This is a genomic window from Campylobacter suis (assembly GCF_905120475.1).
Taxonomy (GTDB): Bacteria; Campylobacterota; Campylobacteria; order Campylobacterales; family Campylobacteraceae; genus Campylobacter_A; species Campylobacter_A suis.
Genome location: NZ_CAJHOE010000001.1, coordinates 288,358 through 749,730, shown reverse-complemented (window position 1 = coordinate 749,730; position 461,373 = coordinate 288,358). Strand labels below are relative to the sequence as shown.

Here is a 461,373-nt window from a genome sequence, read left to right as displayed (position 1 = left end):
TAAAGCTGCTTAGGCTAGGATTTATATGAAGCATTATTTTATTATCATCTGAAATTTCAGGTAGTAAATTTAACAAGATACCGATAAATACGGAGTATTGTTTATATGTGGTTGTTGTGCGGGAGTTTATTGTGCCTGATTCGTTTTCCTCTTGAACTCGGTAGTTTATGTTATCTCCGACTGATATGAGTGCTTGCTGGTTATTTAGAGTGGTTACTTTTGGACTTGATATAACCTTTGCTTTACCGTTAGTTTCTAAAAAATTTAGAACGCCATCAAGACTAAAATTTAAATTCGCTGCTATACTTAGCGTGCGCGAGAAGCCATCACTAAAGCTATTTGTTTTATTCTCCCAGACTATACCAGATGTCCTAGAAGAGTCATTTCCTATGTAGCTATTAAAGCCAAGTTCAAATTTGCTCCAGTCAACACCTCTTTTGTACTCATTTTTTAGCTCAACTGATATAATGGATACATCTATTAGCACTTGGCGTTTTAGGCGTTTTTGCATATTTTCAATGTAACTTGAGGCTCGTGCAAGTTGAGATGGTGTGGCTGTTATAGTTATAAGACCTGCGTTTTGATTTATGACAGGGTCTGGTGTAATTATGCTTTCTGCGCCATTATTTAAAATGGCTTTTAGCTCCTCATTTAGCTTCTCCCAAAAGTCAAAGCGCTCGGTTGATGTGATGATATTGTCCTGAGTTGAGTCTTGTTTATTGTTTGCTTGATTTTCGCCTATTTCAATCGGAGCTGAATCCACTGAAGCCTTTGTCGTAGCCACTCCGGTTCTTACAGATGTTATGTAGTCAAGCTTGAAGGTTTGCGTTTTTAGAGCGGAAATTTTTAGGATATTTTTAGAAAACTCATAGTTTAAATTTCGCTCCGCGATAAGAACATTAAAAACATCGTTTAGCGAAAGGTTGTTTATATTTATTGAAGTTGCGTTTTGTTCAAGTATCTTTTGTGCACCCATATCTTTTGCAACAACACTAAATCCGCATATATCAGCTATTTCATTTATGGCTTCACTAAGTGTCGTTCCGTCATTTGTTAGCTTCATGCTTAAGTTTTTGTTTATGCAGCTTGTTGCATTTAAATTTGTTAGAAAAATCATTAAAAATATCAGAATTTTACTTGATTTTAACACGGTTTTCCTTTGAAATTTTTAGTTTTCTAGTTTCGTTGGTAGATTTTAGTATGACTGAGTTTTTATTTATTTGTATAAGTTTAAATCCGCCTATCATTTCGCCTAAATTTAGCCATTTATTGTTGATTTTTGCCTTTGTTGCGAGTATGGCATTTAGCCTTAAATTTGGTTGTTTTTTACTATTTTGTTGTATTATTTGTGTATCATTTTTGATAATTTTAAAGGGATTTTTAAGCATGTCTATCTGCTCTTTGCTTGGCATTTGCTTAAATGTAGTATTTTGCGCTGATAAAAGTAGGCAAAATAGCGATATAAGCATCAAATTTCTCATCTTGCCATACCCCAAATTCCTACAACAAGCTCAAAATCTAAAGTGTTTGAGTTGCTTGTAATGAGCAGGTTTTCTATTTTTAATAGTGGAATTCGCATCTCTGCCTGACTTAAAAATTTTAATATATCTTTAAAATCGCCACTAGCTTTTATGTGTATCGATAAAATTTGGCTTATATGCCCTAAAATAGGCGATGTTTGGCTGTTTGTTATCTCTTTTATGTTGATTTGATTTTGTCTTGCTAAAATGGCTATATCATCTAGGAATTTTGCCCAGTTTTTAGTGCTTGGAAGTAGATGAGATATTTCGTTTAAACGCTTATATAAAAGCTCATTTTCAAGTTTTGTAGCCTTTAACTCTTGTATCGTTGCATTTAGTTTGTCTTCATAGGTTTTTAAAATTTTATCTTTATTTGAAATATCAAAATCTTTTAAAGAAATTTGCTTTATGTCGTTTAGTTTTTGTAGTGCTTGAGCGTTTTTACTATTTTTATCACTCAAAAGACTGTTTGATGTTTCAAAAAATAGCAAATATGGCAAAAATGCACCAATTAAGAAAGCAAGTATGGCTAAAATTCGCCTATCGCTCGCATTTTTAGTATCTAAGTGCTCATTTATAAGTCTTAGCATTATCGTAGCCTTATGGTGATGTTACTATCAAAAATACCATTTTTTAATGAAATTTGCTCAGCATTTATGGTGTAGTTTTGACTTATCTTATGGATAAAATTTGTAAGACTAACATCATCATCGCTTAATAAATTTAGCGTTATATTTTCATCTTTTTGACTATAAGATGATAGTAAAATGTCTACTTTGTTTAGCTCTTTTGTTATCTCAAAAAGCGTTGTACTCGCACTTTGGTCGCTTACTTTTTTACTGGTAATGTCGTTTAGCAAATTTTGATTTAGCTCTTTTTTTGTTTTTTCTGTTTCTAATTGTTTTTGTGTAGCATTTTGTTCAGATTCTAAAGCTTGAACCTTGCTTTTAAAGTTTAAAAAGCTATATTCAAGCTCAGCAAACTCGCTTTGTAGCTTTTGTGTTTTTAAATTTATAAAAAATGCCTGAGTGTAGTTAATGGCAGGATAGATAAAGGCAAGGATAAATCCAAGACTTGCATATATGATTAGCTTGCCAGACTGTGTTTTAAAAAGAGGTTCTGGGCGTTTAAATATGCTAAAATTTATCTCGTCGTTTGTAAGGTTGGCGGCATAAAGTCCTAGCATTGCATGAGTACTGCTAAGATTTTTTGAAGATATAAGTGCGCTTAGGCTGGCACACTTTATGCCCGTTGTTTTTGCGATAAGCTCTACAAGTCCTTGTGTTTGCCCGTAAAAAGCGTCAAGAAATATAGAGTCAATCTCTATATTGTGTATTCGCATTAGGCTTGTTAAAACATCATTTATATACAAAAAACACTCGTTTAGGATAGAATTTAAGCTTTCTGTATGTTCACTATCTTGTGAAAAATCACTATATTTTTCAAGCTTATTTAAAAAATTTTGCTCACTAACTCGCTCACCAATAAGCTCACAAAACTTATCTTTTATAAAGTTTAAATTATATCTCAAAGCCCTTGTAGTAAGTAACTCTCCATCTTTATAAATTGCCAGAAAGGCATCATCATTTTCAAATCTTATAAAGCAGGCGGTGTCCTTTTTGGATATTTTATCGCAGGCATAAAGAGAGGCATAGAGTAGGGGTGCTGGAAGTATATGATCTATGTAGGTCGTGTTGTTTGCCACTCCGATAAATGCTGAGTTTATCATATTATGCGAAGATATAAAGACATTAAATATACTGTTTTGTGAACTTTGCGTTGGTGCTTGGATGTAGGCTATTTTGTATTGGACTTGTGGGTCGAGATTAAAATTTGTATAAATTTTTTGCGTTATCTCGTTTGCAAAATCGCTCGTTTTTATAGTTTTTGAAAGCTCTACTTGCCCCGTTTGCAGATGGATTTGCTTTATGTAAGAGATGTAAAAATTGCCCTTTTTTAGCCCTTTTTGTATATTAAAAGGCTCACTATTGCTACCAGTTACTTTAAAGCTCGTTTGTGTATAAGGATCAATGGTTATTATCGCTAGATTTTTACTCATTGGATATTATTGATAATTATTCATCTTTTTAACCATATTTTCATCCTTACTCCACCCCTTTTTCACTATGACAACAAGCTTTGTAAATACCTTTTTACCACTTAAATTTGCTATAAGTTTTCTGGCGTGTATGCCTATGCGTTTTATCGTCTCTCCGCCTTTGCCTATGATCATTGATTTGTGGATTTCTCTTTCGGTTATGATGGTCGCATAAATTTCAGTTATATCTGTTTTTTCAACCACCTTATCAACCAAAACATCTGTGGAGTAGGGGATCTCATCACTTAAATTTTCATAAATGGCTTCAAGTATAAACTCCCTAAAAATTTCCTTTTCATTTGTATTTGTTATAAACTCTGGGTCAAAAAAATACTCATGTTCTGGCAAAATTTTGCAAATTTGCTCTAAAAGCGGCTTTTGATAAGTCTTTTGTTTTATGCTAAAAGGCATTAGTGCAACAAAACGGTCTTGAAATTTTTGATACTGTAAAAACTTAGCCAAAACTGCCTCATTTTTTACTTCATCTACTTTTGTTAGCACTAAAATGTGTGGTTTTTGTGGATTTAGGCTTAAAAATGTCTCATAATCGCTTGTATCATCATGAATACTTGCTAAAAATATTATAGCATCGCAATCACCGATAGATTTAATAGCTTCATTTATCATCAGCTTATTTAACACTTTTTCGCTTTTATGAAGCCCCGGTGTGTCTATAAAAATTATCTGGTTGCCATCATGCATGACTATGCCATTTATCTTACGCCGAGTGGCATTTTGCTTGTGAGACACGATGGCTATTTTCTCGTTTAAAAGCGTGTTTAAAAGTGAGCTTTTACCAGCATTTGTTCGACCCACGATGCTTACAAAACCAGATCTCATTTTATGCCTTTTAGATAAAATTTCAAACTAAATCCTATAAAATATATCTTGCAAGATCTTGATCTTTAACCACTTCGCTTAGTTTTTCACGCACAAGCTCTGCTGTTACTGATACTTTTTCACCTGCTTTTTCACTCGCCTCAAAGCTAATGTCTTCAATCACTCGCTCTATCACGGTATGAAGGCGTCTAGCACCGATGTCTTCCATACTTTCATTAGCATTTTGTGCTATCTTGGCTATCTCACGAATAGCATCATCTTCAAATTTTAGCTCAACATTTTCAGTTGCAAGTAGAGCGATGTATTGTTTTAAGAGTGAGTTTTTAGGCTGGGTTAATATAGCATAAAGTGCCTCTTCATCAAGGCTATTTAGCTCCACACGAAGCGGGAAACGACCTTGAAGCTCTGGGATTAGATCGCTTGGCTTTGAGATGTGAAATGCACCAGCTGCTATAAAAAGTATATGATCGGTTTTTATGCTACCAAATTTTGTCGAGACATTTGAGCCCTCCACGATAGGTAGCAAGTCACGCTGAACGCCCTCTTTGCTTGGATCTTGGCGACCTGAGTTGGCTGAGCTAACGGCTACTTTATCTATCTCGTCGATAAAGATTATGCCTTCATTTTCAGCACGCCTTAGTGCCTCAGTTTTTATGTCTTCTATATTTAAAATTTTCTCGTTTGCTTCGCTTTCAAGAGCCTTTTTGGCATCTTTTACCTTCATCTCTTTTTTGACGGCTTTGTTTGTCATGCCAATTATCTTGATAAAGCTTTCTTGCATTTGAGCCATATCTGGCGGAATGTTTGAGTTTTCGGCTAGGGTAGGTTGCTGGATCTCTATCTCGATATTTAGATCATCTAAATCCCCATTTTGAAATTTAGCTACCATCTTCTCAAAGCTACGCTCATAATCAGCCATTTTCTCGTCGCTTGCACCTTTTGGAAGCGGCGGAAGTAGCTTTTTGATGATTTTATCTTGTATGTATGCGTTTATCTTATCTTGATTTTTTTCGCTTTGCTCCATTTTTACGAGATTAAACGAAGCCATAGCAAGGTCTCTAACCATACTTTCTACATCGCGCCCCACAAAGCCAACCTCTGTGTATTTGCTTGCTTCTACTTTTACAAAAGGCAGTCCCATCATCTTTGAAAGCCGTCTTGCTATCTCGGTTTTACCAACACCAGTTGAGCCTATCATGAGAATATTTTTTGGCATTATATCATCTTGGATAGCTTTTTCTAGTTTCATTCTTCGGTAGCGGTTTCTTAGGGCTATGGCAATGATTTTCTTTGCATCTTTTTGACCGATGACATAATCATCTAAAAATGCAACTATCTGCTTTGGTGTCATATCCATTACTTTTCGTCCTTAATCACATAAGTTTTTATATTTGTATTTGTGTAAATGCAAATTTCGCCCGCTATTTTTAGGCTCTCTGTTACTAAAATTTCAGCGTCAATATCTGCTAGTCTATCAAGTGCGCGAGCCGCTGAAAGTGCGTAGTTCCCGCCACTTCCGATCGCTGCTATCTTGCCATCTTCTGGCTCTATAACATCGCCCGTGCCACTTAGCAAGAAAATTTTATCGCGGTTTAGCACTAGCATCATGGCCTCAAGCTTTCGTAGGTATTTGTCTTTACGCCACTCTTTGCTAAACTCTATCACAGCCTTTACCAAATCCCCTTTAGCTTGATCTAGTTTGTTTTCAAACATATCAAAGAGATTAAAGGCATCGGCAGTGCTTCCAGCAAAACCAGCCAAGACCTTACCATCTCTGATACTGCGAATTTTTACAGCATTGCCTTTTAACACGGTGTTACCAAAGCTCACTTGCCCATCGCCTCCGATGACTGATTTGTCTTTGCCTTTGTAGGCTAAAATGGTTGTTGCGTGAAACACTACTCGCCCTCGACTTCAACTTTTAAATTTGCGTTTATAGCGTGTCCTAGTTTTACATTTAGGTTATAAATTCCAACCGCTTTTAGGTGATGGTGATCGATTTCTATCGATTTTTTATCGACAACTAAGTGGTGTGTTTTTTCTAGTTCTTGTGCGATATCATCTTTTGAGACCGAGCCAAAAAGTGCTCCATTTGCACCAAGTGGCTTTTTGATAACGACTTTTACTTTTTCAAGCTCTGATTTAAGTTTTTCTAAATTTGCAAGCTCGTATTTTAGCTCTTCGGCCTTTCTTTTTTGCTCTGCTTCATACTGGCGTAAAACATCTGGTGTTGCAGCTTTTGCAAAGCCTTTGCCTATTAAGAAGTTGTTGCCGTATCCGTCTTTTACCTCTTTTATCTCGCCCGCTTTTCCTAGACTTTTTACATCTTTTATAAGTAATACTTTCAAATTTTATCCTTTCTTATTTACTAAAATCTCGTCCCGCTTTTTTGCCGATGATAAATCTAAGCGCATTTAGTTTGATAAAGCCGTCCGCATCTTTTTGATCATAAACGCTATCTTCTTCAAATGTGCTAAATGCCTCGTTGAAAAGATTATCCGTCTTGCTATCGCGACCTAAAATTATGACATTGCCCTTGTAAAGCTCAACGCGAACGCTACCATTTACGCTCTCTTGGCTCTTGTCGATAAGTGCCTGAAGCATAAGGCGCTCAGGCGACCACCAGTAGCCGTTATAAACTAGCTCGGCGTATTTTGGCATGATCTCATCTTTAAGGTGAGCAGCACCCCTATCAAGCGTGATACTTTCGATGGCTCTGTGAGCTTTTAGCATTATCGTGCCACCCGGTGTTTCGTAGCAGCCTCTACTTTTCATGCCAACTGAGCGGTTTTCTGCGATGTCAAGGCGACCGATACCGTGCTTTGCGCCTAGGCGGTTTAGCTCGGTTAAAATTTCAGCTGCACTCATTTTTTTGCCATTTATGCTTACAGGATCGCCTTTTTCGTACCCTATCTCGATGATCTCGCTCTCATTTGGCGCATCTTTTGGATCAACCGTCCAGCGCCACATATCCTTTTCTGGTGCGTTTGCTGGGTTTTCAAGCACAAGACCCTCGTAGCTTATGTGAAGTAAATTTGCGTCCATAGAGTAGGGACTTTTACCTGGTTTTTTCTCGATCGAAATGCCATTTTTCTCAGCATACGCGAGCAGCTTTTCACGGCTATTTAGATCCCATTCGCGCCATGGAGCGATGATGGTTAGATTATCACCTAGTGCGTAGTATCCTAGCTCAAAGCGAACTTGATCGTTACCCTTGCCAGTCGCACCGTGACTTACGCCATCAGCGCCAACTAGCTTAGCTATTTCGGCTTGTCTCTTTGCGATAAGCGGTCTAGCTATCGATGTGCCTAGTAGATACTCGCCCTCATAAACAGCATTTGCTCTAAACATAGGAAATACAAAATCACGAACAAATTCTTCACGCAAATCATCAATAAAGATATTTTCAGGTTTTATGCCAAGACTTAGTGCTTTCTTGCGTGCTGGCTCTAGCTCTTCGCCCTGTCCGATGTCAGCCGTAAATGTCACAACTTCGCACTTATACTCATCTTGAAGCCACTTTAAGATAATGCTCGTATCTAGCCCACCAGAATAAGCCAAAACTACTTTTTTAACCTCTTTTTTCATTTGTATTCTCCTTTTTTATTAAATCAGTTATTTTATCAAAATTTAATTAAACTTTTATAAATGAATATTTATATTTTGTCTGGCTATAAAAATAGTGATAATTAATACTAAATTAATTGTATTATAATATAATTTTTGTTATTTTTTATGGAGAATTTTATGCAAAAAATAAAAAAATATTTTTTACTAGTGTATAGAGGATGGTAGAAGATTTTGGTTTAAAGTAAGTGCAAAATGGTAAAAATATTTATATTTTTGATAATAGCATGTGTTGAAATTTTTGCTAAACCTAGTCAGGTTATCGAGCCTATAAATGATAGCGCGTATAAATATTTTGACATAAATTCGACTATCATGCAAAGTAAAAGCGGTAGAGTATATAAAATTTTTACCGCTCTTGCAAAGGATAAAAACAATGTTAAAAATGTCTTATTTATGACTGATGGAAACGCTCAGTTTTCAATGCTTTTAAACGCTTTTAAGCCAAGCGAGCATCAAAATCCACCACTTATCATAGCTATCGGATATGATACAAATTTGGCTTATGATAAAAGTCTTAGAACATATGATCTCACACCATTTGCTAGCGGTGATGAGTATAAAGATGGTGGTGGAGCGGATGAATTTTATGGATTTATTCGTGAGACATTATTACCTTTTGTAAAGAAAAATTTTGAAGTAAAAAACGCTAAGTATAGCCTATATGGTCACTCTTTTGGCGGTCTTTTTACGCTTTTTTCGATGCTAAAAGGCAATGAGATGTTTGATAACTACTTCATAGCATCGCCATCGCTTTGGTGGGGAGAGTCAAGTATCATAAAAGATGTCTTAAGAGATGGAAAAATATCAAACAAATTAAATGTAAAATTTGTAAGAGTAAGTGTCGGAGAGCTTGAAAAAAGAAAGGGCAAAACTGATAAGCCAGGCACTATAAATGCAAAACAATTAACTCAAATTTTAAGAGATAGCGGAGTGGAGTGTGAGTTTATTTTTTACAAAGGTCAAACTCATGGTGGAGTAATACCACTGGGGTTAAGAGATACATTAAAATATCTATCAAAATAACTTTAAGCCATTTTTAGCTAAAATCTAATTCATGAGAGTAGATAAATTTTTAAATGTAGTAAATATCACTAAGCGAAGAAGTGTAAGTGAAGACATGTGCAAAAACGGTGTTGTGAGTATAAATGATGTAGTGGCAAAACCTAGCAAAGATGTAAAGATAGGAGATAAGATAACGATAAAATTTTTAGTTAAAGAGGTGAGTTATCAGGTTTTAGCTATCCCAGAAACAAAATCCATACCAAAATCAGCCCAAAGCGAGTATGTAAAAGAGCTATGAAGATAACGGCAAAGCTAGATGAAATTTATAAGATAGCAGAGCTTTTGCCAAGGCAGGGGATTGTGATCTTGCAAGGAAATTTGGCTAGTGGCAAGACTACATTGGTTAAGGAAATTGCTAGGTTGCATGGACTAACCCAGGAGATTACTTCGCCTACTTTTAGCGTTATGCAAAGCTATGAGGATAGAATTTTTCATTATGATATTTATCAAAATGGCATAGATGCACTTTTAACAAATGGTTTGTTTGAAAATTTACTTCAAGATGGGCTTCATTTGGTAGAGTGGGGCGATGAGAGGCTGGAAAATTTATTAAAAAAATATGAGTTAAAATACATAAAAGTTATTATAAAAACGATAGAAAATACGAGAGAATACGAGGTAGTTTGTGCATAAGTTACAGATAAAAGAGCTAAAAAAAATGATTAAAAAAACAGATATTATAAAAGGAATTTCACTTGAAATTCAAAGCGGGGAGGTTGTTGGGCTTCTTGGTCCAAATGGAGCGGGAAAGACGACTACTTTTTATATGATTTGTGGACTTATAAGTCCAAGTAGCGGAGGCGTGTTTTTAGATGGTGTCGATGTTACAACCACTCCGCTTCACAAAAGGGCTCAGATGGGGATAGGGTATTTGCCTCAGGAGAGCAGTATCTTTAAGGATTTGAGCGTAGAGGAAAATTTGCTTTTGGGTGCAGAGCTTATATATAAAGATAAAGCAGAATGCGCACAAAAGGTTGAAGAGGTGCTAAATCAATTAAACATAGAGCCCATCCGTGAGCGTAAGGGCGTTAGTCTTAGCGGTGGAGAGAGAAGGCGCTGTGAGATAGCACGAAGCCTTATGATAACGCCTAAATTTTTACTTCTTGATGAGCCATTTGCTGGAGTCGATCCTATAGCTGTTAGCGATATACAAAACATAGTTAGAGAACTTAAAGAGTATGGTATCGGAGTGTTGATAACTGATCACAATGTCCGCGAAACACTTGCGATATGTGATAGAGCTTATGTTATGCGAAGTGGCGAGCTACTTGCTAGCGGTACAGCAAAGGATGTAGCAAATGATAAAAATGTACGCACTCACTATCTTGGTGAAGACTTCAAGCTTTTAGAGTAGGGTATGCTACGGCAACATCAAGCACTTTCTGCAAAAACTAAGCTTAATCAAACTCTTCGTAGCTGGCTTCCGATATTGCAAAGTTCGCTTGATGAATTAAAGGAGACACTTGAGTCATTTGTAAAAAACAACCCTTTTGTTAGTGTTGAGCAAAATAGCTCACACCAAAAGTTAAAGAAAAATTTCTTTAAAGAGCTCAGTAAAAACTCAGTATCAAGCACTCTTGAGGCAACAAGCGTGCAAAAAACAAGTCTTTATGAAAAACTTCTTGAGCAGATAAACCCACCACTTTTTCCTACAACAAAGTCTCAAAATATCGCCTATAAGATCATAGAGTGTATAAATGATGAGGGTTATTTTGAGTATGATGAGCAAATTTTGGGCGAATTTTGTATGGATGATGTGGAACGTATAAGGGCTAGATTTACCCATCTTGAACCAGTTGGTGTGGGGGCAAAAGATTTAAAAGAGAGTTTTTTGTTTCAGCTTGAAAGTTTTGAGTATGAGTCAAAAATTTATGAAACTGCAAAAAAAATTATAGAAAATTTCGAAAATATTGAAAATATGCGAAAGCTAAAAAATTACGATGATGCTCTAAAAATTATAAAAAAATTTAAAAATCCACCAGCCATTGAGTATCTTGATGACGAGATGCAAATAGTCCCAGATATCGTCATAATCACGAAAAACGGCGGTATAAGTGTAAGTGTAAATGAGCATTTGTATCCTGAAATTTTGTTAGATATTGATGGTGTAGATGAGAGTGTGGAGTTTGTTGCTAGCCGTGTGCGTGAGGCTAGGGTGCTTATAGATGCTCTTGAGATGCGAAAAGCAACGCTTTATAAGATAGGTTTGATGATAGTTGAGTATCAATACGACTTCTTTTTTGGTGGCGACATTAAGCCTATGAGGCTTAAAAATTTAGCCGAGGATCTAGGCAGAAACCCATCTACTATCAGTCGTGCTATCGCAAATAAATACCTAGAGTGCGCACGCGGTACCATACCGCTTAAGAAATTTTTTGCTACTGGGCTTGACGATGAAATCTCAAATGAGATGGTAAAAGATTTGATATTAGAGCTTGTAAAAAATGAAAATCCAAAAAAACCGCTAAGTGATCTAAAAATAGTTGAGATAATAAAACAAAAATTTCAAATCCCTATCGTTAGAAGAACGATTACTAAATACCGCCAAGCACTAAATATAGGCAGTTCTGGCGAAAGACGCAGGATTTATGAGATAAATGGGTAGAGCGTATTTTAGATAATTCTATCTTGTTTAAATGCTCATTAAGCTCAGCGGTAAAAAATTTCTTAAGTGGTATGGTGGCCGTATGCGCACTCTTTAGCGTTTGGTATAGTTTTTAATCAAACACTAAAGAGCAGGGGGACTTGGGAGTGTTTTTGCTGGATAAATGAAGCACTAGGCGCTTAGGGCACGCTCTTGCTCTTTAAAAAGCGGCTTTAGGGCTTCGTATGCAAGTTGAATTTTTTCAAATTGCTTTCGGTAGGCATTTTTTACAATATCTGATTTGCTTGAGTGGCGATCTGGATGGTAAATTTTAACTAAGCAAAGATAGCTTTCACGAACAGCCTCAAAGCTACTTCCAACAGCGCATCCAAGGGCTTCAAACTGCTCAGAAAACAGTGATGCCACTGAGTTAAATCTACTTTTTATCTTTTGAGAAACACCATTTTTGTAGTTAGTTTTAAACAAATTTAGTTTTTGCACATCATAAGTAAAGCTTACTATGAAACGCAAATGTTTAGTGCTTGAAATAAACTCACAAAGCGCCTCTATATCATCATCAGTTCTCATTTTTAGTGTGAGTGTTGAAGTCTTTTCGTTTAGTATATAGTTGCATTTTTCAAAGCTTTTAATAATATAGGTAAAAAACAACTTATCTTTTTTATCAATAGAAAAAATAGCATTATCCTTTGCAAAATCAACACCTACACAAATCACCTTTGATAGAGTATTTTGTTGTATATAGTTTAGTTTTATGGTTTTGTATTCAGCAAATTTTATATCGATGACTTCGTTATTTTCACGCTCATAAAGGCATTTTATGAATTTTAGAAAATATTTACGCTGAGGCATCTCGTTTTCGTCATAAAACGAGATAGTTTTACCTTTGCTTTTTAATGTTTTACTAAAATTTTTCTCTATCATTACACGCAAATCAGTATAAATTTTATCATCATCAGTTAAAATACTTAACGACTCAAGCGTATTTTTGATTTTCATAAAAACTCCAAAAATGTTATTTAAAATGTTTAAAGCAAAAAATGTTCCAAAAACTTTGAAAATAAAATCAGAGCATAAATTTTTTTACTATAAATTTGTATAATAATATGACAAAAGGTTAAATTACTACTGTTTTGCATATTTTGTATTGAAAACTATAATTTTCAAATAAATATATATTTTACTACTCTGCTTGCTTTTTTTATTTTAAAATGCCTAAAATTAGCCTTTTTGTGGACTTTACTTTTTGGATGATAAAAATTTATCCATAAAATTTAACATATAAAAATACAAAACATTTGACACAAAATTTTTCGTATAGACTTTTTGGTGTTTTCATTATGTTTTTACATTTTTTTGGCTATTATCTATATTTTAAAATTTTAAGGAGAAAAGATGTTTTCATCATTTTTCGCAAGTAAAAAATGGCTACTTTGGGCATATCTTGGACTTGCATTTTTGCTCTGCTCTACTTATGCGCAGGTACAACTGATGGTTGAGATAAATGGCTGGTATAAGGACTTTTATGACATGCTTCAAAATGTCAAAAACTACAAGATAGATGACTTTTGGGGTGCGATCGCAAAATTTGCAATGATAGCTTTTCCATATGTTTTAATAGCAACGATAACTAATTATTTTACTCGTGTATGGACATTTAAATGGCGCGAAGCTATGACTTTTGACTATCTTTGCTACTGGCAAAAAGTTCAAAAAGATATAGAAGGTAGCTCGCAGCGTATCCAAGAAGATATATATCGTTTTGCCAAAATTCTAGAAAGTCTTGGCTCTCAGATCGTTGATGCTATCATGACGCTAATAGCTTTTATCCCAATACTTCTTGCTTTAAGCTCTCAGGTGCAAGTAACTTTTATGGAAAATGTATCTGGTGCTTTGGTGTGGATAGCGGTGGCTACGAGTGTTGGAGGGCTTGCTATATCGTGGTTTGTGGGCATTATGTTGCCTGGACTTGAGTATAATAACCAAAAGGTAGAAGCATCTTTTAGAAAAGAGCTTGTTTATGCTGAAGATGATAAGCTCAATCATGGCGGAACTGAGAAATTTACATCACTTTTTAATGACTTAAAATATAATTATGGTAGGCTATTTTTGCACTATGGATATTTTGATGTGTGGCGATACTCTTTTAGTCAAGGCATGGTCTTGATACCACTCATAGCTATGGCGCCAAGCGTTTTGGCTGGAGCGATAAGCCTTGGTGTTATGATGCAGGCAACAAACGCATTTAGACAGGTGCATGGCAGCTTATCTGTTTTTATGAATAACTGGACAGTTATAACCGAATTTCGTTCAATACATAAGCGTTTAAAGGAATTTGAAGAAAATATAAACTATAAAAAGTAAACCATCACGGCTTACTTTGCTTGGCTTGGGCTATTTATCGTAGTTATGATATTTATATTATTTAGATACTTTCTAGCTGCTGTTTTTATGTCATCACTTGTTATGTTTTTAAGTGTATTTTCATACCATTTTCTATCAAAAAGCTCATTTTCAAAAATAAAATGTCTCATTAAATTTGCTAGCCAAAACTCAGCATTTTCTAGGTTTTTTGGTATTTGAGTTAGGCTTGCTTTTTTGAAATTTTGCAGATATTCTTTGCTTGCGCCCTGCTCTTTTAAACTCAAGATACTCTCATGGATAGAATTTATAACATCATTTAAATTTTTAGGATCAGTACTAAAGGATATGTTGGCAAGGGAGTTTTTGTATGGAAATTTATCCAGCCTAATGTTTGTCGCAAAGCCGTATGTTTGCCCTTTTTCCTCTCTTATATTTTCACGTAAGAGAGCACTTAAAACAGAATTTAAAGCCCTAGCCCTTAAGCTTTCTAGTCTTGAGTAAGTTATATTTTCATCTTTAAACATTATGCTTACATCGCTTCTATCCGTGGTTTGAAGCTCTTTTTTAAACTCCAAAACCCCTCCCCTACTTCGCACACCATCATCTATAAAATTTTCTTTTTCCCCGTTACTTGGTAAATTTGCTATATATTTTTGCAAAAGTGGTTCTAGTTTTTTTATCTCAAAATCGCCAACTACAAAAAAGATAAAAGAGTTTGCATTTGTAAATTTATCATCTATGATTTGTTTAAGCTCATGCAAATTTAAAGAATTTATCTCATTTTCGTTTGGCTCTTTTTTGCGAGGATCGTCGTTGTATAAAAAATTAATAAACTCTGTATGAAATTTATACTCTGGAAGCTCTTTACTCTTTTTTAGGCTATCGATAGCTTTTGTTTTTATCTGATTTAAAATATTTTTATCAAGCCTTGGAGCATCAAACTCAAGCCATATCGCTTGTAAAAGTGACTCAAAGTCGCTAGTTGAGCTAGAACCATAGTATCCTTGTGTTAGATTGCTAATGCGCTTTTCATAGCTTATGTTTTTACCGCTTAAAATTTTTGCCAGCTCATAGTTGTTAAACTCGCCAGCACCACTTTCATTAGACACTTGCACAGCATACATTCCTTTGTGTGGCTGAGCTAAATTTGATGTCCCGCCACGGCTTATACCCCAAAGTTCTATTTTATTTTTGTGTGTTTTTAACTCTTTTAGGACAACTTTTGTGCCATTTTTAAACTCTAAAGTCCAAAAATCACCATTTTTATTATGCTCTTTTTTGGCTATTTTTTGTATTTTTAGCTTTTTTGTAGCTAAGCTTTTTGGTAAAATTTTACTGAGCGTGTTTAGATTATGTGGCTTTGCTGTTAAAACTAAACTTTTGTATTCATCGTTTAAAAGGCTAAAGTCTTGGGTGGCTAGTATGTTTAGCTCGCTTGAGTTTAGGCTAGTTATCTCGTTAAAACGACTCATAGCTTCATCAAGGCTTATCTCTTTTAAAAGTTTCATATTTAGTTCAAAACTATCTTTTTCACTAAGTATAGTGGAGCCGTTTGATAGTGATGAGATGATGGCGTTAAGTATGTTTTGTGACTTTTGGTTTTTGGCATTTTTATACCTTGTTTTGGCTAAAGATATAAAATTTTGCCTAGCTATCTCAAAGTCATCTTTGCTAAATCCATGCTCTTTTATGCCTTTTATTAGGCTGTTGATTTCAGTAATTGATGCGTTAAAATCGTTATTTAAAACATTTGCGCTAAATGTATAATAAACCTTTTGGTTGGCTATGACTGGTCGTGTTAGACTTACTTGAAGTGGATTTGTGCTCTCGTTTTGATGTTTTTCATAAAAACTTAAAATAAGACTTGAGATGTAGGTATCGGTTAAAATTTTTCTAGCTACAGCATCGTTTGTGCGCGCTTCATAGCGGTCTATGAACACAAGACTTGCGGAGTTTTGTCCTATCTCTTTGTCATCATAAATATTTATATTAAACCCATTTTGAAATGGTATAGTTTTATCTGGAATTTGATAGTTATTTGTATTTTTTGCAGCACTAAAGTGTGTTTTTATGAGTTGTTCTATCTTTTTTACATCAAAGTCGCCAACGGCTATAAATTTCATATTTCTTGGCTGATAAACTCTCTCATAAAATGCTTTTATCGTTGCTACATCTACGCTTTTAACAACATTCATATCGCCTATTGGAAATTTATCAGAGTAGATACTATCTTTGTATAGATTTTTGGCTTGTTGTAAAAATAGCCTATATCTTGGCGTATTGCGCTGGCGTTCTTCTTCGATGATGACTCCCCGCTCCTTTTCAAGCTCAGTTGGGTCAAATTTTACCCCATCTATCCAGTTACTAAAAACTTGAAATGCACTTTGTAAATTTTCATCATTTACTGAAATTTCAAGAGTATAAGCCGTTTCATCATAGCCAGTATGAGCATTCAGGTCAGCGCCAAATCGCACGCCAAGACTTTCAAGCTTTTTTATAAGTTCGTTTTTATCAAAATCACGACTACCATTAAATGCCATATGCTCTACAAAATGTGCCAACCCTCGCTCATTAGGCGCTTCATCTATCGACCCAGCATTTATCACTAGATAAAAGTGAGCTGTTTTTGCAGGTTTTGCGTTTTGTTTTATGTAGTAACTTAGCCCATTTTCAAGCTTTGCAGAAAGCAAATCAGGATCTTGCTTAAAGGCAAAAAGATTAATAAAAAAGAGTAGTAAAAGTAAAATTTTTCTCATTTTTTCTCCGTAAAATAGACTAAAAAAGGAAAAATATGTAAAATTTTATGTATTTTGCATATTTTGTTTGTGATAAATTTTCATAAGCTCATTGACGGCTGTTTCAAGATCGTCTGAGCAGATGGTGTGGTCTATGCGTTGTTGTTTTTTATAGACTTTATCATAGTATTTTTCAAGTAAAATCTCACATACTTTTGCCGTATCGCCATCTTCGTATGCGTTTATGGCGTCTGATTTTACCTGTGATGAGATAAATGGAGTAATCTTTCGCATGCACTCATAAAAAAATGAGTTGTCTATCTTTGCGTAATCTTTCATTGTGCATTCTACGCGTTTTGACATGCTGGCTATTATTTGGACATTTATGCCATTTCTCATCGCCTCATAAATACTTGCTGGAAGAGTAAGTGCGCCTATGCGACGACTCTCGCCTTCTATAAAACAAGTTTTTATGCCCTGCTCTTTTAATGATAAAATTTTTTCAAAAAGCTCATCTTCAAATGCCTTTTGACTTGGTTGTGCGCCACCTATTGCGCCAAATACTGAGCCTAGGTGATTTGCCATTTTTTCTAAATTTATTGATGGTTCTAGACGCTCAATAAGCTTTGTTTTATAGCTTCCAGTGTTGCCAAAAAGTGTTATAAAATTTATATCACAAGGCATGTTAAGCTCGCGTAAAACATGCTCTCTATAAGCTTTATAGCCGCCAACTAGACGCACCACTCTATATCCTATCATATCTAAAACATGAGCGATAGAGGCTGAACGCATACCTCCACGAGCACAGTAAATCCCAACCATTGCCCCAACCCGTGAAATTTGGGCTATTTGCGGTAGATGAGTGGCGATATTTTGTGAGATATATGTAGCACCAAGAACCTTTGCACTGGCTCGATTTTCTTTATAGAGTGTGCCAGTTTCTTTGTGCTGAGCATCATTTAAGGCATAAAAATTTTTAGCCGAAGCTATATTTGAATACAAAAATTCATTTGGCGAGCGAGCGTCAATAAGCAGGTCAAATTCATTTCTAGCCTTAAGCCAGTCTGAAATTTCAAGCTCTATTAGCACTCAAATGCCCTTTTTAGCTTTTCAAAAAGTGGAGCAAAAGGAACGCCGTTTACCCTTACATCAGCAATGGTAGTGATAAAATTTGTATCTCTTTCCCAGCGCGGCACAAGGTGGTAATGCACATGTTCGGCGATACCGGCGCCAGCTGACGCACCAAGATTCATGCCTATATTTACACCAGTAGCATGTAGCTCTTGTTTTAAAATTCCCACACCCTTTCTTACAAACTCACTCATTTCTAGCCAAGTGGCTTCGTCTAGTTCTTCTATTTTATCAGTGTGAGTGTAAGGTATGACCATGAAGTGACCTGGTGAGTAAGGGTAGCGGTTCATCACACTAAAACAGTGTTTTGCACGAAATATAACACCAAGCTCGTCATCTTTTGTATCCTCTTTTATAATCTCACAAAACACGCATCCATCACGCTTTTGTGAAAAATATTCAGCCCGCCACGGAGCGCACAAGTGATCCATTATACCTCTCCTTTTATTTTTCTAAGCGCATCTAAAATGCTATTTTGTCGCATAAAATGTTCGCCTATCAAAAAGGCATCAACTCCAAGTTTATTTAGCCAAACAAGTTGTGAGTGTTCATATATCCCGCTCTCTGCGACGATTATTTTATCATTTCCAATAAGCGGTACTAGTCTTTCGCAAAGGCTCATATCCATATCAAATGTTTTTAAATTTCTGTGATTTATACCGATAATCTTAGCATTTGCATAAAGCGCTTTTTGTATATCATCTTCATCGTGAGTTTCAACAAGAGTGCAAAGCCCAAGTGATGTGGCGTAGTCGTTTAGTTGTTTTAGATCTGACTTTTCTAGTGCTTTTGCGATAAGCAGAACAAAGTCTGCCCCGTAAATGAGTGCTTCTAGGATTTGATACTTATCTATGATAAAATCTTTCCTAAGCAAAGGCGTTGCACTGTAGCGTCGAATTTGTGTAAGATATTCCAAATTTCCTTGAAAAAAGTAAGGCTCAGTAAGTATACTCATGGCATTTGCGCATGCACTTTCATACTCTTTTGCTATGGCAAGCGGATCAAAATTTTCCCTTATAACTCCCTTGCTAGGACTTGCTTTTTTAATCTCTGCTATTATGCGAAATGGCTCGTCCGTGGTGCTTTTTAATACAGATACTACATCTCTTGGTTTGTAAGGGTTGGCGCTAAATGCCTTTTCTAGCCACGCTTGCGGATAGGAAAGCTTTCTTTTTTGTAAGTCAAGTTTGGTTTGGTTTAAAATTTTATCAAGTATCACTATTTTTCCTTGCATTCATCTATGGCTTTTTTGTGCTTTATGGCCTCATCGTCTTTAGCAAATTCCTCATCTTTTAAAGCCTTAGCCATCTCATCTTTGGCTGCTTTGCATTTTCCAAGCTTATAATATCCCCACGCCAAAGAGTCTATATAATACACCGAGTCTGGCTCAAGCTCAAGTGCTTTTTTAACTAGCTCAATGCCCTTTTTTATATCAATGTCATGATCTATTAGCAAGTAGCCATAGTAGTTAAAGTAAAGCGCATCGTTTAGTGAGCTCACGCTAGCTTCAAAGTTTTCTATGATATTTTTTAATGTTTTTTTATCTGGCTTTTCTCTAGAGTTTTCATACTCATAAATAGCCATCAAAGCTTGCATTTGCGGATCTTTTGTGCGTTCAAATGAGCTTTTTGCAAGGTCATAAGCTTTTTTAAATTCTTTTAGCTCAGCATATCCTTTTGAAGCTAGCTCGTCATCTATGGGATTTGATTTTATAAGCTCTTCAAAACCCTTCGTATCTCCTGCTATTATGTAGGCCCCAAGGGCTCTTTTGAAGTGATTTTCATCTTCGCTTAAATTAAAAAGCTCCTTGCTTGTGCTTGCAACTAGGTCAAATTTTTTGTTATTTGCATAAATTTCAGTTAGCGTTTCGCAAACATTTATCGTGCATCCATTGCGAGTTTTAAAATTTTCAAGATATTTTTGTGCTGTTTTGTCATCTTTTGTTTTTGAAAGTAAAACGCTCGCTAGTCTCATTACGCTCTCTTCGCTACCATCAAGCTCATAGGCTTTTTCAAAACTTTTTATAGCCTCTTTTTCATTATCTGTAAAGATGTAAATTCCGCCAAGTATGATAAAATTTCTAGCGTCAGTTTTTTCCTTTTTTATAAGCTCAAGTGCTATTTTTTTTGCTGGTTCAAACTCGCCTTTTGAGGTGTGTTGCATGATGAGCATTCGGTTAAATTCAGTGTCATTTTTAAGCTGATTTTTGCCCTTTTTTAAAAGCTCGTCTAGTTTTTTGGTATCTTGAGAGCTAATAGCAAGCCTGATAGCCTCTTTTATATATGCGCCATCTTTTGTTGTGTTAAAAAGTTTTTCATAAATTTTCATCGCCTCACTATTTTTACCCTCATCAGCTAGCATAAGCGCCTTGAGAATCTCTAAATTTTGCTCATTTGAGAGCGATTGAAGTGGTAAAAAAAGTCCAAAAATAAGTGTTATAAAAATTTTACGCCAATACATTCTTGCTTTAACTCCTCTAAATTTGTCTTAAAATGCTCCCAAAAAGGAAAGCTTCTACACTGCTTTGGTCTGTACTCATAAATTCCACAATTTTGCTCTTTTTCGTCAAAAAATATACAAGCATGACCGCCTTTATAGGGTTTTTCTTTTATACTAAATTTTCCTTTGTATATAAATAAAAACTGATCTTTAAACTGTTCTGTCTCAAATTTTAAATATTTTGCAAGAGCTGCTATCTCGCTATCATCAATCCATATTAGTCCGCTATCTCCAGTGCAGCACTTTCCACCACAGCTTTGACAAAAACTCGGATCAAATTCCCAAGCAAAGCCCTCAGCCCTTAACATCATAGTCCTCACTTAATGTGTTGGCTCGCTTAAAAATTTCCTCTGCTTTTTTTGAATGCTTGCCATTTTCTTGCATAAAAAGTGGTGGCAAAACCGTGCATTTTGAGTGCGAGTTTTTTTGTGCTTTAACTAAAACCAGTTTTGATGGCTCGTTATTTGTAGAATGGACAAATTTTAGCGCAGTTGGCTTTAGTTTTAATGTGTGAAATTTGATAAAAATCTCATCTATCGCCCTACTTTCATAGCAAAAATAAAGTGTACCATTGGGCGTTAAATGGCTATTTGCTACGCTTAAAAACTCATCAAGTTTTAGATGTTTTGCATATCGGCTTAAGTTTAGATGTTCGCTTGTGCTTTCTAAGGCCCCCTCACTATAAAATGGTGGATTTAGCACGATATTTTCAAAACGCTCATCACTTTTAAATTTTCTAAAGTCAATCGTTTGAAAATTTGCTTCAAGAGTATTTAATCTTGCATTGTGTATTGAAATTTTAGTGTTTATATCTTGCAAATCAATGCCAAAAAGATAAATTTTAGGAAAATCTCTCTTTAACAAAAGCCCTAGTATCCCACATCCGCAGCCAACATCAAGCACTTTATGTTTAAGGCCTTGAAAAGATGAGATAAAGTCATACAAAACAAGCGTATCTGAGTTGTAGCGATAGCCATTTTTAAGCTGTGCTAGTCTCATCTATAAGCCTTTATGATAAAGCCACGAGAGCTTGAGCGAAGTACTATTTCGCTACTTATGCTTATGCGCGCAAAGTCGCCAAATTCATCCCTTATAAGACCAGCCGCAACCATAGCACGCTCTTTGCCAACACCGTAGTTTACATATTTATTAAGCGTGTTAAGCTCATCTTTTTTTAGCATTTTTTTAGCGTCATAAGGCATTGCAAAAGACTTTTCATCGACAATGGGGATAATCTCATAGATGTAGTTTGAGTTATAGCGTTGTAAGAACTCGCTTAAGCGGTTTTTACACATTTGGCTTGGAGTATTTTGCATGTCCATATCTAAGCATTCAAATTTTTCTACAAAAACAAGCTTTTTAGGTACTTCTGGCTTTGTTTGTGTTTGTAATATCGCTCGTAAATTTGCATTTTCATCTTCAAGACGATCTTGGTTATTTAGGCTTGCTTCGATGTCTTGAGTTAGCTCTTCTATGCGTTTATAATACTCGGCACTGCTCATCGTATCTTTGCTAGTTTTTGAAATTTGTGATGTGAGTGACTCGATGGTTTTGTTGTTTTCCTTTAACAAGGCTTGGTTTTTTCGTAGTTGTTCTTCAAGCTCTTTAATGCTTTCGTTTGTTTTTATGTTCTCATCTTTTTTAAAATTTGATAACTCTTTTTTGAGTGCAGTTATTTGTAAATTTAAAATTTCATAGTTTCTAGCATCAACTTTTATTGACTTTTCAAGTTTTTCAAGCTCACTTTTTGTGCCTATAAGCTCATCTTTTGCAATGGTGGCATTGCCTTCTAAATTTCTAATATTTGTATTTTTTATATCAACTATATTTTTTAAGTCATTTACGCTTTTCATAAGCTCTGCAATAGTATCATTTTTTATCTCGATCGTGCTATTTAGCTCTTTGTTTTCACTGCTTAGCTCAGATACAATCTTATCTAAAGATCTTGTTTTGTTTTGTTCGCTCATTAAGTTTTGGCTTGTTAGTTCTAGCTCTTTTTTTGTCTTATTAAAGTCTAAATTTTCACTTAAAAGCCCAACTAGCGTTGAGTCTAGCTCCTTGCTTTTTTTTTCGGCATTTTCAAACATTGTTTTTGTTATATTTGCTAAATTTATGCTTGCATTTAGCTCTTTTTTTAGCACACCTATCTCGTTTTCAAGGTCTATTATCTTATTTGATTTTCTTGAAAGTTCATCTTCTAGTGTTGTTTTTTGCATTGCAAAACCATCTTGTATGTCTTTTATATTTTTGTTTGCATTGATTTGCATAGTCTCAAGCTCTGTTTGTTGGTTTTGTAGCTGCGTTTTTAGAGTGTTTAGCTCAGTATTTATCGTGCTAAGTTCTAATTTTTTGGCTTGTATATCGTTGTTTAGTTCAAAATTTTGCCTTTTTAAAGTAGTTTGATTTTCATCACTTTGTCTTATAAACTCAGTAAAAGCTTCGCGTTCATTGCTTTGATTTCTATCAACATCAAGACGAAATTTTACCATCTCATTTTCTAGGATAGCTATGCGTTTTTCATAGTTTGAGATACTATTAATGCCCTCTTTTTGAACTTCATTTAGCTCTTTTGTGAGTCGCTGAATATTTTCATAATGCTGACTTTCTTGCCTGTTTAAAAGCTCTTCATTTTTAGCATTTAGCATACTTTTTTGATTTTCAAGCTCTGATTTTATAGCCTCTAGTTTTTCTATGAGTGCTAAATTTTTTTCACCAAGATCTATGTTGTCAGCTACTAGAGCTTTGTTTTGACTTAAAAGCTCTAAAATGCTAGTGCCATTATCTTCGCTTACGGCAAAATTTTCACTATAACTTTTCGGAGTTATGTAGCCACCATACTCGTAAAGATCGTCTTTGTTTATATATCTTTCTTTTTCAGCTTGAGGCAGATCTGAGAATTTTAGCGGGTAAATTTTGTACTCTTTTTGTGTAATCTGCTCATTTTGCTGAGACTGACCAAGGTTTTTATTTAAAAATGGTAGCGTAAAAAATACAACAAGACATAAAATAAGGACAAAGACGATCTTATAGATATTCAAATTAGCCTCGTTTTGATAATATATCTTTTATGACACTATGTGCATGATTTAGTGCAACGACGATAGAGCCACCATTTTTAAGCACCAAGTCACCACCTATATAAAGTCCTTTTATGTTACTTTCAAAATTTTGATCTACCTCTGGGTTGCCTTTTTCATCGGTTTTGATGCCACATTTTTGTAAAAAATCAACCGGACTTGAGCCACCTATGGCATAAACCACCCTATCATATACGCGAATTTTACCATTATCAAAATGCACTCTAACCTTGCCGGACTCATTTTCTATCTGGGTTATGTCGTGATTTAGTCGAACTTTTATCTTGTCCTTTTTTTCAAGTGCCCACAGTGCTTCTTTGTTGGTTTCATTTGCGCGGGAAAAGTTATCTTTTCGGTATGCGATGGTTGTTTTGTTGTATGCACATAGCTCAATCGCGTACTCTACTGCTGAGTTTCCGCCACCAACGACTAAAATTTTCTCTTTGCTAGAGCAGTTGTTTAGGTTAAAATTTACCACTTCGTTTAGAGATGGCGGGATTTTATAGTCTGGCTTATTTGGTCTTCCCATTTTACCTATAGCAATGACTACATTTTTAGATAGCAAGTCACCTTTGGCTGTTGTAACTACAAAAATTTCATCTGAATTTTTCTTTATCATCTCAACTTCTGAGTTAAAAAATACATCTATCTTTCCGTCATCAAGAAGTTTATCGAAAAAATCAAGCGTACTTTCTTTCGTGCCATCTTCAAAGGCTACGATACCATGTATAGTGCTTTCTTGACCTTTATACTCTTTATCTACACGCTTATTATCTTTATAAAATTTTCTAATGGTTTGCATGTGGTTGTCACCCTTTTCAAGTAGCACAACACGCTCAAATCCAGCGCCTTTTGCTTCAACGACGCAGGCTATACCGCAAGGTCCACCGCCTACGACGACTAAGTCATAAACATTTGACATCTTCTACCCCTTTTGTTTGAGTTTTTTAAGAAATTCTGCTATCAAAAACGCAAGCTCAATAGCCTGATCGGCATTTAGTCGTGGATCGCACTGCGTTTCATATCTATTTTTAAGTGTTTCGTCGGTAACATTAAACGATCCGCCTGTGCATTCGGTAACATCTTGTCCCGTCATCTCAAGATGTACGCCGCCAGCATGTACGCCTTCAGAGGCACAAATTTCAAAAAAGCTACGAACTTCACTTGTTATCTTGTCAAATTCGCGAGTTTTGTAATTTGTCGAGCTTTTTGTAGTATTTCCGTGCATAGGATCTATGCTAAATAGTATCTTTAGTCCTTCAGCCTTGCACTCTCTTAAAATTTTAGGCAACTTTTCGCCTATCTTGTCTGCACCCATTCTTATAATGACATTAAGTCTTCCAGCTTCGTTTTGTGGATTTAGCTTTTGGCTTAGTTTTTTTATGTCATCGCTAGTTCCGTTTGGTCCTATCTTTACGCCAAGTGGATTTTTCACGCCACTTAAAAAGTGTACATGAGCGTCATCTATGCCACGAGTTCTCTCTCCTATCCACAACATATGAGCTGAGCAGTCATACCACTCACCGCTTAGGCTATCTTGCCTTGTAAGCGCCTCTTCATAAGGTAGCAATAATGCTTCGTGTGATGTATAAAATGTTGTTTGGCTAAGGGTTGGTGTGTTTTTTGAGTTTAGTCCACATGCTTGCATGAAGTCTAGTGTTTGTGTTAAATTTTCAGCCAAAGTGGCAAATTTTTCGTTGATTTCCGCACGCCTTACAAAGCCTAAATTCCACTTATGGACTTGATGTAAGTCAGCCAAACCACCCTGAGAGAACGCTCTAAGTAGGTTCATGGTGGCTGCTGCTTGATGATAGGCTAGTTCCATTCGCTTTGGATCTGGTACACGCGCAAGCTCGTCAAATTCAAAGCCGTTTATAATATCGCCACGATAACTTGGCAGACTAACTCCATTTAAGACCTCTTCATCTGAGCTTCTTGGTTTTGCAAACTGTCCAGCCATACGACCGACTTTAACTATCGGACAACTACCTGCGTATGTAAGAACTATAGCCATTTGAAGGATAACTTTAAACATATCTCGGATGTTATTTGCATTAAAATTCATAAAACTTTCAGCACAATCGCCACCTTGAAGCAAAAATGCCTTTCCCTCACATACACTAGCAAGCTCAGACTTTAAATTTCTAGCTTCGCCAGCAAAGACTAGTGGTGGGAAGCTTTGAAGTCTTTTTTCGACTTCTTGTAATTCATTTTGATCTAAGTATTTTGGCTGCTGAAGTATATTTAACTTTCGCCAACTCTGCCTACTCCACTCCATAAAATTCCTTATATATAAATTTAAAGCAAAGATTATAACATTAAAAAGCTAAATTTAAACAACTTCAACTATAATTGCCACTTTAAAAAGTATGGTTTTGGGTAAAATTTGGTAAAAGGAGCTGGCGTGAATTTTAATGATGAGCGCACACAAGGGTATTTGCTAACAGCGCTCTCGTTTTTTATGTGGGGTATGTTTCCGCTGTTTTTTAAGCTTTACGATAAAGATGTTGGCTCCTATGAAATTCTCATTCATCGCATTATATGGTCGGTTGTTTTCTTGGGATTTTTTATTACCTTTCGTAAAGAGTTGGGTCAAATTTTAGAAATTTTAAAAGATAAAAGATCTCGCAATACTCTTTTTTTAAGTGGCTTGATGATAAGTGCCAACTGGTGGATATATGTTGTAGCCGTAAGCCATGATCAAATTTTACAGGCAAGTCTTGGGCAGTTTTTGATGCCACTTATTAGCATGGGGCTTGGTGCTTTGGTACTTAAAGAGCCGCTTAGTAGAGCGTTAAAGGTTGCTATATCTATTGTCTTTATAGCGGTTTTTATACAAGTTTACGCACTTGGCGAGTTTCCTTATATTGCGCTGATACTAGGCTTTACATTTGGGTTTTATGGACTTATTAGAAAAAGGGCAAAGATAGCTGCGGTGGCTGGAATTTTCATAGAAGCCCTACTTCTTTTACCGCTATCTCTTGCTTATCTTTTTTATTTACAAGCAAATGGGCAAAATCATTTTGGGATAAATGCAACCGGGGTTTTGATGATATTTTCTGGTGTTATAACGGTTGTTCCTTTGGTGCTTTTTAATATAGGAACCGCACGCATAAATTTAACATCCGTGGGCTTTATGCAATACATCATCCCTACAATGTCTATTGGCTTTGGAGTGTATTTTGGCGAAGAGCTTGGAGTGGCTAAAATTTTATCCTTTATTCTCATTTGGATAGCCATTATGATAGTTACGGTAGACGGATTAAGGCAAAAAAGAGTAAAAAATGCCAAAAGATGAACAAACAAAAGGTTTTTTATATGCATTTTTAGCCTTTCTTGGCTGGGGCGTTTTGTTTCCGATATATTTTAGTCTTTATGACGGTGTAGGCTCTTATGAGGTGCTTATACATCGTATAATATGGTCTGTATTTTTTATGGCTATATATCTTGGATTTAGTGGAGGTTTTGCTCAAGTTTTATGCCTTTTAAAGCAAAAACGCACACGCAACGCTCTTTTTTTAAGTGGAATTTTAGTTAGTTTTAACTGGTGGATATATGTTTATGCTGTTGGTAGTGGACAAATTTTAGAGGCTAGTCTGGGCTATTTTATAAACCCTTTAATGAATATGCTACTTGGTGCGATCGTGCTTAAAGAGCGACTAAATACGGCTTGTAAATTTGGCATAAGTATAGTTTTTTGTGCTGTAGCTTTTCAGATTTATCTGCTTGGCTCTTTGCCTGTTATTGCGATATTTTTACCGCTTTCATTTGCACTTTATGCTCTTGTTAGAAAGCAAATAAGAGTGCAAGCTATGCACGGACTTTTTATAGAAACATTGCTTGTTTTACCCTTTTCTTTGATCTATTTTGTATATATTTTTATGAGCAAAGAGAGCCATTTTGGAGTAAATTTCAATGGCTTTTTAATGGTATTTTCAGGAATTTTGACTATATTTCCGTTAGTTGCTTTTAACGCCGCAGCAACAAGGATAAGTCTAACTTCGCTTGGCTTTATGCAGTATCTTAGCCCTGCTCTTGCCGCCTTGGTGGCAGTCTTTGTTTTTAATGAGGATATGAGTACTGGCAGGGCTGTTTCATTTGCACTTATATGGGTGGCAATAGGCGTTGTTAGCTTTGATGTGATACTAAAAACTAGGAGAAAAAATGGATAGTACTACTTTGATGTTGCTTGTTGTTTTGGCTGTTGGCTTTGCTCTTTATATGCAGATACAAAAAACAACACAAAATATAGATGCTAATGAGGCTTTAAATGGGCAAAGTTATGGAAATTTCATCGAGCAAGATGATAGCGAAAAATACAAAGCTTTTTGCGACAAGATAGATCAAAAGATAAGAGAGCTTAGAGGGCTTTTAGATGATGAGTTGATAGATGGCAAAAAAGATGGATTTTTAGAAAAACTTAGCCAGATAAGTAAAAAGCTAATCTTTGTACAAACTATGAATAACAATGCAAGCAAAGAAAAGTGGGAAAATGAGCTTTTTTCACTACTTGTACAAATCGAAGAAGCGATAAATTTTGGAGTAAAAGATGCACAAAATGCTATAGAAAATATGCGAAATGATTTAAAACAAAGCTTTGAAAATTTATAAAAGAGAGAAAAAATGATTAAAAATGTCATAAATCTTTATGTTGACGGTTTTAAAAATATGAAAGTTGGAAAACGACTTTGGCTTATAATAGCTATAAAGTTACTTATAATGTTTGGTGTTTTAAAGGTATTTTTCTTTAATGAAACTTTAAACACAAAATTTGAAACAAATGAACAAAAGAGTGAGTTTGTGATAGAAAATATGACAAAAAAGTAACTTTTATGATATAAATATAAAAAGTTAAGTGTAAAAAGTTATAAAATTTTAATTTTTTATCTAAATACAATTTAAAGTATACTATAATACAGCATTCAACAATATTTTTTAAAGGAAAGTTATGGCTGAATTAGGTTCAGTAGATTGGTCTAGAGCGCAGTTTGCATTAACCGCACTCTATCACTTTTTGTTTGTTCCGCTTACGCTGGGACTAAGTTTTATCATAGCTATAATGGAAAGTATATATGTCAAAACTGGCAACCAACAGTGGCGAGATATTACAAAATTTTGGTTAAAGCTATTTGGTATCAACTTTGCTATCGGTGTTGCAACTGGTATCATCATGGAGTTTGAGTTTGGAACAAACTGGGCAAATTATAGCTGGTTTGTGGGTGATATATTTGGTGCGCCGCTAGCCATAGAGGGTCTTCTTGCTTTCTTTTTGGAGAGTACATTTTTTGCTATTATGTTTTTTGGCTGGGATAAAGTTAGCAAGAAATTTCACCTTATCTCAACTTGGCTTGTTGCCATAGGCTCAAATCTTTCAGCGCTTTGGATACTTATAGCAAACGGCTGGATGCAATATCCAATAGGCATGAAATTTAACCCAGATACTGCTCGTATGGAGATGCAAAACTTTTTTGAGGTTGCTCTAAGTCCAGTAGGTATAATCAAATTTCTTCATACTGTTACAAGTGGTTATGTTATCTCTGCACTATTTGTTATAGGAATTTCAGCCTGGTTTATACTAAAAGGCAGACACTTTATAATGGCTAAAAAGTCAATCATAGTCGCAGCTAGTTTTGGTCTTATAACTTCTGTATTTTTACTATTTAGTGGTGATGAGAGTGCATATCAAGTAACTAGGACTCAACCTATGAAGCTTGCTGCGATGGAGGGACTTTATGAGGGCGACACAAGACAGGGTCTTGTAGCAATGGGTATCCTTGATCCAACAAAGGTTCCAGGCGATGGAAAAGATCCTTTTTTGGTTGATATAGAGCTTCCTTACTTGCTTTCGCTTCTTGGAAAGAGAGATATAAATGGCTTTATAGCGGGCATAGATGATCTTGTTTATGGAAATGAAAAGCATGGCATTGAGAGTGTAGCAAGCAAGATGGAAAAAGGAAAGCTTGCTGTTGACGCACTCAAGCAGTATAAAGAGGCTAAAAAGGCTGGCGATAGTGAAAAAGTTGCACAATATGGAGAGATACTAGAGCAAAATATGAAATTTTTAGGGTATGGCTATCTTGAAAAACCAGAAGATGCTATACCTCCAGTGGCGCTCACTTTTTATAGCTTTCATGTTATGGTAGCACTTGGTAGCTATTTTATAGCTCTATTTTTTATTGTTATTTATCTATGTATGGCAAACAATATCGAGAATTTTAGAAAGCTACTTTGGCTTTGTGTTTTCACTATACCTTTAGGTTATATAGCTGCAGAAGCTGGATGGATAGTTGCTGAAGTTGGGCGCCAGCCATGGGCGATACAAGACTTAATGACGGTTGGAGTAGGAGCAACAAATCTAGCAGATACAAATGTCAAAATTTCATTTACGCTGTTTGCTGTACTGTTTACGACACTTTTGATTGCTGAGGTTAAGATTATGCTAAAACAGATAAAGATAGGATTTGAAGAACATGCTTAGTTTGGAAATTTTACAAGTTTATTGGTGGTTTATAGTTAGTTTGCTTGGAGGGCTTTTGGTTTTCATGATGTTTGTTCAAGGCGGACAAACACTTATGTTTTCGCTTGGAAAGAGTGAAATTCAAAGAGATATGATCATAAACTCAATAGGCAGAAAGTGGGAGCTTACATTTACAACTCTTGTTATGTTTGGTGGGGCTTGTTTTGCGGCTTTCCCACTCTTTTATGCAACAAGCTTTGGTGGTGCATACTGGGTTTGGATGGCGATACTTTTTTGTTTTATATTGCAAGCTGTAAGCTATGAATACAGAAAGAAGCCAGATAATTTTTTAGGACAAAAAACATATGAAATTTTTCTATTTATAAACGGCTCTGTTGGAGTTGTTCTTATAGGAATGGCTGTAAGTACATTTTTTTCTGGAAGCAACTTTGTGTTAAATGAGCAAAATTTTGTCGAATGGAAGAGTGCTTTGCGTGGTCTTGAAGCTTTATTTAACCCAGTTCTTTATCTGCTAGGCATAGCTATGTTTTTTCTTGCTCGCATTGGTGGAGCACTATATCTTATAAACAATATCGAAGATACAGAGCTTAGAGCAAATGCAAGAAAAGCTGTTTTGAAAAATACCATTGCATTTTTGCCATTTTTCTTAGGTTTTTTAGTTTGGATACTTACAAAAGATGGTTTTTCGTATGATCAAGATAGTGGTGTTGTAAGTATGGTAGCTTACAAATATGCTTTAAATTTTATCCAAATGCCAGTTATCATCATAGCTGTTTTGGTTGGTGTTTTTCTTGTGCTTTTTGGAGTTTTTAAAGGTGCATTTAGTAGTAGCATTTATGGTATTATACCTTTTGGTGTAGGTGTTGTCCTTGTTGTAACTTCACTGTTTTTAATCACAGGCTTAAACTGTACGGCATTTTATCCATCTTATGCTGACTTGCAAAGCTCCTTAACTATAAAAACAGCAAGCTCTAGCCACTATACATTAAATGTTATGATGTATGTTAGCTTTCTTGTTCCTGTTGTTTTAGGATATATATTTGTTGTTTGGCGCGCCATAGATAGTAAGAAAATCACACAAGATGAGATCAAAAACGATCATCACGCATATTAAGGAGTAAGAGATGGTTTCGGCATTAGTGTTTTTATTTTTATGGGTTCTTGCTCTTTACTTGGGTTATAAATTTGTATTTTTAAACATAAATCAAACTGAAAAATATCCTGAGAGATATTTTGACTTAGAAGAGAAAAAAGAGTAGAGTCTCGTGGCTAGTTTTTGCTAGCCACTTTTTTGTATTTTTGTAAAATTTATTTATTCTTGCTTTAAATTTTCAAGCCTTGCATTTTCTATATCAAGTTCTAGCTCTAAAACTTCTGGCATATTTTGTGTTGCCTTTTGCGAAAGCTGTTTAAATCGCCCTACTTTGCCATAAAGCCCTTGCTTTCCAGCTAAAGATATTACTGTTTGATTGTATTGTTTTGTTGCAGTATTTAGTGTAGTGCCAAGTTTGTTTAAATTTTCTGCTACAGCGCAAATTTTATTATAAATTTCGCCAGCACTTTGAGCTATCGCAAGGGCTTCGGTATTTCCTTGTTCTATTCGCCAAAGATTTGCTACGGTTCTAAGGATTGGCATTAGTGTTGTGTGTGAAACTAGCACAACTTTTCTTTCATATCCATAGCCAAAAAGCGATCTATCGTACTTTAAAGCCTCGATATAGGCAGGTTCTATCGGTATAAACATCATGACAAAATCTGGACTTTTAATCGCATTTATAGAGCTATAATCTTTCTTGCTAAGCTCATCAATGTGTGTTTTTAGTGATTTTGCATGCTCAGCTAAGCTTGCCATTAAAACACTATCATCGTTTGCGCTTACGGCTGTTTCGTAAGCAAGAAGCGAGACTTTGCTATCTATGATGATATGTTTATTATCTGGCATTTTAACAACAATATCTGGTATCAAGCGCTCCCCGCTCTCGCCCTTAAAGCTTTGCTGTGAAAAATAGTGTTCGTCTTTTACTAAGCCCGCCGCCTGCAAGCTTGCTTCAAGTTGAGCCTCACCCCAGTTTCCGGTAACTTTATTGTTTCCTTTTAGGGCATTTGTAAGGTTTGTCGCCTCTTTTGACATGCTCAAACCAACTTCAAGAACCCTTTTTAGTTCGTTTTGTAAATTTAGATTGCTCTCTTGGCTTTTATCATGTATCTCATTGCTTCGTTTTTGAAAATTTAAAATTTGATCTTTTAGCGGATTTAACATCATTTCAATAGACTGCTTGTTCTCTTTACTAAAACTTTCGCTGCGCTCTTTAAAAATTTTATTTGCCAAGTTTTCAAACTCTGCTCCAAGGCTTTTTTTCGTTAGCTCAAATGCCCTTTCTTGCTCTTCTTGACTTTTTGTTCGCTCATTTATTGTCGTTTTTAATTCAGAAATTTTAGTTTTTAACTCAGAAATTTCTGTTTCAAGAGCTGCATTTTCGATATTTTGTCGCTCGATTTTCTGGTTTAAAATTTCATTTTGCGCCCTATTTTCATTAAGTTTTTCGATGTTATTTTCAAGTTTTACTTTTTGTTCGATACTTAAGTTTTCAAATTCATTTAAACTTTTTATAAGGCTTGATATATGCTTTGATTTATTGAGTATGATAACTATAAAAACTATGCAAAGCAGACATAAAACTATCGTTATAATGTAAAAAATATAAAGTTCGTTCATAGTATTTCTTTGTGTTAAAATGATAGAAATTTTAGCGAATTTGAGTTGTTAAAGTCAAGAAGTGGTTGGCAGCACATGGCTGCCAAAGTTTATTTTGAGTCTGCTTCAGCTTCGATTTGTATGCTAACCTTGTCAGATATAGTTAAGTTTGAGCTATCTTTGCCAACGCCAAAGTCTTTTCTATTTATATCTGTCTCTAGGCTAAAGCCTATCTTTTCGCCCTTATCTGTTTTGTGAAAACCGCCCAGCTCAAAGTCAAAAACAACTGGTTTTGTAATGCCTCTTATCATAAGATCGCCGTGAATTTTGCCTTCATTATCGCTTTCTTTGACATATTTTGTCATTTTAAAGCTAAGTTTTTCAAATTTATCAGCCTCAAAAAAGTCAGCACTTCTTAGATGATCATCACGTTTTGCGTTTTGGGTATTTATAGACTTTGCATCTATTGTGGCATCAAATGCCTTTACTTCGTTGCTTGCTTTATCAAAGTCGATAGTAGCATCAAATGAGCCAAAATTTCCGCGAACTTTTGATATGCTAAGATGAGTAACCTTAAATGAAACATCAGTATGAACTTTGTCGATAGTATAAGGGGCGGCATTTGCCAAAGTGGCTGCCAGTATTAAAGAAAGTGAAATTTGCGTAAGTTTTTTCATTTTTTTCCTTTTTTAAGATTTTAAAAATTATATCTGTAAAATAAAAATGAAACGCAAATGTATTATAAATTTCAAGCACCAAAATAGGTGCTTGAAATTTATTTACTTTGAAGCTCTTTAATAAGTTTGTTTAGGTCGCTAATAGACTTGATCTTAGCTGAGTCTATGGCGTATTTACCACCCACTACAAATGTCGGTACACCTTGTAATTTTGCTACTTCATAGCTTTCTTGCCAAAGCTCAAAACGCTCTTTTACGAGTGGATTTTTAAGCGCATTTTCATACTCTTCAAGGCTCATGCCAGCCGCATCAAGCGCAAATTTTAAAAATGCTGCTTTGTCGCTTTTGCCATCACTTGTTTGAAATCTCTCGCCCTTGTCGTGAGTAGCTTTATAAATAGCCATTTTTGCCTTTTTAAATTTTGACTTATCGCTAAAAATATCCACTCCAGCCTCTTCGTCTTTTAAGAGTGTGACGATGAAAACATAGCTTGCAGTTTCGCCAAATGAGCCTTTGCTACTTAGATGAAATGGAAAAAATTTACCCTCTTCAAGCTGAGCTGCAACCTTTGGCGTGACGCTTTTATCAAATTTATAGCAATACTGGCAAGCGTAACTAAAAATTTTAACTACCGAATCTTGCGCAACATTTAGTGGTTTTTCAAGTTTTATATAATCAACTCCCTCGGTATAAGCTCCTAGATTTAGAGCTGCAAAAAGAGTTGTAGCGGTTAGAATTTTTGTCGTTTTTTTGATGATATTTTTCATGTTTTTCCTTTAAATTTTTTTACTTTAGTCCTATAAAATTTTATGATTTTTTGGCTAGTCTTATAAGTTTTGCCTGAGTTTTAAAATGCTCACCAAGCTCTACTGCTGGGTGACCTGCGTATTTTTTCCCACCCTCAAGGCTCTTACTAACGCCTCCACGAGCAGCAACTTGAGCAAAATCGCCAATGCTTAGATGTCCTCCTGTGCCACTTTGACCGCCCATTACGACATTTCGTCCGAGCTTTGTTGAACCTGCCAGTCCTGTCTGCGATACTATAAGGCATCCTTGACCCATTTCGCAGTTGTGCCCTACTTGAACTAGGTTGTCTATCTTTGTAAATTTTGATATTACCGTGCTTTCAAAAACACCACGATCTATCGTTGTGCATGCGCCAATTTCGACAAAATCCTCTAAAACAACATTTCCGTTATGATAAATTTTTATATGCTCGCCAGTAGCCGTGTGGGCGTAACCAAAGCCGTCTGATCCGATGACGCAGTTTGCTAGTAGATGACACTCATCGCCTATAACACAGTCGTTGTAGATGACTACATTTGGATGAATGATACAGTTTTTGCCGATAACGACATTATCTCCGATAAAGGCTCCCGCCATTACGATGGTGTTTTCGCCTATGCTTGCGTTTGAACCGACATATACATTTGGCATTATCTTTGCGCTTTGTGCTATGCTTGCTGGTTTTGGCTCGGTAAATAGTGGTTTTGCGTAGTCTTTGCTAAGTATGGCAAAAGCAAGATGTGGATTTTGACATACTACCGCGGTAACCCCATCTGGCACGAGCGACACCATATCTTTTGTAACTAGGATCGCGCCTGCGTTTGAGGTTGGTATAAATTTAGCATTTTTTTCACTATCACAGTAGCTAAGCTGTGCTTTGTTTGCATTTTGAAGTGAATTTAATGCGAAAATTTCGATATCCTCACCTATAAAATTTGCCCCTGTTTTTTGTGCTATTTCACTTATTTTCATATTACAGATCCATTAAAACTGAGCCACCACGGACTATATCAACTGGATTAAATTTTTTAATCGCCTTTAAGAAATTTTCAACCCTATTTGTATCATCGCAGACCATTACGATGATGTAGTTTTCGTTTGTGTTTGCAACATTACCGTTATAGGCTTTTAGTATCGCATCAAGCCCTGAAAAATTTTCACTGAGTGGAATTTTTACAAGTGCCATCTCTTTTTCGACAAACTCCCCACTTTCGATGACCTTATAAGTCGGTATGAGTTTGTGTAGCTGCTTTACTATCTGCTCTAAAACCCTCTCATCACCGCTCGTTACGATAGAAAGGCGTGAGAATTTACTCTCAGGTATAGGTGCGACTGTGAGGGTGTCGATATTATACCCTCGTCCTGCAAAAAGCCCTGAAATGCGAGCCAAAACCCCGTCTTCGTTTAAAACTATTACAGATATTACTCTTCTCATCTTTGACCCTTATCATCAAGTATCATGTTATATATCGCAGCGCCCGCTGGAACCATCGGAAGGACATTTTCAAAGCGGTCTATCGCTACATCTAGCAGGGCTGGCTTGCCACTTGCTACTGCGTCTTTTAAAGCCTTTTCAAACTCCTCTTTTGTTTTTACTCTATAGCCAACCCCGCCAAGGCTTTGAGCTAGCTGGATAAAATCAGGCTGAAAGCTTAGGTCTGTGTTTGAGTAGCGACTCTCGTAAAAAAATGTCTGCCACTGGCGCACCATGCCAAGGAAGTTGTTGTTTAAGATGATATTTATGACAGGTTTTTGACTGATGACGCTTACTATGAGCTCTTGGATATTCATAAGTATCGAGCCATCACCTGTGAAATTTACCACGACCTTATCGCTCTTTGCCCACTTTGCGCCTATGGCTGCAGGCAGTCCGTACCCCATAGTGCCCTGCCCGCCACTACTTACTAGGGTGCGTGGCTCGTTAAATGGATAAAACTGCGCCACCCACATTTGATGCTGTCCGACATCTGTTGAGATGATGGCATTATCCCCTAAAATTTCAGCCGTTTTTTTAATGACCCATTGCGGTTTTAAAATCTCGTCGCTGTCGGTAAATTTAAGCGGATAGAGCGAGTTGTATCTGGCTAAAATTTCACGCCAAGGGCGAAATCTCTCAGGCTCATAGCCTAGCCTCTCACTAAGCTCGCTCACTACATTTTTTACATCCCCCACGATAGGAAAGTGCGCATTTACTATCTTTGAAATAGAGCTTGGATCTATGTCTATATGTATTATCTTAGCATTTTTAGCAAACTCACTAAGCTTACCGGTAATCCTATCATCAAACCTAGCGCCAAGTGCTATTAAAAGGTCAGTCTCGCTTAATGCCATGTTTGCAGCATAGCTTCCGTGCATGCCCGCCATGCCTAAATTTAGCTCATCATCGCTTGCTAAAACACCAAGTCCCATGAGTGTAGAGATAGCTGGTATGCCACTTTTTTTAGCAAACTCGCGTAAAATTTCACTCGCACCACTTGCTATCGCGCCACCACCGATATATAAAAGTGGTCTTTGTGAAATTTCTATCATCTCGGCCGCTTTTTTTATCTGTCTTGCATTGCCTTTGTAGGTTGGCTTGTAAGTTTCTATGCTTATATCTTTTGGATACTCAAAGTTGCCTGTTGCAGCTGTGATGTCCTTTGGTATGTCGATATGAACGGGTCCTGGGCGACCTGTGCGAGCGATATAAAATGCCTCTTTTAGTATCCTTGGAAGCTCTTCTATGTTTTTAACCAAGTAGTTGTGCTTCACACAGGATCGTGAAATGCCCACTGCATCTATCTCTTGAAATGCGTCAGTGCCGATAAGTGATGTAGCTACCTGACCGCTTATAAGCACAAGTGGTATGCTATCAGAGTATGCTGTGGCAAGTCCTGTGACAGCGTTTGTAAAGCCAGGTCCTGATGTAACAAACGCCACTCCGACCTCGCCACTTGCTCTAGCATAGCCATCGGCTGCATGCACTGCGGCTTGCTCGTGACGAGTAAGAACATGAGTGAAGTAGTTTTGCTTATAAGTTTCATCGTAGATATTTAGTGCAGCACCGCCAGGGTAGCCAAATACGACCTTTACACCCTCTTCTTTTAGCGCTTCGCTTATCATTTGTGAGCCATTTAACTCTTTCATAAAAGTGCCTTTTTTAAAAATTTATGCTATATACTATACCCATAAAAGGTTAAAGATATGCTAAAATATGGGCTTTAGTTAGGATAAAAGGGGTTTGATTGTTACTATACGCACATGTGCCATTTTGCGAGAGCAAGTGTCCTTACTGTGCCTTTGGCTCAGTTGTAGGGCAAGATATCAAGGCACAAAAATACTTTGAAGCTATGATTTTGGACTTTAGGCAACAAGCGCAAAAGCTTAGCATAAAAAAAGCAGAAATTTCTACGCTTTTTATAGGTGGAGGCACACCAAGTGCTGTAAATGCAGAGCTTTACGAGAAGCTTTTTGATGAAATTTCGCCTTTTTTAGCAAAAGACGCCGAGATCACGTCTGAGGCAAATCCAAACTCAGCCACACTTAAATGGCTAAGTAATATGAGAAAATTTGGCGTAAATCGCATGAGTTTTGGCGCGCAAAGCTTTTTTGAAGACAAGCTTAAACTGCTAGGCAGAACACACGATGCAAGAGCTGTGTATGAAGCTGTGAAAAATGCTAAAATTTCAGGCTTTGATAATATAAATGTTGATCTAATTTACGGCACTAAATTTGATACAAAAAAGCGTTTAAGCGCCGAAGTAGAACACATCAAAAACCTTGATATAACGCACCTTAGCGCCTACTCATTAACGCTTGAGCTAAAAACGCCCTTTTATAAAAAAAATGAGTATAAAAAAGATAGCCCTGCTCTTGCAAGACACATGATAAAAGAGATAGAAAAAATCGGCTTAAAGCAGTATGAGATCTCAAATTTTGGCCGAATTTGTAAGCATAATTTAGGATACTGGCAAGGGGAAAACTACCTTGCGATAGGGGCTTATGCGATAGGATTTTTTAAAAATCATCGCTTTTTTTCACCCTCAAATTTAGATGAGTATATAAAAGATCCATCAAATAAAAACTACGAAGATTTAACACAAGATGATATGAAATTTGAGCGAATTTTCCTAGGTTTTAGGAGTGTGCTTGGAGTGAGTGAGGATGACTTAAATCAAGCGCAGAAAGATAGGGCTGAAATTTTAGTAAAAGCCAAAAAACTAAGCTATAAAGATAGCAGATACTTTGCAAAAAATCTCTTACTTGCCGATGAGCTTGCGCTTTTTATAACAAATTAAACCAAATCACGATAAAATGGCTGGCTTAATTTAAATTTAGGAACAAAAATGTTTGGTATGAGCCTTCCTGAAATACTCATCATCGCTGTAATCGCCGTTTTGGTGCTTGGTCCAGATAAACTTCCTGACGCGATGGTACAGATAGCGAAATTTTTTAAAATGTTTAAAAAAGGTGTAAATGACGCAAAGGCGACATTTGATCAAGAGGTAAAGATAGCAGAGCTTAAAGAGGATGCTAAAAAATACAAAGATAGCATAACACAAGCCACTGAAGGCGTTCGCAAAAAGCTAACATTTGAAGAGCTAGACGAGATAAAAAAAGGTGTTAGTAACGCGACAAGCGGTATAAATGATGCTGTAAATAGTGTTAAAAAAAGTGTTGATGTAGTGAAAAATCCAACCGCAGCAGTTAAAGATGCTGTACTTAGTCAAAAGAGTGAAAATATAGAGCCAAAGTCAGCACAAAATAGAGAAAATTTAGAGAAAAAAGAGGCATAATGTTTGAAGAGTTAAAACCTCATTTAGTTGAACTTCGTAAAAGGCTAGGCATAAGCGTTGCAAGCGTTATCATTGCATTTGTTGTTTGTTTTAGCTTTTGGAACCCGATATTAGCGTGGATAACTGAGCCATTAAAGGCTGTTTTGCCAGAAAACTCAAGCATTATATTTACATCTGTGCAAGAGCCGTTTTTTACTGCGATGAAGGTGGCATTTTTTGCTGGGCTCATAGTGGCTTTGCCTATCATATTTTGGCAGTTTTGGCTTTTTGTGGCTCCTGGACTTTATGAAAATGAAAAAAAATATGTTATCCCTTTTGTTATATCTGCTACACTGATGTTTCTTTGCGGTGCGAGTTTTTGTTACTTTGTAGTGATACCGCTTGGTTTTAACTTTTTGGTAAATTTTGGCGGTCAGCTTTTTACAGCGCTTCCTAGTATCGGCGAATATGTAGGCTTTTTTACAAAGCTTCTTATAGCTTTTGGCATAGCGTTTGAGATGCCAGTTATTACATTTTTCCTTGCAAAACTTGGTATGGTAAATGCCACTCAACTAAAAGGATTTTTTAGATATGGTGTGGTTATTATATTTTTATTTTCAGCTATTGTAACGCCACCAGATGTTTTAAGCCAGTTTTTAATGGCAGTTCCTATGATGTTACTTTACGGACTTTCTATATATATAGCAAGTGTTGCAAATCCTGAAAATACGCAAGAAGATAAAGACGAAGAAGCAGATGCTTGATCCAAATTTGCTTAGTAGCTATAACTATGAATTGCCACCAGAGCTTATAGCAGCTACGCCAGTTATACCAAAGGAGAGTGCGAAGTTGCTTGTTTATGAGCGAGCTAAGGATAAAATTTCACACCTTACTTTTGCACAACTGATAGATGCAATACCAAAAAATACAGCGATAATTTTTAATGATACAAAGGTTATTAAGGCACGATTATTTGGTAAAAAGCAAAGTGGCGGAACGATAGAGCTTTTGCTAAACCAACCGCTTGGAGATGGGAAATTTAGCTGTTATATCCGTGGTAAGGTTAGTTTGGATGTTAGGCTAAGCTTTCAAAATGGCATTGAGGCAAAAATTTTAGAGCTTTTTGATGATGGATTGAGAGTTGTAAAGTTTTATAAGAAAGGTTTTTTGCTTAATGCTAGTGAGCTTTTTGGTGAACTTGAAAGTATCGGACATGTTCCACTACCACCTTATATAAAACGACCAGATAATAAACAAGATGAGCAGTGGTATCAAAGTGTGTTTGCTAGAGAATTTGGGGCTGTTGCAGCGCCTACCGCAAGTCTTCACTTTAGCGATGAGATGATGAGTGATATAAGGCAGAAATTTAAAACAGCATTTATTACACTTCATGTTGGTGCTGGCACTTTTAAGGGTGTTGAGTGTGATGACATAAGAAAGCATACAATGCACGGTGAGTTTTACAGCATAAGTGATGAAGCTAAAAGTTTAATAAACTCAGATATGTCTTTGCTTGGCGTGGGTACTACAGTGACTAGATGTGTGGAAAATTTTGCAAGAGGTGCGCAAAAAAGTGGCGTTTGTGAGCTTTTTTTAAATCCTAATAATCGCCCTATCCGACAAAATTTCTTGCTTACAAATTTTCATCTTCCACGCTCAACGCTTATAATGTTAGTGGCAAGCTTTATCGGACTTGAAAAGACTATGCAAATTTACGAAACTGCCGTAAAAGAGCGATATCGCTTTTACTCTTATGGTGATGGGATGCTTATAATATGAAGCAAATAGACTTTGTTGAGCGGCTAAATTTTTTACTTGAGACACTCTACTATGATGCCTTAGATGGCAAAAATAGAATCATCTTTGAATATGATCCTAGTTATCCACGAGTTTTTGCTATTGATTCAAATAATATCTTAAAGACTATGGAGTGGATAGCTAAGGCTTACTTGCTGGGCACTAGTGAGGCAAATATTAATATAAATTTTAAACTAACAAACTACAACGCAGACACCATCTTTTTTTCTGTTTTTTTTAGTGCGGATAAAGATGTAAAATTAGACGAATTATCAATGCAAAAAGCAAACAAATTTGCAGCTAACGCAAAGGCAAAAATTTTAATCACAGACAATAATCAAATAGTCCTTTACACCAGCGCTACACTTGATCGTGAGATAAAATCTAAAAATATAAGCTTAAAAAGCAATGCTATAAAGTCTTATTATGCTATTGCGGCGTACGAGGATAAGGTTGGCTTTGAAATTTTGCGTAATGTACTTAAAGTGATAGGCGTTAAAATCGGCTCAAAAAGTGATTTTGCAACATTTAAAAAACATACAAAAGATAGTATCTATATGCCTTCAGTTGTTTTTGTAAGTATGGATTATTTTAAAACCGAACAAGATTTAAACGAACTTTTAGAAATTCAAAAACTAAAAGGCTACGGTATAGTTGTTGTCTGTCATAAGCAAAGCGAATTTGAAGAAAAATTTAAAGAGCATGCCATCATACTTAGAGAGCCATATACATATGACGCCATAGTGGCTGCTTTAAATTATTGCTACACAAAGAGCTTAAAAAGATAAATTTACTTATCGCTTTTTTCTATCTTGACTAGCTCTATATTTATAAGTCTCGCGTCGCCTTTATAAATTTTAAGATGTGCGATAGCTTCAAACTCACTATCTCTTAGTTGCTCTTCAAGTTCAAGTGCTTTATCTTTTGGCTGAAAGTATTTTTCCACTCCAAAACTTGATAAGTAGTCGTATTTGCCACTTATATATATACCATCTTTGGGTTTTTCTAAGCTTATTTTGCTTGTTTTATAAAGCTCTCCATCTTTTTCTAAGATAGCATAAATTTCATATATTTTATTGCTATAATTTTCACTGACATTTACATCCATTTGATTAAAATCATAGCTTAAATGAACATAATTTCCGCGAAAAAAATCACGCGGGTCATATCCTTGCGCTTTTATAAAAACATCATCGCCAAGCCATATGGGCATATATGCATAAAAAAACATCGCAACAAGCAGGATTGGTTGAGCTAAAAAGGTTAAAAAACTAAATTTTTTCATGTTTTCTTCTTGTCTTTGTTATGATTAGTATGCTAATGGCAAAGGCTAAAAATAGCAAGCTTGTGCCTATGTAATCGCCTATTAATCGCATATACTGGACGATAGCTACATAAAAAATCAGCCCAACACCTTTAAATACAAAGTCATTTTTAATAAGTAAAATTCCAGCGCCTACGATAAAAACTGAAAGTAGTATCGTGGCATTTATATATGCGAGCAAAAATGGCAACAAAACGACAAAAATGCTTACAGCTATTAAAATTTTATCCCTAAAATAAAATCCCACACCAAGTGAAGCTAGAGAAAATATAACAAACATATCGCCAAAGTTGTTATTTAACTGGCTAAAAATTTCATTGAAATTTAAATAAAACTCAATATTTTCAGCAAAGCTAGCAAATGTAAAATAAAAAAGCATTAAGGTAAAGAAGCTATATCCAGCGATAGTGCTAAGATAGCTTGCATTTTCGTGCTGTGCAAATTTGCTTAAAAAATGACTTAAACTAAACATTAAAAGAGTATAGGAAAGGGTTGAAAAAATCGATGCATACATAAAAATTTCAAAAGCTTCATAATTGCCAAAGATATAGCAACTAAGGCTTATAAATATACCAAAAACCAGCAGTCTTGAGCTATCTTTTAAAGCAAGCCAAATTCCACCAAGCAAAAAGATAAGATAAAAATTTATACTAACTCCAGTTTGCATTAAACTACTTAAAATCCAAATCGCACTAGCAATCAGCCCAACACCCATGACTAGCGACTTTTGTGAGCCTAGTGCAACGATAAAAGTGCCAACTGCCCAAAGTAAAACGCCATTTGAAAGGTTTTTATCAAGATTATAAATTTGCGCAATGAGTGCTATACTAACGCCAAATGTAAGGCTAGCAAGGACCAAAAGTGCGCTACCATAGCCATCTTTGCCGTTTTTTAGATTATAAAATCCAGCGAAATTTAACACAGTTGTAAGAGCAATTAGTATAAATGTCCGAATATCTGGCGCTATATCTTCCCAGTTTGCTCCAACAAGTGTTAAAAGTGAGCAACCAAAAAAGAAGTAAGCGATGATACGAAGTATGGAGTTGCTCTCATTCGCATTTGTAGCAATGTCTATATCGTACTTTGTAGCTATCGCTGTAGCTGTTTTTGTATCTATAAACCCATCATTTTGCCACTTTATAAGCTCTTTGGCTAAGAAATTTTTATGAAAAAAATGCAAATTTCACCCTTTTTAAAGTAAAAATCGCATAAGTTTAGCCAAGCTTAGCTTAAATTTTTATTTTAAGCTGTAGTAACTGCTGCTTTTACAAGCTCTGAAAATTTCACCCCTTTTGTTCCTGAAATTTTATCGCAAAATAGCTTTATGTCCTTTGATTTTCCACGCAGCACAAATGTATCAAGGCAGTTTTGTGGATCAATATTCACATGAGTGATACACATGATTTTTACCTTTGTTTGATGCTCTAAATTTAGGACTTTATTTACTATCTCATTTTGTTCGTGCAGGTAAATTATGCTCATAACGCCGATAAGTTCGCTAGTTGATGTCTCCCAGCTGTCTTTAATGATCTTCTCTCGTATAAGATCACGAGTAAGTTCGCTGCGCGACGCATAGCCTTGTTGTTCGATCTTTGCATCAAGTTCTTGCAAGAGCGATTTTGGCAGTGATACGCTAAATCTTATAATATCATCCATAAAAGACTCCTTTCGTCATTTGTCATTTAAAAATTTACTATATCTTAACTAAAAAAAAGATTAATAAAGTAAATAAAAAACTAAAACAAAATTTTATTTTTAAATTCAATGCATTTAGGCTACACTATGTAGCCTAAAAACTATTTAGCAACGATGGTTACCTCGCTCTCGTTTGCGTCAACTAAAATTTCATCTTTACCTTCAAGTTCGTCACGAAGTATCATTTCAGCCAGCTTATCTTCTACTAGCTCATAAAGCGCCCTTCTTAAAGGTCTAGCGCCATATACGGCATCAAATCCAGCACCCGCTATGAATTTGGCAGCATTTTGGCTTAGGCTTGCTTTTATGTTGCGCTCCATGAGGCGATTTTCTAGCTCCTTAAACATTATCTGTACGATTTGTATTAGCCCGTTTTCGTTAAGTGGATTAAAGACAATCGTATCATCAAGGCGGTTTAAAAACTCCGGCTTAAAGTAGTTTTTAAGTTCGTTTTTAACAGCATTTTCACGCTCTACGCCCTCTAAATCCATGATAAAATTTGAAGCTATATTTGATGTTAAGATGATTATTGTATTTTTAAAATCAACTGTAACTCCTTTGTTATCAGTAGCCCTACCATCATCTAAAATTCCAAGCAAGATATTAAAAACATCTTTATGAGCCTTTTCTATCTCATCAAACAAGATCACGCTATAAGGTCGGCGACGCACAGCCTCAGTTAGCTGCCCTCCTTCATCATACCCAACATATCCTGGAGGCGCACCAAGTAAGCGTGAGACGCTGTGCTTTTCCATATACTCGCTCATGTCAAAGCGTATAAGAGCGCGCTCATCGTCAAATAAAAATTTTGCCAAAGCTTTTGCTGATTGCGTTTTGCCAACACCAGTTGGTCCTAAAAATAAAAATGAACCTATTGGTCTTGCGCCATCATTTAGCCCCGCTTTGTTGCGTTTTATCGCTCTTGCTAGAGCATGCAAAGCAGCGTCCTGACCGACTACGCTTTTTTGTAGGTGTTGTTCGATATTTAGGTACTTCTCCTTTTCGCTAGCTAGCATTTTACTTACTGAAATGCCAGTCCATTTACTTAAAATTTCAGCCACAAGCTCTTCATCGACCTGGTTTTTAAGCAAGACGCCATTTTTCTTCATCTCTTCCCACTTTTGGCTAAGTTCGTTTTGAGAATTTATAACTTCTAAAATTTTACCATACTCAATCTCAGCAGCTCTTTGAAAGTCCCCATTTCTGCGAGCTATCTCAGCTTCATTTTTTAGTGAATCAACCTGTTTTGTGGCATTTGAGATACCATCAAAGACAGCTTTTTCGTTTTCAAATTTTACATCAAGCTTTTGTTTTTCCTCATTTAAATTTGCTATTTCTTGCTCGATTTGCTCTAGCCTTTGATCGTTTTTATCACTCTCTTCCATCTTTAAAGCCGCTTTTTCAACCTCAAGAGTTGAAATTTCGCGCTTTATTTTTGCAAGCTCAAATGGCTCACTTTCTATCTGCATTTTAAGTTCAGCCGCAGCCTCATCTATAAGGTCTATAGCTTTATCTGGCAAAAAGCGATTAGATATATAGCGGTCTGATAGTTTTGCCGCAGCCACTAATGCACTATCTGTTATTGTTACACTATGATGTACTTCAAGTCTCTGTTTTATCCCGCGTAAAATTTGCAAAGCTTCATTTACGCTTGGCTCTCGCACATCAATTGGCTGAAAACGGCGCTGTAAAGCAGCATCTTTTTCAAAATATTTTCGATACTCTTTAAGTGTAGTAGCGCCTACTGCATGTAGTTCACCTCTTGCTAAGGCAGGCTTTAGGATATTTGCCGCATCCATGCTTCCTTCGCTAGCTCCAGCTCCAACGATAGTGTGAATTTCGTCTATAAAAAGTATGATATTCTCAGCTTTTTTAACTTCATCTATGACTGCTTTTAATCGGTCTTCAAACTCACCCCGATACTTTGCTCCAGCGATGAGCGCGCTCATATCAAGGGCTATAACGCGTTTATTTGCAAGGCTTGTGGGCACATCTTTTGCTATTATCTTTTGTGCTAAGCCTTCAACTATCGCTGTTTTGCCCACTCCTGGTTCGCCAAGTAAGATGGGGTTGTTTTTGCTTTTTCTTATTAGAATTTGCATCATTCTAGTTATCTCTTCATCTCTGCCAATAACTGGATCAAGCTCACCAGACATAGCTTTGTCTGTTAAGTCGATACCAAATTTTGCAAGGCTATCAAGTATCTCATCGCTTGTAGCACTATCTATCTTTCGTCCTGCACGCATTGCTTCAAGTGTTTTTTTGATCTCTAAGATGTCTGTGAATTTTGAAAGAATTGTTTTTATGGGCTCGGTATTTAAATTTGCGATTAGCCAAGTATCAACAGCTATGAAGCTGTCTCCAAGACTAGTCATCAAAGCTTGTGCATTTTCAAGTGAAAACATAGTATCTTTAGAAATTTTTAAGCTCTCTTTTGTGACATTTGAGCTAGTTGGCAGATTTTTAATATTTGATTGAATTTCTAGCACTAAGGCTTCCTTAGTGATATTATTTTTATTAAAAACTTGATTAAGTATAGAGCTGCTGTCTGTTACCAAACCCCATAAAATATGAAGAGGAGCTATCTCTTGATTTTTAGCATGAAGCGCTAAACTAGCCGCATTTTCAAGACTTTGTGTCATCTGAGCTGTAAGCTTTTGAAGTATATTTGACATTTTTTATCCTTTATGTTTTTATAATGATGATATTATACAACTTTAGTCTATTAATGTCAAGTTTATTAAAAAAATTAATTTATATCTATTGATGAATTTAAATTTATAGTGATAAAATTTGAAAATTTATCCTATTTTTAGGCAAAAACTACTAAAATATACAACTTTATAATTGATTTTAGGAGTGGTTTTTGAAAAAAATGAATTTTATTGTGAGTGGGTTTTTAGCGCTTTCATTTTCTACTACACTTTTTGCTGCAAGTAATGATACTAGCGCAAGGATTGAGGCACTGGCAAAGTTAAATAAAACGATAAACACAGTTGAAAGATATTATGTTGATGATATAAAATTTAAAGAGATTATAGATAAGGCTATCGCTGGGTTAATGCAAAATTTAGACGCTCATAGTGCATTTTTAAATGAAAAGTCATTTAAGGATATGCAGGTGCAAACAAGCGGAGAATTTGGCGGACTTGGCATTACTGTTGGCATGAAAGATGGTGCGCTAACTGTCATCTCTCCAATAGAAGGGACTCCTGCCGATAAAGCTGGCGTAAAGGCTGGCGACATTATACTTCGCATAGATGGTAATGCTACTATGGGAGTCACCATGGATGAGGCTGTTAGCAAGATGAGAGGCAAGCCAAAGACTCCTATTACGATAACTATCGTTAGAAAGGGTGAACAAAAGCCATTTGATTTAAATATCATAAGAGATATAATAAAAGTCGAGTCAGTCTATGCAAAGATTATAGAAAATGAGGAAATTTTATATCTTCGTGTCACAAATTTTGATAAAAATGTAGTTAGTAAGGCTAGCGAATTTATAAAAAAACATCCAAAGGTAAAAGGCATAGTTCTTGATCTTAGAAATAACCCAGGAGGTCTTTTAAATCAAGCTGTAGGTTTGGTTGATCTCTTTGTTGATGATGGCATTATAGTTTCGCAAAAAGGTAGAGATAATGCTGAAAATTCAGAATTTAAAGCAAGTAAATCAAATACCATAACAAAGCTTCCACTTGTTGTTTTAGTGAATGGCGGAAGTGCAAGTGCTAGCGAGATAGTCAGCGGTGCACTTCAAGATGTCAAGCGCGGTGTGGTAGTTGGGGAGAATACATTTGGCAAGGGTAGTGTTCAGGTGATATTGCCAGTTGATGAAAAAGAGGCTATAAAGCTTACTATTGCACGCTACTATTTACCTAGTGGCAAAAGCATACAAGCTGTTGGCGTTACTCCAGATGTTATAGTTTATCCTGGTAAAGTTCCTCAAAATGATAAGGATGCGTTTAGCATAAAAGAGAGTGAGCTTAAAGCACATCTGCAAGGTGAGCTTGAAAAACTAGCTCCAACTACAGCAGAAGCAAACAAAACTGAAGAGAAAAAAGATGAAAAAGAGCTTATAACGACCAAAAAACTAAATGATGATATTCAGCTAAAAAGTGCTGTTGATGTGATAAAAGTTTTGCAGATTAGGAAATAAATTTAAAGGCTAAAAATGAAAGCAGTTATAAATATCTCACTAAAAAATGGCGTTCTTGACCCAGCTGGTAAAGCTACTGAGCATGCGCTTGGCTCACTTGGCTTTAGTAATGTATCAGAAGTTAGGATAGGCAAGCAAATCGTTTTAAATATCGAGGCTTTAACAAAAGATGATGCTAAAAAGCAGCTTGAGACGATGTGTGAAGAGCTTCTTGCAAATACTGTTATTGAAGATTATGAGATAGTACTATGAAAGTAGCTATACTTCTTTTTCCTGGCACAAACTGCGAAACAGATACCTCTTATGCTTTTAAGATGCTTGGTTGCCAAACGCAAATTATCTGGCATAAAGATGAGCATATAAATGCCGATCTTGTAGTGCTACCTGGTGGTTTTAGCTATGGAGATTATCTACGAACGGCTGCGATAGCAAAATTTTCACCAGCCATGAAAGCAGTCATGCAGCATGCAAAACGCGGTGGATATATACTTGGTATTTGCAACGGCTTTCAAATGTTGCTTGAGCTTGGGCTTTTGCCAGGTGCGATGAGGAGAAATGAGACCATGAGTTTTATTTCAAAGTACCAGCCACTAAAGGTCATTTCAAACTCAAATAAATTTCTGTCAAACTTAAGTGTTGGCGACATAGTTAATATACCAGTTGCACACGGCGAAGGTAACTACTTTACTGACGCTAATACACTTAAAAAACTATATGATAATGAGCAGGTTTTGTTAAAGTATTGCGATGAAAACGGCACGGAGATAAACCTAAATGGCTCAGTTGATAATATAGCCGGCATTTGCGATGAGAGCAAGAAAATTTTTGGTCTTATGCCACATCCTGAGCGTGCTTGTGAGAAAATTTTATACTCAGATGATGGACTTAAAATGCTTAAGGGGTTAGTTTGTTAAAACTATTAAGTGCCCTGCTTCTCGCACTTAGTTTGCATGCTGAACCAAGTATTTTTGACGAGCCCAGAGAAGATAAATTTGTTAATAAAAACTCCCAAGATGAGAACAAAAAAAGACAAAATGATGCCATGCTTGAGCGCAATATGCAAAGAAAAATGGGTATCGGTGTCTCTGCTGAACAACTAAAAAATATCGCCCCCACGGACGAGCAGTATCTAAATTTGCCTGATTCTCAAGTTTATGAAACTGTTAAAAAGCGCGAAGTGACACTAAAAACCGTAAGCATTCCAAAAAGTGTCTTTGTTGGAGAAATTTTTGAGTTAAAACTTAGTGTTAATCCTCAAAGTGAGCTTGAATACATCTTTGAAACTAAAGTTGATGAGAGTAATGTTAAATGGCTAAATCCTAAAAATACCGAGTGGGTAAAACAAAGTGATGGTAGCTATGTCGCTCTGTTTTTTTTACAAGGCAAAAATGAAGATGCAAAATCTACAAAGATAGAGCTAAATTTAAAGCGAAATGGTGAGATATATCATAGTGGCACGATGAATCTATTTTTGCCAAAATTTAAAGACTTGCGAGCTAGGAGCGATTTTTCTGGTGTTGTGGCTGATAGCTTGGTTGTTAAAAAATTTAAAACAACCAAATTTGATGAAACTAGCCTTATAATGATAGTCGAGATGGATGCTAAAAATGTTGATCTTGCATCGTTTAATTTACCTGATAAAACGCTGCTAAAACAAGGTATAGATAATGTTGCGGGTGATTTTGCAAACCAGAGTGGTTACTTTTTTGCTGTTTTTAAGCCTAATAAAAACTCGCTTGATTTTAGTTATTATAACCTTAAAAGCTCAAAATTTGAGAGTTTTTCTCTGCCAGTAAGTGTTGAAGATGATGATGTTAGTACGCAAATTGGACTAAACCCAAAACAAAGTGAATTTATTACCTATAAAAATATCGTTCTTTACGGTTTTTCGGCACTATTTTTAGTGCTTTCAGTCGTGCGAAGAAAGGTCAGTTACTTTATAGCTACAGCACTTTTTGTTGCAGCCAGTATATACTCATATAACCCATTTAGCAAAGGTACGCTAAAGCCAAATGCAAGTGTGAAAATCTTACCAACTACAAAATCCACGATCTTTTATACATCTACGACTAGCGAAAGTATTGAGATACTAAATGAGCGAACAGATTATTATAAAATTTTATTTACAGATGGTAAAATAGGCTGGGTAAAAAAAGATGATATTATCAAGAATTAAGGCATTTTATTACGCTATTGAGTTTGTTATTAGCGTGGTTATGGTTGTATTTTTGATGTGGCTTTTTAGTTCTAAAATTCACGCAGTTCGCCGTTTTTGGGCAAAAACTCAACGCTGGCTCGGCTTTTATAGTATCGAAGTTGTAGGCGAGCCAAAACCTGATACGCAAATGATAATGATAAACCATAAAAGCATGCTTGATATCGTAGTTTTAGAAGAAATTTACCCCAAAAACCTCTGTTGGGTAGCCAAAAAAGAGATCGGCGATATTCCCATCATAGGCAAAATTTTAAGTATACCAAAAATGCTTCCTGTAGATCGCTCAAATCCAAGAGCAATAGTAAATTTGCTAAAAGAGGCAAAAGATCGCATAGAAAATGACCGCGTTATAGCTATATTTCCCGAAGGAACGCGTGCTAAAGGCAACAAACTTCTTAAATTTCAAAGTGGTGCAAAGGTTATAGCTGATAAACTTGACTTAAAAGTTCAGTCTGTTGTTGTAGTTGGAAGCGATATTATGGATGCTAAAAAATTTAGCTTTAAAAATGGAAAAATCAAAGTTATATATCTAAATCAGATAGATCGCAGTGATGAGTCTTGGTTGGAAAATACTCGTAGCAAAATGCAAGCCGTACTTGATATCGAGCGTCAAAAAACTGATATAAACTAATGCTTGAGCTTGTTTTAGTAGGTTTTGGTGGATTTATCGGTGCTATTTGTAGAAGTTTGCTTGGCGTTGCGCTTTCAAAGTTTTCAACACTTTTTCCATTTTCAACACTGCTTGTAAATATACTTGGCAGTTTTGCCATAGGTGCAATTTTGGCTTTAAATTTATCACAAAATGCAAAAACATTTTTGGTTGTTGGCATTCTTGGTGGCTTTACTACATTTTCAGCTTTTTCATATCAAAGCATTGCCCTGTTTTCAACATCGCCTTTTCTTGCCATCTTAAATATTCTCACCAATGTTATTTTATCACTACTTGCTTGCTATGTTGGTATTGTCGTTTTTAGTTAAATTTTTCAAACATTGATATACTTACTATCAACTTTAAAATTTATTTTAGCACAATACGCTATAATGTGCTAAAATTTTTTAAAAGGATAGAAAAATGGCAGATAAATTTGAGTTTCAAACCGAAGTGAATGATCTGTTAAATTTGATGATTCACTCGCTTTATTCAAACAAAGAGATATTTTTACGCGAGCTTATCTCAAACGCAAGCGACGCACTGGATAAGCTAAACTATCTTTGTTTAACAGATGAAGCTTACAAAAGCCTTGCCTACACACCGCGCATCAACATAAGCTTTGATAAAGAAAAAAAGAGCTTAATCATCAGCGATAACGGTATCGGTATGAGCAAAGATGATCTTATAAGCAACCTTGGCACGATAGCAAGAAGCGGAACAAAGGGCTTTTTGCAAAGCTTAAGCGGTGATGCTAAAAAAGACAGCTCGCTCATCGGACAGTTTGGTGTGGGCTTTTATTCGGCTTTTATGGTGGCTTCAAGTATCGAAGTAACGAGCAGCAAAGCACTAAGCGATGAAGCTTTTGTGTGGAGCTCAGACGCTAAAAGCTACACTATCGCTCCCGCCAGCAAAGAGACTCACGGCACTACCATTGTTTTACACTTAAACGACGATGAGTTTGCTGATGAGTGGCGCGTGGAGGGTATCATCAAAAAGTACTCAAATCATATCCCATACCCAATTTTTATGGATAAAAGCGAGTATGTCGCGCCAAAAGACGGCGAAAAAGAGGGAAGCTATGAGAGTAAAAATACACAGATAAACAAAGCAAGTGCGCTTTGGCGTATGAATAAATCTGGTCTAAAAGAGCAAGAGTACAACGACTTTTACAAGCAAATTTCACACGATAGCACCGACCCACTCCTTCACATTCACACAAAGGCTGAGGGTAAGATAGAGTATAGCACCCTATTTTATGTGCCTAGCACAGAGCCGTTTGATATGTTTAGAGTGGATTATCAAAGCGGTGTGAAGCTCTATGTAAAGCGCGTGTTTATTACAGATGACGCGAAAGAGCTGTTGCCTCCGTTCTTGCGATTTGTGCGCGGGGTTATCGATGTAGAGGACTTACCGCTTAACGTAAGCCGTGAAATTTTACAAGAAAATGCGATAATGCGAAGTGTAAAAGAGCAAAGCGTTAAGAAAATTCTGGGCGAACTTGCCAAACTAAAAGAGAAAGATCGTGAAAAATACATAAAATTTTACATACTTTTTGGCAAAGTCATCAAAGAGGGGCTTTACGGCTTTGGCGCTGAAAAAGAGCAGATCCTTGATCTTGTGATGTTTAAATCAAGCAAACGCGACGGACTTGTGAGTCTAAAAGAGTATAAAGAGGCGATGAAAGAGGATCAAAAAAGCATATACTACATAAGTGGAAATAACGAAAATATGCTTCGCAACTCACCGCTGCTTGAAAATTTCAAGAAAAATGACATCGAAGTTTTGATAATGAGCGAGGAAATAGACACTATCGTAATGCCTATGGTAAATGAGTTTGACAAAACTCCGATAAAGTCAATCTCACACGCTGATATAAATGATGAGATAAAAGCCGATGAAGAGCAAGCAAAGGCCGATGAGAGTAAGGTGGCTAGCACGCTTGTTAAAATGCGTGAAATTTTAAAAGATGATGTTAAAGATGTGCGCGTTAGCTCTCGTCTTAGTGACTCGCCAGCGGTGCTGATTTATGACAAAAACGATCCAGACTATGCTATGCAGGCTATGCTTAAGCAAATGGGTCAAAGCGACCTGCCAAAGATCAAGCCTATCCTTGAAATAAACGCAGGGCATGAAATTTTTGCCAAACTTGAAGCAAATGAGCTTATGACAAACGATGTGTCGCGCTTGCTTTTGGATATGGCTAAGATAAATGAGGGCATGCAGATTGACGATGTGGCTGAGTTTAGTAAGCTACTTACAAAAGTGATGATAAAGGCTATATAGCAAATTTTGCACCCTATTTTGGGGTGCAAAATTATACATAAAACCCAAATCCTTATTTTAAAGCGCTACATTAACAACTTGCACTATTTTCGCAATATTTATGAGATTTGTATGATTTATTGTAAATTTTTTGTAATTTAAATTCAATTTTTCAGCTAAATTTTATTATTCTTACTCTAATATTAAAAAATATATTTACTTTTTTTAATAGGAAATAAGATGAAGAAAATTCTAGTTGCCATTTTGGTCTTGTTTGGTTTTAGCATGTTAAACGCTAATGAAATTTCAGCAAAAGATGTGAACGAATCACGTTTAGAGCTTGCGTTTATGATAGATATAGAGGTTGAAAAGCCACTTGTCGTGGGTCAAGATAGCGAACATGGGCTTCGCAGGCTTATTTACATAAAAAGTGGAAAAGTAAGCGGAAAGTTAAATGGAGAAGTGCTTCCGTATGGCGTAGATAGTCAAGTCGTTAGACCTGATGGACTGACTGAGCTTACGGCAAGATATGCGATAAAACTTGATGATGGCGCGCAAATTTACATCGATAACTCAGGCATGCGCCATATCACAGACCCAGAAGTGGCAAAAGAGGCAGCTAAAGGCAAGATAGTAGATCCAAAACATGTCTATTTTGCGACTGTGACTAAGTTTGAGACTTATGATGCGAAATATAAGTGGATGGAGCGTGCGATATTTGTCTGCTACGCTGTGCGTTTGCCAGATAAAGTTTTACTAAAATTTTATGAAGTTAAATAATTAAGAAGTCTAGCCAAGGCTAGACTTTAACCTAAAAACCACGAAGTAAATCGCCCAATCTTTGCTCTTCATTTATAATAATGTCTTGTTCTTTTGGCTCAAATCTAAATGTCATTTTTTGTATATCTTTTTCAGTTTTTAAAATTTGCAACTGCTCAAGCATCATAGCAAGGCTGGCGATATCTGGAAACTGCGACAAAAAGCTGGCTATATTTGGCTCAATACTCAAAACTCCATCAAATTTTATGGTATCCATTAGGCTATTTATATCCTTAGGACTCTCTTTTAAAGCAAAATTTGTGGTTATATTAAGTTTATTTGACGCTGCATTTTTTACGCTAAACTCATTTAAGTTTAGCTCTGGTTTTGCTTTTGAAAGCTCAAGAAATACAGGCGTAAGTTTTTCATAATTTACTTCATACTCATCTTCGCTTAAATTTGAATAAACATCGATGATTTTTTTAACGCTCTGTATGTGTAAATTTTTAATATCCATCTTTATCGCAAATTCTTTAAACTCCACACCACCAACATTTATCTTGCTTATACTTAAAATATCTTTGCTGTTAAAAAGAGTTTTACTGGTATCCCCATAGCTTGAGTTACCATTTGCTTTCATGTCATAAAGAAGCACTTCATTTTCATTTACCGTGATTTTTGTGTTTTTAATACTTGCGTCATAGATATAAGGAGCCAGATTATACTCTATCTCTTTAAACTCGATAGGCTCTTTATAGGCAAGGTCATAGTTTAGCTTTTCAAGCTCTATTTTTATGCTATTTTCTATAAAATTATCTGATTCTTGGCTAAATAAAATTTTATCAAAGCTAAGCGCACCTGAGCTAAGCTTTGTTTTATCCGCCACTATATCTAGCTTCACGCCTTGTGTTTTTAGCTCTGATAGATCTTGCTTAAACGAAATATCTTTTAAATTTATGCTCATATCTTGCTTGCTATCAAATATACTACTTTTTGCATGAGCTGTTGCGATGATGTTTGAGCCAAACACCTCTTTTAGTGCTTCTTGTGCTTGACCATTTAAAATAGCAATACTTGAGCTAGATTTAAAGCCGTTTATGAGTGAAAATAAATTATTGCTAATGTCGCTTTTGATATTTATCTTTAAGGCTTTATTTGTATCACTTTCACCAAAACTCTCATCTAAAATAGGTAAAATTTTCTGATCTAGCTCCATATCAAAACTAGCTTTTGAGTTTAAAAAACCTCGCTCATAGCTATCATTTGATATACTTACGCCCTCCATAGCTTGTAAATTTTTAAGTGTATTTTTATAGCTTTGCTCAACACTTTGGCTAACAAAATAGTTACCTCCAGCAAGCAAGGCAGCCGCAACTCCTATGGATATAAAAATTTTTTTCATATTTTTCCTTTTGTTTTTTTTCTAGTTGCAATATGTAAAAAGTAGTAAATTCCACCTATTAAGCTCATCATAAAAACTGGCATAATCCAGCTATTTTCACCCAAAAATTCGCTAATTTGCTCAAAAGTTGAGCCTATATAATAAGCTGAAATTCCAACCACTAAAGCCCAGACGATGGAGGCAAGAATGTTTATTACAACAAATTTTTGCACAGAGTAGCTTGGCGTAAAGCCTATGGCTATTGGTATAAGTGTTTTTAATCCATAAATGTACTTTTTGATAAAAAGCAACTTATCGCCTTGTTTTTTCATAAGCATGCATGAATACGCAAATTTGCGCTTATGGTTTTTAATGTAAGGTCGTATCATATCTTTGTTGTATCGACCAAGATAAAAAAGAAGCATATCGCCAAGAGCGTTTGAAAAGGCGGCTATAGCGATACTGACGCCTAGATCCATTTTTCCAAGGTGTGAGAGTATCCCAGCGGCTATTAGAGCAACCATACCTCCACCCAGAGTGTAAACAAAAAGTATTATGTATCCATATGTGGATAGCGAAGTTAGCATATCTTGCATTATGTGCCTTAGTTGTTTGTTAGTGAGTTTTGTAGTTGTTCAAAAGCATATCCGCTTTGAAGTAAATTTTCGTCATTATGGCTAATTACCGCTCCGCCAAAGCTTGCTCCAGCAAAAAAGCCAGCGTTTGTAGCATAGGCGTATATGCTACTTGTAAATTTAAAGTCGCTTGTTTTGTTGTAGGCTCTGCCACCATCGCCAAAACTAAATGATGCGTCAGCCTGTATCGTAAATTTGCCATTTTTAATGTCATTTACTAAATTTTCATCAAGCACAAAAAGTACAAGCGAGCTATCTTCGTAACCCACTTGAAGCCCAAAGCTTCCACCGCTTATGCCTACTGAGTACATCTCTTTTTCGTTTGAATTTACAGGGGTTATCATAACACCATTGCCACCCATACCACCAACCAAAAAGCCTATCTTCTTTACGCTTGGAAAGATGATGACTGCTTTTGATTGTTTTATTAATGCATTTGTAGGTGCATTTGGGTTTGCTCTAAGTACCATTTGATATGAATTTGCGGAGCTTAAAACTAAGTCTTCTCCGCCAAATAATCCAACCACAAATGCTAAGATAAATAAAATTTTTTTCATTAAAGCTTTTCTTTATTTCGCAAAGTCTATGGCGCGAGTTTCTCTGATGACATTAACCTTTATCTCGCCAGGATACTGTACTTTCGCTTCTATCTCTTGAGCGATCTCTTTTGCAACAAGTACAGCTTCATCATCGTTTATGAGCTTGGCATTTGCGATAACGCGAATTTCACGACCCGCATTTATAGCATAAGCTTGTTTGATACCATTTTTGGTTTTTGCAATATTTTCTATCTCTTCAACTCGCTTTAAAAAACTTTCAAGTACTTCACGCCTTGCGCCAGGACGAGCAGCACTTAAGGCGTCTGCCGCGCATACAGCAGCACTCTCAACACTTGTCGCCTCTTCGTGTCCATGGTGCGCATAAATAGCATTTATAACGACCGCATGCTCTTTATAGCGCTTGCAAACCTCTGCTCCAAGATCAACATGCGAGCCCTCAAATTCATGCGTTAATGCCTTGCCTATATCATGCAATATCCCTGCTCTTTTTGCAAGCTTTTCATCTCCGCCAGTTTCAGCTGCGATGATACCTGCAAGATGTGCGACCTCAAGGCTGTGAGCCAAGGCATTTTGACCATAGCTTGCACGAAATTTTAGTTTTCCAATTAGCTTTACTATCTCTGGATGAATTTTATTTAATCCTAAGTCAATAACTATATTTTCACCCTCTTCTTGCACGCTTTGTTCAAACTCTTCTGTGACTTTTTTGTGAAGTTCTTCTATCCTTGCTGGCTGGATACGACCATCTTCGACTAAAAGCTCTATAACTCTTGTTGCGATTGCACGGCGATAAAGGTTAAAACTACTTAAAATTATCGCATTTGGTGTATCGTCTATGATAATATCAACACCCAAAACCATCTCAAGAGTCTTTATATTTCGCCCCTCTTTGCCTATGATACGACCCTTTAGCTCATCGTTTTTGATATTAACAACATTTATAAGTCGCTCAGTTGCAAATTCTCCAGCAAATCTCGAAGTAGCCTGTGCTAGGATATAATTTACTCTCTTTTTTATATCTCTTTTTGCCTCTTCTTCGTGCTTTCTAACTATATGAGCTATGTCTGCACGACTAGCTTCTTCAACCTTTTTTAAGACTATCTCCCTGGCCTCTTCTTGAGTTAAGCCAGCTGCGTGTTCAAGTACTTTTAAGGCTTCGTTCATTTTATTTTGATAAGTTGTTTTTAGATTTAATCCTTCTTCGTATGTTGATTTAGCATTATTTCGCTCGCTTTCAAGCGCTAGTTTGCTTTCGTGTAAAATTTCTTGTTCAGTTTGTAAAGTACTCTCTTTTTTGCTTAGCTCGTCAAATTTTTGAGTATAGTCACGCTGCAGTTTTGTAGTTTTTTCATCATACTTTTTTTTAGCTTCAAATTCTGCTTCTTGGACTGAAATTTTTGAGTTTTTCAAAATAAGCTCAGCCTCGTGCTCGATAGCCTTTGCCTTTGCCTTTGCTTGTTCTAAAAATATATTATAGTTTGCATCGTTTATCTTTTTTGCATACAGATAACCTGCGCCAACTCCCGCCACACCGGCTCCTAAGCCGACTAAAACTTCTATCATAGTTTCCTCTTTTTATATAGTTTTTATTTGGGGTTAGGTAAATATCGCCACAGATGTCATGCTCTTTGGAGAGAATTTTATCCGTATAAAAGTCCGCTGCCTGAACAAATACTATCAATCTTGGACGATAAGGCAGGTCGCTAAAAAATCTATCATAAAAACCTTTGCCGTGACCTATCCTGCGCATAGCCCCATCAACCCCGTTACATGGAACTACAGCCATATCAATGCGATCGTTTGCAAATTTTGATGCAAGTGGCTCGCGTAAGTTAAATTTTTTTAACTCAAATGGCAACCTTAATTTTACCATTTTTAAGCTAATATCTACCATAAATGGCACAAAAATATCACGATTTGACAAAAATCTACGCATTTTATAAACATCTACTTCATAAAAAAGTGGCATGTAGAGTAAAATTTTTTTAGAATTTGTAAATTTTATGAGATTGCTAAGCCTTTTTATGACATTTTGACTTCGACATTTTGCTGAAATTTTTGCCCGTTTTCTTGTATTTTTTATAGTGTAAGCTCTAAATTCATCTTTTGTTGATTTAACACTCATTTTATTATCTTTTAGTATAATTTTACTCAAAAACAATCACAAGGACTATTTTTATGAAACTTAAACACAAGATTATAGCATTTTTAGCTGTTTTTTTACTTTTGGGTTGCGAAAGTAAAGAAGAGAGTAAAGAGATTAAAACACAGTCAAGCAATACAGAGCAAAATTTAACTAAAAATATAGAAAAAAACGAGACAACTGAAGTAAAAACCACTGAAAAAAAACCAGAAAAAAAAGCTGTTTATGATAAACAAATAGCACTTAGTTTGATAGACGGTGGTGAGTTTAAATTTAAAATCAGAGATGACTATGGGCTTGATATTGATCGTGAGCAAAAGAAAGCAACGCTTTTTGTATTTTGGGCAACATGGTGTCCACCTTGTAGGGCTGAAATCCCACATCTAAATAACTTGGCTGAGAAATTTAGAAAAGATTTAAATATCGTTGCTATCTTGCTTGAAGATAAGAGTGTTGAGCAGATAAAAGAATTTGCTAAGAAAAATAACATAAAGTATGATGTTGCGGTTGGAAAGGAAAATTTTATCCTAGAAAAGGCTGTCGGGGGCATTACTGGACTTCCTGCCTCAGTGCTTTTTAAAACAAATGGAGACTTTCACGATGGCTATGTTGGACTAGTTCCTGAAGAGATGCTAGAAAGTGAAATTTCAAAGGCGATTAACTGATGTTTGACTTTATAAAAAAAGGTTTTGCAAAAACTTTTAGCGCTATAAATAGCGTAAAAACAAGTAAGATTGTAACAAAAAGCGAGCTTGAAGAGATGCTTTTAGAAGCCGATGTGGCTTATGAAATTATAGAAGAGATTATTTATTATTTACCGCCACAAGATGAAGTAAAACGCGATGATTTGCGCCGTGTGATGAGTAGCTACTTTATCTATGAAAAAGATCGCTCAGTGGCTGATGATAAGCCCTTTGTTGATCTGATCCTTGGCGTAAATGGCACTGGCAAGACGACCACTATAGCAAAGCTTGCAAATTTGTATAAAAAAAGCTCAAAAAGCGTTATTTTAGGGGCTTGCGATACATTTCGAGCAGGTGCGATAGAGCAGCTTAGACTTTGGAGTGAAAAAGTTGGCGTGCCTATCGTGCTAACACAACAAGGCCACGACCCCTCAGCAGTAGCGTTTGATACGATAAGCTCAGCCCTTGCAAAGGGCATAGATAGGGTTATCCTAGATACAGCTGGTAGACTGCAAAATCAGACAAATTTGGCAAATGAACTAAGCAAGATAGTAAGAATATCTCAAAAAGCATACGCTAAAGCTCCTCATAGAAAGATCTTGGTTCTTGATGGCACTCAAGGCAATGCCGCTGTCGCGCAAGCAAAGGCATTTAATGAGATGGTGGAGTTAAATGGTGTCATCATAACCAAGCTTGATGGCACTGTCAAAGGCGGAGCACTCTTTGGCGTGGCACGAGAGCTAGAGCTTCCTATACTTTACATAGGTGTGGGCGAGAGTATGGACGATCTTGTTAAATTTGACCCAGATGAGTTTTTAGATCAGCTTATGGATGCGATATTTGCGTGAGAGTAAAATTTGCTAGATTTTTGTTTTTTATCTGTCTTTTTGCGATTGAATTTTTGGCAACCACATCAAGAAGTATCCCTGTAATAGAAAATTATTGGGATAAAGCAAATCACTTTTTAGCATTTTCTACACTTTATGTTTTGCTTTCACTTGGTTGGCGAAGTGGATTGTTTGCAAAATTTTATGTAAAATTTTGTGTATTACTTGCCTTTGGAGTGCAGATAGAGTTAGTTCAGTCTATGCTTCCTAACCGCTATTTTAGCCTGCTTGACATATTTGCCGATATTATAGGAATCTTTTTTGGGGTACTTGCTTTTTGGGTTTTAAGACAAATTTTTGCAAATTTTTTATCATCTCATAAAAGTTGGCAGCCTTGAGACAACTTAATACAAACGAGGCTAGTTTCGCACTAGTTATAGGCTGTGTTCTTTTTGGGCTTGGCAGTATTATAGTTGCAAGTATTAGTGTTGGTGCGTTTGCTATTGCTTTTTGGCGGCTATTTATAGCTGGAGGTATATTTTTTGTGCTCACAAAAGCCTTAAAACTACCTTTGTTAAAAAGCAAAAAAGCCAAACTTTATGCCGTATTATCAGGAGCTTTTTTAGGCATTGATCTTTCTCTTTGGCATGAGAGTATTTACGCTGTAGGTCCTGGAATTTCGACACTTTTAAATAGCTTGCAAATTTTTTGGCTTACATTTATTGGCTTGTTTTTCTTTGGCGAAAGGCTTAGTAAATTTGGCATATTTGCACTAGTGTTGGCTAGTTTTGGTGTATTTTTGATAGCTTTGCCTGAGTTTAATTCAAATTTGCATGCTGGATGGGGATTTATTAGCGGGATACTTTCTGGACTACTTTTAGCTCTTTCTATGATTAGCGTAAAGAAGGCTAGTGAAAGCGAAAATGCGCATATTATTACTCTCATGTTTTATATTGGAGTTGGCGGTGCTAGCGCACTTTTGGTGCCAAGTATACTTTTAAATGGTGCAAATTTTTTCCCAAAGGATGTGAACGAAATTTTGCTTACTTTTACATATGCGTCTGTTATGCAGTGCGTGGCGTGGGGTATGATAGCTTACTGCGTTCCACTACTCTCGCTAAGTCTTACGGGGCTACTTTTGCTCTCAGAGCCAATAGCAGCGCTTTTCATAGATGCGTTCTTGCTAGATAAAGATATAAATGCGTGGCAGTGGGCTGGGGCGTTTATCACGATGTTAGCGATATATCTGGGCTCGCTAAAAAGTAAAAAGGATAAAAATGGCAAAAATTAAGAGTGTTTTTGAATGTCAAGCTTGCGGTAATCAGCAAAGCAAATGGGTAGGCAAATGCCCAAACTGCGGTGCTTGGGATAGTTTTATCGAGCTAAATTCCACTCAGATAAAGGCAAGCGAAGAGCTAGCAAAAATTTCACACACACCAAGCAAGGCTACGAGCATTGACAAGGTACAAATCGAACAGATAAATCGCTTTAGCACAAAAGATAAAGAGCTTGACTTGGTACTTGGCGGTGGCGTCGTAGAGGGTTCGCTCGTGTTAATCGGGGGCAGTCCTGGCATAGGCAAATCAACGCTTTTGCTAAAAATCGGCTCAAATTTAGCAAGGGATGGCAAAAAAACGCTTTATGTGAGCGGCGAGGAGAGTGCAAGCCAGATAAAAATGCGCGCCGATAGGCTTGATGCCGTGGATGAAAACCTCTTTTTGCTAACTGAAATTTGCCTTGAAAGCATAGTCGCGGAGGTTAAAAAAAGCGAATACAAGGTGCTTATCATCGACTCGATCCAAACGCTTTACAGCGAAAAAATAACCTCTGCGCCGGGCTCGATAACGCAAGTAAGAGAGATAACATTTGAGCTCATGAGACTAGCAAAGGATAATGACATCTGCGTTTTTATCATCGGTCACATCACAAAAGAAGGCGCGATCGCAGGTCCTAGAGTGCTTGAGCATATGGTCGATGTGGTGCTTTACTTTGAGGGAGACGCTAGCCGTGAGCTTCGCCTGCTTCGTGGGTTTAAAAACCGCTTTGGCTCAACCAGCGAGGTTGGCATTTTTGAGATGACGAAGAAAGGACTTGCGAGCGCCACTGAAATCTCAAGCAAATTTTTTACGCGAGGAAACGCAGTAAGCGGCTCAGCCATAACCATCATAATGGAAGGCTCGCGCGCCATAAGCGTGGAAATACAAGCCCTAGTTTGTGAAAGTGCCTATCCAAAACGAAGCAGTACCGGCTTTGAAAAAAATCGTCTTGATATGCTTTTGGCCTTGCTTGAGCGCAAACTTGAGCTTCCGCTGGGGCATTATGATGTATTTATAAATGTCTCGGGCGGGGTAAAGATCAGCGAAACAGCCGCTGATCTAGCAGTAATCGCCGCCATCATCTCAAGCTTTCGCAACCGCCCTATCAGTAAGGAGAGTGTTTTCATCGGTGAGCTTAGTTTAAATGGTGAAATTCGCGATGTCTTTAACCTTGATCAGCGTCTAAAAGAGGCAAAAACGCAGAAATTTAAAAACGCCATCGTGCCATCAAAACCGCTTGATGCACAAGGTGTGAAGTGTTTTTTTGCGAAAGAGATAAGCCAGGTTTTGGAGTGGATGTAAGCAATGCTTTGGAATTTACCTATCCAAGCCTTGCAAGCTGTCTCATCTCATCTAGAATGTTGTTTATATTGATAAAGTGGTAAAGCTGTGCTATAAATTTTATGCTTGATTTTGTATTTTTACACTAAAATTGTATTTAGATTTTTTCTTTTAAGCTTGAAGCTAGAAATTATTTAAACGCTATAAAGCTCATAAAATTTCCCCACTTAAACAAGCTTTGCACCTCTCTAAAACCAGCCTCAAGCACTAAAGTTTTATTTTCATCTTCGGTGTAAGGTATTAAAACATTTTCAAGAGCCTCGCGTTTTTGAGCTATCTCATAGCGCGAATAGCCCTGCTCAGCCTTATAGTCTTCATAAATTTCTATCATATTTTTTGCAAGTGTTTTGTTTTCATAAATGATCTTTTCGCTAAATACAAAAACTCCATCGTCATTTAGCCCATTATAAATTTTTCTTACAAACTTAGCCCTGCAAATCGGTCTAATAAATTGCAAAGTATAGTTTAACAAAATTGTATCAAACCCGCTAAGCTCATACTCAAGCACATCTGCAAGCTCTAAATTTAGCTTTGCACCAAACGCAGCACCCTTTGCTTTCGCATTTGCCAGCATAGCCTCTGAGTTATCCACACCAAAAAGTTCAAGGTCATTTCTGAGTGCAAAAAGTGCTAGCAAGCTAGTTGCGGTCGAACAGCCAAGGTCTATCACACGGGCATTTTTAGTCAAACTTTTTGCTAAAATTTGACTTACTAGTTTTACATTAACATCATAAAACGGCACACTGCGACCTATCATATCATCAAAGACACTAGCCACAGATGCATCAAACTCAAACTGCTTTTTTATCGGCTCTTTAAAAATTTCATCTCTCATTTTTTTCCTAAAAATAGCTCGCAAACACCGCAATACTGGCTTGCTTGGTCTATATCTTTTTGTATTTGTTCTTTTAATTCAAAAAGGCTGTTAAATTTTTGATTTTTACGCAAAGCTTTTACAAAGCAAACCGCGATACGCTCGGCAGTTGGTGGTATTTGTTCGCCGATGATGTGCGTTTCTACGCTAAATGCGCCATCTGTACTAACCCTGTTTCCAATAAATGTCACTGAGCCATAGGTTTTGTTGCCTATGCGTGTGCGAGTGGCGTATACCCCAGAGTGTGGCAAAAGATAGGTTTTTATCTCTAAATTTAGGGTAGGAAAAAGCTCTTTTGCGCCTATGCCCTGCCCTTTTACAACCTCGCCCTCAATTGAGTATTCACGCCCTAAAAGAGCGTTTGCGGCGGCTATCTCACCGTTTTTAATATACTCTCTGATGGTTGAGCTATGTACGCCCATGCCATTAAAACAATACTCATCTACAACAATCACTTCAGCATCAAATATACGCACCAAGTCGTGCTTATCCCAAGCTCTATTTCGTCCAAAACGAAAGTCAAAACCAACAACTATACGCTTTAAATTTACAAAGTCACGCTTTAAAAGTGCTATAAATTCCTCTCCGCTTAAATCTTTTATGCTCTCAAATTCATACAAAAAGCATGGGTAACTAGAGTATTCTGCTCGTTTTAGTTTTGGAGTGATATTTGCTTTGTTTTTGTCTATAACAACAAGCCCGCCATACTCACCTAGCCTTGATAAAAGTTGCTTATGCCCCCTGTGCACACCATCAAAATGCCCTATCGCAACAGCTGTAATATTATGCTTTGTTAAAAGCGTAGAAAAATTCGGCATTTCCTTCCTTTCCTTTTATCTCGCACTCTTGTGTTTGATTTAAGATCCATCCAAGCTTGGCTGCTGCTAACTCAAATTTTTTTTGAGCCTGAATAATAGCATTTTTATCACTGACAATACCTTTTTTATTGCGTTTTACATCTTTTCCGACTTCAAATTGTGGCTTAAAAAGTATGATGATAAGTGCGTTTTGGTTAGCCTTTTCATTTATGGCTGGTAAAATTTCAATAACCGATATAAAGCTTACATCGCAGGTTATTAGATCAAATTTTTTCTCATTTTTATAGTTTCTAATGTCGCAATTTTCAAAGATCTCTACCCTAGCGTCAGTTCTTAAGCCAGTATCTAGCTGGTCGCTTCCTACATCGACTCCAACCACGCTTTTTACGCCATTTGCTAGTAAAATTTGCATAAATCCGCCAGTTGAGCTACCTATGTCAAGGGCGTTTGTCCCTGAAATTTCAAAGCTATTTTTATTTAAAAAGCTCTTTAGTTTTAATGCTCCACGACCAACATAAATTTCATCAAGAAGGCTAATTTCGCCGCCATCCACTTCAAGGCTAACTCGTTCACAAATTTCGCCATCAAGTGCGATTTTACCGCCTTTTATAAGCTCACTAGCCTTGTTTCGGCTGATATTTAGCTTGCTTGCAGCATATAGATCAAACCTCATTTTTTAGCCTCTCATACTCGGCCTCATCTATCACTCTCACACCAAGCTCTTTTGCTTTTTCAAGCTTACTTCCAGCCTCACTTCCAGCTAGAACAAAGTCAGTTTTTTTAGATACAGAACCTGATACTTTTGCGCCGTAACTTTCAAGCTCAGCCTTAAACTCATCGCGTGATCTGCTTAGTGTTCCAGTTATTACAATGGTTTTTGTGCTAAAAATGTTTTTGGTTATCTGTTTTTGATTAAAAGTAGGCTTAACTATATCCATAAGCTCAGCAATGGCATGAGAATTTACATCGGCAAATTCAACAAAACTAAGCGCCATCTCCTTGCCAAAGCCATCAAGGGCTAGTATCTCTTCAAAGCTGGCTTTTGCCCAGTTTAGACCATATGCTTGTGCGATTTTCTTGGCTGCTACTTCGCCGATATGCTCGCACCCAAGCCCCGCTATAAATCTTGCAAGGTCTGTGCCCTTACTTGCATTAATCGCGTCTAGTAAATTTTGTACCTTTTTTTCTTTAAATCCCTCGAGAGTTATCAAATCTTCAAATTTTAATGAATAAATATCTGAAATTTTACTAATCAAGCCTTTTTCATATAATAGCGTTACTATCGCCTCTCCTAGTCCATCGATATTTAGGCATTTTTTTGAAGCATAGTGTATTAATGAGCCTAAAATTCTGGCCCTGCATTCTAAATTTTGACACTTTACAAAAACCCCTTCATCAAGCAAATGTGACCCACACTCAGGGCAAAACTGCGGTCGCTCTATCGCTATCTCGCTACCATCTCTACGCTCTTTAAAAACGCCAGTTATCTTTGGTATGACATCGCCTGAACGAATAATACTGATAAAGTCATTTTTCATAACTCCAAGTCGCTCTATCTCGTCAAAGTTATGTAAGGTTGCTGATTTTATCATAGCTCCATCGATATTTACTGGCTCTAGCACCCCAACAGGCGTTACAACGCCACTTCTTCCAACTTGCAAAGTAACATCAAGCAGGCGTGTTGTTTTTTCAAGGGCTGGAAATTTATAAGCTACCATAAATTTTGGAAATTTCTCAGTATATCCAAGCTCTTGTGAAAACTCTAAATCATCCACACGCACCACAAGCCCATCCATCATAAAAGGCTTTTTATCGCGGATAGATAATAGTTTGTTGTATTCATTTTGCAAGCTTTCAAAGCCTAAAATTTCTTTGAAAAACTCCTCTTTAAAAAACCCTAGCGAGTAGATAAACTCCATCACCTTTTTATAGCTCTTTAATCCCAAATTTTGAGCTCCAAAGCCCCAAGGACGAAACTGAAGTCTTCTGCTAGCAGTAACTTTACTATCAAGCTGCCTAAGGCTTCCAGAGGCTGCATTTCTAGGGTTTGAAAGCAGTTTTTCGCCGTTTTTTAAGTTTATCTCATTTATCGCTTCAAAATCATCCTTTGCTATAACGACCTCTCCGCGAATTTCTATCCTACCCTCATAAGCTATCTTAAAAGGAATGCCCGCTATAACCCTTGCGTTATTTGTTACATCTTCGCCAGTTATGCCGTCCCCTCTTGTTATGGCTCGCACTAAACTGCCATTTTCATAAAGTAAATTTAAACTAGCCCCATCAAATTTTGGTTGTAGGATAAATTTTTGTTGAGTTTTATCGCCCCGTTTTAACCAAGCCAAAAGCTCATCAGCGTCAAAAATATCTTCCATCGACCACATGCGCTCTATATGCTGTGCCTTTTTAAAACCTTCACTAACTGCACCACCAACGCGCCTTGTAGGTGTAAAGACAGAAGTTTCATTTGGATTAATACTTTCAAATTCTAATACTTTATGATAAAGTTCATCATACTCCTCATCACTAGCTATGGGAGCGTCAAGCTCGTAATACGCCCTCGCCCATTCATTTAACAGCTCAACCGCGCTTTCATACTCTTTTTTTGTCATCATATCTCCGTTTTTAGCTGGCTTTTATCATAAAATTTACCAGATATTTGCGCCATTCATAGCTGCGTGCATATCAAAAAGCTGTTTATGCTCACGCACATCATGGGTTCTGATGATGGTTGCACCGTTTTCGTAAGCCTTTAAATGCAGATAAAGTGAGCCAGCAAGCCTGTCTTTAACCTCGCTTGGATGATAAAAATTTATGACCGACTTGCGACTTGCACCAACCAAAAGCGGATAGCCAAAGTGCAAAAAATGTTCCAAATGCTTAATGAGAAGCAAATTTTGCTCCGCAGTCTTGCCAAAGCCGATACCTACATCAAGGGTGATCCGATTTGTGCCTATGGCTAAAATTTCATCTATTTTTTGCGCGAAAAACTCATCTATCTCGCCGATTAGATCATCATAATGCGGTGCGTTTTGCATAGTTTTTGGATCATTTTGCATATGCATTAGGCAGTATTCGCACTCATATTTTAGTGCAAGCTTTGCAAGGCTGGTGTTTGCAGTTATGTCATTTATCATTTTAAAGCCATGATTTAGCGCATATTCAAGGCAATACTCATCAAAGCTATCAAGGCTAAATTTTGCCTTTTCATGCAAATTTTGCTTATAAATTTCAGCCACGATATCTTTTATGCGCACAAACTCCTCATCGCGCCCACAGTACTCACTCCCAGGGCGCGAGCTAACCCCGCCAATGTCAATGTAGCTAGCACCTTGCTCTATCATATCTTCTATGCGCTTGATACCACTTTTTGTATCCGCGCGGCTGTTTTCGTTAAAGCTATCTTGGTTAAAATTTAACACACCCATGATTTGAGGCTTTTTGGGCTTTAAAAATTTAACACTTAAAAAATTTGCCAAGCCTTTAAGTCCAAAATCTTGAAGCTTTTCCTTTTTAGCCAGAGCTTCAAAATGCGCATTTGTGCCTATTAAAAGCGCTTGCGAGTTTAGCTCTCTTCCAAAAATCGTATCTTTATGACACACTAGCTCAGCACCCACGCTAAGTGCATCTTGTTTTAAGATATTTGCTGCTGGTGAGCGGATATCTGAGATATATATGAAATTTAGGTTTGCTTTTTTTGACATCAAGCCAACGCCAGCCAAACTTGGCATTATCTGCTCACAAATGGCGTTAAAATCACTATTTACATTGATTTTATAAAATTTCAAGGTCGTCCTTTTTGAAGTATCACTAAAAGTAAAGGTGTAAGAAGCTGTGGCGACTTTGCGTTAAGTTCGGCTAATCGCACTAACGAGTAAAAATACTCAAGCTCATCTTGGCTAAATTTAAATCCAAGTTCAAGAGCCTTGACGATAATGTTTGAGATCAGCTCTTTTAGCTCATTTTTACCAATTTTATCCGATCTTTCATCATTTTCAATGCGAGCTAAAAAGTTATAAATTTCAGCTATATCAAGCTGAGCCAAATTTATATCAAGAGGCGGTCTAGGCTTTGTTTTTAGTAAATTTTGACAAATCATACGCGAGCGTATAGTTTGCAAGAGTAAATTTTTACTTGTAGCTGCGATTAAAAATGATACATTTCTTGGCGGTTCTTCGATAATTTTAAGCAGTGAGTTTTGGGCTTCTATGCGGTAGTTTTTAGCCATTACAACCAAGAGCTTTTCGCTACTTTCGGCGATATATGCCTCTTTTACTATCTCATGAGCATTTTCAAGCAAGAAGTCCTCACTTATGAAAAAACGCAGGTTATTTATGCCAAATTCGGTCTCAAGGCTGTTTTTAAGTGCGTCAAAATCATTTGTGATGACTATTTTGCTTTGCATGCTAGACTAGGCTTGCCTGATTTAAAAGAACTGCATCGATGCTTTTATCAAAAAGCTTTAAGAGCTGCATGAGTTTTATGTCTAAATTTTCATCATTTGAATTTAGGCATATGGAGTTATGGGTTTGCTCGTCAAATAGCCACATGTAGCTATCTTCGCTATTTTTGGCGATATTTGCTCGTTTATCAATGTTTTTGCCGATATAAAAATAGACATATCCATTCGGAAATGTAAGGCTTAGCATGTCCTCAAGTAGTGAAATTTGCTCACTTGAGTTTATCTCATCAAGTCCAGGATAAAGTGCTTTTAGGCTTACAAATGGCAAAAGTGGGCGCGCGCCTGAGCGGTTTATCTTTTTAAGCAAATAACCTTCAAACCATGCGCGTTCATCATCGGTAATAACTATAAAAACTCGTCCCTCAAGCAAGTATTTTAGCCTAGAGCCAAGTAGCGCTATCCACTCAATACGGAAATTTTGCATAAAAGCACTCATGCCCTCTTTAACGATGGCGTCATTGCTCCATTTTACGAAGTCTTGCATTATTTATCTAGCTTATATGCTTCGTGTAGGACGCGAACGGCAAGCTCGCCGTATTTTTGATCAACTACGACTGAAATTTTTATCTCACTTGTTGATATCATTTGGATATTTATACCCTCTTTCGCAAGTGTTTCAAATGCGGTACAAGCAACACCGCTATGACTTTTCATACCCACACCAACAACTGAAACTTTAACTATTGCGTCATCATACTCAACATGTTTTGCTGCTGATAGTTTTTGCATAGTTTCTTTGGCGATCTCAAGCTCGTTTTGTGGCACAGTAAAGCCTAAATTTGTAGTTCCGTCATGCCCTACATTTTGGATAATCATATCAACATTGATATTTTTACTAGCAAGCGCACTAAAAATTTCCGCCGCAATACCTGGCTTATCAACCACGCCTCGCAGTGTAACTCTTGCTTGATTTTTATCCAAAGCTATACCGCTTACCAAAACTGCTTCCATATAATCCTCCTCATTTGCTATAAGTGTTCCTTCGTTATGATTAAAGCTACTTCTTGTAACTAGTTTTACATTTAGTTTTTTTGCCATTTCTACCGAGCGATTTTGCAATACTTTTGCGCCAGAGCTTGCAAGCTCAAGCATCTCGTCATAACTTATGACATCAAGTTTTTTAGCCTTTGGCTCGATACGCGGATCTGTGGTATAAACTCCATCAACATCTGTAAAAATTTCGCATAAGTCAGCATCAAGAGCTCCAGCTAAAGCAACTGCGCTTAGGTCGCTTCCACCGCGTCCAAGTGTTGTTATATCACCTTTTTCATCTATACCCTGAAAACCTGCTACCACTACTATCTTGCCAGCTTTTAGTTCGCTTTTAATACGGCTTGTATTTATCTTTTCAATTCGTGCTTTTGTGTGTATGTCATCGGTTATAATGCCAGCCATAGCTCCTGTTAAGCCTACACACTCATAACCTTTCGCGTTTAATGCTATCGTTAGTATCGCTGTCGTTACTTGCTCTCCAGAGCTAAGCAACATGTCCATAGCAACACCATTTGGCTGCTTGCTAAAGTGCTCGCCGTATTCGACAAGTTGATTTGTTACGCCACTCATTGCCGAAACAACTACTACAACATCTGCTCCTGTGTTTTTAGTCTCAATGACACGCTGGGCTACTGCTTCTATGCGTTCAAGCGTTCCGACGCTTGTTCCGCCAAATTTCTGAACTATTAGCATTAAAAATACCCTTTCTCTTTAAAATAACTCAAAACTTTCGTATATATCGGTCTTTTGAAGTGATTTATCTCTTCAAAAATCCCCTTATAACTTAGAAATTTATACTCGCTAAATTCAGGATGTTTGCACTCTAAATTTATCTTTGCGTCTGGTTTTAATCTAACCAAAAAATACTTCTGCGTCTGCCCATCAAATGGATACATTTTTACACTAGCTGTATTTGGAAAATCATAACTAAGCCACTCTGGATACTCGGCTAAAAACTCAATCTTATCCGTCCCTATCTCCTCTTTTAACTCACGAAGCAAAGCCTCTTTAGGGCTTTCTCCATCATCTATCCCACCTTGTGGAAACTGCCAAACTCCATCCAAGTCACATCTATTTGCAACAAAAATTTCGCATTTAAATGGATATTTAGATGATAAAATTATAGCAGCTACATTGGGTCTGTACTTTTTATCCATTCTAAAACCTATAAATTTTTGCTAGATTTTAACTAAAACTACATTATATAGCGTTTAAATCGTCACTAAAATTTTTAAACAACAAAGTCTTGATAGATAATTTTACATTTTTACCCATCACTCAATCTCTCTCATAACATCAAGCCTTTTAAGATACATAGCAAGCCTATCAAGCTCCTTTCTTTGGTTTACCTTTTGCTTTGAGTAAAAGTACTCTACTTTGCTACTCTTATCAGCTAAGCTCACCGCCCCGCTCTCGCTTTTAAGGCGTTTTATCGTGCCATCAATCCCATCAAGTATCTTTGTTTGCGGTGCTAAAATTTCTCGCAAAGTATCTTTAAAGTAGTTAAAATGCGTGCAGCCTAGCACAAGCGAGCCATACTCGCTAAGATCAAATTTAGCTAACTCGCTCTTTAAATACTCCCGCACTCGCCGGCTCTCAAACTCGTAACTTTCAGCAAACTCAACAAGCCTAGGCAGTGCGAGCAAGTCCGCCACCTCGCTTGCATTTGTACGAACTAATAGCTCGTGAAGCTTTTGCCCTGCTATCGTGATGGGCGTGGCAATAACTAAAGTTTTTTTACCATCTTTTAAGCTTACAGCGCGCTTTACGGCTGGCTCCATGCCGATTATCGGCACGCTAAATTTTGCTCTAAGCTCTACGATTGCAGCACTTGTTGCTGTGTTGCACGCCACAACCACCGCCTTTGCACCAAGATCTATCAAAAACGAAACCGCCTCGATACTAAAATTTATAACTTCATCTTTCGTTTTTGTGCCATAAGGGACATTTTTCTTATCCGCAAAAAATAAAAACTCATTCCCGCTAAGCTGCCTTATAGCCTCATTCATCACGCTTAGACCACCAATGCCCGAGTCAAAAAATCCAATCTTCATAATCCATCCATTTTAAAACCATTTAAAAGCAAAATTATACAAAATTTCTCGCCTTTCACTCACTATTTTTAAGCAATTTTATAAATTCCTTTATAAGTTTTGAAGATTTTTTATACACGACTGAAAAGCTTAGATTGAAATTTTCATCATCTATCACATCAAAAAAGCTGATAAAATCCCTCTGCTCTTCACTCACGCACTCACTAAATCCAAACGCCACGCAAATACTAGAACCAGCCATCGACATGGCTAAATTTATATCAGTCGTTGCACAAGCTAGTTTTGGCTTAAACCCAGCCTTTGCAAATATCTGCTCAAAGCCAGTTTTAAGCCTGACATTATCAGAGCCTATGGCAAATTTATCATCTCTAAACTCGCCCAAATCACACTTTGGATATTTTTCATTTGAGTTTGCGGCGATTTTTGAAACCGCGATATGAGTTGAAGGGACGGCTAGTAAAGGGGCGTGTTTAGCCACTAACTCATACTCTAGCTCACTATCTTTTATGCTTTCAAAATGCACCGCATACGCAGCGTCTATAACGCCATCTTTAAGCATTTGCAAAAGCTCGATGTCGGTTTGTGCGTGTATGATTTTAATGTCTGCATTTGCAAATCTTGCGTAAAATGATGGTAGCTGTTTTTCGATAAATTTAAAGCTAAGCGTTGTGACACCTATGCTTATCTTGCCCTTTTTAAGCGATGATAAATTTTTTATCTCGCTGTTTAGTTCGCTATTTAGCCTTAGTAAATTTTTAGCCTTTGAGATATAAATCTCACCCGCGTAAGTAAGGCTTAGCCCATTTTTTCTATCAAAAAGCTCAGTTTCTAGCTCACTTTCTAAAAGCGATACACTTTTTGAAAGAGATGGCTGTGAAACACCAAGTTTTTCAGCCGCCTTTGTAAAGCTTTTAAACTCTGCGATACTTACGGCTATTTGCATATGTCTTAGGCTCATTTTTGCTCCTTTTTATAACTTTTAGTTATGCTATTATACACTTTATAATATTTGACTTATATTAAAAAATATTTTATTATTCGCACAATTATTTTTAAAAGGAAAAAATTACTTTTTTTGTTTAAAGATAAAATGCTTAAAAAAGGAGAAAGTGATGTTTGATGCATCAAGGAGAAAATCCCTAAAAACCCTTGCCTGTTGCTCTGCTGTGCTAAGTGTGCCGACCTTATCATCTGCAAAAACAAACGCAATTGAAGTTAAAAAATGGGACAAAGAGTTTGACGCTATCATTGTCGGTAGCGGTTTTGCTGGAAGTGCGGCTATGCTATCTATGCTTGAAGAGGGTGTAAATAATGTCATAATGATAGAAAAAATGCCATATCTTGGTGGAAACTCAGCTTATAGTGCCGGTTCTATGGCGGTTGCAGGCACAAAAATGCAAGAGCGTGATGGCATAAAAGATGACCCTGAGCTTCATATAGAAGATACTCTAAAAAGCGGACACAATCTAAACGATCCCGATATCGTAAAAACGATGGTCTATAAGGGTCCTGAATTGCTTGATTGGTTAGTGCAAAACGGCGTTAAAATAAAATGGGTAATAAGAGATGGCGGACACACTCACCCTCGCTCACACTCTGTTGGCGTTGGTAGCTACATAACTATACCGCTTCAGCAAAGGATAAGAGAGCGTGGCGGAAAGATCGAAACTCGCGTGATAATGGATGATATTATTTACGGCGATCAAGGCGAAGTTGTAGGTATAAAAGTGCGTGAAAAATATGAGTTTAACTTTGATACAAACGCCAAAGAAGAAGATAACAAAAGCGGTCAAGTAAGATACTACAAATGCCACGGCGGACTTGTCTTAGCCACAGGTGGCTGGGCAGCTGATGTGGAGTTTAGACAAAAATTTGACCCAGCCTTAACGGCTGATGTATTTAGCACAAATCACGCCGGCGCAAACGCATATACAGTTAAAAAACTACTAGCTGATGAGATAAAATTTATCGATATGGACTACATTCAGCGTTTTCACGTAACATCTGCTGATGAGTCGTTTTTTGGCTTTGCGTATCGCTGGATGATGCGTGGATATACTTATGGAATGATGGTAAATCCAAAAACTGGACTTCGCTTTGTAAATGAGATAGCTGATCGTAAAATTTCATCAGATGCCATCTGGGCTATGAATGAAGGCGGTAAAAATCACCCCGTGCTTATCATGGATATAGAAGGCACAAAGACTGTTGATATACACGACTTTCAACGCGGTCTAAGCGTGGGAGCGATAAAGCAGTTTGATACGATGGATGAGCTAATAACGCACTATAATATCAACAAAGAGCCGTTTTTAGAGCAGTTAAAACGCTATAACTCATATGTAGAAGCGGCATCTAAAGATGAGAACTACCGCGACCCTGAGTTTGGTAAAAATTTCTCTCACTACAAAGGCAAATACATAAAACTAGAAAAACCGCCGTTTTTTGCCGTTCGCCCTGGGCCAAAGGTGCATCACTGCATGGGTGGGGTCAAGACTACGGTTGATTGCGAAGTGTATAACAACGACATGCAACTCATACCAAAACTATACGCGTGTGGTGAGCTAACGGGTGGCAGACACGGCTATAATCGCCTTGGCTCAAACTCAGTGCTTGAGTGCATAGTCTTTGGTCGCCAAGCTGGTTTAAAACTAGCCAAAGTCTTTAACGAAAAAAGAAGGAGTGTGTGATGAGAAAATTTCTAGCTTTAATATCATTTTTAACGCTATCTCTTTTTGCTTATGATACGAGTCTGATGGATGTGTTAAGAAACTCAAAGGGCGAAGTGACTAAAAATTTTAGCAAAGAGAGCTTCCCGCTACAAGGCATACACCAAAAACTAGGTCTTGATTGTAAAGACTGTCACAAAGAAAACGATCAAAAAGACTACTCATCAGCAATGAATGCATCATGTATGCAGTGTCACGTAAGCTATGAAAAACTAGCCGAAAGAACGGGCGTTTTAGGTCATACGGATAATATCCACGCAAACCCGCACTACGAGTCGCTTGACTGCGATACCTGCCACAGCACTCACAAACCAACTGTTAATATGTGCGTGCGTTGTCATACGCAAGATAGCCTAAAATCGCTAATCGTAAAGTAAGGAGGGTAAAATGAAAAATTTAATCAAAATCGTATCCATAACCTGCGTTGTTACTTTATTTTGCGTATTTGCAGGGCATAAGATAGTCGTAGCAACAGGCGAGTATCCATTTTGTGGCTCGTGCCACGCATGGGACGGAGCGATAGCTCAGACAAATCTAGCTGACCCAATACATGGAGCCTCAAACACAAAGGGAATAAGTGTAAAATGCACTGACTGTCACTTACCGCATGATAATCTTGCAAACTATCTCATAACAAAGGCTAAAAACGGCGTGGCTGAGGGCTTCACAACGCTAACAGGCGATCCTAGTAAAAAAGACTGGATAGCAAACAGAGCAAACGCAAGGGCAAATTATACCTTTGATAGTTCGTGTCTAAGGTGTCATGAAGGCATAGTAAAAACTAGCGAGGCAAACGCAACTCGTGAAATTTCAAAAATGCACGAGCTGTCACCAAAATGTCGGACACTACGAACTTGGCAAAATGCTAGTCGAGCAACAACATAAGACTGCAAATAGCTGGGATGAGTGGGAGCAAATGTATCAAGATAAAAAACAAAAATAATACAAATTTTGGGTTTTTGCAAATTAGCATAAACCCAAAATTTCACTCATTTTTTTATAAATTTTTATAACTTTTAGTTATGCTATTATATACTTTATGTTATTTGACTTATATAAAAAATTACCTTATCGTTGAAAAAAATTAATTTAAAGGAGCAAAATGCTAGATTTTCAAACTACAGTAAGATCTCGTCAGTCTATAAGGGACTTTTTAGATAAGCCACTTAGCAAAGATGAGATAAATGAAATTTTACTTGATGCGCAGTGGGCGCCGTCCGCTACAAATACACAGCCTTGGATAACGCATGTGGTTTCAGGACAGAAAGCAAAAGAGTTAAAAGAAATTTTAAAAGATAAATGGGCAAAAGGTGAGATAAAAAGCGACTTTCCTTACGATCAGTCACTATTTCCACCCGCTCTTGAAACTCGCATGAGAGCCCTATATAAGTTAATTTATGACGGCTTTGGCGTGGCTAGAGAGGATAAGGCAGGTAGAGCTAGAATGGTACCGTTAAATTTAGAGTTTTACGGAGCACCACACGCTGCGTTTTTGTTTATGCCTAGCATCGCCGATAATGTCAATGTCGCAGCCGATATGGGTATGTATGCTCAAAATTTTATGCTCTCATGCACGGCTCGTGGATATGGTAGCATACCGCAACTTATCTTTGCGATGTTTGCCGATACCATCAGAAAAGAGCTTGGAGTAAGTGATGAGCTAAAGTTGCTCTTTGGCATATCTTTTGGCTATCCAAACTGGGACGCAAATGTCAATAAAAACCGCACACAAAGGGTGTCGCTAAGCGAAAGTGTAACCTTTCACGAGTAAGTTTTAATTTAAAGAGCCAAAATATGCTATAATCGAGTAAAAATTTAAAGGCAAAAAAGTGAAATTTAAGCTCGATTGCAAGCAGGACTTTAAGGCGTCCTTGCTATTTTGGCTCGCTCGTTATGTTAAGTTTAAACTAAGCTCACTCTCAAACAAAGAACTTCGCAACCCTCAAACCCTTGCAAGTGTAAATTTCGCGCTAAACAAAGAGATAAAAAACATAGATGAGCTTGACGGGCTTGTCAAAAAGGCACGAAACGCTGGGCTAACTGGGATAAACACCTACTTTAATCCGCTTAAAAAAATTTATGAGACCATCTGCTTTTACGAGCTTCTTAGCTTAAAGCAAATTGATGAGGAGTTTATCAGCGAAGTGCTTGCTAGCACGACTGGCGGGCTAAGTGATGCGAGTAAAAAAAACTACCGAATCGCCGCCATAAATTTCTTCTCATTTTTAGACAAGCAAAACGAAGAGGATGGCAAGGCGCATGTCTTTGACATAGAGCTTAAAAACTGGGGTGGAGTAAGCGGGACAAGAGGGCAAAAACTGCCTGAGTTTATGAGCGAAGAAGAGGTAAAGAAATTTCTAAACGGCATTGATGAGGCCGAGTTTAAAAGCAACGAAAATCGCAACAAGCTAATCATAAAAATCATCATTTTCACAGGCATTCGCGTAAGTGAAGCGCTAAATTTAAAGCGAAAAGACATAAATAAAGAGGGTGAGCTTTACATCATCCGCATAAGAGGCAAAGGTAACAAATACAGAATCGTTATGATAAAACGCCATCTAATCGAGCACCACCTTGACGCCATCGCTATAAATTTCATCAACAAAGAGGGATATTTGTTCGTAAATCGCAAGGGCGAGAGGCTAACTCAAGCTTATGTAAGCCGAATAGTCGAGCAAATTTTGTTTCGCGCAGGCATAAGAAAGGAAAAAAACGGCGCTCACATGCTACGCCACACCTTTGCGACTATGCTTTATAAAAAGCAAAAAGACCTTGTTTTAGTTCAAGAAGCCCTAGGTCACGCTAGCCTTAACACAAGCCGAATTTACACGCACTTTGATAACGAAAAGCTAAAGCTAGCAGCGCAGGTGGCTGAGGATTTGAGCGAGAGTTAAAAGCTTTATAAGGCTTTTTTGACTAAAATTATTCCTTTAAATTTGGAGCAAGTTTGTATACAGATAGAAAACTTTTTTACCTTTGCGTTTGTTTGCTTGGCATAAGTGCGATATTTTCGCTATCTTTGTCGGTTTATACTGTGCGCTTTTTTCACTATGAAGAGTATCATTTTTTTATAAGACAGTCCATTGTTGTAGCTATTGGTGTTTGCCTTATGTGGGGACTTTCTCAGCTTAATCCAGATAAGGCACTGAAATTTATCGGCTTTGGTCTGTTTTTTTCTTGTCTTATTTTAATGGGTGCTATGCACTTTTTACCAGCTTCATTTGTGACAGAGTCGGGTGGTGCGCGTCGCTGGATACGACTGCCTGGTTTTTCGCTTGCGCCAGTTGAGTTTTTTAAAATAGGCTTTGTCTACTTTTTAGCATGGAGCTTTACAAGAAAAATAGATGAAAAAAAACGGACAATGCAAGAGGATTTGGCTATACTTTTCCCATATATTTTACTGTTTTTGCTAATCGTCTATCTTATCGCTGTTATGCAAAATGACCTTGGTCAAGTTGTTGTTTTGGCAGCTACTTTTATCATGATGGCACTTTTTGCAGGAACTAGCCTTAAAATTTTTATGGTTGGTGTAAGCTTTGTGCTTTGTGTGGGAACGATCATTATCATAAATAGTGAACACAGGATAAATCGTATCAAGTCCTGGTGGGTGGGCGTTCAGGATATAGTCTTAAGCGTTTTGCCTGAGAGTTTTGCGACGCTAAGAGTTGAAAATGCTGATGAGCCGTGGCAAATTTCAAACTCACTAAATGCTATAAATCATGGCGGGCTTTTTGGTCAAGGGCTTGGTGCTGGAACCTTTAAACTTGGCTTTTTAAGTGAAGTTCATACAGACTTTGTTATAGCTGGTATTACCGAAGAGATAGGTCTTTTGGGTATATTTGGTGTAGTTGGAATTTTTATTGCGGTACTGTTTAGAATTTTTAGAATTTCAGGAAGAAGTGAAAATAAAGTCTATCATCTTTTTACCCTTGGAGTAGGACTTGTATTTTCATTTTCATTTATCATAAATAGTTACGGTATTACCTCTATTACGCCGATAAAGGGTATAGCGGTGCCATTTTTAAGCTATGGCGGTAGCTCTGTTTTGGCGACATGCATTGCCGTTGGTATGGTTTTGATGATAAGCAAAAAGGCAAAGATATGGTAGTGATAACTGGCGGGGGAACTGGTGGACATTTGGCGATAGCTCGCTCATTTTGTAAGCAACTTAATGAACTAAATAGATCTTGTATCTTTATAGGTTCAACTAGCGGACAGGATAAAATGTGGTTTGAAAATGATGAAAATTTTGCCGCACGCTACTTTTTACAAAGCTCTGGAGTTGTAAATAAGCAAGGTCTGGCTAAAATTTTTAGCCTTTTTAATATCATAAAGTCAGCCTTAAAATGCCGTGAAATTTTTAGACAAAACGGCGTAAAAGCGGTCATTAGCGTTGGTGGATATTCGGCTGCACCGGCAGCACTAGCTGCTTTATTTTGTAAAATTCCTCTTTTTATACACGAACAAAATGCAAAGATAGGCAGGCTAAATGAGCTCTTGCGACCATTTGCTAAGGGCTTTTATAGCTCTTATGAAAAACCATTTTGGGCATATCCTGTTGGTAATAAATTTTTTGATAGACAAAAAGAGAGAGTGGAGCTTAAAACCATACTTTTTTTAGGTGGCTCACAGGGGGCAAAAGCTATAAATGAACTAGCCATTAAGCTAGCCACAACTTTAAAAGAAAAACAGATAAAGATCATACATCAATGTGGTAAAAACTCACTTGAAAATTTAAGGCTAGAGTATAAAAATATAGGCTTTAAGGAGAGTGAGCTTGAGCTTTTTGACTTTAGTTCAGAGATAGAAAAAAAGATGTATGACGCAGATCTTTGTATAAGCCGTGCTGGTGCTAGCTCGCTTTGGGAGCTTAGCGCAAATGCTCTGCCTTGTATCTTTGTGCCATATCCTCACGCAGCTGGCAACCATCAGTTTCATAATGCTAAATTTTTACTTGATAGAAATTTATGCCAAATTTCATTACAAAAAGATGGTGAGGCTGATGTGGATGAAATTTTAAAGCTTATACAAAACTATGAGATAAATCGTGTTAGCAAAGGGCTTATGCAAGTTCTTAGCAAAGATAAAACGAGTGATATCATAAGAGAAATTTTATCTACCTTGTAAGTTATATATAAAGCATTGAGCCTATGCGAAGCATATTTGAGCCAGACTTTAGCGCAAGCTCGTAATCTGAGCTCATACCCATAGAGCATATCTTTGCGCCGTCTTTTTCTAGACTTTTATAAATTTTGTATGTTGTCTCAAAGCTTTTGGTAACTTCGCGCCAGTCATCGCTATGTGAGCCGATACTCATGACTCCAACTAAATTTATATTACTGCACTGCTCATTGATTTTAAGATAAATTTCTTTTGCAACACCCTCCAAAACACCCTGCTTACTATCTTCGTTTGCTGAGTTTATCTGAAGCAATGTATCAAGCTTAAAATTTAGCCTCTTATCAACCTCTAGTGCCTTTTCAAAACTATCGCAGCTTTGCCAAAGAGTTGGCTTTAGGGCTATGAGCTGGTTTATTTTGTTGCTTTGAAGTCTGCCTATCATGTGCCATTTTAGCCCTAAATCTTTAAGCTCACTCTGCTTTTTGGCAAGCTCTTGAACCCTGTTTTCGCCGTATTCTATCTGCCCTTGACTAAAAAGCTCTAAAACCTCTTTGCTAGTTACATTTTTACTAACAGCAATGAGCCTAGCTTGTGGATTTATACTATAAATTTCATCTAAAAGTTTGGATAAAACTATCATTTTTTAACCTTGCATTAGTCTATTTATATCATTAAAGGTTGCTAGTATCATAAGAGATAATAATATCGCCCAGCCCGCGTAAGTAAGCCATACAAAAACTTTTTCGCTTACCTCTCGTCTAAATACTAGCTCATAGAGATTAAACAAAATATGGCCTCCATCAAGAGCTGGTATCGGGAGTAAATTTAGTACTCCAAGATTTACCGAAAGCAAAGCTGTGATGATTAAAAGAACCGCAAAATCGCTCTTTGCAGCTTTTGTCGTTATATCAGTTATCTGAACGATACCACCCACCTCTTTTATAGGCACTACGCCTTCTATGAGCTTGCCGATACCTAAAAATATAAGCTTTGATGCTTTTATAGTCTCATCAAATGCGTACGAAACAGCATCAAGCCCATCATAACTAAGCTTTATGGCATCGCCACTAGGGACAATGCCTATGAGTGCACGCCGTTCACTCTCACCAAAAACACTCTTCGTCTCACTAATCCTTGGCGTGAGTAAAATTTGCATGAGTGTTCCATTTCTGTCTATACTTATACTCATTTGCTCGGTAGTAACATTTTTTTTAATGTCTTCCCATTCGGTTATTTCTACATCATTTATGGCTAAAATTTTATCCATTTTTTGCATCTTGGCATCCATGGCAGCCGAGCCATCAACCACATTTCCAACAGTTGGTGCAAGCTTTTCAACTCCCATATACCCAAGCATGATAAATATAAAAAATGCCAAAATAAAGTTAAACGCTGGTCCTGCAAATAGTATGGCTATACGCCCAAGCGGACTTAGTGAGTTGTAGCTATCTGGATCTAGGTTTTTGTTTTTTGGATCTGTATCATCTTGTCCTTTTAATTGAACATAACCACCAAGAGGTATAGCCGATATGGCGTACTCTGTTGCCCCGATACGCTTTTTAAGTAGTTTTTCTCCAAAGCCGATACTAAAAGTATGCACGCAAACCCCAAGTGCTCTTGCCACCAAAAAATGTCCTAGTTCATGGAAAAATACCAAAAATGAAAGCACAAAAATAGTAACAAAAAAATACCACGAGTAAAAATAAAGCCCACCAAGCACCAGTAATACTAAAAAAAACAAGCTTTTCATCTAAAATTTTCTAACATCGCTATGTTTTATATAGCTTAAAAACTCCTGTGCTAGCTGTTGCTCTTTTTTTGCAACAACCTCCTCTTTGCTTATGCTATCTTTTTGTGTCGGTTTTGTTGGCTTTTTTTCATCGCCCTGCTCTTTTACAAGCTCTTTTTTTATCTCTTTTAAACTATCAAAAAAATCATTCATTTTTTATATCCCTTAAAATTTTTAGATAAATTTATCAAATTTTCACCAAATTTTTCATAAATTTAGTCATATATGCTTTTTTTAAGGAAACTTTGAGTATAATCACATTTCTTTTTTATAGTGCGCTCGTAGCTCAGCTGGATAGAGCATTTGATTGCGGTTCAAAAGGTCAGAGATTCGAATTCTCTCGGGCGCACCACTCTTTTATACTTTATAAAGTTAAAAACAAAACTGCAACTTTTATAAGATTTTTAAATTTTAAATAGTAAAATCAGCTAAAAATTTGATAGAAAGTGAAAAATGGATTTTAAAAATATAAAAATTCAGATTGAAAAAGTTAACGAGATGCTTGTGGCTTTTGAAAGAGATGAAGAGCTTTTAGCAAAAGAACTTGAACCTTGCATGGATGTTTTTGAGTTTAACTCAGCAATCGATAAAACAAGAGAAAAGCTACGAAACAGCGTTGATGAGGGAACTTTTTTCAAAAATGTTTTTAATACCAGCGACTATTATGAAAACATCAGCTCATATCTGGAGCAAATTCAGTTTGCTATTGATCACAAAATCAAAAAAAGTGGCATTAGCCCAGAATCAAACATAAAACTACAAAAAAGCTTAAAGACTATCGAAGATACGATAGGAATTTTAGTCACAGAGTATGGCAACTCTTTAAAAGAAGATAAGCGTCATTTTATAAAACGCAACGGTGCTATGCGCTCAAAGATCAATACAGCCCTTAGTGAACTCGTAGGGCTTAAAAAGCGACTTGAAAAAGTGATAAAGATAGAGTCTAAAATCATTTCAAATGTCATACTAAAAGACTTTAAGACTATTTTTACTTTTTTTGCAAATTGTGTTAAGGTCGCAAAAAGCCGTAAAGATGAGCTTTTGCTTGTTGAGATAGCTGGAATTTCAGATAAATTTTTAAATATGATAAAACCAGTTTTTGGGGATAAAAGCCTTGAAACTGATAATATGATATATTACTATCTTTTTTATGAGATACGAGAGTTAAAAGCTAGCGCAATAGGACAAAAACTGGCTTGATTTTTAAATTCCTAGTCTTTTAAATAGGAATTTAAAATGTTATGTTTTGTAAAATTTCAATCATAAATCTTACTATGCCAAAAACACAACAAATTCTATCATTGCCAAAATAAGCAACTATGATAAAATTTCTTCTTGTATCTTTACAGAACAAATCAATGCTTATTGTCTTGCTCTGTAAAAAAACTTATGCTCTAAAATGCATTTTACAAAGAGCGCTCTTATCCACTAGCTTTTTAAAACGCTAATAAAATTTAGTGCTTAAATTAAGTACAAAAACTAATCCGTCCTTTGCCAAATTTATAATTAGAAAGGCCAGATAGCCTCCATTATACGAGTACCCCATGGCTTTTTAGTAGACTTATCAAGATCTCCTTCAGTTTTATACAAAATTTTTGCATCAGCGATATATTTTGAGTCGATCTCATTGCGTTGTGAGATGTCATAAGGGCGGATAACACCGCTAATTTGAATAATCTGCTTTTCTCCATTTACCAAAATTTCTCGAGAGCCCTCTATAAAATAATTGCCATTATTTAAAATCTTGACGATACGAGCCGAGATCGTGGTTGTAAAGCGCTCACTTCTGCTTACTGAGCCACCGCCCTCAAACTCATTTCCTCCACCAGCTTGAAAGCCGATATTGCCAAATTTATTTAACTGGCCAGCGATCGTTGAAAGTCCAGGTCCACTAGCCGTAAAAACACCGCCACCAAGAGAGGTCGTACTATCTCTGTTAGTTTTTTTGTTTCCACTTGAAGTTTGTGAGGCTGTTTCTGTGATGATGATAGTCACAATGTCATTAACATTCATCGCCTTTCTATCTGAAAATAGCGGGTCTTTACCGCGCCCATAAAGACTGCCTTGATTTGAACTTTTTGAAATATCTTTTGCTGGAAGCTGATCAACATACACTGGAGCTTTCATATCTATATGGGGATCGACGCTGGGTGTACAAGCTGTAAAAATGACTAAAGTGCCGCCTAATATTAGGTAATTAATTTTCATAAATTGCCTTAGTATAAAGATTTTATGCTAAAATCAAGCAAAAAAAGTTCCAAAAAGGTAGTAGATGAACTCTTTTTATCTGATATCGCCACTAAATTTAGCACATTTAAAAGAAAAAGTTGCTTTAAAATTTAAAAATTTTACCACTTTCGAGATAAAAATAGACGAAGCCGCTTATCTAACATCAAAAAAACAAGAAATTTTAAAGCTTATAGATAAATTTGAAATGCTTAAAAAAGAGTATGATTTTATAATAGTAATTGGTAGTAAGTTTAAATTTCTTGGTACAAATGAGACAAATTTAATGCTTGCAAAAGAGCTAAACTGTCCCATCTTTGCTGATGAAAATTTAAACGAACTAAGAGCGATAAACTCGGGCTCCAGGCTACTTATTACAGATGATATTGATGAAATTTTAAAAGCTGAGCAAAACATCACAACAAAGATAAAATTTGAATACAACTTAACAAAACTTGCAAAAAGCCTACAAAAACATATCATACTTCCAGAGAGTGAAGATGAGAGAATCTTGCGTGCTGTAGCTGAAATTTCTGCTAAAAATTTAGCCAAACTCACTCTTCTTGGCAACACAAGTGAGACAAAAAAAAGAGCTTATGAGCTTGGGCTAAATTTAGAAAATATAGAAATTTTAGATCCTCAAACAAGTGAACTTACATCAAAGTTTGCTGAGCAAATTTTTGAAGCAAGAAAAGCAAAGAATCTAAGCTACGATCAAGCACAAATTTTAGCTAAAGATCGAAACTATTTTGCTACAATGTGTGTTAAAAACGCCCTTGTGGACGGTATGGTAAGCGGTGCTGTAGGAACTACTGCAGATACGATACGCCCTGCTCTTCAACTTATAAAAACAAAGCCTGGTATAAGCACAGTTTCTGGACTGTTTTTCATAGCTTTGGATGAAGAAATTTTACTTTATGCTGACTGCGCTGTGACTCCAAAACCTGATGCTAATACACTGGCACAAACTGCCGTTTTATCTGCAAAAAGCGCACAAAATTTTGGTATCACGCCTAGTGTGGCTCTTCTTAGCTATTCGACTAAAGAGAGCGGGGCTGGCGAAAGTGTGGAGACAGTAAAGCTAGCAACAAAGATAATAAATGAAAACCAGAGTTGGCTGAACGCAGATGGTCCTTTGCAATATGACGCAGCAACAAATTTAGATACTGCCGCCAAAAAAGCTCCTGGCTCAAGGGTATCAGGCAGGGCAAATGTCTTTGTATTTCCTGATTTAAATAGTGCAAATATCTGTTACAAAGCAGTTCAAAAAAGCGCAAATGCTCTAGCTGTTGGTCCAGTGCTTCAGGGTTTAAACGCACCAGTTAATGACCTTAGTCGCGGAGCAACTGTACAAGATATAATAAATACAATACTAATAACAGCGATACAAGCAGGAGAAAACTAATGAAAATTTTGGTTCTAAATTCAGGTTCAAGCTCTATAAAATTTCAACTTTTTTTAATGGATAGCGAGCAAAGTATCGCAAGCGGTCTTATCGAGCAAATAGGACTTGGCGACTCTCATGCGATATTAAAAGCAGATGGTAAGATTTATGAGAAATTTTTACCTATACCAAACCATCATGCTGGGCTTGATACAATGAATGAACTTTTGTGTAAGTCAAACACCTTGCACGATCTAGCAGAGCTTGATGGCATAGGACATCGTATAGTTCATGGAGGAGAGAGCTTTTCTTGTTCTGTTTTGATAGATGGTGCTGTTATAAGTGAGCTTGAGCGTATCAGCCCCCTAGCCCCGCTACATAATCCAGGTCATATCGCAGGCATAAAAAATGCTATGCAAAATAGCAAAAATGTACCACATGTTGCTGTTTTTGATACTGTATTTCATCAAAGTATGCCAGAGTATGCATACAGATATGCTTTGCCTTATGACATCTGCAAGAAACATCACATACGAAAATACGGCTTTCACGGCACCTCTCATAAGTATGTTTGCAAAAGAGCAAGTGAGCTTATGGGTATAAATTTTGAGAATTTTAACGCCATCTCTTTACATCTTGGCAATGGCGCAAGCGTATGTGCTGTTGAGAATGGAAAAAGCGTGGATACTTCGATGGGCCTAAGTCCACTTGAAGGGCTTATAATGGGCACACGAAGCGGAGATATAGACCCAGCAGCACTTGTATTTTTACTAAATGCTGGTGTGCTAAAGTGGGATGAGATAGATACATTTTTAAACAAACAAAGTGGGCTTTTGGGGATTTGTGGCTCATCTGACATGAGAGATGTTGTGGCAAAAATGAAAGATAATGAGCAAGCAAGACTTGCCTATGAGATGTTTTGCTACCGAGTGAAAAAATATATCGGAGCATACTATGCTGTTCTTGGACGAGTTGATGCCGTTATCTTTACTGGTGGTATAGGCGAAAACGCACCAAATACGCGTCAAAAGATAACAAATGAGCTAGCACATATAGGGCTAAGTGTAGATAGGGATAAAAATTTTGACACAAGCCTTAAAGGAGAGCGCTGCTTAGACTCGCTGGATGCAAAGATAAAGACATTTGTTATACCGACAAATGAAGAGTTGGAGATAGCTAGGGAAACTAAGCGCTTGGTTTTAGGCAAGTAAAATAGGCTATTTTGCCTGATTTTGCCCACCGATAGTAGCGTTTAAATCCTCTACAAACTCAACCGCAAGCTCATCGTATTTGTCTTTTGTTGCTTTTAGAACTTCATCTGGAATTTGCACCTCTTTTGCAAGGTCTAAAATGCTACTACATCCATTTAAATAGCCTAGTGAACAGCTTTTAACAAGGTATCTTATGCCTAGCTGAATTGAAGGAATTTCAACTAGGCGTGTATCAGTTTTCTCACTAACTTCGTTATTTATATACATATATCCAAGCTCTTCGCAAGCAAGTGTATCACCAGCCTCACATCCAGCAAAAAATATCTCAAAACCCTGCTCAAAATTTCCATTTTTAACAGCATGGATACCTTTATCAAGATCGTCTATATCAAAACTAAATGCAAAAATAGTTGCTATAAAAAATATAATTTTTTTCATTACATAAAGCTCGGTGCGTCGTTAGAAAATAGTATCAAGTCGCCACTTCTGGTATTTTGAGCTAAAATTTGTGTCATCTGAGTTTTATCCTTTATGATGATGATCTCTGGTTTATTTAAATGTTTTAACAACGCTCTAGCATTTAGTGGGCTTGATATCATGACGATGTCAAATATCTCATTTATAATGCGAGAAAGATTTTCATTTTCTTCTTGGGTTGACTCTACTATCCCTGGAGTTATAAGTACTTTTCTACCAGCATAGCTTCTTACAAGCTCATAGCTTGCACTCATACCAGCAAAATTTCCGTTAAAACTATCATCTATTATTATCTTTCCACCAGCATCTATACGCTGAAGTCTATGCTCAACATTTTTAAGCCCCAAAAGTACCTTGCTTATACTCTCATCTTTAGCACCAAGATGTCTTGCCACACCGATACATGCGGCTAAATTTATGGCGTTAAACTCTCCAAGAAGTGGAGTAAAGTAATGTTTTTCATTAAGTGTAAAATTTATACCATCAAGAGTTGCGTTGATATCTTTTAAATTTTTATCATAAATTAAAATATTTTCGCCCTGCTCTTTTAGTGTCGAGCTATGCAAAAAAGCCATCTCAAGTCGTTTGCTGCAAAGTGCTTCAAGCTTTGTAGCACGGATATTTTCTATGGTTTTAAAATACTCTATATGCTGCTCGCCTATCTGTCCTACGACTACAATATGTGGATTTAAAAAAGCTGAAATTTCGGCTATATCGCCACTTAGTCTTGCACCAGCTTCTGCGATGTAGATCTGAGTTTTTTCATTTAAGTTTTCATTTACATCTTTTATAAGTCCAACTAGCGTATTTACACTTCTTGGTGTTTTATGTGTTACAAAATCATCTTTTAAAAGCTCATAAAGAAAGTTTTTTATGCTTGTTTTGCCATAACTTGCGGTTATCAAAACTATTTTTAAATTCGGCAAATTTGCAAGTTTTTTATCAGCTTTTTTCCTAAAATTTAAAGCATTAAATTTTTCAAAAAAGTGACTTATCAAAAGACTCACCACGATAGGTAAAACAGGTTCTATTTTTGTATTTTCACTTAAAAAGGCAAATAAAATTTGCACACAGATAGCGACTACCAAAAATACAAAAAAACGCTTTATCCTTGCCGTAAAAACCAGTTTTTTATCAAGCTTTTTATGCCAAAAGTAGATACATGTTAAATATGCAAAATAAAAATAGATAAAAAACCATCTGCCAGTTGTGTAAAAAAGCACAAGCGGGATAATAAAAAAAACAACATGCCAAAGCGGTCTTGTGAAATGAAAAATAACGCGCTCTAGTTTATAAGAAAACCATTGAAAACAAGTTATGATGTAAAAACTTAGTGCAAGTGTAAAAAATGCCGTTGAAAATGTGTAGAAGATAGTTAAAAAAGTCTCACTCATCTTGTGCTCCAACCATCTCGATGCCAGAAATTTCATCTAGATCGTCACTATTTGGTGCTAAATTTTGGCTTTTAGTTTCATTTAATTCAGACAAAACACTATCGCTTATAAATTTTGCATGCAACAAGAAGAAAAAATGATCGCCATTTAATGGGTAAAATTTACTATCTTTTACAAGCTCGTGCATCTTTTCTCCACTTTTAAGCGGAGTAGCCTTGTCGTTTTGCCCCCAAAATATAAATGCCTTCGAACGAAGGTGGCTAAATTTTGAACTAAAGTCTTCATTTACGACATTTTTTAGCGTTTCATACATCGTTCTACTCATTCCACTAACATCTTTTGTGGCAAATACTTTATAAAATTTGCCAAAACCAAAAAGCTTAAAAAATTTAAAAATAGCGATCTTAAGACGCACCAAAAGACGCTTTTTGACCAAAATTCCAGCCGAGCTAAGAAGTACTATATTTTTTGGCCCCAAAAGAGTAGCAACCTTGCCACCAAAACTATGCCCGACTATGATCTCTGGCTCTTTTGGCAGTGTTTGAATGAAGCGTTTAAGTATCTTTGCATAATCACTCGTATTAAGAGGGGTAAAAATATCACTAGCGCCAAAGCCCGGCATATCTACATAGATGTGTTTATAGCTGTTAAAATGCTCGCCAAATGCCTTTTTCATTATCTCCTTATTTGCTCCCCAGCCGTGCAAAAAAAGTATAGTATTTTCGTGGCTTTGGTTAAGTATTTCGTAGCTGATTTTATATGTTTTTAAGCCGTATTTTATCTCTTTACTCGCCATTGCCATCTCTTTTGTTTGATGTGTAAAAATTCTTTAAAATTTCAACTGCCTCTTGCAATCGCTCATACTCGCTCATACTCAAAAGGACGGCTTCAAATTTATTATTTTTGACGATGACTGCGCGTTTTAACTCGGCTTTGCTTATCTTTCCAAGTACTGCACTGAAATTTCGCACAACCTCAGTCGCCGTAAAAACTTCATCTTTGCTAAATGTTGTCATTTGCTCTCTTTGTGTAAAATTTTATGTAAAATTTAGCGTATTTTTGGTTATAAACTGCTTATGGGTTATATTTTACCGCCCTTTGAGTGCGTGATAGAGTTGATAAATTTATAATCAACCTTAATATCTCGCTCTCTTACAAGCGAATCCGCAAGTGCTTCAATGACAGCGGTAAAGTCGTCAAATAGATAATTTGCAAGACTTCCTGGATTTGGATTTATCTCATTTAGATATACCTCTTCGTTAAAGGCAAAAAAGTCACATCTTATAAGTGCCCCATCAAAACCTTGTGAGTATATCTTTTTAAATGCCTCTTTTAGGTTTTTTTCAAGTCTATCTGAAATTTCAGCCTCTGTTATCTTTGTCTCGTTTGAAAAGCTCATATATTTTTGTTCGTAGTCAAGATACTCTTTCTTTTTTGGCTCCTCTATCATAGAAAATATAAACTCGCCACCCACCTTACAACCAGCAATGTTAAATTCTCTTATCGCGCTTACAAATGGCTCAACTAAAATTTCATCATCAAATTCAAAGCCCACATCAAGCGCATACTCGAGCTGGGCATCATCTTTTACTATGCTAATGCCGATACTACTACCAAGATGGCTTGGCTTTAAGATAACTGGATAGGCTGACTTTATACTATCGCCGCGTCTTATGACTTCATACTCTAGCGTTCTTACGCCTGCTTTTTGGGCTAAAAGTTTTGTCAGGCTCTTACTGTAGCTCATAACACTTGCTTCAAGTCTTGGCCCAATGTAGCTAACACCGAAAAAATCAAGCAAAGCAGCCATCTTTCCATCTTCACCGTCCATGCCGTGAACTAAATTTATATATACATCTACATCTAAAAATTTTGCGCCAAAAAGTGACTGTATGCTAAATCCTCCATTGTTAAGGATTAAATTTTTACATTTTTTATATTCACCAGAGCTGAAAAAATTTGCACGCATATCTTTGGGATCTATAAGATAGAAATTTCTATCAGCGCTACAAAATATAAACTCAAGCGGCGCTTTTAATACATTTTTAAGCACGATAGCACTTACTATGCTTATCTCATGCTCGTAGCTTTTTGCACCAAAAATAACACCAAATTTTTTCATAAATATCCTTTTTATCCTAGTTTTTTTAGAGCTTCTTTTACAAGCTCACCAGTAGTTTGGCTTTTGCATTCAGGCAAAATTTTAACTATCTTTTCTCGCTTAAAGCCAAGTGCTTCAAGCGCTAGAAGTGCTTCATTTTGATAGCTTGGCACACTTTCATCGCTTACAAGCTTAGCGTCACTTAACTCAGCGATAATGCGCCTAGCAGTCTTTGGTCCGATACCTGGGACTTGTTTTATAGTGTCAGCATCACCGTTTAAAACCGCATTTGTAAAAGCATTTGCAGAAAGACTAGAGCAAACTGCCATCGCCGTACTAGCGCCGATACCGCTTAATTTTATAAGCATTTCAAACATCTTTTGCTCAGAAATATCTAAAAAACCATAAAGTAAATTCGCATCTTCTCTAATAATTTGCGTTATATTTAGTTCAGTTTTTACCCCGGTTTCAAGCTTTGCAGAGCAAAAAAGTGAGATAAAAACACCATAGCTAACGCCACTCACTGTCTTTAGCACCACAAATGCGGGCTCTTTTTTAGTTATAATACCTTCAATAGCCTTTATCATATCTTTTCCTTATTGTAACAAGCCTATGTTGTTATCTTTTTTGACGCTAAATTTATCGCCATCTCTTGTTAGTGTCATTATGCGAATCATCTCGTTTTGCCTTGTGATATATGAAACCTCTGTTGGGGGGTCGATGACTATAAATTTTATCTCATTTAACTCAAGCCAGTTGCTTCTATTTATAACTTTTGCTGCAAATATACCATTTTGCATAACATCAAGCTCATCTTTTAACCCTTTGTACTCAGCTTTTTTTGTCTTAAATTCATGCAAAAGTGCGTTGTAGTCATTAACTAACTGCTGATACTCTTTTAGTTTTTTCATAAAAGTTACAGGCGGAACTATCTTTGCATTTTGAAGCTCTTCCACCTTTGCTTTGATGACATTTATAGAGCCTTTGTTTTCGTCTATTATCATCTTTTTTGTTTCAAGCTTTTTAGGAATTTTATCTATCTGCTCTTCAAGCTCTTTTATAAGCTCGAGCTGGCGAGGAATTTCATCTGCTTGGTCTCGCATCTTGCTGGCGTCTATTATAAATCTATTATTCATACCTCGTAGATATTTTACATCTATAAGTCTTGCGGCAGTCATCGTGCAGTTTGAGCCAAGTGTTTCTATAACGATCTCCTCTGCTGTTATCGAACCCCCCACTACTGAGTTTATCCTTGCTTTTTTAGCTATAACAGTTCCACCTTCAAGCCTATCTATGCTCACATCATCGGCTTCTACCGTGCCTATGTGAACTGCGATATTTGCCGTGCGTGCTTTTATCTTTGCCTTGCCATGGGTCTGCCCGCCAATAACCACATCATCGGCTATGACTTGGGCATTTGCAGCGATATTTCCACGGACATTTACCTCTTTTGCCTCGACTATAACACCTGTTCCAATAGCGTCTTTAAAAACATCATCCTCTTTTATAAAAAGCGAAACATTTGCATCGATTGAAGTTTGAACTGAGCCTGTGTCGCGAAAATTTATCTCATTTACCTCAAGATGCTCTCCGATATCGTAAACTCCGCCCTTATCGCTTACAAAACCTGGCTTTTTAGCGATAAATTTTATACTTGTGTCATCTTCTATTTTATCGATATTTTCGGCATTTACATTTATATCTTTAAATTCGTTATCTTTTGGTTCAGGCATCTTTATAAACTCGCCACGAACATTTCTGCCATTTCTGCCATTTTTTGGCTTTATGCACTCCATTATCACATCGCCAGCTACAACACCTTGTAAAAAGCCACGGCTAGCGTGATTTATCTTATCATTTTGGATATTGTTTGTATTGTTTTTATAATGAAATATCATCTGCGCATCGGTTGGCTTGTGCGCTTGGGCACCAGTTGTTACTGTAAGGGTGATATCATGATCTATCATCTCTTTTATGCGCAAAATAGAAGCTATCTTTGTTAAATTTTTTCTTAGTTCATCTTCTCTTATGCCAACTAGAATTTTTGCCTTTATTAGCTGTTTTGCGATATAGTCATAGAGTAAATTTTCATAACCACTGACATGTTTAATGTCTTTTGATGCGTGAATTTTGGCGATAACTTTTGTTAGGCTTGAGTTTGCCCCTATGCTTATTTTAGGTAGTTGGTTTTGTGGCGCTTGGCGTATATCAAAGTATTCAACATGATAGCTTTGCTCGATATTTAAACTCTCATCTATAAAAAACGCCGTATCATCAAAAATATCAAGCTCTTTTGACATAAGAGTCACAGGCTCGTTATGCTCACTGTCTGTGTAGCTTGTTACCACATCAAGTAGCCTATAATCAACAAACTGTGGGTCGATCTCTTGCGACTGAGCGATACTAGCTATATCAGCAAGTGGTGTTTTTGTATCGGCTTGAATAGGTGAAAAATAGACTATCTCTTGTGTTTCTTCGCTCAAATTTCCATCCAAAGATAAATTTTTAGTGTGATATTATCTCTAAAATTTTATTAAACTTTGGTTATGCGTGATTTAAAGCTTTTTTTGTTACTATTGTGCTTTTAAAATTTTAGGCAGGTTTATGTTTGTAAAAGGCTTTTTTTCAAATTCAGCTGGCATTATGGTTTCTCGTATTTTAGGGCTTGCAAGAGATATTTTGACAGCCTTGGTTCTTGGAGCTGGCATTTATAGCGATCTATTTTTCATAGCTTTTAAAATTCCAAACCTCTTTCGCCGCATATTTGGAGAAGGAGCATTTACGCAGGCTTTTTTACCAAATTTTGCAAAAGCAAGACACAAAAGTGTTTTTAGCGCAGAAATTTTTATAAAATTTCTTTTTTTTATAGGCATTTTGACACTTTTTGTAAATATTTTTACTGGATTTTTTATAAAAATTATCGCAAGTGGGCTAAGCGATGAGGCGATAAGTGCCGCCATACCTCTTGTAAATATCAACTTTTACTATCTTGGGCTAGTTTATATAGTTACATTTATGGCATCCTTGCTTCAGTATAAAGGACACTTTGCTACGACGGCATTTTCTACGGCTCTTTTAAATTTAGCGATGATTATTGCGCTATTGCTAGCTTATGGTAAAGATGAAAAAAGTGTAGCATTTTGTCTTAGTTACGGGGTTATTGCTGGTGGGGTACTGCAGGTTTTAGTCCATATCATCGCCATGCAAAAAACTGGTGCTGGTAAAATTTTCTTTGGAGGGCTTAAAGGTTATGCTGCCAAAAAAAGAGAGAGCATAAAGGGCTTTTTTTCTAACTTTTATCACGGACTTATAGGCTCTTCTGCTATGCAAATAAGCGCTTTTATGGATACTTGGCTAGCTAGCTTTTTAGTAACTGGAAGTATCAGTTATCTTTTTTATGCAAACCGAATTTTCCAACTCCCGCTTGCTGTTTTTGCCATAGCTCTCTCGCAAGCACTTTTTCCAAAAATAACAAAGCTATTAAAAGCAAACGATGAGCAAAATGCTATGTTTTGGACAAAAAAGAGCTTTTATCTGCTACTTTTTGTCCTAAGTTTAGCCACTATTGGCGGAGTTGTTTTAGCGGAGCCAGTTATTTGGCTACTCTTTGAGCGTGGAAATTTCACTCATCAAAATACCATAGAGTGTGCCGCCGTCTTATCTGCATACATGGTTGGACTAGCCCCTTTTGGGCTAGCAAAAATTTTCTCACTTTGGCTTTATGCTAAAATGCAACAAAAAAAAGCAGCTAAAATTTCCATCATCTGCCTTGTTATAAATTTAGTTCTAGCTGTGGTGTTAATGCAGCCTTTTGGGGCTGTTGGCTTGGCACTTGCAAGCTCACTTGGTGGCTTTTTGCAACTTGGACTTTTTGTCAATGCTTTTGGTTGGAGAAAATTTTTAGATATAATCGAACTTAAAAAACTAATGCTAATCACATTATCATGCGTGGTTTTTGCTGTTGTTTTAATGATATTAAAGGAAGTTATTTATGCAAATTTATGATAGCGTTAAAAAAGAAAAACTAAATTTTAATCCCATACGAGATGGCGAGGCAAATATCTATCTTTGTGGTCCTACGGTATATGATGATGCACATTTGGGGCATGCAAAAAGCGCAGTAAGCTTTGATATGCTTCGCCGAACACTCATAGCGCTTGGCTATAAGGTAAAATTTGTTCGCAACTATACAGACATTGATGATAAAATTTTAAAAAAGATGAGCGAAAGTGGCGAAAGTTTAGAGAGCATAACAGATTTTTACATAAAACGATATAAATCAGACATGAAAGCCCTTAATGTTCTTGAGCCAGACATTTCGCCAAAAGCTACTGAATGCGTTGATGAGATGATAAAATATATACAAAATTTGCTTGATAAAGATATAGCCTACAAGCTTGATGATGGTATCTACTTTGATACAAGCAAAGATGAGCAGTATCTTTGTATTAGTGGTAAAAGTGCCGATCTTGAAACCATCGCAAGGATAGATATAAACGATAAAAAGAGAGACAAAAAGGACTTCGTGCTTTGGAAGTTTGATGATAAATTTTATGATAGTGCATTTGGCAAAGGTCGTCCAGGCTGGCACTCTGAATGCGTTGCTATGATTAAAAAATACTTTGATGGAGATGAAAATTTTAATATCGACATCCATGCTGGCGGAGTTGATCTGCTCTTTCCACATCATGAAAATGAAGCTGCGCAGTGCAGATGTGCCGAGCATAAAGCCTTAGCAAAATACTGGATACATAATGGCTTCATCCAAATAAACGGCGAAAAAATGAGTAAAAGCTTGCAAAATAGCTTTTTTGTAAAAGATGCCCTTTTGCTTTATCCTGGTGAAGCACTTAGATTTTACCTACTAACAAGCCACTACAGGGCAAATTTTAACTACTCTGAGTTTGATTTGGAGGCTAGCAAAAAGCGACTTGATAAGCTTTATCGCCTTAAAAAAAGAGTACTAGGGGTTAGCAAAACTAGCTTAAATTTAGAGTTTAAAAAGGAAGTTTTGGACGCTTTAAGCGATGATCTAAACACTTCAAAAGCATTGGCTACTCTTGATGAGTTTATAAGGCTTTCAAATGAAAAACTTGATGTAAACCCAAAAGATAAAGCCGCAAAAGGCGAAATAGTAGCAAACATTGCCTTTATAAATGATGTTTTTGGTATTGGCTTGCAAGATAGTTTTGAGTATTTTCAGTTTGGTATAAGTGATGAGCAGAGAGAGCAGATAACAGCTATGATAGCGGAGCGAAAAGAAGCTAAAAAGGAGCGAAATTTTGTAAAATGTGACGCTATTAGAGACGAGCTAAATCAAATGGGTATAAACATCATGGATACACCAGATGGTACAATGTGGGAGCGTGCATAGATGAAACAGCTTGGTTTAAAAGGGGTTTTAAAGCGCTTTACCCCATATTTTAAAGACTATATCCCCTATTTTGCCTTAGCTATCATAGGCATGCTTTTTGCAAGCCTTGGTACAGCTGCCACAGCATATCTTGTCGAGCCTGTGTTAAATAAAATTTTTGTTGAAAAAAATGAGCAGCTTTTATACCTTTTACCATACGCTATCATTGTCATCTATGCAATAAAAAATATCGGAACATACATGCAGGCTTATTTTACCGCATATATTGGGCAAGATACTGTTAGGCGTTTTCGTGAACAAATGATACAAAACCTACTTTCGCTTGATATGAAATTTTTTAATGCCTACCGAACTGGTGAGCTTATAAGCAGATGCATAAATGACATAGAGCGCATAAGAACGATCGTTTCAAACATGATACCAGAGCTTGTCAGAGAGATTATAACTGTATTAGGGCTTCTTGGAGTTGTCATTTATCAAAGTCCAAGACTAGCATTTTTTGCACTTATAGTATTGCCAGTAGCGGTGTATCCTATATCGCGGCTTGCAAAAAGGATGAAAAAAATTTCAAGAGCTTCGCAGGAAAAAACATCAGATATTACTTCAGTTTTAAGTGAAATTTTTACAAACATAGAGATTATTAAGGCAAATAACGCCCAAGGATATGAGCACAAGCGTTTTGTTGATGAAAATAATAAATTTTTTAAGCTAAATTTAAAAAGTGTAAAGATAGAGCAGCTAGTTAGCCCTTTGATGGAGACGATAGGCTCTATCGGAGTTGCAGTAGTCATCATCGTAGGAGGTAAGGAGGTTATAGATGACCGACTTACAATGGGTGCATTTTTCTCATTTTTAACAGCTCTTTTTATGCTTTACACTCCGATAAAGCGCATAGTTGGTATATATAGCAAAATGCAAGATGCCGTGGTTGCAAGTGAAAGAACATTTGAATTAATTGACAAACAAAGCGAGATCATTGACGGGACAAATGAGATAACAAACACCATAAAAAGCATAAACTTTAAAGACATATGGCTAAGCTATGATGATAAAAATGATGTTTTAAAAGGCATAAATTTAACAGCAAAAGAGTCTGAACTCATAGCTCTTGTTGGCTCAAGTGGTGGCGGAAAAACATCTATAATGAACCTGCTTATGAGATTTTATGAGCCAAAAAGCGGTGAAATTTTAATAAATGAGCAAAGCATAAAAACACTTAAAATAGCGTCGCTTCGTAAAAATATCGGCTTTGTAAGCCAGCGCGTATACATCTTTAATGATACGATAGCAAAAAATGTCGCTTATGGTAGAGAATTTGACGAAAATGCTGTTATTAACGCGTTAAAAATGGCAAACGCCTATGAGTTTGTAAGCGCTATGAATGACGGTATAAATAGCGTTTTAAATGAGTTTGGCACAAATCTTTCAGGCGGACAGCGTCAGCGTATAGCCATAGCAAGAGCACTTTACTCAAACCCACAAATTCTTATTTTTGATGAAGCAACAAGCGCACTTGATAATGAAAGTGAAAAAGAGATAACAAGTGCTATAAATAATTTGCGTCATAAAAAGATAATATTTGTCATAGCTCACCGCCTAACAACCGTGCAAAATGCTGATAAAATAGCTGTTTTAGATGGCGGAAAGATAGTTGGATTTGGAAATGATAGCGAGCTTGAAAATAGTTGCGAAATTTACGCAAAACTTAAAGGCAAAGCCTTAGTTTAAGGCGTTTTGTGCTAAAATATAGACATTTTAGGCTTAAATGAGGGTATGATGTTTGACTATGCTACTTTAAAATCTATATTTTTTAAATTCGATCCAGAAACTGCACATAAAATCGCAGAATATGGCATGATAGCAGCAGATAAAATTCTACCAAGTTCACTTAGTTTTGTTACAAACAAATGTGTTATAAGCGATGCAAGACTGCAGCAAAATTTACTTGGAAGCATTTACAATAACCCAGTTGGTATCGGCGGTGGCTTTGATAAAAATGCCACGATGTTTTCTGGTCTTACTGCGCTTGGTTTTGGACATTTAGAATTTGGAACTTTTACACCAAAGCCGCAACCTGGCAACGATAAACCACGCCTTTTTCGCCTTATCGAAGAAGAAAGTATCCAAAATGCGATGGGGTTTAATAACGATGGAAGCAAAGAGATAAAACGCCGCGTAAGCAAGCTATATCCAAATGTCATTCCGCTTTGGGCAAATATCGGCAAAAACAAGGTTACACCAAACGAAAAAGCCATAAATGACTATGAAATTCTTGTGCGTGACTTTGCCCAGCTTTGCGATGCTTTCGTGGTAAATATCTCGTCGCCAAATACACCAAATTTGCGTGCTTTGCAAGAAAATGAATTTATCACCGAGCTTTTTAGCAGGATAAAGCCACTAACTAAAAAGCCTATTATTTTAAAAATTTCACCAGATCTAAGTCATGAAAAAGCAATAGAAATTTCACAAAATGCCGTTTCTAGCGGTGCAGATGGGATCATCATCTCAAACACAAGCATTGACTACACACTTTCTAACTCGCCAAATTTAAAGAGCTTTGGCGGTCTTAGTGGAAAGGTTATAACACAAAGATCAAGAGAGATATTTAAAGCAGTTGCAAGCGAGCTTTATGGCAAAACAACACTTATAGCTTGCGGTGGCATTGACAGTGCAAAAGAGGCTTATGAGCGTATAAAAATGGGTGCTAGTTTGGTGCAAATTTTTACTAGCTTTATATTTAAGGGTCCGATGATTTGCAAAGAGATAAATAGTGGAATTTTAGAACTTCTTGAAGCTGATGGATACGCTCATATAATCGAAGCTATCGGTGCAGATGTTAAAAAATAAGGAATACAATTGATAAAATTTAACAAAACAAAACTAAAAAATGGGCTTGAAATTTATCACTTACCAGTAAATAAAGGCTCAAAAGTTATAAGCCTTGATATATTTTACAAAGTCGGTTCAAGAAATGAAACGATGGGTAAAAGTGGTATCGCACATATGCTAGAACATCTAAATTTTAAATCAACCAAAAATTTAAAAGCTGGAGAATTTGATGAGATAGTAAAAGGCTTTGGTGGCACAAATAACGCCAGTACTGGGTTTGACTACACGCATTATTATATAAAATGTTCAAATCAAAATTTAGAAAAAGGTCTTGGACTTTTTGCTGAACTTATGCAAAATTTAAACCTAAAAGACAAAGAATTTCAGCCTGAGCGTGATGTCGTACATGAAGAGCGAAGGTGGCGCACGGATAATAATCCGATCGGCTATCTTTATTTTAGGCTTTTTAACCACGCTTTTATATATCATCCATATCACTGGACACCTATTGGCTTTATAAAAGATATAGAAAACTGGAGCATTGAAGATATTCGTGAATTTCATCAAACTTACTACCAGCCACAAAATGCGATACTTTTAATCAGTGGAGATGTAAGCAAAAAGGAAGCTTTTGAGATAGCAAAAAAGAAATTTGATAGTATAAAAAATGGCAAAAAACCGCCAAAACTTCACTGTATCGAGCCAGTACAAGACGGAGCAAAAAGAGCGATTATCCACAAAGATACTCAAACACAAATGCTAGCCATAGCATACAAAACTCCACCATTTAACCATAAAGATCAAATAGGACTAAATGCTATTAGCGAATATCTTGGTAGCGGCAAAAGCTCGATTTTACAGCAAGTTTTGATAGATGAACTTCAGCTTGTAAATCAAATTTATGCTTACAACCTTGACAGTATTGATGAAAATTTATTTATATTTCTTGCAGTTTGCAACCCAGGCATAGATGCGCTTGATGTTGAGAAAGAAATATTAGCTATAATAAAAAATTTAAAGTCAAAAAGTATCGCAAAAGATGATGTTTTGCGTGTTAAAAATTTGATAAAAAGTGACTTTGTCTATTCGTTTGAAAGCGCAACTAGGGTGGCAAATTTATACGGAAGCTATCTTGCAAGAGGCGACATAAAGCCTCTTTATGAATTTGAAGCAAATATCGAAAACATAGATGCCAAAATGCTTCAAGAGACAGCTAAAAAATACTTCATAGACAAACACTCAACGACGATAATACTCAAAAAGGAAGAGCAATGAGCGAAATTTTACAAGGTGGCATGACAGCGCTAATAACACCATTTAAAAACGGAAAAGTAGATGAGCAAACTTATGAAAAGCTGATAAAACGCCAAATAAAAAATGGCATAGATGTTGTAGTGCCAGTTGGAACAACTGGAGAAAGTGCCACGCTAACGCACGATGAGCATCGTATTTGTATCGAAATAGCAGTTGAGGCATGCAAAGGAACTAATACAAAAGTCTTAGCTGGTGCTGGAAGTAACGCCACTCATGAGGCTATTGGTATCGCTCAGTTTGCCCAAAGTCACGGTGCACATGGCATACTTTCAGTAGCCCCTTACTACAACAAACCAACACAAGAAGGGCTTTATCGCCATTATAAAGCACTAGCAGCAAGCGTTGAAATTCCTGTCGTGCTTTATAATGTGCCAGGTCGCACAGGCTCAGATATTTTACCTCAAACGGCTATTAGGATTTTTAAAGAGTGCCCAAATGTGATAGGTATCAAAGAGGCTACTGGAAATATCGATCGTTGCGTAGATATACTCGCTCATGAGCCTGAAATTTTAGTTTATAGCGGAGAAGATGCGATAAACTACCCTATCCTTTCAAATGGAGGAAAAGGCGTTATAAGCGTAACCTCAAACTTACTTCCAAATGAGATAGCAAACCTTTGTCATCTAGCTATAGATGGAAAATTTAAAGAAGCAAAAGCGATAAATGACAGACTTTATGACATTAACAAAATTCTCTTTTGCGAAAGCAATCCTATACCGATAAAAGCAGCTATGTTTATAGCGGGGATTACGCCAACGCTTGAGTATCGTCTCCCGCTTTGCGAACCAAGTCAAGAAAATCTTGCAAAGATTGAAAATGTAATAAAAAAATATGAGATAAAAGGATTTTAATGGATAATTTACAAAGCGAATTTAAAGGTAAAACGCTCGTTATCAGTGGTGGAACAAGAGGTATTGGTCGAGCCATTGTGCTTGAGTTTGCCAAGCTTGGAGCAAATGTAGCTTTTACCTTTAATTCAAACGAAGAGTTAGCAAAAATTCAAGCTAGCGAACTAGAAAAAACATACGGCATAAAAGCGCGTGCCTATGCACTAAATATCCTTGAGCCTGAGACCTATAAAGAGCTATTTGCGCAAATTGATGAAGACTTTGACAGAGTTGATTTTTTCATATCAAATGCCATCATCTCAGGTCGAGCAGTTGCCGGCGGATATACTAAATTTATGAAGCTAAAGCCACGCGGTATCAACAACATCTTTACCGCAACTGTAAATGCCTTTGTGGTAGGCTCTCAAGAAGCTGTAAAGCGCATGGAAAAAGTGGGTGGTGGTTCTATCATATCGTTAAGCTCGACTGGAAATTTAGTTTATATCGAAAACTACTCAGGTCACGGTACAGCAAAGGCGGCGGTCGAAGCCATGGCACGCTACGCAGCTACCGAGCTTGGTGAAAAAAATATCCGTGTTAATGTAGTAAGCGGAGGACCGATCGAAACGGACGCTCTTAGAGCATTTACAAACTATGAAGAAGTACGCGATTATACAGCCAAACTAAGTCCTTTAAATCGCATGGGACAGCCTGAGGATTTGGCTGGTGCATGTGTATTTTTATGCTCATCTAAAGCAAGCTGGGTTACAGGTCATAGCTTTATAATCGATGGTGGAACTACATTTAAATAAAATAAAAAGATAACAAATGATGAATTTGCCAAATGCTCTTGCTAGTTTTCGTATTATTCTTGCACCTGTGATGTTTTTTATCCTTGTGGATTTAGCGCGCATAGCACCTTTTATTCACATAAGCTGGATAAACTACTTTGCGGGGCTTGTCTTTGTGATAGCCTCTGTGACCGATTTTTTCGATGGGTATATCGCACGCGCTTGGGATCAAAAGACAAAGCTTGGCGCAGTACTTGACCCACTAGCAGATAAAATGCTAACGCTTGCGGCATTTTTAGGGCTTATGATAATAGAGCGCGCTAGCCCTTGGGCTGTATATCTTATCCTTATAAGGGAGTTTTTCATCACAGGTTTTCGTGTAGTGATGGCAAGTGACGGTGTAGAAGTCGCAGCCTCCATGGCTGGTAAGGTAAAAACAGTCGCACAAATGATAGCGATCGGATTTTTAACTATGCAGTGGTGGGGCGCTGAAATTTTACTTTGGATAGCAGTTGCGCTTACGATATACTCTGGATATGAGTATGTAAGGGCGTACATAAAAGCCATAAGTGCGTAAATTTATATTCACGCACTTATGTTTTATGAAAATTTATAAAAACATCTCTCCAAATCCAAGCAGCTTGGCATTCCACTTTTTCTCAACCATCGTTTTTAAAAATGCTGGCACCCACCCGCCAAGCTCTACGCCTAAAACTTGCGCCGTCGCATAGCTGTGCCCGATGGAGCATATCATGCCATTGCTTTTAAAGCGAAATTTCTCATCAGTTTTTTCACCAAAAAGCATAGCTTTAAAATGCCTAGCTAAAAACTCGCCCTGCTCGCACGCTATCTGAGCTGTCGGCGGATAAAAGCCACCCTTGCCATCACTTACCGCACTCACATCGCCGATATAGTAGCGATGTTTGCTACCTATCGCCTTTAGTGTATCATCGACCTTCACTCGTCCGCGCTCATTTTCTACATCGCTATCGCTTACTATACTAGCGCCCTTTACGCCAGCGCTCCAGATGATGATATCAGCGTCCAGTGTGTTGCCGTTTTGAAATACTACTTTGCCATCTTGCAAGCTATCTATGCGAGTAGAGTGTAAAATTTTTACACCTTTTTCGGTAAGTTTATCAGCTGTTTTTTGGGATAATTTCTCACTAAAAAATGTTAAAAGCCTTGGCGTAGAGCTTATGAGATGCACGCTAAATTTACTAGCCATCTCATTGCTAACGCCGTAAAACTCGCACTTTTTTCGTAGCATATCCGCACAACTAGCAGCAAACTCTATCCCAGTAAGCCCACCACCGCAAACTGCGACCTTAAGACCATTTTTACTCTCAAGACCTTCATCAAATTTAAGCTTTAAACGCTCGGCTATTTTACCTGATTGGATATATGAGTCGATAAACATCGCATTTTCAATACCTTTTAGATTAAAGCTCTCTTTCTCAAAGCCAGCCGCCACGACTAAATAATCATACCTAAACTCGCCAAATTCCGTCACGACCATGTGACTTGCCTCGTCTATATCGATCACTACTTGTTGGACTATCTTTATCTCAGGGTGTAAAAACTCCCGCAGGTCAAACATGATTTTACCGCTTTTTTCAGCGGTTGCGACCTTGTGAAGCATGGTAGAGTGATAGTGATAGGAATTTTTGTTAATGATAGTAAAATTTGCAAGCCTAAAACAGGCCTCATCAAGACTTTTTAAAAAAGAAACACCAGCATAGCCAGCCCCGATAACAACGATATTTGGTCTCATTTTTATCTCTTTGATTGGTTTTTTGAAATTATAGCTATTTTTAAATGATTTTTTATAAAATTTTAAATTTTAATATCACAAGTTAAGACTAACACACACTTCCAACATTAATAGCAAGACCTCCTAGTGCAGTCTCTTTATATTTTGAGTTCATATCTTTACCTGTTTCATACATTGTTTTTATCACTTCATCAAGTCCAACCCTAGGTGTACTTTTTCTAATAATCGCCATTCTAGCAGCAGCAATGGCTTTTATCGCCCCAAAAGCATTGCGCTCGATACAAGGAATTTGTACAAGTCCACCCACGGGATCGCAAGTAAGCCCCAAGTGATGCTCCATGGCTATTTCAGCAGCACCACACGCCACGCTAGCATTTGCGCCATATATCGTAGCCATCGCTCCAGCTGCCATTGAACTAGCTGAGCCAACTTCTGCCTGACAGCCAGCCTCCGCACCACTTATGCTTGCATTTTTCTTATAAAATGAGCCTATCATCATCGCCGTAAGTAAAAATTTCACAGCCTTTTCTTCGCTAAAAATTTGTGTGTGGTTTTTTAGATAAAGCATTACAGCAGGTATCACGGCACAAGCGCCATTTGTTGGGGCGGTTACGACCTTTGCGCCACTTGCATTTTCTTCAGCAATAGCAATGGCATAAAGCGAGATATAGTCTATTATAGCCATAGGTTCATCATTTGCGTAAAGTCGTGCATAAAGTCCTTTGGCGCGTCGGTGCAAGTTTAATACCCCTGGCAAATTTGGATCTTTTGGATTTATTCCAGAGGCATAGACGCCTTGCATGGTTTCCCAAATTTTAGAGCAGTAGCTTTTTATGGTATCTAGCGAGTGAAACTGAAGCTCATAGTTTAAAGAAAGTTCGGCTAAGTCCCAACCATTTTGTTCGCAAATTTTCACAGCATCAGCAGCGTTATTTACCTGCATTAAGGCTAAGTCGTTTTTTGTAACCTCTTCTTTTCTAAAAAGATAACTTTTAAGCTCTACTTCACTCATTACAAAGCCGCCACCAACAGAGTAAAATGTCTGCTTTAAAATTTCACTTTGATTATCAAAAGCACTAAAAACAAGTCCATTTTCATGTAGTTTTAGAAATTTATCTTCAAAAATAATATCGTTATCATAGTTAAAGCTTATCTGTTTTTTACCGCAAATTTTTATTATATTTTGCTTTAAGGCTAAGCTTATGATCTCTTCTTGTAAATTTGCATTTAACTCACTTGCACTTAATCCACAAAGCCCCCATATAACAGCCTTATCACTTAAATGCCCTCTTCCAGTTAGTGAAAGCGAGCCAAAAAGCTGAACTTTTATATGAGAAAGTTTATCAAGATAAGGATCTAAATTTTCACAAAATTTATTTGCCGCAACAAGAGGTCCAAGAGTATGAGATGAACTTGGACCAATACCTATCTTAAAAATTTCTAAGTTGCTCATTTTTTATATTTTTTAGGATACTCAAAAAATAAAATTTTCGCACAGCCCTCATTTGCTTCTTTGTATGCTTGCTCAAACTCAAGTGCAAAAATACCGCTTGTTGGGATATTGCCAATCACTGAGTCGCTTAAAAACTCACAAATTTCCGTTATAGCTGGGTTGTGAGCTATGATAAAAATTTCATTTAATCCATCATCAAGACTTCGCACAAACTCCAAAATTTCATCACTTCCAGCATTATAAAAGCTTTTTACACTCTTTGGCTTTTTTTTAAATTTCATCATCTCACAAAGTTTTTTTGCACTCTGTTCACACCTTGTTGCTTCGCTGTAAAAAACTGCATCCACGCCTACCTTAAGCTCTTTTAAAACCTTTGTCATAAGCTTTAGATCCTCTTTACCACGGTCGCTAAGCTCGCGAGTAAAGTCTTTTTTGCTATCTTTTTTCTCCTCGGCTTTTGCATGCCGCATAAAGTAAATTTTACCCATTTCTCCCCCTTGCCACAGACTTTATAGCCTCAAGCTCTGCCACACTAAAGCCCGCCTTAAGCCTTGCCTCTTCATTTAGCTCTCTAGCACTAGCAAAGGCATTAGGATAAAGCTCTCGAACGATATTTATATATTCATCAGTGCTTGCGCCTTCAAGCTCACAAGCATATCTAAACCATCGATCGCCCTTGCTGACATGACTAACCTCTTCAGCCAAAATGACATTTAGTGCTTCTAAAATTTTTTCATTTCCAGCCTCTTGACTTAGCTTTTTAATTATATGAGTATTTGCATCGAGTCCATTTGCCTCCATATATCTTGGCAAAAGAGCCATGCGCTTTTTTAAGCTATCTTGGGTTTTACAAAGAGCCACAAAAAGTCCGTCATGAACCTCAAAGTCGCCGTATTTTGCGCCGTATTCTCCTAAAAGTTTTTCTATCATCTTAAAATGGCGTATCTCATCTTGTGCCACCTCAAGCCAATCAGCATAATAATCATAAGGCAAATTTTCAAATCTATATACTGCATCAAGGGCAATGTCGATAGCAGAAAACTCGATATGTGCGACATTGTGTAAGAAATTTAGCTGTTTTTGATGGGACGGTATTTTCTTATTTATATCTTTCATGGCTATAACTTTGCAAAATTTCTCATAGCACGGTCTAGCGAGTGGCTTTGCCTTGCTGTCTCTAGTAAAATTTTGCTCTTTTGTTGTTTTAAATTTTGCATAAAAGTCATCAAATTTAAGAAATTTTATCTCTTTTTCACTCTCATTTATAATATCCCAAATTTCATCAAAAAAGTGCATTTTAATCCCTATTTTTAGTCATTTTATCTTGATTTACCTTGCCATATCCTGCAAATCTATGCGACGCTAGACAAGTTACTTTATTTTTTTTGCACTTTACAACATAGCTATTTATGTTTTTATCGCTCTCCTTATGAGTGTCTTTCTTTGCTAAATTCATATAATCACGATAGATTTTACCCTTTGTATAGTGGACAAATTCTATAGTTTCATCATCAAAAACTTGAGTCACTATGCCCATGTGTGTGATATTTTTTTTATCTTTGTTCTTCTTAACTCCACTTCCTATCGTATTTGCAAAAAATACCAAATCGCCAGCTGTTGGCATATCAAAATTTATTAGCTTTTTACTCTCATAAAGGTTAAAAATCGCTTTTGACTTTCTTCCGCTTGCATCATAAAACTTCATCACATCTTTTTCGGTGTAGTATAAATTCAAGTGGTCTTTATTAACAATAGAGACAAAGCTTGAACAGTCGTAACCAGTCTTTTTTCCTACATATTTTGAAAGTAAAAATTTATCGTTTGTATTTAAAATCATCTTTTTCGCAGCATTTGGCTCTTTGCTATCAAAATCTCCTAAAACAGGCTTTTCTTGATAAATTTTAGTAGCATTAGTCTCATCCGCATTTGGTTTTGGAGCATTAAAAAACGAGCAACCTGTAAGCAAAAAAGCTGCTAAAACTGAAATAAACATTAAATTTTTCATTGGAATTCCGATTGTTGGTTTTGCGCTATTGTAGCAAAGTTAATATTAAACAAAAGCAAATCTAAGCAAAAAATGTGTATAATCTTTAAAATTTTAATAAGGCTAAAGATGGATTATTTACAAATAAAAGGTGGAGCAAAGCTTAGTGGTGAAGTTGCTATAAGTGGCGCAAAAAACGCTACTTTACCACTTATAGCACTAACTTTACTGGCAAAAAATACAGTTGTTTTGGATAATATCCCAAATGTTGCTGATATAAAAACACTCGTTCAATTACTTACAAATTTGGGCGCAAAGTGCGAATTTCTTACTCCAAATTCACTAAAAATAAATACAAATGCCATACATTCAACAAAGGCAAACTATGACATCGTAAGAAAGATGAGAGCCTCTATACTTGTTTTAGGTCCGCTTCTAGCGCGGTTTGGACATTGTGAGGTAAGTCTTCCTGGTGGATGTGCGATAGGTCAGCGTCCCATAGACCTGCATCTTAGTGCACTTGAGAAAATGGGCGCAAATATCGAGATAAAAGACGGCTATGTCATAGCAACGGCGCCAGATGGGCTAAAGGGTGCTCGTATAGTTTTTGACAAGATAACTGTAACTGGAAGTGAAAACATTATAATGGCAGCAGCCCTGGCAAAAGGAACAACACATCTTATAAATGTCGCAAAAGAGCCAGAAGTCGTTCAGTTGTGTGAAATTTTAGCTGCGGCTGGGGTAGAGATAACTGGTGTTGCAACAGATGAACTTGTCATAAAAGGAAGTGCAAAATCTTTGCTTAATATAGCTGACTTTGCCGTGATACCAGACCGTATTGAGGCTGCAACATATCTTTGCGCTGGAGCTATCACAAACTCAAAAATAACTATCACAAAATCAAATCCAGCCCACTTAGTTGCGATATTAACTAAGCTAGAGCAAATGGGTTTTGGCTTTGAAATTTTAGAAGATAAGATAATTATCTTACCAGCAAAAAAAGTAAAGCCTTGCGACATCGTAACAACCGAATATCCAGGCTTTCCGACTGATGCACAGGCTCAATTTATGGCACTTGCCCTAACAGCACAAGGCGTAAGCACGATAGATGAGAGACTTTTTGAAAATCGCTTTATGCATGTAAGCGAGCTTAGCCGCATGGGCGCTGATATTGGGCTAAATGGACATATAGCGCACATCCAAGGAGGTTTAGAGCTAAACGCAACTGATGTTATGGCAACAGACCTAAGAGCTAGCTCTGCACTTGTTTTGGCTGCACTTGTAGCAAAAGGTGTAACAAGGGTTCATAGGATCTATCATCTTGACCGCGGATATGAGAATTTAGAGCTTAAATTTAAAGCACTTGGTGCTGATATAACAAGGCTTAGCGAATGAAAGTAGAATTTGAGCAAGCAAAAGAAATTTTAAGGCAAAATTTTAACATAAAAGCTAGTAAAATCGTCCCGATAGAAGTAGCTGTGGGTGAAATTTTGGCAGATGATATCTTAGCTATAAAAAATCTACCAGCATTTGACAACTCAGCCCTTGATGGCTATGCTGTGATATATGACAACAAAGAAGATGGGTATGAACTTATAGATAGTATATTTGCTGGAGAAAAAAAACAACTAAGTATAAGCGGCAATCAGTGTGTCAAAATAATGACTGGAGCACTATTTCCAAAAGGTGCGGACACTGTTATAAGGCTTGAAGATGCCATTATAAAAGATGGTAAAATTTACGCAAATGAAAAGCTAAAAAAGGGTGAAGCGCACCGTTTTTGTGGGGAAGAGATAAAAGCCGGCGAGCTCTTGATAGAAGCCAACACAAAACTAACAGCCGCTCACATCATGCTTTTGGCTTCACAGGGCATTTCTCACATTAGCATTTTAAACAAACCAAGTATCGCCATATTTTCAAGTGGTGACGAGCTAAAAGAGCCTTGGCAAAGCGCTGATGATTTTGAAATTTATAACGCAAATGCCTATGGTATCGGCGCACTTTTAAAAGAAAAGGGGTTAAATTTTTCATATAAAGGCATCATAAAAGATAAACTACAAGACACGATAGAAGCCTTGAGAAATGCGCAAAATTTTGATGTTATTTTTTGCTCCGGTGGAGCCAGCAAGGGTGAAGCTGACTATATGAAAGATGCGCTTATCAAGCTTGGCTATAAAGAGTTATTTGAACACATAAATATACGACCTGGTGGTCCTTGCAAAGCATTTGCAAAAGATAAAAAAATAGTTTTTATCTTACCCGGAAACCCTATGGCGGCATTTTTGTGCGCCATGTTACTTGCTTTACCTTTAATTTCTGGCACACCGCTTCAGATACAAACTGGCAAAATTTGTGAAAATATAAAATTTAAACAAGGCAGAAGCAATATTGTCTTTTGCAATATTAATGAAAATGGGGAAATTTCGGTCACAGATGGTAACAAATTTGGCTCAGGGATGATAACTCCTATCATAAAAAGTAACGCCATATATCTTTCACAACCTCACGAAAGTGAACTTTTAAAAGATAGCTTGATAAAAATTTTAAAAATATCTTGACAAATGAGAAAAAAAGTGATAAAATGCGGACTTCAATTTGATTGCGGGAATAGCTCAGGGGTAGAGCACAACCTTGCCAAGGTTGGGGTCGCGAGTTCGAATCTCGTTTCCCGCTCCATATTTTTACTCACATTTTTTTTCATCTTTACTACTAATATATATGCGAATACAGTAAATATATATCCTATGTATTGTGTTAAAGAGGATGCTATTACACTAAAAACATTTGGCTTTGAGGGCGAAGATAACGAAATTTTAAACCTTTTATATCGCCGTGCTACAAAAATAGACAGCTCAAAGCTTAGTGAGATTTTAACTGCAAATTTTAAAAGTTTTGTTGACAAAAGTGGCGGAAGTGTTGCCTTTGTTAAAGATTGTATAGCAATGGACTTCTTGCAAGAGAGGTTTTTAAGAGAGCTTAGCGATAGATTTATAGGTATTAATGTATCAAGCATAAGGTTTGAAGCACAATCACAACTAGAAAGTGGGTTAAAATTTAGAGAAATTTTTCTAGGCGAAAATGTAAAATCCACAGGAACCTTCAGGGCTGCTTTTGAAAAAAATGATTTTAGCCTTAAAAATGTCTATTTTGTTTATAGTTTTGATGCACAAATGCCAGTTTTTATAGCGTTAAATGAACTAAAACCAAAAAGCATTTTGGGGGCTACTGATTATGCAAAACACTTTGTTGATTTTAATAAATTTGACCGTGGCTCTCTCTTAAGCTTTAGTACTGCTCGACTTGTTTCAAGGGCAAATATAAAACCTGGAGAGGTACTTTTAAAGCGCCACTTTATCGAGCTTTCTTTGATAAATAAAGGCGATAAGCTAAATGCAGTCATAAATGAAGGCGCACTAAGTGTCATAACCGAAGTTACGGCTCTTGGAAGCGGAAATTTAGGAGAGCTAATAAGCGTAAAAACAAACGATGGCAAAATTTACAAAGCAACAGTAAGCTCGAAAAAAGAGGTTATAATAAGATGAAAGCGGTTATTGGCATAAGTGGCGCAAGTGGCGCAGGGCTTGGGATAAAGCTTGCTTTTGCACTTGATGAAATTTGTGATACACATCTAATAGTAAGCAATGGAGCAAGAGATGTTTTATCGTTTGAAAGTGGAATAAGTCTAGATAATATGCTTTTGGATTTTAAAGGTAAAATTTATCAAAATACCGACCTATCAGCCCAGATCTCATCTGGCTCGTTTATGAGCGATGTTGTTTTTATCACTCCTTGCTCTATTAGCACTCTTGGTAAAATAGCCTCTGGTATCAGCGATACGCTTATTACAAGGGTTGCAGCCGTTGCGCTAAAACAAAGACAGCGTCTAGTCCTTGGCGTAAGAGAGATGCCATTTTCCACACTAAATTTAGAGCAGATGGCAAAACTTTCAAGCTACGGAGCAGTGATAGCACCACCGGTTTTAGGCTACTACGCAGACTCAAAAAGTGTGGATGAGATTGAAAATTTTATCATAGGTAAGTGGCTTGATGCGGCTAATATCAAAAACAAATTTTACAAAAGATGGCAGGAGATATAATGAAAGCATGTATCTATCCAGGGACATTTGACCCGATAACAAACGGGCATGTTGATGTTATAAAAAGAGCGATAAAGATCTTTGATAAAGTTATCGTTGCGGTTGCAAAAAGTGATAGTAAGCACCCAATGTTTGATACTGATATGCGCGTTAAAATGGTACAAATGTCAGTTCAAAACTTACCATGTGTGAGAGTCGAGAGGTTTGATAATTTACTTGTTGATTTTGCCAAAGAGCGCAGTATAAATACAGTCATTCGTGGGCTTCGTGCCGTTAGTGACTTTGAGTATGAACTGCAAATTGGCTATGCAAATGCTGCACTTTGGGAGGAATTTGAGACAGTTTATCTTATGCCAAGCCTAAAAAACGCCTTCATATCAAGCTCTATAGTTCGTTCTGTTTTAAGTCATAAAGGCGATGTTAGCAAGCTAGTTCCGCATGAAATTTTGCCATTTTTAAGTGAGAAAAACTAATGTATGTGCTATTTGAGGGCATTGATGGCGTTGGCAAAAGTACACAAATTTCACTTTTAGCAAGAAAATTTCCAAATGCTATCGTTACAAAAGAGCCCGGGGGAAGTGAGTTTGGCAAATTCGCAAGACAAATTTTGCTTGAAAACAACCTTTATCTCTCAAGCCGTGCTGAGCTTTTGCTATTTTTGGCTGACCGCGCCGAACACATGCAAAAGCTTATTATGCCAAACAAAGACAAACTTATATTAAGCGACCGAGGTTTTGTCTCTGGTATATCTTACGCCATAACAAACGATAAAAGCTTAAACATAAAAGAGCTTTTGACTATGAACGAATTTGCCTTAAACGGTGTGTTGCCAGAAAAAATTATATTTTTTTACGCCGATAAAATACTTGTAAAACAAAGGCTCTTTGAGCGCAAAACACAAGATAAAATAGAAGCTAGGGGGCTAGAGTATCTTTTAAAAGTACAAGAAAATATGCACAAATTTTTACAAAGCCAAAGCTTTGATACGCTTTTTATAGATGCTAGCAAAAATGTAGATCAAATTCATGGCGAGATAGTTGATTTTTTAGGAATTTAGCTGATAAAACTACTTTATCAGCTTTTTTAGGCTCATTATCCGCTTATATGAAGCCTCGATACGCTCTTTGCTTATTCGTTTTTCATTTACAAGGTCTATGATATGCTGCTTTACTAGCTCTGCGCTCTTGCGACCATCTAGATTAAACTCACTAAAAAGCAAAATATCCCCGCCAGCGTTTATAAACTTAAAAATTTTCTCTTTCAAAGACTCTGTACCAACGCCCTTCATAAGCATATCATCACTTATCACAACACCACCGAAACCAAGCTCCGTTCTAAGAAGTGAGTTTATGGTTATATGCGAAAGGGTTGCTGGGTTTTTGTCATCTAAGTTGCTTACATAAAGATGTCCACTCATAATAGCCAAAGCCCTACCCTGCGAGATAGCATCTCTATAAGGCAAAAGTGCATCACGAGTAAGCTTTACTACACTTTTATCCTTATGTGAGTCACTTTCTGAGTTACCATGCCCTGGAAAATGTTTCATAACACTAATGATGCCGTTTGCACCCATCGCATCCATAAAAGTATTTGCATAAAGGCTTACTTTTGCACCATTTGCACTAAAAGCACGCTCTTTCTTGCCTATAATTGGTGAAGTATCACTATGAAGATCAACAACTGGAGCAAAGTTCATGTTTATGCCAAGCTCTTTTAAATTTTTACCCATCTTTAAATAAAGCTCGTGTGCCTGCTTTATATCAAGTGTTTCACCAACCTCTTTTGCGCTGATAAATTTAACTCCAAGCCCACCTAAGCGACTTACTTTACCGCCCTCTTCATCGATAGCTATAAATAAATTTGGAGCTTTGTTTTTAACGGCTAAGGTCAGAGCTTTTAGCCCCGCTTTATCTTTAATATTTCTCCCTAGTAGCATTACACCGCCAAAACGAGAGTATCCCGCATCACTAATCATCACTTTTACACTAGTTTCATTAAGACTTGCACCATTAAAACCAACCATAACCATCTGTGCCACCATAGCACGCAAAGTAGGCTCAGCAGCACTTAGATTTAAACACACAAATAGACAAAATACTAAAATTTTTATCATTACTATCACTTTTTACTTAGTAGTATTTTTACACTTTGACTTACATCTTTGCCATCTATCATCGCAGCAACTTCAACAGCAATAGGCGTATAAATGTCGTTTTTTTGGGCTATATCGCAGATAGCCTTTGCGGTAGGAACACCCTCAGCAACTTCGCCAAGGTTGTTTAAAATTTTATCCAAACTCTCATTTTTAGCAAGTCCCATACCTACTCTATAATTTCGTGAAAGAACAGATGAAGCTGTCAAAAAGAGATCTCCTGCCCCGCTAAGACCTAAAAATGTATCATCTTTTGCTCCAAAAAATTTACCAAACCTAGCCATCTCCACAAGACCACGAGATATAAGGCTAGCACGAGCATTGTTGCCAAGTCCAAGTCCATCGCAAATACCCCCAGCTATGGCTATGACATTTTTGTAAGCACCGCAAATTTCAGCTCCCACGACATCATCATCGGCATAGGCCTTCATAAAATTTGGAAAAAAACTAGCAATTTTTTTGGCAAGCTTTATATCTTTTGAACTTACAACAAGTGCACATGGTAGCTTTTTTTCAACCTCTTTTGCAAATGTTGGACCAGATAAAAAAGCTAAATTTTCGCCTGGCAAGAAATTCTCGTAAATTTCATTTAAAAAGCGATTTGTACTAGTTTCTATACCCTTGCTTGCAACTAAAATTTTTTGATTTTTAAAGTTAAAATTTTTTACAAGCCACTCATTTACGCTTTGAGTGGGCACAGTACTTACTAAATATTCACAGTTTAGAGCCTCATCTAAATCAACAAAACCTTGTATATCTCTTGGGGTTCTTGATGTTATGACACACTCGTGATTTTCTCTTATGGCATGAAAAAGTGCCGTGCCCCATTTGCCAGCACCTATGACTGCTATTTTCATCTTTAGCCTAATTTTTGTTTTAAAATTTCATTTACTTTCACTGGGTTAAAAGCACCCTTACCCTCTTTCATCGCCTGACCTACAAAAAAGCCAAACATCTTCTCTTTCCCAGCTTTATATTCTGCCACTTTATCAGCGTTTGTGGCTAAAATTTGCTCTATTATTGCCACTATAGCACCATCATCGCTAACTTGTTTTAGTCCAAGATGTTTGATAATATCATCTACATTTTCGCTTGGATTTTGCATTAGATGATCCAATACATCCTTAGCAGCCTTGCCACTTATAGTCCCATCCTCAATACGAGCTAAAAGCTGTGCTAGCTTTGCACTTCCAACAGGGCTAGTTTCAATAGTAACGCCATTTTTTAATCGTCCGTTAAGCTCTACAAGAAGCCAAGTAGTGGCTAGTTTTGGTGAAATTTTAGCATCTATAAGCTCTTCAAAAAACTTTACCATCTCAACACTTGAAACCAAATTTTCAGCATCTGCTTGTTTTATACCAAATTCTTTTTGATAGCGTGCTATCTTTTGCTCAGCTAGTTCTGGAATTTTAATAGCCTCGTTATACATCTCATCACAAATCTCTACTGGCAACAAGTCAGGATCTGGAAAATATCTATACTCAGCGCTATCTTCCTTACCACGCATTGAACGAGTTACCAAATTTACAGTATCAAAAAGCCTAGTTTCTTGATATACTTCATCATCATACTTTCCATCTTCCCACGCTATACTTTGGCGCTCTACTTCATAATCAATAGCCTTTTGAATAAAGCGAAATGAATTTAAATTCTTTATCTCTACGCGCGTATAGAGCTTTGTATCGCCTTTTGGTCTAATGCTAACATTTGCATCGCAACGAAACGAACCTTCTTGCATATTGGCGTCGCTTATATTTAAAAAGCGCAAAATAGAGTGTAGTTTTTTAAGATAAGCTACAGCTTCATCAGAACTTCGCAAATCAGGCTCAGAAACTATCTCAAGTAAAGGCGTTCCAGCGCGGTTTAAATCAACCAAACTACCATTACCTTCATGGATATTTTTTCCGGCATCTTCTTCAAGATGTGCTCTAGTTATGCCTATGCGCTTTTGTTTGCCATCAACATCGATAAAAAGCTCACCTCCTTCGACTATCGGTACTTCAAATTGTGAAATTTGATACGCCTTTGGCAAGTCTGGATAGAAATAATTTTTTCGGTTAAAGACTGATTTTTTATTTATTTTTGCATTTACCGCAGTTCCAAAGCTTATAGCCTTCTTAACAGCTTCTTTATTTAAAACAGGCAAGGCTCCGGGAAGTGCCAAGCAAGTTGGACATACATTTGTATTCGCTTCTTCTCCAAAACTAGTAGCACAAGAGCAGAAAATTTTTGTTTTAGTGTTTAATTGAGTATGAACTTCAAGTCCTATAATGACTTCAAACATTTTATACCTTTTATTTGATTTTATGGGTATTTTAACAAATTTTATCTAAATTTTTGGCATAAAAAAAGGCGAGACCCTAAAAAGAGCTCGCCAAAAATAAAGTTAAATTTATATTAATGCTCTTCTACAGCAACAGCACCAGCAAGGTATACATAAGTCAGCATCATAAATATAAATGACTGTAGCACTGCCATAAGCGTAAGTAGTGCATAAGCTGGAAGTGGTGCGATAAAAGGGGCAAGAGTCAGCATAACCAAAAGGAAGAGATCATCACCCTTGATGTTACCAAAAAGACGGAAAGAGAGTGAAACGATACGAGAAAGATGAGAGATTATCTCCACAACAAACATAAGCGGCGCAAGAGCCTTGCTTGGCCCCATAAAATGTTTAAAATAGCCAACAAAACCGTTTTTCTTAATACCCTCATAGTTATAATAAACAAATACAACTAATGCAAGCGTAAGGGTTAAATTTAGAGTCGAAGTTGGCGATTCAAAGCCTGGGATAATGCCAATGGCGTTTGAAAAAAAGACAACAAAACCGATAGTAGCAACTAGCGGAAGATACTTACGAGCAAGTGTTTCGCTACCAAGAGTATCTTTACCCATAGAAACAACGCCCTCAAGATATGCCTCAACGATATTTTGAAGCCCTCTTGGAACAAGCTGCATTTTTGATGTGGCAAATTTAGCGACTAGGACTATGATTAAAGCGACTAAACAAAAGTGAAAAATATAGACAAATGCGTGGCTATCATAGATCAAATTTGAAAAAAGAAAAATATCTTTCATACAAAACCCTCTTTTTAGTATTTAAAATTTTAGGCTGATTTTAGCAAAATAAATGTTAAAAGTATTTTAAGATAGTGAAAATTTGGGCTATTTTCATAAAAAATTTATATTTTAAATGAAAAAATAGCTATAAATAAGCTTTAAAATAGTTGCCCCAACTACTATCAAAAACATGGTTCTGATAAATTTTACCTCTTTTTTTATAACCATATTTGAGCCAACATAAGCTCCAACTATCTGACCTACCCCCATCAATAAACCAACAAACCAAAGCACTTGTCCACCAATGATAAAAACACCAAGAGATACGATGTTGCTTACGAAATTTAGCACTTTTGTATGCGCTACTGCTTTTTTCATATTTAGTCCAATAAGTGCTATCATAGCAAACATCCAAAATGACCCAGCACCAGGGCCAAAAAAGCCATCATAAAAACCAAGTAAGAGTCCAAAAGTGATATAAAAAACCTTTACATTCATTCTAGCTTTTTTATCTTCTTCGCCTATTTTTGGAGCAAAAAGTGTATACAAAAATATAGCTACCATAAAAAATGGGATAATGATTTGCAAAATTTTAGCATCAAGTAGCAAAATAAGAGCAGTTCCGATACAAGCACCAATGAAAGTAAATATGATGCCAAGAAAAATTTGCCTGTAATCAACCATGCCTTTGCGAGAAAAATTTATCACGGCAGTGAGTGTTCCAAAGCTTCCTTGAAGCTTGTTTATCGCAAGTGCCATATGAGGCGGAACACCCATAGCCATTATGGCTGGAAGAGTGATAAGCCCACCGCCGCCAGCAATGGCGTCGATAAAACCGCCCAAAAAAGCAGCAGCAAAAAAAACGCAATAAGCTATAATATCAAACTCCATACTCACTCCTCTTATGAATAAAAAATAAATGTTATAATATTTTTTATAAATTTTTCGTAAATACTAAAGATAATAAATTTGCTTTTATTTTATATTTAGCTTGCTAGTTAGAGGCAACGGGAAGTATGCGGTAAAATTATATTAATTTAAGTTAAATTTTATTTAACTCAGCTAAAACTCTCTCCAGTTCATCCTTTTGCCCTATACGATATAGTGAAAAGTCATATTTTATAGGGTCACCTGAGTCAAATTCACGAAGTTTTTGAGTTATCTCAAAGGCTGAGCGAAAGTCATAGCTTTTACGGTTACAAAGTCCAAGCGAGAGAGAAATTCTATGGGTATGCACATCAAGTGGTAGCAAAAGCTCACTTTTTGGCAAATTTTTAAACAAACCAAGGTCTATATCACTATCACGAACCATCCAACGAAGGTACATGTTATAGCGTTTATATGGGCTATTTGGGCTATTTGTAAAGGCTCTGCCATAAAAAAACTCATAACCATCTGAGCGATAGTCGTTTAAAGAGTAGATAAATTTTATAAGCTCATTTATCCCATCTATAATCTGTCCGTTTTTTTTAAAGCCCTTTTGAACTATATGCTCGATATCCTCACTTTTTTTAAAGCGAGATAGAGTTATAAAAATTTGCTTTACATCCTCTATATTTTGAAAGCGGTACTTGAAATTTTCTAGATTTTTTTTAATAACTTGCTCGCTTTCATCAAGTAAATCAAACTCAATAGAATTTAGAAATTTTACAATCAGCTTAGCATTTCCATAGGCAAAAAGAGCACAAATAAGCGAGATATATGGGTCTTTAAAACGGCCAGCGACTTGAAGTGGATCAGCGTAAGAAAAAAGCTCATTGCCACTATTTTTAATAGCAACATGAGCTTCAAGAACATCTTTAAGTGTCATTGCTTAAGCGAAAGCAGTGTATCAAGCATCTCATCAACTGTTGTAATAATCTTTGCCGCAGCCCCGTAACTAGACTGAAAACGAATAAGGTTGGTAAGCTCTTCGTTGGTATCTACGCCACTAATTGACTGAAATTCACTTTCAGCTGTTTTAAATAGCGATTTACGCGTTTCATGAAGTGTGTTGTTGCTCTCCGTATCGCTTGCTATGTCTGTTGTTAGATAGCGATAATATCCCTCAATAGTCTCAGTTTTGCTTTGGGCCATGCCATTATTATAAAATGTAAGCTCTTTGTACTGCATCATAACCATTTTATTTGCAACTACATTATTTCCACTAACAGGTTTTGAGTAACCTTTTAGTTTTGTATGATCAGTTCTAAACTCATCACTTATAGCTATATCTGCTGCTTTTTCGCCTTTAAAAAATTTACTTATACCTATAACGCCGGGGAAATTTGTGCCTTTATCTTCAAAGGCTATACTATAAGTGCCTTGTGCGTATTTTGGCGTAATGGCAAATGTTCCTTTGTTGCTCACTTTGTCATAAAAGTAAGATGCAGAGAAAAAGTCATCAACATCATTTAGCATATTGTTGTCATTATTATCGTCAGAATTTGAGTTAAATTCCCCAACAATTGAGTTACCATAAGCCTCATCAGCCATAGTTGTTGTGCCATTGACATTTATGGTTTTTCTAGCTACTTCAACACCTTGGTTATCATAAACTATCACATCAAAAGTGCCATCTTGTATCTCGTTTGAGTAGTTTCTTAGCGTTGTAGCTGGCGTTAGATATGAGTGCTCATCGGTACTAGCTATCTCCATTGCAGACTCAGCATAGATGTTGTTTGTGTTGTGTATGAGTGTGCGCGAGAAGTTGTCTAGATTATCAACATATTTTTGTATAGTTCCATCTGAAAATTTATAAGCATTTGGGTCAAAATGTCTTCCTCTAAGATCAAGTGCAGCACCTACTTTTCCGTTGTAAATTTTATCTTCCATAGGAATTCTTCTGCCATCTTCACGCTCATAAAAAATAGTCGAGAAATCGTTATTTTGAGTGCTTCTTTCTATTTGGATAGGATGAAAATTTACGCCATCAACTATGCTTACACCGCCGATATTTAGATAGTACCACCTACCCTCATCCGTGATACCACTATCAACTGGCATGTTGCTTCTAAGATCACTTTTAAATGAGTCAACATTTACAAGCTTTGACATCGCAAGTTCAAGCTCATCACGCTTATCGCGAAGATCGTTTGCATTTATCCTTATACCAGAGTCTTTTCCACTCTCAACGCGGTTTATCTCTTTATTTATCTTTGCTATTTGCTCTCCAAGACGATTTATCTCGTTTATATTTATCTCTATCATCTTATCAAGCTCATGATGAACCTTATCGATATTTTGAGCCGTTGTAGAGATGTGCTGTGACATTGTAGCAGCTTTGTTTAGCAAATTTAGCTTTTGGGCGCCGTCGTCTGGATTTGAAGCAAAATCATTCCATGCACCAAAATACTCTTTCATATCCATCGCTATACCAACATCTTCAAGGTCTGGCATATACTGAGCTACCTCTTGTAAAATTTGTTGTTTGTAGGATGTATTTTCTAAATTTGATGATGCACTTTTTAGTCGTCCGTATGTAAATTCATCATGAATTCTTACTATCGTATCTACTTGTGTTCCCGTGCCAACACCGCCAGGGACAGTATTTAGCGACATAGAAGCTGATTGAACAACACGCTGGCGTGTGTAGTAGTTACTATCTGCATTTGTTATGTTGTTGCCAGTTGTGCTGATTTGCATTTGGGCTGCATTTAGTCCAGATACACCAGTATTTAGTGACAGAAAGATATTTGCCATTATTTAAACCCTTGTTTTATATGTGTTTGTTTCGCTTGAATACTCCCCATCTTGAGGCTTAAAAATTTCCTTTGCAAGCGAATCAAAAAAGTCTTTTACCAAAACAACATGTCTAGCGTACTCTCTATTTTTTACATTTAGAGTTTCTAGCTTTTCACGCATAAGCACTAATTTAGACTTGACTTCATCGTCCAAAACATCAGCCAAATTTTGTCCACCATCAATCTTTGAAAGACGCACAAGCTCTTTATCTAAAGCCCTTTTTGTATCCTCAAATTTTCTAATAAGAGCATTTTTTGTTTTTACGCTCTCATCAACCGCTGTGTGTTTGGCTTGCTTTATATTTTCTATATCTTGCTCGGTAGTTTTTATAAGCCCATCGAGCGTGCCTATGGCATCATTTATATATTGTTTTAACATCTTCACCTTACCATTTTAAGCAAGAGTTTGTGCTATCGCCCTTGCTGTTTTACTAATGTCTATCTTATAGCTTCCATTTGCTATCGCCTCAGAAATTTGTGCCACCTTGTCACTTTTTTCACTCTGGCTAACATCAGAAGTTTTTTTGACATCTGTTGATTTGTTTATCAGTCCTGTTTGAAGACCTTGATTTATACCTAAAGAACTTATCATTTTAAACCTTTATATGATTTCTCACCCAACATATCGGCATAAATTGAAATTTCTTAACCCCTTTGCTTTAAAAAATCGTACAAAATATCACTAAATCCCAAATTTCCACTCAAAGCGCCACTCATCGTGTCATTGTACATTGATTTATATATATCAGAACCTGCTGTTTTTGGGAAAAGTGAGTTTTTTTCATCCTCTTTTAGTGCAATATCTAAAATTTGCTTTACCATAAATGCCTCAAACGCATCTGTTTGCTCACGCAAAAGCTTATCTTGGCTCTCTTGAGTGGGCTGAGTAAGCTTTTTTGTCCGCAAATTTGAGTATGAGTTTAATGCCATAGTATTATCTATCTTCATTATAAAATCTCCACATCAACATGTATCGCGCCTACACGCTTTAAATTTTCTATGATAGCTATGATATCACTAGGGCTTGCACCAAGCTTACTTAAAGCTCTAGCTACGCTTGCTATGGTTGTTTTTTCATCTTTTATTTTTATAAGATTTGCTGGCGCGCTAATGGCCGCTCCATCTTGTAAATCAATGTCATTATCGGCTAAATTTTCATAAGAATTTGGCTCTATCTTTATCGTTATATTGCCATGCGTTAAAACAACTGGATCAACGCTTACATTTATACCACTAACTATCGTACCAGTTCGCTCGTCTATAACTATCTTATCATCAGCCTTATAGTCTATATCAAGCTCTAAAATACGGCTCATAAGCTCAATCAAATTTACATCATCTGGTCGTCTAAGTACAACCGTACGAGCATCTATAGCCAAGGCTATCTCATCTCCTAAATTTGCGTTTATTGTCTCTTGAAGCTGGTTAGCAGTCTTAAAGCTTGAAGTTTTTAGACTTAAATTTACACTTTGCAGTGTTGCAAAGTCATAAGCCACCTCACGCTCAACAAGCGCTCCACCAAGTATATTTCCAGCTGTTACATGGTTATTCCCGCCACGACCAACATTTTTACCTCCGATGCTAACTGAACCTTGCGCAAGCGCGTAAATATCTCCATCAACAGCCTTTAAAGGTGTCATGAGTAGTGTTCCACCTTGAAGACTTTTGGCATCTCCGATAGACGAGATCGTTACATTAAGTTTATCGCCATGTCTTGCAAATGGTGGCAAAGTGGCTGTAACTATAACGGCTGCTGTATTTTTTGACTTTATATCATCTGGATTTACCTTGACATTTACGGTTTGAAGCATATTCGATAAAGCTTGTATTGTAAATTCTGATGTTGAGCCATCGCCAGTGCCATTTAACCCCACAACTAAACCATAGCCTATAAGTTGGTTTTCGCGCACACCTATGACACTTGCAATGTCCTTTATCTGTGTCGCAAAAGAATTTTGTGCAAGAAGTATGAAAAATATCGTTGCTAGAATTTTCTTCATCACAGTCCTTTTTGGATTTAACTGCGATATATAAGCAAAAATTATTCCAAATTTTGATTATGAGTAGTAACTTAGTGTAGTTGCACCGAATTTTTTTGATTTAAACATAGTAAAATTAGAAATTTTCTCATCAAATTTTATCTGGGATGAGTGCTCAAAAATTATCATGAAAATTTTACTCTCATCTAGACTTTCTACCATTTTTACCGTCTTTTTATAAATATCACCAAAGCCATTTCTGATATCAAATGGCGGATCAAGATAGAGCATGACTGGCTCACTTGCGGATGCGATGATAGCTGGTAAAAGTGCAAAACTATCGCCATGTATGGCTTTTAAATTTTTATCGATACTAGCCATATTTTTTGATGTAAGCTTAAAGGCATCTTTATCTATCTCTATAGCAATGGCATTCTTTGCGCCGTTACTAAACGCCTCGCACGCCATTAAAGCACTTCCTCCAAACCCCTCGATAAAAACCTTACCATAAAGCTCATCACGCACCGTATCAAAAAATGAACCCTTTACGATACTTTTTGTGCTTCTTGTTGTTTTTAAACTTGGGAGTTCTATCTTTTTGCCTTTAAATTTTCCGGTCGAGATAGTAGCAAAAAGTCTCAACTCTCAGCCTTTACAAGAGCTATCAGGTCATTTTTAAAATTTGCCAACAATACATCAAGCTTTGCCTCAAAATTTTCGCCCTTTATCTGAAAATTTGGTTGCTTTATCTGAATAGCAGAATAAAACTCCTCAAGCGCATTTAGTAAATTTTGTTTTGAAAATGGTAAATTTATGTGTGAACCTATCAAAAAAACTGGTTTTTGAGAGCTTACTTGAGTATCAGATACGACAAAATCACACTCTTTGTGTGGTGAGATAAATTCTTTACAAAAAAGCAAAAGCGACTTTTGAAGCATAATGCACTCGCATTCAAACGAAATTTTCATAACTTTCCTTTTAAATTTGCATAATTTTAGCAAAAAAATTATAAAATACTATAAAGTTTTTCAAAAAAAGAACGATATACCCATGTAAAGGTTTTTCAAGGAGTGAAAAAATGGAAATTTCAAGCAATTCAATTCTTAGCCAGCCAGTTGTAGATACGGCTGCTTTTAACTCACACACTAGAGAGGTTGAGAGAGCTAGAGCATCTGCAAAAGTGGAAGTAGATGAGTTTAGCGGACTTTCTCAAGAAGAGGCAAAACTAAAACTTGAAGATATGACTGAGAAGTTGAATTTTCAGATGGAACAGCTTGATACAAATATAAGATTCAGCTTTAATATGTCTGATAAAGTTATGGTTGTGCAAGTTAGAGAGGCAAACACAGGTGATATTATAAGAGAGCTTCCAACAAAAGAGGCGTTAAGGATATCAAAGTATTTTAAGGAAAGCATCGGTATGCTTTTTGACAAGGAGAGTTAAATGGCAGAGGTTTCATCAAGCACTTCAAGTGCTAGTACACCGACAACAACGAGTGCAAACACATCAAAATACGGAACGCTTGGTCTAGGTAGTAGCAACAAGCTTAGTGATGATTTACTTAATAAACTAAAGGCAGCAGACGAAGCAGCTCAAGTAAATCCAATGACTAGAAAGATTGAGAAAAATACCGACATCAAAGAGGATGTTAATGCTGTTATCACTTTGCTTAATAATGTAAATTCATCATTTTCTAAACTAACTGATGAGTCAAACTATGCAAAAAGAGCGGTAAGCTCTACTGGAACAAGTGCTAGTATCACTGTTGCTTCTGGTGTAAGCGTACAAGATCTTTCACTAGATGTCACACAGCTAGCACAAAGAGATAGTTTTAAAACAAATAAATTTGCAAGCGCATCTGAACTTATAGGCGTAACCGAAGACTCAAGCTTTGAGATAGAGATACGCGGGGTTAAACACTCTATAGATGTTAAAGCTTCGACAACATATCAAGATCTAGCAGATATGATAAATGAGCGTGCAGGTGCTGATGTGCAAGCTAGGATGATAAATGTAGGAAATGGCTATCAGATGGTTATCCAATCAGCAAGCACTGGCGCAGATCAGTCTTTTACCCTTACACAAAAAACTGGCGACTCACTAGCTAAAATAGGTCTAGATAGTACGCAATTTCAAGACAAAGATGAAAAAGGCGATCTCTTAACAAACGAAGATGGCACACCAAAAATGACATCAAATCTTGAAAAAAATAGGCTTACAACAGCACAAGATGCAAAATTTAACTACAACGGTCTTGAGATAACTAGAACGACAAATAAATTTGATGACTTGCGTTCTGGTATATCAATAACACTAAATGAAGTTGGCAAATCAAGCTTTAATGTTACTCAAGATACAGCCGACCTTGGTAAATTTGTACAAGAGATGGTAGAGCAGTACAACCTTCTAACAGAAAACTTAGACAAGGCTACAAGCTATGATAGCGAAACTGGTCAGTCTGGATATTTGCAAGGCATAAACGAGATAACATCTATAAGACAAACGCTTAATAGAATTTTAACAGGTCAAAACGACGAAGGCAAGAGTATAGATCAGTATGGCGTAACAATGAACGAAAAAGGCAAACTTGAGTTTGACGCATCTCAGTTTTCAGCTAAACTTTCAGCTGATGCAGAAGATGTTAGAAAATTTTTCATGGGTGCCACAACTATTGAGACTATAACCTACATGGGAACAAGTGCTGTTAAAGATGGTGCTCTAAAACTTGAAGCGGGAGACTTGGTTATAAATGGTCAAACGATAAAACTTGAAGAAACAAGCGCTGGCTCAAGCGCAAAAGATAATGCGTTGGCACTTTTAAAAGCCATAAATAGCGCTGGAGTTTTAGGTCTTAATGCTAGTTTGAGTCCAGATGAAACAAGGATAATACTAAAAATAAGCGATGGTGCAGACATTGAAATAAAAGGCAAAAATAATGTCCTAGCAAATTTTGGTATGAGCGAACAAACTGTAAATGCAAGAAGCACGACAACAGAGGGTTTATTTACAAAATTAACTGAACAAGTTGATAAACTTACTGGAGAAAAAGGCTCACTTACGCTTTATAGTTCAAATTTAGTAGAAGAGAACAAAAAATTAGAAAAAGAAAAAGAAAAGGCTCAGACAACACTAGATGAAAAATATCAATCTATGCGCGATACTTGGAGTAAGTACGATGCACAGATAGCTGAGCTTGAAAATCAATTCGCAACGCTAAAAGCTATGATAGATGCGGAATTAAAAAGTAAAGACTAAGGGATAAAATGGGCATAAACAATACAGCATACGCAGCATATGCACAGTCAAGTGTCGGAGGCATAGAGTCTCCGACTAAACTTATTGAGATGTTATATGATGGTATTTTGAGATTTATTTTTCGTACAAAAAAGGCTATAGAGGCTGGTGATATCGAAAAAAAGGTCTACAATATCAATAAAGCAAATGCTATATTTGTTGAGCTTTTAAATTCACTTGATTACTCACAAGGAAATATAGCTCACTATCTTAGTGGGCTATACACTAGGCAGATTGAGCTTTTAGTTCAAGCAAACATAAAAGACGATATAGCCGCTCTAAATGAAGTTACAAATGTAGTCAAGCAGCTTTCAGAAGCATGGAGAGAGAGCACAGCCCAATGAAGTGGCTAGATGACTTTAAGCTTGCTATCATAAATGAAGATTTTGATGCAATAAAAAGGCTTGTCGCAAGTTTTAACGAGCAAAAATTTTCATCTCAAGACGCAGTAGAGGCACAAGCTCTAACGGCATCAGCGATTGAAATTTTAAAAACAAAAAGTAAGCATATAGAAGGCGAGATAGCCAAGGTTAATAACATTAAAAGATATATGAACTCATAAAACCTAGCTTTTATTCAAATTATTTAAATTTAAAACGCAACTTTACCGTATAAATTAAAATTTTGAACTTTTTAAAACTCAAAATTTTAATCGATTTTATTACCCCAAAAGCTCTCTTGCGTACTTTAGTCCAAGAGCATAGGCTTTGTCATTTGCTACAGCCACCTTTTCTGGCACATGAGAAAGCATACTGGCACGCACGACATGTTCATCTATGCAGCCACTCATTGCAACAGCAACACCAAGCGCAACGACACTTTGAGTTATGACATTTCCAACTTCATCTTTTGCAATAGAGATGATAGGGATCTCATAAATTTTCCATCTATTTTTATCCTCTTGGCTCGCCTTAACTAAATTTGGCTCAATAACTATAATACCCCCATCTTTCACGCCATCTTTAAAAGCATCATAACTTTTTTGTGCCGTAGCAAGCATAAAGTCTATATGACCTTCGTTTGCATAGGGATATAAAATTTCACTCTCATCAAGGATAATATCAACCTTAGTTGGACCACCGCGCACTTGTGAAGTGTAGGTAGATGCTTTTACTCCATATCCTCCACTCTCTATCTTTGCGGCTGCCAGAATTTCGCCAGCTAAAATAACGCCCTGCCCGCCAACTCCAACAAATCTAAGCTCACTTTTCACGCTAGCTCCTTAAAATTTATATCCACCCCATCGCGCATTTTGGCTATTACCTTTGCATATGCTTTTGTGTATTCGGTTCGTTCATCTTTATGAAGCACTCCTAGCGGGAATTTATCCTCTTTATCGCCCTCATCAAGTGCTTCAAATTTAGTCTTGTCTAAAATTCTTGAGCCTATCCATTCAAGATTTTTTACAGCTTCGCCCATTTTGTTTTTACGACCCAAATTTATATGGCAGTTTGAAAAAACATCAAAAAATGCATAACCATCGTGCTCAAAACCATCTTTTAAAAGTCTTGTAAGCTTTGTTGGCTCAAGCACACTCTGTCTTGCTACAAAGCTAGCTCCTGCCCCCATTAAAAGCTTACAGGTATCAAAACTTGGATCGATATTGCCATACTCAGCTGTCGCAGTCCAAAAACCCCTTGGCGTTGTCGGGCTTGTTTGAGAATTTGTAAGACCGTAGATGAAGTTGTTTATTAAGATATGCTTTATGCCTATATTTCTGCGTGCAGCGTGCAAAGTGTAGCTGGTACCTATGGCAAGACCATCGCCATCGCCAGTAATGACGATGACTTTTTTGTCTGGATTTGCCAGTTTTATGCCAGTTGCATATGCTGTCGCTCGCCCATGCGTAGTGTGAACAGTGTTGCAGTTTATATAGCTTGAAAAGCGCCCGCTACAGCCTATACCGCTCACCACACAAACATCATTCATATCCCAACCAAGCTCATCTATGGCTCGTACCACGCTTTTTAGAACAACACCATCGCCACAGCCCCAGCACCAAAGTGTAGGCATCTTATCCGTTCTTAGATACTTATCATAATCAAACGCCATAGCACTCTCCTAGTTTTTTCTCAATCTCAGCTGGACTTATAGGTCTGCCATTTACTTTAAAAAGTGTGCAAAAATCATTTCTTGCTGTTACTTTTACGACTTCACCAGCGTATTGTCCCAAATTTAGCTCACAGATGAGTAGTTTTTGAAATTTCTTTGCTATTTTATAAAGCTCACTAACGCACATTGGAAACAATGATATAGGTTTAAACAGCCCTACCTTTACCCCTTTTTGGCGTAAATTTAGCACAGCTTATCTTGCTGAAAGAGCGACGCCTCCATAGGCTATTATGCAGATTTCGGCATCATCTAGCATAAACTCTTCAAATTTTTCTATATCATTTGTATAGCTGTCTATCTTATCAAATAGTCTTTTCATGTTATATGCAACTATATCGCCATCTTCAGTCGGAAAGCCTCTTTCGCCGTGATGAAGTCCAGTAACATGATAGCGATAGCCTTTAAAAAATGGATTTAGCACGGCTGGCTCATTATGTTTTACCGCATATGGTTGATATTGACTAACATCACCATCAAAGCTTTTTCTTGAGATAATAGTTAGTTCTGAAATTTCAGGTATCTTAACCCTTGCTTGCATGTGTCCTATAGTCTCATCAAGTAGCAACATAACTGGCGTCATAAAACGCTCAGCCATATTAAAAGCATGAACCGTCATGGTGTAGCACTCAGTTAAGCTTGATGGCGCAAGCACTATCATATTTACATCGCCGTGGGTTGGGTTTTTTGCTTGCAAAACATCGCCCTGCGCCACCCTTGTAGGAAGTCCAGTGGATGGTCCACCACGCATGACATTTACTATAACAAGTGGAATTTCAGCGATAAAAGAGTAACCTATCTGCTCAGCCTTTAGTGAGATCCCAGGTCCAGAACTGGCTGTCATAGCCTTTGTACCACTCATTGACGCACCAAGAGCAACACATATACCAGCTATCTCGTCTTCCATCTGTATGAAAGTTCCGCCATTTGCAGGCAAAAGAGAGCTTAACTCATGAGCTATCTCACTGCTTGGGGTTATAGGATAACCGCCAAAAAATTTACATCCGCACTCAATAGCCGCCCTTGCAACAAGCTCATTTCCAGTAGTTATAAGCTCTCTCATAGGCTCTCCAATTTTTGAAATTTATTTGCTCGAACAGCCAAAGCTCTCTCTTTTGCTTCTGGCGTAAGTTTTGCAAATTTAAAGCCTTTTTGAGCGACATATATTGCAAAGTCAGGACAATGCAACTCACAATCCCTACACCCAATACAGGCATCAGGATGTACAACCTCTATCATCTTTCCAAGCACAGTACTAGCCTCAAGCCGCATACCAAGCACGCCAGCTGGGCAGTTACTAACGCACACATCGCACGCCTTACATCTGCTCTCATCTACCCAAACCGCTACATCATCGCGTATTATCATCTAAATTCTTTCTTTTTTACAAATTTTCTTTGATAAATTTTATATTTTGCACTATTTCAACCTCACTGGCCTTAAGTGATTCATTTTCTTTATCCGTTAGGTTAAACTCACTAACCTCTCCGACTCCATTTTTGCCGATCTTTGCAAGCCTTCCACAAGCAAAACCATCAAGCACTATACTTACGCTTTGAAGCTCATTTGTATCATTTTTTATAGCTTCACAAATTTTTACAGCTCCTGCAGCTGGAGCATAAAATGCTGAAGTGCCTACTAGATTTACAAACTTTGCTCCACCATTTCTAGTCTGACTGTCTATATGGGCAAGCTCATCGTCGTTTAAATTTGTACTCAAATAATTTTTAGAAATTATCATCTTGTCATTGTGCGCGCCCACCACTTTGCTAGATGAGCAAAACTCGCCTTTTAGCGTCGAAATTTCATAATTTAACCTAGCACTATCAAGCTCACCAGCCATGCCTATTATTCTATTTTTTGCAAAACCGCTAAACTCATAAGCAAGATAAACCATTACATCAAGAGGGTTTGTAACTACTACGATAAAGGCGTTTGGAGCGTATTTTACGATATTTTTAACAGCCATATCAAGCACTTTTGCATTTATAAGTAGCAAATCCTCACGAGTTTGTCCTGGTTTTCTTGGACTTCCAGCAGTCATTACTACAATATCGCTATTAGCAATCAATGCATAATCATCTCCGCCAAGTACCTTTAGGTTTTTGTTAAAAACATGAACGCTTTGAGCTATGTCCATAGCTTTTGACTGGGCTGTCGTGCCAAATATATCAACCATCGCAAGCTCATCGCAAACTCCACGCATAGCAAGTGCGTAAGCTGTGCTTGCACCAACATTTCCAGCACCGATAACAGAAATTTTCATCTTTGTTCCTTTTATCAAAATCCCATAAATTTAGCACTTTTTTTATTACAAAGTTTTTAAACTCATCTTATTTTTGAGAATTTATATTTGCGTTGTGTTCGTTTAGAGTTTTTGAAAAACGATGTTTTTTACTCTTTTTATCAAGGACGAAGTAAAGATATTCGCTTTTAGCTGGCGCGACTGCTGCCTTTATGGCTGCTATGGATACAGCACAAATAGGTGTCGGCGGAACTCCGCTGTTTAAGTATGTATTAAACTCACTTGTGTCGTTTCTTATGCGCTCAGGCGTAACTGCCATATGCGAGTAAATTCCATAGTTTAGCGTGCCGTCCATCTGCAAACGCATACCTTTATTTAGGCGGTTATAGATAACTGAAGCAACAAGTGGCATCTCAGCTTCATTTGCTGCTTCTTTTTGTATGACGGCAGCAACGGAAAGAATTTTAAACCATTTGCGCTCATTATACTCGCCAAAAATTTTCTTGCTAATCTCCTCTTGTGCCTTCTTTGAAGCATTTACAAGATAGTAAGCTAAGTGTCGCTCTGAAATTCCAAGAGGTATTTTGTATGTATTTGGCACCAAAAAGCCATCAGGTAGCGGAGAAAGCGCTAGGACTTCATCGTTTAGGCGTTTTGCGTCAAGTCCAAATTTTTGTGCCACTTCATTTAAAAACACTATCTGTGTCTCACCAGGTATCAATGTTATCTCGTTCATTGCAGCTTTTGTGCGAGTTAAACGCTCTAAAAACTCTCCCCTGCTTAGCTCATTTGCATTCATTTGTATCCAGCCAGACTGCGGCATGCCAAAAAAACGCACTAGAAATTTATCAAGCGAGCTGACATTAAAGTTGCGATTAGCTAAATAAGATATAATTTCGCTCACACTCCCCTTTGGTATAAAGACAACTTTAGAAGTATAAACTGGGCGAGAAAGGTAAAAAACAACGCTAATAGCGCAAATAAGGAAGAGCTCTGTGATGGTAAAAATAGCTATAAATTTACTAAAAATTTTGCTAGTTTTTGTTCTTTCATTCATTGTTATCCTAAAAATTGGTATTAAAATAGACAGTTTTGAGCTTGCTGGACTAAAACTAGAGCAATTATACATAAAACTTGATAAAAAAATAATTTTTACCGCACAAAACATCACTCTACCAAAACTAAAAGCACAAGATACTCACACCTCGGGCTCTGAGTTTTATAAACTTTCACAAAATGCCATCTGGTTAGATAAGATCTTTCAAGAAATTTCACTAACGGATGTAAATATAGGCGATATGAGCTTACAAATTCTATACAAAGATGATACATTTTTTATAGATAGCCCACACATTACAGTTGATATAAAAATACTTGAAATGATCGATAAAAATACTGAGAAAATCAACATAAACAACCTAAATTTCAAAGACTTTAATCTAAGCATTTTTGGCAACGCAAGTGCAAATTTAAAAGATAAAAAGTATGCTTTTAGTGGAAAGTTTAAAACGCACGAAATAGCTGGAGGCATCGACCTTGCTTTGATAAAGGATGACTTAAAGTACAAAATTTATGACGCAAACGCTACTTCACTTAAAAATTTTATGCAAGAGATAACTAAAAAAACTGGACTTGATAAAGAAGTTTCAAGCTGGATATATGGCTACATAAAAGCACAGAACTATCACATAAAAGAGCTTAATGGTCGCATAAATATCGCAACAGCACAGCCTTACTTAAACGAGCTAAAAGGAGAGGCACAAGCACAAAACTTACAAATTTCACTTGATAAAAGCCTAAAAGATATAAATGTCGAAGACGCAAACATTACCCTTGAAAATTCTCGCCTTGACTTTAGTCTAAATAAACCAACTTATAGCGGCAAAAAACTTGATGGCTCAAGTTTGCATATTTATGAGCTTTTTGATGAGAAAAAGGCGGGAATTTTTATAAACATAAAAACAAATTCAATCTATGACAAGTCTATAAACGACATCTTAAAAGCCTATAAAATTTCCGTTCCAGTAGAGCAAAAAAGTGGTAAAACAAGGGCAAATCTTGATCTAAATATCACCTTTAATGACTTAAATGTAGTTGCAAATGGTAAATTTGATGTGAGCGATGCAAAAATAGACATAGCAGACGCTCCATTTAGCGCAAAAAGTGCAAATATAGAGCTTAAAAACACTGATAAATTAGCAATAAAAGCAAAAGATTTTGGTTTAAATTTCTTTAACTCTGACGCAAGCGTTGATATAGATCTTTTAAAAAGCAAAGGGGATATAAGCGGCAGGCTAAAAGAGCTTAGTATAGGTGAAATTTTATCATTAAAAGATGAAAATTTAACCGCCGTGCTTGATTATAGTGGCAAAAACACCCTTTTAACATTTGCAAATCTAGGTCTTGAGCTAAGTTTTGGCTCTAAAAATAAGATAAATGTAACAAACAAAGCGCTCATAGCCCACTCCGCACTACTTTCAAAACTAAGCATAAATGGCTTTGAGAGTATAAATATCCAAACAAGTGACTTTGAAAACTTTGACATCATAGCAAAAGAGGCGACTTTTGATCTGCCATTTTACAAAAAAGATGGAAAAATTTACAACATTGACACATTTAATATCGATGTAAAAGAAAATTTAATAAAAGGCAACACAAAAAGTGGGCATTTAAATTTTGAGATCGCAGATGAAAAAGAGGTTAAACTTGGGGTAAATAACCTTGATGTTTTAATAAAAGCAAGTAGCGATGATGATAACTCAAGCCTAACTGACTCTCTTGGCGATATAAACGCAAACCTACAAGCTAAAAACTCAAACATCATTTTAGAGGACTTTAACCGCACGCTAGAACTTAAAGAGTATCAAGTTTGGGCAAAACAAGACTTTATAAAACTAGGTTCAAATGCCTATGGCGGGCGTATAAATTTAAGCAAAAATAAAGATGAGATAACTATAGAAGCACGCGACATAGACGGCAAATTCGTCAATCAACTCTTTGGAAGCGAGACATTTGAAGGAGGTAAATTTAAGCTAAAGGTCACGGGGACAAAAGAGGCTTTAAAAGGCGAAATTCGCTTTTATGATACATACTTTAAAGACTACATCTTTTATCAGCAGCTTTTAACTTTTATAAACTCGATCCCATCGCTACTTTCACTAAAAACACCTGACTTTAACCAAAAGGGATTTTCGGCTAAAAATGGTAAAATTTTACTTGAAAAAAATGGTGATATTTTAAAATTTATAGCGATTGAAATTCATGGCACAAGTGCCGATATTTTAGGTGCCGGCACGATAAATTTAAAAACAAAAGATATAGATGTTGACTTACAAATTGAATTTCTAAAAGACGCAAGCTCTATTATCGAAAATATCCCGATAGTAAATCAAATTTTACTTGGGAAAGAGCGCAAATTAAGCACTCTTATAAAACTTCGCGGAACTACCGAAAAACCAGAGTACAGTTCACAAGTACTAACCGATACGCTACTCGCGCCATTTAAGATAATAAGAAACATCTTGCAAGCGCCATTTTTGATATTTGAATAGGCTGGCTTAAACCTAAATTTCACAAAAATTTGATAAAATCAGCCTTTTAGTTCAAAGGAAGTTTCATGATAACAACACTACGAGGCATGAAAGATATAATGCCAAACGACAGCGCACTTTATGAATATATCGTAAAAACCTGTGAAGATGTCGCAAGAAACTATGGATTTTCACTTATCAAAACCCCGCATTTGGAACAAACTACACTTTTTAAACGAAGTGTCGGAGAGAGTAGTGATATAGTCGGTAAAGAGATGTATCAGTTTATTGATAAAGGTGATAATGATGTTTGTCTGCGCCCAGAAGGCACAGCTGGTGTTGTCAGGGCTTTTATAGAGAGCAAACAAGATAGGGCTGGTGGCATTTATAGATATTTTTATCACGGCTCTATGTTTAGATACGAGCGTCCACAAAAAGGGCGTTTGCGAGAATTTCATCAGTTTGGTGTAGAGAGTTTTGGAGTGGCTAGCGTGCTTGAAGATGCGAGCGTAATACTTATGCTTGCTGAAATTTTTAACCGTCTAAATATAAGATATAAGCTAAAGATAAACTCACTTAGCGATAGTCAAAGTATGCCTAAATTTAGGGAAAGTTTACTTAATTTTCTAAGCTTGCATGAGAATGAAATTTGTGAAGATTGCAAGAGAAGAAAAGAGCTAAATCCTATCCGTGTGCTTGACTGCAAAGAGAAAAAATGTCAAGAAATTTATCAAAATGCACCAGTGATGATAGAAAGCCTGAGCGATGAAGCTGCAGCTGAGTTTAAAAAACTCCAAGAAATTTTAACAGCAAACAGCATAAATTACGAAATAGACACTAAGCTTGTGCGTGGGCTTGATTATTACTGCAAAACGGCGTTTGAGTTTGTAAGTGATGAGATAGGTAGCCAAAGTGCCATCGCTGGTGGTGGTAGGTATGATCGCCTAGTTGAATACCTAGGCGGCAAGGCAAGCTATGGTGTTGGCTTTGCGATGGGTATTGAAAGAATAATGGAAATTTTAAAAGAGCATAAAAGTGAGCGAAATGGAGCTTATCTTTGTGCGTTAGATAGTCAAAATTTAGATTTTATCTTTGGGCTTGGTATAAAGTTGCGTAAAAATTTTAAGATTGAGATCTCTTATGAAGCCAAAAAAATTGCAAAACACATGCAAGTAGCTGATAATAAAAACTGTGAAATTTTCCTTTGCGTGGGTGAAAATGAGCACAAAAACGGTGAAGTCTTTTATAAAAATTTGATAGATAAAACTGAAAAAAACATAAAAATCAACGAGCTTGAAAAGGAGCTTAAAATATGAACGACTATGGTCTTAACATATGGGGTAATTCAAATTTCGTGATAGAAAATGGCAAGGTTTGCGTAAATGTGCCTAGCCGTCCAGCCATTATCGATATAGTAAAACAAATTCGCGATGATGGGTACCGAGGTCCGCTTTTACTGCGATTTCCACACATGATACAAAAGCAAATAGAACAGCTTTACTCAAGCTTTAATAAGGCTAGAAAAGAGTTTGGTTATAAGGGAAATTTTAATGCCGTCTATCCTTTAAAAGTCAATCAATACCCAGGTTTTGTAAAAAACCTTGTAGAGCTTGGAAAGCCCCATAACTACGGTCTTGAGGCTGGAAGCAAGGCTGAGCTTTTGCTCGCTATGGCATTTAATAATGAAAGCGCTCCTATAACCGTAAACGGCTTTAAGGATAAAGAGATGATAAATATCGGCTTTATCGCAGCTGAGATGGGACATAACATAACTTTAACGATCGAGGGTCTAAACGAACTTGAAGCCATAGTAGCAACCAGCAAAGAGCGCTTTAAGCCAAAGCCAAACATAGGTCTTCGTATCCGCTTGCACTCTTCAGGCTCTGGGTTTTGGGCAAAAAGTGGTGGCATACACTCAAAATTTGGATTAACCTCAACTGAACTGATAGAAGCTGTTAATATGCTTAAAAAAGCAAATTTACTAGATCATTTTACTATGATACACTTTCACATCGGCTCTCAAATAACCGAAATTCACACCCTAAAAAAGGCACTCAGTGAAGCTGGAAACATCTATGCTGAGCTTAGGAAAATGGGTGCTACAAATCTAAAAGCCATAAATTTAGGTGGAGGGCTTGCGATTGAGTATTCGCAGTTTAAGCAAACTACAAGCAGAAACTACACACTAAGCGAATACGCAAATGATGTTGTGTATCTACTAAAAACTATCGCAGAGCAAAAAGGTGAGCTAGAGCCTGATATATTTACAGAAAGTGGACGCTTTATCGCTGCCTCTCACGCACTTTTAGTTGCTCCCGTGTTAGAGCTCTTCTCTCAGGACTACACCGAAGAAAAGTTAAATTTAAAAAAGAAAAATCCACAACTTATAACCGAGCTAAATGACCTTTATAGCTCTATAAAACCAAGCAATGCTCTTGAGTATCTACACGACAGTATACACCACATGGAGAGCGTTTTAACACTCTTTGACCTTGGATATGTTGATCTTCAAGATCGCTCAAATGCCGAAGTTTTATGCAGTCTTATTAGCAAAAAAGCTGTAAATTTGTTAGGCAATAAAAGCAACATAGACCTAAGTAAAATCCAAAAAGATGTACAAGAGCGCTATCTTGTAAATTTCTCTATGTTTCAAAGCTTACCTGACTTTTGGGGATTGCAGCAAGACTTTCCGATTATGCCGCTTGATCGCTTAGATATCCGCCCTACTTTGCCTGCTTCAATATGGGACATCACATGCGATAGCGATGGCGAGATCTCTTATAATGATGAGAAAAACCCTCTACTTTTACACGATGTTGATGTTGAAAAAGAGGAGTATTTCCTTGGATTTTTCTTAGTTGGAGCGTATCAAGAGGTGCTTGGTATGAAGCATAATCTCTTTACACATCCAACAGAAGCAACCATAAAGATGACTCAAAGTGGCTTTGAAATTTCGCACCTTCTTGAAAGTCAGAGTATACTTGATATAATGGAAGATATGGATTATGATGTCTATGCGATACAAGATACGCTAAATGAGAGATTAGAAAAGTCAAAACTTATTAACGAAACACAAAAAAAGCAAATTCTAGGTGAACTTTATCTCTTTTTAAATGATAACAGCTACCTAAAAACTATCCAATAGTTTTACATATCGAAACATCTACAAAAATTTTCAGGGCAAATTTAGCTAATCTGCCCTGAATTTTAGCCACATTAGTATAAGATTCAAAAAATTTTAAAGGAGATAAGATGCTATCAAAAAGAGTTCAGAGCCTAAGCGAGTCTATAACTATCGCCATTAGCTCAAAAGCCAAAGAGATGAAAGCTGCTGGCATAGATGTAATAAGCTTTAGTGCAGGAGAGCCTGACTTTGATACGCCAAAAGCGATTAAAGATGCAGTTAAAGCCGCACTTGATAAAGGTTGTGGCAAATACACACCAGTGCCAGGCACGCCAGAGGTTTTAAATGCTATCGCTACAAAACTAAAGCGAGATAACGGCTTAGAGTATAAAACTACTCAGATCATCACAAATGTTGGCGGAAAACACTCTCTTTTTAACATCTTTTCAGCTCTTATTGATAACGAAGATGAAGTCATCATACCAGCACCTTACTGGGTAACATATCCAGAGATAGTAAAATACTGTGGCGGAAAGCCCGTATTTATCGAAACTAGCGAAGAAAATGGCTTCAAACTAACGCCACAACAACTAAAAAACGCTATATCTTCAAAAACTAAAATTTTAAGCCTAAACTACCCATCAAACCCTACCGGCGCGATCTATACAAGAGCCGAACTAGAGGCTATCGCCAAGGTTTTAGAGGGAACAAATATCATGGTTATAAGTGATGAAATTTATGAAAAACTTGTCTTTGATGGCGAGTTTATAGCATTTGCAAGTGTTAGCGAAGATGCATTTAAACGAACGGTCACCATAAACGGACTTAGCAAATGTGGGGCTATGCCAGGCTGGCGTTTTGGCTATACAGCAAGCGTTATGGATGAACTAAATACCGCCATGAAAAGCCTACAAAGCCAAAGTGTAAGCAATATCTGCTCACTCGTTCAAGCAGGAGCTATACCAGCACTACTTGGGGAAACTGAAGCTGACATCGCCGATATGAACGGCGAATATAAAAAACGCAGAGACGAGGCAGTAAGACTTATAAACGACATCCCGGGACTTAGCGTTATTAAGCCAGATGGGGCTTTTTATCTTTTTGTAAATTGCAAAGCAGTTGAGCCTGATGATATGAAATTTTGCCAAAAACTACTAGAAGATGGTAAAGTAGCCTGTGTTCCAGGGGTTGGCTTTGGTATGGGCGGCTACTTTAGACTAAGCTTTGCAACTGATCTTGAGAGCATAAAAAAGGGTATCGCACGCATTAGTGAATTTGTTAAAAACTATCAAAGATAGGCAGTTTTTAAGACATAAAAAGGCTTGCTCCTTAAAATTTAGTTTAATCTTTCTTGATAAAATGTATTAAAATTTTAAAGGAAAAAGATGCAAATAAGCATAAATGGCTTTACTTTTAGCACAAAAGCAAGCGACACAACAGAACTTAGGGCTGAATTTTTTACACAAGGTAGTGAAATTTCAGCCTTTATACAAAAACATGACTTAGCGGATGCGGATATTTTTATACTCAATGGCTTTGCGATAAAAGAACAACAAGAGCTAAAAGATAACGATAAGATAACTCTTATAAAGCGTGGCGTAATGCCAGAAAGAGAAATTTTAAAAGCCATGATAGAGGCTAGAAATTCTCCCGAGCTAAATGCCGCTTTAAATTCTGCTACGATAGGTATTGCAGGACTTGGAGGACTTGGATCAAATATCGCTCTTAGTCTTGCTCGCGTTGGAGTATCTAGGCTCATTTTGGCTGATTTTGATGTGGTTGAGCCAAGCAATCTAAATCGCCAGCAATACTTTGTCAACCATATCGGTATGAAAAAAATAGAAGCAACAAAAGAGCTTATCTCTCAAGTTAATCCATTTGTAGAAGTTATAACTCACGATGTTTATCTAGACGCCAAAAATGTAGCTGAAATTTTTGCCCCTTGCTCTATAATATGTGAGGCATTTGATAATGTTGTGGGCAAAACAATGTTCTTAAATGAAGCTAGCGCAAGCTTAGCAAGTAAACAGATCATCACTGCTTCTGGCATGGCTGGTCTTCATAGTTCAAATATCATAAAAACAATGAAATTTGCTAAAAATGTCCATGTATGCGGCGATCTTAAAAACGAAGCTCGCATAGGTCAAGGGCTTATGGCGCCACGAGTTGCTATTTGCGCAAATCATCAAGCAAACCTAGCACTTCGCCTGCTTATGGGACTTGAAGCTTAAAAAGACAAAGGAAAAATAATGAAAAATATATTTAAAAACGCTGCGATTAGTATTATCTTAATGGCACATCTAATAACCGTGGCTATTATAAATTTTGCACTCCCAAGCTACAAGACGCTAACCATCGTAGGCACTGAAGTTAAACGCATGGATAAGGATGGCTTTATAAACAAACAACGCACGGCAAACGGCGTAGTGCGTGATGTTTATTTTTTATATACAAAATTTCCAGATAGCGAAAAAGTCCTATCTTTTCGCAACGAAGATACCCGCTGGGGCTTTCCATTTTATATGAAATTTAACTCTGCTGACTTACAGGCTAGAGCAACTGCATTTGCTGAAGAAAAGGCACTTGTGGAAGTGAAATACTATGGTTGGCGCATACCTGTTTTTGATGAGTTTTTTAACGCTATCTCAGTTAAAAAACTAGAAAACGCAAACAACGCCTCTCATCCGATAGTAAGCTACATACTTTACTTTTTAACGCTTGTTTCATTTATCTCATGTGTTGTTTTAGTAAAGCGAAAATTTAGACAAGCAGTTTAATTTATAAGATAAAAGTGCGAGTGCTGTTTTGCAACTCGCACAATGAATTTAATGCACAACTGGCGCATCGCCAGTGCAAGGATGATGATGATAATCATCAAATATAACCTTATCGGTTTGAAATTTTATCCGTTTTTCAGCCCTAATGCGTAAAAACTCATCCTCTTCGATACGCTTAATCTGAATCGCAGCCTTAAAAGTGGGAGTCTTAGCTATCAAATCCCAGCCATTACTAGTAAGCTCATTACAGCAGCTTTCCCAGTAGTGGTAGGTCATCTGGATAATGCCATCAGGCACTACATCTGTGATATCTGCCTTAATGACGATATAGCCGTATCTGCTCCACGCCTTGATAAATTCTCCATGCTTTATACCATATCTTTTAGTCAAATTTGGGTGCATCTCAGCGATAGGACCGATACTATCTCCGCCATTTTCAATAGCCTTTGAGCGGCGTGTCATTATGCCCCCAGCGTATTGATAGACCTTTCTGGTCGTTAAAAGCTGTATCGGATAGTTCTCATCCGTTGGCTCATCTACGCTTCCAGCCATTACCTCCCAATCGTCTGGCAAATTTATCCGTTTTCTAAACTCTTCTTTTGCGGGCTCTATCTCAGCTAAGCTTCCTACATGCAAGCACGGTATCAGCTTACCTTTGCCATCTGGTGTGAAAAATTTCTTATCAAGATACAAGCTTTGTCCACCCATATCATCTTCATTAGGACAAGGCCAGTGAAGTCCGTGATGTTTTTTGATACGATAATAGCTCATGCCACCGTATCTTCTGGGATCGCATTTTCTCTCTTCCTCCCAAATTTCTTCAGGGGATTTAAAGTTAAAGCCCTCTTTTGCACCTAGTCTTCTTGCTATCTCGCAGATTATCCACCAGTCTTGGCGTGCGTCTCCTGGAGGAGTTATGACCGCTTCGTTATGCTGAACACGGCGTTCGGCATTTGCGTACAAACCCTCCTTTTCACTACTTGCAACACCTGGCAAAACAACATCAGCCTTAAGCGAAGTTTCAGTCAAAAATATATCTTGGCAGACATACATATCAATTTTTGAGATAGCTTTTAAAAAGTGATTTGTGTTTGGGTCAGTCATAACTGGATTTTCACCCATCGTCCAGAAAAAGTGAATCCTTCCATCAAGTATAGCATCTGGAACTTCGGTCTTATGAAGTCCTATCTTGCCACTTAAAAACCCAGGCTCTAAATGCCAAACTTTCTCAAACCAAGCCCTTTGCTCAGGGTCTGTGACTGAGCCTAAATTTGAGAAGATATTAGGTAAAACGCCCATATCACAGCACCCTTGGACATTTTCTTGACCCCTTATAGGCAAGTCGCCACTACCAAGCTCTCCAACATTTCCTGTCAATAAAAACAAATTTGATATATCACAAACCGCACCAACTCCGTGGTTAAAATGTGTCACCCCCATACCGTGAGTGATAACGGCTGGGCGGATAGTCGCATACATTCGCGCAGCTTTTCTTATGTCTTCTGGATTTAAATTTGCATACTTACTAACAGTCTCTGGAGAGTAGTCTTTAACCACCTCACGAACATACTCAACACCTTTTGTGTGCGCATTTACAAATTCCCAGTTTATCAAATCCTCTTCAAATAAGACATGTATTAATGCATTTATCACAGCGATATTATGCTCTGGCGCAAGTTGTAAATGCACATCTGCACGGCTAGCAAATTCTGTTTTTATCGGGTCGATTACTATGAGTTTTGCGCCACGATTTAATGCCCGTTGTATGTGCATAGCGGCTATTGGGTGTCCATTTTCTGGATTTGAGCCTATCATCAGGATACAATTACTATGCGGTCCTATCTCTGTGAAGCTATTTGTTGCTGCTCCATTACCAATTGTTTTGGCAAGACCTGCCACAGTTGGAGCGTGTCAAATTCTAGCACAGTGATCTACATTATTAGTCCCTATAACTGCGCGCATGATCTTTTGCGCTACATAGTTATCCTCAAGAGTACAGCGCGCCGAGAAATTTCCCACAAGTGCGTCTGGTCCGTATTTTTCTTTAACCTCTTTCATCTTTGCAACAACAAGATCTAACGCTTCATCCCAGCTAGCTGGCTCAAGTGAACCATCTTTGCTAAAAACGCCATTTTTCTTGCGTATCATAGGTGTTGTCAGACGATCTGGCGCACCGACATAGTCCCAGCCATAAAAGCCTTTAAGACAGAGATTGCCCTCATTTACTGGGTTGTCATCAATGCCTGTGGCTGAGCGTATCACATTATCTTCAACATGAAGCTCGACCTGACAGCCAGTCCCACAGTACGGACAAATGACTTTGCCAGTCTTAGCATTTACTCCCATTTTTTCTCCTTCTTAATTTATGCAAACTTTGCATATTTATTACTCTGCAATTTTTGCATAATAAAACTTAATAAAAAATAAAATATATTAAATATTTAAACTATTTTTATAATATAAGTATATTTTTATATAAATACATAAAAAAGTAAAAAATTTTATCTAAAATAGCTAAAATAAAGCATAACGATAAATTTACATTATATTATAACTATTGATTTTATATTTTAAATAAATTTATTTTAATTAAAAGTAGCTTATTTGCTAAAATATATAAACTATATATTTTTATTAATAAAATAGCCAAAAAATTTTATTTTTCTATAAAATTTTATACAATTAAGAGTTCGTTTATCCTTTTTAAATATAATCACATTTTACTTCAAATAAAGGATAAAAATGGCATCTGTAAATTTTAAAGGCTCGCCAGTCACTCTAACTGGCAATGCCCTTAGCAAGGGTCAAAGTGCTCCTGTTGTAAATGTTGTGGCACAAGACCTTTCGGATATTCAAATCGGCGGACAACAAGGTAAAGTGCAAGTTGTGGTCGTGGTTCCATCGCTTGATACTGGTGTTTGCGCTAGTGAGGCTAGGAAATTTAACGAGCATGCTGCAGCACTTGCAAATACTGAAGTGGTCGTAGTTTCAATGGATCTGCCTTTTGCTATGGGGAGATTTTGCACAACCGAGGGCATTAAAAACCTAAAAACAGGTAGCGACTTTAGGGCTAAGGAATTTGCTAACGCATATGGCGTTTTATTAGCAGATGGCGCACTTGCTGGGCTTACATGCCGTGCAATTTTCGTTATAGATGCAAATGGGGTCATCATTTACAAGGAAATTTGTGATGAGATAACAGATGAGCCAAACTATGAGGCTGCTCTAAGTGCGGCAAACGAAGCCAGCACAACATGCTGCGGTAGCTGACACTAAAATTTAGGTTTGCGGTGCAAACAAACTTCAAGCCCCATTTTGGGGCTTTTACAAAAAAACCAAATTTAAAAATACATAAAATTTTATGTATTTTATCTAGCTTTCATTTAAATTCCAGCAAAAGCTTTTCTTGCATTTGCTAAGTCATTTTCATCTGGGTGCGACTTTGCAGCCTCCCATCTTGCCAAACGCTCAGGCGTTATCTGATGCATAGCCTTATCACCCATCTTTTCCACCATCTCTCTCATTTGCTGCATAACTTCATCAGATATGGCTCCTTGACATATAAACTCTCGCAAAACCTCGCAACCATTTTCTTCAAGCAAAACCTTGCCTCCATTTAGCATATGAGCGCCATGTTCGCCATCTGGCTCAGCACCAAGAGTTATAAAAAGCCCTACTCTTTTATCTTTGATATTTTCTTTTATAAATCTTTTAAATTTGCTATCAGGACCGCCTTTATCGATATAATACCCCACGGCTATAAAATCAAATTCGCTTAAATTTTGTGCCTTTTGACTCTCAAAGCTAACCGCTTCACAACCAAGCTCATCAGCTATCGCCTCGCCAACCTTTTTGGTATTTCCCGTTTGAGAAGAGTAAATCACGATCTTTTTCATCTGTCAAATTCCTTTTGTGTTATTTTTGTTATCTCATCAGCCATTGTATTTCCCCAAAAAATTCCATCCAAAGTAAGCTCATAGCCACTTTCGTTTAAATTTAACAATCCCCAGTCTTGCCATTGCTTAAATGTCTGCAAAAGTTCAGAAAAACACTCATCACCTATAAAAGACTTTATGTCATTAAATTTTAGTACATGATACTGAAAAAATGCTATAAATTTCTTATAGTTTTGCTCGCTTGGCGGTAAAATTCCAAGCATCTGCACGCCTTTTTTCATATTAAATATACCAAAATCCCCGACCTTTCCACCAGAGCCTATGCCAAGCGGCAAAATGTCTGCACCAGCATGAGAAAGGCGGATATACCTATAAACATCGCGCCCTATTTTTGAAATTTTAGTTAGTTCAAGCATTTCGTGCGAGCCATCAAGCATTTCATTGACAAACAAATGGTGCAACTTTTTATCTCGTTCAAGCTCATAATAACTCGTATCGTGATTCTTGCTAAACTCAGAACCATCTAAAAACTGAAGCGAGTAAAAACTCACGCTATCAACGCCTATTTGTTTTAGCGTTGCAGCATCAAATTTTAACTCATCATCACTTTGTTTTGGATAGTTATAGATGATATCTGCACAAAGCATACCATCAAATTCTGCCCTTAACTTCGCCAAATGCTCTATCGCTGAGGCTTGGCTATGAGCACGGTTTAGTAGCTTTCTGCCAGCTTCGCTAAATGTTTGTATACCTATGCTGTATCGATTTACGCCAAGTTCTTGCATTAGGCGAAGCTTGGATAAATTTAGATTATGTAGTGTGCTTTCAAAGCTAAACTCGACATCTTTTGAAAGAACAAAACCCTCTTTTATCGCCGTTATCACGCGTTCAAGATGTTTTTCTTTTAGCGTAGTTGGCGTACCTCCGCCAAAGTAAATAGAACTAAACTCTTTTTGCTTTATATAGTTAAACTCACTATATCTTTTTATCTCTGCAAGCAAAAACTCGGTGTATTCATCAAGCTCATCATCAAGCTTTGTGCGGTTCATCGAGCAAAATGAGCAGATATTGTCGCAAAATGGCACATGAAAATATATCGCGCCATCTTTGTGGGTAGGAGTTTGCGTGTCTAAAAACTCAAACAAATCCTTTTGTTTTGCCATCTTTGCACGCTTGGGATGACCACTATGGTGACCTTTTATCCGTTTAGAAAACATGTTTTTATGCCTTTCATTTTAGTTCCTCCTCCTCCGTTTGATAATGCGTAAGTTTATCAAAATTTTTTTAAAATACAAGCTTAATGAATAAAAATATTTTGTAAATTTTTATTAAATTTTAAAAATATTTTTTATAAAATACAGATTTAAAAAATGAAAATAAATATCATATAATTAGGAGTTTTAATGTCGGATATAAAAAACGGCAAGCCATTTATAGCAAAGCCAACAAAAAAGTCATGCTTTGTATATTTGCAGCAAGCGCCATCACAACTTTTGCAGCCGACAATGATGTTTCGCTAGATAGTATCGAAGTCATTGAAAAGAGTGAGCAGGATGTAAAAGAGCGCAAAGTAAGTGAGATAAAAAAGACCACAAAAGATTTAGAAAAACAGCAAGTCTCAGATACTCGTGATCTTGTAAAGTATGAGACTGGAATTTCAGTCGTTGAGAGCGGCAGATTTGGCGCTTCTGGATACTCAATACGCGGAGTTGATGAAAATAGAGTTGCGATACAAATAGATGGGTTACAACAAGCTGAAAGTATAAATTCTCAAGGTTTTAAAGACCTTTTTGAGGGATATGGAAATTTTAACAACACAAGAAATGGCGTAGAAATAGAAAATATAAAGCAAGCAAATATAACAAAAGGTGCGGATAGTATCAAGGCTGGTAGCGGTGCCTTGGGTGGGTCTGTTATGTTTGAGACAAAGGATGCAAGGGATTATTTGATAGATAAAAACTGGCATTATGGATTTAAATTTGGCAATCAAACAATGAATAATGAAAATATGTTTTCACATACTTTGGCAGCTAAATTTAAGTGGTTTGATATTTTAGCTATTAGAACCGATAGAGATGGGCATGAGATAGAAAACTATGGATATAAAACATATGATGATAATGCAAGAAGAAAGACGCGCGAAAAAGCAGACCCATATAATATCAAAAAAGAAAGCACTCTTTTAAAATTTGGAGTTCAATTTAACGAAACAAATCGTTTAAGTATCGGTTATGACAAAAGCGAGGTTAGCTCCAAAGGAACCGACTGGTCTTATAACCTAAGCCCTCTAACACACACAAACATAACTGGAGGAAACTGGGGCAACGAAGACAGAGAGCATGAATACAGGCATACACACGATAAAAGCACTAGAAAAAATATATCGTTTGTTTATGAAAACTATGATGAAACACCTCTTTGGGATAGCTTAAAGATAAGTTACAATAAACAAAACATAAAGCTAAAAGCAAAAACAGAAGAGTATTGCGATGGCGGAGATAAGTGTGAAGAGATAGCAAATCCTGATGGCATTGAAATTAAAAATTCAAAACTCGTTGATAAATACGGAAATGATTTAAAAGTCACTAACGATACTATTGTGACTGATTATGAACCAGTGGATTATGGTGGGAAATTTTATACAAGAGAAGAACTTGAGGCTATGAAGTGGAAGATAAATTATATAGATGATGTTCTTTCAGACCAAGAGGCTGGATATGGCATAATCTTAACCCAGCAAAATTCAGATATCTTAACCGATAGTAAAGGCAAAGAACTTACCGATAGCAGAGAATACAGCACATCAAATATATATGTAAATTGTGATGAGCATGATTGTTCAAAGCCACTAACTCTTATGACTTCAAAAATTGATAGCTCAGGAAGTAAATCTTATAAGTATAAAAATTTTAACCTTGAAAAAACTTCATCAAAATTTGCAAAACTAAACACAACCGATGGATATGATTATGTAGTTTTACCAAATAGCAATGGATTTGTCGATAATAACTGGAAAGATAGGGATTTAAACACCGACACAAAGCAAGTAAATTTAGACCTAAGTAAAGAATTTTACACAAAAGATATAGAACATACACTAAGCTATGGAGGAGTTTATAGTATAACAGACAAAAGTATGGTAAATCGCCAAGGCTATAAAGGACACAATAAACAATGGTGGAATAGATACTTTGTAGGCACAAACAAAGACAATCAAGCGGATATATGCAAACCCATAAGTGGCAGTAGCTTTTCTAATCTATGCGGTCATGAGGATGAAAAAACAAGTTTTCTTATCCCAGTTGAAACCAAAACCGGGGCTTTATATCTTAGTGATGATATAAAAGTAAATGAAATTTTAGCATTCGGACTTGGTTATAGGTATGATAAAATAAAACATAATCCAACATACAAACCAGGCGTAACGCCAAAAATATCAGATGATATAGTAAAAGGGCTTTTTGTGCCGCTTGAAACAAACAAGCTTCAGGTTCCAGACTGGTCTGATTATGCTAACTACACAGACTATCTTATTGCAAGAAAAGCATACGAAGATGAACAAGCTAGGGTTGATGCCGTAAATAAAGATAACGCAGCTAAAAACATATCCTACATATCACAATCAAAAGAGTATCAAGAGTCATCATTTGCCATAAGCACGACAGTTGATCCACTTGATTATTTAAGAATTCAAGCAAAATACGCAAGAGGCTTTAGAGCTCCTACTTCTGATGAGCTTTACTTTACTTTCAAACATCCAGATTTTACGATACTTCCAAATACAAACCTAGAAGCTGAGATGGCAAAAACAAAAGAAGTAGCCTTTACTTTTTATAATGAAGCAAGCTTTTTAACGATAGATCTTTTTAGAACGGATTATGAGAATTTTATAGATTTGGCACGCAACGGATATATAGAAGAAAAGGTTGGTACTGAAAATAGAAGATTTATCAAATACCAAAATATAAATTATTCAAAAGCAAAGGTAACTGGTTTGGAGATTAGCTCTAAGCTGGATTTGGCTCAAATTCATGAAAGCTTATCAGGCTTTAGTCTTGACTATAAACTAACTAGACAAAAGGGCAAAATGTTTGTTGACAAATACGACATGTGGGTTCCTATGAATGCCATTCAACCAAAAACGGATATATTTTCTGTTGGATATATTGCGCCTAGTAAAAAATTTGGAGCCGATTTTTATGTAACAAAAGTTAAAGCAAAAAATCCAGCCGATACATACAATATATACTGGGAAGATGAAGGAAAAACAAAAGATGATCATAATCTAAAATGGATGAGCACTAGCTATACGACTTTAGATCTAATAGCATTTTATCAGCCGATTAAAAATTTAACCTTTAGAGCAGGTGTTTATAATATGAGTGATAAAAAATACTTAACTTGGGAAAATGCTCGCTCAATCCGTCCTTTTGGCACAAGCAACATGATAGATCAAGAAACAGGACTTGGCATAAACCGCTTCTACTCGCCTGGTAGAAATTTCAAACTAACATTTGAAATGACATTCTAAATTTCGGGGCTTTTTGCCCCATTATTTACTTTTTTGTATGTGGATTGCTAACCCTTGCACCATTTAAAATCTCAAACCCCTGCGTATCAAAAGCCGCACCAAAACCTTTTACATAGCGACCCTTGCCAAGTGAAATTTTAACAACATAAAAGTCTTTCATCGCACGGATAAATTTTAAAGATGGATCATCAGAAAATTTCTCTTCAAATTTATCAAAAATTCTCTCCCTATCTTCATCGCTCATAAAACTAGCCGCCGCCTCAAAACTCACCCTAACCCTTGCAAAAGCGCTTTTTGCCTCTGCCTCATCTTGCAAAAACATAACTGAAATTTTGTCTGGATTTTGCTTTATAGCGTGATAATGCTCAGCCACAGATGAAAGTGTGATATAAATTTCATTTTCAACCTTAACAAAAGGCGCATACGAACTCACGCTTTTGCCATCTTTTTGGCTTGAGATGATAACTGTTTTAAAGCCATCGACAAAGCTTATAAGCCCCTCTTGTGTGGTATTTTGAATGCTATTTTTTTTGATACTTGAGTAAAGCTCGATGATGACATCTTTAAAATTTCCATCCTTTGCCTTGCTTAAAAACGGCACAAAAGCACTTTCATTGCCACTTACTATCTGCATGCCATCTTCATTTATGTCGGCTATCTTTGCGCCCTCATACTCTTTTATGCCACCTAGTTTTTGTGCAAATGCCTTAACTATGTCGGCATGATCCTTATTCATATGCTCTATCGCAACTTCTTTCATAAAATTTCCTTTTGTGTGAATGTGTTTTTTATTTTAACAAAATCTTTTTAAAGATTAATTGAATATTTTTAGTAGGTAATAAAATTTATTTTAGGGCTTTTAAGCCCTAAATATTAACTTAAACTCGCATAAAGCTCAGTTACAACATCACGATAGCTCATAGGATTTGAGTTATCAGCCTTACTTAAAAATTTTACATAAAAGCTCTGTCCTCCAGCACTTATGTTCATGCCATCTTCATCAACATCAACAAGCTTCGCATCGCTTGCATCTTTTATGCCGCCTAATTTTTCAGCAAATTCAACCAAAATTTCCTGATGATTTTCATTCATATGTTCAATCACCATTTCTTTCATATTTTGTCCTTTTTTGTAAAAATTTTTGATATATATTACCAAAATAATATTTAAATTTTATTTAACTATAAATTTAAATTTATGATACGCAAAATCATTTAATTAATAAATTTTAAATTCTTGCTTTTAACGCGTCAAATTTCTCCACTTGTTCAGGTAGTAGCTTCATCTTTGCGTCACGCCCTACACTTAGTTTAAAGATATTATTACCCTCTTTGTCATAAAACTGCACAGAAAGCGAGAGCAACCCCATAAAAGTTTGCGATACAAAAAATATCCTATCTATCTCTTCAAATTTTAAGTGTCCGCCAAATTTTGACTCTTTATGGTTGAAGTTATAATACCCTTGCATCTTTTTGCCACTTGGGATATTTGTCTTAAATTCTATAATAAAAGCTGGAGTGTTTTTGATAAAAAGAACCTCGCCCCATGTGCCTATGTCATTTAAAATCTCTTCAAATTTATCTCCACTAACCTCTTTACAGTGGCTTGCTGGCAAATTTTCTATGACCTCTATCTCGCGAGCCAAGCCTAGTTCTTCGCCTATTTTTGCAAGCGATATTTTTGGATTTGCCTCAAGAAGTGCTTTTACTTTTTCTTTCATTTTTATCCTTATTTTGAAATTTAAAACCGTTATTCTAGCATATTTAATAATAATTTTCAAATTTAACCTTAATAACTTTAAATATTAAATTTTTAAAAATTCTAAAATATCTAAAAACAATTTTAATACCAAAAAATCACCATATACCTATATATAAATAAAATAAGTATTATTTAAAATTTATATAAATTTTTTAAGTTTTAGCTCAGTTATTATTATATATAATCCTTTTTCATATTTAAAATCAAGGAGAAAATAGTGTCAATAAGTGCTAGAAATCAAGTGGAAGTTGAACTTACAGAAGTAAGAACTGGTGCTGTAAATTCTTTAGTAGTAGGTAAAACAGCTGGCGGCGAAGTGTTAAAAGCAACAGTTACCACAGATAGCGAAAAAGCTCTTGAGCTAAAAGTAGGTAAGAAAGTGGTATTTTTGTTCAAGGCTTCTAGCGTTATCGTTGCAAAAGATGGAGAGTTTAAGCTAAGCGCAACAAATCAAGTTGCTGGCAAAGTAAGTGAAGTAAAAGCTGGCTCTGTAAATTCTGAGATTGTTATCGATGCAAATGGCGATAAAATTTCAGCCATCATAACAAAAGAATCAGCTGAAAAACTAATCCTAAAAGCAGGCGATAATGTAAAAGCTATCATAAAAGCTACAAATATTATAGTGGGCGTAAGGGTTTAACTATAAAATTAAAGTAAATTTAATATAAATTTTACAAATAAAATTAAAGAAAAATCTACAAAATTTACAAGCCACTGCGTTGTGGCTTGGCTTTTTTGATTAAGGTTTTGTACGATTTATACGATTTTTCTCTCTTTAAAATATTCAAAAAGTTAAAAATTTTAATAATAAATTTTAGATAAAAATTTAAATATAGCCATTTTAGTTAATAAAACTTTTCAATAATAAATTATAACATTACATCAGGAATTTAACTTTAACACAAGGAGTTAAAATGTCAAATCATGATCTCTTATCTCGGATAAATGATAGACTTGACCAACTTAGCAAGTTGCCTGCCGTAAAGGACAAGCTTACCATTACAAAAGCACTAGAAAAAAAGGGTTTTTCTAGGCGTGAATTTATGAAATGGGCTGGAAGCATGAGTGCACTTTTAGCACTACCAGCCACATTTACCCCAGTTGTTGCTCGTGCAGCTGAGCTTAGTGACAGACTTCCTGTTATCTGGCTACATATGGCTGAATGTACTGGCTGTTCAGAGAGCCTTCTTCGAACAGATACACCAACTATAGACAGCCTAATTTTTGACCACATAAGCCTTGAATATCATGAAACATTAATGGCAGCCTCTGGCTGGCAAGCAGAGCATAACTTAGAAGATGCAATACAAAAACATAAAGGAAAGTATGTTTTGTTAGTTGAGGGCGGGATACCTACAGGAGCCACTGAACACTATCTCACTATAGGTCCACACGGTGTAAGCGGAAAAGAGCATGCCATAAAAGCAAGCCAGAATGCTGCGGCTATCTTTGCGATAGGCACCTGTTCTAGCTTTGGTGGCGTTCAAGCAGCTCATCCAAATCCTTCAAACTGCGTTGGGCTTAGCAAAGTCACAGATAAGCCAGTCATAAATGTCCCTGGCTGTCCTCCAAGCGAGAAAAATATAGTCGGAACACTGCTTCACTTTATACTATTTGGCACTCTACCAGCTCTTGATGTTTTTAATAGACCAAAATGGGCTTACGGATTACGCATACATGATCTTTGTGAGCGTCGTGGTCGCTTTGACGCTGGAGAATTTGTGCAAAATTTTGGCGATGAAGGGGCAAAAAATGGCTATTGTCTTTATAAAGTTGGCTGTAAAGGGCCTTATACATTCAACAACTGCTCAAAAGAGAGATTTAACTCTCACACAAGCTGGCCAGTACAAGCTGGACATGGATGTATAGGCTGTAGTGAGCCAAATTTTTGGGATACTATGGGTCCTTTTGAAGAGCCAATGGGCGATAGACTTTATGATACAGTATTTGGACTTGGAGCAGATAGTATAAGCGATAAGATAGGCATAGGCGTTTTAACATTAGCTGGCATAGGCATAGCAACACATGCGGCTATTGCAGCAAGTAAGAAAAATGAAGAGTGAGGCACAATATGAGCGATAAAAGAATAGTGATTGATCCTATAACACGCATAGAGGGACACCTTCGCATTGAAGTTGTAGTTGATGATGATAATGTCGTTAAGCAAGCTTACTCTGGCTCTACGCTTTGGCGTGGGATAGAGCCGATACTAAAGGGTCGTGACCCGCGTGATGCTGGCTTTTTTACACAAAGAATTTGCGGTGTTTGTACATTTTCACACTACCGAGCTGGAATCGTGGCTGTTGAAAATGCACTAGGTATAACACCGCCACTAAATGCTGAACTTACGCGTACTTTAATGAACGCTGCACTTTACTTGCACGATCATATAGTGCATTTTTACCACCTACATGGGCTTGACTGGGCAGATATAACATCAGCCTTACAAGCAGACCCTAAAAAGGCAAGCGAAGAGGCATTTAAATGGTGTGAAACTCCTTACGCATGCGGCGCAGATAAACTAAAAGAGGTTAAAGACAGAGTTAGTGAATTTGCTAAAAAAGGTAACCTTGGACCGTTTGCCAACGCTTACTGGGGACATAGCTCGTATAAATTTACACCTGAGCAAAATTTAATAGTCCTCTCACACTACCTTGAGTGTCTTCGCATACAACGCACAGCAGCAAAGATGATGGCGATATTTGGATCTAAAAATCCACATCCACAAAGCCTAACAGTCGGCGGAGTAACTTGCGTTATGGATCTACTAAGTCCAGCTAGACTTGGCGAATACATGACTCAGTTTAATGAGATAGCAGAATTTGTAAACAGGGCATATTACCCAGATATAGTTATGGCGGCAAAAGCATATGCAAATGAGCCGAGCGTTTTAGATGATATCGGGGTTGGAAATTTATATGCTTATGATGAGTTTTTGTTAGGCAGAAACGACTATCTTTTTAAAGGCGGGATTATACTTAATGGTGATATATCAAAAGTTTATGATGTTGATGATACAAAGATAACCGAGGAGGCTACTCGCGCATGGTACAAAAATGACGCTGCCCTTCATCCTTTTGATGGACAAACAGAGCCAAACTATACGGGGTTGGTAGATGGAGAGAGTATCGGAGTTGATGGGAATTTAACTCATAGTAAAAATTTTGACACCAGCGGCAAATATAGCTGGATAAAAGCTCCAAGATATGATGGTAAACCTATGCAAGTAGGACCTATCGCCACCATAGTTATAAACTACGCAAAAGGCAATCCAAAAGTAGTTAAAGTCGTGGATAAGTTTTTACAAGATAGTGGCCTTGGGCTAAATGCTGTATTTTCAACACTCGGACGCACTGCAACCCGTATGCTTGAAGCAAAGGTCATTGTAGATCACGGACTTGAGGCATTTAAATCGTTGATTGAAAATTTAAAAACAGACCAAGAAACCTGCGCAAAATACACAATAGACAACTCCAAAGAGTACAAAGGCTACTTTAAGGGCAACGCTCCAAGAGGCGCGCTAACTCACTGGTGCCGTATAAAAGATGGCGTCATACAAAACTGGCAAGCGGTTGTTCCTAGCACCTGGAACGCCTCTCCAAAGGACGCAAAAGAACAGATGGGAAGCTATGAAGCTTGCTTGGTAGGCACAAAGTTGGCCGATCTTACAAAGCCGCTAGAGATCATACGCAAAATTCACTCATATGATCCTTGTATTGCCTGTGCGGTTCATGTTATGGATGCAAAAGGTACAAAACTTGGCGAATATAAAGTAAATGTAAACGCATAAGGAGCTCACATGTCCAAACACCGACCAGACCGCATTAGCGAGTATGAATTTTCAATCGGACTTAGACTTACGCACTGGATAAGGTTTGTAGCCATAGCTATCTTAATAATCAGTGGCTACTACATATCTTATGTATTTGTAAGCCCTGAGATAACAAGTGAGCCTACAAATTTTATGAATGCAAAATGGCGTGCGATACATCAAATTTTTGGCTTTGTGCTAATCGCTGCAACAATATTTAAAACCTATCTATTTTTCTTTGATAGACTAAGTCGCAAAGAGGTAGTAAGTGTTTATGACTTTTTTAACCCAAAAATTTGGATCGCACAGATAAAATACTACATCTTTATAGGCAAACACCCTCATCTAAAAGGCGTGTATAATCCGCTGCAATTTATGTCATATCTTATATTTTATATAGTTTTAGTACTTATTTGTCTTACTGGGCTTGTGCTTTATGTACATGTTTATCACGAAGGGCTTGGTGGACTTTTGTATGAGCCGATGAGAGTAGTTGAAGAACTTATGGGCGGACTTGCAAATGTAAGAACGATACATAGGCTGTGTATGTGGTTTATTATATTGTTTGTTCCTATACATGTTTATATGGCTACTTTTAATGCAGTAAAAGGCAAAAATGGAGCCATGGATGCGATAGTTAGCGGATATAAATTTGTTAAAGATGAGCATCATAAATGAAAGTACTTATCCTTGGCATAGGAAACATTATGTACTCCGACGAAGGTGTCGGGGTGCATTTTGTAAAGATGATGGAGGAAAATTTTAGCTTTTTAAGTAGCGAGCATGAGCTTGAGTTTGTTGATGGTGGAACTCTTGCAATGGCTTTAACACCCATTATCTCAAGCTATGATAGTGTTATGATTGTTGATTGTTTGAGTTGTGATGACGGCAAGACTGGAGATGTTTTTTTCTTTGATTTTAAGAAAATTCCACTTTCTGTCCGCTGGGACGGCTCAGCTCATGAGATAGAGATGTTACAAACTTTGGAGCTAATGAATATGGCTGGGGATTTGCCAGAAGTTAAAATTTTAGGCATCGTTCCAAACCGCATAGAGCCTATGAGTTTTACGCTATCAGATGATGTTATAAAAGCAAGTCTAGTTATGCAAAAAAGTCTTTTAAAACATCTTGAAACACTAGGCTTTTCATGCAAAAAAAAGGCAAATTTATCCATACTAGACATAGCACAAAGGTGCGCTAAAAAAGGACTTTAATGATACTTGCATTTGAGTTTAAATGTTTTGACAACCACGAAATTTTGGCACATATGTTAAATTTTCATGCTAAAAATTTTAAAAACAGCGTTGTTATAAAAGATGATAGTGTTACGCTTTTTGTAAGTGGCGACGAGCAAGATATTTTAGCTTTTAGCGATACACTTGGCAAAAATTTAAGTTTTAGTATATTTGTGACAGACTCAAAGGTTTTTGTGACTGAAATTTTTGCGCAAAATAGCACTTTATCAAACGATGTTTTTTGCCCAAATTTAACTCCAATGCAAGTAGAAAAATATCACGAAAACCACTCCTTGGTCAAAAACGAATTTGAAGCAAAAAGCCAAATTTCAGTCTTTGGCAAACAAATAGATGAGATGAACTTTAACGAGCTTTTAGATAGAGTTTGCGACTTTTTAACTCAGGGCAAAGATGTAGTACTTACTTGGCAAGGCAAAGATTTTAAACTTAGCCTGCTTGACACCCTAGTCTCATTTGACTTTATAATCCCCACAAACTTAAGCTTTTTAAATAACATTTTTGAATGTAACGACACAGCATTAAAAGCACTTGCAAGCCTTGAAAAACCGCTCATAAAACTAAAAACCAACGCTCTTTTTAGACAAAACCACAAAGATGAACCAACCTTTAGCCACATAAAAGCCCCATCAGATATTTTCACATATGCAGTTTGCGAAAAGTTAGCTAAAAATGCGGTCAAATTTATAGGAGTTAAAAATACTCAAGCTGTAAATTTACAAAAAGTTATTTTGCTTGAAAATGGTTTTTTGACAACTTCTAGCAAGAAATATCTGCCAACTGGCGATCATTTTATGATAAGACTAAATAAAAACGGCGATGATGGGGTATTTTTTAGTAGAAAAAATGAAGATATATGCCTACTTCTAGCACCTGGTTTTAGTAGTTTTGATGAAATTTTAAATCTTGAAAATGGTCAAAAACTACTTAAGAACTTCAAAGCCAACTTCAAACTAACAAATATTAGTCAAAATAGTGGATTTTATGCGCTTTTTAGCATAGTTGCAGCACTTTTAAAACAAAAAAAAGAGACCAAAGATTGTGCGCAAAATTTATTTGATCTTACTTTTGACTTTGGGTCTAATCGAGGTGTTTTGATAGAGTGCAAACGCGATAAACTAAAATTTGAAAGTGCAAAATTTATACGAAGCACCATGAGCTTTATGCTAGCTGGGGCAACTGATAAAAATATCGCCTACGGAGCCATAAGCTCTCTGGCTGGCTTTTTAAACGATCTTTTGTTAGAGTGCGATCTAGTCTCAAAAGATGTTTTGCTTTGCGGAGATGTGTTTGATGATGAGATAGTGGCTAAAATCTTTCATCGTGAAATTTCAAATTTTAATATATTTTTTGAAAACAAAGTCTTTTTGGAGCAAAAATAGAGCAAGTCTCACGCGCTAGCAAGGCATTAAAACTGCATTTGAAAGCTCTATACCCACTTGACTTTTAAAACTCTCTCCACTTTTTATACTCTCAACGACCTCGCCATCTTCTATCAGTACTACACTATCACACACCAGCTTTACAAGTCTCATATCATGAGTGATAAACAAAAACGATGTCTCGCCCTTTAGCCTTTTTATAAGCTTTAATATCTCAACCACAAGTGGCGCATCAAGCGAGCTTAGCGACTCATCAAAGATGATAAGCTTGGGCTTTATAGCCATAGCCCTTGCGATACAAATGCGCTGTAGCTCGCCTCCGCTAAGCTGTTTTGCACCTTTAGCAAGGTAGCTTTTGCAAATTCCAAGCTCATCTAAAAGTTCATGTATGCGGTTTATGCGTGCATTTTCATCAAGCTCGCTTAGATAAATGAGCGGCTCTTCTATGATCTCTTTTATGCTAAAACGCGGATTTACAGCGCTTAAGCTATCCTGAAAGACTATTTGCACCTGCTTGTAAAACTCACGCCTTTTTTCAAGATTTTTAAACTCAACTAGCTCATTATTTAGATAAATTTCCCCGCTTTTTTGCTTGATAAGTCCCATTATTATCTTTGTTATCGTGCTTTTGCCAGAGCCAGAGCGTCCAAGAAGACCTAAAATTTCTCCGCTTTGCATTCTAAAGCTTACATTTTTTAGAACCTTAGTCTGTGTTTTTGCACCAAAAAACGAGAAGCTATCAAAGCTGTGTGATAAATTTCTAACTTCAAGCAAACTCATAAACTATCCTTATAAAGTGCAAAGTGAGCTTCTAAAAGCTCTTTTGTGGCGTTATGTTTTGGCTTGGTAAAAATCTCACTTGATTTTGCCTGCTCCACTATACGCCCCTCACTCATCACTATTACATCATCAGCTAGCTTTGCCACCACGCTAAAATCATGCGTTATAAGCAAAATGCCGATATTTTTACGCTTTACAAGCTCGCTTAAAAGCTCTAAAATTTTAGCCTGCACGAGCAGATCAAGGCTTGTTGTGGGCTCATCTGCGATGATAAACTTAGCCTCACAAACAAGGGCTATGGCTATCATCACACGCTGAAGCTGTCCGCCACTAAGTTCAAAAGCATACCTATCAAGCGTGTCTGCACCAAGCCCAACATCGGCTAAAATTTTTACCACATCATCTAGGTTTTTTTTAACGCCACTTGCCTTTATGCTCTCTAAACAGTGCGTTTTTATGGATACTATTTGATTAAACGCAGTTCGTGGGTTTTGCATGATTAGTGCAAATTTCACATCGCCTTCAAGGCTAAGCTCGCTTCTTAAATTTACAGGCGTAAGCTCTAAAAGCGCCATAGCACTTAGACTTTTACCACTGCCACTTTTGCCAATGAGTGCCGTTATCTCACCCTCTTTTAGCGTAAAACTAAGAGCATCGACTAACACTTTTTTACCATCAAATACGCTTAAATTTTTAACTCTCACGGATGCTCCAAATGCTTAACATCAAATTTTTCACACAGATACTCACCTATAATGTTAAAGCTCATCACGCACAAAAATATCATAAAACCAGGGTAAAATATCAACTCAGGATGGCTAAAAATATACTCCTTCGCGTCACTTATCATCACGCCCCACTCAGGTGTTGGCGCTTTAACCCCTAGCCCAAGAAAGCTAAGCCCTGAGATGTGAAGTATGATATGACCTATGTCAAGTGTGGCTAGGACGAGGCATTGTGAGATTATCGGTTTTAGCATATTTTTTTTAAAATTTTGCCAAAAGCTAGCACCAGATGTCACACTTATCATGACATACTCGTTATTTTTAAGGCCTAAAACTATGCTTCGCACGATCCTTGCATACCATGCCCAGTGAGAAAGCGCGATGGCTATGATGATATTTGTAAGTCCAACACCTAAAATTCCCACCAAAAATAGAGCCAGTATCAGCGTAGGCACACTAAAAAACAGATCACAAATTCTCATAAAAATTTGATCCACCCTGCCCCCTGCAAAGCCAGCCACACCACCTATAAACACACCTATAAAAATTATCAAAAATAGCGTTAAAAAAGCGGCCTTTAAAGATACACTTGTAGCAAGCAAAAGTCTAAAAAATTCATCTCGCCCAAGATGATCTGTGCCTAAAAAGTGCTCGCTTGAAATGCCTTCAAACTTAAGCAGTAAATCAACCTCATTCACATCAGCAGGGACTATGTAGTGCGCAAAAATGCTTATAAAAATCAGCAAAAATGCCATAAAAAATGCAAAATAAACTCCAAATTTTTTCATGCTATCCCCATTCTGATACGAGGATCGATGTAGGCATAGATCACATCTATGATGATGTTTGCGATGATAAAGCTAAATGCCATTAGTAAGATAAAGCACTGAATGACTGGATAGTCGTTATTTATAATAGCCTCAACCGCATACATGCCAATGCCAGGATACGCAAAAACGCTCTCCACTATCATCGCACCGCCTACAAGCTCGCCAAGGTGCATGCCAAGAGCAGTCACGATAGGAAGCGAGGCATTTTTAAAGATATGGCGAAAAAGTATGGTAAGCTTTGAAATTCCTCGCACCTTTGCATACATGACATGGCGCTGCTCTTTTACTTCAAGGATATTTGCGCGGATTAAGCATGAGTTTATCGCGATACTCATAAGTGATATGGTTATGGCGGGCAGTATGATGTGCTCTATGCCACCTATGCCAAAGGGCGGGAAAATTTCAAATTTCACCGCAAATATCAAAATCAGCAAAAACCCAAGCCAAAAATTTGGTATGCAAACCCCGACAAATGAAAACATCCTAACAGCCCTATCTATAAATTTATCCTTATACAAAGCTGAAAGTATCCCAAGCGGTATGGAAAATCCCACCGTAAATAACAGCGCAAGACCAGCCAGCTTTAATGTCGCAGGAAAGTAATACGCCACATCATCTATCACAGCTCGCCCCGTGATGTATGAAGTGCCAAAATTTAGGCTTATGGCGTCTTTTAGCCACATGGTGTATTGCTCTAAGATGGGTCTGTCAAGATACAGTTGCGCTCTTGCGTGTGCGAGTGCTTCATCAGTCGGTGAGATACCTGAGGCATTTAGGTAGCTCATCGCCGCATCCGTGCCGTTTAGCCTTAGTATCATAAAGATAAAAAGGCTAACGATAAACATCATCGGCACAAGTAAAATAACTCTTTTTATGATAAATTTAAACACTACTTCTCGCTTGAGTTTATAAATTTCATCTTATCAAATGGGACATGGTTTTTAAGTATGCTAGTTGTTACGCCACTTAAATTTTTACTGAATATCACCTTATTTGTCTCGTATGTTATAGGGATATAGATAGCCTCCTCATGTAGTTTGTTTAGGACTTCATGGGTTAGCTCGCGCTTAGTTTTTGGGTCAAGTGAGCTTAAAATTTGCCCGATTTTTTCATCTATTAAAGCCTTGTCCTTTAGCCCAAGCTGAGTTTGATAGTCAGCATGCGATGGAAGTCTCATAGACGCTAAAAAGCCCACAGGATCGTAAGGTGCTCCCCAAGTGGAGTTAAATATCGCGCCAAAGTCGCCAGTGCGTTGCTTTTTATAAAAGATAGAGCTCTCATCAGCTTTTATGTCAAGCACCGCGCCGATCTTCTTAAAATACGACTGCATTATCTCAGCCATAGACTTTTGAACGCCGTTTGTACCTATGTAAATGAGCTCAATCTTAAGCGCCTTGCCATCTTTGTAGCGTATCTTATCTTTGCCTAAAACCCAGCCATCATTTTCTAAAATTTCATTTGCTTTTTTTAGATCAAAAGCATAAGGGTGCGCGTTAATATCGGTATTTTCAAAACTTTTGTTAAATAAAAAATCAGCCTTTTTTTGTATATCAAAAAAGATCTTTTTCATTATTAAGTCTTTATCTATAGCCATATTTAAAGCTGTTCTGACAACCTTGCTATCGGTTGGAAATTTATTTGAGTTTAGTGCGACAGCAAGGGTAAAAAGTGGCTCAGAGCTTATCGTGCCAAACTCGTTTTTAAGGCTATTAAATGTATCTAGCGGGACTTGCTCATCACCGTATATTAAAGAAATTTCGCCTGTTTTAAGAGCAATGATCTTTGTTGCTGGCTCTGGTATAACCTTGCCAAGAAGTTTATGAAAATGTGGCTTTTCGCCCCAGTAAAGATCATTTTTCACAAACTCATCACTAATGCCCTGCTCACTTTTTACAAGCTTCCACACACCGGTACCAATGGGCGCTTTTATACCATCTTTCGTCTTGCCATCCATCATCGCACTAGGCGCTATAAATCTAAACGGCCTTATAAGACTTAGCTCTTTTAATGTCGGCTCATAGGCATTTTTTATTAAAAGCTCAACCTCATACTCGCCCACCACCTTTATATCGGTTATGATATTTGCTAGCTCAAGCCAAGCATGTCGCTTGCGGTTATCAAGTATCGCGTCGAAATTTGCCTTTACAGCTGCTGCGTTAAATTTCTCGCCATTTGAAAAGCTCACATCCTCACGAAGCTTAAATTTATACACCTTGCCATTATCTAAAATCTCCCAAGAAAGCGCTAAATGCGGATATATCTTGCTATCATCGCCGTATATTACTAAGCTTTCATAAACCATATCTTGAGCAAACATTTGATTTGGTGAATAAAGGTGCGGATTTAGTTCGCCGACATTTTTTGACATTGCAAAATTTAGCGTCTGCTCTGAAAAAAGTGTAGATAGTAAAAAAGCCACGCATAAAAATATTTTTTTCATAAGTATCCTTTTTTGGGGTTAAATCATCTCAAGTCGCATTAGCTGCATATCCTCACCGTCTATGACAGATAAATTTTGCGAGCCACAGTTAGGACAAATGAACTCATTTTTGCTAAGCTCATTTTCCTTACCGCACTCTTGGCAGCTAACGACGATGTTTTGCACTTTTATGATAAGCTCTGCGTCCTCGCAGATACTTTCACACTTGCAAACATCAAAAGCACTTTGTAAATAGTGTGCCTCAACTCCACTAAGCCGTCCTATCTTTATATGCACCGCAACGATCTTTTTAGTATTTTGCTCTTTGGCATTTTTCTCACAAAGTCTAATCAGATCTTGCGCTATACTAAGCTCATGCATAAACACTCCTTAGCAAATTCTAGGTAAAAGCTCGCCCCTTGGTGGCTCTAAAAATCGCTTCGATCCATACGCAGTTTGTAAAATGACATTGCCTCCTTTTACATCTAAAATTTCTCCAATCGCATTTGCATTCATATCAAATTTACGCAGTATCTCAACCGCTCTAGCCTCATCTTGCTCGCTAACAGCAAGCACAAAGGTGCCTTCATTAGCAAGTTCATAAGGCTCAAAGCCAAAAAGCTCGCAAATGCCAGTAACTTCATCACTTACCTTTATATCAGCCTCTCGCACCAAAATATCAAGGCGCGAAAATTTAGCCCACTCGTTTAAGACAGCACTAAGCCCCCCGCGAGTAGCATCTCGCATAGCAAACGGCTTTATGCCAGCATTTAAAAGCTCCATAACAACGCCCTTTAAACTCTTGCAATCACTCTCTAAATCGCTTTGAAGCTCTAACTCTTCTCTGTTTGCAAGCACGACAGCACCGTGCCGTCCGACATCGCCTGAGAGCAAAATTTTAGCCCCGCTTACTAGATTTCTAGTCTCGCAGCTATGTATGATATTGCCAACTCCACTTGTGTTTATAAAAATTTTATCACACTTGCCTTTTGGCACTACCTTTGTATCGCCACAAACGACCTTGACATCGCTTTGCTTTGCCACGCTTGCAAGTGAGCTAAGAATGGCTTTAAGCTCATCTATATCAAGCCCCTCTTCAATGATAAGCGAACAGCTTAGATACTTCGCCTCAGCTCCAACCATCGCAAGGTCGTTTATAGTGCCACAAGCTGCGATCTTACCGATATCAGCTCCATTAAAAAAAAGCGGAGTTACGACAAAGCTATCTGTGCTAAAGGCTAGGTTTTTAAACTCTCCAAGCACTGCACTATCGTTGTTTTGCCTTAAGATGTCATTATCAAACACCTCAAATATCACATCCTCTATGAGCGAGTTCATCTGCACTCCACCACCACCATGAGAAAGTAAAATTTTTTCGCCCATTTTTATCCTTTTAGTTTTTCATTGCGCTCTTTTTGCGTATTTATAATACGCCGCACAAGCACCCTCGCCACTCACCATACACGATCCCACAGGGCTTTGTGGCGTGCAAGCTTTGGCAAAGATCTTACACTCAAAGGGCTTTGCTCTACCGCGTAAAATTTCAGGGCAGATACAGGCCTTACTCTCTGGCTTGCTTACGACCTCGCAGTCAAAGACCTTTCTAGCGTCTAAAAAGCCAAACTCATCTTTTAGCCTAACCCCGCTATCTTTTATCACGCCAAGTCCTCGCCACTCAAACTCACACGGCTCAAAGTAGCGCGCCATAAGCTCTTTTGCCTTTAAATTTCCGCTTTTTGTTACGACTCTTGCGTATTGGTTAAAGACCTCAAATTTCTCATCGTTTTGCTGAGAGACTAAATTTAGCACACTATGCATAATGTCAAGTGGCTCAAATCCGCTAACAGCGATAGGCCTTTTATAATCTCTTGCAATACTTTCATAAATTTCATATCCCGTTATCACGCTCACATGGCTTGGCCCTAAAAATGCGTCTATCCTTACATCTTTATCATCCATTATGGCTCTAACAGGCGCTGGAACGCTCACATGATTAATATGAAAAAATAAATTTTTTAGCCCAAGCTTAAGAGCTTTTTGGACTAAATTTGCACTCATTGGCGTTGTGGTCTCAAAGCCTATCGCAAAAAATATGACCTTTTTATCAGGGTGCTCTTGCGCTATTTTAATACAATCAAGCGGCGAGTAAAGTGCCCTTATGTCGCGCCCTTCAGCACGTAGTTTTTGCAAGCTTGTAAAAGAGCCAGGCACTCTAAGCATATCAGCAAGCGTGCAAAGTATGCTATCATCCATACTTGCAAGCTTTATCGCCTCATCTATCCTAGCCCTTGGCATAACACACACAGGACAGCCCGGACCATGGATAAAATTTACATTCTCACCCACTAGCTTATCAAGCCCAAATTTCATGATAGAGTGCGTATGTCCACCACAAATTTCCATGATATTTAGCGCTCTTTTGCTAGTTGCTATAATGCGCTTGCTAAGTGCTAGGATGAGATCTTTATCACGAAAATCGTTAATTAAATCCATCGTTTTTCTTTGATGAGTTTATCATTTCATCAAGCCCCATATCGCCCTCGCTCGCGTCAATCTCGCCGTTTTTCATATCCTCAGCCATTTTTCTATAAATTTCAAGGCTTTCAAGGGCGTATTTTGTATCGAACTTCTCCATCGCGTATCCCACATGGATAAGCACATACTCACCCACATTTACAGGCTCACCGATAAGATCAAGCGTGACCTTACGGCGAACACCTAGAGTCTCAACTGTGGCAAAGTTATTTTCATCGATTTCGATCACTTTTGAAGGGATAGAAAGGCACATTATCTAAGCTCTTTTTTAAATTTTAAATAATTAAGCCACTTATCAACGCCCTCGCCCGTCTTGCTATCAAGCGCGATGATGTCGGCTTTTGGATTAAGCTTTCTTACTTCATCTCTAACCCTTTGTAAGCTAAACTCAAAGTGTGGCATTAGCGATGTTTTGGTGACTATGACTAGATCTGCCGTGCGAAACATCACGGGATATTTTGAAATTTTATCATCACCCTCAGGCACAGATAAGAGCACGACATTAAAATGCGCGCCTACATCGTAGCTAGCAGGACATACTAGGTTTCCAACATTTTCTATAAAAACGACATCAAGCTCAGAAAGAGGCAGATGATGAAGCCCTGAATGTACCATAAATGCATCTAAATGACAAGTCTGACCTGTGCTTATCTGGTGCGCCTTTGCTCCTGCTTGTATGATACGATCAGCATCTTGGTTAGTCTCTAAATCGCCCTCAACAACGCCTATTTTAAACTCATCTGCCTTTATAGTGGCTTCTAAAAGCGTGGTTTTGCCGGCACCTGGGCTACTCATGAGATTTACACATAAAATTTTATGCTCATCAAGATGGGCTCTATTTGCACTAGCCTCTTTGTCGTTTGCGCTTAAAATTTTCTCTATCACCTCTATCGTTTTACTCTCATTTAAAATAGGATGAGAGTGTGAGTGCTCGCCGCTATGATCGTGCTCGTGGGTATGCGTGATAGAGCCGTGAGTGTGCTCATGAGTATGAAAACCAGCCCCATGCTCGTGAGTATGCTCGCCGCTATGATCGTGATGGTGTGAGTGAATAGTGCCATCAGCATGGGTATGCTCGTGTGAGTGAATGTTGCCAAAAGAGCAACCGCAGTCTTTACACATTTTACTATCCTTATTTAAAGTAGTTTGAGTGTAATTATATCTAGTAAAGATTAAAATTTTGCTTTAATTTTTAATAAATTTTTTTAAAAATTTTATTAATTAATATAATTAAGAAATAGCCCATATTATAGTAGTAAATGAGCTATTTGACCAAGTGCTATGCTTGCGTCATTAGTTGGATTTTGCCTGTTTATGTAAAATTTTATGCTATTTTGCTTAAATAAATTTATTACTTTTTCTAATAAGGCTTTATTTTGAAAAACACCGCCAGCAAGTAAAATTTCACTATCTTCTTTCACACAAATATCACATATTAAATTTGCAAGTCCATTTATAAAAGCGGTTATAGCTGTTGCTTTTTCATCTTTTAAAGCACCTTCAAAGGCATTTTTAAAGCAAATTTTATCATCTATGATATTAAAATCATAACTCACATCTAGGCTATCATCATAAAATTTTTCCATCTTCATACCAGCCTCACCCTCATAGCTAACACTATCAAGCCCTAAAACAATACTACAAAACGCATCAAAGATACGCCCCACGGAGCTTGTAGCCACGCAAGAACTGCCGTTTTCATACAGTTTTTTTAGATTGCTTAGCTTTTTGCTATCAAAACGACTTAAAAACTCGCCAGCATTGCTCTCTAAGTCATATTTTAAGATAATACTAAGGGCTATTTGATTTATATTTTTTATGCTACTTTCTGCGCCTATTAGCATAAACTCATCAAATTTTAGCACCCTTTCATAGCCATTTTTATCAAGCCTCATGACCTCTCCACCCCAAATTTTTCCATCATCTCCATATCCAGTGCCATCAAAGCAAAAGCCAAGATAGCGCTTGCTTACATCTAAGTCATTTTCAAACATAACAGAGAGCAAATGCGCGTAGTGGTGCTGTATCTGCGTTATCTTACAGCCTTGCTCTTTTGCCCATTTTAGGTTTAAAAAATGCGGATGAAGGTCTGCTACTATCTCATCAAATTTAAGCTCATAAGTTTGTTTAAATAGCTCTATAAGGTTTAAAAAACGCTCAAATGTTGCGATATTTTTTAGATCGCCGATGTATGGGCTTATCATTATCTCGCCGTTTTTATAAATCGCAAATTGATTTTTAAGCTCAGCACCCACCGCTAAGATCGTGCGCTCATCTTTAAGGCTAGTGTGTATAAATTTTGGATTTACTCCGCGGCTTGTTCGTAAAAATATCGGCTCATCGTCTGCTACAAAAACTATACTATCATCGCTTGGCGAGTAAATTTCTCTATCATTATCAAGGTAAAAGTCAATGACCCCGCCAAGCTTATCTAGTAAATCCTTTTCATTATATATAATAGGCTCGCCAGATATATTTGCAGATGTGGCTATGATGGCGTTTTGTAAAAAGCTAAAAAGCAAAAGATGAAGCCCTGTGTTTGGTAAAAATATACCTATTTTATTAAGCTCTGGTGCTAAATTTAAAGGTAGTGAGTTTGGTTTTGGGTTTAATATGACTATTGGCTTTAGGTTTGAAGTTAAAATTTTTTCCTCAGCTTGAGAGATAAAAGCTAGCTCTTTTGCCATTTTTATATCCTTACACATTATGGCAAACGGCTTACTTGGGCGAGTTTTTCGCTCGCGTAAAGTCTTTATACTATCGTAATTTGCACTATCGCATACCAAATGAAAGCCACCTAGTCCCTTTATGGCTAAAATTTTACCCTCTTTTATGAGCTCAGCTGCCCTGCATACGCTCTCATCGCCCTCTTTTATCACAGAGCCGTTTTTATCTTTTAAAACTAGCTTTGGACCGCACTTTGGGCAAGATATAGGCTGTGCGTGATAGCGTCTATCTAGTGGATTTTTATACTCATCTTGACAGCTTTGACACATCACAAATTTACTCATCGTGGTGTTTGGTCTATCATATGGCAGTGCCTTTATGATGGAAAATCTAGGCCCGCAGTTAGTGCAGTTTATAAATGGATAGTGATAGCGTGCATTTGCAGGGTCAAAAAACTCACGCTCGCAGTCGCTACAAAGCGCAAAGTCTGGTAAAATAGGCGCGTGCTTTGTAGCTGAGCGCGAAGCTATGATACTAAACTCGCTAAAACTCTTATCAAAAAGCTCAACTTTTTCAAACTCATCTATCCTTGCAAGGGCTGGAAGCCTTGCAAAAAGCGCATCTTCAAAGCTCTTAATGTCAGAAATTTCACCAAATAGCGTAAGCTTCACACCCTCATCATCGTTAAAAACCTCGCCGAATAGCTCAAATTCCAACGCGAGATTATACACAAATGGACGAAATCCAACACCTTGCACCAAACCACTTATCTTATAATAAAAACACTTTTTCATAGCGATATTATACAAATTTTAAATAAGAGTTTGTTTATCTTAAAATAAAATAATTAAAATTTATTAATAAAAAAATTTATTTTTGTCAGATAGATGACATAAATTTATCGTCAAAAATAATAAAATTACACCAAGATTTAAATTAGTATTTTAAAGTTTATTTTTAAGTATTACTTTAAATATAGCAAAATCTAAAATCACAATAGAAAGGAGAATTTATGAAACAGCATAAATTTGTGATCGCAGATTACAAACGATGCATCGGCTGTGCTACCTGTATGGCGTCATGTTTTAAGAGTGCTTACGAGCGTGGCAAACTCTCAAAATCACGCCTAACAGTCCTTCGCCAAGCTTATGGCGTTATGCCGACTCAGTGTCGTCAATGCGATGATGGTCCTTGTGCGAACGTATGCCCTACTGGTGCATTGCGTTTTAACGAAAGTTGCATAGAGCTGCATGAAGAAATTTGTATCGGTTGCAAACTCTGTACTATCGCATGTCCTTATGGTGCTATAAGCTCAAATGCTGAGCTAATGCCTTCTATAAACTACGCGACTGAGCCAAAGTACTATCTTGAGATAGAAAGTCAGTCAGGTGCAAAAAATATCGCTATAAAATGCGATATATGTAACGGTCGTGAGAACGGTCCAGCCTGTGTTGAAGTGTGCCCTACCTCAGCCATTATAATGGTAGATCCAGTAAGTCATAACCACAAACTAGGCAGAAAGATAGATAGTGAGGCGGCTGAAAGCTTTGTGGATAAAATTTTAGCTGGCAAAAATGTCATCTGTGCTCCAAGCACAAAAGAGAGCCAGCCAGAAGGTATCGTGATAAACGAGCTTAGTGCCACCCCTAATGAGATGGCAAAGTCTAGCCAAAATTTAGGAGGCGCACTATGATAACTGTGTATTCTCTATTTTTACTAAGCGGTATAATTAGCATTTTTCTTTACAATGCACAACAAACTGCTGTAAAAGTTGGATTTGGTCTGTCTGCTGTGAGCTGTTTTTACGCGATGTGCTACTTTGTGGCAAATATGGGCGTGAGCGATAGCTTTGCCTTGGGCGGAAATTTCCTTTACTCACCTACTTTTGCACTAAATCCACTTGGAAACTTTTTTAGTTTTGTCGTGGTGTTTATAGGATTTGCAAGTAGTGTGTATGGTATGAGCTATGCTGAAGAGTATATCAAAAAAGCAAGTGTTGGCGTTTTTGCTTGTTTGTTTAACTTCTTCATCTTATCAATGCTACTTGTTATAAGTGCGAATAATGTATTTTGCTTTATCGTACTTTGGGAGCTAATGACTTTAATCTCATCATTCCTAATCCTAGTAAATGATGGCAAAGGCACGCTAAAAGCGGTCATGGTATATCTTGGTATCGCACAAATCGGTGCTTTTTGTATAACATGTGGTCTTTTAATCATCGCTTACTACGCAGGAAGCTCTGAGTTTAGTGCGTGGGCTGGCGTTAAAATGCCTATGATGGCATCAGTTATTGTATTTATACTTTTCCTAGTTGGCTTTGGTTCAAAAGCTGGTATGTGGCCTTTTCATGTTTGGCTACCGATGGCACACCCTGCTGCTCCATCAAATGTATCGGCTTTAATGAGTGGCGTTATGATAAAAGTAGCACTTTTTACCCTTGTAAAATTTACTCTATTCTTGCCATTAAGCATTTACTTTGGGCTAACAGTCTTAATCCTTGGTGCAGCAAGCTCACTATTTGGCGTTTTATACGCACTTTGTCAGCATGACTATAAAGCACTTCTTGCTTATCACTCAGTTGAGAACATAGGCATTATCTTACTTGGCTTAGGAACTGGAATTTATGGACTTGCAGCGGGTAATAACACACTTGCAGCTATCGGCTTTTTAGCAGGTTGCTATCACGTGGTAAATCACGCTATATTTAAAGGTTTGCTTTTCCTTTGTGCTGGCTCAGTCCTTCACGCTACACACACAAGAGATATGGATGTTTTAGGCGGTCTTGCTAAAAAGATGCCATGGACATCAGTTGGTATGTTTATAGGTATCATGGGTATCGCTGCACTTCCTCCGGTAAATGGCTTTGTTTCTGAGTGGTTTACTTATCAAGGTATGCTTCAAGGTGCGATGAGTGAGGGGGTATTTGTAAGATACGCATTTACACTTTCAGTTGTAGCACTTGCGCTAACTGGCGTTTTGGTCGGTATGCACTTAAAGCTTTATGCAGTTATCTTTGCAGGCACTCCAAGAGATCAAAAAATTTGGGAAAATGCAAAAGAGAGCCCGATAGGTATGGTTATAGGCATGGTTATACTTATGATAGGCTGTGTTGGCTTTGGTGTGGGTGCAAATTTTGTCGTTGAGTATATAATGACAGCTGTTAGCTCGATACAAGCTACAAGCTATCAAGCAAGCGTGGGATTAACCCTTACTTCGCCTATCGGTAGTATAGTATCAACTCCGCTTATAGCTATCATTTTGTGTTCAACTATGATACTTCCTTTTGCTATCTTAGTCTTTATGAAAGCAAACCGCACAGCACCACGCGAGACTGATCCTTGGGCTTGTGGCTTTAAATACAGCTCTCGTATGCAAATGACTGGCGGACCTTTTACAGGCGATTTAAGACGCATTATGAACTGGCTATTTAAAGGTGAGAGAAAAGTTGTCGCAAAAGACTACTTTAGTCCTGTTGAGTATCACAACCATCCAAAAGATATATGGTGGGGTATGTTTTATGAGCCAGTCATTAAATGGTGTACAAAATTTGCCGATAAGGCTGGAATTTTCCAAAGTGGCTATACAAATGTCTATGCACTTTACATTGTATTGTATCTTTGTGCTGTGCTTGCGATTAGCTACTTTTTGATATAAGGAGTGAAAAATGCAAACTATACTTTTAATGATTTTTCAAGTCGTCGTTATCGTTTTAGTCGCTCCTTTATTTGATGGTATGGCTAGAAAACTAAGAGCCAAACTTCAATCAAAACAAGGAAGCGATTTTTTCCAAACATATCGCGATATAGCAAAGCTTTTTAAGCGTGGTAGAACAGTTCCTGCGTGCTCGCACTGGGTGTTTAGATATGCTCCGTTTTTCTTGTTTGCTACCTCAGCTGCTATCCTAGCTGCTATACCTATAACATACAACCAAAACACAGGTTTTGGCGCGTATGCTGATATATTTGTTATCTTATATCTTGGTGCTTTGCTTAGATTTGTCTTTGGTGCGGCATCTATGGATAGTGGTAACCCATTTGCAGCAACTGGTGGCGGCAGAGAGCAGATGTTGGCTGTTTATGTAGAGCCTATTATGATAATGTGCTTAATCGTAGTTATGCTTGCAGCTGGTACTTCAAATTTAGTTGAAATTCAGCAAAAAGTTCAAAGTGGCGAGATAGGATACTTTATACCTAGCTTTGCTGTGGCTTCGATAGCGTTTTTATGGTGTATGTATGTTGAGACTGGTAGAAAGCCATTTGACTTAGCAGAAGCAGAGCAAGAGCTTCAAGAGGGCTTGCTTGGCGAGTATGCGGGAAGTGATTTGGGCTTGGTTCAAGCTTCACTTATATTAAAACAATTTGCTATGATAGGACTTTTCCTTACTATATTTGAGCCTTGGAATTTTGCAAATCCTTTCTTAGCTCTTTTGGTCTTTGTTCTAAAAACTGGCGTATTTTATGTAGCTGCTGTGTTTATAGATAACTTTGGACCACGCTTTCAAATGACATCTAGCCTTCGCAAAAACGCAGTTTATGCCTTGGCTATATCATTTATAGCTTTGACACTTTATGTGGTGGGGGTGTGAGATGTTTGATGTTTTAGCAATATGTATGATGATTACATCTCTTGCGGTATTTGGTCTTAGAAATTTAAAGCTATCGGTGGCTTGCTATGCAGTACAAACCCTGCTTTTAGTAAGTGTGTTTATGATGCTTTCATCAGCGTTTAATGCGGAGCAGCTAAGCACTTGGGCTATGGTAGCATTTGTTACAAAGATTATCTTTGTGCCAGCTATATTGTTTATGCTTATTAAAAAGCTAAATGTGGTTAGTGAAGATGAGCCTGTTGGCGGATTTTTCGTAAGTCCGGTTATTGCTATGGGATTTAGCCTAGCGATCGCGATGAGCATACATCCGATATTTTTAGAGTTTTCTCTTATAAAAGAGCAAATTTTACTAATCGCCGCGGCTACGATCTTTATGATGGGGGTCTTTGGCTTTATGCTTAGAAATTCTTTTATCAAGCAAATCTTAGCATACTGCCTTTTTGAAAATGGTATCCACCTAAGTCTAGCACTTATGGCATACAACTCACACGAGCTTGTTGAGCTTGGAATTTTAACCGATGCGATATTTGCGGTTATTATTATGAGTGTTTTGGCTGTGAGATTTTACAAAGCTTATGGTAGCTTGGATACTTCAAAAGCTACGAATTTAAGGGGTTAAAGATGGACAGTTTAGCTTTAATCTTAATCTTACCATTACTTGGTGCCCTGCTTTTAATGCTAGCGCCAAAGAATTACTCAACCATGAGTCTGCTACATGTTGCAGTCTCAGGAGTAACATCAGCAGCACTTTTGTTTAATGTATGCAAAGTGCTACAAGGCGGAACATTTTTTAGCTTTGATGAGTTTTTGTTCCTTGATAGTCTTGGCTGTGTATTTTTAGTTCTCATTGCTGTTACTGGCTTTTTGGTAAATTTATACGCCACTACCTATATGAAATGGGAGCTTGAAGGCGGACATATAAATTTATGCGACCTTAAAAAATACTACGCACTAAGCCATGTTTTTATCTTTACGATGACACTTAGTGTGATTTGCAACAATGTCGCGTTTATGTGGGCTGCGATAGAGGCTACGACACTTGCATCTGTCTTCTTAGTCGCTATCTTAAAAGACAAAAAATCAACAGAGAGTGGCTATAAATACATAGTCTTATGCTCTATCGGTCTTGCATTTGCACTATATGCTACAGTACTACTTTACTCAGCGACTTTTGCAAATACTGGCAACGGCGAAGAGGCTATGCTTTGGACTAGCATAATGGCAAATACAGCCACACTAAATGACAATGCCGCAAAGCTTATCTTTGTCTTTGCTTTAATTGGCTTTGGTACAAAAGCTGGTCTTGCACCAACTCACACTTGGCTACCAGATGTACACGCACAAGGTCCAGCACCTATATCAGCTTTACTTTCTGGTGTGCTTTTAAAATGTGCGATGCTTGGTCTTTTACGCTACTACGCTGTAACAGCTGGCGCGGTAGGCTTTGAGTTCGTTCAAGAGATCATGCTAGTATCTGGTACTATCACTTTGTTTGTAGGTGCGTTTTTCCTTATCCGTCAGCACGATGTGAAAAGGATGTTTGCATACCACTCTATCGTGCATATGGGTGTTATCGCTTTTGCTCTTGGTATAGGCGGAGAGCTTGGTATATTTGCAGCTGTATTTCACTGCTTAGCTCACAGCTTTACAAAAGCTTTAGCATTTTGCTCTACTGGCAACATAGCTAGAATTTACGGACACAAAGATATGAGTAAGATGGGCGGTATGATAAAGATAGCTCCTATTACTACGGTGCTATTTGGTGCAGCGGTTTGCTCGCTTGTCGGTGTGCCAGCGTTTGCGATATTTGTAAGTGAGTTTTTGGTCTTTAAAGGTGCGATAATGAGCGGACAATACATTGCCGTTACGCTTTTTGCGGTAGCTTTGGTTATCATCTTTGTCGCTGACTTTGCACACTTTAACATGGCTAGCTTTGGCGAGGTCAAAGGTGAAGTGGTACATAAAAAAGAGATGAGCCTAACAGAAAACCTTCCGCTCATCGCTCTTTGCTTGCTTATCATCATCTTTGGTGTTTGGCATGTAGATAGCTTTTACACACTCGTTGAAAATAGCGTAAAAATAATAATGGGAGCTTAATATGCGTGGCGATAAATTTGTACAAACTTTGAGTAGCAAAGTTAGAATTTTAGAAACTACCCGCCAGGCGGACGATCAGATAACCGTTTTGGTTGATAGAAATGATTTGCCACTAGCGGTTAAAACCTTATACTACGACATCGGTGGTTTTTTAAGCACGATGATACCAAATGATGAGCGTAGTATAAATGGCTGCTTTGCTCTTTATTATGCCATATCTATGGAGGGAAGCAAGATGAGCGAGGCTGATGACTTCGCTCCTGAGGATAAGTGCTTTATAACAGTTAAAACACTCATCCCAGCCGCAGATCCGACCTTCCCATCTGTCACACCACTTGTGCCAGCTTGTGTTTGGTATGAAAGAGAAGCTTTTGATATGTTTGGCTTGATAGCTGAGGGCTTGCCTGATAAGCGCAGGTTAGTTCTTTCAGATGATTGGCCTGATGGACTTCATCCTTTAAGAAAAGATGCGATGGACTATCGCTACAGACCTGATCCAGTAGCACATCAAGATGAGCCTGAGGCTGAGTTTTTGTTTCCAAGGGGCGATGCTGTTGTAGATGTGCCACTTGGACCGCTTCACGTAACAAGTGATGAGCCGGGTCATTTTAGGCTATTTTGCGATGGCGATGAGATAATTGACGCTGATTATAGGCTATTTTATCAGCACCGCGGTATGGAAAAACTAGCTGAAAACCGCATGAACTACGATCAAATGGGCTATTTGGCTGAGAGGGTTTGTGGAATTTGCGGATACGCTCATGCCATTGCTTGTATCGAGGCTGCTGAAAAAGCTATAAGGCTTGAAATCCCACTAAGAGCGCAAGCTATTAGGGTTATATGCCTTGAGATAGAGCGCCTACACTCACACTTGCTAAACATCGGTCTAGCGTGCGAGGTTACAGGTAACTACAACGCATTTATGCATATTTTCAGGGTTCGCGAGTACTCAATGGAGCTAGCTCAGCTAGTTACTGGCGGTAGAAAGACTTATGGCAATGTCATCATGGGCGGCTTACGCAGAGATATGACAAATAACGAGATAAAACAAGCCATAGCCATCATAAACAACCTTGAAGTTCAGATAAATGAAATTTGGGATGCGGTTATGGAGGATAAACGCCAAATAGGACGCTGGAAAGGCGTTGGCGTGCTTGATAAGCAAGTAGCGCGTGACTTTAGCCCAGTTGGTCCAAATATGCGTGGTTCTGGCTTTAAGCGAGATAACCGCTATGATCATCCTTATGACTTCTTTAAACAAATCGAGTTTGAAGTAGCGGTAGAGCATGGTGGAGATGTATTTAGTCGTGAGATGGTAAGGTATAAAGAGCTAAAAAGCTCTATACATATCATCCGCCAGTGCCTAGAGCTCATGCCTCAAACGCCTATCTCAATCGATCCTAAAACGATGATAAGCCCTGAGAATTTTGCTCTTGGACACGATGAGGCTCCAAGGGGCGAAAACGTGCATTGGATCATGCAAGGAAGTGCTCAAAAGGTTTATAGATGGAGATGTAGAGCCGCTACATATAACAACTGGCCATCTTTAAGATATCAGTTTAGAGGCAACAACATCTCAGACGCAGCACTTATCGTCTGCTCGCTAGACCCATGCTACTCTTGCACGGAGCGTGTGACCTTAGTTGATGTTAGAAGCGGAAAAAATAAAATTTTAACCGAAAAAGACCTTAAAAAGATCTGTCAAAATGGCGGGCTTTCTAGAAAGGATTTAAGATGATGAAGTTATTTGACATCACTGAAAAATACGGAAAGGCGACATACGCCTATCCGTTTGAGCCGTATAAAGTTCATGACAATTTTCGCGGTCAGCCACACTACACATACGACCTTTGCATAGGTTGTGCAGCTTGCGGTGTAGCTTGCCCTAGCAACGCGATAGAGCTAAAGATGAACGAAGAGCAAAGCAAGCTTGTATGGCAGTTTGACTGCGCAAGATGTATATTTTGCGGTCGTTGCGATGAGGTCTGCCCGACAGGTGCTGTTAGACTTAGTGATAGCTTTGAGCTTGCGGTGAAATTTGATAAAAGCGCATTGATACAAAGGGGCGAGCTAGAGGTAGAAAAATGCTCATGTTGCGGTAAGCCTTTTACACCAAAAAGACTTATAAACTACGCTATGCAAAAGTTAGAGACTGCAAATTTATTACCAGGCAGGATAGATGAAGCAAAAGAGTACTTGCATATCTGCCCTACTTGCAAACAAGCAGCCTCTGTTGAGCGACTTACGAAAGGTATCGAGGAGGGAATAAAATGAGAACTGTATATGAAGTCCCTGAGGATATAAAAAACGCAAATGATCTAACATCAAAGCTAGAGCATTTAAAAAATATCCAACGCAGTTTTAGCGTTTATAGGATCGACTGCGGAAGCTGTAACGGTTGTGAGATAGAAATTTTTGCTGCTATTACTCCGATGTGGGATCCTGAGAGATTTGGCTTTAAACTCGTTGCAAACCCACGCCATGCTGACATTTTAGTCTGCACAGGTCCTGTGACTAGACAGATGTATTATCCGCTACTTCGTGCATATGAAGCAGCGCCTGATCCAAAGATCGTCGTAGCTCTTGGTGCATGTGGAAGCAGTGGCGGTATATTTCATGATGCTTATAGCGTTTGGGGTGGTATAGATAAGATAGTGCCGGTTGATGTTTATATCCCTGGCTGTCCTCCGCACCCAGCTAGCATCATATATGGTCTTGGCATGGCACTTGGCATAATAGATCAAAAGCTACAAAAACGAAGCTTTGAGACCGATCATCTAACGCCTCCGCCAGTTGAGAAGTCAATCATCGGCGATATACTTTTTGAGCGTGACTTACAAGCTGAAAGTAAAAGGCTGATGAGCTATGTCTTTGGCAGGACACTTTTTGATAAGTATATGAGCGCTATAAAAGCAGCTAGCGATGTTAAAAATCCAACCCTTGCAAAAGAGGCTTTAGTAGCTGCTATAAAGGCTGAGGATGATCCTAGATATGCTGAGTGTATGGGAATTTTACACAATGATGTCTATTTAAAATACGCTAACGCAAGTAGCGAGTATAGCATAGACACAAAAGCAGTTTGGAATAAAAAATGATACAGGTTTTTAAACTAACAAAACGCCACATGGATGATAACGAAAACCTTTCACGCGAGTTAAAAGACATAAAAGTCTTTTCAACTTGCGTAGGGCACGGCGTAGGGACGATAGATTTTAGCGAGAAGGTGCTTGAAATAAGCGAAGATGAACTTAGCAAAATCATCGAAAACTCAGGCGAATATGTCAAATTTAAGATAGGAAACATAAGTAAATATTTTGAAGTAGAGATATTTGCCGAACACGCTGCAAAGCTAATTCCGCAAATGTGCGAGTGTGAGTTTAAAGAAATTTTAAGAGGCCTTAAAGAGGGCTACTTAATGCTAAGGAAAGATTTTTAGGGGCTGGTGATGCAAAGTATTAAAAAGGCGATTTTATGTATCGGAAATCCTTTAAGAGGCGATGATGATGTCGGAAACGAAGTCGGTCGTTTGGTGGAGAAAAACCTACCTGAATGGCGAGTGTTTTACGGCGAAGATGTGCCTGAAAATGAGTTTAAAGCGATACGAGAGTTTGAGCCTGAAATTTTAATCGTAGTTGATGCGATGAGTGGATTTAACGACGATAAGATCGAGTTTTTTGACCTAAGTGATGATAAAGACTATATCTACTCAACACATAACCTACCAACACCAGTTTTGCTAAGCTATCTGCGTAAAATTTGCGAAAAAACGCTGTTTTTAGGCATTAGTGTTTTGCTTGAAAATGTCCTTGATTTTAAAGAAGGACTTAGCCAAAAGGCAAAAGATAGTGCCAAAAAGGCATATGAGCGAATTTTAGAGATTGATAGAAATTTAGTTAGTTAAAAATATTTTTACATAAGGAGTACAAGATGCTAAATCCTGCACAAACCGCCCAAGCTATATCTGGGGCGATGGAACACAAAGCACACACGCCAATTTCTAGCGTAATATTTTTGGCTATAATGGCTGGTGCTGCGATAGCGATGGGCGATATATTTTGGGCGCACTCGACTGTGGGTATGGCTGAGAAGCAGTCTATCGGACTTGCAAATTTTATCGGCGGTATCACATTTAGTTGTGGTCTCATGATGGTCGTTTTTTATGGCGGACACCTTTTTACAAGCTCGATCTTAAGTGGCGTTAGCGCTTATGCTGGTAAGCTAACACCAGGTAAGACCATAGGATACTGGGTGCTTGTTTGGATATGTAACTTCATAGGTGGCGCACTCATTGCTTATATGTATTACTACTCGGGTTTGCCGTTAAAATTTGATGGCTATATCTTACAGCACTTCATACCTGCTGGTATAGGCAAGATAACAGCTCCATTTCATGAACTTTTTATACGCGGTATCTTTTGTAACGTCTTTGTTTGTATGGCTATTTGGACAGCTACAAGCGAAAATGATCTAAGTGGTAAATTTTTTGCCATTATGTGGATGATAGGTGCGTTTGTGGCTTGCTCTATGGAGCACTGCGTGGCAAATATGTTTATCATTACAGAAGCCATCATAGCAAAAGGACACTATCTAGCAACAGTAGGTGGCGACTTGCACGCACTTTCACATCTATTACACGGTGTTAGCGTAGAGCAGCTAGAGCTTTTAAACTGGAAAAATTTCTTAGTTGAAAACCTAGTACCAGTAACACTTGGCAATATCGTAGGCGGTCTATTTTTCGTAGGTCTCGTTGGATTTATAGCAAATCAATACGAGATGAAAAAAGAGGCATAATTTTACAACTCCCCATTCTAATAAATTTAGCCCCATGGCAGTTTTTGCCTTGGGGTTTTTTACTTTATAAGCTTAAGGAATTTAATTAATTTGTATAGCTTTGAAGTTTTTCAAAATCAATTATCAAAAACTCATGTGGCGATATGCGCTTTATCACTCCATCTTTTATAAGCTCATTAAACGCAGTAGAGGCACTTTGACGCTTTAGCCCAACGAAGCTTGAAAGCACTTTTACAGAAAATGGCAAGAATATAAAATGATAGCCATTTTGGACTAAATTTTGTTCATTTGAAAGCTCTATCAAGAAATTTGCTATACGACCCTTTGCGCTTTCAAAGAGGATGGATCTGATGATTTGACGCTGAACTAGAGTGATATTTGTAAGAGTTTCTGTATAAAATTTACAAAACCTCTCGTTCTCAAAAAGCCAGTCCATTTGATCAGCGTCCATAGTATAAACCTCGCTATCTTCTAAGATCTCAAGCACGCAACTCTCATCAACTATCGTGATATTGTCCTTTTTTAGATGATAGATGATAAACTCCTCCCCATCTTCAAAAAAACAGAGCTTTGCTGAGCCGCTTATAAATATAACTATCTTTAAAAAGCCTGCATATATGGTGTTCCCCTTACTCAAGCGCTCATGGCTAAATTTAGAGATCTCATCGTAGCTTAGCACCGATGCGATGTTTGTTTCAAGTAGTCCTAAACGAGATTTTTTCATTGTATCCTTTCAAGGTAGCCAAAATTATATCTGAAAAATTTTAAAATTTATTAAAATAACTACTTTAGTATTTTAAGATTACTAGCGAAATTTATATTATAAATTTCGCAAAATATCATAAAAAAATTTATTTTTAAATTTTTTATTTTTTGTAAAATTCTTTTTAAATGCCTATATTTTCGCTATTTAATAATATGCAAAAAAAGCATATTATTAAAATTATTTTAAATTTTTTTAGTAATTTTAAAATTAATTTTATTTAATTAGTGATATAATTTGTTTTGAATTTAATCAGAAAGGATAAAAATGCAAAGCGTGGTAAAAACCACCTGTCCGTATTGTGGAACGGGCTGTGGGATTGATCTTATCGTAAAAAATGGCAGGATAGTTGAGGCAAAACCAACTGAAAACCACCATGTAAATGATGGCGAACTTTGCCTTAAAGGTATGTTTGGCTGGGAGTTTGTAAATTCTCCAAAACGCCTAACCAAGCCACTTATCCGCAAAAAAAATGGTGTTTTTGACAAACACGGCGAACTAACGGAAGTAAGCTTTGACGAGGCTTATGAATTTGTGGCGCAAAAATTTAAAACTACCGTTGAGAAGTACGGCAGTAACGCCATTATGGGCTTTAGCTCTGCTCGCTCAAACAACGAAGACAACTATGTCTTTCAGAAATTTTTTAGGGCACAAGGTAGTAACAATGTAGATCATTGCGCTCGTCTTTGACACGCTCCAACAGTGGCAGGTCTTGCCAACACACTTGGAAATGGAACTATGACGAACGACTTAGTTGAGTTTGCGACCGATACTGATGTATTTTTGCTAATAGGCACAAACACAAGCGAGTGCCACCCTATCATCGCCATGCAAATGCAACGCGGACTTGAAAGGGGCGCAAAAATGATCGTAGTTGATCCAAAGCGCACAGATATGGCGAAAAAGGCTGATATTTACTTGCAAATTCCTATTGGTGCAAACATCAAAACACTAAACACTATGATGAATGTGATACTCTCTGAAAATTTACAAGATGATGAGTTTATCAAAAACTATACCATAGGATACGAATGGTTAAAAGAGGCTGTAAAAGACTTTACTCCGGAGCGCTTTGAGCGCGAAACTGGCGTGAGTGCAAAGCTTATCACTGTAGCTGCTAGGATGTATGCAAAAGCTGGAACAGCTGCTATTTGCTATACTATGGGCATCACTCAGTTTACAGATGGAACATCAAATGTCTTTTGCCTTTCAAATTTAGCCCTTTTAACTGGAAATTTAGGCAAAAAAGGCGCTGGGGTAAATCCGCTCAGAGGACAAAACAATGTCCAAGGCGCATGCGACATGGGAGCATTACCAAATGTCATACCAGCAGGAGCCGTAAATTCTCCTTACGCACAAGAGCAAGCTCGCAAAGTATGGCACTTTGAGCTAAATCCAACTCCAGGATTTAAACTTACGCAAGCCCCAGATAAGATAGATAGTGGCGAGATAAAGCTACTTTATGTTTTTGGCGAAAACCCTGTGATGAGTGATCCTTGGACAGAGCACTTTGTTCATGCTGTTCATCATCTTGACTGCTTTATCGTCCAAGATCTTTTTTTAACTGAAAGTGCACAAAAAGCTGATGTAGTCTTGCCAGCTGCGTGCTGGGGCGAAAAAGATGGAACTTTTCTTAATACATCTCGCCGTGTTCAGCGCACTCGCAAAGCCAGCGAGCCAGTTGGTGGTGTGGAGCCTGACTGGAAAGTGGTATGTAATATCGCTAAAAAGATGGGACTTGAGGGATTTGGTTTTCATGATGCAGAGCAAGTTTGGAATGAACTTAGAGAGCTTCAACCAAAATTCTTTGGTGGCATAAGCTACTACCGTCTTGAAAAGCTTGGTGGAATTTCTTGGCCTTGCCCAGATGAGGAACATCCTGGCACACCAGACCTTTATACGGATAAAATTTCTATGCTGCCTGATGGCAAATTCCGTTTTGCGCCAGTTATCTACCTTGAAGATAAAGAGCAGCGTGCAAGTGCTGAGGCTGAATTTAGAGCAAGACTAAATATCCCTGATACTCATCCAGTGGGTAGCGGAATGCTTAGTGAAGTGCCTGACGAGGTCTATCCTTGCTTATTTACAACAGGTCGTAAGGTATATCACTATCACACTGGCACGATGACACGAGAATGCCCTGCCCTAGAGCATGGTGCTGGAATGGAGGGTGCGCTTATAGAAGTTAGCGAAGATATCGCTAGAGAAAGGGAGCTTGAAGAGGGTTGCTATGCACTGGTTGAAAATAAAAGGGGCAAGATAGCAGCTAAACTTCGTATCAACCCAGACCTAAGAGAAGGCACGATATTTACGACATTTCACTACAGTGAAGCAGATGGCAACGAACTTGCAAATGCAAGCGATCCAGACCCACTTTCTGGTATCACTCCACTTAAGATGACCATCGCAAATATCAAAAAACTCACCGAAGATGAGTTTATAAAATTTAGAGAGCAAAACGAGATAAGCATGCACTCTGAAACCCCGTATCTATCGGTACGAAGGTATTAAGAAAAAAGCCAAGAGTCCTTCTCTTGGCTTTTTTTACTCTGGATCTTTACTAAATTCATTATCCCTGAAAATAGCATAGAAATTTATCCCCCAACAAATGAATGTCATAGCAAGAAATATCGCTGGAAGTATGATATAAAAAACTTCAAAAAACATAGCAAAAACCGAGCGTGAAACACCAGCTACAAAAAGTGCGAAAATTCCAAGTCGCGAAAGCCTTAAAAAGACAAGCTCTTGTCCACTATGTCTAAGCCCAGCCACATTAAATATAAACATTATAATGCCAAAAATAGTGCAAATAGCTATAAGATGTATGGCGTTTGAACTTTGAGAAAGTTCTAAAATTTCACTTACCCCAAGCCAAATATAACCAAGTCCACCAATTAAGCTAATAAGATAGTAAAATACAACAAAATGTCGCTTTAGTAGCACTTTATAGTGCATTTCATGAAGTCTTGCCATCATTATAAAGCCGCAACCAAGCGAGATAAAACCTAAAATTTTACTTGATACTTCAAATAAAACAGCAAGTAAAAGAACCGTAAGTATAGTTAGCAAAAGATTTTTATAGACAAAATTTGGGGCAAAAACCGCCTCATTCATACCCTCTTCTAATTTAAACGCCTCTTTACCAAGTACCACGCTAACACGAAAGCTAACTACCACAACGGCTAGCATATTAAGATGAATTTGAGCGCTTAAAAACTTCTCATTTTGTGTAAAAACATACAAAAAGTTAAGAATACAAAAGCCTGTTAAAACTGCCAAAATACTAAAGTTATCATCATTTTTATCCAAAAATATAAGCACAGCGGCAAAAACTAGCAGATACACCCAAAAAAAGCCCATTATAAAATAGCCCTTTTCAAAACCCAAAAACATAACCACAAAGGAAAGGGCAAAAAGCACAAACATCGCTATACTATGGCGTTTTAGGCTGCCAAGATAGCTCGTCCAGTCTGGTATAGCCGTAAATAAAAACCCAGCATACGCAAGCGGGCAAACAAGCCCTAAAAAGGCAAATTTATGCAAACTGACAAAGTCCTCTGCTACAAAAAAGCTAGCACAACCAAGAAACACACAAAATACTGCACAAAAGAAAAAAATTCGCATTGGATGCGTAAAAAAGTCGTTAATCAAAATATATCCTTGAAGCAAATTTCTCATCTATAACCCTACTCACAAACGCAAAATCGCGCTCTTTTTGTGGAATTTTAAGTGATAAATTTTGCTCTACATGCATACCTTTTTGACTTAAAAACAAAATTTCATCACTTAGCCTTACCGCCTCAAATCTATCATGAGTAACCAAAACTATACTCATGCCAAGTTCTACTCGGCTTAAAATTTCAGACATTAAAATTTCTCGCATATCAACATCAAGCCCAGAAAATGGCTCATCCATCAACAGCAAGTCAGGCTCTCCGATAAGTGCACGCACAAAGCTTACGCGCGCACGCATACCGCCACTTAGCTCACTAGGATACTTCATCGCATCTTTTTTAGCAAGTCCTACGACAGCTAAAAAGGCTAAAATTTCATTATCACTCTTATCTTTGTTTGCGATACGGATATTTTCAAGAGCATTTTTGTGTTCTAAAAGTCGGTTTTCTTGAAAAAGATATCTGGTTTTTTTAAAAGAATTTAAAATTTTACCTCGCTTTGGCTCGTTTAGCCCAGTGATTAATCGCAAAATCGTAGTCTTTCCACATCCAGATGGACCAAAAAGCGTTACAATATACCCAGCCTCAAGGCTTAAACTAAAATCACGAACTATGCGATCACGCAAAATTTCATACTCTAAATTTTCTAAAATAAGCAAACTAGCCTCCTAGCGCCGCCACGGCATGAGTAAAATTTTTAAAGGCTCTATGATAAGATACTCAAAAAGCATTACAACGGCTATCGTTAAAACCACATAAGCCATAACGGTTGGCGTATCTAGCATAACGCGTGCGTCTGCTATCTTTGAGCCAACTCCATCTGTTGCACCAAGTAGCTCAGCCATAATGACTATCTTTACACCCATACCCACAGCTACGCTTAATGAGCTTATAATGTAGCTTGTTAGGTGCGGAAGATAAAGGTGGCGAATTTTACACCTAAGCCCCAGCCTATGAGCATCAAAAAATTCGCTAAGTTGCTCATTTACACTCATCATGCCTATCATAGAACTTGCAAAAGTAAGCGGGATACTTGTTATAATGATAGTAAAAATAGTACTAACATTACCAAAGCTAAACCAAAAAAGCGCCAAAACCACCCAGATGATAGGTGGCATAGAGAGCAACATCGTTATAAATGGCTTTAAAAATGCAGCAAAGCTACGGTATGAGCCTGCAACAAGTCCCAGAGTAATGCCAACAGCACATGAAATTCCTATCCCCACCGTAGTGCGAAAGAGTGTGATAGGTATATCATGCTTATCATACTCTTGTATAATCTCATAAACTTTTACAAAAACCACCTTTGGGCTTGGTAGCAAAAACTCACCAAAGATTTCACTCCCAAGCTGCCAAAGTGCGATCGCTAGGCATATAATCCCAAGCCCACTAAGTCCGCCAATAAAATAATCAGCAACTCGCCAAACCCCCTTGCGCTCTATCTTTACACCATCAACAAGTATCATAAAAATAGGCTCTTATCGGGCATTTTACCGCCTAGAAGTTTTGGATTAAGCTTAAATATAATCTCAAAAAATGCCAAAATTTCATTACCTATCTCACTTGCTTTTGTTACACTTAAATTTGAACGCTCAAAGCTACTAACAAGCGCGGGCACTGGTGCAGGAAGGTAGTTTGCACCAATCTCTGCGGCACTTTGTTTATTTTGCATGATCCAGCTAAGCGCATTTGTAAGATCGCCGTGAAGAGTATCAAACAGCTTCATGTTTGAGTTATAAAATTTAGTATCTACGATGATACCAGCTTGCGGGATAATAGGCTTAGTATTAAAACTTTCGCCCCAAATTTTTGGAAGTTCTAAAGCACGAACAACATCAACCCCCATCCTCTTACCGCGCAATATAGCTGCTGAGCTCATCGGTTCAATGCTTAAAACTACATCAAAATCCTTTTGCAAAAACATCGCAATAGCCTCTGGCGGAGTTTGAGAGTAGGTTACATTTAGTTTTGAAAAGTCCATGCCACGCTTTGCGCAAAGTGCCTGAAATACAATATCTGGCATATCATTTTTAAATGGCATAATGATCTTTTTGCCAGCCAGATCTTCAAAATTTCTCACACTATCATCTTTTGCCAAAACATTTAAAAGACCGTTTGTAAGTATATTTAACATCCCAAAATTTAGCCCCTGTGCTGCTAAATTTGCACCGACATTACTAGGTGCCATCGTAACTTTCATAGTACCATTTGCAACACCAGCCCGAAGCTGATCAGGACTTTTCCAAATTTTAAGACTTGTATCATAAGTCTTTGAAAGTTCACCCTGCATGCTTGCAACAGCCATGATAACACTAGGTATAGCTGGCGCACCCCACATTAAAAAGCTCTCTTTTGCAAACAAACTTGGAGCAACCGCGCTCGCTCCAAGGGCAGCACCTAATCCTAAAAAATTTCTTCTTTTCATATTTTCTCCTTATCTTAACTTAAAAACTTGCATGAAAACTAAACCAAAACTGCCTACCTGGAGCACTTACAACACTTGGATCTAATGCACCCACATGTGCCCCACTTATAAACTTAGCATAATTTTTATCAAAAACATTATTTACACCAAGTCGCATGCCAACCCTATTTTTAAACTCAACACTACCATAAATATCAAGCGCACTAAAGCCTTTTGCCGCATCTTTTTTATCTATGCCAAGCCCAGTTGTCTTATCCCAGTCGCCACGAGTTTGCTTTGCTACATAACGCAAATTTGTGCCAAGACCATAACTGCCAAAGCTAGCGTAATTACGATAGTCAAGTTGCCAGTTTAGCTCAAATGGTCGCATTTGATAAAGTGCTCTATCATCAGTTGTATTTTCTGCATAGCTATAAAACAAACTAAGTTTTGAGCCAAAATTTCTAGCAAAATTTACCTGCGCACCTAGGCTTGCCAAAAAGAGCTTTGCGTCAACATTACGCGTAATGACTGCGTTTTTATTCATGTTGCTATTACTTTTTGAATGAAAACGATCATAAATTATCAAATCCTGCACATCATCAGCTATAAAGTAACCATCAATCATAAAAGAATTTTCGCCCTGCATTGAGTTTAGATAGCTTCTGTAGGCTTCACTTGCAAATTTAAAATCAGCCTTTATGCGGTTATGTCTTTCTGGTTTTAAGAATGGATTTGATATCCAGCCATCATCTTGCGGTCCATAAAGTGCGTTAAAGCGCTCCATATTATCGGCAACTCGGTAAAGACTTTCAAAGGCAATGGCGTATTTATCCTTTTCATTTGGTGTAAATTCATACTTTATCGCACCACCAAGCCCCTCGTGCCTTATCTTTCCATCAAAGTCTTTTTTGTATATATATTTCCATAAGCCTTTTGTCGTATTTTGTGCATTGCCCATCTTAAATTTCTCTTCAAAGCTCTTTGTCTGTGCGCTATTATAAATATATTCAAGCCCTAGTGAAAGCTTATGAAACTCATTAAATTTATAGCTTAATGTATCAAAAATTTGATAGTTATTTGCATCTACGCGCGGAAAGCGATTACCAGAGTGAAAAAAGTTAGCTCCTTGTTTTGTATATCGCTTGCCTTCGTGGCGATCACGAGAGATCTTAAAACCAGCAGTATTATGAAAATTGCCAAGATCAAAGTCGTGTTTTATACCAAAATCCACCACCTTTCTTGAAAGCTCAACGCTTGCCTTTTGAGGGATATTTCTCAAATGATTGTTGGCTTCGCGCTTTACATCACGGTAGATAAATTCTAAATTTAGCATATTACCAAGTGCTTCATCTCCGATTCTAGCATCAAATTTTGCAACATAACGATCGGTTTTTAAAGCATCCATTTTGTGCTGTGGCTGCTTATCATCATCGATACGGTCATGAACAAGAGTTGCACGGAGCTCACTAGTATCATTTGGCAAGTAGCCGATTATAAAATTTTGCCCATGCCTTTTATATCCAAAACCAGCCTTTTTACCGCTTCCGTCTTTGTAGTCATTAGCTTTTGTGTAGTGTGTATTTAAGATGGTATAGAAGTTGTAGCCACGGTATCTATAAAGAGCCGAGCCATAAAAACTGCTACCGTACATACCTGAACTTAGATGAAATTTATCCATGCTATCATCAAGCTTATTTGTAACAAAGTAGTACTTGCTTCTATCTGTGTGGTCAAACTGGTTTGTTGGCATCGTGCCTTGTGCTATGTTTGGCGTTATGGGCGGAGGTGGTGCAAATTCTTTAATAGGCTTTATAACGCCTCCTGAAGCGATATTTTCACCTCCAAATAGTGAAACCAAAGCCAAGCTTGAGAGTAAAAATTTTCTCATCATTTTCCTTTTATATTTATTTTGAAAATGATAAATTATATCATTAAAATACAAAATCTATCTTGATTAGTATCAAGAAAATTAAATATATTTAATATGTATAAGTTATTTTATTAAAAAGCAAAATTTACTCAAATGATATTTTAATAATTTTAGACTAAACATAATCAACCTGTATTTTTATACTCATGATATCAGATACAAAAACTATATTTTTAAATTTACACCAAAAACAAAATTTATTGTCTATTTTTGAGATATATTATGAGATAGATTAAGTACTTAGTATGTGCGTATGTTTTTAGAATATGGTGCCTGAAGTCATAACATGCAAAAACCACTTAGAATAACTATATAATCAGTATTCTTTTTAAACTATATTTGGTATTCTATCCAAAAATATGTTAAAAATCAATCCATATTAATTTATAATATAGTAATAGGTATGTCTGTGAGTTGTGCCATGGCTAACTATTTCTAGTTAGAATATGGGTCATCTATGAGCTTCACTTCGTTACGTATGGTTATCTTTTAGAATTAAGACAGCAACCGCCCTACACCACAAGTGGGTAGGGCCCGGTTGCTTTTGGCTTACACATGCCACGTCGTGGCATAATTAACCCCACACTCTCCATACATAAGAATTACGGCAAAGAAGACTACGATGTGGTCTTCTTTGCATTTTAAATAAATAAATATATATTTATAAATAAAATTTAAATAAATATATTTATAAGTAAATATATATTTCTGGACTTGTTAAACTTGTCCCTTACCCCCCTAGTAAAGATGTCCTATTATTGGGGGTTCCAGAGTTTTGATATATTGATTTTTTGTAAAATACCCCCACTTTTTGTAAAAAAACCCCACTTTTTGTTTAGTTTAAGTTTCAGATTAATATTTTATTAACTATATAATATTTACCTTTAATTCTTTTGGATTGAGATATATATCCATAGAATTACCACCAATACGGGCTTTTTCTGTTTCAAGATGATAAAATACATTCTCTCTTTCTTTAATATCAGATTTTCTTTCTACAAAATAAGTAGTATCAATTGAGTTTTTAAATGATGCTGCCCCTGAATAAGTCTTTGAACCCTTAGGCATATGATTCAGAAAGATAATACAACATTGATAAGTATCTCTTAGATCTTTGAGTTTTTGCATTAATTGCTTGACATAGAAATCATCTATCATATCTCTTTCGGCTATATCTCTAATAGAGTCAATAAAGATAACAGAGTTTTTTAATCTAGTTTTCATTTCTTTTGACTTTTTATTATTCTGATTTAAAAAAAAATAGTCCAATGCTTTGATAGGGTCTAAATTTTTATTCTTATCAGAGTTATAGGATATATACTTTAATGCTTTTTTCTCCCTATTATTCTTTGTATATTTCTGTCATTAAGAGTAGCCATACCATTATCAAAATCTAAATAGATAACATTTTTAACCCCAGTTTCTCTTTTGTTATCTAGTAGATAATAGGCTAGATGGGTACTTACTAAACTCTTACCAGTTCCGGCTTCGGCAAAGAGCATTACTATTGTACTAAAAGCTATTCTGTCAGGTAGTATCCATCTAACTTTTGCATTTGCTATTTCATCATATGTTGTAGCCCTTTCCAGTATATTATCCCAGCCATAATTAATATTTGACTTATTGAGATTATTTATGCTATAATCCAACTGCTTGTTTATTTGGGGCTTCTTTAAACTCTTAGCCCCTATTTGTTTTTTATATTCCAAACTCATGACTTGCTCCTTTATTAGTTATTTTGTTTTCTGTTTTTATTTTTGGATTAGACTCTTTTACCAGCTTTTGTTCTAATATCTCTTCCTTTGAACCAAAATCTTTTGGTAATCCGTTTGCATATAGCTCATTTTTATCTATATAGATATATCCTAGTTTTATTGATGAACCATACACCTTTGCATCTAATAATTTATAGTGGCTTTTAAGTTCTATTAGTCCCTTTTCATCATTCCAATTTTTCATAAATTTTTTAATGTTATGAACCATGCCTACATAATTAATTTTTGTTATCTTGTCCCAATACTTTGTTAAAGCATCTATTTTAAATATTGTCTTTGAATACAGATTTGGATTATTTGTTTGTACTTCCTCTAAAAATTTAGTTTTATCTTCGGGTTTTATTTTTAGCTTATTTAATATACTTGCTTTAAGATTATCATTTTTTATAGCTTCGTATGCCTCTTGAAATTTTTCAGTCATATATACATAAGGGGTATAGTGTTTATTCTCTTTAAACAAAAAGGCTGTATTCTCTTCTGGCAAATACAAATGTCTCCCATTTTTATTGTGTAGTATCTGATGTCCTTGGCACCTTTGTATTGTTGTAGTTTCGTCAAAATATTCCATTATATCTTTGATAGGTATTTGTTTTGATATGGCAGTATAGCTTACTCTTGTTAGGAACTGAGATTTATCTATTGTATCCTTTGGATCGTTTTTAAACTCATGACCTCTAACACTATCTAGGGATTTATTTAATGTATTAGTATCTAAATTATCAATTTCAGATTTTATGCTAGCATCTTTAAGTACTTTTTCATTATTTAAAACATTTCCTTTTATATTTATAATTGAGACTCCACTCTTTGGTGTATAATATAATTGAGAAGGGCTATTGCTAACCTTATCTACTATACTATTTAACCCTAATTCTTTTGTAATATCTTGGATATAGTTTTTATATTCTTTAATTTTTGGAGCTTTGGTAGTTGGTATTATTAATCTAAATTTTTCAGTCTTTTTGTCTAATAGATGAGAAGCAGAGGGATAGATATAACCTTGTATTCCTTTGCTTTGTAGCATTGAAATAGCGTTTTCTATACTAAATTGATGATTGCTTCTACCCTCTTTATATTCTGTATTATCTATATCATATATTAGTGTAGGTATTATACTCTTTATATTAGATGCCTCTCTCTTGCCATTAGCAAATTCAGCCATTGAAATAGCAGAATATGACTTTAAAACATTATCTATATTATATGGCTCTACCTGAATGGTTTTCCAGTTATTTAGAGCTTGATATTTTGGCTTTTGACTTGTTGAACCTTTTAACTCTTTGAAGTCATCTGTTACACTTAGTGTTATTTTTGCCTCTTTTTTGTAGGCTTGTATTGTATTGTATATTTGTTCCAGCTCATTAACTACATGAAAAAAAGCACCTTTTCTTCCATTATAAACAACCTTACACATTAGGTCTGTTAGATTAAAACTTCCAGTAAAGCCTTTGACTTTTGCCTTTCCTTTATCTGTTAATTCAGCATTGATTTTATATTTTTCATTTATGATAGATAAAAAATCTGACATATCTAAACCATTAAACTTCTTGCCTCTGTCATAATAAGATGCTTTTATTTCGGCATTTTGTTCTACTGTTTTTAATAGGTTGTCTATTGTAGAACATATACTATCACTAAGCAGATCTTTTATATCTGGGTCTTCACTTGGCTTTGAATCTAAAATTTGTAAATTTGAATTTTCTTCCATTTTATTATTCCTCTCTTTTCCTTTGGAAACTTTTTGTGCTGCTTTTTGAAAGTTTTCCCATTGGGTTTTTAGCTTGTCTTCTGATAACCCTATTGGATTAATATTATTTAGTTCATATTTATTTGATAATATATCATTAACTACTCTTTTAAACTTTTCTACTGCCTTAGCCATAACTGCTTTATTTTTATTGTAAATTAGACCACCGCTTCTTATCTCTGCTGTGTATTCCAAATTTTCAAGACTAACTATTAAATGAATATGTGGTTTTCTTTGTAATGGTTCTGAATTGATATGAGCTGCATTAAGCCTTTTATTGTTTTCGTTGGTTTGGGCTCTTGGTATAAATGGCTCTTCTTTTATAATTGGCAAATGTGCCTCTGCATAGTATAATAACTCGCTTAGATTATGGTTGGGAAAGGTTAGCCTTAAATAATCCTCTATGAGATTATTAATCTCCCCTTTATCATATAGCCTTTGCCATTCATCATCAGTAAAAGACAAAGAGATATGATAATATGCCTCTTTATCCTTGCCTTTTTTACTATTTGATTGTTGTCTGTTTATAGAATCTTCTATTAACTCAAGATTTCCAGTAAATACAACTCTATCATCTTTCTCATCTCTTGTAAGCCTAGAATCTTTTTTCTTTCCAGTTTTTAGATAATCGCCTATGCCACCAGTTCCCTTAGTTATCTGAGTTATCATTTGATTCCTTTAAATATTTGATTATGCCTGCAAGTAGTCTTTCATTTTTATAAAGAGCTTCTTGGGTATTTTGTATATCATTCAAACTTATATTCCCTTGTTTTTGAGCTATATTAACAGCCTTGGCTATTTGGTTAATATTACTAAAAGTTCTAGCAAGATTTGATACTATAATAGGATCAATATTGTTAGACTCTACAATCCTTATTTCTCCATTTTCAATAAGGTAAGTTACTGCCTCAGACATTGTCATATTTACCTGTGAGCTTTGATTATATAACTTCTGTTTTAGCTCAGAAGTTATTCTAATTTTTAGCTCACAATCCTTATTATTTTTTTTCATAATAAGCCTCCTTATTTATGTAAAAAAATTTTTAGTGAGATAGTTATTTTTTGTAAAAAATAAATCTCACAACCAGCTCTCTGCAAGAGCAAGATTATTAGTTGGGAAAAACGAAGTGTTCCCACACTAATGTGTCTTGCTAATCTCTTATATACTATATTACTAATCGCTATTGTATTATTCATATAACACCATTTGACAAAAATTTTTTTACCTATTGGTATTTTTTTCTTTCCACATGCTATAAGCATTCTTAGCCTTTTTGTCATTTCCATAGGTATATATAATAAAACTACGAAAATCATCTAATAATTTTTGGGTATTAGCAAGCTCTTCTTCTAGCTCTTTTATTTTTTTATTTTCTAAGAGTGAATAACCCCAAAAAGATAAAGCCAAAACAAATACTAAGGCTATTGTTTTAAATCCAAAAAAGAAAAAACCAGAATGTAATTTTTTAATCAAGCTATCTACTCGTTTCAGTTGATGTTGCATATTTTTGTCTATTGTATTATTGACATTAAGTATCTCTTGAATTTTTGAATCTATTATTTCAGAACTCTTTTTAGTTTCATATTTCATATTAGATAAAGCATTATTGATTAAAGTTACAATATCTTTACTTTGTATAATCAACTCTTTGCCTTGGGCTATATTGTTTTCTAGTGCTAATACAGCATTGCTAGCTTCTGATATATGATCGCTATTTGATATTATTGCCATTATAATCTCCTTGTTTGTATATAGGTTTTTCCTCTTTCGGTTTATTTTTATGCCATTCTTCAACCCATCTTATAAGTGTAGCCTTTGTTGGAAAATCTTTACTATTACGAGTTAAACCCTCCTATTTCTCTAAACATTTTTCTACATCTTCTAAATTTTTGTATTGATAAAAATAAGAAGATATGCAACCCTCTTTTACTTTTTTAAACTTTTTGTCTATATATTCACAAAATCAGATATTAATTTTCTTATGTGATATTTTTATATTAAATTGTTTCTCACATACGCAAATACACTCTTTTTGTGTTGCATTGTTAGGAAAAAGACTATCTATGCAGGCTTTCTTTATCTTATTTAATTGTTCCTCTCTTCTGTAACTTTCTAGTTGTTTTATGATGTTTTTATTTCTTGACATTTTATTCTCCTATTAAAATAGATTTAAAATCATATAAACTTATTAGATATTTATCCCACCAATTAGCTAATACTCTCAGTTCTTTCTGTATATCTTTATCTTTATAACTCAATTCCATATAAGCGGCTTCCACCTCATTCTTTGCTGGCTGATGATACATATAGAGTTCAATAAAAATATTATGTATATTGTGATTTTTTAGATTCTTCATACAAAAGGTTTTAAATGTTCCTCTTAGTCCATGCTTTGTTATTCCAGAAATTTTTTTCAGTAAATTATTGATTTTCTGATCTGATACATTGGTAAAAACCTTATCATTGCCTTTCTCTTTATCTTTCAAAATACTTAATATTTCAGTCATAGTGTCAGATAGAGGAAGAATAAAATCTTGTCTTGATTTTTCTGTCCTTAATTCTCCTTTCATTCTATTTTTAGTTATGGTTATAGTTTTATCATTTAGATTGATATCTCTCCATCTAAGGTCAAAAATATTCATGCTACGCATAGCAGTTTCTAGGGTTAATAAAACAAGTATCTTTCTCCTATTATTTAGAATTTCTAAATTCATAATATTTTTTAGGAATTCTGCTAAATCTTTTTCATTTATCAATTTTGGGTGATGTTTGCTAGTTTTTCTACTAGGTAATTCATACTCCTCAGAGAAATCAAAGTTAGCTAATATATTATTTTCAATATGTCCATATTTTTTAGCATATTTAAAACAATTCAAGAGTATTGAGTATAATTTATAATTGGTAGCTGGTTTATTTTCATTTGGATTAAATATATTTCTTTTTAAATCATCAAGGGTAATATCTCCAATAGCCTTATTGGCTATATTTGTATTAAGTATATATTTATTAGCTCTATTTTTATATCCTTTAATTGTATTACTTTTGAGCTTTAAATTCTTATTGACATAGTTGTCTATAAAATTATTCCATACATCTTTGAAAATTTTTCTAGGAATAGGCTTCTTGCCCTCTCTGATAGTATCTTGAAGTCTTTGAGTTTCTTTTAACATAGACTCAAACGAATCAATAGGATATTCCCCTATTGATATATAATTAACCTTATTGTCTATATTGGTATATAATTTAATAGTCTTTTTTTGTTTAGGAGAGATTTCTAATCTCCATCTAGGAGAATCTGGTATCTTAATCCTTGTAGGTATTTCTTTTGTATTTCTTTGACTGTCTATCCAGTTCCTCATCTTTTTAAAATCAAACATAATTAATCTCCTTTTTGAAATAATTATACCTGTTATAAAAAGAATGCTATCTATTCAAATTTATGTCAAAAAATATGTCTTATTATTATGTCGATATTATCGATTTTTAAGACATATTGATAGTAAAAATAACTTGAAAGGATCCTGTGAACGTAGTTCTAAGAGTTTATATTGTGTATTATATATCTAGGGTATGGTGCCCGAGGTCGGACTCGAACCGACACAAGGTTGCCCTTACCAGATTTTGAGTCTGGCGCGTCTACCAGTTTCACCACTCAGGCTTTTGAAGTTTGTTATTGTATCAAAATTTTATAAAAAGCAGATTAAAAAGCTGGAAGCCAAGTGGCTTCCGAGCAAGAAATTACTTCTTCTTAGTAGCTTTTTTGCTACCAGCAGCTACAACTTCTTTAAGTTTTTTACCAACTTTAAATTTTACAGCTTTGCTAGCTGGTACATCGATAACTTTCTTTGTTCCAGGAACGCGAGCTTTTCTAGCAGCTCTGTCAGCAGTACTAAATGTACCAAAACCGATAAAGCTTATGCTATCGCCTTTAACAAGAGCAGCAGAGATTGTCTCAAGAGCAGCATCAACTGCTTTTAGAGAATCTTTTTTAGAAAGACCAGCCTTATCGGCAACAGCTTGAATGAATTCAGCTTTTTTCATGAACTATCCTTTGTTTGAAGTGTTACAGTGCCTATTTTACACTCTTTTTCAAAAAAAAACAATAGCTTTGCCCCTAAAATTCACAAAATTTACAAATTTCTTTGCAAATTTGCCCTATTTTTAGCAAATTTCAAACAAAAGTTCATTTTTATACCCTATCTTTTTTATATCAACAAGTGAAATTTCATCAAATTTCATAGCCATTAGCTCATTTTTGCTTTTTACACCATTTTTTGCTAATTCTCGTAAAATTTTACCCCGATAAGCCTTAGCATAATGGCTTACTATCTTACCATTTTTTATAAATTTATATGTATAAAACTCTTGCTTTAGCTCATAAAATTTCTCATAAAACTCAGCCCTCAAATCAACAACCACTTCATCTTTTAAAAACTCATCAACAGCAAATGAGAAATTTTGCTTATAAAACTTCTCAATATTTAATCCATCTATCTTTTGTCCTTGCTTTAGTTTATACTCTGGCAAAAGATCACTTGCTAGTACAACACCAAAGAGATTTGAAAATATCAGGGTATTTTCATCTATATATGTACGAGCCTTTTGGCTTAATTTCTCATATCCAAGATGAGCATAAGCCACACCGCTATAGCGTAAAATAGCCTTTATGCACCCTTTTGAAAAGATACTTTCACGAAGCCCTTGTGAAATTTCTTTAAGTCCAAAAAGCCTACAAAGCTCATCCTTAGAGGCATTTTTTACAAAATCATCATAAATATTTAAAACAAAAGATCGTTTTTCATAAAGCTCAGGAAATATAAAATTTTCTTTTTTTACCGACACATCACCACTTTGGGTGCTTTTAGCTTCACTTGGCGAAAATAAAATTTTCATTTTTTCTCCTTTTTTTGTGATTATAGTATAAATTTTTTTGATTTTTTACCGATATAGGGCTAAAGGAATGAAATTTGCTTTTATGCAATAAAAATTTAGGATATAAAAATGAGAATAACAAATCAACTTCAATACGCCCAAACTATGCGCAACTATCAGCAAGGTATGGCAAATGTTAATAAATACAACCTACAAATTTCAAGCGGAACAAAGATACAAAATTCTTACGAAAGTGCGGCTATTTATAATGATGGCATGAGGCTTGATTATGAGATTACTACACTTGAGCAGATAAAAGAGGCAACCTCAAAGTCTCAAAATTTCTCAAAAAATAGCGATAAGCAAATGCTTGAGTTTAGCAAACAGCTTGATAACTTTAAAACAAAGCTTATCCGTGCAGCCAGCGATGTTCACAGTGTAACATCTCTTGAGGCTCTAGCAAATGACCTTCAAGGCATTAAAAACCATCTTATGAATATCGCCAACTCATCTGTAAATGGTCAGTTTTTATTCTCTGGTTCGGCAGTCGATACAAAACCTATAAGTGCTGACGGGACATATAATGGCAATGCTGAGTCAATGAAAACAGTCGGCGGAAGCGGTATTGAGATACCTTACAATATAAATGGTTTTGATATTTTTCAAGGCAGAGACAATGACTATAACAAAATACTAACAACAAATGTCTTACTGACCGATAAAACAAGTCCAGATATAGACGGCGAGAAAAAATACATTACCGAAGAGAGCAAACTAAGAAATTTAATAGGCTTAAACTACGCAAAAGATAGTATAGCCTCGGCTAATAACGACGGTCTTAAAAACTACAAGGGCAGCATAGAGCATGACTTTGACTTTTTAGATAGCACAAAAGTAAAATTCCCAGACACTTTCTTTTATATGCAAGGAGTAAAACCCGACGGAACTAGCTTTACGAGTAAATTTAATATGACTCATGATGCCAGTATGCGTTCAGTCCTTGATAAGATAGGTATAGAGTTTGGCAACACAGACAAATCAAAGGTCGTTGATGTAAGTTTAAACAATAGCGGACAAATAGAGATAAAAGACCTTACTAAGGGCAGTCAAGTCCTAAATTTTCACCTTGTAGCAGCAACAGAGCAAGCAGATAATAAAGAAGGCTTAGCGGCACTATCTGCCCCAGGACACACATCTGCAGCATCAGTAACAACACTAGCTGACCTAGAAACTGCAGCAAAAGCTGGTAAAATTTATATAACAGATTTTACCAAAAACAACTATAAAGATAGTGGCGACGAAACAGTAAATAGCTTTGACTTTGATAAAGTAAAGCTTGAGCGCAAGGATAACAAACTAACCGCAAATATTACACAGCTAAACCGAACCACAGGAGAGTATGCAACAGATGCTACACGCCTTAGTGAAGTGGTTAACACAAAACAGCTTTATGCTGGAAGCGAAGATAAATATAACATAGACGGTCAAGTGATAGGACTTGAAGTAAAGTCAAGGGCTGGAACAAAGTACCAAATCGAAGTTAAGCTAGGCACAAAAGATCCTTCATCTCCGGTTTCATTTAGCATCAAAGGAACTGATGTTAATGGCAATGCCATTTTTGGTGGTACTACAAGAAATTTAGCTGTCTATCATGCTGAGCCAAACGGCATACAAAAAGAGCAAAGAACACAAACTGATGACTTTACATATAGACAACTTATGGATATCATAGGTATGGCAGCAACTGATAGCATACCAACGCCTCCCCACGCAGAAAGCACATCAATAACCGAAGCTCAGAGAAAAGCCAACTACGATGCATATATGAAAGCCATAGATCAGTCAAGAGGTATGGCTGAAGTAAATTTAAATCACAAAGGACAAATCGTCTTAACAGACAAACAAAATGCCGTAACAAAGATAGAAATTGCCATGTATGACGCAAATGAAAGTGGTAAATTTTATGGTGATAGCACAGGTCAAACAGCGGCAACAAAACAGGGCGAAGGCTCTGTTTTTAACTTTATGCAAAACAACGCTCTAACAATAGATGAGCCTGGCATAGATCTTTTTAAAGACTTAGATCAGATGATACAAGCTGTAAAAAAAGGAAATTTGCGCGCAGATGCTGATAGTAACAACCCAAGAAATACAGGCATACAGGGTGCAATAAAAAGACTTGATCACATTATGGATCATGTTAGCAAAGAGTCCGTAAAGATAGGTTCTTACACAAATTTACTTACTAGCACAAACGAGCGCTCAAGTATAATGAGCGTAAATATCGCAAGTGTTAAAAGCGACATCATAGATACAGATGTTGGACAAGCTTATTTAAATTTAACCCAAAAGATGATGAGCTATCAAGCGATGCTACAAGCTACTTCAAAGATAAACCAGCTAAGCCTACTAAATTATATGTAAGCCATTTTAGGCGTTTTTAAAAGCTCTGTTGATATAATAGAGCTTTTAAATTTTAAAGGATTAGCCATTTTACGACAAACTATTTTTATCATATCAACTTGTATTTTAATCTATTTTGCACTTTGTACATATCTGCCAATGGCTGACTTTGTTGGTAGCTTTGGTCAGTTTTTAGGCACTCTAAATCTCTCGCTTTTTGGGCTTTTATCATACATTTATCCATTTTTACTAATCGCCCTAGCCTACTTTTTATATAAGAATTTTATAAACTTTAATATCGATCTAGCACAGCTTGGAGTTGGTAGCTTTTTGCTGGGGATAGCACTTTTAATGCTTGAAGCATTTTTGTTTGATGCTCCTTTTGATGGAATTATTGGTAAATTTATAAACGATGCTCTAAACGAAGTTATTGGAAAGCTAGGCACTTTTATCATTATTATGGGACTTTTTGTCCTGTCTATAAGTATGGTTTTTAAAGAGGGTGTTTTATCTCTAATAAAAAAAGCCTATGTTGATCCAAATGCAACAATAAAGATACCTCCTATCACTCAAGCCGATACTCAAACAACACAAGAGTTACAACCTTTACAAAGACAAAATCCTGAACCTGCACTAAAGCCAGAAAAAGCAAAACAATCTTCACAAAAACAAGAACCAAAGACTGAAAAAACTCCAAGCGAGCCTGAAATTTTAGAAAACATAAAAGAACTTGCAATACAAGATGAGCTTGATGAACTTGAAAAGCCGGCTATAACACGCCATTCCCGTAAAAATAATGTGGAAATTTTAAACGAAGTTGCCGAAAATAAAAAGCTATTATCTCAAATCGAGCAAGGAAAAGTTGAAAAACCAAAAAACTTTGAACTACCATCACTAAAATTTCTAGCCGATCCGCCAAAGCGCATAAATAGCGTAAACGAAGACGAAATCGATCAGAAAATTTCAGACCTACTTGATAAGCTAAGGAAATTTAAAATAAACGGCGATGTTGTTAGGACTTACACAGGGCCTATAGTGACAACATTTGAGTTTAAGCCAGCACCAGATGTAAAAGTAAGCAAAATTCTTACCCTCCAAGATGACTTAGCTATGGCACTAAAAGCTCAAACTATCCGTATACAAGCACCTATCCCTGGCAAAGATGTTGTTGGCATAGAAGTTCCAAATAAAAACACAGAGACTATTTACTTAAAAGAAATTTTAGAAAGCGATATCTTTAAAAATGCCGCTAGCCCTCTTACAATGGCACTTGGCAAAGATATAGTGGGTGCGCCATTTATAACAGACCTTAAAAAACTTCCTCATTTACTAATAGCAGGAACTACTGGCTCTGGAAAAAGTGTGGGCATAAATGCTATGCTTTTAAGCCTGCTTTACAGAAATTCTCCGCAAACTTTACGCCTTATGATGATAGATCCAAAGATGCTAGAATTTAGTATCTATAACGACATACCGCATCTATTAACTCCTGTAATAACTCAGGCAAAACAAGCCATAACGGCACTTTCAAACATGGTTGCTGAGATGGAGCGTCGATATAGCATAATGAGTCACGCAAGAGTAAAAAATATAGAAAGCTATAACGAAAAGATGAAATCAGAGGGCGGCGAGCAGTTTCCATACATCGTAGTTATCATAGACGAGTTAGCTGATCTTATGATGACAAGCGGCAAAGATGTTGAGCTTTACATAGGTCGCCTTGCACAGATGGCAAGAGCGTCTGGCATACACCTTATAGTAGCCACCCAACGCCCAAGCGTAGATGTCGTAACTGGTCTTATTAAAGCAAATTTACCAAGTCGCGTAAGTTACCGTGTAGGTCAGCGTATTGATAGTAAAGTCATACTTGATCAAATGGGTGCAGAAAGCCTGCTTGGTCGTGGTGATATGCTCTTTACTCCTCCAGGAAGCCCTGGTATTATCAGACTTCATGCTCCTTTTGCTAGCGAAAAAGAGATTGAAAATATAGTTGAGTTTTTAAAAGCACAGCAAGAAGTCGTTTATGATGAGAGATTTTTATCAGATGGTACTAATGGTAGCGATGGCGGCAATAGCGAAGGGGTTGCCGCAGGCGAGCTTGATGAACTTTATGAGCAGGCAAAAGAGATAGTATTAAGCGAGCAAAAAACATCTATATCATATCTGCAACGCCGTCTTGGTGTTGGTTATAACCGTTCAGCAAATATACTTGAGCAAATGGAAAGAATGGGTGTTTTAAGCACTTTAAACGCCAAAGGACAGCGAGAAATTTTATAATTTTTAACTTTTTTTGCCGTTTTTCCTTGACAAATGATAAAAAAATCTGTATAATTCAATTTCTTTTTTAAAGCGTTGGGGTATCGCCAAGCGGTAAGGCAACTGGTTTTGGTCCAGTCATTCAGAGGTTCGAATCCTCTTACCCCATCCACACTTCAGCTCAAATTTAATATGACGCAGAGTAGAGCAGTGGTAGCTCGTCGGGCTCATAACCCGAAGGTCGGCGGTTCAAATCCGTCCTCTGCAACCAGTTTAAAGCCCCGTATTTTGCTATACTATAACTACACTTAACCCAACTTAAGTATACCTTAACTCCCTTAAATTCGAGGAGCTTTTAAGTAGCTCACCTACTTCAAGCACAAGTTAAGCTAATACTTAAAACAACCTTTAACAAACATCAACATTAACAACTTCAATCCGTAAAGTAACCAGCTTAAAACATAATAGTCTATTTCTAGCATTATTTAAGCCAGTTGCTTTGTCACTCATTTTTAGCCACTTAATCAAATTAATAATATTATTAATAAGTATAGGGCAAAAAAGGAGATTTAACTACCCCTCTAGGAGAAAAGAGTGGGAAGCAAGCCCTAAGAAGTGGTTAAAGTATTACTAAGAGATACTTAAAGTGTTGCTAGAGATGGCTATAGCTATTACTTATACAACACCTTTAATACACTTATAAAGCTTTCTTAACTCATCTTTTACTTCTAAACCAACATAGACTAAAGGAGTTAATGATGAGCAAGGACATAGACCAAACTAGATTTAATGACCAACTAAGATTAGAATAACAGGGCATTAATGAGGGTATAGAGAAATTCACTCGTGAGCATAATGATGCTATGAGTAATGGCAAACTTAGTGATACAAAGGTAGGTGCAGTTGTTATATTTGAGCTAGTAAGCCCTTACTACACAGCTTTAATAGACTATAAAAGCACAAGCCCAAAATGTGCTAGAGATAGAGCAGTACATACTTTCTTGGATGGCTTTGAGCTTGATAAGGTAGCTTATATTGTCATAAAGTCAGTTTTAAGTAGTATAAGCTCAAGCAAAACAACCATAGCTAATATCTGTAAGCTCATAGCAACTTCTATACAAACCCAAAAGAGTATTGATGAGTTTGCTAAAAGCAGTATTAATAATAATGGTAAGACTTGGGCAGATTACATAAAAAGAACTAGAAAAGCTAAACAAGCTCAAGGTTCAGCCCCTGCTAGGACGGCTAAGGTGCTTGAAGCTACTATGGAAAGGGTTAGGTTTTATCCAGATACATTGAAACCAGTTTAAAGACCCACTTTAACTAAAATATTTTAAAAGCTAAATTTTTCCCATTAAAAACAAAATTATATCGATGTCTAAAATTGCCCAACATTCAAATTATCTCTATGATTTTAAACAAAAAATTAAAAAATCATAAAAAATTTTATATTATTTGTTTTTTTTCAGTATTTTGATGTATAATAATAAACACAAAATTTCAAGCAAAGGAGTTAAAGATGAAAATATCAGGTAAAGTGACTATGATGGTTATAGCATCACTAACGGTTTTGCTAGTAGCCCTTGTTGCTTTAAATCACAAATTTTCGGGCGATATGATCACCCATTCAAAAGAGGAGTTGCATAATTCTCTTATGGATAAGCAAAAAACTGCTTTAGTAAATGAGATGAAAATTTACACGGACTTCATTAGTGCAATACAAAAAACATATATGGAAGATGGTGAAGGCAAGGATGTTACCATTAATGATATCATATTTAAATATGTCAAAAACATAGTCTTTGGAAAGTATAAAACAGGCTATGCTTTTATCATGAAACCAGACGGCACCTATGTTATGCACCCAACACAGCCAGATCTAAATGGCAAAAACAGACTTGAAGTAGCCGACAAACATGGTGTAAAATTTGTTAAAGAGTACATAAGAACAAGCACTCTTGATGAATTTGTTGAATATACCGTAACTAGCAATGGAGAAGACACTCAAAGACTAGGCATATCTCAGGCTATTAAGATAGCTGGCGAGGATTTTGTTATAGCTATGGCAACATCATTAAATTCTCTAAACGAGCTCATCAAGGAGACCGAAGAACATCAAGAAAAAATGGCATCTGAAAATTTGATGATGTTTATTATACTAGCTGTCGTTATAGCCGTAATAGCACTTATTTTAACGATGTTATATTCAAAATTTTCTATCATCAAACCACTAGATGAACTCATCACAAGGGCTAAAAACCTATCAAGCGGAGATGGTGATCTTACAAGAAAACTTGAGGTTAAAGGCAAGGACGAGATAGCACAAGCTAGTAGCGCCATAAATGATTTTATCGAAAAAGTAAGGGTTCTTATCGCAAACGCAAAAAGTCTCTCATCAGAAAATAGCTCTATCGCAAATGAGTTAAGCTCCACCTCACTTCAAACTGGCAAACGAGTTGAAGAGTCAACCGAAATGGTAACTCTTGCCACTCAAAAGTGTTCAAACATGCAAACAACTATGTCAGATTCTGTTGAACTAGCAAAAGTTGGCAAAAGCGACCTTCAAAAGGCAAGCGAATACATCGCCACAGCAAACCACGCTATACAAAATTTATCAGGACAGATCATGAATTCAGCCCAGATCGAAGGCGAAATGGCACTTAAGATCGAGCAACTAAGCAAAGACGCCGATCAAGTAAAATCAGTCCTTGATGTGATAAACGATATTGCAGATCAGACAAACTTGCTAGCTCTTAATGCTGCCATAGAAGCGGCAAGGGCTGGCGAGCATGGCAGGGGATTTGCCGTGGTTGCTGATGAGGTTAGAAAGCTAGCTGAACGCACACAAAGCTCACTAACTGAGATAAACGCGACTATTAGTGTTATCGTTCAAGCTATTGGCGATAGTAGTGAGCAAATGACTCATAACTCAAAACAAATTCAAGAGTTAACCAAAGTTGCCAGTGATGTTGAAGAGACTATAAGAGTCATGGGTGATGCTATGAATGGCGCCATCGGCATGTCAGACAAGACTACAGAAGACTTCATAAATACAGGTAAAAGCGTTGATGGCATAATGGAAAATATCGCAAACATTAACGCTCTTTCAACTGAAAATGCAAGAAGCGTTCAAGAGATTGCCGCAGCAGCAGAGCACCTAAACAAAATGACCGATGCGCTAAATCACAAACTTGGCGAATTTAGAACCTAAAAAACAAAAAGTCAGGGCTTTTGGCTCTGGCTTTATCTTTTTTTATCAAACCATATCAGGCTTTGCCATACCAGCTTCTACTAAAAAGCAGCTTGGTAGATAGTTTACTTTTTTTATCTTGTCGAATTTTGCATAACTTAGATAAAGCTCATCTTTTGCCCGTGTGACCGCCACATAAAAGAGCCTTCGCTCCTCATCTAAAGAGCCTCCCATATTCATGAGTTTTAAATTTGGAAATCGGTTTTGTGCCAGATCAACAACAAAAACAAGACCAAACTCAAGCCCCTTGCTGGCATGCACACTAAGCAAATTTACACCCTGCCCTTCACTCATTTCAGAGCTTCCAAGGGTTAAAAAATTATAAAATTTACTAATATCATTATAATTTTTACTCATCTCAGCAAGCAAGCTGGCCTTTCGTATGATACGCTCTTTTGCTTCGTTAAATAACGCAGGATCAACGCTTCCATTTTTAAGCGTAGCTCTTTTTGTGGCAAGCGTATCGACGATGAAATTATAAATTTTGCTATTTTTTATCTCATTTATAGCCAAATTTGGACTTTTTAGCGTACAAAGTGAGCCAAAAAGCTTATACGCTTCATATAGAAATTCGGCTCCATTTTCGCTAAGTTTTTGAAGTTTTAAGGCTGGGTGTGAGATAAAATTTTGACTAAACCCTAACTTTGAAAACCTAGCTGTATCGCCAAATTCATCAAGATCGTCAAAAAGCCCCAGCTGGTAATTTCGTCCGCGGCTACTTGAGATATTTACGCTTGTGTCTGGATTTAAAATTCCGTCCAACACACTCTTATGCCCAAGTTTCATCAATGCGTCAAAAAGCTCCTTTGCCACGGCACTTCCGATACCTTTTGCATACTCAAATATATGTATAAACGCCATTATATCACGCGGATTAACAACGATACCCATGATGTCAATAAGTGCTTTTATCTCCCTGCTTTCAAAAAAACTGGTACTACCCTTGCGTTTTGCGCTTATGCCTCGCTCACGAAGCGCTATCTCAACGCCATCTGCAGATGAGTTATTACGAAAAATGACTGCTATATCTTCGCGCGGTAAAGGGCTTAGCGAGATAATGTCGGCGATATTTTCATACTGCTCGATTAGTTCGTTATAAACTAGTAGGCGCGGTGGCTTAAACTCTCCTTCACGGCTTACGATTAAGTTTTTAGGGTATAAGCGTGGATTATTTGCTATGACCTTATTAGCAAGGGCTAATATGCTTGAGCTTGAACGGTAGTTGATATTTAAAGCATAGATATTTGCGTCCTTAAAACGCTCGCTAAAGGTGCCTATAATCTCGATATTTGCACCATTAAACGCATAAATGCTTTGATCAAAGTCGCCAACACAAAAAAGGCTTTTTGTCTTAAACGCATCAATCAATGAGCCTTGTAAAGTGTTTGTATCCTGATACTCGTCAATCAAAATTTCATCAAAAGCTAAATTTGCTCCACTATTTAATTCATTTCGCATTTTTATGAGCAAATCATTAAAATCAGCATAGCCAAATTTCTCCTTTTCTGTCTCAAACTCACGCAAAACATCGTCGTAAATTTCAGCATAAACAGCTTGTTCATCATTTTTTTGTTTAAAGTATTCATAAAAGCTAAGCTTAGTTTCAGTATTTTGATAAAGCGAGTAAACATCGTATAAATATGCCCCACCATAAGGTTTTACATCACTTAGATGATAAAATTTTCTACGCTCAACAAGGCTTTTTAATAAAATTTTAAGCTCACTTGGTTGCTTTAAAATTATATTTTTTCCAAGTGCTTTAAGCAAAGTAAAAGACACAGAGTGAAAAGTCCCAGCCGTTATCTTGCTAGTTACGCTCTTATCAAAGTATCGTCCCAACCTAGCTATCATCTCGCTTGCGGCTTTGTTTGTAAATGTAAGTAGTAAAATTTTTTCCGCACTTACGCCTTGGTGCAGCAAATGCGCAATACGGGCAACAATGGTGCTGGTTTTGCCTGTGCCTGCTGAGGCTATGATTAGATTGTGTCCTGATGGTGCGGTTGCGGCAGTGTATTGCTCTTGATTTAACTTTGAAAGTGGCATAGTTTTCTCCAAAAAAGGCTTGATTATACCAAAAGGCAGATAAATTTTGATATAATCCGCCCTATGTTTTTTAAAATTTTAAAGCTTTTTACTCTTTTTTTTATTGCTTTTTTTTGCGTTTTTTTGACGCTTGATGTCATTTATCCATTAAATTTAGATACGCTTAAAAAAGATGAAAGCAAGGTTGTTTTTGATAGCAACGGTGAAATTTTACGCATAAAACTTGCTAGCGATGGGGCTCTTAGATTTTATACAAAAAATATCCCAGATGTTTTAAAGCAGAGCGTTGTGCTTTTTGAGGATAGGCATTTTTACTACCATTTTGGCATAAATCCACTCTCTATCATACGAGCCGCCATACACAACATAAACCATAAAAACCGCATAGGTGCAAGCACAATAACAATGCAAGTAGCAAGAATGCTTAGTCAAAACGAACGAACCTATGCAAACAAAATTCGTGAGATATTTGTCGCGCTTCAGCTTGAGTGGCGCTTTAGCAAAGATGAAATTTTAAATTTTTATTTTAACCTAGCACCTTATGGTGGCAACATACAAGGAGTAAAAGCTGCCTCATTTAGCTATTTTCAAAGAGATCTTGATGAACTAAGCTATGCACAAATGGCACTTCTTAGCACCATACCTAAAAATCCAAACAAAAATAGACTCGATCGTCGCTCAAATATAAATGTCCTTAAAAATCGAGTCATAAAAATGCTTTACAAAGCTAATATCATCGATAAAAACGCCTTTATCAGAGCGCAAAACGAACCGTTTCAAAATACCCGCAAAAACCTACCTTATAACGCTCCTGACTTTAGCGATGTAGCCATAAAAAATGGCTTAAAAGATACAAATTTAAGTCTAAAAATGCAACAAAATTTACAAAATGTCCTAAAAACTTCCATGCTAGCGTTAAGAGAAAAAAACGCAAATAACGCCGCTGGTATAGTTATTGACAACGAAAAAATGAGCGTAGTAGCATTTGTTGGCTCACATGACGAGCTGGCAAATGATGGCAAAAATAGCGCACTAAATATGAGACGAAATGTAGGCAGCACCCTAAAGCCATTTATATTTTCTCTAGGACTTGATAGAGGTCTGATAACACCTAAAAAAGAGCTTATAGATACGCAAATAACGCTAAATGAGTATACCCCAAGAAATTTCAACAATAGCTTTATAGGCATAGTGAGCGCATCTGACGCACTTCGTTTTAGCCTAAATATCCCATTTGTAAGCTTAAATGAAAAGCTTGGTGAAAATTCGCTATTTGAGCTACTGCAAAAAGTAAATTTAGTTGACGAAAAAAAAGAATTTTACGGAGCAAGTATAGTGCTTGGTAGCTCTGAAATAAGCATTTTAAACCTAGCTCATCTTTATACGATATATGCAAACAAAGGCATACTAAAGCCACTTGAGTTTGCTGGTGAGCTTGTAAACGGGCAAAAAGATGAGATATTTTTAATCAGCGAACAAAGTGCCTTTTTAACCGCAGAAATTTTAAGCAATGCAAGTAGAACATATCTAGGAAATGCTTGGAAATATGCACAAAATACGCCACGTATCGCCTTTAAAACAGGAACAAGCTACGGCTCAAGGGACATCTATGCTGTTGGCGTTAATCAAAACTACACCATAGCCGTTTGGATAGGAAATTTTAACGCTCAAAAAATGATAGGGCTAACTGGTTTAAAGGACGCTTCAAAGGTCATTTTTGATATGTTTAAGCTTATATCTTTAAACGAAAATTTAAGTTTTATGAGAAAGCCAAGTGGCATAAAAAACGAAAAAGTCTGCCTTGACGCCTTTAGCCTAAAAGAGTGCAAAAATGAACAAAATGATGAGATAATAGAGGAGGTAAAACAGCTATCGCAGTGTGAAAATATGCGTAGCGAGGAGCTTGATTTTTTAATCAAAAACGAAATTTTAACCAAACTAGAACTCTCGCAAAGTCCCTGCAAAGAGCATTTAAGAGACAAAAAACCTATATTTTCAAGCCCTTATGCAAATGAAAATATCATAGCCTTTGATGAAGTAAGCAAAATTATGGTAAAATGCTATGCTTTTTTAGGAGATGAAATTTTCTTAAAAATAGACGATAACGAGTTCATCAAAGTAGAAAGCGGAAGCGAAAATATCGTTAGCTTACCACTTGGCGAGCATACACTAAAATGCCTTGATGAAAACTCAAATTTAACCCAAATAGATATAAAAATAAGGAGATGATATGCTTTTAGCGCGTCTTTTTTTGCCACTTGCGTTTACTATTTCCACTTACGCTTTTGAGCTTAATGGAGAAGCTCAGATTTTTGATGATGGCTTAACACTTGAGCTTGGCATAAAAAATGAATTTAGTAAAAATTTAATAGGCAAAGTAACCAACAAAGAGCTTGTAAAATGTAGCCCAAGCATTGAAGGCATTAGCGAATATTCAAAAAAAAGTATCATAATTTATCAGCCAAATTTGCACGCTGGTATGCAATATATCTGCACAGCCAAAGAGAGCAAGACAGAATTTCAAACAGATAACTTTGCCGTCAAAGAGCTAAAAAAGATAAGCCCAAAAAACTATGTCATAGCGTTTAATGATGATATAAATGCAAGCGAACTAGCAAATTCCCTAAAGATAGATCAAGCAAGCTTTAGCACACAAATGCTTAGCAAAAAAGATGTTCTTATAACTCTTAATGAGGATATTTTAGAGCCAAATTTTAGCCTTGCAAAAGGCTTTAAAAGTATTTACGGAGCAGAGACTCTAAAAGATTTTAATAAAAATTTTAGCAAAACCAATGCGGAAAAACCAAATTTTACCGATAATGAAAAAGCAAAAACACTCACTCTAGCTACACCGGTCTCAGCACAACTTGAAAATGGCAAAATGGGGATAAGATTTTATCTAAAAGATTACATAAAGACAGATGGTGCTAAGAAATTTATAAAAATTTCAGGCATTAAAAATTTCAACATCTCACAAGCAGAATACATCTATTACTATCAAAGAGAAAGCGAGAAGATAGATGGGGAATTTGGGTACTATTTTACCATACTAAGTGATGAGTTTATGCCACAAACCGAGTATGATATAGAGCTTTTACCAGGCTTTGGAGATGAGTATAGTATACTTAGAAGCAAGCAAAATTTTAGCGTAAAGCTTGGGGATTTAAAGCCATTTGTAAGTTTTATAAATGATCTTCCATATATCTCAAGCGTAGGTGCTATCGGTATAAAAAGCGCAAATACACCACAAATAAAAGTAGTAATAGAAAAACTTAGCGAACAAAATTACAGATACTTTTTAAATTTCAAACAGCACGAACTTAACGGGCTTACAACCGAAGTAGCCTCTAAAACCTACGACCTCGGCGGAGCCTTAAACCAACTACAAGAACATAAGATAAAGCTGGACTTTGCTGGCTCTGGTGATGGTGTTTATCTTATAAATATCTTTTACGATAAAGACAAGCTTTTACAAAAAGCTGTATATCTAAGCGACATCGCCGTAAACGCAAAGATGAGCAAAGATGAGCTTTTTGTCTTTGCTAATCGCATTGGAGAGAGCATGATGTTAGCAAATGCAAATGTCAAAATTTATGGGCATAAAAATGAAGAGCTTGGCGTAGGGGCAACAAATGATGAGGGAATTTATAGACTTAGCAAAAAAGATATTTACAAAAACGCAAAGTCAGTTGTGGTCAGTCTTGGCAAGGAGCAAAATTTTCTTATTATAAACGAGCATGACAAACTAAACAAAAATGCCTACTATAAAAAACAAGATGCAAATGAGAGCGTAAATGCGTTTGTGCATTTTGCAAGTAACATTATCCGCCCAAACGAGAGCATACAAGGCACCATATACCTAAGGACTGATGACTTTAAGCCGTTAAATCAAATGCCAGTTAGACTCGTTTTTAGCGATCCACAAAACAAAAAACTCATAGAATCCAGCCTAAAAACAAACGAATTTGGTGTTGTTGATTTTAACAAAAGCCTTTCTAGCGAGCTTACTGGAAAATTCATGCTTGATGTCATATATGCCTCAAAAAAGATAAGAAGCGTTCCTTTTTTTGTAGAAAGCTTTACACCATCTCGGATAAAAAATGAGATATCTTTACAAAAAGAAAATTTTAAAAACAACGAAGTTATCCTAGCAAATTTTACAAGCACCTATCTTTTTGGCTCTGTGGCTGGAAATTTAAGTGCAACAGCCGAGCTTAGCATGTTTAACAAAGAGTATAAAAATGAAACATACAAGGACTTTAGCTTTAAAAATCATACTCTAAAAAATAGCGAATACCAAAGTATATTTAAAAATTTTAAGCTTGAAAATAACGGCACAGCCCAACAAGCTTTTGCCATACATCTACCGCAAAACTCTGCAAATGTTATCGATGCGCTTCTTACATTTAGCACAAATGATGATGGTAAGAGCGTAAGTGATGTTAAAAATTTTGAAATTTTTCCGTTTGATAATGTTGTAGGAGTGCATGCAAATAAGACATTTATCGAGCCAAACGAAAAGGTAAAACTTCAGGCTATATCGCTTGATACGACTGCATTTTTACCACAAAAAAAGGATATAAAATTTCAGATAAAACGCACCGTCTGGCAGTATAACATAAATGAGTATGGGCATTTACGATGGTTTAAAGAGCTTGAAGATGTAGCAGAATTTATAAAATCAGAACCCTTTGAATATGAATTTTTACAAAGTGGCGAATACACAGTTGTAGCAAAAGATGAGATAAGCGGCGCAAGTGCGAGTGTAGATATAAGCGTAAGTGGCTTTAACTATTCAACACTAGCCCCAACAAATGAGCTAACTCAAGCGCAAATTAAGCTAAATGCTCAAAAATACAAAGCTGGAGAGATGATAAATGCCGATATTAGCTCAGTCATAAAAGAGGGTATGGCACTTATAACCCTTGAAGCAAATGGTGTTATAGCTCATAAACTAACTCATATTAAAAACAATTCAGCAAATGCAAAATTTGAAGTGCCAGAGGGCTTTGATGGAGGCTATGTGAGTGCTAGCATTTACAGACTTGCCGATCAATCAAATGTGCCTTTTAGAGCTTACTCTAAAGTTTACGCAAAAGCCGATGTTTCGCATAAAGAGCTTAAAACTAGCATAAATGCTCCAAAAACCGCAAAAACAAACCAAAGAGTCCGCATAGAGATTAAAACCGCTCCAAACTCAGATGTATCACTATTTGCAGTAGATCTTGGAGTGCTAAACATCACAAATCAAGAAAGCCCAAATCCACTAAAATATTTCACAAAACAGCTAAATGACGGAGTTTTTGACTATGACATATATAACAGCCTAGCAAGCTATGAAGTTGCTGGTAAGGTTTTAAATTTTGGTGGAGATATGACAAATATGCTAATGGCTGCACGCATGGCAAAGCACGAAAGTCCTGTTGATAGCAAAAACATTGAGAGCTTTGTAAAGATGGCTCGATTAAAAGCTGATAAAAATGGCACTGCGGTATATGAGATAAAAATTCCCCAAGGATTAAATTCAGCCCTTAGAGTCGATACTATAAGCACAAATGATGATAAAATAGGCGTAGCAAGCCAAAAAATAATCATAAAAGATGATGTTGTACTAAAACCTAGTATATTAAGCTACATTGTAAAAGATGATGAGATACAAGCACTTTTAAGACTAATAAATACCACTGATAAAGAGAAAAATCTAGAACTAAGTATAACTTCTAGTCAAAATTTAGATGTAAATTTAAGCACTACAAGCATAAGCATAGATCCAAAACAAAGCGAAGTTTTAGAGCTAAGGTTGAACGCAAAAGAGGTTGGCAAGGCAAATTTTGAGATCATAGCAAAAGAAGAAGAAGGTGAAATTTTTACTCATACAAGCAAACTTGATATAATACACAAATACCCAAAAAGTACTTTTGCTAAAAGCTATAGCATTGAAAAAGCAAGAAATTTTCAGCTTCCGCTAGGCTTTGAAAATATCAATATAGACGCTTCAACATCCATCTCAAGCCTAGTTGCCACTCTTTCAAAAAATTTGATTGAGTATCCTTATGGGTGTTCGGAGCAACGCTCTAGCAGGCTTCTTGCCCTACTTCACGCAAAAAGCGCAAACGAGATGCAAGAGCAAGATAGGATACGCTTTATAAAAAGTGGCTTAAACGAACTAATAAAAATGCAAAAAAGTAGCGGAGAATTTGGCTACTGGAGTGAAGTTACAGATGTAAATACTTTTGCTTCAATCTATGCAGCCGATACTATTTTTGAGCTTGATAATGCAGGTTTTAGCGTCGATAAAAGTACTAAAAACCGCACTATAAACGGGATAAAAGAGTTAAAACTAAAAAATCAAACACAAGCACTCTACGCACTTTATGTCCTAGCAAAATTTAACGCCATAGACAAGTCTAGACTAAATACACTTTATGACTCAAAAGCCTACACAAGAAACTTGTTAGATAGCTATTTGATGGCTTCTGTTTTTAAAATTTCAGGATATGAAAAAGAGGCAAACTCTATTATAAAAAATAAAAAAACACAAAATCAAACCACACAAAATAGCAATGAAAATTTTCACTCAACATTTAGAGATGACGCATTTGTGCTATTTTTACATGCGAAGCATTTTGAAAAAGACTCATTTTCTGATAAGCTTGCAAAAGAGCTTATAACAAAGATAAACAGCACAAACTCAACACAAGAGCGAGCCTTTGTTTTGCGTGCATTAAATGCCTATTTTCCAAATCAAGACGGTGCTAATTTTAAACTAACTTATGATGAAAAAACTACCGAATTTCAAAAAGGTGCAAGCGTAAATATAACCTCTAAAAATGGCGAATTTAGCATAGATCCTAGCACTCCTATTTTTATAAGCATAATCTCAAGCGCATACACAGACCTTAACATCAAACACCAAAAAGATCAAAAAGAGCTTGATATTTTTAGAACTTTTGTGGATAAAAATGGTAAAGAAATATCCTTAAACTCACTTAAAGAAAATGATGTTATCTACTCAAAACTTGAGATTAGCGCAAAAAGCCCCATTGAAGTTGGCGTAATAAACGAGATAACTAGCACTTGTTTTGAAGCTATAAATGAAAATATAACAAACATCAATCGACCAGAGATACTAAAAAATAGCTTAAATTTACAGTATCAGACATTAAAAGATGATCGCACTATAAGCTTTTTTGATCTTCATGAAGGGGCTAGCAAAACGCTATTTACTCCTTACAGGGTCGTTTTAAAAGGAAAGTGTAACCTACCCGCGGTAAGTGTTGAAAACATGTATAATGAAGAGCAAAACGATTATGATTTGGCTCAAAAAAGCTTTATCGTAAAATGATTCTCAAAGGGGGTGTGCACCCCCTACCCTATCCTTAAAAAGCCAAATTTAAACATTTTTTTGCTAAAATCGAATACTTTTAAAAGCTAAATTTAAGGAAGTATCGTGGCTGAATTTTATGACCCAAAAGAGATAGAAGAAAAATTTTATAAAATTTGCGAAGAGCGCGGATATTTTGAGATAGATGGCAATAAAAATATCCAAAAAAACAACAAAAATTTCTGTATCATGATGCCGCCGCCAAATGTTACAGGCGTGCTTCATATCGGACACTCACTAACCTTTACACTCCAAGATATCATGACTCGTTATAAGCGTATGGATGGCTTTAAAACACTTTGGCAGCCTGGGCTTGATCATGCTGGCATAGCTACGCAAAATGTTGTAGAAAAGCAACTTTTAGCACAAAATATAAAAAAAGAGGAGCTTGGGCGCGAGAAATTCCTTGAAAAAGTCTGGGAGTGGAAGGAAAAAAGTGGCGGTCAGATAGTTCATCAGATGCGCCGTCTTGGTATCACTCCAGCATGGAGTAGAGAGCGCTTTACTATGGATGAGGGGCTAAAAAAGGCTGTAAAAAAGGCTTTTGTAAATTTATATGAAAAAGGGCTAATTGTCCGTGGTAACTACATGGTAAACTGGTGCACTCACGATGGCGCGTTAAGCGATGTAGAGGTGGAGCATAAAGAAAATAACGCAAAACTTTATCACATTAGATACTATTTGGCAGAAAACTCAAATGAAATTTCAGACACAAAGCCTTATATCATCATCGCCACAACTAGACCAGAAACATACTTTGGCGATACCGCTGTCATGGTAAATCCAAACGATGATAGGTATAAGCATTTAATCGGCAAAAAGGTGATATTACCGATAATCAACCGACAAATTCCTATCATCGCAGATGAGCATGTTGATATGGAGTTTGGAACAGGTCTTGTTAAGGTTACTCCAGCGCACAACATTAACGACTATGAAGTTGGAAAGCGCCACGACTTGGAGTTTTTAACTATTTTTGATGAGAATGGAATTTTAAACGAACACTGCGATAAATTTGCTGGACTTGAGCGTTTAGAGGCGCGCGATGTTATAGTTGCTGAGCTTGAAAAGCTAGGAAATGTAGAAAAAACAGAAGATTATCAAAACCAAGTTGGATACTGCTACCGCTGCAAAAATGTGGTCGAGCCATACATATCAAAGCAGTGGTTTGTCAAAAATGATATTGCCCAAGATGCGATAAAAAAGGTAAATGAAGGCGCAGCGCAGTTTTACCCAAGCCACTGGATAAACAGCTTTAATGCTTGGATGCGCGAACTAAAAGACTGGTGTATCAGTCGCCAGCTTTGGTGGGGACATCAAATTCCCGTATTTTACTGTGATGAGTGCGGGCATGAGTGGGCTAGCGAAGAAGATGAGCCAGAGTGCTGTCCAAAATGTGGCAAAAAGCACTTTCATCAAGACCCAGATGTGCTTGATACTTGGTTTAGTAGCGGTTTGTGGCCTATATCAACGCTTGGCTGGGGCAATGGCAAGAGTTTGAAAAATGAAAAATGGTTTGAAAGCGATCTTAGAGAATTTTACCCAAATACAATGCTAATCACTGGCTTTGACATACTATTTTTCTGGGTAGCAAGGATGATGTTTCAAAGCGAAAATGCTCTAGGCCAAATTCCTTTTAAAGATATTTACTTGCACGCCCTTGTAAAAGATAAAGATGGTAAAAAGATGAGCAAAAGTAGTGGAAATATCATAGATCCTCTCGATAAGATAGATGAGTATTCGGCTGATATTTTACGCTTTACACTAGCTCTTCTTGCGGTTCAAGGGCGCGACATAAGACTAAGCGAAGAAAAACTCGTTCTTGTTAGAAATTTTACAAACAAACTTTATAATGCGAGTAAATTTTTGTTACTAAATGAGTCTAAATTTCAAAATTTAAGCGATATACAGACAAAAACTAGCCTTGGCAGATACATGCTCTCAAGGTTTAATAACTGCGTAAAAGAGGTTAGAGAAAATATCGATGCATATAGATTTAATGACGCGGCAAACGCGCTTTATAAATTTCTATGGGATGAGTTTTGCGACTGGGGCATAGAACTTAGCAAGGCAGATAAAGAGGCTATAGGTGAGCTTGGAGCGATATTTAAAGAAGCTATGCGTTTGCTAAGCCCGTTTATGCCGTTTATCTCAGAGTATCTTTTCCATGAACTTAGTGGAACGAGCCTAGAGAATGAAGCTTCGATAATGGTTCAAAGCTATCCAGCTGATGTGAGTAGAGATATAAAAATAGAGCAAAATTTTGAATATATCATAGAAGCTATCGTGAGCGTGCGCCGTGCAAAAGCGACAGTTGAGCTTGGAAATTCAAAAATCAAAAAGGCATTTATAAAGCTAAATGATAAAAATAGTGGGCTAAGCGAATTTACAAACTATATAAAGCTTCTTGCAAAATGCGAAGAGATAGGCTTTAGTGATGAAAATATCGCAAATTCAGCCGTAGATGTAAGCGAAAATTTAAGCACATTTATACCGCTTGAAGGCATTGATACAAGTGCGATGAAAGAGCGCTTAAGCTCTCAAAAAAATAAGCTAGAAAAAGAGATAGCTAAGCTAAGCGCTATGCTAAATAATGAAAAATTTGTAGCTTCGGCTCCAAAAAATGTGGTCGAAACAAATCGTGAAGCCCTGCAAAATGCAGAAGAGAAATTTGCTAAGGTTTGTGGCGAACTAAAGGCTATTGGGGCTTTATAACTAGAACAACAAGGAGAAAAAATGCTAAAAGGTAGTATCGGTGGTTTTACACTTGGCACAGTTGTTGCAGTTGCTCTATCTTGGAGTGCTAATAAAAGCATATTGTGGGCGATAATACATGGATTTTTAAGCTGGATATATGTGATTTATTATTTTTTAATGAAATAATATTATAATCTCAGCGTTAAAAAATGCGTTTTAGCAAAACCATTTAAATAACAAATTTAACTATACAAAGGAAAATAATGAAAATAAAAGTAGGAATTTTAGGATATGGTAACCTAGGTCGCGGTGTCGAACTAGCAGTAAAAAATAGCAAAGATCTAGAAACAGTCGGTGTTTTTTCAAGAAGAGATCCAAAAAGCGTAAAAACATGCGGAGCAAGCGTTTATAATATAGATGAAATTTTATCACATAAAGATAATATCGATGTTTTGATACTTTGTGGTGGTAGTGCAACTGACCTACCAGAGCAAACTCCTGAGTTTGTTAGAAATTTTAATGTCGTTGATAGTTTTGATACTCACGCTAAAATTCCAGAGCATTTTGTAAATGTCGATAAATTAGCAAAAGAGAATAAAAAAGTAGGCATCATAGCGGTAGGCTGGGATCCTGGTATGTTTTCATTAAACCGCCTTTTTGGCGAAAGTGTATTAGAAAACGGAAAGACTTATACATTTTGGGGCAAAGGCGTAAGCCAAGGGCACTCTGATGCTATCCGCCGTATCAAAGGTGTCATCGATGCTAGACAATACACCGTGCCAATAGACACTGCACTACAAAGCGTGCGAAACGGCGAAAACCCAGAGCTTAGCACGAGAGCAAAACATCTTCGTGAGTGCTATGTCGTAGTAGAAGATGGGGCTGATAAAGCAAGCATAGAGCGTGAGATAAAAACTATGCCAAACTATTTTGCCGACTATGATACAAGCGTAAATTTTATCGATCTTGAAACACTAAAGCGTGAACATGGTGGCATACCGCACGGTGGATTTGTGCTAAGAAGTGGCGTTAGTGGTGAAAATGGCGAAACAAAGCACATCATAGAGTATAGCTTAAAACTTGACTCAAATCCTGAATTTACAGCAAGCGTCTTAGTGGCTTATGCAAGAGCAGCTTACCGCTTAGCTAAAAAAGGTGAAAGTGGCGCATACAGTGTGTTTGACATAGCTCCAGCACTTATCTCACCAAAGACACCAGAAGAGTTAAGAGCAGAAATTTTATAAGGAAAAATATTTTGATCGAGATAAAAAACCTCAAAAAATACTACGGCGATACTCTTACGATAGATGATGTAAGTCTTGATATAAAAAGTGGCGAAATTTTTGCACTTGTCGGGCATAGTGGTGCTGGCAAAAGTACAATACTTCGGTGCATAAATGGGCTTGAAAGCTATCAAGGAGGAAGTGTAAAAGTCTTTGGTAAAGAGCTAAATCAAATAAGCGGCGATGAGCTAAGAAATTTCAGAAAAGAGATAGGCATGATATTTCAGCACTTTGCACTAATGAGCCGTAAAACCGTCTTTGAAAATGTAGCAACTCCGCTTAGATTTTGGGGCATGAAAGAGGATTTTATCCGTTCTCGCGTAAATGAACTTTTAAATTTAGTTGGACTTGAAAGTAAAACAAAAAGCTATCCAAATGCACTAAGTGGCGGTCAAAAGCAGCGTGTGGCGATCGCCCGTGCCCTGGCTTTAAGCCCTAAAATTTTACTATCAGACGAGGCAACATCCGCGCTTGATCCAAACACAACAAAGGGAGTACTTGAGCTTTTAAAACGCATAAACAAAGAGCTTGGTATCACAGTCGTGCTAGTTACGCACGAGATGGAAGTCGTAAAAAATATCGCTCATAAAGCAGTACTACTGGAGCACGGCAAGATAATTGGTGCTGGCAGGATAGAAGAGCTGTTTTTAAAGCCAAATTTAAAGATGAAAGAATTCTTGGGAGAAGATGAGTTTTTGCCTGAAAGTGGTGTAAATATCAAGCTTTACTTTCCAAAAGAGGTCGCTCAACAAAGTGTGATAACTCAAATGGCAAGAGCCCTAAATATCGACTTTAACATTGTTTGGGGCAAGATAGAAAAGCTAAATGATACTGCACTTGGAAATTTAGTTATAAATGTCGATGAAAAAGATAAACAAAATGTGATAAATTTTATCTCACAAATTGGCGTTTTATGGGAGGTAGCAGAGTGATTTTACAAGATAGTTTTTTATCAATTTTTATACAAATTTACTCTAAAATCAAACAAAAAAATAGGCAAGAAGGACTTTCATGTTTGGCATAGATTTTTCAAAATTTCCGGATATTTTTGATAGAATTTTACTACCTGCTATAAATGAAACTCTTTATATGAGCCTGGTTTCAACATTTTTAGCCTTTGTTATAGGTCTTTTCCCTGCGGTTTTACTCATCCTTTTTGATAAAGATGGATTGCGTCCAAATCCAAAAGCCTACTTTATCCTTGATGTTTTTATAAACACTCTTAGAAGTTTTCCTTTTATCATTTTAATAATCGTTTTGATACCAGTTACGCGTATGATAGTAGGCACAAGTATTGGCACCACGGCAACCATCGTGCCACTTACCATCGGCGCAGCTCCATTTGTAGCAAGACTAATTGAAAGTGCATTTAAAGAGGTGGATCGTGGTATTATTGAGGCTGCAAAGAGCTTTGGAGCGTCAAATTTTCAGATAATTTTTCGCATAATGTTTGTTGAAGCTTTGCCTACTATCATCTCAGCTTTTACACTCACACTTATCGTAAATATCGGCTTTTCAGCGATGGCAGGTGCTGTGGGAGGTGGTGGACTTGGAGCTGTGGCGATAAACTACGGCTATCAGAGATTTCGTCCTGACATTATGTTTTACACGGTCATTATCTTGATTATAATGGTGCAAATCGCTCAAATTTTAGGAAATTTAGCCTATAAATACACAAAAAAGTAGCCGATTTTGGCTACTTTTATTCTTGTACAATTTTAATAAAAATTCCCAACAACCTAAATCAAGTAGCAAAACAGCCAAAATTTTATAATCCAATCATCTGCTTTTAATACAATTTAACATAAAAATCAGACAATATTTGCAGATAAGCATATCCCAAACAACATAGCCAAGCAAAACATAAATCCAATAAAAATTACCATAAATTTTAACTTAAAAAACCTATTAAGAAGTATGAGTTCAGGCAGACTAACTCCAGCTGCAGTTATAACAAACGCCCCAAATGCTGCGGCGTTTACACCAGATGATAAAAATACTATCCCGATAGGTATGAGCCCTTCAACCCTAACATAAAGCAAAATTCCAAAAATAGCTGAAATAAATATAGAGTTAGTATCGCTTGAGCCAAGATAAGATGAGATTAATACTTCAGGGACAAAACCATGTATAGCCGCTCCAATCATCATCGCAATAAATATATATAAAAATAGTTTTTTATACTCGCTAACTGAGTTTAAAAAGGCTCTTTTGTAAATATTATTAGCATTTGTTTGATTGCAAGCACAATTTAAAGCTTTAGAAGCTGGCTTAAAAACTATACTTGAAGCACTTGAGGCTAGAATAAATTTTGGCTTAATAAATTCATCTTTTAAAAACATCTTTTGATCTATTTTAGATATAACGACCCCAAAAATAAGTGCCGATATAAAGACAACTATAAAATAAATAGCCGTAAATTTAAACCCAAAACTTATAAAAAATAGAGTTAGGATAACGGGATTTACAAGTGGCGAACTTATCAAAAATACGCTACTAACTCCTAGCGAAACGCCTGTTTTTAAAAAACCATTTAAAAGCGGTATAGTCGAACACGAACAAAAAGGCGTTATAGACCCAACCATAAAAGCCTTAATAAAACTCGAAAATCTAGTTTTAAGTAGGTGTTTTGTGAGTTTTTCTCTAAATTTTTCAGATATTATAAAAACCAAAAACGATACAACTAAAAATAAAACAGAAATTTCAATAAAATAAATCACAAAAAATTTAAAAAACTCGCCTATACTTTGCTTGGTAAAAATTTCAAACATATTTTTCCTTGCTTTAAAAATTCATATATGATTATATACCAATATAAGAATATAGTCAAGTATATTTTTATATTTTTTGGATAAAATTACAAAAAGGATAAAAAATGAATTATTTTGATATTTTTGAGCTAAAAAGCGATTTTATGAAAGCTTTGGCACATCCCTTGAGAATCAGGATAATAGAAATTTTATCAGATAAGAAAATGAGTGTCAGCGAAATTTGTGAGCTTTTGGGTAAAGAACAAGCCATCATCTCAAAACATCTTGGAGTATTAAAAAACAATGGGATTTTAAAAGCCGAAAAAGTTGGACTTAATGTTTTTTATTCCGTAGATATTTGCTGTTTGCCAAATTTTTTAGAGTGTTTAAATCGTATTTTGGAGGAAAAAATCACAAAAACCTCCAAAAATGTAAAAATTATTATGAAAAATTTAAGCTAAAATTTTAAAATTTAAAATTTTTTTAGATATTTTATTAAAACTTACTAATTTTAGTTGATTGCAATGTCCTTATTATAGTTATGTACCTTTTTTAATCTACTTTTGTCTTTTGAATTTAATAGAAAAATAGCACCTTGCCATCTTATCAACACCAAGAAACGACTCATCAAAAAGCTTTCTATCCCATATGTACTTTAGTGCTGTGAAAAAATTAATTTTAAGTTTTTGTTCATTTTCATCCCTTTGATTTTTAATAAAAATTACAAATTTTTTCATAAAATTTGGATAAATTTCAGCTTTTTTTAAAGTTTTTTTGCTTAGAATTGCAAGATTTAAAACCAAAATGAAAGGACAAACATGAAATCAGATATGTGCGAGATGTGTCGCTTTGACAAAACTAAGGTGTCGCAAGACTAACACTAAGCACTGAATTTCTTTTTAAGTGCTTAGTTAAGCTAAACATTTAAAAAGAAATTCCCCGCCTCCTGCTTTAGGCGAAATTTATCCTTTTAAATGAGTTGGCATAACTAAAAATAAGGATAAAAAATGTTTTCAAAAAAAATAGTTCTATCATCATTAGTTGCTCTAGGCCTATCAGTTTTTGCTACTGCAAGTGAAAAAATAGTGGTTGGTGCTACCCCTATCCCTCACGCTGAAATTTTAGAAGTTGTAAAACCACTTCTTGAAAAAGATGGCTACACACTTGAAATAAAAGAGTTTAACGACTATACTATTCCAAACCTAGCGACACAAGATGGAGATCTCGACGCAAATTTCTTTCAGCATTTGCCATATTTAAATGAATTTAACAAAAACAAAGGCACAACACTAGTTCATACTGCTGGTGTACATCTTGAGCCTATGGCTGTATATTCAAAAAAGATAAAAAATATAGCAGATCTTAAGGCTGGGGATACTGTTGCAGTGCCAAATGACCCTACAAATGAGAGTCGTGCCCTAGATGTTTTGGCTAGTGCTGGTATAATAAAGTTAAACTCAAATGCCCTAAAAACCATACTTGACATAACTGAAAATCCAAAAAATCTTAAATTTATAGAGACTGAAGCAGCTCAAACTCCCCGCTCTCTTGATGATGTTACGATAGCTGTTATCAATACAAACTACGCACTAAATGCTAATCTAAACCCAAGCAAAGACGCTTTAGTTGTTGAAAGTGGTAAGGATAACCCTTATACAAACTATGTCGTGGTTAAGGACACAAATAAGGATAGCAAAAAGACAAAGGCTCTTGATAAGGCGATAAACTCAGACGAAGTTAGAGAATTTATCAAGAAAAAATATGACGGCGCCATCTTGCCAGCATTTTAATCTCGGGGGTTAAAACCCCCAAAATACACTACAATAATAACAAAGGAAGAATATAATGAAAATTTTAAAACTAGCAACAGCACTACTCGTGGCTGTAAATTTATATGCAAAAAGTGATGAGAAGACAATTATTATAGGTGCAACACCTGTTCCACATGCAGAGATTTTGGAAGAAGTAGTAAAACCGATCCTAGCAAAAGAGGGCTATAGACTTGAAGTGAAAATTTTTAACGACTATGTCTTGCCAAATCTTGCCACAGAGCAAGGAGACCTTGACGCAAACTACTTTCAAGGACTGCCTTACATGAAAGCATTTAACAAAGATAACAACACTCATATCGTCCCAACAGCAGGCGTACATGTCGAGCCTATGGGAGTTTACTCAAAAAAGATAAAGAGTCTTGATGAGCTTAAAAATGGCGATGTTGTGGCTATCTCAAATAACGCTGCAGATTCGACTCGCTCGCTAAATTTACTTGAAAAAGCTGGCATTATAAAGACAAAAGACTTAGAGTATAAAAGCCCACACGACATCACAGAAAATTCAAAAAATTTAAAATTTGTCGAAATGGAGTCAGCCCTAACACCACGGGCACTAAATGACGCAACTATCGCTTTTATAAATATCAACTACGCGCTTGACGCTGGATTAAAACCTGTTGAGGATGCATTGTTGCTTGAAGGCAAAGATAGCCCATACACAAACTATGTGGCGGTTAAAGCTGGAAATGAAGACTTGCCAAAGATAAAAGCACTTGATAAGGCGATTTTAAGCGATGAAGTAAGAGAGTTTATAAACTCACGCTACAAAGGCGCAGTCATACCAAGCTTTTAAAGGCTAAAAACTATGCAACGCAAAAGCTTTTTCCTTTTTAGCGTTGCTATTTTAAAAAAGGATAAAAAATGATATTTAAAAAATTACTATTAGCCGCCCTACTTACACTTGGACTAAATGCGTCTGATAATAAGATAAAAATCGCGATCTCACCAGTCCCACATGCACAGATTATGCAAATAGCAAAACCACTCCTTAAAAAAGATGGGTACGAGCTTGAGATTATTGAGATTAGCGACTATTCGATACCAAATATCGCCACACAAGATGGCTCAATAGATGCAAATTTCTTTCAGCACCTGCCCTACCTACAAAACCAAAACGAAACTTTATCGTTAAATTTAGTAAGTATGGCTGGTATACATCTTGAGCCACTTGGCTTTTACTCAAACAAGATAAAAAGCCTTGCTGAGCTTAAAAATGGTGCCAAAATAGCAATCGCACACGACCCAAGCAATGGCAACAGAGCTTTGCAGATCCTAGCAAAAGCTGGACTTATAACACTAAAAGATGGTGTGAAATTTGCAAGCATTCATGATATTGAGCACAACCCAAAAGAGCTAAAATTTATAGAGCTTGAAGGCGCCTTGATACCTCGCACGCTTGACGAGGTTGATCTTGCTGCCATTAGTACGAATTTTGTCCTTGATATGGGATTAAATCCAAGTAAAGATGCCTTGTTTATAGAAAACACTGATAGCCCGTATGCAAACATCATCGTAGTAAAATCAGGTAATGAAAATAGCCCAAAAACAAAAGCTCTTATAAAAGCAACAACAAGCGATGAAGTAAGAAATTTTATAAAAAATGAGTATAAAGGCTCGGTTTTACCAACTTTTTAGCCATTTTTATAAAAATTTCATAAATTTTAAGCCAAACTAGCTAAAATAACGGTTTGGCGACTCAAAATAAAACGGATAAGTATGGAATTTTATACACTTTTACCACTTATGTTAGCCCACTTTATCGCACTCATCGTGCCTGGACCAGATGTTTTTTTAATACTAAGAACCTCGCTTGCGCATGGCTTTAAACAAAGCGTATTTGCCTGTCTTGGCGTTGGAGCTGGTATAGTTATTTGGGTATTTTTAACCGCCTTTGGGCTTAAAACTATCTTTTTAAATTTTCCATCTTTACGCATCGCTTTGATGGTTTTTAGTATCTGTTATCTATCTTATCTAAGCTTTTTACTTTTTAAATCAGTCAAAACAAAAAACGACACAAAAATCGAAACAAAAGATAGCTCCAGCCACAGTGCTTGGCACTTTTTTTTGGTAGGTTTTTTAACAAATTTATCAAATCCAAAGGCGATATTATACTTTGCAAGCATTTTTTCACGATTTGTAGATAAAGCAAACTCACTTACGCAAGTGGCTATTTTAGTCGCTGTGATATCGATTGAAAGCATGCTATGTTTTATATTGCTTGGTAAAATTTTCTCAGCAAAAAAAGCACGCGAGGCATTTTTACGCAGACAAAATATCCTTGATGGAATTTGTGCGGCGATATTTGGTTTTTTTGCTATTTTGATTTTGATTGATTTAATTCGCGAAATTTTACATTAAGGTATAAAATGCTTAGCAGTATAATAGACACTATCGTATCTTATGTCTCAGCCTGGGGTTATCTTGGTATATTTTTAATGATGTTTTTAGAAAGCTCTTTTTTCCCTTTTCCAAGTGAAGTAGCTATGATACCAGCTGGCTATCTTGCGAGCAAAGGCGAAATGAGTCTTAGTGTAGCATGGTTAGCTGGTACTGGTGGAAGCCTTATTGGGGCTGTGTTTAACTACTATCTGTGCTACTTTTTTGGGCGTGAACTAGTTGAGAAATATGGCAAATTTGTTGGCATAAGTGAAGCCAAAATGCAAAAATTTGAGAAATTTTTTAACAAACATGGTGAAATTTCAACATTTAACTGTCGCCTAATTCCTGGCATAAGACAATACATTAGCCTGCCAGCAGGCTTAGTAAAGATGAATATCTTTAAATTTAGTCTATTTACAACACTTGGGGCTGGTATCTGGGTGGCTGTACTGCTTGGGCTAGGCTACTTTTTGGGCGAAAATGAAGCCTTATTGTCTGCAAAACTTAAACAAATAACCATCTGGCTTTTAGTCTGTGTGGTAGCTATTTTTGCTTGCTATTTTGCCTATTTTCGCTTTTTTAAAAAAGACTAAACCTACTTTTGGTATAATAAATGAAAAAATAAAAAGGTCGGCCTTGAGGGAAAAATTTGAGTATTTTTTGACTCTTTTTGCTATCAAAATTACTAAAATTTTTCCAAACAGCGTTTGCTATGCGTTTTTTAATAGCCTTGCTATACTTCTTTTTTACACACTTGCTTCACGCCGTAAAATAGCCATAAAAAACATCAGTGCTGCATATCCTAACCTAGAGCAAAAAGAGGCTACAAATTTAGCTAAAGAGAATTTTAAAAGTATAGCTAGAACGCTTTGTGAGGCACTTTTAGTATATAACGACAAACTTAAGCTTGAGCAGCTTTTTATAAATGGAGATGAGGCGATAAACTTGGTTAAAAAGCTCTCAGAAAATGGCACAAGACCTATTTTATTTACGACCGCTCACTTTGGAAACTGGGAGGCTTTGTCAAACTATTTTGCACACAGAGGTATAACTCTGCTGGTTATAGGTAGAGAGGGTAATAACAAGCTGATTGAGCAAAACATAACTCTGCCATTTAGAACAAAATTTGGCAACGAGCTAGCCAGCAAAGATAGTGCCATGCTAAATATGGTGCGCCATTTAAAAGATGGCAAAAATGTTGGTATTTTAATCGATCAGCGCCCTAGTGCGCAAGGCTCACTTCCTACAACATTTTTTAACATGCCATGCAGAACAGCAACACCTATAGCTCTTTTAAAACTTAAATTTAACCCTGTTGTCGTGCCGATATTTGCACTACGCGATAAAAGCGGAAAATATGAGATCATCATCAAAAATTTTGATGAAAGCGTGATAAAAGGCAACAAAAACGATGATATTTTGGCTATAACCCAACACATCAACGATATATTTGAGCAAATCGTTAGGCTTGATCCTTCGCAGTGGTTTTGGATGCATAATAGATGGCGAAAATGAAAAAGGTTCTTGTCATTAGCGATAAAAGATCTGGGCACGAGAGCCAAAGCATAGCATTTTGCAAGCTAATGGGTTATGAGTATACGGTTCTTGAAATAGAATTTGCCTGTAAGTTTTTAAAATTCTTAAGCTATCTACTGGACTTTTTAAAAATTTACCTGCCTATTTTTTCAAAAAAAAAGATGAGTCTGACTGGCTTTGATATCGTGATATCATGCGGTTCTGGGACATATTATGCAAATAAATTTTATGCAAAAAAACTTGAGATAAAAAACATAGCCTTAATGCTTCCTAAAGGCTTTAGAAACGACTTTAGCCTAGTTTTTAACACCTTTCATGACAAAAGTGGTGAAGAAAATGTTATAAATCTGCCAGTTAATTTAAATTTTATAGATAACAAAATTTACTACACCCCAAAAGGTAAAGCCATAGGGTTTTTAATAGGTGGGGATAATAAAATTTTTAAAATGGACGCGGACATTATAAGAGTTATAAAAGAGCTAAAAAGCCGTTTTTCTGACTATGAAATAATGCTCACAACTTCAAACAGAACACCTAAAAATATAGTCAAAGAACTAGAAAAAGAGGGTTTTAAGTATTTTATAGATCCTTGCAAAAACCCGATAAATCCAATAGGAAATTTTATGCAAAGCTGCGAGTTTGTATTTATTACGCAAGACTCTGTCTCAATGGTTAGTGAGGCTGTATGTACTCCTGGTGCGAGCGTGGTCATTTTAGAGCTTAGCAACAATAAAGATAGTAAATTTGATCTTTTTATAAACAACCTTAAGCGACTTGGCTTGGTGCAAATCTATACTAAAAACTGCGAGCTAAAAATAACAAAAAAGCTAAATTTAAAAGAAATTTTACAGGAAATAAAACTGTGAAGGTCGTACAGTTACTTCCTGAGCTAAATGAGGGTGGTGTCGAGCGCGGCGTGGTAGAGCTAACTGGCAAACTAAAAAATTTTAATACCATCTCAGTTGTTATAAGCAACGGCGGAAAGTTAGTAGATGAGCTTTTAAAAAATGGCATTAGACATACACAAATAGATGTTTCAAGCAAAAATTTACTTACATTTTTACCAAGAGTACTGAAGCTTCGGGCCATACTAAAAGAGCTAAAACCAGACATAGTGCATGTAAGGAGTCGTTTTCCAGCATGGCTTTTAAAATTTGCAAAAATTGGGCTAAATTTTAAGGTAGTAAGCACCATTCACGGTTTAAACTCACCGAATTTTTACAGCAAGATAATGACTGATGCCGCTCATATTATTTGCGTTAGTAACGCCGCAAAAGAGCATATACAAAAGCATTTTAATGCTAACGATAGTAAAATTTCAGTCATATTTCGTGGTGTAGATACAAGTAGTTTTGATCCAAATATTTTACCTAGCAAAGATGAACTCAGGGGTGAGTTTGATCTTAAAGATCGGCTTGTCATCTCTTGTGTTGGACGCATAAGCCAGAGTAAAAATATAGCAATCTTGATGAAAGCCGTAGAGATTTTAAGGCAAAAAGAGCCTAAAATTTCACTTTTAATCGCTGGCGGAGTTCATGCAAAAAAACAAAAACACTTTAAAGAGCTAAAAGAGCTTTGTAAAAAGCTAAATATTGACGAAAATGTAAAATTTCTAGGAAGCATCAGCGAAGTAGCTAAAATTTATAAGCTAAGTGATGTCGTGGTAAGTCCATCGATAAAACCAGAGAGTTTTGGCAGAAGCGTTGCTGAAGCTATCGCGATAAACACACCAGTTGTAGCAAGCAATCACGGTGGAGTAAAAGACATCATTATAGAAGGGAAAAACGGCTACTTTTTTGAGCCATTAAATGCAAGCGAGCTAGCAGAAAAAATTTTACTTGCCAAAGAGCTTAAATTTGATGGATTTAAATACATTATAGACAAATTTTCTTTAGAAAAAATGTGCAAAGAAAATATAAAAATTTACAAAGAACTGATATGAATATACAAAATTTTAAAAAACATCTAACTTACGACAACATCTTTACAGCGTTGCTTTTTATATTTTCACTCACTCTTTATATAGGCAAATCTTACAATATCGTAAGTGCATTGATAGTGCTTGCTTTTATGTTTAAAACATATAAGGCTAGGCAGTTTTTTGTATTTAAAGATAAATTTTTTATCTTTATGTCGCTTTGGTGTGCTTACATGTTGCTTAGCATGATATGGGCAACACATAAAGATGACATACCTAAGTCTGTTGGAGTGCTGTTTTTATGGGTACTTTTATATCTTGCCATAAAAACTGAGTTAAACTCAACGCAAAAACTAGAACGCTTTTTTAAACTTCAAATTTATGTCGTTTTATTTATAGCTTTTAACGCTATTTTACAGCTATCGCTTGGCTATAATATCTTTGGTACAAAGCTTACTATCGGTAGAGCAACAGATCTTTTTTCTAGTGCAGATAGAATTTATCCATACATCTTACCACTTTTTGTTGGCATGTTTGGAGCTATGCTAACTCTTAAAAACCGCCCTAAATCACACTACATACTCTATACTCTTGGGCTCTTTGGCATTTTTCTTGCTGTGCCAGCTAGTGGTATCCGCGGTCCACTTATAATACTAGCGATATTTATACCTATTATCGCATGGGCTAATCCTTATAGAAAAACTGCGCTAGGAGCATTTGGCTTTTTGATTTTGTGTCTTGCGGCACTACTTTATACCAACCCAGCACTACAAAATAGAGTAAAAACGCTCAAAAATCCATTTGAAAACCAAAAACACCTGCGTGTAGCCATATGGAAAACAGCATTTGAGCAGTTTAAAGACAACCCTATGCTTGGTGTAGGATATAAAAATTTCAGACATAGACAGTTTGAATACTATAAACCAGAATTTAAAAGCCGCGAGATAGATCCAAAGAAAAATAAAACCGCCCACCACTCACACAGCCCTTGGCTTGATATACTTGCAGAGCAAGGAGTTGTAGGGCTTTGTTTTTTGATTGTATTGTTTTTTGGAGTACTAAAAAATGCATATAAAAAGGGTGCTTTTATGTTTATTAGTCTATTTAGCGTGATGTATGCTTTTTCGTTTTTGCACTCAACTTTTGTACTTTCAAGCAGCAGATGGTCATTTTTTATGATTTATGCGGTTACGATTTATGCACTGCTTTCAAAATATCATAAAATTTCAGTACAAAATGAGCAAAAAACATGATACCAGCCTCAGTTTTTATCATCTGCTTAAACGAAGAAAAACATATCAAACGAACACTTGAAGCTATTAAGGAATTTGATGATATTGTCATTGTAGATAGTGGCAGCACTGATAACACATTAGATATAGCGCGCCTTTATACAGATAAAATTTTTTACAAAAGCTTTAGCGACTATGCAAGTCAAAAAGAGTATGCAAAAAGCCTTTGTTCGCATGAATGGGTTCTAAATATTGACGCTGATGAAAGGCTCTCTGACGAACTAAAAAATGAGATAGTAAAAACCATTCAAAACAACGACACAGACGCACTTGAAGTAAGCATAGTAAGTTTATATATGAACTCATTTAACACACTTACAAAGCCCATAACAAGAATCAGATTTTTTAAAAAATCAATGGGTTTTTATCCGCAAAAATTGGTTCATGAAAGTATAAAATTTAGTGGTCGTGTACGAAAAACTAGCACACTGCTTTATGACTATGGTAGCAACAGCATAACTACACACATAAACAAGATAAATAACTACTCAAGTCTAAGAGCTCAAGAGAAATTTCTTAAGCAAAAACGATCAAATACAGTAAAACTTCTGTTTATTATACCGCTTGTATTTTTTAAATCCTACTTTATAAGGAGAAATTTTTTAAATGGCAAAAGAGGTTTTATAGCGGCGATATCAAACGCCTTTTATGCATTTTTAAAAGAAGCAAAACTTTACGAACTAGAGTTACAAGGTGAGCAAAACCCACCTTGTAGTTAAGAAATTTTCTTTTGTTTTGGGCGAAATACCTTCATTACATTTTCATCTGTTTGGATAAATGTGCCCTCTATAAGATCGATACAGTAAGGGATAGCTGGGAAAATTGGCTCCAAACACTCCCTTATAGCTTTTGGGTTGCCTGGCAAATTTACAATTAGCGCATGACCCCTAATGCCAGCTGTTTGACGCGAAAGGATAGCCGTAGGAACATATTTTAAGCTTGCTGCGCGCATAAGTTCGCCAAAACCAGGCATCATCTTCTCACAAACCGCCTCTGTTGCCTCCGGCGTTACATCACGCACTGCAGGACCAGTCCCGCCAGTAGTTAGCACAAGATCACACCCCGCCTCATCGCACATAAACTTTAATCGCTCACAAATCAGCTCATACTCATCAGGTATAATCTCATAAATATACTCTACCTCACTTGTTATCCATTCGCCCAAAACCTGCTTTATAGCAGGCCCAGAAAGATCTTCATAAACGCCCTCACTCGCACGGTCACTTAGCGTTAAAATACCTATTTTTGCTTTCATTTTTCTCCTTTACTCGTATTGTTTGCTTAAAATTTCAGAAATTTCATCTTTTTCAATGCTCTCGTTTGCAAAAAGCTTTTGCGCAATCTCTGCTGTTTGTGTGTTCATTTTGTCTAAAAACTCAGCTATCTCATCACGCGCCTGTCTTAAAATTTTCTCAACATCAGATGGATTTGCCAAAAACGACTCGCCCATAGCATACTCATAAACCATCTTATGAGCAAGCTCTTTTGCGGCTGCGATATCGTCGCTACTATTTGAAAATATATCGCCATACTCAAGCTCAAGCTTTACTACGCCAGCCAGCAAAACCTTAAGCTTTGAGAGCAATTGCGTTCTTGAGCTTATCTCGTGTTCTAAGTCGCAAAATCTCTCTTGTGTGAGTGAAATTTTTTCAAATTTTACCTCAAACCAGTAGGCGCTAAGTGCTTTTGCGGCTTGATAAAGTGACTGTATGCGTTTTTCATTTTCACTAAAACTAAGTGCCCTTTTTTGCCCAAAAAGAACCTTTTGCTGAACCTGCTCAAAGTCGCCAAGCTCTATCACATTGCTTTCTCGGCGCAAAGCATTTATGGCTGCTTCATTTACTAAAGTACTTAATGCCGCACCATTAAAGCCGACACTAAGCTTTGCAATGTCTTCAATATCTCCAAGAAAATTCTTATCTCGCAGATATGAGCGCAAAATTTCTACACGCTCTTTTGCATCAGGCAAAGATAAGAAAATTCGCCTATCAAAGCGCCCAGCACGAAGCAACGCCTCATCTATCATCTCAATGCGATTTGTTGCCGCAATAACTATCACGCCCGAATTATCCAAAAAGCCGTCCATCTCAGTTAAGAGCTGATTTAGTGTGGCTTCTCGCTCATCATTGCGACCATCTCCCCTACTTTTACCAACAGCATCTATCTCATCTATAAAAACAATGGACGGTGCCAAAGCTTTTGCACGAGCAAAAAGCTCTCTAACTCGCTTTGCGCCAACGCCAACATAAATTTGTACAAAGCTTGCACCATTTTGATAAAAAAACGGCACATTTGCCTCTCCAGCAACAGCCTTTGCGACAAGCGTCTTGCCCACACCTGGAGGTCCAACCATAAGAACACCTTTTGGCATTTTTATGCCGTGCATACGGTATTTGGCTGGATTTTTAAGAAAATCGACTATCTCATTTAGCTCTATTTTAACATCGCTAATGCCCGCTACATCGCTAAATTTTACATTTGAAAGTACAGGACCTAGCTTTTCTGATATAAGCTCTCCCACCTCAAGCATCTGGGCTGTGTTTTTGTCAGCTGGCTGAGTTAATTTTAAATTTTTCCTAGCAAGTCTAAACATAAAAAACACAAAAGCACTAACAAAAAGCACTAAAAACAGCAATACAGATAACAAAAACGGTGTAAGATCGCTAGGCTCTTTTGTGGTTGGAATACTTCTTGAAAGCACTCCTAGGTCAATAGCATAGGCAAGTATGCGAAAATTTCCTTGCGTAGTCTGCAAATAAACATATCCATCATCAATCTTTGCTTTTTGTATTGCATTTTGACTTAACAAAACCTCATATCTGGTGTAGCTAATGTCTTCTGGCTCATATCTAAACCAAGCAACCGCAAGAACCGACACAAGTAAGACTGCGGCTATGACTATGATGTTTTTTTTATTAAATTTGCGCATAATTTGCCTCCATCTTGGCTTCAAATCGCTCTAAAACAACCCACTCTTTTAATATATCTCGGTTAGTTTTTATAAAAACTTTGTTGTAAAACTCATCAAACCCCTCGTAAAAAGCCCCATTTTTCTGCTCAACTAGGACATTTAATGGCTTTTTTATATTACTTCTAAATTTAAAATTATTCTGCGTAACTATGTCTTTTAAAATTTTAAGTCTTGACTTTGCTATATCGCCCCTAATCTCATTTTTAAGCGTTGCTGAGTGCGTGCCAGAACGCGGCGAATAGGCAAAGGCATGAAGGTGCGTAAGTGGAAATTTTTTAAAATTTGCAACTGCTTCAGCCCAAACTTCATCACTCTCGCCTGGATGTCCAACTATAAAATCAGTACCCAACGCAAAGCCCATATCTGCCAACTCGTTAAATAATTCGATGTCGCGAAAGGCTGTATTTCTGCGACGCATAATAGTTAGCATGGCTTGGCTAGTGTGCTGAAGTGCTATATGAAGATGGCGCTCCAGCCAAGATTCTTGTAAAATTTCACGAAACGCCTCGTCTATCTGACTAGGCTCAATACTACCAAGCCTAATACGCCTAATCCCAGGAATTCGCCCCAAATTTTGAAGCAACCTTCCAAGGCTAGAGCCCGTGTCTTTGCCGTAGCTACCGATATTTGTGCCAGTTAAAACAAGCTCATTATAGCCATTTTTAGCTAGAGTTCTAGCTTCGTTTATAATAGCGTTTTCATCCATACTACGAGCCTTGCCACGCACGCTTGGTATTATACAATAGCTACAAACAAAGTTACAACCTTCTTGAATTTTTATAAAAGCCTTTGTGTGATTTTCATAATTTGTAACGATATTTTTGTCGATACTTTTTAAATTTCCAAGCTCAAAAAATGGTTTTTGTGCCTTTAAAAGCTCATTTATCTTACTTTTTTCACTAGCACCAATAACCCCAAAAACACTGCTTTTTTCAAACAGCTCTTTGCCCTTACTAACAGCACCGCAACCAGTTAGTATAACGCGTATGCCTCGTTTTTTTAATCCGTTTATATAAGCTCTAGCGCCACTATCAGCTGAATTTGTTACAGTGCATGAGTTTATCACTACCACATCGGCATTTTCTTCATCGCCAACTATCTCATAGTCTTTAACATAGCTCTTCATAAGCTCTGTGTCATATATATTTGTACGACAGCCAAAGGTCTTAAAAAACAGCCTCTCTTTACTCATTTAGCCCCTCATCTATCTCGCTATGGATATTTGGCGAAATTTTGCGTGCAGTATAAAGAGTTTGCGTTGGATATGCGATACGGATATCATCTTCTTTACTAAAAGCATCTATAAGCTCAGCACTTATCGTGCTTCTAAGTGCTAATGGTGCGTAGGAATTTGCCATATACCAAATCGATATACAAATTCCATAAGGCTCAAAAAGGGTAAAAACTCGCGGGTCTACATTTGAGTTTTTAATGCTGTATTGCGCACGAAGCTTTCCCATCTGGCGCTTTGCAATGTCTGTATAGCCTTTTGAATATTTTCTTGCGATAGTTTTTGCTATATAGACAGCTTTTTTATGGTTGCTATCAAAACTTACAAATATATCAAGTCCGTCCCAAACTGTCTTCATGCCATAATGCGCATAGTTTGAGATAAGCTCTGTAAAGATATAGTGGTTTGGCACAAATACTATACGCCCTGCTCTACGGCTTTTTTCAAGATATGAAGCCATAGTAACATCTTCAAAAACAGTCATTCTAAGTAGCGATATGTCTATAATATCGCCAACATAGGCTATGTCGCCCTTTTGCACCTTTATCCTGTCACCAACATGAAATGTCCCGCCAACAGTTATAACAACCCAGCCAAGCATACTCATAAACATATCTTTCATAGCAATAGCAAGACCTGCGGAGGCAAAACCAAGCACAGTTACTATATAAGTTACATTTTCTATATAGGCAAAGAGTAAAATTAAGATTATCAGTAAAAAGTTGATGAAATTTATAAATTTATTCACCGTATAAAAACGATCATCATCGCTAATAGTACGCTTTGCAACAAATTTAAAAAAGAAACTAAGACCAATGATAGCAAGTATAAGTATAGCGATAGTAGCTAGGCTTATAACCTGCGACTTTACTTCATTTTTGGTAATATTTATCGCCTCTTCAGCACGCTTTTCATAGACGCTAAAAGTAGTATCAGCTATCTGTTTTGTGCCTTTAAACTCAGCTATCTGGCGAGCAAGATCTTCAAGCATGCTCTCATCAGCCACACTAGAGTTTATATCATTTGTAAGCGTGATAAGATCTGAGAGTAAATCTTCTTTGTTTTTTAACTTTTCGATGATAGTATCAAGCTCGTGAATATGCTTTGCGTACTCTTCTTTATCTGTCGCTACTTTTTTCATATATGAAAAACCGCCAACAAGAGCTATCGGGTTACTTATACGCGGAGGCGAGTTTATATCTGGAGAGGCTAACATCTGAGAAAAGGGCATTTTCTCAAATTCTTTGAGCAAATTTATCTGTTCGTTTAGAGTGTTTATCTTTTTATCTAGCTCTTCAGCTTTACGACTATTTTTATCTATCTTTTTATACTGTGCTTCACTTTTTTCAAGCTCAACTTTGATCTTTTCATATGTTCTGTAATTTGCATAACGCGTGATCCAAGTGTTATTTTTTAACGCTAAATCAATAGCGTCAATTTGCTTTTGAAGCTCAGATATTTTAGCGCTTTTTTCTGGGCTATAAAAGCTGGAATTTACATCGATACTAGCATTTATCTCGCCAAATGCAAAAACTAAAAATAGACTTAAAAAAACTAAAATTCTCATCTAAATTCTCTTAAAATTTCTATAACCTGCTCTTTTTTTATATCGCTTCTTATCTCGTGAGCGCCTATACCTTTTGGCAGGATAAATTTTATCTTTTTATTTTCACTCTTTTTATCCATAAAAAAAGCTTCATAGAATGAATTTTCATCAGCTATTTTATAGGTTGTAGGTAGTGAAAATTTCTCTAAAAGCCTCTTTATTCTGAGTTTTTCTTGCTCGCTCATAAGTCCAAGACTAGCGGCAAGGGCATTTGCCATATTCATACCTATCGCCACTGCCTCTCCGTGCAAAAACTGCTTATAATTTGTCTCATTTTCTATCACATGAGCAAAGGTGTGCCCATAGTTTAATACCGCACGAAGCCCTTTTTCATGCTCATCTTGCTGCACTACATCAGCCTTTAACCAAACTGCATTATAAATAATCTTAGCAAGCGCGCCTTCATCTTTTAAATTAAAATTCTCAAGCATATCAAGCATCGAGCTATCAAACATCACAGCCATCTTTACAGCCTCAGCCAAACCAGCTGCAAACTCACGCTCTGGTAGCGTTTTTAAAAACCTACTTTCGCAATAAACAGCCACTGGCTGATAAAACGAGCCGATAAGATTTTTGCCAAATTTGTTATTTACACCCGTTTTTCCGCCTACACTAGCATCAACTTGAGCTAAAAGCGTAGTGGGAATGTTTATAAAGTTTATACCTCGCTCATAAATGCTAGCAACAAAGCCAGTCATATCGCTAATAACTCCGCCACCAAGGGCTATAAGCATAGAACTTCTATCAAACTTACTTACAAAAAGCTGCTCTAAAATTTGCTCCACACTAGCCATATTTTTATACTCTTCCCCATCGGCAACAGTGATGATAAAATACTCATCACACTTTAACCGCTCAAGTAGCCAGCCAAGCCAAAGTCCAGCCACTTTTGGGTTTGTTATGATACCAACTTTGCCATTTAGTTTTATCTCATCTAGCTCATCGATATAGACATTGTATTTTTGTGTTGCTTTATGTAAATTTAGCTCTACTTTCATAGTTTTCCTAACTTTATGAACTAGCTGGTATAAACAGCTGTGCGTTCTTTTTCATCTTGCCATAATGGCGCGAAATGCTTGTTGATAAAAGAGTTGATAAACCACCTTTTAGCAAGTGCTCATCAAATGTTATAAACTGTAACATAGTGTCGATTTGCGATAGTTTTAGAAGTGGATTCTTCTTGCTATTTTCTATACTGATGTCCTTTTCAAAAAGACTACTAATACTCTCAAAGTGCTCTGTTATGTCCTCATCTTTTGTGTTTTTTACATTAAAATAATAAAGCTTTATCTCCATTTTTAACTGAGATGCGATATCCATGATGACGGCTGATTGATTTTCTATGTTTTCCTTTCCATCACTAAGTATAGCACCCTGCTTTATCTCACTAAAATCTCGCTCTCCAAGCTTTAAAACTGGTAGTTTTAGCATATAAAAAAAGTGTTTAAATTTATTAAAATACCCATCATCAGTTATCACAAAGCCTATATCGTTATTAGAAATATCTGCTATAATCTGCGAATTATCAGCAGTCATATAGTCAATCACAACAGAAATTTTCTCCTCATGTATCTCTTTTAGCATTTTAAAAGTTGGATTAAAAGTTGGATTGATAACCCTAAATATAAGACGCTTGTTGCTTAAATTTTCATGCAGATACAGGGCGTTTGCAACTATTTTTTGCATTCTTTGGTCATTCATTACTTTCATATCTAAAAACACATAGATATTGCTACCAAAAGGGCTTGGGAACTGCCCAGGCTCACGCTTTATCGAGCGATAAACTGCATGCAAAGCCTGTGGATCGCCTACGATTAAAAGCGTATCATTTGGGCGAATCATTAGGCTATTGCTTGGCAAAAGAAGCTCGCCGCTTCGATATATAAGTGCTATACGCCACCTTTTTTGTTGCAATGAACTTAGGTGACGATACATATATGAGCTTCCTATTGGGACTTTAACCTCCATGATCTCACCTTGTCCAAGACCGATATTATCAGCTAGTGATGGCATATCTGGCAAGTGCCCAACAAAGTGTGTTGATATAATAGAGTTATTATCGACAAACTCAAGATGCTTATCCTCACTCATACCCTCATGTTTGATGTTCCATAAATTTAGAAAAACTATATCTGTTTTTGTGCTAATCTGGCGTAAATTTTCATAGCTAGCTATAGCATCAACCTCATTTTGCATAATGATGATAAACTGACTAAAATAGCCGCTTATCACAGCTTTTAGCCTTGAAAGAGATGTTGGATCAAAGTGATGATATGTAAAATTTTCGAATGAATTTTTTGTATCGATAATATCTTTATCGTTTGAAATAACGACATAATGGTGTAAGTTTGAGCGTAAACCATAAAGCTTGTCTATAAAACTTTTTGCAAAAAGCCCATCTGCTATGATTAAAATTTTTTTCATTATAACTCCATTAAAATGGACATTATAGCAAAATGGGCTTAATCAGGCTTAAATAACACTTCCTAAAAGCTCATCGATGGCTAAATTTACACTTTTATTTATGCTATCAAAAATACTCTTACTACTTGGGTCTGGACAAAAAACATTTTTTACAACAACTCCTGAATTAACGCTTTTATCAAGGCTAAAAAGCTCATAAGCCAAAATAACCTCAGCCTTATCGCCTCTAATTTGCAGTGAAACCACATTTACTTTAAGACGTAAATCGCTTGAATTTGGCGAAAATATGGGCTTTACTCCACAGTTAGCATAAGCTCCTTTTATAAGCGCCTTATATATCATTTCGCTTGGTTGAGCTATAAATTTAGCATCATAAAGGTGGTGTATTTTATTATCTTCAGCCACTATGAGTATCTCTCTTTTATCAACCAAATCAAGAGCAGATACATTTTGAATGTATATATTTTTTGGCGTTTTACTCTTTGCAACACACTCTTTTTGTGAGTAGTATATCTCATACATATCAGCTCTAGCAACGCTATTTTTAAGCGAACAACCGCTAATAAACACAGCTAAAAATACTACTAAAATTCCTCTCATCTACCGTCCTTTGATGTTGGGTCTTTAAAGAAAAAATCATAAGGATTATCCTCAAGTCTATCCATCGCACCGCGAAATTCTCTTAATGTCTTAGAAAAGTCATTTATAAATATACTAGCTTCATTCAGTAGCGGCGTCATAGCCTCTTTGATGTTTAGCTGACCTGAGTTTATCTTGCTTTGTGTGTTTTTTGCAAGCTCACTAAAAGATGCCGTTGCGGCGTTGGCGCTTAGTAAAAATTTATTCGCATTAAGCAAGATAGAGTTTAGGTTTTTGCTTAAATCACTCACATTTGCCTTACTTACATCAGAGCTTATAGCGTTTAAATTTGCCAAAAGCTCACTTAGGTTTTTAGAGTTTTCCTTACTTCCTATGAGCTTACTAAACTCATCTAAATTTTCAAGCGTTGAGTTAAGATGCTTAAAATTGTCTTCAGAAAGAAGCGAGTTTAAGCGCTCTAAACTTACATTTATCTTTGATGTTATATCTTGGGCTTGGTTTCTAAGCTTTGTAAGCATACTATCTTCTAGCTTGATAATAGGATGTTTTTCATCTTTTATACTGTTTGCAACACCACGAGAGATATTAATACTAGCCACACCACTTATAGGCTGAAGCTCTATCTCAGCGATAGAGTCGCTTTTTATGTCTATATCATCGCGTATTTTCATACTGATCTCTATCTTGCCATCATCTAAAAAATCTATCTTGCTTACACTTCCAACGCCAACACCAATAAATTTAACCTGAGAATCAACCCTTACACCAGTTGGCAACTCATGGGTTTGTATGTAGTAAATTTTTTGACCAACACTCTTGCCATCGCTTCCGCTCATCCACCACATAAAGATACCAAGAAGTGAGACCGAGATAAGAAAAAATAGCCCAACTATCGTGTATGAGTTTTTATTTTCCACTGTTATTCCTTGTTTTAAATAGCTCTTCAAGCGGGTTATATTCAGCCGTTTCAAGCTCTTTAAGATCGCCTTCAAAAACTATTTTTTTATTTTCAATTATTAAAAATCTATCAAGTATATCAAAAATACTATCAACATCATGCGTTACCATCACAACGCTTATACCAAGTGCTTCTCGCAAATTTACAAGAAGTTCGTCCATCGCTCTGGCGCTCATTGGATCAAGTCCGCTATTAGGCTCATCTAAAAAAAGAACTCTAGGGCTAAGCGCAAGAGCTCTAGCTAAGGCTACGCGCTTTTTCATACCGCCACTTAACTCACTTGGATAAAGCGTAGCACTTTGTTTTTTAAGTCCAACTTTTTGTATCCAAAAATTTGCAATTTCATCTATTTCGCGCTTACTAAATTTTGAATACTCACTAAGCAAAACACCAACATTATCAAGCACACTCATAGAACTATAAAGTGCTCCAAACTGAAACATAGTCCCGCACTCAAGCTTTATCTCTTGCTTTGTTTTTGTGTCGCTATTCCACATATCTTTGCCATCAAAAAGCAATGTCCCACTCTTTGGTTTATTTAGATATATCATCGTTTTTAAAAGTGTAGTTTTACCACTTCCACTTCCGCCTAAAAAGCCATAAATTTCACCCTGTTTTATACTCCAGCTCACGCTATCATGCATTATGCGTTCGCCGTAATTTGTCGTTATATCTCTGCCTTCTATAATATTTTTTATCATAAATTTACCCACATAAAAAATATCGCAAAAAAAGCATCTATGGCTATAACCCAAAATATAGCATTTACAACACTTAAAGTTGTAAGCGAGCCAAGGCTTTGCGAGTCGCCACTAACAGCAAAACCGCGCATGCAGCCGATAATAGCGATAACTATACCAAAAAACGGCGCTTTTATCATTCCAACCAAGAAGTGGCGCATCTCAACCATATCTTTAAAACGGCTGAGGTAGCTTGAAAACGATATATCAAGTAAATTTTCACAAACTATCATCTGACCAAAGATACTAACCGCATCAGCTATGAAGATGATTAACGGGACACATATCATCATGGCTATAATCCTTGGCAAAACAAGAAAGCTAAAAGGATCAAACCCCATTGTTCTCATAGCATCTATCTCTTCAGTAAGCTTCATGGCTCCTATTTGTGCTGTAAAACTTGACGCTGAGCGTCCAGCTATAACAATAGCGGCTATAAGTGGTGCGACTTCACGCAAAGTTAACATGCCCATTATCTCAACTATAAATATACTCGCACCAAAATTTGCAAGCATAGAGCTTCCAAGATAAGCAAGAACGACACCTATTAAAAAAGATGTCAAAGATACGATAAAAACAGCATTTACTCCAGCATCTTTTATATAGTTACTAAGCTCTCTTAAACGAAGTTTTGTTGGATTTAATAAAATGGCAAAACATTTTATTATAAACTCCCCTAAAAATCCAGCCAGCTCAAAAACATTATAAAAACCCTCTATAACCCTTTTTCCGAGTCGTTCAAGCAAATTTAGATTTTTTTGTGGGGCTTTATATTTAAAGTCTATATCTTTATCATCAAGCATTAAAAGAACTGATTTTATGCTATGGTTTGCATTTTTAATGCTTACTTTTTTAGCATTTATAGCACGCTTTAAAAGTATAGCACAAGCATAATCAAGCCTCAAAAGCAAGCTAAAATCATACTCCACTTCGCCCTTAAAACGCAAGGAATTTGATAAAATTTCACGCACTTTTTTGGCACTTTTATAATCAAGCTTACCCTTAAATTTATACAAAAGTAACTGCTTGGTTTTTAAAACCTCTACACTAAAATGATCCAAAATTTTCCTTATCTAAAAAAGTGAATTATATGTTACATTTTTAAACAAATTCTAACTTGCAAACAGTATATAAATTATGGGTAAAGTAATAAAACTAAAAGCCACTCCAAGCGCAACAGAGCTAACAGCAAGAGAGCTATCAAGCTCAGCTTTCATTATCATAGCGCTAGCTAAAACCATAGGTGGCATAGTCGATAACATAATGCCAACTAACCATGCTTGATTTATCTCAAAATTAAAAAATTTCATTACTAAAACAAAAAATACCGCAGGTGCCACCATCCTACAAAGCATTACGACACAAACACCCTTGTATGAACTTTTTACTCCGCCAAAATTTAAGCCAAGCCCAACCGCAAAGAGCGCAACAGGAGTTACGCTAGAGCTTATCATACGAAGCGGAGTAAAAAGCTCTTGTGGCAATACAAAAATATCAGAAAAACTCTTTGCTATCAAAGCTAAAGTAACGGCTATAAATGGCGGGAATTTTAAAATTTTCATACAATTTTGCAAAAGACTTACTCGCTGTTTTACACCAAAAGAGAGTATAACAGGTCCAAGTATAGCAATGGGTATAGATGTTGTTACTTGATCATAAAATATAACTATATCAACTGCACTACGACCAAAAAAGCCCTCTATAACTGGTATGCCAACAAAAAGTGTATTGCCAAAAAAGCTAAGCATAACAACACTAACAGTTGTTGGGCGGCTAAATTTAAAAAGTAGCGATATACAAAGCGATATGACAGCTCCAAAAGCAGAAGCAAAAAAGCCAGTTGTAACGATATTTAAAAGATGTATATCGATATTTATGTGATAAATTTTATCAAATATTAGTGCAGGCAAAGCAAAGCAAAGGACAAAATTTATAAAAACAGATGAGTTTTTTTGCTCTAAAATTTTCATCTTTTTTGCAAGAAACCCAAGCGCAACTATAAAAAATATCGACAATAAAGGGGTATACACAACAAACTTCTTAAATTTAAAAACTAAATGCGGATTATAAAGCATTAAAGTTTAAAACCTAATAAATCGCTTTAACCTTTTGTTAGTATTTTTTAATTAAAATTAGCAAAACTTAAAGAAAGTCCGAGCAATGTTTAAAAAAATTACACTACTTTTTATACTTATCGTAGGCTCATACTTTGCCTATGAAAAATTTTACAAAAAAGAACAAAAGATCGAGTATATAACTCAAAAAGCAGCAAAAGGCACACTGTCAAAACGCGTTCAGGCAACTGGAGAAATTTTTGCGACCGAGCTTATTGATGTGGGTGCGCAAGTTGGTGGACAGATAAAAAAACTCTATGTTAAACTTGGCGATAATGTAAAAAAAGGCGATATGATAGCCGAGATAGACAGCCAAACGCAGCAAAACAATGTAGATAACCGTAGAGCTCAGCTTGAAATTTACACAGCTCAGCTTGAAAGGGCAAAGGTAGCTCTTGATATAGCAAAAACACAGTTTGAAAGAGAGCAAAACCTTTATAAAAATAGTGCCACTTCAAGGGTTGAATTTGAAAATACAAAAAACTCATACACGACAGCAAATGCAAATATAAAAGAGATAAAAGCTCAGATAGAACAGGCAAAAATAGCTCTTGATACAGCTCAAATAGACCTTGGATACACTAAAATCACAGCCCCAAGAGACGGTACTGTCGTTTCAGTGCAGGTTGAAGAAGGGCAGACAGTAAATGCCAATCAAACTACCCCAACTATCGTAAATATAGCCGACCTTAGCAATGTCAAACTAAAAATGCAAATCGCAGAAGGCGACATAACAAAAATTTCAGTCGGAACTCGTGTTGAGTACTCTATACTTTCAGAGCCAAATAAAAAATTTAACACGACCATAAGCTCCATAGACCCAGCCCTTACTACCCTAAGTGATGGAAAATACTCAAACAAATCCACATCAAACATAAGCTCAAGCTCATCTGCTATATATTATTATGCACAAAGCATAGTTCAAAATAGCGAAGGTATCTTGCGAATAGGTATGACAACGGAAAATGCCCTTTTTGTAGATGAGGTAAAAGATGCGATCATAGTGCCTAGTATAGCAATAAAAAACGAAGATAAGCAAAAATTTGTAGAGATTTTAGTAAATGGAAAAAATGTTGAAAAAAGGGCTGTTACAACAGGCATAAGCGATAGTCTAAGGACACAAATTTTAAGCGGTGTGAGCGAAGGCGAAGCAGTTATAACATCGCAAGGCACAAGTGAAGAGATAGCAAGCCTTGTTTCAAAAGAGCGAAGAGGTATGAGGTGATAGAGCTCAAAAATATCACCAAAAAATTTAAAATCGGCAAAAACGAAGCTACTGTCTTAAAAAATGTAAATTTAAAAATAAAAAAAGGCGAGTTTATCGCCATTATCGGGCAAAGTGGCTCTGGCAAATCAACTTTGATGAACATACTTGGCTGTCTTGACAATGCTAGCAGTGGCGAGTATTTACTTGAGGGTAAGGATATAACAAATTTTAAAGCGGACGAGCTAGCAGAGCTTAGGCGTGAAAAATTTGGATTTATATTTCAAAGGTACAACCTTCTTTCAAGCTTAAACGCCACACAAAATGTCGCTCTTCCTAGTATCTATGCTGGCGTAAATAAAAAGTCCCGCCAAGAGCGTGCAGTTGAAATTTTATCAGGCCTTGGTCTTAGCGACAAAACACAAAGCCTACCAAATAAACTAAGTGGTGGACAGCAGCAGCGTGTCAGCATAGCTAGAGCGTTGATGAATGGTGGCGAGATAATCCTTGCAGATGAGCCAACTGGCGCACTTGATAGCAAAAGTGGCGAGATGGTTATGCAAATTTTACTTGATTTATACAAACAAGGTCATACCATAATAATAGTCACGCACGACCAAAATATCGCAAACTACGCAAATCGAGTGATAGAGATAAAAGATGGAAGCATTATCTCAGATAGCGTAAAAAAAGATGAAATTTTTCTAAAAAAACCAAGCCAAAAACCTAAAAAAAGTATATTTACCTATTACAAAGATCAGCTTATAGAAAGCTTTAAAATGTCGCTTTCAGCCATCATTTCGCACAAGCTACGATCTATACTAACAATGCTTGGCATCATCATAGGCATCGCAGCAGTCGTTAGCATGGTAGCACTTGGCAAAGGCTCACAAGAGCAAATCTTACAAAGCATACGAAAAGTGGGCACAAACACCATCGATATTATGCCCGGAAAAGGCTTTGGAGATATGCTCTCTGGTAGGGTTAGAACGCTTAGTATTAGCGATGTAGTCCTGCTTCAAGAGCAAGACTTTTTAGAGTCAGTCACACCAAACACCTCAACAAGTGGCACAGCAACTTTTAGAAATTTATCACTCACAGCATCGCTTAGAGGCGGTGGAGTTGATACACTAAAAGTAAATGGGTTAAATATAGAAACTGGAAGGATGTTTAATGCCGATGAGGTAGCAGCCTCTGCCTCGGTGGTAGTCATAGATCAAAACACAAAAAGGTCATTTTTTAAAGATGAAGACCCTATAGGCAAGATCTTACTTTTAAACAAAAAACCTTTGATGATCATTGGCGTTATAGCGCAAAACTCAAATTCCTTTGGCGATCCAAGCCAGCTTAGAATTTACGCCCCATATTCAACCGTGATAAACAAAATAACAGGGGATCGCTACATTAGTTCTATTACAGCAAAGATTGATGAGAAAGTTAATGCACAAGTTGCCGAAAAGATGATAACCGAGCTTTTAACCATCAAACATGGCAGACAAGACTTTTTTACAAGAAACTCGGACAGCATAAAAAAAACCATGGAAGAGACCATAGGCACCATGAGACTACTCATATCATCAATAGCCGTTATATCGCTCATAGTTGGCGGTATAGGAGTGATGAACATAATGCTTGTTTCAGTGACTGAGCGAACAAAAGAGATAGGAATAAAAATGGCAATAGGAGCCAGACAAACAAATATCTTACAGCAATTTTTAATAGAAGCTATTTTGCTTTGTATAATAGGCGGAGTGGTCGGCGTTGGGCTTGCTTATGGGGTTGGCTATATCGTAAATAGCACTGGCTTGTTTAAGATGATATTTTCTAACGAATCAGTCATCGCAGCACTTGTAACTTCAATGGGCATAGGCATAGTCTTTGGCTATATGCCTGCAAGAAATGCAAGCCTTTTAAACCCAATAGACGCGCTTTCAAGGGAGTAGAATGTATAAAATTTTTGTTTTAACTTTGGCAATATTTTTTAGCGGTTGCGCTGTTTCAAAAGTAGATAAAAACTATCAAGAAATTTTACTTGACGAAAGCCAAACTATACAAATAGACAAGGAGTGGTGGCTAGGGTATAATGAGGATTATCTAAATGAGCTTATAGATACGGCTTTAAAAAACAACATAGACCTTAAAAAATCAGCCATAACTATAAATAAAGCCCTAGCACAAGCGGGTATAATATCAGCCGATTTGCTCCCAAATTTTAATGCAAGCCTAAAAGGAGAGGCGTCGCGCGATATAGGGTCTAATAGCCAGTGGCAAGAGCGATTTTCCACCTCTATCTCAGTAAGCTACGAGCTTGATTTATGGCAAAAGCTTAGAAATTCAAAAGACGCTGCTATGTGGGAAGTAAATGCTACACAGTGGGACTTACAAGCAACAAAACTAAGCCTTATAAATAGCGTTGCTAGTGGATATTTTAACGCCATATATCTAAAAAATGCCATAAAACTTTACAAACAAACTTTGCAAAATTATGAAATGTTAGGAAGGATAATTGACTCCAAAGTTAGTTTTGGAAAAGATGAGCAAATATCGCAAAAACAGGTTCAAAGCCAAATTTTATCTATAAAAAACCGCATACTTCAAACGCAAAAAAATCTTGATACAATCAAGCAAACATTAAAAAATTTGCTGAATGAAAGAGGCGATTTTGAGTTTAAATTTAAAGAAATTTTTGAAACAAAGCCGCTTGGTGTAGATATTGAAGTCCCAATATTTTCACTATCAAATAGACCTGACCTAAAGGCAAGTATCGCACGCATAAATGAAGCTCTTTTAAATGTAAAAGTAAGCGAGAAAAATTTCTACCCAAGCCTTAGCATAGGCGCTTCCTTAAGTGATAGTGATGAAAAACTAAAAAAAAGCTTTTCACTAAATTTACTAAATGGCAACATAGCCTTAAATCTACCATTTCTTAACTACTCTAGACTAAAGGCAAATTTACGCGTGAGTGAAGCTAGTTTTCAAAGTGCAAAACTTGAGTACATATCTCGTTTAACAACTGCCATAAATGAAGTTTACGGCGCATATAAAGAGCTAGAAAATGATAAAATTTTGCTTAATAACTTTATGGAGCAAGCAAAAAATTACGCACAAATAAGCAAAATTTATAAACTAAAGTATGACTATGGCAAGGTTGAGCTAAAAGAGCACTTAAATGCTAAAAACAGCGAACTAGAAGCCGCTATAAGCGTTTTAGAGCAAAAATATAAAATCATAAACAACGAGATAAATATCTTTAAAGCGATGGCTGGCAGAGTGCAAAAGTAAGCACCCTAGCCAAGCCCTGCTTTAAAATTTCAGCCACTTTTTGCTATCCTTTCGCTTAAAAATAGATTTTTAAGGACGAGAATGGATTTTAAAGTAACTCACACAGATGGTAACGCCCGTGCTGGTGTGCTAAAAACAGCTCATAGTGAAATTTTAACCCCCGTTTTTATGCCAGTTGGCACGGTGGGGGCTGTAAAGAGCCTAGATGCCACCGATATGCGTGAAATTTTAGACGCAAAGATCATTTTGGCAAACACCTATCACATGTATCTACGCCCAGGCTCAAAGATAGTAAAAGAGTTTGGCGGACTTCATGGATTTAGCAAATTTGACCGCTCATTTTTGACAGATAGTGGCGGTTTTCAGGCGTTTAGTCTAAGGGCAAATACCAAAAATGACGATGGTGGGATAAAATTTAAAAGCCACATTGATGGCTCCATGCACTATTTTACGCCGCGCTCCGTGCTTGATACGCAGTATGATTTGGGTTCTGATATCATGATGATTTTAGATGATTTGGTGGCACTTCCAGCGACAAAAGAGCGAGTAGAGCTTAGTCTAAAACGCACGATAAAATGGGCTGATGAAGCGATACGCTATCATAAAAGTATACAAAGTAAGGGCGTTGGAGTGCATCAAAATATCTTTGGCATTATTCAAGGTGGCACGGACTATGAGGCTAGAAAATTTTGCGCACAAAAGCTTTGTGAGATGGACTTTGACGGACTTGCTATCGGAGGACTGAGTGTGGGTGAGAGTAATCAAGAGATGTATGACACGGTTGAGGGCGTTATGCCGTTTATCGACACGAAGCGACCAAGCTATCTTATGGGGGTTGGCACACCTGAGGATCTGGTAGAAAATGTCGAGCGAGGCGTTGATATGTTTGACTGCGTAATGCCAACTAGAAACGCCAGAAACGGCACACTCTTTACTAGTTTTGGCAAGATAAACATAAAATCAGCCCGTTTTATAAACGATCACGAGCCAATCGATAGCGAGTGCGACTGCTACACTTGTCGCAACTACTCAAGGGGCTATCTTAACCACCTTTTTAAAGCCCGTGAGCTTACATTTTTCCGCCTTGCAAGCCTGCATAACTTGCACTATTATCTAAATTTGATGAAGCAAATAAGAGAGGCGATAATGCAAGGCAGATTTAGCGAGTTTAAGCGGGAGTTTTACGCTAAAAGAGCTCAAAATATTTAATGGCTAGCAACACTAGCCATTCACTTTTGTAAATCCAAAATTTCTTTTTATTTAAAAACTTTTAACCTTTTTAGGAATATAATGACACCATTATATTTTTATAAGGAGAACACTATGGTAAAACTACTATCAGAATATGGTTTATACATCAATGGTGAGTGGCGTCCAGCAAAAGATGGCGCAACACTTGAAGCGCACAACCCAGCAAATGGGGCACTCCTAGCAAAGATCGCAGATGCAACACAGGATGATGTTGATGAAGCAGTTAAAGCTGCTCGTGCTGCATTTAAAAAATTTAAGCATAGCACAATCTCAGAGCGAAGTGCTCTACTAAATAAGATAGCCGACATAATCGACGCAAACACAGAACATCTTGCAAAAGTAGAAACTATGGATAACGGCAAACCTATCCGCGAGACAATGAATGTAGATATCCCACTGGCAGCAAAGCACTTTAGATATTTTGCAGGCGTGATACAAGGCGAAGAAGGCAGTGCAAATGTCTTAAATGAGCAGCAGCTTTCGCTCGTGCTTCGTGAACCTATCGGTGTTGTGGGTCAGATAGTTCCGTGGAATTTCCCATTTTTGATGGCAGCTTGGAAGTTAGCTCCAGTCATAGCTGCTGGCGATGCAAGCGTGTTTAAACCAAGCTCAGAAACCAGCCTTAGCGTACTTGAGCTTTTTAGACTAATAGGTGACATATTGCCAAAAGGACTAGTTAATATCGTTACTGGTCGCGGAAGCAAATCTGGCGAATGGCTAAAAAATCACCCAGGACTTGACAAGCTAGCATTTACTGGCTCAACTGAGATAGGCCGCGATATCGCTATCGCAGCAGCTCAACGAATCATACCAGCTACGCTTGAGCTTGGCGGAAAAAGTGCAAACATATTCTTTGCAGACGCAGACTTACAAAAAGCCCTTGATGGCTTACAGCTTGGAATTTTGTTTAACCAGGGTCAAGTTTGTTGCGCTGGCTCAAGGATATTTGTAGAAGAGAAATTTTATGATGAGTTTATGGCGGCAGCTGTTAAGAGATTTGAAAATATAAAAGTTGGAGATCCACTAGATCCAGCCACCCAGATGGGCTCACAAGTTAACGCAAAGCAAGCTAAGCAAATTTTAGAGTATGTAGAGATAGGTAAAAACGAGGGTGCAAAAGTTGCTGTCGGCGGTGAAGCTTATACTGCAAATGGTTGTGAAAAGGGAGCATTTGTAAAGCCTACACTTTTAACAAATGTCACAAATGATATGCGAGTAGCGCAGGAGGAGATTTTTGGTCCTGTTGGAGTTGTGATAAAATTTAAAGATGAAGAAGAGCTCATAAAAATGGTAAATGATAGCGAATACGGCCTAGGAGGGGGCGTCTTTACTCAAGACATCACAAAGGCTCTTCGCGTCGCGCGTGCCATAGAAACTGGTCGTGTATGGGTTAATACTTACAACCAAATTCCAGAGGGTGCGCCATTTGGTGGCTATAAAAACTCAGGTATCGGCAGAGAGACACATAAAACCATACTTGAGCACTATACTCAGATGAAAAATATCATGATCGATCTTACTGGAAAGCCAAGCGGTTTTTACGAGTAAGCTAAATTTTGGGCTAGTTTTACTAGCCCTACTTCTTAAACTACAAGCTCTTTTTTGATAAAATTTTACAAAGGGACAAAAAATGAGCGAACAAATTTACATCGTCTCAGACATTCATGGTTGCTTTAAAACACTTAAAGCCCTACTGAATAAACTGCCCAAAAATGCTCGTTTGTGCTTCGTTGGAGATCTTATTGACAGGGGCAAAGACAGCGATAAGGTTGTTGAGCTTGTAAGATCTGGTGGCCATCTTAGTGTACTTGGAAACCATGAAAGAGCGCTACTTTTAGCCAAAGATGAGTTCTTGCTAGATAAAAGAGTTGACAATCCTTGGTTTAATGAGCACGGAGGAGCACAGACATTTGCAACTTACAAAGGCAAAAATGAACTAAAGCTAAAACACATAGAGTTTTTACAAACTCTGCCTACTTATATAGAATTTGAAAATTTCCTTACGGCTGATGGACGAAAGTTGGTTGTATCACACTCTGCCGTTGGAAAGATGTGGCAAGAAAGACACAACGACAAAGAGACAGAAAAATTTAAAGCACATGTGCTTAGTGGCAGGAGCGATATAAGTGAAAATGATGATATATTTAACATCTATGGTCACGAGGTTATGAGTGAACCAGTCATAACAAAAGGACGAGCGGCTATCGATCTTGGCGGGGTTTATAGACATTTAAAGCAAGATCCAAGAATTTGTGCCATAGCATTTCCAAGTCTTGAAATATTTACTCAAAAAATGTTGAAAGATAAATTTTCTATGTGAAAAACTTTTACTTATTCACTTTTTCACATAGAATTTCACATACTATTTTACATAAAATTTTATGATTTTAAAAAACGGCTTAAAAATAAGCTAAATCTTAGCCGAAACTGCCCTACTTTCATAAAATTTTATTATGCGCTTATGTATCAGTAAAGATGCGTAAAGTATCACTCCTCCAGCAACAAGGCGCAATACATCAGCATCTTTTTGCCAAAAGATTAAATTTACAATGATAGCAGCTGGTATGAGCGCGTTATTCATAATAGCAAGTACCCCACTATCAACCTCTGTTGCACCCTTATTCCACAAATAATAACCAAGTCCACTAGCCATCACACCAAGCCAAAGTAAAACAAAAATTTGTGTCGTACTAGGGGTTATTTTGCTAAAATTTCCAAACAGCAAAAACGCCACAAGTGTTACAAAAAATGCCCCAAAATGAAAATATCCAAATATGCCTTTTTGCTCTACTCTATTTCGCTCAAGTAAAATTTTATATGCACTTTGACCAAATCCAAAGCAAATGTTTGCCCCTTGAACTAGCAAAAAACCCTTTAAAAAGCCCTCATTTATACCGCCATATTTTATAACAAACGCTCCAAGCACAGCAACTCCGACACTTATAAGATAAAGTGAGCGAAATTTTTTCTCAAAAGCATCATAAACAAGCGTTACATAAAACGGCGTAAATATTGTAAATAAAGCAACTTCTGGCACACTGAGATACAAAAATGAGTTATAGTAAAAAAGATACATCGCACCTATCTGCAAAGCTCCTATCCCCATAACAGCTAGCTTTAAGCGTGTAGGCACACCTTTAAATCTTGTAAATGGCAAAAAAACAAGACTAGCAAGCGCAACACGAGTAAATACGCTAAAGTAGCTATCTAACTTGCCCGATAAAAACTCGCCTATCAAAGAGAAGCTAAATGCCCATAAAATGGTAACAAAAATAAGTTTATTCATCTTTTATCCTTTTTAAAATTTCATCCCCGCGCTCGTAATAATACTCCATTTTGCGTATCTCAAGCTCATCTTTATCAAGCCAAAAACCGTTTAGCCAAGCAACATTATCATCTAGCAAAAATAAAAACTCATTATAAGAAATTTTACCCCAAATATAAAGCCTAGCCAAATTTTCAAAGCTTTTTTGCACGCTTGATACTTTGGTCTGTTTTATCTTTTGCTCCGCGTCAAGGCGTTTTATCAATGCCTCAAGAGCCTCTAGCCGCTGCAAGCTAATACGCTCTTCTTCGCTTAAAGCAAGTGCTATTTTTTGATATTTGGCTTCATTTTTTTGCTGTTCAGTGCTTTTGTTTAGCGAGCTTGGTAAACTCCAGCTAAGCTCTAGCAAGGGCTTATTTGTATCAAGATAGCGTTTAGCCATCTGAGCAGAGCTTGCGTCGCCCTTTTTAAAACTGTTTTCATTTAGTACCTGAGAATCTTTAAGATAAATTTTTGGAATGAGCTTACTTTGTGATTGGGTTGTGCTTTGTTCGTTTATAAGTGCTTCTTTTTTCTTTGCTTGTAAATTAGCATTTTTTGCCTTGCTCCAAAACTCAGGCATTTGCATTTTGCTGCCGCGTATAAAATTTAGCTTTGCGTTTGAGAGTAAATTTATTCTTGAGATTAACTCTACTTGACGCAAATAAAGCTCATCAAGCTCTGATTTAGCGGCACTTAAAGCATCATTTAGTGCATTAAACTCAACTTCATCTATCTCGCCAAATTCGTAAAAAAACTCGCTATTAGCATTTGCTATATTTATCGCATTAAGCTCATTTTGCTTGTTTTGTATAAGTGCTTCTATGGCAATAGCGTTAAAGTAAATTTTACCAACTTGCAAGCTTATTAGGTTTTTATATGCTTCGCTTTTGTAAATTTCACTGGCATTTTCATAGCTTTGTATCTTTTGAATGGCATCTCTCTCGCCACCATCAAAGAGCAGATACTCAAATCGCAAAAGCATTGATCCAGACTTGCTTTTGTATTCGCCATCCTTTTGCATAATCGTATATCTACCGCTTATATCAATGTTTAAGTCCTTTTTTGTGGCATTTTTCGTGTAGATATTTTTTGAAAATTTTATAAATTCCACCTGTTTTGCACTTTGTGCCAAATGTATAAGCTCACTTAAATTTCCAGCATTTAAGAGCGAAAATGTAGCAAAGATGATAAAAAATTTAACCATCTAAAGGTCTTTTTTCATAAATTTTTCTAAACCAGCTATCTATCTTGTAGATTATGCCAAAAAGTGTTGGTACAACGATAAGAGACAAGATGGTTGAGCTTATAAGCCCGCAAATAATAGCAATAGCCATAGGCGAGTTACCCTCATAGCCCGCTCCACGCGATAAAGCAAGTGGAAGCATAGCAAATATCATAGCAAGCGTAGTCATAAGTATCGCACGAAGTCTTGCCTTGCCAGCTTTTATGACAGCCTCATCGACATTCTCGCCATCTTTTGCAAATTTATTCGCAAAATCTACAAGCAAGATGGCATTTTTCCCAACCATACCAAACAACAATATAGCTCCAACCATAACAAAAAGACTAAAAGAATTTCCGCTAAGATAAAGCCCCACAGCCACTCCACCAAAAGCAAGTGGCATAGACAACATAATGATAAATGGTAAAATAAAGCTCTCATAAAGTGCTGCTAAAACCATGTATATAAGTACGGCGCTCATCATGATAGTAAAGATAAATGCTTTATTTGTATCTTGCATATAGTCGATAAATCCAGCATATTTTAGCGAACTTTGGTCTGGCAAAAGTGGTGCAAGTGCCTCATCGATCTTTGCTTTTATATCACTTAAAACGGCTCCGTTTGTATTGGCTAAAAATTTTAACTCATCTTGCTTGTCATAGCGTGGCAAACTAGAAAGCGCCTTGCTTTTAACAAAACTAGCTACATCACCAAGTAAAATTTCACTACCTTTTAAGTTTATACGAAGCTTTTTAAGTGCCTCGATATCTTGCCTAAAAGCATCATCAAATCTAATCATAATAGCATACTCGTTCGCTCCATCATCAAACACTCCAACGCTATTTGATGAAAAAGATGAGTATATCACATCTGCAATCTCATACTCGCTGATACCTAAAACTTTGGCTTTTTGCCTGTCTATGAAAATTTCAACCTGCTCTTTTTTATCTTCATTTGGACTACTAATATCAACAAGACCGCCTATTTGTTGTAAAATTTCCCTTACCTTTGGCACAAGCGGCTCAAGTATCTGCTCCTTATCAGCCGTGATAATAAGCTGGATTTCCTCCATATCTCCACCAGTTTCAACCATAGGTAGTTCCACTGCCCAAATTTTAAATCCATCAAATTTTAGACCATCTTTTAAATCTTTAATCACCTCATCTTGTCTTTTTTCACGCTCACTAAGCTCATGCAAGCGGACATAAATTTTAGCTTTATAAATCTCCTTGGCGTCAGTATAACCAAGCATCATATAGGCATATTCAACATTTTCATTAGCTTTTATAGCAGTTAAAATTTCTGCGCTTTTTTCCATCATCTTCTTAGCGCTCACGCTTGGATCTGCTTTTATCATTAGATGAAACTCGCTATTATCCTCACTTGGTTTAAATCCGCTTCCTAAGGTGCTAGCAAGCAAGAGCGAAAAAGCAAAAACTACCAGAGTAAGCACTATAAACAAAGCCTTAAATCGCAATGCAAAACGCAAAAATTTCTCATACCACTCCTCCATTGCTACAAAAAATTTCTCACTTTTTTTATAGAATTTGCTCTCATTTGCATTTAAAAAACGAGCGCAAAGAGTTGGAGTTAGCATAATACAAACCAAGAACGATATAACTATACCACCAGCCACACTTAAAGCAAAAGCATTGAAAAAGCGCCCAACTATGCTATTCATAAAAGCTATCGGGACAAAAACACAAAGCAGTACAACAGATATGGCAAGCACGCTAAAAGCTATCTCCTTTACACCAAGATAGCTTGCTTTTAGCGGATCTTTTTCCCCATTTTGTATATGTTTTATAATATTTTCTATAACCACTATCGCATCATCAACAAATATCCCGATACCGATAGTAAGCGCGATTAGGGTTAGGCGATTTATATCATTTCCAAGCAAATGTATGATAAAAAATGTAGCAACAATGCTAGTTGGTATAGCTATCGTTGCAATAAGCGCACCGCTAAAATTTCGCAAAAACAAAAATACGATAAGCGCTGTTAGCAAAACACCCAAAACCATATCAAAAATGGCTTGATTTGTATATTGTTCTATCAAAATACTTTTATCGTATATGGTTTTAATATCAAAATTTTCACCAAGAAGCGTGCTAAGCTCATTAGTTTTACTCTTTATCTCGCTTATTATTTGTAAAGTATCAGCGCCACTTATCTTTTTTATCTGCAAAACAACGCCATTTTTTGCACCATTTTTATCTATAAAACTAGCATAACTTACACGCTCAGAGCCACCAAACTCAACTTTTGCTACATCTTTTAAAAACACTCCATCAAGCAAGCGAATTTGAGCTATCTCATCAATACTTTTTGCGTCAAAAGCAGACTTTAGCGTTATCTTTGAGTTATCATTTTCAACCTTACCAAGCGGCATTTTTAAATTTTGTGTCTTTATGATACTTGCGATATTAGAGGCGTTTAATGAGTATTTATCAAGTTTTTCTGCATCCAAAAGCACACTTATCTCAGGTTTTAAAAAGCCAACATCCCCAACTTCTGCCACGCCTTTAATGCGCTGCAAAAACGATCTTGCCTTATGCTCGATAGCGTGCATTAAGGCAGTTTGATTATCATCTTTTGCGCTTATAAAAATGCCAAAAATTTCCTCACTCGCTGCGCCCATCTTTTCAGCAACACTTTGTGAACCCACTTTTGCTTTAGCAATGCGGTCACGCACATCATTTAGCGCAATCTCGATGTCTTTATTTAGATAAAATTCTATAAAAATCATACTTAAGTTATCAAAACTATGCGAAGTGATGTGTTTTACGCCGCTAATGCTATTTAACTCATCCTCCAGACGCTTTGTAATGCTATTTTTAACCAAGCTCATATCGCCATTTGTATAAGTTGTGACCTTTACAAGAGGTATATCAACTTGCGGGTAAGCGTTTATACTCATATTTTTGATACTAAAAATACCAAAAACTATAAGTAGTGCAAAAAACATCAGCGTGGCGATCGGGCGATTTATGGCAAATTTATACATTATTTTACGATAAAGCCTTCACCAAATGAGCCGATCTTAAAACCAGTTGTGATAGCTTCGGCAATAAATTTTCTAGACCTTGTATCAATGGTTGGATGTATCAGTGTTATCTTTGCGCTACCATCTTTTTGTGCTATCTTAAATTTAAACTCATCGCCTATTTTAATGCTATTTGCATGCTTTTCATCTATGTAAAGTAAAATTTTTACCTCTGGGTATGAGAGAATTTCAAAGATAGGGGTGTTAAGTGCCAAAACTCCACTTCCTATCTCGCTAAATTTTGCACTTATAACACCATCAAAAGGGGCACGAAGCTGCTTTTTTTCAAGTAAATTTTTAGCATTTTCGACGCTTATTTGTGCTCTTTTTAGCTCAGCCATAGCATTTTCGTAATTAAATTTTGTCTCTTCATATCTTTGCTGGGAAGTAACATCTTTAACCTTTTTAAACTTCATAAATGTCGCACTCGCAAACTCACTTGCCACTCTTGCTTTTTGAAGTTCAGCTTTGGCATTTTTTAGTCCCAACTTCTCATCGCTACTTTCTAAGCTAGCTAAAATTTCTCCCTGCTTAACAGTGCTTGAAATGCTTGCATTTATATTACTGATGACACCAGAACTTTTAAAAACAAGCTTTGCACTTTGCACAGGCATAACATCAAAATTTGCATAAATTTGCTCTGCATAAAGCCAAGTAAAACTAAATAAAAATAGTATAAATTTTCTCACTGTCTAACCCTTTTTTCAATGTCATCGCCATTTTCATAGACTAAATTTGCTCTTTTTATCTCAAGCTCGTTTTTGGCTATGCTTAACGCGCTTTTTGCTTCAAACTCTCTTGCAACAGCATTTAAAAACTCGCTATAACCAGCAAGACCTGCCTCGTATTGCTTCATAACAGCCATTAGGCTAAGGCTAGATGCCTCTTTTGCAGATGTGAGCGCATCTATGCGAAAGATAATAGCTGCGATATCATTTTTGATACTTTTTATCTTTAGCTCATTCTCACGGCTTTTATAAGCTAAATTTAGGCTTGCTTTTATCGTATCAAGCTTTTTTATTTCGCTTTGTTTTTGAGTTTTCCCAAAGTCAAAAATACTCCAAGAAAAGCCAAGCATTATCTCGTTTGCATTTTGCCTATCCTCTTTTAAAATTTTTGACAAATATCCTTGATACATGCGATAGTTTTGGCTTAAAATTCCAAAGTCGTAGTTGTTTTTATAACTTAAAAATGTGTTTTTGATAAAAATCGTTGGTAAAAGTTGAGAATTTGCTATCTTTTGGGCTTGTGTTGTGGCTAAAATTTCTTGATTTAAAGCCATGATTTCAGTATTTTTATTAGTTAAGTTTGTCTCATCTATAAAAAAATTTTCAAGGCTTATATCTTTTAGGCCACAAAGCGTTTCAATCTGCAAAAAAACATTCGCCAAAGCTGCTTTTAAAGCCATCTCATCGCTTTGTGAAAGGCTTAGCTTTGCACTTACCGCCTCGCTCTCATCAAGACTTGCAAGTCCTGCATTTTTAAATTTATCAAGTCTATTTTTGGCTTCAGATAAATGTTTTATCTCTGCTTTTTTTGCGTTTATCTGCTCATTTAAATTTAAGGCGTTAAAGTAGAGTAAAACAGATTGTAGGGCAAGGTAATTTTTTGTTTCTAAACTTCTTAAATCTTTTGCGTTTTGGCTAAATTTTAAAGCATCAAGCCTAGCCTCCCTAGCCCCTCCATCATAAAGTATAAAATTTACACTAGCAGATGCTAGTAAACTCTCTTTTGGAGTCAAAAGCTGTCTATCTCCACTTGTTGAGCTATAACTTGCATTAAGGCTCAAGCTTGGAAAGTAGCCACTTTTCACACTATCTCGCTCTAAGTACGCTTGTCTAGCCTCAAACTCTTTTATCTTTGCTATCTCGGCTGACTTGGCTGCAACGATGATGTCTTTTAGGCTAGCTCCGCTTGCAAACAAAACAAGTAAAAATATCGGCAAAATTTTACGCATTTTATCTAATGAAAGCTTTTTACGAGATTTTCGATTAACAAATTCCAGCCATCAACTAGCACAAAGATAAGTAGCTTAAATGGTAATGAGATAGTTACTGGCGGAAGCATCATCATACCCATCGCCATAAGTACGGAGCTTACAACCATGTCAATAACCAAAAACGGCAGATAAAGTAAAAATGCTATCTCAAAAGCTGTTTTAAGCTCGCTTATCATAAAGGCTGACATAACGATAGAAAGCGACAGATCATCTATACTAGCTGGATTATCAAGCCCACGAATACGATAAAAAAGAGCAAGATCTTTTTCTCTAGTGTTGCGAACCATAAAGTCCTTAAATGGTTTTATGCCTTGCTCAAATGCTTGCTCGTAGCCTATTTGCTCGGCTAAATATGGGCGAATTCCTTGATCATAGCTTTGTTTTGCAACTGGCTCCATGATAAAAAATGTAAGTACCATTGCGATAGATAGCAAAACCGTTGATGGCGGCATTTGTTGTGTTCCCATTGCTTGACGCAAAAAAGAAAATACAACTATAAGCCGCAAAAAACATGTCATCATAAAAATAAGCCCAGGGGCCAAAGTTAAGATCGTAAGGACAATCAAAACATTTAGCGAAGTTACCAGCTGACTTGCGTTTTGTGGAGAATTTATAGCTAAATTTATAGTTGGCAAAGGTGGCTCAGCACCAAAGCTAACCAATGCCACAGCAAAAAAGATAAATAATGCTCTCAAATTTTGCCCTTAGTTATCCAAAACACTCTTTTTAACGGCACTTTGCTTAGTTTTATCAAGAGATGTAAAGTGGATCTCCACTCTGTTATTTTGCGCTCTGCCGTCGCTTGTAGCATTTGTGGTAAAAGGCTCAAAAGAAGCCCTACCTGAAGCTATTAGCTTATTTGGCGATACCCCATCTTTAACCAACTCATTTACAACGCTAATAGCGCGCGCTGATGAGAGTTGCCAGTTGTCTTTGTATATTGAGTTTATATCTGGATTTTGGTTGTCTGTATGTCCTATAACATTTACATCAACCTCTGGAGGCATCTTTGCAGCTATCATAGCAATTCTCTTTAAAAATAGCTTTGCGTCATCATTTGCTATCTCTGCCTTACCGCCTTCAAAAAGTAAATTTGACGGCATTCTTACGATAAAACCATCTTCACTTTCTTGCACTATCACCTCTGGCGCACCGCTAGCGTTTAAAATTTCATTTATCGCCTTAACTGACTTTTGCAGGGCATTTTCTGAAGTTGAGTTAAGCTTTGTCTTTTTTATCTGAGACTGAAGCTCTGTCTCGCGCTCATCTTGCGTTTCAGGACGCGCACCCCCCTCAAGCACACTAAGAGCTCCAGCGAGCGAACCTACAGCGGTTTCAAATTTCTTTGCGTCCATAGTACTCATAGAAAGTAGTAAAACGAAAAAACAAAGCAGAAGTGACATTAAGTCTCCAAAGGCAGCAAGCCACTCAGGCATACACTTTGGACACTCTTCAGGTTTGATTAATTTAGCCATATTTACTACTCAAACTGACTTTTTCTATCTTTTGGTGGCAAGTAAGCAAGAAGCTTGCCCTCAAGTGTTCGTGGGTTATCCCCAGCTTGTATAGACATGATGCCTTCTATTATTATCTGTCTTTCAAGCTGCTCATCGGCATTACGGATACCCAAGATATTTGCCACTGGTCCACCTAAAATGTTGCCTATCATCGCACCATAAAGCGTTGTAAGCAAGGCGACCGCCATTGATGGACCGATAGCTGAAGGATCTGACATGTTCATAAGCATCGCAACAAGACCAATTAGCGTTCCTATCATACCCATTGCGCCCGAGTAGCCACCCATCTGCTCATAAATTTTGATATAGCTACCATGTCTTGCGCTAGTTTGCTCCATATCTATCTCAAGTAGCGATCTAATGGCGTCTGGCTCGTTGCCATCAACAGCCATAGAAAGACCTTTTTTTAAAAATTGATTTGTCTCGTTATTTACATCACCTTCTAGCGCCAAAATACCATCTCTACGAGCTTTTGATGAGTAATCAACAAGCTTTTTGATAGTCTCTGGTAAATTTACTAAAGTTGGCTTTATGGCGATACCATAGCCTTTTCCTATGGCTTTTAGAGTCTCCATCTTAAAGCCAACCATCAAAACGCCTATCGTTCCACCAAAAACAATCATCACAGACGGAATGTCAATATATGGCCCAACGCCAACACCAATTGCCATCGAGCCAACAAGCAGTGCCATGGTCAAAACCCAGCCGACAACACTTCCTAAATCCATACTTTCTCTCTTTTTATTTTTATTAAATCCTGCCATTTTACTTAAATTTTGTTGAAAAATCGTTAAATTCAAAATTTTATTTGCATTTTTTTGATACAATCACAAAAAATTTTAAAGGCAGATTGTGAGTAAAATTTCAGTTATTATACTAGCAGCTGGACTTGGCACCAGAATGAAATCAAAAACACCAAAAGTGATGTTTAAACTTAGCGGCATTTCGATGATAGAGCATGTATTAAATAGAGCTTATGAGCTAACAGATGATGTATCTGTCGTACTTTACCATCAAAAAGAGCTGATAGAAACGCTAATAAAATCAGCATATCCGCAAACTAAAATTTACACCCAAGATCTGCAAAATTTCCCTGGCACAGCTGGCGCACTAAAGGATATAAAATTTAGTGGAGAAAAAGTGCTTGTAAGTTGTGGAGATATGCCGCTTGTACAAACCCAAGAGCTTGAAAATTTATGCCAAAGCAACGCTGATGTAACGATGAGTAGCTTTATAGCAAATGATCCTTTTGGCTATGGCAGAGTAGTTGTAGAAAATGGGCAAGTTACGCAGATAGTTGAACATAAAGATGCAAGCGATGAGCAAAGGCAGATAAAGCGAGTAAATGCCGGCTGTTACTGCTTTAAGCGCGAAAGCTTAGAGAGTATCTTACCTAAAATAAACAATCAAAATGCCCAAAAAGAGTACTATCTAACAGACGCGATAAAAATAGCAAATCAAATGGGCTTAAAATGCGCAGCCATAGATGTTTGCGAGCAAAATTTTATGGGTATAAATGATAAATTTCAACTTAGTATCGCCGAAAAACTTATGCAAGATAAAATAAAGCAAAATTTAATGAAAGATGGGGTTTTGATGCGCTTGCCAGATACTATATTTGTCGATGTAAGAGCAAAATTTCTCGGAGAGTGCGAGCTTGAAGAAAATGTAAGTATCATAGGAGAGTGCGAGATACAAAGCTCTATCATAAAAAGTGGAAGCGTTATTGAAAGTTCAAAAGTAACAAACTCGGACATCGGACCACTTGCACACATACGCCCAAAATGCGAAATAACAGATACGCACATCGGAAATTTTGTCGAGCTAAAAGCAGCAAAACTTAATGGTGTAAAAGCAGGACATTTAAGTTATCTTGGTGATTGTGAGATCAATAGTGGTACAAATATAGGTTGTGGCACGATAACTTGCAACTATGATGGCAAGAAAAAATACAAAACCATCATCGGCAAAAATGTCTTCGTAGGTTCAGACACTCAGCTAGTAGCCCCAGTAACCATCAAAGATAATGTCTTAATAGCAGCAGGAAGTACCATAACATCAGATGTTCCAAGCGGCGCACTTGCCATAAGTCGTGGCAAACAAGCTATAAAAGAGGGCTTTTTTTATAAATTTTTTGGCGATAGCGATGTTAAAAAATAAGAAAATTTTACTTGGAGTTTGTGGCTCAATCTCATTTTATAAAGCTTACGAAATTTTATCACATCTTAAAAAACTTGGCGCAGATGTCTATGTAGCACTTAGTGATGGTGCGCTAAAATTTTGCTCGGTGGCTGGCTGGGAGGCTCTTACTCCACACCCTATTTTAAGCAGCCAGACTGAAGACTGGCAAGCTGGGATAAGCCACATATCTTATGCAAAAATGGACTTGATACTCCTAGCTCCAGCCTCAGTAAATACTATAAATCGGCTTGCAAATGGCATTTGTGATAATGTTTTTATGCAAACACTTATAGCCTCAAACGCCCCATTTCTTATCGCACCAGCCGCGAACAATAAAATGCTAGAACACTTTTCTACACAAAAAAGCATAGAGTTTTTAAAAGCAAGCGGTGTAAATTTTATAGAACCAATAAAAAAGACTCTAGCTTGTGGAGATGTTGGCAAAGGGGCATTAGCAGAAGTTGAAGATATTATAGCTCACACCATAAAAGCACTAACATCACAAAAATTTATAGGCAAAAAAGTTATCATCACAGGCGGGGCAACGAGTGAAAAGATAGATGATGTAAGAGCTATAACAAATTTTTCAAGCGGAAAAATGGCACGAGCGATGGCTGATGCGTTTTTTTATGCTGGAGCTACTGTTTGCCTTGCAACCAGCATAAAAGATACAAAAGCACCTTATCAAATCATAAATTTCACCAACACAAAAGAGCTTTTAGACATTTGCCAAAAAGAGTGTAAAAATGCCGATATTTTAGTAGCTTGCGCTGCAGTTAGCGACTATGTGAGTAAGCAAAATTTTAAAGGAAAACTCAAAAAAAGTGAGCTTGGAGATGAGTGGAATTTAACACTTACAAAAAATATCGATGTGCTCGCTAGCCTTAATAGCTCAAAATGTAAAAAAATAGGCTTTAAGCTAGAAACAGATCCTAAAAATGCTATCGAAAATGCAAAAGATATGCTTGATAAAAAGGGTCTTGATGGCGTTTGTTTAAATATTATAAACCACTCTAACAACTTTGGAAGTGAACAAAATGAAATAAGCTTCATTACAAAAGATAGCGTGCAAAATTTTACGCTCCAAAACAAAAATGATCTAGCCAAAAAGTTAGTGGAGCTTTTGGCGTGATAAGCAGAGTTTCGCGCGTTAGTAGCGCAACCCAAAACACACCTGCGATACTACTAAACACCTCTCTTCCTGTGAGCATTAAAGTAACAGAAAAAACGGGCTTTAACCGATACAACCTTAAATTTCATAACCGAAATCTTAGTACAAAAAGCCAAAAACAGCTCAAAGTCGGAGCAAACTACTGGGGCGAAATAGAGAGTGCTAATGATATGATAGTTATAAAAAATCTTTATGAAAAGCCGGAGTTTAATGAGAGCGAATTTCTTGAAGATGGACTAAGTTTTATTGAGAATTTAGTAACAAACAATACTCTTGAATGGCTCTATGAGCGCGTTTATAAAGAGCTCATATCGGCTAACAGCAAAGAGAGTTTTGAAATTTATACAAATATATTGCTTGCACTACAAAACAACACTGTACATATACCGTTTATTTATAGTGGAATTTTTGGTATATTTCAGCTTAAAAAAGAGGCTAGTCTAACACGCATTTACCTACTTTTTTCAAATTTTGCACCACTTATATTTGAGATAAAAAATGGCAATATAATAAAAATTCAAACACCATTTTCAAAGGTAGCAAGAGCCTTAAAACAAGCATTTATAGCTGAAATTTTAGTTGGTGATGTAAAGCCATTTTGGCAAAAACAAACCAACATAATAGATCTCAAAGGATAAGAGTGAACAAACTAAACCACCTTGCTATCATCATGGACGGAAATGGACGCTGGGCAAAAAATCGTGGCTTTTTACGCACGAAAGGGCACGAGAAAGGCGCGCTTGTTGTTGAGCAAATGTGCGAGTTTTGTATAGATAATGATATTAAAATTTTAAGTCTTTACGCATTTAGCACCGAAAACTGGAAGCGCCAAAAAAGTGAGATCGAGTTTTTAATGACTTTGCTTAAAAAATTTCTCATCTCAAAGCGTGAAATTTTTATAAAAAACAGTATAAATTTTCAAACCATTGGCGAATTAGATCCATTTTCAAGTGAGCTTAGAGCGGAAATTTTAACAACAAAAGAGGCAACAAAAAACAACACAAAGCTAAAGCTAAATTTAGCCATAAACTACGGCGCAAGAGATGAGATGGTGCGCGCTATAAAAAGACTAAATGAAAAAGGGCTAAGCCCAAATGAGCAAAATTTACAAAGTTGCCTAGATGAGATCTGTGATATAGACTTGCTTATTCGTACTGGTGGCGAGTTTCGTATATCAAATTTTATGCTCTGGCAAGCCAGTTATGCGGAATTTGCTTTTACGCCAACACTTTGGCCAGAATTTAACAAGCAAGAACTATCACAAATCGTATCAGAATTTGGCAAAAAAGAGCGTAGATTTGGTGGAATTTGATGGTTAGTATGGCTTTTTTTGCACTCATAGGACTTTGTGTTGGGTCATTTTTAAATGTGCTTATATACAGGCTTCCGCGCAATATCGATATATTTTTTGCACGCTCGCACTGTGTTGGGTGTAAAAAAAGCTTAAGCTTTTATCATCTAGTCCCTATATTTTCATGGCTATTTTTAAGTGGAAAATGTGCTTTTTGCAAAGGTAACATAAGCCCAAGATACCCGATAGTCGAGCTTTTATCATGCGCTATATTTATGCTAGTAGCTCTAAAACTTGAGCCTACAAATTTACAAGATCTGGCATTTGCAGCCCTTTTTGCACTCTGCTTTTCCCTGCTTTTTGGGCTTAGCGTGATAGACATAGAGTACAAGGCAGTTCCCGACACACTTTTGTTTTTCACGCTTGGTCTCTCTTTATTTTTTGCAATATTTGCACAAGAAAGCCACCAAAACCTACTTGCAGCAATTACCTTTGCGCTTATTTTTTTTGCACTTCGTTTTATAGTAAGTAAAATTTTAAAAAAAGAAGCAATGGGGAGCGCCGATATATTTATAGCTGCTATTATAGGTGCCTTGCTTGGCTTTACAAAGGGAGTGCTTGGCATATATCTGGGTGCTGTTTTTACACTACCATTTTACTTTTTTGCAAGAGATAAAAACTACGAGCTGGCTTTTGTACCATTTTTGACAACTGGTGCATTTATATCATTTTTGGCTGGCGAAGAAATTTTAAAACAGATAGGTTTTTTATGAATAGAGTCAATAAATATCTTTTTTACAACTTTTTAAGTACATTTGCATCGCTTTTTAGTACGCTTTTTTTGGTAATGTCTATCGTATTTTTTCTACAAATTGCCCGCGTGACATCATATATAGAGATAGACTTCCTTGAGCTTTTAAAGCTATATCTTTTTATGTTACCAAGAGTTTTGCTTTTTGTAGTTCCCATTGCCTTTTTTGTTGCGTTAGGTATGACGCTTTTTCGACTATCAAAAGAAAACGAAAGCACCGTCATCTTTACGCTTGGGCACTCACCAATGTCAGTGGCTAAATTTTTTCTTTTTGTAGCTAGTATATTAAGCGCTGCGTTGCTTTTTATAGCTATCGTTTTGATACCAAAAGCTGCGGAATTAAACTCAAATTTTGTTGATTATAAGAAAACTATTGCCAAACTAAATCTAAAAGGCGGGCAGTTTGGACAAAAATTTTCCGACTGGATGGTCTATATAGCGAGTGAGACAAATGAAGGCAATAATACAACCTACAACAACATAGTGATGTATAACCCATTTTTTAATGAGCAAAAACGCCTCATCGTAGCAAACCAAGCTCGTATCAGCAATGACAAAGGTGTTGTAGAGCTTAGTCTAAGCGATGGCAAGTCCTATGATATGGACAACCAAACTTATCACATAAGCCAATTTAAAGAGCTAAAAATTCGTACAAAACAAAATGACAGCATAAGGCAAGTTGGCGATGTTATGCAATACTGGGGTCAGATGAGTAAAAATGTAAAGCGCAAAAAGGACTTTAGCACCTATGTTTTAGTCGCACTCTTTCCACTGGCTTCAACGCTCTTTGCATTATCATTTGGGATTGTGACATATAGATATGATAAGGGGATTATTTATTTTGGAATTTTTGGTGTACTTTTTAGCTATTTTGCTATCATCATGTTGCTTGGAGCACATCCGCAAATAGCTATACCATCGCTATTTTTAGGCTCACTTGTAGCAAGCTATACCGTTTTTAAAATGAAAATTTTACGCAGATACTAATGAAGTTAAAACTCATTTTTAGCTATGATGGCTCCAAATTTCAAGGCTCGCAAACTCAGCCACATCAAAACGGCGTAGAGGACGCGCTAGCCCTAGCACTGTCTCATGTGGGAATTTTTACTAAAATCATTTCAAGCTCCCGCACCGATAAAGATGTTCATGCAAATAACCAAGTTGCATGTGTAGAAGCAGGCGAGCACTTTAAGGACTTAAACCACCTTACAAGCCTAATAAACCGCCACGCACACCCGTATATCCATATCAAAAATATCACACGAGCAAATGATAGCTTTCATCCAAGATATGACGCCAAAGCACGCTCATATCGATATATCATAAGCCATGATAAGTTCAGTGTATTTTTATCAGACTATCAAGTCTTTACACCAAAAATTGATATAAAAAAGGCAAATTTACTGCTTAAAAATTTTATCGGCGAGCATGATTTTAGCCTATTTATGAAAACTGGAAGCGACACAAAAAGTCCTATTAGAAGCGTTTATAAGGCGTTTTGCTACGAGTACAAAAATAAAACTATCATCGTTTTTAAAGCAAATGGCTTTTTAAGGGCGCAGGTAAGACTGATGGTAGCTTGCGTATTAAAGGCACTCAAGACAACAAACGGTGAGGAGCTTTTAAAAGCTCAGATTAACACCACCGCTCCACTTACTCGTATACCTGCTCCACCACAAGGACTTTACTTAAACCGAGTTTTTTACTAAAATTAGCTTTAATCCTTAAGCGCGGGCAGTGACCAGCCTTTATAATATGCAAACATACGAAGAGTTATCCCTGCTCCAAGCAACACAAAAACTGTCGCTATCCCGCCAAGTCCACTAATATAAAGAGCATAGTAGCAAGCTCCCACGCCCATACTTATGGTTCCATAAAGCCCTGTTCTCAAAAACCACGGAACTTCGTTAAGCAAAATATCTCGTAAAATTCCCCCGCCAACACCGTTGCAAAACGCCATCATAGCCACACCAAAGATATTATAACCATACTCACAAGCTATCATGGCACCAACTATAGAAAAGATAACCATATCAATAGCATCAGCAAAGATAAATATAAATTTTTTCTCCAAGCCATCGCGTCGCGAGTGTAGGTGTAGATTGTAAGAGATAACAAGCATTGCTAGTACGATGATGATAGGTGCATAGTTAGTAAAGCTATAAACAGGACGGCTAACGAGCATATCTCGCACAATACCACCGCCAAGAGCAGTCAGAAAGGCAGACAAGAACACACCAAGCCAGTCACAGCCCTTTTTTACTGCAAATAAAAATCCAGAAAGCGCCGCAGATGCGATACCGATGTACTCCACAAACAAAATAAAATCCATCTAACTCTCTTTGAATTTTTTGCTTGATTGTAGCGTGAAAGTGGTAAAATTTGGCTAAATTTACCGCTTTGAACGCCTTCATACAAGTCAAATTTTTTATACATACTCTTTTGTGCGGTTTAAATCTAATAAGCAAAGGATTATCAGCTCTCATTTTATCAATAAACTACTTTGCACGGCTAGTTTTTTGGGTCTTGTCACAGCCAGTCAAGCTCACGCTGTGTGACACTAAAAATTTGCAAAAACACTACCTTGACATTTGGGGTTAAAATTTCTTTATTTTCATAACCCAGCCTAACATCGGAGTAAAGACTATGCCAACTAGCTTCGTGTCTGTTATGCATGCAAATCGGTGAGCTAATCGGAAAAAATGATATACCTTAAACTACTTCTTGCTCTCATAGAAATAGCGGGCTAAATTTTGCATTAAATTTACCGCCCAGTATGGCTTATTTTAACCTTGCCGCCATCGCTATTTTTGTCATCATCATCACCCATAAATGGCACCAAACACACACTAAGTTCAAAACCCTAGCGAGTTTAAAGTGCATCTATGGTATTTGGCTCATAATAAAGCTCACTTGTGCTATAACTTATGATATGGCAGCAAATTCTGCTCGTAATACTCAAAGATACTTACCCCCATCAAGCGTCATTGCCACCAAAAATGTACTTTATGGGTGTAGTGGTGCTTTTTGTTTCTGAATAGACTCGCTTAATTCGCCGCTAATAGTATCACAACCAGGCGGAGTCGTGTTTGCTAAAATTTGTTATATACTCACGCATATTTGGCATTTTTCCAGCTAGTTTTACTTTTTAGCACTGGGCTCATTTTTAGGTTCTTTTTGTCTAAAATTTTATCAAAAATGCCTATTTTATCTCTTTTTTGAAATTTTATTAAGTATCGTAGCTAATGCAAAAATTAGTTTAAAAATTTATTGATTTTTTCAATGAAATTTAGTGGGTTTACCTGTGTGCCATCAGCTATGACTCCAAAATGCAAGTGCGGACCACTAACTCTACCGCTGGCACCACTAAGCCCTAAAATTTCACCCCTTTTTATCTCTTGCCCAAGTTCTACTGAAATTTTGCTTAAATGATAATACTGAGTGTAAATACCCTCTCCATGATCTATAACAACAGATCCACCTGCATAGTAGCGATCTTTGGCGATAACAACGACACCATCATTGCTAGCAGCCACCTCTACGCCAACGGCAGCTCTAAAGTCTGTCCCACCGTGATAACTTTTAAGCATTTTATTAAAAACGCGAGCTGAGCCAAAATGGCTTGTGATAGGCGAGTTTAGTGGTAGTATAAATTTTTGGCTGACTTTTAAGCCTAAATTTTGCGTGTTGTAAATTTTATTTGCCTCTTCTCTCTCATCATTTATTCGTTTTTGTACCTTTTTTGGAGGATTTACTTTTTTACTATCGACACTTATTTGCTCTTTTTTATAATCTCCCAAAACAACATTATAAACCACACTTTCATCACCATTTTTAAGCACTATCTCGCCTCTTTTATGGTAGTTTGCCACAACTATTGCAAATTTTAAGTCTGAGTTTTTAGCACTTATCCAGCGTTTTTGAGCACCATCAATAGTTAAATTTTTAGGGCTTGATGTAGCATAAATTTCCACATCGCCATTTGTTATATCATTTGCGTTTAGGCACAAAAAAGCAAGTATCAGAAGTATAAATTTGTTCATTTTTATCCTTTTTTAGGTATTGTATCTAAAAAATTAAAATTTTTAAATCCGCAAGAGCGCTACTCTGGATAAAAAAGTTGTGATAAAAAGAGCCAAAAAGCTAGCAAATACATCAAAAAATGTAAAAGCTAGCTAATAATCTTAGATCATAAAGAGGGAAACGAAGCGTTTTTTAGAGATAGGTGAGAACTGCGTCATATATTCAAACGCCTCCTCGTAATCGCCGTCAGTAAAAGTGGCTACATGCTCGATAAGTTCATAAAGCTCCTCATCATCCATGCTATCAAAACTGCCACGATTTTCTAAAATTTCAAGCAAAACGGCGTCTAGTTCAAGCTCGTCGTAAGTCATTTGCGTTCCTTAGTTTTAAAAAATTGCGAAACTATACCAAAAAAAGCTTAATTTTGCTTGATTTTATCGCTCATTAAGCGCAAATTTTATAAAATTAAGAGTATAAAGGTATTAAATGGGTGATTTTGAGAGCTTTTACAAAAATTTTTCATCATTTTTTAGCCAGCTAAACTATAAAAACTCATACATAAAAGAGCGAATTTTAAGCATTTTATACCAAAGCCAAAGCCATTTAAGTGCGACTCAGATCCAACAAATTTTTTCGCAAAAATATGGCGAAACTATCTCTCTAACCGCCATTTATGGCTTTTTAAATTTTCTTGACGAGTGCCACTTAACAAACACATATGAAACAGATGGTGTGCAAAAATATGAGCTAAACTTAAAATCGCATCACGATCATCTAATATGCGAAAAATGCCACAAGGTCATAGGCTTTAGCGATGAGACGATAGAATCCAGACAAGATGAAATTTGTGCTAAACATGGTTTTGTATGCAAGTCACATTCGATGATAATTTATGGGATTTGTGCTGAGTGCAGTTCTATCAAAAAATAATTGATAACGATATGCAAAAAACTTTAAGTTGCATTTAAATAACAACTCGTCATAATGATACAAAAATAAAGGAAAAATATGGAAATTTCGCCAAAACTACTTGTTAAAATAGCCTCTTACTTCACTCCAGTTAGCCATACGCCAGGCAGGATAAGGGTGCGTGTAAGTAGTGAGATAAAAGAGTTTGCAAGTAGCGAAAATTTGGGATCACTTGATGAGATAATACAAAAAATAGATGGTATAAAAGATGTAAAGCTAAATAAAATAATCGGCTCACTAACCATACATTATGACCCAAAAATTTTTGCAAAAGAGCTTTGGGATGAGCTACTTGAAGGCAAAAATTTAGCCCACATTAGTGAAAAAATAAACTCAATAGCAAAGAAGATAGCATGAGCAAAGAACTCTTAAATATCGCATATATAAGCGAAAAGACTGGCGAAAAACTCTATGAGTGTTTGGCCAAATTTGGTGATACTTTTGAGCAAATTTTAAAAATAAGAAAAAATGGACTAACACTTCTTGAAAACTATACCCAACTTTCAAAAAATGAGCTTGATGAAGCCACAATAAAAGAGGCTTTGGATGCTCAAAATTTTGAGGCTAGCGATACTTTTGAAGCATATATTTTTGCTCTAAATTATGAGCTAAGTCTAAATAAAAACTATGACAATCTTTGTAAAATTTGCGAAGATGAGACACTAAAGGATATATTTTTTCGTCTCTGGGCAACTTCAAACAACGAATATATCATGTCATTAAAAGCAGAACTTGCGGACTGCTTGATAAAAAAACCAAGTCAAAGCCATAAAACACAAGAGCAAAATTTTGGCGAAAATATTTTAAATAATTATCAAAAAAATTTTAACGATATGAGCGAACAAATAAATCAAATAATAAGCGGAAAAATGGATAAAGAGCAGATCTCAAAACTACTTTCAAATCCAAATTTCCCATTTTTTAGTGGTTTAGCTTTAGGTGCATTAGGCACACAGATGATAAGCAAAAATTTAAAGGAAAATCAAGATGAAAACAATACCAAATAAAGGATCAAACATGGCACTACCATTTATCGCAGGAGCCGCGCTTGGCGTACTAGCTGTTGTTGCGTTTAATAAGCGCGAAAAAATTTTTGACATAGCAAAAGAGGGGCTAGACAAGGGTAAAGATCTAGCTGAAGATGGGCTAGAAAAAGGCAAAGAAGTTTTGCAAAAAGGAAAGAAATTTGCTGATGAGATTGTAAAAACAACCAAAAAACGCACAAGACGAACAAAAGAGCAGATAGAGGTTGATAATGCCAATAAAACAGCAAAAACTTCAGCAACCAAAAAGCAAGCAAAGCGTAAGCCAGCTCAAAGCAAAAACAAGCCAGCCACTTCGCTAACTCCAGCCCCAGAGCCAATCGCATAAGGAGCTAACTGATGACGATCCTTTTAACAACAACAAGAAGCCCCGCAGATCACTTTATCAGCGGTGCACTTATAGCTGGTATCGGTACGGCAACGCTGAATTTAAATGAAAAAGATAAGCTAAATTTAGCTAAAAAAACGATAAAAATGTCGCTAGTTGGCGGGATAACAACTGCCGTTGCGATACACGCATCAAATCAAATTGCAAGGGCAAAATACCTCAACGCAGCTCTTAGTGTTGGTGCTGGCGTTAGCTCTGTTTTGCTTATAAATAGCCTAATCAAGGAGGAAAAATGAAAAATCCATACATTTTACAAGAGGGCGAGCAAGTCATAGTTCAACAACCAGCCCAGCCAAATGCAGTTGATAACGCCATAAATGAAGCAGCTCAAAATTTACCATTTGTGCCTGAAAATTTCAATGTCGCTGGCTTTGTAAAAGGTCTTGCGCTTGGTGGTATCGCAGCGTATGTTTTAACCAACCCAAAAGCTCAAGAGTGCCTATTTAAAGCTATTATAAAAGGTGGCGAGCTAGTAAATGCTGGCATAGAAGAGCTAAAAGAGCGATTTGAAGATGTTAAAGCAGAGCTTGAAGCACAAAAATAGCGTACGCATCATACACCAGTGCAAAAATAGAGTTCGCATCGGGTGTGATGAGCTAAATAATCGTAGCGATGTAAGCTTTATAGAGGCTAGTATAGGCGAACACAGACTTGTAAAAAGCGTTCGTGTCAATAAATACGCAAAGAGTATCGTAGTAGAACATAATGGCAGCTTAGATGAAATTTTAAATTTTATCAAAACTCTTGATATGCCAAAAAAACCAAAAGACACAAGTCTGCCAAACAAAACCCCTATATATAAGGCTGGCGCGGTTATGGCTTTATCGCCACTTATATCAAGCAACTACGCAAAAACAGCGCTGGGACTTTATGCTAGCGGTGAAAATTTAAAACAAGGCTTAAGCGAACTAAAAGAAGATGGTATAACCTCAAAGGTGCTTGAATCAATGGCTATTGGCGTTAGTTTGGCAAGAGGCGATCATTTAGCGGCAAATAGCACAAATTTTATGCTAAATCTTGGCGAATACATGGAAGAAAGCGCGTCTCACAGAAGCGATGACCTAATAAAAGAGCTAGCCAAACCAAACATCGAAGAGGTCTGGATTGAGCGCCGAGAAGGTGGAAAATTTATACTTAACAAAGTAAAAACTAATACACTAAGCAAAGGCGACATAGTCGTGGTTGGGGCTGGTGAGACGATAGGTATTGATGGCTATATCGTTGATGGCAACGCAAGTGTTAATCAAGTATCAATGACTGGCGAGGCTGAACCAGTGGCCAAAATGCGTGGAGATAGAGTTATAAGTGGGACTGTTGTTGAAGATGGTCGTATAAAAATTTGGGCTGAAAATGTAGGCGATGAGACTGCTACAGCGCGCATAAAAGAATACATCCAAAGCTCACTAAATGAAAAATCAGCCATAGGACTAAAGGCTACAAAGCTAGCCGATAAGCTAGTTCCAGTAACACTTAGTCTTGCTGGCGTAAGCTATCTACTAAAAAGAGATATGAATAGCGTTGCTAGCGTTCTGCAGGCTGATTACTCATGTGCGCTTAAGCTTGCTACACCTGTTGCCTTTAAGTCAAGTATATCAAAGGCGGGTAGAAATGGAATTTTAATTAAGGGCGCAAAGGCTATTGAAGCGCTAAATAGTGCCGATACATTTGTCTTTGATAAAACTGGCACGCTCACACATGGGCGACTTAGCGTTGTTGAAATTTACTCATTTCAAAAGGACATGAGCGAAAATGATATATTAAACTTAACCGCTAGTGCCGAGGAGCATTATTTTCACCCAGTGGCAGAGGCTATCGTAGATGCTGCAAATAAGCGTGGTTTTAGCCATATACATCACGATGAAGTTGAGTTTATCGTGGCACATGGAGTAAAAACATCGATGCATGGCAAAGAGGTTGTCATTGGCTCGCGCCATTTTTTAGAAGATGATGAATGTATAAATTTTGCTCCGCACAATGCCATAATACAAAAGGCTCTAAACAGCGGTCTTACTCTTCTTTTTGTAGGTTATGATAAACAGCTTGTTGGTGTTATAGCGATGAAAGATGACATGAGAGAAAACGCTAAGTCAACTCTTAGAAAACTACGCGAGCTGGGCGTAAAAGAGATCATAATGCTAAGCGGAGATGTAAAGCAAAAAGCACAAGAGGTGGCAAAAGAGCTTGGTTGCGATCAAGTATTTGCCGAGTGTTTGCCTACAGATAAAGCGCGTATCATTGGCGAGCTAAAAGCACAGGGTAAAAAGGTGGCATTTGTTGGTGATGGCATAAACGATGCTCCTAGTCTTAGTAAAGCAGATGTTGGTATAAGCATGCATAAAGGCGCAGATATCGCAAAAGCAACGGCTGATATAAGCTTGCTAAAAGATGACATCGCAAGCGTTGCCATAGCAAAAGAGCTGGCCGTAAACACAATGAAACTCATTGGCTCAAATTTTAACGCAACCGTCGCCATAAATACAGCTATTTTAGGTGCCGCAACGATTGGCATGCTAAATCCTATCGCAACAGCCGTCCTTCACAACGGCACAACGATATGGCTACTTTTAAACTCAATGAAAGGTGTGAAATTTGCAAAATAATATAAAAAATAGCATTCAAGGTTCGCTGCTAAATTTAGAAACTCAGCGAAAAGTAGCAAAAATAGGGCTTGGGATATCGCTTAGACTTGTGACAATTAGTGCTTTTGGCATGAAAAACAAAGCCATAAAAGCCACTCATATCGCAGCTGGCGTCGCACTTATTGGCTTTAGCCTATATCATCACGGTCTTTATAATAACGGCTTTGCGCAGCGCATGATAAATAACGCACGCAAAAAGCGAAATTTACGCATACAAAAAGATGAAGTTTTGATAAAAGCTGAACAAGCTCCGCTTAAAAAGCGCAGAACTCGCAAAGCACAAACTGCAATATAAATGACACAAAAAGCGTTTTAGAGTAAAATTTTAAGCGCTTTTTGTATTTTTAAAATCTATCTTTATTATAAAAATATCTTTTACTTTTTTGATAAATAATAAAATTCTAACAAATTTTATCTCAAAAAGCTTTTTCTAAATAATTTTTAAATATAATATTTTAAGAAAAAACAAAGGAGCTTACTTGAACTTAACTGAAATTTTAAATACTATAAATCTTAAACTTGACGCTACTAACGGCTTTTTGTATGGGTCGTTTCTTATTATAGTGCTTATTGTTGCTGGTATATATTTTAGCTATATTACGCGCTTTGTACAGTTTCGCATGGCTTTTGAGGCACTTCGTGTACTTGTAGAAAAAAAAGATCGCTACAACAGACACCATCTTACGCCATTTCAAGCCCTTATGATCTCAACTGCCTCACGAGTTGGTATAGGAAACATCGCAGGAATATCAGCTGCACTAGTTGCTGGTGGTCCTGGTGCGCTTTTTTGGATGATGGCTATGGCATTTTTTGGTGCAGCATCAGCATTTGCTGAAAGCATGCTAGCTCAAATTTACAAAACAAAGGACAACCTAGGCTTTAAGGGTGGTCCAGCATACTATATAAAAACAGGACTAAAGCTTCCATGGCTTGGTGCGATCTTTGCTGTTACACTTATCCTTACCTATGCCTATGGGTTTAATGGACTACAAAGCTACACGATGACATCGGCATTTGAAGTATATTATGATCAGCTTGGCGCAGATGTAAAATTTGCAGATAGCTCAATGCCACTAGCCATAGGGCTTATACTCATGGCATTTGCAGCCATCATCTTTTTTTCAAAAGGTCATGTCATTGGCAAGATAAGCTCTTACATCGTGCCATTTATGGCTATCGCTTATGTCGGACTCTCTTTTATATGTGTTTTTATGAACTTAAGCGAAATTCCATCCGTAGTAAAGCTTATACTAGATAGCGCATTTGATTTTGAGGCGATATTTGGTGGATTTGCTGGAAGCGTGATAGTTATTGGCATTAAGCGTGGTCTTTTTTCAAACGAAGCCGGTATGGGTTCTGCGCCAAATGCTGCCGCAGCTGCACACACTAGCCATCCTGTAAAGCAAGGGCTTGTTCAAGCCGTGGCAGTTTTTATAGATATGACTATTTGTATCGCATCTGGCATGCTCGTACTTTTCTCTCAAACCTACATCACAAAACAAACAGGTGCAAGTGGCGAAATTCTCACCGCTTTACCGCTTGTGCAAGCTGCAATGAGAGAGTATTATGGTAACATAGGCATGCACTTTACCACCGTTGCGGTCGTACTTTTTGCCATCACTTCGCTTATTGGCAACTTTTACTATGCCCAGGCAAACATAAAATTTCTTACTAAAAATAAGACTATCATAAATGCATTTAAAATAAGTGCCATCATTATGATTTTTATCGGCGCGCAAATGAACCTATCGCTTGCTTGGAATTTTGCCGATGTTCTTATGGCAGCGATGGCAACTATAAATATCATAGCCATATTTATGCTTTCACGAGTTGTTTTAAAGGTGCTAAAAGACTACGAAAGTCAGCGAAAAGCTGGTCTAAATCCTGAGTTTGACCCGCAAAAGCTTGGCATCTCTGACACAACTTGCTGGAAAAAGGACTAAAATGCATATAAGCGATAGTGAAATTTTAGCCTATATAGCCCAGGATCTGCCCTATTTTGATCTAACGACATCACTTCAAGATGTTAAAAAGCAAGCAGTTTTAAAAATTTTTACCAGACAAGAGGTGGTGGTAAGTTGTGCTGATATAGCCGCAAGAGTGGCTAAACTACTAGGATGTGAGGCCAAGATCTTTATACAAAACACCCAAAAGGCAAAGCCAAATGATATGATAGTGCAAATTTTTGGTAGTTACAGCGATGTACATAAGGCGTGGAAACTAGCACAAATCATGCTTGAATACACTTGCAAGATAGCAACTTACACAAACCAAATGACCCTACTTGCAAAGGCCGAAAATGAAAAATGTGAAATTTTAACCACTCGCAAAAGCTTTCCATTTGCTAAAAAACTATGCTTAAAAGCTGTGATAGAAGGCGGTGGCGGAGTGCATAGGCTAGGGCTTAGCGATAGTATTTTGTTTTTTAAAAACCACATAATAGCCTATGCTAACTTTAATGAGTTTTTAGCGCAAATTCCAAGCTTTAAAGCCAAAATGCCAGAGCGAAAGATAGCGGTTGAAGCTGAGAGCTTAGATCAAACAAAAGAGCTTTTAAAAGCCGGCGTGGATGTAGTGCAGTGCGATAAATTTAGCCCGCAAATGCTTGAAAATGCAGTTGCTCTGCGCGATGAAATTTATCCAACGCAAGGATAATCGCAAGCGGTGGCATAAATGCCAAAAATGTCGCAGAGTTTGCAAGAACGGGCATTGACGCTGTTACGACTTCAGCTCCATACGCACAAGGTATGGCAGATCTTACTTCAAAGCTTGAAATTTTAGAGTAATTTTTAGCGTGCTTAGTTTTTAAATTTTTTATATTTTTTAAAAATTTAGATTAGAAAATTTTATTGTTTTGGCAATGCTTGTTTAATAAGCTCTTGTACCTGCTGTGAAATTTCGTTTTCTACATTTAATTTTTCTCGTAATAAAAAACTAGCTTCTATAATGGCATACAGCTCTGGCTTGCTTTTACGCCAGTTTTGTAGCGTGCGTGTGGTCACTCGTAGAATTCTTGCCTTGTCTTGTTGGGTATATCTTATGGATAATAATTTATCAAAATGATTTTTAATCTCTAATTGTCAAATAATTTCGTTAATTAAAAGTAAATTTAGAAAATATTTCGTATAATTGTTATTGCAAATATCTTTAAATGAGTATGTATGAAAATTTAGTTTTTAAAGCATTGCTTGCTAGTTCGCTTGTTGCCGTTTCAGCCATAGCTGATGGCGTATTTATCGGCGTTCATGGTGATTATAACTTCATGATGACATTAATAAAGCAAAAGACGGCGGTGCTAACTTTGGTATAAAAGGTGGTTATGATTTTGGTAGTTGGAGAGCATACATAGAGTACACGTACAATCTTGAAACAAAAGATACCATTAAAATTGATGGAGAGACAAGAGAATATAAGTGGAAATCACATAACTTTTCTGTAAATGCCGACTACACGCCTAAAATTACGGAGAATTTTAAACTTTTAGTTGGTGCATACACTGGTTTTGCTGTTGTTCAGACTGATGCCGATGAAACTGAGATTTATACAGCCGACAATACAACTAGCTGGCTGCTTGGTGCAAAAGTAGGTGGATTTTATGGTTTTGATGAGCATAATGAAGTTGAATTTGGCTTTAAAGCTGAAAATATTTTTGTTAGCGATGGTGACTTAGCAAACTACGGTGCATATATCGGCTATAACTATAAATTCTAAATTTTGTAAAGCTAGGCACGCTTTGCCTAGCTTTATACTTATGTTTTTTTAGATTACAAAAATTCCAGATGGCATTTCGCAACAAAATCACAAACTTATCTCTTTTATATCAGCAATTTTTAAAAACTCGCTGTAAATTTCACCAACTAGCGCCTGGCGGTTGTGGCGGATTTTAGCATCCTCGGCATTTATCATAACCGCATCAAAAAAGCCATCTATAGCGCCTTTTAGTGCAAAAAGTGTGTTTAGTTTATCCTCATCACCTAGCTCGCGCTCTGCTACTTCTTTAAACTTAGCATAAAGATTTCTCTCAGCCTCCGCCTCAAACAAACTCTCATCAACGCCCGTTTTTATCTCATCTTTTATGATGTTTGCAAGACGTTTAAATGTGCTGAAATTCTCTCTAAAGCTCTCACTAGCACAGACCTTCTCAAGTGCTTTTATCGCTGAAATTTGCGCTAGCAAGTCGCCTTTTGCCGAGCTAAGGCAAGCTTTGATGATAGAAGGATTGCTCTCAAAAAATGTATAAAGTCGCTCGTTTATAAAGCCTACAAGCGCACCCACGTCAAATTTTGTGTATCCTTTTGCTATATCGCTTAAAAACTCGCTCATATCAAAGCTAAACTCATTGTCTTGTAAAATTTTTATCACACCATTTGCTGCGCGGCGAAGTGCGTATGGGTCTTTGTTGCCGGTTGGAATTTTACCCACGCTAAATAGCCCAACAAGCGTCTCAAGCTTTATCGCAAGTGCTACAAGTGCGCTAAATGTCGTGCTTGGCATAGCGCTTGCCTCACCGTTTGGTAGATACTGCTCGCCGATAGCTCTCACCACCGCCTCGCTCTCGCCCTTTGCTCTTGCATAGTAGCTTCCCATCACGCCTTGAAGCTCGGTAAATTCATACACCATACCACTTGTAAGATCCGCCTTACTAAGCATAACGGCGCGAGTAAGTAGCTCTTTATACTCAGAGCCAACTTCGGACCTTAGCTTATCAGCAAATTTTTCAGACAGAGCAAGCGCCACTTTTAGCTCTCGCTCGCACTTTTCATACGTGTTTCCAAGCTCTTTTAGATAGGTTACATTTTTTAGCTTTTCTGGGCTAAACTCAGCCTTTAAATCGCTTTGCCAAAAGAACATCGCATCGCTTAAACGCGCACGCAAGACCTTTTCATTGCCTTGCACAATGAGCGCACTATCGGTGCTTAGAGAGTTGCTAACGACAACAAAGTGATTGCTTAGTTTGCCATTTTTAAACACTGGAAAATAGCGCTGATTTTCTTTCATTGATGTGATGATGACCTCGCTTGGCACCTCTAAAAACTCAGCTTCAAAGCCACCAAGCAGAGCATTTGGCGCTTCAGTTATCGCCACAACTTCATCGAGCAAATCCTCATCAAGCCCTATCTCAACGCCATTTTGTGCTTCTATTGCCTTAAACTGCTCTAATATCTTAACTCTTCGTTCGTTTGCGTCAAGCACTATGCCACGAGCCTTGGCGCCACTAAAATACTCAGAGATACTTGCAACGCCTACCTTCTCATAGCCTATATCTCGGTGCGGATAGCTACGGGCCTCACTTGCTATGCCAAATTTAGTAAAACTCACGCTTTCATCACCTAAAAGACATAAAAATGATCTTATCGGGCGGATAAACTCAAACTCACCCCTACCCCATCGCATAGACTTACCAAAACTAAGGCTTAGTAAAAATTTCTCTACCATATCGCCAAGTAAGTTTTTGCTATCATTACCGATGACTTCTTGTTCATAATACAAGACCTCTTTGCCATCTATCTCTTTAAACTTAAGCTCGCTCTCAGCTATACCGCACTTTTTTGCAAAACTAAGTGCAGCTGGACTAAATGCGCCATCCTTTATAGCCACATGCTTTGGTGCACCTATCATCTGAACTACGCTATCAGGTTGCTTTAGAGCAAAATTTTTGTGAAAGAGTACAAGTCTTCGTGGCGTAAAATAAAACTCAAACTCACTTGCTAATCTATACTCATCAAGCACAGCCTGCCACTTTGATCTAATGTTTGGCAACTCCTTTAAAAACGGTATCGCTGGCAGTTCTTCTACACCGATTTCTATCAAAAGTTCTTTATTCATTTTCATCCTTCTTATTCTTTTTTTCTCGTCTTTTCTTATCTTTTTTCATGATTTGCATAGTCATTCCACGCAACATAAATAGCAAAAACGCCATAAAAGCCACGAGCATAACCCAGTCTAAAACACCCATTTTTCACCTAAATTTTAAAATTTTATCTATTATACCGCAGCGTTGTTTTATATCGGTTGAAATTTCAAAAACCAATGGAAGATGATCAGAGTAAAGGCTTGATTTATCATGTCTTTTTACAAACTCGCCATCCATCATAAAATCAGGCTTAAACACACTAAAACTACCACAAACATAAGCAAGTCTGCCATTAGCCAAAAATTCTTGCGAAAGCAAGATATGATCAATCGCCCGCTTTTTACCATAGGCGGCAAATGAGTAGCGCTCCTTATAGGCAAGCTCATTCCACAAATTTGCATAGTTTTTTGTAGTTACGATATGATAAAGCAGACTTGTTTTGCCATTACTAAACGGTGTGTTAAAGTCGCCTAAAACTATGACATTTTTTCGCTCTTGCAGTGCAACACGAAGCGTTCTTTCCGCATTTTGTTGAGCCTTAAAACCATTTTTCTTATAAGCTGGAAAATGCACTACAAAAAGCTCAAAACGCTCGTTATCAAACATAAAACCAAGCCGCAAAATATCTCGAGTTTTTACTCCAGTCACAGCAAAACGCTCACTATCTTCGGGGCGAATTTTAGAAAGCACGCCAAGACCTATGGGCGCATTTTTGGTTGTCGCAAAGGTAACATAAGTGTATTTTGTGCCTTTTGCTAGCTCTTTTAAAATTTGCTCATTTTCAACCTCTTGAAGTGCTATAATGTCAGCATCAAGGGCATTTAAAACCTCTCTTATGCGAGAAATTTTTTGACTTGCTTTTTGCTTACTCCACTTGCCTTTTTCGATACGAAAATCAGGATATTCGTTTCCATTATTTATACCATCAAATAGATTTTCTACATTATAAGTAGCGATCTTTAGCGTGCTTCCAAAAGTAAAAACACATAGTAAAATAAAAGCCAAAAAAGCTCTCATAGTGGCTTTCTAAAATCAAATTTATCAATATTTTGGCGTATAGCTTCATATGCGACTATACCTACGCTTGTGGCCTGGTTTAAACTTCTGCCATGCTCACCCATCGGTATAGTTACGGCATTTTTAAAATTTAGCTGCATTAGTTCTCTTGGTAACCCTGTACTTTCGCCACCAAAAAACAAAAAATCTCCTGGCTGATAGCTAGCGTCAAAATAGAGCCTATTTGTCTTTGTAGTCGCAAAGAAAAATCGCTCCTTGTGCTTTATGTTTTCTTGCAAAAACTCATCTAAGTTCTCCCAAATTTTTGGCTCAAGCTGCGCCCAGTAATCAAGCCCAGCGCGCCTTACAGACTTCTCGCTTATCTCAAACATCGTTGGTTTTACAATATGAAGCTTAAGGTTTGCATTCACGCACATTCTGCCTATAGAGCCTGTATTTTGAGGAATTTGCGGATGCACTAAAACGATGTTAAACATAAATTTGCGCCTTTGACATAAATTTGAAAGATATTTTAACCAAAGTGCCCTTTTAAGCGGTTTAATCGCACTTTTTTAGACTTTGTAAATACAGTAAAATGGCTTCATCTTGACGGCGATTTAGCTCGGCACCAAATTCTTTTCCTTTAAAACCAAGCGACATTATCTCGCTAGTATTGATATTTGGCGTAAATTTTTCATCATACACGCCAAGCTCTTTTGCGCGCTTTATGCGTTCAAGCCTATAACATCCAAGCCACTTACTAAGTGGCATATCAAGCGAAATTTTCATCATCTCAAAATCACTTGGCATTTTATTGTAAAACGGATGCTTTAGTGCACTTAAAAAGCTATTTGGTAAAGCCAAATCATGCACGATATTTTTGATATCTACACCACAAAATCCAGCCAAAACATACAAAAATACTCGCTCATCTTGGATGAAATTTCGCGCATTTTTTAGCTCATTTATTAACTCTTCGAGCTCATTTTTATCTAAATTTAAACCAAAAAATTTCTTAAAAAGTCCTAATTTATAAAGATAAAACACACCTTTTTCAAGATATTTTGCACGCATAAATTTTATAAGCTCATTTGAAATACGCGTCTTGCTAAGGTGCGACAAATCAATACTTTTCATAAGCCTTAAAGTAGCGTTTGCAATGTCAAAATTTAGACGCGATGCAAACTGCACACCACGCAACACCCTAAGCGCATCCTCACAAAATTTCTCATCATCAATATGACGCAAAATGCCATCTTTAAGGCACTGTTTACCAGCCCAAAAGTCAAGTATCTCGCCGCTAAATATATTTATCATCATAGCATTTACGCTAAAGTCGCGCCGCTTTGAGGCTTCACGCTCATCATTGCAGTAGCTTACTTTAAAGTCAGTGTGTAGTTTCCCGGTTTTACTCTCAGTGCGTGGCAAGCCAAGGTCAAACGCACCAAATTTGTAGATAAAGTAGCTCTTGCCAACACCACTTGCACCTACACTTTGCATAATCTCATCAAAGCGTTTAGGATTAATATCATAAACCTCGATGTCATAGTCATAAACTTCTCGTGCAAGCAAGGAGTCACGCACGCAACCGCCAACCAAATATGCACGCTTTGTATGCGGTGCGAGCAGTTTTTTTACACTACTTAACTTATCGCCTGATGTAAGTAGCGTTATAGCATCGTTAATACTGCTACTTGTTAAGGTTTTCGAGGCGGTTTTCAACATTTGCTAGGACAAACTCTAAAAATTTTAGCGTCAGCTCTAGTCGCTCATTCACAAGCTCTTTTGGTAGCTCATTTAGCCCTTCAAATAGCACCTCTGTGCGCTCTTTTAAATTTGTTAAAAATATCTTTTCACTACTTAAAATCTCGCCATTTTCTACTTGCTCGCTTACGCTTTGAGCTTCATTTATCTGAAATTTTGGCTTTTGTGCTTGTGGTTTTTGCTCTGTATTTTGCATATTTAAAGCGTGCAGATTCTCAATCTTTTCAAGCTCTGCACTAACCTCATTAATCGCCATTTTTGCTATATCATCAAGTTTCATAATCTTATAAGCCACCTTTTAAACTCTGTTATCTCGTGTTGTGTTCGCATTTGCAAGAAAAATTCTTTCATCTGCTCATTTGCTATCTTACGAGATTTTCTAATCCCGCTCAAACGCCTTATCGCAGCAAGCGCATCTTTGTTATCTGCGTCGTTTTTTAAGATATTCTTATACACTTCAAGCGCATCATCTTTTAGTCCTTGCGACTCATAAATAAGCGCTTCTGTTATTGTATTTTTCATGGCTACTTTTGCTCTATAAACTTAACCACAACATCGCCCATATCGCTTGTTGTACAAATTTCTTTTGCATCAAATACAGCTAGGTCTTTAGTCCTGTAGCCTTGAGCAAGTGCGCTTTTTACGGCTTTTTCAATACAAAGTGCAGCCTCTTCTTCATTCAGTGCATATCTTAACATCATGGCAGCACTTAAAATAGTTGCTAAAGGATTTGCTATACCCTGGCCTGCTATATCTGGCGCACTACCATGGATAGGCTCATAGATACCGACTTTTCCGCCCATACTAGCACTTGGCAAAAGTCCTATCGATCCAACAACCATACTTACTTCATCACTTAAAATATCCCCAAATAAATTTTCAGTCAAAATAACATCAAACTGCCTAGGATTACGCACGATCTGCATTGCTGCGTTATCAACATACATAAACTCAAGCAAAACATCCGGATAGCTTTTTGCAACATCGCTAACCACCTCGCGCCATAACTGGCTAGTCTCAAGGACATTTGCCTTATCGACCATGCAAACCTTTTTTTTGCGTTTTAGCGCTGCTTCAAATGCAACTTTTGCAATACGCTCAATCTCATCTTTTGTATATACCATTGTATTAAACGCGCTAGTTTTGCCCTTTTGTCGTGGCTGTCCAAAGTAAATTCCACCCGTTAATTCACGCACAACAAGTATATCTACGCCTCGAACAACTTCTGGTTTAATAGTGCTAGCGCTCACAAGTTCATCATATATCATCGCTGGGCGCAAATTTGCAAAAGCTCCAAGCTCTTTTCGTATCTTTAAAAGCCCGCTTTCAGGGCGTTTGTCTCGTGGCAAACTATCCCATTTTTCACCGCCAATAGCACCAAAAAGCACAGCATGACTTTCAAGGGCACTTTGAAGTGTTTCATTTGGTAACGGCTCACCAAAAACATCGTAAGCTGCGCCACCCATAAGCTTATAATCATATTCAAAATTTATATCAAACTTCATACTTATCGCATCAAGAACCTTAACAGCCTCATCAACTATCTCAGGTCCGATACCATCGCCTTTTATCATACAAATTTTATATCTTTTTGCCATTTTTTACCTTATTTTATCTTTTTGCTCGCGTATTGCATCAAGCCACCCTCTTTTAAAAGCTCCTGCATAAACGGCGGGATAGGATGAAATTTATACTCTTTAGAAGTGGTAACATTTTTTATAACACCAGAATCAATGTCTATCTTAACCTCATCGCCTTCATTTATCTCATCTGTCTCATTTATCTCTAATATCAAAAGTCCTGTGTTAAAACTATTTCTATAAAAAATTCTTGCAAAACTCTTTGCTATAACAGCACTCACACCAGCCGCCTTTAGTGCGATAGGTGCGTGCTCTCGGCTACTTCCGCAACCAAAATTTTCACCAGCAATTATAACATCTCCAACTCTCATCTTTTTAACAAAGTCAGGATCGCCATCTTCCATTATGTGTTTTGCCAGTTCATTTTCGTCAGATGTATTTAAATATCGTGCAGCAATGATAATATCGGTGTCTATATTGTCACCAAATTTCCATACTTTTGCCTGTGTCATTTTTGCCCTTTTATAAATTTTTAGCCCAATTTTATCAAAAGTAAGCTAAAAATTAGATGTGTCGTTTTTTGTGCTCCAAAATTTTTGATAAATATTTTTAAAATTTAATGGAATTTTTAATCAAAATATAGTAAAATTTCGCCAAATTTTAGGAGTGTTTATTGAGAGTTTTATCAAGAATTTACAACCATCTTTTCAGTCCTGCTTCACTTATAAATATCATTGAAGAAAACAAGATAAAAGGCATGAGTGTCGATTCTAGTGAGCTTTATAAATTTGCCACTTTAAAAACTGAACGCAATATGAAAGCTACTATATTAGCATATGAGGAATTGCTGGCAAAATACCCGACAAAGCGACCGCTTTTTATATTTGAAAATACGACTCAGTGTGAATACACAAGCTCCCATGCAGCCACTGGTGAGTTTTTTTTCGATGTTGATGAGTATAATAGATCTTTTGCTAATGGGGCAGCAGAGATTAAGAAATTTGAGCATATTTTAAGAATTTTAAACACTCAAAATACAAGCCTTAGCGACTTTTATGGTAAGATAAATTTAAATAAAAACGATGCATTTAAAGCACTTGCAGAGCTTAGCTACAATGATGCGAAATTCTTAGAAGAGGATATCATAGTACATCTTTGTCCTACCAAAAAAAGTTCAGAGTGTTTTGCAAGGATGATAAATGGCTACTTTGTTGATGACTTACAGCCTCACCAAAGCTATGCACTTATAAATTTTGTCTGCTCATTTGCGTATGAATTTATAGGTATAGGCGCAAATTTAATGCTATTTTACAAACAAAATCCTCTCGAAAAAAATAGAGCAAAAGAGCTTTTTGTTGAGCTTGAAAAATTATATGCGCTAAATGAAAAACAACTACAAGAAGCGATCGGATTTTTAGTAGAAAGTAAAAAATATCTCTTGTTACCTTACACAAACTCATTTAGTGACACAAAATCCACTCAAACACAAAGTATAAAATAATTATAATTTTTAAAAAAGGACGGAGTGTCTCCGTCCATAAGGTTTAATGGGTTAAAAATAACTCTTGAATTTTTGCTTTATCCATAGTTTTTGTAAGCGCTAACATCAAAAGCACTCTAGCTTTTTGAGCATTTAAGTTATCGCTTGCCAAAAAGCCATATTTAGCGTCATCAACCTCTCCATTTAGAGTAGTTTCGCCACTTCCCACACGAGAGTCGCGTACCACCACAACACCCTTTTTCACACCTTCACCAAGCGCTTCAAGCACAGTTGGGAAAGGGTTGCCGTTACCCATACCAGCACTTATAATGCCTTTTGTTCCATTTTTAATAGCTATATTTGCAAAGTCTGCATTATCATTTGCATGGCTATAAAGGATATCAACTCGCGGAAGTTCAGTGATTTTTGTGATGTCAAATTCTGAGCTAGCTGTGTGCTTTCTAAGTGGAGCCATATAAAATTTAACATTGCCATAAAATACAGTGCCTATCTTGCCAGCATTTGGTGACTTAAATGTCTCAACCCCAGTCGTGTTAGTCTTAGTAACCTCTCTTGCTGCATGAATTTCATCATTCATCACAACCATAACGCCTTTATTTACGCTATCTTTGCTAATTGCAACATTTACAGCGTTAAAAAGATTTAGCGGACCATCAGCAGACAGTGAACCTGAGTTTCTCATAGCACCAACCATAACGATCGGCTTATCACTTTTAACGACCAAATTTAAAAAATACGCCGTCTCTTCCATCGTGTCTGTGCCATGGGTGATGACAACACCATCTGCCTTGCCACTAGTCAAAAGCTCATTTACACGCTTAGCTAGCTTTAGCCAGACTTCGTTATTCATCTCCTGAGAGCCTATTTGTGAGATTTGCTCGCCTTTTATCGTAGCTATCTCATTTATCTGTGGAACTGCGGCAATAAGCTTATCTACTGTAACAGTACCAGAAGTATAAGCAGTCGAAAGCTCCCCAGATCCGCTACCAGCGATAGTGCCGCCAGTCGCAAGGATATAAATCGTAGGCTTAGCAAAAGCCAAAGTAGTTCCAAGAAGCATAAATGCTACCACCTTTAACATAAATTTCATTCTATCTCCTTTGTGAGAAAATTGATGAAATATTATATCTATATTAAATTAAAATTTTACTTAGTTATTTTAAAGATTTGTCTAAAATTTTAGAAATTTCGGGGATAATTTTCCCCGAAAATTTTTATAGGTAGCCAAAGAGACCTGTAAATATATAGCCAAATATACAAGAGACTATAACTCCGATAAGTCCTGGTATAATAAAGCTGTGGTTAATAACAAATTTACCTATCTTTGTTGTGCCAGAGCGGTCAAACTGTATCGCTGCAAGGTCGCTTGGGTAAGTTGGCAAGATATAATATCCATAGCAAGCCGCAGCAAAAGCAAGGATAATAGCTGGATCAACACCAATACCAAGCGCAAGCGGAACAAACGCAACAAGTGCAGCTGCTTGAGAATTTACAAATTTTGAGATCAAAAGCAACATCACAGCATATGTCCAAGGATACTCTTTTACTATATCTCCAAGAGCGGCCTTCATCATCGGCGTATGCACTGCAAACATAGTTTCAGCCATCCAGCTAATACCAAAGACGGCAACAAGCGCGATCATGCCTGATCTAAATATCTCATTTTTACCAATCTTATTAGCATCGGTTGGAGTAAATATAATAATCGACGCACCAGCTAAAAGCATAAAAATTTGAATAACATGAACCATGCCAAGAGTATATTTAGAAGATTGTTTATTAGAAATGTTAATGTATGAGCCTTGAAATTCCTCTTTTTTACCATCAGCGTTCATATAAGTAACTGTGCCGTCATTTGAGCGCACAAAGCTCTCTTTCGCACCATTTTTACTTGTTATCTCAACAGCTTGAGCCTTTTGGCTTGAGCCTATCTTACTGTTTGAGACACTAAGTTCTGTTGATTGAGCTGAAATGCTACCATCTTTTACGGTGATAGTCTTTAGAATTTTTTGCTCTGTTGGATAGTTTGCAACAACTTGAACTATCGTTGCATCTTTTGTAGAAGACCAGCTTGGACGAAGCTCTTTAAAGTATCCAAGAAGTGCTACCACAGCGATAGCAGCCAAAAATATCCACATCGCAGCCCACTGATGACCTGGCAATTTTTTACCAAGAAGAGTTACAGAGTCGCCATAAACATACTTTTTAAATTCAGGATCTTTAATCTTTTCTTGGAATTCCTCATCTTTATCAAGGTCTTTCCCTCTAAACCAGCTAAAAATTCCTATCACTAAAACACCACAAAATGTCGATGGTATAGTGATTTTTAAAAGATCAAGATAGCCGTCAAAGCCAGGGATAGGATTTTTTGCGCCCAGCAAAAATGCAGTTAGTGTAACAACAGCAACCGAAACTGGACTTGCGATAATACCCATCTGCGATGAAATCGAGCTTGCAGCCATCGGGCGCTAAGGGCGTATACCATTTTAATAGCAATATCATAAACGATCGGAAGCACCGTATAAACAACATGCCCAGTACCACAAAGTATAGTAAGCGTGCAAGTAACAAACGGCGCAAGAATGCTTACATATTTTGGATTTTTACGCAAAATTCTCTCTGCGATCTGAAGCATAACATCAAGACCACCAGAAGCTTGCAAAGTAGCACTAGCAACAACAACCGCAAGGATAGTTAGCATTACATCTATAGCTGGCTTTCCCGGCTGGATATGAAAGCCAAATATAAGCATAATAAGACCTATGCCTCCTAGCATACCAAGAGCGATACCGCCCTTTTTTGCACCATAAAATAGACAAACAAGCACGATGGCGATTTGTATGCTAAACTGCCACCCCTCGCTTAAACTTGTGAGAAATTCCATATTTTTCCCCTTCCCCATTAAAATATATTTGACATTATATTAACTTTGCTTTAAAAAATAATTAAATTTTTTAACTTTAAATTTACTTTAGTGAAGTTTTCTCGTTAGTTGCTTAAAAAATTACTAAAAATCATAAAATCTCTAGCAAAAAACAGCAAAAATATACATAAAATATCAAAATTTAGTGCATAAAAGAAGATAAACATAGATATTTGCGTTTATAAATTTAGCAAATATCTATAGGTTTACAAAAAATGGGCTAAATTTATCTTAGTGAGCCTTCTTAAACTCATCACTTGAGAAATAAAGCACATCAACCACCCAAGCAAGAAGCATAAATACAATCACAGATAAAACATAAATCATCTTAACCTACCTTTTTAGTCCATTTACGATCTCAAGCATCGAGTCGCTCGTAGTGATACCTTTTGAATTTGCCTCATAAGCACGCTGACCCGTGATAAGATCGGTCATCTCCTCAACTAGCTGGACATTACTCATCTCGATAAAACCCTGCCTTATCGTGCCGATACCATCAAGTCCAGCCACGCCAACAACGACATTACCACTAGCTGCTGTTTCAAGATAGTTATTATCGCCCATCGAGTGAAGTCCTGCTGGATTTATAAAATTTGCAAGCTCTATCTGTCCCACTTGCGCCATCTCAGCCTCTCCTGGCTGCAAGATAGAAACCGTACCATCAATACCGATAGAAATTTGTGTTGCATTTTCAGGGATAACTATCTGCGGTATAAGCTGATAGCCATCAGAATTTACTACCGTACCGTTTGCATCAAGCTTAAACGCACCATTTCTAGTATAGGCTGTAGTTCCATCGGGAAGCTGAATTTGAAAAAAGCCATCTCCAGCGATGACAACATCAAGGTTGTTGCTGGTCTCTTTAAAATATCCTTGTGAAAAAATTTTATTTATAGCTGTTGGACGAACACCAAGACCCACCTCAATACCAGTCGGGCTTGTAGTAGTCTGGCTAGTTGCAGTGCCTGCATATTCCATAACCTGATACATTAAGTCCGCAAATTCCGCACGGTTTTTCTTGTATCCATAGGTATTGACATTTGCGATATTGTGCGTTGTTACATCTATTTGCGTTTGCTGTGCTATCATCCCCGTCGCAGAGGTATAAAGTGATCTCATCATGGCTTTTATCCTTTTAAATTTTATTGTCTTACGCTGGCGATTTTTGAGATCGCGTCGTTGTTTAGGTCATCCATATGGCTTGTCATGACTTTTTGATAAATTTCAACCAAACGCTGCGTCTCGATAAGACCGACCATCTCGGTTACTGGATTAACATTTGACATCTGAGCATATCCTTGAAATACAGCATCAGCATCAGCCACATCGGCAACATCATCCATTGTTTTTGGCTTATACAAATTATCTCCCACCTTTTCTATATCACGAATTTCCCTTGGTTGTGCTATAAAAAGTTTTACTATAGGCTCGTTATTAGCGTAAGCATTACCGTTTTTATCGACAGTTAGTTTTGCGTCAGAAGCTATTTGAATACCACGAGAATTTTCAGGCAACGCCTCATATCCACTAGGCAAAACCCTATATCCCTCTTTGCTAACTAAAAAACCTTCACTATCAAGACTAAAAGCGCCATTTTTAGTTAGTCTTGGTCCTTGAGGGGTATCAACTAAGAAAAAAAGGTCATCTCGCTTTATCGCAAAGTCAAGATCGTTTGTGCTGTGTTTGATGCCACCAGAGCTAAAATCTGTGTACTCTTCAACAATTTGTGGAACCCTATCGATCGTTCTATTTAAGTATTTTGCAGCATCCTTTGTATGATTTTTAAGCGGAAGTTCATCTTGAACTTGCTTAAAAATTCTAGCAAAGTCGCCAACAACAACATCATCTCTTTTGTAGCCAATAGTATTTACATTTGCGAGGTTGTTTGTGATGACATTTAGTCTATTAAACTGTGTAACCATCGCACCTGTGGCTTGGTAGTATCCATTTTGCATTTTGCACCTTAATATAGGCTTTTTGCCAAAAATTTTTATCTTTAATCCGACATAAGCAAAAAGTGTTCCAAAATAAATTTTATAAAATATTAAGAAAATTTCGGTATAATCCATCTCTTTTAAAACCCGTGATAGCACAAAAGGGAGTATCTACTAATATGAGTTCAGCAAAGAAAAATTTTTCCCAAGTCGAAGAACTTTTTGCCGAAAATGCAAAAGGTTTTGTTACCTATGAAAAACTTGTAAAACTATTTGACAAAGCCCCAGCAGCAACGGTCATAAAAAAGATCGAATCCTTAGCTAAAACACATAAAGTACAGCTTCTTACTGCTGCTTCAATCGCAAAAATGCGAAATATTGAAGATGCCAAAAAGCGCCAAAAAGAGGCTGAAAAAACACAAGAAGTTGATATAGAAGAAGAATTTGACCTAGTTGGCGATAGCGACTTTTTAGAGTGGTCACGCTCTGATAGTCCAGTCAGAATGTATCTTAGAGAGATGGGTCAAATAGCCTTACTTACAAAAGAAGAAGAGGTGGAGATAAGCAAAAAGATAGAACTTGGTGAAGATATAATAATCGATGCTTTTTGCTCTGTACCATTTTTGATAGACTTTATATTAGATTACAAAGAGCCACTTATAAATAGAGAGCGTCGCGTTAAAGAGCTTTTTAAAAGTTTTGAGGATGAAAACGAAGAGGATATCGAAGAAGAAGATGATGAAAATGAAGATGAATACACTGACGAAGATGAGAAGCCAAAGAAAAATTTAAAAAACGATAAGCGTGCAGACAAGGTTATAGAAAGCTTTAAGGCACTTGAAAAAGCAAAAAAAGAGTGGCTTAAAAGTGCTGGAAAACAAGCAGAACTTGAAGAAAACGATGTGGGTGGAAACCTAAATATAGCATTTAAGAAGAAAATTTTAAAAGACAAGCTAATGGATTTAGGTCCTACAAGCAAGCTTATAACTGAGATCGTAAAATCAATGGAAACGGCACTAAAAAGTGATGATGAGTTTGATAGAGAGCTAAAACGCCTAGAGTATCGCCTTCCAATGTTTAGTGATGAACTTAAGAAAAACCACAAAGGAATTTTAAAAGACATCTTAAAACTTAGCAAAGAAGATATCGTCTCTCGTGTTCCTGAAGCTACGATGGTCTCAACATATGTTGAGATAAAAAAACTTTTTCAGACAAAAGAGGCAAGCAAAAGTGGCTTTAATCTAGAGCCAGCCAAGCTTAAAGAGGTTTTGGAGCAAATAAAACGCGGAAAGAAAATTTCTGATGAGGCAAAAGCCAGAATGGCAAAGTCAAATCTAAGACTGGTTGTAAGTATCGCAAAACGCTACACAAACCGTGGTCTGCCATTCCTTGATCTTATACAAGAGGGAAATATCGGGCTTATGAAGGCGGTAGATAAATTTGAGTACCGCAAAGGGTATAAATTTTCGACCTATGCAACATGGTGGATACGCCAAGCGATCTCTAGAGCTATCGCTGATCAAGCAAGAACTATAAGAATCCCTATCCATATGATAGAAACCATAAACCGCATTAATAAAATAAATAGAAAATACATGCAAGAAGAGGGCAAAGAGCCCGATGTTAGCGTGATAGCTGAAGAGGTCGGACTAAGCATAGACAAAGTAAAGCAAGTTATAAAAATCACAAAAGAGCCTATCAGTCTTGAAGCCCCTATAGCAAACGAAGATGATGGTAAATTTGGTGATTTTGTTGAAGATAAAACATCTTTAAGCCCTATGGATCATATCCTAAAAGGCGATTTAAGACAGCAAATAGATGAGGTTTTAAGTCAGCTAAATGACCGTGAAAAGGCTGTTATTTGTATGAGATTTGGTCTGCTTGATGATGAGAGCGACCGCACGCTTGAAGAGATAGGCAAAGCACTAAATGTTACTCGTGAGCGTGTCCGCCAGATCGAAAGTTCAGCGATTAAAAAACTAAAACACCCAAAAGTTGGTAGAAAACTTAAAAACTACATCGAGGGGTAAGCACCCCTCTGTTCCTGCAAAGTTTATAAAAAAGTTTTGCATTTACTTTAAAATACTATAATGTCTAAAAATTTAAAAGGATAAAAATGATTTCAGGAGTAAATTCTTTTAACGCTTACCAAAACATTAGCCAGCCAAGAGAACGCAGTGAACTTAACCAAGCCGAAGAGATACAAAAAGTACAACTTCAAGCCATGAAAGCTTCAGAACAACTTGCCGAGCAAACACTTGAGCTAAGCGCAAGTGAACAAAATTTACAAGCAAGAAAAAGCTTAGATATTTTTGCTTAAACTTAAAAAGCTAGGGCAACCACCCCTAGCCTAAATTTACTGATATTTTTTTACGATATTTCTTACAACTTTAGTTATGATCTCCACCGAGGCTATCTCGCATTTTTCACGAGTTGAGTGTGGAGAGTAGATATTTGGACCTATCGAGCAAGCTTCCATATCATCATGCTTATCACGCAAAACACCACATTCAAGTCCAGCATGTATAGCAGCTAGCTTTGCTTGTGGGCGAAGCTTTAAAAGCTCTTCTAAGACCGCATGTGCAAACTCATCTGGCTCTGGCTTCCAAGGCACTGACCTATCCTTGCTAGTTACACTAAAACCAAGAGCCAAGGCAAGCTCACTAAGCTCAAATTCCATCCTATGAAGCCCATCCCAAGTCATCGAACGAGCAAAAAACTCAACCTCAGCTGTTTTTTTGTCAAATTTTAAAAGTGATAAATTTACGCTATCATTTGGCAAGCCAAGCTCTGCATTATAACTTCTTACACCTTGCGAAAAGGCATTTATAAGAGCTAAAATTTTATCCCCATTTTCTAAAATTTCATATTTTTCATCAAGTTTTTTAACGCTTATGTGTGGGTTGTCACTTTTTGGTAAAATTTCGCTTACAACTATGGCTTTTGCTGAAGTTGGTATAGAGTTACTTCGCTCACCACCCTCGATAAGAGCGATTTTTGCTTTGCTTTTTCTCACAAATTCAGCCAAGACTTTTATCGCATTTGGTATGTCTTTATGTATCTCATTTCCAGAGTGCCCACCAGGATAGCCAGAGACCAAAATTTCATAAGCATCTACTTCATTGGCTTTTTTTGCGCTCACATCAATACTAGCAAATACATTTATGCCACCAGCACAGCCTGTTACAACCTCATTATCATCTTCACTGTCAAGATTTAAAAGTTTTTTACTAACAAGCTTTCCTTTAAAGTTATTTGCCCCAATAAGCCCGACCTCTTCGTCATTTGTAAAAAGACACTCAACATTATCAAACTCGGCAAGCATTTGCATCATCATGGCAACACCTATGCCATTATCAGCCCCCAAAGATGAGTTTTTAGCTCTCATAAAGCCATCATCATGATACTCAACTACAACATTTGGCGCATCACCCATACAAACCATATCATAATGACTCTGCAAACAAATTTTTGGCTCACCCTTTATGGCATGGATATTTCCAAACTCATCTACACTTACTTTTGCGCCTTTTTGTTTTGCAAAATCAACCAAAAACTCACGCATCTGTGCAGTTTCAAAGCTACAATGCGGTATCTTGCAAAGTTGCTCAAATTTTACTAAAACTTCATTTTTGCTCATTTTTTTGCCTCCTTATTTTATGATCACTCCTGGATATTCAGTCGCTTCAAGTGCTTTTAATATCTCATTTTCATCAACATCATCGCTAGCTTGTATGGTTAAAATTTTACTTTTCATATCAGCCTTTGCGCTTTTTACGCCATCAACCTTTAAGCTAGCTTTTCTAACTATGGCTGTGCATAATGGGCAGTGAATTTTTTCAACCTTTACAACTATCGTTTTATCAGCAAAAAGCGCCGATACGAAAAGTAAAATAGCTAAAATTTTACGCATAAAGTTCTCCTAAAATTTCTGGATAAAATAGCAAAATAACCAGCAAAAAACCCAAAATAGCATATATCACATACCATCTTTTGCGTCTACTATCTAGCGAGCAAGTATTTTGGTTAAAAAATATATAAAATATCGAAACACCGAAAGAAACAAGCGAAAGCATGGTAAATATCGTGCGATATTGGCTAAGTGGCTCTAAAAATGAAAGAAACGAAAAGCTTGTTCCAAACAAGACAAAAAGTAGCGCAGGAAGGCAACAAAGTGTTGCCATAAATGCGCTTACTATAGCTAAAAATATAAATTTTATATGTTTCAACTCACACTTCTTTTGATGTATAGTTATAGCTAAATTCTTTTGGATCGTAATAGTTTTGTGTATTACCATCAACCTCAGCATACGGATAACCAAAGTTATTTATAGGTGTTTGCTCGGCTCTTGGCTTTAAGTCAAAGTCGCGACCATAGTTAAAGCCTATCCAGCACATCTCCCAGTTACCAAATAAAAACTCGCGCACCTCATTTAGCTTCGCATCGCCATTTTGTAGCTTCTCGCCAAGTCTAACCTTTGTCACATCAGCAGGATCAACAGGTATCCAGCCATAACCTTTAAGATAAAATTCCGCCCTACAATGCTGAGCGCCAGAGATATGACTTAGTCCGTCATCTTTTGGCTTTGCGCCCATTTGGCCGCTAAATCTTGATGAGCCGACCCTAATACCAAAAAGCTCACGAGCAGGGATACCTAGCGCCCTACAAAGCCCTACAAATACGCTGTTTATATCCGTGCATTTGCCAACTAATTTACCACTTTCAAGTATCATTTTTACATCGCCCAAACCACATCCCATAACGCTATTATCGCGCTCCATCGTATCAGCTACCCAGTTATAAATAAGCCTTGCGCGCTCCAAATCGCCCTTAGTCTTACCAACTATCTTATCTGCAAATTCTTTTACTATGCCCGTTGTTGGAATTTGCGCAGTAGGCTCTAAATAGCGTGATATCTCAGGAGCAAGCTTTTCATTTTCTTTAAAATTTACCTTGCTAAAGTCAGTGTTTCTCTCGGTTGTTTGCACCCTAAAACTTACATCTATAAACGCCTTTTGTTCATCTTTGTTAAAGTCTGCAAACAGAGTAGGAATTTCAAGATCTGAGATAAAATGCTCTCTTGCGTTTGTGCTTACTTTATAGTCACTTACAAGCTGTTGAAAAGGGGTATTTGTAACAAGTGGTAGCCAAAATCTAGTCATCTTGCCCTTTTCTAAAATGGCATGTTTTAAACTCACATCAAAAGTTCGCACTGCACCCATTTTTTGGACACTATTAGCTCCAAAAGCAACACTTGGCAGCACACTTGCCGCACCTAAAACCGCACCTATTTTAAAAAAATCTCGTCTTTGCATAAAAATGCCTTGCATTAAAATGACTAAACTTAGTCCTAATACTTGCATTTTACTATAAATTCTTAAAATTTATGATAAAATCAACGCCATGAGAAATTTTTTTAAACTTTTTATCCTGATATTTGTTTTATTTTGCCTAAATGGCTGTCTATTTTTAAATGAAAGAGGTATTTCTACAAGATATTATAACGACTGCAAAGAGTATTATGATGCGGCTGGAAACTACCAAAAAGACTGCCCACACAATGTCATAGACTGGAAATAGCATGCAAGAGTTTTTAAAACTTAAGCAAAAAGAGCTAAATACAGCCAAAAATTTAGACATCTTAAAAAGACTTGAATACCTTGGTAAGATAGAGGCAAAATGCGATTTTGATGATGTTGTAAGAATAAATTTTAACAACATAAGTAGCCAAAATTTAAAGCAGATAGAAGACATAGCAAAACAACTAAAACCATGGAGAAAGGGGCCTTTTGCGCTAAATGAAATTTTTATTGATACCGAATGGCAAAGCTTTATAAAATTTAATCTACTCGCCCCACATCTTGATTTATGTGAAAAAAGCATTGCAGATGTTGGGTGCAATAATGGCTATTACATGTTTCGCATGTTGCCATTTAAGCCCAAAAAACTGGTTGGTTTTGATCCTAGTGTGCATACTTTTATGCAGTTTAAATTTTTAAATCACTTCATTTGTTCAGACATTCAGTATGAACTTCTTGGCGTGGAGCATTTAGCTTGCTATGGCATGAAATTTGATACTATTTTTTGCCTTGGCGTGATATATCATAGAAGCGACCCAGTAAAGATGTTAAAAGAGTTAAAAAGTGCATTAAATGATGGCGGAGAAATTTTTTTAGATACGATGTATATTGACATGCAAGGCGACTTTGCGCTAACACCAAAAAATACATATTCTAAAATCCCAAATATCTACTTTGTGCCTACCATTTCAGCACTTCAAAACTGGTGCGAAAGGGCAAAATTTAAGGATTTTGAAATTTTGGCAACAAAGCCGACAGACTTTGAAGAGCAGCGAAAAACCGAGTGGATAGACGGACAAAGCCTTGAGAGCTTTCTAGACCCGCTTGATAACACAAAAACGATCGAAGGCTATCCAGCACCACGCAGAGTTTACATTAAAATAAAAATTTAAGGAAAAATATGGCTGAAGATAACATTTATGAAGAGGCTAACGACTCGCAAATCATCCTTCCAGAAGATGAAAATCCATTTCGCAATGACATAAAAACATCAACAGAGATAAAGCTAAGCTTAAGTGGAGTGGTGACAGAACTTGAAAAAAACCACTCAAAAACAAGACTATTTACGACAGCTGAGATGGTTTGTGATACTGAAGGACTTATACATAGTGGTTTTATATTTTCTGCTGCAAACTATGCAGCACTAACATCAATAAATTTACAAAACTGCGTTACTATAAATGCTAGGATAAATTTCTTCGCTCCTGCAAAGCTTGGAGATGTTATAGACTTTGAAGCCACAGCCTATTTTGACGAGTCGCGCAAGCGAGATGTGCGAGTAATAGGTCGCATAAGAGAGATGAAGGTCTTTGAAGGCACATTTCAGCTAGTGACGCTTGATGAGCATATATTTACAGCTCAACAAAAAAATATCAAAAAAGAGGCTGCCCTAAGGCGTGCTAGAGATAAAGAGCAAGCTTAGGTCAATGCATTTTTACATATTGTAGCCAAGAGGTAAAATTTTGCCTCTCGCGCTGCAGTGAAGTTTCACCTCCATGCCCTGGCAATATCCTAAAATCACCCTGCAATTTCATAGCCTTTTCAAGACTTTTTATCATATCATTTTTATTTGAATACGGGAAATCCCATCTGCCTATACTATCTTTAAATAAAAAATCCCCACTAAACACAACATCTTCAAAACGAACCATCGAACAGCCAGGAGTATGACCTGTAAAGTGCATAAACTCAAAGCTAAACCCCTCACACTCATAAGCACCCTCATCAACAGCAAAATCTGGCTTGCAAACATGATATCCTTCATTAAAAATATCATTTTCAAGCATAAAAGCATCATCTCTATGGATAAAAATTGGTGCCAAACTTGCCTTTTTTATCTCACAAACATCATAGATATGGTCAAAATGTCCGTGCGTGCAAATGATAGCTTTTAAATTTTTAGCATTTTGCATAACCCAGCCAAAAGCGCCATCTCCAGGGTCTATAACAGCCTGTTTGCCTCCTAAATTTACTATATAACAGTTTGTTGAGTATGCACCAAAGGCTTTTGAGAGAATTTCCATATTTTTCCCTTTTTTAATTTATTTCTTTAAGAATTTTACAAAAAAATCCTTAAACTTAAAAAAAAATTTATGCTAAATAGGCTACAATAACTGCATGAAATAATATTTTAAGAGGGTTATTAGCACAAAGCTATGATGGATTTTGAAAAAATCAAGTTAAATTTAGTAACTTTTTTGCAAGATGCGAAAAAGATGACTGGAGCTAAAAATTTACTACTTGGTGTTAGCGGAGGTCTTGACTCTGCTGTTGTTGCAACACTTTGCACACTTGCGGCACCACAAAATACACACGCTCTTTTGATGCCGACAAACTCCTCAAATAAACAAAATTTACAAGATGGGCTTGAGCTTTGTAAAACACTAAATATAAACCATAAAATCATTAACATAGATGAAATTCTAACCGCCTATCAAAGCCAAATAGGAGAAAATTTAGGCAACCTTAGAAAGGGAAATTTATGTGCAAGAATTCGCATGAGCCTACTTTATGACTACTCTGCAAATATTAATGCTATCGTTGTTGGCACAAGCAACAAAAGCGAGCTTATGTTAGGGTATGGCACGATTTTTGGTGATCTAGCATGCGCTATTAATCCTATCGGCGAGCTTTACAAGAGCGAAATTTTTGAGTTTGCACGCTTTTTGGGTATAAGTGAAAACATCATAGACAAAGCCCCATCGGCTGACTTATGGGAGGGTCAAAGTGATGAAAGTGACCTTGGATACAGCTATGGCGTTCTTGATGGAGTATTACGACAAATAGATGAAAATAAACAAAATTTAAGCCTTTTAGATGAAAAAGTAAGTGACAAGGATCTGCTAAAAAGTGTTTTAAGCAGATACCATAAAAACCGCTTTAAAGCGCATATGCCTATCATCGCAAGGCTATAAGATAAGACAAGGAGATAAGATGAGTGAGATTAGCTTTTACAAACCAAGTATCGGAGATAGAGAGCGTGAACTTATATCCGAAGCACTTAGCAACCCAAATTCTCAAATGGTAGAACGGCTTGAAGAGAAGCTAAGGGAGTATTTTGGAGTAAAGCATGTTATTAGCACAAACAACTCTGCTGCCGCCCATCACCTAAGCCTTTGTGCGATGGATATAAAGCGCGGGGATAAGTTTATCTGCTCGGTAAATGCCTTTCCAAGCATTGCTCAAGCTATCCGTCACTTCGATGCAGAGCCGATATTTGTGGATATTGATGAAGATGATTTAGGAATTTGCCCAAAAGCACTTGAGATAACTTTAGAGAAATTTAACCACAAAAAGCTAAAAGGAATTTTTCTAAACCATGTCGCTGGACAAAGTGCCGAACTAGATAAAATTTATGATATAGCAAAACAGTATAAAATAGAAGTTCTTGATAGCGCCAACAGAGCTATCGGACTAACTTACAATGGTCAAAAAATAGGCAACACTGGCTCACTTTTAACTTGCTTTCAAACTTACTCCCAAGTTAAAGACTCAGTCGCAACAGCTGGATTTATCACTACAAATAACGATGAGATAGCCAAAAAAGCTGAGCTACTTCGCAACTATGCCATTACAACTGGTTTTGATAAATTTGGTAACCTAAGCTATATATATGATGTTGTTGATATTGGAGTTAAATACGACCTAACAGCGATAGATGCCGCATACTCGCTCGCACAAATAGAAAAAAATGATGTGATTATCAAACGCCACCAAGATATAGCTGCGTATTATGACGAGCAACTTAAAGACTGCCCACATGTAAGCACGCCAGTAAAAAAACGAGACCACATATACACACAATACATCATCAAGATAGACAAAAACAGAGATGGTTTTGCCAGAGAGTTACTTGAAAAAGGTATAAACACCTCGCTTCATTATATACCTATCCATCTTTTAAGCTACTATAAAAACAAATACGCCCTAAAGGTAAATGCCTTCCCAATAGCACTTAAAACATATCAGCAGATACTATCCTTACCTATCTATAATGTCATGAGCGATGCTGATGTTGAGCGTGTCGCAAAAGAGATAAAAACGATAGCACACTCTCGTGTTTAAAAACAAACTCCACCTATGGGTGCAAGACTTTTTCTTGCGTCCTGGCTTTACTCAAAGGCTACTTGCTTACGCACTTTTGCCACTTTCTTTAGTATATACATTTTGTGTTTGTATTAAAAAATTCTATACCAAAGAAAAAGACTTTAGTATGCCCATCATTAGCATAGGAAATCTAACTCTTGGCGGTAGCGGCAAAACCCCTTTAGGTATCGCCATAGCAAATGAATTTTCAGGCTCTGCCATAATACTTAGAGGGTATGGTCGTGCTTCAAAAGGCATGATATTAGTAGCTAAAAACGGTGAAATTTTAACAGATGTAGCAAAAAGTGGCGATGAAGCTATGGAGTATGCAAAGTGCGTCCAAAAAGCTACCGTTATAGTTAGTGAAAAGCGAGAAAAAGCCATAGAGCTAGCTAAAAACTTAGGGGCAAAATATATCTTACTAGATGATGGCTTTGGCAAATTTCATATCAAGAAGTTTAATATCCTAGTAGTCCCGACCCCAGAGCCAGAACTAAATTTTTGCATACCTAGTGGCGCATATCGATATCCAAAATTTTTTTATAAATATGCTGATTTTATAGCTAAAGATGGCACTTCACATTTTAGAGAGAGTGAAATTTTAGCTGCGACTAGTCGTATGGTGCTTGTAACTGCTATCGCCAACCCAAGCCGTCTTGAGCCATTTTTTAACAAGAGTATAGCTCAAATTTTTTTCCCTGACCATCACACTTTTAGCAAAAAAGAGTTAAGCGAAATTTTAGAAAAATACAACGCTACTTCGCTTTTGATGACACAAAAAGACATCGTAAAGGTTGAAAATTTTAACCTACCTATATCGCTCATAAAGCTAAAAACCACACTTTGTGATGAGTTTAAAAGCGTTCTAAAAACATTTTTGCTATAATCGCCTAAAATAAATTTGCCCAAATATCAAGGACAACCAATGAGACTAAATCCAACCAGACTAAATCTAAACGAAAAACCAAAACAAGCAAACTTTAGCACCGCACTTCTAAGCCCAAGTAGTATGCACGGCGGACTTTATGCACCCACAAAACTACCAAAAATAAGCATGCGAAAATGGCTTGAGCTTAGCGCTCTTAGCTACGAAAAGTTGGCTGCTGAGATTGTTTCGATGTTTAAATTTGATGTAGATGAGAAAATTTTTAAAAACGCCATCAAGCGTTATAAAAATTTTGACCGTCCAAACCAACCAGTTGAGTTTAAAAAAATAGACAAAAATCTCTATATAAACGAACTTTATCACGGACCAACAAGAGCTTTTAAGGATATGGCACTTCAACCTTTTGGCGAAATTTTAAGCCAACTAGCTAAAAAAAGAGATGAGAACTACCTTATCATGTGTGCAACAAGTGGTGACACTGGTCCAGCCACACTTAAAACATTTGCCAACACCCCAAATATCAAAGTAGTATGCCTTTATCCAGATGGAGGTACAAGCGATGTACAAAGACTGCAAATGACATCAATGAAGGGCGAAAATCTAAAAAGCATCGGCATAAAAGGAAACTTTGATGATGCACAGCGCGCCCTAAAAACACTTTTAGCAAGCCAAAATTTTAAAGATGAGCTAGCCAAAAGTAACTTAAAGCTAAGTGCGGCAAATTCGGTAAATTTTGGTAGGATACTATTTCAGATAGTCTATCATGCTTATGCCTATTCAAAGCTAATTAAAAACGGCGCCTTAAGCAAAAATGAAAGCTTTGATATTATCGTGCCAAGCGGAAATTTTGGCAATGCGCTTGGGGCATATTATGCTAAAAAAATGGGTGCAAAGATTAACAAGATAAAAATCGTTTCAAACGCCAACAACATACTTACAGAGTTTTTTACAACTGGCACATACGATCTACGCAACAAGTCGCTAATACAAACCATAAGCCCAGCCATGGATATACTAATTAGCTCAAATGTCGAGCGACTCCTTTTTGATAAATTTGGCGCAGTCCGCACAAAAGAGCTTATGGACGCTCTGACAAATCAAAAATTCTACAAACTCACAAAAGCCGAACTAGAAAGCATAAAAGAGGACTTTGAGGCTGATTTTTGTACAGATAAAGAGTGTGAAGCATTTATAAATGAGCAAGCAAGCAAGGGTGTTATCGTAGATCCACACACAGCTACTTGCTTTAAAATGATAGATAAAACTCGTATAAATATCATAACTTCAACGGCTGACTGGGTGAAATTTACACCAAGCATGCTAAAAGCTTGTGGACTAAAAGCAAAAGGCGAATTAGAAGGTTTAAAAGCCTTTGCAAAGGCACACAAGCAAGAAATTTCACCAAATATTTTAGAGCTTTTTAGTACTAAAATTTTACATCCAGATGTGATAGCCAAAGAAAAGATCGAAGATAAAATTTTAGAATGGATCAAAAAATGATAATCATCCCAGCAAGACTAGGCTCAACCCGCTTTGCAAATAAAATTTTAACCGACATTGGCGGAGTCCCTATGTTTGTAGCTACCGCTAGACAAGTATCAAAGTGTGATGATGTCGTGGTTGCAGTTGATGATGAAAGCGTGGCAAAAGTTGCAAAAGAGTACGGACTAAACTATGTTTTAACCGATACTTCACACAACAGTGGTACAGACCGCATAAGACAAACTTGCGAAATTTTAGGGCTTAGCAAAGATGAGATCATTATAAATGTCCAAGCTGACGAGCCATTTATCGAAGCTGAAAATATCTCAAAATTTCGTAGCTTTTGCGAAAAAATGCGCGAAAGTGCCTTTATGTTTTCGTGCTACAAGGTGATAGATAGCTCACATGTAGATGATACAAATTTGGTTAAAGTGGTAACGGATAATAAAAACTTTGCGCTTTATTTTTCACGCTCAAGAGTGCCATTTAACCGCGCTGAGTACGAAATTTACAAGGCTCATCTTGGTATTTACGGATACAGCGTAGCGAGTTTAAATGAATTTTGCAACCTACCCTACTCACACCTTGAAAATACTGAAAAACTCGAGCAACTACGCGCTCTTGAAAGCGGTAAACGCATAGCAATGCTTGAAGTAAAAAGCGAAAGCATAGGTATTGACAGCAAAGCAGATCTTGTGCGAGCAAAAGCAAAATTTGGTTTTTGATATAAGATTTTAGCACAAATTTATTGAGCTACATCAAAGAAATTTTTTCATTTTTTTGCTAATCTTTGTATAAAAAAGGATAACGATGACAACTGAAAAATTTATCTATGAAGTTACAACAGTTACAAAATTTATACAAATTTATTGCAACGATAAGCACAAAGATATTCCAAAGCGCGAAAGCTCTGCAACACTTGATTTTCAGGGTGAAAAAGCGGTCGTAAAGGCTGAGTTTTGCCTATGCGCAGAGTGCGAGCAAATGACTCGCTACGCCTATGCACGCTTGCAGGCATGTCCACACGAAGTAAAGCCACGCTGTCACACCTGCCCACACCCATGTTACGAGCTGCCAGTGTGGAAAAATATGGCTAAGATGATGAAATATAGTGGCATGAAGCTGGGATTAAATAAAATAAAAAGGCTATTTTTACGCTCAAGAGAGGAGTAAATTTAAAATTTCTAGATATTTTTTGCTAAAATTTTATCCTTGCTCTTGCAAAGATCGGCTAAAAAACAGGCTTCACACTGGGGTTTTACCGCCTTACAGGTATAACGCCCAAAAAGCACCATGCCTTGGTGAAGCTTGCCAAGGTCCGTTTTAAAAATTTTTACCAAGTCATTCTCTGTCGCCTCTGGCGTCTTTGCGTTGCTTAGCCCAAGTCTGTGCGAAACGCGAAAAACATGTGTATCCACAGCCATTACATTTGCACCCACAGCCTCTAACATAACTACATGCGCTGTCTTTTGTCCAACACCAGCTAGGCTTTTTAAGTCATTTTCATTTAGTGGAATTTCTGCGTTAAAGCGCTCTATAACGGCGTTTGCCATTTTTATTAAATTTTCAGCTTTGTTATTAAAAAAGCTACATGAGTTTATTAAAAGCTTTAGTGACGCTAGTTTTGCATTTGCTAAAGCGTGCACATCAGGATACGCCTCAAAAAGAGATGGAGCGATCAAATTTACTCGCTTATCCGTACATTGCGCACTTAACATCACACAAACTATCAACTCATAGTAGTTTCTAAATTTTAGCTCACTTTTAGCACCATCAAAGTGCAACAAAATTCTCTTTTTTATCTCTAAAATATCTTTTTTCGTTCTCATAGCTGAATTTTACCATAAATTACTAAAAGTTAATGAGTTTCTTGCTATAATATAGTTTTTCAAATTTTATTTTAAGGAAACACAATGAAAAAATCTTTACTTTCTGGGCTTATAGCTCTTTCAATGGCTGCAACACTTAACGCTGCAACAGTAGCAACAGTCGACGGAGTGGCTATAACTGACACCGAAGTAAATGCACTACTTGCAGTAACTGCACCTGGCGCGACTATCGACAAGATACCAGCTGACGCTAAAAAACAAGTTATAAATTCTCTAATAGACAGAAAACTAATCATCAAAGACGCTCAAGCAAAAGGTATCGACAAGGACGCTGAGTTCGTTCAGGCTTTAGCAAATGTTCGCGAGCAAGTTTTAGTTGAAGCATATATGAAGAAAATTTTTGACACTATGAAAGCTAGCGACGCTGATGCAAAAACATTTTATGACAAAAATAAAGAGATGTTTAACCAGCCAGCATCAGCTCGCGCTAGACACATCTTGGTTGAAAAAGAGGCTGACGCAACCGCTATCATCTCTCAGCTTAAAGGCTTAAGTGGCGACGCTCTCACTAAAAAGTTTGCAGAACTTGCAAGCACAAAATCTATCGACAAAGGCTCTGCTTCTCAAGGTGGCGAGCTAGGCTGGTTTGGTCAAAGCCAAATGGTTAAGCCTTTTGCAGACGCTGCATTTGCACTTAAAAATGGTCAAATTTCACAAAAACCAGTTAAGTCAAATTTTGGCTACCATGTCATCTTAAAAGAGGAGTCTAAACCAGCTGGAACTATACCTTTTAACGATGTTAAAGAGCAGATCGTCCACCAACTAAAGATGGAAAAATTCCAGCAAAACATTAAAGCTCAAACAGATGCTTTAAAAGCAAAAGCAAAAATTGAGTATAAATAATCAATCAAAGGAGCAAAAATGGGCGTTTTAGATGTAGTAAAACCTGGTGTTGTAAGCGGTGATGATCTAAGCAAACTTTATGCCTATGCAAAAGAGCATGGTTTTGCTATCCCTGCGGTAAATGTCGTTGGCTCACACTCAATAAATGCAGTCCTTGAAGCTGCAAAGATTGCAAATTCGCCTGTTATAGTTCAATTTAGCAATGGCGGCGCTGGCTTTTACGCTGGCAAAGCCTGCCAAAACGCTGATGTTTTGGGTGCGATCGCTGGAGCCCAGCAGGTTCATCTACTAGCAAAAGCGTACGGAATCCCTGTTATCCTTCACACAGACCATGCCGCAAGAAAGCTACTTCCTTGGATAGACAGCCTAATAGATGCAAGCAAAGAGCATAAAAAAACTCACGGAGTACCACTCTTTAGCTCACACATGCTTGATCTTAGTGAAGAGGGTTTGGATGAAAATTTATCAACTTGTGAAGAGTATCTAAAAAAACTTAGCGAGCTTGGCATAAGCTTAGAAATCGAGCTTGGTGTTACTGGCGGAGAAGAAGATGGAGTCGATAACACAGGCGTAGATAATGCGCTTCTTTACACGCAACCAGAAGATGTTGCTCTTGCTTATGAAAGGCTACTAAAAATAAGCGATAAATTTAGTATCGCTGCAAGCTTTGGTAATGTTCATGGTGTTTATAAGCCCGGCAATGTCGTGCTTCGTCCAGAAATTCTTAAAAACTCACAAGAATTTGTGGCTAAGAAATTTAATACAACTGATAAAAAGCCTATAAATTTTGTCTTTCACGGTGGTAGCGGAAGCGAACTGCAAGACATCAAAGATGCCGTTAGCTACGGCGTTATAAAGATGAATATCGATACAGATACACAGTGGGCATTTTGGGACGGAGTAAGAGGCTATGAGTCCAAAAATAGGGCCTACTTACAAGCTCAAATAGGTAACCCAGAAGGCGAAGACAAACCAAATAAAAAATACTACGACCCGCGCAAATTTTTACGAGCTGCAGAAGAGAATATGGTAAAACGCCTACAAATCGCATTTAGCGACCTAAACTGTATAAATAGGAACTAAAAAATGGCAAATCATGCCGAATTTACAGACTTAGCCCTGCCGCACTCGCAGGGCAATTCACCGCTGACTTACTTTAAGATCATATTTTTACCCATCTTAGCCTACATTTTTGTGCTTCTTGGATACTTTGATATAGTAAATTTCAAAGTCCATCTGCATACACTTTTAATGATGGGCTTCATACTGGTTATAGCGCTCATTTTTGCAAAACATAGCGCAGAGCTAGCCTATGCAAAACTGGCTAAAAGCAGTGATGATTTTAAACTAGGTCTTAAAAATTTCATAATGTCACATCTTATAGAAATTTCTGGAAAAAAGAAATCAAATGCAAAATTTGAGCAGTTTTTAGACGACTATACCAAAGATCTACGCAACGATAACTTTGCAAATATCTGCACTGGATTATTCCCGATGCTTGGAATTTTAGGCACCTTTATAAGCATAGCCATCTCCATGCCATCATTTGACTCAAGCGATACGCTCGGTCTTGAAAAGGAGATAGGCGTCCTTTTAAACGGCATAGGAACAGCCTTTTATGTATCTGTATATGGTATCTCTCTTGCTATTTGGTGGATGTTTTTTGAAAAGCTGGGACTTACAAAATTTGAGCGCTTTGCAAATGAGCAAAAACGCATAAGCAGTGAGTTTTTTTGGCAAAAAGATGAACTAGAGCAAAGTTTTATGAGTTTGACTTCGCGCCATTTTGATGACATAAGAAGTGTTTTTGCGCGCATTAGCAATGAGGAATTTTTCAAAAATCTTGATAATGTTGTGGGAAGCAAATTTGCCTCATACAAAAACCTACAAGAGCTAGAGCAAAAAATCATCTCAGAAGCCCAAGTTAGAGTTGATCAAAACCTACGCCTACTAAGCAAAGCTGGTTTAAAGCAAGAGGAATTTTTAAAGGTAAATAGCGACATCTATAGAGCTCTTAGCGAGTTTAACTCAAGCTTGCGTGATGTTGAGCTAAAATTTTCAACCCACTACAACCGTTTAAACGACCTAAATAACGACCGTATCGGCGGACTAGAAAAAAGTATAGCCAAATTTGATGCCACGCTAAAAGGGCTTGACATGAGCCTAAAAAGCTTTGCTGTAAAAGTTTTAGAGGAGCAAAACCGCACGCTTGAAGCATTTAAACATAGCATTTTGGAAGGGATTGGTGAATTTAAAAAAGTTTATGATAGTGAAGTTTTAAGTGAAAAAGAGCAAAAACGAAATGCCTTATTAAACGACTTAAAGCAAGATGCAAGCGAGCTTGAAAAAGAGATCGAGCGAGTGATGAAAAACTTAGAAAACAGCGATGAAACTAAACAATAAACAAACCGAAGAGCAGACATTTTGGGTTTCTTATGCTGACCTTATGGCTGGTCTTTTGTTTGTTTTTATGCTTATTATTGGTGCCGTCGTTGTCAAATATGTTTTATCTCAAAACACCATCGCAAAACAAGACGCTACTATAAGTGCCACACTTGCAAATTTAAAAGACGAACAGGGTAAAAATTTAAGCCTAGATAAACTAAATACACTATTAAAAGATGAGCTAGAAAAGGCAAGCAGTGCAAATTTAACATTACAAAATAAAAATGAAGTCATTATCGTAGAACTTGAAGCATTAAAAAAGCGTCTTTCTCGTTTAAGTCAAGAAAATAGTGAAGCAAACGCCTCGATACTAAGCCTGCAAACCCAAAATTTAGAACTAAACAAAACTACTCAAGACCTCCAAACAAGGCTCATACTTCTTGATGATGAGCTCGAAAAAAACAAAAATGATTTAGATGACGCAAACAAGACAAATGTCAAAAATTTAGAGCAAATAGCCGCTCTTTTAAGTCAGATAAGCGATAAAGAGACTAGATATAACCTACTACTAACTGATCTAAACACCACACAAAATCGTATCAAAAATTTAACCGGTATCAGAGTAAAAGTTATCTCCGAGCTTAAAGAAAAGCTTGGCAGTAGTATAGAGATAGACCAAAATTCTGGCGCGATGAAACTTAACTCATCTGTACTCTTTGACAAAAAAGACGCAACACTAAAAGATGAGGCAAAAGCAGAGCTTAAGCAAACCCTTACAAAGTATTTTGATGTGCTTTTAAATGATAAAGAGATAAGTAAAAATATCGATCAGATAATGATAGAGGGCTTTACTGATAGCGATGGAAGCTATATCTACAACCTTGAGCTTTCTCAGCGCAGAGCCTATGCTGTAATGGAGTTTATAAACTCATTTTACAAAGATGACCGCCTGCGAAAACTACTTGTGGCAAGTGGCAGGAGTTATAATGACCTTATCTTAAAAGATGGGGTTGAAGACAAAGACGCTTCAAGGCGTATTGAGCTTAAATTTCAGCTTTCAAACAAAGAGGCTATGCGCGAGATTGAGAAATTTTTGGAACAAAAAAGATGATAGCGCCCATAGAGCCATTTAACTTTTTAGGAGAAAAAATTTGGCTCTTGCGTGATGACTTGCTTGGCGAGTTTAACGGCAACAAGGCAAGAAAGCTTGAGTATTTATTAAGTGCTGACTTAAGCCAATACAAGGGCATTATCTCGCATGGCTCAAGCCAGTCAAATGCCATGTATAGCCTTAGTGTTTTTGCAAAAATGCGTAGCCTAAATTTTCACTATGTTATCTCACACCTTAGCTCATATCTATCACAAAATCCCACTGGAAATTTCAAAGCTGCCCTGAAAAATGGCATGCTACTTACAGTAAATGAGAACAGAGAGCTTTTTGCTAAAGAATTTGCTCTAAAAAACAACCTTCTTTTTATTCAAGAGGGAGTTGCTATGAGTGAAGCTGAATATGGCTTTAAAACACAAGCTACACAAATAAAAGAGCATGCAAAAAAGCTTGGCGTAAAATTTGATATATTCCTACCAAGTGGCACTGGAACAAGCGCTACATATCTAGCCAAAAACATTGATATGAGCGTATTTACATGCCCTTGTGTGGGTGATAGCGAGTATCTAAAAAAGCAAATTCTCTCCCTTGACACAAACTCAAAAGTAACTATACTAAACCCACCCAAAAAATACCACTTTGGCAACCTAAAGCCAGAGCTATTTGAGATATGGCAACAAATTTGTAAACAAAGCGGTGTTGAGTTTGAGCTACTTTATGACCCAGTAGGCTTTTTGACACTAAAAGGGCATTTTCAAAACTTTAAAAACCCTATCCTTTACATACATCAGGGTGGAATTTTAGGCAATGAGAGCCAACTTAAACGATATCAAAGAAAACTAAAATAAAGGTAAAATATGAAAATTCTAAACACAAAAGACAAAAATTTTAAAGATGAATTTAATAAACTAGTCCATCGCTCTGATATAGATATGAGTAGCGTTACACCAGTGGTTTTAAACATTATAGATGAAGTAAAAAGCCAAAAAGACAAGGCTATAATCTCACAAATTTCAAAGTTTGATCGCTGGGAGCCAAAAACAGCAGATGAGCTTAGAATTTCAACTGATGAGATGAAAAAAGCCTTTGAAAATTTAGATGAACCCCTAAAAAACGCTTTAAAGTTAGCATTTGAGCGTATAAAAGCCTACCACGAACAAAACAAGCCATCTACATGGAGAATAAAAGATGAGCACGGCAATACCTTAGGCGCTAAATTTAGCCCAGTAGATAGAGCTGGACTTTATATACCTGGAGGCAAGGCAGCATACCCTAGCTCACTTCTTATGAATGCCATCCCAGCTATCGTGGCTGGAGTGCGTGACATTATCGTTTGCACGCCTGCTATTAGCGGTGAAGTCAACTCTCTTGTGCTAGCAGCCATGCATCTTTGTGGTATAAAAACTGCCTTTAAAATAGGCGGGGCAAGTGCTGTTGCAGCGATGGCATACGGAACGCAAAGTATTCCAAAAGTAGATGTCATAACCGGCCCTGGAAATATCTATGTCGCAACAGCTAAAAAGCTAGTTTTTGGCGAAGTAAATATCGATATGATAGCAGGTCCAAGCGAGATAGGCGTGATAGCTGACGATAGCGCAAACGCCCGCCACATAGCTATTGACTTACTTAGTCAAGCCGAGCATGACGAGCTTGCAAGTAGTTTTTTGCTAACTCCAAGTGAAAATTTTGCCAAAAGTGTAGCAGAGCATGTAAAAACTGAGCTTAACACACTTAAAAGAGAGTCTATCGCAAGAACTAGTATCCAAAATAAAAGCGCCATCATCGTATGCGCCGACATGCCCGAATGTATAAATTTAATGAACGAGCTTGCGGTTGAGCACTTAGAGATAGCTACAGATGATTGCGAGCGTTATCTTGATGACATAAAGCATGCGGGAGCGATATTTTTAGGACACTACACACCAGAAGCGATGGGTGATTACCTAGCTGGACCAAACCACACTCTACCAACTGGCGGAAGCGCGCGCTTTTACTCGCCTTTGGGGGTTGAAAATTTTATAAAAAGAAGCTCTATTATCGGTCTTAACAAGAGTGGTTTTCACGCACTCTCATCAGCATGTATCGCACTTGCAAATGCAGAAGGTCTTGGTGCACACGCCCGCTCTGTAAGCGCTAGATTAGATGAGTAAATAAAGCTTAAATTTATATTGTCTAGGTTATAATTAGAAAATTTTTAGAAGGAGCTAAAATGAAAATCAATAGCTTTACAACAAATTCCCAGCAGATAAACGCCAATGGAGATAAGGCAAAAACAGCTGGAGAAAAGGCACTCCAAAACATATCTGCCACCCATGCTTTAAGCGAAGCTGACAGCTCAAATTTAGCCATCGCTGACGCGCTATTAAGTCAGAGTAATATCCTAGAACAAGGCATAGCAAACGCCAACGACGCTATCGGCATGCTTGGTATAGCAGATAGCACTCTTGCAAATTTAAGCCAGAGCGCAGACCGTTTAAATGAGCTTTCAGTTAGAGGTAACAGTGCCGCACTAAATGACAGCCAACGCTCTATGCTAAATAGTGAAGCTAACGCCCTTAAAGACTCTATGAGCCAAAGCTTACAAAACGCTACATTTAACGGCAAAAATGTGTTTGGTGCAGAGATGAACTTCTTTACTGGATCAGGAACACAAGAGATAAATCTAAGCTCAGAAACTATCAGTGCTGGAATTTCGAGCCTTGATATATCAAATCCTTCAACCATTGAGGAATTTACAAAAAATATCAACTCACTTCGTGGCGACATAGGCGCAGCGCAAAATGGCATGCTTTCTGACATCTCAAACACCCTAAGACAAAGTGTTTCACTAAGACAGAGCGAAAGCAACTTACAAAATAACGACATAGCTAAAAATTTAAACGATATAAATAGTAGCAACTTACAGCTAAATGCTGCCCTTTTGGCTCAAGCGCACAACACACAAGCTCTTGCAGCACAGATGGATAGACTTCTAGCGTAATAAACTTATCATTTTTTGGGGCTAGCACGCCCCTTTTTATTTTTAAATTTTCAAACAAACCAAAAATAGATTTTACAAATAATCCAGCAAAAACACCATTTATCTACACAACCAAAGCCCCAAAAAGTACTCTTTGTTAAAATTTTCTTACAACATATTCATTTATTTACCGTTTTACCGATATAATGATGTAATTTTTTTAAAAGGAGTAAAACATGGGTTTTCTTTCATTTGTAGCAGAGGCAGGCAAAAAGCTTCTAGGCATAGGCGACGACAACAAGAGCGTTAAAGATGAGCTATCTACAAGTCTTGGCGACGCGGCTGAAAATTTTGAAGTCAAAGTTGAAGGCGACACCGTAAAGATAACTGGTGACGCACCGCAAGATGTCAAAGAGAAAGCAGCACTTATCGCTGGCAATGTCGCTGGTATTAAAAATGTCGAATTTGACGGCGTAGAAGACGCAGAAGATAGCTTTTATACTATCCAAAAAGGCGACAACTTATCAAAGATAGCTAAGCAATTTTACGGCAACGCAAACAAATATCCAAAAATTTTTGAAGCCAACCGCGAAGTCATAAAAGACGCAAACCTTATCTATCCTGGTCAAAAGATCAGAATTCCAAAGCTTTAAGGGCATAAAATGAACATTCTAAACCTTTTACTAAGCTCTGGACTAAGTCAAAACACTATAGAGCAGATGGCAAACAAGACCGGGCTAGATCCAGCAGATGTAAGCTCTGTTATAGCTAAGGTCGCACCAGTATTTATGCAGCGTGCAAATGCAAATTTTAAGTCGGACGAGGACTCAAGCCAGCTACTTGATCTTATAAAAACAGCCGACATGAAAAGTCCAGACGCACAGCATGGCAAAGAGCTTCTAGGCTTTTTAACAGGCTCAAAAGAAAACAGCCGAGCGCTTGCTGGAGATGTTGGCTCACAGCTTGGTATAGACGCTGGCTCTATCAAGCAACTTTTGCCACTTATCGCTCCACTTGTTGCGGGACTTTTTAACAAACAAGTAAATTCATCAAATTTAAGCCAAAACGCTAGTCAAGGCGACCTTACCTCTATGCTTACAAATTTCATCGATCAAAATAACGATGGCTCTATCGTTGATGATCTTTTTAAAATGGCTGGAAATTTCTTCGGCAAAAAAGCTTAAACACTTGGCGAGTTATCTCGCCAAATTTCTCTTTTTACTATTTTTTCGCACTTTTTGGTTAATATTCGGTAACAAATTTAAAAAATTCCACAAAATTTAAGCATACTTTAAAATATAAAAAGTTACTATTCTACTACATTTCTTAAAAGGAGAACATTATGAAACTTGCAAAAATCTCACTTGCAACTATGGTTGCTCTAGGTGCTTTCTCAAGTGTAGCTTCAGCTACTCCACTTGAAGAAGCTATAAAAAATGTAGATGTATCAGGTATGGCTAGATACAGATATGACTCTATAAAAACAAAAGCATCTGGCGAGCAAGGAAGTAAAACTAACTCTCACCACACTTTCAGAATCAAGACAAATTTCAAAGCAGCCATTGACGACAACTTCTTTGGCGTTTTAGGTCTAAGATATCAGTCAAGAGATACATCTGGCAACAACGGTCTTGATAAAACAGATGCAGATAAACACTTTGGTGTATACCAACTATATCTAGGCTACAAAGCTGGTAATACAACAGTTACAGCTGGTAAGCAAGAGGTCGGTACATTCTTTACAGATGATGAAGTTGGCACAGGTATCAGAATAGTAAATCAAGATATCGAAGGTCTAACACTTGCAGCAGTAGCATTTGATGCACTTGATTATGATACTTATGAGGCAGATGGTCAATTATTAGATATAGCAAACGATAAAAGCGAAAAAGATACTGTTACAAAAATTACAAAAACAGTAATATCTAAAGATATTTCTTATAAGCCAGGCAACCTATATGGTGTAGCAGCTATTGGTTCTTATGATCCAGTAGGCTTTCAACTATGGTATGCTAGCCTAGATAAGGTAGCTGACCTGCTTGCAGTTGAGCTAACTGGTAAATTTAATGTTGCTGATGATGTAGCTATCAGAGCTAAAGCTCAATATGTTCACTCAGACGCCGACAGCAAAGCAGAAAAAACATTTGATACATTAGGTATAAACTATACAGATGGTAACTTCTATGCTGGTCAACTTGGCACAGATCTATTTGGTGTAGCACTAGATGGTGGTTATGTAGGCTTTAAAGCAAAAGATTATGGTGCTACATCTTATGTTTTTGAAGATGAAGGCAAGCTTATAGCACCGGGTGAGAGACTAGTAAGTGACAAGATTGACTACTCTCTAGCGGAAGGCAAAGGTAGCTTCTGGTTTGTAAAAGCTGGTTATACATTTGATAAATTCTTTGTAGGTGGCGACTATGCTAAAGGTAATGTAAAAACTAAAGATGCAGCAAGTGGCGATATTGAAAAAGTAAAATATGATGAGTGGGTAGCTAGACTAGGCTATAAATACAGCAAAAAGCTTAACTTTACAAGCTGGTATTCACATATAACTGAAAAAGATGGTGGCGATAAAGATAAAAGAGACTACTTCCGCTTCCAAACTGTATACTCTTTCTAAAAACTTAATATAAGTTTTACCCATCCCAAGCTAGGTTCGCCCTGCTTGGGGTTTTTAAATTTTACACTTTAAATCTATGCTCTTGCTTATTTTTACAAAAAATTTATAATTTTCAAGTAAAATTATCCCTTTTAAGGAGATAAGATGCTACGACTGATAACAGCCCTACTTTTAACCACCTGCATAGCTTTTTCACAAGTTTTAAACACAAGCGAAGCCTTTGATATAAAACATAAAATAAACACAGACGGAGTTGAATTTAGTTTTAAATTTGGAGAAAATATCTATATCTATAAAGATACTTTTAATATCCTACTTGATGGCAAAAATATAAACAACAGCCTAGATATGCCACCCCATGAACAAAGTGGCGAGTACAACATCATCTTTAAAGAATTTAGCCTGCTTGTACCTAAAAATTTGCTTCAAAACGATATATCTACAATAACACTAAACTATCAAGGCTGTGCTAAAAATGGTATCTGCTACCGACCGCAAACTAAAATATATACCATAAGCCATAAAAATGGCGAACTAAAAGCTAGTGAACAAGCTGAAAATACAAGTGAAGAAGTATCAGAGCTTGCTGATGATGAACGCATAGCAAATGAGCTTAAAGATACAAATTTCATTCTCTCGCTCGCTACATTTTTTGGCTATGGTCTACTTTTGGCGCTTACGCCTTGTATCTTTCCTATGATACCAATACTTTCATCTATCATCATATCAAAAGGCGGTTCACAGCTTGAAACTTGGCGCGGTTTTGTACTTTCGCTAGTGTATGTTGTTGCAATGAGCTTGGCTTATGCACTGGCTGGTGTTGTGGCTAGCTTTTTAGGCTTGGGTCTTGGTGGTATGTTACAAAATGGCTGGGTACTGGGCTCTTTTGCTCTTGTATTTATCGGTCTTGCATTTAGTATGTTTGGTTTTTATGATTTAAGACTGCCAGCAAAATTTGAAAATTTTATCAGTAAGCGCTCGCAAGGCAAAAGCAGTCTATTTGGCGTTTTTATAATGGGTTTTGCAGCGGCTCTTGTGGTTTCGCCTTGTGTGGCTGCCCCTTTGGCTGGAGCCCTACTTTATATCGCACAAAGTGGAAATGCACTTTATGGTGGCTTAATGCTTTTTGTAATGGGTCTTGGCATGGGCATACCACTACTTGTTATAGGAGCTAGCAGTGGTAAAATTTTACCAAAGCCTGGCGAGTGGATGGATGCCATAAAGGCTGCATTTGGCTTTTTGATGTTAGCTATGGCAGTATGGCTTCTTGCTAGGACGCTAGGAAGTGGCTTTGAGCTTGCTGGATACGGCGTAATCGGTGTATTTATGGCTGTGTTTTTTGGGGCATTTGAACCAGCAAGTAGTGCGAAACAAAGGGTGAAAAAAGCGATATTTTTACTTTTATTTATATACTCAGCTATGCTTTTGGTTGGGGCTTTTAGTGGTGCAAAAGATCCTTTAAAACCATTGGCAAATTTTAATCAAAATACAAACTCCAAAGAGATACAAAATGAGCTAAATTTTCGCTCTATAACAAATCCAACTGAGCTAAAACAAGCCATACAGATAGCACAAAAACCTGTTATGATAGACTTTTATGCGGACTGGTGCGCTAGCTGTAAGGAGCTTGAGAGCATAACTTTTACCGATCAAGCAGTTGCAAAACGCCTTAAAGAATTTGAGCTTATCCGTATAGATGTAACTAAACAAAGTAGCGAAAATGACGCGATATTGAAAGAATTTTCACTCATTGATCCACCAGCTTTGCTCTTTTTTAAAAATGGCGAACAACTTAGCTCAAAACGCATAATCGGCTTTATATCGCCCGAAAAGTTTTTAGAGAAAATTTCAGGGATATGATGGTTTTTAGTATTGCTTTTTGAGTAAATAAAAGTAGAATTTAAGCCGTCTAGAAACGGCTATTTAGTTTTATATAAGTAAATTTAGCGGATTTTACTCCGCTAAATTTCGTGCCTTACTCGACTTCTGCGTCGATAACATCGTCATCTTTTTTCTTTGCACCAGCTCCAACATTCTCATCTTTTTTATACATCGCTTCAGCTAGTTTATGACTTGCTTCACTTAGAGCTTTAACCTTTGCGTCTATTTGCTCTTTGCTAGCACTTTCGTCTTTTAGCACCTCTTTTAGCTCATTTAGTGCTGCTTCGATATTTGCACGATCCTCAGCTGGGACTTTCTCGCCTAGCTCGTCCATGCTCTTTTGTGTTTGATGAACAAGTGCGTCAGCTTGGTTTCTAGCCTCGACTGATTCTTTACGCTTAGCGTCCTCTTCTTTGTGAAGCTCAGCCTCTTTTACCATCTTATTTATCTCATCATCACTTAGACCGCTTGAGCCTGAAATAGTGATATTTTGAGCTTTACCAGTTGCTTTGTCTTTTGCTGAAACTGTCAAAATTCCGTTTGCATCGATGTCAAACTCAACTTCTATCTGAGGCACACCGCGAGGAGCTGCTGGGATACCTTCTAGGTTAAACTGACCTAGCGATTTGTTATCTCTTGCAAACTCACGCTCTCCTTGTATAACATGGATAGTTACCGCATTTTGATTATCTTCAGCAGTTGAGAAGGTTTGATTTTTCTTAACTGGTATAGTTGTGCCTTTTTCAATGATCTTTGTCATCACACCGCCCAAAGTTTCGATACCAAGACTTAGCGGAGTAACATCAAGAAGCAATACATCTTTAACATCGCCCTTAATAACCGCACCCTGAATAGCAGCACCAATAGCCACAACTTCATCTGGATTTACGCTTTTATTTAGCTCTTTGCCAAACGCTTTTTTAACCTCTTCTTGAACCAGTGGCACACGAGTAGAACCACCGACCATAACTACTTCTTTTACTTCGCTCTTGCTTAATCCAGCATCTTTTACAACTTCATTTATTTTTGCGATAGTTTGAGCCACCAAAGCGTCAATCATGCCTTCAAATTTCGCACGAGTTAGCGTTTTTACAAGGTGTTTTGGCCCTGTTGCATCAGCTGTGATAAATGGCAAGTTTATGTTGCTTTCTTGAGCTGAACTTAGCTCTTTTTTAGCATTTTCAGCAGCCTCTTTTAAACGCTGAGATGCCATAACATCGCCTTTTAAATCGATACCAGTTTCGCTTTTAAACTCACTTGCAAGCCAGTCAATAACAAGGTTATCAAAGTCATCGCCACCTAAAAACGCATTACCGCCAGTTGCCAAAACTTCAACAACATTATCGCCAGTTTCAAGCACAGTAACGTCAAATGTACCGCCACCTAAATCATAAACTAAAATTTTCTCAGCCTCTTTTTTGTCAAGACCATAAGCAAGTGCCGCAGCTGTTGGTTCGTTGATGATACGAAGGACATTTAGTCCTGCTATCGTTCCAGCCTCTTTTGTAGCCTTTCTTTGGCTATCGTTAAAATACGCAGGCACCGTAATAACAGCATCTGTAACGCTCTCGCCAAGATAAGCTTCTGCGTCTTCTTTTAGTTTAATTAGCACTTTTGCTGAAATTTCTTGTGGAGTATAAACTTTACCTGAAATCTCAATTGCACACGCACCATTTCTATCTACCACATGATACGGCAAACGCTCCTTTGCCTCTTTTGCTGCCTCTTCGTTACTCATCAAACCCATAATACGCTTGATAGAATAGATCGTCTTTTCAGGGTTTGTAACCGCTTGACGCTTAGCCACATCGCCAACTAAAACATCGCCCTTGTCAGTGAAAGCCACAACAGAAGGAGTTGTGTTTTTACCCTCTTTGTTTGGGATAACCTTACTCTCGCCACGCTCATAAACGCTAACACAAGAGTTAGTCGTTCCTAAGTCAATTCCTATAACTTTTGCCATTTTTTATCCTTTTTTATTAAATTTAATTTGCTATACTAACCATCGCTGGGCGTAAAACCCTGCCATTTATCAAATACCCTTTTTGCATGACCTGCACTATGCGACCACTTTCATGAGCTTCACTATCAACTCGCATAATGGCATTATGGACATTTGGGTCAAACTCACAGTCTGTCTCAATAGCCGTTACCCCATGCTTTTCAAGGGCTTTTTTAAACTCACTTAAGCTTAGCTCGATACCCTCTTTTATCTTTTTAGAAAACTCATCGTCAGCTTCAAACCCAGCGCCCATCTCAAGTGCGTCTATGACAGGCAAAAGGTCGCGTGCGAATTTCTCATTTGCATAGCTTGCCACATCAGCTTTCTCTTTTTCTACACGCTTTCGCATGTTCTCAAAGTCTGCATTTGCACGGTAAAATTTATCCGTTAGCTCTGCCACTTGCTTTTCAAGCTCAATAATCTTAACATTATCAGCATCAAGTCCGTCAAAACTGATGTTTTCACTTAAAACTTGCTCTTGCTCAGTGCTAGCTTGCTCTTTTGTCTCCTCGCTCACGCTGCCTCCCTTATCTGTTTTAGTAGTTTTATGTAGTCATTATAGACACTTCCAGCGCATATCATAGTAGATGTCTCTCCACTAAATTTTACCCTTAGCTTTAATCCTAAATATTGACTTTCAAATATCGGATCAAAGTTTAGACCATCACTCATGTGCGTGGCAAAACTTGGCTCAAGTATCATCTTAAAGCGCTCGTCCTCAAACATTTTATAGGCAAAAATCTCATTTTCTTGAAATAAAATTTTAGCCCTTTTAAGCTCCCTGATCTTACTTCGCAGTTCGCTTAAACCAACTTGAGAGCAGATAAGCTCAAGCTTGTCTAAGCTAACTTCACCGATATTTTGTAAAAATTTTTCAACTCTTGTGTCATACTTTAAAACTATCTCATCTTTTGTAAAATTTAACACCAAAAAGCGATTTTTGACATTTAAAATTTCAATTAAATTTTGCTCAAATTGGGCATATACCATAGTATAAACTTCATGTTTGTCGCTTAAAATTTTAAGCATCATTTCATCATTTATATCAAGTAACTCTTGGTTAAAATCAATATCGCCAAAAACATCAGCCCAGTAGTGTCTCATGGCATTTACAGTAGGGATCCTGCCACCACTGATATGAAGCTGCGTTATCGCTCCCTCATCTGATAGTTTTTTAAAATAAACCCTTATCGTTGAGGCTGGCATAGAAACATCCATACGAGAGCCAAGCTCACTTGAGCCTATCGGTGCATTTTCATCAAGATAGGCTTTTATGATGGAATTTAGTATCAAGTCGCGCTTGCTAAGTTTGCTCATTTTCCTATTACCTTTCTTGATTTTTAGCACTCTATATTTTAAATTGCTAAGTGGATTATACTATAATGAGCATATAAATGTCAAGTCTAAATAAAATTTTTTATAAAACTTTAGTCAAACAGACTCAATAATAATTATAGATAAATTTTAACTCATTCTACAATATTTTAAATTTTAACTCATTCTACAATATTTTAAATTTTAACTCATTCTACAATATTTTAAATTTTAAGTAATTTTATAGATATTTTATACATTATACCGTATAATAATAATATTTTAATTGATAAAATATACTTAAATTTTAATATTATAAACAATTTTTTACTTTTTTTATTATTTTTAATGTATATTTAATGAATTATATTGTATTATTTCGCCCATGATTGAAACAAATGATATTTTTAACCTACTTCATAATGCTATCGAGTCTAAAAATTTGGGTAAAAAAATTTCTCAAAGCGATATGGCTAAATACCTTGGTATATCGATGCGTACATATCAGGACTGGCGGCTAGGAACTTCAAAGCCACAAGCGGCTGTTGCTGTTTGTCGTTTGCTTTGTGAGCTAGATGAAGATGAGATATTGTTTGTTGTAAATAAATTTAAAAAGTTGATAAAAGGATAAATATGGATAGTATCACACAAAAAGAAAAGCTTGAGCTTGAAGAGGTTTTTGCGGCGATTTATACCAAAAAAGATAACAAATTTATCCAGTTTTATAAGGAATTTTACGCAGTTGCGCTAATAAATATAAAAAATTTGCGAAACAAAATATTTTATGTAGGAAAAAAGTAGACAATAAAAATTACTCTTTTTGCTTTAGCATTACAGCCGCTAGAGCAAAACCACCATCGTGCGTGATGCTTAAACTTGTTGATGAGATGTTAAAATTTTGCATTATTCTATCTGAGAAATTTAATATCGGAGCACCACGCTCATTTTTAGAAATTTCTATATCAAAAAAACTACATTCAGCAGATATGCCGACACCAAGAGCTTTGCTTGCCGCCTCCTTTGCTGCCCAAAAGCCAGCCAAACTAGCATCACTCTTTATAATACCTATCTCTTTTTGGCTTAAAAAACGCCTTAAAAACTCTGATCCAAAACGCTTTTTAAGCCTAGAAATTCTATCTATACTAACGATGTCAATACCTATCATTGTATAACAAAATCGGTAAAGAAAAGGTTTTTGATATATCCATCACTAAGAACTTCATTTATCCGAGAGACTATCTCGTCTTTTAGTCTGTCCTTACCTTTTGTAGTGCTTATCTCTTCATATGTTTTTGATGAAAGAGTACGGATGATGATATCACGCAAAAGCGCCTTTTTTTTATCAAGCTCTGGCGTCATTGACTCGATACTTTGCTCCAAATCTATCTTGGTTTTTAAAAATCTTGAACCATTTTCGCTTAGTAAATTTACAATAAATTGATCAAGCGGATAGACTGGTCCCATATTCATAAAGTCAGCGCTTCTCTTGCCAGGCTGTGCGGCTGGTGCCTTTTGTGTAGCCATCGGCTGTGCCTGCTGAACTGCTGGATCTGTTGGAGGAACTTCATCATCGCCCATAAGCAAAAATGCTATCAGACCACCAACCACAAGTAAAAGCACCAAAACTGCAATGATAATAATGATAAGCAGACTCTTACCGCCCTTTTTCTTGCTCTCTTCTACAACTTCTTCTGCCATAATTTCTCCTTAAATTTTCGTGATTATATCAAATTTTAATGCTTTTTAGGTAGTTTTAAAAAGATACCATTTTGATTTTGGTGAAATTTGCTTTATCATAATATATTTTGATGGGTGCATTTTTGGCAACTCGCTATCGCTTTGAACGCGCATAAATCCAACGACATTATCTACCATACCTCCAACTATCAATGAAAAAACCTCATCCTTTTCAATTGCATTAAAATGCAAATTTTTAAGTTCGCATTCATACTCTTTGCCAGATTTTTCAAGCTCATAAATTTTTTCAAACTTATCAACATTTGCATTTGCAAACTCTAGTAAATTTTTATCAGAGCTTATTACAAGCTTATAGTTTTCAATATCAATGCCAGCCTTTAAATCCTCTGGAACTTTATCGTAGTTTTTAACCACATCAAGCATCATGCCAGTCATAGCAAGGCTTCTCATGGCATAAATTCCATCGCTCTTGGCATAAACATAAAGATCGATAAAAGCATCATCTCTTGCGCTACTAACTGCGTGCATAGCGATGATGTCATGCTCATCATTTTTACCAAGCACATCAAAACTTAGTTCAAAATTCTCTGCTATATAAAACTCACTTGCCTTGTGCTTTACAAGCTCGCCCTTTAGCTTATCTTGGCTAAAATTTTTATCAGTAAAAAGTGCTTTTACAAGCTCAAAGCTATCAGCAAAAACAAAATTTAAAGCTAGCAAGAAAAATAAAACTACTCTCATAGCTCAGCCGCCATTTTCTCAGCTCTTACCAAAAGCTCTTTTGCGCCTTTTTGAATAAATTTTTGTGCAAAATTTTTACCAGCGTCTTTGTACTCATCTTTTTTTACTTTTGTGCTATCGCGTAAAAACTCACTACCATCTGGCATACCAACAATAGCGCTTACAAAAATTTCATCTCCATCAAGCCTTGCACTAACTCCAATAGGAGCCTGGCAACCACCATTTAAAGTAGCGACAAAGTCCCGTTCTATAGTTGTTTCTACAACAGAAACTTCATCGTTTAAAAACTCGATTTGTTCTAAAATTTCAGCCCTTTCAACACTCTCTATCCCTAATGCACCCTGCCCCATAGCTGGTATCATCTGCTCTTGTTTAAACGCATAGATAAACTTTACCTCATTTTGGACATTTAAGCGATTTATGCCTGCCATCGCTAGGATGATAGCATCAAACTCTCCCTCTTTTAGCTTGCGCAAACGAGTTTGAACATTTCCACGAAGCGAGATGATGTTTAAATCAGGTCGCATGATAAGTAGCTGCATGCGGCGACGAAGACTTGTCGTGCCCACTCTTGCGCCTTTTGGTAACTCATCAAAACTTGCAAATTTCTCACTTATCATCGCATCTCGCACATCTTCACGAGAGCAAATTGCCGCTAGTTTTAAACCATCTGGAAACTCCACTGGTACATCTTTTAAGCTATGCACCGCTATGTGACTTTCGCCACGAAGCATACTTTCTTCAAGCTCTTTCGTAAAAAGCCCCTTTCCGCCGATCTTTGAAAGCGGACTATCAAGTATCACATCGCCTTTTGAAAGCATACCAACGAGCTCAACCGATAAATTTGTATCATGTTTTTCAAGACGAGCCTTTATATGCTCGCTCTGCCACATCGCAAGCAGGCTCTTTCTAGTTGCAATTTTGAGTGTTTTCATCTTTTACCCTTTTATAAATTATACTAACTTTCTCTCCCAAAAGCTCATCTCTCATGCTCGTTTTTGCACTTACATCTATAATGTCATTTGTAAAAATTTCATCTTTTACAAATAAAACTTCATTTTTTCTTATAACTTTCTTTAGTGGTTTAAATTCTAACTCAAGTTCAAAAAAGTGAGCCTTAAAGCCATTCTTTAGCTCTAAAATTTTAACTTGCTTTACACTTCTCACATCAAATTTTTCATTTTTAGTGTAACTTTTTTGCAAGAAATTTTCAAGCATGCTAGAATTTGCAAAACTAGCGCAAAGAGCTAGGCTCACTAACCACTTCAACATCTATAATCTCTCCTTCGTTTTTACTGGCTTCAGAGCGGTTTGAGTTAAAATTTTCATAATAAAAATTATCCTCTTTTGTCCCTTTAAGTCGTGCAAAAAGCGATATTACAGCCAAAATAGCCCCTACAATATCACACAATACCCCTGGCAAAATCAGTAAAAAACCAGCCATACCTAACCCAAAAGAGCTAAAAATATCACTTGGCTTAAGCCTACTAAAACTTGATCGAAAATTTAAAAATCCAACTTGAAATATACAAACTATCCCAACCACTCCACTTACAAAAATTTCAAGCAAAAACGCACCAAAGCCATAAGCGCTCACAAAAAAGTAAGCAAACATAAACTCGATAAGCAAGTAAGATAGCGGCAAGGCTCTTAGCATAATTTTGCTTTTAAGGCTTCTAAAGCCCCGCTGGCTTCTATCTCAGTTTTTATAAGTTTATCCCTGCAAATAAGCTCAACTTTACCATTTTCAAGCCCTTTACCAACAACGATAGAATAAGGGCAACCGATAAGTTCAAAGTCATTCATCTTTACACCAAAACGCTCGTTTCTATCATCATAAAGCACATCTATACCAATATTTTTTGCATCTTCATATAACTTGCTAGAAAACTCGCTAGCTCGCTCATCTTTGAAATTTGAAAGTATTATAACAGCTTCAAATGGCGCACACTCTTTACTCCAAACACAACCTCTCTCATCGTGGCTTTGCTCTATCATGACAGCCATCAAACGGCTTACTCCGATACCATAACAACCCATGATATAAGGCTTTGCCTTGCCGTTTTCATCAAGGAAAGTGGCATTCATGGCTTTTGAGTATTTATCCCCTAGCTGAAATATATGTCCAACCTCAATACCCTTGCTAAGCTCCAATCTACCGCCACACTCAGGACATCTATCGCCAACGCTAACGCTTGCTATATCTTTAAAACGATCATCGTTAAAGCTACTTACACTAACTCCAACAAAATGGTAATCTTTTTCATTTGCTCCGCAAATCATCTGTGATTGCCCTTTTAGCTCGGCATCTATAAAAAACTCAACTCCTTTTAATCCAACAGGACCACAAAATCCAGCTACAATACCAGCCGCACTTATCTCTTCATCGCTAGCATCAACAAGCTCTAACGCACCACATGCGTTTTGAGCTTTTACCTCTTGAAGCTCGTCATTTCCACGCACAAAAAAGACAACGATCTTTTGCGTATCTTCATATATAGCCTTTTTAATAACTGCTTTTATCGTATAAAACTCATCGACCTTAAAAAATTCAGCTATATCTTTTATAGTCTTTGTGTTTGGCGTGTAAAATTTATCCGCACTAGCTTCTGGTGCTTGGGCGTTTGTTGTTTTTAAGGCACGCTTTGCAGCTTCAACATTTGCAGCGTATGAGCAATCCTCACAGCAAAATATATCATCCTCTCCATTTTGCGCAAGTACCATAAACTCCTTGCTTCCGCTCCCGCCTATCGCTCCACTATCTGCCGCAACTGCACGAAAATTTAAACCAAGTCGGGTAAAAATTTTTGTATAAGTTGCCTCCATAAGATCAAACTCGCGTTTTAAGTCCTCGTCATTTGCATGAAAGCTATATGCGTCCTTCATAATGAACTCACGCCCACGCAAAATGCCAAATCTAGGCCTTGCTTCATCGCGAAATTTTGTATTTATCTGATAGATATTTTTAGGCATATCCTTATAGCTAGTAAGCTTTCCACGCATTGTAGCCACAGCAGACTCTTCGTTTGTAGGACTTATGACAAAGTCATTATCCTTGCGGTCGCGAAAGCGCAAAAGCTCTTTACCATAAACCGCATATCTGCCACTTTGTTTCCACAAATCAGCATTTGTAACAGCACTAAATTTCATCTCAAGCGCTCCAGCTGATTGCATCTCTTCGCGGATAACTGCTTCTATTTTATTTAAAACCCTTTGCGCTAGCGGCAAATAGTTATAAAGTCCAGCACCATTTTGTTCGATAAATCCTCCACGAACTAAAAAAACATGACTCGGTAAAGTTGCATCTTTAGGAGCTTCTTTTGTGGTTGGTGCGTAGAATTTAGAAAACTTCATCTAATTCGTCCTTTTTGTTTGTTTGAAAATTAAAAATATATCTCATGGCTCTTGCAATCTCGTTTGCATCATCTTTTGATGAAAGTGATTTTAAATTTATGGTAGGTGTGTGTAAAAACGCATTTGTAAGCTGTATTGCAAATTTTAACACTTCATCCCTATCGCAATGCCTTAAATAGCCCTTTTGTATCGCTTTTTCAAGCTCTTTTTGGATACAAGTATTTGCGCTTAGCCTAAGCTCTTTTACAAGCGGGGCGCTTACGCTATCTTTTATAAATTTTAAAAACTCACTTGTGTCTTTTGCCACGATACCGTAGGCTATTTGCGCTTGTTCTTCTCTAAGAGCAAGATTTGCACGCACGATCTCTTCAAGGTCATCAACAGCATAAACTTTTATATCTTCATTTTGAACTATATCTATATCTCTAGGCACAGCAATGTCAAAAAAGTAGCGTTTAAATGGCGTTTTTTCAAGCATCATATCAACGATGATAGGATGCGGGGCAGAGGTGCTTGAGAAGATAAGCTCATGTGAATTTACATACTCTTTTAGCTTTAATATACTATCCCAGCTAGCCTTATCGCCAAGTTCATCAACTAAAGCCTCAACGCGCTCGGTCGAGCGATTTACAATAACAACATTTGCACCACTTGCGATAAGATGTCTAGCAGCCAATTCTCCCATCTCTCCAGCCCCCACCACAATGGCTGTTTTCCCATCTAACGTGCCAAAAATTTCCTTTGCCTTAGCTACTGCGACCGATGAAACCGAGATAGGATTTTTAGAAATTTGTGTTTCATTTCGTACTTTTGCCGCGCATTTTATAGCATACTCTAATGCCTTTTCAAGCTTTTCGCCACTTGTATTTGCATTTTTTGCAAATTTAAAAGCGTCTTTTAGCTGCCCAACTATCTGCGTTTCACCAACAACCAAGCTATCTAGCGAGCTTGCCACAGCAAAAAGATGATGGATAGCTCCACTATTTTCATAGATGTCAGCCCTTTCAAACAACTCATCTTCAAATACTCCAGAAAAAACTGCCATACATCTTATGATATGCGTACTAGCAGGCTTTATCTCATCTACGCTGGCTAAAATTTCAACTCTATTACAGGTGCTAAGAACAACGACTTCGTCTATATTTTTACTTGATTTAATAAGTCTTAAAATTTGCTCTTTTTTCTCGCTATTATCAAGTGCTAACTTTTCTCGTACCGAAATATCAGTGTTTTTATGAGTAAAGCTAATGTTTAAATAACTCATCAAAACTCCCTATCAATCATACTTATGATGATGTTTTCAAGCTCGGCATCTTGATACTCTTTTATGCAGTCTAATGCCTCTACTCCAAGCTCTCGTGCTAGATTTACCGCCTTTTGGATAGAGCCTGTAGAGTCAAATTTTTGCCTTAGCCATGATATTTGAGTGCTGTCTAGCTCTTTTTTATAAAGCGACCTTAGCTTATCTTTATCGCTGTCATTCAAGTTTTCGTAAAGATAGATATATGGCAGTGTCATCTTGCCTTCAACAAAGTCATTAAGCGCTGGCTTACCAAGAGTTTTACTGTCTTGCGTAATGTCAAGCACATCATCAATAATCTGAAAAGCAAGACCTAGATTTTTACCATAAATGCTAAATTTTTGCTCATCCTTGCCAGCAAGCAAAGCCCCACAAATAGCACTAGCTTCGATCAAGACTGCCGTTTTATTATATATCATTTGCATATACTTTTCTTTATCGGTGTTAAAAAAAACAGAAAGCTCAACATCCATAAGCTCACCGATACTTAGCTTACTAACTGCGTCTGAAACGACTTGAGCGATCTTTGGCTCGAATTTTGAAAGCTCAAAAAAGCCTTTTGAGTATAAAATATCACCCAGCATTATGGCATTTTTAGTGCCAAAAAGAGCGTTTATGCTAGGCTCGCCACGCCTTGTATTGGCATCATCTATCACATCATCATGAAGCAAACTAGCAAGGTGTATAAGCTCTATAATAGCACAAAGCGTAAATGCCTTTTGATTTGGGCTAGCTATCTTTAAAAGAAGTTTTGAGCGCAGTTTTTTACCAGAGCTGATACGCAAAAACATTTGCGTTGCACTTTGATAACCAAACTCGTTTATAAATTTTAACATTATCTCATCAATTTGTTGCATTTATCCCCTTTTGTGGTGGGTCGACAAACTCGACATCAACCCTGTTAGCACCGTCAATTATATCTACTTTAAATTTTGCCTTTTTGTCCTTAAAATCAATAAAAGTCAAAAGCAACTGTGCCGAATCTGTAGGCGGCATTGTAAAATCAGGCACTAATTTTTGCAAAAAACTTGCTCTTTTATTATCAAGTGCAAGCGTTAGATGTTTTGGATAGCGCCTAAAAAAGCTTTGTACTATGATATTTGTCGCATCAAAAAGTGTCCAGCGAAAGTCAAAACTATCTCTCTGTTGTGTTGCCTTTTCAGTCACCCAAACACGAGCCCACTCATCTTTTTTAAGCTCAAATGTATGCGTGCTGTTAAAAACTGGCGGAGCCGCAAAACAAAATGTGGCAAGCATTGAAAAAAGTATGACAATTTTACTCATTTTTGCTTAAAATTTCTCCGCTTACCTGAATGTAAAAGTCGTTTATCTCGCTATCTATCGCAGCTTCATTCTTATCTAAAAAATCTAAAATTTCCGCCTCTTTAAATCCATTTTCCTCTAAAAAAAGTCTCATAGTAGCATGAAATTTAAAAATCTCATCAAGCTCAGTAGATACTAAATTTTGATTTGCATTAAATAAAATATCATAAAATTTTTGCTTTGGTGAACTTTCAAAAATATCAATCATCAAGCAAGTCCTTTATCATTATAAGCGCCTCTTGTACGCTTTTAGCATTAAATTTAGCACTCTTGCTTACTTCGCCAAAACCCCAGCTAACCTGAATGTATGGCATTTTTGCATTACTTGCAGCAAGTTCATCTTTTAAACTATCGCCTATAAAAACAGCCTTTTTAGTATCAAATTTATCACAAACTAGATCTAACATTTTTGGGTCTGGCTTTTGTGGGATCTCATCATTTGCACCGATAATATAGTCAAATTTTTCAAAAATTTTACATTTTTTAAGTATAGCCTCAAGCGTATAAAGCGGTGCATTTGAAGCAAGCGCAACAGCATATCTCATAGCTCTACACTCATCTAAAAGCCAATCCACTTTATCGTAAGTGCAAGCAAATTTTGCGTAGTTTTGTTTAAATTTCTCTTCAAAGCTATCTCTTAGCCTTGCGTCTGGATTATTTATACCGTAAAGATCGTAAGCTAAATTCCTGCCCGGCTCATTTATTGCCGTGATGATAAATTGCGTTGATAGTGGTTCTAAAGATAGCTCGGCTCTTATATCATTGACTGTTTTTTCTATCGCAACTGAGCTGTCAATAAGCGTCCCATCCATATCAAATATCGCAACTCTCACAAATCTTCCTTAAATTTATTTTTATGTTTATCTTTTTTATAACTTTTTTGATTTTTTAGCTTTTCAAGCAAATTTGCACTACGCAAAAGCTCATCTTTTTCACCATTTAAAATGACTTGATTTACGAAATTTTCAAGCTCTTTTGTATATGGCTGATCTAAAAAAACAGGCTCTAACTTTTCTAAAATTTTAGCATTTTTTTCGCTTCTTTTTTCAAACTCACTTTTGTCAAAATCATCTCGCTTAAGTGCACTGATTGCAGACTTTGCAAATTTCTCAAGAGCTCTAATATACTTAACTCGCTTGGCTTTTTCCTCGGCTAAACTCATCATTTTCCAAAATTTTTATTGTTATTGTAGCAATGTTTTTTAAATTTATTGCTGAAATGACGATTTTACACACTTTTATCCAAAATTTGATAGTTTACTTTAAATTTACGCAACTTTTTAAAAAATTTTTATACAATTTAAAACAAAATCTTTGGAGGCAAAAATGAACCTAGAAACCATAGCAACGCACGCTGGATATGATACCAAAACCGCAACAGGGGCAATGTGTGCGCCACTTTATATGAGCACAGCTTTTGACTTTGGCAACACCCAAACTGCGGCAAATCGCTTTGCTTTAAAAGAACTTGGTCCGATATACTCGCGCCTAACAAATCCAACTCTTGATGTACTTGAAGCTAGGTTTGCCGCTTTTGAGGGCGGACGCGCAGCTATAAGCACAAGCAGTGGTATGGCAGCGATATTTTACTCCATCATAAATTTAGCTGAATGTGGCGACAACATAATCGTCTCAAACAAGATTTACGCCTCAGCCTTGCTTACTCGCACGATGAAGCGTTTTGGTATTGTAGCTAGGATTTTTGACCCAGATAATCCAAGTGAGATAGAAAATTTAATAGATGAAAAGACGAAAGCCATATTTTTTGAAAGCCTTTCAAACCCGCAAATCGTCATACCAAAAATAGATGAGATCGTAAAGATCGCCAAAAAACACCGCATAGTAACGATAGTAGATAACACTGTAGCAACCCCGGTGTTATTTAAGCCATTTAAGCACGGTATCGATGTTTCAGTGCATAGCGCCACTAAATATATTGGCGGTCAGGGCTCGGCACTTGGCGGTCTTATAAGTGCGTCTTATGAGTTAAATGACCTGCTTAGAGATAATGCTCGCTATGCGTTTTACAACGAGCCAGATGAGAGTTACCACGGTCTTATTTATGCAAAACTACCAGATGATTTTGATATATACACGCTAAGAGCAAGACTTTCCTTGTTAAGAGATTTGGGCGCTACGCTGGCTCCAATGAATGCCTTTTTGCTTATACAAGGTCTTGAAACGCTAAATTTAAGGATGAAAAAACACTGTGAAAATACACTAAAAGTAGCTGAATTTTTAGCTTCACATCCAAAGGTAAAAAGTGTTAATTATCCACTTTTAAATGGCGACAAATACAACGAAAGAGCAAAAACTTACCTAGAAAATGGCGCTAGCGGACTTCTTAGTTTTGATGTTGGGGATAGAGAATTTGCTACAAAGATTATAAACTCAACTAAAATTTTTAGTATCGTTGTAAATATCGGAGATAGTAAGTCGCTCATCACTCATCCAGCAAGCACTACACACTTTCAATCAAGTGAAGATGAGCTAAATGCCATTGGTATAGGTTCTGGTGTTATTAGGCTAAGCGTAGGGCTAGAAGACGCTAATGATCTTATAAACGATCTAGACCAAGCGCTTAGCGCCGTCTAAAAAACAAGGGGTTTATCCCCTTTTTAACCTTATAATAAATTTTTATCGTTATAATTTTAAAAAAATGGAGAAAATATGACAAAAATTTTAATGATAGAAGATGACCTTGAGCTGGCTGAAATTTTAACTGAGTTTTTAGAGACAAACGAGATGAAAGTAACAGTGGTAGATGAGCCTTATCTTGGGCTTTCTACGCTAAATACGCAAAACTTTGACCTAGTCATACTTGACCTTACTTTGCCTGGCATTGATGGGCTTGAGGTTTGTACAGAAATTCGTAAAAACCACAATGTTCCCATCATCATCTCAAGCGCTCGCCACGACATAACAGATAAAGTTAAGGCACTAGATAACGGAGCCGATGACTATCTGCCAAAGCCTTATAATCCGCAAGAGCTTCTAGCTCGCATAAAAAGCCATCTGCGTCGCCAGCAAAATATGGCAAACCCAGGACAAAAAGAGCAGATAGATACAAATAAAGACATAGTCTTAAAAGATTTTGAGCATGAAATTTTATTTAAAGGCACTCCGCTCTCATTAACGATAGCTGAATACGACATACTACGATATCTTATCACAAAGCAAGGTGGTGCAGTAAGTCGTGAAGAACTTATCTATAACTGCGAAAGCTTAAACGAAGACAGCACCAGTAAAAGTATTGATGTGATGATAGGTCGTATACGCACAAAACTTGGCGAAAACCCAAAAGAGCCTCGCTATATACACGCCATAAGAGGTATCGGCTATAAGCTGGTTTTATAATGCAACGCTCATCTATTTTTATAACGATCACCTTTATCTTTTCGCTTGCGCTTATCTCTGTATGCCTAGCGTTTTTGTGGCTTATGGGATATGATAAGCAAAACTACTCAAAAGAGCTAAATAACAAATATTCAAATGTCGCACAAGCGCATCTTTTTTATATGAGTGGGATAATAAATGAGGAGAAATTTAAAGACTCGCTTAAAAACATAAACATGCCAGAGATAAAAGACCAAACCTTAAAAGCAGAAGTGCTTGCAAAAGCTCAGGTTTTAGAAGAAATTTCTGATGACATAGGTTCAAGCGCTATACTGCTTTTTCAAAGACACCACTATCTTAAGATTCGCCACATCGACAACATCAAACTACTCATGGATACGGAATTTCAGCCATATCGCTATGAGGTTATAAAGGTTGTTTTTGGCATAGTTGGCATTATCTTGCTTGTTGCATATATTTTTGTTATCTATAAGCTAAAACCACTTAGAAAACTAAAACGCCAAATAACAAAATTTGCAAATGGCGATATAGATGGCGTAGTAAATGTAAGTCGTGGTAATGACGAAATTTCCGATGTTTCTCAGGCTTTTTATGATGCTGTCTTACAGATAAAAACACTCAATGACTCACGCCATCTTTTTTTGCGAAACATCATGCATGAGTTAAAAACACCTATCACAAAAGGTCGTTTGGTTGCTGAGATGATGGATGAGGGAAAGAGCAAAGATAGATTTATCAGTGTTTTTAATAAACTAGAAAATTTAATAAATGAACTTGCGGCGATTGAGCAGACCACATCAAAGATAGAACTTAGCAACAAAACAACTTGTTTTTTAGATGACATCATGGATGAGGCTATTGATTTAGCGATGATAGAACCTAGTCAAGTTGGGCTAAATAGAGTTGAGAATTTAAAGCTAAATGTTGAGTTTAAGCTTTTTAGTATAGCTATTAAAAATATGCTAGATAACGGGCTAAAATACTCAACTGACAAACATGTAAATGTCCTAACCACGCCTGATAATATCAAATTTATGAGTCGTGGCGAACCGCTCAAAGAAAAGCTTGAGTTTTACATCCAGCCCTTTATCAAAGGTCAAAATACGCAAAAAAGTTTTGGTCTTGGGCTATATATAGTAAGCAATATCTTAAGCGCACACGGCATGAAACTAAGCTATGAATATAAAAATGAAATGAATATATTTATTTTTGATAATTTGTGTGGTATAATCTCAAAGTAAAATTTACATAAAAAAGGGACAAAAAATGGCTGCAAAACACTTTTTGCCACAAAATTTATCATCACTTGTTGATCTTGAAATTTCAGTCATGAAGCGCTATTACAACCATACAAAAGATGCCAAGGAGCTCTCTCTTATCTATTTTCAGATCCCAGAAACAAACACTGGCTATGAGTGGATAATAGAAAAAATTTTAAGAAATACCGATGCTGTTGTGCAAGAGAAAAACCACTTTGTTGCCGTACTTTTTGCAACAAATAAAAACGGAGCACTTAAACTTTTAGAAGGAATTCAAGAGTTTTTAAGTGAAAGGCCACTTGATATTGTAGTCAATTACCCCCACGATGGTAGCAGCTCAAAAGTCTTGCTTGAAAAATTTCAAGATGAGATAAAAGATAATTACGGTATCTTGCTAGAATGTCTAAGGACAACCGACCTTGATGCAACTACAAATGATGAGTTTTTTTAATTTTTTAGGTTAAATTTTGGAAAATTTACTTTTATTTTTTGCGATCTTACTTATAACTTCTATACTAGCTAGTAAATTTACCGATAGACTTGGTATACCTTCACTGCTTGTCTTTCTTGGCGTTGGTATGCTTGCTGGCTCAGACGGGCTTTTAGGCGTAAGCTTTGATGATCAAAGTATGACACAAAATGTAGGCATGTTGGCGCTTATATTTATACTTTATGCGGGCGGACTTGACACGGTTTTTAACTCTATAAAACCAGTTTTTTCAAGAGGCATTATACTAGCAACTGCTGGTGTTATCCTAACCGCCCTAGCCTTACTGCCAGTTGCTAAATTTTTACTTGGGTATAGCTGGCTTGAGGCATTTTTGCTTTGTGCCATCATCTCATCAACCGACGCAGCCGCTGTTTTTGCAGTCTTAAAGGCAAATAATCTCTCGCTAAAAAACAATATCGGACCGCTTTTAGAGCTTGAGTCTGGCTCAAACGACCCGATGGCGATATTTTTAACTCTAACATTGATACAAATCATCTCACTATCTCAGCTTCCAACAGGCAATGACATAGCACTGACATTTATAAAGCAGTTTGGCATAGGGGCGGTTTTAGGCTATATCTTTGGCATATTATTGCCTGGTATATTTAATAGGATAAAGCTTAAAATTTCTGGACTTTACCCAGTTTTTTCAGTCGCTTGGATACTGCTTTTATATACAGTTTGCGCAAAATTAGGAGGCAATGGGTATTTAGCTGTTTATATGGCTGGAATTTTTATAAACAAAAAAGAGTTTGTACACAAGAAAAATTTAATAGGCTTTCACGATGGTATCGCATGGGCTATGCAGCTTGTGGTCTTTTTAACACTTGGTCTTTTAGTAACACCTTCTGAGCTTCCTGGCATAGCACTAATGGCATTTTTACTAGCCCTATGGCTCATCTTTGTTGCTAGACCTATAGGCGTTTTTGTATCACTGGTATATTCAAGATTTGGTTTTAAAGATAAGCTTTTCATCTCTTGGGTTGGGCTTAGAGGTGTCGTTCCTATCGTGCTTGCAACCTATACATATGGTGGTGGATTAGAGCATGCAAATATGATATTTAATATTATATTTTTCATGGTCTTAATCTCCATTTGCCTTCAAGGCGCAAGTATCCCGTATGCTGCAAGAAAATTTGATGTCGTTCTTGAAGAAGAGCCAAAACAGCCACCCCTTAGTAGCTCTCCGATACTCACATATGCTCTAAAACAGTTTTGCGTACAGCCAAACTCAACTCTTGTGGGTAAAAGTCTAGCAGAGATAAATTTGCCAACAACCTTGCTAGTCATTATGATAAAGCGTAACAATGAATATATAAAACCGACTGGCTCATTTATCTTTGAAAATGCAGATACATTGCTAATACAATGTGAAAATAGTGAAATTTACGATGAGTGTATGTCTAAGTTTTAAAAGAGCCAAGATGGCTCTTTTATTTGGATTATCTTATAACTAGCCCTTGAGCCACGCCTCGTCTATTTACCCAAACTAGCTTTTTGCCTTTATGTTTTTTGATAGCTTTTGTAAAAGTATCTATATCAATGATAAGCTCATCAGCTACTTGCATGATAATATCACCACGCTCAAAGCCGTACTCTTCAGCTTTTGAACCACTTTTTACCTCGGTTACCAAAACACCGTTTGTCTCTTTTGGTATTTTGTATTTATATTTTATATCATCTGTTAAATTTGAAATTCCAAGACCATCAACAACGCTTTCATCAGCTTTTGCGACCTTTGCTCCGATATCCATACTAGAAAGCTTTAGTTTGTTTTTATTTATCTTGCCATTTCGCTCAAAAGTTACCTCCACTTCGCGATTTGGCGAAAGCGATCCGATATAGTTCTTAAGATCATTTGCATCTTTTATATTTTTATCATCTATCTTAACGATAAGATCGCCGCGCTTTATGCCAGCTTCATCAGCAGCAAATCCCTTTTCTACGCTACTAACAAGAGCTCCTTCTTTGTTTTCATAAAGCTCTTTTTGGTCATTTGTCAAATTTGCTATCATCACGCCAAGATATCCTCGCTCTATCTTACCGTCATTTATAAGTCTTTGAGCAATATCTTTTACCATACTTGAAGGTATCGCAAAACCTATACCACTACTATCTCCGCCACGAGAAAGAATGGCTGTGTTTATACCCACTAAAGCTCCGCGACTATCAACCAACGCTCCGCCCGAATTTCCAGGATTTATCGACGCATCGGTTTGGATAAAATTTTCATACTGATTTAGACCTATGTTGTTTTTATTTAGCCCAGATATGATACCCCTAGTAATCGAAGAGCCAACGCCAAATGGATTTCCTATCGCAAAAACCACATCGCCTTCAAGCACCTTTGATGAGTCCGCAAATTTTATCGCATTTAACCCCTTGGCTTCTATCTTAATAACAGCTAGATCGGTCTTTGGATCAAGTCCTACAACCTTTGCTTTGTGCTCTTTATCACTGCCTGAAAGCACAACTGCTATCTCATCACTATCCTCCACTACATGGTTGTTTGTGATAATGTATCCATCGCTTGAGATGATAACACCAGAGCCTAGAGAGCTACTTTTTTGACGCTCTTGCGGTATACCAAAATTAAAACCAAAAAATTCTCTAAACATAGGATCGTTTAAAAACTCATCAAAGCCATGCGACCTTACTTTGCTTGTTTTTGTAGTTGAGATATTAACAACCGTTTTTTTCGCATCGGCAATTGAGTTATGATACGAAAGTATCGCATTATCGCCTCCATTTTGCAAAGGCGAAACTCTTGAAATGTTAGAATTTGCCTCTTCGATATTCACACTTGCAGCCACAAGCATAGTTGAAAGAAATATTGACGAATATATTATTTTTTTCATTTTTCATCCTTAAGACTTGAAATTTTGGTTATTATAAGACATTGTTCGCAATAAATTTTTAATGGTAATTTTTAGCAAAGTAAATACAAACTTGATTGACATACACTAAAGTTTTATGATACAATACATATAAAAAAGAGGTGAAAAAATGAGCGAAAGTTTATATGAAACACTAGGTGTTTCAAAGTCGGCTTCTGCTGATGAAATAAAAAAATCCTACCGTAGACTAGCTAGAAAATATCATCCAGACATCAACAAAGATGCTGGTGCGGAAGAAAAATTTAAAGAGATAAACGCAGCGTATGAGATTTTAAGTGATGAGAAAAAACGCGCGCAATACGATCAATATGGCGATAGTATGTTTGGTGGGCAAAATTTCCATGACTTTGCTAGAGGTTCTGCAAATATGGGCGATCTCAATGAAATTTTACGCAATATCTTTTCTGGTGGCGGCTTTGGAGCTAGTGGTTTTAGTCAAACAGGTGGCTTTGGTGGCTTTAGCCAGCAAGGTTTTGGTGGTTTTGGTGGCGTAAATCTTGATATAAATGCCAAAGTTAGCATACCTTTTGATGTTGCGATTATGGGTGGAGAACATAAGATAAATATAAATTCAGAAAGTCTAAAGATAAAAATTCCAGCCGGCATAAACAACGATGAAAAACTACGCGTCAAAGGCAAAGGCAAGAGCGCCATGGGGCAAACTGGCGACCTTATACTCAGTGTAAATATTGAGGATAGTGATGAGTATGAAAGAGATGGTGATGATCTTATAAAAGATGCGTTAATACCACTTAAAACTATGCTTTTTGGTGGCAAATTTGATGTAAAAACTTACAAAAAAGATGTTACTATAAAAATCTCCCCCGACTCTAAAACTGGCACCAAAATTCGTCTAAAAGGCTACGGTATTCAAAATAGAAAGAGTGGAATTTATGGGGATTTATACCTTAAAACAAGAGTGCTGCTGCCAAATGTTGATGAGCTTGATGATGAGCTTGTAAAACTTTTAAAAGAAAAACTTCCGGAGTAAAATATGCAAAATTATGATGAACCACTTTATCTAATAAGCGTTGTAGCAAAAGTTCTTAGTGTACATCCTCAAACCTTACGCCAATATGAAAGAGAGGGGCTTGTCGAGCCATCACGCACCGATGGACGCATGCGTCTTTACTCACAAAGAGATGTTGATAAGGTAAAGATGATACTAAGACTAACAAGAGATCTTGGCGTAAATTTAGCTGGTGTTGATGTGATACTTCAACTAAAAGACAAGATGGATGAATTTGAAGCTACTATTAACGAGCTAAAAACCCAGCTTGGACAAAAAAATACAAACATACCTAGCAAAAAAGCTCTTGTAAAGCGCAAAAATAACTTTGATATTATTTTTTACGAGAGTAAGAGTTAAATTTAAGGGGTTATATTACCTCTTAAATTTATTCGTTTCGCAATGTTTGTAAAACATCGACTTCGGCTGACTTTTTAGCTGGATAGTAAGATGACATGCAAACTATCACGATAGCTCCTACAACTATCATCGCAAAATCCCCCAAAGAAAGCTCCATAGGTAGTTTTGAGCTTCCATAAACATCGGCTGGCAGGTCAATTATATTAAAACTACCAAGCAACCAAACGCCAAAAAGACCAAGAAGCAAGCCAAAAACTATCCCGCTTCCACCTATAACTAGCCCTTGATAAAAAAAGCTCTTTTTTATCTCACTCTTACTAGCACCAAGTGCCAAAAGAAGGGCGATCTCTTGACGACGATTCATAACTGTCATAAGAAGTGAGCTAATAATATTTAGTGAAGCTACCAAAATAATAAGCATTAAGACGATAAAAAGTGCTCGCTTTTCAAGTGCAAGAGCTGAGAAAAAATTTCCATTTTGCTCCCACCAGCCTATCGCTTTCATACCAGCAGGCAAAGCAGCTTGCACTCGCTTTATATCATCAAACGGCTTTTGCGAATAGATATGTATGCCATCATAAGCATCATTAGGGTATTCTAAAATTTTCCTAAGTGCACTTGCTGAAGTATAGCTATAAGCCTTGTCATAAGCAACGAGTCCAGAGCTAAAATTTGCCACCACATCAAAGCGCTTCATCTTTGGGATAAGCGCAAAACCGCTTGGATCAGCCTTAGTAAAAATAACTGTAGTCTTTTCGCCATTTGGTAAATTTAATCCCTCGCTTAAACCTTTGCCAATAAGGATCTCAAACTCATTTAATTCAAGCTCGCCAAGCCCATCTGCTATGACTTGATTTATCCGCTTCTCATCTTTTGAATTTACTCCAAAAAGTAGCCCGCCTTCAAGCTTATTTGCCCCACGCAAAATAACTTGCGTACTTATAAATGGGCTAAAGCTTAACTCTGGAAATTTTTGTTTAAGTTCATCCACAAGCTTGTCATTTACTGAGCCTTGAAATGGGCTAAGTATGGATATTGGGTAGTTCATAGTAAAAAGCTTGCGCTCAAATTCTTTATCAAATCCATTCATAATAGCCATCGCAACGATTAAAACCATAAGACCTATACTTACACCAAGAAACGCAAGCACGGCACTTAGCGTGATAAATGGCTGACTTTTATCAAAACGCAGATATTTAAAAAGTAGATATTTTGGCAAGCTTTGCAAAGATAATCCTTGAAAATTTATTTAAGATAAGCATACAAAAACAAAGAAAAAATAGCAAGCTCGCTTAAGAAAAGATCTAAAATTTTAAGCAAATTTTAGATCAGTCAAAACAAACTTGCTAAAACCCACTTTTATGCAAAAACGCCTTTTTTAGGGCCGCTTTTGCCGTGACACTCTTTGTATTTTTTGCCGCTACCGCACGGACAAGGGGCGTTGCGTGGGATTTTTTTATTTCCACTTAACTGCTCCTCTGCTCTTAACATCTCATTTTGCTCATCTTGCATGCGTGATCTCATAGCAGCAGCCTCATCTTGCAGTGCTTCATCACGAGGCTTTAGCCTTAAAAGACTTAACATCTTTACGCTCTCAGTTTTTAGCCGAGTGACAAGCTCTACAAAAAGGTTATAACTCTCTTTTTTATACTCGGTAAGAGGATCTTTTTGGTTATATCCACGAAGACCGATACCTGTTTTTAATATATCCATCTGATACAAATGCTCTCTCCAAGCACCATCAAGTACCTGCAAGTAAAGAACCTTTTCGATCTCTCTCTTTTGCTCAGCACTTAATATACTCATCTTTTCAGTATAGCGCTGCTCTAAAATCTCACAAATTTTAGCCACAAGCTCATTGTAATCAAGCCCCGCAAGTTCGCTCTCATCGATACTTTCAGAGCTATCACTTTCAAGGTGTGAAACTAAAGCTTTAAGATCAAAATCCTCTTTCATAGTAATCTCAAATATCTCAACACTTTCAAGCAAATTTGTAACATATGCGAGTCTATTTTCGGCTATCTTTTCACTCATATCATACTCTTTATCAAGAAGCTCGTCGCGGTATTTATAGATAGTCTTTCTTTGTTCATTTGCCACATCGTCGTATTCAAGAAGGTGTTTTCTAGCTTCAAAGTGTAAATTTTCAACCTTTTTTTGTGCATTTTCAACCGCACGAGTAACAAGTTTACTCTCTATACTTTCACCCTCATCGATACCAAGTCTATCCATGATAGCCTTTATGCGGTCAGCACCAAAAATTCTAAGCAGATTATCCTCTAGGCTAAGATAAAAGCGACTCATGCCAGGATCACCCTGACGACCAGCACGACCACGAAGTTGATTATCTATACGACGGCTTTCGTGACGCTCTGTACCGATGATATAAAGTCCGCCAAGGGCACGCACCTCATCATCTATGCGTATATCAACGCCCCTGCCTGCCATATTTGTGGCGATCGTTACTGCACCTTTTTTGCCCGCTTCAGCGATGATCTCTGCCTCTTTTTCATGGTTTTTAGCATTTAGCACAGAGTGTGCGATACCAGCTTTAACAAGCATTTCATGCAACATCTCACTTCGCTCAATACTCGCCGTTCCCACAAGAACTGGCTGACCTTTTGAATTTGCCTTTTTTATCTCATCTATAACAGCTTTAAATTTTTCAGCCGTTGTCTTATAAATAAGATCGTTTGCATCTATTCTCTTAACAGGAACATTTGTGGGGATAGAGATGACTTCTAGTTTATAAATTTGTGAAAACTCAGTAGCCTCAGTCTGCGCCGTACCAGTCATGCCTGCCATTTTTTTATACATTCTAAAATAGTTTTGATAAGTTGTATCAGCTAGAGTTTGGCTCTCTTCTTGAATTTGCACCCCCTCTTTTGCCTCAAGTGCTTGGTGTAAACCCTCACTAAAACGCCTACCCTCGCTTAAACGCCCAGTAAATTCATCAACTATCACTATCTCATTACCACGCAAGACATAATGGACATCTTTTTCAAAGAGATTGTGAGCTTTTAGGGCTTGATCTAGATGATGGCTTAAGATAGCGTTGTTTAGATCATACAAATTTTCAACACCAAATAGCTTCTCGGCGTTACTTATGCCCTCTTCTGTGATGATGATATTGCGGTTTTTCTCATCCACAACAAAGTCACCAGTAGGCTTTGAGCCTGGTACGCTTAGATCAGCTGGCTCACCGCGCACAAGCTTTTTAGCCACATCGTTTGCTTTGATGTAGCCATCAAGAGTGCGATTAGTAGGTCCTGAGATGATTAATGGGGTTCTTGCTTCGTCAATTAATATACTATCGACTTCATCAACTATAACAAAGTTATGTCCACGCTGAACCTTATCGTTTTCGTCAAATTTCATATTATCTCGCAAATAATCAAAACCAAATTCAGAATTTGTTCCATAAGTTATATCTGCATCATAGGCTGCTTTGCGAATACTATCGCTGTTTTGACCGCTTAGAGCAACATCCACGCTAAGCCCAAGAAAGTTATAAAGCACGCCCATTTGTGTCGCGTCACGCTTTGCAAGATAGTCATTTACAGTTACTACATGCACGCCCTTGCCACTCATTGCATTTAGTACAACAGGTAGTGTTGCCACAAGGGTTTTGCCCTCTCCCGTCTTCATCTCAGCTATGCGACCTTCATGAAGTACCATACCGCCTATGATCTGAACATCAAAATGTCGCATACCAAGCGTTCTTTTGCCGGCCTCTCTGACGATAGCAAAAACATCATTTAGAACTTCATCTTCACTTTTTCCTGCTCTAACTTCATCTTTTAAAGCGTTAAATGCGGCTTTTAGCTCATCATCGCTCATGTTTTCATATTTTGCTTCAAGCTCGTTAACGCCTTTTAGTCTTTTATAGTATTTTTTAACCTCTCTATCGTTTTGTGTTCCAAAAATTTTCTGAAATATCGTTGAGATCATTCATAACCTTTTTACAAAATTTTTAACTTCCGATTGTACCATAGTTTAACTATTTATTTAATTAAACTTAGTTAAAATAGCGCATTTTAAGGAGAAAAAATGAGAAAATTTTTATTATCATCGCTTCTGGTAGTTGGAGCATTTTGTGCTGATCTTAGCTTTAAAAGTTTACAAAGTGAATTTACGCAGGTGGTAAATAGCAAAGATGCTAGCGTTAGCTATGTTGGAAAATTTTATGCAAATGCTGATAATACCGCACTTTGGATATATTCATCTCCGACACCAAAAAAGATATATTTTAGTGATACACATGTTGTTGTTATAGAAGATGAGCTTGAGCAAGCCATCATCTCAAAACTTGACTCAACACCAAATCTAACACAAATTCTAAGCTCCGCAAAAAAGATAACCCCAGATCTTTATAAGGCAAAATATGACAATGTAGAGTATCTGATCACCATGAAAAATGGGCTACCTTTAGTCATAGACTACAAAGATAAGTTGGAAAATAAGATAAAAGTTACCTTAAAAAATGTCATCAAAGATAAGGCAATCTCAAAAGAGCTTTTAACCCCAAATGTCCCAAAAGGCTACGATATCATCACTCAATAATCAAGGCTCGCCAAAGTCAGAGCCAAAATTTTCGATACTGTTTAGGTCGATTGGGCGATTTATATCATTTAAATTTGGAGAGATGATTATATTGTTTGAGTTATTTTTATTTGTTCTTGTTGAATTTTCATTATGAGAAGTCGGCGCTCTTGAGCCACATAGATCGCGCATTTTTATAGCATTTATTATATCCTCTATCTCGACCTTTTCGACAACTTTCATGGCTATTATCAAAACATCATCGATAGTTAGACCGTGCTTTTTTGCAGCATATTTTATATATGCTTCTTTAAATTTTTCCTTACCAAGAGAAGTAAGTAAATCTTCTGCGTAAAAACTTCCGATAATGACATTTAATGCATCTAGAACATAGGCTTCGTTGGAATTTAGATCATTACCAATAAGCTCCAAGTTAAGTCGCATCTTTTTTGTAGCACCTTGTGCCATTTTTGAATAGACATCAACCTCAAATTCATTTACTCTAATGGCATCTGCACTTGCAAAAACTGCCAAAAATATAGCCAAAAATATCTTTTTCAAAAGCTCTCCTTGATGTTTTTAAACTCATTTTCTGCGTAAAATTTACGAACTTCATCGTCTATTTTAACCACACTTTGTAAATATCTACTAAAATCAAGCCGTTTATTATAAAAAAGCTTAAGATAAGCTGGGTCAATAGCGCGCGAAAGTGCAACATAAAGCTGACCGTTTGCAAAAATATTATTTAAATCGCACATTAAATTTTTTATACTCATACCTTGCGATTTATGGATAGTAAGAGCGTAAGCTAGTTTAAAAGGAAACTGCGAGAAGGTCGCAAGTGTCTCTTGCCAAACCTCTCCGTCGCGCATAACAAATTCCATAAGTTCAAAGACATTTCGTCCGACTTCACAAAGCTCCCCACTCTCTTTTTTGACGATCACCTCGCTTATCTCATTGCCATCGCGCACGACTTGGACTATCTCGCCACGCTCACCGTTATAATAACTACCCCATTTATTGGTGGCAAATATCACCTTTGCACCAAGCATTACTTCAAGAGCTTCTGGAACATTTAGCGAGTTTTTAAAACTTTGCAAGCGCTTTTCGTTTAGGGTTTCATCTATGATTTTTAGCTCTGCTTTTAGGGTAAAATTTGGCGAATTTAGGCGTGCTAGCATCATGTTATTTAATCTATCAACACCAAAATTTGTCCCAAAAAGTACGCTTGTATTTGCGTCTGGCTCAAATTTAGGCGTTAAAAGTGAAACGATATATCCTATCACATCATCGCTTACATCGCCCACTCGAAGCTTTGAGAGCATGGTATAAAATCTCTCATCTTGTGTGCGTTTTGAAATTTTTAGCTCAACATTTACGAGTTTAAAAGCCTGCCAAGCATGCGAGCTAAATGCGTAGTTAAAGCTAAAAAGCGCATTTTGATTTTCGTTTTTTTTCACTGGTGGAAGCTGATAAAAGTCGCCCACAAACATCAAGCGACCCTTAAATTTTGAGCTATTAAGCCTTAGATAGATCATCTCAAGTATATTTGCACTAATCATTGAAATTTCATCAAAAACGATAAGATCGGCACTATCAAGTATCGCTCTAAGTTTGTTTAGCTTATCTTTTTGTCTTTTATCATAAGCTTTTAGCTCATTAAAGTCATTACAAATGCCAAATTTAAAGAAGCTATGTACGCTCACTCCGCCGATATTTACGGCACTTATGCCAGTGCTTCCAAGCACGATGACATTTTTAAGCTCGCTTTTATAGTGGGCTATGACCGCGCTTGTAAGGTAGCTTTTGCCAACCCCTCCGCCACCAGTTAGAAAAAGATTTGAGTTTTTTAAAATTTGTAAAATTTCTTCTAGCAATACTTAACCTATTTTTTGCAAAATTATACCAAAATAAGTCATAAATTTACATTTTTAAGATAAAATCATAACTTTAATCTCAAGGAAATTCATGAAAAAAAAACTTATTTTACCGCTTTTTATAGTCCTATTTTTAGGGTGTTCTGATAAAAATCAAAAACTAAACGACCATGCTTTAAGTCAAATACCAGCCTCACGCATAAGCCTTATAGATCTTGGCGAACAAAGTGTAAAAAATTTGCCTCAAAGCACGATAAACGAGCAACTTGATGGAGCTGCGTTACTTAAAAAAAGATTTAACACATTTAGCGCAAATATTAGCAAAAAAGAGAGAAAGGACGCCTTTTGGGCGCTTGATATATATAAATTTAGAGAAAAACGCCCATATTATGGCTCAAATTTTCGCCCTGTTACAAAAGAGTGGTTTGAACAAACGCGTGAAAATGCAAATGAAGAGGGATTTTTATCTCTAAATGCTCTAGCCATAACCACGGCAAATACCGCACTTCGCAACATGCCAAGCAGCGACCCACTTTTTTACAACCCACAAAATGCTGGCGAGGGCTATCCATTTGACTACCTACAAACATCAGCACTTAGCATCGGTTTTCCACTATTTGTCTCACACCTATCAAAAGATGGGGCTTGGGCGATGGTAAGAGATGATGATGTTTGGGGATGGGTCAAGGTCGAGGATATCCGCTTTATAACAAGCGATGAGGCAAAAATTTATAAACAGTCAAAATTTCTAACCATACTAAGAGATAAAATACCAGTTTATAATGAGCGAGGTTGGTTTTTATTTTACGCTAGACTTGGGGCGATACTTCCGTTTTTAACAGAGAATGATGAGACATTTTACGGCGAAATTTATACAAGAAACGGCAAGCATAAATTTAAGATACCAAAAACTGAGGCCGCGCGCTTCCCACTTGCTTTAAATCAGACAAATATAAACGCAATGGCTGACTCACTCCTAAATGAGCCTTATGGCTGGGGTGGCGTGGATAACCTACGCGACTGCTCCTTACTTACTAAAGACATGATGGGCGCATTTGGAGTTTGGCTGCCTAGAAACTCTAAAGCTCAAGCAAACATCGGCAAAAAAGTTGAGCTTTCGTTTTTAACAAACGAACAAAAGATAGAAGTCATAAAAAAACAAGCTGTGCCCTATATGACACTGCTTCACTCTCCAGGACATATCATGCTTTATGTAGGCATTAAAGATGATCAAATTCTTATATTTCACGACGCGTGGGGGATAAAAACCATAACAGATGGACGCGCGCTTATAGGGCAAACCGCGATAACAACACTTGATGTAGGACGAGATGTTGTTGGAGTAGAGACTGGTTCGTTACTACTTTCAAAGATAAAGTCGATGAATATCTTGCTAGCAAAAGATGACAGACTTACAACATTAAATGACTTTTCAAAAGAGCCAGCTTTAGTTAGAGTAAACACCAAAACCATCAAAGATGAGCCGTGCAATCACGCTGACGCAAATGCCGTGTATCCAGCCCTAAGCCCCATAAATGCGCCACTTGTCGATGCTGGCAGATGTAGAGACTACGAGCTACTTCAAAGCCTGTACGGAGATAGCGAAGCAAGCGTGAAAGCAAACTTAGTCGATGTAATTTGGCTTAAGGACTTTGGCACAAAAAAGCTTAAATTTAACAGACAAAATGGCGCCGCTAAAGCACTTCAAGCGGTTAGCGATGAGCTAAATGAGCTAGCCAAAAAAGATGAAAACATACTAAAATTTTTAAAAGACAGCGGGACATTTAAGTGGCGCGTGATAGCTGGCACAAAGCGTGCTAGCGCCCACAGCTATGGTATCGCGATAGATATAAATGTAGATGGCAGTGGATACTGGCAGTGGAGCAAAGAGCATAAAAACACCTTGCCAGAGGAGGTGGTGCATGTGTTTGAGAGGCATAAATTTATCTGGGGTGGGCGCTGGAGGCACTTTGATAGCATGCATTTTGAGTATAGACCTGAGCTTTTTAAGGATAGCAAATGAAGAAAATTTTACTTTCACTAACGGCATTTGTTTGGCTAAATGCGGATAAAAATTTGATAGAAATTTATCAAAACGCTGAGTTTTTGCGCCAAAGCTTTGATAATGTAAAAAGTGAGCTTATCATCGCCGTTCCAGATGGTGTGCGAGTGGATGATGTAGATGTGCGCTCAACTTGCGATGTGACAAAAATGAGCCTTAGCAGACCGCTTATCACACAAAATGCAAAAGTGAGCGAGCTAAAGCTTCAAATCTCAAAGATCGAAAATGAAATTTTAGCATTTAATGACAAGCGCGAATTTTTGCATAGCATAGCACCAAAAGTGAGTGACTTTGAGGCGCTAAAGGCGAGTGGTGAGAAATTTTACGAGCTTATTTTAGCTGATAAAACAAGGCAAGGTGAGCTAAAAGAACGGCTTTTAGAGCTATCTACGGCGCTAGATAAACAAACGCAAGAGCTAAGGTATCAAAACCTTACTATAAATTTTGCTTGCGAGTCAAAAAGCGTAGATGTGGCGTTTGCGCTTTTTGAGCCAAGTTCGCTAAAAAATGAAGTCCGCGCTAGCACGCTTACTCAAAAGCTTGAAATTTCACAAAGCATAAGCGTCTTTAACCCCCTGCCAACACCGCTTGATAATCTAAGTATCGCTATTTATCCTTTTAGCTACGACACTAGATTAGCGCCTGATGAGTTTGCGCCTAGATACTACGGACAAAGTGCGTCAAACTACGATATACAGCCTCGTATGGCTGTAGCTATGAGCGTAAATGATAGTGTAAAATTTGAAAAAGCTCGTGCAAAAAGTGAGCAACTAAGCCTTGCAGATACCTACAAGCTTGATGGGCTAAATATTGGCGCGTTTGAGCAAAAAAGCTTTGAGTATGACAGGCAAAGCTTGGACGCGAAATTTAGTATATTTATAGATGCTTATGCAGATGCCAATGCCTTTTTAATGGCAAATTTTACTCCTAAAAATAGGCTAAATATGGCAAACACCAGCTATAAAGTAGATGGCGTAAGTATAGGTGAGAGCCTCGCGCAAGGCTTTGATGAAAACGCACAAAGCGTGCTATATCTAGGTAAAAATTCACTCATCAAAGTAAGCAAAAAAGTCGATGAAAAGATGAGTAAATCTAGCTTTTTTGGTAACACAAAAACAACCACAAGATCTTGGGACTACGAGATAACAAACAGCTCAAACCGCACTTGGGAGATAACTTTAGCCGAACGCATACCACTAAGCACAAGCAATAACATAAAGATAAGTGACAAAAGCAACGACAAAGCAAACATAGACAAAGAGGGTAGAGCTGAGTATAAATTTAGCCTAAAAGCAAGCGAGAAAAAGAGTATAAACTTTGGCTATGAAGTAAACGAGCCAAAGTAAAGTAAGCTTGGATAAATTTATCCAAGCTTAGGTGTGCTAAATTCCAAACTCTGCAAAGTCAAAAACCACTCGTCCGTTTTTGAGAGTTTTTACGGCTGAGCCCTTTATCTTTTTGCCAAAAAGTGGTGAGTTTAGCGACTTTGAGCGATTTACTTTCTCATCGTAGATATACTCTATATCAGGATCGATTATAGCGATGTCAGCTAGCATACCAGCGGCTATCTTGCCTTTGTTTGTAGCTTTGATAATCTTTGCTGGATTGTATGAAGTAAGCGCGCTCATTTGCTCTAGGCTTATCACACCCTCATTTACTAGTCGTAAGGTCAGTGGCACGAGAGTTTGAAGCCCGATGATACCAAATGGCGCCTTGTCAAACTCCACTATCTTCTCATCGCTGTGGTGCGGGGCGTGATCGGTGGCGATGACATCTATAAGCCCGCTTTTTAGCCCATCTCTTACCGCTTTTACATCGCTTATCTCGCGAAGTGGCGGGGACATTTTAAAATTCGTATCATAGGCGTTTCGTAAAATTTCCTCATCGCTAAATGTAAAGTGATGTGGCGTCGCCTCGCATGTTATGCGTATGCCATCTTTCTTTGCCATTTCAATGATCTTAAGCGAGTAAGCCGAGCTAACGTGCGCTATGTGAATATGCCCGCCAGTAAGCTTTGCGAGTAGCATATCACGGCTTACTGAAATTTCCTCTTTCTCTCTTGCCATACCGCGAAGCCCAAGGATCGCCGAGACCTTGCCCTCATGCATCACCCCGCCACGACAAAGCGAGCAGTCCTCTGAGTGGCTTATACAAAAGCTACCAAACATATTTGAGTACTCAAGCGCGGCGCGCATGACTGATGAGCTAGTCACTGGAAGTCCGTCATCGCTAAATGCCACAGCTCCAGCACTTACAAGATCACCCATCTCGGTTACTTCGTTGCCTTTTAGGCTCTTTGTGATAGCAGCGATTGGCAAAAGATCTATAAGACCACACTCTTTTGCCTTGGCTATCATCGCGCTTGTGATGTAGGCGTTGTCATTTACTGGGTTTGTATTTGCCATAGGCATGCAGGTAGTCACACCACCCGCTACCGCTGCGCGAGAGCCCGAGACGATATCATCTTTATACTCTTGTCCTGGGTCACGAAAATGCACGTGCATATCGATAAGCCCTGGAAATACCAGCTTACCGCTCGCGTCTATGACAGCGTCAGCTTGTGGGATAGCGTTTGAAATTTCAGCGATATTCTCACCCTCGATGATGATGTTTGACTTTATAATGCCGTCGTGATTTACGATAGTTGCGTTTTTTATAAGCGTTTTCATTTTAACCTCTATTTTTCATCAGTGTGTTAAGTATCGCCATACGGATGGCAACGCCGTTTTCTACTTGATTTAGAATGCGTGAGTTTAGGCTATCAGCAACATCTGAGTTTAGCTCGACGCCGCGGTTTATAGGACCTGGGTGAAGCACTAGCGCATCTGGCTTTGCTAGCTTTAAGCGCGTACTGTTAAGCCCAAAAAATTTAGAGTACTCACGCGAGCTAGGAAACGCCACCTCACCATCGCCTCTTTCAAGCTGGATACGAAGCATGATGATAGCGTCCACCCCCTCACACGCCTCCTCCACACTCTTTGCTATCTCACAGCCAAAAACCCCTGCCTCTAGCGGCATCATCATCGCTGGCGCAAAAAGGCGAACATTTATACCAAGCTTTCTCATCGCCCAAATATCTGAGCGAGCCACCCTACTTCTAGCGATATCGCCAATGATCGCCACAGTCGTTGAGCTGTCTAGCTTTTTGCCGTTTTCTCTTAAGGTAAAAAGATCTAGCAGACACTGGCTTGGGTGTTCGTTCGTGCCATCTCCGGCATTTACGACACTGGCGTCGGTGTGCTGTGTGGCTAGAAGCGCGGCACCTGAGCTTGGGTGACGAAGCACGATGATGTCGCTTCGCATGGCTTCTAGGTTATTCATGGTGTCAATTAGCGTTTCACCCTTATTTACACTAGAGCTTGACGCGGTGAAATTTATCGCGTCCGCTCCTAGCCTTTTTGCCGCTATCTCAAAGCTCGTGCGCGTGCGAGTTGAGTTTTCATAAAAAGCATTTATTGTAGTTTTTCCTCTTAGATGATCGCTCTTTTTAAACTCGCTTGAGTTTAGCGCTTTAAACTCTTTTGCTGCGTCTAAAAAGTGCATTATCTCGCTGACTTCTAAGTCTCTCGTGCCTATTAAATGTTTGCGTGTGTAGCTCATTGCCTTGCCTTAAATTTATCTGATATTAGCGTAAAACGCGACCTTTATCTCTCAAAAAGTTTTGAATGGTGTTTTTTCATGTACTCAACTATAGCTATTACCTCATCAACACCCTCAGCATCAGAGCCCTCAAGCGCGTCATCTATGCACTCCACATAGACACTTGCTGCCTCTGCAAGCTTTGACTTTTTCACTCCCGCATAGTAAAGCAACCCCTCCAAAACCACGCTAAGCTCGTAGCTTAACTCCTCTACACTCACATCTTGCTCTCTCATAAATCCTCCTGTGTTTTTTTATTTATCAACTCCACTATCTGTGCTTTTATCACTTCATAATTATACGCATCTTTAAAATTTGCAAAAAGTCCGCCGCTAGCATTGACATGACCGCCACCTCCGACTAAATGCTTTGCCATCGCGCTCACATCGACCTTACCGTTAGCGCGAAAGCTTAGAGTTTTTTTGCTAGTTACATCGATGAAAAAGTCAAAGTCAGGATTTGCAACCAAAAAGTCATTGCCGATGACTGAGGTGTTGCCGATATTATAGGTCAAAACGCCGGCAAAGCCCTTGTACTCTATCTTAAATTTCTCTTTATTTTTACTTAAAAGCCTTACGACATAGGCTGATATTAGGTTGCTTAAGGTATCATCTTTATCAAATTTAAAAAACTCTTTTTTTATGCTATGTACCGCACTATCAAGCCCGATATAGTCGTTTTTCTCATTAAAAAATTTGCTTGCTTGAGCCAACAAAAACTCAAGGTATTCGTTATTTTCATGCTCAAACATTACTTTATTTATCTCTTTTGCGTTTGCCACAAGTCCAAGACAGACCTTTCCCATCTCAAAGTCAGGCTTGTCTTTTAGCCAGATATCCACAGCATTTACGACATCGCAAAACTTAGCTAACCTCTCATCAGCTCCCAAAATTTGAGCAAAAAAGTCATATGTGATCTTTGTCGCGCAGCGCGAGTTATCTAAAAAATACCACTCATAAGCACTCGCGCACTCTGCTCCGCTTTGATGATGATCTAGTAGCCAAAGCTTGGCGTTTTTACCCTTTAGTCTCTCATCAAAGTCCTCGCACTGTGACATGGTTAAATTTAGATCGGTTATTAAAATCACGCTTGGCTCACTATCATCAAGCAAATTTAAAATTTCACTAAATTTTTCATCTATCTCGCGACCGTAGTTTGAGTTTAAAAAATGTATATTTTTAAAATAATGTTTTGTCACATACTGCGCACCATAACCGTCTAAATCAGTATGTGAAAGGTGAAAAAATTTCATCTATATCCTTTTATAAATTTTCTATATTTATCACGCCAAGCGTCTCAAATGGTGTATTTGGAGAAATTTCCGCAAAGCTTAAAACAACTATATCGATACTAAAATTCGCACATATATCAGCGATAAATTTACGCAAACTAGGCTCAACACAAATAACCATCGGCCCACTTTGACTTATCGGTCGGCGCTGCTTTTCAGCACGCAAAGCCTGAACTATCGCAGAAGTTTGGGCGACATTTATCATAAGATGATACGTACCGTCCTTGTACTGCACGGCTTCAAGTAGCTTTTGCTGGGCAGCAGTTTCAAATATATAAAAACTTAGTTCGCCCTTTTCGTTTGCATAAAGCGAGGTTATCACGCGAGAGAGCGAAGCCCTTACATGCTCGATGATCATGTCTAAATTTTTACTAACTTCAGCTATATCGCTAATGGCTTCAAGTATACTAATAAGATCCTTAATCGGAATGCTATTTTTAAGTAGCGCTCTAAGTACCTTTTGTATCAGCCCAACACTAGCAACTCGCATAGTATCTTCAACGATAACTGGAAATTCAGCTTTAAGCTTGTCAAGTAAATTTTGTGTCTCTTGGCGAGTGAGAATTTCATGAGCATTTTGTTTAACTAGCTCGCTAATGTGCGTACTTATAACGCTTGCTGGATCAACTATCGTATAGCCTGAAAGTATCGCGTCTTCTTTTGTATTTTGATCTATCCATAACGCATCAAGCCCAAAAGCTGGCTCCTTAGTAGGAATTCCTTCAATGTCTTCGCTCACAAGCCCGCTATCCATCGCAAGAAATTTATCCGCATAAATTTCGCCCTGCCCCACAACTATACCTTTTAACTTAAAACGATACTCATTTGGCGGAAGCTGTAGGTTATCTCGGATACGGATTTGTGGCATTAAAAAGCCAAGCTGAGTGGCTATATTACGCCTAATACCACGAATTCTTTCCGTCAGATCCGTCTCAGCTAACTTTATAAGCCCATAACCTATCTCAAGCTCCAAAAACTCTGGTCGCAAAATATCATTTATCTTTTTCTCTTCTTCGCGCGCTATCTCTTCGATACTCTTTTTAGGTGGTCTTTGAGCATCTGCGCCAGCTCCACTAGTAGCAGCTGCACCAGAAGTTGGCGAAGCGCCGCCTTTTGCTTTTGAGCCAGTAGCAGAAGATGATATGTCTAACAAATTTCCATCCTTGCTCTGCTTTACGATATATCCAAGCCCAAGAAAAATAATAGCTATAAAACCGAGTGAAACGGTAGGAAGGCCTGGAACAAGAGCAAACATAAAAAGTATAAAACCAACGATAAATAAAATTTTATAATCACCCGTAAGTTGGTTTATAGAGCCCTCAGCAAAGTTATCTCCCTCTTTGCTTGCGCGAGTGATGATGATGGCAGTTGCTGTTGAGCTGATAAGTCCTGGGATTTGACTAACTAAACCATCTCCGATAGTAAGTATTGTATAGTATTGCGCCGATGTAGCCATATCAAGACCGTGCTGAAATGAACCTATCGCAAAGCCACCTATGATGTTAATAATAGTAATGATAATGCCAGCTACCGCATCGCCTTTTATAAATTTACTAGAACCATCCATGGCTCCATAAAAATTTGCCTCTCCTATAACCGCATCACGCCTCTCTCTTGCGGTTTTTTCATCTATCAGTCCCGCATTTAAGTCGGCATCTATCGCCATTTGTTTACCAGGCATAGAGTCAAGCGTAAAGCGCGCCTGTACCTCAGAAACACGCGTCGAACCCTTTGTTACGACCATGAAATTTATAAGTACCAATATACAAAAAACAATGATACCGATAACAAAATTTCCACCCACAACAAACTCGCCAAAGCTTGAGATGATGTCGCTCACAGCCTCTGGACCATTGTGCCCTTCGCTAAGTATCATACGAGTTGTAGCGATATTTAGCGAAAGGCGAAATAGCGTGATGATGAGAATAAGCGTTGGGAAAGTGGTAAGGTCGGTTGGTTTTGGTACATATATTGAGATTAGGATTATTAGTACGGAAATGGCGATAGAAATCGCTAAGAAAAAGTCAAGTACGCCACTTGGAAGTGGAACTATGATGATAGCTAAAATAGCAATAATAACGCCAACAATACTTAGCCCTTTAAACTGGCTAAATTTATTGACATATCGTAACGCTGGCAAAACAAGCGTATTTATGTTGTTTTTTGCCATTTTATCTCTTGATAATATCAGCTAGACTAATGCCTTCAAGCACCTCATCAACCTTTTGTTGTAGGCTGTTAAACATCGACCAAATTTGGCAGTTTGCTGCTTTATCACAGTCAAGCATAGAATTTGAGCACTCAAAAACGCTAGTCGGACGCTTTTCAACGCTTTCGATAATGGTTTTTACACTTATATTTTCAGCCGCCTGCATGAGCATAAACCCACCATTTGCGCCTTTAAAAGATTTTAAAATTTTATCTTTTGCTAGGGATTGTAAAATTTTTGCTAAAAAGCTCTTTGAAATGTTTAGCTCGCTTGAAAGGGTATCTACATCAACTGGTTCTTTACGCTGCGAGATAAAGATGAGCGATATTAGGGCGTATTCGCTTGCTTTTGTAAAAAGCACATTTGCTCCTTGGTTTTTATTAAGTCCTATATTTTATTAAATTTTTACTGCATTTTTCATTAAAATCAATAGTTTTTATTTTTTTAGCCATTTTAGCTAATTTTATGTTTTTTATGATATAATCGCCCTTTTTAAATCAATCTACCAATCAGGAGGTCTAAAATGGCTTTGGATTCGGCTAAAAAAGCAGAAATAGTTGCGAAATTCGCTAGAAAAGATGGTGATACTGGATCGCCAGAGGTGCAAATAGCACTACTTACAGCTCGTATTACTGAGCTTACAGAGCACCTTAAAATATTTCAAAAAGACTTCTCATCAAGACTAGGTCTTTTAAAGCTAGTTGGTCAAAGAAAAAGACTGCTAAAATATTTTAAAAACAAAAACTATACAGCTTATACAAAGCTTATTGCTGAGCTTGGTATCCGCGACAAGTAATTTTTGGGGCTTTTGCCCCTTTTTATACATACATATCTAGCTTTTTCTTTTGAGCTATAAGTTTTTCAGTATCTCCTAAAATTTCAAGACCTATTTTTTCATCTATTTGATCGATTTTATCTTTTAAAAAAGCAAAATTTGGATCTTTTTCAAGCTCGTAAGTTATTATTTCGCTCTTTGGTTGCTTATCCATCATCAACCTCCTAGCCAACTGTGGGTCGCTTGAGCCAACATCTGCTATTGAAGCTGGAGCTACATAGTTTGCCAGCTCTTCGCTTGCCCTTAAATCATTATGCCTTCTTGTAGAAAATTCAAGCCATTTTTGCTTAAATTCATTAATATCTGAATACATATCAAGCATATTATAAAGCTCGCTATCTTCATATCTTGCCACGCCTTCATGCTTTTTGTGTACTTTTATATACTCATCAATGCTCATAACTTTTGCTTTTATGGATTTGTTAAGCTTGTAATCTCCAGTAAGTCCTAAAATTTGTGTACTTTCTATAAAATCCCTAAGCTCTTTTTGGCGAGTTTTACTTATAGAAGTATCAAGACCGTTTAACTTACCCCATATGCTAACTTTTAGGCTTGGAGTATATCCACTAAGCGATAAAAGCCCTTTGGCATCATCTTTTAATCTACTTTTGCTTTGAAATTTATCAATGCTTTGATTTATAACATTTGATGGCTCATTTGCTAGTTTTTCATTTTGCTCGTCAATATGTTTTATAAGATTATCCAAGCGTCCCTTTTTTACATTTAACTCGTACAAAAATGTATTTGATGAGCTTGTGGCGTTTATCATCATAGCTCCTTTATAATACTCTTTGGAGTATATCGGCTAAATTTATATTTGTTTTAGCTATTTTTTGCTTGTCATCTTATAAAGAAAGCTAAAAATTTCAGCCACAGCTTTATAGAGATTAGGCGGAATCTCTTGATTTACCTCAACTTTACTTAAAATCTCAACTAGATCCGGATCCTCTTTTATTGGTATATCGTGCTCTCTAGCAAGCCGCATAATGTTATTAGCAACCTCTCCAGAACCGCTGGCTAGGACTTTTGGGGCATTATCTTTACTTTTGTTGTATCCAAGCGCTACAGCTTTTTTCTTTGGAGGAATTTGTGGATTTATCTTTGGCATCAAGCCCTCACATCATAGCCCATCTCAAGTCCGCTAAAGTCCTTAAAACGCTGCTTTATCTCATCTTTTGGCATAGTTTTTATACTAAATCCACTAACCATAAGCCCAACCGAATTTATCGCTTGCTTTAGCTCCTTTTGATTTTCAGTTATGAGTGATTTAAACTCATTTCTTTGTGTAGCTATCGTGATATCTATATAGCGCTTTTCGCTGAGAGTTGTCATCACATTTATCTGTCCAAAATTTTTAAAATTTAGATCGATTTGAGCATAGTACTTATCTTTTTTGCCACGCTTAAAAGCCACCTTTGCATTATCAACATCATCCCAAACATAGGGTAGATAAGTTTGTACACCACCACTTAGACTTGAGACTATTTGATGTAGTTCTATTTGGCTTATCATTTTTGAAGCCATCTGGCTTATTTGTTGTGAATTATTAAGTCCAGCACTTTTATCTTGCAAGCTTAAAAGCGTACTTTTCATGTCATTACTTAGTGTTTTTGCTATATCGGCACTACTTTTGTTTTCAACCTTAGAACCGTCATTTGAAGCTACATGAAGCTGTTTTATGATAGTTTTTAGTTCATCTAAATTTGTCTTTGCATTAGTGGCTGTTTGATCTATAAAATTTAGGCTCTGGCTTAGTCTTCTAGCTGCACTTTGTAGCTTGTCTTGTAAACTGCCTTCACCTTGGGTTGCGGCTGTGTAAGTTTTTACAAGTTCCATTTGACTGCCTATCTTATCAAACCCATCAATAGTGCCTAAAATTTCCTTTGAGATCTTTGCAAATTCTCTTAAATTTGAACTAAATGCCGTACTTTGGTTTAGTCTTTCACTACTAAAACGCTCCATGCCAGAGATTAAGCTTTTTATCGTTTCGCCTATTTTTGACATCTGTGACTTTATGCTCTCGCCACTTAAATTTGCACCTTTTTCGGCTATATTAAAACTTTGCTTATCAAGAAATTTAGCCATATCATCAAGTTTACTTAACCCACTCAAAAGCCCTTTTATGGGTGATGAATTTAGCGTAGCTACACTTTGGGCTTTAGCGTCAGCAAGTATAGAGTTTAGCTTAGAAAAAGAGCCTTTTGTATCAAGAGTTTCGTCATTTGCCAAATTTACTATCTCATTTAAAAGAGCTTGGTTTGACAAATTTTTTATGTCAGAAAGCAGTTTTTGCACCGATGATGGAAGCTTTTGAGCACTTAGAGCCTCTTTTAAATTTGCCTCTAGCATAATGCCTGAGCTTTTTATCTGGTCATTTAAAGTGGCTGCTTTTAAATCGGCTATGGGTCTTAAAAACTCCTTTAGCTTTAACGCAAGCTCTTTTAAGGTTGGGTTTTGCATGATCTCAGTATCTGCATCAAGCATCGCCGAAAGCCCCTGTAGATCCTTAGCTAAATTTGGCGTTATCTTGGTATCTCTAGCTTGCTCGATAATCTTTGCTGTTTTATTAAGGGCGTCTGATTTATTAAGCTCATCCATAACACGGTTAAGCAGCCTATCAATACTATCAAGAGCCTCTTTCCCGCGCTGTTCGCCTGTACTTTGGGGTTGTGCTGGCTGCGGCTGGTTTTTAAAAAGTCCGCCTTGCTGGGGTCTTACCTGTGTATTTTGGTTTGGCTGAATGCCGCTTTGTGAAATTTGTTGCGAGCTTACATTAGCTATCGCCATCTTCTAGACCCTCTTTTACTATCGCAGGCGTTCGCATAACATGTGGCTCATAAGTAGTTCTATGCTCAACTGGTATGGTTCGCTGAGTGGCTGCAAATGCAAGAAGCGCTATCAAAAGCACGATATAAACATATATAAAACCATCTGAACCTAAAAATTTTATAACCACACCCATGATTATAGATGAGACAAGCGAGCCAAAAGAGTAGCTAAAAAGTAATGCTCTACCCACATTTACTGCCTCAGTGCTTCGCTCTTCTAAGACATCGTTTGCCCTAGCAAGAGAGAGCGCATAAAGACAAAAAACGCCACTTCCCAAGAAAAATGAGAGCAGATAAAGGAAATTTATATTTCTGCCTGCAAATAAAAATAAAATAGAAGCCACCAAAGAAACAGAGCAAGCTATCATGATAGCTGGTCTGCGGCCTATCTTATCAGATATAGAACCTAAAAAAAACTGCGACATAAATCCCCCACACATTGCAGATGTCATAAAAAATGAAACCTCTTTTGGAGTAAAATCTTGAAGCAGTATAAAAAGTCCAGCCATACCAAAAAAGCCATTTATAAGTATGCCGGCAACAACGCTACCAGCTAGAGCAAGCGGAACTATAGAGAAAATTTTAGGGATACTGACTTTTTGTTTAGGCGGAATTTTTGGTGGGTTAATACGGATAATGTTTAAAGGTATGCTTGAAAGCATAATAAAAGCGGCACTAACGATAAAAATTTCATCAACCTTTAAATTTAGGGCAAGTATCAAAATACCCATCGCAAAGCTGATATAAAATACACATTCGTAAAATGCCAGTATCCTTGAACGATTTGCATTTTTGGCTCGTTCATTTAGCCAACTTTCAGTAATAACCAAAAGCCCGTAGTAGCAAAATCCAAGCATTGTACGCAAAATAGCCCAAAAGTATAAATTTGAACTTAGATTATGAAGCATTGCGCTTACGCCAAAAAGCGCTGTAAATATGCCAAATGCCCGTATATGCCCTGACTTTGATATAATGTTGTTTGAATAGATCGTACTAATGATAGCGCCCACAAAAAAACAAGCGTTAATAAGCCCTATCTCAATCTCCCCAACATCCATTTGCTTTAACAAAGTAGAACAAGAGCTAACCACAAGTCCATTACCAATAAACATTAGCGAGATACTAAAAAATAGCGATCCCATAGTTTTTATCGTTCTTTTACTATTTCCCAAATCATCTTCCTAAATTTTTTCTTGCCAAAGACTAAGCATTAATGCACCAAAAGGCATACCAGACAAGCCAATTAAAAAGCCAAAAATATCAAGACTTTCTTGACGCTGCAAAACCAAAAAACCTAACAAAACTAAAGCATACGCCATAAGTCTGTAAGGGACAAAAGCGGTAGTTAGGTTCATGTCTTTTAAGCTTATTTTTTGCTTTTTTAGGCGATCTTTTTCATCTTTAAGGCTAAAATTTTCAACATCACTTTTTTGTATATCGTCATCTTCATCATTTTGCTTAACACTTTGCATAAATTCCTCATCATCAAGCCTAGATAAAACGCTTTTTTTATAGCTATAAAAACTAGCCGCGACAACGGCAAGCGAGCTAAAAAATGCCACCTGCGAGCTAAGCATAAATTTTTGCGAAACAAAAAGTCCAACGCAAAGTAAAAATAACCAAAAAATAGAGTAGATAAAAGACAGTTTTTTTAGCACTTAGTCATCTTCATCATTAAAATCACCCTTTTTATAGCGGTTTTCATCTTTTAACTCATCAAGACTTTTTACTTGGTGTTTGTATGCTTTATAAACATTTAAGCAAGCCGCAGCAATACCAAAGGCAAGTCCTACAAATATCATAGCAGTCCAGCCAGTAATGCTCTTTAACCAAAAGCCAAGTCCTACACCAAGTGCAACAGCAACAACTATGGAAATTCCTAGACTTAAATACTCAGCCGCATCAACTACTTGTTTTACCTTTGCCATGTCTGACCTTTATGCTATCTCATCAAAGCTTTGTTCTGCCATTTTTATCGCAAATTCTATATCTTCTTCACTCATCGCATCGCAAATAAACCCTGTTTCAAACTGACTTGGAGCAAGGTAAACTCCGCGTTTTAACATAGCATTGTGAAATTTTGCAAACATTTTTGTATCACTTGTAAGTGCGTCCGCATAGTTTTTAACTGGTTTGCTAGTAAAAAAGTACCCAAACATAGAGCCACGAACATCCGTTTGAAAGGCTATATTATTTTTTTGCGCAGCATTACTAAAGCCTTGCATTAGCCTTTTTGCAAATTTTTCAAGCTTTGCATAAAGCTCTGGAGTGTTATTTATCTTTGTAAGCGAAGCTAGTCCAGCAGCCATAGCAACGGGATTTCCGCTAAGTGTTCCAGCTTGATATACTGCTCCATCTGGACTTAAGCAGTCCATTATATCACAACGACCACCAAATGCCGCCACAGGCATGCCTCCGCCAATAACCTTACCAAAAGTTATCATGTCTGGCTTAACACTATAAATTCCCATCGCTCCCGTAGCCGAAGCCCTAAAGCCACTCATAACCTCATCAAATATAAGTACGGCACCATTATCATCACAAAGTTTTCTAAGTCCAGCCAAAAAGCTCTCATCAGCTGGAACAAAGCCCATGTTTCCAGCGATAGGCTCGATAATAACTGCGCCTATTTCATGATTTTTAAAAATTTCTTCAACACTTTTTATATCGTTATAAATTGCCAAATGTGTATTTTTTACAACATCAGCAGGCACACCAGCACTTGAGGCATTGCCATAAGTTGTTGCACCACTTCCAGCCTTAACCAAAAGCGCATCAGAGTGTCCGTGATAACAACCTTCAAATTTTATAAGTCCGTCCTTCTTTGCATATCCACGAGCTACTCTTATCGCGCTCATCGTTGCTTCCGTACCAGAGCTTACAAAACGAACCTTTTTAATAACATCAAATTTTTCGCAAATCAAACGCGCTAAATTTGTCTCATTTTCACAAGGCGCTCCATAACTAAGACCATTTTTAACAGCCTGTATAACGGCATCTTCAATATCCTTATCGCAATGCCCAAAGATAAGAGGTCCCCAGCTTTGAATAAAATCAAGATATTTTTTACCCTCAACATCAAAAAGATAAGCCCCTTGTGCTTTTTGTATAATCACTGGCTCAGCGCCCACGCTACCAAAAGCGCGAACTGGCGAATTTACTCCACCTGGTATAAATTTTTTTGCTTGGGCAAATGCATCTTTATTTGTCATTTTTTAGCTCCTTTTTTTGGTTTTTTATCTTTTAAACTACTAACATAATCATAAAGTAAAACTATCTCTTCATCTGTTAAGAAATAGCTTGGCATAACGCTTTTTGGATTTTCTAGTCCATTTTTAAACCGCTCAATAGTAAGATTATTTATAGGTGGCGAGACAAGCTCTTTGTCTATGATTTCTTTAGTTTTTTTATTTTTATCTTTGTATTTTGATATTAAAAGCCCTTCACCATTTTCTCCGTGGCATTTGTTACAGCCTATGCCGCGTGGGTTTTTATAAAGCATGCTTGCGTGCTCTTTTTTGGTTATAAAATCAGCTCCAAACATCAAAAAAGGCAAAATGAGTAAAAAAATAGCCCGCATTTTTCTCCATGTTTTTCAAATTTTAAATAAATTTTGGGTATGATACTATTTTTGTAATTAAAATAGCTTTTAACGAAGGATGAATTATGCAAATAATTGACGGAAAAACATTAAGCGCAAAGGTAAAAGAGCAGATAAAAAAGGAGACTGATTCACTTATACAAGCCGGCATAAAGCCTGGTCTTGCAGTTATTTTAGTTGGTGAAGATAAAGCCAGTCAGACATATGTAGCTTCAAAAGAAAAGGCATGTATTAGCGCAAATATAAACTCTATAATGCACCGATTAGGCGAAAATACAAGCGAAAGTGAGCTTTTAGCGCTCATAAATGTACTAAATTTAGATGACAGTGTAGATGGCATTTTAGTCCAGTTGCCGCTACCAAAGCATATTGATACGGATAAAATTTTAAAAGCTATAAGAGCAGACAAAGATGTTGATGGTTTTCACGCTCTAAATGTTGGAAAGCTAGCTAGCGGACTTGATGCCTTTGTGCCTTGCACACCACTTGGTGTAATGGTAATGCTCAAAGAGTACGGCATAGACTTAAGCGGGCTAAATGCTGTTGTTGTAGGACGAAGTAATATCGTTGGAAAGCCTATGGCAAATTTACTCCTAAACGCTAATGCCACCGTAACCATAACCCACTCTAGGACAAAAAATTTAGCTGAAATTTGCAAAGGCGCTGATCTTTTAGTCGCAGCCATTGGTAAGCCAAATTTCATAACCGCTGACATGGTAAAAGAAAATGCTATCGTCATAGATGTAGGCATAAACCGCTTAGATGATGGCAGGCTTGTGGGCGATGTTGATTTTCAAGCAGTTAAACAAAAAGCAAGCTTTATCACGCCAGTGCCAGGCGGAGTTGGTCCGATGACTATTGCCATGCTACTTTCAAACACACTAAAGTCAGCTAAAGAGCGAGCTAATAGGCTAGGTTTAAAAATATGAGAAAATTTCTAGCCAGACTTTATAGCTTTAGTGCCAGCTGGACTGGAACGATAATCATCGTTGCATTTGTGATATTTTTCGTCGCCCAAGCCTTTGTTATCCCGTCTGGCTCAATGAAAAACACACTTTTAATAGGCGACTATCTTTTTGTAAAAAAATTTAGCTATGGCACACCTGTGCCACGAATTCCTTGGATAGAAATGCGTGTTTTGCCTGATTTTCAAGGCAACGATCATCTTATAAACGGAGATATGCCAAAGCGCGATGATATAGTAGTTTTTAGAAGCCCTCAAGATGATAAGGTACATTTTGTAAAAAGACTATTTGCAGTTGGTGGAGATGAGATAATAGTAACTGAAAAAAATGTATTTTTGCATCATTATGAAGGTGATGAATACATAAAAGCAAATTTTAAGCCCGAAGAGATCGTCACCCTAAATGGCAAACTCTTTGTGCATGAGCCATATAAACACAGGGGTGTTCATTATGATAAAAAGGTAGCGATGTTTGATATAATGGTGTATGCTCTTAATCAAAATAAGCTAGCCATGAAACCGCTTTTTCTAAGCGAGCTAAAATCTCATCCAAACTATGACTTTAACGCATTTTATTTTAAAGTCCCACAAGATGAGTTTTTTATGATGGGGGATAACCGCGATCACTCAAACGATAGTCGATTTTGGGGCACTGTTGAATACAAACATATCGTTGGAAAACCATGGTTTATATATTTTAGCTGGGATAACGACTATAAAATTCGCTGGGAACGCATAGGTAGATTTATAGATAGCGTAGAAAATAACGACGAGATAGTGGATTTGGCGATAAAAGAGGAAGAGGTTGATGGACTTTACTAACTTTGATCCCATTTTTGCCCTACTTTTGCTAGCCGCACTTATCATCGCTATAGTTGGTCATGAGATAATGCATGGCTGGGTAGCCTTTAAATTTGGTGATAGCACAGCAAAAAACCTTGGCAGACTAAGTCCAAACCCCATAAAGCATGTCGATCCGATAGGAACGATACTTGTTCCTGCTTTGCTATATTTTACAACTGGATTTTGCTTTGGATGGGCAAAGCCAGTTCCTGTAAATATGTCAGTTGTGCTTAGAAATGGCGGATACAAAGCTGATGTATTTGTGGCACTTGCGGGCATTTTTTATAATATCTTTTTGGCAATTTTATTTTTATTTTTACTTAAAAATTTTGCAAGCCATTTTAATGAACTTAGTGTACAGTTTATATTTTTGCTATTTAGTGTAAATTTATTTTTAGGGCTTTTTAATCTCTACCCATTTCCGCCACTTGATGGATTTAAAGCCGTTATATACATACTTTGCATGCTTGGTCTTAAAAATTTAGCCGACAAGCTTTATTCTGCTGAGCGCTGGGGTATGGTGGTTTTGATAGTTGTTATTATAAGCCCTATTTCTCAATATGTTTTTGCGCCTATACATAGCGTATTTAAGCTACTTGTGACATTATAGTGTGTATAATTTTAAAAATTTTATAAGAGAGTTTTTATGAAAATTGATACGATTTTAATAGCCTCTGACCATGCTGGTTTTGAGATGAAAGAGCAAATCAAGGAGTATTTAAGGGCAAAATTTGACTTTCAAATAATTGACCTTGGTGCAAATGACGCAAAAACTAGTGTTGATTATCCAGATTTTGCACACTCGCTTGCTAAAAAAATAGATGATAAAACCTACGGCGTTTTGATATGTGGTACAGGCATTGGAATTTCCATAGCTGCAAATCGCCACGAAGGTGTGCGTGCTGCACTCTGTCATAATGTAGATACAGCGATACTTGCAAGAGAGCACAATGACGCAAATGTCATAGCATTTGGAGCAAGAGTTATTGATCTTGACCTAGCAAAAGAGATGTTAAAAGCATTTTTTACAACACAATTTGCTGGCGGCAGACACGAAAACAGAGTAAAAAAGATAGAAACAAAAGGATAGATATGTTTGGCGACTGGCTCTTTATCACGATACTTGCGTGCATTTGTATATATCTTGTGGTTATGGTTTTTTATTTTAAAACTTTACTAAAAAAAGAGCGAACGACTAAAGATTATATGAAACATAACCTTCAAGACACAGAAGTAGTCATCCGCAAACTACAAATTCAAATTCAACGCAGTCTAGGCAATATAGACATCTTAACTGAAGAGCTTACAAAAAGCAAAAACGATGTAACTTCACTACGCACAAGAAATTCTCAATACCGATTAGAAAATGATAAACTGCGTGGTCGTATCCGTGAGCTTGAAGGCAAGATTGAAGCATTGCTATAAATTTAGACAAGGAAAAATATGATAGTTTTAGACAAAAAAGAGCAAGATTATCTGCTTGATACGATACGCTCGGTTCATGACTTTCCAAAGCCAGGCATTATTTTTAGAGATATAACTACACTTTTAAACAACAAAGAAGCGTTTAAATTTCTTATCGATCACTTGCAAAAACGCTATGAAAGCTACGGGCTTGATCATATAGTGGGTATCGAAAGTCGCGGATTTATTTTTGGAGCAGCTCTTGCAGCTAGGCTAAACATCGGCTTTGTTCCTATACGCAAACCAAAAAAACTGCCATATATCACAATCTCACAAAAATACACCCTTGAATACGGCGTAGATGAAGTACAGATGCATATTGATGCGTTTTGTGGCAAAAAAGAAGCAAAGGTACTTTTAATAGATGACCTAATAGCAACTGGTGGCACAGCAAAAGCGTCTGTCGAGCTTATAAAACAGGCAAATGCAAACTGCGTTGAGGCGTGTTTTATAATAAATTTGAAAGAGCTAAAAGGCGAGAGCGAGATAGCAAAGCTGACTAAAATTTATAGCGTGTTGGAGGTCTAGGTGGAAGAGTTTTTCATAGGACTTCTAAAAGAATACGGCTACATCATACTTTTTATCTGGTGTATGATGGAGGGAGAGATGGCACTTATCATGGGCGGAATACTCTCTCACTCAGGAGATATGAATCTAGGGCTTGCGATATTTATCGCTGGGCTTGGCGGCTTTGCGGGAGATCAGGTGTATTTTTACATAGGCAGATACAACAAAAACTATATCACAACAAAACTTCACTCACAAAGACGAAAATTTGCTATTGCTCATATGTTGCTTAAAAAGTATGGCTGGCCGATAATCTTCGTGCAACGCTATATGTATGGCTTTCGCACTGTTATACCGATGAGCATAGGTGTAACGCGATATAGTTCTAAAAAATTTGCCTTTATAAACCTAATATCAGCTTGGTGTTGGGCAGCCATCACTATAATACCTGCTTGGTATTTGGGAGATAAAATTTTAGAGGTCTTAAAATATGCAAAAGAGCATTGGTATATCGCAGTGCCAGTGGTTTTGATGTTTTTAGGAAGTATTTTATATGGGTTTAAGCATATTGAAAACAAGATATTAAACGAAAGGAAAAAGAAAAATAGATGAAATTTAGCATAGTTGATAAAAAGATAGACGATATAAAGGCTGATTTAGAGCTTATTTTTGTAGTTGATAAAAATTTAAAGCATAAATTTATCAAAGACGAAAAGACATTTAAATTTACAAACTATAAAGGTGACGGAGTTTTGCTTTTAAGCGAAAGCAAAAGAGTTTATGTCCCACTTAGCAAGCTTGGATATGACGAGCTTAGGATAGCTAGTGCAAAGGCATATAATGCTATAAAAGCACTAAATATAAAAAGCATAAAACTTAACTCATATGTAGTAAAATGCCAAAAACTAAGCTTTCATGCGATAGTTGAAGGGATGTTACTTGGAGGATATGAGTTTAGTAAATACAAAGAAAAAAAAGAAACTTATAGTTTAAAAGAGGTGATTTTTAGCTCAGATGAGTTTAATGGCGAAAAAATCCGTCCAGATGATGCCAAGGATGGATTTTTACACGGTCAAATCATGGCAAATGCAACAAATTTTACAAAAGATATAGTAAATGAAATTCCAGAAATTTACACTCCGCTAAAAATGGCACAAGACGCCCAAAATCTTGCAAAAGAGCTAAAAAATGTAACTTGCAAAGTGCATGATGAGAAATTTTTAGCAAAAGAAAAAATGGGTGCATTTTTGGCAGTAAATCGAGCCTCTATCCATCCACCAAGGCTGATACACCTAACATACAAACCAAAATCACCCAAAAAGCGTATCGTGTTTGTAGGTAAGGGGCTTACTTATGATAGTGGCGGGCTTAGCTTAAAGCCAGCTGATTATATGATTACGATGAAAGCCGATAAAAGTGGTGCAGCGGCCGCTCTTGGTATAATAAAAGGGGCTAGCGAGCTAGAGCTACCATTTGAAATTCATGCTATATTGGGTGCAACTGAAAATATGATAGGCGGCAACGCATACAAGCCAGATGATGTCTTGATCTCTCGCTCTGGCGTAAGCATAGAGGTAAGAAACACTGACGCAGAAGGACGCTTAGTGCTAGCGGACTGTCTTAGTTACGCACAAGATTTTAAACCGGACTTACTTATAGATATGGCAACTTTAACTGGTGCTTGCGTGGTCGGACTTGGCGAATACACAAGTGCAATAATGGGCAACAACGAAGAGCTAAAAGCACAATTTAAAGCAAAATCAGCAAAAAGTGGCGAGCTAAATACGGTTTTAGAGTTTAACCCATATCTAAAAGAGCTTGTAAAAAGCCAAATCGCAGACATTAGCAACACAGCTTCTAGTAGATACGGCGGAGCTATTACGGCTGGAATTTTCTTAGATAAATTTATCAAAGATGAGTATAAAGACAAATGGATACACCAAGATATCGCGGGCCCAGCCTATATAGAAAAGGCATGGGGGTATAACCAAGCTGGTGCAAGTGGAGCTGGTGTTAGGATGAATTTATACTATTTGCAAGCATTGGCGAAAGAAGAGAAATAGGCAAATTTGCTTGCACAACTTACAGGGGTAAAGTGGTTATTTGTAACCTTAACCACTTGTCCATGCTTTAAACAAAAAATAAGAATACAAAAAGGAGAAAATGATAAATGAGTCTAGGCGTAGGTATCGTAGGACTTCCAAATGTCGGCAAATCAACAACATTTAATGCCCTAACAAAGGCACAAAATGCCGAAAGTGCTAACTATCCATTTTGCACGATAGAGCCAAACAAGGCTATCGTTCCAGTCCCAGACAAGCGACTAAACGAGCTTGCAAAGATAGTAAATCCAAATAAAATTCAATACTCAACGATAGAATTTGTAGATATCGCAGGGCTTGTCAAGGGTGCTAGCAAAGGCGAAGGACTTGGCAATAAATTTCTATCAAATATCCGCGAAACAGAGATGATACTACATATCGTGCGCTGCTTTAACGATGAAAATATCACACATGTTGAGGGTGGAGTAGATCCGGTTAGGGATATAGAGATCATCCAGACCGAGCTTATTTTGGCCGATATAGAGCAACTAAGCAAAAAAATAGAAAGACTAACACGCGAAGCAAAAGCAAACGCAAAGGGGGCAAAAGAGAGTTTAGAGATAGCAAATTTACTTTTAGCTCATCTAAATGACGGCAAGTCGGCAAGTAGTTTTGCAGAGCGTGAAAATGATACTTTTATAGCTTTAAACAAAGAGCTTCGTTTGCTAAGCGCAAAAGAGGTTATTTATGGAGCAAATGTCGATGAAGAGGGGCTTTCAGTAGATAACGAATATGTAATAAAACTAAAAGAATACGCAGGCCAGTCAGGACATGAGGTCATAAAGCTATGTGCTAAAATAGAAGAGGAGCTTGTTGGTCTAAGCGATGAAGAGGCTCATGAGTTTTTAAGCTCTTTGGGGGCAAGTGAGAGTGGTCTTGAAAAGATCATCAGAACGGCATTTAGCAAGCTTAATCTCATAAGCTACTTTACCGCTGGTGTTGTGGAGGTGCGAGCATGGACCATAACAAATGGCTTTAAAGCACCAAAAGCAGCCTCTGTCATACACAACGACTTTGAGCGAGGCTTTATAAGGGTGGAGGTTATAGCCTATGATGACTATATAGCTTGCGGTGGAGAAACACCAGCAAAAGAGGCTGGTAAAATGCGACTTGAAGGCAAAGACTACATCGTAAAAGATGGCGATGTAATGCATTTTAGGTTTAATGTCTAACAAATTTTACCCTACAAACCATATCGCAGGGTAAACTTCTATCCAAATTTCTAAAAAAGAGTAAAAGGGTATTTTAGTCTTGATATACATCATTGAAAAGTAATAAAAAAACACGATAAAATTACTCCGAATTTTAAAATAAGGAGCTTTTATGCGTGAATACAAAAAGTATTGGTTAACACTGGTCGCAGTTCTTACCATCGCTTTTGGAATTTTAGGCTATTACGGCGTCGAGGTGTATCGTAGCTCACCTCCAATCATAGACTTTAAAGATCAAAACGGTAATACCGTCATCTCAAAAGAGAAAATTCTCAAAGGTCAAGAGGCTTGGCAAAGTATTGGCGGTATGCAGCTTGGTTCTATTTGGGGGCATGGAGCATATCAGGCGCCTGACTGGAGTGCTGACTGGCTACACAAGGAGCTTGTAGCATTTTTGCAAATCATCTCAAAGCAAAAATATGCCAAAAACTATGATGAGCTTAATGAAATCCAAAAAGCAACGCTAAAAACAGAACTAAAGGCTCAATACCGCACAAATAGCGTCACAAACGATAGTGTAATCCTTAGCGCTGATAGGATAGCTGCGATAAAGATAGTAAGCGATGAGTATAGTGCTTTATTTGGCGATGATGCGAAATTTGATGATATTCGCAAAGCCTACGCTATGAAAACAAATACACTCCCAGGTAAAGAAAACAGAGATGAGCTAAATGCCTTTTTCTTTTACACAAGCTGGGCGGCTAGCACAAACCGTCCAAATTCTGACGCAACATACACAAACAACTGGCCACATGAGCCTTTAATCGACAATGTTCCTACTAGTGAAAATATATTTTGGTCAGTAACAAGCATAGTTTTACTGCTAGCAGGCATAGGGCTTCTTGTGTGGTTTAGCGAATTTTACGGCAAAAAAGATGATGAGCATTTAGCCCCACCAAGCTCTGATCCACTATCACTTTTATCGCTTACTCCAAGCCAAAAAGCACTTAGCAAGTATCTGTTTGTTACAGTTGCTCTTTTTGCATTTCAGTTTATGATGGGTGGATTTGTCGCTCACTACACAGTCGAAGGGCAGCACTTTTATGGGATAGATGTTTCACAGTATATTCCTTACTCACTAGCTCGTACTTGGCATATTCAATCTAGTATATTTTGGATAGCTACTGGATTTTTGGCGGCTGGGTTATTTTTAGCGCCAATCATTAATGGTGGCAAAGATCCTAAATTTCAAAAACTAGGGGTTGATCTGTTATTTTACGCACTGCTAGTTCTTGTTATTGGTAGTTTTGCTGGCGAATATCTAGCCATAGCAAACATCATGCCTATAAATTTAAGCTTTTGGCTAGGGCACCAAGGATACGAGTATATTGAGCTTGGCAGAGTGTGGCAGATCATACTTTTTGTAGGGCTTGTGATATGGATGGTGTTGCTACTTCGTGGATTTGTCGGTGGTCTTAGAGCGGACGGAGATAAAAATTTGCTAGCAATATTTTGCGCATCTGCAATCGCAGTCGGTCTGTTTTATGGCGCTGGACTTATGTATGGTCAGCACGACCCGATCCCTGTTATGGAGTACTGGCGTTGGTGGGTTGTACATCTTTGGGTTGAGGGCTTTTTTGAGGTGTTTGCTACTGCTTCGCTTGCATTTGTTTTTGTTAGCCTTGGCCTTGTCTCAAAGAAATTTGCTACATTTAGCACGCTTGCGAGCGCATCTATCTTTATGATAGGCGGGATCCCTGGAACATTTCACCATCTATACTTTTCAGGCACAACTACGCCCATAATGGCTGTTGGCGCAACTTTTTCAGCCCTAGAAGTAGTTCCGCTTGTGCTTTTGGGCTCTGAAGCATTTCATCAGTATCGCCTGCAATTTGCCACAACTTGGGCAAAAACGCTTAAGTGGCCACTTTATTGCTTCATAGCAGTTGCATTTTGGAATATGCTAGGCGCTGGTGTTTTTGGTTTTCTCATTAACCCACCTATAGCATTATTTTACATACAAGGTCTTAACACTACGCCAGTTCATGCACATGCGGCACTCTTTGGGGTTTATGGCTTTTTAGCACTTGGCTTTGTTTGGCTAGTTGCAACATATCTTTATAAGGGTCAAAGTTTTGATGATAAACTTATGAAAATAGGCTTTTGGTCGCTAAATTGGGGACTTATGCTAATGATCTTAACATCACTGCTGCCGATAGGAATTTTTCAAGCATTTGCAAGTCTAGAACATGGTATGTGGTATGCCAGAAGTGCTGAGTTTTTACAAGGTGAACATCTACAGACATTGCGCTGGGTCAGAATGATTGGCGATACGATATTTATTATAGGTGGTCTTTGCTTCTTATTGCAAATTATAAAATTTATAACAAGCAAAAAAGCTTAAAAATTTGGCTAGGAGCTCTCCTAGCCAGCTTATATCGATACTATTTGACAAGTGCGTGTTTTAAGACATCTTCAATAACATCTACTGCAACTATCTTAATATCCTTTTTTACATCTTCTGGTATATCTTTTAAATCCCTTTCAAAATTTTTGCGCGGGATTAGCGCTATTTTTATGCCTGCTTTATGAGCCGCGATAAGTTTCTCTTTTAATCCACCAATAGGCAACACCCTGCCACTTAGTGTTATCTCGCCAGTCATTGCTACATCGTGTCGAACTTTTATATCCGTTAGTATTGATGCTATCGCCGTTACCATAGTTATACCAGCGCTTGGACCATCTTTTGGCGTTGCACCTTCTGGCACATGCACATGCAAGTCATACCTGCGGTAAACATCACTAGGCTCAAGCTTTCTTTTATCATCATCAAATTTTGGAACGATACTCATCGGCACTTTGATCTTTTTGTTGTCTATTAGCACCTTAACCACACTAAATGCTATCTGAGCACTCTCCTTCATCACATCACCAAGCTGTCCCGTGATTTGCATAGCACCCTTGCCCTGAATGCGAATAGCTTCAATACGAAGAACATCACCGCCAACACTTGTCCAAGCAAGACCATTTACCTGCCCTACTTTATCTTTTTTATCTGCAGTTTCGATCTCATAGACCTTTTTTTCTAAGAAGTCTTTTAAATTTTTAGCCGTTACGCTTACTTTGCCATCATTTTTTATAAGGATATTTTTTGCAACCTTACGCAAAATATCAGCTATCCTACGGCGCAAATTCCGTACTCCGCTTTCACGAGTGTATTCGGCTATTATGAGTTCAAGCGCATCTTTTGCAATACTAACATCACTTGATTTTAAGCCATGTTTTTTAAGCTCTTGTGGCACAAGATATTTTTTAGCTATCTCAAATTTTTCTTGCGGGGTATATGAACTAAGTTGTATAAACTCCATTCTATCGCGAAGTGGCGCTGGTATCGCGCTTACATCGTTTGCAGTTGCTATAAATATAACTTTACTAAGATCAATGTTAAAATTTAAATAATAATCCCTAAATTTATTATTTTGTTCAGGGTCTAAAATTTCAAGCAAAACAGCCGTTGGATCGCCACGGTAGCTTCTGCCAACCTTATCTATCTCATCTAAAACCACGACTGGATTCATCTGCTTAGCTTCAATGAGTCCTTGCACTATTCGCCCAGGCATTGCTCCGATGTAGGTTCTGCGGTGCCCGCGAAGTTCATTTACATCTTCAAGCCCGCCAAGTGCTATACGCACAAGCTCGCGTTTTAGTGCCTTTGCGATAGAGTTTGCAAGGCTGGTTTTACCAACGCCTGGAGGTCCCGCAAAGCACAAAATAGCGCCGTTATTTACCTTTTCATTTATACCACGAAGCTCAAGCAACTCACGAAGTGCAAAATACTCCTCTATGCGCTCTTTTGGCTTTTCTAGACTATGATGATCGGCATTTAGGTGTTTGCTTACTTCAGCTATTGATGAGCGCTTTTTAGATACATTTTCAAATGGCACTTCAAGCACCCAGTCAAGATAACTTTGAATCGTGTTTGCGTCAGCGCTATCAGGGTGCATACGGCTAAGCTTGTCTATTTGTTTTTTTATCTCTTTATAGGCATCTTCGCCCATAAATTTTTTCTTACCGTCAAGCTTTTTGCGATACTCCTCGATCTCTTCATCTCTATCAGAATTCGCCCCCAACTCAGCTTGAATTTGTTTAAGTTGCTCTTTTAAAAAGTACTCTTTATTTGTCTTATCTATCTTTGAATGAACTTTATTTTTTATCTCTTTTTGAAGCTTATTTGCCTCTATCTCCTCGATAACATAATCAATGAGTTTTAGCAGTCTCTGCTCCAAATTTTCCTCAATAAAAAAGCTATAAGCTATCTGCTTTTTAAGCCTTAAAGCAGACGAAACAAGGTCGCAAACCCTAACAGCTTCCACGCTCTCTTCGATAGTCTTAAGCAAGTCTGGTGGGAAAAAGTGGCTAAACTGCGATAACTCTCTTACCTTTTCTCGTAAAACAACGATTAGTGCGTCAGTTTTTACCTGTGATGGGCGCACAACATGAAGTATATCTACGACCGCTTGCAAAGGCATTTTAGACATCTGCTTAACGATACGACCCTTTTCCATGCCTTGAAATAAAATTTTAACACGCCCATCAGGTAGCGGCACACGACGCATTATAGTGCCTATAACCCCAGCATCATAAATGCTCTCAAAGTCTCTTGCGCCATCATTTTGTGGCTTACTAGGTACGATAAGCACAGGCGACTCATTTGCCAAGGCAACATCAAGCGCGCGTAAATTTTCCTCATCACTTAAAAATAGTGGCGTTATCATAAACGGATATAAAAATAGCTCGTCCTCGACTATTATCGGAAGTTCTGTTGGTAAAATTCTAGATTCATTTATCTGCAAAACACTCTCCTATTCAAACATACTACGATACCAAGGCAAATTTGGCTCAAGCAAATTCGCATCCTTTAAAGCAGACTCGTCTAGCTTTTTTTTGTAAATTTCAGCCGAAACATCTCGTCCTGTGCGAACATAAAGGTCATAAATCTGCATATCAAGGTAGTATGTGGCTAACTTAAATTTTATAAGCATCGTCTCAATAAGTGGGCGAAATTTCGTAAATGGGTACATATAAAGAAATTTCTCTATCTCGGCAATGCTATCTTCCATTAGTTTTTGGTTTCTATTTGGCTGGCTAAAGCTATCAAAATTTGCCTTTATCTTAAGGTACTGGGCGAATTCTGTTTTTTCTCCATTATCGCCATACTTTTTGATATACTCATCAAGATAGTGATTAGCTAAAATATACTCCTCCTCATCAGCATGAGCTTGTGCTAAAATGAGTAAAATTTGCTCTAAAAGTGGGCTTGCAACATGCTCGCTTGCCATAGATATATAGTGTTTATCCGCGCTTTCTAGATCAACTGCCTTTATATCAGCAATGATTTGCTCATACCACTCGTCTGGACTTAGATTATAAAGCTCAGTATATTTTTCAGCGCACCCAAAAAAGATAGACGCAACGCCAAATGCTAGTAAAAATTTAGTGATTTTTAACATCAAAACCCTTTAACTTATTTTTATATTTTTGCTATTTTACATTTTTTGCGATTATTTTTGGATAAATTTAGAAATTTTTTGTTTTTTAACAAGAAAAATGATACAATATAAGCAAACTTAAAATAGGAGAAAAAATGACATTCACCGTTAAAAGTCCGATACTTGGTTTTGAGCATATAAAAACGATGGAGCTTATCGAGCTTGATAAATTTTTTGTAAAACTTCAAAGCAAAGATGATGCAACATCTTTTACTATGATAAACCCGTATGCACTTAGGGACTATGAGTTTGAAATTCCAAGCTACTATGAAGAACTTATGCAGATAAAAGATACAAGCGAACTTCGTGTTTATAACATTTTGGTAGTATCGTTGCCACTTGAAAAATCACATGTAAATTTTATGGCTCCTATAGTTTGCAATATGGACAACATGACGCTTTCTCAAGTAGTTTTAGATATGAACCTATACCCACAATACGGACAAGCTGAACAGATAGAGAGCTTTATACAAAAATAACTTTATGCACTTTTGGCGGCACATTTTACTTACTTTGTTTATTTGTGTTACCGCCTTTGGCGTTGTTGCCGAAATTTCAAATGGCATAGACTGCGAGCAAAAAGATAGCAAATGTGGTCTAAAAGCCTACTACAAAGATGGTGATGCTGGTATTTTTAAAAAGTTAAATTTTAAAGGTACTTCGCCTGTATATGCAAGCAAATTTAGCCCCTTAAATGTCGATGAAAATGGTGGTTTTTATATCGATGAAAATATAAATTTTAACTTTAGCCCAAAACAAAATGATCGCTATTTTTACCCTTACAAATCACTTGCCGATCCACTAAATGCACCGCTTCAAATTTCACAAAAGAGCTGGAGTGTAGAGTGGAAGGGCTATATTTATGTACAAGATACTGGGACTTATGCCTTTTTTACTGATGATAATAGTGTAAATTTTAGTGTTACACTAAACGATAAAAAGCTTCAAACTATCTCCCTAAAAGAACTCTTTTTAACATCAAATAATTTAGACATAAGCAAAAATTTCATCAAACTAACACAGGGCTATCACGATATAAACATAAAACTTAACACAAATTCCAAGGACGCTGTTTTTTCGCTACTTTGGCTAAACTATACAAACCCAGAAAAAACAACAGGAAGAGCAAAATTTAAAAATCCACAAAATATATTTGAATATATGAGAGTTATTGGCAAAGATAGCTTCTCGTGGCAAGTGCCACATGTTAGCACAAATTTAAGTTCAGATGAAGTGAGAGTTATAGATGAGAGATTTTTTATACAAGATAAAAGCAGCGAATGGAAATTTTATAGCCCGATGGTAACAAAGCACGCGGGCAAGGCGTATCGCTACTGCTTAGTTGCAAAAAATGGGGCTAATAGCCATCAGATATTTGACATATATGCCAAATACACAAACACCACCATAAAAAACAACAAGTCAAACATAAACTATGAATTTTCAAAAAAGCTTGCTAGTATCAGAGCAAACGAGTGCTTTTTGCAAAGCTTTGAAGCAAGTAAGGCTGTGGTGTTAGGCGCCTTTAAAAACGGCGAAAGCAAGACTAAAGTCTTAGAATATCTTAAAGATCATTATGATGATGACGATGCCTTTGCTGTTTTGCCAGCAAATTTTATGCTTCAAACAGATGATACAAGTGCCTTTAAGGCTGGCAAGAAAGCGAGTTGGCATATCATAGCAAATGATATAAATGGCAAAATTTCAAAAACATACAGCACTAAACTCACTCAAAAAACTATAAATTTAAATAAGAGAGAAATTTTAACAAATACCCTAACCCCAAAGCCAAATGATGACTCTTGCAAAACAGATGTAAAAGAAGTTTCCCTTGTCCCATCTATCATTTTTAATGGTGGAGTTAGCACGCAAGAAGATGTTATTTTTGATGATGTTGTAAGCTTTGAGATAAATATCTTAGATGATGAATTTAGCCAAATAGATAGTCAAAAGTATCAAAATTTTAGCACTCAAGATGACTTTAAAAAAGCAAAAACCATAGAGCAGGTAAAAAAATACGGGTATGAATGCAAGGATATTTTGATTAAGGGTATAACTGCTGGGCTTTCAAGTGATGGGCTGGTTTCTTGCTATGTTAAAAATGCAGACGATGTCACACTTGATGTTTTGCCTACAAGTTTTGATATAAATGCAAGTATTAGTGGTGCGTTTGATGAGAATTTTGTATATGTAAATGACAACAACAAAAGCTCGCACTCACAGATGTCAGCTAGCTTGATTTTGGAGTTTTTGGCAAAAAGTTATAATGGTAAAGAGCTTAAAAATTTTACAAAAAATTGCTATGCAAAGGATATTTTAGTAGAAATTTTACATGAAAAAGATGAAAAATTTTACTTTTTACAAGAAAATAACGGCACTTTTGTTATCAAAAAAGAGCTTTTTAGAGATGGCAAAGCAAAGCAGGCATTAGCTTTTAATTTTAATAAAAGTGATAACAAAGAGCCATTTTTAATAGATGCGAGCAAATTTGAAATAAAAAATTTATATACAAAAGATAACAAAAACCTTGCAACAAATCAACAAAACTCTGATAAAAAAGTCGCATTTCTTAATGCTAGAGTATATTCTGCGCTTCATGAGCTTAATTTTAATGACATAAAAGTAGATGAGCACTACGGCTTTTTTTGTGAAAAAAACTGCGACTTGATAGAAAATTTTGACTTTTTTGGTGAGCTAATGCCAGCATCTTCAAACTGGCGAACAAATAAAAAACATAGCGAAAATTTTGATATCGCAAAAAATTATGAAAGTTTATTTGTTGGAAGCGATGAGAGTAAATTTAAGGGCGCTGGCAAGCTAGAAAATGGTATTAGAGAGCTTACATTTGAAAACAACAGTCAAAAAGAGGGGCTAAAGGATAAAATTTCGCCTATTTTTGATGATAATATAACTTGGTTTGAGCAAAAGCCTTATTTTTGGCTTAGGCTTTATAGACAAGATGATGCTTGGCACGGCAAGTCATACAACACAAATGGAGAGCAAAAATCAGTGGGCGAGTTTATCTATAAAACTATACAAGAGCGTAAAAATCGTCGCATAGAGTGGTAAAAGTCATAATGAAAAAAGGTTTTTCTCTCATAGAAACCATCGTATCAATAGTTATAATAGGCATTATAAGTATATCTTTGCCAGCCATTATGAAACTAAGTGCTAATGCAAATGCAAAAAGCACACTAAGCCAAAGCGTTACAAACGCAAAGAGCGCACTTGTTTTAGCTATAAAATCGCCTTATACATGTGCCTACATAAACGAACACGAAGGTCAAAGCGTGCCTATTTTTGCTAGTGAAAATTTCTATATCAAATTTGGGCTTTTTGGTGAAGGGCGCAGAAATTTTGCTGATACTAAAATTTTAGTCTCCCACGATGGTAGCTGCTCTAGCCTACAAAGTATAGATAAGATAAAAAGCGAAAATTTTACCCCAAACAATACAAGCGACTTTACACAAAATTTTAGCTATGAGATTAGCACATATCCTACAAGAACGCCATTTGATGAGAATATAAGCGTTTTAGAAAATTTTGATGCAAAGCTAGTTACCATAAACGGCAAAGCAGGTGTTGAAAGTCAAAGTCAAAATATACGCATGCATGCCATCGTTACAAATATCGGTGAACTTGAAGGCGTGATGATAAAGCAGTTAAAATGAGAAGAGCTTTTAGTCTTATTGAGATTGTTTTAGTTGTAGTTATCATAGCGATAATGGCAACGGCAGGCATAAATTTATTGCTTGTTCTTTATAAAAATTATTCTACCAGCGAGCGCATGGTAAGACTTGAGCTACAAAGCCAAAATGTACTTGAGTATATTGGTAAACTACTTGCTGTGCGCATCCCTGAAAGCGCGGTAGCAAAAGAGTGGGGTAGTGATAAATTTTTACCTCTTTTACATAAAGGTGGCTCAGACTATGATACGCTTGAATTTGTAGCCTACACTCCTGAAGCATTTTTTGAGAGCATCTATAGCGGCTTTGCAGACCTTCAAGCAAGCACAAAACAAACCATAAAAACGCCTTTAAGCAAACTAACAAAACTAGATAGTGTCATCGGCGATCTAAATCCAAAATTTGGTTCTGATTTTGAACTTGCTGTGATATTTAAATCTCTAAACTATAACGCTAGTGATTTTGGTTATAGTGGTAAGACAAATTTAGACACAGCAAAAATAAAAGATGACATCACTTTTGAGCTTGGCAAAAGGCGTTTGGATGGGCTTGTAAGCGAGCATTATCACATAGCACATACGGCTTACGCCATAAGAGTGGTTCCTAGTCAAGTTACAGCACAAAACGAACTTGTGCTTTATTTTAACTACCGCCCATGGCTTAATGAGAGTGCAAAAGATGGTGAAAGTGCGGTATTAGCCAAAAATGTAAGCACATTTGTATTTGGCGCAAATGATGGATCGATAAGGCTAAAGTTATGCCTAAGCAACCAAAATTTAGATACTTTATGCAAAAGCAAGGTCGTGCAATGAGAAGTGGCTTTAGTTTACTTATGGCGATATTTTTTATGATTGGCGTGATGGGTATAGCTATGCTTTCTTTAAAATTTTCAGCAACTAGCTCAAACTCAGTTACCCAAAGCTACATAAGCGAACAAGCAGAAATTCTCGCCCAAGGTGCCACAGAATACGCCATGTTACGGCTTTTAAAACATGACTTTAACCAAGGATGCCTAACAGACATCAGCACAACTTTTACTCCGCCAAATACAACCGTAAAGCTCTATGATATAAAAATTTCAATAGAACTTTTTGGAAATATCGGCAGCTGCAAAGGCATAAAAATTTCAGAGCCTAATCAAAATGGTAGCGTTATAATCGATGTTGGCGTTACTTACAACAAAAGTGAAGACGATGCGCAAATTTATCCAGTGAGATTTTTTAAGAGAACTTTGCAAAAACTTTAAATTTTATTATTACTTTAGCCTCTTGTTGTTATAATACTGATACACTTTAAAGTAAGGAGGATGCGATGAATACAAGCATCACAGGCAGACAAATAGAACTTACCGAGCCTATAAAAGGCTACATCGAAAATGCGTTTGAAACGCTTGGCAAATACAACCTAGACATCATCTCAGGCAGATGTGTAGTTTCAGCTGATGAAAAACAAGGCAAAAAGGGTTTTAGTGCGGAATTTGCACTAAATTTAGCACACAAAGACACCATAGTTATCCGCCAAAAAGACAAAGACTTGTATGCTGCGATAGATCTTGCTATTGAGCGTGCTTCAAAGGTTTTAAGAAGAGAGCATGATAAAAGAACAACCGTAAAAGGCAAGGCTGACGATAAAGAGACGCGCTCGCATATTGGGGAAGAGAAGGTAGAGGGTGTAGATGAGATAGTCCCTATGGAGCTTGAGCTTTACAAGCCACTTGAGATAGAAGAGGCCCTAGAGCATTTAAAAACTAGCGACATGCAGTTTTATGTATTTAATGACATTGATGCAAAAATGCGTGTTATTTATAAAAGAAATGACGGAAAATTTGGTCTTTACTAAAATTCGGGGCAACTTGCCCCGAATATCTACAACCCCTATAAACTAAAACTTAAACCTTTGCGTAGTATGTTGTTCCACCGCTAAAGCGCTTTTCATATAGCGGAGTATAAGGAACAAGATCGGCATGACCAGCATAAAATCTACCATGATCGCCAAGCATCCTATGGAGTCGTTCAACACATTTTAACCTAAACTCATCGTCAAAATATATCATCATATTTCGCGAAAGGATGATGTCAAATTTTCCAAGCGCAAAAAGTGCATCATCAAATACATTTAGCACCTTAAACTCACACTTGCAAAGAGCTTGCTTTTTTATCTCAAATTTTTCATCCTCAAGCTTTACAAAAAACCTACTTTTTTGAAAATCGTCAAGCCTATGTATACTCCTACTGTTATAGTGTGCACCCTGGCAGTGTTTTATAGCTTCTGAGTTTATATCAATACCAACGATACTTATCGCACCCTTTTCAATCCCCATCTCCACAGCAAGCATCGCAAGCGAATAAACCTCATCTCCAGTAGAGCAAGGCGCACAGAGGATTCTAGCCCCACCAAGGTCTCTTGCGTAGTTTATTACATCTTTTAGCTGTGGCAACTCTCTGTAAAAATATGTCTCATTGACTGTGATTAAATTTAAAATATCTTGCCTTAATGTGTAGTTTGTACGTATCAAACTTACAATATCCTTAAAAGTTGAGATATTGTTGTTTTTAGCAAAACTAGTTAGGCGCTTAAGCGTTATATCTCTTTTGGACTCAAGATCAACACCGCATAAAATTCTGATATTTTTTATAAACTCGTTAAAGTTTTCCATATCTTTTGGCTCTGGAGTATCGACAACCTGCCCAGCTACAATCTCTGGCTTATTAAAGAACATCTAAAAACTCCTGTAACTCTTTTTTTATACTCATAACATTTAATACTCGCACCTGCGGATTTAGCTCTTTTGCCCGCTTTGGCATGCCATAAACTATAGCACTCTCTTCGCTCTCAGCAAGACATTTTGCTCCAGCTTTAAAAAGTGCTGCAAGCCCAGCAGCTCCGTCATCACCTATGCCTGTTAGCAATACAGCCATAACCTCAGTATGTTTGCAAACACTAATGCCAGAGTGAAAAAGAACATCGACATTTGGCGTAAATGTCGTAACCTTTTCTGGTACTGGTTTTGCAGATATTGGCAACACATCGCTAATTATAAAATTTTGGTCACAGATATAAATTTTATCTTTTAAAATTTTTCGCTCAGACAAAAGCTCTACTTCCACACCACACTCTTTGCCAACTTGCGAGGCAAAAGATGGTATGAACATTTTATTCATATGTTGGGCTATAACTACGCTAGCACCGTTTAGTCTAATATCCTTTAAAAGTTTTTTTATATGTCCTGGACCACCTGTGGAAGCACCTATAAGAACTAGCTTTTGAGCCATATACTACCTTTGTAAATTTTTACAGATTTATAGTTTAACATAAATTTATTGTTTTTACTACTTTGCTCGATTATTTATCCCCTCTGCTTCACTTATCTCTATCTCGCGCTCGTAAGATGGATTTTTCTTTTTTGCATTTGTGCCCAGATAAAGTATAAGCTTTGCATCGACATTTTTATGAGAAGCCACAAGAGTTATAAATTTTAAATACTTTTTAATATCATCTAAGGCTTTATCATCTTGTTTTGGTGGAATGCTAAGTTTTTCTACAAATATCCTACAAGCACCAAAAATCTCATTTTTACTAGAATTTGGATTTAAAACAACACTCAACAAGTCATCTATAGCTATAGTTTTTTCTTGCTGAGATGGTGTGGTTTTAGTCTCTAAAATTGGGCTTTGTGTGCCAGCTCTTAGCTTTAATATCAAAAAAACTAAAGCTAAACAAAGCAATATAAAAATAGCAACTAAAGCCCAAATCAACAAATTTTCCTTACAATCTCTGAACGCTTTTTCGTTTATAATATGCGAAAATAGACAATGCAAACATCACAGCAACCGTAACATATACAAAGTTTGGTATCGGCATCGGGTCACCTGTGGCATAAGAGTGCATGCCTGCAAGATAGAAATTTACACCAAAATATGTCATGATGATACTCCAGTAAGCAAACATAGAAGCAACAGCAAAGGCATATTGGCTATTAAGCTTTGGAACAAATCTCATATGAAGCACAGCCGCATATACAAGGATGGAGATCAAAGCCCAAGTCTCCTTGCTATCCCAACCCCAGTATCTACCCCAACTCTCATTTGCCCAAACACCTCCAAGGAAATTTCCAAGTGTTAAAAGACTGATACCAAGTATCATAGCCATCTCATTTATACGAGTAGCTTCAGTGATATTTCGCATTATCTCTTTGTTTTCTGAATTTTTTCTTTGCATCACTATAAGCACTAGGACAAAAAAGCCAAGTAGAGAGCAAAGCCCTAAAAAGCCGTAACTAGCTGTAATAACAGAAACATGGATAGTTAGCCAGTAGCTTTGAAGCACTGGAACAAGAGTAGTTATCTGCGGATCCATCCAGCTAAGATGTGCGACAAATAAAGTTATACCAGCCAACATCGAAGTAAGCGCTATAGCGATAGGGCTACGCTTTGAAAAGACGATGCCAGAAAGTCCAAGAGCCCAAGCTATATAGACCATCGACTCATACGAGTTACTCCACGGTGCGTGCTCGGAAATATACCAGCGAAGTCCAAGCCCTGCTGTATGCGCGATAAAAGCAAGTAAATTTATAATATATATAGCTTTTATAACTGGGTTTATATTTAGTCTTGGAGCAAGCATCTTAATAAATATAAATATCAAAAGCGCAAAACCTGCAAGAAGATAAACTGGTGTCAAGCGTTCAAAAATTTGCACCTTATTAAATAAAATTTCCATATCTACGCGTGATTTTGCAGGGATAACACTTGAGCCGTATCTCTCTTGATAAATTTTTATATTTGCAAGTTTTTCATCGGCTAATGACCATTTTTTAGTATACTCATCAGCATTTGAACTAGACTTTTCGCCAAGCTTCATAGCTGCTTCAACCGCTTCAAAATACTCTTTCATTATATTGGCAATCACGCCTGACTCCTCTGGCGGGAAACTCATCATAGCTGAATACGGCGATGACCATGTATTTGACGGGTCATTTTGCTTTGGAAACACCTTAAAAATTTCGCCTATAAAAGCGATATAAAAGACATTCACACGCTCGTCTATCTTAATAACATCCTTATCAAAAGTCCCACGAGATCCTGGGTGCTTTCTACTTGCAATATCAGCAAAACGACCTAGTTTATATTCGCTCTGCCCATCTTTAAGTGCAAAAAATTCAACAAAACTTGCAAATTTTTTAGCTGGGTCGATACCAAGCTCTTTTTTAAGCTCTGCACTACTTCCAAGAGCTATAACAGGCTCGCTTCGCCAGTACTCTGGCTCTATCATTATAGATAGCAAGGCTTGGTTAGAATTTAGCTTATTTATACTATCTTTTCTATGAACTTTATTTAATATATCACGACTAACAGTATCAAATGGCTTCATTCTACCATCTGGGCTTTGAACTAAAATTTTACCAAGTTTATCAGCATGCTCTGCATCAATATGTGGCAAAAAGTCGTTTGCTACGATATTTTGCGTGTTAAACACAGCAAAAAGAGCAAACAAGACAGCAACAACCTTTTTACTTGACTCAACATCAACAAGATGAGCCAGCTTTCTAAAACGAGAGCCTGGATTTATAATGTTTAGGATAAAACCCAGCCCCATTATAAAGTAGCCGATGTAGGTTGTAATTTTGCCTGGATCTCTATTTACAGATAGGACTGTGCCTTTTTCATCTTGGTCATATGAGCTTTGGAAAAAGCGATATCCTGCGTAATCTAGGACATTATTCATATAAATTCTATAATCAAATCCTGGCTGAATTTCTGAGTTTGGATCTTTTACCACAACATCACTAGCATATCCCATAGGCGAATTTGAGCCTGGGTAGCGCTTTAGTTCAAAATCTTTTAAGTAAAAGCTAAAAGGTAACTTTATCCTTTGAGCTCCCCAAGATACGAAAAATACCTTATCTGCAATAAAAGCTCGCACTGGTTCAGAAATGTTATAAAACATGGCAACCTCTTTACTTTCGCCATTATGTTTTAACTCAGCAACAATAGCGTCAAATTCACTCGTTTGTGTTGAAACTAGCTTCTTTGAAGCTGCTGGAGAAGCAAATTTGATAGAGAAATTTATACCATTTATAGTATAAAGCTTTGCCTTGTCAAAAGCAACCTCCTCTCCCGCCTTAATAGTCTTTTTTTCGCCATCAAACACAGTAATATCAGTATTTGAAACAAAAAACGAACGCTCTTTATTTATCTGAAACAAAACATAAGCTTGACCATGCTTTGGAAGTTTATTTAAAGCAAAAGATGTAGGTCCAAGCTCTAGCTCATCACCTTCAACAAGGCTAGTCTCCTCTTTGTCTGTTTCATCAGAAAGCACAAGCTCTACGGCCGCCTTACCATTTGCGTCATCTACAAATTTATAACCAGCTTTTGGGACATATTCTAGGTATTTTAAATTCGCAACCCCACCTGGCAGGTCAAGCGAGAGATCAAAGCCACTTCTGCTTAGCGTAGAAAGCTCTTTTGGTATAGAGACGGAGTACTGTTCTCCATCAATTACCGTGCTAAAATTTATAAACGAGCCTCGCGTTAATATGGTATTTGACTCTGTATTTTCACGAATATGCATAGTGCCTTCAAAACCAAAATATCTTGTTATGCCAGCGCCTATTAATATAATCAAAAAACTCATATGAAACAACAAAGAAGGCAACTTTTTTATATTTATAAGCTTGTAGGCAAATATATTGTAAGCCAAATTTATACCCAAAAGCACCTGAACGAGCGCAAACCAGCTCGCACCATAAACAACTTCCCATGCTGCTTGCGTCGTCTCGAGCCTCTCTATGATAGTTGCCACTGCGGAGCCGATAGCAAATATCAAAAATAGCACAATCGCTGACGCCATGCTAAAAAAAGTTTTTGTCAAATTTTTCATATATCACCTTTTTAGTAAAAGTCTTATTATATTATATTAGTTTAAATATTTGCTTTAAAAAGGTTGAATTTACCGAAAACAACGATATAAAAATATCTCTATGATTTTAAAATATAGCATTTATAGAGTTTGATATGTGTAAAAATTTTAATCTATCTTAATTTTATTTATTAAGATAATTTTTAAGCTTTTAGTTATTGTAAGAAATAAAACAACATTTAGCAAATTTGCTTTAAAAGTAAATTTTAAATTTTGACTAAGCTAAGCAAGTGCCAAACTTAGTCAAATCTATGCTAAATTTTAGTGCAAAAAGTGTCTAACACCAGTAAAATAAAGTGCTATTTTATGCTCGTTTGCAGCCTCTATCACTTCATCATCTCTTATGCTTCCACCAGGCTCTACAATGCACTTTACGCCGACTTCATTTGCGATGTCGATACTATCACGAAAAGGGAAAAATGCCTCACTAGCTAATGTCGAGCCGTTTAGATCAAGCCTCATATCCTTTGCTTTTGCCACTGCCGCGCGCGCCGCATCAACACGGCTAGTCATACCCATACCAATCGCCACAACAGCCGAGTCTTTCACATACACAACACAGTTTGACTTCGTAAGTGCCGCCACTTTCCACGCAACACTCGCGTCATCTAACTGCTGTTTTGTAGCACTCACTTCGCCCATTTGCTTCATATTTTTAAGCTCGTCATTTTTCACTTCATCGCGTTCTTGATAGACAAAACCGCCATCAATTCGCTTAAAGTCAAATTTATCGTTTGAACGGAGTAAAAATTTATTATCCTGAGTGAAAATTTTAATGCGTTTTTTAGCCTCAAACACCGCCAAAGCCTCATCTGTGACATTTGCAGCAATTATTACTTCGACATAAATTTCATTGATCTTTTCAGCCAAAGCCTTATCAAGCGTGCCATTTATCGCTACAACCCCGCCGTATGCCGAGATAGGATCGCATTTTAAAGCCTCTGTGTAGCTTTCAAGCAAGTTACTTTTTACCGCAAAACCGCAAGGATTAGCGTGTTTTATGATCGCCACCGCAGGAGCTTCATCAAAGCTAGTAGCAAGCATTAAAGCGCCGTTTATGTCGGTTAGGTTATTAAAACTAGCTTCGCCTTTAAGGGCTCTAAAGTTGTTCGTAAAAAAGTAGTCAAACTCATAAAGTGCGCCTTTTTGGTGTGGATTTTCGCCATATCTAGTGTCAAAAACCTTGCTTCCTACGATAAATTTACTCGCTCCAAAACCGCCGTTAAATCGCTCGTTCATATAGTTTGCAATCATGCTATCATAAGCCGCCGTATGCTCATAAGCCTTTATCATAAGGTGTCTTCTAAACTCATAATCAGCCTTGCCGTCCTTAAGTCTAGCTAAAATTTCATCATAGTCAAGTATGTCGGTCACCACCAAGACATCTTTGAAATTTTTTGCCGCCGAACGCAGCATCGCAGGGCCACCGATGTCGATATTTTCGATGATCTCATCAAAGTCATCAGTGCGAATGGTCGTTTGTTTAAATGGATATAAATTTACACAAACCAGATCAATCGCCTCAATGCTGTTTTTTTGGGCGTCCAAAATATGCGCATCAAGCTCTCTGCGGTGCAAAATCCCACCGTGAATTTTTGGATGCAGGGTCTTTACACGCCCTTCAAACATCTCAGGCGACGCGGTGTATTCGCTAACTTCTGTCGCGTTTATGCCATTTTCTTTAAGCAGTTTGTAAGTCCCACCGGTGCTTAAAATCTCCCAGCCAAGCTCACTTAGCCTACGCCCAAACTCCACAACGCCATCTTTGTCACTCACACTGATTAATGCTCGCATTTTTACTCCTTTATCATGTATTACTTCGACATTTTTTACACTAAAATTGATTGCTAATATTTCCACCAAAACATATCTCTATATCCAAAATCACTTAACGGTTTTTCTATCTTGCATTTTAGATATACTCTAAGTGGTTGGCTACCATTATATCCAGACGCATTATTTTTTGGCTTTTTGTTATTCATTTTTCACTAATCTCCTTAAATTAAATTATTTATCAAGCTCAAATCATTTAATTTAGCACGAAATTTTGATAAATTAGCGTCCAATTCAAGTTTTCTATTTTTAGAAATTTCCACAAATTCGCTCTCTTTTTCTATACCTATAAAATTTCTACCTAATAAATTTGCTGCAATTCCGGTAGTGCTACTTCCACTAAATGGGTCGCAAATCACACTATTTTCATCGCTTGCCATTAAAATCAATCGCACCAAAAGTGCTAGTGGTTTTTGAGTAGGATGCTTACCGCACGATTTTTCCCATGGGGCAATTGCAGGGAAAGCCCACACATCACGCATTTGTTTATCGCCATTTATTTTTTTCATAAACTCATAGTTAAAGATATGTTTATGTTTTTCGCTTTTTCTAGCCCAGATAATTTGCTCTGTGCTATGCGTAAGATAGCGACAGCTAAAATTCGGTGGCGGATTTGTTTTTTGCCAAGTTATTATATTTAAAATTTTAAAATCTAGCTTTTGCAATGCTCTACCAATAGAAAAAATATTATGATATGTGCCACTAATCATAATACTTCCATTATCAGTAAGTGCATTTTTTGCCATTGACAACCACTCTAAGTTAAATTTATCTATTTCATCTATTCCATAGCTTTTATCCCATTCGCCCTTATTTACACTGACTATTTTGCCACTTTGTATGCTTAGTCCATTATTAGATAAAAAATACGGTGGATCTGCAAAAATCAAATCAAATTCATTTTGAAATTTTGGTAAGATTTTAAAAGTATCACCATTATGAAGTATAAAATCGCAACTCATGGTATTGGAAGCCCTAAAATTTGAAGTGGTATATATTCAAAATAATACTTACAATCTACACTAATTATATAATCCAAAACATCTCTATATTCTGGCTTTTTAAACCAATCACTAAGCAAGTATATGTATTGCACTTCCGTGTTTAAGTGTGAAAGTAATTTTTGGTATTGTTTTTTCTTAAAATCACAAGTTTGAAGTTTTTCATCTACACTACCTGCTACTTGTTGGAATTTACATTCTATAATAAAAAATGTATTGTTTATAATAACATAAATGCTATCATCTGGCAAAAGGCGTTTTGAGATTATATTTTCCCAATCAACACCTTTATTTTTTAAAAAATCATAAAATTTATATTTTTTAAAAATTTGTGCCACCAAATTATTATCATAAAAAACCTCCTGTTTTTCATTTACTATATATCCATTTTGATGTGAAAGAAATGTTGCTAAATCAACTTTCCCTTCAAAAATAAGTCCAGTTTGCGTATTTGAACCACCTATGCCACCTTCTATCATTTTACTCCTTTTATTGGTTTTAGCTCTCGCCTCGTTCGTTTTTGATACTCTCATACGCCTCGTTTATCTCTTGAAGTTTTTTGGTTGATTTTTCGATAACTTCCTCACTCTCGCCCTGCCCCATCAAAATATCAGGATGATACTTTCTCACAAGCTCTCTATAGCGTTTTTTAATCACGCCAAACTCACTATCCCTAGCCACGCCAAGCACCTCATACGCGTCACGCCTAGCGGGGGAGTGTGTATTTTGCGACCTATTATAATGACGCGAATGAGCGTTATAAAACTGCTCAAATCGTAAAATAATCGCATCAAGCAACGCCCTATCTATGCCAAATCCACGCGATATATCCTCTATCACTTTGCGTTCATCTGGATGAAACTCGCCATCAAAATAGGCTAAATTTAAGAAAAATGTTATACGAGCGATCGCTGTTTGCCTATCAAGATGAAGCTTTTGCCTATACTCAAGTGCCACCTCATAAGCCTCATCAACTAGCTCCTTTTCAGTGTCAAATATCGCCTTTAGCTCAGCCCTATCCACCCCAGTTTTACGCACCAAATCATCGAAAGTCTGACTAACTAGCCTAGCTTCTAGCTCACTCACCCTTCCATCGCCCTTTGCGACCTTTGCAAGAAGGGCCACTAGAAATTTCGCCTCATCTTGACTAAATGCTCTGCGATTTGAAAAGCTACCGCCACTTGCAAATTTAAACTTTGCAAAAAGCTTATAAAGCACCCAAAAAATGATAGCGTAAAATAAAATCGTACCCATTTTTCACCACAGATGATATATAGTGTTTTTAAGCTTACCGCCGACAAGCTCGTTTTTACGCCACGAACTCTCGTCATTCATCACGCTCCACCGCCTCTCATCAGAGCGGTAAAACCAGTCCTTATCTATCTGATAATAAATTTGCTTTCCGTTTGCTTCAATGATATTTGCGATGTTGTTATCATGATAGCTGTTCTCATCATAGTCGGTAAATGCGCGCTGTCCCATCTCTGAGTAAAGCATGGTTAGCTCTTGAAGCATTTCATTTAGCTCATCGTCCATCTTTCGCACGTGAAGCCCGATCTCTTCGGCCTCGCGAAACATTATCGGATACTCGTGAGCCGGGTAATCGCTGTTTAGCTTTTCTGAAATTTGCTTGATTTTTTCATCATCATGAATGTGATAGCGTAAAATTTCACGGCAAATTTTAAGCGAGAGCGAACTAGCCCTATCCACAGCCCCAAAAACAAGCGGATGGATATACTCATAAAGCGATTTATAGGGATTTAGATCATTTTGTTTCTCTTGCTCTTTCCACAACTTTATCACGCGGCTTAGCTCGTCCATCGAGATACTTGAAAGCTCGTTGTTTTTGGTAGTCGGACTTAGCTCGTGCTTTAGCGATGTATCAACAGGAGTAAGATACGCCAAAGGCCCCATGACTATCTCGTTTGCCCCAAGTGCCATCATCGTCGCAGCCGAAGCACAGTTTGCAGGGACAAGGGCGATGACGTTTTTGCAGTAGTTGCGAAGCGTGGAGATGTTCTTAAGACTTGCGATACCGCTTCCGCCGTCGCTTTTGATATACAAAAAGGCATTATCTATCTTTTTGCCACGCAAAATTTCATACATCGCCGAAGCGTCATTTCCGCAAACCGATCCAGCGTTTGAGTTGTAGTAGGTAATGAGCGTTCCGCCAAGCTTTGCTTCTAAATTTTTTATAAGCATTTGCGTTTGGTTAAATAAAATCGGCGGTTTGGCGATTGATTTTCTACTCTCTCGCTCCTGCTCTTCATACGCCCCTTTTGCGGAGCTTCCTATCCACTCTTTCAAGCTCATTTTTATCCTTTAATCATCTTGTTTTATCACTTTTGCAAACTCATTAAAGTAAATTTCACTCATATCTTTTAGGCTCATTTTAACGCCGTCTATCTCAAAATTTTCTCCGCCCGTTACGCCTATCTTTTTAATTTTCAAGCCAAATTTATCCGCTAACTCGCTAAATTTCGCCTCATCTTTTACGCCAACAATAGCCCTTGAAAAGCTCTCATCAAATACCCATCTCTCATAGCCAAACTCACACTTTGCCTTTACGCCAACTCCACTTATAGCTGACATTTTTGCCAAACTCATCGCCACGCCACCAGTGCCAACAGAGTTTGCAAACTCTAAAATTTTTGCTTTGTTTGCTTCAATTACCAGCTCCCACAAAGCTCTTTCTTTTTGGTAATCAATCTCTTTTAACTTACCACCAACCGCGTTAAAGAGTGTCTTCATATACAAACTCGCACCAAATTCTCCGCTAGTCTCGCCGACTAGATAAACCGCCGTATTTTCAGCTTTAAATACGCTAGAAAGCGAGTTTGTCGCGTCATCATTTACACCCACGCTTACAATACCAGGTGTCGGATACACGCTAACTCCGTCCGTGTCGTTATAAAGGCTCACGTTTCCACTCACCACTGGCGTATTTAGCTCTTTACACGCCTCTTTTATGCCCTCGCAACCTTGTGCAAACTGCCACATGACCTCGGGATTTTCAGGGTTGCCGTAGTTTAGGCAGTCTGTTATCGCAAGCGGCGTAGCACCGCTCATCGCGACCTTTCGCCCACTCTCAGCCACCGCCATCGCAGCACCTATTTTTGGATCTACATAGTTGTGCCTTGAGCTACACTGCATACCCATAGCTACGGCTTTGCCGGTCTGCTTTACACGAATGACAGCAGCACCTAGGTGGCCCGGCTGTTTTATGGTGTTTGTTTGGATATTTGCGTCATATTGATCGTAGATAAAGCTTTTATTTAGGATATGCGGGTCGCGAAGTAGCTTCTCAAACGCCTCTTGGTTGCTAACCTTATTAAACGAGCTTAAATTTACGTTCTTTATCTCATCCAAATAGCTTGGTCTTTTTGTCGGGCGATCTAGCACTGGGGCTGCCTCGCTAAGTGGCTCGATCGGTATCTCGCCCACCATTTCGCCGTGCCAGAAAAGCTCCATTTTACCGCTATCTGTAACCTCGCCAATGACCTCAGCGTCAAGATCCCATTTGGCAAAAATTTCTTTTATCTTATCCTCACACCCTTTTTTAGCACAAATGAGCATTCTCTCTTGACTTTCACTTAGCATAAGCTCATATGGCGTCATACCGCTCTCTCGCATTGGCACTCGCTCAAGGTGCATTCGCATACCACTACCGCTTCGCCCAGCCATCTCAAAACTACTCGAAGTAAGCCCAGCCGCTCCCATATCCTGAATGCCCACGATAAAATCAGTCTTAAACAGCTCCAAACAAGCCTCCATAAGAAGCTTTTCGGCAAATGGATCGCCTACTTGCACGGTTGGGCGAAGACTTTTGTTTGCGTCGTTAAAGCTATCACTTGCCATGACCGCGCCACCTAGCCCATCACGACCAGTTTTTGAGCCGACATACATTACGGGATTGCCCACGCCTTCGGCTTTTGCGTAAAAAATTTCATCACTTTTACAAAGCCCAAGAGCGAAGGCATTTACTAAAATATTGCCATTAAAACTCTCATCAAATGCCACCTCGCCGCCAACCGTTGGTATCCCCATGCAGTTGCCATAATGCCCTATCCCAGCGACACTTCCTTTAATCAAATGACGTTGATACTTTGCCACCTTATCAGAGCCTATAAAGCTTCCAAAGCGAAGCGAGTTCATATTTGCAACGACCCTTGCACCCATGGTAAAGATATCGCGAAGTATCCCGCCAACGCCAGTCGCCGCGCCTTGATATGGCTCGATAAAGCTTGGGTGGTTGTGGCTCTCCATCTTAAACACAGCTGCGTATCTGCCCCCAACATCGATGATGCCGGCGTTCTCGCCCGGTCCTTGTATGACCCAAGGCGCCTTTGTCGGAAAGCCATTTAGATACTTTTTGCTTGATTTATAACTGCAATGCTCACTCCACATCGCCGAAAACACGCCAAGCTCTAATAAATTTGGCTCACGACCTAAAATTTTAAGTATATTTTCATACTCACTCTCGCTGATTTTGTGTGCTTTGATAGTAGCTTTGTCCATTTTGAAGCCTTAGTGTAAATTTAAAATGATATTATCAAAACTTGGCTAAATTTATGATAATTTTACTACAATAAAAAATACGAAAATAAAGTTTGACCAAAGAGTTTTTAAAGCTTTTTTAAATTTGAAATTTAGTCTATCAAGAGGTTTGTTAAAATTTACTTTCCAAGACAAAAGTTGCTAAACATCTCATCTAAAATTTCATCTCTTTCAAACGGGCGAGTAATGCGTGAGATATTAGAAATGGCTGAGTTTATTTCATAGGCAAATAGCTCAAGCTCGCTCTCATCAAGAAGCTCTAGAGCCCTTTTTATGGCATTTGCAGCGTTTTGACACGCGTTTATTTGCACATTTGAGTTTAGTATGAACTCATCGCTATCTTGGGTGTTTAGATACCCTTCAAGCACACTTACTAGCTTTTGGGTGCTGTTTTTAGCAGAAATTTTTAAAGGCTCATCTGGCAAGCAAAGCGTAAATTTTTGAGCTAGATCGCACTTGTTTATCACAAAAAATAGCTTCTTTTCACACTCTTTTAAAAGCTCTAAAATTTTTGCGTCTTGCTCATCAGCCTCGTTTGACCCATCAAAGACAGCAAGGATAATGTCCGCCTCATCAATCGCTTTTAATGAGTAGCTAATGCCTATATTCTCGACATTTCCAGCATTTTTACGAATGCCAGCAGTATCGATGATACGCACTAAATGCGTGCCGATATTTAGGCTCTCCTCAACCCTATCGCGAGTGGTACCAGCCTCATCGCTAACTATCGCCCTTTCATAACTTAAAAGCGAGTTTAAAACTGAGCTTTTGCCAACATTTGGCTTGCCAATAATAGCTATTTTAAAGCCCTCAATAAGACCTGCTCTACTTTGGCTAAGGCTTACTATGCGCGATAACTTGGCGTGATTTTGACTTAAAAGCTCTGAAATTTGAGCTAGCAAATCACTTGGTAAATCATCATCTGCATAATCAATGCTAGTCTCAACAAATGCCAAAGTCCGCACCAGCTCAGCCCTTAGCTCATCTACATATTGCCCTAGATCGCCCCTCATCTGACGGGCTAAAATTTTTACCGCCCCCTCGCTTTTTGCATTGATGAGCGCACTTATCGCGTTTGCCTTGCTAAGATCCATCTTTTGGTTTAAAAACGCCCGCTGGCTAAACTCACCAGCTCTAGCAAGCCTAGCTCCAGCGTTTAAAAGATCGGCCAAAATCATACGCGCAACCATAAAACCACCGTGCGTTTGAAACTCGACAACATCCTCACCCGTAAAGCTTGCTGGTGCCTTAAAATAAAGCATTATCGCCTCATCTAAAAACTCATCTTTAAGAGAATAAATTTTTGTAAGTGTGGCGCGGCGCGGGGTAAGGGTTTGGCGCTTAGTGAGTTTAAGCGCGGTATCTAGCGCATCAGCTCCACTAAGTCGTATGATACCTATGGAACCGATGCCATTTGCCGTGGCTATAACGGCGATTGTGTCACTTTTTGAAGAAATCATTTACAACTACAAATTTTTCATTTCCGTTTGATTTTATGCCGACATACTTCTCTGGAAATCTCTCGCGTAGTTTTTCAAGTGCGATTTTGACCAAAACTCCATCAAGTGGCTTGGTTTGGGCTTTGCCGTTAGTCTCTATACGCTCTATCACGCTAAGCAAATACTGCTCTATCATAGTCTCTTGATTTTTTAAAAACTCAGCGACTTCAAGGCGGATAGATAGCCCATATCTTGCATTTAACCAGTTATGAAGCAAGTATGAGATAGCCTTGTAACGATACCCTTCTTTGCCTATAAGTAGCGCCGCGTCCTCTCCGTCAAGCTCGATAAGAACGCACTCATCATTAAATTTACTAACTTCTATTTTACTAATACTAAAACAGCTTGTGCTTAAGAGTCTTGTAAGATCGCTCTTTATAACCGGCAAAATTTCATCAAAATTCACAGGCTCTTTTGGTTTTTTACTATCTTTTTCTTGCACTTTTTCATCATTATCGTTAGTGTTAAAGTTATCGATAATAGATGTATCTAAAATATTTTTTTTCTCATGTTTTTTTAACGCTACCTCAGGCACATCAAGTCGCTTTATAACATACTCGGGTTTTGGCTCATCTAAAGCATCTTGCACATCTCCAAACGCTCCTTGAGCGAGAGTGTCATTTTTTTCGCTTAGGGTTTGTTTTGGTAAATTTTGATGTGACTTTTTCTTGTTTTTATTGCGGCCTCTTTTTTTCTCATCTTTTGGTCTGTCATGATTTTCGTCTTTTTGACCACCGTGCCTGTCTTCTGATTGTTTTTTTTCTAAATTTTGCTCGCGCTTTTCGTGCTTATGCTCTTTTTTGTGTTCATTTTTTTCATGCTTGTTATCTTGTTTGCGCTCATTTTTTTCAAAATTTTTATTTTTTCCCTCTATTTCGGCTTCGATTATTGCATTTTTTTTAAAAAATCCAAGAAAACCAGAGCTTGGGTGCTGGATAACTTTTATATCAAGCTGTGTTACTGAGCAACCAAGCTTTTGTGCTGCCTGCTCAAAGGCATCTTGCAGATTACTTGCTTCAATACGCATTATGCCTTTACCTCCGCCTTTTTATGTTTTTCAAATAGTTTATTTACAAAAATTTGCTGAATGACCGAACAAACATTGTTAATAAACCAGTAAAGAGTAAGACCAGCTGGGAATGTTACAAAGAAAAATGTAAAAATAAGTGGCAAATACTTCATAATCTTCTCTTGCATTGGATCAGTAAATGTAGTTGGAGTAAGTTTTTGCTGTAAAAACATAGTAACACCCATAAGTACTGGTAGTATAAAATATGGATCCATAACAGAAAGGTCTTTTATCCATAGTATCCACTCGGCACCCTTTAGCTCGATCGCATTTAAAAGTACCCGATATATCGCAAAGAAAATAGGTATTTGCATAAGTATTGGCAAACATCCGCCCATAGGGTTTGCGCCATGCTTTTTATAAAGCTCCATCATATGCATATTTAGCTTTTGCGGATCACCTTTATATTTGGCTTGAAGCTCTTTCATCTTTGGAGAAAGCTCCTTAAGCTTGTTCATAGAGAGCATACCTTTGTATGTCAGCGGGAATAAAATAATCCTTATAACAAGCGTCAAAACTACAATCGCCCAGCCCCAGTTGCCGATATGATCATGCAAGAAATTTAAAAACTTAAACATTGGCTTAGCAATAAAACTAAACCAGCCATACTCAATAACATCAACAAGGCGCTCATCTATAGCTTTTAGTGCTGCATTATCCTTTGCACCAATATATCCACTAGCCTTAAAATCCCCATCTGGCTTAACGAATATCACTGAATTTTTAGCAGCATCGGCGCTCATATATACATTTAAATTCTTATCAAAATTATAAAAAAGTGTCGCGTAATAGCGATCAGACGCAGCCGCGATATTTATATCACTATATGCCTCATTTGTATCTAGGTCGCCATCTTCAATGATACTAAGCTTTGAGTCTGCATGGCGCAAAAGTGCTCCGTGGACAGTATAGCTATCAATCGCAACACTTGGTCTAAAGCCAGGAGTTATAAAATACTCTGCGTTAGCGCTTAGCTTTACATCTAGGTCGTATTTTCCATTTTCAAAGAAGGTTATCTTTTTAACAACATCAAAATTTGAAAGTTTTTGCGTTAGAGTAACTGTTTTTGAGCCACTTTCCACATTTAACTCGCTCACATCAGCGGTATAGTTTGTCTTAAAGGCCTCATCATTTATCACTGTATCGCTAAATCTTATCTCAAGACCAAGTGGTGCGCCGCCTGCAAGATTAGTGCGAGAACCATCTTCTAGCTTAAATTTTTCATCATTTAAGTAAAATTTGCTCACGCGACCAAGAGTATCAATGTGAGCCTCATAGCCTTTTGACTTTACGACAACCAAAGTTTGACCTTGCGAAACCACCGCACTTGGCGCTACGCTTGAGCTAGCAGCAGGCTGACTGACATTACTTTGAGGTGCTTGATTTTGCGTAATAGTTTGATTTTGCTCGCTTAAAACTTGTTTTGGTATAAAAAAATAGTCATATATAACAAAAAAAACAAAAGACAGTAGGGTTGCTAGCAACACCCGTTTTTGAGTAGAGAGTTTTTCCATTTATTTTTCCTTCGACACAATGGTCTTAATAACATAAAATTTACCCGCCGAATGGGGAACAAACCAAAAATTTATATTATTTTTGTTGGTTTTTGAGTATATAAATTTTGGTTTTTTTCTATAAACAATAGGGTAGTCAATACCACCCTTAAAAAGCTGGTTACATCTTAGAATTCTCAAAAAAGTAGCAAAAAAAGCTAGAAAGAAGTTGTTATGCTTAAACTGCCATATGGCATACTCTGAACAGGTCGGATAGTATCTGCATGAACTTGGAGTAAATTTTGAGATATATTTTTGGTAAAATTTAAGAACAAAAAGCACAACACCTTTCATTTTAAACAGTCCAACTTTTTTAGTGACCAGCGCAAGCTCTTGTGAATTTTATCAAATGAAAAATCATTTAGTCCGCTTTTTGCCACCATTATATACACACCGCTACGAAGCTCATCTGAAACATTTACAAAAACAGCTCGCAAAAGCCTTTTTGCCCTATTGCGAACGACTGCTTTGCCCACCTTTTTACTAGCAACTACGGCTACTTTTTTCTCTGTGCAAGGCTTATAAAAAAGGACGCAAACATCGCAATACCACTTTTTTGCGTCTTTATAAACCGCCGAAAATTCTTTTGAGTCACCGAGCGACTCAAAGCCTACTAAGCTGCCAATCTTTTTCTACCTTTGGCGCGTCTTGCGCTAAGAACTTTGCGACCATTTTTTGTTTTCATTCTAACGCGAAAGCCATGAGTGCGTTTTTTTGGGGTCTTATGAGGCTGATAAGTTCTTTTCATTTTATTCCTTAAATTTAATATAAAAGCGTGATTTTATCAAAGCTATACTTAAATTCCTTTGAAGAAGTTTATCTGAGTTTAATTTGCATTTGATATAATCACGCCTGCTATTTTAAAATTTTTAGGATTTTTTAACTAATGCAAAACTCATTTGCGCTTGATAAGCTACTATTTTTAAAAGCCATAGGATATAAATTTATAGATCATTCAAGCCTAAATCTAGCACAAAATTTTATATTTCAAAATCTAGATGAGCTAAAAAAAGAGATAAGCTCTTGCTCGCTTTGCTACTTAAAAAATGGCTCAAATAGTGCATTTGCAGGCGATGGAGAAATCGGTGCAAAAATTTTACTGATAAGTTTTTCAAGCTCACAAATTAAAAACGAGATAGAAGCTATAAAAAATGAGCTAAATCTTAGCAAAGATAAAATTTATGCAAGCTGTATTTTGCGATGTGAAAATCATAAAAATACACCAAATGAATGCGTACAAATGTGTAAACCATATCTTTTTCAAGAGATAAATTTATTAAAACCAAAGCTTATTATCACGCTTGGAGCAAATACACTTTTTAGTTTAATGCCTGAGCTTAAAAATAGCGATATAAACGCTATAAGGGGTAGTTTATTAAAATTTGCAAATACAAATTTAATCCCCACTTTTTCACCAGCTTGGCTAAGCAAAAATCCAAGTTTTAAAGCTGATTTTCAAAATGATTTAAAAAAAATAAAAGCAATGCTCTAGTCTACTGCGTTACTTTAAAAAATTCCACAACATTTGATGGCATACGGACAGGCTTTGAGCCAGACATAAAAGCAACCTTTATTTTAGCACTAAAAACTAGCTCATTTTCTATCTTGCCATCTAAATTTTCAACCCTATAAATTTCTTGAAGCAATGTCGCACTAACATTTTTACACTCAATAGTTTTAGTACTAATGTGCAATATATCGCCCAAAAATGATGGTTTTAAAAATTTAGCATTTATCTCTGAAACCACGAAATAACCTACATTATCAAATGTTTTAATTCCTGCCTTAAATAAAAGTTCGCTTCTTGCTCGTTCACAAAATTTTATGTAATTTGAGTGATAAACAATGCCTCCAGCATCGGTATCTTCGTAATAAACCCTTACTTTCATCTATATTCCTTTTTTGTTTTTATATCACATCTAGCACCGCGCGTGGTCATGAGTGACTGCTCATAAAAGAGCAAAAGAGTAACAGAAACACCAACGCCAAGCGCGATAGCCACACCAGCAGTTGTTAGAGCATTATCAAAAAACATCATCAAAAAGCCCATTTTTTCTGTACTATCTTCGCTTTTAATAAAAGAAAATAACGCAAGTATACTCCTATAAGCATAAATTCCTGGCACCATAGGCAAAAGCGCTGGAAAGGCTATAATCTCTGCTGGCACCTTTAGTCTTTTTGCAAAAAACATACCTAAAATTCCAGCCAAAAAAGAGGCGATAAGTGTTGCTATGGTTATGTTTAAAATATTAGCCTCTATCATCAAAAAACGACTTGCGTGGGCTATGGCTGCTATTAAGGCAGAAAATGCTAAAGTTCTAGCTGGCGGCGAGCTAGCATAGGCAAAGCCAAATCCAGCCACAGCAGCAAAAATAGCATCTAATATAGTATAAATGAGCAAATCAGCCACTAATAACTCCAATATTTGAGATAGAAAGTGTCATATAAAAGCCAATCGCGATACACAATATCAAAATTCCCGTACTTGTAGCGCGGCTAATGCCAACTAAAATGTTTTCATTTAAAATATCAAAGATCGAATTTATCATATAAATTCCTGGCATTAAAAACAAAACGCTTGAGCCAATAGTTGCATCAGGCGTAGATGAAAAACCAAAAAATACCCCAAGATATGCAACAAATGACGCTAAAAAAGATGCTACTATGTATTGAAGTTTGAGATTTATTTTAAATTTTGCAAGCAAAAATCTAGCATAAAAACCTATAAAAGTTGCCAAAAAAACCGCGATAATCCCACCAACATCTCCGCCAAAAAGACGACAAAATGCTGAATTTGCAAGGCTTATAAAAACAAGAGTTTTTAAAAATTCATTATTTTTATAAGATGTTATCTCTGCAAAATGCTCTGTAGCAGTTTCAAGATCAAATCTCTCATCGTGGATTTGCCAACTAAGAGCACTAAGCTCAGAAATAACATGAAAATTTATAGGAAGTGGTGGACTAGTCTTTACGTATGTTCGCCTTATCGAGTTATCAAGTGGATCCATCACACTAATGGTAAAATGTTTTACAAAAATAGTCAAGCTAACATCATATCCATAGGCTTTTGCTATCCTAGAAACACATCTGTCTATGCGTGCAGTGTATGTGCCTATGCTTAGCATTTTTGCTGTGTAGTCTATCAAAAAGTCAGTTAGTGGCTGTATGTGTGGCTTTTGCATTTATAGTCCAAAACTTACGCCTATACTGTTTGCACAGCCCAAAAGTATAGCAAAAATCATAAAAAACAGAGCAACTTTTAACACTTCTGTCATATTCACTACTCACTTTTACCTTTAAAGCTTCTAACAAAAAAGAGCAAAAACTGTGCCAACATCATAAGCTTCATAACATATTCACTCGCCTTATGCATTGCGTCAAATTCAGCATTTCCCTTAGTCATCGCCTCGCCAAGTGCTTGAGCTTCGATGATAAATGGGGTAAAATAATAAACAAAACTAAGCGCAAGAGATAAATTTATAGCACTTAGCGCAAAAGCTGAAATCTTGATATGAAAACACTCTTTAAATTTAAGCCCGACAACATCATACAAAAACACAAATGCGCTCACGCCAAGCAAGATGTAATTATACTTTACAAAAATTTGACTCATCAAAATGCCATTTTGAAAGTGTGTCAAAACAGCTTCACCTATAAATTTAGCTGGATAAAATATCACAGGTGCGACAAACGCTCCGAGTGCTATCTCAACACCAACCAAAACTGCTAACAAAAACAAATATATACTTTTCATATTTTTCCTTTATTTTTTAGATTTTGCTACAAAGCCGCGATCAAACCCCGCCAAATCCTTGTAAAACTCAGCTTCAAAGCCAAATTTCTCAAGCTCTTCTTGCATACTTTGCCTTTGATCATATCCCATTTCACAAGCTAGGATTTTTGCGTTTCTCTTACTCGCTAAAGCGATGATTTGCTTTAAAATTTCATCGCCCTTTTCTCCGCCAAAAAGTGCATTATGTGGCTCATTTAGCACGAAATCATCAAGCTTATAATCACTCGCGATATAGGGTGGATTTGAGATTATCACATCAAACTCGCCTAAAACTTCATCCATTAGGCTAGTTTTTACCAGTTTTAGCCTATCACTCACGCCAAATTTTATGGCGTTTTTCCTTGAAAGCTCGAGTGCTTTTTCGTTTATATCGGTTGCGATTATAAATAGGTCTTTAAAATTTAAGAGCAAACTTACGCTTATCACACCGCTTCCAACCCCTATCTCACACACTCTTGGCGTATCAAAACCGACCAAAATTTCGCTTACTTTTTCAACTAAAATTTCACTCTCAGGTCTTGGTATCAGCACCCCGCTTTGAATCTCAAACTCACGCGAGTAAAACGACGCCACACCTGTGATATACTCAAGTGGCTCACTGTTTTTAAACCTTTTTACAAACTTAAAGTACTCACTAGCATTATCTAGCTCATCGCCACCTTTTAGATAAATTTGCTCCTTGCTTAAGCCGCTAAAATACTGCATCAAAGCACGAGCCACAAAAGCCCTACTTTCGTGAAATTTAAGCTCACTTTTGGCGTGATTTAGGGCTTCATTTATCGTCATTTTCAAGCTTTGTTATACGCTCAAAAAGGCTTGGATGGCTATGATAGACGAAGGCATAAAGCGGGTGTGATTTTGGAAAGGCTTTGTTCTCACTACCAAGCTTCTTTAGGGCGTTTATCATATCGGTTTTGCTCTTTGTTTTAGCACCAAACTCATCAGCACCAAACTCATTTCTTCGACTTATAAACGAGATAACGGGCGAGAAAAATAGGCTAAAAATCGGCGCAAAAATTAACATAAAAACAATCACGCCAGAGCCACTTTGCACCAGTCCCACAGCCTCATAAAACTCGCTTGGGATATTTCCAAAAATCATAAAAAGCAAAAACATCATAACCGCACTCATCGCTATCATCTTAAAAATATCGCCGTGCTTAAAATGCCCCAGCTCATGCCCCAAAACCGCGATGATCTCATCAAGACTAAGCTTTTTTATAAGCGTGTCAAAAAGCACCACTCGCTTTGTAGCTCCAAGTCCGCCAAAGTAGGCATTTAGACGGTTATCTCGCTTACTCGCATCCATCACAAACACACCACTACTCTTAAATCCAAGTCCGTTCAAAAGCCCCTCAATGCTAGTTTTTAGCTCACCATCTTCAAGCGGTTTTACCTTGTTAAACATCGGAGCGATGATGGTCGGGTATATCAAATTTATAATCAAAATGATAACAAAGCTTATACAAAACGCCCAAAACCACCAAAACTGCCCTAAACTTTGGATACAAAAGAGTATGAGCCACACAAACGCCGAGCCAAAAACGAGCGTTAAAACAAGCTCTTTTAGCGTGTCGATGATGAAAATTTTAGCACTCATATTTGAAAATCCGTGCTTTTTATCTTTTACAAATTTCTCATATATCCCAAACGGTAGCTCAAAGATAGCTGAGATGATGATAAAACTCATCACAAACGCGATATTTTCGCTAATTAAGTCATTTTTTACGATAGTGTTATAAAGCCATTTTAGCCCACCATTTACCCAAAATAAAAAGACAAAAAAGCTAAAAATGCTTGAGATTATCTCAAATTTGTGATTTGCCACCTTAATAAGTGCGGCGTTTTTATACTCGCTCTCTTCTAAAACCACAGCATTTTTATTACTTTCTGCCCTTACAAAACGCATATCAAGCACCGCAAGTGTGAGCTTGATAAAAAGATAGATAAGATATAAAGCTATCAAAGTATTTAACATCTAAAACCTTAAAATTTATTTTAAAAAATTATCATAAAAAGAGCTTATAAAAACAACCAAGATGATAAAAGGTATAATAAATTTTACATACCAAAACCAAATATCAACAACCTTTTTATACTGCTCACTACCTTGTAAAATTTCTTTTTTAGCCTCATCTTTTAGCACCCAGCCAACAAATATCGCACATCCTAGCGAGGTCAAAACAAAAAATATCGTAGCGCTTATCGCATCGTATGCATCAAAGATATTTTTACCAAAAATAGTAACATCTGAAAGTAAATTTGTAGCCATAAGGCTTGGCAAATTTCCTAGTAAAAATATCCCACCGAGAACTATAAATATCGCTTTTTTACGACGAATTTTGAATTTTTCTTGAATTGTTGTGATGATGACTTCATAAATTGGAAGCGATGTGGTAAGTGCGGCTATCATCAAAAGTGTAAAAAAAGCCACAGCAAAAAGCTCGCCAGCCCACATATTTGAAAATACTATCGGCAGTGATTTAAAAACAAGGCTCGGACCGCTATTTGGCTCGATACCAAAGGTAAAAAGTGATGGAAATATCATAAATCCAGCAAGAACGGCAATAGTAGTGTTTAGCACACCGGTAATGAGTGAAATTTTAACCAACCCCTCATCCTTTTTCACAAAGCTTGAAAGCGTTATCATCACGCCAAAACCAAGGGAAAGTGCAAAAAAGACCTGACCCAAAACATCTACAAAAAGTTTTGCATTTATCTTTGAAAAATCAGGCGTAAGATAAAATTTAACCCCGTCCATAACGCCATCTAGCGTTAGGTTTTTAATCACCATCGTAAGCATCAGTAAAAACAAAAGTGGCATTAGGTATTTTGCTGATTTTTCTATACCTTTAACCGCACCCTGAACCAAAACTATGTAGTTTATAAGCACAAAAACAAGAGTTGCAAAGCTAATAGAAAGTGGGTTATTTACGATATTTTGCTCGTAAAACTCACTCGTTGTTTTAAAATCAACAACATGCGTTAGATCAAGCAGTCCAAAGGCAATTTGTGCGATGTAGTTTAGCACCCATCCGCCGATAACCATATAGTAAGCCATAATGCCAAACGCACCCAAGATACCCATCCATCCCACTATTTTCCAACCTTTGGCTATCTTTTTGCCATTTGCACTACCGCCAAAAGCATCGACTGCATTTACTTTAAGTCGCCTACCTATGGCATTTTCAACCAAAATCATAGGAATTCCTATAACTATCATAGCTATACAAAATGTCAAAACATACGCCCCACCGCCATTTTGACCAACCAGATATGGAAAGCGCCAAGTCGCACCGAAGCCAACGGTCGCACCAGCGATAGCTAGGATATAAGTGAGCCTTGAACTCCATGAATTTCGTTGCATAATAATCCTTAGTATGTTTATAAAAAGGGGTAGATTATAGCAAAATAGCGTTTAAATTTTGGTTAGGGGCGATTTATATCGCCCAAATTAGCTATTATTTTGTAACAGCTTTAAAAAATTTAGCCTGAGCCTTGCTTAACATATCGACTATCTCACATTTATCGGCGTTATGGCGAGAAGCGATACTTTTAATATCCTCATAAGCAACCATACTCTTACCATCAACCTCACTTACAAGAAATTTTAATGGCAAATCAATAGCAACATCTGTAACACACTGCATAAGCAAAGTGCCTACTTTTGGTGATCCAAACACTACGACTTTTGTATTTGGCATATCTAGTCCAGCTTCTTTTGCAAGAGTGCTATGATCAAACACACTAAAAACTTTAACGCCTGCCTCGCTTATAACACTTTGTAGCTTCTGTGTTGTTTCATCAACACCAAATTTAGCCTCGCCCTTTATAAGGTCATCAGCAAACAGCGATCCAGCAAGCATAAATGCGACTAAAACTAACTTTTTCATAGATATCTCCTTTAAAATTTTATTCAAATTATAACTATAAAATTTAAATAGTGATTATCCATTTCTTAAAGTTTGCAAAAATTGCATATGCTTACGATACTGCTCGATAACATCATTAATTATTGTAGCCTCACTCCATCCTAAGACATCATAATCTTGCCCACCTTCATTTAAAAACACCTCTGCTCGGTAATAAATATCGCTGTTATCAAGAGCTTGAGTGTAATCAGGCGTATTTCTGCGAACAAGCTTTACGCCATAAACAAAGTCAAGCTCTTCGCCAAGACCAACGCTAAGTTTTAAGAAATCCCCAGCTTCATTCTTACTAACATCTGCCTTTAATCCATTTTTTTCAAATTCTGCTTTTAATAATGAGAACGAATCTTCCACGACATTGTTTATAAATTTATAGGCATCTTTTTTGTTAGGTAGCTCAATTATCGTTTTTAGCCTCTCTTGCCAGCTTTTTGACATTTCAGATATAGGCATATTTGAAAAATTTTGTGAGCTTTTTTTAAGCACATCGACTCTAAGTGCCTTAAAAAGACCAAACATCGCAAATAAAAGCGCGATAGTAAAAGGCAAGGCTGAAAGTATGGTCATAGCTTGAAGCGAAGCAAGTCCGCCGCCTAGCATAAGAGAAGCAGCGACTATACCTATGGTTAGTCCCCAGAAAATTTTCTGCCAAAGTGGAGTGTTGTCAGAGCCGTTTGAACAAAGCATGTTTATTATCATCGCAGCTGAATCCGCAGATGTTATAAAAAATATTATAACCATTGTGATAGCTATAATGCTAAGAAAAGTTGAAAATGGGAAATTTTCTAAAAATACAAATAACGCTATAGCCACATCACTATTTACAGCATCAACAAGCGCAGTGTTGCCGTTTTTTACAAGCTCTATCGCGCTGTTTCCAAAAAATGTCATCCACATAAAAGTAAATCCAGTTGGCACAAAAAGTGCCCCCATGATAAACTCTCTAATGCTTCTACCTTTTGAAATTTTAGCTATAAAAAGCCCAACAAATGGCGACCAAGATAGCCACCAAGCCCAGTAAAGCAACGTCCAGCCACCAAGCCACGAGTCATTAGCACGGTCATATGCATAAAGGTTAAATGTGTTTGATATCAGCGTTGATATATACTCTCCACTATTTTGCACAAATGCCTTTAAAAGACCTACGCTATTGCCTAAAAATAGTATAAAAATTAAAAAAACGATCGCAACCAAGATGTTTGAGTTTGATAAAATTTTAATCCCTTTATCAACACCACTTGCAGCCGATATAGTCGCAAGTATCGTTAGGATAATAAGCAAGATTATATTCATAGCAGGCAGACCAAAGACATGGCTAAGTCCGCCATTTACCTGCATGACGCCATATCCAAGCGATGTTGCCACACCAAAAAGTGTCGCGACAACAGCAAAAATATCTATCATATCTCCAATCCTACCATAAATTTTATCACCTATAAGTGGATAAAATGCTGAACGAAGCGTTAATGGAAGGTTGTGTCTATAGGAAAAAAACGCTAAAACCAATGCAACTATACAATAAACAGCCCAAGCACTTATCCCCCAGTGGAAAAATGTGATATTCATAGCAACTTTTGCACCCTCACCAGCTGGTGGATTTAAAAAGTGCATAAGTGGTTCTCCGACACCAAAAAACACAAGTCCGATACCCATACCAGCGGCAAATAACATCGCAAACCACGATATGTTTGAGTAAGCTGGCTTTGAGTGATCAGCACCCAACTTTATCTCACCAAATTTTGAAAATCCCAATACAAATGTAGCAACAACAATGATTGCTATCGCAAGCACATAAAACCAGCCAAATTTCTCTGTAACAAAGTTTTGACCACCTTTAAAAACTTTTGTGGCAAGCTCTGGCAAAACGAGAGAAAAAGCCGTAATAAAAAGCACTACAAACAAAGATGGATAAAACACCTTTGGGTTTAACTTTGCTAAATTTTGTTTTTTCATTAACTAACCTTTTATGAATGATTTTGTTATTATTAGAGTATCAAAAAAAAGTAAATAGCCAAAATTTATAACATTTTTAATATGTGCGGTAACAATAAAACTATATTTATAATTAATAATTTTTATTTTTTAAGAATATTTTTAGCATATAAGCTATATAATTTACAAATAATAAAATTTATTAAAAAGGAAAAAATATGAAACAACTTACCACGACTTCTGACAACCCAATCGCCGATAACCAAAACTCCCTAACAGCAGGGGTAAGAGGCCCGGTTCTTATGCAAGACTATCAGCTTATAGAAAAGCTAGCCCATCAAAACAGAGAGCACATACCTGAGCGAACAGTGCATGCAAAGGGCTCAGCAGCTTACGGAGAGCTTGAAATCACACACGATATATCAAGATACACAAAGGCAAAAGTGCTAAGCAATGGTGAAAAAACAAAGCTACTTCTACGCTTTTCAACAGTCGCAGGCGAGGCAGGTGCAGCCGATGCAGAGCGCGATGTAAGAGGCTTTGCGATAAAATTCTACACCCGCGAGGGCAACTGGGACTTAGTAGGCAACAACACGCCTGTATTTTTCCTACGAGATCCATATAAATTCCCTGACTTTATCCATACCCAAAAGCGCGATCCATGCACACATTTACGCTCAAACAACGCCGCTTGGGACTTTTGGTCGCTAAGCCCAGAGACACTTCATCAAGTAACTATACTAATGAGCGATCGTGGAATTCCAGCGAGCTACCGCCATATGCATGGCTTTGGTAGCCACACTTACAGCCTGATAAATGAAAAAGGCGAGAGATTTTATGTGAAATTTCACTTTAAAACCAGACAAGGTATCAAAAACCTAACCAACGAAGAAGCAGGTAAAATCATCGCAAACGATAGAGAAAGCCATCAAAGAGACCTTTATGAAAACATAGAAAAAGGAAATTTCCCAAAATGGGACTTTAAGATCCAAGTGATGAGCGAAGAGCAGGCAAATAACGTAAATTTCAACCCATTTGACCTTACTAAAACCTGGTCGCACAAGGAATTTCCACTCATAGATGTGGGCGTCATGACACTAAATGAAAATCCAAAAAATTACTTCAACGAAGTAGAGCAAGCCGCATTTAGCCCTAGCAACATCGTGCCGGGCATTGGATTTAGCCCTGATAAGATGCTTCAAGCTAGAATTTTTAGCTATCCAGACGCGCAAAGATACCGCATAGGCACACACTACGCACAACTAAAAGTAAATGCCCCTATCAGCGAGGTAAATACCTACACCGTAGGTGGCGCGCTAAATAACAGTATGTATGAAATGCCGGCAAGCGCCTACTACGAGCCAAACAGCTACGGCGGACACGCTGAAAACAAGGCATTTTTAGAGCCAGATCTTGCTATCAGTGGCGCCGCACAAAGATATAATCACCGCGAAGATGAGGACTACTACTCACAGCCAAAGGCTCTGTTTGATCTAATGAATGCAGAGCAAAAAGAGGCGTTATTTAGCAACATAGCTGCGAGCATGCAAGGCGTTGAGAGATTTATCATAGATAGAGCCTTGGGACATTTTGAGAAAATTTCACCAGAGTATGCAAGTGGCGTAAAAAAGGCATTAAAGATATGATAACAGCTTCAGAACAAGCTCGCTATGACGAGCTTTGCCTTATGGCACTTGACTTTGCAAGGAGCGATGACGTCAAAAGCTTAGAGCCGATGATAAGGGCTGGGCTAAATGTAAATTTAAAATCAACCAAGGGCGACACACTACTAATGCTAGCAAGCTATAATAACGCAAAGGAGTGCGTGCGTATGCTTTTAGCTTACGGAGCAAGTGTGGATGAGCGAAACAACAGGGGGCAAACGCCCCTTGCTGGAGCTGCGTTTAAGGGGCATTTAGAAGTAGTAAAAATGCTAGTAGATGCAGGCGCTAACATAAATGCAAACAACGGCATGGGCGCTACACCATACACTTTTGCACTTATGTTTGGGCGCCGTGAGGTGGCTAAGTTTTTAAAGTCTAAAATACCAAACCAAAAGCAAGGCTTGCTTGAAAAAATAGCACAAATTTTTTACAAAATTTTACCAAAAACTACAAAGACTATATAGATTTAGGCTCGTCCTAAATCTACACATTTTATATAATGATTAATTTTAAATTTTAAGTTTTTATAAGATTTCAAAAGCTTTATTGTTATAATGCTCTTTTGTCTCAAAATAAAGGAGAAGCGATGAAAATTTTTGAAACCGAACTTTCAAAAAGCAGAAAAGCACACTACTCGCCAGCTGTGCAGTACGGCGATGTGCTCTACATCTCAGGACAGCTTAGCATAGATCCAGCAACCATGCAGCTACCACAAGGCGGAGCAAGAGAGCACGCCAAGCAAGCCCTTAAAAACCTAGAAGCCGTCATGCAACTAGCAGGTGCAAAAAAAGAAGATGTCATAATGTGTAGAGTTTATACGCCAGATGTGGCATTTTGGGATGACATAGATGATGAGTATGCGAAATTTTTTGGCGCACACAAGCCAGCTCGCGTCGTTGTGCCGACATCTGGTCTTCACTTTGGTTGTTTGGTTGAGATAGAGGCACAAGTAGCGATGAAAAAGGAGTAAAAATGAGCCATTTTGTATGTAATGAGTGCGGTAAAACAGCACCGCTTGAAAGTCTGAGCTATAAATGCGAGTGCGGAGGGCTTTATAACCTTAACTTTACTGCACCAAAATTTTCACTAGATCTTGTCGATAAGAGCGAGTTTAGCCTATTTCGCTACCGAGCATTTTTCCCACTTCAAAATGAGCTTTGGCGAGGCATAAGCCTTGGAGAGGGTATGAGTGCGAGCGTGAAATTTGATGATAAGCTATATTTTAAGCTTGATTATGCGATGCCAACGCTTTCATTTAAAGATAGAGGCGCGGTTATGCTCATATGGCTTTGTAAGAGCATCGGTGTTAAAAAAGTCTTGCAAGACAGCAGTGGCAACGCCGGAAACTCAGTCGCCGCATATGCTGCACGCGCTGGCATAGAGTGTGAAATTTTTGTCCCAAAAGGCACAAGCGAGAAGAAGATAAATATGATAAAAGCCTTTGGTGCTACCGCGACTGTTTTTGATGGCACAAGAGATGACACGGCTGATGCGTGCCGAAAAAAGGCGCTTGATGAGGGGGTTTACTATGCAAATCACGTATATAACCCGCTCTTTTACCAAGGCACGAAGACCTATGTTTATGAAATTTATGAACAGCTTGGCAGAGTGCCTGATAACTTCTTCTTGCCAGTTGGCAACGGCACGCTACTTTTGGGCTGTGAGATGGCTCTTACCGAGCTTTATGAGGCAGGACTTATCAAAAAGCTACCAAAAATTTTCATCGTCCAAAGCGAAAACTGCGCTCCGTTCTTTGGCGCAAAAGACGCTCCTATCGACATAGTCGCAAAGCCGACCGAGGCTGAGGGCATAGCCATCGCAAGACCTATGCGAGGAAGGCAAATTCTATCTAGCTCATACGCGGGCGAGCGCGAAGTCATAACGATACCAGAGGGCGATATACTACCAGCAAGGGCTAATCTAGCAAGGCAAGGCTTTTATGTTGAGCATACCACAGCGGCGGTATATGCGGCATATGAAGCATACAAAAACACTCACACTATCAACGGCGATAGTATCATCTCTCTTTGCGGAGCTGGTCTAAAAAGCGAACACTAATCACACTTTGGCCCTTTTGGGCCAAAGTCTAAACTGCGTACCTTGTATTGCTGTCACCAAAATTTGTAAAAATTTATAAGCTTATGTCACTTGTCATAACAATAAAGTTTTTCATAAGATTTATATACCGCAATATTAAAAATAAGATAGTTTTTGTTTTTACTCAAAGCTCTCAGCCACTTCAAGCACTTCAAGATACTCATTTTCTAGCTTTTCAAGCTCTGTTTTTGCGATCTCTAGCTCATCATAAAGCTTTTGTATGCCCTTTTCTTGATAGATCGTAGGATCGCTTAAATCAGCATTAAGTTTTCTAACAAGCGCCTCATACTCCTCTATCTTTACGGGGTGATTTTGTAAAATTTGATTTTGTTTGTAGCTTAGTTTGGTTTGAGTTTTTGCCCTAGTTTCAGGCTCTTTTTCAGGCTTTGCTAAAATTTCTTTCTCAAACTCATCTACCTCGCCAAGCTCATCTTTTAGCTCAAGATAGACACTGTATTCTTGATGGATAACATCTATCCTTTTATCTTCAAACGCCCAAAGCTTGGTCGCTATCTTATCGACAAAATAGCGATCGTGACTTACAAAAATGATCGCCCCTTCAAAGCTTTGCAAATACTCCTCAAGTATATTTATCGTGGCGATATCTAGGTCGTTTGTCGGCTCATCAAGTACCAAAATGTCGTATTTTTTAGTAAAAAGCAAAGCCAGCGCCACGCGGTTTTTCTCGCCACCACTAAGCACGCCGATAGGCTTATCCAAATACTCCTTTGGAAATAAAAATTTCTTCAAATACCCATAAACATGATAGTTTGAGCCACGCACCATAACATGATCGCCCCCATTTGGGCAAAACACCTCTATCAAGCTCTTATCATCATCTAACTCGCTTCGGTTTTGATCAAAGTATCCGACCTCGACTTCGCCCCGCTCTATCTTTCCAGCAACTGGACTTAGCTTGCCAAGAAGCGCTTTTAAAAGCGTGCTTTTACCGCTTCCATTTCGTCCTACTATCGCGATACGCTCGCCTTGTAAAACGCGGGCATTAAAGTCATTTAAAAGCTCTTTTTCGCCCATTTTTAGATATAAATTTTTAACCTCAAATAGCATTTTTTTGCGGTTTATCGAGTGGGTTTGGTTGAAATTTTTACTCGCTCTTTCAAGCTCGAGTTTTACTCGCCTTATCACGCCTGGATTTTTCTTGGCTTCCTCGCGCATGGCAAGCACTCGCTCTTTTCGCCCCTCGTTGCGTTTTAGCCTAGCTTTTACGCCACGACGCAGCCACTCTTCCTCGCTTTTTAGCTGTTTGACAAGGGTTTCATGGCTTTTTGCAAGGCTTTCTAAAATTTCTTGCTTTTTAGCTAGATAGTAAGCATATCCGCCATCAAAACTGCGGATTTTCGCCTCTTCTATCTCGATACTTCTAGTGGCTAGAGAGTCGATAAAATAGCGATCGTGGCTTATAAACACGATGGTTTGCTTTGAGTTTTTAAGCATATCTTCAAGAAATTTCACCATATACACATCAAGGTGGTTTGTTGGCTCGTCAAGTAGTAAAACATCTGGCTTTTTAAGTATCAAAGCCCCGAGCGCCACGCGTCTTACTTCACCGCCACTAAGCGAGCTAACAAGGCGGTTTTCATACTCTTTTAGGCTAAAATACTCAAGCACAAGCTCGATACTTCGCTCGATATTCCAACCATCTTTTGCCTCGATAAATTTTATCAGCTCATCAGCTCTTTGATGAGCGAATGTGTCGTTTGGGTTGGCTTCTAAAGCGTGAAGCACTTTTGAGTATTGCTCACGAGCGCTAAAAATTTCAGCAAGCTCGGCGTTTAGCACATCTTTTACGCTCATATTATCATCGAATTTTGGAGACTGCGCCAGCATCTCGACCTTTATGCTGTTTTGCGTTATCACGCGACCACTATCTGGCTCATAAACACCGCATAAAAGCTTCATTATCGTGCTTTTACCACCGCCGTTTTTACCGATGATGGCTATCTTTTCACGCTCATTTACACTAAAACTTACCTCATTTAAGATCTCATTTGGACCAAATTTTTTACTAACTCCAATAAAATCAATAAGAGCCATTAACTAGCCTAAAATGAAATTTGCATACTAAGGGCAATAACACAAAGAGTAAGTGCAAGTGGGACATAGACAAAACGACCTATGTTATACCAAAGCTCTCCTTGTTTTTTTGCCGCACCAGTATTTATCTCATCCATTATCTCATCTTTTTTAATCACCCAAAACCAAGACACCGCACCTATAACAGCACCAATAGGTATGATATAAATACTAACAAAATCCATCCACGGACCCCAGCTAGATATCATCTCCATATGCACACCCACACCAAGGCAAATCACACACAGACCTATAAGAACATAGCTTCGCTTTAGGCTTGGAAATTTATGCAAAATCGACTCAGCCACTGCCTCAAACATATTTTGAAGTGATGAAATTCCGCCAAAAATAACCGCCGTAAATAAAATAATGGCAAAAATTTGCCCGCCCGGCATATCTTGTAAAATTTTAGGCAAGGTAACAAAAAGTAGCTTTGGTCCAGCTGCCGGATCCATCGCATAGGCAAATACCGCTGGTATCATCACAAACGCCGCCACGATAGCTGCCAGGGTATCAAATACTGCGGTTTTTCTAGCACTTCCTACAACATCCTCGCTCTTTGAAAGATAAGCTCCATAAACTATCATGCCAGAACCAGTTATAGATAGTGAGAAAAATGCCTGCCCCATGGCTGCGACCCAAACCATTGGATCTTCAAGTTTTGCAAAATCTGCACGAAATAAAAATTTATATCCCTCAAATGCACCATCTAGCATAGCCACACGGACTGCCAAAACAACAAAAAGTATAAAAAATAAAGGCATCATTATCTTGTTTGTCTTTTCAATGCTTTTTGCCCCAAAAAATAGCGTTAAAAGAGTTCCAACAACAACTATAACATGAAAAGGAATAACCGAGTACTCGCTAAGCGCAAATGACTCAAACCATGTACTTGTATCCACGCTCATTAGCGAACCATCAAGCGCTTGCGTAAGAGCTTTTAAAACATAAGCGATGATAACAGCATAGCCTATAGCTATACACATCGAGCCAGCTAGCGGTATCCAGCCAAGTGCTTTGCCTACCTTACCCCAGCCACGAGTCGCAAAAGCGTATTCGTATGAGCCAAGGGTTCCAGTCTTTGCTCGGCGTCCTATGGCATACTCAGCTGAAAGACCTACATATGAAAAAAGTATGATAAAAAACAGATATATAAGCAAAAATGCTCCGCCACCATTTGCTCCGACCTTGTAAGGAAAGCCCCAAACATTTGCCATGCCAACAGCCGAGCCAACGCAAGCAAGTATAAATGCCCAGCCTGTTGTAAAATTTTTCTTTTCCATTTTTGTTCCATTAAAATTTAGTTTTAATAAGATTATACAAAATAAAACTTATATAAAGTGAAAATTTGGCGTAAATTTTTTGTTTAAAGCAAGTTTTTGATACAATCGCGCTTTTATTAAGGAAATTTATGCACGATACAAAAACTCTAAGCCTTAAAAAGCTTACTATACCTATATTTTTTGATATGTTTTTACATTTTATAACTTTGATAATCAACACATACATGGTTACAAAAGTAAGCCTTGATCTTGTTGGCGCTATGGGCGCGGGAAATCAGGTCATGGATCTTTTTATGACCATATTTAGCTTTTTAAGTGTGGGCTGCTCTATCGTCGTTGCTCAAGCCCTTGGTGCTAAAAACAGACATCTTGCAAAGCGTGTGATTCACGCAAGCATTACATTTAATAGCATTTTGGGCCTTGGCTCAGCTATATTTATCTACTTTTTTGGTTACGAAATTTTAGAGCTTTTGCAAGTACCAAAAAATTTACAAGAGCAAAGCTATACATATTTACACATGCTTGGCTGGGCTCTTGCATTTGACGGCATAGGCATGGTTATAGCTGCTATTTTAAGAGTGTATAACTTTGCAACACAAGTAATGTATGTTTCACTTTTAATGAATCTTATCACGCTAATTGGCAATGCGATCGCACTTTTTGGCTGGTTTGGTTTGCCAAACTACGGACTTTTGGGTGTAGCTGTATCAACCATACTTGGTAGATTGGTCGGTCTTTTGGTACTTTGCTTTATGCTAACTCACTTTGCAAAAGTTCAAATTTTTATACAAAGACTGCTTGCCTTGCCCTTTGATGTTTTGAAAAAAATTTTACATGTCGGGCTTCCAAGCGCTGGGGAAAATCTGCTCTGGATGGCGCAATACATGGTAGCCTTTGGCTTTGTGGCTAGCATGGGAGAAGCTAGTCTTGCAGTTCAAACTATATACTTTCAAATTTCACTTCTTATCATGCTTTGTGGCGCCAGTATTAGCGTTGCAAACGAAGTTATAGTAGGACATTTGGTTGGTGCAAAAGAATTTGATGATGCCTACATAAGAACATTTAAGGCTTTAAAATACGGTCTTTGGGCTACTTTTATAGTTGTTATGGCTATGTTTTTACTAAAAGAGCTTGTGATGAATGAGCTAAATTTAAGCAGTGAGTTAAAAAGGATAATGTTGCCACTTTTTACGCTATCTATCGTACTTGAGCTTGGTAGGACATTTAACATAATAATGGTAAATGCGCTTAGAGCAAGTGGCGACGCAAGGTTTCCGCTAATGACGGGGCTTATTTTTATGTGGGGAGTAAGCTTGCCTGTTGGATACTTTTTAGGGATACATCTTAGCATTGGGATTATCGGTGTTTGGATAGGTTTTTGTGCTGATGAATGGCTGCGTGGCGGAGTAAATACTTGGCGTTGGTATAGCAGAAAATGGCAAAGTAAAAGGCTTGTTTAGTTTTTATGAAGTGTTATAAAATTTTATTAAAATTTTAGTTGCAAATATTAATTTTAAGAAAAGTTTTGTTAGAATGCATTTTTTAAAAATTTACAAAAGGAGCTATTTGTGTTTTCTTTTCTTAAAGCGTCTGCTCCGTCTGAAGACAAAATTCCAGACAAAGATGTAGATGCACACTACAAAAAACTACGCTGGCAGGTATTTGCGGGCGTTTTCATAGGATATGCGGCCTATTATCTCATCCGCAAAAACTTCTCGCTCGCCATGCCATATCTTACCGATAAGGCTGGCGAATATGCAGCTTACGGCTACACAAAAGCCGATCTTGGTATCGTTATGTCTATGCTTGGGCTAGCGTATGGTATCTCAAAATTTGTTATGGGCAATGTCTCAGATAGAAGCAACCCAAAGTACTTCATCACTATCTGACTTATCGGCTCTGCGATCGTAACGCTCATTTTTGGTTTGGTTCCGGGAGTATTTACAAGCATTACAGCTATGGTTATCCTTGGTACTTTAAACGGCTGGTTTCAAGGCATGGGCTATCCTCCTGGCGCAAAAACTATGACAAACTGGTTTAGTCCATCTGAACGCGGTGTGTGGTGGAGCTGGTGGAATGTCTCGCACAACCTTGGTGGCGGACTCATCGGACCACTTGCTTTGCTTGGACTTTCTATATTTGGTGCGTGGCAGTCGCTGTTTTACTTCCCAGCGATCATAGCTATCTTGGCTGCATTTGTGATGTATGGACTTATGCATGATACGCCAGAGTCAAAGGGCTTACCGCCAGTTGAAGAGTACAAAGGCGAAAAACACGTACAAAAGGTAGAGTCGGCTCACACGCTAAGTGCTATGGATATTTTTAAAAAATACATCCTTGGCAACAAATTCCTTTGGGCGATAGCTATTGCAAATATATTTGTCTATTTCATCCGCTATGGTATCATCGATTGGGCGCCAACATACTTAAAAGAGGTTAAGCACTTTACGGTAGATAAGCAAAGTTGGGCATATTTTATGTATGAGTATGCTGGAATTTTTGGAATGCTAGCAAGCGGCTATCTAAGCGATAAGGTCTTTAAGGGACACCGTGCGCCTCCTATGCTTATATTTATGGTGGGTGTTTTGATAGCTGTTATTGTTTATTGGACAAATCCGGCTGGAAATGAGTGGGTTGATTACGCTTGCTTGATAGCTATTGGCTTTTTGATCTATGGTCCAGTTATGATGATAGGACTTCAAGCAGCCGACCTTGTTCCAAGGGTTGCCACAGGAACTGCAACTGGCCTAACTGGTCTTTTTGGCTACTTACTAGGCACGGTGAGTGCTGGCTGGGTTATGGGCAAACTCGTTGATGTGTTTGGCTGGGACGGCGGATTTTACGCGCTGATAGTGGCTTGCGTATTAGCATTTATCTTTATAGCCTACACCCTACTTCACAAAACATCTCGTCAGCTTGAAAGCTAGAAATTTATGGGGCGTTTTAAAGCGCCCCAAACCACTCAAACAAAAACAAATTCTTACTACTTTTTGTGGATTTGACATCACGCTAAATTTTAAAAGCAATGTAAAAAATATGCGTTTAAAAGTATCAAAAGAGGCTAAAATTTCACTCTCCTTGCCATTTTATGCCACTCAAAAATCAGCATTTTTGTTTTTACAAACACACAAAGATTGGCTTATAAAAACTTACGAAAAAGCAAAAGATACGCTGCCAAAAGATGATGAGTTTGTCTTTTTAGGTCAAATATATAAAATAAAATTTGATGAAAATTTAAAAGAAGTTTTGATAAAAAATGATGAAATTTTTATAAAAGATAAAAATGCACTTGAAGAGTTTAAAAAAAGCAAAGCAAAAGAAATTTTTATAAATTTCATAGATAAATTTAGACCAAAAATAAAAAAAGATATAAACCACATAAGCATTAAAAACATGCAAACTCGCTGGGGTAGCTGTAATAGCAAAAAAGGCTACATCAACCTAAATCTAAATCTCATACAAAAGCCGCCTATCTTGATAGAATATGTCATCTTGCACGAGCTATCACACCTGATATATCCACATCATAAAAGCGAATTTTATGACTTCATAGAAAGCATTATGCCAGATTTTAGACAAAGAGAGATAGCACTAAACAAAAAATAATTTTTAATATGCTAAAATAGAATAAATCTCAAAAACAAAAGGGTAAAAATGAGAAATTTTATGATTTTAGCTATATTTTGCGTATCTATACTGATGGCCCAAAATTTACAAGAACATATCAATGAATGTGAAAATAACATAGCAAAAAGTTGCTCTGAGGTAGCGGCAAAGCTTATGCAAGATGATAAGACAAAAGCATTTGATCTATTTAAAAAAGCGTGCGAGCTAAATGACGCAAATGCTTGCAGTGTGGCTGGTTCGTTTTTAATCGATGCTCAAAATTTCAAAGAAGCAAAGATATTTTTTGATAAATCATGCGAGCTTAAAGATAAGCTAGGATGTGAATTTGCACTAGACTTAGAGCGCTCTAAAAAACTATGAAAAATAGTAGCCAAAAGGCTACTATTTTAAGCTATCTCTTTTGCTTTATCACTTTTATTTTTAATCCACTGAGTTACAAAAACAAAGGCATATATACCCGCACCCACCATATATCCTACATACTCATTTGGTATGACTGAATACTTAGCGCAGATATTTGGCACTAGCGATAGTGGGACTACTGGGATTAAAAGTAGTCTTTCCCAAAGACGAATTTTCGTAACAAAATATCCTTGCAAGATACTTGAAAAAGCAAACATGCCAATGATAGCCATTGCAAATACAAGCAACATCTCAAGAGGATTACTCATCCAAACTATACCTTTTGCGTCAAGAGGGTTTGAAGCGTCAACACTTTCAATAAGCATAAGTTTATTATTAAAGAAAAATGCAAATGGCAATATAGCTGTACGAAGGTCATAAAAAAAGCCTTGCAAGCCAACAGTTACAGGGTTTGCCTTAGCTATGCCTGCTGCAGCATATGCTGCTATACCAACTGGTGGTGTATCATCAGCCAAAATTCCAAAATAAAACACAAACATATGCGCTGCGATAGCTGGCACCAAAAAGCCATTTTTATAGGCAAGCATTAAGATAACTGGTGCAACAAGACTTGAAACAACGATGTAGTTTGCTGTCGTTGGAAGCCCCATGCCAAGGATTAAAGACATAAGTGCTGTCAGCATTAAAATAAGTATGATATTGTTACCAGCAAGGTTTTCTACAACCTCTGAAAGAACCTGACCAAGCCCAGTAAGCGATATAGAACCTACTATGATACCAGCAAGACCAGTTGCAACAGCGATTGTCGTCATACTTTTTGCCGCTGTTACCATTGCCCAGAAAATATCGCTAAACCCAACCAAAACATCAGCTCTACTTATCTTTTGTCCCTGAGCTAATTTTTTAGTTGGTTCTTGAAAGATCATTATCAAAAACAAAAACCCAATAGCATTAAACGCTGCTGATATGGCGGACTCTTTGGCTATTAAAAGTGTATACATAAGGACAAAAATAGGCGTTAGATAATGGATACCACTTAGAAAAATTTTAAGCTTTGACTCATATTCGCTATTTTTAATACCCTTAAGCCCAAGCTTGCAGCTTTCTAAATGCACGATAAAAAATAAAGATATATAACAAGCAAATGCTGGTATAACCGCAGCAACCATGACATTAGTATATGTCATACCCAAAAACTCAGCGATTATAAATGCTGCTGCTCCCATAATAGGTGGCATAAGCTGACCATTAACCCCAGCCGCAACCTCTATCGCACCAGCCTTGGTTCTACTAAGTCCTGCTTGCTTCATTAATGGTATTGTAAAAGTGCCAACTGTTACGACATTTGCAGTTGAGCTACCACTTACCATGCCAGTTAATCCACTAGCAATAACTGAAGCTTTAGCTGGTCCTCCACGGAATTTTCCAAGCAAACTAAATGCTAGATTTATAAAATACTGCCCTGCTCCAGCTCGCTCCAAAAGCGACCCAAATAAAACAAACAGATAAATGAAACTTACGCTAACACCGATTGGAACACCAAAAACACCTTCAGTCGTTAAAAACATGTGTCCTGCTAGTTTTTGTATACTTGCACCTTGATGAGCTATAATGTCTGGCATATACTGACCAAAATAATCATACACCAAAAATAAAATTCCTATAATACCAAGTGCAGGTCCTAGCACACGCCTTCCAGCCTCAAGAAGTAGTAATACAGCAATACAAGCAACAATAATATCACGCTGCAAATAATCCCCAGGTCTATTTGCTAAAGCATAAAATTCTATCGCAGGATAAAGCACGGCAAGAGCGCCTATAATACAAAATGCAATGTCATAAAGCGGCATGCTAACATGGGCTTTTTTATGAAATTTAACAGGATATAGCAAATACACAAGCGCTATGGCAAAACCTAAATGCAGTGAGCGAGCTATCGTGGTATTTAGCGGAAAATAGGCAATATAAAGCTGAAAAACAGACCAAGAAAAACACAAAAATACAACCAGATAGTTATAAAAGCCGCCTTTTATCTCTCTAGTTTTTACCTCGACAAACTGCTCTTCATTTTCATTTATCTCTTTCATTTTGCCCCTTGAAATTTTAGAAGTAGCTCCGATTATAGCGATTTTTAAATTTTACTTCGCTTACATCGGAGCTTTTAAGTTTTATTTTAATATACCAGCCTCTTTAAATACAGCTTCAGCAGCTGGGTGAAGTGGCGCAGAAAGTCCCTCTACAAGGCTCTCTTTTGTGATAGCGCCAAGTGCTGGGTGAAGCGTTTTATACTCATCAAAGTTATCAACTATCGCTTTTACAACAGCCTTAACAACAGCATCACTGACACTTTTGTCTGCAACCAAAACAGCCTTCACACCAATAGTGTTTGTATCGTGATCAACACCCTCATAAAGACCTTTTGGTATCACACCTTTCGCAAAATATGGAAAGTCAGCAAGCATTTTGTCAATCTCTGGACCATCAACATTTAAAATATCGATCGGTAGAGAATTTGCCGCATCTGTAATGTTCGCAGTTGGGTGTCCTACCATATATGTATAGCCATCTATCTTCTTATCTTTTAGCGCATGCGGGCACTCTTGAGCAGTTAGAACACCGCGGTGAGCAAGAGAATTTACATCTACACCTTTTGCCTTAAGAACTTCAAGCGTAGTTAGCTCATTGCCACTACCAGGGTTTCCGACATTAAATTTCTTGCCAACGATACCTGTTATATCTTTAATACCACTATCTTTTGAAACAACAAAAGCCAAAAGCTCAGGGTAGATAGACACTACAGCGCGTAAATTTGTATCAGCCGCGCCATCAAATTTACCTTTGCCGTTATACTTGTCAAAAACAACATCACTTTGTGAGAAGCCAAATGTTAGCTCTTTTTTCAGGACATTGTTAACATTATAAACCGAACCACCGGTTGATTGTACTGAACACTTCATGTTTGGATCTTTATTTACCAAGCGACAAATCGCACCACCGATAGGATAGTAAGTACCAGTCATACCGCCTGTTCCTATACTAACAAACTCCTTTGCGCCAAGTGTTGAAGCCAGCAGCAAACCTGAAAGTATCAATGAACTTTTCTTCATTTTCTTCTCCTTATTTTGAAGTTGTTTCATTTTGACATTTTTATGATTTTTTTGCAAGAGCTTTTATGAAAATTTTTAAATTTTTTATAAAAATGTGTAAAAAAGTAACTTGCTTATAATTTTTTTTTACTTAAGAAAATTTTTATATTATTTTTTAAATCAACTAATTTTTTATATAAAATATCGATATTTAGCCACTTGTATGTGTATTTTTGTATTTTTTAAAATTTATTTTTGTAAGAATTAGATTATATTTTTGATTGCAGGCATTTTCATACTCTTTAAAAAAGCTATCTTAAAGAGTATGAAATTTTTTTAGTCTATAAATCTTTTTGTTAGCCCAGCATACGCCTCTATCCTACGGTCGCGTAAAAATGGCCAAATTCTACGCACCTCTTCGCTTCGTTTCATATCGATTTGTGCTAAAAAGCACTTCTCGCTTTCACTATCCGTGCGTAAAATTTGCTCCCCTTGCGCCCCAAAAATAAAGCTATTTCCCCAAAATCGTATCCCATCAGCTACGCCTGAGCTATCAGGCTCAAAGCCCACGCGATTTACCGCTACGACGGGCAAGCCATTTGCCACAGCGTGTCCCCTTTGCACCGCTACCCACGCCTCAAGCTGACGCGACTTTTCATCATCGCGATCACCATCAAACCAACCAATAGCCGTGGGATAAATTAGAATTTCCGCCCCTTTTAACGCCATAAGCCTAGCAGCCTCTGGATACCACTGATCCCAGCAAACCAACACGCCAAGTCGCCCGACACTAGTATTTATCGGCTCAAAGCCAATATCACCCGGCGTAAAGTAAAATTTCTCATAAAAAAGCGGATCATCGGGGATATGCATCTTGCGGTATTTACCCGCTATGCTACCGTCCTTTTCAAAGACAAAAGCAGTGTTGTGATAAAGCCCAGCCGTTCGCTTCTCAAAGAGCGAAGTTACCAAAACTACGCCGTTTTGCTTAGCCACATCGCTCCAAAACGCCACATCGCTCTCCCACTCATTTGCTAGATCGAAAAACTGCGTATCCTCGCTTTGGCAAAAATACTGCGTTTGATGAAGCTCTTGAAGCACGACAAGCTCGGCTCCGCCTTGCTTTGCATTTGCGATCAGCTCACAAGTTTTGGCATTTGTAGCCTCTTTTGTGCCGTAAAATTTTTGCTGAATTAAAGCTATTTTTAAGCTATCATTTTTCATTTTTTCTCCTAAGTTTTTTTAATTATAACAAATTTTTAACTCTCATCATCATACGGATCAAGATGTATCGTTATCTCCCACGCAAACTCGCTAAATTTCCTCCTTATCTCATCTTCAATCTCGTTTGAGATAGAGTGTGCGTCGATGAGTAAAATTTGAGCGTTAAAGACTAGATGAACGCTTAAATAGCAAGTCTGTCCACTTTTTCGGCTCATAAGTGAGTGAAAGCTAGAAATTTCACTTTTTGCGTTTATCATATCTTTTATCTGTATGATTTTTTCGCTCTCAAGTGCCTCATCGAGCAAGGCAAAAACGCTATTTTTCATAAGGGATATGGCTTGATTTGCGATATATCCGCTAATTAACACTCCAAAAATCGCGTCAATTATCATAAATCCTGTAAATTTGATAACAATGAGTGCGGCTATAACTGCTAAATTTGTATAAAAATCGCTCTTATAATGAAGTGCGTCAGCCTGTAAAATCAAGCTTTGAGTGCGTTTTGCATTTTGACTTAGATAATAGCTTAACGCTCCAGTTACCGCAAGTGAAAAAATCATAACATAAAGGCTTAAATCTGTGTCTATCTCGTTATTTTCAGCGCCAAATTTCATAACGCTTTCATAAAATATAAACCCAGCCACGCCAACTATCAAAAGCCCCTCAAACAACGCTGCTAACGCCTCGAGTTTAGCAAAACCGAAGTTAAATTTCTCATTTGGCTTTTGCTTTGATTTTTTAAAAGCGATGAAATTTAAAGCAGACACAAGCAGATCAAGCAAAGAGTCAATCGCCGAGCTAAGCAGCAAAATAGAGCCACTAAAAACCCCGGCGATAAATTTTACCACAGCCAAGCAAAACGCCGTAATAGCCGCTATCACGATGGGTTTTGTAGCTGTGTTTTGTGGCTTCATTTAATCTATTTTACCTAAAAATTTATTTTGGCTTGAGCAGTGAAGTGAGCCGTTTTGTCGCACGAAAACGAGCGAATTTACGCCCACTATTTTTTTATCTGGCAAAGATGATTTAAGGCGAGAAAGTACGATCTCATCGTTATCATCGCCGTATGTTGGCACGATGAGTGCGTCATTTACAAAGATAAAATTTGTGTAAGTACAACCAAGCCTAGAGCCATCATAAAATTTCGCCTTTGGTATCGGCAAGGCAACTAGCTTAAAGCCCGAGTTTTCAAGTTCTTGTTTCATTAAATTTAGCTCTTCATAATGCTCATCAGCCTCATCATCACAGCTTGCATACGCGATGGTATCAGGCGTAATGAAACGCGCTAAGGTATCGATGTGATGATCGGTGTCATCGCCCTTTATAAAGCCGTGTTTTAGCCAGATTACGCGTTTTAAGCCAAAAAGTTCGCGCAGTTTTTGCTCGATCTCATCTTTGCTTAAATGCGCGTTTCTGTTTTCATTTAGCAAACAATGTTCAGTCGTTAAAAGCACACCATCGCCGTTAAATTCAACACTTCCGCCCTCCAAAACAAAGTCAATTTGCTTTAAGTTTGTCGGTATGATTTTTGCGATTTGAGAATTTACGCCATCATCTTTACTGCTCTCAAACTTCCCGCCCCAGGCGTTAAATTTAAAATCATAGCTCAAAATCTCATCATCTTTTTTTACATCGATAAATCCATAATCACGCACCCAAGTATCGTTTGTGTCTATCTTTAAAGCAACCGTATTAGGAAATTTTGAAAATCTAGCCAAAATTTTCTCATCAGGGCATATCAAAGCCACCTTTTGAAACGGCACAACAGCACTAACTAGCTCTTCATAACTATCTAAAATTTCATCTAAATATGGCTTCCAGTCGGTGTTTTTGTGCGGCAAAGATACAAAAAGCAACTCTTGCCTCTCCCACTCTGCAAATGCTCTAATTTTCATTATTTTTACCTTTTCTTAAAATTTTATAAATCCCATAAATCGTAATGCCTATCCAAAAAATTTCTATCAAAAATGAGCCTAGATTAAAATGAACACAAAGCGAGATGATAAGCAAAATCGCACCAAGTAAGTTTATAAGCTGAAAGCCCATACTATCGCTATCTATTCTGCCCATTTGTAGTAGCAAATACCCTCCTACAATGCAAATCATACCCAAAAATCCGATAAACTGAAAAATATCCATACACTTCCTAAATTTTATCTATAATTTACTCAAATTTTATAAAATACAAGCTTAAATCTTATTTTAAAGGAGATTGTATGAAAAAAATTGCACTTACAATGACTGTTGCACTAGCAGCCACCTGTTGTTTTGGCTTTGATTATGTCAAAGATGCAGCCAAAAATTCGCTACCTTATGAGCCAAAAATGCAAGAGTTTAAGCTTCCAAATGGTATTGATGAAAACGGCGTTATAGATGAGAAAATTTTAGGTGACTCGCCTTTTGCAAAGACTGTAATTTTTGGTTCAAAACTTGTCAATGAAACTTCTAGGTATCTTGGTCCAAATGCAAAAGATGAGAAAAAACGCTTTGCGGGCAATAACTACTCATGTTCAAGCTGTCATACTTACGGCGGAGTTGTGCCAAATCACTCGCCATTTGTTGGAATTTACGCAAGATTTCCGCAATACAACTCACGAGCAGATCAAGTTGTAACTCTACAAGACCGCATAAATGGCTGCTTTCAACACTCAATGGCAGGCAAGCCTATACCAAATAACTCAAAAGAGATGCGTGCTATGGTAACATATATGCAGTGGCTATCGACTGGATATGGGGTGGGCGATAGGGTTAAAGGACAGGGGATATTAAAAGCTGAGCTTTTAGATCGTGCTGCTGATCCTGTAAAAGGTAAAGAAATTTATGCTCAAAAATGTGCATCTTGTCACGGAGAAAATGGAGAAGGCGTTGTAAATGCGGAGTTTGAAAAAGGTGGGGATTATTATCTTTTCCCATCGCTTTGGGAAAAGGACAGCTACAACACAGGGGCTGGCATGTATAGGCTCATAAAGGCTGCCGAATATATCAAATCAACAATGCCAAAAGGCGATGAAACGCTAAGCTGGGAGGATAGTTTTGATGTGGCAGCTTATATAAATTCTCACGAACGACCGATAAAAAGCGACCGAGAAAAGGATTTTCCAGATCTTGATATAAAGCCTATGGATATGGATGTAGCTCCTTATAATGATGGATTTGATGAAAAAACTCATCGTTTTGGTCCATATCAGCAGATGATAAAAAGATAAATTTTATCCCAAAAACTTGTATTAATACTAGATTTGTCTTTAAATTTAGTATTAATACGCTAAAATCTCGCAAAATTTAAATAACAAATAGGAAAATATGGATTTTGAGTTTATAAAGCAGTTTTATCCTATGTATGTTGATGCTGGAATTTTAACACTCAAGCTTGCATTTTTGGGGATAGTGCTATCTATTATAATCGGTGCTTTTTGTACGGCAGCTCGCTATTTTAATGTAAAATTTGCCTTACCTTTTATCGATGCTTATATAGAGCTAAGTCGCAATACACCGCTTTTAATACAACTTTTTTTCTTATACTACGCCCTGCCAAAGATAGGCATATCAATGAGTGGATTTACCTGTGCGGTCGTGGGACTTGCGTTTTTGGGTGGCAGTTATATGGCTGAGAGTTTTAGACTGGGATATGAATCAGTGCGTCGCTCGCAGATAGAAGCTGGCATGAGTATTGGGCTAAGCAAGTCGCAAATTTTATACCATGTCGTAAGCCCTCAAGCATTTGCAGTCTCGCTGCCATCTGTGAGCGCAAATATTATATTTTTATTAAAAGAAACTAGTATAGTTAGCATTGTGGCTTTAGCGGATTTGGTTTATGTAGCAAAGGATATTATCGGGCTTTATTATATGACAGACGAGGCACTTTTTATGCTAGTAGTAAGCTACCTAGCTATCATACTTCCTATATCTTTAGGGCTAACTTGGCTTGAAAAAAGGATAGCTCGTGCAAGGGGCTGAAATTTTACTAAATCCACAAGTACTATGGAGATTGTTTGAAGGCCTTGTTGTGAGCCTTGAAATTTCAGTTATCTCGATACTTATCTCGCTTGTTGGCGGAGTGATATTTGGTATTGCGATGAGTCTTAAAAACAAAATAGTCTATGCTGTTTTAAAAATTTGCCTTGAGATAGTGCGCATTATGCCCACTATCGTGTGGCTTTTTATATTTTATTTTGGCATACCAAGAGCAACAGGCATTCACATCTCTGCATTTGCAGCATCACTTTTAGTGTTTAGTATCTGGGGTATTTTTGAGATGATGGATATAGTTAGAGGAGCGGTTGTATCTATACCAAAACATCAGTTTGAAAGCGCCTCATCACTTGGGCTTAGTAAGGTTAAAATTTATCGCTATGTCATCATACCACTTGCATTTAGAAGACTGGTTCCAGGTGCTGTAAATTTGCTAAGTAGAATGATAAAAACCACTTCAATAGTCGTTTTAATAGGCGTTGTAGAGGTTGTTAAAGTTGGTCAGCAAATCATTGAAACCTATGTTTTTTCAAATAATATGGTTCAGTTTTGGGTGTATAGCTTTATATTCTTTTTATATTTTATAATCTGCTATCCTATATCAAAATTTTCAAAAAAACTAGAGAAGCGCTGGGGCTAAGGAGTAAATTTGAGTTATATTTTAGAGCTAAAAAATGTTAATAAATTTTATGGGCAAATGCACGCGTTAAAAGATATCAATCTACAAGTAGAACAGGGCGAAGTAGTCGTTTTTTTAGGGCCTTCAGGATGCGGAAAGTCAACAACACTACGCTGTATAAATGGGCTTGAAAGCATAGCTAGTGGAGAGATAGTAATAAATTCAGATGTTGTAACAAAAGAGTATAAAAACTGGAATAAAATGCGCCAGCGCGTTGGTATGGTCTTTCAAAACTATGAGCTTTTTGAACATATGAATGTGCTTGAAAATATCCTACTTGGTCCCGTAAAAGCACAGGGCAGAGAGCGCAAAGATGTTGAAAAAGAGGCTGATATGTGGCTCGAAAAAGTGGGTCTTACAAATAAAAAATTTGCCTATCCAAAAGAACTTTCAGGCGGTCAAAAACAACGCATAGCAATTGTCAGGGCACTTTGCATGAAGCCAGATCTGATGTTGTTTGATGAAGTTACAGCTGCGCTTGATCCAGAGATAGTGCGCGAGGTTTTGGATGTTATTTTGGGACTTGCAAAAGATGGCATGACTATGCTAATAGTAACTCATGAGATGGAATTTGCACAAAAAGTGGCTGATAGGATAGTTTTTATGGATGCTGGCGAGATAGTTGAGCAAAGCAGTCCTAATGAGTTTTTCTCAAATCCAAAAAGTGAGCGTGCAAAAAAATTTCTAAATCTTTTTCATTTTTAAGACTAAAAAACTCTTAATATAAATCAATGAAATTTTTTATCGTTTAGTATAAAATAGCTGAAATTTTTAAAAAAGGATAAAAGATGGAAAAATTAGTTTGGAAAGATAAAAAATTTAACGGCGTTACAGTCACAAAAATGCACGAAATGAATGGCACAAAAGAGATACGCATAAACCTGGAAAAAGGTGCTGTTATGAAAGAACATCAAGCTCCAGGTGCCATTAGCGTACAAATTTTAAAAGGGCAGATAGAATTTGGTGTAAATCAAGAAAGCATAGAGCTAAATGAGCTTGATATGATAACGCTTGACGCAAATGTCCCTCACTCACTCATAGCATTACAAAACTCAATCGTTCGCCTAAGCCTTAGCAAAAATGATGATGTAAGCCGTGTTTTTAGTGTTTTAAAATAAACACAAAAAGGGGCAGACAAGCTTGCCCCACTCATTTTAACTCTTTTTTGAGTACTTTTTAGGTTTTAGCTTTTTATCGCTCTTCGTATCTTTTTTAGGCGACTTTTTTGATACTTTTTTAGTAGCAACTGCCACTTTGTCTATTATCTTATTTGCCTTTTCGCTACTTAATCCACGCACCTTAAAAAGCTCATTAGTGCTAGTAAATTTTCTTACTTTTCGATATTTTATGATATTTAAGGCTTCAGTTTTGTTAAGTCCAAGCGACATTAACTCTTTACTACTTGCCGTATTTAAATCTAGTGCAAGAGAGTAAGCTGTTAAAAATGTAGTTAAGGCTAAAATTTTAAATATTTTCAAAATATCATCTCCTCGTTTACATCGCCATCGCCTTGTGGGATATCTGACATATCAACTGGAATTTCAGGCATCATCATACTCTTTGGCAAAGGAGAGTCACTTGTATAAAACTCATCTTTGCCTTCAAAATTTGCCTTAAAAACACCATCAGGTTGTATAAAATTTCGTCTTAAATTTGGATACTGCTTTGCATAAAGTTGCATAAAGTGCTTAAATACAGGTGCCGCCGTCCTGCCACCTCCTTCAACCTTTTTCATCGGGGTGTTGTCATCATTTCCATACCATATTATAGCCTGAACATCTGGGCTATATCCAGCAAACCACGCATCTATGTTGTTGTTTGTCGTGCCAGTTTTGCCAGCTATTTGTATACCAGATGTTTTAGCATTTTTACCAGTGCCGTTTTCTACAACATTTCGCATAAGCGTAGTCATCAAAAATGCCTGCTCAGGTTTTGTTACTTGATAGCGATTTGGCTCAAATTTTATAAAATGACCAAATCTATTTTCAACACTTTTTATAAGAGTCGGCTCGACAACTTCGCCCTCGTTTGGAAACATAGAGTAAGCTTTGGCAAACTCAACAAGAGAGATGCCAAAGCTACCAAGAGCGATAGATAAATTTTCAGGAATTCCATTAAAGCCCATGCGTTCAAGTTCGTTTTTAACTCTACTTAAACCAAGATCGCTTAGCATATTGATAGTAGCTAAATTTCGTGACTTCGTAAGAGCCTCTTTGATGCTTATAAACCCGCTAAAGCCGCCGCCATAGTTTTTTGGTGTCCACTCTTCGCCATTACCCATACTAAAACTTCTTGCTATATCAGCAATCTGAGAGACCACAGAGCAACCACTATCAAGAGCTATCTGATAGATAAATGGTTTAAAGCTAGAGCCTGGCTGGCGGCGACTTTGGGTAGCACGGTTATAGTTACTCTTTGCATAATCAACCCCGCCAACAAGAGCAAGTATCTCACCAGTTTGTGGACGAGTGACGACTATTGCGCCATTTAACACATTTGCATTTGCTTTTTTGTCGCGCTTTAAAATTTCTTTATAACCAAATACAAGGGAGTCATTTGCCATCTTTTGCACATCAAGATCAACCGTGCTTACGACCCTATATCCACCAGTTTTTATATCATCAACCTTTTTTGAAAGCTCTTTTATAATCTCATCAACCACATAAGGAGCCTTGTTTCGACTTAAGGTGTCATCAAAAACAGCTGGCTCTTCAAGCATACTTTTTCTATACTCATCCTCATTTATCCAGCCAATATTATACATACGCTCAAGCACTCTGTTTGCGCGCCCCAAAGACAGATCAAGGTGTTTTGTCGGATCGTATGAACTTGGCGCTTTTGGCAAGCCAACAAGTATCGCCATCTCTTTTAAGCTTAGCTGGTCAAGCTCTTTGCGAAAATATCCTTGCGCGGCAGTTTTAACACCGTAATATCCATGCCCAAAATAGACATGATTTAAGTACCGCTCTATAACTTCCTCTTTTGTAAGTTCATTATCAATTTTTATAGCCAAAACCATCTCTTTTAGCTTTCGCATTATCTTTTTTTCGCTTGAAAGGGCTAAATTTTTCACAAGCTGTTGAGTTAATGTACTCGCTCCCTCAACAAATTTACCAGCCTTAATGTCTTTTATAAGCGCACGCATAATAGCCTCGGCATTTATTCCGCCATGCTCAAAATAGCTCGTATCCTCGATCGCTACAAGAGCCTCTATAAGCCTAGCTGGGATATTATCGTACGCTACATATACGCGGTTTTCTTCAAAGACATTTGCTATAAGCTCGTTGTTTGTATCATAAATTTGGGTAGCAAGCTTTGGTTTATAATCAATCACATCAAAAGCGTCAAAACGAACATGCGAATAAATATAAACAAATCCGCCAGCAAGCACGGCGCAACCCAAGAAAAATAGAGTCAAAATATATCTCATAAAAATGCCTTTAAAATTTCTACATTTAGTCCGCGAGCGGTGCTTGTATCGCCTACCTGCGAGAGGATATAGCGCTTGTTAAACCCCTCAACCATCATGGCTCCAGCCTTATCCATACAAAGCCCACTGGCGATATAGTTATCAACTTCGGTTTCATCAAATTTTGCAAACTTATAAGTCGTACAGCTCACATTTATAAGCTCAAATTTTTTAGAATAAAATATCATAGCAGTAACAACACTAGCGCTATTTTCACTCTGCATATCAAGCAGTCTTTTTGCATCATCTTTATCTTTTGGTTTTCCTAAAATTTTACCATCACACACAACGCAACTATCAGCAAAAAGCACATCAAAAATATCTGCATAAGCATTTAAAAACTGCTTCTTTTTAGATTTTACAACAGCTAAAACATAGGCATTTGGGCTTAAATCTTTAGCAACCAAACTCTCATCATAATCAAACGAAATTTGCCTAAAGCTAATGTCAGCTTCAGTTAAAATTTTTGCTCTAGTTTGCGAACTTGATGCAAGAACTATCACTAAAAACACCTATACGCAACGCCAAGATAGACAGTGCCGACACAAATAACAGCACTAAAAGGTATAAAATATTTTAAGATAATTATCAAATTTTCATGCGCTTCTATCATATCTCCAGCATTTAGTGCTTTTAAGCTCTTTAAGCGCACAAAACCGATATAAACGGTATTTACAAGTATCAACCCAGACAAAAAATGCTTTGTTGCGAGTATAGCATTTGCCATTGGGTCAGCACTTTTTATGGTGTCTGTGTTGCCCAGCATAAAACCCGTGATAAAAATAATAACGACAAGAAAGACACTTGCGTAACCAAAAAATTTTATAGCCCTTAATATCTCTTCATAGAGTTTTCGCTCCAAAAATTCCTTCATAAAAAAGCGAAATATCACCCAAAAGCTAGCCTGGATCCCCATCAAAAGAGCTACCGCCACCATGTGCAAAAATGGCACAAAGTGTCCGAGTCTGGCAAATGCGATATTGTAACTTGGTTCCATTACGCTAATTTTTCTTTTACAAACTCTATCGCTGATCTCACAGCATTTTCAAGCTCTTGTGCGTTTTTGCCACCAGCCGTTGCAAAATCGTCCTTTCCGCCACCATTTCCGCCTAAAATTTGTGCCGCCATCTTAACCCACTCACCAGCCTTAATGCTTGCGTTTTTCACACCAGCGGTGATTAAAATTTTATCATCACTAACGACTTGCATTAGCATTATAGCGGCCTTTTCGTGCTGATTTTTAAACTCATCTATCATCGTTTTTATATCGCCACTCTCAGCGACCGCTATACAGACCTTAACCCCACTCACATCAAAAAAGTCTAAATTTTGAGAACTTGCAGCGTTTTTAGCCTTTTGTTTTAAGTTCTTTATCTCATCTTTTAGCTTTTTTATAGCCATCATCGGCTCAACACTTTTTAGCTCAGTTTTTATCTCATCAAGCTCTTTTCTTAAACTTTGTGCATACTCTAGTGCCGAGCTTGAGCAAATCGCCTCAATTCGCCTTACTCCCGCACTCACGCCACTTTCTTTTACGATAAAAAACGCGCCGATTTCATTGATATTTTTTACATGCGTTCCACCGCAAAGCTCTTTGCTCACATCGCCAAAGCTTAGCACTCGCACCTTCTCATCATATTTTTCGCCAAAAAGTGCGATCGCACCGCTATTTTTAGCGGCTTCTATATCCATTATCTCAGTCTTTGCGACCGCCCCATTTACGATGGCTAAATTTACAAAAGCCTCGATCTTGTCAAGCTCTTCGCTTGTAAGTGCCTTAGGATGTGAAAAGTCAAATCTAAGCTTATTTGTTTCCACGCTTGAACCAGCCTGAGCTACATGTGAGCCTAAAATTTTACGAAGTGCTGCGTGAAGTAGGTGTGTCGCGCTGTGATGGCGTGCTATCTCGGTGCGTTCGCTACTTACAACAGCTTTTATCTCATCGCCCACGCTTAAATTTTCACTTGCTTCAACACACGATAAATTTAGCCCGTGAAATTTTTGTGTATCAAGCACATTTGCCTTATTTGCAAACTCACCGCTATCACCCTTTTGACCGCCACTTTGAGCGTAAAACGGAGTGCTATCTAGCATCACCCAGCCACGCTCACCCACGCCCAAGCTTTGCACTCTTTTATACTCGCTATCTAGCAGGGCTAAAATTTTACTATTGCTCTCTAAGCTTTCATAGCCTATAAATTTATTCTCACCAAATTCCTCTAAAAGCTCCTTAAAATCGCCCTTTGCACTCTTATCCCCGCTACCTTTCCAAGCAGCCTTTGCGCGAGCCTTTTGCTCCGCCATCAGCTCATCAAACCTAGCCTCATCGACCTTTAACCCCTTATCCCTTAGCATATCAGCCGTTAGATCAAGCGGAAAGCCGTAAGTATCGTAAAGCTTAAACGCCACATCACCGCTAAATACGCCCTTTGTCTTTGCTAGTTCGTCATTAAACAGCTCAAGCCCACTCGCGATAGTAGTGAAAAATCTCTCCTCTTCAAGCCTTATCTGCTCTTTTACGCTCTGTTGTTTTTCAGCCAGATAGGTGTAGTGTGAGCCCATTTGAGCGACCACGACATCGACAAGCTTATACATAAATGGCTCTTTTATACCAAGCAGATATCCATGCCTTACCGCACGGCGTAAAATTCGTCGAAGCACGTATCCACGCCCCTCTTTGTCAAAATTTACACCCTGAGCTAGTAAAAATGTAACCGAGCGTATATGATCGCTTATCACGCGGTAACTTGCCCCGCTCTCATACTCATACTTCTTACCGCAAAGCCCAGCCACTGCGTCAATGTAAGGCATAAAAAGATCGCTATCGTAGTTGCTAAATTTGCCTTGCATTATCGCGCTAACTCTCTCAAGTCCCATGCCAGTGTCGATACTTGGCTTTGGAAGTGGGCTCATAGTGCCATTCTCGCTTCTTTCAAACTGCATAAAGACTAGGTTCCAGATCTCCAAAAAGCGGTCGCCATCTCCGCCCATATAGTCTTCACTCGTGTTAAAATGCTCCGCACCTTGATCGTAAAATATCTCGCTACACGGACCACACGGACCAGTATCGCCCATCTGCCAGAAGTTATCTTTATCGCCAAATTTATAAATTCTCTCTTTTTCGATGTGCTTTTGCCATATCTCATAAGCCTCATCATCGTTTTCATGCACGGTTACATAAAGGCGGTCTTTTGGCAGTTTTAGCACCTCTGTCACAAACTCCCACGCATAAGCTATCGCGTCCGTTTTAAAATACTCACCAAAGCTGAAATTTCCAAGCATTTCAAAAAATGTATGGTGGCGTGCGGTGTAGCCGACATTATCAAGGTCGTTGTGCTTTCCGCCCGCTCTTATGCAGGTCTGACAGCTAGTGCGAATGGGTGGTGTCGGGCGTGGGACTTCGCCTGTAAAAATGCTCTTAAACGGCACCATTCCAGCGTTTGTAAAAAGAAGTGTCGCATCGTTTGGCACGAGCGGAGCTGAAGCGATAACCTCATGTCCCTTGTTTTTAAAAAAATCTAAATAAGCTTGTCTAACATCAAAATTTGCCATTGTGTTTCCTATTTTTAGTTTAAAATACTAGATTTTAGCGAAAATTTGTTTTTAATTTTATAAAACGGGTGCTATAATGATAAAAACCATAAAATGGAGCAAAAAAATGGAAATTTATGACTTTAAAGTTAGGTCAATAAATGGCGCAGACAAGTATCTAAGTGATTATAAGGGCAAGGTTTTGCTAATCGTAAATACCGCTAGCCTTTGTGGCTTTACTCCGCAATACGACGAACTGCAAATGCTTTATAGCAAATTTAAAGACAAAGGACTTTGCATACTTGGCTTTCCTTGCAATCAATTCATGGATCAAGAACCAGATAGCGATGCCGAAATTTTAGACAAATGCGAGCTAAATTTTGGTATAAAATTTGATATGTTTGCTAGGTGTGATGTTAGGGGTGAAAATGCTATACCACTATTTAAGCACCTTACAAGCAAACAGCCATTTAAGGGACTAGATCCAAACCACCCACTCACATCTGCGGTCGTTGAGCTTATAGAGCAGTATTATCCAGAGCTTTTAAAGCCAGGAAATAACGAAGTAAAGTGGAATTTTACAAAATTTATAGTTGATCAAAATGGCGATGTGGTAGCACGTTTTGAGCCTACTGCACCTATGAAAGAAATAGTGTCGTTTGTTGAAAAACTGCTTAAAAACTAACATTTAGCTTTTTAAAAGATTTTTGTAAATATAATACTAGCAAAATTCTCAAAGGAGCGTGATGAAACCACGAGTTGGCATCCTTGGCTATAGTACTGGCGGAAAAGCACACTATAGCGAGCTTCGGCGCTCTGATAAATTTGAGGTTTGCGGTGTGTTTGAAAGCGATGGCGTGGATGAGTATTGCCGTGCTGAAATTTACACAAATTTTAAAATTTTTATAGAAAATGCCGCTCCAAATGCCATAGTTATTAGCCTTGAAGAAAAAGATGTTTTTGAAGCTTTTTGTGAGTGTGTAAAATATTGCAAAAACATTCTTTTATGCTTGCCTATTTGCAAAAGTATGGATGAGCTTGCACAGATGAAATATCTAGCCCATAAAAACGATGTAAGGGTGGCGCTATGCTTTAGTTCAAGGTTTAACCCGACCATTTTTTCACTGTTAAAAGAGCTTAAAAAAGAGGAAGAAGTTTATAGTATTGAAATTTTTCACTCCACTCTTGGTAGAGACTTAAATATCGTAAATGAGTTGCTTTTAAAAGACATTGATATGGCTAAAATCATCGCAGCAAGCGATATAGTGGAGCTAAATTCATCTTTTACAAATAGAGAAAACTCAAAAAGCTCTGACAATGCAAATTTAAAAATCAAATTTAAAAATCAAATTTTAACAAACATCACAAGCTCTTTAACTGGCTCGCTGGATAGGTATTTTGTAAATGTTCACGCAAGAAGCGGACTTTACTTTTGCGATCTTTTAAACAACAAACTTTATAAGCAAAATAATGAGGGTCAGATAAATTTAAAGGTAAATGCCGAAACCAGTGAACTAAGAATGCTTTATGATGAGTTTTTTGACCTTATACAGGCTGGTGGCAGCGACAAACTGGCGCTCCTTGATGACGCAATAAAAATAAAAGGACTTTTAGCTTGAAACTTATTTTACTACTAAATATGGGTGGGGCAAGTAGCCTTGATGACGTGGAAATTTTTCTTAAAAATATGTTTAATGACCCATGCATTTTGGGGATAAAAAATAATTTTTTTAGAAAAATTTTAGCTAGTTTTATAGTAAAAATGAGACTTCGCCCAGCACAAGAAAACTATAAACAAATAGGTGGCAAGTCGCCAATTGGCAAGCTGACACAAAGCCTTTGCAACAAACTAAACTCACTAGCACAAAGTGATGTAAAATTTGAATATGCAATGAACTATACCTCACCTTTTTGCAAAGATGTGTTGACTAGATACACTAATGTTGATGAGATTATCGTATTTGCACTATATCCACATCACTCCATAACAACGATAACATCAAGCTTAAAAGACTTTTATAAAGCATATAATGAGCTAAATTTAAAAGCGAAAGTGCGTGAAATTTCTGAGTTTTATGAGTGCGATGAGTACAATGAGCTTATCATAAATGACATAAAACAAAAGATAGCAAATGTGCAAGCAAGTGAAATTTCTTTGATATTTTCGGTACACTCTTTACCACAAAAAACTATAGATAAAGGCGATAAATACGAGAAGCATATAAATGAGCATGTTAAAATTTTAACTTCGATGCTTAGTCAAAAAGATATAAATTTTAAAGAGATAAAGCTAGCTTATCAGTCACGGTTAGGGCCTGTAAAGTGGTTAGAACCAAATTTAAGTGATGTTTTAAAAAAATTACAAAACAAAAAAGCACTCATCTATCCCCTATCATTTTGCGTGGATAACTCAGAGACTGTTTTTGAGCTTGATATAGAGTATAGACATATCGCAAAAGAGCTAAATTTTGAGTTTTATGAAGTTTGTAAATGTCCAAATGATAGTGATGAGTTTGTAAATTTTATACAAAATCAAATAAAGGAATAATTTTTGCTTGCTCTTTAAAAAACAAAGGAGAGCAAGATGAAAATTACTGAAAATTCTCAACTTTTAAATACACTTTCAAATGATAAAAAGGTGGCAAAAAGTAGCGACTTTGGCAATATTTTAAGCTCAAACATTAAAATTCTTCAAAGCAAACAAGAGACGCAAGAAAGTATAGATAAATTCAAAAAAGATCTTACAAAATATGGAGCCTACGCATTTTTAGCAAAACTTAATGAAGAAAAGATAGAAGAAAAAGTTGCAAAGAAAAAAGCTGAGCTTATAGAAACCTTTGGGTTAAATGACCCAACCAAGGCTGAACAAAAAGAGCAATTAACAAAACTTATAGAAGATATGCTAGCAGAGTACAAAAAAGAGCTTATGCTAAAAAATCAAAGCAACACACTACTTGAAAGATCACAAAATTTATCAGGCAGCAAACAAATGGGCGTAACACTAGCATCGCTACTTTCAGGGATCTAGTCCCTAACTATGCCGTCATCTTTATTTTTTGTATCTTTTGAGACTGAGTCTTGTGTTGGGCTTGGTATTAAGTAGCCCTCTCTTACAAGTAGCTCAACAGCCTCTTTAAAAGCTGGCAAGGCACTAAGTGAGCCAAAGTGATAATATTGCCTTTTAGGCTCTCTAGCCAAAACCCCTATCGTATAGCTGTGTCCGTGAGCATCATTTACAAAACCAAAAAATGAGCCATTATAAAGCTTGGCGTAACCACCACGAGAAGCTATGTGTGCCGTACCAGTCTTTCCGCCTATCTCAAGACCTGGGATATATGCTCGCTTGCCTGTACCACCCTCGACCACACGCACCAAAACGCGTTTCATTTGCTTGACAACTTCAGGCGAAAGTATCTCTTGTTTTGATGTTGTCGGAGAAATTTCTCCCCTTCTGCCGTTTCGCTCAAAATATTCGCCAAACATCGGAGTTATCAAATTTCCTTTATTATTAAAGACATTATAAGCTTTCATCATCTGCATAAATGTTGCACTCATACCATAACCATAACTAACAGTGGCTTTATAAGTTTCTGAGTCTAGTTTATTTGCAGTCGGAAGTATGCCAACTTGCTCATAAGGCATATCTATACCAGTTTTTTGTGAAAATCCAAATTTTGTTAGACCGCTATAAAACTCAACGCCACTGAGCCGTTTTGAAAGCATTATCATACCGATATTTGAGCTTTTTGCTATGACATCTTCGGCGCTCATCCTTGGTTCAGCTTTTGTATCTCTAATGATTCTACCCTTTAACTCATATCTGCCGTTAAAAGTTTCAATCATCTCACCAAGCCCTCTTATCTTATTTTCATTAAGCAAGATAGCAAAGACAAATGGCTTTATAACTGAGCCCACCTCGTAAGCATACTCGGTAGCAGTTGAGTTTAATGCCCTATAATCACCCCTTGTGATATTTGCAGGATCATATCTTGAGCTTGAAGCAAGGGCTAAAAATTTACCCGTGCTACTTTCCATAACGCCGATTAATATCTCTGTTGCATCAAGATACTCACGCTTTTGATCGGCTATCTTTTCAAGCATGCTTTGAAATTTTAGCGAGACACTGATATGCAAATTTAGCCCATCCACACGGTTTGCTATATTTGACTCGCTGGTTAAAACGATATTATTCTTAACATCTCTTGGACCTAAAAGTTTGGCGTCTTGAACGGGAGCCAGATACTCATCATAACTCTTTTCAAGCCCCTTTACGCCTGAACGCCTAGTTTTTTTATTATCCTCTTGCTTTCTTGAGTAACCTATAACTGGAGTTAAAACCTGCCCAGTAATATACGACCGGTTTTGCCCGCTCTCTACCACATCAAGACGGTTTAGCCTCATATTTCCATTTCCAACATCATAAGCGATAAAAACATTTTTACTTGAAAGCTTACGACTAAGCTCTTTTAGATATATCGCATCTTTTGCATCTACAGCATTTGAAAGCTGGACATATCCTTTTTTTTCATTTAAAATTTTGCGTATCTCTTTTTGGTCTTGATCTGTATAAAGAGAATAAAGCTTGATAAAAAGTTCCTTTTTTTCAGGGTCGATGCTGCGCGTATCTATCATAACCTTATAAAGTTTTTGACTAAATGCGACACTAAAACCATCTTTTGTGATGATGGAGCCTCTAATAGCTGTATTTTCCTCGCTAGTAACTAACTTTGGGAATTTTCTATCTGTCACAACACGAAAAACCATCACAGCTGAAAAAAGTAAAATTCCAAACAAGATAAGTATAAAAATGATAGTTATCTTAGCTTGTCTTGGATTTGTTGAATTTGACATAAATGGTTAAATTTGCGTTCTTGAGATCTCTTTATATGCGCTTATAGCTTTGTTGCGTATTTCAAGCATAAGCTTCATGCTAGTCTCAGCTTTACCAATGGCAAGCGCAGCTTGATGGAGGTCTTTAACTTCGCCAGTAGCAAGATCAGCAATAACCTTATCGGCATTTTCTTGAACCTGATTTAGCTCCCTTAAAGAGCTATCAAGTATGCTTGCAAAATCATTTGAAGCAGAGCTCTTTTGAGCTTTTTCAATGCTACCGATCGAGCCGATAGAGCCTATTTTGCCTATTTCAGTCATTATGATTGTCCTCCGATGAGTTGTATCGCACTTTGAGCGATACTTTTTGCGCTTTGAAAGGCAGCGACATTTGCCTGATACGCCCTAGTAGCTTCAATAAGATTGCTCATCTCGATAACTGGATTAACATTTGGATACGCTACATATCCATCAGCATTTGCATCTGGATGGCTTGGATCGTATTTTAAAATAAAATCCTTATCGTTTCTTACAATTTTATCAACTACAACACCCATTACAGGAGGGAAAGCATTTTGTGGAGCGTCTGGATCATCGATAGGATTTTGATATTCAGCCAAATTTGAACGCTCTTTAAGTTCTTTATTTAAAATTTTATTAAAATCAAATGCTTTAAAAACTACATCTTGACGGCGATAAGGTCCGCCCTCAGCTGTACGCGTAGTGTTTGCATTTGCGATATTTGCACTAATTACATTCATTCTAAAACGCTGAGCGCTTAGTCCGTACCCGCTTATATCAAAGTCGCTTAAGTATGTTCTCACTATTTTTTCCTTACATCTTAGAGCTAGCTTCTATCACGCTTTTATAGATAGAACTGCTTCTTTTGTATGCATTATCAAGCGCGCTTAGTGCTGTATAATTTTTACTAAGCTCACTTGTTTCAACATCAAGATCAACGCTATTTGCGTCATTTCTAGCTGTATGCCCATCGCGGATAAATATGCTGTTTAAGTCAGCTCTTGGAAAGTCAAGTGCCGCAAAATGCGCATCATCTGTTTGGGCTAATTTAAGGGTTTTTGCTTCTGATTTTTTAAAAATTTCATCAGCCTTTTGTCTAAGGGCTGATTCAAAATTTATATCCCTTGCCTTGTAAAACGGCGTATCTATGTTTGCTATATTACCAGATATAAGCTTTTGACGCATCTCTCGTGCCGCCATTGCTTCAGCCATTAATGGTGATGCTTTCCAAGGTTGCAAAACAAACATCATAACTCCTTAAATTTTCTACTTTTTGTAAGCAAAATTTGTTCCAAAACTACTTCATCTCGTAAATTTTTTGCAAATCACTCTTCATATTTGGCATTTTAATACCACCAAGATAGTATTTTACTCCAAATGCACCACTGTCTACATCTGTTAAATTTTGATACTCTCCATTTTTTAACACAACCTTAAAAGGAAGTGCTATCTCGCGCTGATAGCCGATATCTAAGACTATCTGCTCAGCCAAGCGGTCATTTATCTTTTGGTCATTTGTGATATAGTAAAAGGCGTTGTATTTTTGCATAAAATCACTAACAACATACTCATCTGTTACATTTTCAAAATGCGTCAGCCCTATAATCATAAAATTTTCAATATTATCAAGCTGATATTGCATTATCTCGTGTGCCTCTTTTTGGCATGGAGGACAAAATGTACCAAAAATATCAAGCATAAGCACCTTACCCTCATCGCCTTTTATCACAAAGCCTTTTTCTTTGCGAATCAAAGTCACAGGCTTGCCATTTACACTTTTTAGGGCTATCTCTTCGCCCGTTTTAAATGGCTCAAATTTCACTCTGCCAACAGTTTGCTTTCCATCATCGCCACACCCCGCTATAAAAAGCAAAGCAAAAAGTGTAAGTAAAAATTTTCTCATAAATTTCCTTTGTATATAAATTTAAAAACGATCTTTCATCGCAGCCCTTGCTTCAAGATCGGCTTGTTTACGCTTTAGAGTCTCACGCTTGTCGTGTAAATTTTTGCCCTTTGCAAGTGCCACGCGAACTTTTATGATATTTTTATCATTTAGATAAAGAGAGAGGGCAACCATAGTTAAACCATCGCGAGTCACCGAACCAAAAAGTCTATCTATTTGCTTTCTGTGCATCAATAACTTACGGGGAGCTCGCTCATCTGGACGAAAACTAGCATGAGTAGTCTCAAGGTGTCCTATATGAGCATTTAACAAAAACATCTCGCCCTTTGTTATGCGAACAAAACTATCTTTTAAATTTGCCCTACCCGCACGCAAAGCCTTTACTTCGCTACCTTTTAAAACTACGCCCGCCTCAAAAGTCTCTAAAATTTCAAAGTCATGTAAAGCTTTTTTGTTTTTTGCTATATCTTTTATCATTTTACCTCTATTTTAAGAAAAACAGGCTGCTTCCGCTACCGCTTAAAAACATATCTTGATACTCTTGCATATCTTTATAAAGCGCAAAACAAGGCATATAAAGGTCGTTTAGCTCATAGTTTTTGAAATTTTTGAGTAGATCAAAACTACTTATATCAAGCATAGATCTTGCTTGCTTGACATTGATATTTTGCATAAAATTTTTTCTAAACTCAGCATAAACAGCTGGTGTAGAACAAAAAATTTCTGGCGTAAAAACGCAAATTTCAGGCACATTATCATCTATCTCATCTATCACTTCACCTATGCCACTAACATTTGCAGCACCTGCTTGACTTATAAAAAAAGGCACATCAGCCCCTATCTTTGAGCCTATTTGCATAAGTTTTTGTGTTGGAATTTTAAGATTTAAACTCTCGTTTGCAAGAAGTAAAAATGTCGCAGCATTTGAGCTTCCTCCGCCAAGTCCAGCCCCCATAGGTATGCGCTTTTTAAGCTCGATCTTATGGTTTTTAAAAAACTCATTAAGCTCGTTTTTAAATCCAGCATTTTCAAGCTCAAGCTTTGCTTTTAAGATAATGTTATCTTTTATTATAGCGTCCGCATCGATACTAAATTCATTAGATGAAACAAAATTTAACTCATCAAAAAGTGCGTCATATCTAACAAATCTTGATAAAATCTCATGATAGCCACCACGAGTTCCAATAATTTTTAAAAAAATATTAAGTTTTGCGTAACTTTTCATTTCTTAAATTTTGACGATAGCTCAGCCAAGCTCTCATTTGAAACGGCTGCAGTTGCTTGTGTATTTTTCTCTTTTATCTCTTTTGCAAGCTCGCTTCTAAGGATCATCATATTTTTTGGTGCCTCTATACCAAGCTTCACAACGCCCTTATTTATACCCACAACTATGATCTTAACATCATTTCCTAGTAATATCTCTTCATTTTCTTTTCTTGATAATATTAACATATTTCAACCTTATTTAAACAATATTTCACTTCGTCTTCAATCTCAATAATACTCATAAATTTATCGTATTTTAGCAAATATTTCCCTTTTTCTTGCTTTTTAAATTTTAAAATATCAAGCTTTTTTCCATCAAGTAACTCAGAAATTTCTCCAAAGTACTCATTTTTTTCTAAATCTAAAATTTTATCTGGTTCTAAAAATCGCTCATTTTCATAAACAAATCTACCTTCACTTATGCGTTTTAATGAAGTTAAAGTTGCATCAAAACCAAGTTTTTTGGCAAAAATTTCAGCATAAGAACGCACATATCCGCCCTCACTTAATGAAATTTTAAATGTTAAAAACGGATGACAATAATGCAAAATTTCCATCTCAAAAACATGCATAACTTGCCTTTTAAGCTCAAAATCTACACCACGCTTTGCAAGATTATAAGCACGCTCACCATTGATATTTTTAGCACTGTATATAGGTGGCACAAACGAAACTTCGCCAAGCAAACTTTTACGAACTATATCAAGCGAGCTTGGTGCAAAGGGTAAAATTTTCTGCACATTAGTAATGTTTTTATTATCAAGGCTCGCACTACTAGCTCCAAGCCACATCGTTGCCTCATAAGTTTTTGGCGACTTGTTAAGAAACTGAAAAAGCCTTGTGAAATTTCCAAAAGCCACTATAAGAGCGCCACTTGCAAACGGATCAAGAGTGCCGGAGTAGCCTGCCTTTTTTACGCCATATTTGCGCTTTAGGCGACTTAGAAATTGATTTGAGCTGAGTCCAGATGGTTTGTTTGCAACAAATATAGCGTTCATCTATCTTGCTTTGTAAAATTTCTCATACAGCTCTTTCGACAAAGCTTGACATTATCTCACGCACACTACCACCAAAATTTATCGTGAGTTTAAACTCTTTTTTTATCTTAGTAACCGCCGTAACTCTGCCGATACCAAAAATTTTATGCTTTACCAAGTCGCCTTTTTTATACTCATTACTTTGCTCTATCACAAGCGAGCCTTGAGTGATACCACTTTCGCTTAAAAAGCGACTTTTATTTAGTCTAGCTCTTGCGCCTTTGTGAAAACGAGAATTTGCAAAGCTTAAAGTAAGGTCGCGCTTTGCACGAGTTATAGCTACATAAGCAAGTCTGCGCTCCTCTTCTATGTCACTACCATCGCCGATAAGAGGGGAAAAGCCCTCCTCAAGACCTATCACAAAAAGATGCTCAAATTCAAGACCTTTGCTCGCATGAACACTCATGATACTAATCATCTCATCGCTGATGCCATCTTGCTCACTAGTTAATGTAAGCTCATTTAAAAACTCTTCCAAGTTAAAAGATGGGTTTTGTTTTACTTGATCTTTTAGCATAGCGTAAAACTCGTCAATGTTTGCCACGCGCTCTGTTCCATCAGGCAGGGCTTGATAGTACCTTTTGATGCCAAAAGAGCTCTCCATATCATCTATTAGCTCATATAAATTTTCGCTACTTTGTAGCTCTTTTAAATTTTTGGCAAATTCTATAAGTGCTGTTTTTATCTTTTTGCCAAAGGCTTCATCTCGTTCATCTATAGCTAAAATCGCATCAAAAACCGAAGTCTTAGCCTCAAATGCTATCTTTTCAAGCTTTTCCAAACTAACCTTGCCAAGCCCGCGCTTTGGGCGATTTATAATGCGTCTGATAGAAAAATCATCATGCTCGTTAGTCACAAGCCTAAGATAGGCTATGACATCCTTTATCTCGGCACGCTCGTAAAATTTCACACCACCCACCATCTTATAAGGAATTTTCTCTTTATTTAGCCCATCTTCAAGTGAGCGAGAAAGGGCATTTATACGATAAAGTATCGCTATATCAGCGGCTTTTGCACCACTTGCAAGCAACTCTTTTATCGCCTTTGCTATCTTTGCTGCCTCAAGTTGTTCATCGAGGCTTTCCATCAAAACTATCTCACTAGCATTGCCTTTGACGCTAATCAAATTTTTACCCAAACGCCCACGGTTGTGATCTATGAGCTCATTTGCTGCTTTTAAAATTTGCGAACTTGAGCGATAGTTTTGCTCTAAGCGTATAACCTTTGTATCCTTAAATTGATCTTTAAAATTTAATATATTTTCAACCCTAGCGCCACGCCAGCCATATATACTCTGATCATCGTCCCCAACAACGCAGATGTTTTCATGAGCTACGCATAGTTTGCGTAGTAGCTTGTACTGCAAGTCGTTTGTATCTTGATACTCATCAACCATAATGTAGCGGTATCGATTTGAAATCTCTTGTGCCAAATTTGCATCAGCGTCTAAAATTTTATATGCAAGTACCAGCAAATCATCAAAATCCACCAAGTTGTTTGAGATTAAGTACTCTTCATATTTTTTGTATATTAAAGCTACTTTTTGACTGTATTCACTTAAATTTACTGAAATATTGGTGCTAAAATTTAAAAAGTTAGCTGCATCTTTTGGCTCTACTAACATATTTTTTAAATTTGAAATTTCATTTGAAAGAACTGAAGTTTGGATAGGACTTTCAAAACTTTTTATAATACGCTTTTTATCGTCTGTATCTATAATAATAAAGTTGTTTTTACGACCCAAACGATCGATATAAAATTTTAAAAATAGCAACCCAAATTTATGAAATGTACAAAGTAACGGTGCGTGGGTTTTTGAGCCAAGCATTGCTAAAGCTCTATTTCTCATCTCATTTGCAGCTTTATTTGTAAAAGTAAGCGTCAAAGTGCTAGCTGGATCAATACCAACTTCTCCGATAAGATAAGCAAGGCGAGTTGTGATAGTTTTTGTCTTTCCGCTACCAGCACCAGCAAGTATCAGCATAGCACCATCTATGTGCGTTGCTGCCTCTCGCTGAGCGTCATTTAATTCATCTAGTAAATTTTTCATCTTTATCTTTTTATATAAATTTATATATAGATTTTATCTAAAAATAGTTTAAAAATGCGTAAATCAGGAAATGGGGTAGAAATTTTAAATTTTTGAGTTATTTAGAAGTAGAGAAAGTCGCCATTTAGGCGACTTAAAATGGATATATTATTTTCTTAGCTCGCGAATTTTAGCAGCTTTACCGCGTAAGTTGCGTAGGTAAAATAATTTAGCACGGCGAACACGGCCTTTTCTAAGAACAACGATCTCTTCAATGCTTTCACTATAAATAGGGAAAATTCTTTCTACTCCAACGCTATTTGCGCCGATTTTTCTTATAATGAAAGTCTCGCCAACACCAGTTCCGCGTCTAGCTATGCAAACACCCTCAAAGTTTTGAACTCTAGTTTTATCACCCTCTTTAATGCGAATAGCTACACGCAATGTGTCACCCGCACGAAATTCAGGAACTGTCTTTTGTGCTATTTGAGCATTCTCAAATGCTTCAATGTATTTATTTCTCATAGTTTTTCCTTAAATTATGTCAAGTTTTTGTATAAATCAGGTCGGAAGAACATTGTTTTACAGTGTGCCATCCTATTTTTTAAAGACTGGATTTTACCATGATTTCCCTTTAAAAAGTCTGAAACCAAAAAATTACCCTCAAAAGAGTCTGGTTTTGTAAAAGATGGAGCCTCAAGCATACCAAGCTCAAAGCTCTCAACATCCAAGCTATCACTATTTCCAAGTACCCCATCTATATTTCTTGCTATCGCATCACTTAGACAAAGGGCTCCAAGCTCGCCACCCGTTAAGATAAAATCACCAATGCAAAAAAGCTCATCAGCCCACTTTTCTATCACACGCTCATCTATGCCCTCATACCTCCCGCAAACAAAGCAGATGTGCTGTTTTTTTGAAAGCCTTCTGGCATCATTTTGCGTAAATTTTTTACCAACAGGAGTTAAAAAAACTATATGAACACTGCTATCATTTTGCTTTAAATTTACAAGCGTATCATTTAGGGGTTGAGGCATCATTAAAAGCCCAGCACCACCCCCAACCATGTACTCATCAACTTTTAGATGTTTATTGGTAGTAAAATCTCTTGGATTTATAAAATTTGCCGATATTTTTTTGTTATTTACTGCTTTTTTAAGTATAGAAGCATTAAAATATGAAGAGATAAGCTCTGGAAAAAGGGTAATAAAACTAAATTTCATGAACTTTCAAGCAGAGCTTTTGCGTTTATAGCTAAAATTTCTTTAGTTTGCAAATCAATACTTTTAACAAAATTATCAATATATGGTAAGTAAAAACTTTTTGCAAAGCCATTTTGAGTAAGTTTTTCGTCTGTTTCAACAAGCAGCAAGCTATCTTTTGCTACTTGTTCTATATCATCTACAACACCTAAAATTTCGTTATTTTCCACTACTTTTAAGCCAATAATATCAAAGTAAAAGTATTCGTCTTTTTTAAGTTTACAAGCTTTGCGTGTCTGCTCTATGGTTGTATAAAGTATTCGGTTTGTAAGCTCTTTTGCTTTTTCAATACTCTCAAAATCCTCAAACAGTACTTCTGAGCGTATCTTATCATAGTGCTTTATTACAAGTTCGGTGTTATTTTTATCAAAAAATTTTGCACCTTTTTTAAACTGCTCAGGAAAGTCGCTACGATTGTGAAGTTTGACATAGCCTTTTAGTCCAACGCTTTTGCCAAGCTGAGCGACCTCTAAAATATCACTCTTCAATTGCTTTTACCGTTACTCGGTAACTTGTTGCATCTTTTGCTTTAAAGCCGATTATTACAGTTTTTATGGCATTTATCATTTTGCCATCTTTGCCGATAAGTTTTCCAGTATCAACCTTATCAGCATAGACAATTATCTCAGCAAAATTTTCACCAAGCTCCACACGCTCAACTTTTATCTTATCTGGAAAATCAGCTATAAGCTTAGCGTATTCGTATAAAAAATTTTCAACCATAAAGATTATTTACTTGTTATTTTTGCAACTCTGTCGCTTAGTTTTGCACCTACACCCTTCCAGTATGCAAGTCTTTCAGCATCAAATTTTACGACCTCTGGTTCAACCATTGGGTTATAATAACCAATGCTCTCTATCCAGCCGCTATCGCGTCTTTTTCTGCTATCTGTTACAACTATACGATAAAATGGTCTTTTTTTGCGTCCCATTCTTGTTAGTCTTACTACGGTTGCCATTATATTTCTCCTTAAAATTTTTTAATAATGCTTAAATTTAGGCACAAAATGCATAAATTTAAACCTTATCTAGGCCTATTCATATTTGCTTGACTTAGCATATTTGCAAGCCCTTTAGCCCCACCCTTGCCAGAAAATTTCTTAGCAAGCTTTGAAGCATTTTCAAACTGCTTTAAAAAGCGATTAACTTCCATTTGGCTAAGCCCAGCACCAGCTGCCAGACGGCGCTTACGAGAGTTGTTTAATAAGTCAGGATTTTCACGCTCTTTTTGTGTCATTGAGTTTATAAGAGCTTTAATGTGTAAAATTTCCTTTGAGTTATCAAGGTCGATGTCTTTTATCTGGTTTGCCACATTTGACATCCCTGGTATCATACCGATGAGTGATTTCATCGAGCCAAGCTTTTTTACACTCTCCATTTGCTCCAAAAAGTCATTAAAATTAAACTGTCCTTTTTTTATCTTTTGATTTAGTCTTTTTGCCTCTTTTTCATCGATAATAGAGCTTGTTTTTTCAACCAAAGTTGCAAGGTCACCCTCGCCCATTATGCGGCTTACAATACGATCAGGTATAAACGCTTCTAAATCAGCAACTTTTTCGCCATTACCAACAAACCTTAGTGGAATTCCTAGCTGTTTTGCTATGCTTATGGCAACCCCACCCTTGCTGTCTGAGTCAAATTTAGAAAGGATAATACCGCTTATCTTAAGTGCTTCGTTAAATGCTGCGGCACTTCGCACACCATCTTGTCCGCTCATCGCATCAGCTACATAAAAAATTTCATGCGGATTAAGCTCAGATTTCACATCTTTTAGCTCATTCATTAAAGTTTCATCTATTGCAAGGCGTCCTGCAGTATCTACCAAAAGCACATCATAAAGTCCGTCTTTTGCCTTTTTTAGGGCAAGTTTTGCAACATTTAAAGGATTTTTTTCATTTTCTATAAAAAACAGATCTATATCATTTGCTTCACAAAGCTGTCTAAGCTGTTCAACTGCCGCCAAACGCTGCAAGTCACACGCCACAACAAGGACTTTTTTCTTTTTTAGCTTAAGATAATTTGCAAGTTTTATAGTAGTAGTGGTCTTTCCAGAACCCTGCAAACCAGCCATAAGCACGACTGTTGGCGCAACTGGTGCATAGACAAAGCCTTGATTGCCTGGTGCGGTTAAAATTTCAGTTAAATTTGCCTTTATAGCGTCTAAAAACTGCTTTTGCCCTACTCCGCTTTGTTTTAAATCAGACTCGATTTTTTCAAGTAACTCTTTGGTAACTTTATGGTGAACATCAGCTTTTAAAAGTGCTTTTTTTAGCACATCAAGAGCATTTTTAAGCGCTTTTTCATCATCAACAAAACGGATCTTGCTAATGGCTAATCTAAAAGACTCGCTAATTTGTTCAAACACAATTTTACCTTTCTTAAAATTTACTATAAAGCGCGTATTTTACTAAATTTTTTCTTTATTGCTCTTTAAATCTCAAATTTTCTTGAAATTTCAAAACCAAATTCACTAAACTCACTAGGTAAATCAGCACGAAACTTATACCCCAAAAATTCCACCAAATAGCTATGCAAATACATTCTATTTGCTCGATTTTTACCATACTTTTCATCCCCTACGATGGGATGATTTAAGGATGATAGATGGACGCGAATTTGATGAGTTCTACCAGTATCTATGGCTATTTTTACAAGCGATTTTTTACCAACAACCATAAGTGGAGCAACATGACTTATCGCCTCTTTGCCATCTTTTGAAATCTTAGAGTGAGCACCACCCTTTGTTTTTATAGTTAAAATGGGCTCATTTATCGTCATATCCTCGCTTACAATGCCTTTAACTATCGCCAAATAAACCTTTTTAACGCGCATTTTTTTAAATTCTTCTATCGCATTTTTTTGAAATTCATCATTTTTTACCAACATCAAAACACCGCTTGTCTCCTTATCAAGTCTGTGCAAGAGTGGAAATTTATACATTTGGCTTATTTTTTCGCTAGTTATAAAAGCTGGCTTATTAATCACTAAAAGATTTTCATCTTCAAATATAACATTTGGCTTTGGCTGTTTTTGCACTGAAAATTTAGTCGTATCACTCATCAAGCCACGCGCTATCAGTACTTTTTGACCTTTAGCAAAAACAAGTCCGTCGTCTATTAGCGCCTTTGCTTCGTTGTTTGAAATGTTTTCTTGAAGTGCAAGTAGTTTATATGCTTTTTCCTGTGCCACAGCCTCTCCTTATCTCATCGATTATTATATTTGCATCGCCTTTTTGGGCTATTTGACAAATTTCCAACTCACTTTGTAGCAAGCTGTTAACTTCGCTTACATCTACATTATAAACGCCTTTTAAAAGCGTAAATAAACTTTTTTGGTTAAATATATGTTTTCCGCTAATTATAGCATTTTTAAACTGTGCTGCTTCAATCGGATTATGACCTCCAACATTTGGCACAAAACTACCACCAAGAACTACAACATCGCTAATGGCATAGAAATTTACAAGTTCACCAAGCGTATCAAGCAAGATAACATCAGCTTCTAAACTCTTGCTTTGACTAAAACTTGCAAAACTCTTTTTGTGTTTTTGCGCCCAAGCTTTTACAAGCTCTTTAACCATCGCAAAACGCTCTGGATGGCGTGGTGCGACTATAAATTTGTCATTTTGTGATGGCAAAATGCTATCAAGTAAAATTTTCTCCTCACCCTCGTGTGTGCTAGCTAGGACTATCACTCGCTCTTTTGGCTTGGTAAATTTTTTGCTTGGCTGAGGCAAAAATGCTGATTTTATATTACCATTTACGATAATGTTTTTAGCCCCTAGTGCACTTAAGCGCTCTTTATCAATCTGGCTTTGTGCATATATTACATCAATGAAGCTAAAAATTTTTCTATAAAAAAATGCAAATTTTAAATATCTTTTATAGCTTCTATCTGAGATTCTAGCATTTACTAGTAAAACTTTTGCCCCTTTTGCCTTTGCTATGGCAACCAACATAAGCCAAAGTTCAGCCTCAAAAACTACCAAAACCTTTGATGGTTTTAGCCAAAATGGTAAGAAAATTTCAAATGGCAAAAAGCGAGTATTGGCAGAAATTTTACTTGCTGCCTCAAAGCCAGTGTTTGTAACAACACTAATAGCCTTATCTTCAAACATTTGCATAATGGGCTTTAGGGCTTGAATTTCACCAAAACTACATGCATGAAAATGAATCTGAGCCTCTTTAAAGCTTGGATTTTTAAAAAGAAAAAATCTTGCAGGGATAGAGTGTTTGTATTTGCTTTTAAAACTAAAAATAAGTAAAAAAATAGCCCCAAAGATCCAAACTATCAGGGCTAAAATGTAGTAAATCGCAACCACGAGGGCAGAGTCTTAAGCGTTTTCTTTATATAAAATTCTACCACAATGCGGACATGTAACGATATCATCGCCATGCACAACAGCCGCAAAAGTTTTATCATTTATCTGCATAAAGCAACCATAACAAGCTTGTTTTTTAACAGGAATAACGGCTGTGTTGCGTGCCCATTTACGAATTTTTTCATAAAATGTAAGAATTTTTTGGTTCATTTCACCAACAAGCTTTGTTTTTTTACTATAAACCTCTTCACGCTCTTTTTCTATCGCTTCAAGCTCGCTTGAAATTTCACTTTGAATCTGTGCTTGTTTTTCGCTAAGTTCAGCTTGTTTTTCGCTAAGTTCGGTTTTGCTAGCTACTTTATTTTCGATAATTTTTTCAAGTCTTGATATCTCTTCGTTTGCTGCTTCAAGTTGCTCTCTTGCTATCTCTTCTTCCAAATTTAAAGCTTTAACTTCTTTCTCGCTCTTTGCTGATCCACTTTTTTTAGCAACATCTTTTATCTTTACTGAAAACTCGGCAATGTGCGCATCTGTTAATGACTTTTGGTTTTTCATCTCTTTTATGTCTGTATCAAGTTGCTCAATCTTTGTGTTAATCTCATCAAGCTCATCTTGAACGGCTTTAAAAGATTTTTGAACGCTCTCAATGCGTGGAGTAAATGCGTCGATCTCTTTATCAAATTTTGACAACTCGACGACTTGTTGTAGATATTTATTCATAAATTTTCCTTAATAATGCGTGAATGGATTTTTAAAATCGCTTATTATAACTTCTATTTTGAAATTTTGCAAATATTTTTTCAAAGATGCCCCAAAATACGCCTCACTCTCAAAGTGTCCGATATCTATTAAATTTAGCAAATTTTCTTTGGCTTCAAGTGCTTGGTGGTATTTTAAATCGCCAGTTAAAAACGCATCAGCCTTTACAAAAGGTATGAGATCAACCCCACTTCCAGTGCAAACTGCTATGCGTTTTACTCGCTCTTTTGCTCTTACGCAACGTAAATTTTCTAAGCCCATTTTTACTTTTGCAAACTTTACTAACTCATCAAAGCTCATATCAACTTCAGCATAAGCTAAAAACTCATCCTTTTGTGAGATTTTAAGCCCTAAAACTTCACTCACAAAATACTCATTTAACACGGCTTTATCATAGTTTGTGTGAGCGGCGATTAAGCTTATGTTTTTTTTAATCATTAAATTTATAAGATTGCTTGGATAGCGAGTAAAATCAAGCGACTTAAGCCCCTTAAAAATCAGCGGATGATGTGCGATGATAAGAGAATTTGGCAAGGCATTTTGCACCAAATTAGTATCAATATCAAGACTTAGGTATATACGCTGCACCTCATCATAAAATGAGCCCACCAAAAGCCCGCTATTATCCCAGCTCTCTTGCGTATCAAATGGACTTAATTTATCTAAAAAATCATAAATTTCAGCTATCTTCATTTAAACTTTCTTTATATGTTACAGCGCACTCTTTTGCAAGTTCGCGAATTTTTAAGATGTAATCTTGCCTTTGAGTTACCGAAATAGCACCGCGAGCATCAAGGACATTAAAAGTATGAGCCGCAAGCATACAATAATCATAAGCAGGCAGTGAAATTTTAGCTTCCAAACATCTTTTACACTCTTTAAAGGCATTTTCAAACTGATTAAAAAGCATACTTACATCAGCTATCTCAAAGTTATATTTACTCCACTCATATTCGCCTTGTTTATGCACATCGCCGTATGTTATAATACCGTTTTTATCGTCCCAAACTATGTCATAGACATTATCTTTGTTTTGTATATACATCGCAAGTCGCTCAAGTCCGTAGGTTATCTCGCCACTTATTAGCTCACACGCTATACCGCCAACTTGCTGAAAATAGGTAAATTGCGTTACTTCCATACCATCAAGCCAAACTTCCCAGCCAAGCCCCCACGCACCAAGCGTAGGACTCTCCCAGTTGTCCTCAACAAAGCGAATATCGTGTTTTTTAAGATCAAGACCTAGACGCTCTAAGCTTTTTAGATAAAGCTCTTGGATATTTTCTGGGCTTGGTTTTATAAGAACCTGAAACTGATAGTAAGCTCCTAAACGGTTTGGATTTTCGCCGTATCTACCGTCAGTTGGACGACGAGATGGTGCTACATAAGCCGTAGCCCACGGCTTTTTGCCAAGACTTCTTAAAAATGTCGCTTGATGATATGTTCCCGCACCTGCTGGCATATCGTAAGGCTGAACTATCACGCAACCTTGCTCTCGCCAGTAATTTTGTAGGGTTAAAATAATTTCTGAAAATGTCATATCTCTTCCTTGTTTATACTATTTTTTATATTATCATATCTAAAATTTATCGATAAAATTTGACACGCCCATCTTTAGAGTATTTTCTAAGCTTTTGCTTAAAATCAAACTTTTTTCGGATAGTTCACTAAAATTTACTATGAATCCGATAGCCTTTTTATCTTCAAAAATTTCTTGAAAAGATAAAACTTCAAGTCCTTCAAACTGCGTTATCATTGGTATTCTAGTAAGCTCTAAGTCTAGCGTTATAGGGTCATCACTTTGAGAAAATTTTATACTATTTGTATCTTTTGGACTGCATACAAAAAACCACTTTCCCCCAACTTGTAAAAAGATCTGAACTATCTCATCACCAACCACGCAAGCAAACGAGCTTTCTAGTGTTTTGCCAGTCAAATCATGCATTAAAATTTTCAACCGCCTTGTTCCACATTAATTTATACTTTCGCTTTAAAAACTCAACCTCTTCTTGCGAGTGCTTAAGTTGTGCCGTTAGCGTATCTATGGTCTTTCTGTCTTCATCATAAAGCTCTTGCATCGAATAAAGTGCCTCTTTTAAAAATTTATTCTCATTTCTTAGCACATCAAGCGTCTCGTCTTTTGCATCAAGAACTTTTTCGTGTAAATTTAGTATCGTGCCAATAGTCTTTTCAACAAAGCTTTCGCCAACAACAGCATTCATATTAACGCTCAGATCACTGCTAGTTGTGGGCACAACACTCATCGTACCCTGGCTAGCTTCGATTAAAATTTCACCATCTTCTTCGATTTTTGTATTAAGCACGCCACGCTCTATCATACCCTCTATAACTTCACGCTCTAAATGCACTAGCTTGCAAAACTCATCTATCTTTAAAAAAGTCTGCATCTTACCCCCTTAAAGTATCACTTCTACCTTTGCCGAATCAGCCTTTAAAGCCTCTTGTTTATCTTTTCTATCATCTTTTAATTTTGTTGCAAGCTCACTATCTTGCAGGGCTAAAATTTGCATAGCAAGATAGGCTGAATTTAAAGCTCCAGCCTTACCGATAGCAACTGTTGCCACAGGCATACCACTTGGCATCTGAACAGTTGAGTAAAGCGCATCTATACCGTTGAGTGCTGAGCCTCCCATAGGAATTCCAATGACTGGCTTTGTTGTATTTGCAGCTATAGCTCCAGCAAGATGAGCAGCCATACCAGCCGCAGCTATAAATACCTGCGCACCCTTTGCTTCGGCAGCCTTAACATACTCATGCGTTCTTTCTGGGCTTCGGTGAGCAGAACTTATGATAAGCTCATATTTTACACCAAATTTTTCAAGTAACTTTGCAGCCTCATTTACAACCTCATAATCACTCTTGCTACCCATTATAATCGATACAAATTTCATTAAATTTCCTTTCTTAAAAAGCTAAATTTACAAAGTTTTGCCACGGATCTAAACTCATTTTCATTTCCGCTATGAATTTCGTCTAAAATTTTACCTTTTTTTGTCTCAATTTTACTAAATTTAAGCCAAATTTTACCATTTTCATTAAAAACTTCGCCGATCTCATTTTTACTATTTTGTATACTAAACCCAAGCGGAGCAACGACCTCATAGATCTCGTTTGGTATTATTTTAAATTTACACTTAAACCATTCGCCATCTTCACTTATCGCATGGACTTGATGAGTGCCCTCTTCTAGGCTACTTGTGTGATTTTGTGTATCGGTTCGCTCAAAAGGTCTAGAGACTAAATAGCCATCGGTAAAACCACGATTTTTCAGAGTATTTAGCTCGGCGGTATAAATTTTAGCATCAAATTTGCCACTCATTGCATCATCAACCGCCATCTTATATGCCCTAGTGGCACAAGCTGCGTAGTACTCGCTCTTTGTTCGCCCCTCTATTTTTAAGCTATCAACCACCCCTGATTTAATAATCTCATCAATATGGGCAGATAAATTTAAATCCTTTGAGTTCATTATGTGCGTGCCACCTTCTGGGTCTTCTTCTAGACGAAAGAGAGTGTTGCTTTCGGGGTTTTTGGCATAAAGTTCATACTTAAAACGGCAATCATTCGCGCAACTTCCACGGTTTGACTGGCGACCAGTTTGCACAGCAGAGACCAAACAGCGACCAGAATAAGCAAAGCACATAGATCCGTGAACAAAAATTTCTATATCAAGGGTCGGCACTAACTCTTTTATCTTTATCACATCTTTTAAGCTCATTTCACGAGCCACAACGATGCGTTTTGCCCCCATCTCATGATAAAGCTTAGCATCAAGATAGTTCATGACATTTGCCTGAGTAGAAAGGTGTATCTCAATCTCAGGTGCTATCTCTTTTGCTAGGCTCATAACACCCGGAGTAGCGATGATAAAAGCGTCTGGTTTAAATTTGCTAATAGTTTGAATATGGCGCTTTAACGGCTCGATCTGCCCATTAAAAGGAAAAGCATTAATAGTAGCGTAAAATTTCTTACCTTTTTCATGTGTATATGCGATAGCTTCCTCAAAACTAGAAAGGTCAAACTCGCGAGCTGAGCGTGTGCGAAGTGAAAAGCTAGCCACACTTGCATACACTGCATCAGCACCATACTCTAAGGCGATGCGTAGCTTTTGCGGATCGCCTGCTGGAGATAAAATTTCAGGTCTAAGCACTATTTTTTGCCCAAACTTTCTATAAGAGCCTCGATATCGTCGTTACTTACAAGATTTTCAGTCGATGTGTCACCAGCGATGTGTACTGCTGAGCTAACACGCTTTTCATCATCTATCTTACCCTCAAAAAGACTACTCATATACTTGCTAAGAGCGCGCATTACATTTATAACACGCTCTATTTTTTGACGATGTATATCTTGATACTGCATCATATCCATAGCCATCATAATCTCATCTTGACCCATTTGCAAATCGCCGATGGTATTTTCCATACTTTTCTTCATCTTTTTGTTACGCTCAAGAGATTCAGTAAATGCCTCGATAGCTGGGAATTTTTCACTTAAAGTGGTAAAAATTTCAATATTTTTATCAATATCTTTTTTTGCTGCGTTGCAAGCACTTTCACTGTCCATAAAAAAGTTATTTATGGTATCAAGCTTATCAAGTAGCTCAGTTGCCTTTTTCTCACTATCTCTAGTGACATCATCAAGTTGATTAACCATCTTATGATCATCTGTTGGAGGAGGAGGTGGCCATGCAGTTTCGGGGCTTACTCTATAGTTTTTAGCCAGATCTTCATCTATTTTTGTAGCAGCAACTGGTTTTGCTGGCGCTTCTTCAGCAGGAATTTCCTCTTCGCTAGATACCTGCTCTAACTCGCTTGGTGTATCATCAACAATATCATCAAGATCACCAGCCATCAAGGCATCAAGTTCCTCTTGGGTCATAAAAGCTCCTAATTTAAAATTACTGCGATTATACTATCACTTCTTTTAAAGCTAACTTTAACACTTTGTGATACAATAACAAAAACGCAAAAAAGGCAGCTCATGAAAGTTGATCTACACAATCACACAACCCTTTGCAAACACGCAACTAAAGAGCAGACTGAGTATATAAAACAAGCTTTATCCATCGGATGCGAAATTTATGGTATCAGTGACCATGCACCAATGGGCTTTGATGAGGCTTATCGAATGAGTTTTGATCAGATGTATGAGTATGAAAGCTTGGTTAAAAATTTGCAAGAAATTTATAAAAATGATATAAAAATTTTACTTGGTTATGAGGTTGATTTTCTAGATGGCTTTATGGATGAACGAGTTTTTAGAAGAAAAGTTGACTACCTGATAGGCTCTGTTCATTTTATAGGCGGCTGGGGATTTGACAACCCTGAGTTTATCGGCGAATACAAAAATAAGGATATAGATAAAATTTGGCAAGACTATTTTCTTTGCATAAAAGAGCTTGCAAAGTGCGGTAAATTTGATATTGTGGGGCATATTGATCTTATGAAAATATTTAAATTTTTACCAAAAACTGATATAAGAATTTTAGCAAAAGATGCTTTAAATGCCATAAAAAAAGCAAATTTAGTAGTTGAGATAAACTCAGCTGGATTAAGAAAACCGGTTTGTGAGCAGTATCCAAGCCGTGAAATTTTACAAATGATTTATGAGCTTGATATACCTATAACTTTTGGCTCAGACGCTCATGCTCCAGAGCAAGTAGGCTTTGAGGGTGCTAAATGTGAAAATTTAGCTCGAGAAATGGGCTTTAGCAAGTGTGCATTTTTTGAGCAACGAGATAGACATTTTGTAAAATTTTAAATTGCTAGTAATTTTTAAATAAAATTAAGCTTAAATATAAAAATTTATGATACAATACAAAAATTAAAAACCCAAAGGAGAAAATTATGGGAAAATTTGTAAATAGTGTTGATGAGTTCTTCTCTTTTTGCAAAGAGCATGAAGTGAAATTTGTGGATTTTAGATTTACTGATATGAATGGCGGATGGCATACTTTAACATATAATTTTAAAGTCATAAATAAAGAAAATTTTGAAGTTGGTATCCCTTTTGATGCAAGCTCTGCGGGTGGCTGGCAGCCGATAGATAAGTCAGATATGATACTTATGCCAGATGCTATAAGCACATTTTTAGACCCTTTTACATCAGACATTACAGCTGTAGTTTTTTGTGATGTTTATGACATTTACAAAGGCGAGATGTATGAAAAATGCCCACGCTCGATAGCCAAAAAAGCCATGGCTTATGTAAAGGAAAGCGGCATGGGCGATGTGGCGTATTTTGGTCCTGAGAATGAATTTTTTATATTTGATAATGTTAAAATCATAGACAAAACTAACTGTGCAATGTATGAAGTAGATAGTGAAGAGGGCGAATGGAACGACGCTAGAGATTTTAAAGATAGCTACAACACAGGTCATCGTCCTCGCACAAAAGGAGGCTACTTAGCCACCGGACCTATCGATAGTATGGTTGATATAAGGTCTGAGATGGTAAATGTTCTTGAGCAAGTTGGGCTTGAGCCGTTTGTTGTACATCATGAAGTAGCGCAGGCACAAGGGGAGATAGGGGTAAAATTTGGCACTTTGGTCGAAGCTGCTGATAATGTGCAAATCTATAAATATGTTGTAAAAATGGTAGCTCACCTAAACGGCAAGAGTGCAACTTTCATGCCAAAGCCACTTTATGGCGATAACGGAAGTGGCATGCACGTACATCAATCAATCTGGAAAGATGGCAAAAACCTATTTTTCGGTGCTGGCAACTACTCAAATTTAAGTGATTTTGCTCGCTGGTATATAGGCGGAATTTTAAAACACGCAAGAAGTGTCGCTGCATTTACAAACCCAAGCACAAATAGCTATAAACGCCTTATCCCAGGCTTTGAAGCACCATCTATTCTTACATATTCTAGTCAAAACCGCTCTGCTTCTATAAGAATACCTTATGGCTCAGGAGAAAAATCAGTTCGTGCAGAGATGCGTTTTCCTGATAGCACCGCAAACCCTTATTTAGCCTTTGCAGCGATGCTTATGGCTGGTCTTGATGGTGTGAAAAATAGATATGAGCCAGTGGGTCCAATGGATGAAAATTTATTTAAGCTTCATCTTGATGAGATTAGAGAGCGCGGCATAGAGCAACTTCCGCACACTCTTCGTGGAAGCCTTGAGGCGCTTATCCGCGATAATGAGTATCTAAGCCCTATCATGACGCCAAAATTTATAGATGACTATCAGCATTTTAAATTTGAAACTCAAGTTTGGCCTTATGAGGCGCGTCCAACAGCTTACGAGTTTAAGACTTGTTACTCTTGTTAATATAAAGGATCAGCATGTTGCCACGACTTTCTGATGTGCCGCAAACTTCTGCCGTAGTGTTGGATTTTTTGCAGGCTTTAGACTCTCAAAATTTTGGTGGCGACATCGCCAAAACCTACTCTGAACGCCTTAGTATGGCTACTGATAATAGCGTTTATCAGCTGCTTCCTGAGGCAATTTTGTACCCAAAAGATACAAATGATGTAACACTTATCGCAAAACTTGCAAATTTGCCAAAATTTAACACTCTTAGCTTTACGCCAAGGGGTGGTGGCACAGGCACAAACGGACAAGCTTTAAATAAAAACATCATCGTTGATCTGTCTAGGTATATGAATAAAATTTTACACTTTGACGAAAATGCTAAAAAAGTAACCGTTCAAGCGGGTATAGTTAAAGATGAACTAAATGCCTTTTTAAAACCTTATGGATTATTTTTCTCACCAGAGCTTTCAACAAGCAACAGAGCAACCATCGGAGGCATGATAAACACAGATGCTTCAGGTCAAGGCTCGCTAAGGTATGGCAAAACATCAGATCATACGCTTGGATTAAAAGTGGTGTTAATAAACGGCGAAGAGCTTGAAACAAAAGCTATAAAATGTGAAAATTTTGAGCAAAATTTAAGCGAGTTTAGCCCTACCTGTAAGCATTTACATCTTGAGATTTTTAATCGCTGTAAGCAAAAAAGAGAGCAAATTTTAAAAGATCTACCACAGCTTAATAGATTTTTAACTGGTTATGACCTAAAAAATGTCTTTAATGATGATGAAAGCGAGTTTAATCTCACTCGCATTATAACTGGTAGCGAAGGTACCCTTGCATTTGTCGCAGAGGCTACGCTAAATTTGCTGCCGATCCCTAATTTTAGAACCCTTATAAATGTAAAATACCGCTCATTTGACGCGGCATTACGCAACGCTCCTTTTATGGTAAGCGCAAACGCCCTTTCTGTTGAGACTGTTGATTCAAAAGTACTAAATTTAGCCAAAAGCGATATAGTTTGGCACTCTGTAAGAGAGCTTTTAAGCGAAGAAAAAGAGCCTATTTTGGGGCTAAATATCGTTGAGTTTGCAGGAGATAACGATAGCGTTATTAATGCTAAAGTAAGCGAACTTTGTCAAAAACTAGACACTAAAATTTTACAAAATGAAGATGGCATCATAGGCTATCAAGTATGCAAAGATCTAGCCTCGATACTAAAAATTTATGCAATGCGCAAAAAGGCTGTTGGGCTACTTGGAAAGACTAAGGGCGATACAAAACCACTTGCCTTTGTTGAAGATACCTGTGTGCCGCCTGAAAATTTGGCAGATTATATAGCTGAGTTTAGGAAACTGCTTGATGGTTATGGAGTTAGCTATGGTATGTTTGGGCATGTTGATGCGGGAGTGCTTCATGTGCGCCCAGCACTTAATCTTTATGATAAAGAGCAGGTAAAGCTTTTTAGGCAAATTTCAGACAGCATGGCTGAACTAACAGCAAAATACGGTGGTCTTTTGTGGGGCGAGCATGGAAAAGGGATTCGCTCATGTTACGCAGAGAAATTTTTCACACCAGAGCTTTGGAGTGAGCTTAGGTATGTCAAGTTTTTATTTGATCCTACAAACCGCCTAAATCCAGGTAAGATTTGCACTCCGCAAGATAGCGCGGACGAGCTTTACGATATCCTTTCTTCTATGCGAGCCGATAGCGATAGGCTAATACCAGAACAAACAAGAGCTCAGTATAAAGGTGCACTTGAATGCAACGGAAATGGACTTTGCTTTAACTTTGATGCTGATAGCGCTATGTGCCCGTCAATGAAAGTCATGCGCTCCCGTTTGCACTCACCAAAAGGAAGAGCTGGTATAGTAAGAGAGTGGCTAACGCTACTTAGTAAAAACGGCGTAAACCCTGAAAGCTTAGACTTTCGCACTGCAACACCAAGCCTAAGTGACTTAGCACAGAAATTTACCAACACTATAGGTAAATGGCAGGGCAAATACGACTTCTCACACGAAGTAAAAGATGCCATGGACACATGCTTAGCATGCAAAGCCTGTGCTAGTCAGTGCCCTATAAAGATCGATGTCGCAAGCTTTCGCTCAAAATTTTTCTATTTTTATCACTCACGATATTTAAGAGAGCCAAAAGACTATGTTGTGGCAAATTTAGAAAGTGTCGCTCCATTTTTAGCAAAAAAGCCAGAGTTTTTTAATGCCATTACAAATATGAAATTTATACAAACTCTAGCAGAAAAAACTATTGGCATGACCGCTCTACCATCACTTTCTGAGCCAAATTTAAAAGATGAGCTTGGGCAAAACTATGAAAAGATGCTTGATGAACTTGAAACGCTAAGTAAAGATGAACTAAAAGATATGATATTTATCGTACAAGATCCATTTACATCATACTATGATGCAAAAGTAGTGGCTGATTTTGTGCGACTTTGTGCTGGCATGGGTTTTAAGCCGGTACTTTTGCCATTTAAGCCAAACGGCAAAGCCCAGCACATCAAAGGCTTTTTGCGTCAGTTTGCACGCACTGCAAAAAATGCAGCAGATATGCTCTCACGCATAGCAAAGCTTGAAGTGCCTTTGGTTGGTGTAGACCCTGCGATAGTGCTTTGTTACCGCGATGAATACGCTGAAATTTTAGGCGAAAACTTAGGCAAGTTTCATGTTCTAACAGCTCATGAATGGCTAAAAACCAGTGTAAAAAGTGAGAATTTTATCTCGGTAAAAAATGGTTTAAATTTCAAAAACTCAGCAAAATGGCACCTTTTCCCTCACTGTACAGAACAAACCGAAATGCCAAATAGCCCAAAAGAGTGGCAAGAAATTTTTACAGCCTTTAACCAAGAGCTAAGTGTTGAAAGTGTCGGCTGTTGTGGCATGGCTGGTGTTTTTGGACATGAAGTGAAAAACCAAAAAATTTCAAAAGAAATTTATGACAGCTCATGGGGCGCAAAACTTAAACTAAGAGATGTTTCACGCTGTTTGGTCACAGGCTACTCTTGCAGAAGTCAAGTTGCAAGATTTGAAGGTGTAAAGCCAAAGCACCCCGTGCAAGCACTTGCGAGCTTGTTTTAAGACAGGCTCGGCTTCATTTTATACTAGTTGATTTTTTGCAAAAACACAAAGCCAAAAACAACCTTTAGGGGTGTAACTAACTCTATGTTTTGCACCAGCTGGGATAAAGAGAGCATCACCCTTTTGCAGCAAAACCTCAATGCTTTTTTCTTTAATTATCTTATCTTGTAAATTTAAAAAACAAAGAGCAGTCTGCTTGCCAAGCTCTCCTTCAAACAAGATCCTAGCCTTACCATCTATAACGCAAACCCATTCATCTTCGTCCTGCTCTTGCCAATTTGTTGTTTGTCCGTATGAAAGTATCCGCTCGATACGAAAATTTTTACCCATAAAAACATCACAAACAAGCTCATTTTGAGAGGAGAAATTAAGATCTTCAAAGAGATTTTTTATCATGACTCAAATTTGCTTTTTACGCTCTAACGCCTCTTTTTTGCGCCTTTCAAGCTCATAAGCATCATTTAACGCATCTTCATCGTCAAAATGTGCTCCGTCTAGGAATTTACGGTAGTCATCAAACTGGCGATTTTTCACACCCCATATCACTCCAAAAAGTACACAAGCTCCTAAAAATAGCGATACTGCAAGCATTATCATCAAAACCGAACTATCCATTTTTCTCCTTAAATTCTCGCCTTAACGCAAGCGAGTTTAAAACAACTACAAGCGAGCTAAGCGACATTGATATAGCAGCAAATAGCGGTATGATAAGCCCCATAACCGCAAGTGGTAGCGTAAATGCGTTGTAGCATAGACTAAAAAAGAGATTTTGCTTTATTTTTCTAAGGGTTGCTCTTGAAAGCTTTACAGCACTTGTAAATGCCGCAAGATCGTTATTTAAAAGCGCTACATCACTTCTTTCCAAGCTCACATCTGCTCCGCTCCCCATACAAACACCAATCTGAGCCAAGCTCATAGCTATGCTGTCATTTATACCATCACCAACAAAAGCAACTTGATGAGAATTTAGCACAAGTTCGCTTATAAATTCCGCCTTTTCATCAGGCAAAACCCCAGCCCAAAACTCAATGCCAAGCTCATCTGCGACTTTTTTTACATTTTGCTGTGTATCCCCACTTAAGATAAGTGGGCGAATACCAAGGGATTTTAGCGTATCCACACACTCTTTTGCACTCTTTCTTAGCTCATCCTTTAGGATAAATTTTGCCACCAATTCACCGTTAAAAGCGACAAAATACTGAGCGTCATCGCTACCACACGAAATTTGATTTTCTCGCATAAATCTAGCGCTTCCACCAAGCAAAATTTTATCATCTAAACTGGCGCTAACTCCCTTTGCTACAAACTCTTTTACATTTGTTAGCTCTGCTGGCTGATTCTTACAAAGAAATTTTGCCACAGCCATGCTTACTGGGTGGCTTGAAGCATTTGCAAGAGCAAGTATCACACCATCATCAAAATCTTTAAAATTTACAAACTCACTAATCACAAGAGCCGAGTTTGTAAGTGTGCCAGTCTTATCAAATACGACAGTATCGCACTTTGCAAGACTTTCTATAAATTTTGCCTCTTTAAATATCACTCCCTTTTTTAGCCCTACTCCAAGAGCACAAAGCGTTGCAACAGGCGTTGCAAGAGCAAGAGCACACGGGCAAGCTATAACTATAACAGAGATAGCTATGATAAGGGCATTTTGAAAGCTTGTAGTTGATAAATAATAAAAAAATGTAGCCAAAGCGATACCAAGGACAATGAGTGAAAATTTTGGCGAAATTTCATTAGCAAACTGCTCTATTTTTGGCTTTTTGAGTGTTGCGTTTTCAAGCATAGCGATAATCTTGCTTAAAAGCGAGCTTTCAAAATTTGCACTTGCGGTATAATAAACCAAACCATCTAAGCATATCGAGCCACTTTTTACACTCTCATCTTTAGCCAAAACAACGGGGATACTCTCGCCATTTAAGCTTGATAGATCAAAGCTAGCTTCGCCACTTTTTATGATACCGTCTATTAAAACCTTGTCGCCAGCTTTTAAAACGATAGTTTCGCCAGCCACGACATCACGGGCATTTTTTTGCTCTAAATTTTCTCCATTTAAAACGCAAACCTCACTTAAAGTAAGCAAATTTAGCCCATCAATAGTATCACTGGCTCGTTTTTTGCTTAAAATTTCTAAAAATTTACCCGCAAATACAAAAGTTATAATCATAGCCACCGAATCAAAGTACACTTCTCCAGTACGGCTAAACATCGCATAAATAGAGTAAACATAAGCCAAACTAGCGCCAGTTATAACCAGCAAGTCCATATTAGGCGTTTTAGTCTTTAAGGCTATCTTTGCACCACTAAAAAATGCACTCCCCGTATAAAAAAGCACAGGAGTTGTGAGCAAAAACTCAGCAAAATTTAATATATCTCGCACACTTGCATCTATCCCACTAAAATAGCCCGCATACTGCGATACGGCGATCCACATGATATTCATCACGCAAAAAATGCCAACCAAAAGCTTCATGTAAAACTCACGCCTTTTTGCCGCCATACGCTCCTCTTCACGGCTTATATCATAAGCATAAGCACGGTATCCAACAGCATTAAGCCCAGTCAAAATTTCAGCCAAGCCTATAAGTTCCTCATCCCAAACAACGGTGGCTTTGTTATTTGTGGCATTTACACTAGCCTCGATCACACCCGGCATAGAGTGTAAAACCTTTTCATTTAGCCAGATACAAGCCGAACAGTGAATGCCCTCTATGACAAGGTTTATCTTATTAAAACCATCTTCGTTTTTGACAAATTCCTTATACAAGCTTTGAACGCTTTGCTTTGTTATAGTTAGGCTATTTTGAGGGCTTAGGGTGGATTTACCAAGTCTTGAGTAAAACTCATCAAAGCCACTTTCATGTAAAATTTCATAAACATTTTTACACCCACTACAACAAAATTTTTGACCGCTGTCGTTTGTTATAGCTGAATTTTCATCAAATACAAGCTGGCAATGTGAGCACTTAAATTTTGACATAAAATTACATTTTTCTTTCAAATTTATTTTTTCAATTATACGATTAAAATTTTAAAATAAATCTTAGCGATTTAATGTTTTTTTAGAAAAATCTTTGTAAAATGCGATTAAATTTCAAAATTTATAAGCGAGAAAAATGAATAAAACTCTTAATATCGCCATCGTTAGACTATCTGCCATCGGCGATATTGTGCACTCTTGCATAGTTTTACAATTTATAAAAAGAAATCTTTTAAATGTTAAAATCACATGGATAGCTGATGAAAAATTTGGTGAAATTTTAGATGGGCACGAGCATATAGACCGCCTTGTTTTAGTTCCGCTAAAAGATAAAAAATTTAAAAAAACTTTTCACATAGTGCGCTCACTTGGTAAATTTGATGTTGCTATAGACCTACAAGGACTGATAAAATCAGCCATCATTACAAAATTGCTTAGTAAAAATAGCTATGGATTTGATAAAAAAAGCATAAAAGAGCCGCTGGCTAGCCTTTTTTACGCGACTAAACTTACATGCGATTATAATGAAAATATTATATTAAGAAACCTAAAACTCGCATCTTTTGCGCTAAATTTTAACTTCTTAAAAAAAGAAATTTTAACCAAAAGCCCATGCCTAAAAAACTATACAAAACAGCAAGAAAACTCACCAAAACGCATACTCATAGCACCATTTGCAAGCGAAGCTGATAAATGTTATGATAAGTTTAAAGATGTTATCTTAGGGCTTGGTGAGTATGAAATTTTAGTCTGCTACGCAAATGAAAAAGAGCGCGTTAAAGCACTTGCTCTTACGCAAGAAACACACGCTAGACTACTTGATAAGATGAGTCTAAATCAACTTGTGGGCTTTATAAATGGCTGCGATCTAGTTATCGGTAATGATAGCGGGGTTACTCACATCGCTTGGGCGCAAAATGTCGCTTCCATAACACTTTTTGGAAATCGTCCAAGCCATAGAAATGCCTATGCTACAAGCCAAAATTTAGTCATTGACGCTGGCAAGAAAATAGATGCCAAAAAAATAGATAAAAATGACCTTTGCATAAAAGAAATCTTACCGCAAAGCATTATACAAACAGCAAAAAAGCTCTTGTCTTAAATTTCGTTTAACATAGTTGCAAGCTCTGCAAAATGCGTGGTTTCGTTAAATTTATTATCTGCTTTTTCCTTACCATTTCTAGCTAGCGTCTGTCTAAAATTCTCATCATCTATAACAAGCTTTAGTTTTCTGGCAAGATCCTTGCTATTAAACGCTTCAAACAAAAGCCCATTTTTGCCATCATCTATAATCTCAAGAGGCCCTCCGCTATCGCTAGCTAAAACACACACACCAGCTCGCATAGCCTCAGCCAAAACAAGCCCGAAAGTCTCTTTTTTTGTAGCCAGTACGACACAATCACAAATTTGCATATATTCGCTTGCATTTTGAACATGTCCAAGAAATATATCATCCTTGTACACCCCTTTAAGGGCATTTAAGTATCTCTCATCCATGCATCCACCAACGACTAATACACGCAAATTTATATTAAAATCTCTTAAAATTTTAGCAGCATTTAAAACGATGTGTTGCCCTTTTGCCCCTTCGACTCTACCAACTATGCCTACTACAAACTCACTTTCAAGCCCCAAACTGTCCCTTAACTCAAGCTTTTTATCTTTATCAAGCGGCACTATCTCTTTTACGCCAAGGTAGCAAACCTTTACCTTTGGTCGTATATTGCTTGGGATAAATTTATTTATCTGCTCTTGCAAAAGCTCAGTAACTGCGATAATCATATCGATATTTTTATATAAAAATTTATGGTAAAAATCGCTCTTAAATCGCGTCATATGCATGTGTCTGGTTTGGACT

At 37.2% G+C, this 461,373-nt stretch carries 470 protein-coding genes, 5 tRNA genes and 4 pseudogenes (2 of these 479 cut by a window edge); 213 read left to right on the top strand and 266 right to left on the bottom strand.

What is annotated here, in order from left to right; all coding sequences use genetic code 11:
• The 9 genes in view from mshL to LQV35_RS03845 are tightly spaced (at most 34 nt apart) and all read right to left on the bottom strand, a layout consistent with a single transcriptional unit that may run on beyond the window.
• Nucleotides 1–1,117, bottom strand: partial view of a pilus (MSHA type) biogenesis protein MshL gene (gene mshL / locus LQV35_RS03885; RefSeq protein WP_230056744.1) — the 5' portion only. Its footprint begins 329 nt before the window's first position; the window shows 1,117 of its 1,446 coding nt (coding positions 1–1,117); it begins with the start codon at nt 1,115–1,117; its stop codon lies off the left edge, out of view.
• 16 nt (nt 1,118–1,133) lie between these two features.
• Nucleotides 1,134–1,481 (bottom strand): hypothetical protein, encoded by a 348-nt coding sequence (locus LQV35_RS03880; RefSeq protein ID WP_230056549.1) that lies wholly within the window; start codon nt 1,479–1,481, stop codon nt 1,134–1,136.
• Nucleotides 1,478–2,110 carry a type 4a pilus biogenesis protein PilO gene (gene pilO / locus LQV35_RS03875; protein ID WP_230056548.1) on the bottom strand — a complete coding sequence of 211 codons (633 nt, stop codon included), beginning with the start codon at nt 2,108–2,110 and terminating at the stop codon, nt 1,478–1,480. The genes LQV35_RS03880 and pilO overlap by 4 nt, the downstream gene beginning before the upstream one ends.
• Entirely contained in the window at nt 2,110–3,579 is a 1,470-nt protein-coding gene (locus LQV35_RS03870) for a hypothetical protein (protein ID WP_230056547.1), read from the bottom strand. The genes pilO and LQV35_RS03870 overlap by 1 nt, the downstream gene beginning before the upstream one ends.
• A 6-nt stretch (nt 3,580–3,585) precedes the next feature.
• Entirely contained in the window at nt 3,586–4,458 is an 873-nt protein-coding gene (gene era, locus LQV35_RS03865) for a GTPase Era (RefSeq protein ID WP_230056546.1), read from the bottom strand.
• 34 nt (nt 4,459–4,492) lie between these two features.
• On the bottom strand, nt 4,493–5,815 hold the full coding sequence (gene hslU, locus LQV35_RS03860; RefSeq protein WP_230056545.1) for an HslU--HslV peptidase ATPase subunit: 1,323 nt from the start codon (nt 5,813–5,815) through the stop codon (nt 4,493–4,495).
• Nucleotides 5,815–6,357: an ATP-dependent protease subunit HslV gene (gene hslV, locus LQV35_RS03855; RefSeq protein ID WP_230056544.1), complete on the bottom strand. Its 543-nt coding sequence runs from the start codon at nt 6,355–6,357 to the stop codon at nt 5,815–5,817. Before hslV ends, hslU begins: the two co-directional genes overlap by 1 nt.
• On the bottom strand, nt 6,357–6,806 hold the full coding sequence (rplI, locus tag LQV35_RS03850; RefSeq protein WP_230056543.1) for a 50S ribosomal protein L9: 450 nt from the start codon (nt 6,804–6,806) through the stop codon (nt 6,357–6,359). The genes hslV and rplI overlap by 1 nt, the downstream gene beginning before the upstream one ends.
• A 13-nt stretch (nt 6,807–6,819) precedes the next feature.
• Entirely contained in the window at nt 6,820–8,046 is a 1,227-nt protein-coding gene (locus LQV35_RS03845; RefSeq protein ID WP_230056542.1) for an argininosuccinate synthase, read from the bottom strand.
• A 234-nt stretch (nt 8,047–8,280) separates the two neighbouring features.
• Here LQV35_RS03845 and LQV35_RS03840 point away from each other — a divergent pair, with 234 nt between their 5' ends.
• The 5 genes from LQV35_RS03840 to LQV35_RS03820 are packed head-to-tail and all read left to right on the top strand — an operon-like array spanning nt 8,281 to nt 11,755.
• On the top strand, nt 8,281–9,111 hold the full coding sequence (locus LQV35_RS03840) for an alpha/beta hydrolase (protein WP_230056541.1): 831 nt from the start codon (nt 8,281–8,283) through the stop codon (nt 9,109–9,111).
• Between the two features lie 31 nt (nt 9,112–9,142).
• Entirely contained in the window at nt 9,143–9,388 is a 246-nt protein-coding gene (locus LQV35_RS03835) for an RNA-binding S4 domain-containing protein (protein WP_230056540.1), read from the top strand.
• Nucleotides 9,385–9,783 carry a tRNA (adenosine(37)-N6)-threonylcarbamoyltransferase complex ATPase subunit type 1 TsaE gene (tsaE, locus tag LQV35_RS03830; RefSeq protein ID WP_230056539.1) on the top strand — a complete coding sequence of 133 codons (399 nt, stop codon included), beginning with the start codon at nt 9,385–9,387 and terminating at the stop codon, nt 9,781–9,783. Before LQV35_RS03835 ends, tsaE begins: the two co-directional genes overlap by 4 nt.
• Complete coding sequence (gene lptB / locus LQV35_RS03825; protein WP_230056538.1) at nt 9,776–10,504, top strand: LPS export ABC transporter ATP-binding protein; 729 nt, start codon at nt 9,776–9,778, stop codon at nt 10,502–10,504. The genes tsaE and lptB overlap by 8 nt, the downstream gene beginning before the upstream one ends.
• A gap of 3 nt (nt 10,505–10,507) precedes the next feature.
• The gene (locus LQV35_RS03820) at nt 10,508–11,755 is read left to right on the top strand and encodes an RNA polymerase factor sigma-54 (protein ID WP_230056537.1); all 1,248 of its coding nucleotides are present in this window, start codon (nt 10,508–10,510) and stop codon (nt 11,753–11,755) included.
• 171 nt (nt 11,756–11,926) lie between these two features.
• Here LQV35_RS03820 and LQV35_RS03815 read toward each other — a convergent pair whose 3' ends face one another.
• On the bottom strand, nt 11,927–12,751 hold the full coding sequence (locus LQV35_RS03815; RefSeq protein WP_230056536.1) for an adenylosuccinate lyase: 825 nt from the start codon (nt 12,749–12,751) through the stop codon (nt 11,927–11,929).
• 396 nt (nt 12,752–13,147) lie between these two features.
• On the opposite strand from LQV35_RS03815, the gene LQV35_RS03810 reads away from it, so the two are divergent.
• Nucleotides 13,148–14,116 (top strand): putative transporter, encoded by a 969-nt coding sequence (locus LQV35_RS03810; RefSeq protein WP_230056535.1) that lies wholly within the window; start codon nt 13,148–13,150, stop codon nt 14,114–14,116.
• An 11-nt stretch (nt 14,117–14,127) separates the two neighbouring features.
• Here the strand turns inward: LQV35_RS03810 and LQV35_RS03805 are convergent, their stop codons facing one another.
• From LQV35_RS03805 to LQV35_RS03760, 10 genes are read right to left on the bottom strand one after another with little or no spacing between them, the layout of a single operon-like run.
• Nucleotides 14,128–16,872, bottom strand: coding sequence for a M16 family metallopeptidase (locus tag LQV35_RS03805; protein WP_230056534.1), 2,745 nt, complete (start codon nt 16,870–16,872; stop codon nt 14,128–14,130).
• A 45-nt stretch (nt 16,873–16,917) separates the two neighbouring features.
• Complete coding sequence (gene mnmH, locus LQV35_RS03800; protein ID WP_230056533.1) at nt 16,918–17,940, bottom strand: tRNA 2-selenouridine(34) synthase MnmH; 1,023 nt, start codon at nt 17,938–17,940, stop codon at nt 16,918–16,920.
• On the bottom strand, nt 17,934–18,413 hold the full coding sequence (locus LQV35_RS03795) for an HIT family protein (RefSeq protein WP_230056532.1): 480 nt from the start codon (nt 18,411–18,413) through the stop codon (nt 17,934–17,936). The genes mnmH and LQV35_RS03795 overlap by 7 nt, the downstream gene beginning before the upstream one ends.
• Nucleotides 18,413–19,201 carry an indole-3-glycerol phosphate synthase TrpC gene (gene trpC, locus LQV35_RS03790; protein ID WP_230056531.1) on the bottom strand — a complete coding sequence of 263 codons (789 nt, stop codon included), beginning with the start codon at nt 19,199–19,201 and terminating at the stop codon, nt 18,413–18,415. The genes LQV35_RS03795 and trpC overlap by 1 nt, the downstream gene beginning before the upstream one ends.
• Nucleotides 19,201–20,442, bottom strand: coding sequence for a tetratricopeptide repeat protein (locus LQV35_RS03785; RefSeq protein ID WP_230056530.1), 1,242 nt, complete (start codon nt 20,440–20,442; stop codon nt 19,201–19,203). The genes trpC and LQV35_RS03785 overlap by 1 nt, the downstream gene beginning before the upstream one ends.
• Nucleotides 20,418–20,789 (bottom strand): YkgJ family cysteine cluster protein, encoded by a 372-nt coding sequence (locus LQV35_RS03780; RefSeq protein ID WP_230056529.1) that lies wholly within the window; start codon nt 20,787–20,789, stop codon nt 20,418–20,420. Before LQV35_RS03780 ends, LQV35_RS03785 begins: the two co-directional genes overlap by 25 nt.
• Nucleotides 20,776–21,480 carry a tRNA1(Val) (adenine(37)-N6)-methyltransferase gene (locus tag LQV35_RS03775; protein WP_230056528.1) on the bottom strand — a complete coding sequence of 235 codons (705 nt, stop codon included), beginning with the start codon at nt 21,478–21,480 and terminating at the stop codon, nt 20,776–20,778. The genes LQV35_RS03780 and LQV35_RS03775 overlap by 14 nt, the downstream gene beginning before the upstream one ends.
• A complete protein-coding gene (locus LQV35_RS03770) occupies nt 21,477–23,519 on the bottom strand; it encodes a hypothetical protein (RefSeq protein WP_230056527.1) in 2,043 nt (680 codons plus the stop codon). The genes LQV35_RS03775 and LQV35_RS03770 overlap by 4 nt, the downstream gene beginning before the upstream one ends.
• 1 nt (nt 23,520) lies before the next feature.
• On the bottom strand, nt 23,521–24,480 hold the full coding sequence (locus LQV35_RS03765) for an NAD(P)-binding domain-containing protein (protein ID WP_230056526.1): 960 nt from the start codon (nt 24,478–24,480) through the stop codon (nt 23,521–23,523).
• Nucleotides 24,481–24,483: 3 nt separating this feature from the next.
• Complete coding sequence (locus LQV35_RS03760) at nt 24,484–25,836, bottom strand: class II 3-deoxy-7-phosphoheptulonate synthase (protein ID WP_230056525.1); 1,353 nt, start codon at nt 25,834–25,836, stop codon at nt 24,484–24,486.
• Nucleotides 25,837–25,962: 126 nt separating this feature from the next.
• On the opposite strand from LQV35_RS03760, the gene rarD (LQV35_RS03755) reads away from it, so the two are divergent.
• The 7 genes from rarD (LQV35_RS03755) (at nt 25,963) to LQV35_RS09090 (ending at nt 31,295) form a co-directional block, all read left to right on the top strand.
• Entirely contained in the window at nt 25,963–26,856 is an 894-nt protein-coding gene (gene rarD / locus LQV35_RS03755; RefSeq protein WP_230056524.1) for an EamA family transporter RarD, read from the top strand.
• Nucleotides 26,843–27,730 carry an EamA family transporter RarD gene (rarD, locus tag LQV35_RS03750; RefSeq protein WP_230056523.1) on the top strand — a complete coding sequence of 296 codons (888 nt, stop codon included), beginning with the start codon at nt 26,843–26,845 and terminating at the stop codon, nt 27,728–27,730. Before rarD (LQV35_RS03755) ends, rarD (LQV35_RS03750) begins: the two co-directional genes overlap by 14 nt.
• Nucleotides 27,723–28,169 carry a hypothetical protein gene (locus LQV35_RS03745; protein ID WP_230056522.1) on the top strand — a complete coding sequence of 149 codons (447 nt, stop codon included), beginning with the start codon at nt 27,723–27,725 and terminating at the stop codon, nt 28,167–28,169. The genes rarD (LQV35_RS03750) and LQV35_RS03745 overlap by 8 nt, the downstream gene beginning before the upstream one ends.
• Nucleotides 28,170–28,181: 12 nt before the next feature.
• Entirely contained in the window at nt 28,182–28,385 is a 204-nt protein-coding gene (locus tag LQV35_RS03740) for a DUF4492 domain-containing protein (RefSeq protein WP_230056521.1), read from the top strand.
• Nucleotides 28,386–28,506: 121 nt separating this feature from the next.
• Nucleotides 28,507–30,036 carry a cytochrome ubiquinol oxidase subunit I gene (locus tag LQV35_RS03735; RefSeq protein ID WP_230056520.1) on the top strand — a complete coding sequence of 510 codons (1,530 nt, stop codon included), beginning with the start codon at nt 28,507–28,509 and terminating at the stop codon, nt 30,034–30,036.
• Nucleotides 30,029–31,150: a cytochrome d ubiquinol oxidase subunit II gene (gene cydB, locus LQV35_RS03730; protein WP_230056743.1), complete on the top strand. Its 1,122-nt coding sequence runs from the start codon at nt 30,029–30,031 to the stop codon at nt 31,148–31,150. Before LQV35_RS03735 ends, cydB begins: the two co-directional genes overlap by 8 nt.
• A gap of 10 nt (nt 31,151–31,160) precedes the next feature.
• A complete protein-coding gene (locus LQV35_RS09090) occupies nt 31,161–31,295 on the top strand; it encodes a hypothetical protein (protein ID WP_268250082.1) in 135 nt (44 codons plus the stop codon).
• A 53-nt stretch (nt 31,296–31,348) separates the two neighbouring features.
• On the opposite strand, the gene LQV35_RS03725 is transcribed toward LQV35_RS09090, so the two are convergent.
• The 6 genes from LQV35_RS03725 to LQV35_RS03700 form a co-directional block, all read right to left on the bottom strand.
• A complete protein-coding gene (locus LQV35_RS03725; RefSeq protein ID WP_230056519.1) occupies nt 31,349–32,752 on the bottom strand; it encodes a DNA recombination protein RmuC in 1,404 nt (467 codons plus the stop codon).
• An 89-nt stretch (nt 32,753–32,841) separates the two neighbouring features.
• Nucleotides 32,842–33,408: a YceI family protein gene (locus LQV35_RS03720; protein WP_230056518.1), complete on the bottom strand. Its 567-nt coding sequence runs from the start codon at nt 33,406–33,408 to the stop codon at nt 32,842–32,844.
• 98 nt (nt 33,409–33,506) lie between these two features.
• Nucleotides 33,507–34,175, bottom strand: coding sequence for a thiol:disulfide interchange protein DsbA/DsbL (locus LQV35_RS03715; RefSeq protein ID WP_230056517.1), 669 nt, complete (start codon nt 34,173–34,175; stop codon nt 33,507–33,509).
• Nucleotides 34,176–34,215: 40 nt separating this feature from the next.
• Nucleotides 34,216–35,166: a UDP-3-O-(3-hydroxymyristoyl)glucosamine N-acyltransferase gene (gene lpxD / locus LQV35_RS03710; protein ID WP_230056516.1), complete on the bottom strand. Its 951-nt coding sequence runs from the start codon at nt 35,164–35,166 to the stop codon at nt 34,216–34,218.
• Between the two features lies 1 nt (nt 35,167).
• Entirely contained in the window at nt 35,168–35,629 is a 462-nt protein-coding gene (gene ilvN, locus LQV35_RS03705) for an acetolactate synthase small subunit (protein WP_230056515.1), read from the bottom strand.
• A complete protein-coding gene (locus tag LQV35_RS03700; protein ID WP_230056514.1) occupies nt 35,626–37,320 on the bottom strand; it encodes an acetolactate synthase large subunit in 1,695 nt (564 codons plus the stop codon). Before LQV35_RS03700 ends, ilvN begins: the two co-directional genes overlap by 4 nt.
• Nucleotides 37,321–37,418: 98 nt before the next feature.
• Here LQV35_RS03700 and hemW point away from each other — a divergent pair, with 98 nt between their 5' ends.
• The 5 genes from hemW to LQV35_RS03675 are packed head-to-tail and all read left to right on the top strand — an operon-like array spanning nt 37,419 to nt 41,533.
• Nucleotides 37,419–38,471: a radical SAM family heme chaperone HemW gene (gene hemW, locus LQV35_RS03695; RefSeq protein WP_230056513.1), complete on the top strand. Its 1,053-nt coding sequence runs from the start codon at nt 37,419–37,421 to the stop codon at nt 38,469–38,471.
• 48 nt (nt 38,472–38,519) lie between these two features.
• On the top strand, nt 38,520–38,969 hold the full coding sequence (gene tatB / locus LQV35_RS03690) for a Sec-independent protein translocase protein TatB (protein WP_230056512.1): 450 nt from the start codon (nt 38,520–38,522) through the stop codon (nt 38,967–38,969).
• Complete coding sequence (gene tatC, locus LQV35_RS03685; protein ID WP_230056511.1) at nt 38,969–39,712, top strand: twin-arginine translocase subunit TatC; 744 nt, start codon at nt 38,969–38,971, stop codon at nt 39,710–39,712. The genes tatB and tatC overlap by 1 nt, the downstream gene beginning before the upstream one ends.
• Nucleotides 39,705–40,727 carry a tRNA preQ1(34) S-adenosylmethionine ribosyltransferase-isomerase QueA gene (gene queA / locus LQV35_RS03680; protein WP_230056742.1) on the top strand — a complete coding sequence of 341 codons (1,023 nt, stop codon included), beginning with the start codon at nt 39,705–39,707 and terminating at the stop codon, nt 40,725–40,727. Before tatC ends, queA begins: the two co-directional genes overlap by 8 nt.
• Complete coding sequence (locus LQV35_RS03675) at nt 40,724–41,533, top strand: hypothetical protein (protein WP_230056510.1); 810 nt, start codon at nt 40,724–40,726, stop codon at nt 41,531–41,533. The genes queA and LQV35_RS03675 overlap by 4 nt, the downstream gene beginning before the upstream one ends.
• 2 nt (nt 41,534–41,535) lie before the next feature.
• Here LQV35_RS03675 and LQV35_RS03670 read toward each other — a convergent pair whose 3' ends face one another.
• The 4 genes from LQV35_RS03670 to LQV35_RS03655 all read right to left on the bottom strand — a co-directional run bounded on the left by LQV35_RS03670 (nt 41,536) and on the right by LQV35_RS03655 (nt 46,439).
• A complete protein-coding gene (locus LQV35_RS03670; protein ID WP_230056509.1) occupies nt 41,536–42,030 on the bottom strand; it encodes a GDYXXLXY domain-containing protein in 495 nt (164 codons plus the stop codon).
• The gene (locus LQV35_RS03665) at nt 42,017–43,249 is read right to left on the bottom strand and encodes a DUF2157 domain-containing protein (protein ID WP_230056508.1); all 1,233 of its coding nucleotides are present in this window, start codon (nt 43,247–43,249) and stop codon (nt 42,017–42,019) included. The genes LQV35_RS03670 and LQV35_RS03665 overlap by 14 nt, the downstream gene beginning before the upstream one ends.
• Before the next feature lie 62 nt (nt 43,250–43,311).
• The gene (gene nikR, locus LQV35_RS03660) at nt 43,312–43,725 is read right to left on the bottom strand and encodes a nickel-responsive transcriptional regulator NikR (protein ID WP_230056507.1); all 414 of its coding nucleotides are present in this window, start codon (nt 43,723–43,725) and stop codon (nt 43,312–43,314) included.
• 140 nt (nt 43,726–43,865) lie between these two features.
• On the bottom strand, nt 43,866–46,439 hold the full coding sequence (locus tag LQV35_RS03655; protein WP_230056506.1) for an ATP-dependent Clp protease ATP-binding subunit: 2,574 nt from the start codon (nt 46,437–46,439) through the stop codon (nt 43,866–43,868).
• A 200-nt stretch (nt 46,440–46,639) separates the two neighbouring features.
• Here LQV35_RS03655 and LQV35_RS03650 point away from each other — a divergent pair, with 200 nt between their 5' ends.
• The 8 genes from LQV35_RS03650 (at nt 46,640) to LQV35_RS03615 (ending at nt 53,829) form a co-directional block, all read left to right on the top strand.
• Nucleotides 46,640–47,920, top strand: coding sequence for a S41 family peptidase (locus tag LQV35_RS03650; protein WP_336245987.1), 1,281 nt, complete (start codon nt 46,640–46,642; stop codon nt 47,918–47,920).
• A gap of 15 nt (nt 47,921–47,935) precedes the next feature.
• Nucleotides 47,936–48,172 carry a phosphoribosylformylglycinamidine synthase subunit PurS gene (purS, locus tag LQV35_RS03645; protein WP_230056505.1) on the top strand — a complete coding sequence of 79 codons (237 nt, stop codon included), beginning with the start codon at nt 47,936–47,938 and terminating at the stop codon, nt 48,170–48,172.
• The gene (gene purQ / locus LQV35_RS03640; protein WP_230056504.1) at nt 48,169–48,834 is read left to right on the top strand and encodes a phosphoribosylformylglycinamidine synthase I; all 666 of its coding nucleotides are present in this window, start codon (nt 48,169–48,171) and stop codon (nt 48,832–48,834) included. Before purS ends, purQ begins: the two co-directional genes overlap by 4 nt.
• Nucleotides 48,828–50,096, top strand: coding sequence for an SH3 domain-containing protein (locus tag LQV35_RS03635; RefSeq protein WP_230056503.1), 1,269 nt, complete (start codon nt 48,828–48,830; stop codon nt 50,094–50,096). Before purQ ends, LQV35_RS03635 begins: the two co-directional genes overlap by 7 nt.
• A complete protein-coding gene (locus LQV35_RS03630) occupies nt 50,077–50,766 on the top strand; it encodes a lysophospholipid acyltransferase family protein (protein WP_230056502.1) in 690 nt (229 codons plus the stop codon). Before LQV35_RS03635 ends, LQV35_RS03630 begins: the two co-directional genes overlap by 20 nt.
• Entirely contained in the window at nt 50,766–51,113 is a 348-nt protein-coding gene (locus tag LQV35_RS03625; RefSeq protein WP_230056501.1) for a fluoride efflux transporter FluC, read from the top strand. The genes LQV35_RS03630 and LQV35_RS03625 overlap by 1 nt, the downstream gene beginning before the upstream one ends.
• A 94-nt stretch (nt 51,114–51,207) precedes the next feature.
• Nucleotides 51,208–53,070 carry a molecular chaperone HtpG gene (gene htpG / locus LQV35_RS03620; RefSeq protein WP_230056500.1) on the top strand — a complete coding sequence of 621 codons (1,863 nt, stop codon included), beginning with the start codon at nt 51,208–51,210 and terminating at the stop codon, nt 53,068–53,070.
• A 219-nt stretch (nt 53,071–53,289) separates the two neighbouring features.
• The gene (locus LQV35_RS03615) at nt 53,290–53,829 is read left to right on the top strand and encodes a DUF3237 domain-containing protein (RefSeq protein WP_230056499.1); all 540 of its coding nucleotides are present in this window, start codon (nt 53,290–53,292) and stop codon (nt 53,827–53,829) included.
• Between the two features lie 31 nt (nt 53,830–53,860).
• Here LQV35_RS03615 and LQV35_RS03610 read toward each other — a convergent pair whose 3' ends face one another.
• Genes LQV35_RS03610 through LQV35_RS03590 form a run of 5 tightly spaced genes read right to left on the bottom strand, consistent with a single transcriptional unit; the run spans nt 53,861 to nt 58,509 of the window.
• A complete protein-coding gene (locus LQV35_RS03610; RefSeq protein ID WP_230056498.1) occupies nt 53,861–55,210 on the bottom strand; it encodes a DUF945 family protein in 1,350 nt (449 codons plus the stop codon).
• Nucleotides 55,207–55,785 carry a DedA family protein gene (locus tag LQV35_RS03605; protein WP_230056497.1) on the bottom strand — a complete coding sequence of 193 codons (579 nt, stop codon included), beginning with the start codon at nt 55,783–55,785 and terminating at the stop codon, nt 55,207–55,209. Before LQV35_RS03605 ends, LQV35_RS03610 begins: the two co-directional genes overlap by 4 nt.
• An 8-nt stretch (nt 55,786–55,793) precedes the next feature.
• Nucleotides 55,794–56,381 (bottom strand): lipid-binding SYLF domain-containing protein, encoded by a 588-nt coding sequence (locus LQV35_RS03600; RefSeq protein WP_230056496.1) that lies wholly within the window; start codon nt 56,379–56,381, stop codon nt 55,794–55,796.
• Between the two features lie 12 nt (nt 56,382–56,393).
• A complete protein-coding gene (gene rny / locus LQV35_RS03595) occupies nt 56,394–57,947 on the bottom strand; it encodes a ribonuclease Y (RefSeq protein WP_230056495.1) in 1,554 nt (517 codons plus the stop codon).
• On the bottom strand, nt 57,856–58,509 hold the full coding sequence (locus tag LQV35_RS03590; protein WP_230056494.1) for a 5-formyltetrahydrofolate cyclo-ligase: 654 nt from the start codon (nt 58,507–58,509) through the stop codon (nt 57,856–57,858). Before LQV35_RS03590 ends, rny begins: the two co-directional genes overlap by 92 nt.
• A gap of 53 nt (nt 58,510–58,562) precedes the next feature.
• Here LQV35_RS03590 and LQV35_RS03585 point away from each other — a divergent pair, with 53 nt between their 5' ends.
• From LQV35_RS03585 to radA, 5 genes are read left to right on the top strand one after another with little or no spacing between them, the layout of a single operon-like run.
• Nucleotides 58,563–59,192, top strand: coding sequence for a TlpA family protein disulfide reductase (locus tag LQV35_RS03585; protein WP_230056493.1), 630 nt, complete (start codon nt 58,563–58,565; stop codon nt 59,190–59,192).
• Entirely contained in the window at nt 59,192–60,058 is an 867-nt protein-coding gene (gene ftsY, locus LQV35_RS03580; RefSeq protein ID WP_230056492.1) for a signal recognition particle-docking protein FtsY, read from the top strand. The genes LQV35_RS03585 and ftsY overlap by 1 nt, the downstream gene beginning before the upstream one ends.
• Nucleotides 60,055–60,435, top strand: coding sequence for a VanZ family protein (locus LQV35_RS03575; RefSeq protein ID WP_230056491.1), 381 nt, complete (start codon nt 60,055–60,057; stop codon nt 60,433–60,435). The genes ftsY and LQV35_RS03575 overlap by 4 nt, the downstream gene beginning before the upstream one ends.
• Entirely contained in the window at nt 60,432–61,328 is an 897-nt protein-coding gene (locus LQV35_RS03570) for a DMT family transporter (RefSeq protein WP_230056490.1), read from the top strand. Before LQV35_RS03575 ends, LQV35_RS03570 begins: the two co-directional genes overlap by 4 nt.
• On the top strand, nt 61,315–62,655 hold the full coding sequence (gene radA / locus LQV35_RS03565) for a DNA repair protein RadA (protein WP_230056489.1): 1,341 nt from the start codon (nt 61,315–61,317) through the stop codon (nt 62,653–62,655). The genes LQV35_RS03570 and radA overlap by 14 nt, the downstream gene beginning before the upstream one ends.
• A gap of 169 nt (nt 62,656–62,824) precedes the next feature.
• Here the strand turns inward: radA and cmoA are convergent, their stop codons facing one another.
• The 11 genes from cmoA to LQV35_RS03510 all read right to left on the bottom strand — a co-directional run bounded on the left by cmoA (nt 62,825) and on the right by LQV35_RS03510 (nt 72,850).
• On the bottom strand, nt 62,825–63,529 hold the full coding sequence (cmoA, locus tag LQV35_RS03560; RefSeq protein WP_230056488.1) for a carboxy-S-adenosyl-L-methionine synthase CmoA: 705 nt from the start codon (nt 63,527–63,529) through the stop codon (nt 62,825–62,827).
• A complete protein-coding gene (locus LQV35_RS03555) occupies nt 63,526–64,386 on the bottom strand; it encodes a bifunctional riboflavin kinase/FAD synthetase (RefSeq protein ID WP_230056487.1) in 861 nt (286 codons plus the stop codon). The genes cmoA and LQV35_RS03555 overlap by 4 nt, the downstream gene beginning before the upstream one ends.
• The gene (gene tlyA, locus LQV35_RS03550) at nt 64,352–65,059 is read right to left on the bottom strand and encodes a 23S rRNA (cytidine-2'-O)-methyltransferase TlyA (protein ID WP_230056486.1); all 708 of its coding nucleotides are present in this window, start codon (nt 65,057–65,059) and stop codon (nt 64,352–64,354) included. The genes LQV35_RS03555 and tlyA overlap by 35 nt, the downstream gene beginning before the upstream one ends.
• The gene (ligA, locus tag LQV35_RS03545) at nt 65,049–66,995 is read right to left on the bottom strand and encodes an NAD-dependent DNA ligase LigA (protein ID WP_230056485.1); all 1,947 of its coding nucleotides are present in this window, start codon (nt 66,993–66,995) and stop codon (nt 65,049–65,051) included. The genes tlyA and ligA overlap by 11 nt, the downstream gene beginning before the upstream one ends.
• A 36-nt stretch (nt 66,996–67,031) precedes the next feature.
• On the bottom strand, nt 67,032–68,171 hold the full coding sequence (gene folP / locus LQV35_RS03540) for a dihydropteroate synthase (protein WP_230056484.1): 1,140 nt from the start codon (nt 68,169–68,171) through the stop codon (nt 67,032–67,034).
• Nucleotides 68,168–68,788, bottom strand: coding sequence for a DNA polymerase III subunit delta' (locus tag LQV35_RS03535; protein WP_230056483.1), 621 nt, complete (start codon nt 68,786–68,788; stop codon nt 68,168–68,170). Before LQV35_RS03535 ends, folP begins: the two co-directional genes overlap by 4 nt.
• A 1-nt stretch (nt 68,789) precedes the next feature.
• Entirely contained in the window at nt 68,790–69,329 is a 540-nt protein-coding gene (locus LQV35_RS03530; protein WP_230056482.1) for a HobA family DNA replication regulator, read from the bottom strand.
• Nucleotides 69,329–70,531, bottom strand: a complete 1,203-nt coding sequence (locus LQV35_RS03525) for an aspartate kinase (protein ID WP_230056481.1) — start codon at nt 70,529–70,531, stop codon at nt 69,329–69,331. The genes LQV35_RS03530 and LQV35_RS03525 overlap by 1 nt, the downstream gene beginning before the upstream one ends.
• Nucleotides 70,531–70,995 (bottom strand): RNA pyrophosphohydrolase, encoded by a 465-nt coding sequence (locus LQV35_RS03520; protein WP_230056480.1) that lies wholly within the window; start codon nt 70,993–70,995, stop codon nt 70,531–70,533. The genes LQV35_RS03525 and LQV35_RS03520 overlap by 1 nt, the downstream gene beginning before the upstream one ends.
• Nucleotides 70,996–71,112: 117 nt before the next feature.
• Nucleotides 71,113–71,892 carry a glutamate racemase gene (gene murI / locus LQV35_RS03515; RefSeq protein WP_230056479.1) on the bottom strand — a complete coding sequence of 260 codons (780 nt, stop codon included), beginning with the start codon at nt 71,890–71,892 and terminating at the stop codon, nt 71,113–71,115.
• Between the two features lie 55 nt (nt 71,893–71,947).
• On the bottom strand, nt 71,948–72,850 hold the full coding sequence (locus LQV35_RS03510) for a LysR family transcriptional regulator (RefSeq protein ID WP_230056478.1): 903 nt from the start codon (nt 72,848–72,850) through the stop codon (nt 71,948–71,950).
• Between the two features lie 154 nt (nt 72,851–73,004).
• Between LQV35_RS03510 and LQV35_RS03505 the strand changes: the two genes are divergently transcribed.
• From LQV35_RS03505 to LQV35_RS03475, 7 genes are all read left to right on the top strand, one after another.
• Nucleotides 73,005–74,582 carry a flavocytochrome c gene (locus tag LQV35_RS03505; protein WP_230056477.1) on the top strand — a complete coding sequence of 526 codons (1,578 nt, stop codon included), beginning with the start codon at nt 73,005–73,007 and terminating at the stop codon, nt 74,580–74,582.
• Complete coding sequence (locus LQV35_RS03500; protein WP_230056476.1) at nt 74,582–74,998, top strand: cytochrome c3 family protein; 417 nt, start codon at nt 74,582–74,584, stop codon at nt 74,996–74,998. Before LQV35_RS03505 ends, LQV35_RS03500 begins: the two co-directional genes overlap by 1 nt.
• Nucleotides 74,999–75,008: 10 nt before the next feature.
• On the top strand, nt 75,009–75,506 hold the full coding sequence (locus LQV35_RS03495; protein ID WP_230056475.1) for a NapC/NirT family cytochrome c: 498 nt from the start codon (nt 75,009–75,011) through the stop codon (nt 75,504–75,506).
• A 217-nt stretch (nt 75,507–75,723) separates the two neighbouring features.
• Nucleotides 75,724–76,392: a nitroreductase gene (locus tag LQV35_RS03490; RefSeq protein WP_230056474.1), complete on the top strand. Its 669-nt coding sequence runs from the start codon at nt 75,724–75,726 to the stop codon at nt 76,390–76,392.
• A gap of 58 nt (nt 76,393–76,450) precedes the next feature.
• Nucleotides 76,451–77,515, top strand: a complete 1,065-nt coding sequence (locus LQV35_RS03485; protein ID WP_230056473.1) for a tyrosine-type recombinase/integrase — start codon at nt 76,451–76,453, stop codon at nt 77,513–77,515.
• A gap of 53 nt (nt 77,516–77,568) precedes the next feature.
• Nucleotides 77,569–78,729: a peptidoglycan glycosyltransferase FtsW gene (locus tag LQV35_RS03480; protein WP_230056472.1), complete on the top strand. Its 1,161-nt coding sequence runs from the start codon at nt 77,569–77,571 to the stop codon at nt 78,727–78,729.
• The gene (locus LQV35_RS03475; RefSeq protein WP_230056471.1) at nt 78,723–79,748 is read left to right on the top strand and encodes a UDP-N-acetylglucosamine--N-acetylmuramyl-(pentapeptide) pyrophosphoryl-undecaprenol N-acetylglucosamine transferase; all 1,026 of its coding nucleotides are present in this window, start codon (nt 78,723–78,725) and stop codon (nt 79,746–79,748) included. The genes LQV35_RS03480 and LQV35_RS03475 overlap by 7 nt, the downstream gene beginning before the upstream one ends.
• A gap of 1 nt (nt 79,749) precedes the next feature.
• Here LQV35_RS03475 and LQV35_RS03470 read toward each other — a convergent pair whose 3' ends face one another.
• Genes LQV35_RS03470 through LQV35_RS03460 form a run of 3 tightly spaced genes read right to left on the bottom strand, consistent with a single transcriptional unit; the run spans nt 79,750 to nt 81,684 of the window.
• Entirely contained in the window at nt 79,750–80,382 is a 633-nt protein-coding gene (locus tag LQV35_RS03470; RefSeq protein WP_230056470.1) for a YggS family pyridoxal phosphate-dependent enzyme, read from the bottom strand.
• A gap of 3 nt (nt 80,383–80,385) precedes the next feature.
• Nucleotides 80,386–81,492, bottom strand: a complete 1,107-nt coding sequence (gene rseP / locus LQV35_RS03465) for an RIP metalloprotease RseP (RefSeq protein ID WP_230056469.1) — start codon at nt 81,490–81,492, stop codon at nt 80,386–80,388.
• The gene (locus LQV35_RS03460) at nt 81,493–81,684 is read right to left on the bottom strand and encodes a hypothetical protein (protein WP_230056468.1); all 192 of its coding nucleotides are present in this window, start codon (nt 81,682–81,684) and stop codon (nt 81,493–81,495) included.
• Between the two features lie 122 nt (nt 81,685–81,806).
• On the opposite strand from LQV35_RS03460, the gene LQV35_RS03455 reads away from it, so the two are divergent.
• Together LQV35_RS03455 and LQV35_RS03450 are read left to right on the top strand one after the other, a co-directional pair.
• A tRNA-Arg gene (locus LQV35_RS03455) sits at nt 81,807–81,883 on the top strand.
• Between the two features lie 101 nt (nt 81,884–81,984).
• Nucleotides 81,985–82,731, top strand: coding sequence for a hypothetical protein (locus tag LQV35_RS03450; RefSeq protein WP_230056467.1), 747 nt, complete (start codon nt 81,985–81,987; stop codon nt 82,729–82,731).
• A 31-nt stretch (nt 82,732–82,762) separates the two neighbouring features.
• Here the strand turns inward: LQV35_RS03450 and LQV35_RS09085 are convergent, their stop codons facing one another.
• Nucleotides 82,763–82,885 (bottom strand): hypothetical protein, encoded by a 123-nt coding sequence (locus LQV35_RS09085; protein WP_268250081.1) that lies wholly within the window; start codon nt 82,883–82,885, stop codon nt 82,763–82,765.
• A gap of 152 nt (nt 82,886–83,037) precedes the next feature.
• Nucleotides 83,038–83,739, bottom strand: a complete 702-nt coding sequence (gene flgH / locus LQV35_RS03445; protein WP_230056466.1) for a flagellar basal body L-ring protein FlgH — start codon at nt 83,737–83,739, stop codon at nt 83,038–83,040.
• Between the two features lie 64 nt (nt 83,740–83,803).
• Between flgH and pta the strand changes: the two genes are divergently transcribed.
• Nucleotides 83,804–85,162, top strand: coding sequence for a phosphate acetyltransferase (gene pta / locus LQV35_RS03440; protein WP_230056465.1), 1,359 nt, complete (start codon nt 83,804–83,806; stop codon nt 85,160–85,162).
• Nucleotides 85,162–86,352: an acetate kinase gene (locus LQV35_RS03435; RefSeq protein WP_230056464.1), complete on the top strand. Its 1,191-nt coding sequence runs from the start codon at nt 85,162–85,164 to the stop codon at nt 86,350–86,352. The genes pta and LQV35_RS03435 overlap by 1 nt, the downstream gene beginning before the upstream one ends.
• Before the next feature lie 6 nt (nt 86,353–86,358).
• Here the strand turns inward: LQV35_RS03435 and LQV35_RS03430 are convergent, their stop codons facing one another.
• From LQV35_RS03430 to LQV35_RS03400, 7 genes are all read right to left on the bottom strand, one after another.
• The gene (locus tag LQV35_RS03430) at nt 86,359–86,790 is read right to left on the bottom strand and encodes an SEL1-like repeat protein (RefSeq protein ID WP_230056463.1); all 432 of its coding nucleotides are present in this window, start codon (nt 86,788–86,790) and stop codon (nt 86,359–86,361) included.
• The gene (locus tag LQV35_RS03425; protein ID WP_230056462.1) at nt 86,790–88,223 is read right to left on the bottom strand and encodes a Mur ligase family protein; all 1,434 of its coding nucleotides are present in this window, start codon (nt 88,221–88,223) and stop codon (nt 86,790–86,792) included. The genes LQV35_RS03430 and LQV35_RS03425 overlap by 1 nt, the downstream gene beginning before the upstream one ends.
• Nucleotides 88,216–89,019, bottom strand: coding sequence for an alpha/beta fold hydrolase (locus LQV35_RS03420; protein ID WP_230056461.1), 804 nt, complete (start codon nt 89,017–89,019; stop codon nt 88,216–88,218). The genes LQV35_RS03425 and LQV35_RS03420 overlap by 8 nt, the downstream gene beginning before the upstream one ends.
• Nucleotides 89,009–89,239 carry a type II toxin-antitoxin system Phd/YefM family antitoxin gene (locus tag LQV35_RS03415; protein ID WP_230056460.1) on the bottom strand — a complete coding sequence of 77 codons (231 nt, stop codon included), beginning with the start codon at nt 89,237–89,239 and terminating at the stop codon, nt 89,009–89,011. Before LQV35_RS03415 ends, LQV35_RS03420 begins: the two co-directional genes overlap by 11 nt.
• Nucleotides 89,240–89,304: 65 nt before the next feature.
• Entirely contained in the window at nt 89,305–90,345 is a 1,041-nt protein-coding gene (locus LQV35_RS03410) for a D-alanine--D-alanine ligase (RefSeq protein ID WP_230056459.1), read from the bottom strand.
• 11 nt (nt 90,346–90,356) lie between these two features.
• The gene (ruvA, locus tag LQV35_RS03405) at nt 90,357–90,911 is read right to left on the bottom strand and encodes a Holliday junction branch migration protein RuvA (protein WP_230056458.1); all 555 of its coding nucleotides are present in this window, start codon (nt 90,909–90,911) and stop codon (nt 90,357–90,359) included.
• Nucleotides 90,912–90,920: 9 nt separating this feature from the next.
• Nucleotides 90,921–92,807 (bottom strand): flagellar assembly protein A, encoded by a 1,887-nt coding sequence (locus LQV35_RS03400; RefSeq protein ID WP_230056457.1) that lies wholly within the window; start codon nt 92,805–92,807, stop codon nt 90,921–90,923.
• A 121-nt stretch (nt 92,808–92,928) separates the two neighbouring features.
• Here LQV35_RS03400 and murJ point away from each other — a divergent pair, with 121 nt between their 5' ends.
• From murJ to pgsA, 8 genes are read left to right on the top strand one after another with little or no spacing between them, the layout of a single operon-like run.
• The gene (gene murJ / locus LQV35_RS03395; RefSeq protein WP_230056456.1) at nt 92,929–94,329 is read left to right on the top strand and encodes a murein biosynthesis integral membrane protein MurJ; all 1,401 of its coding nucleotides are present in this window, start codon (nt 92,929–92,931) and stop codon (nt 94,327–94,329) included.
• Complete coding sequence (cysS, locus tag LQV35_RS03390) at nt 94,316–95,698, top strand: cysteine--tRNA ligase (RefSeq protein ID WP_230056455.1); 1,383 nt, start codon at nt 94,316–94,318, stop codon at nt 95,696–95,698. The genes murJ and cysS overlap by 14 nt, the downstream gene beginning before the upstream one ends.
• Nucleotides 95,699–97,426 carry an ABC transporter ATP-binding protein gene (locus LQV35_RS03385; RefSeq protein WP_230056454.1) on the top strand — a complete coding sequence of 576 codons (1,728 nt, stop codon included), beginning with the start codon at nt 95,699–95,701 and terminating at the stop codon, nt 97,424–97,426.
• Between the two features lie 45 nt (nt 97,427–97,471).
• Nucleotides 97,472–98,545, top strand: a complete 1,074-nt coding sequence (locus tag LQV35_RS03380) for a quinone-dependent dihydroorotate dehydrogenase (protein WP_230056453.1) — start codon at nt 97,472–97,474, stop codon at nt 98,543–98,545.
• Nucleotides 98,546–98,554: 9 nt separating this feature from the next.
• Nucleotides 98,555–99,802 carry a M16 family metallopeptidase gene (locus LQV35_RS03375; RefSeq protein ID WP_230056452.1) on the top strand — a complete coding sequence of 416 codons (1,248 nt, stop codon included), beginning with the start codon at nt 98,555–98,557 and terminating at the stop codon, nt 99,800–99,802.
• Nucleotides 99,799–100,692, top strand: coding sequence for a 4-hydroxy-tetrahydrodipicolinate synthase (dapA, locus tag LQV35_RS03370; protein WP_230056451.1), 894 nt, complete (start codon nt 99,799–99,801; stop codon nt 100,690–100,692). Before LQV35_RS03375 ends, dapA begins: the two co-directional genes overlap by 4 nt.
• Nucleotides 100,692–101,480, top strand: a complete 789-nt coding sequence (locus tag LQV35_RS03365) for an enoyl-ACP reductase (RefSeq protein WP_230056450.1) — start codon at nt 100,692–100,694, stop codon at nt 101,478–101,480. The genes dapA and LQV35_RS03365 overlap by 1 nt, the downstream gene beginning before the upstream one ends.
• Before the next feature lie 16 nt (nt 101,481–101,496).
• Nucleotides 101,497–102,036, top strand: a complete 540-nt coding sequence (gene pgsA / locus LQV35_RS03360; RefSeq protein ID WP_230056449.1) for a CDP-diacylglycerol--glycerol-3-phosphate 3-phosphatidyltransferase — start codon at nt 101,497–101,499, stop codon at nt 102,034–102,036.
• A gap of 33 nt (nt 102,037–102,069) precedes the next feature.
• Here the strand turns inward: pgsA and LQV35_RS03355 are convergent, their stop codons facing one another.
• From LQV35_RS03355 to LQV35_RS03335, 5 genes are all read right to left on the bottom strand, one after another.
• Nucleotides 102,070–103,233, bottom strand: coding sequence for an NAD(P)/FAD-dependent oxidoreductase (locus LQV35_RS03355; RefSeq protein ID WP_230056448.1), 1,164 nt, complete (start codon nt 103,231–103,233; stop codon nt 102,070–102,072).
• Nucleotides 103,234–103,321: 88 nt separating this feature from the next.
• Nucleotides 103,322–104,686, bottom strand: coding sequence for an L-serine ammonia-lyase (locus tag LQV35_RS03350; protein ID WP_230056447.1), 1,365 nt, complete (start codon nt 104,684–104,686; stop codon nt 103,322–103,324).
• Nucleotides 104,683–105,174 (bottom strand): SixA phosphatase family protein, encoded by a 492-nt coding sequence (locus LQV35_RS03345; RefSeq protein ID WP_230056446.1) that lies wholly within the window; start codon nt 105,172–105,174, stop codon nt 104,683–104,685. The genes LQV35_RS03350 and LQV35_RS03345 overlap by 4 nt, the downstream gene beginning before the upstream one ends.
• Nucleotides 105,167–105,982, bottom strand: coding sequence for a ferritin-like domain-containing protein (locus LQV35_RS03340; RefSeq protein WP_230056445.1), 816 nt, complete (start codon nt 105,980–105,982; stop codon nt 105,167–105,169). The genes LQV35_RS03345 and LQV35_RS03340 overlap by 8 nt, the downstream gene beginning before the upstream one ends.
• A gap of 1 nt (nt 105,983) precedes the next feature.
• Nucleotides 105,984–106,691, bottom strand: coding sequence for an NlpC/P60 family protein (locus tag LQV35_RS03335; RefSeq protein WP_230056444.1), 708 nt, complete (start codon nt 106,689–106,691; stop codon nt 105,984–105,986).
• 108 nt (nt 106,692–106,799) lie between these two features.
• Here LQV35_RS03335 and murA point away from each other — a divergent pair, with 108 nt between their 5' ends.
• From murA to tmk, 7 genes are all read left to right on the top strand, one after another.
• Entirely contained in the window at nt 106,800–108,065 is a 1,266-nt protein-coding gene (gene murA / locus LQV35_RS03330; protein WP_230056443.1) for a UDP-N-acetylglucosamine 1-carboxyvinyltransferase, read from the top strand.
• On the top strand, nt 108,062–109,228 hold the full coding sequence (locus LQV35_RS03325) for a molybdopterin molybdotransferase MoeA (RefSeq protein ID WP_230056442.1): 1,167 nt from the start codon (nt 108,062–108,064) through the stop codon (nt 109,226–109,228). The genes murA and LQV35_RS03325 overlap by 4 nt, the downstream gene beginning before the upstream one ends.
• A 43-nt stretch (nt 109,229–109,271) precedes the next feature.
• Nucleotides 109,272–109,346: transfer RNA gene (locus LQV35_RS03320), tRNA-Gly, on the top strand.
• 68 nt (nt 109,347–109,414) lie between these two features.
• On the top strand, nt 109,415–110,212 hold the full coding sequence (flgA, locus tag LQV35_RS03315; protein ID WP_230056441.1) for a flagellar basal body P-ring formation chaperone FlgA: 798 nt from the start codon (nt 109,415–109,417) through the stop codon (nt 110,210–110,212).
• Complete coding sequence (locus LQV35_RS03310; protein ID WP_230056440.1) at nt 110,209–110,766, top strand: UbiX family flavin prenyltransferase; 558 nt, start codon at nt 110,209–110,211, stop codon at nt 110,764–110,766. The genes flgA and LQV35_RS03310 overlap by 4 nt, the downstream gene beginning before the upstream one ends.
• Nucleotides 110,763–111,239 carry a pantetheine-phosphate adenylyltransferase gene (coaD, locus tag LQV35_RS03305; protein ID WP_230056741.1) on the top strand — a complete coding sequence of 159 codons (477 nt, stop codon included), beginning with the start codon at nt 110,763–110,765 and terminating at the stop codon, nt 111,237–111,239. Before LQV35_RS03310 ends, coaD begins: the two co-directional genes overlap by 4 nt.
• Nucleotides 111,239–111,823, top strand: coding sequence for a dTMP kinase (gene tmk, locus LQV35_RS03300; protein ID WP_230056439.1), 585 nt, complete (start codon nt 111,239–111,241; stop codon nt 111,821–111,823). Before coaD ends, tmk begins: the two co-directional genes overlap by 1 nt.
• Nucleotides 111,824–111,832: 9 nt before the next feature.
• On the opposite strand, the gene LQV35_RS03295 is transcribed toward tmk, so the two are convergent.
• From LQV35_RS03295 to LQV35_RS03235, 13 genes are all read right to left on the bottom strand, one after another.
• Nucleotides 111,833–112,879, bottom strand: coding sequence for a glycoside hydrolase family 3 N-terminal domain-containing protein (locus LQV35_RS03295; RefSeq protein ID WP_230056438.1), 1,047 nt, complete (start codon nt 112,877–112,879; stop codon nt 111,833–111,835).
• A 5-nt stretch (nt 112,880–112,884) separates the two neighbouring features.
• The gene (locus LQV35_RS03290) at nt 112,885–113,775 is read right to left on the bottom strand and encodes an NAD(P)H-dependent glycerol-3-phosphate dehydrogenase (protein ID WP_230056437.1); all 891 of its coding nucleotides are present in this window, start codon (nt 113,773–113,775) and stop codon (nt 112,885–112,887) included.
• Between the two features lie 2 nt (nt 113,776–113,777).
• Complete coding sequence (gatB, locus tag LQV35_RS03285) at nt 113,778–115,202, bottom strand: Asp-tRNA(Asn)/Glu-tRNA(Gln) amidotransferase subunit GatB (protein ID WP_230056436.1); 1,425 nt, start codon at nt 115,200–115,202, stop codon at nt 113,778–113,780.
• A gap of 113 nt (nt 115,203–115,315) precedes the next feature.
• Entirely contained in the window at nt 115,316–115,993 is a 678-nt protein-coding gene (locus LQV35_RS03280) for a F0F1 ATP synthase subunit A (RefSeq protein WP_230056435.1), read from the bottom strand.
• Nucleotides 115,994–116,104: 111 nt separating this feature from the next.
• Nucleotides 116,105–116,866: a TSUP family transporter gene (locus LQV35_RS03275; protein WP_230056434.1), complete on the bottom strand. Its 762-nt coding sequence runs from the start codon at nt 116,864–116,866 to the stop codon at nt 116,105–116,107.
• A 151-nt stretch (nt 116,867–117,017) separates the two neighbouring features.
• Nucleotides 117,018–117,785: a TIGR02757 family protein gene (locus LQV35_RS03270; RefSeq protein ID WP_230056433.1), complete on the bottom strand. Its 768-nt coding sequence runs from the start codon at nt 117,783–117,785 to the stop codon at nt 117,018–117,020.
• Nucleotides 117,782–119,656, bottom strand: coding sequence for a flagellar hook-associated protein FlgK (gene flgK, locus LQV35_RS03265; RefSeq protein WP_230056432.1), 1,875 nt, complete (start codon nt 119,654–119,656; stop codon nt 117,782–117,784). Before flgK ends, LQV35_RS03270 begins: the two co-directional genes overlap by 4 nt.
• 3 nt (nt 119,657–119,659) lie before the next feature.
• Nucleotides 119,660–120,076, bottom strand: a complete 417-nt coding sequence (locus tag LQV35_RS03260; protein ID WP_230056431.1) for a flagellar export chaperone FlgN — start codon at nt 120,074–120,076, stop codon at nt 119,660–119,662.
• Nucleotides 120,077–120,091: 15 nt separating this feature from the next.
• Nucleotides 120,092–120,289, bottom strand: coding sequence for a flagellar biosynthesis anti-sigma factor FlgM (locus LQV35_RS03255; RefSeq protein WP_230056430.1), 198 nt, complete (start codon nt 120,287–120,289; stop codon nt 120,092–120,094).
• Nucleotides 120,290–120,342: 53 nt separating this feature from the next.
• Nucleotides 120,343–120,645: a rod-binding protein gene (locus LQV35_RS03250; RefSeq protein ID WP_230056429.1), complete on the bottom strand. Its 303-nt coding sequence runs from the start codon at nt 120,643–120,645 to the stop codon at nt 120,343–120,345.
• Nucleotides 120,645–121,688: a flagellar basal body P-ring protein FlgI gene (locus LQV35_RS03245; protein ID WP_418884443.1), complete on the bottom strand. Its 1,044-nt coding sequence runs from the start codon at nt 121,686–121,688 to the stop codon at nt 120,645–120,647. The genes LQV35_RS03250 and LQV35_RS03245 overlap by 1 nt, the downstream gene beginning before the upstream one ends.
• 66 nt (nt 121,689–121,754) lie before the next feature.
• Nucleotides 121,755–122,318 carry an RsmD family RNA methyltransferase gene (locus LQV35_RS03240; protein ID WP_230056427.1) on the bottom strand — a complete coding sequence of 188 codons (564 nt, stop codon included), beginning with the start codon at nt 122,316–122,318 and terminating at the stop codon, nt 121,755–121,757.
• The gene (locus tag LQV35_RS03235) at nt 122,315–122,644 is read right to left on the bottom strand and encodes an ornithine carbamoyltransferase (RefSeq protein ID WP_230056426.1); all 330 of its coding nucleotides are present in this window, start codon (nt 122,642–122,644) and stop codon (nt 122,315–122,317) included. The genes LQV35_RS03240 and LQV35_RS03235 overlap by 4 nt, the downstream gene beginning before the upstream one ends.
• Nucleotides 122,645–122,754: 110 nt before the next feature.
• Between LQV35_RS03235 and LQV35_RS03230 the strand changes: the two genes are divergently transcribed.
• The 4 genes from LQV35_RS03230 to LQV35_RS03215 are packed head-to-tail and all read left to right on the top strand — an operon-like array spanning nt 122,755 to nt 125,533.
• A complete protein-coding gene (locus tag LQV35_RS03230; protein ID WP_230056425.1) occupies nt 122,755–123,120 on the top strand; it encodes a flagellar protein FlaG in 366 nt (121 codons plus the stop codon).
• Nucleotides 123,121–124,932: a flagellar filament capping protein FliD gene (fliD, locus tag LQV35_RS03225; RefSeq protein ID WP_230056424.1), complete on the top strand. Its 1,812-nt coding sequence runs from the start codon at nt 123,121–123,123 to the stop codon at nt 124,930–124,932.
• 8 nt (nt 124,933–124,940) lie between these two features.
• Nucleotides 124,941–125,315 (top strand): flagellar export chaperone FliS, encoded by a 375-nt coding sequence (gene fliS / locus LQV35_RS03220; RefSeq protein ID WP_230056423.1) that lies wholly within the window; start codon nt 124,941–124,943, stop codon nt 125,313–125,315.
• The gene (locus LQV35_RS03215) at nt 125,312–125,533 is read left to right on the top strand and encodes a hypothetical protein (RefSeq protein ID WP_230056422.1); all 222 of its coding nucleotides are present in this window, start codon (nt 125,312–125,314) and stop codon (nt 125,531–125,533) included. Before fliS ends, LQV35_RS03215 begins: the two co-directional genes overlap by 4 nt.
• Nucleotides 125,534–125,632: 99 nt before the next feature.
• On the opposite strand, the gene LQV35_RS03210 is transcribed toward LQV35_RS03215, so the two are convergent.
• The 6 genes and pseudogenes from LQV35_RS03210 to mltG form a co-directional block, all read right to left on the bottom strand.
• Nucleotides 125,633–126,184, bottom strand: coding sequence for a 2-oxoacid:acceptor oxidoreductase family protein (locus LQV35_RS03210; protein WP_230056421.1), 552 nt, complete (start codon nt 126,182–126,184; stop codon nt 125,633–125,635).
• Complete coding sequence (locus LQV35_RS03205) at nt 126,181–127,023, bottom strand: 2-oxoglutarate ferredoxin oxidoreductase subunit beta (protein ID WP_230056420.1); 843 nt, start codon at nt 127,021–127,023, stop codon at nt 126,181–126,183. Before LQV35_RS03205 ends, LQV35_RS03210 begins: the two co-directional genes overlap by 4 nt.
• Nucleotides 127,013–128,143 (bottom strand): annotated as a pseudogene (locus LQV35_RS03200) (2-oxoglutarate synthase subunit alpha). The gene LQV35_RS03205 and the pseudogene LQV35_RS03200 overlap by 11 nt, the downstream one beginning before the upstream one ends.
• A complete protein-coding gene (locus tag LQV35_RS03195) occupies nt 128,140–128,448 on the bottom strand; it encodes a 4Fe-4S binding protein (protein ID WP_230056419.1) in 309 nt (102 codons plus the stop codon). Before LQV35_RS03195 ends, LQV35_RS03200 begins: the two are co-directional and overlap by 4 nt.
• A 16-nt stretch (nt 128,449–128,464) precedes the next feature.
• A complete protein-coding gene (locus LQV35_RS03190) occupies nt 128,465–129,346 on the bottom strand; it encodes a lactate/malate family dehydrogenase (RefSeq protein ID WP_230056418.1) in 882 nt (293 codons plus the stop codon).
• 67 nt (nt 129,347–129,413) lie between these two features.
• Nucleotides 129,414–130,382, bottom strand: coding sequence for an endolytic transglycosylase MltG (gene mltG, locus LQV35_RS03185; protein WP_230056417.1), 969 nt, complete (start codon nt 130,380–130,382; stop codon nt 129,414–129,416).
• Between mltG and LQV35_RS03180 the strand changes: the two genes are divergently transcribed.
• The 6 genes from LQV35_RS03180 to LQV35_RS03155 all read left to right on the top strand — a co-directional run bounded on the left by LQV35_RS03180 (nt 130,324) and on the right by LQV35_RS03155 (nt 138,756).
• Complete coding sequence (locus LQV35_RS03180) at nt 130,324–132,876, top strand: YhdP family protein (protein WP_230056740.1); 2,553 nt, start codon at nt 130,324–130,326, stop codon at nt 132,874–132,876. The two genes, mltG and LQV35_RS03180, sit on opposite strands and share 59 nt — an antisense overlap.
• A 65-nt stretch (nt 132,877–132,941) precedes the next feature.
• The gene (hisS, locus tag LQV35_RS03175; protein WP_230056416.1) at nt 132,942–134,171 is read left to right on the top strand and encodes a histidine--tRNA ligase; all 1,230 of its coding nucleotides are present in this window, start codon (nt 132,942–132,944) and stop codon (nt 134,169–134,171) included.
• Entirely contained in the window at nt 134,168–136,000 is a 1,833-nt protein-coding gene (gene speA / locus LQV35_RS03170; protein WP_230056415.1) for a biosynthetic arginine decarboxylase, read from the top strand. The genes hisS and speA overlap by 4 nt, the downstream gene beginning before the upstream one ends.
• A 107-nt stretch (nt 136,001–136,107) precedes the next feature.
• Nucleotides 136,108–137,277 (top strand): pyridoxal phosphate-dependent aminotransferase, encoded by a 1,170-nt coding sequence (locus LQV35_RS03165; RefSeq protein WP_230056414.1) that lies wholly within the window; start codon nt 136,108–136,110, stop codon nt 137,275–137,277.
• 87 nt (nt 137,278–137,364) lie between these two features.
• On the top strand, nt 137,365–138,210 hold the full coding sequence (gene thiF / locus LQV35_RS03160; RefSeq protein WP_230056413.1) for a sulfur carrier protein ThiS adenylyltransferase ThiF: 846 nt from the start codon (nt 137,365–137,367) through the stop codon (nt 138,208–138,210).
• 18 nt (nt 138,211–138,228) lie between these two features.
• Nucleotides 138,229–138,756 carry a DUF1523 family protein gene (locus LQV35_RS03155; protein ID WP_230056412.1) on the top strand — a complete coding sequence of 176 codons (528 nt, stop codon included), beginning with the start codon at nt 138,229–138,231 and terminating at the stop codon, nt 138,754–138,756.
• Between the two features lie 48 nt (nt 138,757–138,804).
• On the opposite strand, the gene LQV35_RS09160 is transcribed toward LQV35_RS03155, so the two are convergent.
• The gene (locus LQV35_RS09160; protein ID WP_418884435.1) at nt 138,805–141,102 is read right to left on the bottom strand and encodes a molybdopterin oxidoreductase family protein; all 2,298 of its coding nucleotides are present in this window, start codon (nt 141,100–141,102) and stop codon (nt 138,805–138,807) included.
• A gap of 396 nt (nt 141,103–141,498) precedes the next feature.
• On the opposite strand from LQV35_RS09160, the gene prx-suh reads away from it, so the two are divergent.
• Nucleotides 141,499–142,026: a thiol peroxidase Prx-SUH gene (gene prx-suh, locus LQV35_RS03140; RefSeq protein ID WP_230056411.1), complete on the top strand. Its 528-nt coding sequence runs from the start codon at nt 141,499–141,501 to the stop codon at nt 142,024–142,026.
• 113 nt (nt 142,027–142,139) lie between these two features.
• Here prx-suh and LQV35_RS03135 read toward each other — a convergent pair whose 3' ends face one another.
• Together LQV35_RS03135 and LQV35_RS03130 are read right to left on the bottom strand one after the other, a co-directional pair.
• Nucleotides 142,140–142,652 (bottom strand): flavodoxin family protein, encoded by a 513-nt coding sequence (locus tag LQV35_RS03135; RefSeq protein WP_230056410.1) that lies wholly within the window; start codon nt 142,650–142,652, stop codon nt 142,140–142,142.
• Nucleotides 142,649–143,869, bottom strand: coding sequence for a radical SAM protein (locus tag LQV35_RS03130; protein ID WP_230056409.1), 1,221 nt, complete (start codon nt 143,867–143,869; stop codon nt 142,649–142,651). Before LQV35_RS03130 ends, LQV35_RS03135 begins: the two co-directional genes overlap by 4 nt.
• A 239-nt stretch (nt 143,870–144,108) precedes the next feature.
• On the opposite strand from LQV35_RS03130, the gene LQV35_RS03125 reads away from it, so the two are divergent.
• A complete protein-coding gene (locus LQV35_RS03125; RefSeq protein ID WP_230056408.1) occupies nt 144,109–147,183 on the top strand; it encodes a TonB-dependent receptor domain-containing protein in 3,075 nt (1,024 codons plus the stop codon).
• 25 nt (nt 147,184–147,208) lie between these two features.
• Here the strand turns inward: LQV35_RS03125 and LQV35_RS03120 are convergent, their stop codons facing one another.
• The 3 genes from LQV35_RS03120 to hutX form a co-directional block, all read right to left on the bottom strand.
• A complete protein-coding gene (locus LQV35_RS03120; protein ID WP_230056407.1) occupies nt 147,209–147,943 on the bottom strand; it encodes a HugZ family heme oxygenase in 735 nt (244 codons plus the stop codon).
• A gap of 113 nt (nt 147,944–148,056) precedes the next feature.
• Nucleotides 148,057–148,299: a DUF2470 domain-containing protein gene (locus LQV35_RS03115; RefSeq protein WP_230056406.1), complete on the bottom strand. Its 243-nt coding sequence runs from the start codon at nt 148,297–148,299 to the stop codon at nt 148,057–148,059.
• A gap of 112 nt (nt 148,300–148,411) precedes the next feature.
• The gene (gene hutX / locus LQV35_RS03110; protein ID WP_230056405.1) at nt 148,412–148,903 is read right to left on the bottom strand and encodes a heme utilization cystosolic carrier protein HutX; all 492 of its coding nucleotides are present in this window, start codon (nt 148,901–148,903) and stop codon (nt 148,412–148,414) included.
• A 258-nt stretch (nt 148,904–149,161) separates the two neighbouring features.
• Here hutX and LQV35_RS03105 point away from each other — a divergent pair, with 258 nt between their 5' ends.
• From LQV35_RS03105 to LQV35_RS03080, 6 genes are all read left to right on the top strand, one after another.
• Nucleotides 149,162–149,584, top strand: a complete 423-nt coding sequence (locus LQV35_RS03105; RefSeq protein ID WP_230056404.1) for a TOBE domain-containing protein — start codon at nt 149,162–149,164, stop codon at nt 149,582–149,584.
• Between the two features lie 274 nt (nt 149,585–149,858).
• Nucleotides 149,859–151,007, top strand: a complete 1,149-nt coding sequence (locus tag LQV35_RS03100; RefSeq protein WP_230056403.1) for a hydrogenase small subunit — start codon at nt 149,859–149,861, stop codon at nt 151,005–151,007.
• An 8-nt stretch (nt 151,008–151,015) separates the two neighbouring features.
• Complete coding sequence (locus LQV35_RS03095; protein WP_230056402.1) at nt 151,016–152,734, top strand: nickel-dependent hydrogenase large subunit; 1,719 nt, start codon at nt 151,016–151,018, stop codon at nt 152,732–152,734.
• A gap of 9 nt (nt 152,735–152,743) precedes the next feature.
• Complete coding sequence (gene cybH / locus LQV35_RS03090) at nt 152,744–153,433, top strand: Ni/Fe-hydrogenase, b-type cytochrome subunit (RefSeq protein ID WP_230056401.1); 690 nt, start codon at nt 152,744–152,746, stop codon at nt 153,431–153,433.
• On the top strand, nt 153,430–153,969 hold the full coding sequence (locus LQV35_RS03085; RefSeq protein ID WP_230056400.1) for a HyaD/HybD family hydrogenase maturation endopeptidase: 540 nt from the start codon (nt 153,430–153,432) through the stop codon (nt 153,967–153,969). The genes cybH and LQV35_RS03085 overlap by 4 nt, the downstream gene beginning before the upstream one ends.
• Nucleotides 153,969–155,390, top strand: a complete 1,422-nt coding sequence (locus LQV35_RS03080) for a hypothetical protein (RefSeq protein WP_230056399.1) — start codon at nt 153,969–153,971, stop codon at nt 155,388–155,390. Before LQV35_RS03085 ends, LQV35_RS03080 begins: the two co-directional genes overlap by 1 nt.
• Nucleotides 155,391–155,405: 15 nt before the next feature.
• Here LQV35_RS03080 and LQV35_RS03075 read toward each other — a convergent pair whose 3' ends face one another.
• From LQV35_RS03075 to hypF, 11 genes are all read right to left on the bottom strand, one after another.
• Nucleotides 155,406–156,170 carry an ATP-binding cassette domain-containing protein gene (locus tag LQV35_RS03075; RefSeq protein ID WP_230056398.1) on the bottom strand — a complete coding sequence of 255 codons (765 nt, stop codon included), beginning with the start codon at nt 156,168–156,170 and terminating at the stop codon, nt 155,406–155,408.
• Nucleotides 156,167–156,874 carry an ATP-binding cassette domain-containing protein gene (locus LQV35_RS03070; RefSeq protein WP_230056397.1) on the bottom strand — a complete coding sequence of 236 codons (708 nt, stop codon included), beginning with the start codon at nt 156,872–156,874 and terminating at the stop codon, nt 156,167–156,169. The genes LQV35_RS03075 and LQV35_RS03070 overlap by 4 nt, the downstream gene beginning before the upstream one ends.
• Entirely contained in the window at nt 156,871–157,683 is an 813-nt protein-coding gene (gene nikC, locus LQV35_RS03065; RefSeq protein ID WP_230056396.1) for a nickel ABC transporter permease subunit NikC, read from the bottom strand. Before nikC ends, LQV35_RS03070 begins: the two co-directional genes overlap by 4 nt.
• Complete coding sequence (locus LQV35_RS03060; protein WP_230056395.1) at nt 157,680–158,615, bottom strand: ABC transporter permease subunit; 936 nt, start codon at nt 158,613–158,615, stop codon at nt 157,680–157,682. Before LQV35_RS03060 ends, nikC begins: the two co-directional genes overlap by 4 nt.
• On the bottom strand, nt 158,615–160,165 hold the full coding sequence (gene nikA, locus LQV35_RS03055; RefSeq protein WP_230056394.1) for a nickel ABC transporter substrate-binding protein: 1,551 nt from the start codon (nt 160,163–160,165) through the stop codon (nt 158,615–158,617). Before nikA ends, LQV35_RS03060 begins: the two co-directional genes overlap by 1 nt.
• 18 nt (nt 160,166–160,183) lie before the next feature.
• Complete coding sequence (hypA, locus tag LQV35_RS03050) at nt 160,184–160,525, bottom strand: hydrogenase maturation nickel metallochaperone HypA (protein WP_230056393.1); 342 nt, start codon at nt 160,523–160,525, stop codon at nt 160,184–160,186.
• Between the two features lie 9 nt (nt 160,526–160,534).
• On the bottom strand, nt 160,535–161,527 hold the full coding sequence (hypE, locus tag LQV35_RS03045; protein ID WP_230056392.1) for a hydrogenase expression/formation protein HypE: 993 nt from the start codon (nt 161,525–161,527) through the stop codon (nt 160,535–160,537).
• An 18-nt stretch (nt 161,528–161,545) separates the two neighbouring features.
• Nucleotides 161,546–162,637, bottom strand: coding sequence for a hydrogenase formation protein HypD (hypD, locus tag LQV35_RS03040; protein WP_230056391.1), 1,092 nt, complete (start codon nt 162,635–162,637; stop codon nt 161,546–161,548).
• Nucleotides 162,624–162,932, bottom strand: a complete 309-nt coding sequence (locus tag LQV35_RS03035) for a HypC/HybG/HupF family hydrogenase formation chaperone (protein WP_230056390.1) — start codon at nt 162,930–162,932, stop codon at nt 162,624–162,626. Before LQV35_RS03035 ends, hypD begins: the two co-directional genes overlap by 14 nt.
• Nucleotides 162,932–163,801 carry a hydrogenase nickel incorporation protein HypB gene (gene hypB / locus LQV35_RS03030; RefSeq protein WP_230056389.1) on the bottom strand — a complete coding sequence of 290 codons (870 nt, stop codon included), beginning with the start codon at nt 163,799–163,801 and terminating at the stop codon, nt 162,932–162,934. Before hypB ends, LQV35_RS03035 begins: the two co-directional genes overlap by 1 nt.
• 125 nt (nt 163,802–163,926) lie before the next feature.
• Entirely contained in the window at nt 163,927–166,140 is a 2,214-nt protein-coding gene (hypF, locus tag LQV35_RS03025) for a carbamoyltransferase HypF (protein WP_230056388.1), read from the bottom strand.
• 218 nt (nt 166,141–166,358) lie between these two features.
• Between hypF and LQV35_RS03020 the strand changes: the two genes are divergently transcribed.
• From LQV35_RS03020 to LQV35_RS02970, 11 genes are read left to right on the top strand one after another with little or no spacing between them, the layout of a single operon-like run.
• A complete protein-coding gene (locus LQV35_RS03020) occupies nt 166,359–167,039 on the top strand; it encodes a 4Fe-4S dicluster domain-containing protein (RefSeq protein ID WP_230056387.1) in 681 nt (226 codons plus the stop codon).
• Nucleotides 167,036–169,000 carry a proton-conducting transporter transmembrane domain-containing protein gene (locus LQV35_RS03015; protein ID WP_230056386.1) on the top strand — a complete coding sequence of 655 codons (1,965 nt, stop codon included), beginning with the start codon at nt 167,036–167,038 and terminating at the stop codon, nt 168,998–169,000. Before LQV35_RS03020 ends, LQV35_RS03015 begins: the two co-directional genes overlap by 4 nt.
• A gap of 10 nt (nt 169,001–169,010) precedes the next feature.
• On the top strand, nt 169,011–169,931 hold the full coding sequence (locus LQV35_RS03010; protein ID WP_230056385.1) for a respiratory chain complex I subunit 1 family protein: 921 nt from the start codon (nt 169,011–169,013) through the stop codon (nt 169,929–169,931).
• 1 nt (nt 169,932) lies between these two features.
• Nucleotides 169,933–170,571 carry a hydrogenase 4 membrane subunit gene (gene hyfE / locus LQV35_RS03005; protein WP_230056384.1) on the top strand — a complete coding sequence of 213 codons (639 nt, stop codon included), beginning with the start codon at nt 169,933–169,935 and terminating at the stop codon, nt 170,569–170,571.
• A gap of 2 nt (nt 170,572–170,573) precedes the next feature.
• Nucleotides 170,574–172,049, top strand: a complete 1,476-nt coding sequence (locus LQV35_RS03000) for a hydrogenase 4 subunit F (protein WP_230056383.1) — start codon at nt 170,574–170,576, stop codon at nt 172,047–172,049.
• Between the two features lies 1 nt (nt 172,050).
• Nucleotides 172,051–173,787: a hydrogenase large subunit gene (locus LQV35_RS02995; RefSeq protein WP_230056382.1), complete on the top strand. Its 1,737-nt coding sequence runs from the start codon at nt 172,051–172,053 to the stop codon at nt 173,785–173,787.
• The gene (locus LQV35_RS02990; protein WP_230056381.1) at nt 173,784–174,323 is read left to right on the top strand and encodes a formate hydrogenlyase complex iron-sulfur subunit; all 540 of its coding nucleotides are present in this window, start codon (nt 173,784–173,786) and stop codon (nt 174,321–174,323) included. Before LQV35_RS02995 ends, LQV35_RS02990 begins: the two co-directional genes overlap by 4 nt.
• Nucleotides 174,320–175,144, top strand: a complete 825-nt coding sequence (locus LQV35_RS02985; protein ID WP_230056380.1) for an NADH-quinone oxidoreductase subunit B family protein — start codon at nt 174,320–174,322, stop codon at nt 175,142–175,144. Before LQV35_RS02990 ends, LQV35_RS02985 begins: the two co-directional genes overlap by 4 nt.
• Nucleotides 175,141–175,485 carry a formate hydrogenlyase maturation HycH family protein gene (locus LQV35_RS02980; RefSeq protein ID WP_230056379.1) on the top strand — a complete coding sequence of 115 codons (345 nt, stop codon included), beginning with the start codon at nt 175,141–175,143 and terminating at the stop codon, nt 175,483–175,485. The genes LQV35_RS02985 and LQV35_RS02980 overlap by 4 nt, the downstream gene beginning before the upstream one ends.
• Nucleotides 175,486–175,503: 18 nt before the next feature.
• On the top strand, nt 175,504–175,950 hold the full coding sequence (locus LQV35_RS02975) for a hydrogenase 3 maturation endopeptidase HyCI (RefSeq protein WP_230056738.1): 447 nt from the start codon (nt 175,504–175,506) through the stop codon (nt 175,948–175,950).
• A 26-nt stretch (nt 175,951–175,976) separates the two neighbouring features.
• Complete coding sequence (locus LQV35_RS02970; RefSeq protein WP_230056378.1) at nt 175,977–176,840, top strand: formate/nitrite transporter family protein; 864 nt, start codon at nt 175,977–175,979, stop codon at nt 176,838–176,840.
• Nucleotides 176,841–176,925: 85 nt separating this feature from the next.
• Here LQV35_RS02970 and LQV35_RS02965 read toward each other — a convergent pair whose 3' ends face one another.
• A complete protein-coding gene (locus tag LQV35_RS02965) occupies nt 176,926–177,564 on the bottom strand; it encodes a Crp/Fnr family transcriptional regulator (RefSeq protein WP_230056377.1) in 639 nt (212 codons plus the stop codon).
• Between the two features lie 306 nt (nt 177,565–177,870).
• Between LQV35_RS02965 and LQV35_RS02960 the strand changes: the two genes are divergently transcribed.
• Complete coding sequence (locus tag LQV35_RS02960) at nt 177,871–180,114, top strand: molybdopterin oxidoreductase family protein (protein ID WP_230056376.1); 2,244 nt, start codon at nt 177,871–177,873, stop codon at nt 180,112–180,114.
• Between the two features lie 33 nt (nt 180,115–180,147).
• On the opposite strand, the gene LQV35_RS02955 is transcribed toward LQV35_RS02960, so the two are convergent.
• The 15 genes from LQV35_RS02955 to LQV35_RS02885 form a co-directional block, all read right to left on the bottom strand.
• Nucleotides 180,148–181,281 carry an NnrS family protein gene (locus tag LQV35_RS02955; RefSeq protein ID WP_230056375.1) on the bottom strand — a complete coding sequence of 378 codons (1,134 nt, stop codon included), beginning with the start codon at nt 181,279–181,281 and terminating at the stop codon, nt 180,148–180,150.
• A complete protein-coding gene (locus LQV35_RS02950; RefSeq protein ID WP_230056374.1) occupies nt 181,247–181,936 on the bottom strand; it encodes an ABC transporter ATP-binding protein in 690 nt (229 codons plus the stop codon). The genes LQV35_RS02955 and LQV35_RS02950 overlap by 35 nt, the downstream gene beginning before the upstream one ends.
• Before the next feature lie 9 nt (nt 181,937–181,945).
• Nucleotides 181,946–182,743 carry an ABC transporter permease gene (locus LQV35_RS02945; RefSeq protein ID WP_230056373.1) on the bottom strand — a complete coding sequence of 266 codons (798 nt, stop codon included), beginning with the start codon at nt 182,741–182,743 and terminating at the stop codon, nt 181,946–181,948.
• Nucleotides 182,740–183,702 carry an ABC transporter substrate-binding protein gene (locus tag LQV35_RS02940; RefSeq protein WP_230056372.1) on the bottom strand — a complete coding sequence of 321 codons (963 nt, stop codon included), beginning with the start codon at nt 183,700–183,702 and terminating at the stop codon, nt 182,740–182,742. Before LQV35_RS02940 ends, LQV35_RS02945 begins: the two co-directional genes overlap by 4 nt.
• A gap of 19 nt (nt 183,703–183,721) precedes the next feature.
• Nucleotides 183,722–185,572, bottom strand: a complete 1,851-nt coding sequence (locus LQV35_RS02935; protein WP_230056371.1) for a TonB-copper family protein — start codon at nt 185,570–185,572, stop codon at nt 183,722–183,724.
• A gap of 909 nt (nt 185,573–186,481) precedes the next feature.
• Nucleotides 186,482–186,838, bottom strand: a complete 357-nt coding sequence (locus tag LQV35_RS02930) for an AAA family ATPase (protein ID WP_230056370.1) — start codon at nt 186,836–186,838, stop codon at nt 186,482–186,484.
• A gap of 98 nt (nt 186,839–186,936) precedes the next feature.
• A complete protein-coding gene (locus tag LQV35_RS02925) occupies nt 186,937–187,329 on the bottom strand; it encodes an AAA family ATPase (protein WP_230056369.1) in 393 nt (130 codons plus the stop codon).
• Entirely contained in the window at nt 187,313–189,805 is a 2,493-nt protein-coding gene (locus LQV35_RS02920; RefSeq protein ID WP_230056368.1) for an aminotransferase, read from the bottom strand. The genes LQV35_RS02925 and LQV35_RS02920 overlap by 17 nt, the downstream gene beginning before the upstream one ends.
• A complete protein-coding gene (locus LQV35_RS02915) occupies nt 189,786–190,148 on the bottom strand; it encodes a hypothetical protein (RefSeq protein ID WP_230056367.1) in 363 nt (120 codons plus the stop codon). The genes LQV35_RS02920 and LQV35_RS02915 overlap by 20 nt, the downstream gene beginning before the upstream one ends.
• A 210-nt stretch (nt 190,149–190,358) precedes the next feature.
• A complete protein-coding gene (locus LQV35_RS02910; protein WP_230056366.1) occupies nt 190,359–190,868 on the bottom strand; it encodes a hypothetical protein in 510 nt (169 codons plus the stop codon).
• Nucleotides 190,869–191,100: 232 nt separating this feature from the next.
• The gene (locus tag LQV35_RS02905) at nt 191,101–191,283 is read right to left on the bottom strand and encodes a hypothetical protein (RefSeq protein ID WP_230056365.1); all 183 of its coding nucleotides are present in this window, start codon (nt 191,281–191,283) and stop codon (nt 191,101–191,103) included.
• A 1-nt stretch (nt 191,284) separates the two neighbouring features.
• On the bottom strand, nt 191,285–192,514 hold the full coding sequence (locus tag LQV35_RS02900) for a tyrosine-type recombinase/integrase (protein WP_230056364.1): 1,230 nt from the start codon (nt 192,512–192,514) through the stop codon (nt 191,285–191,287).
• Nucleotides 192,515–192,708: 194 nt separating this feature from the next.
• A tRNA-Leu gene (locus tag LQV35_RS02895) sits at nt 192,709–192,795 on the bottom strand.
• A gap of 80 nt (nt 192,796–192,875) precedes the next feature.
• Nucleotides 192,876–193,178 (bottom strand): HU family DNA-binding protein, encoded by a 303-nt coding sequence (locus LQV35_RS02890; protein ID WP_230056363.1) that lies wholly within the window; start codon nt 193,176–193,178, stop codon nt 192,876–192,878.
• Nucleotides 193,179–193,298: 120 nt separating this feature from the next.
• Nucleotides 193,299–194,030: a YaaA family protein gene (locus LQV35_RS02885; protein WP_230056362.1), complete on the bottom strand. Its 732-nt coding sequence runs from the start codon at nt 194,028–194,030 to the stop codon at nt 193,299–193,301.
• A gap of 108 nt (nt 194,031–194,138) precedes the next feature.
• On the opposite strand from LQV35_RS02885, the gene LQV35_RS02880 reads away from it, so the two are divergent.
• The 7 genes and pseudogenes from LQV35_RS02880 to LQV35_RS09190 all read left to right on the top strand — a co-directional run.
• Nucleotides 194,139–196,433 carry a flagellin N-terminal helical domain-containing protein gene (locus tag LQV35_RS02880; RefSeq protein WP_230056361.1) on the top strand — a complete coding sequence of 765 codons (2,295 nt, stop codon included), beginning with the start codon at nt 194,139–194,141 and terminating at the stop codon, nt 196,431–196,433.
• A 138-nt stretch (nt 196,434–196,571) separates the two neighbouring features.
• Nucleotides 196,572–198,689: an FtsK/SpoIIIE family DNA translocase gene (locus LQV35_RS02875; RefSeq protein ID WP_230056360.1), complete on the top strand. Its 2,118-nt coding sequence runs from the start codon at nt 196,572–196,574 to the stop codon at nt 198,687–198,689.
• 76 nt (nt 198,690–198,765) lie between these two features.
• A tRNA-Gln gene (locus LQV35_RS02870) sits at nt 198,766–198,840 on the top strand.
• A gap of 24 nt (nt 198,841–198,864) precedes the next feature.
• Nucleotides 198,865–198,939: transfer RNA gene (locus LQV35_RS02865), tRNA-Met, on the top strand.
• Between the two features lie 592 nt (nt 198,940–199,531).
• Nucleotides 199,532–199,978, top strand: a complete 447-nt coding sequence (locus LQV35_RS02860) for a hypothetical protein (RefSeq protein WP_230056359.1) — start codon at nt 199,532–199,534, stop codon at nt 199,976–199,978.
• 209 nt (nt 199,979–200,187) lie between these two features.
• Nucleotides 200,188–201,021: pseudogene (locus tag LQV35_RS09195) on the top strand (cache domain-containing protein); the annotation flags it as partial.
• A 342-nt stretch (nt 201,022–201,363) separates the two neighbouring features.
• A pseudogene (locus tag LQV35_RS09190) lies at nt 201,364–201,879 on the top strand (methyl-accepting chemotaxis protein); the annotation flags it as partial.
• A 45-nt stretch (nt 201,880–201,924) separates the two neighbouring features.
• Here LQV35_RS09190 and LQV35_RS02850 read toward each other — a convergent pair.
• Nucleotides 201,925–203,961 carry an ATP-dependent helicase gene (locus LQV35_RS02850; RefSeq protein WP_230056357.1) on the bottom strand — a complete coding sequence of 679 codons (2,037 nt, stop codon included), beginning with the start codon at nt 203,959–203,961 and terminating at the stop codon, nt 201,925–201,927.
• A 123-nt stretch (nt 203,962–204,084) separates the two neighbouring features.
• On the opposite strand from LQV35_RS02850, the gene pbpC reads away from it, so the two are divergent.
• From pbpC to LQV35_RS02815, 7 genes are all read left to right on the top strand, one after another.
• A complete protein-coding gene (gene pbpC / locus LQV35_RS02845; RefSeq protein WP_230056356.1) occupies nt 204,085–206,190 on the top strand; it encodes a penicillin-binding protein 1C in 2,106 nt (701 codons plus the stop codon).
• A 1-nt stretch (nt 206,191) separates the two neighbouring features.
• Complete coding sequence (locus tag LQV35_RS02840; RefSeq protein ID WP_230056355.1) at nt 206,192–211,306, top strand: alpha-2-macroglobulin family protein; 5,115 nt, start codon at nt 206,192–206,194, stop codon at nt 211,304–211,306.
• A 105-nt stretch (nt 211,307–211,411) separates the two neighbouring features.
• Nucleotides 211,412–214,060 (top strand): valine--tRNA ligase, encoded by a 2,649-nt coding sequence (locus LQV35_RS02835; RefSeq protein WP_230056354.1) that lies wholly within the window; start codon nt 211,412–211,414, stop codon nt 214,058–214,060.
• A 21-nt stretch (nt 214,061–214,081) separates the two neighbouring features.
• Nucleotides 214,082–214,228 carry a hypothetical protein gene (locus LQV35_RS02830; RefSeq protein WP_230056353.1) on the top strand — a complete coding sequence of 49 codons (147 nt, stop codon included), beginning with the start codon at nt 214,082–214,084 and terminating at the stop codon, nt 214,226–214,228.
• Nucleotides 214,229–214,305: 77 nt separating this feature from the next.
• Complete coding sequence (locus LQV35_RS02825; protein ID WP_230056352.1) at nt 214,306–215,286, top strand: diaminopimelate dehydrogenase; 981 nt, start codon at nt 214,306–214,308, stop codon at nt 215,284–215,286.
• A gap of 11 nt (nt 215,287–215,297) precedes the next feature.
• Nucleotides 215,298–216,257 (top strand): methionine ABC transporter ATP-binding protein, encoded by a 960-nt coding sequence (locus tag LQV35_RS02820; protein ID WP_230056351.1) that lies wholly within the window; start codon nt 215,298–215,300, stop codon nt 216,255–216,257.
• A gap of 79 nt (nt 216,258–216,336) precedes the next feature.
• Entirely contained in the window at nt 216,337–217,011 is a 675-nt protein-coding gene (locus LQV35_RS02815; RefSeq protein WP_230056350.1) for a methionine ABC transporter permease, read from the top strand.
• A 125-nt stretch (nt 217,012–217,136) separates the two neighbouring features.
• Here the strand turns inward: LQV35_RS02815 and LQV35_RS02810 are convergent, their stop codons facing one another.
• Nucleotides 217,137–218,096: a permease gene (locus LQV35_RS02810; RefSeq protein WP_230056349.1), complete on the bottom strand. Its 960-nt coding sequence runs from the start codon at nt 218,094–218,096 to the stop codon at nt 217,137–217,139.
• 104 nt (nt 218,097–218,200) lie between these two features.
• Between LQV35_RS02810 and LQV35_RS02805 the strand changes: the two genes are divergently transcribed.
• From LQV35_RS02805 to LQV35_RS02755, 11 genes are all read left to right on the top strand, one after another.
• Nucleotides 218,201–218,536 (top strand): ArsR/SmtB family transcription factor, encoded by a 336-nt coding sequence (locus LQV35_RS02805; protein WP_230056348.1) that lies wholly within the window; start codon nt 218,201–218,203, stop codon nt 218,534–218,536.
• A 546-nt stretch (nt 218,537–219,082) separates the two neighbouring features.
• The gene (locus tag LQV35_RS02800) at nt 219,083–219,865 is read left to right on the top strand and encodes a MetQ/NlpA family ABC transporter substrate-binding protein (protein ID WP_230056347.1); all 783 of its coding nucleotides are present in this window, start codon (nt 219,083–219,085) and stop codon (nt 219,863–219,865) included.
• A 55-nt stretch (nt 219,866–219,920) separates the two neighbouring features.
• Complete coding sequence (locus LQV35_RS02795; RefSeq protein ID WP_230056346.1) at nt 219,921–220,700, top strand: MetQ/NlpA family ABC transporter substrate-binding protein; 780 nt, start codon at nt 219,921–219,923, stop codon at nt 220,698–220,700.
• A gap of 68 nt (nt 220,701–220,768) precedes the next feature.
• The gene (locus LQV35_RS02790; protein ID WP_230056345.1) at nt 220,769–221,542 is read left to right on the top strand and encodes a MetQ/NlpA family ABC transporter substrate-binding protein; all 774 of its coding nucleotides are present in this window, start codon (nt 220,769–220,771) and stop codon (nt 221,540–221,542) included.
• 81 nt (nt 221,543–221,623) lie between these two features.
• Nucleotides 221,624–222,265 carry a LysE family translocator gene (locus LQV35_RS02785; protein WP_230056344.1) on the top strand — a complete coding sequence of 214 codons (642 nt, stop codon included), beginning with the start codon at nt 221,624–221,626 and terminating at the stop codon, nt 222,263–222,265.
• An 8-nt stretch (nt 222,266–222,273) separates the two neighbouring features.
• Nucleotides 222,274–222,879, top strand: a complete 606-nt coding sequence (locus LQV35_RS02780; RefSeq protein WP_230056343.1) for a DedA family protein — start codon at nt 222,274–222,276, stop codon at nt 222,877–222,879.
• A gap of 43 nt (nt 222,880–222,922) precedes the next feature.
• The gene (locus tag LQV35_RS02775) at nt 222,923–223,801 is read left to right on the top strand and encodes a lysophospholipid acyltransferase family protein (RefSeq protein ID WP_230056342.1); all 879 of its coding nucleotides are present in this window, start codon (nt 222,923–222,925) and stop codon (nt 223,799–223,801) included.
• On the top strand, nt 223,798–224,688 hold the full coding sequence (locus LQV35_RS02770) for an ELM1/GtrOC1 family putative glycosyltransferase (RefSeq protein ID WP_230056341.1): 891 nt from the start codon (nt 223,798–223,800) through the stop codon (nt 224,686–224,688). Before LQV35_RS02775 ends, LQV35_RS02770 begins: the two co-directional genes overlap by 4 nt.
• Complete coding sequence (locus LQV35_RS02765) at nt 224,685–225,764, top strand: glycosyltransferase family 4 protein (protein WP_230056340.1); 1,080 nt, start codon at nt 224,685–224,687, stop codon at nt 225,762–225,764. The genes LQV35_RS02770 and LQV35_RS02765 overlap by 4 nt, the downstream gene beginning before the upstream one ends.
• A complete protein-coding gene (locus LQV35_RS02760; RefSeq protein ID WP_230056339.1) occupies nt 225,761–226,993 on the top strand; it encodes an O-antigen ligase family protein in 1,233 nt (410 codons plus the stop codon). Before LQV35_RS02765 ends, LQV35_RS02760 begins: the two co-directional genes overlap by 4 nt.
• The gene (locus LQV35_RS02755; protein WP_230056338.1) at nt 226,990–227,751 is read left to right on the top strand and encodes a glycosyltransferase family 2 protein; all 762 of its coding nucleotides are present in this window, start codon (nt 226,990–226,992) and stop codon (nt 227,749–227,751) included. Before LQV35_RS02760 ends, LQV35_RS02755 begins: the two co-directional genes overlap by 4 nt.
• Here the strand turns inward: LQV35_RS02755 and mog are convergent.
• The 11 genes from mog to LQV35_RS02700 are packed head-to-tail and all read right to left on the bottom strand — an operon-like array spanning nt 227,748 to nt 239,637.
• On the bottom strand, nt 227,748–228,287 hold the full coding sequence (gene mog / locus LQV35_RS02750; RefSeq protein WP_230056337.1) for a molybdopterin adenylyltransferase: 540 nt from the start codon (nt 228,285–228,287) through the stop codon (nt 227,748–227,750). The two genes, LQV35_RS02755 and mog, sit on opposite strands and share 4 nt — an antisense overlap.
• Nucleotides 228,288–228,296: 9 nt before the next feature.
• Nucleotides 228,297–229,961, bottom strand: coding sequence for an AAA family ATPase (locus LQV35_RS02745; RefSeq protein WP_230056336.1), 1,665 nt, complete (start codon nt 229,959–229,961; stop codon nt 228,297–228,299).
• Nucleotides 229,948–231,195: a tRNA (N(6)-L-threonylcarbamoyladenosine(37)-C(2))-methylthiotransferase MtaB gene (gene mtaB, locus LQV35_RS02740; protein ID WP_230056335.1), complete on the bottom strand. Its 1,248-nt coding sequence runs from the start codon at nt 231,193–231,195 to the stop codon at nt 229,948–229,950. Before mtaB ends, LQV35_RS02745 begins: the two co-directional genes overlap by 14 nt.
• Nucleotides 231,188–232,801 carry a mechanosensitive ion channel domain-containing protein gene (locus LQV35_RS02735; protein ID WP_230056334.1) on the bottom strand — a complete coding sequence of 538 codons (1,614 nt, stop codon included), beginning with the start codon at nt 232,799–232,801 and terminating at the stop codon, nt 231,188–231,190. The genes mtaB and LQV35_RS02735 overlap by 8 nt, the downstream gene beginning before the upstream one ends.
• Entirely contained in the window at nt 232,798–233,838 is a 1,041-nt protein-coding gene (gene aroB / locus LQV35_RS02730; protein ID WP_230056333.1) for a 3-dehydroquinate synthase, read from the bottom strand. Before aroB ends, LQV35_RS02735 begins: the two co-directional genes overlap by 4 nt.
• Before the next feature lie 13 nt (nt 233,839–233,851).
• Nucleotides 233,852–235,264 (bottom strand): COG3400 family protein, encoded by a 1,413-nt coding sequence (locus LQV35_RS02725; protein WP_230056332.1) that lies wholly within the window; start codon nt 235,262–235,264, stop codon nt 233,852–233,854.
• A 48-nt stretch (nt 235,265–235,312) separates the two neighbouring features.
• Entirely contained in the window at nt 235,313–235,864 is a 552-nt protein-coding gene (locus tag LQV35_RS02720; protein ID WP_230056331.1) for a hypothetical protein, read from the bottom strand.
• A complete protein-coding gene (locus LQV35_RS02715) occupies nt 235,861–236,781 on the bottom strand; it encodes an MlaD family protein (RefSeq protein WP_230056330.1) in 921 nt (306 codons plus the stop codon). Before LQV35_RS02715 ends, LQV35_RS02720 begins: the two co-directional genes overlap by 4 nt.
• Entirely contained in the window at nt 236,771–237,520 is a 750-nt protein-coding gene (locus tag LQV35_RS02710; protein WP_230056737.1) for an ABC transporter ATP-binding protein, read from the bottom strand. Before LQV35_RS02710 ends, LQV35_RS02715 begins: the two co-directional genes overlap by 11 nt.
• Complete coding sequence (locus tag LQV35_RS02705) at nt 237,520–238,623, bottom strand: MlaE family ABC transporter permease (RefSeq protein ID WP_230056329.1); 1,104 nt, start codon at nt 238,621–238,623, stop codon at nt 237,520–237,522. The genes LQV35_RS02710 and LQV35_RS02705 overlap by 1 nt, the downstream gene beginning before the upstream one ends.
• Nucleotides 238,624–238,674: 51 nt before the next feature.
• Nucleotides 238,675–239,637, bottom strand: coding sequence for an AEC family transporter (locus tag LQV35_RS02700; RefSeq protein ID WP_230056328.1), 963 nt, complete (start codon nt 239,635–239,637; stop codon nt 238,675–238,677).
• Nucleotides 239,638–239,722: 85 nt separating this feature from the next.
• On the opposite strand from LQV35_RS02700, the gene LQV35_RS02695 reads away from it, so the two are divergent.
• The 6 genes from LQV35_RS02695 to LQV35_RS02670 all read left to right on the top strand — a co-directional run bounded on the left by LQV35_RS02695 (nt 239,723) and on the right by LQV35_RS02670 (nt 247,733).
• Entirely contained in the window at nt 239,723–240,901 is a 1,179-nt protein-coding gene (locus tag LQV35_RS02695) for an efflux RND transporter periplasmic adaptor subunit (protein WP_230056327.1), read from the top strand.
• Entirely contained in the window at nt 240,898–242,823 is a 1,926-nt protein-coding gene (locus LQV35_RS02690; protein ID WP_230056326.1) for a MacB family efflux pump subunit, read from the top strand. Before LQV35_RS02695 ends, LQV35_RS02690 begins: the two co-directional genes overlap by 4 nt.
• Before the next feature lies 1 nt (nt 242,824).
• Nucleotides 242,825–244,162 (top strand): TolC family protein, encoded by a 1,338-nt coding sequence (locus tag LQV35_RS02685; protein WP_230056325.1) that lies wholly within the window; start codon nt 242,825–242,827, stop codon nt 244,160–244,162.
• Nucleotides 244,163–244,243: 81 nt separating this feature from the next.
• On the top strand, nt 244,244–245,371 hold the full coding sequence (tgt, locus tag LQV35_RS02680) for a tRNA guanosine(34) transglycosylase Tgt (protein WP_230056324.1): 1,128 nt from the start codon (nt 244,244–244,246) through the stop codon (nt 245,369–245,371).
• A gap of 114 nt (nt 245,372–245,485) precedes the next feature.
• Nucleotides 245,486–246,961 (top strand): aldehyde dehydrogenase family protein, encoded by a 1,476-nt coding sequence (locus tag LQV35_RS02675; RefSeq protein ID WP_230056323.1) that lies wholly within the window; start codon nt 245,486–245,488, stop codon nt 246,959–246,961.
• A gap of 82 nt (nt 246,962–247,043) precedes the next feature.
• Nucleotides 247,044–247,733, top strand: coding sequence for a metallophosphoesterase (locus LQV35_RS02670; RefSeq protein WP_230056322.1), 690 nt, complete (start codon nt 247,044–247,046; stop codon nt 247,731–247,733).
• Between the two features lie 90 nt (nt 247,734–247,823).
• Here LQV35_RS02670 and LQV35_RS02665 read toward each other — a convergent pair whose 3' ends face one another.
• Genes LQV35_RS02665 through LQV35_RS02630 form a run of 8 tightly spaced genes read right to left on the bottom strand, consistent with a single transcriptional unit; the run spans nt 247,824 to nt 257,235 of the window.
• Nucleotides 247,824–248,699, bottom strand: coding sequence for a DMT family transporter (locus LQV35_RS02665; RefSeq protein WP_230056321.1), 876 nt, complete (start codon nt 248,697–248,699; stop codon nt 247,824–247,826).
• Nucleotides 248,692–249,924: a TolC family protein gene (locus LQV35_RS02660; RefSeq protein WP_230056320.1), complete on the bottom strand. Its 1,233-nt coding sequence runs from the start codon at nt 249,922–249,924 to the stop codon at nt 248,692–248,694. Before LQV35_RS02660 ends, LQV35_RS02665 begins: the two co-directional genes overlap by 8 nt.
• Nucleotides 249,917–252,952: an efflux RND transporter permease subunit gene (locus LQV35_RS02655; RefSeq protein ID WP_230056319.1), complete on the bottom strand. Its 3,036-nt coding sequence runs from the start codon at nt 252,950–252,952 to the stop codon at nt 249,917–249,919. The genes LQV35_RS02660 and LQV35_RS02655 overlap by 8 nt, the downstream gene beginning before the upstream one ends.
• The gene (locus tag LQV35_RS02650) at nt 252,952–253,680 is read right to left on the bottom strand and encodes an efflux RND transporter periplasmic adaptor subunit (RefSeq protein ID WP_230056318.1); all 729 of its coding nucleotides are present in this window, start codon (nt 253,678–253,680) and stop codon (nt 252,952–252,954) included. Before LQV35_RS02650 ends, LQV35_RS02655 begins: the two co-directional genes overlap by 1 nt.
• Complete coding sequence (locus LQV35_RS02645; protein ID WP_230056317.1) at nt 253,677–254,948, bottom strand: TolC family protein; 1,272 nt, start codon at nt 254,946–254,948, stop codon at nt 253,677–253,679. Before LQV35_RS02645 ends, LQV35_RS02650 begins: the two co-directional genes overlap by 4 nt.
• Nucleotides 254,949–254,953: 5 nt before the next feature.
• Nucleotides 254,954–255,685: a flagellar type III secretion system pore protein FliP gene (fliP, locus tag LQV35_RS02640; protein ID WP_230056316.1), complete on the bottom strand. Its 732-nt coding sequence runs from the start codon at nt 255,683–255,685 to the stop codon at nt 254,954–254,956.
• Between the two features lie 9 nt (nt 255,686–255,694).
• A complete protein-coding gene (locus LQV35_RS02635) occupies nt 255,695–256,465 on the bottom strand; it encodes a flagellar motor protein MotB (RefSeq protein WP_230056315.1) in 771 nt (256 codons plus the stop codon).
• A 5-nt stretch (nt 256,466–256,470) separates the two neighbouring features.
• Entirely contained in the window at nt 256,471–257,235 is a 765-nt protein-coding gene (locus LQV35_RS02630; protein ID WP_230056314.1) for a motility protein A, read from the bottom strand.
• A gap of 124 nt (nt 257,236–257,359) precedes the next feature.
• Between LQV35_RS02630 and glmU the strand changes: the two genes are divergently transcribed.
• The 7 genes from glmU to truA are packed head-to-tail and all read left to right on the top strand — an operon-like array spanning nt 257,360 to nt 263,670.
• Nucleotides 257,360–258,667: a bifunctional UDP-N-acetylglucosamine diphosphorylase/glucosamine-1-phosphate N-acetyltransferase GlmU gene (glmU, locus tag LQV35_RS02625; RefSeq protein ID WP_418884434.1), complete on the top strand. Its 1,308-nt coding sequence runs from the start codon at nt 257,360–257,362 to the stop codon at nt 258,665–258,667.
• A complete protein-coding gene (gene coaBC / locus LQV35_RS02620; RefSeq protein WP_230056313.1) occupies nt 258,654–259,820 on the top strand; it encodes a bifunctional phosphopantothenoylcysteine decarboxylase/phosphopantothenate--cysteine ligase CoaBC in 1,167 nt (388 codons plus the stop codon). Before glmU ends, coaBC begins: the two co-directional genes overlap by 14 nt.
• The gene (locus LQV35_RS02615; RefSeq protein WP_230056312.1) at nt 259,817–260,497 is read left to right on the top strand and encodes a hypothetical protein; all 681 of its coding nucleotides are present in this window, start codon (nt 259,817–259,819) and stop codon (nt 260,495–260,497) included. Before coaBC ends, LQV35_RS02615 begins: the two co-directional genes overlap by 4 nt.
• A 2-nt stretch (nt 260,498–260,499) precedes the next feature.
• Nucleotides 260,500–261,171 (top strand): polyprenyl diphosphate synthase, encoded by a 672-nt coding sequence (uppS, locus tag LQV35_RS02610; RefSeq protein WP_230056311.1) that lies wholly within the window; start codon nt 260,500–260,502, stop codon nt 261,169–261,171.
• Nucleotides 261,171–261,923 carry a prepilin peptidase gene (locus tag LQV35_RS02605; RefSeq protein WP_230056310.1) on the top strand — a complete coding sequence of 251 codons (753 nt, stop codon included), beginning with the start codon at nt 261,171–261,173 and terminating at the stop codon, nt 261,921–261,923. The genes uppS and LQV35_RS02605 overlap by 1 nt, the downstream gene beginning before the upstream one ends.
• Nucleotides 261,920–262,948 (top strand): LptF/LptG family permease, encoded by a 1,029-nt coding sequence (locus LQV35_RS02600; protein ID WP_230056309.1) that lies wholly within the window; start codon nt 261,920–261,922, stop codon nt 262,946–262,948. The genes LQV35_RS02605 and LQV35_RS02600 overlap by 4 nt, the downstream gene beginning before the upstream one ends.
• Nucleotides 262,948–263,670, top strand: a complete 723-nt coding sequence (gene truA, locus LQV35_RS02595) for a tRNA pseudouridine(38-40) synthase TruA (protein ID WP_230056308.1) — start codon at nt 262,948–262,950, stop codon at nt 263,668–263,670. The genes LQV35_RS02600 and truA overlap by 1 nt, the downstream gene beginning before the upstream one ends.
• A gap of 8 nt (nt 263,671–263,678) precedes the next feature.
• Here the strand turns inward: truA and LQV35_RS02590 are convergent, their stop codons facing one another.
• The 4 genes from LQV35_RS02590 to LQV35_RS02575 all read right to left on the bottom strand — a co-directional run bounded on the left by LQV35_RS02590 (nt 263,679) and on the right by LQV35_RS02575 (nt 266,355).
• Nucleotides 263,679–264,293: a trimeric intracellular cation channel family protein gene (locus LQV35_RS02590; RefSeq protein WP_230056307.1), complete on the bottom strand. Its 615-nt coding sequence runs from the start codon at nt 264,291–264,293 to the stop codon at nt 263,679–263,681.
• 197 nt (nt 264,294–264,490) lie between these two features.
• A complete protein-coding gene (locus LQV35_RS02585) occupies nt 264,491–264,637 on the bottom strand; it encodes a hypothetical protein (protein ID WP_230056306.1) in 147 nt (48 codons plus the stop codon).
• A 578-nt stretch (nt 264,638–265,215) separates the two neighbouring features.
• The gene (gene pgp3 / locus LQV35_RS02580) at nt 265,216–266,004 is read right to left on the bottom strand and encodes a peptidoglycan metallopeptidase Pgp3 (RefSeq protein WP_230056305.1); all 789 of its coding nucleotides are present in this window, start codon (nt 266,002–266,004) and stop codon (nt 265,216–265,218) included.
• Nucleotides 266,005–266,145: 141 nt separating this feature from the next.
• Nucleotides 266,146–266,355 (bottom strand): hypothetical protein, encoded by a 210-nt coding sequence (locus tag LQV35_RS02575; protein ID WP_230056304.1) that lies wholly within the window; start codon nt 266,353–266,355, stop codon nt 266,146–266,148.
• A gap of 115 nt (nt 266,356–266,470) precedes the next feature.
• Between LQV35_RS02575 and LQV35_RS02570 the strand changes: the two genes are divergently transcribed.
• The 11 genes from LQV35_RS02570 to LQV35_RS09155 all read left to right on the top strand — a co-directional run bounded on the left by LQV35_RS02570 (nt 266,471) and on the right by LQV35_RS09155 (nt 273,809).
• The gene (locus tag LQV35_RS02570) at nt 266,471–266,914 is read left to right on the top strand and encodes a Fur family transcriptional regulator (protein WP_230056303.1); all 444 of its coding nucleotides are present in this window, start codon (nt 266,471–266,473) and stop codon (nt 266,912–266,914) included.
• Between the two features lie 78 nt (nt 266,915–266,992).
• Nucleotides 266,993–267,310 carry an HMA2 domain-containing protein gene (locus LQV35_RS02565; RefSeq protein WP_230056302.1) on the top strand — a complete coding sequence of 106 codons (318 nt, stop codon included), beginning with the start codon at nt 266,993–266,995 and terminating at the stop codon, nt 267,308–267,310.
• Nucleotides 267,307–267,960 (top strand): ferritin-like domain-containing protein, encoded by a 654-nt coding sequence (locus tag LQV35_RS02560; RefSeq protein ID WP_230056301.1) that lies wholly within the window; start codon nt 267,307–267,309, stop codon nt 267,958–267,960. The genes LQV35_RS02565 and LQV35_RS02560 overlap by 4 nt, the downstream gene beginning before the upstream one ends.
• The gene (locus LQV35_RS02555) at nt 267,941–268,324 is read left to right on the top strand and encodes a hypothetical protein (RefSeq protein WP_230056300.1); all 384 of its coding nucleotides are present in this window, start codon (nt 267,941–267,943) and stop codon (nt 268,322–268,324) included. Before LQV35_RS02560 ends, LQV35_RS02555 begins: the two co-directional genes overlap by 20 nt.
• 11 nt (nt 268,325–268,335) lie before the next feature.
• Nucleotides 268,336–268,620: a Cys/Met metabolism pyridoxal-phosphate-dependent enzyme gene (locus tag LQV35_RS02550; protein ID WP_230056299.1), complete on the top strand. Its 285-nt coding sequence runs from the start codon at nt 268,336–268,338 to the stop codon at nt 268,618–268,620.
• On the top strand, nt 268,617–268,928 hold the full coding sequence (locus tag LQV35_RS02545; protein ID WP_230056298.1) for an MBL fold metallo-hydrolase: 312 nt from the start codon (nt 268,617–268,619) through the stop codon (nt 268,926–268,928). Before LQV35_RS02550 ends, LQV35_RS02545 begins: the two co-directional genes overlap by 4 nt.
• Nucleotides 268,897–270,984, top strand: coding sequence for a heavy metal translocating P-type ATPase (locus tag LQV35_RS02540; protein WP_418884442.1), 2,088 nt, complete (start codon nt 268,897–268,899; stop codon nt 270,982–270,984). Before LQV35_RS02545 ends, LQV35_RS02540 begins: the two co-directional genes overlap by 32 nt.
• The gene (locus LQV35_RS02535) at nt 270,974–271,318 is read left to right on the top strand and encodes a helicase (protein ID WP_230056296.1); all 345 of its coding nucleotides are present in this window, start codon (nt 270,974–270,976) and stop codon (nt 271,316–271,318) included. Before LQV35_RS02540 ends, LQV35_RS02535 begins: the two co-directional genes overlap by 11 nt.
• A 199-nt stretch (nt 271,319–271,517) precedes the next feature.
• Nucleotides 271,518–272,966, top strand: a complete 1,449-nt coding sequence (locus LQV35_RS02530; RefSeq protein WP_230056735.1) for an alanine/glycine:cation symporter family protein — start codon at nt 271,518–271,520, stop codon at nt 272,964–272,966.
• A 1-nt stretch (nt 272,967) separates the two neighbouring features.
• Complete coding sequence (locus tag LQV35_RS02525) at nt 272,968–273,678, top strand: beta/alpha barrel domain-containing protein (RefSeq protein ID WP_230056295.1); 711 nt, start codon at nt 272,968–272,970, stop codon at nt 273,676–273,678.
• Nucleotides 273,675–273,809 carry a hypothetical protein gene (locus LQV35_RS09155; protein ID WP_418884441.1) on the top strand — a complete coding sequence of 45 codons (135 nt, stop codon included), beginning with the start codon at nt 273,675–273,677 and terminating at the stop codon, nt 273,807–273,809. Before LQV35_RS02525 ends, LQV35_RS09155 begins: the two co-directional genes overlap by 4 nt.
• A gap of 60 nt (nt 273,810–273,869) precedes the next feature.
• Here LQV35_RS09155 and LQV35_RS02520 read toward each other — a convergent pair whose 3' ends face one another.
• Nucleotides 273,870–274,025 (bottom strand): hypothetical protein, encoded by a 156-nt coding sequence (locus tag LQV35_RS02520; protein WP_336245979.1) that lies wholly within the window; start codon nt 274,023–274,025, stop codon nt 273,870–273,872.
• A gap of 149 nt (nt 274,026–274,174) precedes the next feature.
• Between LQV35_RS02520 and LQV35_RS02515 the strand changes: the two genes are divergently transcribed.
• On the top strand, nt 274,175–274,333 hold the full coding sequence (locus LQV35_RS02515) for a hypothetical protein (RefSeq protein WP_230056294.1): 159 nt from the start codon (nt 274,175–274,177) through the stop codon (nt 274,331–274,333).
• Nucleotides 274,294–274,734 carry an outer membrane beta-barrel protein gene (locus LQV35_RS09150; protein WP_418884440.1) on the top strand — a complete coding sequence of 147 codons (441 nt, stop codon included), beginning with the start codon at nt 274,294–274,296 and terminating at the stop codon, nt 274,732–274,734. Before LQV35_RS02515 ends, LQV35_RS09150 begins: the two co-directional genes overlap by 40 nt.
• 87 nt (nt 274,735–274,821) lie before the next feature.
• Here the strand turns inward: LQV35_RS09150 and glyS are convergent, their stop codons facing one another.
• From glyS to LQV35_RS02470, 9 genes are all read right to left on the bottom strand, one after another.
• Entirely contained in the window at nt 274,822–276,855 is a 2,034-nt protein-coding gene (gene glyS, locus LQV35_RS02510) for a glycine--tRNA ligase subunit beta (RefSeq protein ID WP_230056293.1), read from the bottom strand.
• Entirely contained in the window at nt 276,842–276,979 is a 138-nt protein-coding gene (locus LQV35_RS02505) for a hypothetical protein (RefSeq protein WP_230056292.1), read from the bottom strand. The genes glyS and LQV35_RS02505 overlap by 14 nt, the downstream gene beginning before the upstream one ends.
• A 3-nt stretch (nt 276,980–276,982) precedes the next feature.
• Entirely contained in the window at nt 276,983–277,894 is a 912-nt protein-coding gene (locus LQV35_RS02500; RefSeq protein WP_230056291.1) for an endonuclease/exonuclease/phosphatase family protein, read from the bottom strand.
• The gene (locus tag LQV35_RS02495) at nt 277,891–278,370 is read right to left on the bottom strand and encodes a tRNA (cytidine(34)-2'-O)-methyltransferase (RefSeq protein WP_230056290.1); all 480 of its coding nucleotides are present in this window, start codon (nt 278,368–278,370) and stop codon (nt 277,891–277,893) included. Before LQV35_RS02495 ends, LQV35_RS02500 begins: the two co-directional genes overlap by 4 nt.
• 61 nt (nt 278,371–278,431) lie before the next feature.
• Nucleotides 278,432–279,595 carry a tRNA nucleotidyltransferase/poly(A) polymerase-related protein gene (locus LQV35_RS02490; RefSeq protein ID WP_418884433.1) on the bottom strand — a complete coding sequence of 388 codons (1,164 nt, stop codon included), beginning with the start codon at nt 279,593–279,595 and terminating at the stop codon, nt 278,432–278,434.
• On the bottom strand, nt 279,564–279,917 hold the full coding sequence (locus tag LQV35_RS02485) for a CiaD-like domain-containing protein (RefSeq protein ID WP_230056288.1): 354 nt from the start codon (nt 279,915–279,917) through the stop codon (nt 279,564–279,566). The genes LQV35_RS02490 and LQV35_RS02485 overlap by 32 nt, the downstream gene beginning before the upstream one ends.
• Nucleotides 279,914–280,159 (bottom strand): hypothetical protein, encoded by a 246-nt coding sequence (locus LQV35_RS02480; RefSeq protein ID WP_230056287.1) that lies wholly within the window; start codon nt 280,157–280,159, stop codon nt 279,914–279,916. The genes LQV35_RS02485 and LQV35_RS02480 overlap by 4 nt, the downstream gene beginning before the upstream one ends.
• A gap of 2 nt (nt 280,160–280,161) precedes the next feature.
• Nucleotides 280,162–281,235, bottom strand: a complete 1,074-nt coding sequence (gene leuB / locus LQV35_RS02475; protein ID WP_230056286.1) for a 3-isopropylmalate dehydrogenase — start codon at nt 281,233–281,235, stop codon at nt 280,162–280,164.
• Nucleotides 281,236–281,243: 8 nt separating this feature from the next.
• Complete coding sequence (locus LQV35_RS02470) at nt 281,244–281,729, bottom strand: 3-isopropylmalate dehydratase small subunit (RefSeq protein ID WP_230056285.1); 486 nt, start codon at nt 281,727–281,729, stop codon at nt 281,244–281,246.
• A 161-nt stretch (nt 281,730–281,890) separates the two neighbouring features.
• Here LQV35_RS02470 and LQV35_RS02465 point away from each other — a divergent pair, with 161 nt between their 5' ends.
• Complete coding sequence (locus LQV35_RS02465; RefSeq protein ID WP_230056284.1) at nt 281,891–282,718, top strand: hypothetical protein; 828 nt, start codon at nt 281,891–281,893, stop codon at nt 282,716–282,718.
• Between the two features lie 43 nt (nt 282,719–282,761).
• On the opposite strand, the gene LQV35_RS02460 is transcribed toward LQV35_RS02465, so the two are convergent.
• The 4 genes and pseudogenes from LQV35_RS02460 to LQV35_RS02445 form a co-directional block, all read right to left on the bottom strand.
• The gene (locus LQV35_RS02460) at nt 282,762–283,778 is read right to left on the bottom strand and encodes a type II asparaginase (protein ID WP_418884439.1); all 1,017 of its coding nucleotides are present in this window, start codon (nt 283,776–283,778) and stop codon (nt 282,762–282,764) included.
• A 154-nt stretch (nt 283,779–283,932) separates the two neighbouring features.
• Nucleotides 283,933–285,602 (bottom strand): annotated as a pseudogene (locus LQV35_RS02455) (anaerobic C4-dicarboxylate transporter).
• Nucleotides 285,603–285,974: 372 nt separating this feature from the next.
• The gene (gene flgG / locus LQV35_RS02450) at nt 285,975–286,763 is read right to left on the bottom strand and encodes a flagellar basal-body rod protein FlgG (RefSeq protein ID WP_230056282.1); all 789 of its coding nucleotides are present in this window, start codon (nt 286,761–286,763) and stop codon (nt 285,975–285,977) included.
• Between the two features lie 20 nt (nt 286,764–286,783).
• Nucleotides 286,784–287,596, bottom strand: a complete 813-nt coding sequence (locus LQV35_RS02445; RefSeq protein ID WP_230056281.1) for a flagellar hook-basal body protein — start codon at nt 287,594–287,596, stop codon at nt 286,784–286,786.
• Between the two features lie 158 nt (nt 287,597–287,754).
• On the opposite strand from LQV35_RS02445, the gene rpoD reads away from it, so the two are divergent.
• Both rpoD and LQV35_RS02435 read left to right on the top strand, forming a co-directional pair.
• Nucleotides 287,755–289,605 carry an RNA polymerase sigma factor RpoD gene (rpoD, locus tag LQV35_RS02440; RefSeq protein WP_230056280.1) on the top strand — a complete coding sequence of 617 codons (1,851 nt, stop codon included), beginning with the start codon at nt 287,755–287,757 and terminating at the stop codon, nt 289,603–289,605.
• Nucleotides 289,606–289,691: 86 nt separating this feature from the next.
• On the top strand, nt 289,692–289,895 hold the full coding sequence (locus tag LQV35_RS02435; protein WP_230056279.1) for a hypothetical protein: 204 nt from the start codon (nt 289,692–289,694) through the stop codon (nt 289,893–289,895).
• Between the two features lie 36 nt (nt 289,896–289,931).
• Here the strand turns inward: LQV35_RS02435 and LQV35_RS02430 are convergent, their stop codons facing one another.
• Genes LQV35_RS02430 through LQV35_RS02415 form a run of 4 tightly spaced genes read right to left on the bottom strand, consistent with a single transcriptional unit; the run spans nt 289,932 to nt 292,891 of the window.
• On the bottom strand, nt 289,932–291,215 hold the full coding sequence (locus LQV35_RS02430) for a M20/M25/M40 family metallo-hydrolase (protein WP_230056278.1): 1,284 nt from the start codon (nt 291,213–291,215) through the stop codon (nt 289,932–289,934).
• 12 nt (nt 291,216–291,227) lie between these two features.
• Entirely contained in the window at nt 291,228–291,488 is a 261-nt protein-coding gene (locus tag LQV35_RS02425) for a heavy-metal-associated domain-containing protein (protein WP_230056277.1), read from the bottom strand.
• A complete protein-coding gene (locus LQV35_RS02420) occupies nt 291,481–291,804 on the bottom strand; it encodes an aryl sulfotransferase (protein WP_230056276.1) in 324 nt (107 codons plus the stop codon). The genes LQV35_RS02425 and LQV35_RS02420 overlap by 8 nt, the downstream gene beginning before the upstream one ends.
• Nucleotide 291,805: 1 nt before the next feature.
• Nucleotides 291,806–292,891 (bottom strand): transglutaminase domain-containing protein, encoded by a 1,086-nt coding sequence (locus LQV35_RS02415; RefSeq protein ID WP_230056275.1) that lies wholly within the window; start codon nt 292,889–292,891, stop codon nt 291,806–291,808.
• Nucleotides 292,892–292,979: 88 nt separating this feature from the next.
• On the opposite strand from LQV35_RS02415, the gene LQV35_RS02410 reads away from it, so the two are divergent.
• Genes LQV35_RS02410 through LQV35_RS02400 form a run of 3 tightly spaced genes read left to right on the top strand, consistent with a single transcriptional unit; the run spans nt 292,980 to nt 294,578 of the window.
• A complete protein-coding gene (locus LQV35_RS02410; RefSeq protein ID WP_230056274.1) occupies nt 292,980–293,156 on the top strand; it encodes a hypothetical protein in 177 nt (58 codons plus the stop codon).
• Between the two features lies 1 nt (nt 293,157).
• Nucleotides 293,158–294,048 carry a tRNA 5-methoxyuridine(34)/uridine 5-oxyacetic acid(34) synthase CmoB gene (cmoB, locus tag LQV35_RS02405; RefSeq protein WP_230056273.1) on the top strand — a complete coding sequence of 297 codons (891 nt, stop codon included), beginning with the start codon at nt 293,158–293,160 and terminating at the stop codon, nt 294,046–294,048.
• Between the two features lie 8 nt (nt 294,049–294,056).
• A complete protein-coding gene (locus LQV35_RS02400; protein WP_230056272.1) occupies nt 294,057–294,578 on the top strand; it encodes a PaaI family thioesterase in 522 nt (173 codons plus the stop codon).
• Between the two features lies 1 nt (nt 294,579).
• On the opposite strand, the gene LQV35_RS02395 is transcribed toward LQV35_RS02400, so the two are convergent.
• Nucleotides 294,580–295,179, bottom strand: a complete 600-nt coding sequence (locus LQV35_RS02395; RefSeq protein WP_230056271.1) for an MBL fold metallo-hydrolase — start codon at nt 295,177–295,179, stop codon at nt 294,580–294,582.
• A gap of 135 nt (nt 295,180–295,314) precedes the next feature.
• On the opposite strand from LQV35_RS02395, the gene LQV35_RS02390 reads away from it, so the two are divergent.
• From LQV35_RS02390 to LQV35_RS02365, 6 genes are all read left to right on the top strand, one after another.
• Nucleotides 295,315–296,070 (top strand): NAD+ synthase, encoded by a 756-nt coding sequence (locus tag LQV35_RS02390; RefSeq protein ID WP_230056733.1) that lies wholly within the window; start codon nt 295,315–295,317, stop codon nt 296,068–296,070.
• 19 nt (nt 296,071–296,089) lie between these two features.
• Complete coding sequence (locus LQV35_RS02385; RefSeq protein ID WP_230056270.1) at nt 296,090–297,220, top strand: DegT/DnrJ/EryC1/StrS family aminotransferase; 1,131 nt, start codon at nt 296,090–296,092, stop codon at nt 297,218–297,220.
• Nucleotides 297,213–298,127, top strand: coding sequence for a tetraacyldisaccharide 4'-kinase (locus LQV35_RS02380; protein WP_230056269.1), 915 nt, complete (start codon nt 297,213–297,215; stop codon nt 298,125–298,127). Before LQV35_RS02385 ends, LQV35_RS02380 begins: the two co-directional genes overlap by 8 nt.
• A 39-nt stretch (nt 298,128–298,166) precedes the next feature.
• Nucleotides 298,167–299,627, top strand: a complete 1,461-nt coding sequence (gene thrC, locus LQV35_RS02375; RefSeq protein WP_230056268.1) for a threonine synthase — start codon at nt 298,167–298,169, stop codon at nt 299,625–299,627.
• Nucleotides 299,624–300,334, top strand: coding sequence for a 3-deoxy-manno-octulosonate cytidylyltransferase (kdsB, locus tag LQV35_RS02370; RefSeq protein WP_230056267.1), 711 nt, complete (start codon nt 299,624–299,626; stop codon nt 300,332–300,334). The genes thrC and kdsB overlap by 4 nt, the downstream gene beginning before the upstream one ends.
• A gap of 85 nt (nt 300,335–300,419) precedes the next feature.
• A complete protein-coding gene (locus LQV35_RS02365) occupies nt 300,420–300,782 on the top strand; it encodes a nitrous oxide-stimulated promoter family protein (RefSeq protein WP_230056266.1) in 363 nt (120 codons plus the stop codon).
• 11 nt (nt 300,783–300,793) lie between these two features.
• On the opposite strand, the gene nth is transcribed toward LQV35_RS02365, so the two are convergent.
• Nucleotides 300,794–301,438 (bottom strand): endonuclease III, encoded by a 645-nt coding sequence (nth, locus tag LQV35_RS02360; RefSeq protein WP_230056265.1) that lies wholly within the window; start codon nt 301,436–301,438, stop codon nt 300,794–300,796.
• A gap of 84 nt (nt 301,439–301,522) precedes the next feature.
• Here nth and LQV35_RS02355 point away from each other — a divergent pair, with 84 nt between their 5' ends.
• The 11 genes from LQV35_RS02355 to dsbD all read left to right on the top strand — a co-directional run bounded on the left by LQV35_RS02355 (nt 301,523) and on the right by dsbD (nt 313,276).
• On the top strand, nt 301,523–302,341 hold the full coding sequence (locus tag LQV35_RS02355) for a peptidylprolyl isomerase (protein ID WP_230056264.1): 819 nt from the start codon (nt 301,523–301,525) through the stop codon (nt 302,339–302,341).
• Between the two features lie 18 nt (nt 302,342–302,359).
• The gene (gene fbaA, locus LQV35_RS02350; protein ID WP_230056263.1) at nt 302,360–303,424 is read left to right on the top strand and encodes a class II fructose-bisphosphate aldolase; all 1,065 of its coding nucleotides are present in this window, start codon (nt 302,360–302,362) and stop codon (nt 303,422–303,424) included.
• Between the two features lie 3 nt (nt 303,425–303,427).
• Nucleotides 303,428–304,744, top strand: a complete 1,317-nt coding sequence (locus LQV35_RS02345; protein ID WP_230056262.1) for a MotA/TolQ/ExbB proton channel family protein — start codon at nt 303,428–303,430, stop codon at nt 304,742–304,744.
• Entirely contained in the window at nt 304,728–305,837 is a 1,110-nt protein-coding gene (locus LQV35_RS02340) for an OmpA family protein (protein WP_230056261.1), read from the top strand. The genes LQV35_RS02345 and LQV35_RS02340 overlap by 17 nt, the downstream gene beginning before the upstream one ends.
• On the top strand, nt 305,834–306,682 hold the full coding sequence (locus tag LQV35_RS02335; RefSeq protein WP_230056260.1) for a 1-aminocyclopropane-1-carboxylate deaminase: 849 nt from the start codon (nt 305,834–305,836) through the stop codon (nt 306,680–306,682). The genes LQV35_RS02340 and LQV35_RS02335 overlap by 4 nt, the downstream gene beginning before the upstream one ends.
• Before the next feature lie 9 nt (nt 306,683–306,691).
• On the top strand, nt 306,692–307,984 hold the full coding sequence (gene hisD, locus LQV35_RS02330) for a histidinol dehydrogenase (RefSeq protein ID WP_230056259.1): 1,293 nt from the start codon (nt 306,692–306,694) through the stop codon (nt 307,982–307,984).
• Between the two features lie 59 nt (nt 307,985–308,043).
• Nucleotides 308,044–308,814, top strand: a complete 771-nt coding sequence (locus LQV35_RS02325) for a flagellin (RefSeq protein WP_230056258.1) — start codon at nt 308,044–308,046, stop codon at nt 308,812–308,814.
• A 215-nt stretch (nt 308,815–309,029) separates the two neighbouring features.
• A complete protein-coding gene (gene lysM / locus LQV35_RS02320) occupies nt 309,030–309,446 on the top strand; it encodes a peptidoglycan-binding protein LysM (RefSeq protein ID WP_230056257.1) in 417 nt (138 codons plus the stop codon).
• A gap of 9 nt (nt 309,447–309,455) precedes the next feature.
• The gene (locus tag LQV35_RS02315; RefSeq protein ID WP_230056256.1) at nt 309,456–309,977 is read left to right on the top strand and encodes a DUF937 domain-containing protein; all 522 of its coding nucleotides are present in this window, start codon (nt 309,456–309,458) and stop codon (nt 309,975–309,977) included.
• A 158-nt stretch (nt 309,978–310,135) separates the two neighbouring features.
• A complete protein-coding gene (locus LQV35_RS02310) occupies nt 310,136–311,416 on the top strand; it encodes a major outer membrane protein (protein WP_230056255.1) in 1,281 nt (426 codons plus the stop codon).
• Nucleotides 311,417–311,560: 144 nt separating this feature from the next.
• Nucleotides 311,561–313,276 carry a protein-disulfide reductase DsbD gene (dsbD, locus tag LQV35_RS02305; protein WP_230056254.1) on the top strand — a complete coding sequence of 572 codons (1,716 nt, stop codon included), beginning with the start codon at nt 311,561–311,563 and terminating at the stop codon, nt 313,274–313,276.
• A gap of 115 nt (nt 313,277–313,391) precedes the next feature.
• On the opposite strand, the gene dnaK is transcribed toward dsbD, so the two are convergent.
• From dnaK to LQV35_RS02290, 3 genes are read right to left on the bottom strand one after another with little or no spacing between them, the layout of a single operon-like run.
• Nucleotides 313,392–315,260, bottom strand: a complete 1,869-nt coding sequence (gene dnaK / locus LQV35_RS02300) for a molecular chaperone DnaK (protein ID WP_230056253.1) — start codon at nt 315,258–315,260, stop codon at nt 313,392–313,394.
• A gap of 22 nt (nt 315,261–315,282) precedes the next feature.
• Nucleotides 315,283–315,816, bottom strand: a complete 534-nt coding sequence (gene grpE, locus LQV35_RS02295) for a nucleotide exchange factor GrpE (protein ID WP_230056252.1) — start codon at nt 315,814–315,816, stop codon at nt 315,283–315,285.
• Nucleotides 315,813–316,616, bottom strand: a complete 804-nt coding sequence (locus LQV35_RS02290; RefSeq protein ID WP_230056251.1) for an HrcA family transcriptional regulator — start codon at nt 316,614–316,616, stop codon at nt 315,813–315,815. The genes grpE and LQV35_RS02290 overlap by 4 nt, the downstream gene beginning before the upstream one ends.
• A gap of 382 nt (nt 316,617–316,998) precedes the next feature.
• On the opposite strand from LQV35_RS02290, the gene LQV35_RS02285 reads away from it, so the two are divergent.
• Both LQV35_RS02285 and LQV35_RS02280 read left to right on the top strand, forming a co-directional pair.
• Nucleotides 316,999–317,244: a helix-turn-helix domain-containing protein gene (locus LQV35_RS02285; RefSeq protein WP_230056250.1), complete on the top strand. Its 246-nt coding sequence runs from the start codon at nt 316,999–317,001 to the stop codon at nt 317,242–317,244.
• Between the two features lie 2 nt (nt 317,245–317,246).
• Nucleotides 317,247–317,414 (top strand): hypothetical protein, encoded by a 168-nt coding sequence (locus LQV35_RS02280; RefSeq protein WP_230056249.1) that lies wholly within the window; start codon nt 317,247–317,249, stop codon nt 317,412–317,414.
• 10 nt (nt 317,415–317,424) lie between these two features.
• Here LQV35_RS02280 and acpS read toward each other — a convergent pair whose 3' ends face one another.
• The 13 genes from acpS to LQV35_RS02215 are packed head-to-tail and all read right to left on the bottom strand — an operon-like array spanning nt 317,425 to nt 326,191.
• A complete protein-coding gene (gene acpS, locus LQV35_RS02275; protein WP_230056248.1) occupies nt 317,425–317,778 on the bottom strand; it encodes a holo-ACP synthase in 354 nt (117 codons plus the stop codon).
• The gene (gene fliL, locus LQV35_RS02270) at nt 317,775–318,311 is read right to left on the bottom strand and encodes a flagellar basal body-associated protein FliL (RefSeq protein WP_230056247.1); all 537 of its coding nucleotides are present in this window, start codon (nt 318,309–318,311) and stop codon (nt 317,775–317,777) included. The genes acpS and fliL overlap by 4 nt, the downstream gene beginning before the upstream one ends.
• 45 nt (nt 318,312–318,356) lie before the next feature.
• Nucleotides 318,357–319,052, bottom strand: a complete 696-nt coding sequence (locus tag LQV35_RS02265) for a hypothetical protein (RefSeq protein WP_230056246.1) — start codon at nt 319,050–319,052, stop codon at nt 318,357–318,359.
• Nucleotides 319,049–319,987 (bottom strand): hydroxymethylbilane synthase, encoded by a 939-nt coding sequence (hemC, locus tag LQV35_RS02260; protein WP_230056245.1) that lies wholly within the window; start codon nt 319,985–319,987, stop codon nt 319,049–319,051. Before hemC ends, LQV35_RS02265 begins: the two co-directional genes overlap by 4 nt.
• On the bottom strand, nt 319,962–320,324 hold the full coding sequence (locus LQV35_RS02255; protein ID WP_230056244.1) for a hypothetical protein: 363 nt from the start codon (nt 320,322–320,324) through the stop codon (nt 319,962–319,964). The genes hemC and LQV35_RS02255 overlap by 26 nt, the downstream gene beginning before the upstream one ends.
• Nucleotides 320,287–320,709, bottom strand: a complete 423-nt coding sequence (locus LQV35_RS02250; RefSeq protein ID WP_230056243.1) for an FxsA family protein — start codon at nt 320,707–320,709, stop codon at nt 320,287–320,289. Before LQV35_RS02250 ends, LQV35_RS02255 begins: the two co-directional genes overlap by 38 nt.
• Entirely contained in the window at nt 320,703–322,406 is a 1,704-nt protein-coding gene (locus LQV35_RS02245; RefSeq protein ID WP_230056242.1) for a proline--tRNA ligase, read from the bottom strand. The genes LQV35_RS02250 and LQV35_RS02245 overlap by 7 nt, the downstream gene beginning before the upstream one ends.
• Nucleotides 322,393–323,670 carry a glutamyl-tRNA reductase gene (gene hemA / locus LQV35_RS02240; RefSeq protein WP_230056241.1) on the bottom strand — a complete coding sequence of 426 codons (1,278 nt, stop codon included), beginning with the start codon at nt 323,668–323,670 and terminating at the stop codon, nt 322,393–322,395. Before hemA ends, LQV35_RS02245 begins: the two co-directional genes overlap by 14 nt.
• A complete protein-coding gene (locus tag LQV35_RS02235; RefSeq protein WP_230056240.1) occupies nt 323,670–324,563 on the bottom strand; it encodes a polyprenyl synthetase family protein in 894 nt (297 codons plus the stop codon). The genes hemA and LQV35_RS02235 overlap by 1 nt, the downstream gene beginning before the upstream one ends.
• Nucleotides 324,550–324,990, bottom strand: a complete 441-nt coding sequence (locus LQV35_RS02230) for a hypothetical protein (protein WP_230056239.1) — start codon at nt 324,988–324,990, stop codon at nt 324,550–324,552. The genes LQV35_RS02235 and LQV35_RS02230 overlap by 14 nt, the downstream gene beginning before the upstream one ends.
• Nucleotides 324,983–325,237 carry a DUF2018 family protein gene (locus tag LQV35_RS02225; protein ID WP_230056238.1) on the bottom strand — a complete coding sequence of 85 codons (255 nt, stop codon included), beginning with the start codon at nt 325,235–325,237 and terminating at the stop codon, nt 324,983–324,985. Before LQV35_RS02225 ends, LQV35_RS02230 begins: the two co-directional genes overlap by 8 nt.
• On the bottom strand, nt 325,230–325,862 hold the full coding sequence (locus tag LQV35_RS02220; RefSeq protein ID WP_230056237.1) for an HAD family hydrolase: 633 nt from the start codon (nt 325,860–325,862) through the stop codon (nt 325,230–325,232). The genes LQV35_RS02225 and LQV35_RS02220 overlap by 8 nt, the downstream gene beginning before the upstream one ends.
• Entirely contained in the window at nt 325,859–326,191 is a 333-nt protein-coding gene (locus tag LQV35_RS02215; RefSeq protein WP_230056236.1) for a hypothetical protein, read from the bottom strand. Before LQV35_RS02215 ends, LQV35_RS02220 begins: the two co-directional genes overlap by 4 nt.
• Nucleotides 326,192–326,354: 163 nt before the next feature.
• Between LQV35_RS02215 and LQV35_RS02210 the strand changes: the two genes are divergently transcribed.
• From LQV35_RS02210 to LQV35_RS02190, 5 genes are all read left to right on the top strand, one after another.
• Nucleotides 326,355–327,623, top strand: a complete 1,269-nt coding sequence (locus LQV35_RS02210; RefSeq protein WP_230056235.1) for an O-acetylhomoserine aminocarboxypropyltransferase/cysteine synthase family protein — start codon at nt 326,355–326,357, stop codon at nt 327,621–327,623.
• 75 nt (nt 327,624–327,698) lie between these two features.
• Nucleotides 327,699–328,385: a response regulator transcription factor gene (locus tag LQV35_RS02205; protein WP_230056234.1), complete on the top strand. Its 687-nt coding sequence runs from the start codon at nt 327,699–327,701 to the stop codon at nt 328,383–328,385.
• On the top strand, nt 328,385–329,626 hold the full coding sequence (locus LQV35_RS02200) for an ArsS family sensor histidine kinase (RefSeq protein ID WP_230056233.1): 1,242 nt from the start codon (nt 328,385–328,387) through the stop codon (nt 329,624–329,626). The genes LQV35_RS02205 and LQV35_RS02200 overlap by 1 nt, the downstream gene beginning before the upstream one ends.
• 25 nt (nt 329,627–329,651) lie before the next feature.
• The gene (locus LQV35_RS02195) at nt 329,652–330,095 is read left to right on the top strand and encodes a pyridoxal-5'-phosphate-dependent protein (RefSeq protein WP_230056232.1); all 444 of its coding nucleotides are present in this window, start codon (nt 329,652–329,654) and stop codon (nt 330,093–330,095) included.
• Between the two features lie 16 nt (nt 330,096–330,111).
• Complete coding sequence (locus LQV35_RS02190; protein ID WP_230056231.1) at nt 330,112–331,548, top strand: potassium/proton antiporter; 1,437 nt, start codon at nt 330,112–330,114, stop codon at nt 331,546–331,548.
• Between the two features lie 28 nt (nt 331,549–331,576).
• Here the strand turns inward: LQV35_RS02190 and LQV35_RS02185 are convergent, their stop codons facing one another.
• The gene (locus tag LQV35_RS02185; RefSeq protein WP_230056230.1) at nt 331,577–332,992 is read right to left on the bottom strand and encodes a Do family serine endopeptidase; all 1,416 of its coding nucleotides are present in this window, start codon (nt 332,990–332,992) and stop codon (nt 331,577–331,579) included.
• 148 nt (nt 332,993–333,140) lie between these two features.
• Here LQV35_RS02185 and LQV35_RS02180 point away from each other — a divergent pair, with 148 nt between their 5' ends.
• Both LQV35_RS02180 and LQV35_RS02175 read left to right on the top strand, forming a co-directional pair.
• Nucleotides 333,141–334,022 carry a DnaJ C-terminal domain-containing protein gene (locus LQV35_RS02180; RefSeq protein WP_230056229.1) on the top strand — a complete coding sequence of 294 codons (882 nt, stop codon included), beginning with the start codon at nt 333,141–333,143 and terminating at the stop codon, nt 334,020–334,022.
• Between the two features lie 3 nt (nt 334,023–334,025).
• Nucleotides 334,026–334,400 (top strand): heat shock protein transcriptional repressor HspR, encoded by a 375-nt coding sequence (locus LQV35_RS02175; RefSeq protein WP_230056228.1) that lies wholly within the window; start codon nt 334,026–334,028, stop codon nt 334,398–334,400.
• A gap of 28 nt (nt 334,401–334,428) precedes the next feature.
• Here the strand turns inward: LQV35_RS02175 and LQV35_RS02170 are convergent, their stop codons facing one another.
• Both LQV35_RS02170 and secA read right to left on the bottom strand, forming a co-directional pair.
• Entirely contained in the window at nt 334,429–335,628 is a 1,200-nt protein-coding gene (locus LQV35_RS02170; RefSeq protein WP_230056227.1) for an ABC transporter permease, read from the bottom strand.
• A 131-nt stretch (nt 335,629–335,759) separates the two neighbouring features.
• Nucleotides 335,760–338,351, bottom strand: coding sequence for a preprotein translocase subunit SecA (secA, locus tag LQV35_RS02165; protein WP_230056226.1), 2,592 nt, complete (start codon nt 338,349–338,351; stop codon nt 335,760–335,762).
• Nucleotides 338,352–338,450: 99 nt separating this feature from the next.
• On the opposite strand from secA, the gene lolA reads away from it, so the two are divergent.
• Nucleotides 338,451–338,963, top strand: a complete 513-nt coding sequence (gene lolA, locus LQV35_RS02160) for a LolA-like outer membrane lipoprotein chaperone (RefSeq protein ID WP_230056225.1) — start codon at nt 338,451–338,453, stop codon at nt 338,961–338,963.
• Here the strand turns inward: lolA and LQV35_RS02155 are convergent, their stop codons facing one another.
• Together LQV35_RS02155 and LQV35_RS02150 are read right to left on the bottom strand one after the other, a co-directional pair.
• Nucleotides 338,964–339,503, bottom strand: coding sequence for a hypothetical protein (locus tag LQV35_RS02155; protein WP_230056224.1), 540 nt, complete (start codon nt 339,501–339,503; stop codon nt 338,964–338,966).
• On the bottom strand, nt 339,500–340,819 hold the full coding sequence (locus LQV35_RS02150; RefSeq protein ID WP_230056223.1) for an ATP-dependent DNA helicase: 1,320 nt from the start codon (nt 340,817–340,819) through the stop codon (nt 339,500–339,502). Before LQV35_RS02150 ends, LQV35_RS02155 begins: the two co-directional genes overlap by 4 nt.
• 91 nt (nt 340,820–340,910) lie before the next feature.
• Between LQV35_RS02150 and LQV35_RS02145 the strand changes: the two genes are divergently transcribed.
• Nucleotides 340,911–342,842: a bifunctional C40 family peptidase/M15 family metallopeptidase gene (locus tag LQV35_RS02145; protein ID WP_230056222.1), complete on the top strand. Its 1,932-nt coding sequence runs from the start codon at nt 340,911–340,913 to the stop codon at nt 342,840–342,842.
• A complete protein-coding gene (locus LQV35_RS02140; protein ID WP_230056221.1) occupies nt 342,839–344,227 on the top strand; it encodes a DUF4139 domain-containing protein in 1,389 nt (462 codons plus the stop codon). Before LQV35_RS02145 ends, LQV35_RS02140 begins: the two co-directional genes overlap by 4 nt.
• 36 nt (nt 344,228–344,263) lie before the next feature.
• Here the strand turns inward: LQV35_RS02140 and LQV35_RS02135 are convergent, their stop codons facing one another.
• Genes LQV35_RS02135 through LQV35_RS02110 form a run of 6 tightly spaced genes read right to left on the bottom strand, consistent with a single transcriptional unit; the run spans nt 344,264 to nt 350,381 of the window.
• Nucleotides 344,264–345,550 carry a dihydroorotase gene (locus LQV35_RS02135; protein WP_230056220.1) on the bottom strand — a complete coding sequence of 429 codons (1,287 nt, stop codon included), beginning with the start codon at nt 345,548–345,550 and terminating at the stop codon, nt 344,264–344,266.
• 1 nt (nt 345,551) lies between these two features.
• The gene (locus LQV35_RS02130; protein ID WP_230056219.1) at nt 345,552–346,481 is read right to left on the bottom strand and encodes an aspartate carbamoyltransferase catalytic subunit; all 930 of its coding nucleotides are present in this window, start codon (nt 346,479–346,481) and stop codon (nt 345,552–345,554) included.
• Between the two features lie 44 nt (nt 346,482–346,525).
• Complete coding sequence (locus tag LQV35_RS02125) at nt 346,526–346,756, bottom strand: hypothetical protein (RefSeq protein WP_230056218.1); 231 nt, start codon at nt 346,754–346,756, stop codon at nt 346,526–346,528.
• Nucleotides 346,753–347,772 carry a DHH family phosphoesterase gene (locus tag LQV35_RS02120; RefSeq protein WP_230056217.1) on the bottom strand — a complete coding sequence of 340 codons (1,020 nt, stop codon included), beginning with the start codon at nt 347,770–347,772 and terminating at the stop codon, nt 346,753–346,755. The genes LQV35_RS02125 and LQV35_RS02120 overlap by 4 nt, the downstream gene beginning before the upstream one ends.
• Nucleotides 347,773–347,782: 10 nt before the next feature.
• Nucleotides 347,783–349,981, bottom strand: a complete 2,199-nt coding sequence (flhA, locus tag LQV35_RS02115) for a flagellar biosynthesis protein FlhA (protein WP_230056216.1) — start codon at nt 349,979–349,981, stop codon at nt 347,783–347,785.
• Between the two features lies 1 nt (nt 349,982).
• Nucleotides 349,983–350,381: an RrF2 family transcriptional regulator gene (locus LQV35_RS02110; protein ID WP_230056215.1), complete on the bottom strand. Its 399-nt coding sequence runs from the start codon at nt 350,379–350,381 to the stop codon at nt 349,983–349,985.
• 162 nt (nt 350,382–350,543) lie between these two features.
• Between LQV35_RS02110 and rpsO the strand changes: the two genes are divergently transcribed.
• Complete coding sequence (gene rpsO / locus LQV35_RS02105; protein WP_230056214.1) at nt 350,544–350,816, top strand: 30S ribosomal protein S15; 273 nt, start codon at nt 350,544–350,546, stop codon at nt 350,814–350,816.
• Nucleotides 350,817–350,838: 22 nt separating this feature from the next.
• Here rpsO and LQV35_RS02100 read toward each other — a convergent pair whose 3' ends face one another.
• Genes LQV35_RS02100 through LQV35_RS02065 form a run of 8 tightly spaced genes read right to left on the bottom strand, consistent with a single transcriptional unit; the run spans nt 350,839 to nt 357,263 of the window.
• Nucleotides 350,839–351,624 (bottom strand): hypothetical protein, encoded by a 786-nt coding sequence (locus LQV35_RS02100; RefSeq protein ID WP_230056213.1) that lies wholly within the window; start codon nt 351,622–351,624, stop codon nt 350,839–350,841.
• A gap of 57 nt (nt 351,625–351,681) precedes the next feature.
• Entirely contained in the window at nt 351,682–351,963 is a 282-nt protein-coding gene (locus tag LQV35_RS02095) for a FlhB-like flagellar biosynthesis protein (protein ID WP_230056212.1), read from the bottom strand.
• Nucleotides 351,963–353,642: a flagellar hook-length control protein FliK gene (locus LQV35_RS02090; RefSeq protein WP_230056211.1), complete on the bottom strand. Its 1,680-nt coding sequence runs from the start codon at nt 353,640–353,642 to the stop codon at nt 351,963–351,965. Before LQV35_RS02090 ends, LQV35_RS02095 begins: the two co-directional genes overlap by 1 nt.
• Nucleotides 353,629–354,825: an MFS transporter gene (locus LQV35_RS02085; RefSeq protein ID WP_418884438.1), complete on the bottom strand. Its 1,197-nt coding sequence runs from the start codon at nt 354,823–354,825 to the stop codon at nt 353,629–353,631. The genes LQV35_RS02090 and LQV35_RS02085 overlap by 14 nt, the downstream gene beginning before the upstream one ends.
• A gap of 39 nt (nt 354,826–354,864) precedes the next feature.
• Nucleotides 354,865–355,341: a hypothetical protein gene (locus LQV35_RS02080; RefSeq protein WP_230056209.1), complete on the bottom strand. Its 477-nt coding sequence runs from the start codon at nt 355,339–355,341 to the stop codon at nt 354,865–354,867.
• Nucleotides 355,342–355,611: an AtpZ/AtpI family protein gene (locus tag LQV35_RS02075; RefSeq protein WP_230056208.1), complete on the bottom strand. Its 270-nt coding sequence runs from the start codon at nt 355,609–355,611 to the stop codon at nt 355,342–355,344.
• Between the two features lie 9 nt (nt 355,612–355,620).
• Nucleotides 355,621–356,895, bottom strand: coding sequence for a glutamate-1-semialdehyde 2,1-aminomutase (gene hemL / locus LQV35_RS02070; protein ID WP_230056207.1), 1,275 nt, complete (start codon nt 356,893–356,895; stop codon nt 355,621–355,623).
• Nucleotides 356,892–357,263 carry a c-type cytochrome gene (locus tag LQV35_RS02065; RefSeq protein WP_230056206.1) on the bottom strand — a complete coding sequence of 124 codons (372 nt, stop codon included), beginning with the start codon at nt 357,261–357,263 and terminating at the stop codon, nt 356,892–356,894. The genes hemL and LQV35_RS02065 overlap by 4 nt, the downstream gene beginning before the upstream one ends.
• Before the next feature lie 86 nt (nt 357,264–357,349).
• Here LQV35_RS02065 and folD point away from each other — a divergent pair, with 86 nt between their 5' ends.
• The 10 genes from folD (at nt 357,350) to LQV35_RS02015 (ending at nt 366,719) form a co-directional block, all read left to right on the top strand.
• Nucleotides 357,350–358,213 carry a bifunctional methylenetetrahydrofolate dehydrogenase/methenyltetrahydrofolate cyclohydrolase FolD gene (gene folD / locus LQV35_RS02060; protein ID WP_230056205.1) on the top strand — a complete coding sequence of 288 codons (864 nt, stop codon included), beginning with the start codon at nt 357,350–357,352 and terminating at the stop codon, nt 358,211–358,213.
• Nucleotides 358,210–359,070 (top strand): signal peptidase I, encoded by an 861-nt coding sequence (gene lepB, locus LQV35_RS02055; protein ID WP_230056204.1) that lies wholly within the window; start codon nt 358,210–358,212, stop codon nt 359,068–359,070. The genes folD and lepB overlap by 4 nt, the downstream gene beginning before the upstream one ends.
• Complete coding sequence (locus LQV35_RS02050) at nt 359,057–359,701, top strand: site-2 protease family protein (RefSeq protein WP_230056203.1); 645 nt, start codon at nt 359,057–359,059, stop codon at nt 359,699–359,701. Before lepB ends, LQV35_RS02050 begins: the two co-directional genes overlap by 14 nt.
• Before the next feature lie 36 nt (nt 359,702–359,737).
• The gene (gene rpiB / locus LQV35_RS02045; RefSeq protein ID WP_230056202.1) at nt 359,738–360,181 is read left to right on the top strand and encodes a ribose 5-phosphate isomerase B; all 444 of its coding nucleotides are present in this window, start codon (nt 359,738–359,740) and stop codon (nt 360,179–360,181) included.
• Between the two features lie 2 nt (nt 360,182–360,183).
• Nucleotides 360,184–360,516 (top strand): hypothetical protein, encoded by a 333-nt coding sequence (locus LQV35_RS02040; protein WP_230056201.1) that lies wholly within the window; start codon nt 360,184–360,186, stop codon nt 360,514–360,516.
• Nucleotides 360,517–360,534: 18 nt separating this feature from the next.
• Nucleotides 360,535–361,083, top strand: a complete 549-nt coding sequence (apt, locus tag LQV35_RS02035; protein WP_230056200.1) for an adenine phosphoribosyltransferase — start codon at nt 360,535–360,537, stop codon at nt 361,081–361,083.
• Nucleotides 361,084–361,674 (top strand): DedA family protein, encoded by a 591-nt coding sequence (locus LQV35_RS02030; RefSeq protein WP_230056199.1) that lies wholly within the window; start codon nt 361,084–361,086, stop codon nt 361,672–361,674.
• Nucleotides 361,671–363,125 carry a leucyl aminopeptidase gene (locus tag LQV35_RS02025; RefSeq protein ID WP_230056198.1) on the top strand — a complete coding sequence of 485 codons (1,455 nt, stop codon included), beginning with the start codon at nt 361,671–361,673 and terminating at the stop codon, nt 363,123–363,125. The genes LQV35_RS02030 and LQV35_RS02025 overlap by 4 nt, the downstream gene beginning before the upstream one ends.
• Nucleotides 363,126–363,232: 107 nt before the next feature.
• The gene (ychF, locus tag LQV35_RS02020; RefSeq protein WP_230056197.1) at nt 363,233–364,336 is read left to right on the top strand and encodes a redox-regulated ATPase YchF; all 1,104 of its coding nucleotides are present in this window, start codon (nt 363,233–363,235) and stop codon (nt 364,334–364,336) included.
• Nucleotides 364,337–364,487: 151 nt separating this feature from the next.
• Entirely contained in the window at nt 364,488–366,719 is a 2,232-nt protein-coding gene (locus LQV35_RS02015; RefSeq protein WP_230056196.1) for a nitric-oxide reductase large subunit, read from the top strand.
• A 40-nt stretch (nt 366,720–366,759) separates the two neighbouring features.
• Here LQV35_RS02015 and lon read toward each other — a convergent pair whose 3' ends face one another.
• Together lon and LQV35_RS02005 are read right to left on the bottom strand one after the other, a co-directional pair.
• Entirely contained in the window at nt 366,760–369,168 is a 2,409-nt protein-coding gene (gene lon / locus LQV35_RS02010; RefSeq protein ID WP_230056195.1) for an endopeptidase La, read from the bottom strand.
• A 9-nt stretch (nt 369,169–369,177) separates the two neighbouring features.
• Nucleotides 369,178–369,825 (bottom strand): outer membrane protein assembly factor BamD, encoded by a 648-nt coding sequence (locus LQV35_RS02005; RefSeq protein WP_230056194.1) that lies wholly within the window; start codon nt 369,823–369,825, stop codon nt 369,178–369,180.
• A 134-nt stretch (nt 369,826–369,959) separates the two neighbouring features.
• Between LQV35_RS02005 and fliW the strand changes: the two genes are divergently transcribed.
• From fliW to hpf, 6 genes are all read left to right on the top strand, one after another.
• Complete coding sequence (gene fliW / locus LQV35_RS02000) at nt 369,960–370,343, top strand: flagellar assembly protein FliW (protein ID WP_230056193.1); 384 nt, start codon at nt 369,960–369,962, stop codon at nt 370,341–370,343.
• 4 nt (nt 370,344–370,347) lie between these two features.
• Nucleotides 370,348–372,933, top strand: coding sequence for a hypothetical protein (locus LQV35_RS01995; RefSeq protein ID WP_230056192.1), 2,586 nt, complete (start codon nt 370,348–370,350; stop codon nt 372,931–372,933).
• Nucleotides 372,934–372,941: 8 nt separating this feature from the next.
• Nucleotides 372,942–373,535, top strand: a complete 594-nt coding sequence (locus LQV35_RS01990) for a prepilin-type N-terminal cleavage/methylation domain-containing protein (RefSeq protein ID WP_230056191.1) — start codon at nt 372,942–372,944, stop codon at nt 373,533–373,535.
• Nucleotides 373,532–374,362, top strand: coding sequence for a prepilin-type N-terminal cleavage/methylation domain-containing protein (locus LQV35_RS01985; RefSeq protein ID WP_230056190.1), 831 nt, complete (start codon nt 373,532–373,534; stop codon nt 374,360–374,362). The genes LQV35_RS01990 and LQV35_RS01985 overlap by 4 nt, the downstream gene beginning before the upstream one ends.
• Nucleotides 374,308–374,796 carry a hypothetical protein gene (locus tag LQV35_RS01980; protein ID WP_230056189.1) on the top strand — a complete coding sequence of 163 codons (489 nt, stop codon included), beginning with the start codon at nt 374,308–374,310 and terminating at the stop codon, nt 374,794–374,796. The genes LQV35_RS01985 and LQV35_RS01980 overlap by 55 nt, the downstream gene beginning before the upstream one ends.
• Nucleotides 374,797–374,861: 65 nt before the next feature.
• Complete coding sequence (gene hpf / locus LQV35_RS01975; RefSeq protein WP_230056188.1) at nt 374,862–375,389, top strand: ribosome hibernation-promoting factor, HPF/YfiA family; 528 nt, start codon at nt 374,862–374,864, stop codon at nt 375,387–375,389.
• Nucleotides 375,390–375,438: 49 nt separating this feature from the next.
• Here the strand turns inward: hpf and LQV35_RS01970 are convergent, their stop codons facing one another.
• The 17 genes from LQV35_RS01970 to rpmH all read right to left on the bottom strand — a co-directional run bounded on the left by LQV35_RS01970 (nt 375,439) and on the right by rpmH (nt 392,731).
• Nucleotides 375,439–376,269 (bottom strand): CheR family methyltransferase, encoded by an 831-nt coding sequence (locus LQV35_RS01970; RefSeq protein ID WP_230056187.1) that lies wholly within the window; start codon nt 376,267–376,269, stop codon nt 375,439–375,441.
• On the bottom strand, nt 376,259–376,822 hold the full coding sequence (locus LQV35_RS01965; RefSeq protein WP_230056186.1) for a CheB methylesterase domain-containing protein: 564 nt from the start codon (nt 376,820–376,822) through the stop codon (nt 376,259–376,261). Before LQV35_RS01965 ends, LQV35_RS01970 begins: the two co-directional genes overlap by 11 nt.
• Before the next feature lie 57 nt (nt 376,823–376,879).
• Nucleotides 376,880–377,305 carry a fatty-acid--CoA ligase gene (locus LQV35_RS01960; protein ID WP_230056185.1) on the bottom strand — a complete coding sequence of 142 codons (426 nt, stop codon included), beginning with the start codon at nt 377,303–377,305 and terminating at the stop codon, nt 376,880–376,882.
• Nucleotides 377,306–377,315: 10 nt separating this feature from the next.
• A complete protein-coding gene (locus tag LQV35_RS01955; RefSeq protein WP_230056184.1) occupies nt 377,316–380,432 on the bottom strand; it encodes a cytochrome c biogenesis protein in 3,117 nt (1,038 codons plus the stop codon).
• A 300-nt stretch (nt 380,433–380,732) separates the two neighbouring features.
• Nucleotides 380,733–382,265 (bottom strand): bifunctional phosphoribosylaminoimidazolecarboxamide formyltransferase/IMP cyclohydrolase, encoded by a 1,533-nt coding sequence (purH, locus tag LQV35_RS01950; protein ID WP_230056183.1) that lies wholly within the window; start codon nt 382,263–382,265, stop codon nt 380,733–380,735.
• A 53-nt stretch (nt 382,266–382,318) separates the two neighbouring features.
• Nucleotides 382,319–382,453 (bottom strand): hypothetical protein, encoded by a 135-nt coding sequence (locus tag LQV35_RS09080; protein ID WP_268250080.1) that lies wholly within the window; start codon nt 382,451–382,453, stop codon nt 382,319–382,321.
• A gap of 15 nt (nt 382,454–382,468) precedes the next feature.
• Nucleotides 382,469–383,266 (bottom strand): DNA-methyltransferase, encoded by a 798-nt coding sequence (locus LQV35_RS01945; protein WP_230056182.1) that lies wholly within the window; start codon nt 383,264–383,266, stop codon nt 382,469–382,471.
• The gene (locus LQV35_RS01940) at nt 383,263–383,784 is read right to left on the bottom strand and encodes a PD-(D/E)XK nuclease superfamily protein (protein ID WP_230056181.1); all 522 of its coding nucleotides are present in this window, start codon (nt 383,782–383,784) and stop codon (nt 383,263–383,265) included. The genes LQV35_RS01945 and LQV35_RS01940 overlap by 4 nt, the downstream gene beginning before the upstream one ends.
• A 19-nt stretch (nt 383,785–383,803) precedes the next feature.
• Nucleotides 383,804–384,559: a TerB family tellurite resistance protein gene (locus tag LQV35_RS01935; protein WP_230056180.1), complete on the bottom strand. Its 756-nt coding sequence runs from the start codon at nt 384,557–384,559 to the stop codon at nt 383,804–383,806.
• A 3-nt stretch (nt 384,560–384,562) separates the two neighbouring features.
• The gene (locus LQV35_RS01930) at nt 384,563–385,618 is read right to left on the bottom strand and encodes an SDH family Clp fold serine proteinase (RefSeq protein WP_230056179.1); all 1,056 of its coding nucleotides are present in this window, start codon (nt 385,616–385,618) and stop codon (nt 384,563–384,565) included.
• A 9-nt stretch (nt 385,619–385,627) separates the two neighbouring features.
• Nucleotides 385,628–387,823 carry a phosphoribosylformylglycinamidine synthase subunit PurL gene (purL, locus tag LQV35_RS01925; RefSeq protein WP_230056178.1) on the bottom strand — a complete coding sequence of 732 codons (2,196 nt, stop codon included), beginning with the start codon at nt 387,821–387,823 and terminating at the stop codon, nt 385,628–385,630.
• A gap of 158 nt (nt 387,824–387,981) precedes the next feature.
• A complete protein-coding gene (gene mnmE, locus LQV35_RS01920; RefSeq protein ID WP_230056177.1) occupies nt 387,982–389,322 on the bottom strand; it encodes a tRNA uridine-5-carboxymethylaminomethyl(34) synthesis GTPase MnmE in 1,341 nt (446 codons plus the stop codon).
• Nucleotides 389,303–390,388, bottom strand: a complete 1,086-nt coding sequence (locus LQV35_RS01915) for a Jag N-terminal domain-containing protein (protein WP_230056176.1) — start codon at nt 390,386–390,388, stop codon at nt 389,303–389,305. Before LQV35_RS01915 ends, mnmE begins: the two co-directional genes overlap by 20 nt.
• Nucleotides 390,388–391,944 (bottom strand): membrane protein insertase YidC, encoded by a 1,557-nt coding sequence (yidC, locus tag LQV35_RS01910; RefSeq protein ID WP_230056175.1) that lies wholly within the window; start codon nt 391,942–391,944, stop codon nt 390,388–390,390. The genes LQV35_RS01915 and yidC overlap by 1 nt, the downstream gene beginning before the upstream one ends.
• The gene (gene yidD / locus LQV35_RS01905; RefSeq protein ID WP_230056174.1) at nt 391,945–392,277 is read right to left on the bottom strand and encodes a membrane protein insertion efficiency factor YidD; all 333 of its coding nucleotides are present in this window, start codon (nt 392,275–392,277) and stop codon (nt 391,945–391,947) included.
• Nucleotides 392,274–392,609, bottom strand: a complete 336-nt coding sequence (rnpA, locus tag LQV35_RS01900) for a ribonuclease P protein component (protein WP_230056732.1) — start codon at nt 392,607–392,609, stop codon at nt 392,274–392,276. The genes yidD and rnpA overlap by 4 nt, the downstream gene beginning before the upstream one ends.
• Nucleotides 392,597–392,731 carry a 50S ribosomal protein L34 gene (rpmH, locus tag LQV35_RS01895; RefSeq protein WP_034969745.1) on the bottom strand — a complete coding sequence of 45 codons (135 nt, stop codon included), beginning with the start codon at nt 392,729–392,731 and terminating at the stop codon, nt 392,597–392,599. The genes rnpA and rpmH overlap by 13 nt, the downstream gene beginning before the upstream one ends.
• Nucleotides 392,732–392,869: 138 nt before the next feature.
• On the opposite strand from rpmH, the gene LQV35_RS01890 reads away from it, so the two are divergent.
• A complete protein-coding gene (locus tag LQV35_RS01890) occupies nt 392,870–393,475 on the top strand; it encodes a uracil-DNA glycosylase family protein (RefSeq protein WP_230056173.1) in 606 nt (201 codons plus the stop codon).
• Nucleotide 393,476: 1 nt separating this feature from the next.
• On the opposite strand, the gene LQV35_RS01885 is transcribed toward LQV35_RS01890, so the two are convergent.
• From LQV35_RS01885 to LQV35_RS01845, 9 genes are all read right to left on the bottom strand, one after another.
• On the bottom strand, nt 393,477–393,872 hold the full coding sequence (locus LQV35_RS01885; protein ID WP_230056172.1) for a YbgC/FadM family acyl-CoA thioesterase: 396 nt from the start codon (nt 393,870–393,872) through the stop codon (nt 393,477–393,479).
• A complete protein-coding gene (locus LQV35_RS01880; protein WP_230056731.1) occupies nt 393,869–394,384 on the bottom strand; it encodes a threonine/serine exporter family protein in 516 nt (171 codons plus the stop codon). The genes LQV35_RS01885 and LQV35_RS01880 overlap by 4 nt, the downstream gene beginning before the upstream one ends.
• A gap of 1 nt (nt 394,385) precedes the next feature.
• A complete protein-coding gene (locus LQV35_RS01875) occupies nt 394,386–395,165 on the bottom strand; it encodes a threonine/serine exporter family protein (protein ID WP_230056171.1) in 780 nt (259 codons plus the stop codon).
• A gap of 98 nt (nt 395,166–395,263) precedes the next feature.
• On the bottom strand, nt 395,264–395,737 hold the full coding sequence (locus tag LQV35_RS01870; protein ID WP_230056170.1) for a DUF4149 domain-containing protein: 474 nt from the start codon (nt 395,735–395,737) through the stop codon (nt 395,264–395,266).
• Nucleotides 395,738–395,746: 9 nt separating this feature from the next.
• Nucleotides 395,747–396,562 carry a peptide chain release factor N(5)-glutamine methyltransferase gene (gene prmC / locus LQV35_RS01865; protein ID WP_230056169.1) on the bottom strand — a complete coding sequence of 272 codons (816 nt, stop codon included), beginning with the start codon at nt 396,560–396,562 and terminating at the stop codon, nt 395,747–395,749.
• The gene (locus LQV35_RS01860) at nt 396,549–397,754 is read right to left on the bottom strand and encodes a M48 family metallopeptidase (protein WP_230056168.1); all 1,206 of its coding nucleotides are present in this window, start codon (nt 397,752–397,754) and stop codon (nt 396,549–396,551) included. The genes prmC and LQV35_RS01860 overlap by 14 nt, the downstream gene beginning before the upstream one ends.
• Nucleotides 397,755–397,769: 15 nt before the next feature.
• Entirely contained in the window at nt 397,770–399,143 is a 1,374-nt protein-coding gene (locus LQV35_RS01855; protein ID WP_230056167.1) for a sodium-dependent transporter, read from the bottom strand.
• 94 nt (nt 399,144–399,237) lie between these two features.
• Nucleotides 399,238–399,669, bottom strand: coding sequence for a DUF302 domain-containing protein (locus LQV35_RS01850; RefSeq protein WP_230056166.1), 432 nt, complete (start codon nt 399,667–399,669; stop codon nt 399,238–399,240).
• A 54-nt stretch (nt 399,670–399,723) separates the two neighbouring features.
• Nucleotides 399,724–401,658, bottom strand: a complete 1,935-nt coding sequence (locus tag LQV35_RS01845) for a BCCT family transporter (protein ID WP_230056165.1) — start codon at nt 401,656–401,658, stop codon at nt 399,724–399,726.
• A gap of 197 nt (nt 401,659–401,855) precedes the next feature.
• Between LQV35_RS01845 and LQV35_RS01840 the strand changes: the two genes are divergently transcribed.
• The 4 genes from LQV35_RS01840 (at nt 401,856) to LQV35_RS01825 (ending at nt 405,359) form a co-directional block, all read left to right on the top strand.
• Entirely contained in the window at nt 401,856–403,283 is a 1,428-nt protein-coding gene (locus LQV35_RS01840; RefSeq protein ID WP_230056164.1) for a catalase, read from the top strand.
• Nucleotides 403,280–403,765, top strand: coding sequence for an ankyrin repeat domain-containing protein (locus tag LQV35_RS01835; RefSeq protein WP_230056163.1), 486 nt, complete (start codon nt 403,280–403,282; stop codon nt 403,763–403,765). Before LQV35_RS01840 ends, LQV35_RS01835 begins: the two co-directional genes overlap by 4 nt.
• 122 nt (nt 403,766–403,887) lie before the next feature.
• A complete protein-coding gene (locus tag LQV35_RS01830) occupies nt 403,888–404,271 on the top strand; it encodes a RidA family protein (RefSeq protein ID WP_230056162.1) in 384 nt (127 codons plus the stop codon).
• Between the two features lie 2 nt (nt 404,272–404,273).
• Nucleotides 404,274–405,359 (top strand): pyridoxal-phosphate dependent enzyme, encoded by a 1,086-nt coding sequence (locus LQV35_RS01825; protein ID WP_230056161.1) that lies wholly within the window; start codon nt 404,274–404,276, stop codon nt 405,357–405,359.
• Between the two features lie 159 nt (nt 405,360–405,518).
• On the opposite strand, the gene abc-f is transcribed toward LQV35_RS01825, so the two are convergent.
• Both abc-f and LQV35_RS01815 read right to left on the bottom strand, forming a co-directional pair.
• The gene (gene abc-f / locus LQV35_RS01820; protein ID WP_230056160.1) at nt 405,519–407,453 is read right to left on the bottom strand and encodes a ribosomal protection-like ABC-F family protein; all 1,935 of its coding nucleotides are present in this window, start codon (nt 407,451–407,453) and stop codon (nt 405,519–405,521) included.
• An 8-nt stretch (nt 407,454–407,461) separates the two neighbouring features.
• Nucleotides 407,462–408,775, bottom strand: coding sequence for a sodium-dependent transporter (locus LQV35_RS01815; RefSeq protein ID WP_230056159.1), 1,314 nt, complete (start codon nt 408,773–408,775; stop codon nt 407,462–407,464).
• A gap of 128 nt (nt 408,776–408,903) precedes the next feature.
• Between LQV35_RS01815 and LQV35_RS01810 the strand changes: the two genes are divergently transcribed.
• The 5 genes from LQV35_RS01810 (at nt 408,904) to LQV35_RS01790 (ending at nt 412,762) form a co-directional block, all read left to right on the top strand.
• On the top strand, nt 408,904–410,235 hold the full coding sequence (locus tag LQV35_RS01810) for an MATE family efflux transporter (protein ID WP_230056158.1): 1,332 nt from the start codon (nt 408,904–408,906) through the stop codon (nt 410,233–410,235).
• A gap of 108 nt (nt 410,236–410,343) precedes the next feature.
• Entirely contained in the window at nt 410,344–410,664 is a 321-nt protein-coding gene (locus LQV35_RS01805; protein ID WP_230056157.1) for a glycerol-3-phosphate transporter, read from the top strand.
• Between the two features lie 3 nt (nt 410,665–410,667).
• Entirely contained in the window at nt 410,668–411,702 is a 1,035-nt protein-coding gene (locus tag LQV35_RS01800) for an MFS transporter (RefSeq protein WP_336245992.1), read from the top strand.
• A gap of 109 nt (nt 411,703–411,811) precedes the next feature.
• The gene (locus tag LQV35_RS01795; RefSeq protein WP_230056155.1) at nt 411,812–412,381 is read left to right on the top strand and encodes a M48 family metallopeptidase; all 570 of its coding nucleotides are present in this window, start codon (nt 411,812–411,814) and stop codon (nt 412,379–412,381) included.
• A gap of 48 nt (nt 412,382–412,429) precedes the next feature.
• Nucleotides 412,430–412,762 carry an SEL1-like repeat protein gene (locus LQV35_RS01790; RefSeq protein WP_230056154.1) on the top strand — a complete coding sequence of 111 codons (333 nt, stop codon included), beginning with the start codon at nt 412,430–412,432 and terminating at the stop codon, nt 412,760–412,762.
• A gap of 26 nt (nt 412,763–412,788) precedes the next feature.
• Here the strand turns inward: LQV35_RS01790 and LQV35_RS01785 are convergent, their stop codons facing one another.
• The 6 genes from LQV35_RS01785 to LQV35_RS01760 all read right to left on the bottom strand — a co-directional run bounded on the left by LQV35_RS01785 (nt 412,789) and on the right by LQV35_RS01760 (nt 419,214).
• On the bottom strand, nt 412,789–414,852 hold the full coding sequence (locus tag LQV35_RS01785; RefSeq protein WP_230056153.1) for a TRAP transporter permease: 2,064 nt from the start codon (nt 414,850–414,852) through the stop codon (nt 412,789–412,791).
• A gap of 81 nt (nt 414,853–414,933) precedes the next feature.
• Nucleotides 414,934–415,872: a TAXI family TRAP transporter solute-binding subunit gene (locus tag LQV35_RS01780; RefSeq protein WP_230056152.1), complete on the bottom strand. Its 939-nt coding sequence runs from the start codon at nt 415,870–415,872 to the stop codon at nt 414,934–414,936.
• A 315-nt stretch (nt 415,873–416,187) separates the two neighbouring features.
• Nucleotides 416,188–417,075, bottom strand: coding sequence for a carbon-nitrogen hydrolase (locus LQV35_RS01775; RefSeq protein ID WP_230056151.1), 888 nt, complete (start codon nt 417,073–417,075; stop codon nt 416,188–416,190).
• Nucleotides 417,076–417,110: 35 nt separating this feature from the next.
• Nucleotides 417,111–417,989: a cation diffusion facilitator family transporter gene (locus tag LQV35_RS01770; protein ID WP_230056150.1), complete on the bottom strand. Its 879-nt coding sequence runs from the start codon at nt 417,987–417,989 to the stop codon at nt 417,111–417,113.
• Nucleotides 417,990–418,964, bottom strand: a complete 975-nt coding sequence (locus tag LQV35_RS01765) for an agmatine deiminase family protein (protein WP_230056730.1) — start codon at nt 418,962–418,964, stop codon at nt 417,990–417,992. It abuts the gene before it with no gap.
• The gene (locus tag LQV35_RS01760; protein ID WP_230056149.1) at nt 418,960–419,214 is read right to left on the bottom strand and encodes a CBU_0592 family membrane protein; all 255 of its coding nucleotides are present in this window, start codon (nt 419,212–419,214) and stop codon (nt 418,960–418,962) included. The genes LQV35_RS01765 and LQV35_RS01760 overlap by 5 nt, the downstream gene beginning before the upstream one ends.
• Nucleotides 419,215–419,291: 77 nt before the next feature.
• Between LQV35_RS01760 and LQV35_RS01755 the strand changes: the two genes are divergently transcribed.
• The 5 genes from LQV35_RS01755 (at nt 419,292) to LQV35_RS01735 (ending at nt 422,844) form a co-directional block, all read left to right on the top strand.
• Entirely contained in the window at nt 419,292–420,281 is a 990-nt protein-coding gene (locus LQV35_RS01755; RefSeq protein ID WP_230056148.1) for a c-type cytochrome, read from the top strand.
• A gap of 97 nt (nt 420,282–420,378) precedes the next feature.
• Nucleotides 420,379–421,032, top strand: coding sequence for an amino acid ABC transporter permease (locus LQV35_RS01750; RefSeq protein WP_230056147.1), 654 nt, complete (start codon nt 420,379–420,381; stop codon nt 421,030–421,032).
• Nucleotides 421,019–421,687 (top strand): amino acid ABC transporter permease, encoded by a 669-nt coding sequence (locus LQV35_RS01745; protein WP_230056146.1) that lies wholly within the window; start codon nt 421,019–421,021, stop codon nt 421,685–421,687. The genes LQV35_RS01750 and LQV35_RS01745 overlap by 14 nt, the downstream gene beginning before the upstream one ends.
• A gap of 57 nt (nt 421,688–421,744) precedes the next feature.
• Entirely contained in the window at nt 421,745–422,431 is a 687-nt protein-coding gene (locus tag LQV35_RS01740) for an amino acid ABC transporter ATP-binding protein (protein ID WP_272491296.1), read from the top strand.
• A gap of 137 nt (nt 422,432–422,568) precedes the next feature.
• A complete protein-coding gene (locus LQV35_RS01735; RefSeq protein ID WP_230056728.1) occupies nt 422,569–422,844 on the top strand; it encodes a cupin domain-containing protein in 276 nt (91 codons plus the stop codon).
• Between the two features lie 36 nt (nt 422,845–422,880).
• Here LQV35_RS01735 and LQV35_RS01730 read toward each other — a convergent pair whose 3' ends face one another.
• Genes LQV35_RS01730 through alaS form a run of 5 tightly spaced genes read right to left on the bottom strand, consistent with a single transcriptional unit; the run spans nt 422,881 to nt 428,747 of the window.
• Nucleotides 422,881–423,204 carry a ComEA family DNA-binding protein gene (locus tag LQV35_RS01730; RefSeq protein ID WP_230056145.1) on the bottom strand — a complete coding sequence of 108 codons (324 nt, stop codon included), beginning with the start codon at nt 423,202–423,204 and terminating at the stop codon, nt 422,881–422,883.
• Nucleotides 423,201–425,156 carry a transglycosylase domain-containing protein gene (locus tag LQV35_RS01725; RefSeq protein WP_230056144.1) on the bottom strand — a complete coding sequence of 652 codons (1,956 nt, stop codon included), beginning with the start codon at nt 425,154–425,156 and terminating at the stop codon, nt 423,201–423,203. Before LQV35_RS01725 ends, LQV35_RS01730 begins: the two co-directional genes overlap by 4 nt.
• Entirely contained in the window at nt 425,153–425,698 is a 546-nt protein-coding gene (maf, locus tag LQV35_RS01720) for a septum formation inhibitor Maf (protein ID WP_230056143.1), read from the bottom strand. The genes LQV35_RS01725 and maf overlap by 4 nt, the downstream gene beginning before the upstream one ends.
• Entirely contained in the window at nt 425,698–426,192 is a 495-nt protein-coding gene (locus LQV35_RS01715; protein ID WP_230056142.1) for a 3-isopropylmalate dehydratase, read from the bottom strand. The genes maf and LQV35_RS01715 overlap by 1 nt, the downstream gene beginning before the upstream one ends.
• Entirely contained in the window at nt 426,192–428,747 is a 2,556-nt protein-coding gene (gene alaS / locus LQV35_RS01710) for an alanine--tRNA ligase (protein ID WP_230056141.1), read from the bottom strand. Before alaS ends, LQV35_RS01715 begins: the two co-directional genes overlap by 1 nt.
• 76 nt (nt 428,748–428,823) lie before the next feature.
• On the opposite strand from alaS, the gene LQV35_RS01705 reads away from it, so the two are divergent.
• From LQV35_RS01705 to LQV35_RS01690, 4 genes are all read left to right on the top strand, one after another.
• Nucleotides 428,824–429,411, top strand: coding sequence for a glutathione peroxidase (locus LQV35_RS01705; RefSeq protein WP_272491294.1), 588 nt, complete (start codon nt 428,824–428,826; stop codon nt 429,409–429,411).
• A 61-nt stretch (nt 429,412–429,472) separates the two neighbouring features.
• Nucleotides 429,473–430,345, top strand: coding sequence for a Gfo/Idh/MocA family oxidoreductase (locus LQV35_RS01700; RefSeq protein ID WP_230056140.1), 873 nt, complete (start codon nt 429,473–429,475; stop codon nt 430,343–430,345).
• Nucleotides 430,342–431,274, top strand: coding sequence for a ferrochelatase (gene hemH, locus LQV35_RS01695; RefSeq protein WP_268250079.1), 933 nt, complete (start codon nt 430,342–430,344; stop codon nt 431,272–431,274). Before LQV35_RS01700 ends, hemH begins: the two co-directional genes overlap by 4 nt.
• A 36-nt stretch (nt 431,275–431,310) precedes the next feature.
• A complete protein-coding gene (locus tag LQV35_RS01690) occupies nt 431,311–431,754 on the top strand; it encodes a hypothetical protein (protein ID WP_230056139.1) in 444 nt (147 codons plus the stop codon).
• Here LQV35_RS01690 and LQV35_RS01685 read toward each other — a convergent pair.
• The 26 genes from LQV35_RS01685 to LQV35_RS01560 form a co-directional block, all read right to left on the bottom strand.
• The gene (locus LQV35_RS01685) at nt 431,751–433,577 is read right to left on the bottom strand and encodes a peptidoglycan D,D-transpeptidase FtsI family protein (RefSeq protein ID WP_230056138.1); all 1,827 of its coding nucleotides are present in this window, start codon (nt 433,575–433,577) and stop codon (nt 431,751–431,753) included. The genes LQV35_RS01690 and LQV35_RS01685 overlap by 4 nt on opposite strands.
• 6 nt (nt 433,578–433,583) lie before the next feature.
• On the bottom strand, nt 433,584–433,877 hold the full coding sequence (gene fliE / locus LQV35_RS01680; protein WP_230056137.1) for a flagellar hook-basal body complex protein FliE: 294 nt from the start codon (nt 433,875–433,877) through the stop codon (nt 433,584–433,586).
• Entirely contained in the window at nt 433,877–434,380 is a 504-nt protein-coding gene (flgC, locus tag LQV35_RS01675; protein ID WP_268250078.1) for a flagellar basal body rod protein FlgC, read from the bottom strand. The genes fliE and flgC overlap by 1 nt, the downstream gene beginning before the upstream one ends.
• Nucleotides 434,381–434,390: 10 nt before the next feature.
• On the bottom strand, nt 434,391–434,825 hold the full coding sequence (gene flgB / locus LQV35_RS01670; RefSeq protein WP_230056136.1) for a flagellar basal body rod protein FlgB: 435 nt from the start codon (nt 434,823–434,825) through the stop codon (nt 434,391–434,393).
• A gap of 49 nt (nt 434,826–434,874) precedes the next feature.
• A complete protein-coding gene (locus tag LQV35_RS01665) occupies nt 434,875–435,480 on the bottom strand; it encodes a thioredoxin domain-containing protein (protein ID WP_230056135.1) in 606 nt (201 codons plus the stop codon).
• A gap of 21 nt (nt 435,481–435,501) precedes the next feature.
• Complete coding sequence (gene smpB / locus LQV35_RS01660; protein WP_230056134.1) at nt 435,502–435,957, bottom strand: SsrA-binding protein SmpB; 456 nt, start codon at nt 435,955–435,957, stop codon at nt 435,502–435,504.
• A gap of 7 nt (nt 435,958–435,964) precedes the next feature.
• Entirely contained in the window at nt 435,965–436,705 is a 741-nt protein-coding gene (locus LQV35_RS01655) for a 4-(cytidine 5'-diphospho)-2-C-methyl-D-erythritol kinase (RefSeq protein WP_230056133.1), read from the bottom strand.
• Complete coding sequence (gene csrA / locus LQV35_RS01650) at nt 436,702–436,932, bottom strand: carbon storage regulator CsrA (RefSeq protein ID WP_230056132.1); 231 nt, start codon at nt 436,930–436,932, stop codon at nt 436,702–436,704. The genes LQV35_RS01655 and csrA overlap by 4 nt, the downstream gene beginning before the upstream one ends.
• Nucleotides 436,926–437,744, bottom strand: a complete 819-nt coding sequence (gene truB, locus LQV35_RS01645; RefSeq protein ID WP_230056131.1) for a tRNA pseudouridine(55) synthase TruB — start codon at nt 437,742–437,744, stop codon at nt 436,926–436,928. Before truB ends, csrA begins: the two co-directional genes overlap by 7 nt.
• 22 nt (nt 437,745–437,766) lie before the next feature.
• Complete coding sequence (locus tag LQV35_RS01640; protein WP_230056130.1) at nt 437,767–439,833, bottom strand: ATP-dependent helicase; 2,067 nt, start codon at nt 439,831–439,833, stop codon at nt 437,767–437,769.
• A 147-nt stretch (nt 439,834–439,980) separates the two neighbouring features.
• A complete protein-coding gene (gene rplS, locus LQV35_RS01635; protein WP_230056129.1) occupies nt 439,981–440,337 on the bottom strand; it encodes a 50S ribosomal protein L19 in 357 nt (118 codons plus the stop codon).
• 14 nt (nt 440,338–440,351) lie between these two features.
• Entirely contained in the window at nt 440,352–441,035 is a 684-nt protein-coding gene (trmD, locus tag LQV35_RS01630) for a tRNA (guanosine(37)-N1)-methyltransferase TrmD (protein WP_230056128.1), read from the bottom strand.
• Nucleotides 441,032–441,562, bottom strand: coding sequence for a ribosome maturation factor RimM (rimM, locus tag LQV35_RS01625; protein ID WP_230056127.1), 531 nt, complete (start codon nt 441,560–441,562; stop codon nt 441,032–441,034). Before rimM ends, trmD begins: the two co-directional genes overlap by 4 nt.
• Nucleotides 441,552–441,797: a KH domain-containing protein gene (locus tag LQV35_RS01620; RefSeq protein WP_230056126.1), complete on the bottom strand. Its 246-nt coding sequence runs from the start codon at nt 441,795–441,797 to the stop codon at nt 441,552–441,554. The genes rimM and LQV35_RS01620 overlap by 11 nt, the downstream gene beginning before the upstream one ends.
• 5 nt (nt 441,798–441,802) lie before the next feature.
• Nucleotides 441,803–442,033: a 30S ribosomal protein S16 gene (gene rpsP, locus LQV35_RS01615; RefSeq protein WP_221254858.1), complete on the bottom strand. Its 231-nt coding sequence runs from the start codon at nt 442,031–442,033 to the stop codon at nt 441,803–441,805.
• A 65-nt stretch (nt 442,034–442,098) separates the two neighbouring features.
• On the bottom strand, nt 442,099–443,439 hold the full coding sequence (gene ffh, locus LQV35_RS01610; RefSeq protein ID WP_230056125.1) for a signal recognition particle protein: 1,341 nt from the start codon (nt 443,437–443,439) through the stop codon (nt 442,099–442,101).
• Between the two features lie 65 nt (nt 443,440–443,504).
• Nucleotides 443,505–444,263, bottom strand: coding sequence for an RluA family pseudouridine synthase (locus LQV35_RS01605; RefSeq protein ID WP_230056124.1), 759 nt, complete (start codon nt 444,261–444,263; stop codon nt 443,505–443,507).
• The gene (gene waaA, locus LQV35_RS01600) at nt 444,241–445,395 is read right to left on the bottom strand and encodes a lipid IV(A) 3-deoxy-D-manno-octulosonic acid transferase (RefSeq protein ID WP_230056123.1); all 1,155 of its coding nucleotides are present in this window, start codon (nt 445,393–445,395) and stop codon (nt 444,241–444,243) included. Before waaA ends, LQV35_RS01605 begins: the two co-directional genes overlap by 23 nt.
• A gap of 12 nt (nt 445,396–445,407) precedes the next feature.
• Nucleotides 445,408–446,115, bottom strand: a complete 708-nt coding sequence (locus LQV35_RS01595; protein WP_230056122.1) for a zinc ribbon domain-containing protein — start codon at nt 446,113–446,115, stop codon at nt 445,408–445,410.
• A 9-nt stretch (nt 446,116–446,124) separates the two neighbouring features.
• Nucleotides 446,125–446,847 carry a Nif3-like dinuclear metal center hexameric protein gene (locus tag LQV35_RS01590; RefSeq protein WP_230056121.1) on the bottom strand — a complete coding sequence of 241 codons (723 nt, stop codon included), beginning with the start codon at nt 446,845–446,847 and terminating at the stop codon, nt 446,125–446,127.
• Nucleotides 446,834–447,694: a glycine--tRNA ligase subunit alpha gene (gene glyQ, locus LQV35_RS01585; RefSeq protein WP_230056120.1), complete on the bottom strand. Its 861-nt coding sequence runs from the start codon at nt 447,692–447,694 to the stop codon at nt 446,834–446,836. Before glyQ ends, LQV35_RS01590 begins: the two co-directional genes overlap by 14 nt.
• Nucleotides 447,695–447,733: 39 nt before the next feature.
• Nucleotides 447,734–448,099, bottom strand: coding sequence for a hypothetical protein (locus LQV35_RS01580; protein WP_230056119.1), 366 nt, complete (start codon nt 448,097–448,099; stop codon nt 447,734–447,736).
• A complete protein-coding gene (locus tag LQV35_RS01575) occupies nt 448,092–448,562 on the bottom strand; it encodes a DUF3972 domain-containing protein (protein ID WP_230056118.1) in 471 nt (156 codons plus the stop codon). Before LQV35_RS01575 ends, LQV35_RS01580 begins: the two co-directional genes overlap by 8 nt.
• A 9-nt stretch (nt 448,563–448,571) precedes the next feature.
• The gene (gene purE, locus LQV35_RS01570; protein ID WP_230056117.1) at nt 448,572–449,066 is read right to left on the bottom strand and encodes a 5-(carboxyamino)imidazole ribonucleotide mutase; all 495 of its coding nucleotides are present in this window, start codon (nt 449,064–449,066) and stop codon (nt 448,572–448,574) included.
• Nucleotides 449,066–450,325: a peptidase U32 family protein gene (locus LQV35_RS01565; protein WP_230056116.1), complete on the bottom strand. Its 1,260-nt coding sequence runs from the start codon at nt 450,323–450,325 to the stop codon at nt 449,066–449,068. The genes purE and LQV35_RS01565 overlap by 1 nt, the downstream gene beginning before the upstream one ends.
• Nucleotides 450,325–451,056, bottom strand: a complete 732-nt coding sequence (locus LQV35_RS01560; RefSeq protein ID WP_230056115.1) for a chemotaxis protein — start codon at nt 451,054–451,056, stop codon at nt 450,325–450,327. The genes LQV35_RS01565 and LQV35_RS01560 overlap by 1 nt, the downstream gene beginning before the upstream one ends.
• Nucleotides 451,057–451,158: 102 nt before the next feature.
• On the opposite strand from LQV35_RS01560, the gene LQV35_RS01555 reads away from it, so the two are divergent.
• From LQV35_RS01555 to ydiJ, 3 genes are all read left to right on the top strand, one after another.
• On the top strand, nt 451,159–451,938 hold the full coding sequence (locus tag LQV35_RS01555; protein WP_230056114.1) for a histidinol-phosphatase: 780 nt from the start codon (nt 451,159–451,161) through the stop codon (nt 451,936–451,938).
• 86 nt (nt 451,939–452,024) lie between these two features.
• Nucleotides 452,025–453,455: a type I glutamate--ammonia ligase gene (gene glnA, locus LQV35_RS01550; protein WP_230056113.1), complete on the top strand. Its 1,431-nt coding sequence runs from the start codon at nt 452,025–452,027 to the stop codon at nt 453,453–453,455.
• Between the two features lie 14 nt (nt 453,456–453,469).
• Nucleotides 453,470–456,532, top strand: a complete 3,063-nt coding sequence (ydiJ, locus tag LQV35_RS01545) for a D-2-hydroxyglutarate dehydrogenase YdiJ (protein ID WP_230056112.1) — start codon at nt 453,470–453,472, stop codon at nt 456,530–456,532.
• A gap of 18 nt (nt 456,533–456,550) precedes the next feature.
• Here ydiJ and LQV35_RS01540 read toward each other — a convergent pair whose 3' ends face one another.
• From LQV35_RS01540 to LQV35_RS01530, 3 genes are read right to left on the bottom strand one after another with little or no spacing between them, the layout of a single operon-like run.
• Entirely contained in the window at nt 456,551–456,928 is a 378-nt protein-coding gene (locus LQV35_RS01540; RefSeq protein WP_230056111.1) for a cupin domain-containing protein, read from the bottom strand.
• Between the two features lie 3 nt (nt 456,929–456,931).
• Nucleotides 456,932–457,147, bottom strand: coding sequence for a cbb3-type cytochrome oxidase assembly protein CcoS (gene ccoS, locus LQV35_RS01535; RefSeq protein ID WP_230056110.1), 216 nt, complete (start codon nt 457,145–457,147; stop codon nt 456,932–456,934).
• A complete protein-coding gene (locus LQV35_RS01530; protein WP_230056109.1) occupies nt 457,140–459,515 on the bottom strand; it encodes a heavy metal translocating P-type ATPase in 2,376 nt (791 codons plus the stop codon). Before LQV35_RS01530 ends, ccoS begins: the two co-directional genes overlap by 8 nt.
• 136 nt (nt 459,516–459,651) lie before the next feature.
• On the opposite strand from LQV35_RS01530, the gene waaC reads away from it, so the two are divergent.
• Entirely contained in the window at nt 459,652–460,617 is a 966-nt protein-coding gene (gene waaC / locus LQV35_RS01525; RefSeq protein ID WP_230056108.1) for a lipopolysaccharide heptosyltransferase I, read from the top strand.
• On the opposite strand, the gene LQV35_RS01520 is transcribed toward waaC, so the two are convergent.
• On the bottom strand, nt 460,614–461,373 hold the 3' portion of the coding sequence (locus LQV35_RS01520; protein WP_230056107.1) for a glycosyltransferase family 4 protein. 290 nt of this gene lie beyond the right edge of the window; 760 of the gene's 1,050 nt are visible here — the last part of the coding sequence; its start codon lies off the right edge, out of view — the gene reads right to left on this strand; its stop codon occupies nt 460,614–460,616. The two genes, waaC and LQV35_RS01520, sit on opposite strands and share 4 nt — an antisense overlap.

What these genes read in the sequence shown, in the direction of transcription:
- LQV35_RS03785 (WP_230056530.1), bottom strand. Translation starts at nt 20,442, where the DNA reads ATGTATTGGCGTAAAATTTTTATAACACTTATTTTTGGACTTTTTTTA.
- LQV35_RS03115 (WP_230056406.1), bottom strand. Translation starts at nt 148,299, where the DNA reads ATGAAAGAAATGGTGATTGAACATATGAATGAAAATCATCAGGAAATT.
- LQV35_RS03075 (WP_230056398.1), bottom strand. Translation starts at nt 156,170, where the DNA reads ATGAGTTTGCTTGAAGTTAGAAATTTATCACACAGCTTTGATAGCTTC.
- LQV35_RS01835 (WP_230056163.1), top strand. Translation starts at nt 403,280, where the DNA reads ATGATAACAGCTTCAGAACAAGCTCGCTATGACGAGCTTTGCCTTATG.
- LQV35_RS03340 (WP_230056445.1), bottom strand. Translation starts at nt 105,982, where the DNA reads ATGCACTTTTTTGATGAAATTTGGGATATTATAAATGAGAGTGAAAAA.
- LQV35_RS03840 (WP_230056541.1), top strand. Translation starts at nt 8,281, where the DNA reads ATGGTAAAAATATTTATATTTTTGATAATAGCATGTGTTGAAATTTTT.
- LQV35_RS02215 (WP_230056236.1), bottom strand. Translation starts at nt 326,191, where the DNA reads ATGAGTTTAGCCGAGGAAAAAGCCAAGCGAGTTAAGTATATTAGAGCT.
- LQV35_RS02660 (WP_230056320.1), bottom strand. Translation starts at nt 249,924, where the DNA reads ATGGTTAAATTTTTTATCATCTTTGCTACATTTTCGCTCTTAAATGCT.
- LQV35_RS03760 (WP_230056525.1), bottom strand. Translation starts at nt 25,836, where the DNA reads ATGGAGTGGAGTAGGCAGAGTTGGCGAAAGTTAAATATACTTCAGCAG.
- hyfE (WP_230056384.1), top strand. Translation starts at nt 169,933, where the DNA reads ATGTTTGATGTTTTAGCAATATGTATGATGATTACATCTCTTGCGGTA.
- LQV35_RS03600 (WP_230056496.1), bottom strand. Translation starts at nt 56,381, where the DNA reads ATGAAAAAAATTTTATTTATCTTAGCATTTGTGGTTGGATTATTTGGC.
- era (WP_230056546.1), bottom strand. Translation starts at nt 4,458, where the DNA reads ATGAGATCTGGTTTTGTAAGCATCGTGGGTCGAACAAATGCTGGTAAA.
- LQV35_RS02335 (WP_230056260.1), top strand. Translation starts at nt 305,834, where the DNA reads ATGATAGCGCCCATAGAGCCATTTAACTTTTTAGGAGAAAAAATTTGG.
- LQV35_RS03165 (WP_230056414.1), top strand. Translation starts at nt 136,108, where the DNA reads ATGCTATCAAAAAGAGTTCAGAGCCTAAGCGAGTCTATAACTATCGCC.
- LQV35_RS03275 (WP_230056434.1), bottom strand. Translation starts at nt 116,866, where the DNA reads ATGGAGTTTGATATTATAGCTTATTGCGTTTTTTTTGCTGCTGCTTTT.
- LQV35_RS01945 (WP_230056182.1), bottom strand. Translation starts at nt 383,266, where the DNA reads ATGAGTTGCGATTTTATACTTCATAATGGTGATACTTTTAAAATCTTA.
- tlyA (WP_230056486.1), bottom strand. Translation starts at nt 65,059, where the DNA reads ATGAGGTTTGATCTATATGCTGCAAGCAAGCTAAATATCAGCCGAAAC.
- LQV35_RS03345 (WP_230056446.1), bottom strand. Translation starts at nt 105,174, where the DNA reads ATGGGTAAAATTTACTTTATGCGGCATGCAAAAGCCGAGGAGAAAAAA.
- LQV35_RS02605 (WP_230056310.1), top strand. Translation starts at nt 261,171, where the DNA reads ATGGTTAGTATGGCTTTTTTTGCACTCATAGGACTTTGTGTTGGGTCA.
- LQV35_RS02630 (WP_230056314.1), bottom strand. Translation starts at nt 257,235, where the DNA reads ATGGATTTAGGAAGTGTTGTCGGCTGGGTTTTGACCATGGCACTGCTT.
- LQV35_RS03230 (WP_230056425.1), top strand. Translation starts at nt 122,755, where the DNA reads ATGGAAATTTCAAGCAATTCAATTCTTAGCCAGCCAGTTGTAGATACG.
- LQV35_RS02890 (WP_230056363.1), bottom strand. Translation starts at nt 193,178, where the DNA reads ATGAAAAAAGCTGAATTCATTCAAGCTGTTGCCGATAAGGCTGGTCTT.
- cybH (WP_230056401.1), top strand. Translation starts at nt 152,744, where the DNA reads ATGTCCAAACACCGACCAGACCGCATTAGCGAGTATGAATTTTCAATC.
- hemC (WP_230056245.1), bottom strand. Translation starts at nt 319,987, where the DNA reads ATGAAAACACTCAAAATTGCAACTAGAAAGAGCCTGCTTGCGATGTGG.
- lepB (WP_230056204.1), top strand. Translation starts at nt 358,210, where the DNA reads ATGAGAAAATTTCTAGCCAGACTTTATAGCTTTAGTGCCAGCTGGACT.
- LQV35_RS01555 (WP_230056114.1), top strand. Translation starts at nt 451,159, where the DNA reads ATGAAAGTTGATCTACACAATCACACAACCCTTTGCAAACACGCAACT.
- LQV35_RS02210 (WP_230056235.1), top strand. Translation starts at nt 326,355, where the DNA reads ATGAACCTAGAAACCATAGCAACGCACGCTGGATATGATACCAAAACC.
- LQV35_RS02885 (WP_230056362.1), bottom strand. Translation starts at nt 194,030, where the DNA reads ATGAAAATTTTATTTTCGCCAAGTGAAGCTAAAAGCACCCAAAGTGGT.
- cydB (WP_230056743.1), top strand. Translation starts at nt 30,029, where the DNA reads ATGCTTAGTTTGGAAATTTTACAAGTTTATTGGTGGTTTATAGTTAGT.
- LQV35_RS02805 (WP_230056348.1), top strand. Translation starts at nt 218,201, where the DNA reads ATGAATTATTTTGATATTTTTGAGCTAAAAAGCGATTTTATGAAAGCT.
- dsbD (WP_230056254.1), top strand. Translation starts at nt 311,561, where the DNA reads ATGCTACGACTGATAACAGCCCTACTTTTAACCACCTGCATAGCTTTT.
- glyS (WP_230056293.1), bottom strand. Translation starts at nt 276,855, where the DNA reads ATGAAAATGAATAAAGAACTTTTGATAGAAATCGGTGTAGAAGAACTG.
- LQV35_RS02090 (WP_230056211.1), bottom strand. Translation starts at nt 353,642, where the DNA reads ATGGCGATAGCTAATGTAAGCTCGCAACAAATTTCACAAAGCGGCATT.
- LQV35_RS01930 (WP_230056179.1), bottom strand. Translation starts at nt 385,618, where the DNA reads ATGAGCTTGAAAGAGTGGATAGGAAGCTCCGCAAAAGGGGCGTATGAA.
- LQV35_RS03615 (WP_230056499.1), top strand. Translation starts at nt 53,290, where the DNA reads ATGAAGAAAATTCTAGTTGCCATTTTGGTCTTGTTTGGTTTTAGCATG.
- LQV35_RS02695 (WP_230056327.1), top strand. Translation starts at nt 239,723, where the DNA reads ATGTTTAAAAAAATTACACTACTTTTTATACTTATCGTAGGCTCATAC.
- LQV35_RS01870 (WP_230056170.1), bottom strand. Translation starts at nt 395,737, where the DNA reads ATGAAAAGTATATATTTGTTTTTGTTAGCAGTTTTGGTTGGTGTTGAG.
- LQV35_RS01815 (WP_230056159.1), bottom strand. Translation starts at nt 408,775, where the DNA reads ATGGAAAAGAAAAATTTTACAACAGGCTGGGCATTTATACTTGCTTGC.
- LQV35_RS03250 (WP_230056429.1), bottom strand. Translation starts at nt 120,645, where the DNA reads ATGAAGATAGATAATACTATGGCATTAAACTCATACTCAAATTTGCGG.
- LQV35_RS03805 (WP_230056534.1), bottom strand. Translation starts at nt 16,872, where the DNA reads ATGAGAAAAATTTTACTTTTACTACTCTTTTTTATTAATCTTTTTGCC.
- LQV35_RS02185 (WP_230056230.1), bottom strand. Translation starts at nt 332,992, where the DNA reads ATGAAAAAAATAATATATTCGTCAATATTTCTTTCAACTATGCTTGTG.
- LQV35_RS01965 (WP_230056186.1), bottom strand. Translation starts at nt 376,822, where the DNA reads ATGGCTCAAAAGCTAGTTCTTATAGGTGCTTCCACAGGTGGTCCAGGA.
- tmk (WP_230056439.1), top strand. Translation starts at nt 111,239, where the DNA reads ATGTATGTGCTATTTGAGGGCATTGATGGCGTTGGCAAAAGTACACAA.
- LQV35_RS02755 (WP_230056338.1), top strand. Translation starts at nt 226,990, where the DNA reads ATGATACCAGCCTCAGTTTTTATCATCTGCTTAAACGAAGAAAAACAT.
- LQV35_RS02355 (WP_230056264.1), top strand. Translation starts at nt 301,523, where the DNA reads ATGAAAAAATCTTTACTTTCTGGGCTTATAGCTCTTTCAATGGCTGCA.
- LQV35_RS09090 (WP_268250082.1), top strand. Translation starts at nt 31,161, where the DNA reads ATGGTTTCGGCATTAGTGTTTTTATTTTTATGGGTTCTTGCTCTTTAC.
- LQV35_RS02670 (WP_230056322.1), top strand. Translation starts at nt 247,044, where the DNA reads ATGAGCGAACAAATTTACATCGTCTCAGACATTCATGGTTGCTTTAAA.
- tgt (WP_230056324.1), top strand. Translation starts at nt 244,244, where the DNA reads ATGGATTTTAAAGTAACTCACACAGATGGTAACGCCCGTGCTGGTGTG.
- secA (WP_230056226.1), bottom strand. Translation starts at nt 338,351, where the DNA reads ATGATCTCAACGATATTTCAGAAAATTTTTGGAACACAAAACGATAGA.
- LQV35_RS01795 (WP_230056155.1), top strand. Translation starts at nt 411,812, where the DNA reads ATGCGTTTAAAAGTATCAAAAGAGGCTAAAATTTCACTCTCCTTGCCA.
- LQV35_RS01575 (WP_230056118.1), bottom strand. Translation starts at nt 448,562, where the DNA reads ATGCAGACTTTTTTAAAGATAGATGAGTTTTGCAAGCTAGTGCATTTA.
- LQV35_RS03490 (WP_230056474.1), top strand. Translation starts at nt 75,724, where the DNA reads ATGCTAGATTTTCAAACTACAGTAAGATCTCGTCAGTCTATAAGGGAC.
- thrC (WP_230056268.1), top strand. Translation starts at nt 298,167, where the DNA reads ATGAGACTAAATCCAACCAGACTAAATCTAAACGAAAAACCAAAACAA.
- rpoD (WP_230056280.1), top strand. Translation starts at nt 287,755, where the DNA reads ATGAGTTCAGCAAAGAAAAATTTTTCCCAAGTCGAAGAACTTTTTGCC.
- mtaB (WP_230056335.1), bottom strand. Translation starts at nt 231,195, where the DNA reads ATGAGTAAAGAGAGGCTGTTTTTTAAGACCTTTGGCTGTCGTACAAAT.
- LQV35_RS03535 (WP_230056483.1), bottom strand. Translation starts at nt 68,788, where the DNA reads ATGCAAAGCAAAATAGTCATCACAAATGATTTTGACGCACTTAAAAAC.
- LQV35_RS01875 (WP_230056171.1), bottom strand. Translation starts at nt 395,165, where the DNA reads ATGCAAAAGCCACACATACAGCCACTAACTGACTTTTTGATAGACTAC.
- LQV35_RS02980 (WP_230056379.1), top strand. Translation starts at nt 175,141, where the DNA reads ATGATACAGGTTTTTAAACTAACAAAACGCCACATGGATGATAACGAA.
- LQV35_RS02135 (WP_230056220.1), bottom strand. Translation starts at nt 345,550, where the DNA reads ATGAAAACGCTTATAAAAAACGCAACTATCGTAAATCACGACGGCATT.
- LQV35_RS02310 (WP_230056255.1), top strand. Translation starts at nt 310,136, where the DNA reads ATGAAACTTGCAAAAATCTCACTTGCAACTATGGTTGCTCTAGGTGCT.
- hypD (WP_230056391.1), bottom strand. Translation starts at nt 162,637, where the DNA reads ATGGATTTAATTAACGATTTTCGTGATAAAGATCTCATCCTAGCACTT.
- LQV35_RS03520 (WP_230056480.1), bottom strand. Translation starts at nt 70,995, where the DNA reads ATGGATAAAAAGTACAGACCCAATGTAGCTGCTATAATTTTATCATCT.
- murJ (WP_230056456.1), top strand. Translation starts at nt 92,929, where the DNA reads ATGTTTGTAAAAGGCTTTTTTTCAAATTCAGCTGGCATTATGGTTTCT.
- LQV35_RS02540 (WP_418884442.1), top strand. Translation starts at nt 268,897, where the DNA reads ATGTTAAAGCAGAGCTTGAAGCACAAAAATAGCGTACGCATCATACAC.
- hemA (WP_230056241.1), bottom strand. Translation starts at nt 323,670, where the DNA reads ATGAGTTATTTAAACATTAGCTTTACTCATAAAAACACTGATATTTCG.
- LQV35_RS01540 (WP_230056111.1), bottom strand. Translation starts at nt 456,928, where the DNA reads ATGATAAAAAATCTCTTTGAAGATCTTAATTTCTCCTCTCAAAATGAG.
- LQV35_RS02550 (WP_230056299.1), top strand. Translation starts at nt 268,336, where the DNA reads ATGACGATCCTTTTAACAACAACAAGAAGCCCCGCAGATCACTTTATC.
- fliS (WP_230056423.1), top strand. Translation starts at nt 124,941, where the DNA reads ATGGGCATAAACAATACAGCATACGCAGCATATGCACAGTCAAGTGTC.
- tatC (WP_230056511.1), top strand. Translation starts at nt 38,969, where the DNA reads ATGTTTGAAGAGTTAAAACCTCATTTAGTTGAACTTCGTAAAAGGCTA.
- LQV35_RS02675 (WP_230056323.1), top strand. Translation starts at nt 245,486, where the DNA reads ATGGTAAAACTACTATCAGAATATGGTTTATACATCAATGGTGAGTGG.
- LQV35_RS03435 (WP_230056464.1), top strand. Translation starts at nt 85,162, where the DNA reads ATGAAAATTTTGGTTCTAAATTCAGGTTCAAGCTCTATAAAATTTCAA.
- LQV35_RS01740 (WP_272491296.1), top strand. Translation starts at nt 421,745, where the DNA reads ATGCACGCGTTAAAAGATATCAATCTACAAGTAGAACAGGGCGAAGTA.
- mog (WP_230056337.1), bottom strand. Translation starts at nt 228,287, where the DNA reads ATGAAAGCAAAAATAGGTATTTTAACGCTAAGTGACCGTGCGAGTGAG.
- LQV35_RS02525 (WP_230056295.1), top strand. Translation starts at nt 272,968, where the DNA reads ATGCATATAAGCGATAGTGAAATTTTAGCCTATATAGCCCAGGATCTG.
- LQV35_RS03350 (WP_230056447.1), bottom strand. Translation starts at nt 104,686, where the DNA reads ATGAGCAACTTAGAAATTTTTAAGATAGGTATTGGTCCAAGTTCATCT.
- LQV35_RS01530 (WP_230056109.1), bottom strand. Translation starts at nt 459,515, where the DNA reads ATGTCAAAATTTAAGTGCTCACATTGCCAGCTTGTATTTGATGAAAAT.
- LQV35_RS03530 (WP_230056482.1), bottom strand. Translation starts at nt 69,329, where the DNA reads ATGCAAGACTTCGTAAAATGGAGCAATGACGCCATCGTTAAAGAGGGC.
- LQV35_RS03735 (WP_230056520.1), top strand. Translation starts at nt 28,507, where the DNA reads ATGGCTGAATTAGGTTCAGTAGATTGGTCTAGAGCGCAGTTTGCATTA.
- LQV35_RS03460 (WP_230056468.1), bottom strand. Translation starts at nt 81,684, where the DNA reads ATGAATGATTTTTTTGATAGTTTAAAAGAGATAAAAAAAGAGCTTGTA.
- LQV35_RS02075 (WP_230056208.1), bottom strand. Translation starts at nt 355,611, where the DNA reads ATGGCAAAGGTAAAACAAGTAGTTGATGCGGCTGAGTATTTAAGTCTA.
- LQV35_RS02005 (WP_230056194.1), bottom strand. Translation starts at nt 369,825, where the DNA reads ATGTTAAAAATCACTAAATTTTTACTAGCATTTGGCGTTGCGTCTATC.
- LQV35_RS03700 (WP_230056514.1), bottom strand. Translation starts at nt 37,320, where the DNA reads ATGAAAGAGTTAAATGGCTCACAAATGATAAGCGAAGCGCTAAAAGAA.
- purE (WP_230056117.1), bottom strand. Translation starts at nt 449,066, where the DNA reads ATGAAATTTGTATCGATTATAATGGGTAGCAAGAGTGATTATGAGGTT.
- LQV35_RS03325 (WP_230056442.1), top strand. Translation starts at nt 108,062, where the DNA reads ATGAAAGTAGAATTTGAGCAAGCAAAAGAAATTTTAAGGCAAAATTTT.
- LQV35_RS02560 (WP_230056301.1), top strand. Translation starts at nt 267,307, where the DNA reads ATGAGCAAAGAACTCTTAAATATCGCATATATAAGCGAAAAGACTGGC.
- LQV35_RS03650 (WP_336245987.1), top strand. Translation starts at nt 46,640, where the DNA reads ATGAATTTTATTGTGAGTGGGTTTTTAGCGCTTTCATTTTCTACTACA.
- LQV35_RS02590 (WP_230056307.1), bottom strand. Translation starts at nt 264,293, where the DNA reads ATGGATTTTATTTTGTTTGTGGAGTACATCGGTATCGCATCTGCGGCG.
- LQV35_RS02910 (WP_230056366.1), bottom strand. Translation starts at nt 190,868, where the DNA reads ATGGCAATAATATCAAATAGCGATCATATATCAGAAGCTAGCAATGCT.
- LQV35_RS01830 (WP_230056162.1), top strand. Translation starts at nt 403,888, where the DNA reads ATGAAAATTTTTGAAACCGAACTTTCAAAAAGCAGAAAAGCACACTAC.
- folD (WP_230056205.1), top strand. Translation starts at nt 357,350, where the DNA reads ATGCAAATAATTGACGGAAAAACATTAAGCGCAAAGGTAAAAGAGCAG.
- LQV35_RS02065 (WP_230056206.1), bottom strand. Translation starts at nt 357,263, where the DNA reads ATGCGGGCTATTTTTTTACTCATTTTGCCTTTTTTGATGTTTGGAGCT.
- LQV35_RS03740 (WP_230056521.1), top strand. Translation starts at nt 28,182, where the DNA reads ATGATTAAAAATGTCATAAATCTTTATGTTGACGGTTTTAAAAATATG.
- fliL (WP_230056247.1), bottom strand. Translation starts at nt 318,311, where the DNA reads ATGGCAGAAGAAGTTGTAGAAGAGAGCAAGAAAAAGGGCGGTAAGAGT.
- fliW (WP_230056193.1), top strand. Translation starts at nt 369,960, where the DNA reads ATGACATTCACCGTTAAAAGTCCGATACTTGGTTTTGAGCATATAAAA.
- LQV35_RS02985 (WP_230056380.1), top strand. Translation starts at nt 174,320, where the DNA reads ATGAGAACTGTATATGAAGTCCCTGAGGATATAAAAAACGCAAATGAT.
- rseP (WP_230056469.1), bottom strand. Translation starts at nt 81,492, where the DNA reads ATGAAAAGCTTGTTTTTTTTAGTATTACTGGTGCTTGGTGGGCTTTAT.
- prmC (WP_230056169.1), bottom strand. Translation starts at nt 396,562, where the DNA reads ATGACGATAAATGAAGCCCTAAATCACGCCAAAAGTGAGCTTAAATTT.
- tatB (WP_230056512.1), top strand. Translation starts at nt 38,520, where the DNA reads ATGTTTGGTATGAGCCTTCCTGAAATACTCATCATCGCTGTAATCGCC.
- LQV35_RS02130 (WP_230056219.1), bottom strand. Translation starts at nt 346,481, where the DNA reads ATGAGCTACACACGCAAACATTTAATAGGCACGAGAGACTTAGAAGTC.
- pgp3 (WP_230056305.1), bottom strand. Translation starts at nt 266,004, where the DNA reads ATGAACAAATTTATACTTCTGATACTTGCTTTTTTGTGCCTAAACGCA.
- LQV35_RS02505 (WP_230056292.1), bottom strand. Translation starts at nt 276,979, where the DNA reads ATGGGTGTTTTAGACTGGGTTATGCTCGTGGCTTTTATGGCGTTTTTG.
- hpf (WP_230056188.1), top strand. Translation starts at nt 374,862, where the DNA reads ATGAATACAAGCATCACAGGCAGACAAATAGAACTTACCGAGCCTATA.
- murI (WP_230056479.1), bottom strand. Translation starts at nt 71,892, where the DNA reads ATGAAGATTGGATTTTTTGACTCGGGCATTGGTGGTCTAAGCGTGATG.
- LQV35_RS02180 (WP_230056229.1), top strand. Translation starts at nt 333,141, where the DNA reads ATGAGCGAAAGTTTATATGAAACACTAGGTGTTTCAAAGTCGGCTTCT.
- LQV35_RS03410 (WP_230056459.1), bottom strand. Translation starts at nt 90,345, where the DNA reads ATGAAAAAATTTGGTGTTATTTTTGGTGCAAAAAGCTACGAGCATGAG.
- LQV35_RS02145 (WP_230056222.1), top strand. Translation starts at nt 340,911, where the DNA reads ATGAAAAAAAAACTTATTTTACCGCTTTTTATAGTCCTATTTTTAGGG.
- flgB (WP_230056136.1), bottom strand. Translation starts at nt 434,825, where the DNA reads ATGTTTGTTTTGCAACCTTGGAAAGCATCACCATTAATGGCTGAAGCA.
- LQV35_RS03795 (WP_230056532.1), bottom strand. Translation starts at nt 18,413, where the DNA reads ATGGATCACTTGTGCGCTCCGTGGCGGGCTGAATATTTTTCACAAAAG.
- LQV35_RS01985 (WP_230056190.1), top strand. Translation starts at nt 373,532, where the DNA reads ATGAGAAGAGCTTTTAGTCTTATTGAGATTGTTTTAGTTGTAGTTATC.
- LQV35_RS03000 (WP_230056383.1), top strand. Translation starts at nt 170,574, where the DNA reads ATGGACAGTTTAGCTTTAATCTTAATCTTACCATTACTTGGTGCCCTG.
- LQV35_RS01725 (WP_230056144.1), bottom strand. Translation starts at nt 425,156, where the DNA reads ATGAGATATATTTTGACTCTATTTTTCTTGGGTTGCGCCGTGCTTGCT.
- LQV35_RS02495 (WP_230056290.1), bottom strand. Translation starts at nt 278,370, where the DNA reads ATGTTTAACATCGTTTTAGTGCATCCGCAAATTCCTCAAAATACAGGC.
- LQV35_RS02290 (WP_230056251.1), bottom strand. Translation starts at nt 316,616, where the DNA reads ATGAGCAAACTTAGCAAGCGCGACTTGATACTAAATTCCATCATAAAA.
- lpxD (WP_230056516.1), bottom strand. Translation starts at nt 35,166, where the DNA reads ATGAAAATAAGTGAAATAGCACAAAAAACAGGGGCAAATTTTATAGGT.
- mnmE (WP_230056177.1), bottom strand. Translation starts at nt 389,322, where the DNA reads ATGATTTCTTCAAAAAGTGACACAATCGCCGTTATAGCCACGGCAAAT.
- LQV35_RS02250 (WP_230056243.1), bottom strand. Translation starts at nt 320,709, where the DNA reads ATGCTAAGAGCCTTGCCGCTATCTTACTTGCTTATCGAGTTTATGTTT.
- LQV35_RS02265 (WP_230056246.1), bottom strand. Translation starts at nt 319,052, where the DNA reads ATGAGAGTAGTTTTATTTTTCTTGCTAGCTTTAAATTTTGTTTTTGCT.
- LQV35_RS01580 (WP_230056119.1), bottom strand. Translation starts at nt 448,099, where the DNA reads ATGCATGATTTGACTGGCAAAACACTAGAAAGCTCGTTTGCTTGCGTG.
- LQV35_RS03780 (WP_230056529.1), bottom strand. Translation starts at nt 20,789, where the DNA reads ATGTTAAGGGCTGAGGGCTTTGCTTGGGAATTTGATCCGAGTTTTTGT.
- purQ (WP_230056504.1), top strand. Translation starts at nt 48,169, where the DNA reads ATGAAAGTAGCTATACTTCTTTTTCCTGGCACAAACTGCGAAACAGAT.
- LQV35_RS03215 (WP_230056422.1), top strand. Translation starts at nt 125,312, where the DNA reads ATGAAGTGGCTAGATGACTTTAAGCTTGCTATCATAAATGAAGATTTT.
- LQV35_RS02700 (WP_230056328.1), bottom strand. Translation starts at nt 239,637, where the DNA reads ATGCTTTATAATCCGCATTTAGTTTTTAAATTTAAGAAGTTTGTTGTG.
- LQV35_RS03815 (WP_230056536.1), bottom strand. Translation starts at nt 12,751, where the DNA reads ATGAAAATCAAAAATACGCTTGAGTCGTTAAGTATTTTAACTGATGAT.
- LQV35_RS01810 (WP_230056158.1), top strand. Translation starts at nt 408,904, where the DNA reads ATGCACGATACAAAAACTCTAAGCCTTAAAAAGCTTACTATACCTATA.
- tsaE (WP_230056539.1), top strand. Translation starts at nt 9,385, where the DNA reads ATGAAGATAACGGCAAAGCTAGATGAAATTTATAAGATAGCAGAGCTT.
- LQV35_RS03610 (WP_230056498.1), bottom strand. Translation starts at nt 55,210, where the DNA reads ATGAAAAAAATTTTTATATCCATAGGAGTTGCGGCTGCCTTGCTTGCT.
- LQV35_RS03505 (WP_230056477.1), top strand. Translation starts at nt 73,005, where the DNA reads ATGTTTGATGCATCAAGGAGAAAATCCCTAAAAACCCTTGCCTGTTGC.
- LQV35_RS03335 (WP_230056444.1), bottom strand. Translation starts at nt 106,691, where the DNA reads ATGAAAAATTTAATGTTTATTTCAGTTTTAGCAGCTTTTTTGCTTACA.
- mltG (WP_230056417.1), bottom strand. Translation starts at nt 130,382, where the DNA reads ATGAATGAAAGAACAAAAACTAGCAAAATTTTTAGTAAATTTATAGCT.
- ydiJ (WP_230056112.1), top strand. Translation starts at nt 453,470, where the DNA reads ATGTTGCCACGACTTTCTGATGTGCCGCAAACTTCTGCCGTAGTGTTG.
- flgG (WP_230056282.1), bottom strand. Translation starts at nt 286,763, where the DNA reads ATGATGAGATCACTTTATACCTCTGCGACGGGGATGATAGCACAGCAA.
- pta (WP_230056465.1), top strand. Translation starts at nt 83,804, where the DNA reads ATGAACTCTTTTTATCTGATATCGCCACTAAATTTAGCACATTTAAAA.
- LQV35_RS02280 (WP_230056249.1), top strand. Translation starts at nt 317,247, where the DNA reads ATGGATAGTATCACACAAAAAGAAAAGCTTGAGCTTGAAGAGGTTTTT.
- flhA (WP_230056216.1), bottom strand. Translation starts at nt 349,981, where the DNA reads ATGGCAAAAAACAACATAAATACGCTTGTTTTGCCAGCGTTACGATAT.
- LQV35_RS02830 (WP_230056353.1), top strand. Translation starts at nt 214,082, where the DNA reads ATGCTAAAAGGTAGTATCGGTGGTTTTACACTTGGCACAGTTGTTGCA.
- LQV35_RS02990 (WP_230056381.1), top strand. Translation starts at nt 173,784, where the DNA reads ATGATGAAGTTATTTGACATCACTGAAAAATACGGAAAGGCGACATAC.
- LQV35_RS03135 (WP_230056410.1), bottom strand. Translation starts at nt 142,652, where the DNA reads ATGAAAAAGATCGTGATTTACTCTTCTCAAACGGGAAATACCAAAAAG.
- LQV35_RS01655 (WP_230056133.1), bottom strand. Translation starts at nt 436,705, where the DNA reads ATGAAAAGTTACGCAAAACTTAATATTTTTTTAAAAATTATTGGAACT.
- LQV35_RS03835 (WP_230056540.1), top strand. Translation starts at nt 9,143, where the DNA reads ATGAGAGTAGATAAATTTTTAAATGTAGTAAATATCACTAAGCGAAGA.
- LQV35_RS02900 (WP_230056364.1), bottom strand. Translation starts at nt 192,514, where the DNA reads ATGTTTGATTTTAAAAAGATGAGGAACTGGATAGACAGTCAAAGAAAT.
- rpsO (WP_230056214.1), top strand. Translation starts at nt 350,544, where the DNA reads ATGGCTTTGGATTCGGCTAAAAAAGCAGAAATAGTTGCGAAATTCGCT.
- LQV35_RS02565 (WP_230056302.1), top strand. Translation starts at nt 266,993, where the DNA reads ATGGAAATTTCGCCAAAACTACTTGTTAAAATAGCCTCTTACTTCACT.
- LQV35_RS02395 (WP_230056271.1), bottom strand. Translation starts at nt 295,179, where the DNA reads ATGGAAATTCTCTCAAAAGCCTTTGGTGCATACTCAACAAACTGTTAT.
- LQV35_RS02735 (WP_230056334.1), bottom strand. Translation starts at nt 232,801, where the DNA reads ATGAGAATTTTAGTTTTTTTAAGTCTATTTTTAGTTTTTGCATTTGGC.
- LQV35_RS01940 (WP_230056181.1), bottom strand. Translation starts at nt 383,784, where the DNA reads ATGATAGAAGGTGGCATAGGTGGTTCAAATACGCAAACTGGACTTATT.
- LQV35_RS02415 (WP_230056275.1), bottom strand. Translation starts at nt 292,891, where the DNA reads ATGCAAAGACGAGATTTTTTTAAAATAGGTGCGGTTTTAGGTGCGGCA.
- LQV35_RS03590 (WP_230056494.1), bottom strand. Translation starts at nt 58,509, where the DNA reads ATGAGTGTTAAATCAACAAAAGATGAATTTAGAGCTTACACTATAAAA.
- LQV35_RS02720 (WP_230056331.1), bottom strand. Translation starts at nt 235,864, where the DNA reads ATGAGAGGAATTTTAGTAGTATTTTTAGCTGTGTTTATTAGCGGTTGT.
- LQV35_RS03380 (WP_230056453.1), top strand. Translation starts at nt 97,472, where the DNA reads ATGATGTTTGACTATGCTACTTTAAAATCTATATTTTTTAAATTCGAT.
- LQV35_RS01840 (WP_230056164.1), top strand. Translation starts at nt 401,856, where the DNA reads ATGAAACAACTTACCACGACTTCTGACAACCCAATCGCCGATAACCAA.
- LQV35_RS03270 (WP_230056433.1), bottom strand. Translation starts at nt 117,785, where the DNA reads ATGACACTTAAAGATGTTCTTGAAGCTCATGTTGCTATTAAAAATAGT.
- htpG (WP_230056500.1), top strand. Translation starts at nt 51,208, where the DNA reads ATGGCAGATAAATTTGAGTTTCAAACCGAAGTGAATGATCTGTTAAAT.
- LQV35_RS01935 (WP_230056180.1), bottom strand. Translation starts at nt 384,559, where the DNA reads ATGGGTACGATTTTATTTTACGCTATCATTTTTTGGGTGCTTTATAAG.
- LQV35_RS02760 (WP_230056339.1), top strand. Translation starts at nt 225,761, where the DNA reads ATGAATATACAAAATTTTAAAAAACATCTAACTTACGACAACATCTTT.
- LQV35_RS02230 (WP_230056239.1), bottom strand. Translation starts at nt 324,990, where the DNA reads ATGAGTAAAATTGTCATACTTTTTTCAATGCTTGCCACATTTTGTTTT.
- LQV35_RS01885 (WP_230056172.1), bottom strand. Translation starts at nt 393,872, where the DNA reads ATGAAAGTAAGGGTTTATTACGAAGATACCGATGCTGGAGGCATTGTT.
- rpiB (WP_230056202.1), top strand. Translation starts at nt 359,738, where the DNA reads ATGAAAATTGATACGATTTTAATAGCCTCTGACCATGCTGGTTTTGAG.
- LQV35_RS01785 (WP_230056153.1), bottom strand. Translation starts at nt 414,852, where the DNA reads ATGAAAGAGATAAATGAAAATGAAGAGCAGTTTGTCGAGGTAAAAACT.
- LQV35_RS02685 (WP_230056325.1), top strand. Translation starts at nt 242,825, where the DNA reads ATGTATAAAATTTTTGTTTTAACTTTGGCAATATTTTTTAGCGGTTGC.
- LQV35_RS03525 (WP_230056481.1), bottom strand. Translation starts at nt 70,531, where the DNA reads ATGCTAATAGTTCAGAAATTTGGCGGAACAAGCGTCGGAACGCTTGAA.
- LQV35_RS02205 (WP_230056234.1), top strand. Translation starts at nt 327,699, where the DNA reads ATGACAAAAATTTTAATGATAGAAGATGACCTTGAGCTGGCTGAAATT.
- LQV35_RS03235 (WP_230056426.1), bottom strand. Translation starts at nt 122,644, where the DNA reads ATGAAAATTTCGTTTGAATGCGAGTGCATTATGCTTCAAAAGTCGCTT.
- LQV35_RS02925 (WP_230056369.1), bottom strand. Translation starts at nt 187,329, where the DNA reads ATGAGTTTGGAATATAAAAAACAAATAGGGGCTAAGAGTTTAAAGAAG.
- csrA (WP_230056132.1), bottom strand. Translation starts at nt 436,932, where the DNA reads ATGTTAATATTATCAAGAAAAGAAAATGAAGAGATATTACTAGGAAAT.
- truA (WP_230056308.1), top strand. Translation starts at nt 262,948, where the DNA reads ATGAAGTTAAAACTCATTTTTAGCTATGATGGCTCCAAATTTCAAGGC.
- LQV35_RS03510 (WP_230056478.1), bottom strand. Translation starts at nt 72,850, where the DNA reads ATGAGCCTAAGACATATGCAAATAGCCGTAAGTATCGCAGAGTTTAAA.
- hutX (WP_230056405.1), bottom strand. Translation starts at nt 148,903, where the DNA reads ATGAAAGAAAAAGTAAAAGCACTTCTTGAGGCAAATCCAAAAATATCG.
- LQV35_RS02285 (WP_230056250.1), top strand. Translation starts at nt 316,999, where the DNA reads ATGATTGAAACAAATGATATTTTTAACCTACTTCATAATGCTATCGAG.
- LQV35_RS02645 (WP_230056317.1), bottom strand. Translation starts at nt 254,948, where the DNA reads ATGCGTAAAATTTTGCCGATATTTTTACTTGTTTTGTTTGCAAGCGGA.
- LQV35_RS01665 (WP_230056135.1), bottom strand. Translation starts at nt 435,480, where the DNA reads ATGAGAAAATTTTTACTTACACTTTTTGCTTTGCTTTTTATAGCGGGG.
- glnA (WP_230056113.1), top strand. Translation starts at nt 452,025, where the DNA reads ATGGGAAAATTTGTAAATAGTGTTGATGAGTTCTTCTCTTTTTGCAAA.
- LQV35_RS01860 (WP_230056168.1), bottom strand. Translation starts at nt 397,754, where the DNA reads ATGTTAAATACTTTGATAGCTTTATATCTTATCTATCTTTTTATCAAG.
- hypB (WP_230056389.1), bottom strand. Translation starts at nt 163,801, where the DNA reads ATGTGTAAAGACTGCGGTTGCTCTTTTGGCAACATTCACTCACACGAG.
- LQV35_RS01980 (WP_230056189.1), top strand. Translation starts at nt 374,308, where the DNA reads ATGCCTAAGCAACCAAAATTTAGATACTTTATGCAAAAGCAAGGTCGT.
- LQV35_RS03260 (WP_230056431.1), bottom strand. Translation starts at nt 120,076, where the DNA reads ATGTTAAAACAATATATAAATGATGCCATAGGCACGCTCGATGGGCTT.
- LQV35_RS02410 (WP_230056274.1), top strand. Translation starts at nt 292,980, where the DNA reads ATGAGAAATTTTTTTAAACTTTTTATCCTGATATTTGTTTTATTTTGC.
- LQV35_RS02780 (WP_230056343.1), top strand. Translation starts at nt 222,274, where the DNA reads ATGCTTAGCAGTATAATAGACACTATCGTATCTTATGTCTCAGCCTGG.
- LQV35_RS02480 (WP_230056287.1), bottom strand. Translation starts at nt 280,159, where the DNA reads ATGAAAAATACAATAACAGAAGCGCTTATTTATGAGTCGCAAGGACTA.
- LQV35_RS02905 (WP_230056365.1), bottom strand. Translation starts at nt 191,283, where the DNA reads ATGTCAAGAAATAAAAACATCATAAAACAACTAGAAAGTTACAGAAGA.
- smpB (WP_230056134.1), bottom strand. Translation starts at nt 435,957, where the DNA reads ATGATAAAAGATATAGCAAAAAACAAAAAAGCTTTACATGACTTTGAA.
- hslU (WP_230056545.1), bottom strand. Translation starts at nt 5,815, where the DNA reads ATGGATATGACACCAAAGCAGATAGTTGCATTTTTAGATGATTATGTC.
- prx-suh (WP_230056411.1), top strand. Translation starts at nt 141,499, where the DNA reads ATGGCATCTGTAAATTTTAAAGGCTCGCCAGTCACTCTAACTGGCAAT.
- LQV35_RS03420 (WP_230056461.1), bottom strand. Translation starts at nt 89,019, where the DNA reads ATGGCGAGTAAAGAGATAAAATACGGCTTAAAAACATATAAAATCAGC.
- LQV35_RS03180 (WP_230056740.1), top strand. Translation starts at nt 130,324, where the DNA reads ATGGTAAAAATAGCTATAAATTTACTAAAAATTTTGCTAGTTTTTGTT.
- LQV35_RS02875 (WP_230056360.1), top strand. Translation starts at nt 196,572, where the DNA reads ATGGCTGACTTTGTTGGTAGCTTTGGTCAGTTTTTAGGCACTCTAAAT.
- LQV35_RS03355 (WP_230056448.1), bottom strand. Translation starts at nt 103,233, where the DNA reads ATGAGACCAAATATCGTTGTTATCGGGGCTGGCTATGCTGGTGTTTCT.
- LQV35_RS03010 (WP_230056385.1), top strand. Translation starts at nt 169,011, where the DNA reads ATGCAAACTATACTTTTAATGATTTTTCAAGTCGTCGTTATCGTTTTA.
- LQV35_RS03015 (WP_230056386.1), top strand. Translation starts at nt 167,036, where the DNA reads ATGATAACTGTGTATTCTCTATTTTTACTAAGCGGTATAATTAGCATT.
- LQV35_RS02600 (WP_230056309.1), top strand. Translation starts at nt 261,920, where the DNA reads ATGAATAGAGTCAATAAATATCTTTTTTACAACTTTTTAAGTACATTT.
- LQV35_RS01620 (WP_230056126.1), bottom strand. Translation starts at nt 441,797, where the DNA reads ATGGTTGAAAATTTTTTATACGAATACGCTAAGCTTATAGCTGATTTT.
- hypF (WP_230056388.1), bottom strand. Translation starts at nt 166,140, where the DNA reads ATGAAAAAGTGTTTTTATTATAAGATAAGTGGTTTGGTGCAAGGTGTT.
- LQV35_RS02570 (WP_230056303.1), top strand. Translation starts at nt 266,471, where the DNA reads ATGGGTGATTTTGAGAGCTTTTACAAAAATTTTTCATCATTTTTTAGC.
- LQV35_RS01845 (WP_230056165.1), bottom strand. Translation starts at nt 401,658, where the DNA reads ATGAAAAAACAAAATTTAGCAAAGTTAAACCCAAAGGTGTTTTATCCA.
- LQV35_RS02815 (WP_230056350.1), top strand. Translation starts at nt 216,337, where the DNA reads ATGTTTGGCATAGATTTTTCAAAATTTCCGGATATTTTTGATAGAATT.
- LQV35_RS02945 (WP_230056373.1), bottom strand. Translation starts at nt 182,743, where the DNA reads ATGATACTTGTTGATGGTGTAAAGATAGAGCGCAAGGGGGTTTGGCGA.
- LQV35_RS03605 (WP_230056497.1), bottom strand. Translation starts at nt 55,785, where the DNA reads ATGCAAGATATGCTAACTTCGCTATCCACATATGGATACATAATACTT.
- yidC (WP_230056175.1), bottom strand. Translation starts at nt 391,944, where the DNA reads ATGGAAAAACTCTCTACTCAAAAACGGGTGTTGCTAGCAACCCTACTG.
- LQV35_RS02200 (WP_230056233.1), top strand. Translation starts at nt 328,385, where the DNA reads ATGCAACGCTCATCTATTTTTATAACGATCACCTTTATCTTTTCGCTT.
- LQV35_RS02920 (WP_230056368.1), bottom strand. Translation starts at nt 189,805, where the DNA reads ATGATAACTCAGATAACTAAGGGAACTGGTGGCATAGGCGATTATCTA.
- LQV35_RS02800 (WP_230056347.1), top strand. Translation starts at nt 219,083, where the DNA reads ATGTTTTCAAAAAAAATAGTTCTATCATCATTAGTTGCTCTAGGCCTA.
- rarD (WP_230056523.1), top strand. Translation starts at nt 26,843, where the DNA reads ATGCCAAAAGATGAACAAACAAAAGGTTTTTTATATGCATTTTTAGCC.
- LQV35_RS02915 (WP_230056367.1), bottom strand. Translation starts at nt 190,148, where the DNA reads ATGAAAAAAAATAATAAGGATTGTGAGCTAAAAATTAGAATAACTTCT.
- hisD (WP_230056259.1), top strand. Translation starts at nt 306,692, where the DNA reads ATGAAAATTCTAAACACAAAAGACAAAAATTTTAAAGATGAATTTAAT.
- LQV35_RS02485 (WP_230056288.1), bottom strand. Translation starts at nt 279,917, where the DNA reads ATGAAACTTGATGATATAGCAAAAATGGCGATTAATGAGGTTAGTGCA.
- LQV35_RS02315 (WP_230056256.1), top strand. Translation starts at nt 309,456, where the DNA reads ATGAACATTCTAAACCTTTTACTAAGCTCTGGACTAAGTCAAAACACT.
- LQV35_RS03725 (WP_230056519.1), bottom strand. Translation starts at nt 32,752, where the DNA reads ATGAACGAACTTTATATTTTTTACATTATAACGATAGTTTTATGTCTG.
- LQV35_RS02125 (WP_230056218.1), bottom strand. Translation starts at nt 346,756, where the DNA reads ATGAGAGAGCAAGATGTGAGTGTAGAGGAGTTAAGCTACGAGCTTAGC.
- LQV35_RS09080 (WP_268250080.1), bottom strand. Translation starts at nt 382,453, where the DNA reads ATGAATAACAAAAAGCCAAAAAATAATGCGTCTGGATATAATGGTAGC.
- LQV35_RS02100 (WP_230056213.1), bottom strand. Translation starts at nt 351,624, where the DNA reads ATGATAAACGCCACAAGCTCATCAAATACATTTTTGTACGAGTTAAAT.
- LQV35_RS03095 (WP_230056402.1), top strand. Translation starts at nt 151,016, where the DNA reads ATGAGCGATAAAAGAATAGTGATTGATCCTATAACACGCATAGAGGGA.
- LQV35_RS02860 (WP_230056359.1), top strand. Translation starts at nt 199,532, where the DNA reads ATGAGTAATGGCAAACTTAGTGATACAAAGGTAGGTGCAGTTGTTATA.
- LQV35_RS03675 (WP_230056510.1), top strand. Translation starts at nt 40,724, where the DNA reads ATGAAGCAAATAGACTTTGTTGAGCGGCTAAATTTTTTACTTGAGACA.
- LQV35_RS01705 (WP_272491294.1), top strand. Translation starts at nt 428,824, where the DNA reads ATGATAAAAACCATAAAATGGAGCAAAAAAATGGAAATTTATGACTTT.
- nikA (WP_230056394.1), bottom strand. Translation starts at nt 160,165, where the DNA reads ATGAAAAAAATATTTTTATGCGTGGCTTTTTTACTATCTACACTTTTT.
- LQV35_RS02995 (WP_230056382.1), top strand. Translation starts at nt 172,051, where the DNA reads ATGCGTGGCGATAAATTTGTACAAACTTTGAGTAGCAAAGTTAGAATT.
- LQV35_RS01970 (WP_230056187.1), bottom strand. Translation starts at nt 376,269, where the DNA reads ATGTTCTTTAATAAGCCAGAGATTGTAGCTGGGCAGGTTGTCGATACT.
- LQV35_RS01640 (WP_230056130.1), bottom strand. Translation starts at nt 439,833, where the DNA reads ATGAAAAATTTACTAGATGAATTAAATGACGCTCAGCGAGAGGCAGCA.
- LQV35_RS03125 (WP_230056408.1), top strand. Translation starts at nt 144,109, where the DNA reads ATGCTTTGTATATTTGCAGCAAGCGCCATCACAACTTTTGCAGCCGAC.
- LQV35_RS02500 (WP_230056291.1), bottom strand. Translation starts at nt 277,894, where the DNA reads ATGAGAGCTTTTTTGGCTTTTATTTTACTATGTGTTTTTACTTTTGGA.
- yidD (WP_230056174.1), bottom strand. Translation starts at nt 392,277, where the DNA reads ATGAAAGGTGTTGTGCTTTTTGTTCTTAAATTTTACCAAAAATATATC.
- LQV35_RS03085 (WP_230056400.1), top strand. Translation starts at nt 153,430, where the DNA reads ATGAAAGTACTTATCCTTGGCATAGGAAACATTATGTACTCCGACGAA.
- LQV35_RS01790 (WP_230056154.1), top strand. Translation starts at nt 412,430, where the DNA reads ATGAGAAATTTTATGATTTTAGCTATATTTTGCGTATCTATACTGATG.
- LQV35_RS03765 (WP_230056526.1), bottom strand. Translation starts at nt 24,480, where the DNA reads ATGTCAAATGTTTATGACTTAGTCGTCGTAGGCGGTGGACCTTGCGGT.
- LQV35_RS02400 (WP_230056272.1), top strand. Translation starts at nt 294,057, where the DNA reads ATGGCTGAAGATAACATTTATGAAGAGGCTAACGACTCGCAAATCATC.
- murA (WP_230056443.1), top strand. Translation starts at nt 106,800, where the DNA reads ATGGATTATTTACAAATAAAAGGTGGAGCAAAGCTTAGTGGTGAAGTT.
- LQV35_RS02235 (WP_230056240.1), bottom strand. Translation starts at nt 324,563, where the DNA reads ATGCAACAAATTGATGAGATAATGTTAAAATTTATAAACGAGTTTGGT.
- LQV35_RS02390 (WP_230056733.1), top strand. Translation starts at nt 295,315, where the DNA reads ATGGATTTTGAAAAAATCAAGTTAAATTTAGTAACTTTTTTGCAAGAT.
- LQV35_RS01685 (WP_230056138.1), bottom strand. Translation starts at nt 433,577, where the DNA reads ATGTCAAATTCAACAAATCCAAGACAAGCTAAGATAACTATCATTTTT.
- fbaA (WP_230056263.1), top strand. Translation starts at nt 302,360, where the DNA reads ATGGGCGTTTTAGATGTAGTAAAACCTGGTGTTGTAAGCGGTGATGAT.
- fliD (WP_230056424.1), top strand. Translation starts at nt 123,121, where the DNA reads ATGGCAGAGGTTTCATCAAGCACTTCAAGTGCTAGTACACCGACAACA.
- LQV35_RS02050 (WP_230056203.1), top strand. Translation starts at nt 359,057, where the DNA reads ATGGACTTTACTAACTTTGATCCCATTTTTGCCCTACTTTTGCTAGCC.
- LQV35_RS01775 (WP_230056151.1), bottom strand. Translation starts at nt 417,075, where the DNA reads ATGAAAAATGATAGCTTAAAAATAGCTTTAATTCAGCAAAAATTTTAC.
- glyQ (WP_230056120.1), bottom strand. Translation starts at nt 447,694, where the DNA reads ATGACATTTTCAGAAATTATTTTAACCCTACAAAATTACTGGCGAGAG.
- cysS (WP_230056455.1), top strand. Translation starts at nt 94,316, where the DNA reads ATGCAAATTTATGATAGCGTTAAAAAAGAAAAACTAAATTTTAATCCC.
- LQV35_RS03745 (WP_230056522.1), top strand. Translation starts at nt 27,723, where the DNA reads ATGGATAGTACTACTTTGATGTTGCTTGTTGTTTTGGCTGTTGGCTTT.
- LQV35_RS03430 (WP_230056463.1), bottom strand. Translation starts at nt 86,790, where the DNA reads ATGAAAAAAATTATATTTTTTATAGCAACTATTTTTGCATTTAGTTTT.
- LQV35_RS02040 (WP_230056201.1), top strand. Translation starts at nt 360,184, where the DNA reads ATGTTTGGCGACTGGCTCTTTATCACGATACTTGCGTGCATTTGTATA.
- LQV35_RS01700 (WP_230056140.1), top strand. Translation starts at nt 429,473, where the DNA reads ATGAAACCACGAGTTGGCATCCTTGGCTATAGTACTGGCGGAAAAGCA.
- LQV35_RS02745 (WP_230056336.1), bottom strand. Translation starts at nt 229,961, where the DNA reads ATGCGCAAATTTAATAAAAAAAACATCATAGTCATAGCCGCAGTCTTA.
- flgK (WP_230056432.1), bottom strand. Translation starts at nt 119,656, where the DNA reads ATGGCAAATATCTTTCTGTCACTAAATACTGGTGTATCTGGACTAAAT.
- LQV35_RS02725 (WP_230056332.1), bottom strand. Translation starts at nt 235,264, where the DNA reads ATGAAAAAAATTTTAATCATAGCAGATGGGCTTTTTGCAAAAAGTTTT.
- LQV35_RS02575 (WP_230056304.1), bottom strand. Translation starts at nt 266,355, where the DNA reads ATGACTTACGACGAGCTTGAACTAGACGCCGTTTTGCTTGAAATTTTA.
- cmoB (WP_230056273.1), top strand. Translation starts at nt 293,158, where the DNA reads ATGCAAGAGTTTTTAAAACTTAAGCAAAAAGAGCTAAATACAGCCAAA.
- LQV35_RS01735 (WP_230056728.1), top strand. Translation starts at nt 422,569, where the DNA reads ATGCACGAAATGAATGGCACAAAAGAGATACGCATAAACCTGGAAAAA.
- LQV35_RS02545 (WP_230056298.1), top strand. Translation starts at nt 268,617, where the DNA reads ATGAAAAATCCATACATTTTACAAGAGGGCGAGCAAGTCATAGTTCAA.
- pgsA (WP_230056449.1), top strand. Translation starts at nt 101,497, where the DNA reads ATGATGAATTTGCCAAATGCTCTTGCTAGTTTTCGTATTATTCTTGCA.
- LQV35_RS03295 (WP_230056438.1), bottom strand. Translation starts at nt 112,879, where the DNA reads ATGATAAAAATTTTAGTATTTTGTCTATTTGTGTGTTTAAATCTAAGT.
- LQV35_RS03475 (WP_230056471.1), top strand. Translation starts at nt 78,723, where the DNA reads ATGGTAGTGATAACTGGCGGGGGAACTGGTGGACATTTGGCGATAGCT.
- LQV35_RS02425 (WP_230056277.1), bottom strand. Translation starts at nt 291,488, where the DNA reads ATGCGTAAAATTTTAGCTATTTTACTTTTCGTATCGGCGCTTTTTGCT.
- LQV35_RS03100 (WP_230056403.1), top strand. Translation starts at nt 149,859, where the DNA reads ATGTCAAATCATGATCTCTTATCTCGGATAAATGATAGACTTGACCAA.
- LQV35_RS03870 (WP_230056547.1), bottom strand. Translation starts at nt 3,579, where the DNA reads ATGAGTAAAAATCTAGCGATAATAACCATTGATCCTTATACACAAACG.
- LQV35_RS03585 (WP_230056493.1), top strand. Translation starts at nt 58,563, where the DNA reads ATGAAACTTAAACACAAGATTATAGCATTTTTAGCTGTTTTTTTACTT.
- LQV35_RS03190 (WP_230056418.1), bottom strand. Translation starts at nt 129,346, where the DNA reads ATGAAAATTTCTGTTATCGGTGCTGGAAATGTTGGTGCAAGCACAGCT.
- LQV35_RS03495 (WP_230056475.1), top strand. Translation starts at nt 75,009, where the DNA reads ATGAAAAATTTAATCAAAATCGTATCCATAACCTGCGTTGTTACTTTA.
- LQV35_RS01755 (WP_230056148.1), top strand. Translation starts at nt 419,292, where the DNA reads ATGAAAAAAATTGCACTTACAATGACTGTTGCACTAGCAGCCACCTGT.
- LQV35_RS03425 (WP_230056462.1), bottom strand. Translation starts at nt 88,223, where the DNA reads ATGAGTGAGACTTTTTTAACTATCTTCTACACATTTTCAACGGCATTT.
- LQV35_RS03810 (WP_230056535.1), top strand. Translation starts at nt 13,148, where the DNA reads ATGTTTTCATCATTTTTCGCAAGTAAAAAATGGCTACTTTGGGCATAT.
- LQV35_RS02340 (WP_230056261.1), top strand. Translation starts at nt 304,728, where the DNA reads ATGAAACTAAACAATAAACAAACCGAAGAGCAGACATTTTGGGTTTCT.
- LQV35_RS02385 (WP_230056270.1), top strand. Translation starts at nt 296,090, where the DNA reads ATGAGTGAGATTAGCTTTTACAAACCAAGTATCGGAGATAGAGAGCGT.
- LQV35_RS03500 (WP_230056476.1), top strand. Translation starts at nt 74,582, where the DNA reads ATGAGAAAATTTCTAGCTTTAATATCATTTTTAACGCTATCTCTTTTT.
- rny (WP_230056495.1), bottom strand. Translation starts at nt 57,947, where the DNA reads ATGATAGAAGTTTTAGTCGGCTTAGGAGCCGGTGTGGCGGGAGTTGGC.
- LQV35_RS02445 (WP_230056281.1), bottom strand. Translation starts at nt 287,596, where the DNA reads ATGCAAAATGGATACTACCAAGCCACAGGTGCGATGGTTACACAGTTT.
- LQV35_RS03820 (WP_230056537.1), top strand. Translation starts at nt 10,508, where the DNA reads ATGCTACGGCAACATCAAGCACTTTCTGCAAAAACTAAGCTTAATCAA.
- LQV35_RS02460 (WP_418884439.1), bottom strand. Translation starts at nt 283,778, where the DNA reads ATGCTTCTTGGAACTACTTTGGCTTTTGCTAAGCCTACGATTTATATC.
- LQV35_RS03205 (WP_230056420.1), bottom strand. Translation starts at nt 127,023, where the DNA reads ATGGCGTTTGATTATGATAAGTATCTAAGAACGGATAAGATGCCTACA.
- LQV35_RS01995 (WP_230056192.1), top strand. Translation starts at nt 370,348, where the DNA reads ATGCACTTTTGGCGGCACATTTTACTTACTTTGTTTATTTGTGTTACC.
- trmD (WP_230056128.1), bottom strand. Translation starts at nt 441,035, where the DNA reads ATGAAATTTAGTTTTATTACCCTTTTTCCAGAGCTTATCTCTTCATAT.
- LQV35_RS02195 (WP_230056232.1), top strand. Translation starts at nt 329,652, where the DNA reads ATGGCTGCAAAACACTTTTTGCCACAAAATTTATCATCACTTGTTGAT.
- hypE (WP_230056392.1), bottom strand. Translation starts at nt 161,527, where the DNA reads ATGGGCGAAAAAATTTTACTTTCTCATGGTGGTGGTGGAGTGCAGATG.
- nikR (WP_230056507.1), bottom strand. Translation starts at nt 43,725, where the DNA reads ATGGATGATATTATAAGATTTAGCGTATCACTGCCAAAATCGCTCTTG.
- purL (WP_230056178.1), bottom strand. Translation starts at nt 387,823, where the DNA reads ATGGACAAAGCTACTATCAAAGCACACAAAATCAGCGAGAGTGAGTAT.
- LQV35_RS02850 (WP_230056357.1), bottom strand. Translation starts at nt 203,961, where the DNA reads ATGCCACTTTCAAAGTTAAATCAAGAGCAATACACTGCCGCAACCGCA.
- LQV35_RS03385 (WP_230056454.1), top strand. Translation starts at nt 95,699, where the DNA reads ATGAAACAGCTTGGTTTAAAAGGGGTTTTAAAGCGCTTTACCCCATAT.
- radA (WP_230056489.1), top strand. Translation starts at nt 61,315, where the DNA reads ATGGCAAAAATTAAGAGTGTTTTTGAATGTCAAGCTTGCGGTAATCAG.
- hisS (WP_230056416.1), top strand. Translation starts at nt 132,942, where the DNA reads ATGATAACAACACTACGAGGCATGAAAGATATAATGCCAAACGACAGC.
- LQV35_RS03310 (WP_230056440.1), top strand. Translation starts at nt 110,209, where the DNA reads ATGAAAGCGGTTATTGGCATAAGTGGCGCAAGTGGCGCAGGGCTTGGG.
- purS (WP_230056505.1), top strand. Translation starts at nt 47,936, where the DNA reads ATGAAAGCAGTTATAAATATCTCACTAAAAAATGGCGTTCTTGACCCA.
- LQV35_RS01590 (WP_230056121.1), bottom strand. Translation starts at nt 446,847, where the DNA reads ATGAAGATAGCTGAAATTTATGATTTTTTAGATAAATTAAGTCCATTT.
- LQV35_RS02365 (WP_230056266.1), top strand. Translation starts at nt 300,420, where the DNA reads ATGACAACTGAAAAATTTATCTATGAAGTTACAACAGTTACAAAATTT.
- LQV35_RS03415 (WP_230056460.1), bottom strand. Translation starts at nt 89,239, where the DNA reads ATGACAACATTTAGCAAAGATGAAGTTTTTACGGCGACTGAGGTTGTG.
- LQV35_RS02140 (WP_230056221.1), top strand. Translation starts at nt 342,839, where the DNA reads ATGAAGAAAATTTTACTTTCACTAACGGCATTTGTTTGGCTAAATGCG.
- LQV35_RS02840 (WP_230056355.1), top strand. Translation starts at nt 206,192, where the DNA reads ATGCTTTTAGCGCGTCTTTTTTTGCCACTTGCGTTTACTATTTCCACT.
- dnaK (WP_230056253.1), bottom strand. Translation starts at nt 315,260, where the DNA reads ATGGCAAAAGTTATAGGAATTGACTTAGGAACGACTAACTCTTGTGTT.
- LQV35_RS03280 (WP_230056435.1), bottom strand. Translation starts at nt 115,993, where the DNA reads ATGAAAGATATTTTTCTTTTTTCAAATTTGATCTATGATAGCCACGCA.
- LQV35_RS02025 (WP_230056198.1), top strand. Translation starts at nt 361,671, where the DNA reads ATGAAATTTAGCATAGTTGATAAAAAGATAGACGATATAAAGGCTGAT.
- LQV35_RS03715 (WP_230056517.1), bottom strand. Translation starts at nt 34,175, where the DNA reads ATGAAAAATATCATCAAAAAAACGACAAAAATTCTAACCGCTACAACT.
- LQV35_RS01890 (WP_230056173.1), top strand. Translation starts at nt 392,870, where the DNA reads ATGCAAAACTCATTTGCGCTTGATAAGCTACTATTTTTAAAAGCCATA.
- flgH (WP_230056466.1), bottom strand. Translation starts at nt 83,739, where the DNA reads ATGAAAATTAATTACCTAATATTAGGCGGCACTTTAGTCATTTTTACA.
- queA (WP_230056742.1), top strand. Translation starts at nt 39,705, where the DNA reads ATGCTTGATCCAAATTTGCTTAGTAGCTATAACTATGAATTGCCACCA.
- LQV35_RS01855 (WP_230056167.1), bottom strand. Translation starts at nt 399,143, where the DNA reads ATGCAACGAAATTCATGGAGTTCAAGGCTCACTTATATCCTAGCTATC.
- flgA (WP_230056441.1), top strand. Translation starts at nt 109,415, where the DNA reads ATGTATTGTGTTAAAGAGGATGCTATTACACTAAAAACATTTGGCTTT.
- ilvN (WP_230056515.1), bottom strand. Translation starts at nt 35,629, where the DNA reads ATGAGAAGAGTAATATCTGTAATAGTTTTAAACGAAGACGGGGTTTTG.
- LQV35_RS03630 (WP_230056502.1), top strand. Translation starts at nt 50,077, where the DNA reads ATGATATTATCAAGAATTAAGGCATTTTATTACGCTATTGAGTTTGTT.
- alaS (WP_230056141.1), bottom strand. Translation starts at nt 428,747, where the DNA reads ATGGCAAATTTTGATGTTAGACAAGCTTATTTAGATTTTTTTAAAAAC.
- LQV35_RS02430 (WP_230056278.1), bottom strand. Translation starts at nt 291,215, where the DNA reads ATGAGCAAAAATGAAGTTTTAGTAAAATTTGAGCAACTTTGCAAGATA.
- ruvA (WP_230056458.1), bottom strand. Translation starts at nt 90,911, where the DNA reads ATGATAAAGGCTATTGAAGGTATTATAACTAAAAAAGAGCCCGCATTT.
- LQV35_RS03020 (WP_230056387.1), top strand. Translation starts at nt 166,359, where the DNA reads ATGAAACAGCATAAATTTGTGATCGCAGATTACAAACGATGCATCGGC.
- LQV35_RS02770 (WP_230056341.1), top strand. Translation starts at nt 223,798, where the DNA reads ATGAAAAAGGTTCTTGTCATTAGCGATAAAAGATCTGGGCACGAGAGC.
- LQV35_RS02470 (WP_230056285.1), bottom strand. Translation starts at nt 281,729, where the DNA reads ATGACACAGGCAAAAGTATGGAAATTTGGTGACAATATAGACACCGAT.
- LQV35_RS02435 (WP_230056279.1), top strand. Translation starts at nt 289,692, where the DNA reads ATGATTTCAGGAGTAAATTCTTTTAACGCTTACCAAAACATTAGCCAG.
- LQV35_RS02965 (WP_230056377.1), bottom strand. Translation starts at nt 177,564, where the DNA reads ATGAAAAAATCTCGTTTAGGACTACTTGAAACAAACATCGCATCGGTG.
- fliE (WP_230056137.1), bottom strand. Translation starts at nt 433,877, where the DNA reads ATGACTGAAATAGGCAAAATAGGCTCTATCGGCTCGATCGGTAGCATT.
- kdsB (WP_230056267.1), top strand. Translation starts at nt 299,624, where the DNA reads ATGATAATCATCCCAGCAAGACTAGGCTCAACCCGCTTTGCAAATAAA.
- LQV35_RS03720 (WP_230056518.1), bottom strand. Translation starts at nt 33,408, where the DNA reads ATGAAAAAACTTACGCAAATTTCACTTTCTTTAATACTGGCAGCCACT.
- dapA (WP_230056451.1), top strand. Translation starts at nt 99,799, where the DNA reads ATGAGCGAAATTTTACAAGGTGGCATGACAGCGCTAATAACACCATTT.
- LQV35_RS02255 (WP_230056244.1), bottom strand. Translation starts at nt 320,324, where the DNA reads ATGTTGAAGTGGTTAGTGAGCCTAGCTCTTTGCGCTAGTTTTGCAAAT.
- aroB (WP_230056333.1), bottom strand. Translation starts at nt 233,838, where the DNA reads ATGAAAGTAGAGCTAAATTTACATAAAGCAACACAAAAATACAATGTC.
- LQV35_RS03120 (WP_230056407.1), bottom strand. Translation starts at nt 147,943, where the DNA reads ATGAAAGAAGTTGCGATAGAGCATATGAATAAGGATCATGCCGACATA.
- LQV35_RS02955 (WP_230056375.1), bottom strand. Translation starts at nt 181,281, where the DNA reads ATGAGAAATTTGCTTCAAGGATATATTTTGATTAACGACTTTTTTACG.
- LQV35_RS02085 (WP_418884438.1), bottom strand. Translation starts at nt 354,825, where the DNA reads ATGGGATCGCTATTTTTTAGTATCTCGCTAATGTTTATTGGTAATGGA.
- LQV35_RS03555 (WP_230056487.1), bottom strand. Translation starts at nt 64,386, where the DNA reads ATGCCGAATTTTTCTACGCTTTTAACAAAGCATAATATTACAGCTGTT.
- abc-f (WP_230056160.1), bottom strand. Translation starts at nt 407,453, where the DNA reads ATGGCTCTTATTGATTTTATTGGAGTTAGTAAAAAATTTGGTCCAAAT.
- rplS (WP_230056129.1), bottom strand. Translation starts at nt 440,337, where the DNA reads ATGAGAAATAAATACATTGAAGCATTTGAGAATGCTCAAATAGCACAA.
- LQV35_RS03670 (WP_230056509.1), bottom strand. Translation starts at nt 42,030, where the DNA reads ATGAAAAAATTTAGTTTTTTAACCTTTTTAGCTCAACCAATCCTGCTT.
- LQV35_RS01760 (WP_230056149.1), bottom strand. Translation starts at nt 419,214, where the DNA reads ATGGATATTTTTCAGTTTATCGGATTTTTGGGTATGATTTGCATTGTA.
- nikC (WP_230056396.1), bottom strand. Translation starts at nt 157,683, where the DNA reads ATGAAAAAATTTGGAGTTTATTTTGCATTTTTTATGGCATTTTTGCTG.
- LQV35_RS02930 (WP_230056370.1), bottom strand. Translation starts at nt 186,838, where the DNA reads ATGAAAACTAGATTAAAAAACTCTGTTATCTTTATTGACTCTATTAGA.
- LQV35_RS03470 (WP_230056470.1), bottom strand. Translation starts at nt 80,382, where the DNA reads ATGATAGTTTTATCCAAACTTTTAGATGAAATTTATAGTATAAATCCA.
- LQV35_RS03130 (WP_230056409.1), bottom strand. Translation starts at nt 143,869, where the DNA reads ATGTTTTCTAAACGGATAAAAGGTCACCATAGTGGTCATCCCAAGCGT.
- LQV35_RS02785 (WP_230056344.1), top strand. Translation starts at nt 221,624, where the DNA reads ATGGAATTTTATACACTTTTACCACTTATGTTAGCCCACTTTATCGCA.
- LQV35_RS02555 (WP_230056300.1), top strand. Translation starts at nt 267,941, where the DNA reads ATGAAAACAATACCAAATAAAGGATCAAACATGGCACTACCATTTATC.
- lysM (WP_230056257.1), top strand. Translation starts at nt 309,030, where the DNA reads ATGGGTTTTCTTTCATTTGTAGCAGAGGCAGGCAAAAAGCTTCTAGGC.
- LQV35_RS03775 (WP_230056528.1), bottom strand. Translation starts at nt 21,480, where the DNA reads ATGAGACTAGCACAGCTTAAAAATGGCTATCGCTACAACTCAGATACG.
- LQV35_RS03155 (WP_230056412.1), top strand. Translation starts at nt 138,229, where the DNA reads ATGAAAAATATATTTAAAAACGCTGCGATTAGTATTATCTTAATGGCA.
- LQV35_RS02325 (WP_230056258.1), top strand. Translation starts at nt 308,044, where the DNA reads ATGAAAATCAATAGCTTTACAACAAATTCCCAGCAGATAAACGCCAAT.
- LQV35_RS01595 (WP_230056122.1), bottom strand. Translation starts at nt 446,115, where the DNA reads ATGAATAAATATCTACAACAAGTCGTCGAGTTGTCAAAATTTGATAAA.
- LQV35_RS01825 (WP_230056161.1), top strand. Translation starts at nt 404,274, where the DNA reads ATGAGCCATTTTGTATGTAATGAGTGCGGTAAAACAGCACCGCTTGAA.
- LQV35_RS03880 (WP_230056549.1), bottom strand. Translation starts at nt 1,481, where the DNA reads ATGAGAAATTTGATGCTTATATCGCTATTTTGCCTACTTTTATCAGCG.
- LQV35_RS02935 (WP_230056371.1), bottom strand. Translation starts at nt 185,572, where the DNA reads ATGAGAAAATTTTTACTCTCAAGCTTGGCTTTGGTTTCACTATTTGGA.
- LQV35_RS03035 (WP_230056390.1), bottom strand. Translation starts at nt 162,932, where the DNA reads ATGTGCCTTTCTATCCCTTCAAAAGTGATCGAAATCGATGAAAATAAC.
- LQV35_RS02795 (WP_230056346.1), top strand. Translation starts at nt 219,921, where the DNA reads ATGAAAATTTTAAAACTAGCAACAGCACTACTCGTGGCTGTAAATTTA.
- LQV35_RS02095 (WP_230056212.1), bottom strand. Translation starts at nt 351,963, where the DNA reads ATGCCAAAGATAAATCCACAAATTCCTCCAAAGAAAAAAGCTGTAGCG.
- LQV35_RS01990 (WP_230056191.1), top strand. Translation starts at nt 372,942, where the DNA reads ATGAAAAAAGGTTTTTCTCTCATAGAAACCATCGTATCAATAGTTATA.
- hemL (WP_230056207.1), bottom strand. Translation starts at nt 356,895, where the DNA reads ATGACAAATAAAGATGCATTTGCCCAAGCAAAAAAATTTATACCAGGT.
- nth (WP_230056265.1), bottom strand. Translation starts at nt 301,438, where the DNA reads ATGAGAACGAAAAAAGATATTTTAGAGATAAAAAAGAGAATTTTGTTG.
- acpS (WP_230056248.1), bottom strand. Translation starts at nt 317,778, where the DNA reads ATGATAGGTATTGACATCGTTAGTATAGATAGAATTTCTAGGCTTAAA.
- LQV35_RS03655 (WP_230056506.1), bottom strand. Translation starts at nt 46,439, where the DNA reads ATGTCAAATATACTTCAAAAGCTTACAGCTCAGATGACACAAAGTCTT.
- LQV35_RS02585 (WP_230056306.1), bottom strand. Translation starts at nt 264,637, where the DNA reads ATGCATAACAGACACGAAGCTAGTTGGCATAGTCTTTACTCCGATGTT.
- pilO (WP_230056548.1), bottom strand. Translation starts at nt 2,110, where the DNA reads ATGCTAAGACTTATAAATGAGCACTTAGATACTAAAAATGCGAGCGAT.
- ftsY (WP_230056492.1), top strand. Translation starts at nt 59,192, where the DNA reads ATGTTTGACTTTATAAAAAAAGGTTTTGCAAAAACTTTTAGCGCTATA.
- ccoS (WP_230056110.1), bottom strand. Translation starts at nt 457,147, where the DNA reads ATGGATAGTTCGGTTTTGATGATAATGCTTGCAGTATCGCTATTTTTA.
- truB (WP_230056131.1), bottom strand. Translation starts at nt 437,744, where the DNA reads ATGAACGCTATATTTGTTGCAAACAAACCATCTGGACTCAGCTCAAAT.
- rpsP (WP_221254858.1), bottom strand. Translation starts at nt 442,033, where the DNA reads ATGGCAACCGTAGTAAGACTAACAAGAATGGGACGCAAAAAAAGACCA.
- LQV35_RS02970 (WP_230056378.1), top strand. Translation starts at nt 175,977, where the DNA reads ATGCTAAATCCTGCACAAACCGCCCAAGCTATATCTGGGGCGATGGAA.
- LQV35_RS02825 (WP_230056352.1), top strand. Translation starts at nt 214,306, where the DNA reads ATGAAAATAAAAGTAGGAATTTTAGGATATGGTAACCTAGGTCGCGGT.
- LQV35_RS03365 (WP_230056450.1), top strand. Translation starts at nt 100,692, where the DNA reads ATGGATAATTTACAAAGCGAATTTAAAGGTAAAACGCTCGTTATCAGT.
- LQV35_RS01690 (WP_230056139.1), top strand. Translation starts at nt 431,311, where the DNA reads ATGAAAATTACTGAAAATTCTCAACTTTTAAATACACTTTCAAATGAT.
- LQV35_RS03625 (WP_230056501.1), top strand. Translation starts at nt 50,766, where the DNA reads ATGCTTGAGCTTGTTTTAGTAGGTTTTGGTGGATTTATCGGTGCTATT.
- LQV35_RS01715 (WP_230056142.1), bottom strand. Translation starts at nt 426,192, where the DNA reads ATGGAACCAAGTTACAATATCGCATTTGCCAGACTCGGACACTTTGTG.
- LQV35_RS03080 (WP_230056399.1), top strand. Translation starts at nt 153,969, where the DNA reads ATGATACTTGCATTTGAGTTTAAATGTTTTGACAACCACGAAATTTTG.
- LQV35_RS02655 (WP_230056319.1), bottom strand. Translation starts at nt 252,952, where the DNA reads ATGTATAAATTTGCCATAAATCGCCCGATCGCCACGCTGATGTTTTTT.
- LQV35_RS02345 (WP_230056262.1), top strand. Translation starts at nt 303,428, where the DNA reads ATGGCAAATCATGCCGAATTTACAGACTTAGCCCTGCCGCACTCGCAG.
- gatB (WP_230056436.1), bottom strand. Translation starts at nt 115,202, where the DNA reads ATGTTTGAAGTCATTATAGGACTTGAAGTTCATACTCAATTAAACACT.
- thiF (WP_230056413.1), top strand. Translation starts at nt 137,365, where the DNA reads ATGCAAATAAGCATAAATGGCTTTACTTTTAGCACAAAAGCAAGCGAC.
- LQV35_RS03845 (WP_230056542.1), bottom strand. Translation starts at nt 8,046, where the DNA reads ATGAAAAAAGAGGTTAAAAAAGTAGTTTTGGCTTATTCTGGTGGGCTA.
- LQV35_RS02880 (WP_230056361.1), top strand. Translation starts at nt 194,139, where the DNA reads ATGAGAATAACAAATCAACTTCAATACGCCCAAACTATGCGCAACTAT.
- LQV35_RS03290 (WP_230056437.1), bottom strand. Translation starts at nt 113,775, where the DNA reads ATGAAAATAGCAGTCATAGGTGCTGGCAAATGGGGCACGGCACTTTTT.
- LQV35_RS01850 (WP_230056166.1), bottom strand. Translation starts at nt 399,669, where the DNA reads ATGAAAAAGTTAGTTTTAGTCGCATTTATGCTTGCTGGATCGCTGTTT.
- ligA (WP_230056485.1), bottom strand. Translation starts at nt 66,995, where the DNA reads ATGACAAAAAAAGAGTATGAAAGCGCGGTTGAGCTGTTAAATGAATGG.
- LQV35_RS01560 (WP_230056115.1), bottom strand. Translation starts at nt 451,056, where the DNA reads ATGACCCAAGAGGAACTTGATGCCTTGATGGCTGGTGATCTTGATGAT.
- LQV35_RS02120 (WP_230056217.1), bottom strand. Translation starts at nt 347,772, where the DNA reads ATGAAATTTTTTCACCTTTCACATACTGATTTAGACGGTTATGGTGCG.
- ychF (WP_230056197.1), top strand. Translation starts at nt 363,233, where the DNA reads ATGAGTCTAGGCGTAGGTATCGTAGGACTTCCAAATGTCGGCAAATCA.
- cmoA (WP_230056488.1), bottom strand. Translation starts at nt 63,529, where the DNA reads ATGAGAGATGAAATTTTTAAAGAGCCGATAAAAAAGCAGTTTGAGTTT.
- LQV35_RS02245 (WP_230056242.1), bottom strand. Translation starts at nt 322,406, where the DNA reads ATGAAGTTTTCTAAATTCTACGCACCAACCACAAAAGAAGCTCCTAAA.
- LQV35_RS02015 (WP_230056196.1), top strand. Translation starts at nt 364,488, where the DNA reads ATGCGTGAATACAAAAAGTATTGGTTAACACTGGTCGCAGTTCTTACC.
- LQV35_RS01750 (WP_230056147.1), top strand. Translation starts at nt 420,379, where the DNA reads ATGGATTTTGAGTTTATAAAGCAGTTTTATCCTATGTATGTTGATGCT.
- LQV35_RS02515 (WP_230056294.1), top strand. Translation starts at nt 274,175, where the DNA reads ATGAGTATGTATGAAAATTTAGTTTTTAAAGCATTGCTTGCTAGTTCG.
- LQV35_RS02665 (WP_230056321.1), bottom strand. Translation starts at nt 248,699, where the DNA reads ATGAATAAACTTATTTTTGTTACCATTTTATGGGCATTTAGCTTCTCT.
- waaC (WP_230056108.1), top strand. Translation starts at nt 459,652, where the DNA reads ATGAATAAAACTCTTAATATCGCCATCGTTAGACTATCTGCCATCGGC.
- apt (WP_230056200.1), top strand. Translation starts at nt 360,535, where the DNA reads ATGATAGTTTTAGACAAAAAAGAGCAAGATTATCTGCTTGATACGATA.
- LQV35_RS03450 (WP_230056467.1), top strand. Translation starts at nt 81,985, where the DNA reads ATGGATTTTAAAAATATAAAAATTCAGATTGAAAAAGTTAACGAGATG.
- LQV35_RS02635 (WP_230056315.1), bottom strand. Translation starts at nt 256,465, where the DNA reads ATGGCTAAATTAATCAAACCTGAAGAGTGTCCAAAGTGTATGCCTGAG.
- LQV35_RS02810 (WP_230056349.1), bottom strand. Translation starts at nt 218,096, where the DNA reads ATGTTTGAAATTTTTACCAAGCAAAGTATAGGCGAGTTTTTTAAATTT.
- speA (WP_230056415.1), top strand. Translation starts at nt 134,168, where the DNA reads ATGAACGACTATGGTCTTAACATATGGGGTAATTCAAATTTCGTGATA.
- rpmH (WP_034969745.1), bottom strand. Translation starts at nt 392,731, where the DNA reads ATGAAAAGAACTTATCAGCCTCATAAGACCCCAAAAAAACGCACTCAT.
- coaBC (WP_230056313.1), top strand. Translation starts at nt 258,654, where the DNA reads ATGTTAAAAAATAAGAAAATTTTACTTGGAGTTTGTGGCTCAATCTCA.
- LQV35_RS03195 (WP_230056419.1), bottom strand. Translation starts at nt 128,448, where the DNA reads ATGATAATACGCGATGATGTAGCGGTTTGGGTAGATGAGAGCAGATGT.
- LQV35_RS01955 (WP_230056184.1), bottom strand. Translation starts at nt 380,432, where the DNA reads ATGAAAAATTTGACAAAAACTTTTTTTAGCATGGCGTCAGCGATTGTG.
- LQV35_RS02940 (WP_230056372.1), bottom strand. Translation starts at nt 183,702, where the DNA reads ATGAAAAGAAGAAATTTTTTAGGATTAGGTGCTGCCCTTGGAGCGAGC.
- purH (WP_230056183.1), bottom strand. Translation starts at nt 382,265, where the DNA reads ATGCGAGCATTAATCAGTGTGAGTGACAAAGATGGCGTTGTGGAGTTT.
- LQV35_RS02175 (WP_230056228.1), top strand. Translation starts at nt 334,026, where the DNA reads ATGCAAAATTATGATGAACCACTTTATCTAATAAGCGTTGTAGCAAAA.
- LQV35_RS02790 (WP_230056345.1), top strand. Translation starts at nt 220,769, where the DNA reads ATGATATTTAAAAAATTACTATTAGCCGCCCTACTTACACTTGGACTA.
- LQV35_RS02225 (WP_230056238.1), bottom strand. Translation starts at nt 325,237, where the DNA reads ATGATTGATATTTTTGAAAGTTCACCAAAGCAAAAATTTTATGATATT.
- lolA (WP_230056225.1), top strand. Translation starts at nt 338,451, where the DNA reads ATGAGAAAATTTTTATTATCATCGCTTCTGGTAGTTGGAGCATTTTGT.
- LQV35_RS01915 (WP_230056176.1), bottom strand. Translation starts at nt 390,388, where the DNA reads ATGCGTATTGAAGCAAGTAATCTGCAAGATGCCTTTGAGCAGGCAGCA.
- hypA (WP_230056393.1), bottom strand. Translation starts at nt 160,525, where the DNA reads ATGCATGAGCTTAGTATAGCGCAAGATCTGATTAGACTTTGTGAGAAA.
- LQV35_RS03255 (WP_230056430.1), bottom strand. Translation starts at nt 120,289, where the DNA reads ATGATAAGTTCTTTAGGTATAAATCAAGGTCTTCAAACAGGACTGATA.
- LQV35_RS01770 (WP_230056150.1), bottom strand. Translation starts at nt 417,989, where the DNA reads ATGAAGCCACAAAACACAGCTACAAAACCCATCGTGATAGCGGCTATT.
- leuB (WP_230056286.1), bottom strand. Translation starts at nt 281,235, where the DNA reads ATGGCAAAAAGATATAAAATTTGTATGATAAAAGGCGATGGTATCGGA.
- LQV35_RS01780 (WP_230056152.1), bottom strand. Translation starts at nt 415,872, where the DNA reads ATGAAGAAAAGTTCATTGATACTTTCAGGTTTGCTGCTGGCTTCAACA.